Origin of the sequence: Pantoea pleuroti, assembly GCF_014156615.1 — a bacterium.
In the GTDB taxonomy this organism is placed as follows: domain Bacteria; phylum Pseudomonadota; class Gammaproteobacteria; order Enterobacterales; family Enterobacteriaceae; genus Pantoea; species Pantoea agglomerans.
In genome coordinates this window covers 1-425,540 of the sequence record NZ_SBFD01000004.1, presented here as the reverse complement: position 1 = coordinate 425,540, position 425,540 = coordinate 1, and the positions used below count along the sequence as shown (strand labels likewise).

The 425,540-nt window shown below is 53.2% G+C and carries 413 protein-coding genes, 13 pseudogenes and 2 riboswitches; of the genes and pseudogenes, 239 read left to right on the top strand and 187 right to left on the bottom strand.

What is annotated here, in order from left to right:
* Positions 1–1,363: 1,363 nt before the first annotated feature.
* Both EPG66_RS12845 and EPG66_RS12840 read left to right on the top strand, forming a co-directional pair.
* Entirely contained in the window at positions 1,364–2,563 is a 1,200-nt protein-coding gene (locus EPG66_RS12845) for an AAA family ATPase (RefSeq protein ID WP_031591167.1), read from the top strand.
* Between the two features lie 7 nt (positions 2,564–2,570).
* A complete protein-coding gene (locus EPG66_RS12840) occupies positions 2,571–3,542 on the top strand; it encodes a ParB family protein (RefSeq protein WP_069026880.1) in 972 nt (323 codons plus the stop codon).
* Between the two features lie 1,181 nt (positions 3,543–4,723).
* Here the strand turns inward: EPG66_RS12840 and EPG66_RS12835 are convergent.
* From EPG66_RS12835 to EPG66_RS12820, 4 genes are read right to left on the bottom strand one after another with little or no spacing between them, the layout of a single operon-like run.
* Positions 4,724–5,734, bottom strand: a complete 1,011-nt coding sequence (locus EPG66_RS12835) for a transketolase family protein (protein ID WP_115764539.1) — start codon at positions 5,732–5,734, stop codon at positions 4,724–4,726.
* A 1-nt stretch (position 5,735) separates the two neighbouring features.
* A complete protein-coding gene (locus tag EPG66_RS12830) occupies positions 5,736–6,578 on the bottom strand; it encodes a transketolase (protein WP_182687096.1) in 843 nt (280 codons plus the stop codon).
* A gap of 12 nt (positions 6,579–6,590) precedes the next feature.
* Positions 6,591–7,889: an MFS transporter gene (locus EPG66_RS12825; protein WP_060679377.1), complete on the bottom strand. Its 1,299-nt coding sequence runs from the start codon at positions 7,887–7,889 to the stop codon at positions 6,591–6,593.
* Positions 7,890–7,943: 54 nt separating this feature from the next.
* The gene (locus EPG66_RS12820) at positions 7,944–8,693 is read right to left on the bottom strand and encodes an SDR family NAD(P)-dependent oxidoreductase (protein WP_182687093.1); all 750 of its coding nucleotides are present in this window, start codon (positions 8,691–8,693) and stop codon (positions 7,944–7,946) included.
* 197 nt (positions 8,694–8,890) lie between these two features.
* Here EPG66_RS12820 and EPG66_RS12815 point away from each other — a divergent pair, with 197 nt between their 5' ends.
* The 4 genes from EPG66_RS12815 (at position 8,891) to EPG66_RS12800 (ending at position 13,860) form a co-directional block, all read left to right on the top strand.
* A complete protein-coding gene (locus EPG66_RS12815; RefSeq protein ID WP_064703885.1) occupies positions 8,891–9,793 on the top strand; it encodes a LysR substrate-binding domain-containing protein in 903 nt (300 codons plus the stop codon).
* A gap of 199 nt (positions 9,794–9,992) precedes the next feature.
* Positions 9,993–11,444: a sugar porter family MFS transporter gene (locus EPG66_RS12810; RefSeq protein ID WP_031591158.1), complete on the top strand. Its 1,452-nt coding sequence runs from the start codon at positions 9,993–9,995 to the stop codon at positions 11,442–11,444.
* Between the two features lie 337 nt (positions 11,445–11,781).
* Entirely contained in the window at positions 11,782–12,342 is a 561-nt protein-coding gene (gene pagP / locus EPG66_RS12805) for a lipid IV(A) palmitoyltransferase PagP (RefSeq protein WP_182687091.1), read from the top strand.
* 18 nt (positions 12,343–12,360) lie between these two features.
* Positions 12,361–13,860 (top strand): alpha/beta hydrolase, encoded by a 1,500-nt coding sequence (locus EPG66_RS12800; RefSeq protein WP_069026875.1) that lies wholly within the window; start codon positions 12,361–12,363, stop codon positions 13,858–13,860.
* A 39-nt stretch (positions 13,861–13,899) separates the two neighbouring features.
* On the opposite strand, the gene EPG66_RS12795 is transcribed toward EPG66_RS12800, so the two are convergent.
* On the bottom strand, positions 13,900–14,754 hold the full coding sequence (locus EPG66_RS12795; RefSeq protein WP_182687089.1) for an aldo/keto reductase family oxidoreductase: 855 nt from the start codon (positions 14,752–14,754) through the stop codon (positions 13,900–13,902).
* 95 nt (positions 14,755–14,849) lie between these two features.
* Here EPG66_RS12795 and EPG66_RS12790 point away from each other — a divergent pair, with 95 nt between their 5' ends.
* Positions 14,850–15,797: a LysR family transcriptional regulator gene (locus tag EPG66_RS12790; protein ID WP_069026873.1), complete on the top strand. Its 948-nt coding sequence runs from the start codon at positions 14,850–14,852 to the stop codon at positions 15,795–15,797.
* On the opposite strand, the gene EPG66_RS12785 is transcribed toward EPG66_RS12790, so the two are convergent.
* The 3 genes from EPG66_RS12785 to EPG66_RS12775 all read right to left on the bottom strand — a co-directional run bounded on the left by EPG66_RS12785 (position 15,762) and on the right by EPG66_RS12775 (position 22,473).
* Entirely contained in the window at positions 15,762–20,291 is a 4,530-nt protein-coding gene (locus EPG66_RS12785; RefSeq protein ID WP_425497030.1) for an ATP-dependent helicase, read from the bottom strand. The genes EPG66_RS12790 and EPG66_RS12785 overlap by 36 nt on opposite strands.
* 112 nt (positions 20,292–20,403) lie before the next feature.
* Positions 20,404–21,594 (bottom strand): MFS transporter, encoded by a 1,191-nt coding sequence (locus EPG66_RS12780; RefSeq protein WP_182687085.1) that lies wholly within the window; start codon positions 21,592–21,594, stop codon positions 20,404–20,406.
* 261 nt (positions 21,595–21,855) lie between these two features.
* A complete protein-coding gene (locus tag EPG66_RS12775) occupies positions 21,856–22,473 on the bottom strand; it encodes a pyridoxamine 5'-phosphate oxidase family protein (protein ID WP_069026871.1) in 618 nt (205 codons plus the stop codon).
* A gap of 258 nt (positions 22,474–22,731) precedes the next feature.
* Here EPG66_RS12775 and EPG66_RS12770 point away from each other — a divergent pair, with 258 nt between their 5' ends.
* The 3 genes from EPG66_RS12770 (at position 22,732) to EPG66_RS12760 (ending at position 26,044) form a co-directional block, all read left to right on the top strand.
* On the top strand, positions 22,732–24,285 hold the full coding sequence (locus tag EPG66_RS12770) for a methyl-accepting chemotaxis protein (protein WP_069026870.1): 1,554 nt from the start codon (positions 22,732–22,734) through the stop codon (positions 24,283–24,285).
* Between the two features lie 242 nt (positions 24,286–24,527).
* Positions 24,528–25,076 carry a GNAT family N-acetyltransferase gene (locus tag EPG66_RS12765; protein WP_083069344.1) on the top strand — a complete coding sequence of 183 codons (549 nt, stop codon included), beginning with the start codon at positions 24,528–24,530 and terminating at the stop codon, positions 25,074–25,076.
* A gap of 401 nt (positions 25,077–25,477) precedes the next feature.
* Complete coding sequence (locus tag EPG66_RS12760) at positions 25,478–26,044, top strand: TetR/AcrR family transcriptional regulator (protein WP_182687083.1); 567 nt, start codon at positions 25,478–25,480, stop codon at positions 26,042–26,044.
* Here EPG66_RS12760 and EPG66_RS12755 read toward each other — a convergent pair.
* Entirely contained in the window at positions 26,031–26,912 is an 882-nt protein-coding gene (locus EPG66_RS12755) for a LysR substrate-binding domain-containing protein (protein ID WP_182687081.1), read from the bottom strand. The two genes, EPG66_RS12760 and EPG66_RS12755, sit on opposite strands and share 14 nt — an antisense overlap.
* Before the next feature lie 96 nt (positions 26,913–27,008).
* On the opposite strand from EPG66_RS12755, the gene EPG66_RS12750 reads away from it, so the two are divergent.
* The 3 genes from EPG66_RS12750 to EPG66_RS12740 are packed head-to-tail and all read left to right on the top strand — an operon-like array spanning position 27,009 to position 28,227.
* Positions 27,009–27,314 (top strand): carboxymuconolactone decarboxylase family protein, encoded by a 306-nt coding sequence (locus EPG66_RS12750; RefSeq protein WP_182687079.1) that lies wholly within the window; start codon positions 27,009–27,011, stop codon positions 27,312–27,314.
* Positions 27,314–27,703, top strand: a complete 390-nt coding sequence (locus EPG66_RS12745) for a tautomerase family protein (RefSeq protein WP_182687077.1) — start codon at positions 27,314–27,316, stop codon at positions 27,701–27,703. Before EPG66_RS12750 ends, EPG66_RS12745 begins: the two co-directional genes overlap by 1 nt.
* Positions 27,700–28,227: a DUF4865 family protein gene (locus EPG66_RS12740; protein ID WP_033773594.1), complete on the top strand. Its 528-nt coding sequence runs from the start codon at positions 27,700–27,702 to the stop codon at positions 28,225–28,227. The genes EPG66_RS12745 and EPG66_RS12740 overlap by 4 nt, the downstream gene beginning before the upstream one ends.
* 25 nt (positions 28,228–28,252) lie before the next feature.
* On the opposite strand, the gene EPG66_RS12735 is transcribed toward EPG66_RS12740, so the two are convergent.
* Positions 28,253–28,630, bottom strand: a complete 378-nt coding sequence (locus EPG66_RS12735) for a RidA family protein (RefSeq protein ID WP_182687076.1) — start codon at positions 28,628–28,630, stop codon at positions 28,253–28,255.
* Between the two features lie 11 nt (positions 28,631–28,641).
* The gene (locus EPG66_RS12730) at positions 28,642–29,034 is read right to left on the bottom strand and encodes a hypothetical protein (RefSeq protein WP_182687074.1); all 393 of its coding nucleotides are present in this window, start codon (positions 29,032–29,034) and stop codon (positions 28,642–28,644) included.
* A gap of 587 nt (positions 29,035–29,621) precedes the next feature.
* Here EPG66_RS12730 and EPG66_RS12720 point away from each other — a divergent pair.
* A complete protein-coding gene (locus EPG66_RS12720; protein WP_182687072.1) occupies positions 29,622–29,936 on the top strand; it encodes a hypothetical protein in 315 nt (104 codons plus the stop codon).
* Between the two features lie 64 nt (positions 29,937–30,000).
* Here EPG66_RS12720 and EPG66_RS12715 read toward each other — a convergent pair whose 3' ends face one another.
* The 3 genes from EPG66_RS12715 to EPG66_RS12705 all read right to left on the bottom strand — a co-directional run bounded on the left by EPG66_RS12715 (position 30,001) and on the right by EPG66_RS12705 (position 31,082).
* Positions 30,001–30,249, bottom strand: coding sequence for a hypothetical protein (locus EPG66_RS12715; protein WP_182687070.1), 249 nt, complete (start codon positions 30,247–30,249; stop codon positions 30,001–30,003).
* A 116-nt stretch (positions 30,250–30,365) separates the two neighbouring features.
* Positions 30,366–30,833, bottom strand: a complete 468-nt coding sequence (locus EPG66_RS12710) for a hypothetical protein (RefSeq protein WP_182687068.1) — start codon at positions 30,831–30,833, stop codon at positions 30,366–30,368.
* Positions 30,834–30,890: 57 nt separating this feature from the next.
* Positions 30,891–31,082: a hypothetical protein gene (locus tag EPG66_RS12705; RefSeq protein WP_163658748.1), complete on the bottom strand. Its 192-nt coding sequence runs from the start codon at positions 31,080–31,082 to the stop codon at positions 30,891–30,893.
* 885 nt (positions 31,083–31,967) lie between these two features.
* Here EPG66_RS12705 and EPG66_RS12700 point away from each other — a divergent pair.
* Positions 31,968–32,417 (top strand): annotated as a pseudogene (locus EPG66_RS12700) (transposase); the annotation flags it as partial.
* Positions 32,418–32,445: 28 nt separating this feature from the next.
* Here EPG66_RS12700 and EPG66_RS12695 read toward each other — a convergent pair.
* Both EPG66_RS12695 and EPG66_RS12690 read right to left on the bottom strand, forming a co-directional pair.
* Positions 32,446–32,766: a hypothetical protein gene (locus tag EPG66_RS12695; RefSeq protein ID WP_182687065.1), complete on the bottom strand. Its 321-nt coding sequence runs from the start codon at positions 32,764–32,766 to the stop codon at positions 32,446–32,448.
* Positions 32,767–32,881: 115 nt separating this feature from the next.
* Complete coding sequence (locus EPG66_RS12690; RefSeq protein WP_182687063.1) at positions 32,882–33,577, bottom strand: B3/B4 domain-containing protein; 696 nt, start codon at positions 33,575–33,577, stop codon at positions 32,882–32,884.
* A 43-nt stretch (positions 33,578–33,620) separates the two neighbouring features.
* Here EPG66_RS12690 and EPG66_RS12685 point away from each other — a divergent pair, with 43 nt between their 5' ends.
* Entirely contained in the window at positions 33,621–34,223 is a 603-nt protein-coding gene (locus EPG66_RS12685) for a helix-turn-helix domain-containing protein (RefSeq protein WP_039387877.1), read from the top strand.
* Positions 34,224–34,228: 5 nt separating this feature from the next.
* Here EPG66_RS12685 and EPG66_RS12680 read toward each other — a convergent pair whose 3' ends face one another.
* Entirely contained in the window at positions 34,229–34,735 is a 507-nt protein-coding gene (locus tag EPG66_RS12680) for a MarR family winged helix-turn-helix transcriptional regulator (RefSeq protein ID WP_031591129.1), read from the bottom strand.
* Between the two features lie 137 nt (positions 34,736–34,872).
* Between EPG66_RS12680 and EPG66_RS12675 the strand changes: the two genes are divergently transcribed.
* The 4 genes from EPG66_RS12675 (at position 34,873) to EPG66_RS12660 (ending at position 38,105) form a co-directional block, all read left to right on the top strand.
* A complete protein-coding gene (locus EPG66_RS12675) occupies positions 34,873–36,030 on the top strand; it encodes an MFS transporter (RefSeq protein WP_182687170.1) in 1,158 nt (385 codons plus the stop codon).
* 67 nt (positions 36,031–36,097) lie between these two features.
* Complete coding sequence (locus EPG66_RS12670) at positions 36,098–36,790, top strand: amino acid racemase (protein WP_182687168.1); 693 nt, start codon at positions 36,098–36,100, stop codon at positions 36,788–36,790.
* Between the two features lie 33 nt (positions 36,791–36,823).
* Complete coding sequence (locus EPG66_RS12665; protein WP_010670565.1) at positions 36,824–37,153, top strand: DHCW motif cupin fold protein; 330 nt, start codon at positions 36,824–36,826, stop codon at positions 37,151–37,153.
* Between the two features lie 211 nt (positions 37,154–37,364).
* Complete coding sequence (locus tag EPG66_RS12660; RefSeq protein WP_069026860.1) at positions 37,365–38,105, top strand: YoaK family protein; 741 nt, start codon at positions 37,365–37,367, stop codon at positions 38,103–38,105.
* 46 nt (positions 38,106–38,151) lie between these two features.
* On the opposite strand, the gene EPG66_RS12655 is transcribed toward EPG66_RS12660, so the two are convergent.
* Positions 38,152–38,877 carry an SDR family oxidoreductase gene (locus EPG66_RS12655; RefSeq protein ID WP_069026859.1) on the bottom strand — a complete coding sequence of 242 codons (726 nt, stop codon included), beginning with the start codon at positions 38,875–38,877 and terminating at the stop codon, positions 38,152–38,154.
* Between the two features lie 99 nt (positions 38,878–38,976).
* Here EPG66_RS12655 and EPG66_RS12650 point away from each other — a divergent pair, with 99 nt between their 5' ends.
* Positions 38,977–39,861: a LysR family transcriptional regulator gene (locus EPG66_RS12650; RefSeq protein ID WP_069026858.1), complete on the top strand. Its 885-nt coding sequence runs from the start codon at positions 38,977–38,979 to the stop codon at positions 39,859–39,861.
* Positions 39,862–39,881: 20 nt separating this feature from the next.
* Here the strand turns inward: EPG66_RS12650 and EPG66_RS12645 are convergent, their stop codons facing one another.
* Positions 39,882–40,277, bottom strand: coding sequence for a (R)-mandelonitrile lyase (locus EPG66_RS12645; protein ID WP_031591120.1), 396 nt, complete (start codon positions 40,275–40,277; stop codon positions 39,882–39,884).
* A gap of 116 nt (positions 40,278–40,393) precedes the next feature.
* Positions 40,394–41,410, bottom strand: coding sequence for a substrate-binding domain-containing protein (locus tag EPG66_RS12640; protein ID WP_163658746.1), 1,017 nt, complete (start codon positions 41,408–41,410; stop codon positions 40,394–40,396).
* A gap of 425 nt (positions 41,411–41,835) precedes the next feature.
* Here EPG66_RS12640 and EPG66_RS12635 point away from each other — a divergent pair, with 425 nt between their 5' ends.
* Entirely contained in the window at positions 41,836–42,030 is a 195-nt protein-coding gene (locus EPG66_RS12635; RefSeq protein ID WP_010246886.1) for a hypothetical protein, read from the top strand.
* 474 nt (positions 42,031–42,504) lie between these two features.
* Here the strand turns inward: EPG66_RS12635 and EPG66_RS12630 are convergent, their stop codons facing one another.
* From EPG66_RS12630 to EPG66_RS12615, 4 genes are all read right to left on the bottom strand, one after another.
* A complete protein-coding gene (locus EPG66_RS12630; protein WP_031591116.1) occupies positions 42,505–42,759 on the bottom strand; it encodes a biofilm/acid-resistance regulator YmgB/AriR in 255 nt (84 codons plus the stop codon).
* 162 nt (positions 42,760–42,921) lie between these two features.
* The gene (locus tag EPG66_RS12625) at positions 42,922–43,215 is read right to left on the bottom strand and encodes a hypothetical protein (protein WP_010670560.1); all 294 of its coding nucleotides are present in this window, start codon (positions 43,213–43,215) and stop codon (positions 42,922–42,924) included.
* A gap of 174 nt (positions 43,216–43,389) precedes the next feature.
* A complete protein-coding gene (gene ycgZ, locus EPG66_RS12620; RefSeq protein WP_010246891.1) occupies positions 43,390–43,635 on the bottom strand; it encodes a regulatory protein YcgZ in 246 nt (81 codons plus the stop codon).
* 247 nt (positions 43,636–43,882) lie between these two features.
* Positions 43,883–44,176: a hypothetical protein gene (locus tag EPG66_RS12615; protein WP_069026854.1), complete on the bottom strand. Its 294-nt coding sequence runs from the start codon at positions 44,174–44,176 to the stop codon at positions 43,883–43,885.
* A gap of 482 nt (positions 44,177–44,658) precedes the next feature.
* Here EPG66_RS12615 and EPG66_RS12610 point away from each other — a divergent pair, with 482 nt between their 5' ends.
* From EPG66_RS12610 to EPG66_RS12595, 4 genes are read left to right on the top strand one after another with little or no spacing between them, the layout of a single operon-like run.
* Positions 44,659–45,549 (top strand): metal ABC transporter substrate-binding protein, encoded by an 891-nt coding sequence (locus EPG66_RS12610; RefSeq protein ID WP_374044885.1) that lies wholly within the window; start codon positions 44,659–44,661, stop codon positions 45,547–45,549.
* On the top strand, positions 45,546–46,361 hold the full coding sequence (locus EPG66_RS12605; RefSeq protein ID WP_031591112.1) for a manganese/iron ABC transporter ATP-binding protein: 816 nt from the start codon (positions 45,546–45,548) through the stop codon (positions 46,359–46,361). Before EPG66_RS12610 ends, EPG66_RS12605 begins: the two co-directional genes overlap by 4 nt.
* Positions 46,362–46,363: 2 nt before the next feature.
* Complete coding sequence (sitC, locus tag EPG66_RS12600; RefSeq protein WP_182687061.1) at positions 46,364–47,224, top strand: iron/manganese ABC transporter permease subunit SitC; 861 nt, start codon at positions 46,364–46,366, stop codon at positions 47,222–47,224.
* Positions 47,224–48,063, top strand: a complete 840-nt coding sequence (locus EPG66_RS12595) for a metal ABC transporter permease (protein WP_052271319.1) — start codon at positions 47,224–47,226, stop codon at positions 48,061–48,063. The genes sitC and EPG66_RS12595 overlap by 1 nt, the downstream gene beginning before the upstream one ends.
* Before the next feature lie 20 nt (positions 48,064–48,083).
* Here EPG66_RS12595 and EPG66_RS12590 read toward each other — a convergent pair whose 3' ends face one another.
* The gene (locus EPG66_RS12590) at positions 48,084–48,977 is read right to left on the bottom strand and encodes a LysR family transcriptional regulator (protein WP_069026848.1); all 894 of its coding nucleotides are present in this window, start codon (positions 48,975–48,977) and stop codon (positions 48,084–48,086) included.
* A 438-nt stretch (positions 48,978–49,415) separates the two neighbouring features.
* On the opposite strand from EPG66_RS12590, the gene EPG66_RS12585 reads away from it, so the two are divergent.
* The 5 genes from EPG66_RS12585 (at position 49,416) to EPG66_RS12565 (ending at position 54,916) form a co-directional block, all read left to right on the top strand.
* Positions 49,416–49,904: a (2Fe-2S)-binding protein gene (locus EPG66_RS12585; protein WP_022624540.1), complete on the top strand. Its 489-nt coding sequence runs from the start codon at positions 49,416–49,418 to the stop codon at positions 49,902–49,904.
* Positions 49,901–50,893 carry an FAD binding domain-containing protein gene (locus EPG66_RS12580; protein WP_182687059.1) on the top strand — a complete coding sequence of 331 codons (993 nt, stop codon included), beginning with the start codon at positions 49,901–49,903 and terminating at the stop codon, positions 50,891–50,893. The genes EPG66_RS12585 and EPG66_RS12580 overlap by 4 nt, the downstream gene beginning before the upstream one ends.
* Positions 50,890–53,274, top strand: a complete 2,385-nt coding sequence (locus tag EPG66_RS12575) for a xanthine dehydrogenase family protein molybdopterin-binding subunit (protein WP_182687057.1) — start codon at positions 50,890–50,892, stop codon at positions 53,272–53,274. Before EPG66_RS12580 ends, EPG66_RS12575 begins: the two co-directional genes overlap by 4 nt.
* 95 nt (positions 53,275–53,369) lie before the next feature.
* The gene (locus EPG66_RS12570; RefSeq protein ID WP_069026845.1) at positions 53,370–53,936 is read left to right on the top strand and encodes a nucleotidyltransferase family protein; all 567 of its coding nucleotides are present in this window, start codon (positions 53,370–53,372) and stop codon (positions 53,934–53,936) included.
* On the top strand, positions 53,933–54,916 hold the full coding sequence (locus EPG66_RS12565) for an XdhC family protein (protein ID WP_069026844.1): 984 nt from the start codon (positions 53,933–53,935) through the stop codon (positions 54,914–54,916). Before EPG66_RS12570 ends, EPG66_RS12565 begins: the two co-directional genes overlap by 4 nt.
* Here the strand turns inward: EPG66_RS12565 and EPG66_RS12560 are convergent.
* Positions 54,905–56,011 (bottom strand): ABC transporter substrate-binding protein, encoded by a 1,107-nt coding sequence (locus tag EPG66_RS12560; protein WP_115758170.1) that lies wholly within the window; start codon positions 56,009–56,011, stop codon positions 54,905–54,907. The two genes, EPG66_RS12565 and EPG66_RS12560, sit on opposite strands and share 12 nt — an antisense overlap.
* A gap of 22 nt (positions 56,012–56,033) precedes the next feature.
* The gene (locus EPG66_RS12555) at positions 56,034–58,154 is read right to left on the bottom strand and encodes a TonB-dependent siderophore receptor (RefSeq protein ID WP_182687055.1); all 2,121 of its coding nucleotides are present in this window, start codon (positions 58,152–58,154) and stop codon (positions 56,034–56,036) included.
* Positions 58,155–58,626: 472 nt separating this feature from the next.
* On the opposite strand from EPG66_RS12555, the gene EPG66_RS12550 reads away from it, so the two are divergent.
* Both EPG66_RS12550 and EPG66_RS12545 read left to right on the top strand, forming a co-directional pair.
* A complete protein-coding gene (locus tag EPG66_RS12550; protein WP_069026841.1) occupies positions 58,627–59,517 on the top strand; it encodes a MurR/RpiR family transcriptional regulator in 891 nt (296 codons plus the stop codon).
* Positions 59,518–59,721: 204 nt separating this feature from the next.
* Positions 59,722–61,695 (top strand): autotransporter outer membrane beta-barrel domain-containing protein, encoded by a 1,974-nt coding sequence (locus EPG66_RS12545; protein ID WP_182687053.1) that lies wholly within the window; start codon positions 59,722–59,724, stop codon positions 61,693–61,695.
* A 145-nt stretch (positions 61,696–61,840) separates the two neighbouring features.
* Here the strand turns inward: EPG66_RS12545 and sfnG are convergent, their stop codons facing one another.
* Positions 61,841–62,926: a dimethylsulfone monooxygenase SfnG gene (sfnG, locus tag EPG66_RS12540; RefSeq protein ID WP_031594135.1), complete on the bottom strand. Its 1,086-nt coding sequence runs from the start codon at positions 62,924–62,926 to the stop codon at positions 61,841–61,843.
* 312 nt (positions 62,927–63,238) lie between these two features.
* Here sfnG and EPG66_RS12535 point away from each other — a divergent pair, with 312 nt between their 5' ends.
* The gene (locus tag EPG66_RS12535) at positions 63,239–63,709 is read left to right on the top strand and encodes a GNAT family N-acetyltransferase (protein ID WP_031594134.1); all 471 of its coding nucleotides are present in this window, start codon (positions 63,239–63,241) and stop codon (positions 63,707–63,709) included.
* A gap of 103 nt (positions 63,710–63,812) precedes the next feature.
* The gene (gene rluF, locus EPG66_RS12530; protein WP_122889493.1) at positions 63,813–64,691 is read left to right on the top strand and encodes a 23S rRNA pseudouridine(2604) synthase RluF; all 879 of its coding nucleotides are present in this window, start codon (positions 63,813–63,815) and stop codon (positions 64,689–64,691) included.
* Between the two features lie 58 nt (positions 64,692–64,749).
* Here rluF and EPG66_RS12525 read toward each other — a convergent pair whose 3' ends face one another.
* Complete coding sequence (locus tag EPG66_RS12525) at positions 64,750–65,808, bottom strand: SDR family oxidoreductase (protein ID WP_182687051.1); 1,059 nt, start codon at positions 65,806–65,808, stop codon at positions 64,750–64,752.
* A gap of 97 nt (positions 65,809–65,905) precedes the next feature.
* Between EPG66_RS12525 and EPG66_RS12520 the strand changes: the two genes are divergently transcribed.
* The 4 genes from EPG66_RS12520 (at position 65,906) to EPG66_RS12505 (ending at position 68,439) form a co-directional block, all read left to right on the top strand.
* Positions 65,906–66,817 (top strand): LysR family transcriptional regulator, encoded by a 912-nt coding sequence (locus EPG66_RS12520; RefSeq protein WP_182687049.1) that lies wholly within the window; start codon positions 65,906–65,908, stop codon positions 66,815–66,817.
* Positions 66,818–66,906: 89 nt separating this feature from the next.
* On the top strand, positions 66,907–67,251 hold the full coding sequence (locus EPG66_RS12515; RefSeq protein ID WP_182687048.1) for a toxin: 345 nt from the start codon (positions 66,907–66,909) through the stop codon (positions 67,249–67,251).
* A complete protein-coding gene (locus EPG66_RS12510) occupies positions 67,244–67,558 on the top strand; it encodes a helix-turn-helix domain-containing protein (protein WP_069026836.1) in 315 nt (104 codons plus the stop codon). Before EPG66_RS12515 ends, EPG66_RS12510 begins: the two co-directional genes overlap by 8 nt.
* A 209-nt stretch (positions 67,559–67,767) precedes the next feature.
* Positions 67,768–68,439, top strand: coding sequence for a hypothetical protein (locus tag EPG66_RS12505; RefSeq protein WP_083069864.1), 672 nt, complete (start codon positions 67,768–67,770; stop codon positions 68,437–68,439).
* 90 nt (positions 68,440–68,529) lie between these two features.
* Here the strand turns inward: EPG66_RS12505 and EPG66_RS12500 are convergent, their stop codons facing one another.
* Positions 68,530–69,381: a Vmh family MBL fold metallo-hydrolase gene (locus tag EPG66_RS12500; RefSeq protein ID WP_163658736.1), complete on the bottom strand. Its 852-nt coding sequence runs from the start codon at positions 69,379–69,381 to the stop codon at positions 68,530–68,532.
* Positions 69,382–69,526: 145 nt separating this feature from the next.
* Between EPG66_RS12500 and EPG66_RS12495 the strand changes: the two genes are divergently transcribed.
* From EPG66_RS12495 to EPG66_RS12485, 3 genes are all read left to right on the top strand, one after another.
* A complete protein-coding gene (locus EPG66_RS12495; protein WP_031594128.1) occupies positions 69,527–70,408 on the top strand; it encodes a LysR family transcriptional regulator in 882 nt (293 codons plus the stop codon).
* A 38-nt stretch (positions 70,409–70,446) separates the two neighbouring features.
* A complete protein-coding gene (locus EPG66_RS12490) occupies positions 70,447–70,866 on the top strand; it encodes a bleomycin resistance protein (RefSeq protein ID WP_031594127.1) in 420 nt (139 codons plus the stop codon).
* A gap of 488 nt (positions 70,867–71,354) precedes the next feature.
* Complete coding sequence (locus EPG66_RS12485; RefSeq protein ID WP_069026834.1) at positions 71,355–71,657, top strand: type 1 fimbrial protein; 303 nt, start codon at positions 71,355–71,357, stop codon at positions 71,655–71,657.
* 314 nt (positions 71,658–71,971) lie between these two features.
* On the opposite strand, the gene gabP is transcribed toward EPG66_RS12485, so the two are convergent.
* Positions 71,972–73,387, bottom strand: coding sequence for a GABA permease (gene gabP / locus EPG66_RS12480; protein WP_182687045.1), 1,416 nt, complete (start codon positions 73,385–73,387; stop codon positions 71,972–71,974).
* Positions 73,388–73,463: 76 nt separating this feature from the next.
* A complete protein-coding gene (gene gabT / locus EPG66_RS12475) occupies positions 73,464–74,750 on the bottom strand; it encodes a 4-aminobutyrate--2-oxoglutarate transaminase (protein ID WP_182687043.1) in 1,287 nt (428 codons plus the stop codon).
* 110 nt (positions 74,751–74,860) lie between these two features.
* Between gabT and pdxR the strand changes: the two genes are divergently transcribed.
* The 4 genes from pdxR to EPG66_RS12455 all read left to right on the top strand — a co-directional run bounded on the left by pdxR (position 74,861) and on the right by EPG66_RS12455 (position 80,018).
* On the top strand, positions 74,861–76,351 hold the full coding sequence (gene pdxR / locus EPG66_RS12470) for a MocR-like pyridoxine biosynthesis transcription factor PdxR (RefSeq protein ID WP_182687041.1): 1,491 nt from the start codon (positions 74,861–74,863) through the stop codon (positions 76,349–76,351).
* A gap of 97 nt (positions 76,352–76,448) precedes the next feature.
* Complete coding sequence (locus tag EPG66_RS12465; RefSeq protein WP_220495191.1) at positions 76,449–77,825, top strand: glycoside hydrolase family 10-like protein; 1,377 nt, start codon at positions 76,449–76,451, stop codon at positions 77,823–77,825.
* An 83-nt stretch (positions 77,826–77,908) separates the two neighbouring features.
* Entirely contained in the window at positions 77,909–78,649 is a 741-nt protein-coding gene (locus tag EPG66_RS12460; protein ID WP_039389726.1) for a nitroreductase family protein, read from the top strand.
* 166 nt (positions 78,650–78,815) lie between these two features.
* The gene (locus tag EPG66_RS12455) at positions 78,816–80,018 is read left to right on the top strand and encodes an MFS transporter (protein WP_182687039.1); all 1,203 of its coding nucleotides are present in this window, start codon (positions 78,816–78,818) and stop codon (positions 80,016–80,018) included.
* Between the two features lie 63 nt (positions 80,019–80,081).
* On the opposite strand, the gene EPG66_RS12450 is transcribed toward EPG66_RS12455, so the two are convergent.
* Positions 80,082–80,297: a YdgH/BhsA/McbA-like domain containing protein gene (locus EPG66_RS12450; RefSeq protein WP_010246960.1), complete on the bottom strand. Its 216-nt coding sequence runs from the start codon at positions 80,295–80,297 to the stop codon at positions 80,082–80,084.
* A gap of 210 nt (positions 80,298–80,507) precedes the next feature.
* Between EPG66_RS12450 and EPG66_RS12445 the strand changes: the two genes are divergently transcribed.
* The gene (locus EPG66_RS12445; protein WP_022624514.1) at positions 80,508–81,746 is read left to right on the top strand and encodes a tyrosine-type recombinase/integrase; all 1,239 of its coding nucleotides are present in this window, start codon (positions 80,508–80,510) and stop codon (positions 81,744–81,746) included.
* A 449-nt stretch (positions 81,747–82,195) separates the two neighbouring features.
* Here EPG66_RS12445 and EPG66_RS12440 read toward each other — a convergent pair whose 3' ends face one another.
* The 18 genes from EPG66_RS12440 to EPG66_RS12360 all read right to left on the bottom strand — a co-directional run bounded on the left by EPG66_RS12440 (position 82,196) and on the right by EPG66_RS12360 (position 93,924).
* A complete protein-coding gene (locus EPG66_RS12440; protein ID WP_010670539.1) occupies positions 82,196–82,756 on the bottom strand; it encodes a hypothetical protein in 561 nt (186 codons plus the stop codon).
* A 233-nt stretch (positions 82,757–82,989) separates the two neighbouring features.
* Positions 82,990–83,484 (bottom strand): hypothetical protein, encoded by a 495-nt coding sequence (locus EPG66_RS12435; protein WP_010670538.1) that lies wholly within the window; start codon positions 83,482–83,484, stop codon positions 82,990–82,992.
* Positions 83,485–83,564: 80 nt separating this feature from the next.
* Positions 83,565–83,981, bottom strand: a complete 417-nt coding sequence (afaD, locus tag EPG66_RS23265) for an AfaD family invasin (protein ID WP_369074320.1) — start codon at positions 83,979–83,981, stop codon at positions 83,565–83,567.
* Between the two features lie 38 nt (positions 83,982–84,019).
* On the bottom strand, positions 84,020–86,503 hold the full coding sequence (locus EPG66_RS12425; protein WP_182687037.1) for a fimbria/pilus outer membrane usher protein: 2,484 nt from the start codon (positions 86,501–86,503) through the stop codon (positions 84,020–84,022).
* A gap of 26 nt (positions 86,504–86,529) precedes the next feature.
* Complete coding sequence (locus EPG66_RS12420) at positions 86,530–87,306, bottom strand: fimbria/pilus periplasmic chaperone (protein ID WP_182687029.1); 777 nt, start codon at positions 87,304–87,306, stop codon at positions 86,530–86,532.
* Positions 87,307–87,411: 105 nt separating this feature from the next.
* Positions 87,412–87,720, bottom strand: a complete 309-nt coding sequence (locus tag EPG66_RS12415; protein WP_010670534.1) for a hypothetical protein — start codon at positions 87,718–87,720, stop codon at positions 87,412–87,414.
* A 175-nt stretch (positions 87,721–87,895) separates the two neighbouring features.
* Complete coding sequence (locus EPG66_RS12410; protein ID WP_010670533.1) at positions 87,896–88,111, bottom strand: ANR family transcriptional regulator; 216 nt, start codon at positions 88,109–88,111, stop codon at positions 87,896–87,898.
* A 35-nt stretch (positions 88,112–88,146) separates the two neighbouring features.
* Positions 88,147–89,223, bottom strand: coding sequence for a RecT family recombinase (locus tag EPG66_RS12405; protein ID WP_140029365.1), 1,077 nt, complete (start codon positions 89,221–89,223; stop codon positions 88,147–88,149).
* Positions 89,224–89,237: 14 nt separating this feature from the next.
* Entirely contained in the window at positions 89,238–90,041 is an 804-nt protein-coding gene (locus tag EPG66_RS12400) for a PD-(D/E)XK nuclease-like domain-containing protein (protein ID WP_182687166.1), read from the bottom strand.
* Positions 90,041–90,334, bottom strand: a complete 294-nt coding sequence (gamL, locus tag EPG66_RS12395) for a host nuclease inhibitor GamL (protein ID WP_182687027.1) — start codon at positions 90,332–90,334, stop codon at positions 90,041–90,043. The genes EPG66_RS12400 and gamL overlap by 1 nt, the downstream gene beginning before the upstream one ends.
* On the bottom strand, positions 90,331–90,540 hold the full coding sequence (locus EPG66_RS12390; RefSeq protein ID WP_182687025.1) for a hypothetical protein: 210 nt from the start codon (positions 90,538–90,540) through the stop codon (positions 90,331–90,333). The genes gamL and EPG66_RS12390 overlap by 4 nt, the downstream gene beginning before the upstream one ends.
* A 129-nt stretch (positions 90,541–90,669) precedes the next feature.
* A complete protein-coding gene (locus tag EPG66_RS12385) occupies positions 90,670–90,894 on the bottom strand; it encodes a hypothetical protein (RefSeq protein ID WP_010670528.1) in 225 nt (74 codons plus the stop codon).
* 244 nt (positions 90,895–91,138) lie between these two features.
* A complete protein-coding gene (locus EPG66_RS23260; RefSeq protein WP_424108223.1) occupies positions 91,139–91,315 on the bottom strand; it encodes a ParE family toxin-like protein in 177 nt (58 codons plus the stop codon).
* 35 nt (positions 91,316–91,350) lie between these two features.
* Positions 91,351–91,494 carry a hypothetical protein gene (locus EPG66_RS12380; protein ID WP_022624506.1) on the bottom strand — a complete coding sequence of 48 codons (144 nt, stop codon included), beginning with the start codon at positions 91,492–91,494 and terminating at the stop codon, positions 91,351–91,353.
* A gap of 71 nt (positions 91,495–91,565) precedes the next feature.
* Positions 91,566–91,832, bottom strand: a complete 267-nt coding sequence (locus tag EPG66_RS12375) for a hypothetical protein (protein ID WP_010670527.1) — start codon at positions 91,830–91,832, stop codon at positions 91,566–91,568.
* 53 nt (positions 91,833–91,885) lie between these two features.
* Complete coding sequence (locus EPG66_RS12370; protein ID WP_138919668.1) at positions 91,886–92,104, bottom strand: hypothetical protein; 219 nt, start codon at positions 92,102–92,104, stop codon at positions 91,886–91,888.
* A 68-nt stretch (positions 92,105–92,172) separates the two neighbouring features.
* The gene (locus EPG66_RS12365; protein WP_140029368.1) at positions 92,173–92,442 is read right to left on the bottom strand and encodes a hypothetical protein; all 270 of its coding nucleotides are present in this window, start codon (positions 92,440–92,442) and stop codon (positions 92,173–92,175) included.
* A 762-nt stretch (positions 92,443–93,204) separates the two neighbouring features.
* On the bottom strand, positions 93,205–93,924 hold the full coding sequence (locus EPG66_RS12360) for a LexA family protein (RefSeq protein ID WP_010670524.1): 720 nt from the start codon (positions 93,922–93,924) through the stop codon (positions 93,205–93,207).
* Between the two features lie 77 nt (positions 93,925–94,001).
* Here EPG66_RS12360 and EPG66_RS12355 point away from each other — a divergent pair, with 77 nt between their 5' ends.
* From EPG66_RS12355 to EPG66_RS12340, 4 genes are all read left to right on the top strand, one after another.
* Complete coding sequence (locus EPG66_RS12355) at positions 94,002–94,229, top strand: helix-turn-helix domain-containing protein (protein WP_061703263.1); 228 nt, start codon at positions 94,002–94,004, stop codon at positions 94,227–94,229.
* A 51-nt stretch (positions 94,230–94,280) separates the two neighbouring features.
* The gene (locus EPG66_RS12350; RefSeq protein WP_129063277.1) at positions 94,281–94,622 is read left to right on the top strand and encodes a hypothetical protein; all 342 of its coding nucleotides are present in this window, start codon (positions 94,281–94,283) and stop codon (positions 94,620–94,622) included.
* A 149-nt stretch (positions 94,623–94,771) separates the two neighbouring features.
* Positions 94,772–95,554 (top strand): helix-turn-helix domain-containing protein, encoded by a 783-nt coding sequence (locus EPG66_RS23060; RefSeq protein WP_022624501.1) that lies wholly within the window; start codon positions 94,772–94,774, stop codon positions 95,552–95,554.
* The gene (locus tag EPG66_RS12340) at positions 95,551–96,300 is read left to right on the top strand and encodes a replication protein P (RefSeq protein WP_022624500.1); all 750 of its coding nucleotides are present in this window, start codon (positions 95,551–95,553) and stop codon (positions 96,298–96,300) included. Before EPG66_RS23060 ends, EPG66_RS12340 begins: the two co-directional genes overlap by 4 nt.
* A 106-nt stretch (positions 96,301–96,406) precedes the next feature.
* Here EPG66_RS12340 and EPG66_RS12335 read toward each other — a convergent pair whose 3' ends face one another.
* The 6 genes from EPG66_RS12335 to EPG66_RS12310 form a co-directional block, all read right to left on the bottom strand.
* Positions 96,407–97,231, bottom strand: coding sequence for a GNAT family N-acetyltransferase (locus tag EPG66_RS12335; RefSeq protein WP_197974472.1), 825 nt, complete (start codon positions 97,229–97,231; stop codon positions 96,407–96,409).
* A gap of 243 nt (positions 97,232–97,474) precedes the next feature.
* On the bottom strand, positions 97,475–98,527 hold the full coding sequence (locus EPG66_RS12330) for an ATP-binding protein (protein WP_129063279.1): 1,053 nt from the start codon (positions 98,525–98,527) through the stop codon (positions 97,475–97,477).
* Positions 98,524–99,219 carry a response regulator gene (locus EPG66_RS12325; protein ID WP_129063280.1) on the bottom strand — a complete coding sequence of 232 codons (696 nt, stop codon included), beginning with the start codon at positions 99,217–99,219 and terminating at the stop codon, positions 98,524–98,526. Before EPG66_RS12325 ends, EPG66_RS12330 begins: the two co-directional genes overlap by 4 nt.
* Positions 99,220–99,393: 174 nt before the next feature.
* Positions 99,394–102,489 (bottom strand): multidrug efflux RND transporter permease subunit, encoded by a 3,096-nt coding sequence (locus tag EPG66_RS12320; RefSeq protein ID WP_182687023.1) that lies wholly within the window; start codon positions 102,487–102,489, stop codon positions 99,394–99,396.
* Position 102,490: 1 nt separating this feature from the next.
* A complete protein-coding gene (locus EPG66_RS12315) occupies positions 102,491–103,651 on the bottom strand; it encodes an efflux RND transporter periplasmic adaptor subunit (protein ID WP_182687020.1) in 1,161 nt (386 codons plus the stop codon).
* Between the two features lie 170 nt (positions 103,652–103,821).
* Positions 103,822–104,712 (bottom strand): GNAT family protein, encoded by an 891-nt coding sequence (locus EPG66_RS12310; RefSeq protein WP_182687018.1) that lies wholly within the window; start codon positions 104,710–104,712, stop codon positions 103,822–103,824.
* 610 nt (positions 104,713–105,322) lie between these two features.
* Here EPG66_RS12310 and EPG66_RS12305 point away from each other — a divergent pair.
* Together EPG66_RS12305 and EPG66_RS23055 are read left to right on the top strand one after the other, a co-directional pair.
* Complete coding sequence (locus EPG66_RS12305; RefSeq protein WP_182687016.1) at positions 105,323–106,432, top strand: SDR family oxidoreductase; 1,110 nt, start codon at positions 105,323–105,325, stop codon at positions 106,430–106,432.
* A gap of 364 nt (positions 106,433–106,796) precedes the next feature.
* Positions 106,797–106,994, top strand: a pseudogene (locus EPG66_RS23055) (glyoxalase superfamily protein); the annotation flags it as partial.
* A 283-nt stretch (positions 106,995–107,277) separates the two neighbouring features.
* Here EPG66_RS23055 and EPG66_RS23050 read toward each other — a convergent pair.
* The 4 genes and pseudogenes from EPG66_RS23050 to EPG66_RS12290 form a co-directional block, all read right to left on the bottom strand.
* On the bottom strand, positions 107,278–107,718 hold the full coding sequence (locus EPG66_RS23050; RefSeq protein WP_343055194.1) for an MFS transporter: 441 nt from the start codon (positions 107,716–107,718) through the stop codon (positions 107,278–107,280).
* Entirely contained in the window at positions 107,670–107,993 is a 324-nt protein-coding gene (locus EPG66_RS23045) for a hypothetical protein (RefSeq protein ID WP_246379304.1), read from the bottom strand. Before EPG66_RS23045 ends, EPG66_RS23050 begins: the two co-directional genes overlap by 49 nt.
* Before the next feature lie 115 nt (positions 107,994–108,108).
* Positions 108,109–108,918, bottom strand: a pseudogene (locus tag EPG66_RS12295) (universal stress protein).
* Between the two features lie 18 nt (positions 108,919–108,936).
* Positions 108,937–110,415 (bottom strand): SulP family inorganic anion transporter, encoded by a 1,479-nt coding sequence (locus EPG66_RS12290; RefSeq protein ID WP_182687014.1) that lies wholly within the window; start codon positions 110,413–110,415, stop codon positions 108,937–108,939.
* A gap of 1,404 nt (positions 110,416–111,819) precedes the next feature.
* Here EPG66_RS12290 and EPG66_RS12285 point away from each other — a divergent pair.
* From EPG66_RS12285 to EPG66_RS12185, 22 genes are all read left to right on the top strand, one after another.
* Complete coding sequence (locus EPG66_RS12285; RefSeq protein ID WP_182687162.1) at positions 111,820–112,608, top strand: arylamine N-acetyltransferase family protein; 789 nt, start codon at positions 111,820–111,822, stop codon at positions 112,606–112,608.
* Positions 112,608–113,168: an RBBP9/YdeN family alpha/beta hydrolase gene (locus tag EPG66_RS12280; protein WP_010670506.1), complete on the top strand. Its 561-nt coding sequence runs from the start codon at positions 112,608–112,610 to the stop codon at positions 113,166–113,168. The genes EPG66_RS12285 and EPG66_RS12280 overlap by 1 nt, the downstream gene beginning before the upstream one ends.
* Positions 113,169–113,170: 2 nt before the next feature.
* On the top strand, positions 113,171–114,355 hold the full coding sequence (locus tag EPG66_RS12275; protein ID WP_022624465.1) for an MFS transporter: 1,185 nt from the start codon (positions 113,171–113,173) through the stop codon (positions 114,353–114,355).
* A 30-nt stretch (positions 114,356–114,385) separates the two neighbouring features.
* A complete protein-coding gene (locus EPG66_RS12270; RefSeq protein ID WP_010670504.1) occupies positions 114,386–115,291 on the top strand; it encodes a diiron oxygenase in 906 nt (301 codons plus the stop codon).
* A 13-nt stretch (positions 115,292–115,304) separates the two neighbouring features.
* The gene (locus EPG66_RS12265) at positions 115,305–116,330 is read left to right on the top strand and encodes an iron-sulfur cluster-binding domain-containing protein (RefSeq protein WP_182687012.1); all 1,026 of its coding nucleotides are present in this window, start codon (positions 115,305–115,307) and stop codon (positions 116,328–116,330) included.
* 22 nt (positions 116,331–116,352) lie between these two features.
* Positions 116,353–117,603, top strand: coding sequence for an ATP-grasp domain-containing protein (locus tag EPG66_RS12260; RefSeq protein WP_033775540.1), 1,251 nt, complete (start codon positions 116,353–116,355; stop codon positions 117,601–117,603).
* A gap of 440 nt (positions 117,604–118,043) precedes the next feature.
* Entirely contained in the window at positions 118,044–118,283 is a 240-nt protein-coding gene (locus tag EPG66_RS12255) for a hypothetical protein (RefSeq protein ID WP_010670502.1), read from the top strand.
* The gene (gene umuC / locus EPG66_RS12250) at positions 118,283–119,545 is read left to right on the top strand and encodes a translesion error-prone DNA polymerase V subunit UmuC (RefSeq protein ID WP_010670501.1); all 1,263 of its coding nucleotides are present in this window, start codon (positions 118,283–118,285) and stop codon (positions 119,543–119,545) included. The genes EPG66_RS12255 and umuC overlap by 1 nt, the downstream gene beginning before the upstream one ends.
* A 164-nt stretch (positions 119,546–119,709) precedes the next feature.
* The gene (gene ycgZ, locus EPG66_RS12245; protein ID WP_010670500.1) at positions 119,710–119,949 is read left to right on the top strand and encodes a regulatory protein YcgZ; all 240 of its coding nucleotides are present in this window, start codon (positions 119,710–119,712) and stop codon (positions 119,947–119,949) included.
* A gap of 56 nt (positions 119,950–120,005) precedes the next feature.
* The gene (locus EPG66_RS12240; protein WP_010670499.1) at positions 120,006–120,284 is read left to right on the top strand and encodes a hypothetical protein; all 279 of its coding nucleotides are present in this window, start codon (positions 120,006–120,008) and stop codon (positions 120,282–120,284) included.
* An 835-nt stretch (positions 120,285–121,119) separates the two neighbouring features.
* The gene (locus EPG66_RS12235; protein ID WP_182687010.1) at positions 121,120–121,716 is read left to right on the top strand and encodes a helix-turn-helix transcriptional regulator; all 597 of its coding nucleotides are present in this window, start codon (positions 121,120–121,122) and stop codon (positions 121,714–121,716) included.
* 16 nt (positions 121,717–121,732) lie between these two features.
* Complete coding sequence (locus EPG66_RS12230; protein WP_010670497.1) at positions 121,733–122,017, top strand: hypothetical protein; 285 nt, start codon at positions 121,733–121,735, stop codon at positions 122,015–122,017.
* Between the two features lie 54 nt (positions 122,018–122,071).
* Positions 122,072–122,773, top strand: coding sequence for an antitermination protein Q (locus tag EPG66_RS12225; protein WP_182687008.1), 702 nt, complete (start codon positions 122,072–122,074; stop codon positions 122,771–122,773).
* Positions 122,774–122,988: 215 nt separating this feature from the next.
* Positions 122,989–123,210, top strand: a complete 222-nt coding sequence (locus EPG66_RS12220; RefSeq protein ID WP_061703250.1) for a phage holin — start codon at positions 122,989–122,991, stop codon at positions 123,208–123,210.
* 3 nt (positions 123,211–123,213) lie between these two features.
* Positions 123,214–123,726, top strand: a complete 513-nt coding sequence (locus EPG66_RS12215; RefSeq protein ID WP_061902374.1) for a lysozyme — start codon at positions 123,214–123,216, stop codon at positions 123,724–123,726.
* A complete protein-coding gene (locus EPG66_RS12210) occupies positions 123,707–124,108 on the top strand; it encodes a hypothetical protein (RefSeq protein WP_182687006.1) in 402 nt (133 codons plus the stop codon). Before EPG66_RS12215 ends, EPG66_RS12210 begins: the two co-directional genes overlap by 20 nt.
* The gene (gene lysC, locus EPG66_RS23255; protein WP_419721818.1) at positions 124,002–124,247 is read left to right on the top strand and encodes an Rz1-like lysis system protein LysC; all 246 of its coding nucleotides are present in this window, start codon (positions 124,002–124,004) and stop codon (positions 124,245–124,247) included. Before EPG66_RS12210 ends, lysC begins: the two co-directional genes overlap by 107 nt.
* Positions 124,244–124,501, top strand: coding sequence for a hypothetical protein (locus tag EPG66_RS12205; protein ID WP_182687004.1), 258 nt, complete (start codon positions 124,244–124,246; stop codon positions 124,499–124,501). Before lysC ends, EPG66_RS12205 begins: the two co-directional genes overlap by 4 nt.
* Before the next feature lie 56 nt (positions 124,502–124,557).
* Entirely contained in the window at positions 124,558–124,977 is a 420-nt protein-coding gene (locus EPG66_RS12200) for a hypothetical protein (protein ID WP_182687002.1), read from the top strand.
* A complete protein-coding gene (locus EPG66_RS23250; RefSeq protein WP_425497029.1) occupies positions 124,955–125,179 on the top strand; it encodes a lysis system i-spanin subunit Rz in 225 nt (74 codons plus the stop codon). The genes EPG66_RS12200 and EPG66_RS23250 overlap by 23 nt, the downstream gene beginning before the upstream one ends.
* A gap of 225 nt (positions 125,180–125,404) precedes the next feature.
* Positions 125,405–125,956: a Rha family transcriptional regulator gene (locus EPG66_RS12190; RefSeq protein ID WP_182687000.1), complete on the top strand. Its 552-nt coding sequence runs from the start codon at positions 125,405–125,407 to the stop codon at positions 125,954–125,956.
* Between the two features lie 266 nt (positions 125,957–126,222).
* Positions 126,223–126,498, top strand: coding sequence for a hypothetical protein (locus EPG66_RS12185; protein ID WP_425497028.1), 276 nt, complete (start codon positions 126,223–126,225; stop codon positions 126,496–126,498).
* Here EPG66_RS12185 and EPG66_RS12180 read toward each other — a convergent pair.
* A complete protein-coding gene (locus EPG66_RS12180) occupies positions 126,470–127,009 on the bottom strand; it encodes a hypothetical protein (RefSeq protein ID WP_246379300.1) in 540 nt (179 codons plus the stop codon). The genes EPG66_RS12185 and EPG66_RS12180 overlap by 29 nt on opposite strands.
* Positions 127,010–127,029: 20 nt before the next feature.
* On the opposite strand from EPG66_RS12180, the gene EPG66_RS12175 reads away from it, so the two are divergent.
* The 13 genes from EPG66_RS12175 to EPG66_RS12115 all read left to right on the top strand — a co-directional run bounded on the left by EPG66_RS12175 (position 127,030) and on the right by EPG66_RS12115 (position 137,464).
* The gene (locus tag EPG66_RS12175) at positions 127,030–127,599 is read left to right on the top strand and encodes a terminase small subunit (protein WP_182686998.1); all 570 of its coding nucleotides are present in this window, start codon (positions 127,030–127,032) and stop codon (positions 127,597–127,599) included.
* The gene (locus tag EPG66_RS12170; RefSeq protein WP_182686996.1) at positions 127,586–129,058 is read left to right on the top strand and encodes a phage terminase large subunit family protein; all 1,473 of its coding nucleotides are present in this window, start codon (positions 127,586–127,588) and stop codon (positions 129,056–129,058) included. Before EPG66_RS12175 ends, EPG66_RS12170 begins: the two co-directional genes overlap by 14 nt.
* Before the next feature lie 12 nt (positions 129,059–129,070).
* Positions 129,071–130,474, top strand: a complete 1,404-nt coding sequence (locus tag EPG66_RS12165) for a DUF4055 domain-containing protein (RefSeq protein WP_246379298.1) — start codon at positions 129,071–129,073, stop codon at positions 130,472–130,474.
* A 105-nt stretch (positions 130,475–130,579) separates the two neighbouring features.
* The gene (locus tag EPG66_RS12160; RefSeq protein WP_182686994.1) at positions 130,580–131,332 is read left to right on the top strand and encodes a DUF6651 domain-containing protein; all 753 of its coding nucleotides are present in this window, start codon (positions 130,580–130,582) and stop codon (positions 131,330–131,332) included.
* A gap of 14 nt (positions 131,333–131,346) precedes the next feature.
* Complete coding sequence (locus EPG66_RS12155) at positions 131,347–132,513, top strand: P22 phage major capsid protein family protein (RefSeq protein ID WP_182686993.1); 1,167 nt, start codon at positions 131,347–131,349, stop codon at positions 132,511–132,513.
* A gap of 46 nt (positions 132,514–132,559) precedes the next feature.
* On the top strand, positions 132,560–132,952 hold the full coding sequence (locus EPG66_RS12150; protein WP_182686991.1) for a hypothetical protein: 393 nt from the start codon (positions 132,560–132,562) through the stop codon (positions 132,950–132,952).
* A 1-nt stretch (position 132,953) separates the two neighbouring features.
* A complete protein-coding gene (locus EPG66_RS12145) occupies positions 132,954–133,595 on the top strand; it encodes a hypothetical protein (protein WP_182686989.1) in 642 nt (213 codons plus the stop codon).
* A gap of 1 nt (position 133,596) precedes the next feature.
* Entirely contained in the window at positions 133,597–134,400 is an 804-nt protein-coding gene (locus tag EPG66_RS12140; protein WP_182686987.1) for a hypothetical protein, read from the top strand.
* A 44-nt stretch (positions 134,401–134,444) separates the two neighbouring features.
* Positions 134,445–135,998 (top strand): phage tail protein, encoded by a 1,554-nt coding sequence (locus EPG66_RS12135; RefSeq protein WP_182686985.1) that lies wholly within the window; start codon positions 134,445–134,447, stop codon positions 135,996–135,998.
* 33 nt (positions 135,999–136,031) lie between these two features.
* Positions 136,032–136,463 carry a hypothetical protein gene (locus EPG66_RS12130; RefSeq protein ID WP_122889448.1) on the top strand — a complete coding sequence of 144 codons (432 nt, stop codon included), beginning with the start codon at positions 136,032–136,034 and terminating at the stop codon, positions 136,461–136,463.
* A gap of 10 nt (positions 136,464–136,473) precedes the next feature.
* Entirely contained in the window at positions 136,474–136,845 is a 372-nt protein-coding gene (locus EPG66_RS12125) for a hypothetical protein (RefSeq protein ID WP_182686983.1), read from the top strand.
* Positions 136,846–136,880: 35 nt separating this feature from the next.
* Positions 136,881–137,027 carry a hypothetical protein gene (locus EPG66_RS12120; protein WP_182686981.1) on the top strand — a complete coding sequence of 49 codons (147 nt, stop codon included), beginning with the start codon at positions 136,881–136,883 and terminating at the stop codon, positions 137,025–137,027.
* On the top strand, positions 137,027–137,464 hold the full coding sequence (locus tag EPG66_RS12115; protein ID WP_182686979.1) for a phage virion morphogenesis protein: 438 nt from the start codon (positions 137,027–137,029) through the stop codon (positions 137,462–137,464). Before EPG66_RS12120 ends, EPG66_RS12115 begins: the two co-directional genes overlap by 1 nt.
* Positions 137,465–137,656: 192 nt before the next feature.
* On the opposite strand, the gene EPG66_RS12110 is transcribed toward EPG66_RS12115, so the two are convergent.
* From EPG66_RS12110 to EPG66_RS12100, 3 genes are all read right to left on the bottom strand, one after another.
* A complete protein-coding gene (locus EPG66_RS12110; protein ID WP_182686977.1) occupies positions 137,657–138,487 on the bottom strand; it encodes a DUF3037 domain-containing protein in 831 nt (276 codons plus the stop codon).
* Positions 138,484–139,218, bottom strand: a complete 735-nt coding sequence (locus EPG66_RS12105; RefSeq protein ID WP_246379296.1) for a HipA family kinase — start codon at positions 139,216–139,218, stop codon at positions 138,484–138,486. The genes EPG66_RS12110 and EPG66_RS12105 overlap by 4 nt, the downstream gene beginning before the upstream one ends.
* Positions 139,219–139,301: 83 nt before the next feature.
* Positions 139,302–139,493 (bottom strand): hypothetical protein, encoded by a 192-nt coding sequence (locus EPG66_RS12100; RefSeq protein ID WP_182686973.1) that lies wholly within the window; start codon positions 139,491–139,493, stop codon positions 139,302–139,304.
* Between the two features lie 451 nt (positions 139,494–139,944).
* On the opposite strand from EPG66_RS12100, the gene EPG66_RS12095 reads away from it, so the two are divergent.
* From EPG66_RS12095 to EPG66_RS12050, 10 genes are all read left to right on the top strand, one after another.
* Entirely contained in the window at positions 139,945–142,248 is a 2,304-nt protein-coding gene (locus EPG66_RS12095; RefSeq protein WP_281369287.1) for a hypothetical protein, read from the top strand.
* 196 nt (positions 142,249–142,444) lie between these two features.
* Entirely contained in the window at positions 142,445–143,137 is a 693-nt protein-coding gene (locus tag EPG66_RS12090) for a DsbA family protein (RefSeq protein ID WP_182686971.1), read from the top strand.
* Positions 143,138–143,290: 153 nt separating this feature from the next.
* On the top strand, positions 143,291–144,280 hold the full coding sequence (locus EPG66_RS12085; protein ID WP_182686969.1) for a LysM peptidoglycan-binding domain-containing protein: 990 nt from the start codon (positions 143,291–143,293) through the stop codon (positions 144,278–144,280).
* A 2-nt stretch (positions 144,281–144,282) separates the two neighbouring features.
* A complete protein-coding gene (locus EPG66_RS12080) occupies positions 144,283–145,398 on the top strand; it encodes a type IV secretion protein Rhs (RefSeq protein WP_182686967.1) in 1,116 nt (371 codons plus the stop codon).
* Entirely contained in the window at positions 145,395–146,006 is a 612-nt protein-coding gene (locus EPG66_RS12075; RefSeq protein ID WP_182686965.1) for a baseplate assembly protein, read from the top strand. The genes EPG66_RS12080 and EPG66_RS12075 overlap by 4 nt, the downstream gene beginning before the upstream one ends.
* Before the next feature lie 3 nt (positions 146,007–146,009).
* Positions 146,010–146,375: a hypothetical protein gene (locus tag EPG66_RS12070; RefSeq protein ID WP_022624435.1), complete on the top strand. Its 366-nt coding sequence runs from the start codon at positions 146,010–146,012 to the stop codon at positions 146,373–146,375.
* A 4-nt stretch (positions 146,376–146,379) separates the two neighbouring features.
* Positions 146,380–147,489, top strand: a complete 1,110-nt coding sequence (locus EPG66_RS12065; RefSeq protein ID WP_182686963.1) for a baseplate J/gp47 family protein — start codon at positions 146,380–146,382, stop codon at positions 147,487–147,489.
* Positions 147,490–148,152, top strand: a complete 663-nt coding sequence (locus tag EPG66_RS12060) for a hypothetical protein (RefSeq protein ID WP_182686961.1) — start codon at positions 147,490–147,492, stop codon at positions 148,150–148,152.
* Positions 148,153–148,220: 68 nt separating this feature from the next.
* Entirely contained in the window at positions 148,221–149,639 is a 1,419-nt protein-coding gene (locus EPG66_RS12055; RefSeq protein WP_182686959.1) for a hypothetical protein, read from the top strand.
* Between the two features lie 2 nt (positions 149,640–149,641).
* Positions 149,642–150,067, top strand: a complete 426-nt coding sequence (locus EPG66_RS12050; protein ID WP_050498575.1) for a tail fiber assembly protein — start codon at positions 149,642–149,644, stop codon at positions 150,065–150,067.
* 36 nt (positions 150,068–150,103) lie between these two features.
* Here the strand turns inward: EPG66_RS12050 and EPG66_RS12045 are convergent, their stop codons facing one another.
* On the bottom strand, positions 150,104–150,709 hold the full coding sequence (locus EPG66_RS12045; protein ID WP_182686957.1) for an Ail/Lom family outer membrane beta-barrel protein: 606 nt from the start codon (positions 150,707–150,709) through the stop codon (positions 150,104–150,106).
* 781 nt (positions 150,710–151,490) lie between these two features.
* On the opposite strand from EPG66_RS12045, the gene EPG66_RS12040 reads away from it, so the two are divergent.
* The gene (locus tag EPG66_RS12040; protein ID WP_228312224.1) at positions 151,491–151,901 is read left to right on the top strand and encodes a hypothetical protein; all 411 of its coding nucleotides are present in this window, start codon (positions 151,491–151,493) and stop codon (positions 151,899–151,901) included.
* Positions 151,902–152,317: 416 nt separating this feature from the next.
* On the opposite strand, the gene EPG66_RS12035 is transcribed toward EPG66_RS12040, so the two are convergent.
* The 6 genes from EPG66_RS12035 to EPG66_RS12010 all read right to left on the bottom strand — a co-directional run bounded on the left by EPG66_RS12035 (position 152,318) and on the right by EPG66_RS12010 (position 159,291).
* The gene (locus EPG66_RS12035) at positions 152,318–153,832 is read right to left on the bottom strand and encodes a sensor domain-containing diguanylate cyclase (protein ID WP_182687152.1); all 1,515 of its coding nucleotides are present in this window, start codon (positions 153,830–153,832) and stop codon (positions 152,318–152,320) included.
* A 1,009-nt stretch (positions 153,833–154,841) separates the two neighbouring features.
* Positions 154,842–155,189: an anti-adapter protein IraP gene (iraP, locus tag EPG66_RS12030; protein WP_086905490.1), complete on the bottom strand. Its 348-nt coding sequence runs from the start codon at positions 155,187–155,189 to the stop codon at positions 154,842–154,844.
* Positions 155,190–156,404: 1,215 nt separating this feature from the next.
* Positions 156,405–156,578, bottom strand: a complete 174-nt coding sequence (locus EPG66_RS12025) for a con-10 family general stress protein (protein WP_182686955.1) — start codon at positions 156,576–156,578, stop codon at positions 156,405–156,407.
* 499 nt (positions 156,579–157,077) lie between these two features.
* Positions 157,078–157,506 (bottom strand): glutaredoxin-dependent arsenate reductase, encoded by a 429-nt coding sequence (arsC, locus tag EPG66_RS12020; RefSeq protein ID WP_182686953.1) that lies wholly within the window; start codon positions 157,504–157,506, stop codon positions 157,078–157,080.
* A 49-nt stretch (positions 157,507–157,555) separates the two neighbouring features.
* Positions 157,556–158,839 (bottom strand): arsenic transporter, encoded by a 1,284-nt coding sequence (locus EPG66_RS12015; protein ID WP_099257118.1) that lies wholly within the window; start codon positions 158,837–158,839, stop codon positions 157,556–157,558.
* Positions 158,840–158,937: 98 nt separating this feature from the next.
* Positions 158,938–159,291: a metalloregulator ArsR/SmtB family transcription factor gene (locus EPG66_RS12010; RefSeq protein WP_099257117.1), complete on the bottom strand. Its 354-nt coding sequence runs from the start codon at positions 159,289–159,291 to the stop codon at positions 158,938–158,940.
* Between the two features lie 81 nt (positions 159,292–159,372).
* On the opposite strand from EPG66_RS12010, the pseudogene EPG66_RS12005 reads away from it, so the two are divergent.
* Positions 159,373–159,818 (top strand): annotated as a pseudogene (locus EPG66_RS12005) (heavy metal translocating P-type ATPase); the annotation flags it as partial.
* A 240-nt stretch (positions 159,819–160,058) separates the two neighbouring features.
* Here the strand turns inward: EPG66_RS12005 and EPG66_RS23330 are convergent.
* A complete protein-coding gene (locus EPG66_RS23330) occupies positions 160,059–160,385 on the bottom strand; it encodes a four-helix bundle copper-binding protein (RefSeq protein ID WP_099257116.1) in 327 nt (108 codons plus the stop codon).
* Positions 160,386–160,675: 290 nt separating this feature from the next.
* On the bottom strand, positions 160,676–160,906 hold the full coding sequence (locus EPG66_RS12000; protein WP_069730070.1) for a hypothetical protein: 231 nt from the start codon (positions 160,904–160,906) through the stop codon (positions 160,676–160,678).
* Positions 160,907–161,192: 286 nt separating this feature from the next.
* Here EPG66_RS12000 and EPG66_RS11995 point away from each other — a divergent pair, with 286 nt between their 5' ends.
* From EPG66_RS11995 to copM, 7 genes are all read left to right on the top strand, one after another.
* Entirely contained in the window at positions 161,193–163,013 is a 1,821-nt protein-coding gene (locus tag EPG66_RS11995; protein ID WP_182686951.1) for a copper resistance system multicopper oxidase, read from the top strand.
* Between the two features lie 133 nt (positions 163,014–163,146).
* Positions 163,147–163,956 carry a copper resistance protein B gene (locus tag EPG66_RS11990; RefSeq protein ID WP_219811542.1) on the top strand — a complete coding sequence of 270 codons (810 nt, stop codon included), beginning with the start codon at positions 163,147–163,149 and terminating at the stop codon, positions 163,954–163,956.
* Positions 163,957–163,987: 31 nt separating this feature from the next.
* Positions 163,988–164,368 (top strand): copper homeostasis periplasmic binding protein CopC, encoded by a 381-nt coding sequence (copC, locus tag EPG66_RS11985; RefSeq protein WP_099257113.1) that lies wholly within the window; start codon positions 163,988–163,990, stop codon positions 164,366–164,368.
* A 4-nt stretch (positions 164,369–164,372) separates the two neighbouring features.
* Entirely contained in the window at positions 164,373–165,305 is a 933-nt protein-coding gene (gene copD / locus EPG66_RS11980) for a copper homeostasis membrane protein CopD (RefSeq protein WP_099257112.1), read from the top strand.
* Positions 165,306–165,331: 26 nt separating this feature from the next.
* The gene (locus EPG66_RS11975; RefSeq protein WP_099257111.1) at positions 165,332–166,012 is read left to right on the top strand and encodes a heavy metal response regulator transcription factor; all 681 of its coding nucleotides are present in this window, start codon (positions 165,332–165,334) and stop codon (positions 166,010–166,012) included.
* Positions 166,009–167,415, top strand: coding sequence for a heavy metal sensor histidine kinase (locus EPG66_RS11970; RefSeq protein ID WP_099257110.1), 1,407 nt, complete (start codon positions 166,009–166,011; stop codon positions 167,413–167,415). The genes EPG66_RS11975 and EPG66_RS11970 overlap by 4 nt, the downstream gene beginning before the upstream one ends.
* Before the next feature lie 126 nt (positions 167,416–167,541).
* Entirely contained in the window at positions 167,542–167,892 is a 351-nt protein-coding gene (copM, locus tag EPG66_RS11965) for a CopM family metallochaperone (protein ID WP_031374866.1), read from the top strand.
* A gap of 195 nt (positions 167,893–168,087) precedes the next feature.
* Here the strand turns inward: copM and EPG66_RS11960 are convergent.
* From EPG66_RS11960 to EPG66_RS11950, 3 genes and pseudogenes are all read right to left on the bottom strand, one after another.
* Positions 168,088–168,264, bottom strand: a pseudogene (locus tag EPG66_RS11960) (TraU family protein); the annotation flags it as partial.
* Positions 168,265–168,272: 8 nt separating this feature from the next.
* Positions 168,273–168,620, bottom strand: coding sequence for a cupin domain-containing protein (locus tag EPG66_RS11955; protein WP_099257109.1), 348 nt, complete (start codon positions 168,618–168,620; stop codon positions 168,273–168,275).
* Between the two features lie 712 nt (positions 168,621–169,332).
* A complete protein-coding gene (locus tag EPG66_RS11950; RefSeq protein ID WP_182686950.1) occupies positions 169,333–170,250 on the bottom strand; it encodes a LysR family transcriptional regulator in 918 nt (305 codons plus the stop codon).
* A gap of 161 nt (positions 170,251–170,411) precedes the next feature.
* Here EPG66_RS11950 and EPG66_RS11945 point away from each other — a divergent pair, with 161 nt between their 5' ends.
* Positions 170,412–171,092 (top strand): type 1 glutamine amidotransferase domain-containing protein, encoded by a 681-nt coding sequence (locus tag EPG66_RS11945; protein WP_069026828.1) that lies wholly within the window; start codon positions 170,412–170,414, stop codon positions 171,090–171,092.
* Positions 171,093–171,238: 146 nt separating this feature from the next.
* Here EPG66_RS11945 and EPG66_RS11940 read toward each other — a convergent pair whose 3' ends face one another.
* Positions 171,239–171,475, bottom strand: a complete 237-nt coding sequence (locus EPG66_RS11940) for a hypothetical protein (RefSeq protein ID WP_162828746.1) — start codon at positions 171,473–171,475, stop codon at positions 171,239–171,241.
* 702 nt (positions 171,476–172,177) lie between these two features.
* The gene (locus tag EPG66_RS11935) at positions 172,178–172,564 is read right to left on the bottom strand and encodes a LysR substrate-binding domain-containing protein (RefSeq protein WP_275895832.1); all 387 of its coding nucleotides are present in this window, start codon (positions 172,562–172,564) and stop codon (positions 172,178–172,180) included.
* A 374-nt stretch (positions 172,565–172,938) separates the two neighbouring features.
* Here EPG66_RS11935 and EPG66_RS11930 point away from each other — a divergent pair, with 374 nt between their 5' ends.
* Positions 172,939–173,463, top strand: a complete 525-nt coding sequence (locus tag EPG66_RS11930) for a phenolic acid decarboxylase (RefSeq protein ID WP_010246964.1) — start codon at positions 172,939–172,941, stop codon at positions 173,461–173,463.
* Positions 173,464–173,482: 19 nt separating this feature from the next.
* On the opposite strand, the gene clcA is transcribed toward EPG66_RS11930, so the two are convergent.
* Together clcA and EPG66_RS11920 are read right to left on the bottom strand one after the other, a co-directional pair.
* Entirely contained in the window at positions 173,483–174,871 is a 1,389-nt protein-coding gene (gene clcA / locus EPG66_RS11925; protein WP_182686948.1) for a H(+)/Cl(-) exchange transporter ClcA, read from the bottom strand.
* A 94-nt stretch (positions 174,872–174,965) separates the two neighbouring features.
* Positions 174,966–175,274, bottom strand: a complete 309-nt coding sequence (locus EPG66_RS11920; RefSeq protein WP_083069832.1) for a YicS family protein — start codon at positions 175,272–175,274, stop codon at positions 174,966–174,968.
* Positions 175,275–175,439: 165 nt separating this feature from the next.
* Here EPG66_RS11920 and EPG66_RS11915 point away from each other — a divergent pair, with 165 nt between their 5' ends.
* Complete coding sequence (locus tag EPG66_RS11915) at positions 175,440–176,666, top strand: FAD-dependent oxidoreductase (protein WP_083069822.1); 1,227 nt, start codon at positions 175,440–175,442, stop codon at positions 176,664–176,666.
* Positions 176,667–176,818: 152 nt separating this feature from the next.
* The gene (locus EPG66_RS11910) at positions 176,819–178,591 is read left to right on the top strand and encodes a sensor domain-containing phosphodiesterase (RefSeq protein ID WP_069026825.1); all 1,773 of its coding nucleotides are present in this window, start codon (positions 176,819–176,821) and stop codon (positions 178,589–178,591) included.
* A 36-nt stretch (positions 178,592–178,627) separates the two neighbouring features.
* On the opposite strand, the gene EPG66_RS11905 is transcribed toward EPG66_RS11910, so the two are convergent.
* The 6 genes from EPG66_RS11905 to ascF form a co-directional block, all read right to left on the bottom strand.
* Positions 178,628–179,563, bottom strand: a complete 936-nt coding sequence (locus tag EPG66_RS11905; protein ID WP_182686946.1) for an ABC transporter substrate-binding protein — start codon at positions 179,561–179,563, stop codon at positions 178,628–178,630.
* Positions 179,564–179,586: 23 nt separating this feature from the next.
* Positions 179,587–180,348: an ABC transporter permease gene (locus EPG66_RS11900; protein WP_115758085.1), complete on the bottom strand. Its 762-nt coding sequence runs from the start codon at positions 180,346–180,348 to the stop codon at positions 179,587–179,589.
* A complete protein-coding gene (locus tag EPG66_RS11895) occupies positions 180,345–181,085 on the bottom strand; it encodes an ABC transporter ATP-binding protein (protein ID WP_182686944.1) in 741 nt (246 codons plus the stop codon). The genes EPG66_RS11900 and EPG66_RS11895 overlap by 4 nt, the downstream gene beginning before the upstream one ends.
* Entirely contained in the window at positions 181,082–181,783 is a 702-nt protein-coding gene (locus tag EPG66_RS11890) for a TenA family protein (protein WP_182686942.1), read from the bottom strand. The genes EPG66_RS11895 and EPG66_RS11890 overlap by 4 nt, the downstream gene beginning before the upstream one ends.
* Positions 181,784–181,851: 68 nt before the next feature.
* Positions 181,852–181,954: riboswitch (TPP riboswitch) on the bottom strand.
* Positions 181,955–182,060: 106 nt separating this feature from the next.
* Positions 182,061–183,491: a 6-phospho-beta-glucosidase gene (locus EPG66_RS11885; protein WP_039389761.1), complete on the bottom strand. Its 1,431-nt coding sequence runs from the start codon at positions 183,489–183,491 to the stop codon at positions 182,061–182,063.
* 36 nt (positions 183,492–183,527) lie between these two features.
* Positions 183,528–184,994: a PTS cellobiose/arbutin/salicin transporter subunit IIBC gene (gene ascF / locus EPG66_RS11880; RefSeq protein WP_069026819.1), complete on the bottom strand. Its 1,467-nt coding sequence runs from the start codon at positions 184,992–184,994 to the stop codon at positions 183,528–183,530.
* 256 nt (positions 184,995–185,250) lie between these two features.
* On the opposite strand from ascF, the gene EPG66_RS11875 reads away from it, so the two are divergent.
* Positions 185,251–186,270: a LacI family DNA-binding transcriptional regulator gene (locus tag EPG66_RS11875; RefSeq protein ID WP_163658725.1), complete on the top strand. Its 1,020-nt coding sequence runs from the start codon at positions 185,251–185,253 to the stop codon at positions 186,268–186,270.
* Here EPG66_RS11875 and EPG66_RS11870 read toward each other — a convergent pair.
* Together EPG66_RS11870 and EPG66_RS11865 are read right to left on the bottom strand one after the other, a co-directional pair.
* Positions 186,267–187,016: a DeoR/GlpR family DNA-binding transcription regulator gene (locus tag EPG66_RS11870; RefSeq protein ID WP_069026817.1), complete on the bottom strand. Its 750-nt coding sequence runs from the start codon at positions 187,014–187,016 to the stop codon at positions 186,267–186,269. The genes EPG66_RS11875 and EPG66_RS11870 overlap by 4 nt on opposite strands.
* Before the next feature lie 76 nt (positions 187,017–187,092).
* Positions 187,093–188,355, bottom strand: a complete 1,263-nt coding sequence (locus tag EPG66_RS11865) for a DUF1479 domain-containing protein (RefSeq protein ID WP_069026816.1) — start codon at positions 188,353–188,355, stop codon at positions 187,093–187,095.
* Positions 188,356–188,609: 254 nt separating this feature from the next.
* Between EPG66_RS11865 and EPG66_RS11860 the strand changes: the two genes are divergently transcribed.
* Positions 188,610–189,431 carry a Cof-type HAD-IIB family hydrolase gene (locus tag EPG66_RS11860; RefSeq protein ID WP_163845385.1) on the top strand — a complete coding sequence of 274 codons (822 nt, stop codon included), beginning with the start codon at positions 188,610–188,612 and terminating at the stop codon, positions 189,429–189,431.
* Between the two features lie 29 nt (positions 189,432–189,460).
* On the opposite strand, the gene EPG66_RS11855 is transcribed toward EPG66_RS11860, so the two are convergent.
* Positions 189,461–189,853: a winged helix-turn-helix transcriptional regulator gene (locus tag EPG66_RS11855; RefSeq protein WP_039389774.1), complete on the bottom strand. Its 393-nt coding sequence runs from the start codon at positions 189,851–189,853 to the stop codon at positions 189,461–189,463.
* Between the two features lie 111 nt (positions 189,854–189,964).
* Between EPG66_RS11855 and EPG66_RS11850 the strand changes: the two genes are divergently transcribed.
* Positions 189,965–191,014, top strand: a complete 1,050-nt coding sequence (locus EPG66_RS11850; protein WP_031591632.1) for an NAD(P)-dependent alcohol dehydrogenase — start codon at positions 189,965–189,967, stop codon at positions 191,012–191,014.
* 221 nt (positions 191,015–191,235) lie between these two features.
* On the opposite strand, the gene EPG66_RS11845 is transcribed toward EPG66_RS11850, so the two are convergent.
* The 3 genes from EPG66_RS11845 to EPG66_RS11835 all read right to left on the bottom strand — a co-directional run bounded on the left by EPG66_RS11845 (position 191,236) and on the right by EPG66_RS11835 (position 192,485).
* The gene (locus tag EPG66_RS11845) at positions 191,236–191,922 is read right to left on the bottom strand and encodes a RipA family octameric membrane protein (RefSeq protein ID WP_033760640.1); all 687 of its coding nucleotides are present in this window, start codon (positions 191,920–191,922) and stop codon (positions 191,236–191,238) included.
* Positions 191,923–192,015: 93 nt separating this feature from the next.
* Entirely contained in the window at positions 192,016–192,258 is a 243-nt protein-coding gene (locus EPG66_RS11840; RefSeq protein ID WP_069026814.1) for a hypothetical protein, read from the bottom strand.
* Positions 192,259–192,260: 2 nt separating this feature from the next.
* A complete protein-coding gene (locus tag EPG66_RS11835) occupies positions 192,261–192,485 on the bottom strand; it encodes a hypothetical protein (protein WP_010670434.1) in 225 nt (74 codons plus the stop codon).
* Positions 192,486–192,715: 230 nt separating this feature from the next.
* On the opposite strand from EPG66_RS11835, the gene EPG66_RS11830 reads away from it, so the two are divergent.
* Both EPG66_RS11830 and EPG66_RS11825 read left to right on the top strand, forming a co-directional pair.
* Positions 192,716–193,024: a hypothetical protein gene (locus EPG66_RS11830; RefSeq protein ID WP_031591637.1), complete on the top strand. Its 309-nt coding sequence runs from the start codon at positions 192,716–192,718 to the stop codon at positions 193,022–193,024.
* 202 nt (positions 193,025–193,226) lie between these two features.
* Positions 193,227–194,321 (top strand): sensor domain-containing diguanylate cyclase, encoded by a 1,095-nt coding sequence (locus tag EPG66_RS11825; protein WP_069026812.1) that lies wholly within the window; start codon positions 193,227–193,229, stop codon positions 194,319–194,321.
* A gap of 35 nt (positions 194,322–194,356) precedes the next feature.
* Here EPG66_RS11825 and map read toward each other — a convergent pair whose 3' ends face one another.
* Both map and EPG66_RS11815 read right to left on the bottom strand, forming a co-directional pair.
* Positions 194,357–195,142: a type I methionyl aminopeptidase gene (map, locus tag EPG66_RS11820; protein WP_010247003.1), complete on the bottom strand. Its 786-nt coding sequence runs from the start codon at positions 195,140–195,142 to the stop codon at positions 194,357–194,359.
* Positions 195,139–195,384 carry a ParD-like family protein gene (locus tag EPG66_RS11815; protein WP_010247005.1) on the bottom strand — a complete coding sequence of 82 codons (246 nt, stop codon included), beginning with the start codon at positions 195,382–195,384 and terminating at the stop codon, positions 195,139–195,141. The genes map and EPG66_RS11815 overlap by 4 nt, the downstream gene beginning before the upstream one ends.
* Positions 195,385–195,724: 340 nt before the next feature.
* Between EPG66_RS11815 and EPG66_RS11810 the strand changes: the two genes are divergently transcribed.
* Complete coding sequence (locus EPG66_RS11810) at positions 195,725–196,141, top strand: cell envelope integrity TolA C-terminal domain-containing protein (RefSeq protein ID WP_246379292.1); 417 nt, start codon at positions 195,725–195,727, stop codon at positions 196,139–196,141.
* 129 nt (positions 196,142–196,270) lie between these two features.
* Here EPG66_RS11810 and EPG66_RS11805 read toward each other — a convergent pair whose 3' ends face one another.
* Together EPG66_RS11805 and EPG66_RS11800 are read right to left on the bottom strand one after the other, a co-directional pair.
* Positions 196,271–196,519 (bottom strand): hypothetical protein, encoded by a 249-nt coding sequence (locus EPG66_RS11805; RefSeq protein WP_069026810.1) that lies wholly within the window; start codon positions 196,517–196,519, stop codon positions 196,271–196,273.
* 148 nt (positions 196,520–196,667) lie between these two features.
* Complete coding sequence (locus EPG66_RS11800) at positions 196,668–197,204, bottom strand: hypothetical protein (protein WP_163844814.1); 537 nt, start codon at positions 197,202–197,204, stop codon at positions 196,668–196,670.
* Between the two features lie 31 nt (positions 197,205–197,235).
* On the opposite strand from EPG66_RS11800, the gene EPG66_RS11795 reads away from it, so the two are divergent.
* Positions 197,236–197,922, top strand: coding sequence for an SOS response-associated peptidase family protein (locus tag EPG66_RS11795; protein ID WP_182686940.1), 687 nt, complete (start codon positions 197,236–197,238; stop codon positions 197,920–197,922).
* Positions 197,923–198,019: 97 nt separating this feature from the next.
* Positions 198,020–198,541 carry a GNAT family N-acetyltransferase gene (locus EPG66_RS11790; RefSeq protein ID WP_425000552.1) on the top strand — a complete coding sequence of 174 codons (522 nt, stop codon included), beginning with the start codon at positions 198,020–198,022 and terminating at the stop codon, positions 198,539–198,541.
* Positions 198,542–198,568: 27 nt separating this feature from the next.
* Here the strand turns inward: EPG66_RS11790 and EPG66_RS11785 are convergent, their stop codons facing one another.
* Entirely contained in the window at positions 198,569–199,081 is a 513-nt protein-coding gene (locus EPG66_RS11785) for a GrpB family protein (protein ID WP_182687148.1), read from the bottom strand.
* Between the two features lie 440 nt (positions 199,082–199,521).
* On the opposite strand from EPG66_RS11785, the gene EPG66_RS11780 reads away from it, so the two are divergent.
* Entirely contained in the window at positions 199,522–201,096 is a 1,575-nt protein-coding gene (locus EPG66_RS11780) for a methyl-accepting chemotaxis protein (RefSeq protein WP_069026802.1), read from the top strand.
* Positions 201,097–201,361: 265 nt separating this feature from the next.
* On the opposite strand, the gene EPG66_RS11775 is transcribed toward EPG66_RS11780, so the two are convergent.
* Together EPG66_RS11775 and EPG66_RS11770 are read right to left on the bottom strand one after the other, a co-directional pair.
* A complete protein-coding gene (locus EPG66_RS11775; protein WP_069026942.1) occupies positions 201,362–201,799 on the bottom strand; it encodes a hypothetical protein in 438 nt (145 codons plus the stop codon).
* Complete coding sequence (locus EPG66_RS11770; protein WP_182686936.1) at positions 201,777–202,169, bottom strand: polymorphic toxin type 44 domain-containing protein; 393 nt, start codon at positions 202,167–202,169, stop codon at positions 201,777–201,779. The genes EPG66_RS11775 and EPG66_RS11770 overlap by 23 nt, the downstream gene beginning before the upstream one ends.
* 386 nt (positions 202,170–202,555) lie before the next feature.
* On the opposite strand from EPG66_RS11770, the gene EPG66_RS11765 reads away from it, so the two are divergent.
* The 5 genes from EPG66_RS11765 (at position 202,556) to EPG66_RS11745 (ending at position 206,838) form a co-directional block, all read left to right on the top strand.
* A complete protein-coding gene (locus tag EPG66_RS11765) occupies positions 202,556–203,116 on the top strand; it encodes a fasciclin domain-containing protein (RefSeq protein ID WP_010247012.1) in 561 nt (186 codons plus the stop codon).
* Positions 203,117–203,177: 61 nt separating this feature from the next.
* Positions 203,178–203,726: a sigma-70 family RNA polymerase sigma factor gene (locus EPG66_RS11760; protein WP_182686934.1), complete on the top strand. Its 549-nt coding sequence runs from the start codon at positions 203,178–203,180 to the stop codon at positions 203,724–203,726.
* Positions 203,723–204,400, top strand: a complete 678-nt coding sequence (locus tag EPG66_RS11755; RefSeq protein ID WP_182686932.1) for an anti-sigma factor — start codon at positions 203,723–203,725, stop codon at positions 204,398–204,400. The genes EPG66_RS11760 and EPG66_RS11755 overlap by 4 nt, the downstream gene beginning before the upstream one ends.
* A 114-nt stretch (positions 204,401–204,514) precedes the next feature.
* On the top strand, positions 204,515–204,955 hold the full coding sequence (locus tag EPG66_RS11750; RefSeq protein ID WP_039389813.1) for a GNAT family N-acetyltransferase: 441 nt from the start codon (positions 204,515–204,517) through the stop codon (positions 204,953–204,955).
* A 458-nt stretch (positions 204,956–205,413) separates the two neighbouring features.
* Positions 205,414–206,838 carry an alpha,alpha-trehalose-phosphate synthase (UDP-forming) gene (locus tag EPG66_RS11745; RefSeq protein WP_182686930.1) on the top strand — a complete coding sequence of 475 codons (1,425 nt, stop codon included), beginning with the start codon at positions 205,414–205,416 and terminating at the stop codon, positions 206,836–206,838.
* 198 nt (positions 206,839–207,036) lie between these two features.
* On the opposite strand, the gene EPG66_RS11740 is transcribed toward EPG66_RS11745, so the two are convergent.
* Positions 207,037–207,963: a LysR family transcriptional regulator gene (locus EPG66_RS11740; protein WP_182686928.1), complete on the bottom strand. Its 927-nt coding sequence runs from the start codon at positions 207,961–207,963 to the stop codon at positions 207,037–207,039.
* A gap of 81 nt (positions 207,964–208,044) precedes the next feature.
* On the opposite strand from EPG66_RS11740, the gene EPG66_RS11735 reads away from it, so the two are divergent.
* Positions 208,045–208,998: an MBL fold metallo-hydrolase gene (locus EPG66_RS11735; protein WP_109651512.1), complete on the top strand. Its 954-nt coding sequence runs from the start codon at positions 208,045–208,047 to the stop codon at positions 208,996–208,998.
* 86 nt (positions 208,999–209,084) lie between these two features.
* On the opposite strand, the gene EPG66_RS11730 is transcribed toward EPG66_RS11735, so the two are convergent.
* Complete coding sequence (locus tag EPG66_RS11730; protein WP_182686926.1) at positions 209,085–211,067, bottom strand: sigma-54-dependent Fis family transcriptional regulator; 1,983 nt, start codon at positions 211,065–211,067, stop codon at positions 209,085–209,087.
* A 186-nt stretch (positions 211,068–211,253) separates the two neighbouring features.
* On the opposite strand from EPG66_RS11730, the gene EPG66_RS11725 reads away from it, so the two are divergent.
* The 4 genes from EPG66_RS11725 (at position 211,254) to EPG66_RS11710 (ending at position 215,518) form a co-directional block, all read left to right on the top strand.
* Entirely contained in the window at positions 211,254–212,702 is a 1,449-nt protein-coding gene (locus EPG66_RS11725; RefSeq protein ID WP_099257061.1) for a sugar porter family MFS transporter, read from the top strand.
* A 12-nt stretch (positions 212,703–212,714) separates the two neighbouring features.
* Positions 212,715–213,728, top strand: a complete 1,014-nt coding sequence (locus tag EPG66_RS11720; RefSeq protein WP_115758100.1) for a Gfo/Idh/MocA family oxidoreductase — start codon at positions 212,715–212,717, stop codon at positions 213,726–213,728.
* Positions 213,728–214,507 carry a TIM barrel protein gene (locus tag EPG66_RS11715; protein WP_182686924.1) on the top strand — a complete coding sequence of 260 codons (780 nt, stop codon included), beginning with the start codon at positions 213,728–213,730 and terminating at the stop codon, positions 214,505–214,507. Before EPG66_RS11720 ends, EPG66_RS11715 begins: the two co-directional genes overlap by 1 nt.
* An 87-nt stretch (positions 214,508–214,594) precedes the next feature.
* On the top strand, positions 214,595–215,518 hold the full coding sequence (locus EPG66_RS11710; protein WP_115758102.1) for a substrate-binding domain-containing protein: 924 nt from the start codon (positions 214,595–214,597) through the stop codon (positions 215,516–215,518).
* A 210-nt stretch (positions 215,519–215,728) separates the two neighbouring features.
* On the opposite strand, the gene EPG66_RS11705 is transcribed toward EPG66_RS11710, so the two are convergent.
* Entirely contained in the window at positions 215,729–216,655 is a 927-nt protein-coding gene (locus tag EPG66_RS11705; RefSeq protein ID WP_064703965.1) for a LysR family transcriptional regulator, read from the bottom strand.
* Positions 216,656–216,847: 192 nt separating this feature from the next.
* Between EPG66_RS11705 and EPG66_RS11700 the strand changes: the two genes are divergently transcribed.
* Both EPG66_RS11700 and EPG66_RS11695 read left to right on the top strand, forming a co-directional pair.
* Entirely contained in the window at positions 216,848–218,011 is a 1,164-nt protein-coding gene (locus EPG66_RS11700; protein WP_115758103.1) for a mandelate racemase/muconate lactonizing enzyme family protein, read from the top strand.
* A gap of 482 nt (positions 218,012–218,493) precedes the next feature.
* Entirely contained in the window at positions 218,494–219,837 is a 1,344-nt protein-coding gene (locus tag EPG66_RS11695; protein WP_083069750.1) for an MFS transporter, read from the top strand.
* 163 nt (positions 219,838–220,000) lie between these two features.
* Here the strand turns inward: EPG66_RS11695 and EPG66_RS11690 are convergent, their stop codons facing one another.
* Positions 220,001–220,348: a hypothetical protein gene (locus EPG66_RS11690; protein ID WP_064703967.1), complete on the bottom strand. Its 348-nt coding sequence runs from the start codon at positions 220,346–220,348 to the stop codon at positions 220,001–220,003.
* 1,470 nt (positions 220,349–221,818) lie between these two features.
* Here EPG66_RS11690 and EPG66_RS11685 point away from each other — a divergent pair.
* The 12 genes and pseudogenes from EPG66_RS11685 to EPG66_RS11630 all read left to right on the top strand — a co-directional run.
* On the top strand, positions 221,819–223,003 hold the full coding sequence (locus EPG66_RS11685; RefSeq protein ID WP_182686922.1) for an OmpP1/FadL family transporter: 1,185 nt from the start codon (positions 221,819–221,821) through the stop codon (positions 223,001–223,003).
* A gap of 107 nt (positions 223,004–223,110) precedes the next feature.
* Positions 223,111–224,694, top strand: coding sequence for an arylsulfatase (locus tag EPG66_RS11680; protein ID WP_182686921.1), 1,584 nt, complete (start codon positions 223,111–223,113; stop codon positions 224,692–224,694).
* 54 nt (positions 224,695–224,748) lie between these two features.
* Positions 224,749–226,041 carry an anaerobic sulfatase maturase gene (locus EPG66_RS11675; RefSeq protein WP_182686919.1) on the top strand — a complete coding sequence of 431 codons (1,293 nt, stop codon included), beginning with the start codon at positions 224,749–224,751 and terminating at the stop codon, positions 226,039–226,041.
* The gene (locus EPG66_RS11670; protein WP_182686918.1) at positions 226,041–227,039 is read left to right on the top strand and encodes an AAA family ATPase; all 999 of its coding nucleotides are present in this window, start codon (positions 226,041–226,043) and stop codon (positions 227,037–227,039) included. The genes EPG66_RS11675 and EPG66_RS11670 overlap by 1 nt, the downstream gene beginning before the upstream one ends.
* Positions 227,039–227,965 (top strand): DUF58 domain-containing protein, encoded by a 927-nt coding sequence (locus EPG66_RS11665; RefSeq protein WP_182687146.1) that lies wholly within the window; start codon positions 227,039–227,041, stop codon positions 227,963–227,965. Before EPG66_RS11670 ends, EPG66_RS11665 begins: the two co-directional genes overlap by 1 nt.
* Entirely contained in the window at positions 227,946–228,383 is a 438-nt protein-coding gene (locus EPG66_RS11660) for a DUF4381 family protein (protein WP_182686916.1), read from the top strand. The genes EPG66_RS11665 and EPG66_RS11660 overlap by 20 nt, the downstream gene beginning before the upstream one ends.
* A complete protein-coding gene (locus tag EPG66_RS11655; protein ID WP_182686914.1) occupies positions 228,376–229,353 on the top strand; it encodes a VWA domain-containing protein in 978 nt (325 codons plus the stop codon). The genes EPG66_RS11660 and EPG66_RS11655 overlap by 8 nt, the downstream gene beginning before the upstream one ends.
* Positions 229,350–230,876, top strand: coding sequence for a VWA domain-containing protein (locus EPG66_RS11650; protein WP_182686912.1), 1,527 nt, complete (start codon positions 229,350–229,352; stop codon positions 230,874–230,876). Before EPG66_RS11655 ends, EPG66_RS11650 begins: the two co-directional genes overlap by 4 nt.
* On the top strand, positions 230,873–231,889 hold the full coding sequence (locus EPG66_RS11645; RefSeq protein WP_182686910.1) for a BatD family protein: 1,017 nt from the start codon (positions 230,873–230,875) through the stop codon (positions 231,887–231,889). The genes EPG66_RS11650 and EPG66_RS11645 overlap by 4 nt, the downstream gene beginning before the upstream one ends.
* Positions 231,889–232,902, top strand: a complete 1,014-nt coding sequence (locus tag EPG66_RS11640) for an HAD family hydrolase (RefSeq protein WP_182687144.1) — start codon at positions 231,889–231,891, stop codon at positions 232,900–232,902. Before EPG66_RS11645 ends, EPG66_RS11640 begins: the two co-directional genes overlap by 1 nt.
* 48 nt (positions 232,903–232,950) lie before the next feature.
* Positions 232,951–233,235, top strand: a complete 285-nt coding sequence (locus EPG66_RS11635; protein ID WP_182686908.1) for a YicS family protein — start codon at positions 232,951–232,953, stop codon at positions 233,233–233,235.
* A gap of 14 nt (positions 233,236–233,249) precedes the next feature.
* Positions 233,250–233,913 (top strand): annotated as a pseudogene (locus tag EPG66_RS11630) (mechanosensitive ion channel family protein); the annotation flags it as partial.
* Positions 233,914–233,944: 31 nt separating this feature from the next.
* On the opposite strand, the gene EPG66_RS11625 reads toward EPG66_RS11630, so the two are convergent.
* From EPG66_RS11625 to EPG66_RS11615, 3 genes are all read right to left on the bottom strand, one after another.
* Entirely contained in the window at positions 233,945–235,006 is a 1,062-nt protein-coding gene (locus EPG66_RS11625) for a GGDEF domain-containing protein (RefSeq protein WP_182686906.1), read from the bottom strand.
* A 439-nt stretch (positions 235,007–235,445) separates the two neighbouring features.
* Entirely contained in the window at positions 235,446–236,048 is a 603-nt protein-coding gene (locus tag EPG66_RS11620; RefSeq protein WP_182686904.1) for a glutathione S-transferase family protein, read from the bottom strand.
* Positions 236,049–236,052: 4 nt separating this feature from the next.
* Positions 236,053–236,904 carry an alpha/beta fold hydrolase gene (locus EPG66_RS11615; RefSeq protein WP_182686902.1) on the bottom strand — a complete coding sequence of 284 codons (852 nt, stop codon included), beginning with the start codon at positions 236,902–236,904 and terminating at the stop codon, positions 236,053–236,055.
* Between the two features lie 101 nt (positions 236,905–237,005).
* On the opposite strand from EPG66_RS11615, the gene EPG66_RS11610 reads away from it, so the two are divergent.
* Positions 237,006–237,869 carry a LysR family transcriptional regulator gene (locus tag EPG66_RS11610; protein ID WP_031593807.1) on the top strand — a complete coding sequence of 288 codons (864 nt, stop codon included), beginning with the start codon at positions 237,006–237,008 and terminating at the stop codon, positions 237,867–237,869.
* A 167-nt stretch (positions 237,870–238,036) separates the two neighbouring features.
* Here EPG66_RS11610 and EPG66_RS11605 read toward each other — a convergent pair whose 3' ends face one another.
* A complete protein-coding gene (locus EPG66_RS11605; protein WP_182686900.1) occupies positions 238,037–239,209 on the bottom strand; it encodes an EAL domain-containing protein in 1,173 nt (390 codons plus the stop codon).
* 820 nt (positions 239,210–240,029) lie between these two features.
* Here EPG66_RS11605 and EPG66_RS23165 point away from each other — a divergent pair.
* The 5 genes from EPG66_RS23165 (at position 240,030) to fetB (ending at position 245,723) form a co-directional block, all read left to right on the top strand.
* Positions 240,030–241,208 (top strand): methyl-accepting chemotaxis protein, encoded by a 1,179-nt coding sequence (locus EPG66_RS23165; protein WP_182686898.1) that lies wholly within the window; start codon positions 240,030–240,032, stop codon positions 241,206–241,208.
* A 499-nt stretch (positions 241,209–241,707) separates the two neighbouring features.
* Positions 241,708–243,066 carry an esterase-like activity of phytase family protein gene (locus EPG66_RS11595; protein ID WP_182686896.1) on the top strand — a complete coding sequence of 453 codons (1,359 nt, stop codon included), beginning with the start codon at positions 241,708–241,710 and terminating at the stop codon, positions 243,064–243,066.
* A gap of 430 nt (positions 243,067–243,496) precedes the next feature.
* Entirely contained in the window at positions 243,497–243,985 is a 489-nt protein-coding gene (locus tag EPG66_RS11590) for a hypothetical protein (protein ID WP_039389890.1), read from the top strand.
* A gap of 303 nt (positions 243,986–244,288) precedes the next feature.
* Entirely contained in the window at positions 244,289–244,957 is a 669-nt protein-coding gene (gene fetA, locus EPG66_RS11585; protein ID WP_182686895.1) for an iron efflux ABC transporter ATP-binding subunit FetA, read from the top strand.
* Positions 244,944–245,723: an iron efflux ABC transporter permease subunit FetB gene (fetB, locus tag EPG66_RS11580; protein ID WP_182686893.1), complete on the top strand. Its 780-nt coding sequence runs from the start codon at positions 244,944–244,946 to the stop codon at positions 245,721–245,723. The genes fetA and fetB overlap by 14 nt, the downstream gene beginning before the upstream one ends.
* 213 nt (positions 245,724–245,936) lie before the next feature.
* Here fetB and EPG66_RS11575 read toward each other — a convergent pair.
* Positions 245,937–246,332: pseudogene (locus EPG66_RS11575) on the bottom strand (VOC family protein); the annotation flags it as partial.
* Positions 246,333–246,660: 328 nt separating this feature from the next.
* Here EPG66_RS11575 and EPG66_RS11570 point away from each other — a divergent pair.
* From EPG66_RS11570 to EPG66_RS11555, 4 genes and pseudogenes are all read left to right on the top strand, one after another.
* Positions 246,661–247,371 (top strand): annotated as a pseudogene (locus tag EPG66_RS11570) (alpha/beta fold hydrolase); the annotation flags it as partial.
* Positions 247,372–248,144: 773 nt separating this feature from the next.
* Positions 248,145–248,360 carry a YdgH/BhsA/McbA-like domain containing protein gene (locus EPG66_RS11565; protein WP_182686891.1) on the top strand — a complete coding sequence of 72 codons (216 nt, stop codon included), beginning with the start codon at positions 248,145–248,147 and terminating at the stop codon, positions 248,358–248,360.
* 260 nt (positions 248,361–248,620) lie between these two features.
* Positions 248,621–250,357, top strand: a complete 1,737-nt coding sequence (locus EPG66_RS11560) for an ABC transporter permease (protein ID WP_182686889.1) — start codon at positions 248,621–248,623, stop codon at positions 250,355–250,357.
* 11 nt (positions 250,358–250,368) lie between these two features.
* Positions 250,369–251,706: an ABC transporter ATP-binding protein gene (locus EPG66_RS11555; protein ID WP_182686886.1), complete on the top strand. Its 1,338-nt coding sequence runs from the start codon at positions 250,369–250,371 to the stop codon at positions 251,704–251,706.
* Positions 251,707–251,800: 94 nt separating this feature from the next.
* Here EPG66_RS11555 and EPG66_RS11550 read toward each other — a convergent pair whose 3' ends face one another.
* The gene (locus EPG66_RS11550) at positions 251,801–252,313 is read right to left on the bottom strand and encodes a hypothetical protein (protein ID WP_039389900.1); all 513 of its coding nucleotides are present in this window, start codon (positions 252,311–252,313) and stop codon (positions 251,801–251,803) included.
* A gap of 321 nt (positions 252,314–252,634) precedes the next feature.
* On the opposite strand from EPG66_RS11550, the gene EPG66_RS11545 reads away from it, so the two are divergent.
* The 3 genes from EPG66_RS11545 (at position 252,635) to EPG66_RS11535 (ending at position 254,658) form a co-directional block, all read left to right on the top strand.
* Entirely contained in the window at positions 252,635–252,946 is a 312-nt protein-coding gene (locus tag EPG66_RS11545; RefSeq protein ID WP_031593817.1) for an antibiotic biosynthesis monooxygenase, read from the top strand.
* A 171-nt stretch (positions 252,947–253,117) separates the two neighbouring features.
* Entirely contained in the window at positions 253,118–253,756 is a 639-nt protein-coding gene (locus tag EPG66_RS11540) for a TetR/AcrR family transcriptional regulator (protein ID WP_182686884.1), read from the top strand.
* Between the two features lie 644 nt (positions 253,757–254,400).
* On the top strand, positions 254,401–254,658 hold the full coding sequence (locus tag EPG66_RS11535; protein ID WP_405083319.1) for a hypothetical protein: 258 nt from the start codon (positions 254,401–254,403) through the stop codon (positions 254,656–254,658).
* A 313-nt stretch (positions 254,659–254,971) separates the two neighbouring features.
* Here EPG66_RS11535 and EPG66_RS11530 read toward each other — a convergent pair whose 3' ends face one another.
* Positions 254,972–255,193: a hypothetical protein gene (locus EPG66_RS11530; protein WP_010247042.1), complete on the bottom strand. Its 222-nt coding sequence runs from the start codon at positions 255,191–255,193 to the stop codon at positions 254,972–254,974.
* 1,146 nt (positions 255,194–256,339) lie between these two features.
* Here EPG66_RS11530 and EPG66_RS11525 point away from each other — a divergent pair.
* Complete coding sequence (locus tag EPG66_RS11525) at positions 256,340–257,449, top strand: SDR family oxidoreductase (protein WP_182686882.1); 1,110 nt, start codon at positions 256,340–256,342, stop codon at positions 257,447–257,449.
* Positions 257,450–257,531: 82 nt separating this feature from the next.
* On the opposite strand, the gene EPG66_RS11520 is transcribed toward EPG66_RS11525, so the two are convergent.
* Entirely contained in the window at positions 257,532–259,706 is a 2,175-nt protein-coding gene (locus tag EPG66_RS11520; RefSeq protein ID WP_182687142.1) for a TonB-dependent siderophore receptor, read from the bottom strand.
* Positions 259,707–260,014: 308 nt separating this feature from the next.
* Between EPG66_RS11520 and EPG66_RS11515 the strand changes: the two genes are divergently transcribed.
* Positions 260,015–261,121, top strand: coding sequence for a tyrosine-type recombinase/integrase (locus EPG66_RS11515; RefSeq protein ID WP_182686880.1), 1,107 nt, complete (start codon positions 260,015–260,017; stop codon positions 261,119–261,121).
* A gap of 18 nt (positions 261,122–261,139) precedes the next feature.
* Here EPG66_RS11515 and pagP (EPG66_RS11510) read toward each other — a convergent pair whose 3' ends face one another.
* The gene (gene pagP / locus EPG66_RS11510) at positions 261,140–261,709 is read right to left on the bottom strand and encodes a lipid IV(A) palmitoyltransferase PagP (RefSeq protein WP_069026776.1); all 570 of its coding nucleotides are present in this window, start codon (positions 261,707–261,709) and stop codon (positions 261,140–261,142) included.
* 443 nt (positions 261,710–262,152) lie between these two features.
* Between pagP (EPG66_RS11510) and fhuE the strand changes: the two genes are divergently transcribed.
* Complete coding sequence (gene fhuE, locus EPG66_RS11505) at positions 262,153–264,375, top strand: ferric-rhodotorulic acid/ferric-coprogen receptor FhuE (RefSeq protein ID WP_182686878.1); 2,223 nt, start codon at positions 262,153–262,155, stop codon at positions 264,373–264,375.
* Positions 264,376–264,819: 444 nt separating this feature from the next.
* On the opposite strand, the pseudogene EPG66_RS11495 reads toward fhuE, so the two are convergent.
* Positions 264,820–265,736, bottom strand: a pseudogene (locus EPG66_RS11495) (contractile injection system protein, VgrG/Pvc8 family); the annotation flags it as partial.
* Between the two features lie 80 nt (positions 265,737–265,816).
* Positions 265,817–266,044, bottom strand: a complete 228-nt coding sequence (locus EPG66_RS11490; protein ID WP_039389923.1) for a hypothetical protein — start codon at positions 266,042–266,044, stop codon at positions 265,817–265,819.
* 512 nt (positions 266,045–266,556) lie between these two features.
* On the opposite strand from EPG66_RS11490, the pseudogene EPG66_RS11485 reads away from it, so the two are divergent.
* The 3 genes and pseudogenes from EPG66_RS11485 to EPG66_RS11475 all read left to right on the top strand — a co-directional run.
* Positions 266,557–266,970: pseudogene (locus tag EPG66_RS11485) on the top strand (T6SS effector amidase Tae4 family protein); the annotation flags it as partial.
* A 350-nt stretch (positions 266,971–267,320) separates the two neighbouring features.
* A pseudogene (locus tag EPG66_RS11480) lies at positions 267,321–268,012 on the top strand (IS1 family transposase).
* A 19-nt stretch (positions 268,013–268,031) separates the two neighbouring features.
* Positions 268,032–268,442 carry a helix-turn-helix domain-containing protein gene (locus EPG66_RS11475; protein WP_069026771.1) on the top strand — a complete coding sequence of 137 codons (411 nt, stop codon included), beginning with the start codon at positions 268,032–268,034 and terminating at the stop codon, positions 268,440–268,442.
* A gap of 114 nt (positions 268,443–268,556) precedes the next feature.
* Here the strand turns inward: EPG66_RS11475 and EPG66_RS11470 are convergent, their stop codons facing one another.
* The 12 genes from EPG66_RS11470 to EPG66_RS11415 all read right to left on the bottom strand — a co-directional run bounded on the left by EPG66_RS11470 (position 268,557) and on the right by EPG66_RS11415 (position 284,458).
* The gene (locus EPG66_RS11470) at positions 268,557–269,402 is read right to left on the bottom strand and encodes a VOC family protein (RefSeq protein ID WP_182686876.1); all 846 of its coding nucleotides are present in this window, start codon (positions 269,400–269,402) and stop codon (positions 268,557–268,559) included.
* A 20-nt stretch (positions 269,403–269,422) separates the two neighbouring features.
* Entirely contained in the window at positions 269,423–270,562 is a 1,140-nt protein-coding gene (locus EPG66_RS11465) for an amidohydrolase (protein ID WP_182686874.1), read from the bottom strand.
* Positions 270,563–270,564: 2 nt separating this feature from the next.
* Entirely contained in the window at positions 270,565–271,665 is a 1,101-nt protein-coding gene (locus EPG66_RS11460; RefSeq protein ID WP_182686872.1) for an alkylhydroperoxidase domain protein, read from the bottom strand.
* Positions 271,662–272,669 carry a putative FMN-dependent luciferase-like monooxygenase gene (locus EPG66_RS11455; RefSeq protein WP_182686870.1) on the bottom strand — a complete coding sequence of 336 codons (1,008 nt, stop codon included), beginning with the start codon at positions 272,667–272,669 and terminating at the stop codon, positions 271,662–271,664. Before EPG66_RS11455 ends, EPG66_RS11460 begins: the two co-directional genes overlap by 4 nt.
* On the bottom strand, positions 272,666–274,285 hold the full coding sequence (locus EPG66_RS11450; RefSeq protein ID WP_182686868.1) for a dipeptide ABC transporter ATP-binding protein: 1,620 nt from the start codon (positions 274,283–274,285) through the stop codon (positions 272,666–272,668). The genes EPG66_RS11455 and EPG66_RS11450 overlap by 4 nt, the downstream gene beginning before the upstream one ends.
* Positions 274,282–275,133, bottom strand: a complete 852-nt coding sequence (locus tag EPG66_RS11445) for an ABC transporter permease (RefSeq protein WP_069026765.1) — start codon at positions 275,131–275,133, stop codon at positions 274,282–274,284. Before EPG66_RS11445 ends, EPG66_RS11450 begins: the two co-directional genes overlap by 4 nt.
* Complete coding sequence (locus EPG66_RS11440) at positions 275,130–276,071, bottom strand: ABC transporter permease (RefSeq protein WP_069026764.1); 942 nt, start codon at positions 276,069–276,071, stop codon at positions 275,130–275,132. Before EPG66_RS11440 ends, EPG66_RS11445 begins: the two co-directional genes overlap by 4 nt.
* Positions 276,072–276,083: 12 nt before the next feature.
* Positions 276,084–277,718 carry a TIGR04028 family ABC transporter substrate-binding protein gene (locus tag EPG66_RS11435; RefSeq protein ID WP_182686866.1) on the bottom strand — a complete coding sequence of 545 codons (1,635 nt, stop codon included), beginning with the start codon at positions 277,716–277,718 and terminating at the stop codon, positions 276,084–276,086.
* A gap of 223 nt (positions 277,719–277,941) precedes the next feature.
* The gene (locus EPG66_RS11430) at positions 277,942–279,168 is read right to left on the bottom strand and encodes an MFS transporter (protein ID WP_182686864.1); all 1,227 of its coding nucleotides are present in this window, start codon (positions 279,166–279,168) and stop codon (positions 277,942–277,944) included.
* A 77-nt stretch (positions 279,169–279,245) separates the two neighbouring features.
* Positions 279,246–281,600, bottom strand: a complete 2,355-nt coding sequence (locus tag EPG66_RS11425) for a GNAT family N-acetyltransferase (protein ID WP_182686862.1) — start codon at positions 281,598–281,600, stop codon at positions 279,246–279,248.
* A gap of 1 nt (position 281,601) precedes the next feature.
* Positions 281,602–282,894: a lysine N(6)-hydroxylase/L-ornithine N(5)-oxygenase family protein gene (locus EPG66_RS11420; protein ID WP_039389956.1), complete on the bottom strand. Its 1,293-nt coding sequence runs from the start codon at positions 282,892–282,894 to the stop codon at positions 281,602–281,604.
* Positions 282,895–282,904: 10 nt separating this feature from the next.
* A complete protein-coding gene (locus EPG66_RS11415; RefSeq protein WP_182686860.1) occupies positions 282,905–284,458 on the bottom strand; it encodes a pyridoxal phosphate-dependent decarboxylase family protein in 1,554 nt (517 codons plus the stop codon).
* A 438-nt stretch (positions 284,459–284,896) separates the two neighbouring features.
* Here EPG66_RS11415 and EPG66_RS11410 point away from each other — a divergent pair, with 438 nt between their 5' ends.
* On the top strand, positions 284,897–285,208 hold the full coding sequence (locus EPG66_RS11410) for a type II toxin-antitoxin system HigB family toxin (protein WP_010247063.1): 312 nt from the start codon (positions 284,897–284,899) through the stop codon (positions 285,206–285,208).
* A complete protein-coding gene (locus EPG66_RS11405) occupies positions 285,205–285,618 on the top strand; it encodes a helix-turn-helix domain-containing protein (RefSeq protein ID WP_182686858.1) in 414 nt (137 codons plus the stop codon). Before EPG66_RS11410 ends, EPG66_RS11405 begins: the two co-directional genes overlap by 4 nt.
* 115 nt (positions 285,619–285,733) lie before the next feature.
* Here the strand turns inward: EPG66_RS11405 and ulaA are convergent, their stop codons facing one another.
* Genes ulaA through EPG66_RS11390 form a run of 3 tightly spaced genes read right to left on the bottom strand, consistent with a single transcriptional unit; the run spans position 285,734 to position 287,917 of the window.
* On the bottom strand, positions 285,734–287,107 hold the full coding sequence (gene ulaA, locus EPG66_RS11400; protein ID WP_031590723.1) for a PTS ascorbate transporter subunit IIC: 1,374 nt from the start codon (positions 287,105–287,107) through the stop codon (positions 285,734–285,736).
* Between the two features lie 39 nt (positions 287,108–287,146).
* A complete protein-coding gene (locus tag EPG66_RS11395; RefSeq protein WP_003855084.1) occupies positions 287,147–287,419 on the bottom strand; it encodes a PTS sugar transporter subunit IIB in 273 nt (90 codons plus the stop codon).
* Positions 287,420–287,467: 48 nt separating this feature from the next.
* Complete coding sequence (locus EPG66_RS11390) at positions 287,468–287,917, bottom strand: PTS sugar transporter subunit IIA (protein ID WP_069026758.1); 450 nt, start codon at positions 287,915–287,917, stop codon at positions 287,468–287,470.
* A 576-nt stretch (positions 287,918–288,493) separates the two neighbouring features.
* On the opposite strand from EPG66_RS11390, the gene EPG66_RS11385 reads away from it, so the two are divergent.
* The 19 genes and pseudogenes from EPG66_RS11385 (at position 288,494) to EPG66_RS11300 (ending at position 305,975) form a co-directional block, all read left to right on the top strand.
* Positions 288,494–289,228, top strand: coding sequence for a GntR family transcriptional regulator (locus EPG66_RS11385; protein ID WP_069026757.1), 735 nt, complete (start codon positions 288,494–288,496; stop codon positions 289,226–289,228).
* 383 nt (positions 289,229–289,611) lie between these two features.
* On the top strand, positions 289,612–290,100 hold the full coding sequence (gene tssD, locus EPG66_RS11380; protein WP_069026936.1) for a type VI secretion system tube protein TssD: 489 nt from the start codon (positions 289,612–289,614) through the stop codon (positions 290,098–290,100).
* On the top strand, positions 290,100–290,462 hold the full coding sequence (locus EPG66_RS11375; protein WP_071941147.1) for a tlde1 domain-containing protein: 363 nt from the start codon (positions 290,100–290,102) through the stop codon (positions 290,460–290,462). Before tssD ends, EPG66_RS11375 begins: the two co-directional genes overlap by 1 nt.
* Positions 290,459–291,034 (top strand): hypothetical protein, encoded by a 576-nt coding sequence (locus EPG66_RS11370; protein ID WP_069026756.1) that lies wholly within the window; start codon positions 290,459–290,461, stop codon positions 291,032–291,034. Before EPG66_RS11375 ends, EPG66_RS11370 begins: the two co-directional genes overlap by 4 nt.
* Positions 291,035–291,450: 416 nt before the next feature.
* The gene (locus tag EPG66_RS11365; RefSeq protein ID WP_069026755.1) at positions 291,451–292,449 is read left to right on the top strand and encodes an MsnO8 family LLM class oxidoreductase; all 999 of its coding nucleotides are present in this window, start codon (positions 291,451–291,453) and stop codon (positions 292,447–292,449) included.
* A 23-nt stretch (positions 292,450–292,472) separates the two neighbouring features.
* Positions 292,473–293,660 (top strand): amidohydrolase, encoded by a 1,188-nt coding sequence (locus EPG66_RS11360; RefSeq protein WP_182686857.1) that lies wholly within the window; start codon positions 292,473–292,475, stop codon positions 293,658–293,660.
* A gap of 44 nt (positions 293,661–293,704) precedes the next feature.
* On the top strand, positions 293,705–295,018 hold the full coding sequence (locus EPG66_RS11355; protein ID WP_083069689.1) for an LLM class flavin-dependent oxidoreductase: 1,314 nt from the start codon (positions 293,705–293,707) through the stop codon (positions 295,016–295,018).
* A gap of 11 nt (positions 295,019–295,029) precedes the next feature.
* On the top strand, positions 295,030–295,971 hold the full coding sequence (locus EPG66_RS11350) for an ABC transporter substrate-binding protein (RefSeq protein WP_031590717.1): 942 nt from the start codon (positions 295,030–295,032) through the stop codon (positions 295,969–295,971).
* Between the two features lie 10 nt (positions 295,972–295,981).
* Positions 295,982–296,500, top strand: a complete 519-nt coding sequence (locus tag EPG66_RS11345; protein ID WP_031590716.1) for a GNAT family N-acetyltransferase — start codon at positions 295,982–295,984, stop codon at positions 296,498–296,500.
* 9 nt (positions 296,501–296,509) lie between these two features.
* The gene (locus EPG66_RS11340; RefSeq protein WP_031590715.1) at positions 296,510–297,436 is read left to right on the top strand and encodes an amino acid ABC transporter permease; all 927 of its coding nucleotides are present in this window, start codon (positions 296,510–296,512) and stop codon (positions 297,434–297,436) included.
* Entirely contained in the window at positions 297,420–298,214 is a 795-nt protein-coding gene (locus tag EPG66_RS11335; RefSeq protein WP_033763548.1) for an amino acid ABC transporter ATP-binding protein, read from the top strand. Before EPG66_RS11340 ends, EPG66_RS11335 begins: the two co-directional genes overlap by 17 nt.
* Positions 298,211–299,110: an ABC transporter substrate-binding protein gene (locus tag EPG66_RS11330; protein ID WP_182686855.1), complete on the top strand. Its 900-nt coding sequence runs from the start codon at positions 298,211–298,213 to the stop codon at positions 299,108–299,110. Before EPG66_RS11335 ends, EPG66_RS11330 begins: the two co-directional genes overlap by 4 nt.
* Positions 299,111–299,266: 156 nt before the next feature.
* Entirely contained in the window at positions 299,267–299,827 is a 561-nt protein-coding gene (locus EPG66_RS11325; protein WP_010247077.1) for a non-canonical purine NTP pyrophosphatase, read from the top strand.
* Positions 299,824–300,618 (top strand): SIR2 family protein, encoded by a 795-nt coding sequence (locus EPG66_RS11320; protein WP_010247078.1) that lies wholly within the window; start codon positions 299,824–299,826, stop codon positions 300,616–300,618. The genes EPG66_RS11325 and EPG66_RS11320 overlap by 4 nt, the downstream gene beginning before the upstream one ends.
* 158 nt (positions 300,619–300,776) lie before the next feature.
* The gene (locus EPG66_RS11315; protein ID WP_069026751.1) at positions 300,777–301,118 is read left to right on the top strand and encodes a YebG family protein; all 342 of its coding nucleotides are present in this window, start codon (positions 300,777–300,779) and stop codon (positions 301,116–301,118) included.
* A 355-nt stretch (positions 301,119–301,473) separates the two neighbouring features.
* Positions 301,474–301,572, top strand: a pseudogene (locus EPG66_RS23015) (hypothetical protein); the annotation flags it as partial.
* 163 nt (positions 301,573–301,735) lie between these two features.
* Positions 301,736–302,569, top strand: a complete 834-nt coding sequence (gene licT / locus EPG66_RS11310; protein ID WP_031590710.1) for a BglG family transcription antiterminator LicT — start codon at positions 301,736–301,738, stop codon at positions 302,567–302,569.
* 136 nt (positions 302,570–302,705) lie between these two features.
* Positions 302,706–304,568 (top strand): PTS beta-glucoside transporter subunit IIABC, encoded by a 1,863-nt coding sequence (gene bglF / locus EPG66_RS11305; RefSeq protein WP_083069685.1) that lies wholly within the window; start codon positions 302,706–302,708, stop codon positions 304,566–304,568.
* Between the two features lie 12 nt (positions 304,569–304,580).
* Positions 304,581–305,975: a glycoside hydrolase family 1 protein gene (locus tag EPG66_RS11300; RefSeq protein ID WP_182686853.1), complete on the top strand. Its 1,395-nt coding sequence runs from the start codon at positions 304,581–304,583 to the stop codon at positions 305,973–305,975.
* A gap of 68 nt (positions 305,976–306,043) precedes the next feature.
* Here EPG66_RS11300 and EPG66_RS11295 read toward each other — a convergent pair whose 3' ends face one another.
* Positions 306,044–307,171, bottom strand: a complete 1,128-nt coding sequence (locus EPG66_RS11295; RefSeq protein WP_064702880.1) for a Fic family protein — start codon at positions 307,169–307,171, stop codon at positions 306,044–306,046.
* Positions 307,172–307,693: 522 nt separating this feature from the next.
* Here EPG66_RS11295 and EPG66_RS11290 point away from each other — a divergent pair.
* Complete coding sequence (locus tag EPG66_RS11290) at positions 307,694–309,634, top strand: methyl-accepting chemotaxis protein (RefSeq protein ID WP_182686851.1); 1,941 nt, start codon at positions 307,694–307,696, stop codon at positions 309,632–309,634.
* 162 nt (positions 309,635–309,796) lie between these two features.
* On the opposite strand, the gene EPG66_RS11285 is transcribed toward EPG66_RS11290, so the two are convergent.
* The 5 genes from EPG66_RS11285 to EPG66_RS11265 are packed head-to-tail and all read right to left on the bottom strand — an operon-like array spanning position 309,797 to position 314,826.
* Positions 309,797–310,879: an ABC transporter ATP-binding protein gene (locus EPG66_RS11285; RefSeq protein ID WP_182686849.1), complete on the bottom strand. Its 1,083-nt coding sequence runs from the start codon at positions 310,877–310,879 to the stop codon at positions 309,797–309,799.
* Positions 310,880–310,881: 2 nt separating this feature from the next.
* The gene (locus EPG66_RS11280; RefSeq protein ID WP_182686847.1) at positions 310,882–311,829 is read right to left on the bottom strand and encodes a carbohydrate kinase family protein; all 948 of its coding nucleotides are present in this window, start codon (positions 311,827–311,829) and stop codon (positions 310,882–310,884) included.
* Positions 311,830–311,831: 2 nt separating this feature from the next.
* A complete protein-coding gene (locus tag EPG66_RS11275; protein WP_182686845.1) occupies positions 311,832–312,671 on the bottom strand; it encodes a carbohydrate ABC transporter permease in 840 nt (279 codons plus the stop codon).
* The gene (locus EPG66_RS11270) at positions 312,661–313,569 is read right to left on the bottom strand and encodes a carbohydrate ABC transporter permease (protein WP_022624334.1); all 909 of its coding nucleotides are present in this window, start codon (positions 313,567–313,569) and stop codon (positions 312,661–312,663) included. The genes EPG66_RS11275 and EPG66_RS11270 overlap by 11 nt, the downstream gene beginning before the upstream one ends.
* A gap of 9 nt (positions 313,570–313,578) precedes the next feature.
* Positions 313,579–314,826, bottom strand: a complete 1,248-nt coding sequence (locus EPG66_RS11265) for an extracellular solute-binding protein (RefSeq protein ID WP_182686843.1) — start codon at positions 314,824–314,826, stop codon at positions 313,579–313,581.
* A 297-nt stretch (positions 314,827–315,123) separates the two neighbouring features.
* On the opposite strand from EPG66_RS11265, the gene EPG66_RS11260 reads away from it, so the two are divergent.
* On the top strand, positions 315,124–316,293 hold the full coding sequence (locus tag EPG66_RS11260) for an ROK family transcriptional regulator (protein WP_039391599.1): 1,170 nt from the start codon (positions 315,124–315,126) through the stop codon (positions 316,291–316,293).
* Positions 316,294–316,335: 42 nt separating this feature from the next.
* On the opposite strand, the gene EPG66_RS11255 is transcribed toward EPG66_RS11260, so the two are convergent.
* From EPG66_RS11255 to EPG66_RS11245, 3 genes are all read right to left on the bottom strand, one after another.
* On the bottom strand, positions 316,336–317,610 hold the full coding sequence (locus EPG66_RS11255) for a Glu/Leu/Phe/Val family dehydrogenase (protein ID WP_182686841.1): 1,275 nt from the start codon (positions 317,608–317,610) through the stop codon (positions 316,336–316,338).
* Between the two features lie 464 nt (positions 317,611–318,074).
* Positions 318,075–318,464, bottom strand: coding sequence for a DUF1090 domain-containing protein (locus tag EPG66_RS11250; RefSeq protein WP_182686839.1), 390 nt, complete (start codon positions 318,462–318,464; stop codon positions 318,075–318,077).
* Positions 318,465–318,586: 122 nt separating this feature from the next.
* On the bottom strand, positions 318,587–319,357 hold the full coding sequence (locus tag EPG66_RS11245; RefSeq protein WP_039389144.1) for a MerR family transcriptional regulator: 771 nt from the start codon (positions 319,355–319,357) through the stop codon (positions 318,587–318,589).
* Positions 319,358–319,718: 361 nt separating this feature from the next.
* Here EPG66_RS11245 and EPG66_RS11240 point away from each other — a divergent pair, with 361 nt between their 5' ends.
* The gene (locus EPG66_RS11240; protein WP_031590690.1) at positions 319,719–320,117 is read left to right on the top strand and encodes a hypothetical protein; all 399 of its coding nucleotides are present in this window, start codon (positions 319,719–319,721) and stop codon (positions 320,115–320,117) included.
* Positions 320,118–320,162: 45 nt separating this feature from the next.
* On the opposite strand, the gene EPG66_RS11235 is transcribed toward EPG66_RS11240, so the two are convergent.
* Positions 320,163–320,636 (bottom strand): nuclear transport factor 2 family protein, encoded by a 474-nt coding sequence (locus EPG66_RS11235; protein ID WP_039389142.1) that lies wholly within the window; start codon positions 320,634–320,636, stop codon positions 320,163–320,165.
* Positions 320,637–320,691: 55 nt separating this feature from the next.
* Positions 320,692–321,126 carry a 6,7-dimethyl-8-ribityllumazine synthase gene (locus EPG66_RS11230; RefSeq protein ID WP_031590686.1) on the bottom strand — a complete coding sequence of 145 codons (435 nt, stop codon included), beginning with the start codon at positions 321,124–321,126 and terminating at the stop codon, positions 320,692–320,694.
* Positions 321,127–321,516: 390 nt separating this feature from the next.
* Here EPG66_RS11230 and EPG66_RS11225 point away from each other — a divergent pair, with 390 nt between their 5' ends.
* Positions 321,517–322,224: a phage antirepressor KilAC domain-containing protein gene (locus tag EPG66_RS11225; RefSeq protein ID WP_182686837.1), complete on the top strand. Its 708-nt coding sequence runs from the start codon at positions 321,517–321,519 to the stop codon at positions 322,222–322,224.
* A 141-nt stretch (positions 322,225–322,365) separates the two neighbouring features.
* Here the strand turns inward: EPG66_RS11225 and EPG66_RS11220 are convergent, their stop codons facing one another.
* Complete coding sequence (locus EPG66_RS11220) at positions 322,366–323,163, bottom strand: MetQ/NlpA family ABC transporter substrate-binding protein (RefSeq protein WP_010247110.1); 798 nt, start codon at positions 323,161–323,163, stop codon at positions 322,366–322,368.
* A gap of 284 nt (positions 323,164–323,447) precedes the next feature.
* Between EPG66_RS11220 and EPG66_RS11215 the strand changes: the two genes are divergently transcribed.
* Entirely contained in the window at positions 323,448–323,831 is a 384-nt protein-coding gene (locus tag EPG66_RS11215) for a cupin domain-containing protein (RefSeq protein ID WP_031590682.1), read from the top strand.
* 161 nt (positions 323,832–323,992) lie between these two features.
* Here the strand turns inward: EPG66_RS11215 and EPG66_RS11210 are convergent, their stop codons facing one another.
* Positions 323,993–324,679: a molybdate ABC transporter substrate-binding protein gene (locus tag EPG66_RS11210; protein WP_064702886.1), complete on the bottom strand. Its 687-nt coding sequence runs from the start codon at positions 324,677–324,679 to the stop codon at positions 323,993–323,995.
* Complete coding sequence (locus tag EPG66_RS11205; protein WP_182686835.1) at positions 324,679–325,728, bottom strand: ABC transporter substrate-binding protein; 1,050 nt, start codon at positions 325,726–325,728, stop codon at positions 324,679–324,681. The genes EPG66_RS11210 and EPG66_RS11205 overlap by 1 nt, the downstream gene beginning before the upstream one ends.
* Positions 325,729–326,016: 288 nt before the next feature.
* A riboswitch (guanidine-I (ykkC/yxkD leader) is annotated at positions 326,017–326,115 on the top strand.
* Between the two features lie 60 nt (positions 326,116–326,175).
* Between EPG66_RS11205 and EPG66_RS11200 the strand changes: the two genes are divergently transcribed.
* The 6 genes from EPG66_RS11200 (at position 326,176) to uca (ending at position 334,000) form a co-directional block, all read left to right on the top strand.
* Positions 326,176–327,231: a putative urea ABC transporter substrate-binding protein gene (locus tag EPG66_RS11200; RefSeq protein ID WP_163658662.1), complete on the top strand. Its 1,056-nt coding sequence runs from the start codon at positions 326,176–326,178 to the stop codon at positions 327,229–327,231.
* A gap of 24 nt (positions 327,232–327,255) precedes the next feature.
* Positions 327,256–328,071, top strand: a complete 816-nt coding sequence (locus EPG66_RS11195; RefSeq protein WP_010247123.1) for an ABC transporter permease — start codon at positions 327,256–327,258, stop codon at positions 328,069–328,071.
* The gene (locus EPG66_RS11190; RefSeq protein WP_083069656.1) at positions 328,068–328,853 is read left to right on the top strand and encodes an ABC transporter ATP-binding protein; all 786 of its coding nucleotides are present in this window, start codon (positions 328,068–328,070) and stop codon (positions 328,851–328,853) included. The genes EPG66_RS11195 and EPG66_RS11190 overlap by 4 nt, the downstream gene beginning before the upstream one ends.
* The gene (locus tag EPG66_RS11185; RefSeq protein WP_134161427.1) at positions 328,850–329,578 is read left to right on the top strand and encodes an urea amidolyase associated protein UAAP1; all 729 of its coding nucleotides are present in this window, start codon (positions 328,850–328,852) and stop codon (positions 329,576–329,578) included. The genes EPG66_RS11190 and EPG66_RS11185 overlap by 4 nt, the downstream gene beginning before the upstream one ends.
* Positions 329,579–329,588: 10 nt before the next feature.
* The gene (locus EPG66_RS11180) at positions 329,589–330,224 is read left to right on the top strand and encodes an urea amidolyase associated protein UAAP2 (protein WP_039389127.1); all 636 of its coding nucleotides are present in this window, start codon (positions 329,589–329,591) and stop codon (positions 330,222–330,224) included.
* Positions 330,225–330,388: 164 nt separating this feature from the next.
* Complete coding sequence (uca, locus tag EPG66_RS11175; RefSeq protein ID WP_182686833.1) at positions 330,389–334,000, top strand: urea carboxylase; 3,612 nt, start codon at positions 330,389–330,391, stop codon at positions 333,998–334,000.
* A gap of 98 nt (positions 334,001–334,098) precedes the next feature.
* On the opposite strand, the gene EPG66_RS11170 is transcribed toward uca, so the two are convergent.
* Positions 334,099–335,007, bottom strand: coding sequence for a LysR substrate-binding domain-containing protein (locus tag EPG66_RS11170; protein ID WP_182686831.1), 909 nt, complete (start codon positions 335,005–335,007; stop codon positions 334,099–334,101).
* 99 nt (positions 335,008–335,106) lie between these two features.
* Here EPG66_RS11170 and EPG66_RS11165 point away from each other — a divergent pair, with 99 nt between their 5' ends.
* Positions 335,107–335,880, top strand: a complete 774-nt coding sequence (locus tag EPG66_RS11165; protein WP_182686829.1) for a 2OG-Fe(II) oxygenase — start codon at positions 335,107–335,109, stop codon at positions 335,878–335,880.
* Positions 335,881–335,882: 2 nt separating this feature from the next.
* Here the strand turns inward: EPG66_RS11165 and EPG66_RS11160 are convergent, their stop codons facing one another.
* The 3 genes and pseudogenes from EPG66_RS11160 to EPG66_RS11150 all read right to left on the bottom strand — a co-directional run.
* The gene (locus EPG66_RS11160) at positions 335,883–336,956 is read right to left on the bottom strand and encodes a DUF2817 domain-containing protein (RefSeq protein ID WP_182687138.1); all 1,074 of its coding nucleotides are present in this window, start codon (positions 336,954–336,956) and stop codon (positions 335,883–335,885) included.
* Between the two features lie 37 nt (positions 336,957–336,993).
* Positions 336,994–337,764 (bottom strand): transporter substrate-binding domain-containing protein, encoded by a 771-nt coding sequence (locus EPG66_RS11155; protein ID WP_182686827.1) that lies wholly within the window; start codon positions 337,762–337,764, stop codon positions 336,994–336,996.
* 455 nt (positions 337,765–338,219) lie between these two features.
* Positions 338,220–338,729, bottom strand: a pseudogene (locus EPG66_RS11150) (substrate binding domain-containing protein); the annotation flags it as partial.
* A 31-nt stretch (positions 338,730–338,760) separates the two neighbouring features.
* Between EPG66_RS11150 and EPG66_RS11145 the strand changes: the two are divergent.
* Entirely contained in the window at positions 338,761–339,156 is a 396-nt protein-coding gene (locus EPG66_RS11145) for a DUF4440 domain-containing protein (RefSeq protein ID WP_182686825.1), read from the top strand.
* 322 nt (positions 339,157–339,478) lie between these two features.
* Here EPG66_RS11145 and EPG66_RS11140 read toward each other — a convergent pair whose 3' ends face one another.
* Both EPG66_RS11140 and EPG66_RS11135 read right to left on the bottom strand, forming a co-directional pair.
* Entirely contained in the window at positions 339,479–339,739 is a 261-nt protein-coding gene (locus tag EPG66_RS11140) for a type II toxin-antitoxin system ParD family antitoxin (RefSeq protein ID WP_033780223.1), read from the bottom strand.
* A gap of 317 nt (positions 339,740–340,056) precedes the next feature.
* Positions 340,057–341,265, bottom strand: a complete 1,209-nt coding sequence (locus tag EPG66_RS11135; RefSeq protein WP_182686823.1) for an aldose 1-epimerase family protein — start codon at positions 341,263–341,265, stop codon at positions 340,057–340,059.
* A 367-nt stretch (positions 341,266–341,632) separates the two neighbouring features.
* On the opposite strand from EPG66_RS11135, the gene EPG66_RS11130 reads away from it, so the two are divergent.
* The 4 genes from EPG66_RS11130 (at position 341,633) to EPG66_RS11115 (ending at position 344,710) form a co-directional block, all read left to right on the top strand.
* Positions 341,633–342,190, top strand: a complete 558-nt coding sequence (locus tag EPG66_RS11130) for a peroxiredoxin (RefSeq protein WP_010670341.1) — start codon at positions 341,633–341,635, stop codon at positions 342,188–342,190.
* A gap of 24 nt (positions 342,191–342,214) precedes the next feature.
* Positions 342,215–343,456, top strand: coding sequence for a protein-disulfide reductase DsbD family protein (locus tag EPG66_RS11125; protein WP_083069637.1), 1,242 nt, complete (start codon positions 342,215–342,217; stop codon positions 343,454–343,456).
* A gap of 71 nt (positions 343,457–343,527) precedes the next feature.
* Positions 343,528–344,082, top strand: coding sequence for a sigma-70 family RNA polymerase sigma factor (locus tag EPG66_RS11120; RefSeq protein WP_031590663.1), 555 nt, complete (start codon positions 343,528–343,530; stop codon positions 344,080–344,082).
* Positions 344,069–344,710: an NrsF family protein gene (locus EPG66_RS11115; RefSeq protein ID WP_010247152.1), complete on the top strand. Its 642-nt coding sequence runs from the start codon at positions 344,069–344,071 to the stop codon at positions 344,708–344,710. The genes EPG66_RS11120 and EPG66_RS11115 overlap by 14 nt, the downstream gene beginning before the upstream one ends.
* 82 nt (positions 344,711–344,792) lie before the next feature.
* Here the strand turns inward: EPG66_RS11115 and EPG66_RS11110 are convergent, their stop codons facing one another.
* Complete coding sequence (locus EPG66_RS11110; protein ID WP_182686821.1) at positions 344,793–345,926, bottom strand: MFS transporter; 1,134 nt, start codon at positions 345,924–345,926, stop codon at positions 344,793–344,795.
* A 120-nt stretch (positions 345,927–346,046) separates the two neighbouring features.
* On the opposite strand from EPG66_RS11110, the gene EPG66_RS11105 reads away from it, so the two are divergent.
* Complete coding sequence (locus EPG66_RS11105) at positions 346,047–346,817, top strand: DeoR/GlpR family DNA-binding transcription regulator (protein WP_083069631.1); 771 nt, start codon at positions 346,047–346,049, stop codon at positions 346,815–346,817.
* Positions 346,818–346,927: 110 nt separating this feature from the next.
* On the opposite strand, the gene uilS is transcribed toward EPG66_RS11105, so the two are convergent.
* A complete protein-coding gene (gene uilS, locus EPG66_RS11100; RefSeq protein ID WP_069026726.1) occupies positions 346,928–347,788 on the bottom strand; it encodes a UilS family quorum-quenching N-acyl-homoserine lactonase in 861 nt (286 codons plus the stop codon).
* Positions 347,789–347,992: 204 nt separating this feature from the next.
* Here uilS and EPG66_RS11095 point away from each other — a divergent pair, with 204 nt between their 5' ends.
* Positions 347,993–348,403, top strand: a complete 411-nt coding sequence (locus tag EPG66_RS11095; RefSeq protein ID WP_033769017.1) for a GFA family protein — start codon at positions 347,993–347,995, stop codon at positions 348,401–348,403.
* Between the two features lie 16 nt (positions 348,404–348,419).
* Here EPG66_RS11095 and EPG66_RS11090 read toward each other — a convergent pair whose 3' ends face one another.
* Both EPG66_RS11090 and fdhF read right to left on the bottom strand, forming a co-directional pair.
* The gene (locus EPG66_RS11090) at positions 348,420–348,905 is read right to left on the bottom strand and encodes a helical membrane plugin domain-containing protein (protein WP_115758156.1); all 486 of its coding nucleotides are present in this window, start codon (positions 348,903–348,905) and stop codon (positions 348,420–348,422) included.
* Positions 348,905–351,877, bottom strand: a complete 2,973-nt coding sequence (fdhF, locus tag EPG66_RS11085; protein WP_182686819.1) for a formate dehydrogenase subunit alpha — start codon at positions 351,875–351,877, stop codon at positions 348,905–348,907. The genes EPG66_RS11090 and fdhF overlap by 1 nt, the downstream gene beginning before the upstream one ends.
* 821 nt (positions 351,878–352,698) lie before the next feature.
* On the opposite strand from fdhF, the gene EPG66_RS11080 reads away from it, so the two are divergent.
* Entirely contained in the window at positions 352,699–353,319 is a 621-nt protein-coding gene (locus EPG66_RS11080) for a response regulator transcription factor (RefSeq protein ID WP_031590647.1), read from the top strand.
* Between the two features lie 29 nt (positions 353,320–353,348).
* Here EPG66_RS11080 and EPG66_RS11075 read toward each other — a convergent pair whose 3' ends face one another.
* From EPG66_RS11075 to EPG66_RS11055, 5 genes are read right to left on the bottom strand one after another with little or no spacing between them, the layout of a single operon-like run.
* Positions 353,349–358,889: an AAA family ATPase gene (locus EPG66_RS11075; RefSeq protein ID WP_182686817.1), complete on the bottom strand. Its 5,541-nt coding sequence runs from the start codon at positions 358,887–358,889 to the stop codon at positions 353,349–353,351.
* Complete coding sequence (locus EPG66_RS11070; RefSeq protein ID WP_182686816.1) at positions 358,889–359,272, bottom strand: response regulator transcription factor; 384 nt, start codon at positions 359,270–359,272, stop codon at positions 358,889–358,891. The genes EPG66_RS11075 and EPG66_RS11070 overlap by 1 nt, the downstream gene beginning before the upstream one ends.
* A 43-nt stretch (positions 359,273–359,315) precedes the next feature.
* Positions 359,316–359,570, bottom strand: a complete 255-nt coding sequence (locus tag EPG66_RS11065; RefSeq protein WP_182686814.1) for a XapX domain-containing protein — start codon at positions 359,568–359,570, stop codon at positions 359,316–359,318.
* Between the two features lie 2 nt (positions 359,571–359,572).
* A complete protein-coding gene (locus EPG66_RS11060) occupies positions 359,573–359,794 on the bottom strand; it encodes a DUF1427 family protein (protein WP_182686812.1) in 222 nt (73 codons plus the stop codon).
* A 59-nt stretch (positions 359,795–359,853) separates the two neighbouring features.
* Positions 359,854–360,546 carry a hydrolase gene (locus EPG66_RS11055; RefSeq protein WP_010247179.1) on the bottom strand — a complete coding sequence of 231 codons (693 nt, stop codon included), beginning with the start codon at positions 360,544–360,546 and terminating at the stop codon, positions 359,854–359,856.
* 287 nt (positions 360,547–360,833) lie between these two features.
* Here EPG66_RS11055 and EPG66_RS11050 point away from each other — a divergent pair, with 287 nt between their 5' ends.
* From EPG66_RS11050 to EPG66_RS11035, 4 genes are read left to right on the top strand one after another with little or no spacing between them, the layout of a single operon-like run.
* Positions 360,834–362,711, top strand: a complete 1,878-nt coding sequence (locus tag EPG66_RS11050; RefSeq protein ID WP_182686810.1) for an amidohydrolase — start codon at positions 360,834–360,836, stop codon at positions 362,709–362,711.
* Between the two features lie 2 nt (positions 362,712–362,713).
* On the top strand, positions 362,714–363,136 hold the full coding sequence (locus EPG66_RS11045) for a DoxX family protein (protein ID WP_182686807.1): 423 nt from the start codon (positions 362,714–362,716) through the stop codon (positions 363,134–363,136).
* Positions 363,123–364,751 carry an MFS transporter gene (locus EPG66_RS11040; protein ID WP_182686805.1) on the top strand — a complete coding sequence of 543 codons (1,629 nt, stop codon included), beginning with the start codon at positions 363,123–363,125 and terminating at the stop codon, positions 364,749–364,751. The genes EPG66_RS11045 and EPG66_RS11040 overlap by 14 nt, the downstream gene beginning before the upstream one ends.
* A 46-nt stretch (positions 364,752–364,797) precedes the next feature.
* Positions 364,798–365,619: an alpha/beta fold hydrolase gene (locus tag EPG66_RS11035; protein ID WP_083069613.1), complete on the top strand. Its 822-nt coding sequence runs from the start codon at positions 364,798–364,800 to the stop codon at positions 365,617–365,619.
* Between the two features lie 260 nt (positions 365,620–365,879).
* Here the strand turns inward: EPG66_RS11035 and EPG66_RS11030 are convergent, their stop codons facing one another.
* The 5 genes from EPG66_RS11030 to EPG66_RS11010 all read right to left on the bottom strand — a co-directional run bounded on the left by EPG66_RS11030 (position 365,880) and on the right by EPG66_RS11010 (position 371,178).
* Complete coding sequence (locus tag EPG66_RS11030; RefSeq protein WP_031590637.1) at positions 365,880–366,605, bottom strand: pirin family protein; 726 nt, start codon at positions 366,603–366,605, stop codon at positions 365,880–365,882.
* A 163-nt stretch (positions 366,606–366,768) separates the two neighbouring features.
* On the bottom strand, positions 366,769–367,749 hold the full coding sequence (locus EPG66_RS11025) for a LacI family DNA-binding transcriptional regulator (protein WP_182686803.1): 981 nt from the start codon (positions 367,747–367,749) through the stop codon (positions 366,769–366,771).
* 55 nt (positions 367,750–367,804) lie between these two features.
* Positions 367,805–368,866 (bottom strand): sugar phosphate isomerase/epimerase family protein, encoded by a 1,062-nt coding sequence (locus EPG66_RS11020; RefSeq protein WP_069026720.1) that lies wholly within the window; start codon positions 368,864–368,866, stop codon positions 367,805–367,807.
* A 26-nt stretch (positions 368,867–368,892) separates the two neighbouring features.
* A complete protein-coding gene (locus EPG66_RS11015; RefSeq protein WP_031592403.1) occupies positions 368,893–370,122 on the bottom strand; it encodes an MFS transporter in 1,230 nt (409 codons plus the stop codon).
* A 144-nt stretch (positions 370,123–370,266) separates the two neighbouring features.
* Entirely contained in the window at positions 370,267–371,178 is a 912-nt protein-coding gene (locus tag EPG66_RS11010; RefSeq protein WP_069026719.1) for a DMT family transporter, read from the bottom strand.
* A 231-nt stretch (positions 371,179–371,409) separates the two neighbouring features.
* Between EPG66_RS11010 and lplA the strand changes: the two genes are divergently transcribed.
* Positions 371,410–372,426, top strand: coding sequence for a lipoate--protein ligase (gene lplA, locus EPG66_RS11005; RefSeq protein WP_109651725.1), 1,017 nt, complete (start codon positions 371,410–371,412; stop codon positions 372,424–372,426).
* Between the two features lie 178 nt (positions 372,427–372,604).
* Here lplA and cspE read toward each other — a convergent pair whose 3' ends face one another.
* Positions 372,605–372,817: a transcription antiterminator/RNA stability regulator CspE gene (gene cspE / locus EPG66_RS11000; protein ID WP_003855207.1), complete on the bottom strand. Its 213-nt coding sequence runs from the start codon at positions 372,815–372,817 to the stop codon at positions 372,605–372,607.
* A gap of 432 nt (positions 372,818–373,249) precedes the next feature.
* Positions 373,250–374,446, bottom strand: coding sequence for an MFS transporter (locus EPG66_RS10995; protein ID WP_182686801.1), 1,197 nt, complete (start codon positions 374,444–374,446; stop codon positions 373,250–373,252).
* Positions 374,447–374,740: 294 nt separating this feature from the next.
* Between EPG66_RS10995 and EPG66_RS10990 the strand changes: the two genes are divergently transcribed.
* Entirely contained in the window at positions 374,741–375,490 is a 750-nt protein-coding gene (locus EPG66_RS10990) for an NAD-dependent epimerase/dehydratase family protein (protein ID WP_182686799.1), read from the top strand.
* Between the two features lie 142 nt (positions 375,491–375,632).
* On the opposite strand, the gene EPG66_RS10985 is transcribed toward EPG66_RS10990, so the two are convergent.
* Positions 375,633–376,526 (bottom strand): ABC transporter six-transmembrane domain-containing protein, encoded by an 894-nt coding sequence (locus tag EPG66_RS10985; protein ID WP_069026715.1) that lies wholly within the window; start codon positions 376,524–376,526, stop codon positions 375,633–375,635.
* Between the two features lie 104 nt (positions 376,527–376,630).
* Here EPG66_RS10985 and EPG66_RS10980 point away from each other — a divergent pair, with 104 nt between their 5' ends.
* The 3 genes from EPG66_RS10980 to EPG66_RS10970 all read left to right on the top strand — a co-directional run bounded on the left by EPG66_RS10980 (position 376,631) and on the right by EPG66_RS10970 (position 380,545).
* Entirely contained in the window at positions 376,631–377,206 is a 576-nt protein-coding gene (locus tag EPG66_RS10980) for a TetR/AcrR family transcriptional regulator (protein WP_182686797.1), read from the top strand.
* Positions 377,207–377,678: 472 nt separating this feature from the next.
* Positions 377,679–379,064, top strand: coding sequence for a diaminobutyrate--2-oxoglutarate transaminase (locus tag EPG66_RS10975; RefSeq protein WP_182686795.1), 1,386 nt, complete (start codon positions 377,679–377,681; stop codon positions 379,062–379,064).
* A 14-nt stretch (positions 379,065–379,078) separates the two neighbouring features.
* Entirely contained in the window at positions 379,079–380,545 is a 1,467-nt protein-coding gene (locus tag EPG66_RS10970) for a pyridoxal phosphate-dependent decarboxylase family protein (RefSeq protein ID WP_033760344.1), read from the top strand.
* Between the two features lie 153 nt (positions 380,546–380,698).
* Here EPG66_RS10970 and EPG66_RS10965 read toward each other — a convergent pair whose 3' ends face one another.
* Positions 380,699–381,574 carry a LysR family transcriptional regulator gene (locus EPG66_RS10965; RefSeq protein ID WP_182686793.1) on the bottom strand — a complete coding sequence of 292 codons (876 nt, stop codon included), beginning with the start codon at positions 381,572–381,574 and terminating at the stop codon, positions 380,699–380,701.
* A gap of 169 nt (positions 381,575–381,743) precedes the next feature.
* Here EPG66_RS10965 and EPG66_RS10960 point away from each other — a divergent pair, with 169 nt between their 5' ends.
* Complete coding sequence (locus EPG66_RS10960; protein WP_182686791.1) at positions 381,744–382,748, top strand: NAD(P)H-dependent flavin oxidoreductase; 1,005 nt, start codon at positions 381,744–381,746, stop codon at positions 382,746–382,748.
* 387 nt (positions 382,749–383,135) lie between these two features.
* A complete protein-coding gene (locus tag EPG66_RS23160; protein ID WP_255473667.1) occupies positions 383,136–383,270 on the top strand; it encodes a hypothetical protein in 135 nt (44 codons plus the stop codon).
* Positions 383,271–383,523: 253 nt separating this feature from the next.
* On the opposite strand, the gene EPG66_RS10955 is transcribed toward EPG66_RS23160, so the two are convergent.
* Positions 383,524–384,870: an MFS transporter gene (locus EPG66_RS10955; protein WP_182686789.1), complete on the bottom strand. Its 1,347-nt coding sequence runs from the start codon at positions 384,868–384,870 to the stop codon at positions 383,524–383,526.
* 207 nt (positions 384,871–385,077) lie between these two features.
* On the opposite strand from EPG66_RS10955, the gene EPG66_RS10950 reads away from it, so the two are divergent.
* Positions 385,078–385,389 carry a VF530 family protein gene (locus EPG66_RS10950; protein ID WP_033761066.1) on the top strand — a complete coding sequence of 104 codons (312 nt, stop codon included), beginning with the start codon at positions 385,078–385,080 and terminating at the stop codon, positions 385,387–385,389.
* A gap of 74 nt (positions 385,390–385,463) precedes the next feature.
* Here EPG66_RS10950 and mqo read toward each other — a convergent pair whose 3' ends face one another.
* Positions 385,464–387,113, bottom strand: coding sequence for a malate dehydrogenase (quinone) (gene mqo / locus EPG66_RS10945; RefSeq protein ID WP_039389048.1), 1,650 nt, complete (start codon positions 387,111–387,113; stop codon positions 385,464–385,466).
* A 306-nt stretch (positions 387,114–387,419) separates the two neighbouring features.
* Between mqo and EPG66_RS10940 the strand changes: the two genes are divergently transcribed.
* Together EPG66_RS10940 and dcuR are read left to right on the top strand one after the other, a co-directional pair.
* The gene (locus EPG66_RS10940) at positions 387,420–389,054 is read left to right on the top strand and encodes a sensor histidine kinase (RefSeq protein WP_072044072.1); all 1,635 of its coding nucleotides are present in this window, start codon (positions 387,420–387,422) and stop codon (positions 389,052–389,054) included.
* Complete coding sequence (dcuR, locus tag EPG66_RS10935) at positions 389,051–389,770, top strand: two-component system response regulator DcuR (protein WP_009093030.1); 720 nt, start codon at positions 389,051–389,053, stop codon at positions 389,768–389,770. The genes EPG66_RS10940 and dcuR overlap by 4 nt, the downstream gene beginning before the upstream one ends.
* On the opposite strand, the gene EPG66_RS10930 is transcribed toward dcuR, so the two are convergent.
* Both EPG66_RS10930 and EPG66_RS10925 read right to left on the bottom strand, forming a co-directional pair.
* Positions 389,764–390,726 carry an FAD:protein FMN transferase gene (locus EPG66_RS10930; RefSeq protein ID WP_182686787.1) on the bottom strand — a complete coding sequence of 321 codons (963 nt, stop codon included), beginning with the start codon at positions 390,724–390,726 and terminating at the stop codon, positions 389,764–389,766. The genes dcuR and EPG66_RS10930 overlap by 7 nt on opposite strands.
* 61 nt (positions 390,727–390,787) lie before the next feature.
* Positions 390,788–393,568 (bottom strand): flavocytochrome c, encoded by a 2,781-nt coding sequence (locus EPG66_RS10925; protein WP_031592419.1) that lies wholly within the window; start codon positions 393,566–393,568, stop codon positions 390,788–390,790.
* 589 nt (positions 393,569–394,157) lie between these two features.
* Here EPG66_RS10925 and EPG66_RS10920 point away from each other — a divergent pair.
* On the top strand, positions 394,158–395,666 hold the full coding sequence (locus tag EPG66_RS10920; protein ID WP_031592420.1) for an anion permease: 1,509 nt from the start codon (positions 394,158–394,160) through the stop codon (positions 395,664–395,666).
* Between the two features lie 156 nt (positions 395,667–395,822).
* Positions 395,823–397,469, top strand: coding sequence for a class I fumarate hydratase FumA (gene fumA, locus EPG66_RS10915; RefSeq protein ID WP_033780190.1), 1,647 nt, complete (start codon positions 395,823–395,825; stop codon positions 397,467–397,469).
* A gap of 404 nt (positions 397,470–397,873) precedes the next feature.
* Here the strand turns inward: fumA and EPG66_RS10910 are convergent, their stop codons facing one another.
* Both EPG66_RS10910 and EPG66_RS10905 read right to left on the bottom strand, forming a co-directional pair.
* Positions 397,874–398,530, bottom strand: coding sequence for an SDR family oxidoreductase (locus EPG66_RS10910; RefSeq protein WP_031592422.1), 657 nt, complete (start codon positions 398,528–398,530; stop codon positions 397,874–397,876).
* Between the two features lie 88 nt (positions 398,531–398,618).
* On the bottom strand, positions 398,619–399,686 hold the full coding sequence (locus EPG66_RS10905; RefSeq protein ID WP_022624759.1) for an SDR family oxidoreductase: 1,068 nt from the start codon (positions 399,684–399,686) through the stop codon (positions 398,619–398,621).
* A gap of 100 nt (positions 399,687–399,786) precedes the next feature.
* Here EPG66_RS10905 and EPG66_RS10900 point away from each other — a divergent pair, with 100 nt between their 5' ends.
* The 4 genes from EPG66_RS10900 to iolG all read left to right on the top strand — a co-directional run bounded on the left by EPG66_RS10900 (position 399,787) and on the right by iolG (position 404,405).
* Positions 399,787–400,689: a LysR family transcriptional regulator gene (locus EPG66_RS10900; RefSeq protein WP_031592423.1), complete on the top strand. Its 903-nt coding sequence runs from the start codon at positions 399,787–399,789 to the stop codon at positions 400,687–400,689.
* 321 nt (positions 400,690–401,010) lie between these two features.
* Complete coding sequence (locus tag EPG66_RS10895) at positions 401,011–402,459, top strand: sugar porter family MFS transporter (protein WP_182686785.1); 1,449 nt, start codon at positions 401,011–401,013, stop codon at positions 402,457–402,459.
* 98 nt (positions 402,460–402,557) lie between these two features.
* Positions 402,558–403,385: a TIM barrel protein gene (locus EPG66_RS10890; protein ID WP_281369285.1), complete on the top strand. Its 828-nt coding sequence runs from the start codon at positions 402,558–402,560 to the stop codon at positions 403,383–403,385.
* A gap of 9 nt (positions 403,386–403,394) precedes the next feature.
* On the top strand, positions 403,395–404,405 hold the full coding sequence (gene iolG, locus EPG66_RS10885; protein WP_039389031.1) for a bifunctional inositol 2-dehydrogenase/D-chiro-inositol 1-dehydrogenase: 1,011 nt from the start codon (positions 403,395–403,397) through the stop codon (positions 404,403–404,405).
* Between the two features lie 159 nt (positions 404,406–404,564).
* Here the strand turns inward: iolG and yfiB are convergent, their stop codons facing one another.
* The 4 genes from yfiB to EPG66_RS10865 all read right to left on the bottom strand — a co-directional run bounded on the left by yfiB (position 404,565) and on the right by EPG66_RS10865 (position 407,864).
* Positions 404,565–405,038, bottom strand: coding sequence for an outer membrane lipoprotein YfiB (gene yfiB, locus EPG66_RS10880; protein WP_109651757.1), 474 nt, complete (start codon positions 405,036–405,038; stop codon positions 404,565–404,567).
* Between the two features lie 2 nt (positions 405,039–405,040).
* On the bottom strand, positions 405,041–406,249 hold the full coding sequence (gene dgcN, locus EPG66_RS10875; protein WP_083069570.1) for a diguanylate cyclase DgcN/YfiN: 1,209 nt from the start codon (positions 406,247–406,249) through the stop codon (positions 405,041–405,043).
* A gap of 1 nt (position 406,250) precedes the next feature.
* Positions 406,251–406,811 (bottom strand): regulatory sequestration protein YfiR, encoded by a 561-nt coding sequence (gene yfiR, locus EPG66_RS10870; protein WP_083069568.1) that lies wholly within the window; start codon positions 406,809–406,811, stop codon positions 406,251–406,253.
* A 144-nt stretch (positions 406,812–406,955) separates the two neighbouring features.
* Positions 406,956–407,864, bottom strand: a complete 909-nt coding sequence (locus EPG66_RS10865; protein WP_182686783.1) for a LysR family transcriptional regulator — start codon at positions 407,862–407,864, stop codon at positions 406,956–406,958.
* Between the two features lie 379 nt (positions 407,865–408,243).
* Here EPG66_RS10865 and EPG66_RS10860 point away from each other — a divergent pair, with 379 nt between their 5' ends.
* Positions 408,244–408,537: a DUF1330 domain-containing protein gene (locus tag EPG66_RS10860; RefSeq protein ID WP_010670299.1), complete on the top strand. Its 294-nt coding sequence runs from the start codon at positions 408,244–408,246 to the stop codon at positions 408,535–408,537.
* Between the two features lie 260 nt (positions 408,538–408,797).
* Here EPG66_RS10860 and EPG66_RS10855 read toward each other — a convergent pair whose 3' ends face one another.
* Together EPG66_RS10855 and hprR are read right to left on the bottom strand one after the other, a co-directional pair.
* On the bottom strand, positions 408,798–410,156 hold the full coding sequence (locus EPG66_RS10855; protein ID WP_182686781.1) for a heavy metal sensor histidine kinase: 1,359 nt from the start codon (positions 410,154–410,156) through the stop codon (positions 408,798–408,800).
* Entirely contained in the window at positions 410,149–410,829 is a 681-nt protein-coding gene (gene hprR / locus EPG66_RS10850; RefSeq protein WP_069026697.1) for a response regulator transcription factor HprR, read from the bottom strand. Before hprR ends, EPG66_RS10855 begins: the two co-directional genes overlap by 8 nt.
* Positions 410,830–410,965: 136 nt before the next feature.
* Here hprR and uraH point away from each other — a divergent pair, with 136 nt between their 5' ends.
* Together uraH and EPG66_RS10840 are read left to right on the top strand one after the other, a co-directional pair.
* Complete coding sequence (uraH, locus tag EPG66_RS10845) at positions 410,966–411,376, top strand: hydroxyisourate hydrolase (RefSeq protein ID WP_064702938.1); 411 nt, start codon at positions 410,966–410,968, stop codon at positions 411,374–411,376.
* A 5-nt stretch (positions 411,377–411,381) separates the two neighbouring features.
* Positions 411,382–411,873: a GlcG/HbpS family heme-binding protein gene (locus EPG66_RS10840; RefSeq protein ID WP_010247306.1), complete on the top strand. Its 492-nt coding sequence runs from the start codon at positions 411,382–411,384 to the stop codon at positions 411,871–411,873.
* Between the two features lie 183 nt (positions 411,874–412,056).
* On the opposite strand, the gene EPG66_RS10835 is transcribed toward EPG66_RS10840, so the two are convergent.
* Entirely contained in the window at positions 412,057–412,803 is a 747-nt protein-coding gene (locus tag EPG66_RS10835; protein ID WP_182686779.1) for an SDR family NAD(P)-dependent oxidoreductase, read from the bottom strand.
* A gap of 138 nt (positions 412,804–412,941) precedes the next feature.
* On the opposite strand from EPG66_RS10835, the gene EPG66_RS10830 reads away from it, so the two are divergent.
* Entirely contained in the window at positions 412,942–413,541 is a 600-nt protein-coding gene (locus EPG66_RS10830) for a TetR/AcrR family transcriptional regulator (protein WP_182686777.1), read from the top strand.
* 16 nt (positions 413,542–413,557) lie between these two features.
* The gene (locus EPG66_RS10825; protein ID WP_182686775.1) at positions 413,558–413,950 is read left to right on the top strand and encodes a VOC family protein; all 393 of its coding nucleotides are present in this window, start codon (positions 413,558–413,560) and stop codon (positions 413,948–413,950) included.
* Positions 413,951–414,089: 139 nt separating this feature from the next.
* Here the strand turns inward: EPG66_RS10825 and EPG66_RS10820 are convergent, their stop codons facing one another.
* Positions 414,090–415,040 (bottom strand): AraC family transcriptional regulator, encoded by a 951-nt coding sequence (locus EPG66_RS10820; RefSeq protein WP_182686773.1) that lies wholly within the window; start codon positions 415,038–415,040, stop codon positions 414,090–414,092.
* A 96-nt stretch (positions 415,041–415,136) separates the two neighbouring features.
* On the opposite strand from EPG66_RS10820, the gene EPG66_RS10815 reads away from it, so the two are divergent.
* From EPG66_RS10815 to EPG66_RS10800, 4 genes are all read left to right on the top strand, one after another.
* Positions 415,137–415,880, top strand: a complete 744-nt coding sequence (locus tag EPG66_RS10815) for an SDR family NAD(P)-dependent oxidoreductase (RefSeq protein WP_182686771.1) — start codon at positions 415,137–415,139, stop codon at positions 415,878–415,880.
* A gap of 17 nt (positions 415,881–415,897) precedes the next feature.
* Positions 415,898–416,302, top strand: a complete 405-nt coding sequence (locus tag EPG66_RS10810; RefSeq protein WP_182686769.1) for a VOC family protein — start codon at positions 415,898–415,900, stop codon at positions 416,300–416,302.
* Positions 416,299–417,282 (top strand): saccharopine dehydrogenase family protein, encoded by a 984-nt coding sequence (locus EPG66_RS10805; protein WP_182686767.1) that lies wholly within the window; start codon positions 416,299–416,301, stop codon positions 417,280–417,282. Before EPG66_RS10810 ends, EPG66_RS10805 begins: the two co-directional genes overlap by 4 nt.
* Positions 417,283–417,746: 464 nt before the next feature.
* On the top strand, positions 417,747–418,283 hold the full coding sequence (locus EPG66_RS10800) for an EamA family transporter (RefSeq protein ID WP_182686766.1): 537 nt from the start codon (positions 417,747–417,749) through the stop codon (positions 418,281–418,283).
* On the opposite strand, the gene EPG66_RS10795 is transcribed toward EPG66_RS10800, so the two are convergent.
* Together EPG66_RS10795 and EPG66_RS10790 are read right to left on the bottom strand one after the other, a co-directional pair.
* Complete coding sequence (locus tag EPG66_RS10795; protein WP_182686764.1) at positions 418,252–418,743, bottom strand: nuclear transport factor 2 family protein; 492 nt, start codon at positions 418,741–418,743, stop codon at positions 418,252–418,254. The two genes, EPG66_RS10800 and EPG66_RS10795, sit on opposite strands and share 32 nt — an antisense overlap.
* A gap of 205 nt (positions 418,744–418,948) precedes the next feature.
* The gene (locus tag EPG66_RS10790; RefSeq protein ID WP_182687134.1) at positions 418,949–419,695 is read right to left on the bottom strand and encodes an SDR family NAD(P)-dependent oxidoreductase; all 747 of its coding nucleotides are present in this window, start codon (positions 419,693–419,695) and stop codon (positions 418,949–418,951) included.
* 178 nt (positions 419,696–419,873) lie between these two features.
* Between EPG66_RS10790 and EPG66_RS10785 the strand changes: the two genes are divergently transcribed.
* From EPG66_RS10785 to EPG66_RS10780, 3 genes are all read left to right on the top strand, one after another.
* Positions 419,874–420,086 carry a hypothetical protein gene (locus tag EPG66_RS10785; protein ID WP_182686762.1) on the top strand — a complete coding sequence of 71 codons (213 nt, stop codon included), beginning with the start codon at positions 419,874–419,876 and terminating at the stop codon, positions 420,084–420,086.
* On the top strand, positions 420,050–420,211 hold the full coding sequence (locus EPG66_RS23010) for a type II toxin-antitoxin system HicB family antitoxin (protein WP_343055155.1): 162 nt from the start codon (positions 420,050–420,052) through the stop codon (positions 420,209–420,211). Before EPG66_RS10785 ends, EPG66_RS23010 begins: the two co-directional genes overlap by 37 nt.
* A gap of 220 nt (positions 420,212–420,431) precedes the next feature.
* Positions 420,432–420,923: a GNAT family N-acetyltransferase gene (locus tag EPG66_RS10780; RefSeq protein WP_182686760.1), complete on the top strand. Its 492-nt coding sequence runs from the start codon at positions 420,432–420,434 to the stop codon at positions 420,921–420,923.
* A 97-nt stretch (positions 420,924–421,020) separates the two neighbouring features.
* Here the strand turns inward: EPG66_RS10780 and EPG66_RS10775 are convergent, their stop codons facing one another.
* On the bottom strand, positions 421,021–421,263 hold the full coding sequence (locus EPG66_RS10775) for a hypothetical protein (protein WP_182686758.1): 243 nt from the start codon (positions 421,261–421,263) through the stop codon (positions 421,021–421,023).
* Between the two features lie 309 nt (positions 421,264–421,572).
* Here EPG66_RS10775 and EPG66_RS10770 point away from each other — a divergent pair, with 309 nt between their 5' ends.
* Positions 421,573–422,085: a GNAT family N-acetyltransferase gene (locus EPG66_RS10770; protein WP_182686756.1), complete on the top strand. Its 513-nt coding sequence runs from the start codon at positions 421,573–421,575 to the stop codon at positions 422,083–422,085.
* A gap of 160 nt (positions 422,086–422,245) precedes the next feature.
* Here EPG66_RS10770 and EPG66_RS10765 read toward each other — a convergent pair whose 3' ends face one another.
* Complete coding sequence (locus EPG66_RS10765; protein WP_010261183.1) at positions 422,246–422,842, bottom strand: glutathione S-transferase family protein; 597 nt, start codon at positions 422,840–422,842, stop codon at positions 422,246–422,248.
* Between the two features lie 204 nt (positions 422,843–423,046).
* Entirely contained in the window at positions 423,047–423,523 is a 477-nt protein-coding gene (locus EPG66_RS10760; protein ID WP_182686754.1) for a GNAT family N-acetyltransferase, read from the bottom strand.
* Positions 423,524–423,615: 92 nt separating this feature from the next.
* On the opposite strand from EPG66_RS10760, the gene EPG66_RS10755 reads away from it, so the two are divergent.
* Together EPG66_RS10755 and EPG66_RS10750 are read left to right on the top strand one after the other, a co-directional pair.
* On the top strand, positions 423,616–424,548 hold the full coding sequence (locus tag EPG66_RS10755) for a LysR family transcriptional regulator (RefSeq protein ID WP_182686752.1): 933 nt from the start codon (positions 423,616–423,618) through the stop codon (positions 424,546–424,548).
* Positions 424,549–424,856: 308 nt separating this feature from the next.
* Positions 424,857–425,414 carry a GNAT family N-acetyltransferase gene (locus EPG66_RS10750; protein ID WP_182686750.1) on the top strand — a complete coding sequence of 186 codons (558 nt, stop codon included), beginning with the start codon at positions 424,857–424,859 and terminating at the stop codon, positions 425,412–425,414.
* The last annotated feature ends 126 nt before the right edge of the window (positions 425,415–425,540 follow it).

Genomic DNA, 425,540 nt, shown 5'->3' with positions numbered 1-425,540 from the left:
AGAAGGAGCAGAAGGAGCAGAAGGAGCAGAAGGAGCAGAAGGAGCAGAAGGAGCAGAAGGAGCGCGTGACACTGTTACTGATTACAGTGAATGTTTGCTGATGGGCACAATTCTCGCAGTCCGGTGAGTTTCCTTCAACGGCTTTCCGAATCGCTACTGATTACAGTGAATGTTGTTGCAAGATGCCCGGTCTGAGGCATGTCATTACCGCCATGGCGGTATGCTGAAGTCCTACTGATTACAGTGAACGTTCTGCTGATTACAGTGAATGTTTGCTGCGGTGTAGCTGAAGGCATCGTGCACTCACTGATTATAGTGAACGTTAAAGTGAAACTGAGACTGCTGACGGCATTGCGAATGTATACGGGGCTGGTGCATGACTGCCTGAAGGGCGACAGATGAAGCCGTTGCTCGCATGGCATGAGTCTTTCACGACCACTCGGCACACACTGATGCAGAACGGAATCGCCTCTGTCTTCTCACTGCTAACTACTGAATCATATTACGACCCTGTCGGCACGCCCTGATGCAGAACAGAATCGCTTCTGTCTACTTACTGCTAACTACTGACTACAGTGAATGTTTGTGTGGCTATTCTCCTTCTCATCCCTCTTCCACTAGTGTTGTTACTGACTATAGTGAATGTTTACTGCTTTCTGGATTTACTGATTACAGTGAACGTTAATGGGCGGTACGCTTCTGTATCGCAGACCAGAGTCGGTTGTGACGTTGCCGGTGTATATTCTCTCTCCAGATTCCTATGCTTTTATAATCCGCTGAGGATTTTTCAACCCATCCTTACTGACTACAGTGAACGTTTACTCTGCCCTGCTCCCTCTTCTGACCGCTGATCGGCAAGTTTACTGATTACAGTGAACGTTGCTCTTCACAGAGCTGAAAACGTAAAACGCCACTGACTATAGTGAATGTTGAAGTGATGCAGTGGCAAAGATCAGTCAAGCCATCTGCAACTACTGCCTGAAAATCCGTTTAAAACTGTATCCATAGCTCATTCGCCTGCTCCATAAGGTCACCGGATGAGACACAAGCTTTACTGACTACAGTGAACGTTTGATGTCGCCGGGGCTGTCTCCTGAGTTCTCCCCTTTCCCGCTCACTGTACCCGGTTTGTCTGATGATTTTTTAAACCTGTTTGCTCACTACAGTGAATGTTCTGCTGATTACAGTGAATGCTGACCGCAATTCACCTGCAAAATATATTCGACAAGACGAAATAATGTGATGAAGCTCACCACAACCCGTGCGGTTACATAAAAACGGAGATTATGTTGAGAAGATAATTTATTGCCTCACGTGCAGGATTTCTGTATAAAGTCATAAATCCTACATGTTTGGAGCAACTATGGCTAATGATGACAAGCAGGTGATGAAGGTTGCGCAGCGTTCAGAACGCATGCTGTTAAGCCTCACCGAGCAAATTCAGGCGCAAAAGCAGGAACTGCATGAAAATACCTACTATCAGGTCTATGCCAAAGCGGCGCTGGCAAAGTTGCCCAAACTGACCCGGGCCAGTGTGGATTACGCAGTTAATGAGATGGAAGAGAGCGGTTATCAATTTGATAAACGTGCGGCCGGTTCTTCCGTTAAATATGCCATGTCGATTCAGAATATTATCGATATCTATCATCATCGTGGCGTGCCCAAGTATCGCGATCGCCACACGGATGCTTACACCCTGTTTGTCGGCAATCTGAAGGGCGGTGTCTCCAAAACAGTTTCAACCGTCTCGCTGGCACATGCGCTACGTGCACATCCCCATCTGCTTTTTGAAGATTTGCGCATCCTGGTTATCGACCTTGATCCTCAGTCCTCAGCAACGATGTTTCTGAACCACGAGCGCTCCGTCGGGCTGGTGGAAGCGACTGCGGCACAGGCAATGCTACAGAATGTCTCACGAGATGAGCTGGTCAACGAGTTTATTGTTCCGTCTATCATTCCGGGTGTGGATGTGCTGCCTGCCTCGATTGATGACGCCTTTATCGCCTCAAGCTGGGATCAGCTTTGTGCTGAGCATCTTCCGCAACAGAACGTTCATGCCGTGTTGTACGACAACGTTATTGCCAAACTGAAAAAAGATTATGACTTTATCTTTATCGACAGCGGCCCGCATCTTGATGCTTTCCTGAAGAATGCGATTGCAGCGTCAGATCTGTTGATGACTCCGGTGCCACCGGCTCAGGTAGACTTTCACTCGACACTAAAATACCTGACACGTCTTCCTGAACTGATTGCGATTATCGAAGACTCCGGCGCGACCTGTCGGCTGCAGGGCAATATTGGCTTCATGTCGAAGCTCTCCAATAAAGCAGACCACAAACTCTGTCATAGCCTGGCAAAAGAGATTTTTGGTGGCGACATGCTTGATGCTGCCCTTCCCCGCCTTGATGGTTTCGAACGTTGTGGCGAATCCTTTGATACGGTTATCTCCGCCAATCCTTCGACCTATGTCGGCAGCAGCGAAGCGCTGAAGAATGCACGATCCGCCGCAGAAGACTTTGCAAAAGCCGTCTTCGACCGTATCGAATTTATTCGCCTGAACTGAGGTTTGTATGAGTGCAAAAAGAATTACGATTGGCAGAACCTTCAGCCAGACTCCACTGGAAAATGACACGCCAGACAGCCAGCACAACCAGACATTCGTTCTGGCAACAGGCAAACGCGCCCTGTTTCGTTTTGAACGGATTGCCGCCAGCGACGTTGAAAGCAAAACATTTGTCACAATGGAAACCAACGGTCGCGATCAGGCAGGCCTGACACCCGATTCACTGCGCGACATTATCCGGACCATTAAGCTGCAGCAGTTCTTTCCCGCTATTGGCGTGATGCGCAATGACCGCATCGAAATCCTCGACGGCTCACGTCGTCGGGCAGCCGCACTCTACTGCAAAACCGGCCTGGACGTGCTGATCACTGACGCGGCCATTACCGCTGATGAAGCTCGCCGACTGGCGCAGGATATTCAGACGGCACGGGAACACAATCTGCGCGAAGTGGGGATGCGTCTTTTAACGCTTAAAGATGGCGGTTTGTCGCAGAAAGAGATTGCTGAAAATCAGGGCTTATCGCAGGCAAAAGTGACGCGTGCCCTGCAGGCCGCCAGCGTTCCGTCAGATTTGATTTCACTTTTTCCTAATCACGCCGAGCTGACCTATCCCGACTATAAAGCGTTGTTACAGGCAGCTGACAAGTTAAGTGAGTCCGGGCAAAGCGTTGAAGCGCTGATTAAGTCTATTTCCAGGGAAATTGATGTGGTCTGTGCCCGTGAAGGTCTGGCCGAGGACGAGCTTAAAAATCATATCCTGCGTCTGATTCGACAGGGCAGCCAGACTCTGATCAAAGAACCGGAGAAAGATAAAACTCAGGCGACTGCGCTCTGGTCTTTTGCGGATAAAGATCGCTTCGCCCGCAAAAAGGTACGCGGACGGATGTTCAGTTATGAATTTAACCGGCAGTCGAAAGAGTTGCAGGAAGAGCTGGATAAAGTTATTGCGGAGACCCTGAAAAAATATCTCAACCGTTAACATATCCGCACTCAAATCAGCCAGCGATGAACGCTGGCTTTTTTTTGATTTATTAGCGAATCGTCGTTAAAAGAGATAGCGGATATCCAGATTTCAGGCTGAAATCGCCAGCTTTCTGAGGGGTTCTATTTAATTAAGTTATTGAAAATTAATAATTTAATTTATTGCGCCTTGCTGAAAAACCGCATGAAATCGCCATTTCGCCGAACTATTTCGCCGAACTATTTCGCCGAACTATTTCGCTGAACTATTTCGCCACATACCGATGCCGCCTCCAAATCCCCCAGGTCACTACAAACAGAGATAACGCTTTTCGTCTGATGTTGTCGTTGTTCAATCTGATCGCCGCCAGCGCGCATCCGACGGTCAGAATATTGCAAGTAATGATTTTTCGGGGCTGGTTCATTAGTGACCAATCAACCTTGCTAAACCTCAGTCACAGCGTACTGGCTTCACGCACTCCGCTAATCCCTCTGCTTAGCCTTTCTCCATGCATTAGCCCGCCAGTGACATTTCATGATTAACTGATTGTTTTTAATATAAAAGATTAAAGAATTTCAGCCTGAAATCGCCATGCCTGCAGCTAATCGCTCCTTCGTTTCACTACTGTGGGATAACAGATAAGATCAGAAAAGAGGCGTATCTCACGGACATTAAAGTCCTGAACAGAGAGTGAAAAAAGATACTCAGAAACTATCCCTCACTTATCCACAGAAAAAGTGGATAACTTTTACCGTGCGATAAAATTTTTTTTGAAGAGGTGTACCAGAAGACGCAGCTTTGGCTTTGAATACCCTGGAATCCTGATCAGTGGAAAAAGATTGTCACAGTCTGGTCATAACGGAAAGGTAGTTGCATGGCATCAGATTCATTGCATTGGGTAAAGCAGATGAAATCGGCGGCTTACGGATGAAGAACTCCTATCGGGCCAACTGATAAAAGGCGATGGCTCAATGCACTGCTGTTTACAGTGAATGGCGACAAATAACGGCTATATGGCAGTGAACCGGGTGATCAGTGGCTGTTATCGGCATACAGCGTAGTTGCTGATGCGCAGAGAGTGCTGACCACTGCAATCAGTAATCAGACCGTTGTGAAGTGACGTAATGCAATGATGATCTTCCACGGCAGTACCGAACCTATGCAGAAGAAAACCGGGCCAGGCCCGGTTTTGATATGAATCAAGCTTCAAGCCAGGCGGTTATTTGCTTAACCATGGCATCAGTTGAGATGCCATAACGGTCATGCAGCGTCGGTAGTGCACCTGCTGCAAGGAAAGCATCCGGCAGAGCAATCTGTTTAAAGCGAGGCGTCACATGGTTTCGCATTAACAGGCCGGCAATAGCTTCGCCTAATCCACCCGTTATCGAATGATTTTCAGCGGTGATAACCAGCTGGTGATGATGCAGTGCTTCCCCCGCCTCACGCAGGATGGTCTCTTCATCCAGAGGCTTAATCATGGGTGAGTGAACCACACCTACCTCAATCCCCTGCTTCTCCAGCGTTTCAGCGGCTTCAAGCGCGCGCATGGTCATCAATCCGCTGCTGATAATGACGGCATGCTTACCGCCTCGCAGGCGCTGAGCCTTACCGTGCTGATAGCGATAGTCATATTTATCCAGCACCAGCGGAACCTTACCGCGCAGCAGGCGCAAATAGACCGGACCCTGATGTTCAGCAATAGCCGGTATTACCTGGCTAATCTCCAGTGCATCGCAGGGATCGATGATAGTCAGGTTCGGCATGCCCCGGAAGATTGCCAGGTCATCAGTCGCCTGATGACTCGGTCCATAACCGGTGGTCAGGCCCGGCAGCGCGCAGGCGATTTTAACGTTCAGATTCTCTTCTGCGATAGCCATGCAGATAAAATCATAAGCGCGGCGGGAAGCAAAGACGGCATAAGTGGTGACAAAGGGCATAAAGCCTTCGCGCGCCATACCCGCTGCGGCGCTCATCAGTAACTGTTCCGCCATGCCCATCTGATAAAAGCGTTTCGGAAAAGCCTCTGCGAACAGGTGAAGATCGGTGTATTTACTTAAATCAGCCGTCATCCCGACCACATCTGAGCGCTGCTCTGCCAGAGAAACCAGAGCATGCCCAAAAGGAGCTGAAACCGTGGGCTGACCTTCAGCGGCGATCGAGGCGATCATGGCGGATGTGGTCAGACGTTTTTTTTGCGGTTGTGAACTCATCTCATACTCCTTGCTCAAGTGCGGTCAGGGCTTTGTCCCACTCATCGGCATCAACCCGAATAAAGTGGGTTTTCTCACGACTTTCCAGAAACGCCACGCCTTTGCCCATTCGGGTATCGCAAATGATGACGCGCGGCTGGGGTTCCGGCCAGCTGCGAGCCGCATCAAAGGCGGCCTGCAAAGCAGAGATATCGTTGCCATCAACCCGCTGGGTGTACCAGCCAAAAGCCTGCCAGCGATCCACAATGGGTTCAAAAGCGAGAATCTCACTGCTATGGCCGTCAGCCTGCTGATTGTTGACGTCGATAAGGGCGATCAGGTTATCAAGTTGCCAGTGTGAGGCGGACATTGCCGCTTCCCATGTAGAGCCTTCATTCAGTTCACCATCTGAAAGCAGGTTATAGACTCGTGCCTGCGAGCCTTTCTGTTTCAGCCCCAGACAGGCACCCACAGCAATACCTAAGCCATGACCCAGTGAACCGCCGGTTATTTCCATGCCTGGGGTATAGGCGGCCATGCCGGACATCGGCAAGCGGCTCTCATCAGTCCCATAGGTTTCCCTTTCCTCTTCAGGTATCACGCCTGCTTCCAGCAGGGCGGCGTAAAGGGCGATAGCGTAATGGCCAATCGACAGATAGAAGCGATCGCGCTCTTCCCACTCAGGTTGATCCGGCCAGTAATTCATGGCGTGGAAATAGCTGACAGCAAGCAAATCGGCGGCACCCAGCGCCTGACCGATGTATCCCTGCCCCTGAATCTGCCCCATTAATAAGGCATGGCGGCGAATATTGGTGGCTCGTTGCTGCAATGAGATCATGTGTGAATCGTGACGAGAGTCAGTCATGTTACCTCCTGATTAACGATTAACGTCCGCTGCCCGGATGCGCAGCACGCATAGCGCGCCACCCAGCAGGACGGCAGCAATAAAGTACATTCCGGAAGCGGGCGTACCGGTTGCGGTGGTGATGGTGCCAATCAGCCACGGTGAGAAAAAACCGGCCAGATTAGCAATGCAGTTCACGGCGGCGATGCCTGCGGCGGCAGAGACGCCACCTAACAGATTGGTCGGCAACATCCAGAACAGTGATGAGGCGGAAAGAATGCCTGCAGCGGCAATACAAAGGGAGAGCAGTGACAGGGAGACGCTATGGCTCAGCAGAGTTGCCAGCGTCAGTCCGGTGAGTCCGATCAGCATCGGAACAATCAGATGCCAGCGGCGTTCACGATAGCGATCGCCACTGCGCCCGGCCAGCAGCATAAAGATAATGGCGCAGAGGTAAGGCAGACTGGTCAGCAGCCCAATATGCAGCGGCTCACTGACGCCTGAGTTTCTCACCAGCGTCGGTAACCAGAACGTCAGGGCGTACTGACCCATCACCACACAGAAGTAGATCAGCGCCAGCAGCCACAGACGACGGTCGGCGACAAAGGCTTTTACCGTGCCATGACAGGCTTTCTGCTGATTATCCTCGTCCAGATCGGCACGCACCCGGCGTTTCTCATCTTCATCCAGCCATTCAGCCTGTTCAACGCGATCCTTCAGCACCAGCAGTACCACTAATCCCATAACAAGGGTGGGGATAGCTTCCAGCATAAACATCCACTGCCAGCCTGCCCATCCGTGAAAGCCTGCAAAGGTCGCCATAATCCAGCCTGAGAGCGGGCCGCCAATCATCCCTGAGAGCGGAATGGCGACAAACCAGAGCACGGTCATACGTGCGCGACGATGTGATGGAAACCAGTAGGTCAGGTAAAGCAACAGACCAGGCGCAAGACCGGCCTCGGCGACGCCGAGCAGAAAGCGCAGCAGGTAGAACTGCCATGCGGTTTCTACAAAGGCGAACAGGGCTGAGATGATTCCCCATGTGATCATAATGCGGGCAATCCAGCGGCGTGCGCCGACACGGTGCAGGATCAGGTTACTCGGCACCTCAAAGAAGAAGTAGCCGATAAAAAATATCCCGGCACCCAGTCCATACACGGTTTCGCTGAGTGACAGATCATCCATCATCTGTAATTTAGCGAAACCCACATTGACGCGATCAAGATAGGCACAGAGATAACAGAGCATCAGCCAGGGCATCAGGCGCCAGGCGATTTTGCGATAGGTGATATCGCGCGCAGCAGAGGCTGCGCTCAGGTTAAGCGTGGTCATGGTGTTCACTCCCGAAGTTAGCCCGCCAGGCGTGCGGGCAGGGAAGGGCGCTATTTAATGGATCAGCATGCCGCCGTTCACATCCAGCGTGATGCCGGTGAGATAACCGGAGAGATCGCTGGCGAGGAACAGCGCAGCGTTGGCGACGTCACTGGCGGACCCAAGGCGGCCGGGCGGTATCCCATCGAGAATGGCGTGGCGGCGTTCATCCTGTAACAGGCCACCAGTGATGTCAGTCTGGATCAGACCGGGCGTCAGGGCATTAATGCGTATCTGGTCAGGGCCAAATTCGCGCGCCATCGCTTTTGTCAGGCCCAGAACGCCCGCTTTAGCGGCACTGTAGTGCGGGCCACCGAAAATCCCGCCGCCGCGCTGTGCTGAGACCGAGGACAGGCAGACGATGCTGCCGCCTTTCTGCTGCTGCATGGTGGGGATCACCGCCTGAGACATCAGCAGCGTGCCGCGCAGATTGACATCAAGAATACGGTTGTAATCCTCGATGCCGATTTCCAGTGTTTTAACCGGCTGAGTAATACCTGCATTGTTGACCAGCACATCAATACGACCGAAGTGCTCAAGTATCTGGTCGATGGCACGACGAACAGAGAGGGGATCGGTCACATCGGTGGCCAGGCCGAGATGCCCCTCACCACAAGACAGTGCGCTGGCCTGGGCGGCCTGCAGATCTAAATCGAGCACCACCACGCGCGCACCATGCTGAGCAAAACAGGCGGCTGTAGCCCGGCCAATGCCGCGCTGAGAGGCGGCACCTGTAATAATCGCAACTTTGTTTTCGAGTAACATTGTCCACTCCAGAAAAATAATTATTAGTGGTTCGGTATCGCTACCGGCAGGGTCACGATCAGAATTGATAAAGCGACTAATATTGGCAATGCAAAAAAATTCATTTGATGCTGAATGAATTTGTTGGTTTGATGCAGTTAACAATTCTGCGATTTAAAAATGGGCACACATCACAAAATTTCTGTATGGAGAGGCGGATGGAAAAGCAGTCTGATCACTTACCTTCGATTAAATCACTGCGGGTTTTTGAGCAGGTGGCCCATTTTGGTAATGTCGCGCGTGCGGCCGAGGAATTAAGTATTACGCCATCGGCGGCCAGTCATCAGCTGGCAAAACTGGAGCGTGAACTGGGCTGTATTCTGTTTAATCGTTCGGCAAAGGGCGTAGTGCTGACGCTGTCGGGTGAGCATTACCTCAGGGAGGTTGGTCCGATACTGCTGAGTCTGACGCAGGCGACAGCACGCATCAGTAACGAGAAAGCCCGCAGCAACCTCAGGATCCACTGCGCGCCCAGTTTCGGTCTGCTGTGGCTGTTGCCGCGCATCCATAAATTTCGCGACAGCTATCCTGAGTTCCAGCTTACGCTCTCCTGCTCTTATGAGAATTTATCTTTCAGCCGCGACAATATTGATATTGCGATACGCCATGGATTTCCGGACTGGAACTCATTCGAGATTAAAACGATCCGCCACGAAAGAATGTCGGTGCTGGCCTCGCCTGAATATCTGAAAAAGCATCCTGTTAATCAGGCCGCTGATTTAATTCATCATGCGCTGATATTATCGGAGTCGCCGCTTATTCAGTGGCCGCAGTGGTTTGCTTCTCAGCAATTACCTCAGCCGGATAAAGAGTGGTTATTTCGCTTCGATCGCTCTTATATGAGTCTTGAGGCGGCGATGTTAGGCCACGGTCTTATATTTGAAAGTGAATTGCTGGCGGAGGATTATCTGCGCAGCGGAAAACTGGTCAGAGTCTTATCCGAACAGGAGAGTCTGCCCGTTAGCGCCCATCATCTGGTCTTCCCGCGTGGATTTGCCCAGTTTCCCCGCGTCGCGCATTTCCTGAGCTGGATCCAGCAGGAACTAAAAGTGTTAATCTAATGTTAAAATAACTTTCGCGGCGTCATTATTGCGCTGGTTTATTTCTCAGGTTAACTATCCCCGTTATAAAAATCGCATTGCTAAAGCTAACTTTTAAATACCGTCTACACTTCTTTACCCACTCGGTAAATATGATCCATTTCTATTCCGTATGAAATTTAATCAAACGGATGTTTAACTAATTAATGGCAGGGATATTATGAGTACGAATACACCAGACTCTGGTGAAGCGGGCGATCACGCGCCTGCGGATACGGTACGCCAGCGTATTTTTTTAGTGGTACTGGTTGCCACTATGGGCGCGCTGGCTTTTGGTTATGACACCGGGATTATCTCGGGTGCGTTACCTTATATGACCTCACCACCCGATCAGGGTGGACTTGGACTGAACTCATTCACTGAAGGGCTGGTAGCCTCTTCGCTGGTGTTTGGTGCCGCGATCGGTTCTTTCCTGAGTGGTTTCTTCTCTGACCGGTTTGGCCGGCGTATTACCCTACGCAGCCTGGCGGTTATTTTTGTGCTGGGTTCACTGGGAACAGCGCTGGCGCCTTCTGTCAACGTCATGGTGGCAATGCGCTTCCTGCTGGGGATTGCTGTCGGCGGCGGTTCTTCTACCGTGCCGGTGTTTATCGCCGAAATTGCCGGACCGCGCCTGCGTGCGCCGCTGGTCAGCCGCAATGAGCTGATGATCGTTACCGGACAGCTCATTGCTTATGTTGCCAGTACGCTGCTGAGCTATCTGCTGCATGATGAGCACCTGTGGCGCTACATGCTGGCAATTGCCATGGTGCCGGGGCTTTTACTGTTTATCGGCACGTTCTTCGTTCCCGCCTCACCACACTGGCTGGTGGCGGAAGGGCGTCTGAAAGAGGCTAAAAAGATCCTGAAGTACCTGCGTGAAACGCCGCGTGAAGTGCGCCATGAGATGGCGCAGATGAAGAAGCAGGCGAGGGCAGCAGAACGTGGGCCGGATGCGAAAACCCTGATCCGTGAGAAGTGGGTGATTCGCCTGATGGTTATCGGCGTCGGGCTGGGCTTTGTTGCCCAGTTCACCGGGGTAAATGGTTTTATGTATTACACCCCGATCATCCTTAAACAGACCGGACTTGGCACCAGCGCGTCGATTGCCGCGACCATCGGTAACGGCGTGGTCTCAGTGGTGGCGGCGATTGTCGGTATCTGGGCGGTCAGTCGCTTCCCGCGCCGGACGATGCTGATTACCGGCCTGTGTCTGGTGGTCGCTTCGCAGATTATGCTGGGCAGCGTGATGACCTTTATCGCTCCCAGCCTGATGCAGAGCTACCTCGCTCTGGGCTGCATTCTGCTGTTCCTGTTCTGCATGCAGATGTGCATCTCGCCGGTCTACTGGCTGATGATGTCGGAACTGTTCCCGATGCAGTTGCGCGGCGTGTTAACCGGCGGCGCTGTCTCACTACAGTGGATCTTTAACGCGATAGTCGCCTTTGGTTTTCCACCGATAATGGAATATGCCGGCAGCACCACCTTCTTCATCTTTGCCGCGATTAACGTCGGGTCGCTGATCTTCGTGATGGCGATGGTGCCGGAGACGCGGGGCAAAAGCCTGGAAGAGATTGAGTCACACATGAAAGAGAAGTTCGGTGAAAAGCCGAAAGAGGCTGAAGCCTCCTGAGTCTCCCACCGGATTCAGCCCACCGGCTGAATCCGGTTTTACCTCCTTACCTCCTTACCTCGTTATCTTCTTACTTACTATTGCACCGCATTTTCCCGGTCCTTGTCCTCATTAAGTCCCATACGACAACATTCACTGTAATCAGCCATTTTTCCCCGATTAATTTCCATACAGGTCTGGCGATTTCAGGCTGAAATCGCCAGACCCTGTTTAATGATCGGTCGTTGTTGTCTTCAGAAACTACCGGTTAAGCGAAGCATGACCGCTGACAAAGATTGCCTCAGGCTCTGCGCTATACTCATTTTTCATCTGCTCCGCACGCTGACCGGTACGCACTATGAAAATTTTAACCACGACGGCAGTTTTTGCCGCACTGCTGACTGCTGCGCCATTGCATGCTGAAAACACACCGATCTCCTCCTGGTGGAATGGATTCACTGACGATGTTGCGCAGACCTGGAACGCGCCTCAGCATACCGATCTCTACCTGCCATTTATCAGCTGGCACGCCCGCTTTATGTACGATAAAGAAAAAACCGATAACTATAACGAGAATCCCTGGGGAGGCGGTCTGGGTATTTCCCGCTACAGCGACAGCGGCAACTGGAGCGCGCTTTATGCAATGGCTTTCAAAGACTCACACAATGAGTGGCAGCCGATTGTCGGTTATGGCTGGGAGAAGGGCTGGTATCCAGGTTCGAATCAGGACTTTCGTCTTGGCGCGGGATTAACCGCGGGTATCACCGCACGCGAAGATTTTGATAACTATATTCCGCTACCGATTATTCTGCCGCTGTTCTCTGCCGGTTATAAGGCGCTGAATGTACAGTTCACCTATATTCCGGGCACGTACAATAATGGCAACGTGCTGTTCGCGTGGTTTCGCTATGCATTTTAATTTTTCAGGAAAGGATTTATGAGCCGGAGATGGAAAACCATCACTCGCAGGCTCTGGCGCCTTGCGATTGCGTCTGGTGTACTGTTACTGCTGCTATTGATTGTCCGAATCTATGAAGCAGAGCGCGGGCCGGAGTTACATCGCTGGCACACCTGGGTCCCGCATGAACTGACAGTGGAACAGCTCGATAATGCGACGTATGCCGACTACCTCAAGGCCGAAAATCAACTGTTCGACGAGATGAAGCAGCAGGTCAGCGACCGGCTGGATGCGGAAGAAAAAACACCACTCAACCGATACTATGCTGGCAGCATGATCTATCCGGGGCATTTCGCGCAGGACTGGAACCGTTCCTATATTCTGCAACCGACGGGCACGCCGCGCGGTGCGGTGGTGCTGTTGCATGGACTGACCGACAGTCCTTACAGTCTGCGGCATGTGGCAGAGGCTTACCGTCAGCAGGGTTATGTGGCAGTGGCGATACGGTTACCGGGTCACGGTACGGTGCCTGCGGGTCTGACCGATGTTGACTGGCAGGACTGGATGGCCGCTACACGCCTGGCGGTGCGGGAAGCGACCCGGCTGGCGGGCAAGCAGACGCCGCTGCATCTGGTGGGTTTCTCGAACGGTGGAGCGCTGGCGGTAAAATATGCGCTCGACAGCCTGGGCGATCAAACGCTGCGTCGTCCGCAGCAATTGATTCTGTTATCGCCGATGATCGGTGTGACTCGTTTTGCCCGGTTCGCAGGTGTTGCCGGGCTTCCCTCTGTTTTCCCTGCCTTCTCGAAAACGGCCTGGCTGAATATCGTGCCGGAGTTTAATCCGTTTAAATATAACTCTTTTCCGGTTCACGCTGCCCGGCAGACCTATTTGCTGACGCAGGCGCTGCAGAAAGAGATCCTGCAATACGCGCGTAATCAGCAGCTCTCCGGTTTCCCGCCCGTGCTGACCTTTCAGTCGGTCATGGATTCCACCGTCAGTACGCCATCGGTCATCCGCTCGCTCTATAACTATCTGCCAGTGAACGGCAGCGAACTGGTGCTGTTCGATATCAATCAGGCGGTCAGCGTCAGTCCGTTATTCCGCCACTCCTCATATACTGCGGTTAATCAGCTGTTGCCTGCGGCGCGTCGGAATTACTCATCCACGGTGATCACCAATGCCACCACCACCTCGCTGGAGATGGTGACAAAAAGCGTTCCCGCCGGAGAGATGCAGGAACGGATTCAGCCGCTGTCAATTGCCTATCCGGCGGGTCTCTACTCGCTGTCGCACGTTGCGATTCCGTTTCCGGCTGAGGATGGGTTATATGGCAGTGCGCCCGTGAAGAAGAATGAGTTTGGTATCAGTTTTGGGACGTTGTCACTGCGCGGTGAGAGTGCGGTGCTGATTGTCGGGCTGGACTCAATTATGCGCGCCACCTCTAACCCGTTTTATCCCTACATGATTAACCGAATCGATCACCACATCAGTTGTAGCGACAAGCCTCAACTTGCGGCCTGCCTCAGCAGTTTCTGAATCAGTACAGCATAAGGCCCGCATCGTGCGGGCCTGATGTTAAATAGCGTTCAGCTTTTCCATCACCTCATCCGACAGTTCCAGGCTGCCGCTGGCAAGGTTCTCTTTAAGATGTTCCGGGGAAGAGGTGCCTGGAATAAGTAAAATATTGGGCGATCGCCGCAGCAGCCATGCGAGTGCGACCTGCATCGGCGTGGCATTCAGGGATGCAGCCACTTCATTAAGCTGATCCGACTGCAACGGAGAGAAGCCGCCCAGCGGGAAGAACGGCACATAAGCAATTCCCTGCTGCGCCAGCAGATCCACCAGCTCATCATCCTGTCGATGCGCCAGGTTATACATATTCTGCACGCAGACAATCGGCGTCATCGCCTGAGCTTCTGCGATCTGCGTGGCGGTAACGTTACTCAGGCCAACATGGCGAATCAGTCCGCGCGCCTGTAACGCCAGCAGCGCCTCCAGTTGTGGCTTCAGAGAGCCTTCTTTCGGCCTGGCCGGATGCAACATACTGCGCAGGTTCACCACCTCAATCACATCCAGCCCCAGGTTGCGCAGGTTATCTTCAACTGCCTGCGTCAGCGCCTCTGGCTCCATCGCCGCCAGCCAGCCGCCTTTGGCGTCGCGGCGGGCACCCACTTTGGTGACAATGCAGAGATCCTGCGGATAGGGATGGAGCGCCTTTTTAATCAGATGGTTGGTTTCGTGCGGGCCATAAAAGTCGCTGGTGTCGATATGATTAACACCTGCCGCGATAGCGTCGCGCAAAACCTGAATTGCCCGGGCTTCATCTTTTACCGGGCCGAACACGCCCGGCCCGGCCAGTTGCATTGCGCCGTAGCCAATACGGTTAACTTCACGATCGCCTAACGTAAAAGTCATGGTGGTGTTTGACATGAAAACCTCCTGCGTGAATGTAGAACAATTGTAACGGTGATTCAGCTGTGCAACTATCCGGTGAAATCAGGACAGACTGTACGGGGTGATGCACAATGGCGATCGATATGGCGCTGCTGGAGGCCGTCGTGGCGGTGGCAAAAGCGGGGGGATTTAGGGAAGCGGCACGCATCACCGGCAGCAATGCGTCACGCCTGAGCGATGCGGTACGACGGGCGGAACAGCAGCTGGGTATTCGTCTGTTTCACCGCACCACCCGCACCGTGGTGTTAACCGAAGCAGGCAGGGCGCTGATGGAACGTCTGCTGCCCGCGATCAATGAAGTTAACGCCGCGCTGGATGCGGTGAATCGCTACCGTAACACCCCTGGTGGCACGCTGCGGCTGAATGTGCCGGTCAGTGCTACGCGGCTGGTGCTGCCCGCGCTGGTGCCGGAATTTTTGCAGCGTTATCCCGACATCCGGCTGGAAATTGTGGCGGAGAGCAGCGTGCAGGATGTCTTTCGTGACGGATGTGACGCCGGGATTCGTTATGATGAGCGGCTGGAGCAGGATATGGTGGCGATGCCCATTGGCCCCAGACAGCAACGGTTCGCGCTGGCGGCTTCTCCGGCTTATCTGGCAGAACATGGCCGGCCGGAACATCCGCGCGACCTGATCCATCATCGCTGTCTGCGTGGCCGTTATGCCAGCGGCATCATGGCTGACTGGACCTTCAGCCACGAGGGCGAAGAGATCAGCGTTGAAACCAGCGGGCCGCTGGTGGTTTCGGTCGGTGGCGCAATGGATCTGGCGGTGGAGGCGGCCATCGCCGGAAGCGGCGTGATATATCTGTTTGACGAGTGGCTCAGGCCAGCCCTCGACAGCGGCAGGCTGGAACCGCTGCTGCAACCCTGGTGGCTGACTTTCTCCGGTCCGTGGCTTTACTACAACGATCGCCGCCTGATTCCTGCCCCGCTTCAGGCGTTTATCGACTTTGTGCGCGAAAAAAACGGGCGCGAAAAAACCTCAGCTATACCAGCTGAGCCCCTGCGGCACCCGTGAAAATCCGGCATGTCGCAACGCGTTAAGCAGCGGTGACTGCGACACCGGTTCACCATCTACCTTCTCCAGCGTGAAACTCGCGGGCTTTTCACGTTTCAGCGCCAGGCCCAGCGCCGCCACCGCGACCTGCTGCAGCGCGGGATCGTCGATGAATGTCAGCAACTCTTTGCCTCCCGGCGTCAGGTAGAGTACCAGCGCGCCGCCTGCAATCACCACTCGTCCCCCCTGACGGCGGGTCGGGCGGATGCCGCTGGCGTGGAGCGGCCAGCTCAGCAACGCGCCAAACGGATTCGCCGGGTCCGATGCGGCCAGCGCCACCGCCTCTGTCGCGGTCAGCGGCTTTTCTGCCAGCTCCCGCAGCCGCTCAATGGTGTTATGGTCGGCAAACTGCGCGCCGCCCGCACCAGCGACAAACCGGCCACGCAGCAGTCGTCCGGCATCTTCCATGCTGCGTAATACCGGCTGTAACGCCGGGAATCCGCCGGGGATCTGTTCCGATATCGCGCTACCCCGGCTGATCACCCCATAACGGTCGAGAAGATTTTCCACCAGCGACAGGGCCAGCCGGGCAGGGGCTATCTCCTGTCGGTTAACCCGCGACCATCGACCAGCCAGCGTGTTGACCGCCGGTCGGCGTGCAGAAAGTGCGCCCGGGGTGAAGCGCTGACCAAAACGAGTGCGCAGGGTACGCGCCGGACGTGAGCGGGTCGCGCCTGGCGTGGTAAGCAGCCCACGCACCGCAATCCAGCTATCGGCAGTGACATAGCCCTGCCACACCAGTTGCCACAGGGCAGCATAAATATCGGTGGTTTGCGTCTCTGCCTCATTCATCTGTGCCATGATCTCATGAACAAACCACGAGCCACCCCGGCTCAATGCGTCGAGAGTCGCCTGCTGAATCAGCGTCAGAGGCTGCGTAGTGTCAATCACCGGCAGTGTTTCAGCGGCATATTCCGTGAGGTGCAGTGAGATCAACCCATCATTCTGACCCAGGGCTTTGTGTCCGCACCAGGTAACCTCGCCACTGGCTAACAGTTCATCAAGCATCGCGGGCTGATAGTCGGCTATCCTGGCGCGCAGGATTTGTGGCTCCCACAGCGAGGCCGGTAGCGGCACGCCCGCAAGTTGCTCAATCACCCGTAACAGCCCGCTGACACCCTGATGCTCTTCACGCTGCGTGTTAAGCACACCGTGACGCTCCAGCAGCAGACTAATCCAGGCGGCAGGTGGAACAGGCCGGGTTGCTTCACGTGCTGACTGCAGTGAACGTAAGCGTAACCGTTTGAAGATCTCTGTGGAAACCCACTCCGTTTCCGATGCGCCCTCTGGCGAACCCATATTGAGCAGGTTGCCCTGCTGATGCAGGGAAAGCAGTACCTCATTCACGACGGCCACACCCAGACCAAAATGCGTGGCCAGCTGTCGGGCGGTGAACAGGGTATGGGTTCGGGCGTAGCGGTTAATGAGATCGCGTAGCGGATCGGCCTGCGGCTCCAGAAATGTTTCGGGCAGATCGTCAGGCAGTACAACGGCCAGTGCATCGCGCAGGCGGGCTGCATCTTCAATGATCGCCCAGCGCTCTTCACCGGCAAGGGTGATCGGGATCATTCGCTGCGCGGCCGCGAACTGCGTCATGGCTTCCGCGATCTGCTGGGCGTTGCCACTAAAACGTGCCGCAATACCGGCAACCGGGAGCGGGCCAAGATCGCGCAGCAGATCGATAATGCCTTCGGTGTGTTGCGCCTGATAGCGGGAATCGATGCGCTGCAGTTCCTGTTCAACCTGCTCAACGACGTCAGGTGCCAGCAAATCACGCTTGCTGGTCTGGCCGAGTAGCTCACCCAGCAGATTACTGTCGAGCGCCAGCAGTGAGGCGCGCCGTTCTGCCTGGGGGGCGTCGCTGGCGTAAATAAATTCTGCAACATAGCCAAACAGCAGCGGCGCGGCAAAAGGGGAGGGCTGTTCGGTCGTCACCTCGACCAGCTTTACTTTCCCCTGTGCTATCTGTTCCATCAGCTGGTGCAGGGCAGGCAGATCGTAGACATCCTGCAGACATTCGCGTGCAGTTTCGATAAGGATGGGGAAATCGTCATACTGTCGTGCGACTTCCAGCAACTGACCGGCGCGCAGCCGCTGCTGCCAGAGCGGCGATCGTTTGCCCGGATTACGCCTCGGCAGCAGCAGAGCGCGTGAGGCACATTCACGGAAGCGGGCGGCAAACAGCGCCGACTGACCGACACTCTCAGTAACTTCCCGGGTCAACTGGTCAGCGTCGAACATAAACAGGTCAGCGCCGGGTAACACTCCCTCGCTGGCGGGAAAGCGGGCCACAATGCCGTCATCGCTGGCCGCAACAGAAGCATCAATGCCCAGGCGTTGCTGGATTCTGGCGGCAATCGCCAGCGCCCAGGGCGCATTGACCCGCTTTCCCCAGGGCGAATGCAGGATCACCCGCCAGTCGCCGATTTCGTCACGGCAGCGTTCAATCAGCAACGTGCGATCGTCCGGCACTACGCCGGTGACGGCGCGTTGTTCAGCCAGCAAAGCCAGCAGATTCGTGACTGCGCGGGCATCCAGCCCCAGCGCGCGCAACTGCTCCTGCGCATCCGCCGGTAAAGCCGCATCCAGATGACGCAGAAACAGCCCGAGGCTGGCACCCGAATCGGCCGAGCGGCCCACACCTTCTCCGCGCCAGAAAGGCAGACGAGCCGGACGGCCTGGCGCAGGCACCACCAGTACCTGGTCGTGGGTAATCTGCTGAATCCGCCACGACGTTGCGCCCAGGGTAATAATGTCATTGACCCGCGACTCATAGACCATCTCTTCATCCAGCTCGCCGACACGACGTGAGCCAGCCTGCTCTTCGCCTTCCGGCAGGATGACGCTGAACATGCCGCGATCGGGAATGGTGCCGCCGCTGGTCACGGCCAGATGCTGAGCGCCGGGTCGCGGCGTCAGCAGTCCGCTCTGACGATCCCACACCAGCTGCGGCCGTAGCTGAGCAAAAGCGTCTGAGGGAAACTTACCCGCCAGCATATCGAGCGTGGCATCAAACAGCCGACGCGACAGAGTGCGAAACGGATCGGCCCGACAGACCTGCGCGTACCACGCATCGACCTGTAAGGGATCCATTGCGACGGCCGCCAGGGTTTGCTGCGCCAGAATATCGAGCGGGTTACGCGGCGGAGCCAGCGCATCGAGCTGGCCCGCACGCATTGACTGCAATATGACGGCCGAATCCAGCAGATCGCGTCGGGTGCGCGGAAACAGGATGCCGGTTGATACGCCGCCGACCTGATGCCCGGCGCGTCCCACCCGCTGCAGTGCGCTGGCGACTGAAAGCGGTGCGCCCACCTGGATCACCAGATCCACCGGTCCCATATCAATGCCCAGTTCAAGACTGGAAGTCGCCACCACGCAGCGCAGTCTGCCCAGCTTCAGTGCGGCTTCAATCTCGCCTCGCTGCTCTTTCGAGACGGAACCGTGATGCGAGCGGGCAATAAGATCATCACTGTCGTCGCGTTCTGCATCCCGATCGCCAGCGGCTGTCTGCTGCGCCAGATAACGCGCATTGAGCCGCGCCGTCAGCTTTTCCGCCAGGCCACGCGAATTCACAAACACCAGCGTGGCGCGATGGGCCATGACCTGCTGCAGAATGCGCGCTTCAATGTGCGGCCAGATCGAACTGCTGGCAGAGGTGGCTTCACCGGTCAGATCATCGGCGCTGGCAATATCGGTCATATCTTCGACCGGCACCTCGATGGTCAGGTGCAGCGTCCGGTCGGCGGCCGGATTAACGACCTGAACGGGCTGACAGCCGCCAAGGAAGGCGGCGACCCGCTCAACCGGTCGTACCGTGGCGGAAAGCCCGATACGCTGGGCGGGCTGTGGCAGCAGCGCATCCAGCCTCTCCAGGCTCAGCGCCAGCTGGGAACCCCGCTTTGATCCCGCCACCGCATGCACCTCATCGACGATGACCGTGGTCACGCCCTGCAGCGTCGTGCGGGCTTTTGAGGTCAGCATCAGAAACAGTGACTCGGGCGTGGTGATCAGGATATCGGGCGGGCGGCGCACCAGCCTGGCGCGCTCTGCACCGGGCGTATCGCCGGATCGCATTCCGATATTCAGAGTGATCTCTGGCTCATTCAGCGCCTGCCGCTCAGCGTAAACGCCCGCCAGCGGCAGATTAAGGTTGCGCTGTACGTCCGCGGCCAGCGCTTTAACCGGTGAAATATAGAGTATGCGGGTGGTCGTTTCACGCGAGGGTGAGGGCTGGTTGGTTCGGAACTGAAACAGCGTGTCGATGGCGGTGAGGAAAGCCGCCAGCGTCTTCCCTGAACCGGTCGGGGCGATCACCAGCGCATGTTCTCCGCTGGCTATCGCCTGCCATGCCGCCTGCTGCACCGGCGTGGGTGCAGCGAAGGTGGCAGAAAACCAGCGTCGTGTGGCGGATGAAAACCGGGCTAAAACCGCATCAGATTGGGATTTCGACATCATACTCATGGTATCACGCAGCAACTGCGCCTGAAATTAATCCGTTGAGTGTATGTGAAAATTACCGTTTGTGGATGACGCGGCAGATATCTGGCCGCGTCGGGTGGGTTTGTTAACTGACCGCTCCGGCTAAAGCGCGACCCCTGATCGCCAGCAGCGACACCAGTGCCAGCACGATGATGGTCATGCCATAGAACCAGGCGGTCTGGTTCAGCCCGATATGGGGCGCTGCCATTCCGGCGGCAATCGCAGGCAGGGCAAAGGCGAGATAGCTTTTGATCAAAAAGGCGGAGAACAGTCCGGCGCGTTCATGACTTTCAGCTAACTGCATAATGATCTTCAGCACGCTGGAGAAAATCGATCCAAATCCCTGACCCGCAATGGCGGTGCCGAGATAGAGCCAGGCCACGCTGTGCAGAGAAAGGCCTGTAAGCGTGACGCTGACGCCCGCTATCAGCATCAGCGTACCGATAACTAATGCCCGCGCAGGCGGTAACGGGCGGAAGAGAAATACTGCTGCCGTTGCGCTCAGCATCAGCGTCGCCACAATCGAGCCGCCGATAAAAGGCGATGTCAGGCCGGTTGCGTTCGCCACCATTGAGGGCATCAGTGAAAGGTAAAATCCGCCCAGCATCCAGGTTGCGATGTTAACCGGCGTCACCATTAACAACGGACCCAGTGCGCGTCTCGGTATGCTGACCTGAGGTCGCAGTGCGGCCAGAACACCCGGCTGAGGCGCAATGGTTTCTGGTATCAGCGGCAACAGCGCCATGGCAAACAGCATCAGTATCAGCAGCAGCGCATAGAGCGTCACCGTGGGAAAGGGCGCAAAGGTGACCAGTATGCCGCCCGCCAGCGTGCCCAGCGTCATCCCCAGAAAGGCGGTGAACGAGTTCAGCAGAGGTCCGCGGGTTTTACTGGCGTCAATCAGGCTGGCACCAAAGGTTGGCAAGGCAATACCGGTAGCAAAGCCCTGCACCAGCCGGGCAACGATTAAGGTAGTGGCAGAGTTGGCAGTCATAAAGATCACCAGCGCGATCGCATTGATCGCCAGCGCCAGCAGCATCAGCGGACGGCGGCCGGTATAGTCGGACACTTTGCCCACCGTCAGCAGCGCAGCCAGCAACGCGAATGCATAGGCGCCAAAAATCAGTGTCAGCATGGTCGGCGTCAGATGGAACAGGCTGCGATAAAGCGGGTAGAGCGGCGTCGGCGAACTGCTGGTGGCGGAAATCAGCGCCGCACCGGTAAAACTGAAAAGCGTGGTGCGGGCAGCAGCCTGAGGCGTCAATGTGGGGTTCATGGAAATCACCTTAATGCAAAGTATTAGCTTTTAATAAGGTATACGGCTATCTGTGCCTTAATGCAATATCTTTGCTTTAACGTTTATTGCGGTGAGGGTAATGACGATAGATAAGAGGTTACCAGGCGCGGCGCGCGACATAACAGCATGACTCCATGCGGGATAATTCCGGCTGTCGGCTTTGGTTTGATAAGATCGAAGATTGGCAGGTCTGATGGAGAAACATGCTTTCGCCCTGAGGTCGATCAGGGCGAAGGATTACTAATAAAGTGAGTTCTTCAATCTATCAGGCAGCGCTTTGTCGTAGGCGTCGCCATCAATCTCTGCAATCTGTTTGAGGATGGAACCGGTGCTGGGCAGCGACTGCCGTGAGATCTGCGTTTCGGCATCCCATAATCCGGAGCGAATAATCGCCCGGCTGCACTGAAAGAAAACGCTCTCCACAGTGATGCGCAATACGGTTTTTGGCAGTTGATTGTTGATGGCAAAGCGCTCTAGCAGCGCCGGGTCGGTACTGATCGCTGCCGTGCCGTTCACGCGCAACGTCTCGCCAATGCCAGGGATGAGAAAAAGCAGCGCTACCCGGTTGTCATGCAGAATGTTGCGCAGGCTGTCGATGCGGTTATTGCCGCGTCTGTCGGGTAATAACAGGGTCTTGTCATCTTCGATTTCGATAAATCCGGCCGGATCGCCGCGCGGTGAAACATCCAGTCCCTCGGGCCCCGACGTTGCCAGCGCCACAAAAGGCGAGGCGGCGATAAACGGACGATAAGCGGGATGAATATGATCGGTCACCTTAGCGACAGAGGGCCGGGCGACCGTGCCGTAAAGACCTTCAAGTTCGGTAAGTTCAGTGATAATGCTGCTCTGTTCAGCCATTTTTGCACTTTCCTTTTATTACTCCGATTCCCAGAACGCTTATGATACGCCACAAACCCGACATACCAGCTAAAGCATAACGTTAACATCAGTAACACCAGAGCCAGCAAGCGACTCTTTACGATAATGAGTTTGCGCGTACCCGTCACTCCTCCGCCTGAAAAAAGTTTATTACCGGCCGTGGCTACAAATTCTTCACACAATGCCGATAGCAGAAAGACATGACCACCTTATTACATCCACTCATGAGACTCGCCTGTGAAAATTTCAACTCGTCTGTATGCCGGTTTTGGCCTGCTCATTCTGCTGTTTATTCTGTGTAGCGGGATTGCTTTACACGCTCTTAACAATGCCCGTGATGGCATGAACGATGTCGTCAATGTGAAGATGAAACGCTATCAGATGGTACTTGATATGCGGGGTGGCCTGCGTGACATGGGCATTGCAGTGCGCAATATGGCGCTGCTGACCGATACTAAAGCGATGGAACCGGAATGGAAACGGCTGCAGACTCAGAAAACGCTTTACATCACTACCCGTGAGTCGCTGACCCGTATGATGGGTGATGCCACCCCTGCTGCACGCGAAGCGTTCAATAAGGGGCTGTCAGTAGAGAAAGCTACGCTCGACTCCCTTGAACAGGCTGGCCGGTTGGGGCTGGATAATCGTTCTCAGGAAGCCACTGCCTATCTGCTGACCGTGACGCGTCCGGCGCAGCGTAAGCTGCTGGATGCGCTTAACACCCTTTCAGCGATTCAGAGTGAAGAGAGCCAGAAAGCGGTGACGATGAGCAGTGATTCGTCGGCGCGTACTGGCTTTACGCTGATGATCCTCGCGGGCATCTCAATTCTGCTGGCAGCGGCAACCTGCCTGTTTACCGTGCGTATCCTGATGCGTCAACTGGGAGGCGAACCGGCTCAGGCTCAGGCACTGGCTGCCGCTATCGCCTCAGGCGATCTCACCACGTCAGTGGCATTGCGACGCGGTGATACCAACAGCCTGCTGGCATCGTTGGGTGGTATGCAGGCTAATCTGCGTGAGCTGGTTTCCCGTATTAAAGAGGCTGCGGGTTCCGTGGCGCTGGCCGCTGATGAGATTTCTCGTGGTAATACCGAGTTATCTTCACGAACCGAGGAGCAGGCGTCTGCGTTGCAGGAAACGGCTGCCAGCATGGAGCAACTTACCGCGACGGTAAAAAGCAATACCCTTGGCGCACAGCAGACTGCCGGTTCGGCTCGTGAAACGGCCTCGCTGGCTCGCGGCGGTGAAAATGATGTCCAGCGTATGTCCGAAACCATGAATGGCATCTCACTGAGCGCCGCGAAAATCCGCGACATCACTGGCGTTATTGAAGGTATCGCTTTCCAGACCAATATTCTGGCGCTTAACGCGGCCGTTGAAGCGGCAAGAGCCGGAGAAGAGGGGCGTGGATTTGCCGTCGTTGCAGGTGAGGTTCGCTCGCTTGCACAGCGAAGTGCAACCGCGGCACGGGACATCAAATCGCTGATTGAACAGACCGTCGGACAGGTAGAGCAGGGTGTCTCGGTGGCGGCCGGAACCGGCCAGAGCATCCTGAAAATTGTCGGTATGGTCAGTGAGCTGGCCGAGGCGATGGATAATATCTCCCTGTCTTCCTCCGAGCAGATGCAGGGTATTTCGCAGGTCAGCATCGCCGTGAGTCAGATGGATGGCGTGACGCAAAACAACGCCGCACTGGTTGAAGAGTCTTCGTCGGCTTCTCAGTCGCTGTCTGAGCAGGCACATGCACTGCGTGGCATGGTTGATTCGTTTAGAGTGCACAGCGAAGCTTAATCGCCAGACGCAACAGAACAGACCGGACGCGAACCCCAGCCGCGTCTGCTCTTTTTGACCGGATTCCAGCAGGATTCTGGCACGGCCTTGCATCGCAGGTTTTCTGTGTACTTACGTCAGAGGTGACATGCTGCAAGTGATTAGCTGCCAGCCGTTGAGTCGGGTTAACAGAGTTGGTGACAGCAAAAGTTGCTGATATAAAGAGTAAAGATTGCTTATTCAGCACCCAAAAGGAGCGCAGGATGGTTTGGGAATCAGAGCGACTGCTCTACAGGTATACTCTTCGCGAGGATCTTGATGACCTCTTCAGAATCTATGGCGACCCCAAAACACATAAATTTAACCCGCGAGGTCCATGGCCCGACAGAACGTATGCCATTCAGGCCATAGAGCGCATATTACAGAGCTATCAGGAACAGGGTTTTGGCGACTGGACGATATTTGAGAAAGCCCATCCGGATAAAATCATTGGCTTTGGGGGCGTTTTCAGAAGCCAGTTTGACGGTCGTCAGACGAATAATCTCGGTTACCGGTTTGAGCCTGCTGCCTGGGGAAAAGGGTATGCCACCGAGCTTTCCCGCAGAGCCATTCGCTACGGATTCGAAGAGGCCGGGCTGAGCATCATTACGGGTGTGACGCGCGAAAACCATCTGGCTTCGCGCCGGGTACTGGAAAAAGCGGGCCTGACCTTTTTGAAAAAGGTCGACGATCCGGAGGGGTTGCCTCCCAGCCTGATGTACACCCTCACACGACGTGACTGGCTTGCGGCTGGCAACATCGTTACCGCATAAGTTTGATCTTTCCCGTTTGTGATTCAGGCGTGGCGAAATCTGCGCCACCTTTTCGCGCAAAGTCCCTTTAAACCCTCTCTTATCCCGCGATTAATACTCTGCTGTGTGGATTACTTTAGCCACCTTAATCAGGGGAGGCTTTATGGATATTCGTACAATTTTTATTTCAGCAGTCATGGCAGTCAGTCTTTTATGGATAGGCGCATCAGATAACCGTTCGTCACATCTCACCGCCGAGCCGGTTAAATCGGTCCTGAGTAAACTGCAACCTTGATGCTCAACCGCCCGATAGCACACATTAGCGCCTGCTCAGCCTGAGATGCGGTACACTGCCGCTATCTGTTAATGCAACTTCGTTGCTTTAACCATGACGTTCAGGCTGATAAAAGCGGGAGAAAGAGATGGCGAGGGAGATGATTCGGCAGGGTGGACGCAGCGCACGTATTCAGGCGGAAGTGCATAACACCGTTAACCGGTTGCTGGAAACGCTTGATCGTTCAGCTATTACAGTGCCGATGATCGCCGAACAGGCGGGTGTGACACCCTCCACGATCTATCGGCGCTGGGGCGATCTGTCCCAGTTGCTGGCGGATGTGGCCGTGGCACGGATGCGGCCCATTGCAGAACCGGAAGATACCGGATCGACGGCTGGCGATCTTACCGCGTTCATCCAGCAGTATGCTGAAGAGATGTCGTCCAAAGTCGGTCGTGAGCTTCTGGCTGATGTTATAGGGAGTCAGGCTGAAGCGGCGAGCCAGAAATGCTGTGGGTTTACCTATCAGCATCTTGAAACACTGAAAAGTCGGGCCGAGGCCCGCGGCGAATCAGGTTTTGACGTTGATCGCATCATCGATGTGGTCGTGGCACCGGTGATGTTTCATCTTCTGTTCGGTGACCGTGACATCTCAGCAGAATACTGTTCGTCTCTGGTTCAGCGGGCATTTCAGACAGCAGTCAGCGCTGAATAAAGGGCAGGGCGGCTTGCGTGATCAGATGCTGCAATAGCGCTCGCGCCGGATCGTCACCCTGATCGGAGCGGGCGAGCGCGATACCCAGATTGCCGGGCATTGGCAGCCGGTGTGATTCAATCACCAGCGTCTCCGGCAACCCGGCGCGGGTGCGCAGGGTGATGCCCAGCCCGGCCTGTAATGCCGCCCAGATCCCGCTAAGACTGTGGCTGGTGAACACTACCCGCCACGGAATACCTGCCTTATCCAGCGCCTCGATGGCGCGCGATCGCATGACACACGGCGCATCGAATGCCACCAGCGGCAGCGGCTCGCCGCGCTGCAGATATCCCGCCAGATCAAACTCCGGATGCTGTATCCAGGCTAACGGACACTGACCAATTAACTGCGTGCCAGCCTGCTGCTCTGCCTGCCACAGCAGCGCCAGGTCCAGCTCATGACGGGCCAGCGCCGTAAGCAGCGGCAGATTTCTGTCGACGCGTGCGGTCAGCATCACCTCCGGATGCTGCCGGTTGAACGCGCCGAGAATGGCCGGCATCAACGCCTCGCCAAAATCCTCCTGCATCCCGATGCGTATTTCGCCCTGTAACGCTTCGCCTTTCACTGCCCGCAATGTCTCATCGTTCAGCGACAGCAGGCGTCTGGCGTAACTCATCAGCTGTTCACCGCTGCGGGTCAGCTGCACATGCCGCCCTTTTTTCATCACCAGCGCCGTGCCACATTGCTGCTCAAGTTTCTTAAGCTGCGCACTGACGGCCGAGGCAGACCGACACAGATGCTGTGCCGCCAGGGCAAAGCTGCCGGCATCAATGCCCGCGACGAAACTGCGCAGCGCATCCATATCGAGGGACTCCGGTACCTTATTCATGATTGTCCTGTAAATCTGGATGATAAATGCTGATTAATTTGATTTTCAGGATTGAAGGCCTGAGTGACACTCTGTCTCACCACTGAGGAGTGTGCAATGAAAAAATCGCTTGATCGGGAAACACTGGCGCAGCGCGCGCCAAAACTGGCCGAACTGACACAGCAGGTGCTGTTTGGCGATATCTGGCAGCGCGAGCAGTTGTCTCCGCGTGAACGCAGCCTGCTGACGCTGGCAACGTTAACCGCGCTGGGGCGGGTCCAGCAGCTGCCGTGGCACATCGATTTCGCCCGACAAAATGGGCTGACGCAGGATGAGCTGGTGGAGAGCTTCACCCATCTGGCGTTTTACGCAGGCTGGCCCGCCGCCGTCACCGCGCTGGGTTATCTGGAGGATAATCAATAATGCCCTTTACCCGAATTACCCTGCGTCAGGGCTACAGCGAGGCGGCTCTGCATCAGATTTCCACGCTGCTTCAGCAGGGGCTGGTCGCGGAATTTGACGTTCCTGAGCATGATTGTTTTCAGGTGATTGAGATGCTTCCCGCCGGACAGCGGGTATTTGATCGTCACTATCTCAGCGGCGGGCGTAGCGATAATTTCGTGCTGTTTCAGGTGACGGCAGGCCGACCGCGAACCCGCCAACAGAAGCAACGGTTTTATCATTCACTCTGTACGACGCTTCAGGCAGAGATGGCGATCGATCCTGACGACGTGATGATCATTATTCAGTTTAACAGCACCGAAGAGTGGAGCTTTAGCGGCGGCCGGATGCTGGCGCAGGAGGCGTTATGATTATCATGCACTACCGTTTTACCCTGCCCGCTGACTACGACATGGGCATCATCGAGCAGCGCATCAGTCTGAACGGAGCCCGGCTTGATGGCTTTCCAGGGCTGGTGGCCAAGGCGTATCTCTACGCCTGCCGTGATGATGACGGACAGAATGAAAACCGTTATGCACCGCTCTATTTCTGGCGGGAGGCGAGTGGCATGCAGCGTTTCCTGCAAAGTCCTGGCTTTGCGACACTGGTCAGGGATTTTGGCTGGCCGATCATCGAAAGCTGGCTGGCGCTTGAGGGGCAGACCCACATCCCTGATCTGGCCGACGCCCGCTTTATAACGCTGAACCGCTGGACGATTCCACCGCATTCAGACCTCACGACACTGCCGGTAACAACAGGGATCAGCGCCTGGGATGTGAGCCGCTGGCAGGGAGTAGACGTTAACGCGTCACTCCAGCGCCCCGCTGGCGAGCAGGAAGTCTATCGCATCGGTTATCTGGCGCGGGGTGCAGCCGCAGCAGATCTGCAGCTCTAGCATCGGGAATGTCGCTGTTTTCTACTCAGAGGGCAAAAATGGCTTCAATCTCTATGCGCAGGTCAGTGGAGAAAAGTCCGCTGACCTGTACCAGCGAGCTGGCGGGCAGATGCTCGCCGTAGTTGCGATAAAGCACTTCCCGCAGCGCGGTGATCTCTGTGAAAGAGGTGATGAATATCATGACCTTCAGCAGCGATGCGAGCGACGTATGCTCAGCCGCGGCAACCGCCCTGAGTTGATCAAAAATGGCTTCTGCCTGTTCAGCCATATCTCCCTGCTGAGCCGCCGTACCGAAAGCGGTCAGTCCTGAGACATACAGCGTCGCGCCATGTTTCACTGCGTGGACATAAGGTGCTTTTACTTCGCCCAGTTGCAGATAATTTTTGCGTTCTGGCATCATCATATTTTCTCTTTTTAAAGTGATTTCATACCATACAGGCTACCGGCCTTAAAAAGGCCGAAAGTTGATAGCGGGTTGAAGGATGTTTTGAATAACGAGGAGGTTCGGGAAGCCAGCCGTTTACCGGTTCCGCTCTCTCCTGCACGCCGTGCAGCGATGCAGGCCATTGCTGTCGTCAAAACAGGCATGACGAAATGCGCATTGTGCAGACTATCCGTATGCACAAGCTTTATTCGAATTCTCAGGGGGCAGCAAGTGGGAAGAAAGAAAGAAATTCGCTTTTTGCGGCCTTCAATGACTGACGCCGAATTCAGAGGTAACAGGCAGGCATGGCTGGCAGCACTTACAGGCTGATTGTTATAGCGGGTGAGGACTGCCCGCATCCACTGAACAGTTATGATGCTCACGATCTGTTTCCGGATGGCGGTGTCAGGACACGGAGCTTAGCGATGAGAAGTATTTCCGTCAGTTCCGTCGTGAGAAAGAGGAGTGAAAACGGACTTATCATACGGCAAAAGGGCAGGCTGAGATTGATCTGGCTTTCCATACGCCGGCAACTGTCATCAGATGGATATCCCGCTGGTTAGATTCGCTGCTGCATCATATCGAACCGGAGATCATGTTTTATCGCTGGAGTGAGGGATTCTCTTCCATGAAGGCTTGTGAACGCTGGGAAATAGAAGGCCTGCAAGTGTAGAAACTGTAGGCAGAGGTCGGGTGGGAGCTGGATTGTTGGGTAGTGCTGAATAAGCTGCCATTTCTCAGGCTGAAACTATGCGTTTTTTAGGAGGCTCGGGGTTTGCAGGGCTGGTAAAAACGACTGATATGACTTCACGAGCTTTCGCCGTTCAGGCCCTGCAGCGCGACGTCTCAGCATTGCTATGCTGTCCATTTAGTCTGCAGGAGTGAGGTTGCCGGAGCAATCAACCTCCGGCAGACCGCGTTAACGACATACGGATAGCTATTTAGCTCCACTCATCCCGGGAGAACCATCATGTCCTCCCTGACTCCCGCCGCTGCCAGCCTGACCGCCGACGCCGCCAGGACCCGCATCGCCTCCGTTTCCGCCATCACCGGATCCGTCACCATTACCTCCGTTTCCTCCATTTCCGCCGTTTTCACCCCCATTACCGCCGTCGCCGCCATCTCCATTGCTGCCAGAACCAGCATTCCCTCCGTCTCCCCCGTTTCCGTCACCGCCACCGTCACCACCGTCGCCACCATCACCGTCTGCCCATGCCGCAGTGCTGAATATTCCGGCCGCCAGAGAGGACGTTACAGTGAATACGACTATGAAAGGTCTCAGTAAAGCTGAGGTCAGAATAATGAGGTATGCAACTTTTATGAGAAGGTTTTTCATATCATCCCCTGCGTTATGAATTATATGCCGCCGCCATCACCACCATTACTGCCGCCATTACCGCCATTACCGCCGTCACCACCATCACCACCGGGGGAATTATTCCCGCTTCCTCCGTTGCCACCATTCCCTCCATCGGCTCCGTTTGTGCCTCCATCTCCGCCATTACCGCCATCTGAGTCGGAACCTGTGCCAGCATTACCGCCGTTACCTCCATTTCCGCCGTTTTCACCCGGACCGCCGTCTCCGCCGTTTCCGCCATCAGAAATCAGTGATAAAGAATCAGGAGAAAGGACGGGGTATGCCGGAGAGGCATAACCGTAATGTGTTAAAACCACCAGTATCAGAGCTGAGCACCTTAATAAGGTCCGGCATCGTTTACAGATGTTGTGACTGGTCATTGTTACCTCCGTCGCCGCCAGCACCTCCGGGGGCATTGTCTGTTGACCCACCATCACCACCGTTTCCACCATTAGCGCTACCGTATGTATTTTTATGATGTTTATGGTGCTTGTGATGTGGTTCAGTCCCGGCGTTTGCACCGTTTGCACCGTTTGCACCGTTTGCACCGTTTCCGCCATTTCCGCCATTTCCGCCATTTCCGCCGTTACCACCAGAAGCAGAACCGTTACCGCCGTTACCTCCGTTCAGGCAGCCGGTGCCGGGCACGCCGTCTTTACCGTTTTCCCCGTTGGGCGAAGTGGCATTCCCATCCTGTCCGTTCTGACTCTCACAGGCAGACAGCTGGATAGTGCCCTGCGGAAATGTCTGACTGAATACCGGCAGGGAAAAAAGCAGCCCTGCAGAAAGCGGGAAAAGAATCAGAGTGTTGTGCAGCTTTGACATAAAAGTTTCATCCTTTGATTAATGGCCGCCTTCAGGAGGCGACCATTTTTAGTTAGATTAAGCAGCCAGATTAGGCACCGCCGCCGTCACCACCACCGTCACCACCATCACCACCGCCGTCACCGTCACCGGAACCATTGCCGTTAGCTGAGCCGTTGCCAGTACCGTTACCATTACCGCTGTCGTTCCCGTTACCGCTGCCGCTGTTATTGCCGCCATCGCCTCCGGGGCCACCAGGAGAATTGGCACCAGCACCTCCGTTCCCGCCGTTACCACCATTAGCATCGTCGATAAGTAAGAAGGTATGTGGGGAGTGATCAGTCAACGGTTCGTTATGTAAGGGTGCGGCGACAGAAAATCGCGCCGCAGAGAGAACAAAAATACCCAAAGCAAGAGCTAATTTTTTATGTCTCATAATCCATCCTTAAAGGTAAGAAATACATGAGATAATCGTTGGCCCATCCCGTAGCTAATGAGCCATTTAATTAAGAGTAAATTAACTTAAAATTAAAAACTAAGGATTGTAATGAAAAGTTTACCGATGTTTTATTATGTTTTTATTTGGATTTAATCGAAGTTATCGGAGGTATTATGTTATTGTTAAGTGGTTAAATTTAAAAGATATTGATGCATAATGATTATCCTGCTAACAGTTTACTGTTTTCATGAAAATATACACATTATATTTTTATTAAAGCAGTGCGCTTACCAAAAACCGGAAAATAAAAAATAAATTCAAAAAAAGCAGAAGCAAATATCATTTTTATATAATTAATCTGACTTTTAAGAGGCATGGTCATAGGGGAAACTGTTTAACCACTCTGAATTCGTTTTACCGAACCTGTGAAATCCAGAAATTTCAGGAAGCATTATCAGAACTGCGGCAGGCGGGACCTCAACAGCTAAAAAAACCGGCTCATTATCGTGCGTGCAGCAAACAAAATAGTGGTGCTGTGAGAGCGTTCAGCTTGCAACCGGTCAGGAGTATGCGTGAATTTACGTCAAACTCTTCACTGCATGACCCTCCGGCTCCTGCCATGGCGGGCAGTCGTCGAGCTTCACTCCGCTAAGCTTGCAGGCGAGTTCGTGCCTGACGGCTGAGGACAACGGTTGCAACCGGCTATCAAAAGAGAGGTGCTCATGAGCGGTAAACGTTATTCCGAAGAGTCAAAAATCGAAGCGGTTAAACAGGTCGTTGATCGTAGCCATTCCCTTGCAGGTGTCGCCACCCGTCCTGGTATCATCACGCACAGCCTCTATGCCTGAGTAAAAAAGTAGGGCCCTGATTCATAAACCACTAAAGCGCATTCTGATACCTGGTCTGAGAGTCGGCGACTTCAGAAAGAAGTGAACCAGGTCTGGCGACTGATGAAGCGTGCCGGAATAAAAGCTCAGATCGAGTACAGGAACCTACGAGCACGCAAAGGTGAAGCCAGCATAGTGTCACCCAACAGACTCCAGCGTCAGTTCAATCTGGAGGCTCCTGATGAGCGCTGGGTGACGAATATAACGTACATCCGGCCGCATGAAGGCTGGCTTTATGTGGCCATGGTGGTTGATCTGTTCTCCTGGAAAGTTACCGGCATTGTCAATGCAACACGCCCGTCAGAAATCAGCATTTCAGCAATTGCTGGCAGGCGAGGTTATCCTGCACGGCGCGCTGCTGCTCATCAGGCGTCAGTTGCTGCCAGCGGCCAATCACGCTGCGACCCAGCCCCGATTTATAGGTGATTTTTTGCAGCGCATAATCAGAGTTGCCGCCTTCAATGACGTTCTGCATCTGCTGGTCGAGTGGCTGCTTACTATCATGATCAATCGCGCAGAACACCGCGACGTAATACGCTTTATCTTCCTCACTGTCGTGTGGGATAAACCACCAGGCGGCCAGGGCGAGGATCAGCAGCAGGGGCAGGATATATTTTACTTTAGCCATCGGAGTCATCGGTTGTGGGCAGTTAAGTCAGCCAGATATGGCCAGACGCAGGGCGTGTATCCTGCCACAATTTCTGCTCACCGTTAACCTCGTTCAGCCGCTGTTGAGGCAATGTTCAGTTTGCTGGCGCTTCAATCAGCGTCGTACTGATTTGCGCTCCCGGCATCATCTGCTGTAATCCCGAAACCAGATCGTCGCTGGCCTGTTGCAGCGCGGAAAGCGGCATAGCGGGCAGACTTTCCAGAATGAACCACATCTGCTGCGCGCTGGCATCCAGTCGGGTTCTTACACCCTGACGCCAGTTCCAGCGGCGACAGGTCACGCCCTGATCGTCGCGCCAGATCACTTCGCCCGGTTCCGGCGACTCATAAACCACCTCGCCCTCTTTAACGGTATCGAAACGTTCACTGCCGTCAGCAATCACCAGACGTGGCGCGCCAGCATAGGCCGCGATATTTTCCCCCCCGACCGGCAGCGCATAACGAATGCTGATGGCGTTATAGAGATCGACAACCGGATCGATGGCAGGCAATGCGCCATCCCGCAGCACGCGCTTACGCAATGCTTCAGCCGAACAGGGTGTACGTTTCGCTTTGGCACCAAAGGCTTTAAACACCTCAGCCCAGGCGGCGAGATGCGCGTCTGCCCAAGCCGCATCATCATTTAATACCTGCTGGCATGCACTCTTCAGTGCTTCGCTGGCAACTTCTGGTCGGGTAATCGGTGTGGTTTCCACCACAATACTCATGGCACGAAAGCCGGGAGCGAGCGCGAAAACAGCGGGATCGATTGACGGATGAACAGATAACATCGGATACTCTCTCAGTGACTAATTTATTTCATAGTAATGACCGATGACCAAAAAAGTCAATATAACGACCGATGCGGGTGCCGATGTCGCCAGTGTCAATCAGGCTGTTTCGGACAGCATCAAAAGCTGGCGTAAAAGTCAGAAACTCTCGCTGGATGAGTTATCGCGCCGGGCTGGCGTCAGTAAAGGCATGCTGGTGGAGATCGAAAAGGGTGCCGCCAATCCCAGCATCGCCATTCTCTGTAAAGTGGCTGCCGCGCTGGGCGTCTCGGTGGCAGATATCGTTAACGTTGCGCATGCGCCTGACGCCTGGCTGATTGAGAACAGCGAAATGCCCCGGCTGTGGCAGGGTGAGCAGGGTGGTTATGCGCAGCTGCTGGCGGGAACCCGTGGGCCGGATATGATCGAGCTATGGCGCTGGCAGATGTTTGCGGGCGAAGCTTTCCGTTCTGCCGGTCACTCCTCAGGCACACTCGAACTGTTGCATGTCGAGCAGGGCTCGCTCGCCTTAACGGTGGGTGAGCAGACCCTGGTGGTGCAGCAGGGCTGTGCAGCCGTAGCGCGAACCGATATGCCGCATGCCTATGCCAGTGCCGATCAACTGCCGGTTATCTTCACCATGACAGTGGCCGAACTGCAGCGCTGACGGCGCTATTCTGCGGCTGTCGCTTCGCCTGGACACACCAGCAGCAGCGTTTTCAGCAACCTTTCCAGTTCGGCACGCTCTGAAGCGCCAAGCGGGGCCAGCAGCGCCTCCTGCGTAGCGGTATGGACGCGGAGTGCATGCTCAATCTGCTGCTGCCCGTGCGGCGTCAGCCCGACCAGCATGCTGCGCTTATCCTCTGGCGCGGCAATACGCTCAATCAGATGCTGCTGCTCCAGCCGGTTCAGACGATTTGTCATCGCACCGGAAGTCACCAGCAGCGCCTGGTAGAGCTGGGTGGGCGACAGGCGAAAAGGCGATCCCGCCCGTCGCAATGTCGCCAGCACATCAAATTCCCCCTCCTGAAAACCAAAAGGCTCCAGTGCCTGACTGCGCGCTTTTGTCAGATGTTTCATCAGACGCAGCACTCTGCCGAAGATCCGCATTGAAGAGGCGTCGAGATCGGGCATCGCGTCGTCCCACTGGCTGACAACGAAATCAATATGGTCATGCATAAATCACCTTTAAATATTGTGGTTATTTTGTCGGGTTGTGCGCAACCTCTTAACACCGGGGGCAATTTATCTTAACGTTAAGATAAATAGTGGCAGCCCGGTGCTGTCATCGTCAATCCTCTTTTAAGGCGTCGATGATGAAAAATAAGGTGTTGTTCCCCGTTCTGTTTGCCGTGATCGCTTTTCTTATCGGGCTGAACCTGCGCCCTATGCTGGCGATTATCGGCCCGCTGTTCCCGGTGTTGCAACTGCAGGCCGGGCTGACGGCGACGACGTTCAGTCTGCTGATTACGCTGCCATTGGCGATGATGGGCCTGGCCGCACTCTCTGGCCCGTGGCTGATCGCCCGCATCGGGCCGGTAAGGGGAATCGCCGCCGGTTTGCTCTGTCTGACGGTCGCCTGCCTGTGGCGCGGCGTTACGCTTACTCCCTCTCAGCTGCTGCTCACCGCGCTGGCGGGGGGCGCAGGGATTGGCGTGATACAGGCGCTGATGCCCGCTCTGATCCGGCAACGCTTTGCTGAGGCCGCGGCGACGCTGATGGCGCTGTTCAGCACGGGCATTATGGCGGGCGCGGCACTGACTGCTGCCGGTGCTGACCCGCTGTTTTCATGGCTGGGCCTGCAACCCGCGCTGGCGCTTTCCGGCGGGTTAACGCTGGTAACGCTGCTGATCTGGCTGACTTTAGTCAGGCGATCGCCGCAGGTGAGCGTGGCCTCTGATGCAACGACGCTGCCTGTGCGGCGTACCCTGTTGCTGATGCTCTTTTTCGGCATTGGCACGGGTGCTTATACGTTAGTGCTGGCCTGGCTGCCGCCATTCTATATTCAACTGGGCTGGAGTGCTCGCCACAGTGGCTATCTGCTCGCCGCGCTGACGTTAACCGAAGTGGTAGCAGGATTCATCGTCTCGGCGACGTTACATCGCTTTCCCGATCGCCGTCCGCTGCTGCTCGGCGTGCTGGCCCTGCTGCTGCTGGGGCTGCTGAGTCTGGTGTTTTACCCGGGCACGATGCCGATACTCTCTTCGCTGTTACTGGGTACGGGCATCGGTGCGCTCTTTCCGCTGTCGTTGATCGTCACGCTGGATCATGCGCGCAGTGACAGAGAGGCGGGCATTCTGTTGTCACGCGTGCAGGGAGGCGGATATCTGATTGCGGCTCTGATGCCGCTGCTGGCAGGCTGGGTGCGTGATAGCGGCACGTCAATGACCGAGGCCTGGCTGATCATGAGCGCTGGCGTGGTGCTGTTAATGGTGATTGCCCGACGCTTCAGACCTCAGAACAGTATCAACTGAACAAAGCCGTTGCCGATCAATGTCGATCTGGCATGCTGGAATAAAACCCCTGAACCCGGAGTGCATGGTGAAAGTGATTGGTCTGTTAGGCGGTATGTCGTGGGAGTCTACCGCGCTCTATTATCGTATTCTCAATCAGCAGGTTAAGCAGCGGCTGGGCGGCCTGCACTCGGCGGAGCTGGTGCTCTATAGCATCGATTTTCAGCGCATTGAGCAGCTACAGGCCGCGGGCGAGTGGCAGCAGGCGGGAGAGATACTGGCTGAAGCGGCACGCAATCTGGAACGGGCTGGCGCGCAGTTCATCGTACTCTGTACCAACACTATGCATAAAGTGGCAGCACAGATCAGCGCCGCAACAGGCATCCCGCTGCTGCACATCGCCGACGCCACCGGACGACGCATTCAGCAGGCCGGGGTGCGTAAGGTCGGATTACTGGCGACGCGATTCACCATGGAACAGGATTTCTATCGCGGGCGACTTCAGCAGCAGTTTGGTCTTGAGGTGATCACGCCGGATAGAGAGGATCGGATTTTTGTGCATGAGGTGATTTACCACGAGCTTTGTCTGGGCGAGATCAATCCCGCGTCGCGTCGCCGTTATGGTGAGATCATGCAGCAGCTGGTCGCGCAGGGGGCGGAGGCCATTATTCTGGGCTGCACCGAAATCACACTGCTGGTGGATGCCACGGATGCCAGCGTGCCACTGTTTGATACCACGCTTATCCACGCGGAAGAGGCTGTTACCCAGGCGCTGGCCTGACGTTTATCCTGCACTTAGCCTTGAGGGAATCGCATGAAAATTGAAAATCTGCCGTTTGGCCTGACCCAGTGGGATCAGATTGAAGAGACAATTCATCCCGGCGACCAGGGGCAGGCGACCTGGCGAACCGTGAAGTTTAACGATATCCGGGTGCGGATGGTCGACTATTCACCAGGCTATGTCGCCGACCACTGGTGCACAAAGGGCCATATTTTGCTGTGTATGGCGGGTGAATTGCACACTGAACTGGCAGATGGTCGCCGTTTCGTACTGACACCGGGGGTCAGCTATCAGGTGGCGGACGATGCTGAACCACATCGCTCCTTTACGTCCACAGGCGCACAACTCTTCATCGTTGACTGAGTTCACCGTCAGCCTCTCTGGTGATCACCTGCTGGTGAATCATCGCGTCGTTGACACTTTTAAAAGTAAACTGAATCAGCTTTATAAAAATCAGCAAAATTAATGGCTTATTTCATCAGAGTTATCTGGTTCTGACAGGAATAATTCCCATCAGGCTGTATGCTGGAAGCCTTATAAGAACGTTTTGCATTCACCTGAGGTGGGGAAGCCTGTGCTGATAAAAAAGAAGAAAGTTCGTTCGCATACCGAAGATCGACTGCTGGCGCTGGTGCTTGCCACCACCGCCGGCATCCTTAATGCCATGGCGCTGGGCGCGTTTGGATTTTTCCCATCGCATATGACCGGTAACACGTCGCAAATCTCCCAGGAAGTGACCACCAGCGACCTTCATACCATGCTGTTTTTGATGGCACTGATTATTGCCTTTGTCATGGGCTGTACCGTTGCCCGACTGGCGGTGGTGGTGGGGATCAGACATAAGTTACGCACCATATTCTGTCTGATCATTCTGGCGGAAGGGGCGGCGCTGACGGCGGCATCGATCTTTGAGATCGTGTTCTACCGGCCAAGCTTTAACGGGGAAGTGCTGTTGATGCTGGGCTTTTTAATGGGGATTCATAATGCGACCTCAACGCAGCTCTCCAATGGCCGCGTCAGATCGACCCATATTACCGGCACGCTGACCGATGCGGGTATTGCGCTGGGTTCGTGGATCTTTGCCCACACGTCCCACGCCGTGCATCTTGAAACCGACGATCGTCGCTTTTTCCAGAAGGTTCTGCACACCCATCTGACTACCGTGTTTTCATTCCTGAGCGGCTGTATTGCCGGGCTGCTGCTGTTTAAAGTCTATGGCTTTAACGCCATGGTTGGACTGGGGATATTTCTGATGCTGGTGGCACTGACGGCCATCGCCATTACCGTGCAGCGTACCCGCAGAAGCCTCTACTGACAGTAAAACCTCCCGCCCGATGCACATAGCGCATCGGGCGGGTTGCTTACTGCTGCGTTCGGGTTGGCCGCACCACGATTTCGTTCACATCCACCTCTTCAGGCTGTTCAATGGCATAGCGCACGGCGCGTCCAATGGCGTCCGGCTGCAATGCGATAGCGCGATAGTGCTGCATCGCCTCGGCGGCTGCCGGATCGGTAATGGTTGATGCCAGCTCGCTCTCCACCACACCGGGATGAACACAGGTTATCCGCAGCTGGCTGTTCTCCTGGCGTAATCCGTCGGAAATCGCCCGCACCGCAAACTTGGTGGCGCAGTAGACGGCCGCGGTGGGCGACACGGCCAGCGCACCTATCGACGCGATGTTAATGATGTGACCGCGCTGGTGGGCCAGCATGGTCGGCAACACTGACGCAATGCCATACAGCACCCCTTTGATGTTTACATCGATCATCTGTTCCCACTCTTCCACCCGCAGCGACGCCATCGGTGACAAGGGCATAATACCGGCGTTATTGACCATTACATCCACCCGGCCCCATCTCTCCAGCGCATACTCAACAAACTGCGTCATCTCTTCGCGGCGTGTAACATCCAGCGCCTTGATCGCCACCTCTGCACCATTGAACTGCAGCTCTTCAGCCAGCGCGGCCAGGCGGCTTTCCCGCCGCGCACCCAGCAGCAGAATGGCATCTGTTTTCGCCAGTTCACGTGCAATGCCTGCCCCGATGCCGCTTGAGGCGCCGGTAATTAAAATCACTTTCTGAGTCATTTTGTTTCTCCAGTCAGGTTGTCACTGGCGATCATACGGCGACTGGATTATAAAGATAATCCACTGAACGCTTTACTCACTGGTAACTCAATCTGACCAATGAATGCCGATAAAAATGCTCTCGAAGTTTTTGTGATTGTGGCGCAGACGCGAAATTTCCGGCTGGCCGCAGAACAATTGGGTGTTACGCGTCCGGCGATCAGCCAGAGTCTGCGACGTCTGGAAGACCGGCTTAACATCACGCTGATGCAGCGCACCACACGCTCGGTTCAGCTGACAGAAGCCGGGCAGCGGCTTTATGCCGAAGTGGCGCCGGCGATCAACCAGCTCAATCGCGCCGTGACCGATATTGCAGAACTGGCTGCAGAACCTCGGGGCCAGCTGCGGCTGGCGATTTCCTCGATTGCAGAGCGGATGCTGGGGGGAGAACTGCTGGCGAGCTTTATGACCGCTTACCCGCAGGTTGAGCTGGATATCACCGTCACCGATGAGGAGTTTGATATTGTCGGACAGGGCTATGACGCGGGCGTGCGACTGGGGGAGGTGATTGCTCAGGATATGATTGCGGTGCCGGTATCTACCGCGCAGCGTCAGGTGGCGGTGGCGTCACCCGCCTATCTGGCTCGCGCAGGCACGCCGCAACATCCTCAGGATCTGGTCAGTCACCGCTGCATCGGCTGGCGAAAAGGACCAGGTCTGGCCCCTTATCGCTGGGAGTTCGCAGAGCAGGGGCGCGAGTTTGATGTTGCCGTCAATCCGCAACTCACCACCAACGATATGGGGGTGATGATTCGCACCGCCTGCGCCGGGGGCGGCATCAGCTTTGGCATGGAAGAAACCTTCCAGCCTTACATCGCACGTGGCGAACTGGTGACCCTGCTCGACGCATGGTTGCCCGCCTTTGCCGGTTTCTATCTCTATTTTCCCAGCCGAAAAAATCTGGCGCCCAAGCTAAGGGCGCTGATCGATCACGTCAGACTCTAGCGACAGAATGCACGTCTGATTTAGCGCTGATATTGCCGATCGCTGACCTGCTCCAGCCAGTCCACCGGCGAGCCGTTCAGTGATTCAGCGATAGCAATATGCGTCATGGCGTTATCCGGCGTTGCACCGTGCCAGTGCTTCACGTTTTCCGGGATCCAGACGATATCACCGGTGTTCATCACCTGAATGGCTTCACCCTCACACTGAATCCAGCCCTGGCCATGCGTGACGATCAGGGTTTGCCCGAGTGGATGGGTATGCCATGCGGTACGGGCACCGGGTTCAAAAGTCACCGTTGCGCCACCCACGCGGGCGGGTTCGGTTGCCTGGAATGGTGCATCAATCCGAACCGTGCCGGTAAAATATTCAGCAGGTCCTTTACGCGAAGGCAGCGATCCGTTGGCGATAATTTTCATTACTCACTCCTGTTGTTAACATGTCATCCACAGTGTAACCGGCAAGCCGGAGCGTGATTAGCCCGCCCAGTCGGCAAACGGTTATGAGCCGGGCTCATTAATTGCCTGACAGTTTTTCAGGCTGTCATGTTGTAACGGGTGATGATGTTGATTTTAGAGTAGGGCGCGGGCGGTTCTGAGGCGGGCAAAAACCCATGAAACGCCAGCAGCGTTCTGAAGGCGTGCAGCGCATCAAGCTGTAAATTATGCTCGATTAATGCATCAATTTTACCGGCCTGCAGCAGTGCACGATTCTCACGATCGAGATCGTGACCAATAAAAGCGTTAACCGTCCGCTTTTGTTCGGCAAAAGCGCGCAGTATGCCGGGATTACCGCCACCGACTGTGTAGACCGCATCTGCATCCGGATGTCTCTGCAAAAACTGTGTCACCGACTGCTGCATCCGGGCGTCAATGCCATAACCGCCTGCCACCACGCTTACCTGATGCCGGGGCGCAAACTCCTCCATTGCTCGCTGAAACCCCTGAATTCTTTCGTGTTCGCCAATGAAATCGTGACTGCCGGTGACTGCCACAATATGCGAACGACTCACGCGCAGCCATTTTGACATCAGAAAAGCCGCCACTTTACCGGCATCAAAATTATCCATGCCGATATAGCGCAGGCGCGCGCTGCCGGGCAGGTCGCTCATCATGGTGACCACCGGAACGCGTTGTTTCAGCAGTGATTCAAGGGTGGGATGAAGTTCTCCGGAACAGGCTGCCTTAAGAATGACGCCGTGACTATGCAACGCTTTTTTATTCAGCAGCGCGTTAATCGCCTCCGCTGTAAGATTCGCGCCGAAGTGGAAACGTAACTGAAGTTTAAAGGCAGTAAAGCTGGCAATCTGACTGCTGAACGCCTCACGGATCAGTGGCTGAAAGCGGTCAGGTGTATGCATGATGACGTCAAAATAGATTGTTCTTCCCCTGGCGAGCCCCGCTTTTTGCATCAGTTCCAGGTCTGCTATCGCCTGCTGGATTCGGTGCTGGGTCGTGGCATGCACATTGCCGCGCTGATGCAGGGCCCGGTCGATGGTCGCCAGACTGAGTCCCGACTGGGCCGCAATCTGTTTCAGGGTAAATTTAGCCATATGCTGCTCGTGACACCAGAGGATGACGATAGTTTTATCATACTGCTGGCCATTGTCTGATGATCATTTGTGAAAGGCTGGTCAGGACATATCAGGCCGGGAAAGCTGCCGCGCAGGTTATCGCAATAAACTGTGAGTCGTAAAAGTGTTTATAACACATTCAGCCGGGAGTCTGTTTCCCCGATATATAAATACCCGACTATCATCATAAACGGGCAAAAATAGATTACAGCGCTTGCTACCTCCGTTTTAGCTATTTATAGCTTCAGGGCTGCGCCGGGTAAAAATAAATCCAGATAATATTCTGAGGCTGTATAGTTAATAACCTTTCTGCCGCTTCGCTTATATTTCCCGCCCGACGGCTTTTTTGTTTTTTGGCTCCCGATAATGATAGACTGTATATGCATACACCATCGGGAGGTCGTGTGAAGTACGACAACGATAATGAAATCCGTGCGCTGGTTGGTGCGGTAGTCAGTGATTTGATCAAGGCGGGAGAGCCGGTTCATTTCCACGACATTACGGACGCGCTGTTTCGCCTGAGCGAAGAGACGCGTGACAGCAGGCTGAAAGCATTGTGTCAGGAAGCGATAAGCTTTTTCACTCGTAAGATGCATTAAGGCTGACAGGGCTGATGCCGGGCGTTATCCCGGACTGTGTCATTATAGCGGCCCTGCTACCTTTGACATCGGCGAGCATAAGAGGCTTTGCATATTGCTCGCAGCCTTTAAAAGGGATTCTACTGTGAGTCGATCGTTTCTTTTTTATTCAGCGAGACGGTTGATGACAAAATTAAAAATGTCAGTCAGATCCTTCTGTTGATTATTCTTAGTGAGTAGCGAATTTCTGATAAAGAAGTGCATCTTTTCATTGGCAGGTCTTATTAAGTCTGAATGATCTTCTTCAGGCATGATTGCAGAAAAGCGTTATCGTCGGGATCAAATCCCTGCCACATCATTACCTGCAAAAGAATTTTTATATCGGATAATTTCTGTGTGGCATATCGGGTATACAGTGAAAGTCAGGGATGGAAACAAAAGCGGGCGTTGCAGGCAGGGGATCCTGCGTTACCAGAGATAACGCAGAATGGCGTATCAGATGCCGGTATCGTCTGGCGTGCGGCCAACCACGATTTCCAGCGTTTTGCGTAACACATCCAGCCTGACAGCATCTGAAGTGCATTCCAGTTCAGCGATCAAATAGAGGATGATCGCTTTATTGGTTACACGTCCCTGATCAGCAACAATGTCACGAATCACTGCGCCCAGCAGTTCAGTTTCCGGAGCAAGCTGATCGCCTGCGCTACGGAAGTAGTCAATGATTGAAGAATCTGATGATGAATGCTGCATGATTATTCTTTCTCTGAGGAAAATGAGTCAGATGCAATGGTTGAAGTCAAAAACGAGTGTAGGCGCAGTTTTCGTTTTGCCCAGCCCGCCTTAAAAAATTCTGTTCAGGTCTGCCGCTTCGCTTAAAATTAGCCGCATGTATCAGGTACGCAGTACGCTCAATCAGTGCTTTTTCGAACCTTCAGGCGGGCCATCACTGTTCATACGATGAGCCGTGTTATCACGTTCGGCACCGTCGCCCTGTACGCGTTTGCGCGCTGCAACCATACCATTACGGACTTCAGTGATGGCTTTGCGAATCACTGACACTTTCACGGCGTCGTCAGCATCAGCAGCCATCAGTTCGAGCTGTGCGATTAAGGCGTTGCTGGATACCGGTTTGTCTGACTTGAGTAATGTCAGAACGGCTTCGCCGATCATAACATCTGTCAGTTTCTCATCTTCACTTCTGTACATACTGGCTTCTCTGATTGCGAATCAATGGCCATGCTGCGGGTCCGTATGCGTCAGCGGGTGCGACTTAGTGCACCTGATACGGGAAGCAGAACTGGGCTTTATTGCTAGGATAGATCTTCCTGGGTGATGGCTGAAACAGACGTCCTGATGAACATGCACGACCGTGAGAGGGCATTAATCTTCGCGACGAAACAGCATCGCAATGAGTTCATGCAGATGACTCTCTTCTTCTGGCGTGGCAGCCAGTTCAAGGCGACTCAGCAGTTTACTGCAAATCGTTTTCCGACTAAGGCTATGACCTGCGCGCAGAATTTCCACCACAACCGAACCCAGCGTCTCCTGTTGCGACGGTGAACTGGCCTGATTGAAGTAACGGGCAATATCGCTGATCGTTTCCGGGGCTTGTCCGTTCTGACGCATGTTGTTGTCCTCAGGTGGTTTAAATGTATGCACTCTTGATGCGCAAGTTATACATCTTTGCAAAACTTGTACAGAATTTTGGATTTTTGGGATTAATTTTTTTGTGCAAAAAGTGCTAAGACTTTTAAAACAGGGTGTTACGAGGAGTTTGTGGCGAGGTAAAAATTGTACCAGATTCTTGTATCATTCACACCCCACCGACGCTCCGACCTGAATATTAAGGCCGGAGAGGAACGGCACACATGGGTTAGTGTTTAAAGAAGATGTCATCGGCAGAGACTGGAGCTGCGGGCTCTTTGCCAGTGGTTTTGGCAAGCCAGTTCGCCGGGGCGGTGCTGCGGGAACCGATGGTTTTGAACCCCATCAGCCATTGAAGCGCATGCTGCATCTGCTCAAGGCGAGTCTCATTAACTTCAGAGTCAGCCATGACCTTTAGCTCATTAATCAGCAGTTCAACATTCACTTCCTGACCGGCATTAAACAGGTTCATTGCGGCTTCGCCAATGATGACATTCGCTTTTTCGTCGCTGGAAAAATACAAATTATCCTCCTGGGTGATTGCGGTAAGTAACATTAACTGTAGCAAAAAAATTTACGAAGCTTAATCAATTCAGCCTATTAATAAGATTATTTTAATTGTCGCTCTGCTGTGCGTGTCATGTGAGTGCCGCCAGGTGTCAGAACGTTTTTCGGTAAAATGCGCCGTCAGGATGGCCTCTTTTTAATCCTGTTATCGTTCCTGCGGTTTACTCAACCACAGATGAGAAAGGCGTAAAACCCGGTTATAGCTATACATCACGCTTTCCATATACTTCCCATCATTGAAATTAAATTTCTATATATCAACAAGTAAAGCGATTAGCTTACAAAACTTCACATTCGGGCCCGGACGCTGAAGAAACTTCACAACCCTTCGCTGTTACAAAGGTATAGCCTGTGCTATAAAAAATAGCCTATGCTAATTATGTTCTGTTTTTAATCACCTCTGGAGATCGCCCTATGGTCCCGAAAAGAAAAATAACCATGATGCTACTGAGTGCGCTACTGACAACCCTGATGGCGACCAGCAGCTATGCAGCAGAAAAATTTAAGGTAGTGACGACGTTTACGGTCATCGCTGACATGGTAAAAAACGTGGCGGGGGATGCGGCCGAAGTCACTTCCATTACCAAACCGGGTGCTGAAATACACGAATATCAGCCGACACCCGGCGATATCAAACGGGCGCAGGGTGCGCAGTTAATCATGGCGAACGGGCTTAATCTCGAACGCTGGTTTGAGCGTTTTTATCAGCATCTGGATGGGGTGCCGGAAGTGATTGTCTCTGCCGGGGTAAAACCAATTGGTATTGGCGAGGGGCCCTATAACGGTAAACCGAATCCGCACGCCTGGATGTCACCGGACAATGCGCTGATCTATGTCGATAATATCCGTGATGCGCTGGTGAAATATGATCCGGCGAATGCGGAAACCTATCGCCAGAACGCAGCCGCCTATAAGCAAAAAATCACCGCAGCACTGGATCCCCTACGCCAGCAGATTGCCGACATCCCGGAGGATAAACGCTGGATGGTGACCAGCGAAGGCGCATTCTCCTATCTGGCTCGCGACCTGGGCATGAAAGAACTTTACCTGTGGCCTGTAAATGCTGATCAGCAAGGCACGCCGCAACAGGTGAGAAAAGTGATCGACCAGGTGAAGAAAAATGCTATTCCGGCGGTGTTCAGTGAAAGCACCGTGTCGGATAAGCCAGCCCGCCAGGTCGCGCGGGAAACGGGTGCGCATTACGGTGGGGTGCTTTACGTCGACTCTTTAAGCAACGCTCAGGGACCGGTGCCGACCTATCTGGATCTGCTCAGAGTCACCACGGAGACGCTGGCGCAGGGCATTAAAGCGGGAGAGAAAGCGCAATGACAGACACCATCGTTGTTTCCGATGTCACCGTGACCTATCGCAACGGTCACACCGCGTTGCATGATGCCAGCTTCAGCGTGCCGGGTGGATCGATTGCGGCGCTGGTGGGCGTCAATGGCTCCGGCAAGTCAACCCTGTTCAAAGCGCTGATGGGTTTTGTCCGGCTCGCCAGCGGCAGCATCTCGGTGCTCGGCATGCCAACCCGTGAAGCACTGCGTCAGAGTCTGGTCGCGTATGTGCCGCAGTCGGAAGAGGTGGACTGGTCTTTCCCGGTGCTGGTGGAGGATGTGGTAATGATGGGTCGCTATGGTCATATGGGCCTGCTGCGTCGACCCAAACCGCACGACCAGCAGATTGTCAGTGATGCGCTGGCGCGGGTCGATATGCTGGATTACCGCCATCGTCAAATCGGTGAACTCTCCGGCGGACAGAAAAAAAGGGTATTTCTGGCGCGCGCCATTGCCCAGCAGGGCAGCGTTATCCTGCTGGATGAGCCGTTTACCGGCGTGGACGTTCAGACTGAGGCCAGAATCATCAGCCTGCTGGGTGAACTGCGCGATGAAGGCAAGACGATGCTGGTCTCAACGCATAATCTGGGATCGGTCACGGAGTTCTGCGATTACACCGTGATGGTCAAAGGCACCATTCTGGCCAGCGGCCCGACCCGCACCACCTTTACCGCCGCCAACCTTGAGCGCGCGTTCAGTGGGGTGCTGCGTCATGTAATGGTGAAAGGGCTGGACGATCAGATTATCACCGACGATGAGCGGCCTTTTATTGCGCCACGTACGGCACCTGAAGACGGGAACTGACCATGGAACTGTTACTGGAGCCTTTTGGTTATCACTACATGCTCAATGCGATGTGGGTCTCCGCCATGGTCGGCGGCCTGTGTGCGTTTCTCTCCTGCTACCTGATGCTCAAAGGCTGGTCGCTGATTGGCGATGCGCTGTCGCACTCCATCGTGCCGGGCGTAGCGGGTGCTTACATGCTGGGACTGCCCTTTGCGCTGGGCGCGTTTCTCTCAGGCGGGCTGGCGGCGGGCAGTATGCTGTTACTCAATCAGCGCACCCGCTTAAAAGAAGATGCAATCATCGGCCTGATCTTCTCCTCCTTCTTTGGTCTGGGTCTGTTTATGGTGTCGCTCAATCCGACCGCGGTAAACATTCAGACCATTGTGCTCGGCAATATTCTGGCGATTGCGCCCGCGGATATACTCCAGCTGGCGCTGATTGGCGGGCTGTCGATCATCATTCTGCTGTTTAAGTGGAAGGATCTGATGGTCACCTTCTTTGATGAGAATCATGCGCGCGCTATCGGACTGCGCCCTGAACGACTGAAAGTCCTCTTCTTTACCCTGTTGGCAATATCAACCGTGGCGGCGCTGCAAACCGTCGGTGCATTTCTGGTGATCTGTCTGGTGGTGACGCCAGGCGCGACAGCCTGGGTGCTCACCGATCGCTTCCCGCGTCTGCTGATGATTGCCGTAGCGATTGGCAGTATCACCAGTTTTCTCGGTGCGTGGGCAAGTTACTACCTGGATGGCGCAACGGGCGGCATCATCGTGGTGGCGCAGACGTTGCTGTTCCTGCTGGCGTTTGTCTTTGCGCCCAAACATGGCTTGCTGGCTAACCGGCGTCGTGGCCGCCATCGTCCCGAAAAGGAGCCTGGCTGATGTGGATCTTTGAACCTTTCCAGTTCGCTTTTATGAACAGCGCGTTGCTGATTGCGCTGGTGGTGGCGATCCCCTGTGCGCTGCTGTCGGTCTTTCTGGTACTGAAAGGCTGGGCGCTGATGGGCGATGCCATGAGCCATGCGGTATTCCCCGGCATCGTCCTCGCCTGGATGGCCGGGCTGCCGCTGGCGGTGGGTGCGTTTGTCGCCGGTCTGTTCTGTGCCGTTGCCAGCGGATTTCTGCAGGACAACAGTCGCATCAAGCAGGATACGGTGCTGGGAATCGTCTTCTCCGGCATGTTTGCGGTGGGATTGATCCTCTATATCGCCGTGAAACCGGAGGTGCATCTTGATCACATTCTGTTTGGTGACATGCTGGGCATTACGGGCGCTGACATAATTCAGACATCGCTTATCGCAGCGGTGATCGTCGGGGTCATTGCGGTGAAATGGCGTGATTTTATGCTGTTCAGTTTTGACCCGCAGCAGGCACAAGTCTCTGGCTTACCCGCACGCTGGCTGCATTACGGGCTGCTCTGCATGGTATCGCTGACCATTGTGGCGACGCTGAAAGCAGTAGGGATCATCCTGTCGATTTCCCTGCTGATCGCGCCCGGTGCTATCGCAGTTCTGCTTACCCGCCGCTTTTCACATGCGCTGCTGGTGGCGGTCGTGGTGTCGGTGCTGGTGTCGCTGAGCGGGGTCTATCTCTCGTTCTTTATCGACAGCGCGCCAGCACCCACGATCGTGGTGCTGTTTGCACTGGTGTTTATCGTGGCGATGGTGATTTCAGGCCGCAAAACGCGACAGCTGGAGCGCCAGCGGCTTAATGCCAGCTGACTGGTTATCGCGGCTGTCTCTCAACCGCGATAGCGCACCGCATCAATCAAACGTGTAAAGGCGCTGGTGTGCTGTCTGCGGCTGGGATAGTAAAGATAATAACCTGGAAAAGGCTCACACCAGTCAGCCAGCACCTGAACCAGACGGCCACTTTTGAGGTGTTCCGCAACGCTATCCTGCGGCACATAGCAGATCCCCATCCCGCTCAGTGCCGCATCAATGCGCGACGCGAGATGATTAAAAATTAACTGACCCTGCGTTTTGACCCTGATCTCCTTGCCATCACGCATAAACTCCCAGTTATAGAGGCCACCCAGCGTCGGCAGCCGCAGGTTGATGCAGTTATGATGCTGTAAATCATAGGGCGTCTCGGGTCTGCCATGCTGCTCAAAATAGCTGCTGGCTGCCACCACACACATATTCCAGTCCGGCCCGATGCGCACCGCCACCATATCCTTTTCGACCTGCTCACCCAGTCGCACGCCGGCATCGAAACGGCCGCTGACAATATCGGTCAGACTGTTATCCACCGACACTTCAACATGGACATCGGGGTATTGCTGAAGAAAGGGCCTGAGCAGCGGCCAGAGTGTAGAGGTGAGCGCATGTTCGCCTGCGGTGATACGAATGTTGCCGGAGATTTCCCCCTGACTGTCAGTGACACTGACCAGTTCAGACTCAATCTCGCTGAACAGCGGGGCGAGGGTAGTGATCAGCCGTTCACCCGCTTCTGTCGGGGCAACGCTGCGTGTAGTGCGCGTCAGCAATCGGACGTTAAGACGCTCTTCCAGAGCGCGAATCGCGTGGCTCAGTGCCGACTGCGACACACCCAGCTTCGCCGCTGCCCGGGTGAAGCTGCGCTCTTCTGCTACCACCACCAGATAGATCAGATCGTTAAAATTTTCTTTCAGCATAGGCCCTCTGACCTGTTTGATCGGTTATCCCGGTCGGGACAGGCCGATTTATCGACGTTACCTGCGGCTTCGCTACCCGACCTGCTATCAGACCCGAAATAGCCTGTCAGGTTGCACATTTCGCGGCAGGATTAATGAGGCGCACCGATAAACCCTATGAATGACGGCTATAAAAGCTTTTTTCAATAAAATTATTAAAATCATTAAGATGAATGTTGTACGAATACGTATTTATCCCGATTCAACCTCGCTCCGCCATTCAGATAACACTTACTTTTCCCGGATTCCCCGCAAAATTGCCAAAAAGCTGCTAAACCTTAAAGCAGAGATACGCGCGTAAAGATTAGGGTTATCACGATTTTCCCCCGATTCGAACCCCGTCAGAAATAAACCTATAAAAAATTACATCTTTTGGCCCCCAACAATGGGAAGCAGACAATGTCGGAAAAAATATCGCTAACAATGCAGGTTAATGGTCAGTCGCAGCAGATGCAGGTCGATCCCCGAGTCACCCTGCTTGATGCGCTGCGTGAGCATCTTAACCTGACCGGCACCAAAAAAGGGTGCGATCAGGGGCAGTGCGGTGCCTGCACGGTACTGATTAATGGCCAGCGGGTGCTGAGTTGCCTGACGCTGGCGGCTCAGGCGGATGGCGCCGAAGTGACCAGCATTGAAGGACTGGCTTCCACCGAAGGTGAGCTGCACCCGGTGCAGCGCTGCTTTATGGAGAATGACGCCTTCCAGTGCGGCTACTGTACACCGGGTCAGATTATGTCCGCCGTCGCCTGCATCAAAGAGGGCCATGCGGGTTCAGAAGATGAGATCCGTGAATATATGAGCGGCAACCTCTGCCGCTGTGGAGCATATCCGCACATTGTGGATGCGATTAAACAGGCCGCAGCAGAGATGGCGAAGGAGTCCGCATGAATGAATTCAGCTGGAAAGTCGCGCAGTCGCCTGAGCAAGCCGGAGCCCTGAAACAGCAGTCTGGCAGCCAGTTGCTGGCAGGTGGCACCACACAGCTCGATCTGATGAAGTGTGGGGTCTTTGCGCCTCCGCAGCTCATCGGCATCACTGGATTGAGCGGGCTTAAAAACCTGCAGTTTGACGACGATAAGATCATGGCCGGCGCGCTGGTCACCATGAGCACCCTGGCCGAACATCCCGCCTGCCAGCAGAACGCGCCAGCCATCTACGGCAGTCTGTGGCAGGCCGCGTCACCGCAGATTCGTAACATGGCCACGCTGGGCGGTAATTTACGCCAGCGTACCCGTTGCGCCTATTACCGCGATCCGGCGACCTTTACCGCCTGCAACAAACGCAATCCGGGTTCCGGCTGCGCCGCACTGGATGGCGTTAACAGCAATCATGCCATCCTGGGCGCCAGCGACAGCTGCATCGCGGTCTATCCCGGCGATCTGGCGGTGGCGCTGGTGGCGTTTGACGCCATCGTGGTGCTGCAGAATCAGCAGGGCGAAACCCGCCGCATCGCGATTGATGATTTCTTCCTGCTGCCGGGTGACACACCTGACCGTGAGCACGATCTGCGCGATGACGAAATTATTGTGGCCATTGAAGTGCCGCAAACCGAGTCATTACGACACTCACACTATCTTAAAGTCCGTGACCGCAGCTCTTATGAGTTTGCTGCAGCCAGCGCGGCCGCAGGCTTCACCCTGGAGAACGGCGTGATGCGTAAGGTGCATATTGCGCTGGGCGGCGTCGCCACCAAACCCTGGCGGGTCAGATCGGTGGAGCAGGCGCTGGAGGGCCAGCCGTTTAATGAAGAGACGGTCTTCCAGGCGGCAGAACGGATTACTCAGGAGACGCAGGCGCTGACCCACAACGCCTATAAAGTAAAACTGGCGCCGCGTGTGATTGCACGTGCGCTGATGGCAGCAGGAGAAACCGCATGAGTGACGTAAATGACAAATCACGTCGGGAGTTACTGAAGGTGACGGCGGCGATCTCAGCGGCGGGCAGCCTGGGTCTGAGTATGCAAAGCGCCAGTGCCAGTGATACTGCCACGGCAGAACCAGAAACCACCGATCCGATTGAGGGACTGGGCGCCGGGCGCTCGCGGGGTGACGGCAAAGTAAAAGTCACCGGTGAGGCGCGATATGCGGTAGAACATCAGCCGGAAAATCCGCTCTATGGCGTGGTGATCCAGTCTACTGTTGCCAGCGGCCGTATCAGCCGAATGTCGACGGAAAAGGCGCAGCAGGCCTCGGGTGTGGTGGCAGTTTATACCCATCTGAATAGCCTGAAGATCAACAAACCCACCGCGATTGCAGACGGCGGCGCGGCGCAGTCAACCTATACCCCGATTCAGGACGATGTGATTATTCACAACGGTCAGAACATCGGTCTGGTGGTAGCAGAGACGTTTGAGCAGGCGACTTATGCTGCCTCGCTGGTGGAGATCGACTATGAAACCTCGCCTGCACTGATTTTTGCCACCGATGAGGGCGTTGAGCCGAAACCGGTATCGAAACAGGATATCGATATGGGCGATGCGCAGGCGGCGATGCAGCAGGCCGAGGTGCGTCTGAGCCAGCGCTATACCACGCCGCGCGAATACAACATGCCGATGGAACCGCACGCCTGTGTCGCTGAGTGGCAGGATGGACGCATTACCGTCTGGGAGCCGAGTCAGTGGGTGGCAGGCGCGCAGGTGGAAATCGCCGAGTGGATGGGCATTGACGTTGAAGATGTGCGGATTATTTCGCCCTATGTCGGCGGGGGATTTGGGTCAAAGCCGGTGCCTTATACCCACGTCGCACTGGCCAGTGTGGCGTCGCGGGCGCTGAAGCGTCCGATCAAAGTGTCGCTGACCCGACCGCAGACCTTTACCGGTCTGGGCGGACGTCCCGCCACCTCGCAGCAGCTGGAACTGGGTGCCTCGCGTGACGGCAAGATCCAGGCGATTATCCAGCGCAGCTTCAGTGAGACCTCATTAATCGATGTATTTGCTGAGAACTGCAGCAAAGTCACCGCGCGCATGTATGCGGTGGGCAACGTCTCCGCACAGCATCAGGTCAGGCCGATCAATACCGTGACGCCAGGCTGGATGCGTGCGCCAGGTGAAAACCCCAGCGCCTTTGGTCTTGAAGTGGCGATGGATGAGATGGCCTATGCCCTGAATATCGATCCGCTGGAGTTGCGTCTGCGCAACTGGGCGGACAAAGATTATCAGCTCGATCTGCCGTGGAGTTCGCGTCGCCTTAAAGAAGCCTATCAGAAAGGCGCTGAAGCCTTTGGCTGGGATAAGCGCATTATGACGCCGCGGTCGATGCGCGAAGGGCGTGAACTGATTGGCTGGGGCATGGCCTCTGGCACCTATCCGGTCAACAAACTGCCTGCTGAGGCAAAAATCATCCTGACGCCACAGGGTAAATTTGTGGTGCAGTGCGCCGGTGCGGATATCGGCACCGGGACCTACACCATTTTGGCGCAGACCGCTGCCGACATTCTTGGCGTCGCCTCCACCACCATCGAGGTTCAGCTGGGTGATACTGAGCTGCCGCGTGCCGGTGTCGCAGGTGGATCGCAGCTGGCAGGCAACGTGACCGCAGCGGTAAACGATACCGCCAGACGAATGCGCGACCAGCTGCTGAAACTCGCCAGCGAGCTGCCACAGTCGCCACTGAATGGCACTCCGGCATCTCAGCTCACGCTGAAAGGCGACGGGGTTCAGCATAATCTGCGCAGCGGTCTGGCGGTCTCATTTGCCCGGCTGGCAAGCCTGGCACCGGTGGAGAGTCTGACGGTGAAAGGCGGCACTTTCCCGGACGATCTGTCACAGAGCGAGCGCGACAAGATGGTGCGTAATCTCAATGACATGAGCCGCCCTGAAAAATTCTCAGCCCACAGCTGGAGCGCGCAGTTTGTCGAAGTGCGGGTCGATGAAGATTTCGGCACTATCCGCGTCAAACGGATGGTGGCGGCGCTCGACAGCGGTCGTCTCTACAACCCTAAACTGGCGCGCAGCCAGTGGATTGGCGGCATGATCATGGGCGTCGGTCAGGCGCTGATGGAAGAGGGCATCGTCGATCCACGCAATGGTCGGGTGATCAACAACAACCTGGCGGACTATCTGGTGCCGGTTAACGCTGACATCCCGAGCATTACCACCATCAACGTTGGCGAGCCCGATTTTGAGGCGACCACCATGGGCGGTAAAGCCGTGGGTGAGCTGGGTATCGTGGGCGTTGCGGCAGCGATCAGTAATGCGGTGTTCCATGCCACTGGCAAGCGGGTGCGCGACTTACCTATTACTCTCGATAAGATTATCTGAGCCTGTTCCTGACCTGCTGCCAGCAGGTCGATGTGAGGATATGCGGGCGCGGGCTGAAACCTGCGCCCGTTTTTCACGCTTAGCGGAGAGAATAAGTGAAGATAGCGTTGATTGTGCTGGCTGCCGGGCTGAGTCGCCGTTTTCGCCAGCAGGCAGGTGGGCATAAGCTGCTGGCCGACCTGAATGGCAAACCGGTGCTGCAACGCACACTGGAACAGGCTGCTGCCTGTGGTCTTGACCTGTTTGTGGTCACGCGCCCGGACGCCGCTGCGCTTAAGGCGCTCTGCTCGCAGGCTACCCTGGTGCTGTGTGACAGCGGCGGGCTGGGCGAATCGATCGCCGCAGGTGTCAAAGCCAGCCGTGACTATGACGGCTGGCTGATTGCGCTGGGCGATATGCCGTTTGTCACGCCTGAAAGTTACCGCGCCGTCAGCGCTGCGCTGGCGGACAGGCCGATCGTCAGGCCGTGGATTGACGGCAGGCCGGGCCATCCGGTGGGCTTTCAGCACCACTGCTACCCGATGCTGAGCACGCTACAGGGCGATGCCGGGCCGCAGGCGGCGGTGAAGTCACTCGCCGTCCGGTTGCCGCTTCAGGATCGCGGCTGTTTGTGTGATATCGATCTCCCCGCTGATCTGCAGTTGATAGAGGAATTTTCATGATAACGCTGGATCAACGTGTGATTAATGCGGCACTGAGCAGCTGCCAGGCGGGTCAGCAGGTCTGGCTCTGCACGGTGCTGCGCACCTATGGATCTTCGCCGCGCGCGCCTGGCACCCTGATGACGGTCAATGAAACGGGTGCTTACTGCGGATCGCTGTCGGGCGGCTGCATTGAAGAGGACTTTCTGGCGCAGCTGGCGGCAGGGGCCTATCGCGCCAGCAGTCAGCGGGTGCGGTACGGGGAGGGCGGGATGCGTCCTGACGTCAGCCTGCCGTGCGGCGGCAGCCTGGAGATCGTCATTGAGTTTCTGCCGCCCGATGATGCCACGCTGGCGCTGCTAAGGGCCATGCAGCGCGCGCTGAGCGGACAGCAGCCGATGGTGAAAATGATACGACCCGGCGAACGTGCGCAGTGGGAAGTGCTCGCTCCTGACAGGGTGTTGCCTGCGCTGGATGCCAGTGAACAGCAGATGTTACTGCCGGTTGGTGCGATACCTGAACTGCTGATCGCGGGCTACTCGACTGTGGCATATGAGTGCATCCGGCTCGGGCAGATGCTGGGATTTCACGTGCGGGTCTGTGAGCACCGACCGGAGATGCTGACTGAGCTGGAGAGCCACTTCAGCGCTGCGGACAACGTGACGCTGGTGTCACAGCATCCGGCGCGCTGGCTGGAGCTGAACGGCGCGCATGCAGCGGTGGCGATTGTGGCACTGACACACGATCCCCGCATTGACGACCTGACGATGATGGAGGCGATCGCGACACCCGCGTTCTATATCGGCATCATGGGCTCGGCGAAAAACAGCGAGAAACGACGGGCGCGACTGCAACAGATCGCCGGCATGGATCGTGCCGAACTGGACCGCATCCATGCGCCCATCGGTCTGCCCATCGGCAGCAAAACCCCGGCGGAGATTGCGCTGTCGGTAATGGCCGATATCGTCCGGGTGAAAAATCGCGGGTTGTCAGCCGCCTGATCCCGGCGTCGCCTCCGGTGCGAGCCGATAGAGGTAGCTGCCCGAATAGGGGATCGGCAGGAAATCATGGAACAGCTGCCGCAATGTCTGTTCAGGATCGACATCGCGGAACAGTTGCGGGTAGAGCGTGGTGGCGAAGAATTCTGTCGCCACCACGTGCCACGGACTGAGGTAAAAGTTGTGCCAGATTGCCCCGGCGTGACCGTCCCGTAATGCCGTCAGCTGCTTCAGCGCATTCTGCTGACCGGTCAGCGCCAGCAGGCTCTGCCGGGTCTGCGCTGTTGTGACGGCGGGGCCGAGTTTTAAGGCTCCCGCTTCATCGGCGCTGCCGGTGCCGGTGGCGAAGTAAAAGTCTGGCTGTGCAGCAATCACACTCTCCTCACTCAGCCGCCCGAATACGCCTTTGATCTGCTGACTGGCGATGTTATCGCCACCGGCAAAGCGCAGCAGCTCACCCAGATTGCCATTCACCGACGTCACGCAGCATTCACTGCGCCGCCCGAGATGCAGCTGCAACAGAACTTTAGGTTTAGCACCGTGATAGCCCGCCAGTCGGCTCTTAATGCGCTGCATATGGCTGCGGTAAAAGCGATTGAAGTCAGCAGCCCGTTGCGGCTGATTCAGCACCTCGCCCAGCAGCGTCATGCTGCGCTCGGTATTTTTCAGCAGCTCAACCCGCAGATCGATCTTCACCACCGGAATATGCGCCGCGCTGAGCATCTTCTCCAGCACTGCTCCGCTTTCACTGCCGCGCGCCAGCTGCGGCAGGATCACCAGGTCCGGTTTCAGTGCGATCACCTGTTCGGGATTCATGTCATTGACGCCATCCAGACCCAGAACGGGAATGTCCTCCATCTGCGGAAACTTCCTGGCAAAAATCTGCCAGGTCTGGGGATCATACTTTTTCAGATCCTGTGGCCAGCCAGCGATATGCTGCAGCGGATTGCCGGGCGTAAGCAGCGCGACGCTGTAGAGCATCCTGCTTTCACCCAGCACAATACGCTGCGGATGATCGGGTATCTCTACCTCACGGCCGGTGATGTCGGTCAGCGTCCGGGCGGTCGCGCCGGTGCTGACCAGTATCACGCTAAGCATCAATAATGCACAGCGCAGCGATTTAAAATTCAACACGGGCCTGTACCATCAGATTGCGGGTTTCACCTTCACGGACGCGCAGGTTGCCGCCGCTTGAACTGTAGTAGTGCTGGTTAAACAGGTTATTGATGTTCAGACGTAGCTGTGTTTTTTCACCGAACAGGCGGTTGTTCCATGCCACGAAACTGTCTGCCACCACATAGTCGGGCAGGGTGAAACTGTTATCGGGATCGCCCGCACGGCTGCCGACATAGCGTGCGCCGCCGCCGAGCCGGAACGAGCCGGGCAGGCTGCTGATCTGCATCTCATGACTGAGATAGAGCGCACCGGCATGACGCGGCGCATTCTGCAGACGATTGCCATTGTTATTCGGATTTAACCGGTCATTAACGATTTCTGCCTGATCATAGCTGTAGTTCGCACTCAAATCCCAGCCGGGTGCAATTTCGCCATTCAGCTCAAACTCAGCACCGGTCGAACGGGCTTTATCAATAGCCCGCGTGCTGCCATTAATATTCAGCGACATCGCTTTTTCATCTATCCGATAGAGCGCGACGGTGGCAAACAGTTTCGGCGAGAGTTGCCATTTACTGCCAACTTCCCAGCTGGTGCCCTGTTCCGGTTTGCCGACATTGCCATCATCATCCACGTCGGTAGAGGGTGTGAACGACTTACTGACGCTGGTGTAGAAAGAGAGATCAGGTGTGAGTTTGTAGATCACCCCCGCCTGTGGCAGAAACTTATTACCCTCATCATTCAGGGTTTCCACCTGCGGATTAAAGCCGCGTGAGGCGCGCTGTTCATAATGCTGATAACGACCGCCCAGCACCACAATCCAGTCGGGTGACAGAGAAATGCTGTCTTTGGCGTAGAGTGACCGGCTATGAATGCGGTTCAGGTTATTGGCGGCTGCGCTATTTTCCGTGCTGGCGTCCGTGACCGGTGATAGCAGGTCATATTCAGGCGTGAAATAGTTGAACTGGCGGTTGACCTTGCCCTGATACTGATGGGCGCGATAAGTCTGGTTCATCTCATAGTCGGTGCCCACCACCAGCGCGTGCTGCATACCCAGAATTTCGGGATTGCCCAGCAGATCCCAGCTCAGATATTTGGTTTTGTGGTTAAACCCGCGATTGGCATCGGCGCGACGTGTGACCACGCCGCTGCTGGCGTTCACCGCCGTCACGCGTACTTCATTGTTATCATAGCGCCGCTGGTTCCAGCCCAGGGTTAACCGGGTGCGCCACTCATCATTAAACTGCCAATCATAGTGGGCATTCAGGGTTTTGTTATGGCCCCAGGCGTGATTGGCTTTGTCATCCAGCCGATCTTTATAACCGATGTCGATTGGCTTGCCGTCGATAAAGGCCGTGCCGCGATCGTAGGGAATGTCATAGCGGTAGTCGGCATAGCTGATCAGAAAACTTGCCTGCTCGCCATACCATTGCAGAGAGGGTGCCAGCAGTGTGTGCTCTTCACTGCCAAAGTTGCGCCAGTAATCCTGATTCTGCTTTTCGGCGATCAGGCGGAAGGCGAAACCCTTGCCCAGCGGACCGGTGACATCCAGCGTGCCTGCACCGCCACCTTCACTGGCGTAACGTCCGCTGACGCTGGAGTGCCAGCTGTATTGCGGCTTTTTGCTGACCACATTGATAATGCCGCCCGGATTCTGAATGCCGTAGAGCAGCGAGGAGGAGCCTTTCAACACCTCAACCCGCTCGGTCGTGGCATCGAAATTCAATCCCTGACTGCTGCGGATACCATCCCTGTAGATGGAGCCATCGGCGTTGCTGCCAAATCCGCGTCGGACAAAGCCATCTTCAGTGCCAGCCAGCGTGTTCGCTTCGGTCACACCGCTGACAAAGCGCATCGCATCCGCCAGTGAGCTTGCCTGGTAATCGTCCAGTTGCTGCTGCGTCACCACGCTGACAGACTGCGCCTCATCAAGCCGCGCGGTCGGCATTTTACTGGCGACGCTACTCTGAGTGGCGCTGTAACTTCCCTCTGAGCTGGCATCCGCGGTCACGGTCATATCCGGAGCGATGTCGGTTGCTGCATTGACCTGTGGCAGCATAATGCTGCTGCAGATCGCCACGACCAGAGCGGGGTGCCGGGCCGGATATCGTGAGTCTTTGTTTTTCATTTTTCTTTTGGTGTCTGTTACTGGCAGTTTCTGAAGCAAATACGCCCTGCATGACGGTCTGTCACTCAGGGCTTCCCTGGAGGTGGTCTGCAATGTGCAGCGCTTTAAGCAGAGGAGAATCGCATCAGGGGTCAGACATCATTTCGTCTCCCGGACGACAATACTTCTCATCTGTAATTGAGAATCATTCAAGCATCCGCTATTGTAGTAGTAAACATAATTTGAATAGAATTGACTACATTTTTGCCGTGTCGTTTATCGCTGCAAAAATGTTGGCTGTCAGTTTTATTTTATTGAAAATAATGAATATGTTTTTATAGAGAGGTGAGGGGTTTGGTTAAATCCACATCTTCTGCAGGTGAAATATAAAACAGCATGACGCTTTTACTACATCTCCCGGCCCTGAAACCTGACCCCTTAGCCAGACTACCGATGAGCCTTTCACACGTTTAACCCCAGTTGCAGGTGCAGCATGAAACAAAACAGGCCCGTTAAAAACAGAGTGGATGTGGTGGCAGAGCGTCTTCGCGCCCGTGAAAAGCAGCTTTCACCCCGCCTGCTGGCGGTGGCGCGTTATATCGATCAACAGCGGGAAACGGTGCTGGAGAGCACCGCGATGGAGATCGCTGTGGCGAATCACACCTCTGATGCCACTGTAATCCGCGCGATTCAGGCGCTGGGCTTCAGCGGGTTGCGCGACCTCAAGCAGTCACTTAAGGCCTGGTTTGGCCCGTCACTGACCTCTGAAGATAAGATGATCACCACTGTCAGTGAGGTGACCAGCGATGTGAACAGCGCCATCGACTTTGTGCTGGAGGGCCACCGGCACGCCTGTGAGGTGCTGTCGCAGCCGCAGAATCGGGTGGCGGTAGCGGATAGCGTGGCGCTGCTGGGCGAAGCGCGGCAGGTCGCTATTTTCGGCATCAACGCCTCTGGTATTCTGGCGGACTACAGCGTGCGGCTGCTCAACCGTATCGGGCTGCCCGCCTTTTCCCTTAACCGTGCCGGTATTGCACTGGCAGAGCAGATGCTGGCGCTACAGCGTGGCGACGTGCTGATCATGATGGCGCAGCAGTCGGCGCACCGGGAAGGGACAACCGTGGTGCGTGAAGCGAAGCGGCTGGATATACCGATAATTCTGCTGACCAACGCCACCGACTCTTTTTTCGCCCGCGAGGCGGATGTCGTAATCAATGTGCCGCGCGGCGGCGAGAAGGGACGCATTCCCCTGCACGGCACGATTATGGTCTGTCTGGAGATGCTGATCCTGTCCGTTGCCTCAACGCTGCCACAGCGCACCGTTAAGACGATGAAACGGTTACAGGATCTTAATCGCGGACTGAAACCCGCCAGCAAAAAGTAGCCAGTGTAACGACGCCGTGGGGGGTTCCCGGTATTTCACCTAAACCGGCACGGCTGATCTTTAAGTCAAATTTCTCCGCTTTGCGAGCGCGATCCCGTATTTTCTGCCACCCCTTTCCTCAGCCGTCTACGCTTACAGCTTGCTGCGCCAGCCGGCGCGGTTCTTACTCCTACTGACTTTCATTTGATTTGTGCGGAGCTGCTGATGAAACCCCTTCACGCGCAATACCTTTTCTGCTGTGCCACGCTTAGCCTGCTGTCGCCGCTGCCTGCTATGGCCTGGAGCGACCTCACCGTCTTTGGCGATAGCCTGAGTGATGGCGGGAACGTCGGGCGCTTTACCTATGATGGCGCGACCCATCCGCTCTATGACGAGATCGTAGCGCAGTCGCTGGGTGATAACCTGCGCCCTTCATCGCAGGGCGGAAACAACTATGCCGAAGGTGGCGCAGTTGCGGTACCTGCGATTAATCCCCTGTTTAACACTCAGGATCAGCTTGATAGCTACCTTGCGGCGCGAGGCGGACGAGCTGATTCGGACGGTCTCTATATTCACTGGATTGGCGGTAATGATTTAGCGGAGGCGGCTCTTGCCCCCCTCGCTGCCCGGCAGATAGTGGATAACAGCGCCAGTGCAGCGGCCTCACAGGTCAGCCGGTTGCTGGATGCCGGAGCCGGAACGGTGATTGTACCGACGGTGCCTAATGTAGGTGCAACGCCCGCCCTGCTGCAGGCGATTCTGCAGGTGCTTGGTCCAGCGGCACAACCTGCCACGGCGGCGCTGTTTCAGTCGCTGAGCACTACCACTACGCCTGACCGTGCCGCAAGAGAGCAGGCGATTGAAACCGCGCTTGGCGAGGCGGCCGGACAAATCTCTTCAATTCCGCTGATCCGGGGTGCCATTGCACAGCAGCTGATTGCCGCCTGGCAGTTACTGAGTCAGGAGGCGGCGGCCCTCACCAACCGTTACAACCAGGCTGAAGAGCAGCGGCTGGTGACCGCACGCGGGAACATCGCACGAGTGGATATCAATGGCCTGTTTAATGAGGTGATCGATAATCCGGGCCTGTATGGACTCACGAATACGGCCGGAATGGCCTGTCCGCCAGGTGTCTCGGCGATGGACTGCACCTCCTCGACGACAGGATTTTCGCAGTCACAGCAGTATCTGTTTGCAGACAGACTGCATCCCAGCCCGGCGGTCCATGCGCTGATCGCCGATTACATTCAGTCGGTGCTGAATGCGCCGCTGCAGGTAGCTGCACTGAGTCAGGCGCCGTCGATGCTGGTGGGCGATGCGCGCAATACGCTGGATGGACATCTGCAGCAGCAGCGTCAGCAGCCCGCCAGTGCTGGCGAGTTTACTGTTTTCGGCGGTTATGCCGGGCAGCAGCGTGATTTCCGCGGCGACAGCCTGCAGGATGGCGATGCGACCAGCGCCAGTGGTACCGTGGGTGTGGGCTATCAGCTGACCGATCACTGGCAGGCCGGTGCCATGCTCTCTACGACCTCGCAACGTCAGGATCCCTCGTCGCGCTTTGATTACCGTTTACGCGGCAATCTGGTGGCGCTCTGGAGTCAGTTGAATTATCTCGATCGGGGATGGATTAATGCGGACGCCCATTATGCGGATCTCGACTTTGATGATATTGAGCGTCAGATCAGGCTGGAACCGGCGACCCGCACGGAAAAGGGCAACAGCAATGGTAAGGTGCTGGGAATGCGGCTGCAGACCGGCTGGGATTTGCCGCTGGGTAGCTATGTTTCTACCGGCCCGGTGGCCAGCTATGCGCTCGACTACACCCAGGTCGATGGCTATAAAGAGGAAGGCAACAGCAGCACCTCAATGCGCTTTGGCGACCAGACGCTGCACTCTCAAATCGGCGCAGTGGGCTGGCGTATCGACAGCAAAGATTTGCTGATCAATCCCTGGGCGCAGGTCAGCTACAACCACCAGTTTGGTGACAGCGATTCGGCGGTGACCGCCGGACTGAAATCGACCCGCACCGCCTTTACCCGCAGCAGCGATTCCAGTGATGATAACTGGATCGATATGGCGGTGGGTGCGAGCGTGCCGCTTGGCACCTCGGTGAATGCCTTTGCGGGCGTCTCGGCGGTAACAGGCAACAGCGACATGCATCAGGTGACATGGAACGTCGGGCTTAACGCCCGCTTTTAACGGATCTGCTTTGCGGAGTGAAAAGCCCTGCAGACGTTGTCCGTCGCTCTCATAATGATAGCGGCGGGCGACGTTGCAGCAGATCTGAGCGTTCATCACACCCCGGATGCAGTCGGGTATAACTCTCTTCTGTGGCGTACCTTTTTCACGCTTCGATCAAAGCCTGCGCCTCCAGTTCGCGGACCCGCGGTATCACTTCGCGGCCAAAGAATTCGACCTCTTCATGAAAGTGCAGAAATGCCAGCAGCAGCAGATCCACACCGGCCTGCTTCAGTTCGATAATGCGTTCAGCAATCTGCTGCGGTGTGCCAATCAGATTGGTTTTAAAGCCGTCGTTGTACTGCACCAGATCCTCAAACGACGATTTCGCCCAGTTCCCCTCTCCTTCGGGTGAGGCACTGCCAGCATTTTTGACCTCATGCTGAAAGCCTTTTACCGCATCCGGGTTGGCTTTGCTGATGATCTCATGAAGCACCGCCTGCGCCTGCTGTTCGCTCTCGCGGGCAATCACAAAACCGTTCAGCCCGATTCTGACCTGATGCTGATTACGTCCGGCTTTTTCACGGATATCCGCGACCTGCAGACGGACACCGTCCGGGGTATTACCGTTGGTAAAATACCAGTCTGACACCCTGGCGGCCATGTCGCGCGCCGCGCGTGAACTGCCACCCTGGAAAATTTCCGGTAGCGGTGACAACGGCTTGGGTTTCATCACGTAATCGCGGAAGCGATAAAAATCGCCGGCAAAGCTAAAACTCTCTTCACGCCAGATGCCGCGCAGGCAGCGAATAAACTCTTCTGAACGCAGATAGCGCTCTTCATGATCGAGCCAGGGTTCACCAATTGCCTTGAACTCGCCCCGGAACCAGCCGCTGACAATATTAACGGCGATGCGTGGACCATAAAGATGGCTGATAGTGGCAATCTGCTTTGCCGCCAATACCGGATTCCACGGGCCGGGAAGCAGAGCGGCAATCACTTTTAATTTCGAGGTGTGACTAAGTAAATCCTGCGAGAATGTGACCGATTCATGCTGATTATCTGCGCCATATCCTGCAGTAAAGCGAATCTGCGTCAGCGCGTAATCAAAACCCGCCTGTTCAGCGATCTGCGCCAGTTTGCGGTTGTATTCGGCATCCCAGCGGGTACGCTGCTCTATCTGACTGATCACCAGTCCGCCCGAGACATTCGGCACCCAGTAGGCGAACTGTAAAGGTTGGTTCAGTGACATGGTTTTCTCCTGGCATATAGCTGGATTAATGGAGTAGTTAATTTTTCCAAACTTTCAGATATAAAAGAAAAAACTAAGCAGTAACCGTGCCAGAGATTAAATGATTGAAATTAATGAATTAAAATCCAGTTTTGCATAAGCAAGCTGTTGCAAATGCAGCAACACGGAAACAGTCCGGTTGCTGATGCAGCAGCGCTTCATGACCGCGCGTAACTGCGGAGAGGCTACGGCCGTCAGAACCCGGCGGTATTCGCAGATAGCCGCAAAGCGATGTGATAACGTAGCGGCTCTGTTCAGAAGCCGGAGGGCACTATGATTGTCAGACAGGCATCGCCCGAAGAGGCGCACCATTTATGGAACATCAGAAATCTGGCCATCCGTCATGGCTGCCAGCACGCCTATCCATCCGATGTCCTTGCCGCCTGGACGCCGGACCGGATGCCCGCCAGTTTTCCCGCGATGATCCGCGTGAACCCCTTCTTCGTGATTGATGGCCCGGACGGCGTGCCGGTTGCTATGGGATCGCTGGATCTCGCCGCCGCGAGCGTTGAGGCCATTTTTACGCTGCCCGGCTTCGCCGGACAGGGAATGGCGGGGCTGATCATCGACACGATTAAAGCGGAGGCGCTGCAGCGTGGCTATCGCCGGTTGACGCTCGAGTCAACGCCGAACGCCGTGAGCTTTTATCAGCAGCATGGCTTCCGGCAGCTGGGAGAAAGTCTTTATCCGTCAAAGCTGGCGGGTTGCGCGTTGCGCTGTATGGCGATGGAGATTGACCTGTAATTACGGACAATCATCGGGCTGACAACGAGCGGCAAAAGTTTCCAGTGCAAAGACTTCGCAAGCCCCCGCCGGTAAGGTATAGTCCGCGTTTTTTGGAGGAATCATGCTGACTGACTCATCAACTCGTCTTAATAAATACATCAGCGAGAGCGGCATCTGCTCCCGTCGTGACGCCGATCGTTACATCGAGCAGGGCAACGTTTTCATTAACGGCAAACGCGCCACTGTGGGCGCGCAGGTATTTGCAGGCGATGTGGTGAAGGTCAATGGTCAGCTTATCGAGCCGCGCGATGAAGACGATCTGGTGCTGATTGCCCTGAATAAGCCGGTGGGGATTATCACCACCATGGAAGAGGGCGAGCGCGATAACATCAGCGATTTCGTCAATCACAGCAAGCGCGTCTTCCCGATTGGCCGACTCGACAAAGATTCTCAGGGCCTGATTTTCCTTACCAACCACGGTGATCTGGTCAACAAGATCCTACGGGCCGGTAACAACCACGAAAAAGAGTATGTCGTTACGGTCGACAAGCCGATCACCGATGAATTTATTGCCGGAATGAGCGCAGGCGTGCCGATGCTGGGCACGGTGACCAAAAAGTGCAAAGTGAAGAAAGAAGCGCCGTTTGTCTTCCGCATCACGCTGGTCCAGGGGCTGAATCGCCAGATCCGCCGCATGTGTAAGCATTTTGGCTTTGAAGTGACCAAGCTTGAGCGCACCCGCATCATGAACGTTAATCTCAAGGGATTGCCGCTGGGGGAATGGCGCGATCTCACTGACGACGAACTCGTTGAGCTGTTTAAACTGCTGGAGAACTCCTCTTCAGAAGATAAACCTGCGAAGAAAGCTAAAGCCCCGGCGAAACCGGTCGCCGCTAAAAAACCGCAGAAGAGTGCGTCGAAACCCGCTGAAAAAGCGGATGCTAACGGCGCCTCACGCAAGCGCTTTGTCCAGCCGGGACGTAAGAAGAAAGGGCGCTAATGATGGCCCGATGCAGAGAGCGACTTTCCTGCTCTCTGCATCTGTATTCAGCGGATCATCACGGAATGATCCGGGCCGCCCGGAAGCGGGCAAACAGATCGCAGAACATCTTATCTGTTGCGCGATAACCGTGGAATCCCGCCCGCCGCAGCTTGCTGCCGTCGCCAAACATGTCGTAATCCCAGCCAAAAACAAAATCAGCGAAGGCACCATCACTGAGCGCCAGAATATCGGGCTGGATCAGCGCGTTTGCAGCGGCGATTTTCTGCCACAGCGCACGATAATCCTGAAATAGCTGCCGGAAAGACAGCGAAACCGGCGGCGCGATCTCCAGTTCAAACCAAGCTGCAATGACCGGCCACAGCTCACTCCAGCGCCAGAGATCGCCATTGTTGATATTAAACGCCTGATTGCATACGTCAGAAGTGCGTGCGGCCCAGATCGTCGCGTCGGCCAGCAGAGTGGCATCGGTAAAATCGACCATACTGTGCCAGGTTTCCGGCGAACCGGGAAAGCGTAAGGGCAGCCGCGCCGCGCGACAGATTGAGGCGTACAGCGCCAGGCTCAGCGCCAGGTTCATGCTGTTGCCCGGCCTGTCACTGCCGACCACACCGGGCCGCAGCGCACTCCAGTGCCAGGCTTTACCGTGCTGTTGTGCGCTCAGCCAGTTCAGCTGCGCGGCGTTAAACTCAGCACCCGGTACGCCGGGATCGCTTTCCCGCGCCGGAGTTTTAAAGCGTCCGAGATGGGCGCCATACACTTTGTATCCCTGCATCAGGCTGACATGCTCAAGTGGGGCGACATCCTCCATGGTCTGAACCAGATTTTGCAGCATGGCAAGATTCGGCCCGACCATGGTTCCCCAGTCAGGAGCGTTCAGCCAGGCGCTGTAAAAGATATGCGTGACGTCGGTGAGTGATGCCAGCCGTTGCTGGCACTGCTGGCTATCGCGCAGATCAACCGCAATAACCTCTGTTCCGCTGACTGCATAGTCTGACCGATGCGTCAGTGCTTTGACCTGCCAGTGGTCTGCTACCAGTGCCTGACTCAGTTGCTGACCGACAATCCCGCTGGCACCCGCCACCAGCGCAACCTTCTTATCCTGCGTCGTTTTCATGATCATTGCCCTGTTAAGAGAGAAGCCGCATTCTCACCTGCGTTTATTTCTGATTAAATCCCCTGAACCGGATGTCACCTATCAGGAAAATCAATAAATGCAGAACAAACTGAATGCGATTCAGACCTTCATCCGGGTGGCGGAAGCGGGATCTTTTTCGGCAGCGGCCCGGCAAAACGGCATGAAGCAGTCTGCGGTAAGCCAGCAGATCGCCGCGCTTGAAGAGGCGCTGGGGGTGGTGTTGCTGCACCGCACCACACGAAAAATGGTGCTGACGGAGCAGGGTCAGCATTATCTGCAGCAGGTCAGGCAGTTGCTCAGCGCGATGGAAGAGCTGGAGCAGCAACTACGGCCTGAATCGCAGCCTCTGCACGGCAAACTTTATATGCAACTGCCGAGCGGCATCGGGCAGCGGCTTATGCCGCATCTGATTGCATTCCAGCAGGCGCATCCCGCGCTGCGTCTGAATATTGCACTGGAGGATCGTCTGTCGGATCTCATTGGTGAAGGCGTTGATGTGGCGATCCGCCTCAGCGAATCACCGCCCGCTACACTGGCTGCCCGTTCACTCACTACGGTTGAAACCGTGCTGGTGGCTTCCCCTGAGTGGATAGCACGAAACGGCATGCCGCAAGCCCCCAGTGACCTGCAGCACCATCTTCACATACGTTTTAGCGGCGTATCGCCCGATGCGCCGCTGCAGCTGGTGTCCGCGACCGCGAGGATGTCTGTGCCGGTGGAAAGTGCATTTCGTTCTAACAACAGTGATGCATTGATGCAGGCCCTTGAAGCGGGGCTGGGGATCGGTGGGTTACAAACGCTTATCGGCGCAGACGCGCTGGCATCCGGCCGACTGGTGAGGGTTTTACCGGACTGGTGGCTTCCCGACCGTTATCTTTATGTTGTGTTTCCCGATGCCCGCTTTATCCCGGATAAAGTGCGGAAGCTGGTCACGCACTTAAGTGAGGTGCTGGTGGGGTTGCAGGGAACAGGGCAGAAACTCATCTGATGTGGTGAAGAAAAAATCAGGTCTGATTGAAATGCACCTGACTCAGGGGTAAAGTATGCCCAGGTTGGGGACAGGGAAATACTCAGCACATGGACGCACTATTCGTTGAACTTTCCAGCTTCCAGAAATACCGTGCTGATTATCTGAATGATGATCAGTACAGGCTGTTTCAGAACATGTTGCTGGCTGACCCTGAGAAGGGCGATGTGATACCCGATACCGGTGGACTGCGTAAAGTTCGCTTCAGGGATGAGCGCCGACACAAGGGCGCACGTGGCGGGATCAGGGTTATCTATTACTGGACCAACACACAAGGCCAATTCATCCTGTTTACCATCTACGATAAAGATCAACGCGACGATTTGACCAGGCAACAGCGTGATGCCCTGGCGACCGCGCTGAATGTGATCAAAAAAGGACTGAGACATGACTGAACGCGATATCTTCAGTGAACTGATGACGGGTATGCAGGAGCTTAAGGATCATCAGGAGGGCAAAATTACGCTTAAGAGTTATAAGGTCACTAAGCGTGCCCCTGTAACTATTGCGCCGCAGGAGTTACGCGACGTACGCGAAAAACTGAACCTCTCACAGGCCGTATTCGCCCATTATCTTCATACTGGCGAAACGACATATCAAAACTGGGAACAGGGCAGGGCAAGACCTAACGCCCAGGCTGTTTTACTGATCCGCATGGTGCAGCAGAACCCAGAAACGCTGAAGACGCTCGCCAAGCTCTGACAAGCCAGCCCGTAAGGCTGGCATCCTGTTTCATTATCGATGCCTCCGGTTTACCCTCTCTGAAGAATTTAAAACCCCTCTCCCCCGATCCCGCAGTCCGTTTCACGCCACCCGCCAGATTTTAATAGGGGTCACATTCAGACCAACGACACTTTTCACCCTGATCAGGGCGTGGCAGGATAAGCGCAATCTATCAAGGAGTGTGCCTGATGTTACTGAAAGGTATGAATGATCCGCTGCTGAAAGCGTATCAGCATCCCAAATCACGGATGATGATCAGTCGTTTCAGGGGGCTGGCGGGGGATCGAAGACTCAGTGACTGGCAGGCGTTCTGTATTCTGGTCACCGGCTTTACCAATTACTGGTATGTGCATGCAGGTCACTACACCATTAATGTCACACTGACTAAAACCCGCCAGTTCGACTTCCTGCAGGATTTCCTGCATTTCACGGTCACGCTGGATGGGTTAATTGGTGATGAACATTTTCGGAGTCCGGACTTTGTGCTGCCCCATTACGATGTGCCCTACGAATTCTGCCGCTGGCGTAACAAGCGCGGCTATGATGCGTTAACTACCTATGTCAGTAAGCAGGGGGTGAAATCCCATAAAGGGATATTTGTTGCCTCTGAAGGGGCTTCCCCGGAAGAGCAGGTGATGAAATGGGAAGGCGTGATCAACGTCTATGACAAAACCTTTTTTAGCGTGACTAACTTCAGCACGACCCAGGAATTTCTGATCAAAGACATCAGTAAATCCATACAGGAAGGATTGCTGAAGCATCTGAGTTTTTACCGCGATCTGTTTCACTATATCTTCCCCACACCGGCGGAGGCGCGGTTGCAGGCACGCGATGACAGGCGCTATCTGGCGAAAAGATAGCGCCCGGGCATCTTTAGATCAGGTCAATGGTTTCAGCCGGGTCTGCTTAAACGTTGCAAACCCGGTAGTCAGCTGACCTCTCAGCGGGGTTTACCACTTCATCTCGCCGGTATTGACTTTGGCGCTGAGTTCCAGTGAAGCCGGTTCTGCCAGTTTCGGCCAGGCGGCTTTCATGGCGGTAATCACCTGCGCTGAGGTTTTATGTTGCGCCAGCGCCGCTTCAAAACTCTTCAGATAATTCAGGGTGAAATCCACCGCCTGTGAACCGGCCGGACGGGCACCAAGATAGTGACCTGGAATCACATTCTTCGCGTTCAGCGTCTGCATTTCGGTCAGGATATGACGCCACTCAGCGCGGCTCTGAACGGTCTGAGTGTCAGCCGTCCAGACATGAATGCCCGAGGAGAGGGCGGTACCGCCCAGAATGGTGCTCGCAGACGGGATCCAGATATAAGCCGCGTATTGCTCCGGATGACGCAGCTCCAGCACCTCGCCGTCGACGCTAAAGCGGGTCTGATGGGTCACTTCAGGCACAAACACCTTATCCGGCGCGCCCTGCTTCATCTGTGGACCCCAGTATTTCAGCTTGGCGTCATGCGTCTGCTGGATATGCTTCACCACCGCAGGCGCAGCAACCACCTTCACGTCCGGCCAGGCTTTAACAATCGGCTCCAGACCAAAGTAGAAATCGGGATCGCCAGAAGTGATCACAATTTCCTTTAGCGTTTTTCCACTCTTTTTAATCATCTCTGCCAGTTTTTCACCGTCCTGAGTGCTGAACTGGGCATCAAACAGAATCGCTTCGGTTGGCCCACTAACCAGCGTTGAGGAGACGGCAAAGATGCCCTTTTCCTGCGGATTATAGGTTTGCAATTGCAGGGTGGCTGCGCTGGCGGAGGCCGAGGCCAGCACCAGCATCACAGGTAACAGCTTAGTTTTCATTGAGGATCCTCAGAGATAAATGCCCGATCAGGCAGGCGTAACGGGCGATGTTCAGTATCAGTGGCGCTATTCTACGCATCTGGCTATCTGTTAGAATTCCCGCAATCAGAGATGCTGAGTTTCATGATCCGAACAGGTGGAGTGGATGGACAGAGTCACGGCGGCAGCCGTTTTCAACCGGATATGTGAACTGGGCAGCCTGAGTGCCGCCTCACGATCGCTCGGGATATCCCGACCGATGGTCAGCCGTTATCTGGAGGAGATGGAAAAGTGGGCGGGAACGCGTCTGCTGCATCGCTCTTCGCGCCAGCTGACCCTTACGCCTGCCGGTGAGGCGATCCTGCAAAAAACCCGTCAGCTGGCCCTGCTCTCAGAGGCGATCCAGCAGGAAACCACCCAGGGCGTCCCGGCCGGAACGCTTCGCATCGCCTGCGCCCACTTTACGGCTCTTCATCTTGTCGGCCCGGTGATCCCCGATTTTCTGACGCGTTATCCGGCACTGCGCATCGAGCTGGAAATTAACAATCAACCAGTAAGCCTGATTGGTGAGCGTATCGATCTCGCTATTCGCATCACCGACTCGCCAGAGCCGGGGGCGATCGCACGCCGTCTTGGCGAATGTCACTCGGTACTCTGCGCCTCACCTGAGTATCTTAAGGCGCGGGGTAACCCGGAAACCCCGGACGATCTGGCTCAGCATAACTGCCTCTACTACAGTCGCTTTGCCGGGCAGAGTTGGCATTTCACGGCGGCTGGCGGGGAGAAAATCGCGGTTGCCGTGAGAGGAAATTTCAGTGCAGGTATCTCTTCACTGTTGTGTGACGCGGCGATAGCGCACTGCGGGATAGCGATGGTGCCTGAGCAGGAGGCTCGCCACGCACTGGAAGCAGGGAAACTGGTAAAATTACTGCCCGATTATGAGCCACAACGCATAGGCATATGGGGGCTTTACCTGTCGCGTGAACACCAGTCTGCCGCACTGCGGTTGATGCTGGATGAACTGCAAAGCAGAATCAAGAGCCGGTGATCAGAGGGGAGTGTAATCGATAAAAATGAGATCTTACTATGAGTGATAATCAAACCCTTTACTGGAACCCTATGGTGCCAGAACTGACCGTCACTGACTTTACCGCTTCACTGCATTTTTACACCGTGGTGCTGGGGTTCAGTGTGAGAATTCAGCGCCAGCAGCCTGATTTTGCTTACCTCTGCTACGGAGAGGCGCAATTGATGATTGAGCAGTTCCATCCGCAGGGCTGGAACATAGCCGATCTGCGCTGGCCGCTGGGGCGGGGTATTAATTTTCAGATTGAGGTCGATGATGTTCAGGCTGTGCTGACCCGTTTGCAGCAGCATGCCGTTCCGCTCTTTCGGGCGTTACGGGATAACTATTACGACACCGGTGAGACCACCGCCTGTCAGCGGGAGTTTCTGGTGCAGGACCCCGATGGTTATCTGCTGCGTTTCAGCCAGTATCTGGAATAAGCTGAACGTGTATTGGCAATATTAATCAGCAGGAGAATGGCTTAAGTAAAATTAACATTCTCTTCATGATATTTTTATATTGACTGTTCAGTCATGATAAAAGGCAGCCTTTAATAGCAGCGTAGTGAAGTCATCTAAAGCGCGAAGAATTACCTTTTTTTTACCACCATCACATTAATCATGACCCTTTTCCGCTAACGGAAGGCGCTGTGCATAGCGTGTTAACTATTGCAAAGCGTCATTAAGTCACAGGCAGCCGTGATTTGCTGCTACAAAGCCATAATAAAAAAAGAATGTAAGAAAGAAAATTTATCCAGCGATGGTCTACACTCTCGTTAGCTGGCTGGATTAGGATTATTCTCAACAAAGGTTTTTAAGGGATTTCATTGGGCTAAGCGCCAGTACATTTACATTTATTCTTTTACTTAGCACTTAATCTTTGAGGATGTGAGCCGATAACAGGTGATACATACTCAGGAGGACGCACAATGAAATCTTTTTTATCTGTCTGCACTAGCACGCTACTGATAGCTTTGGCCGGGCCTGTTGTTGCTGATTCAAACTCAGGCACTATTACTTTCAGCGGAGCCATTACCAATGGTTCATGTAATATGAATATCGGAAAAAACCCTGTGGTATTTGACTGTTATGATCCCGCCAGTGGTAAGGCTGTGGTTACTACTGCTGACCTGATGAATCCCGAACTGCTGACCAAATTACCCCTGGAAGTAAAAATGCATTGGTTAAATCCTGAAAAGAGCAAAGGGATACTTTACGTTACCTATCTTTAACGCTTCTCCTGAAGTTTTATTCTGAACGACAGTGAAATGCCTTAGCAGCAACGGTGACATAGAAAGTAAAGATATAAACCCATAGCCAACACAGGGTTTATCATTAAGTCACTAAGAGCCAGTAAAGTATCTTTTGTGAAATTTTAAGTCAGCATCGGGGAATTCAGTTTGCCGGATTGATCATCAGATAATGTGCGCAACTTATTAAACCCCTGCATAATTGAGGGTTAACACACGTTGCATCTGTTGATATGCAGAAAAAACCCACCTCTGTTTTCAAAGGTGGGTTTCATTTATAAAAGCTTCCGTGAAGGTCAGTAAGAGTCAGAAGAGCGCTGAGTAAAGTACTTTGTGCTCTGCCGCTTCTCCTTTTTACGACGCAGCACCAGGCTGGTGGTAATAATCAGCAGCATTAAACCGCCGGTTGCCAGTAATTCAGCCTGATGTTTCGCATCAAACAACATGATCACCAGCACCGTGACGATAAACAGGATAGTGACCCACGTCAGGCCAGGAAATAACCACATCCGGTAACTCAGGACTTCACCCGCTTTCTCGCGCTTTTTACGCAGCACCAGGTGGGACGCGGCAATCACCAGATAGACCAGCAGTGCAATCGCTCCCGACGTGGCCAGTAAAAATTCAAACACCACGCTGGGCGCCAGATAATTGGCGATCACCGCCAGAAATGCAGCCGCGGTAGAGAGCAGTACCGCAATCCACGGCGTGCCGCTGCGATTGGTGCGTGAGGCAGCCGCCGGTGCATCTTTGCGGCGTGAAAGGGAGTAGAGCATGCGCGAAGAGGTATAAAGCGCCGAGTTAAGACAACTGCACACCGCCATCAGCACCACCAGATCGACAATCAGTCGGGCGTGCGGGATGTTCATCGCCTGTAACACCGTCTGCCATGAACCCTGTTCAACCAGTCCTGGCGCATTCCACGGCACCAGCGCCACCACAAAGAAAATCGACAGCAGATAGAACAGCGCAATACGCCAGATGACGGAGTTAGTTGCCTGAGTAATCTGCTTACCGGGATTCTTCGACTCTGCGGCGGCAATCGTGACAATTTCTGTGCCCATAAATGAGAACATGGTGGTCAGGATGGCAGCCACGACCGCGCCGATGCCATTCGGCATAAATCCGTGGGTGTCATAGAGATGCGACAGACCGCTGGTATTGCTGTCAGGCAGCAGACCAAACACTGCCGCACCTGCCACACCCAGGAACAGGATGATGGCAACGACCTTGATCAATGCAAACCAGAACTCAAACTCACCATAATTTTTCACGCTGAGCAGATTAGTAATGGTCAGCAACAGGGTGATAGCAAACGTGAACTGCCAGATGGCGACAGCGGGGAACCAGGCATGAAGAATGGTTCCCGCCGCATTGGCTTCCAGCGGGATCACCAGCACCCAGAACCACCAGTAGAGCCAGCCGATGGTAAATCCGGCCCAGCGTCCCAGCGCTTTATCGGCGTAGGTTGAGAAAGAGCCTGAATCGGGTGAGGCGACGGCCATCTCGGCCAGCATCCGCATAATCAGGACCACCAGCGCACCGGCGGCGGCATAAGAGATCAACACCGCGGGGCCCGCTTCAGAAATAGCATGGCCGGAGCCAACAAACAGCCCGGCGCCAATCACGCCCGCAATTGAGAGCATACGCACGTGGCGCGGTTTCAGGTTTTGAGCCAGCGAATCTGCATTCGCACTCTGAGTCATCGTCATGTAAACGTCTCCTGTCGACGTCCGGCCTGGATGGCCGGACGAACGGGGATGAACTTGCGTTAACGCGTCAGCGAAATCAGGCCGGGACGACGGGATGTCCGGCGGGTGCGACACAGTGATCGATCACCGTGGAGAGAATGGTCAGCGCCTGGCTGAACTGGGCATCCGGAATGGTGAGCGGGTAGAGGAAGCGGATGACGTTGCCTTTGGCTCCGCAGGTCAGCAGCAGCAAGCCCTGTTCCATTGCCATCTTCTGAACCGCCTGCGCGGTGCTGGCCTGATAGAACTCCATCGCCACCATCGAACCCAGCGCACGCACTTCAGCAATGTCCGGATGTTTGCGTTGCTGCTCCTGCAGTTCTGCTTCAAGCCGGGCACCGAGATCAACGGCGCGCTGGCAGAGCTGCTCCTCTTCAATCACATCCAGCACCGCATGGGCCGAGGCGATAGCCAGCGGGTTTCCGGCATAGGTCCCGCCCAGCCCACCTGGGGCAGGTGCATCCATCACCTCTGCACGACCAGCGACCGCGGAGAGCGGCATCCCGCCTGCCAGGCTTTTCGCCATAGTGATGATATCGGCCTTCACCGGGTAGTGTTCCATGGCAAACAGTTTGCCGGTACGGGCAAACCCACTCTGGACTTCATCCGCAATCAGCAGAATGCCGTGCCGGTCAGCCAGCTCCCGCAACTGCACCATAAACTCTGCGGGTGCCGCATAGAATCCACCTTCGCCCTGCACCGGCTCCAGCACGATTGCGGCGACGTCATGAGGCGCAATGTCCTGCGTAAAAATTTCTTCAAAGCTGGTCAGTGCCGCCTCGATGCTAATCCCCTGAACCGCACTGGGATAGCGTGCATGGAAGACTGACGGCGGCATCGGGCCGAAATCCCGCTTATAGGGCGCCACTTTTCCGGTCATCGCCATGGTCATAAAGGTGCGGCCATGGAACGCGTTACCAAAGGTGATAATGCCGTGACGGCGGGTATAGGCACGCGCCACTTTAACGGCATTCTCTACCGCTTCCGCCCCGGTGGTGAAGAAGGCCGTTTTCGCCGCACCGGCGATGGGAACCCGCTGATTAATACGCTCGGCCAGTGCGATGTAGCTTTCGTAAGGGGTGATCTGAAAAGCCGTATGGGTAAACTTTGTTAATTGATCGGCAATCGCCTGTTCAATGCGTGGATGGCGGTGGCCGGTGTTCAGTACCGCGATGCCGCCCGCGAAGTCGATCCAGCTATTACCCTCCTGATCCCATAAGGTGGCGTTCTCTGCCCGGGCAACGTACCAGTCGCACAGCGTACCGATACCTTTGGGGAGAGCCTGTGCTTTGCGCTGCTGCAACAGGTTATTTTTTTCGCTCATTTATTCCACCTCGTTAATATGCGTGTTTACAATTCCCGACAAACACGTTTATTTATGCCTGAGGCGTGGTGAGTTGCCAGAGCCAATTGTCAGAGGAAAGGTGGAGCCAATTGCGACTCTTATACGCAGATCATCTATTAGCGCGGTTACAGTTTATAAGAACTGGCTCATTACATCAGCGGCTGCTGAACTGCATGCAGGCCGCGATCGCTGAAGAGGTGTTTCCGCGCGGAAGCCGTTTGCCGCCAACCCGCGATCTGGCGCGCGAACTGGGTGTGTCACGAAACACGGTTATGCATGTTTATGAGAGCCTGATGGCTCAGGGCTATGTTACCGCGCGGACCGGCAGCGGCACCTGGATTGCAGAGACGCTGCCGGAAAACTCTCTGCAGAGTGATGCGATAGCCGACCTTCAGGCGGTGAAGGCGCAACGACCGGCGACGCTGTCGAAGCGGGGCGCCAGTCTGCTGGGGCACGCTACAGCATCGCCTTACCAGTGGGGCGCGTTTGTCCCCGGTGCGCCCGATGTGACCGAATTCCCCCACAAGCTGTTCAGTCAGATTCAGGCGCGTCTGAATCGTGAGCCTGACGTTCACCGCCTGGTCTACAGCAGCGGCGGTGGCTGTCCCGATCTGCGCCATGCGCTGGTGGATTATCTGCGGGTGGCACGCTCAGTGCGGGCCGATGCTGACCAGATCCTGATCACCGAAGGGGTTCATCAGGCGGTTGATCTGGTGACGCGGGTGTTGTGCGATCCTGGCGATCGGGTCTGGATGGAGGAGCCAGGCTACTGGGGAACACGCAATCTGCTACGCATGAATGGCCTGAAGATTCGGGCGATGCCCGTGGATGAGCAGGGACTGGTGCCGGATAGCGGCCCGCCACCCAGGATGGTGTTTGTGACGCCCTCTCATCAATATCCGCTGGGTGTGCATCTGAGCCTGGCCCGTCGTCAGGCATTGCTCTCTCTGGCTCGACGCCATCAGAGCTGGATTGTGGAAGATGACTACGACAGCGAATTTCGTTTTTCCGGCCAGCCTCATCCCTCACTGCAGGGACTTGAAGCGGATGCGCCGGTCATTTACATGGGAACGTTCAGCAAAACGCTCTATCCCGCACTGCGCATTGGCTACATGGTGGTGCCGAAACCGCTGGCACAGCCGTTGCGCATCGCCGCGGCAGAGCTCTATCGCGGCGGACATCTGCTGATTCAGCGTGCGCTGGCGGAGTTTATCCGGCTGGGCCATTACATGGAGCATATCCGCCGGATGCGCCTGCTTTACCGCCAACGGCGGCAGTTTCTCTGCCGGCTGATCGAGCGCTATCTGGGGCCAGCCTTTTTACCGGCATTCAATCATGAAGCGGGGCTGCATCTGGTGATCCCGCTGCCAGCAGGCGCGGATGACGTGGCGATAGCCGCGGAGGCGCTGAAGCGCGGCGTCAAAGTACGGCCACTTTCGCAATATTATATGCACCCTCAGGAGGCGCGCGGATTGCTGCTGGGTTACGCCTGCGTCAATGAGCGGCAGTGTCAGGATGCGTTTGGCACTCTCAAAGCCTGTCTTGCGTCCGCCGGAATGGTATTCACTCCGCAGCGCTAGCGGGTTCAGGGGCGCTTATTTTGAAGGAGGGCGGTTTTACTGCCGCCTCAGTGCTAACGCATTGACATTTAATCAGAGTCACCGAGAATACTCCTCTTTGCGCCCCGACCAGACAATACCGGAGTCTATCATCGCCTTTAATCCCTTTACTGCACCGGCCCGTGCGGCTATTAAGCGAGGCGCCGCGCTGGCTGCCGCGTTGTTGCTGGTCAGTTGCGCATCCGAGCCGCCGAAATCGCTGGTCACTCCTTTTCCGCCTGTGACGAAACAGCCGTTACCGACGCCCGGCAAGCCAGCACAACCTCAGGCGCAGGAACCGATGCGGGGCGTCTGGTTAGCCACGGTTTCGCGTCTTGACTGGCCGCCCGTTGCGTCGGTGAATGGCACCAGTCCGGCGCAGCGTATCCGCCAGCAGCAGCAATCGCTGATCGACAAGCTGGATAAGCTGAAAAGCCTGGGCATCAACACGGTGTTTTTCCAGGTGAAGCCAGATGCCACGGCGCTCTGGCCCTCAAAAATCCTCCCATGGTCAGATATGCTGACAGGAAAAATTGGTGAAGATCCGGGCTATGATCCGCTGCAGTTTATGCTGGATGAGGCGCATAAGCGCGGTATCAAAGTCCATGCCTGGTTCAACCCTTACCGGGTGTCGGTTAACACTAAATCGTCTACCGTCAGCGAACTGAACCGCACGCTGTCACTGCATCCGGCCAGCGTTTTTGTGCTGCATCGCGACTGGATCCGCACTGCAGGCGATCGCTATGTGCTCGATCCGGGTATCCCTGAGGCGCGTGACTGGATCACCAGTATTGTGGCCGAGGTGGTGGCGCGCTATCCCATCGACGGTGTGCAGTTCGATGACTACTTCTATGCGGAATCTGCCGGTTCGCTGCTCAACGATAATCAGACCTTCAGCCGCTACGGTCAGGGATTTGCCAGCAAAGCGGACTGGCGGCGTCACAATACTCAGCAATTGATTGAGCAGGTGTCACATACCATCAAACAACTGAAGCCGGAGGTGGAGTTTGGTGTCAGTCCTGCGGGCGTCTGGCGTAATCTCTCGCATGATCCTGCCGGTTCCGATACCCGCGGAGCGGCGGCGTATGATGAAGCTTTTGCCGATACCCGCCGCTGGGTGCAGCAGGGCTTGCTGGATTACATTGCACCTCAGCTCTACTGGCCTTTTTCCCGTCAGGCGGCCCGTTACGACGTGCTGGCAAACTGGTGGGCAGAGGTCGTTAAACCGACCAAAACCCGGCTCTACATCGGCCTTGCTCTCTATAAAGTGGGCGAGCCGTCAAAAATTGAGCCTGACTGGACACAGCAGGGTGGCGTACCGGAGCTGAAAAAGCAGCTCGACCTTAATGAATCGAACCCCAATATCGATGGCACGATTCTGTTCAGAGAGAACTATCTGAATCAGCCGCAGACTCAGCAGGCGGTAAGCTATCTTAAAAGCCGCTGGGGAGGCTGAGAAACGCCGCGACAGCATGACCAGTGCGGTTAAGTTTTTCCCTGTGACTTGCTGCTATTCTTGCACTTTATATGGGAGGAACCATGAGCGAACTGATTGATATTTTTACAAGTCACAAAAGTGAACGCAGTTTCACTGAGCAACCTGTCGATGAAGCTGTGCTGGATCGGATTATCAGTACCGCTTATCGCGCACCGACATCAGTAAACTCGCAGCAGGTTTCTGTGGTGATCACGCGTGATGCCGGACGTCGCGCACAGATCGCCGCCATTGCTGGCGGTCAGCCGTGGATTGCCAAAGCACCGGTGTTTATTACCTTTGTGCTGGATATGCATAAATCAGCCGTGGGGATGGCCGCGGTCGATCAACAGCAGATTGCCCATCAGAGCATTGAGAGTATCGTTTCGGGTTCTACCGATATCGGTATCGCGCTGGGGTCGGTAATGGCGGCTGCGCGTGCGGAAGGTCTGGGGATAGTGCCAATTGGCGGTATCCGTCGCGACCCGCAGGCGATGATTTCACTGCTGGAACTGCCGCCGCTGACCTTCCCGGTGGCGGGTGTGGTAATCGGTCACGTAGACGAACCGGCTCATCAGAAACCACGTCTGCCTCTGGCGACGTTCCGCCATGATGAGACTTACCAGACGCAGGGTCTGGAGCAGCAGATTGCGGCCTACAACGATGAGATGGTTCAGCACTGGAAGACGATTGGCCGTAATGACGGTGAGAGCTGGAGCGAAAGCGTCAGCGGTTACTATAAAAACATCTACTTCCCGGATGTACTGCCAGCACTGCTGAAGCAGGGTTTTGGTACAGATAAATAGTTCGCTCTCGTTATTGAGTGAATAGCATAAGGCCATCCGTACTGTTTACGGGTGGCCTTTTTCATTTTGTTACTATAACGAAAGGTGACTTTCCACGTCGTAACACATAATTTCCCTTTTAACCGAAGCGCAACCGCCTTTAACACTTATCTTCCAGGGAAATAACATGTCTCAGCGTTCACTCTACGCGCTCTGTTTAATGAGCTTTTTTCTGGCCGATGTCCGCGACGGCCTGGGGCCATTTCTGGGCATCTTTCTTACGGAGCGACACTGGCGACCCGACGAAATCGGTCTGGTAATGACCTGTGGCGGCATCGCCGGATTACTTGCCACGCTACCGGCAGGGATCGCCGCCGATGCAACCCGTCATAAAAAAATCATTGTGCTGCTGGGCTGTCTGGTGATTACCGTTGCCACGCTGCTGCTGTGGTACAGCAATCAGACCTGGACGGCGATGGTCTCGCAGGTTGTAGCCGGCCTGGCTGCGGCGTTTATCGGCCCGACGGTGGCGGGGATCACCTTAGGGCTCACGGGTCAGCGCGGCTTTAACCAGCAGATGGGACGCAACGAGGCGTTTAATCATGGCGGTAATACGATTGCTGCATTGCTGGCCGGTTTTTCAGCCTGGTACTGGGGCATGGGTGCCGTTTTCATTCTTATGACGGTAATGGCGATTTTCGCTGCTTTCGCTACGCTGGCAATTCGCGGAAATGAGATCGATAACGATGTGGCGCGCGGTTATGAACCGCATGAAGAGCGTCAGCCAGCGCTGCGCTTATCAATGTTGTTGCGAAACCCGGCGCTGATGATCGCCGGTGTGACGCTGCTGCTGTTTCATCTTGCCAACGCCGCACTGCTGCCGATGCTGAGCATGCGCGTTGCCTCAGCGGGCGGCCAGGCGGCAGTCAGTCCGGGCCTTTACGCGGCGGCAACGGTGGTGATTTCCCAACTGGTGATGATCCCGGTCGCGCTGTGGGTGTCTAAGCGGGTTGATACGCACGGCTATCGCCTGTTTATCATGGTCGCCCTGATGATATTACCGCTGCGCGCGGTTCTCGCCGCCGGCTTTGCCGGGCCGATTTTTGTCATTCCGGTTCAGGTTCTGGATGGTATTGCGGCTGGGATTCTCGGTGTGGCAGTGCCAGGCTATATTGTCTCCCTGCTGCGGGGTACGGGCCATGTTAACGCCGGGCAAAGCGTTATTATGCTGATGCAGGGCGCAGGTGCAGCGCTGAGTCCCGCCATGACGGGCATGATCGCCGCACGTTATTCCTACAGCACTGCGTTTGCGGTACTCGGCGCAATTGCGCTGGCAGCGCTGATTCTATGGTGGCGCACCAGTAGCGCCCCAGCCGCCCGTCAGGCCTAATCAAATACAAAAAAGGCTGCCCATGGGGCAGCCTGTTCTGGCAAATCCGTTTGCGACCATCCGTTATTTATACAGTTCTGCGGTCATGTGAACACGGTTGTTGGTGTTCGCTTCCGTAATTTTATACTGCGCGCCCTGTTCCTGAGCCTGAGCAGCGATTTTTGATTCTGCGCCATCCAGTGTGGATGAGGTGACAGAAACGCTCTCGGCAAAGCTGCCAAAAGAGATCAGAGAAAGAGTTGCGAGTGCGGCGATTGAAAGTGCTTTTACGTTTTTCATGGTCATATTCCTGAGATATGCCAGCAACTATTCCTTACAGTGTCTGCTCATTCCCGACTGTTTACCTGAATCCCTGTATCAGCAGGGAATAATAGAAAAAAATCGGTTATGAGCTGTTTATAATGTTCCTCTGCATTCATAATTTTTCCCTTTATTACCCCCTTTTTTGTGTACATACTGGTGTACATAATTTTCCACTTCAGAAGATTTATGGCGCTATCAGACGCTGCCCTGCGTGCGATGCTGGGCAAAGAATATGAAAAAGTTCAGGTTAAGACCGATCGTGACGGGCTTTCTGCCCGCGTATCCTGCCTGGGTAAGATCACGTTTCAGTACCGTTACCGCTGGAACGGGAAGGGCGAACGCGTTGATATCGGTACATACCCGGCTACCAGTTTAAAAGAAGCGCGTGACGAGGTTACCAGGTTGCGTGGCCAGCTTGAACAAAACCGCAATCCTCGCATACTGAAGCGCAAAGCCCGTGATGATGCTTTTTCTGCACTGACTGTTGAAGGGGTAATCAGGACGTGGCTGGAAAAATATGCCGTTGAAAATAAACCTGAACATCATGATGTGCTGCGTTCATTCGAAATACACCTTTTTCCCTGGTTAGGTAATGTTCCCCATGAGGATGCACCCATCCACATGTGGCTGAACGTTCTGGAACCGCTGGCACGTAAAAAACCCTCTATAACCATTCGTCTTTTAACCAATGCCAGGCAGGCCCATAACTGGGCGATGCGCAGGCGGCTGATAAAAATCACACCGCTAACCGATCTGCGTCTGGCAGATTTAGGGATCACGCTGACACCGCGCGAACGTGTTCTGTCTGCTGACGAAATTGTGACAATTTTCCGCGCAATGGAGGCCAGCAGGCTGGCGAGAAAGTTTCAGTTGCTGGTTAAGTTGTGTCTGTTGTTTGGTTGCCGGGTGGGGGAACTATCCAACGCAGAAAAGTCGCATTTCGATTTTGAAAAGAAAATATGGTCCATCCCGCCATCACATCACAAAACGGGCAAACGCACACGTAAGCCGCTGTTGAGGCCAGTCATACCAGAGGCAGAAAAAATGCTAAAGGAGCTGTTCGACCAGTCACCGCATAGCCGCTTTGTAATGGCGAACATTCAGCGTGACGCTCCCCAGGCCCGCTCATCCCTGATTGATATTCCACCCAGGATCAGGCAATCAGCGCGCCGCCATTTGAGCACTGAAATGGAACACTGGACATTGCATGATCTGCGCCGGACGGCCCGCACTAATTTTTCGGATCTCACTGAACCACACATTGCGGAAATAATGCTGGGGCATAAATTGCCAGGTGTCTGGCAGGTGTACGACCGTTATGAGTATATCGAGGAACAGCGTCGCGCCTATTCGTTATGGTGGGCGCGTGTTACAGAGTGGATTAGTGGTGATGGGACAGTATCAGTGTTGGCGCGCTCTTCGTGATAGCGCATGATGTCGCAGGTGCGAAACGTCAGACGGCTGCGGCGTACCGGTACCGGAAACGCGGGATTGTGGGGGCGCTGAGTTCGCCCGTTTACTGATACCCATTTGCGAATGGTTTGCGGTGCTACGCGAAGCAGCATGGCAGCTTCGTGCAGATTCAGATAGGGCATCTGTAAGAGAGTTTGAATATCAATTTTTGGATTATGCACCATTTCTGTCTATACCTCTGTCATGGTGTTTGCCTCGGACATGCCCGATCATCCATACTCATGAGCTGGCCCACAGGTTGTCAGCGCCATGGATGATTTGCCAGAAGGAACTGACATCTGAATCCAGTTTCGGGCAATAAAAAACCCCGCATAGGCGGGATTTTCATTATTTATTTTTGTCGCCTTTATCATGCTCTGGCTTCTATACAGATCTGCACATCTAAATGACTACATATGTTGTTAAGATATAAACGCAGAGGCATCCATGCTCAGAGTATATATATCAGCCTGAACTGTCTGGTCCTTATAAAAATTTATCGTTCCATTTAACTCTGCCACACGATATTGTGATACCGCCCAGCCTTTATTATCCCATATTTCCAGGAAATTACCTGATGCCAGAGTTGGCAGATACAAGACAATTTTATGCATAGAGTCTTCTTTTCCACTGAGTACGATCCTGCCGCCATTTGTCAGTCCAGACTGACGTGTCCAGCGAATACCCAGCCGTGTTGGTTTTTTTACTCTGATGTAATAAGACGCCACGATAGTGTTACTATTATTCTTACCAGCCTTCAGGTTGTTTTCAGCCAAAAGCTGGAAGTCAATCTGACTGGTTTCTTTAAAAACTAAATCTGCAGATTGTGTTATAGGGGAGCCTGTTGGAGAAATGAACGCGTGATGATCAGGTTTTGGTGAAGGTTTGATTTTATGCTTGCCAGGATGAAAAATAAAAACATTACCGAAGGTTGGATTTACAACTAAAGAAAGTAGAACTGCCATAATTTTGATGTTTTTCATTCAGCTACCTCTCTTTAGGTTTTGTTAATGCATAATGAAATGGCTGCGACATAAACCAATTGTTCATAAGTGTTTTCCCCCGCTGCAAGTAACTTTAGTTAATAATAAAATGCTTTTTAATTATCTAATCTTCACTCGAGCAATGGATGTTGAAATCGAGCGGAAGGCTAAGGGTGTTAATTCATAGGCTTAGCCTTCTTTCTGGTCATTTCATTTCTGATGAATAACTATCGTTAAGAAATAAACGCTGATGCATCCATACTCACGGTATAAGTGTCAGCAGCTACCTGCTGTTTTCCTTGAATAACTAACGAACCACCAAATCTTTCTTCGAGGTTACGTGTTATATGCCATTCATCTTTGTTGTCGTAATCATAATTACCCCAAGCAAAGTTCAGCTCAAGGATATTTTTTGGATTGTTCTTACCGTGGATTTTCACTATGGGAACTCTTACTTCTCCAACGCCAGGTGTCCAGCGCACTCCTATCCTTACTGGTGGTGATGAAGTGATATCAAATGTTGCTACTATTTTGTATTCGTCATTTATTCCTGCCTTTAAATCCTGAACAGGTATCAGCTTAAGATTCAGTTTCGAGTTCTGTTTGAAAACTAAATCTGCCGATTGAGTTAAAATCTCGCCGACTTGTTGTGGTGTGTTATCAGCTATTGCGATGTTGCATGCGCTTAACAAAGAAAGTGTTAAGGGTAAGGTCTTTAATTTAATCAATTTTCAATCCTCTGTGGTTGATGCCTGTAATAGGACGTTTGAGAAATTACGTTTTGAGTTACTTCATGTTTGATGGTTTTTTAGTTCCTTCCGCATTGAACCGAAATGTTAATTGGCCATGTATGGCTCTCAATATACTGTTCGCCGTTTGTTATTAATTTCAGGGTGGCGAAACCTGATGGGTCGTTAAGCATAACGCCTGTCCCGAATTGTATGTCAGGCTGCCAGCCTTCTCCGACCAGCCTGACTCTCAGTGGCCTGTTTCCTCCCGGTCTGTCATAAAGGGTATAGGACCCGGGGGTAGTCTCATTCTGCGCCGATGGGCTCCAGACATTTACAGCACACTTTTGATTCATACCAGATAGATATATCACGGCCAGTGTCGTACCATCCGGAAATATTCCTGAGTGTAATTCTGTATCGGGTACGATTTTAATTGCTAAGTTTTCAGCTATGCTCTGATTATAAAATGCATTAAGTAGCAGAAGCAGTGACATGCATGATTGGGCAAACAGTCTGTGCATCATGCACTCCTTTATTGGCATTTTGCGACTGCTGAATACAGACCATACGAGTCAATATTTTTTCTTAAAACGAAAAAACATTTATACGTCTGACTTCGTGTTTTTACATTAAGCTGTCCCTTTGCAGATAAACCTGACAGGTAAACTTTACCTTCGTTATCAACAATACCTTCGGGATGTTGTGCTGAGAGTGCCTGCACAACAGATCCAAAAGGTGCCTTTGATCCATCAGGAAGTCTTATTTCAATAATAGCCTTAGCACCGATATTGGTTTTGAAATTAACCGGAATAATTGCGCCAGCTGTAGGCACAATTTTCCTGTCAGTGATGGTTATTTCAGCCTCCGCCGGCAACGTTGTGGGGTCTAATGAAAGTGAATTCTCACGGTAAGGATTCAGCCAGTGCTGCGCTGTATACCCACGATAATCTGTAAAGATCCCGGGCGTGCCCAGAACTTTTACGCCTGAAGCGCCTTTGGCTGTAACCAGCGCATTTGTATCACCAAGCGTTTGTGTGAAAGTCATCCCGTGGCGATGGACAATAATGCCGCCGTCCATTGCAACGGTACGCTGCTGGTAATACCGGCCACAGCTGTAATTACCTGAGATGTGCCCGTAGGTTCCGGTCCATCCCAGAGATACGTCGCTATTGCTCCGGCGCACTGCGTGTCCTGCGGTATAACGCTGATCAACATTCCAGCTGAGGCGCTGATCAAACGCATCACCGCTTAAGCCTGCAGATTGAGTGGCAGGGCCGGACGATGAATGCGTGAACCGGTACGACGCTCGCGTGTTGCCACCCATCCATTTTTTTAGCGGAACAGAGAGCCAGAGGCTGATCATCTGTTCCCTGGGATGGTGCCGGGCACGTTGACTGGCAGACCAGATTAATGACAGCGTCATATCCCTGAACGGAACAGAGTATCCCGCGTTAAGGCTGCTTTCTCGCAGACCGCGGTTCCAGTAGGTATCCTGATAAGCACCTGCGTTCAGGTAACCCCATTTACCCAGTCCCTGACTGATGGATAGTCCGGTACGACTTTTTCTCCTTTTTCTGCGAATGCCTGGCGCCATTCCATCAATCCGCCAGCTCTCCAGTGTTTCAGCCAGTGTGAGATAGTCCGGCTGGCTGAACTGTAAATTGACCAGTGACAGCGAAGTATTTGTCCCGACAAACTCTTTGCTGTACCGCATACGCCAGGAATAACCGTGTACCGGGTCATGACCCGAGTGCTGTGCGCGGCTGAGTGTGACATCTGAAGAGAGTGCACCCCAGTTGCCTATGCTCAGCCCGGTACCCAGGGATGAAGACTGATAGTGCCGGGCTGCCTGGATTCCGCCATAAAGCGTGAATCCAAAGGGAAGACCGTACATGGCGGTGGCTTCCATGACCGGCGCTCTTGTTACTCTCCTGTCAGACGAACGATACTGCCCGGCCATCAGACTGTAGCGCAGGTAGCCCTCTTTAATGGCGATTGCTGGCGTCTGGAAAGGAACAGTGAAAACCTGAGGAACACCATCCGCCTCCCATACCGTAACCTGAAAATCACCACCTGCGCCGGTGGGATTGAAGTCAGTCAGGGCGAACGGACCCGGTGCGACGACCTGGTTATAAATAGTGTAGCCGTTCTGCTTTACCTCAACGCGGGCCTGGGTTCTCGCCACGCCACGTATGACCGGCGTAAACATATACTGGCTGGAAGGCACCATCCGATCGTCAGAGGCAAGCATGACCCCTCTGAAGGGAACGCTGTCAAAAATCTCAGAGGCGGTATAACGCTCACCCAGCGTCAGGCGGCTGTTGATGCCATTAATACCGCGCTCCAGATAAGTCGTCATGGCCTGCCAGCGTCCGGGCGTTCCACGTGTTTGCTGCCAGCTGGTGACGTTGCGAAGCCGCCAGGCACCGATGTTGACGCCTGGCGTCAGTTGCAGCCAGGAGTACTGATATTTTCTTCCCGAGGGGCCACGGGTAACACTCTGGCTCGTCCCGGTACGATAATTCATGATGAAGGCAGGTATGCCGTCGTCCCAAAGAGTCCGGGCTGCGATGCCGTTAAATCCGGGCTTCAGATAAACCTGAGGAATACTCAGATGCAGTGACTGCTCATCAAAGTGGAAATCAGCCTGAGCGCCCGGTATCTGCGACAGATCAAAAAAGCCTGAGCGTTTTTCCTTCTCAGTAACCTTGAAGCTCTTCATGCGTATTCCGTAACCTGACAGCATGGATCTGCTGAGGTGAGGGACGAGTCCCTGACGACCATATTTATCCGGCCTTAATATGTAACTGACTGGCCGGGAGTCGATAAGTGTATTGTTCAGGTAGATGTCAGTCGGATAAATGCCCGGTAGCTGACTGCCCTGACTGAAAAGCATCAGGTCTGTTTCTTTATTGCTTCCGGCAATGAGAGCCGGGTTAAAGGTATAGACTTTGCCTTCTGCCTGAACCGCAGCCAGCGTCAGACCGGCCACGAAAAGTGGTCTGTAAACAGTCATCGTTTTAATCCTGGCAGTGAGTACTCTCAGTGAGAAACAGGATCAGTGCTCATGTCGGACGTGAACGCTTTGCTGTCTCCGCCATAATCGGTAATCAGTCGCCAGTGCACCTGACCTGACGCATCCGCAGGTATGCGCAGTTGCCGTTTACCCATCGGAGGAACATATTCAGGGTTGGCCACACTCGATTTTCCAAGCTGAACACTTCTGAGATTCATGAAAAAGGGTGTGGGGTTACTGACCGTGAGCGTCTTACCGCGTTTTGCCCACGTCAGGCTGGAGGCAAAGTCTTCGGGTGTGCCTCTGAGGGAGGATGGGCGTACAAGCAGTTTCAGGCAGCTTTTGATACGCAGTTGCGTCAGAAGGGTAGCGTGCTGTCCGGCCTTTTTCTTTCTATACGCATCACCCGTCCAGTCCGCATCCGCCTCAGGGGGTATGCCTGTTACGCAAAGCCAGTAAAGTGACTCTTTCGTGTCATTATTGTGACTGCTGGTTGCGATAACCTTTATCCGGCTCTGCTGATGCCCGTCCAGACGGAACAGTGGTGGGGTGACAATAAACGGGGCCCGGGTTTTCCGGTCTTCCATCATGACTTCCGACTGCACCAGCATCGGATACGCCTGCGGGTTCATCACGGTCATTGATGCACCATTCGAACCCGCAGAATATATAATCCGGGTTGCGCCGGTTTTTACAGAAAAGGACTGGAGTTCATTTTCCAGCGGCATACTTTCTCCCCTTGCAAGCTGGAGCGAGCACAGTATAGCCGCCACAATAATAATGGCATTCGTTGTTCTGGTCATTGAATTGTTCCTGACTGCCCTGGTGTTGTTTTTTATTTCGAGCCACAATCATGACTCGTTAAATTTGCAGATATAAAATAACCATTGCCTGCTTTTAATTAGGGACTAATCTTCTTCATCAGGTAATGGCGTCAAAAGCAGATGCCGGATTTCTCCTGCACTCATATCCACTTTTACTGTTGTGAAAAGTGGCGCGACATAGTCATCGCTGTGGCCTTGCTTTTCCAGAAACTCCAGTGCCTCTTCCTGAGACGTAAAGAGTCTGTCGTCTTTGCCAGTCGGGCGTTTGACGACCCAGGCTGCGGGTGCAGTAATGAGGCACAGTTTTGCGATGATATAAACCAGTTGCTGCAGTGGCTCGGTAGAAGAATGGTATAAAAAGGTGTCGATATAGCTTAACAGTCTTGTGTTCATAGGTGGCGTCTTCTTAATTAATGTTACACTCAGGGAGCGCGCGGAGTTTTAATTTTATGTATATATTTATTCGCCTTCTGTAAAGAAACTAACACTCACTTTCATATCAGTGAAGTCAGAAAAGTGAATATAATATTCATAATGATGAGGGTACCTCTGGATAATCACTGCTGGGTTAATCCCTGATATAAGACCATCCATTACGTAATGCACTCATACAACACTGACTGCGGTGTTCTGCCCACTGGGCATTCATCGGTCTTAAGGCCAGCTTCATTGCCCGCAGCCAGAGTTTTCCCGCCTGATCAAACTTTTCGCAGCGTTCGGCAAATGCAGCCGCCTCGGCGACGGCGTAATAACGCTGGTTGCGGTCAGTCTTTCTCTGATTCATCGATAACTCCTGAATTAACGGGGTTCAGATGGCATTTATTCTCTGGCTTCTTCAATCTCGGCTTTCCTGACCAGAAACACATCTGTGGCTTTATCCAGCAGCGGTGGCACAGGTTTAAGTACCTTTGATGCGTAGGCGTAGCAGCGGGCGAGTGCGCTGACCGACTGACTTTTCATGGCTGCCTCACAGAAATCAGCGAGAAGTTCTTCTGAAGAACGTTTCCTGTCCTCAGCGCGTTCCTGTTCTTTACCCGGACAGTGTTTAGGCGAGGGCGGGGGTGCGCTCGCCGGCTGGTCAGGCGATCTGACCGGGCTGGCTGGTGGCGCTGCAGGTACGGGCGTTTCTGCTTTAATCTCTTCAGTTCGCAGGTCCGGGACAGAATGGTTTTGCAGCGCAACACAGTTATCTCGGCTGGCTGACTGATTGATGAACGCATTCAAATCTTCACGAGCTGGCGGTGTCACGTCGCGTTCTGCAGGAGATAAGGTTTCCAGTTCATCCGGTGTGTACACCCCCAGAATGACGTCCGGGCAGTGCAGACGGGCCCAGCGTTTAACAGCGAGATAAGCCAGCTGCTGACGCGGATCGCTCGCCCAGAGTGTTGAGTTCCGCACCTGTGCCTGTGAGAGCAGCAGTTCCAGCACCCGCGGCTCCTGCTCGTTCTTCATTGTTGCCCACACCCGAACACCGCATCCGGATTCATCCTGCAGTGTCCAGTCCGGTGCGATGTATTTATTGCCTTTGGATGAGGTTTTCTCGGTGAATCTGCCGATAACATTTTCCCATGGCCCAAACCATTCGTAATGGAGCCGATCCCGTGCAGGGGCCATGGTGTTGATCACTGCATTCACCAGCTGTGCCTCGTATCCCAGAACACCGTTGACGGTGAAGGTTTTTTGGGCGACGGCAAACGGATTCATACGCCACTGCAGGGCCTGCATGGTCACAGCCAGACAGTCTGCGGCTTTGCCCGCGAGATGCGCCGGGACAGTGACTCTGCTGCTGGCCATGATTTCTGCAAAGCGCACCAGTTTATCCAGGGCATCGGGGCTGAAAATAGTGGCAGTTGTGTCAGTGCTGTCGGGCGCAGAGATCATCGGTTGATTTTGCATAACGCCTACTCCTGTTAATGTGCCCATGCAGGGCGCTTAATTATTTCTATGCCGCCCCAGTTATTGCCGAGGCGACAGGAATGGAATGTGCACAGGTCCCGACGGAAGAGGGCGGATCCCGCGCTCATGTCATTGTCGTGCAGCTCAAACACACGAACCGGATAACGGCCACAGTCGATCGCTTCACTGACCGCAATAAAAACGAACTGCGGATATGTGCCAGTGCAGTGATAAAAGCCCTCGCAGTACATGGCTGCCTGAACGTGGTACCGGAACGCTTCGATGTGGCGGGCAAAGCGCGACATATCACTCACCTTTTTCACGTCGACGATGAGAGGGCGATTCGTCAGATATTTATCTGGCCGGATGCGACAGAGTTCTTCTGTCTCTGCATCTGACCAGTAGAGGGAGGATTCGCAGTGGCCCTCAGCTTCAAGAAAAAAGCGTGCGGCGTGATGCGCCATTACGCTCTCTCTCATAAGCTGAAGTTTCCGGCCCTGTTCTGCATCCATGACCGTCATGTTCCGGATGCGTGTCTCATTCAGAAATGCTGCTTCGTCTGCTTTACCCTGAGAGGTGCGCCGGTTAAAAGAAGGAGCCACAATAAAGCGCTTATCAAACTGTTCAGGCTCAAGCAGCATGCAGTGCAGCGCGATTCCCATATCCAGTGCGGCTGTTTTATCCGTATCCACAGGCGCATGTTTGCGCCAGAGGTAAATGGCCGGGTTAACCGCAATGTCATCGAGCTGCGATTTACTGACGCCGGGACCGGCGTGATAGGCCTCATTGCTGAGGCCTTCATAGATACCCGGTTTCATCATGCTGGTTCCTCCCAGCCAAGCAGCACCTGAAGGTCGTAATTTCGGACCGCCTGCAGGTAGGCCAGATTCGTGATAAAGCTGATGTATTCCTCAGCGGCTTCAGGATGGGCACAGCACTTCATCGCATCAGGATGCAGGTTCCAGTGACGGAACAGGTGAAGGTGGTCAGGAAAACAGGACAGCAGGCGCTGGGCTTCGTCATCGATCCACTGTTCTTTCCTGATTGCGTCCTGCTCCTGGGCATCCAGGTGGTCTTTGTGACGTTCCAGCAAAGCATACGGTGTGATCATGGCTTCCCCTCCTGAAGAAAGATGCCGACAAAACGGTCAAACACCACCTGCATCACGGGCAGAGGGGGCTGGGGTGGCAATGCCGGGGATGTGCGCGATGAAAAGCTGGCACCATTGACAATGTTTTCAGGCGCAAACTCGATATCGCGGATGGCATTAAAGGGGCGAGCAAAAGCAGCATCGCCCCTGATGTCTGGTTGCATCATGGGAAATGGTCCTTTGAATAGTCAGTTAACCTGTTCCGGTTCTGATAAGCCCGGCAGTATGACGAGGGGCAGGGATGACGTGTTTACTCAGGTGTCAGTAAGACCGGGCACGACGTCATCAGACCTGGTTTACTCTTCTTCTTCACGACGGGCCTCGCGGGTGGCTGCAAGGATTTGTGCCGGGTCTCCTGCTATGCGCGTATGAATAACAAACGTACCAGTGTGGGTCACCCGGGCATCCGGTGCGGCCATGAGAGCCGCCCTGACAACACGTTCATGGATAAATGCCCGAAGAACGCAGGATTTGATATGGAGCGTGCCCTCTGTTGAGGTCGCGATGTACTGAATTTTCATCTTTTAATCTCCTTTAAGTGAAAATAACCGTTTAACTTCGGGGTTGGTGACCCGCCTGATCTGGCTGTTATCCCGGACCTGGTTTCTCCCGGATGCCGCCCGCTCTGATCGGAGCGAAGCTTCGGGTCTCCGCATTTGCGAGCCAGCGTTTATGGACAGCAGGGCGATGCTGTGACTCTTGAGCGTCCATGACCGATTTTCTCTGTTTTGCCCCGTGCCGGTCATTACGGCTGAAACATCGGGACTAAATCTGATTGTCGTAATCCGCATGACTGAGTAATTCCCAGTTCTGTCCATTGTCTTTCGATAACAGTCTCCACTGCGGCGTAACCCTTAACGTAAGATACTGACCCCGATAGGTTCGCCTCGCCCGGATTTGCCCGGTACGCCATAAGCGCATAATGCGCTCAGCACGCCTCATTATCCTGACGGGGGCATGTGGCTTGGACATCACCGTTACCTCATTTCAGCGGCACAGGCAGCGGCAAGCTTCTGCACATACGTCCAGGCGATGCCTTCACTGAAACAGACAAAACGGCGGCTTCGGTTTAAAGAACTGGCGGTGAAGATGAACCTGCCGTTCCGGATATGAATAATCATGCTTTGTCTCCGTTGAGATATAAAAAAACCGCCCTGGCGGACGGTTTACTCTGACGTATTCAGGCAGGCAGTTACGGCTGTTTGTTGTCTTCCGAGGCAGAAGAAGCGCAGCTGCATGCTGGTCGTAAATCAGGGTGCGTGGCGAAAATGGTTGTGAGAGTTGACTGAAGCAATTCATCCAGTGATCCCATCACACCCTTACGGTATGCGTCTGCTTCGTCCATACTGACTTTTCCGTCTTTCTCACTGGCATCAACCATCCTTACCGATGCCACCAGCTTGTTCGCCACTTCCAACAGTGTTTCAGTGACTTTTTCTGCAGTTTCACGATGTTGCATAATGACCTCCAGGTCAGGTAATGCCTTTGCGGGCGGGGTTTCCGAATGACATCTCAGCGTTCATGGATGCCATCTTCATCAATAATGATGAGGCGCGTATTTTTGATGAAATCGCTCATGTTCACGCCTACATCGTGCCAGTGAGCCAGTGCCATCAGGACGTCACGACGGGAATGACAGTGACAGGCATTTACATACGCCTGTACATGAGCAAGGGCGAGGCGGCGCATTTCTTTTGGATTCAGGACGCATGAAGGTTTTTCTTTATGCATGGTGTTCTCCGGTTCCGGACGTAAAAAAACCGCCATAATGGCGGTCATGTGGACAGGTAAGAGAGCGATCACGACTGGCCGTCCCTGTCTGTCTCTGAAACGTCGCTACAGCAACATCCAGGCAGTAAGTCAGGGTGCTCAGTCATAATGGGATCCAGGATTTCGGTGAAGAGCACGTCGAGAACAACCTGGACTTTATGCATATGTGTCGCAGCCTGCTCTTCCGTGACTTTGCCTTCCTGCTGGTACTCAAACATCTGATCAGCAGAAACACTCAGTTCACGGGACAGCAACAACACAGTCTGGCTGATACGCACAGCAGCATCGCGATATAACATCGTTACTCCTTGAGTGGATTTGCCATTCAGGCATTACGGAAAGAGTGATTAAGACAGAGAGGCTTTGAGGGCCGGCCGGCCGGTTAACATATCCGGGGCAAAAAAAATCCCGCACGAGGCGGGAAAGTCAATCAGGCACTTGGTCAGACAGATCACACTCATAATTATACAATCAGGATGCCACTACTTTCGTTACTTCAGGCTGTCAGGCATTCGCTGACAGTGAAGTTATAGAGGTATTCCGTTTCATAATTCTGAATGAATTGAAAACCCTTCGCACTGACACCTCGTTTAAACTGCGAAAAGGGTTTCAGAGAAGCTGTCAATGTCGTGATGAGTCAGAGTAAGCAGGGTGATTTATTTTTGTAGGGCTTACTTTTCCCGAAACAGAGACGCCGGGCGTCGCGTATCAGGATTAACTCATGGCGTGATGCTGCGCTATGATGCTTTTTTATATGAACTCCAGGTGCTCTGGGATCAAAGTTGATTCCACAGACCGGGCACAGAACGCTGTGCTTTTTCATACTAACCTCCATCAACAAAGGAAATGACACTGGGCAGAGCCATCTCATTTGTTGAGAGGAAGGTGGGTTTTGCCACTTCGGGATCTCGCGCTTCTGCACTCCTCCCGCCCGACAGTATGCTGTGCCGTTCAGCTAATAACTCAATAATGAACTATAAGTACTATTTTGGTCAACACCAAAAGTACAGAAAATTAGTACTTTTCCGGGGTTTTGATTCATCTCATTGTTTTTGTTAATTTTAAGTGTGCGGTATCACACTGAGGCTTTGGGCGGGATCGGGGGAAACAAAGCTCATTCGGCACTCTATCACCACACCAATAAACTTGCAGGAATCATCAATTTCCACAGGTTTATAATTAGTATTCAATGGCTTGAGATACTTTCTGTTGATACCCTCATCAACAATGTACTGTTTAAAAGTCACTTCTTTTGCAGAAGCAAGTTTAGCAACGACTAATTGGCCATTTTCTGGAATGCGACCTGTGTCTATAAGAATCATGCTGTTCTCGGGGACACATGGGCCCGCGGGGCTCGTCATTGAGTCGTCTTTAACTACTAGCCAGAATGCCGGGGCATCTCCCAGTACAGCGCCGGAATAGAAATAACTGAATCTGTCCAAACCTTTCTCAAAAAACTGCGTGACATTAATAACCTCATCCCAGCCCATTAACGGAAAGCTACCGCGAAACAGGGCATGAGCTAACCTTTCTTCACCAGCATTAGCCTCATCTCCATGTTGCAGCCACAGTGGGTCTACGTTCAGAGCTTTAGCGATGTTTTTCATCATCGCAGCCCGGGGAAGTGACTCACCAGTCAGCCATTTACTGACAGCCTTCGATGTTACCCCCATACGCTGAGCAAGCATTACCCCCCGACCATGTGGCGGGTATTTGGCGTTGTTGAGCGCTTCAGTAAGCCGCGCTGCAAACTGCTGACGGATCGTTTCTGTTTGAACCATGGGTACAATGTTAACTGACTTGATAAAACTGTCAGTTCAAATTAAAGTGAACTGAAAGTACTATTGAGGGGGTTTTCATGTCATTCATTAACCTTGCAATTAAGTCTGTGGGAGTTGCTGAAGTTGCGAAAGCGTGTGGAATCAGTCCAAGAGCGGTCTACAAGTGGCTCAACAAGGGTTCACTTCCTAAAACAGAGTTTTATGGGGGAACTCAATATGCAATGACTATTGAGAAGTTATCTCAGGGGCAGTTCTGCTCAGATAAGTTACTGGAAGAAAGCCGGATATCTTTGCTGAAACGTTAGTTTAAGGTGACGTTTGGTCACTGCGTCACAGCCGACTAAGGAAGTTACATTGTGGAAACTGCAAAAACACGCAAGCAAGGATCATCAGTTCAGGGACGACATCTCCATTCACTGGCTCTAAGGGCCCTTTTTAACACGCGTCAATCGGTGGTTGCCCGCCGTCTCAACGTCGCTGATTCAACCATCTTGAGACGCACTGAAAAATACCCGGAAATCATGGAAACGCTGGCTGCCAGCGGTATTGAGGATTTCGTGATGAAGGGGGAGATGAAAATACCCCAGGAACAATATCGCTGGCTGATGAAGGTCGCTATCAGGTTTGCTGAGTATGAACTGGAACGAACCTGTAATGAGGAAGGCGATGAGCATCAGCACAGACAATCCTGTCCATGAGCTGGTGGTTTCAGGACTGCGCTTAATTCAGTGTGAGGGGGGAAGGGAAGCGACAAGAGTTGCAACGAGAGTCAGATCTTAACCTCTGCACACATAGCGAGAATGCAATGAAACTTCTTAAAATTTTTTATTTTGGAGGGACATATTAAATGAGTCGCGCAGCAACAGACTGGGCCTGGAGTCTTAATCTCAAGGCTTCCCAAAAACTACTTCTCCTTTCACTGGCTGACCGGGCTGACGAATACCACTGCTGTTATCCCAGCATCATGAGGCTCGTCAATGATACAGGGCTCGACAGAAAGACTATCGGGAAATGGATCAATCAGATGATTGAGGAGGGTCTGCTTTCCGATACCGGTGAGCGGAAAGGTCCCACAAAACGGGTGCGTGTCCTGAAGCTGAACCTCGATTTTAAATGTGCCCAAAAACGGGAGGGTTCAGTAAAAGGTAATGGTCCCAAAAACGGGAATGTTCCCAAAATCGGGCCTGTTTCAATTAAGCCATCGAATGATCCCAAAAACGGGCTTTTGAACGATCCCAAATTTGGGATTTTGAATGATCCCAAAAACGGGACACAGAATCAGTCATTAGAACCCAACATAGAACCTATAAATAAAACACCCGCCGCCAGGGCGACGTGTCAGGGTAAATGGCTTCCTTCACGTTATGCCTTCGAGGGCAAAGTCGTGAAGCTTAACCATGCAGACTTTGCATCGTGGCAAAATCTCTACGCACATCTGGACCTGGTCTACGAGCTACAAAAACTCGACATCGAATTCTCATACCAGAAACCCAGACACTGGTTTATCACAGCCAGCCAGAAGCTCAGCTACCAGAACAAACAGGCAGCCTTGCGGGGCCAGAAAGCGCCTTCTGGTAAAGGGATACCACACTGGAACGATCGCAGCGAGTGGGAGAATAATTTCTTATGACGAAGCCAGAATCCGGATTTAACGATCAGCTGCAAAATGGTCACTTTGGCCCGAGTGGGGCTGACCAGCAGCAGGAAGGCCGTTTAGTTGACTCAAACGCAGAGCGCCTGGTGGACACTCTCTTCGCCAGTCTGAAGGTTATCTTTCCCGCATCCTTCAGCACGGTGTTAAAGCATCCACGCGATGAAGCAACAGCAAAACGTCAGTGGGTCGCTGCGTTTATCGAAAACGGCATTACCTCGGGGCATCAGATTTCAGCAGGGATGAAGCTTGCGCGTGCCAGCGTTTCACCGTTCTGGCCAACCCCCGGGCAGTTCATTAGCTGGTGCCGGAAGGGCGACTATGCCGCTGCTGATTTGCCGGATGAACATGCACTGTATGACATGGTCATTCGCTACAGCGCGCGACGTGGTCTGTATAACTCACCAGAAACGTACCCATGGCAGGCCAATACCCATTACTGGTTGGTCACAACCCTCTACAGCCAGATGACATCACATAATCTGTCTGAGGGTGAGTTACGTAAGGCATGCGAAAAAGAGCTTGAAAAGATGTCCCGTCGTATTCGCGAAGGGGAATCGATACCCCCACCGCGCGCGCAACTTGAAAAAATTTATGTACCTGTGAGTCCTGAGAGGGCGAGAGCGCATATCAGCCGACTTAAAATGCTTCTGAAGAGAAACTCAAAGCATGGCCTGAGACCAGTCCTGCCATCAGAATCAGAGCACTCGTGTTTCCGACGCTGATGTAGCTCCTGTCTGCGAATTTAAGGAGCAATGTGCCTCTATTCAGGTCATGGTAACTGATATCGCCGATAAACCACCTGGCAGGGATACCGGCTGGCATCTGTCGCTATATGTCGCTCTCGCGCATAACCTTTTCAAAACGGAATGCATCATTGTCTTCTTCAAGCAAAACTTCATCTTCGGGATGGTTAATATCGGGATGTTTTTTATTGAAGAATTCAACGATTTTGAACCCGCACTTGTTTACGTAAAAATGGATATTACGCTTTTCAAAATAGGGCGTATGTGTTTGCCAGGATACTGTCTCGGGATATTCTTCCTCAATCAAATGCCAGGCTTTAAGGCCTATGCCTCGTCCCTCCTCTCCAGCCATCAAGAAAAAGAGGTCGAGCGAATTGTGATGGGTTTTATTATCAATATTCAGCACAGCACCTCCAACCTTTCGACCATTACAAAGAATGTGAAGTGATACGGCATTGGTAGCATTCATTGTCATGTCTAGCGTTTTATCGGATGGGATTGGCTCATCTGAACGCTCTTCAAATTTATCGACTATCGCTACGGAGAAAGCTTTCTGTAACTCTGATTTGAAATCAGCAACATCAGCTATTTTTACAGGTATAAGGGTTATGCGTTCTTCCATTTTTATCCTTAAGAATGTATTAGCTAATCGGGTATGACAAATGCGGGTTATGATCATCTCGAGAGCATTTCGTTCTGGCTGTAGACGAAAAAAACCCGGCAAGGTGGTTTTTAGAAGGTTCATCAACCGACAAATTTCTGAACTGTGGCGACTGTTTTCACAGAGCACAGAAACCGAACTTGATCTGACAGCCTGGCCGTAGGTAGCCTCATCATTAAACACTTCTTTGTACTGTGAGTCTTTTATCAGTGGCGTTTTACCGATTAATTTTCCGCTGAATAACGTCATGATTACTCGGCTGTTGCGCCGTCAGTACGTCAATCTGTTTAGTGGCCGATAAAATTCGGCCACGCTATGAGAGCTTTTAGAACCACTAAATTTCTGCTTTTGACACGAGGCGGGCACCACGTAATTCGTTTTCCGCCAGCAACGTATAGCAGACCAACTTTTCTCATTATCAACTAGCCGTCATTATCAGAAAACATTTGCGGCAGAGTTCATTCGCCTTCTGCCAGGATGACTGACTTTAGTCTAAGGAAGCCAGAAAGAGAATCGGGTGCCGTTAAGATCGTTTTTTTCGCAGGACACCTTTCCACCATGCGCCAGTACAATCGCTTTGACAACCGCCAGACCTAAGCCTGTCCCGCCACTCAGGCGTGAACGAGAGTCATCGGTGCGCACAAACGCATCCCATATCGTTCTGGCAAAAGCCTGATCGATTCCCGGCCCTTCATCGTCTATGTGCACTGCGACGCCTGCTGCATCCTGCTCACAGGAAATCATGACAACGCCCGGGATGGAATAACGGCGGGCATTCTCCAGAAAGGCCAGCAACACCTGCCTGAAGCGTAAGGCATCGCATTCAATGATAGCCGGATTAACTTTCAGCACGAGTGAGTGGTGACTGGCTTTGAAATCCTCCTTAACCAGTTCAGCTAACGATTCAATCTCACTTTTAATATTTACGCGCTCATAGTGAATATGCAGATGTCCCGACTGCGCCAGACTCAGGGTTCTGAGATCCTCAATTAACCGCGTAAGACCATCAGTCTGATGAATCAGATTAACGAAGAGCTTATGATCGGGCGCAAATATGCCGTCCGCTAAGCCCTGAAGTCTCCCACGCAATATCGTCACCGGGGTTCTTAATTCATGAGCGATAGCGGCGTTCCAGGTCCGGCTATCATTTGACAGGGTTTCCAGTGTTTCCGCCATGCGGTTGAAGTCTTTGACCAGCGCATTAATCTCGCCAATTTCTATAGCACCTTCGCTGGCTCGCGCGCTTAAATCCCCTTCAGCCACGCGTTTTGCACTGTGAGTCAGCGACTCCAGCGGAACGATCATCTGGCGCGCAAAGCGGGCAGAAAAAAACACCGAGACGGCTATCGTTAACAGCGTCGACACCAGCATGGTAATCCAGTCGCCGGTCGTCCCCATGTCTAAGTCGAGTGGCAACAGTTGACCTGAAAATAATCCGATAACGGTTGGGTAAAGTGAATAGGTGGCAAAGGAGGTCAAAAAAGAGTAGATCGTAACTTTGACTATAAGCCAGTTCAGCTGCCCGCTAAGACCACGTTGCTTCATTTACTCTCTCCCAGGCGATAACCGAAGCCTCTCACATTCTGCAGCAATCCTGACGCACCCGCGTCATCGAGTTTCTTGCGCAATTTACTGATATGGCTGTCAACGGTTCGCGGTAACGTGTCACCTTCCGGGAAGCACGCTTCCAGCAGTTCATCCCGGCTGAAAACCCTGTTGGGTTCGCGCACGAACTGGGTGATTAGCCTGAACTCGGTTGTGGTCAGGCGTGGGGCAATATCCGTCCCGTCAGGTTTAACAACAACGCTGTGCTGCTGCAGGTTGATAGAAAGCGATCGGGTAGAGAAACTATCGTCTGAACGCGTCACAACCTGGGTGCGTCTTAATACCGCCTGTACCCGTGCCACCACCTCAGCAGGATTAAACGGCTTAACGACATAGTCATCGGCTCCAATACGGAGCGCGGAAAGTTTATCCACATCGTCGTCGTTAGCCGTGAGCATAATGACCGGGGTATTTCCCCGTCGACGCACTTCGGCCAGAACCTGCCAGCCATCCATCACCGGCATACGGACATCCAGTATGATCAGATCAGGTGAGGATGTTGCACAAAACGCTAATGCTAACGCACCGTTTTCCGCATGGCTTACCATGAAACCGACATTTTGCAGATAGGCGGTTAATATTGCGGCTATTTCTACATCATCTTCGACGATTAAAATCATGCTGCTATTCATTCTTATCCTGTAATCGATCTGAGTCGGCCCGGAGGCGGCGGCTCAGATCTTATTCTGAAAGACCGCCGCCGGGCGCGTTATAAACGCTATTGATTTATAGCCGTTGCCATCATGATATCAGGCCTGTGAAACAATAAATCAGACGAGATACCCGCTGGCTGCATGTTTCCAGTATTACCTTTCATTCGCTCTCAGCTTATTTCGCAGAGTCATGACAGTGACAAAAAATAGCGGAACAAAAATAACGGCCAGAATCGTAGCGCTGATGATTCCGCCAAAAACGCCGGTGCCGATGGCATGCTGGGTTTCACTGGCAGGTCCGGAAGCAATGATCAACGGGACGACGCCCAGTCCGAAAGCCAGTGAGGTCATGATAATCGGACGCAGACGCATTCTGGCCGCAGTCATTGCTGCTTCCCGCAGGCTCTTTCCCTCCTGATGTAACTGTCTGGCAAACTCAACGATCAGAACGGCGTTCTTGGCTGACAGGCCAATAACGGTAATCAATCCGACTTTAAAGAAAACATCATCAGCCAATCCGCGCAGCAGCACGGCTGTTACAGCACCGGCGATACCCAGCGGGATCACCATTAATACAGAAATCGGGATGGCCCAGCTTTCATAGAGCGCGGCTAACACCAGGAAAATTACCAGTATTGAAAGTGCCATCAGCATCGGAGCCTGCGCGGCAGATTGCTGCTCCTGCAACGATTGACCGGTCCATTCAACCGCGAACCCCGGCGGCAGCTGTCTGGCCAGCATTTCCATCTCCTTCATAGCATCACCACTTGACACACCCGGCGCAGCACTGCCGGAGAGCCTCATCGCGGGATATCCCTGATAGCGGACCTGCTGGAGAGGTGCTGATGACCACACCGGTGTAACGAAGGTCTTCAGCGCGACCATCCGGTTTTCACTGCTTCGGACATATAAATTGAGGATGTCATCAATTTGCATACGATCTTTTGCATCCGCCTGGATAATCACCTGCTGCATACGGCCGTTGTTGGGGTAGTCGTTGACATAGAGTGAACCCATCGCGGCAGAGAGGGTGTCACTGATGCTGGCGAACGAGACGCCCATGGTATTGGCTTTTTCACGATCAATATCCAGTCGGACAGTACTTCCCGGCGGCAGACCGTCCGGGTAAACCTGCGTGACTTTATGGCTTTTAGCGGCAAGTTGCAGAAGTTTACTCTGGGCGGCTTCCAGCGCTGGGTAGCCCTGATTCGCACGATCTTCGAGTCTCAGTGTAAAGCCTGAAGAGGTACCCAGCTCCTCAATCGCCGGGGGCATCATCGTCATGATGGTGCCTTCCGGCGAGTCGCGCATCGCGTGCCCGACAAATTCAACTTCACCTCGTGTCGTGTTATCGCCGCGTTCTTTGCCCTCTTTCAGGACGGTGAAAGCCAGTGCGGTGTTCGCCCCGGCACCGGAGAAACCAAAGCCAATGATGGATTGATTGGTTGCGATGGCAGAACGCGAACTCACTGCCTCTTCATATTTTTTCACCACCGCCATGGTGCGCTGCTGCGTTGCCTCCGCCGGTAGCTGAAAAGCCGTCATGAAGTAGCCCTGATCTTCTTCTGGCAGAAAAGCAGAAGAGAGCTGACTGAATGCCAGACCGGTTCCTGCGCACAGCGCGACAAATAACAGCATCATTCGGCCAGAGCGTTTCAGGATAATAGCGGTCCAGCGTAAATAACGGTTTGTCAGTCGATCAAAGCTGCGGTTGAACATGCCGAAAAATCCGCGCCGGGCGTGATCGGAAGGCGTTTTAAGCAGCGTCGCGCAGAGTGCGGGCGTCAGTGTCAGCGCCAGCAAAGCGGAAAACAGAATCGCGGTCGCCATTGAGAGGGCAAACTGCCGGTAGATGATGCCGACTGAACCACTGGCGAATCCCATGGGGATGAAGACCGCCGTTAGCACCAGCGTAATGCCGGTAATGGCTCCGGTTATCTCGTGCATAGCTTTTGACGTTGCCTCGCGGGGGCCGAGGTTTTCCTCACGCATGATGCGCTCAACGTTTTCAACGACGACAATCGCATCATCAACGATGATGCCGATGGCGAGCACCATTCCAAACATCGTGAGAACATTGACGGAGAAGCCAGCGAGCAGCATTACGGATAGCGTGCCCAATAAGGCAATCGGCGCGACGATGGCAGGTATGAAGGTATAGCGGATGTTCTGTAAGAACAGATACATCACCATGAACACCAGCACCATAGCTTCGAGAAGCGTGTGGATCACCTTCCCGATTGAGAGCTTTACGAAGGGTGCGGTATTGAAAGGGAGTGCGTACCGGATGTCCTCCGGCATCGACAGACTCAGTTCCTGCATTCGGGTCGACACCGCCTCTGCAGTCTTTACCGCATTGGCACCGGGCGCCAGCATAATCGCCGCACCCGTTGAGTTCTGACCATTTTCACGCATCATCATGCTGTAACTCTGGGAGCCGGCCTCGACTTTTGCCACATCAGAGAGTTTGACGCTGGACCCATCCTGATTAGCGCGCAGCACAATGCGGCCGAACTGTTCCGGCGTGGTTAACTGACCCTCCACCGTTAAGGGGATGGTGACCATCTGCCCGGGCAGCGCGGGTTCGTCACCGACCCGTCCCGGGGCGATTTGTGCATTCTGCTGGGTGATTGCGGCAGAAATGTCATTCATTGTCAGATTGAGTGAAAGCAGGCTGGCCGGATCGACCCATACACGCAGGGCACTTTCCGCGCCGAACAGCTGAACACGTCCTACGCCCGGCAGCCTGCGCAGCTCTTCAACCACGTTTCTGGCCATGTAGTCACTTAACGCTTCACTGTCTGTTTTACCGGCTTTAGAGGTCAGACTGATAATCATCAGGAAGCCAGTGTCTGCAGATTCAACCTGAAGTCCGTTCTGCCGCACCGTCTGAGGCAGGCGGGACTCCACCGTCTTAATGCGGTTCTGTACATCAACCTGAGCCAGTTCGGCATTTGTGCCCGGTTTAAATGTGACCGTGATGGTTGCCTGTCCCGAGGTATCTGTGGATGACTCAAAATAGAGCAGATTTTTAACGCTGGAGAGTTCGCGCTCAATCAGGCTGACGACCGTGTCGTTCATCGTCTGCGGCGAAGCGCCTGCCCAGGTCGCGGTAATGGTGACATTCGGCGGTGCTACAGAGGGATAACGGGCCACCGGCAGTTTGGGGATCGCAATGCTCCCGAACAGAATGATAAACAAGGCGACGACCCAGGCGAAAACCGGGCGCTTGATGAAAAACTGAGCCATATTACTCTCCGGCCTTCATGGTCAGATTTGCAGGGAAGGCAGTTGAAATCACTGCCGCGACTTTCATTCCATTGCTCAGCTTATCCATGCCCTGGACGACGACACGGCTGCCGGCAGGTAATCCTTCGGCTATGCGATAGGCTCCATGGGTTAATTCCCCGACACGGACGTTGATCTGGCGGGCCTGTTGCCGATCGTCAACCACCCAGAGCACAGCATTACCTTCCTGATGAGAGACAGCCTGCTGGGGAACCATCAGCGCATCGTCATAGTGCTGACGGGGGATTTCTACCCGCACAAACATGCCGGGAAGGAGTTCGCGATCGGGGTTACTCACCTGGATACGCACCATTACGTCACCCGTAGCGGTATCGACACTAATGCCGGAGAAAAGGATCCTGCCCGGCTGGTGATAGACAGCGCCACCAGGTAACAACACCTTTACCGGCACGCCCGTCGCAGTGTTCTGCTGACTCGCCGCTTGCTGGCGCAGCTGATGGTAAACCGCGGCGGGTTGATGGACGTCCACATAAATAGGGTCTGTCTGGTAGATGCGAGCCAGCGGGGTGCTATCACTGGCTGTCACAAACGCTCCTTCGGAAACCAGAGCCTGATCAATACGTCCGGATATCGGGGCCTCAACGGTGGCAAAACTCAGATCGAGCTCTTTGCGCCTGAGCGCGGCGCTGGCCTGCGCGACATCTGCCGCCGCCTGGCGGGCATTCGCGATGGCCTCATCGAAACTCTGACGGCTCACCGCGCCCGTTTTCATCAGTGGCCGCAGACGGGCAGCCTGCTGCTGGGCTTTGTCATTGGCGGCTTTGGCACGCAGTAAACCGGCCTGCGCACTGGCGACTTCCGCTTCAAAGGGTGCCGCATTGATCTGGAAAAGAGGCGTCCCTTTTTTAATTTCTGCGCCCTGTTCAAACAGGCGGCGCTGAATAATACCGCTCACCTGCGGGCGTATTTCTGCTGTGTGCAGCGCGTTAACGCGGCCCGGAAGCGTCTCGCTGACCGCTAACACCTGTGGCTGAATCACCTCAATGGCAACCTGAGGTGCAGTGGCTACCGCTTCCGTAACGGCTTTATCATCGCAGCCCGTCAGCGCGGCAATTATGGAAACCAGAAGTAAAGGCAGCGAAAACAGTTTGAGGGGCAACATAGGTTTCTCGTATCAAAGAGTGATGACCCATGTTACCGGACACGCGTTTATTCACCGTTGAGGGTGTGTTGAGATTGCGTGTAGAAGCAAAATATTTTTTCTATTTAAAGGTGATTGTATTGCCGGCCAAAAGTCCGGGTGACAATGCAAGAACCTTAATATATTCAACTTCAGAACAGAGTACGGCCTGAGGGCATAATATCGCACCACTGTTTTTTGTAATGCCAGCCTGGATTATAGGCACCCAGGGAAAAAATAAACTTTTTATCTGATGATGCGGCTAACGCTCTGGCGTGCTTGATGTTCTCCCAGAGCAAAACAGAGCCGACCCCCATCGATTTAAACTGCGGGTCGATCCCGCCATTAAAGTCCTCGAAATAATACCATGATGGGCACTCAACTTTATAGTTGAGATCAAAAGCGCAGGGTGAGTCATTAATGAATAAGACTTTGCCAAAGATCATGTCTCTGAACATGGAGAACGTCTCAGTCAGGATCCCGGTGTCAGTGCACTTAAGACTGTTTTGCCACCGCAAATCGAACAGGTGCTGATAGATAGCCGAAAGTTCAGCAGGGGAAAAAGAAGTCACATCCTCAATTGATCCGCCCGCTTTTCTGAATCGTCGCACCTCTCCGGTACGCTTCTTAGCGGTTTTCACGGAAAAATCGGGCTTGATGTGAGCCATTTTTTTCTTAAACAGATTGTGACGGATGCTGTTAAATATCACCCCCTGAGAATGAGGCGATAACCGCTTGGTTTTAAAAGGAAGTATGACTTTTACACCCGCTTTTATCGGCAGGATAAGATCATCAAAAACAAAGGGAAGCGTTGATTTTTTATATTCCAGAGAGCCATTGACAGAAAACACGCCAGCAATGGGTTGCCCGTCTCGCCTTTTCATATAGTACTGAATACGGACGCCTTCACGCTCGGAAAGATAAGCGAGAACGCGGGGATGGGTGCACACGCTCCCCCCGAATGCAGTGTAAATCTGAGCGTACGCAGAAAGCGTGCATTCTTCCCAGCCGGTATTTTTTAGTTTTAAGTATGTTGTAAACATGCCTGTTACCTGAAGTGAAACACAAGAGCCCGCTGAATAATTCGTGCGGAAATATTTCATGACAGGCAAGGGTGTAATTGATGAATATTAAACAAGGGGTAAACAAATGCAGGAGTTTATTCTATAAATTGTCTTTGTTTAGCTTCTACACATGTTCTACACACAGTCTGAACTGAACCTCCATAAATAAGAGCAGAAAAAAATTCAATCACTAAATTAATAATAAGTTCACGAAAAAAAATTTAAATAAAGCTTGATCCCAAATGGCAAAGATTGTTCAAATCAGATTGTGAAATCAGCAGGGTGGTAAGAATATTTAAGAATTACTCCCTGTGCATGGAATATAAACAGAATCTAAATGAAAAAGTTTAATGAAATATCTGCATTGTTGTTGAGCCTGGCGATAGTTATCAGCTTTATACTGGTCTGGTTTACGACCTGATAAGTGATTAAATTGTCAGCATGGGATCCTGCGCCAAGCCTTAACTTATCTTTAAACTCACTGTAAACAATGGAATTACAATAATTGATTTATTGTATTGAGTTTTTTATGTTCGGAAGGCGTTCTGTTAATGCTTTCTTTTGATTAACCAGATTGAATGGCACTATCATGAAAAATATCCTTATTACCGGTTCAACAGGTTTTTTAGGCGGTGCTGTCGTGGCAAATTTATTGCAAAACAGGGTCAAAGACCGGCTGCTGCTGCTGGTCAGAGGCGAATCCGCCGAGGAGGGGTTAAACAGACTTAAAGCAAACCTGAAAAAATTTGGCTTAAATGAGTCAGCAATCAACACGATAGCACCTGAGAATATTATTCTGGGTGACCTGACGTTAACAGAAAAATTTATTAATGACTCACGGCTTAACGACGTTACCCACGTTATTAACTGTGCTGCTGTCGCCTCTTTTGGTAACAATCCAACTATCTGGAAAGTGAATGTTGAGGGCACATTCCAGTTCGCAGAACGGATGAGCCGCGTCGAAGGGTTACAGAAATTTATCCACGTGGGGACCGCAATGTCATGTGTGCCGGAACCAGATTCGTTGGTCACAGAGGGCGGACTGGACTCCAGCCGGGATCAGCATATTGTCGAGTACACTTGGAGCAAGGCCTCGATTGAAAAACTGATGATCGAAAAGCTGCCGGCTCTGCCACTGGTCATTGCCCGGCCGTCAATCGTAGTAGGTCACTCCGATAAGGGGTGTCTGCCGTCTGCCAGTATTTTCTGGGTATTCCGGATGGCGCTGGCATTAGGCAAATTTACCTGCGACCTGGACGATCGTATTGACGTGGTTCCGGTTGATTACTGCGCGGATGCGCTGGTTATGCTGCTCGACGCAGAAAAAGTCATCAATGAAGTGATTCACATTTCTGCCGGAACACAGAGCAGTGTGACCTTCGCAGAAATTGATGAGGCTATGGCCAAAGCATCAGGGAGCAGGGCTCTGGGTGTTGATTATCAAAAGGTTTCCTATAAACAGCTTTCTGACAGCAGAAGAACATTTAAGGATCTGTTTGGCCCGTGCAACGAACGGATCATGCTGCGTGCAATGAACCTTTACGGCCATTTCTCAAATCTGAATGTGGTGTTTGATAATTCTAAACTGCTACAGCTTGGTATGAATAAGCCTTCCAGGTTCACCGATTATCTGGATCGCTGTGTGCTGACAACGCGTGACGCAACAATTGCCGAACTGATGCAGGTCGATTTTAAATAGTCAGGTATCGGAAAAAGCAATAAATACTGAAGCGTAAGTGGAGGCAGGGATCGATTTATGTCGCCCTGTTCATGATGAGCAGGGCGTCCCTGAAATATCACAGTTTGCGAACAACGTTAACGCGTAGAAGGTTAACCTCCAGCCAGCCTGCCACAAAGACCTCCGCAGCGCCGATGGAAAAATCCTGATTCAGCCTTTCATCCAACACCAGCTCTATAAACTGCCAAACGGTAGGAGCAGAAATAGCTCGGATAGTGATTTCAATGACCCGATACTGGTGATCAGGTAGAAAAAGAGAATTAAAGCCAGTGAACTGCAGATGAATTGTATATTACGAATGTTCGGTTAGCGGAAAGCGCGGGAGTTTTATCTCGAGTTTCTGCCATTCAGCGTTGAATTTGAACACCGGTTCATACCCAATTTACCTTTGTATCCTGGCATAGGTCGAGATGGTTTGCAGTTGCACTTATCTCAACATCACGGTGATGCAACCTCTGGAGCAACACTATTTATCCCTATGAAGAATATTGAGTTGTTCAGAAACGAGTCACATGGAAAATAATATGGTTATGGTCGCCCGGAAAAAGGGAGCCAGGACTGGGCGATTGTCCTGGAAGTTTACGATCCGTTTGGCAACCGGCTCTGCTTCTGTCAAAGCTGATTTGCGATGCTCAATGCGAGAGGGATTGCCATAAGCAATTCCCCTTGTTTTCATAAAAAAGAAACTAGTAAGATCCGTTTCTGGCATAAAAGGGACTGGTAACAGTCAGATGTCCGCTAAGAGCGAAAAGCGGACATTGTTTCCTGCCTCGTATGTCATGTCGTTGTCAGTAAAAGTGTTCCGGTCAGCCAGAAATATCAGTTTCCTTTTCCGGTTCGCCAGCTCTAATCCGGGTTGCCACCAGGCTGGCAGTGAGTATGAATATGAGGCATATCAGCGCCTGTACCTGAAGCGCAACATGATGGTCAATCAGCATACCCATGATGACCGGAGAAGCGCTGCTGGCCAGTACGGTGCCTGCCTCAACGGCCGAGCGGACTTTTGCCAACTGCGCGGGGCCAAACAGCTGTACCCATAGCGCGGTCACCAGCGTGGACGCAATGGCTGACGATATACCGGTCATGATGAGATAAAACGGAGTGACCCACACGCTGTTACTGAGCCACAGCGCTAGCATGCCAGCTCCCTGCGGCAGCAGAAACCAGGGCAGCAGACGGCGCGGCGTCAGCCGGTCAATCAGCGAGACAGCAGGGACGCCGCCTGCGCGCCGGATACGCGCAGACACGCCGTAACCAGCAGCAGGGTTAAGGCCAGGGTAAACAACCGTGTGGTGGTGTAATCAATCAGCCGGCCTGACCAGGTCAGGGTGACGGCACTCATCACGGTACCGGCGGCATGCAGTCCGCCCAGCCCGCCGTCGCTGAGCCCGAAGGCCTGACGCAGATCGTAGCCGTAAAGCGATACAAAATATGTCTGTCCGAAACTCGACATCGCCATCAGTATTGCGCCAAAAGCGAGATGGCTGCCGTGCTGATACATGAAGCGAAACAGATGACGCATGGTATTCCCTGAGTACGGTTAATGGAGGCGCCGCGCAAATGCAGAGCCCCGGACCTTTTCAGCTGGTTACGGGGCCGTATTATGGAAAGGGCCTGCGATGGCAGGCCCGTAAAGTTTAACGCAGCATCAGCAGGGAATGACGGCTTTTAGCCAGCATCGCCGAGGTGTGGCTGCCGATAAAGAACCGGCACAGCCGGGAGTGTCCCCAGGCCCCCATCACGATCAGGTTCGTGCCGTTCTCCTCCGCGTAACGGCACAGGCCGCGCGAGACGGATTCATCCTGATCATCCGGGACTCTGCATCAATGCCGGCCGCCTGCAGGATTTGCTGCGCATCACGGAGTGAAGCATCGTCGCCGTTCACCATCACAACATGGCAGGTCAGGCCCCGAAGCAGCGGGCTCACGGTCAGCCAGGTCAGATTTCTGCGACTGGCCTCGCTGCCGTCCCAGGCAAAGAGCACCCGGGATGGCGCGCTGAACGTTTCCGGCACGACCAGTAAGGGCTCTTTCTGCAGGCGGATGACGCTTTCCAGCTGGCTGCCCACGGGGTGTTCCGCTCCGCGCCGGCCGAGCACCATCAGCCTGACGTCATTCAGTCCGGCCAGGATTTCGTCCAGCGCGCCGTGCATCTGCAGTTGGCGTACCTCCGGAAGCCCCGCCCGGGCCAGCCGCTCTGCGCAACCGGCGAGAATGGCTTTACCCTGCGCCATGAGCAGGCGACTGCGCTCACCCTCCACGTGCACGAGCTCTTCGGTCAGCAACTCTTTGCTGTTGATGCCAATGCTGCCGCTCAGGTCAGAGACGGCCGGATGACCGTCTTTTTCCAGCACGTGCAGCAGGGCCAGCGGCGGCCCACGCCGCGTAGTCACAGACCGGCCCGGTTGACGGCGAACCGTCCACGCAGGCCACAACGGTATTGTTCATAGCTGAATGTCCTGTCGGTTAGTGACCGCCCATCAGTTTTTCCGCTTCTTCCGGCTTGTCATGCACGCCGAAGCGGTCAACGAGGGTGCGGGTAGCGTCGTTCATGCCCGGTATTTCCACCTCAGCGCCTTCCCGGCGGAACTTAATCACCGCCTTATCCAGCGCGCTCACGGAGGTAATGTCCCAGAAGTGAGCGTGTGTGACGTCAATGACCACGCGCTCTGCCGCTTCCCTGAAGTCAAAGTTACTCATAAAGCGATCGGCGGAGGCAAAAAAGACCTGGCCGGTCACGGTATAGGTACGGGTATCGCCCTCCCGTGATGATGTGACCGTCATAAAGCGCGCTACCTTGGTGGCAAAATTCAGCGAGGCAATCAGCACCCCGGTCAGCACGCCGAAGGCCAGATTGTCGGTTGCCACAACCACGACCACGGTTGCCAGCATGACCACGCTGGTCGAGAGCGGATGCCGGCGCAGGTCGGTAATGGAACGCCAGGAGAAGGTGCCGATGGAAACCATGATCATGACCGCGACCAGCGCCGCCATCGGGATCTGCGACACCTGATCGCGAAGGAAGATAATCAGGCAGAGCAGCACCAGTCCGGCCGTCAGGGTAGAGAGGCGCCCGCGCCCGCCTGACTTCACGTTAATCACCGACTGACCGATCATGGCGCAGCCCGCCATGCCGCCGATAAACGCCGTGCAGACGTTGGCGATGCCCTGCGCCTTGCACTCGCGGTTTTTATCGCTCGGGGTATCGGTCATGTCGTCCACGATAGTGGCGGTCATCATGGATTCCAGGAGTCCCACCACGGCAAGGCCGGCAGAATAAGGCAGGATAATCAGCAGCGTATCCAGGTTCAGCGGAATGGCCGGAATGAGGAATACCGGCAGGCTGTCAGGCAGTTTGCCCATGTCGCCCACGGTGCGTACGTCCAGGTGCAGCCACATGGAAATGGCGGTCAGCACCACGATGCAGATCAGCGGGGAGGGAATGGTTTTATTGAGACACGGAAAGAGGTAGATGATTGCCAGGCCAGCGGCGGTGAGTGCATAAACGTGCCAGGTGACGTTTGTCAGCTCCGGCAGCTGCGCCATGAATATCAGAATGGCCAGCGCGTTGACGAACCCCGTCACGACAGAGCGCGACACATAGCGCATCAGACTGCCGAGCCTGAGGTAGCCCGCAGCCAGCTGCAGCAGGCCGGTGAGCACTGATGCTGCCAGCAGATACTGCAGGCCGTGGTCTTTCACCAGGGTTATCATCAGCAGCGCCATGGCGCCGGTGGCCGATGAAATCATGGCGGGACGTCCGCCAAAGATGGCCATAACAACGGGTATACAGAACGCCGAATAGAGGCCGACCTGCGGGTCAACTCCGGCAATGATGGAAAACGCGATCGCTTCAGGAATGAGCGCGAGCGCGACGACAATACCGGCGAGCACGTCACCACGGACGTTACCCAGCCAGTCCTTACGCGTCGAGGACAGCAGCATAGTAATTTCTCAGATTTTGATACAGTCAGCCCGTGAGGGCAAAAATTTCAGGTGCGAAAAGCACATCCGCAGACGGGATGCTATTGAGTGCGCGACTGAGACAACTCAGTGCGACAGAGAAGGGTTACGACTCAGGGTGGCGTAAGACGCATGATTTTTAGAGTTCTCCTTTACGGCAAACGATGCCTTCAGGACTGAATTAAGCCAGTTCATCAGGGGGATGAAAGCTGACCGGGAAGCCTGATCTTGTCAGAACAGGCGCTAAACTATAAACGAAAGAAGAAAGAGATCAAAGTTTCACTGTGCATATCATCGTCAGGTAAGTAATCAGAAAGGCATTCCTGCGAACGTCCGCTTCTGGCACAAAGCGGACATAAGCATCAACAATCTGATGTTTCCTTAAACTCATAGGGTCTGGAAAGGTTGAGGTCGGCGGGCAATCCTGGCTGGCCTGAATTCATGTTACAAGGCTCTCAGACATAGTAATCACAAAGAAACACGTTTCTCAAAATACAGATCAAAACGCTACCTATAAGCCACTATTTCCACTTAAACCGGAATGTTTTTTTGCAAGGTTTGTTCCAGTAATTCAGCAGCTTTATTCTCATAGGATGGGTGCGCTTGAACGGGATGTTATGAGCTGGAATGACAGGCATTCTCTTAACGATCTGCATCATAGCTGTGACCTTTCCATGATCCGTCAGGCTGACGACTAGCCCGGACTCAAAACACTTTTCAACCGACTGGCTGAAGTGGCTTCCAGGTACAACGCGTAAGCGCCTTCCTGTCACTTTAAGCGATCCAGATATGGCTTTATGGTAAATGCAGGGTGCTGTTTAAACGGCAACAAGCAGTGAGCCGCTGAGCGCGAAATCTGCGCTTAAGGAAACAGCCCGGAAGGTGGGGGTTGGCATTGACATCTTATAATTCGAACTAATTTCTTTCTAAGATTGAACGACAACAGCCTTAACTAACTTACCGCGCCGAATCCATACTTACAGTTCATCACCTTGCACCTCTCTAAGTCCCATCACATTATAAATATTTGGTGTGCGACTTTTAACAAAACCCCATGTTTTTTCACAAATAAAATAAAGTTTGGTTAACAAATATTCAACAACCTGAGGCGGCATCTCAGGTTACGCGCATAAATGTTAAGTAGACACTTTATTCATTAAATGAATATAAATTCAATTGAAAGAAATAAGCATGCTTTACATAGATTTACATGAAGCTGGTAGAGGGTTTCACGCGCTTACTGGAGTCATTAAGAAACATTTATGATTTTTTAATAATTCACTGTGATAATTATGTTGTTTTGTAAAGTTTTGCTCTTAATATCTCATCCGGGAATGTGAGGAGGCTCACACAGCAGGATAATCAATATCTAAGGAGAAGATTGTGATGGACATGCTGGCCTACCTTAAGAGGCTGAAAATTAATGAAAAAATTGAAAAGGATGGTTTTAATCTCTCAACGCTGCACAACGCTCACTTTTTTACTGTGCCGTTCGAAAACTTTGCCATGCACAACGGCTCAGATGTCAGCCTACGTCCAGAAGATGTCGCCAATAAAATAATACTTAACAGTAGAGGAGGGATTTGCTTCGAATTCTCTGTCTTACTACAGCAAGTTTTTAGTCACTTTGCCGTTGATTTTCAAAGCCGAATGGCCAGAGTCCTCATCCCTCATTTGTCGCCTGCAACGCATCAGCTTTTTCTGGTGAACAAAGATAATGAGCGATGGATTTTTGACGTCGGATTTGGAGCCAAAGGCCCCCGGGGGCTTTTATTGCTTAAGAACGGATTCACTCATGAAGATGATTTTTTATCATCCCGAGTCAGATGCGATCATGAGCTTGGGTGGATTGTTTCTGTTAAAGAAAAGAGCAGGAATGATGCGGTTTGGGAAGACATCTATTCATTTCAGGATGTAGAAATTTATCCGCCGGATATCAAAATGGCGCATTTCTATACTCTTTTTTCACCTGAAAGCCTTCTTAAAAATCATAGAGTTGCGAGCCTTCCAACCGACAACGGCCGGATAAGTATCAGAAACAATACATTCACTGAGGTCTGCGGTCTTACCTCTACTTCATATGAAATAGCTGACAAAGAAGAGCTTTTATTGCTTCTGTCCTCAAGGTTTGGAATTAACATTTCCGCTGACAACGTAACTTATACGAGAAACTGATGACTACTACCTATCTCATTGTCCCCGGATATACAAATTCAGGTCCGGATCACTGGCAGTCATTCATTGAGAAGAAATACAGTAATGTACTACGCGTTCTTCAGGATGACTGGAACTCGCCATCATCTTTATGGGTTAAAAGACTAAATCAGGTCATTGCCGTGACCAGGGGTGACATAGTTTTACTAGGTCATAGCTGCGGGGCTGTTACAGTGGCCCAATGGGCAGCTGCTCATTCTTGCCAGCGTGTTAAATCCCTGATTCTTGTTGCCCCGGCGGATGTTGACGCCGAAACGGCGATTGAGCCGATCAGGCAGCAACGCTCATTGCCCACATCCCGCTTAGGATACAGCAGCTTGCTCATTCACAGTGATAATGATGAGCATCTCAGCCTTACTCGCGCGCGCATCCTTGCGGAACAATGGGGATGCGAAACCCGAGAGTTTAGCGGGGCGGGTCATATTCATACTGCAGCAGGATATGGTGAATGGCCTGAGGGCGAATCTCTTTTCGAGAGCTTTACAGGTATTAATTTAATTAAAGCTGAAGGACGAGATTGAATATGTTTAGGGAAGTAAGAAAATTCGGATCAGCTGCACAAAGTTTTTTAGTGGCGACTTTCCTGATGGGTCTGAGTAACGGTATGTTCGATGCTGTTTATAATTTTTATCTTGAAGAACGTGGCATCGATAAAACAAATACTGGACACATTTATGCAATAGCTATGGCGATGATGGCAGCAGCGGTAATCCCATTAATCTTAGCCAGTCGACGGGTATCACAGAAGAAGCTACTGCTTGTTTTTTCATTCCTGTATGCATTACCTTTTATTCTGCTTCCTGTGCTAACAACAGTATGGGCTAGCGCTTTTACACTTGGATTGATTCTTTCCGGTATGATTGCACAGCTGTCGCTGGGCAATTCACTCATGGGATCAAACATTGATGCCGGAAACAGAACGACACTCTTTAGCTGTTTCTTCGTATCGTATCTGGGTGCTGCTATGACAGGTTCTGTCGCAGTCAGTGCTATTACACACTTCTCACAGTTTGCTGCATTACGGAACTATCAAGCTATCCTGGCCGCCTCGTTTATTTCCGCTTTGCTGATGATTTACTTTCGAATAAAGTCCATTCTGGGAATAAATGAGCCGGGAAGCGATGAGCGCCGATTTAAGAGCGCTAAGAATATGGAGTGGAGCAATTTTATTATTCTCTTTATTGCTGCTTCACTTCTGGGTGCGTCAATAACACTTATTTTCCGGTTTGTTAATATTGTCTTTAATCTTGCTTATTCAATGAATATTAGTGAAATATCATTGATTATGGGAGGTGATAAAGTTGTCAGTATTGTTGGAGCACTGTTTGCTCCTATGCTTGTAAAGCGTTTTTCTCTGAAACCGGCCGTAATTATCGCGGGCATCATGACGGCCGCGTGTTTGTTCTTTCAAACACTACATGTTCCTGTGGCAATCTTTATTACATTATATTTTTTAAGACTTTTACTGAATTACTGTCTCATGCCGCTACTGGATACTCTGGCTATAACAGGCTTTTCGAAAGACAGAACTCTCCTGTCAACCAGCATCAGGCAGCTCGCCTTTTATCTTGGCAGTGCTCTGTCAGCAATTGCATACGGCGACCTGCTTGATGGCGGGCACTGGGAAAATGCTTTGATCATTTCCGCTGTATTAGCCCTATCAGGCGCTATTTTTATGAGTTTGATTAGAGTAAAAAACGAACATTAATCTGGCAGTCAAAAGTTAAAGGAGTAATTTATGTCCGCTGAATTTGCAGTGCCCGACAGTGAAAATGTCGCCCTTATGTTGAAAAGATTGTCTGCACTTTGGAAAAACAGAGCTGCAGTTAATAAATCTCAGCCTGAGTATTCAGATCTTGAATTTGACCAAACTAAAAAAGATTTTAGTGAGTCTTTGCTGCCATTCAGACAGCACGATGCCTGGAAGGAAGCGCCTGAAGATGTTAAGGACAAGTGTCTTTCTTATGCGTGGGGTATATACAATTTAAAAACCATCTATATTGAATGCGACATTGTTACGCCGGCTTGTGAAGACATAATAAAGTGTCCGCCGGTGAACTCACCTAACAGGGCAGATCTTCAGGATGTAATGTCAGAAGCTCTTCTGGATGAAGCCCTGCATACAAGAATGTCAGTGATGGCATGTAATTATATCTATGACCGCCGAAAACTTGAGCCGCTTAACTATACAGATTTTAATCTCATAAACTGGCGACGGGAAATGCTGGCCGGATGTAGTGCAGAGTGGCAGCGAAGACTGACACGTTTTGCTGTGGCATGTGCCAGCGAGACGCTAATAACAGACTATCTCAAAGTGATGGCTGAAGATCACAGTATTCAGAGAATATGCCATGAAGTTACACGAGTTCATGCTGAGGATGAATGGAGTCATTCAAGCGTCTTTAGTTATGTGGCTTATGATATTGTTCGTGATCTGGGCACTAGTGAACGGAAATATCTTCGGGACACAATGCTTAAAACAGCGGATCTCTTTGCTGATAACGAGTTGGGTGCATGGGAGACAGTTTTCAGACTGTCGGGGATGCCCTATGCCAGAGAAATTATTTCTGAAACAGAAAGATGTAATGAGATAAATATTTATCTCGATTCAGCTGAGACAGTAATTTCCAGAATAGGCCTATAGGGTAATCCAGTAAATGAAACTTGTCTGCGAAGAAACATCCCTGCTTACATCAAGGATGAGATCATTCCGTCTGATGCCTGTGAGTGATACAGATTTATTAGCTGCTGATACCATGCCGGGTGAGTATTTTGTTTTTAGCTTCGATGATGAGGGTAATAATTCTCTCCAGCGTTGCTATACACTGGTATCTGCTGAGCATGGAAAGTTTTATGAATTTATAATTGAAGACAGAGGCGAAGGAAGTGCATCAAATGTCATCAGTCGGCTATTACAAGAAAGAAAAGAAGTAAATATCTTGGGGCGAGGGGGCGAAATAACCTTTAATTCAGTCCGGAGTAGAAAGAATGTGCTTCTGATAGCAGGCGGCGTTGGAATAACACTTCCTATGGCTTTGATAAGAGAATGTTTTAAATCTTATGGGTACAGTGCTCCCGGGGTCGTTGTGCAATTGGTACTAAGTTGTCACGATCTGGGGTCTGTGCCTTGCCTGAATGAATTAATGGATTTGCACACACGATGTGACTGGTTTTCGATGCGCATTAACGTAACTCGGGTCAAACTCGCAAAATTCAGTGACATTGTCAGAGCAGGAAGGATTGATTTAGCTTTTGACTATATTAAAGCGGTGCCTGAATCGGCAATAGTATGTGGCGGTGCTGATTTTGCACAGTCAATGGTTACTGCTATAAATACAAAATTCCCACAAACTTCTGTTGCTGTAGAGGCGTTTAGTTCAGGCAGATCATTTGATTACATCATGAAATCAGAAACTCATAAAACAGAGATTACTTTGAAAACTTTGAATAGAGTCATCTCTGTAGATCCTGGTTTAACTGTTTTGGATAATCTCATCAGCCACAACGTTTCAATAAGAAATATGTGTCGGTCAGGTATCTGCGGGAGTTGCAAGTTCAGGCTTCATAGCGGAGATATAAGAAGCGAACCAGATTTCTGCCTTTCTGCTAAAGATAAGGCTGAAAAAGTTTACCTTGCTTGTTGTTCATATCCTTCTGAAAACGCAGTGATTGACATAATCTGAATCAAAATTTAAGGATGAAAAAATGGAAAATAAATTTGTTTTAATTGTAGATCCCTTTTCTAGCGGTTCTGTTTTCGCAAGCAGAATTAAATCGCTTTATGGTTATGATGTTGTTGCTCTAATAACTAATCCAAATCTTCCTCAGGCGATCCTTGCCACATTTGTTGAGGAAGATTACTCAATGGTTTTCAACTATCATTCTCATCTTGAAACAGTTCAACAGATTGAATCTGCTCTTGGAAAACAACCTGATTTTATTGTTTGTGGCTCAGAACCCGGCGTACTGGTTTTTGATCAGTTATGTGAGCACTGGCAGCTATTACCTAATGTGTTTGAACTAAGCCATGCGCGGCGTGACAAATATCTTATGCAGCATCAGTTGAAGAAGGATGACATTAAATACATACCGCATTATAAATCCGGAAATCTTGATGATATCCTGCAATGGTGCACAAAAAACCAGTTTGATGAATATGTGATTAAGCCGGTCAGTTCATTTGGTACAGAAGGTGTTTTTTTCTGCAAAGATGTATCAGAAGTTGAAAGTGCCTTTGGTAAATTGATCAATACATTTGATTATTCGGGTAGTAAAAACGCCGAGCTGCTTATCGAACAGAAAATTATTGGTACAGAGTATGTTGTCGATGCTGTCAGTAGTTTTGGTCAGCACTTCGTAGTGAACATTTTCAGATATGTAAAACAGGAAATTAATGGTGTGCCGATCTATCGTCAGATGATCACAGAACCGCTGGAGGAACATCCAGTTCTTATCAGTTATATCAAGTCGGTACTTACTTCACTCGGCATTCGTAATGGTACGTCCCATAATGAGATTATTATGTCTGCCACCGGTCCCGTACTGGTCGAATCTGGTGCGCGTATGCATGGCGGACTTGGACCGCGCCTTGTTGAAGACTGTAATACTCATTCACTCATCGATCTGAGTCTTATGGCCCGTATCTCACCAAGAGAATTTACTGATAAGACCTCTGTGAGCCCTTTATTGAAAAGATACGCACTGGAGTTTTTCCTCAATTCACCTGATGCAGGCTATCTTAAGGAGGTTAATATTGAATCGAAGTGCAGCCTGCTAAAGAGCTATGGATTTACTGTTTGTAAATATAAACCTGGCGATTACATCAATAAAACTGTCGACCTGGTCACTTCTTATGGAAGGGTTGTGTTGGTTAACTCTGACAGGGAGCAATTGGCAGCGGATGCTGAGAAAATTACTGAAATGGAATCTTCCGGTGTGCTGGTAACCATCATTTAAATTTTTTAATTACTCTCAAAAATCAAATTTTTAGATGAGGCCAATGGCGATTATCTTTATGCAAAGCGCTGAGCAAATTGGCTATTTCATTGTATCTTCACGTCATGTATGACTTATGCTGACCGATAAGGTCATGGGATGGATTGTCCGCTTTGTTTCGAAAGCGGACTTTTCCCGCATTCTATGACATGTGGCAGGTACACCGTTCATACGACTGAGATAAGTGCCGCTATCCTTCTGTGATGGATTTTGTGGTTGATGTATTAACACTGGATAGCAGAATAATTTACCATCGTATTTCTTGCGGGATAAAAATCTAACTTAATCGCAATGAGACATTTCACGCTGCCTTTACAAAATTTCGCACCCTAGAAATTTGCTTAAAACCTCTAACTGCAGTTACTGTTTATGTATACAGTATTTCTGAAAGGGCAGTGATCATGCCACGCGATTATGAAATCAAAGACGCTTTCCGGCTGGCCATTAAGCGGGACGCGCGCGGACGTTACACCGTGAGCACACTCGACTTTGTTCACGAACTCCAGCAGCTGAACTGGCAGTTTACCGCCAGGGAAGCGAACAGGTGGATAGAAGCGCACAAGTCAGATTTCCGGGATATCTCAGCATCCGAAGGTGAGGATCGCATCTTCCAAGTCTTCAACCCGAATGGCGCTATGTGATGTTTGCGCTGGTAGATGTGAACTCGTTCTATGCCAGTTGCGAGACAGTATTCCGGCCTGACCTGCGCGGCAAACCAGTGTTAGTTCTGAGCAACAATGACGGCTGTGTCATCGCCCGCAGTGCTGAAGTAAAGGCACTGAATATCCCTATGGGCGCACCGTATTTCAAACTCAGAGACGAAATCAGACGGCATAAGATTCACGTCTTCAGCAGCAACTATGCGCTTTATGCTGACATGAGTAACCGGGTAATGACGACGCTCGAGCAGATGGCACCCAGCGTAGAAGTCTATTCAATTGATGAAGCGTTCCTGGACCTGACCGGTGTACGCAACTGCATGGTGCTGGAAAACTTCGGGCGCGAAGTGCGTGAGACGATCAAACGCAACACGCACCTGACCGTGGGGGTTGGCATCGCCCAGACCAAAACGCTGGCTAAGCTGGCAAACCACGCCGCCAAGAAGTGGAAGCAGACTGGCGGAGTCGTCGACCTGTCGAATATCGACCGGCAGCGAAAGCTGATGGCGCTTGTGCCTGTTGAGGATATATGGGGAGTAGGGCGTCGTATCAGTAAAAAGCTCAATGCAATGGGCATCACCACGGCCAAAGACCTCGCAGAACAGAGCACCTGGATCATCCGCAAACATTTCAACGTCGTGCTTGAGCGCACCGTCAGAGAACTTCGCGGCGAGTCATGTCTGGCGCTTGAGGAATTTGCCCCCACCAAACAGCAGATTGTCTGCTCACGCTCGTTCGGTTCACGTATCACTGAGTACACGGATATGCGTCAGGCGGTGTGCGCGTTTGCCGAGCGTGCCGCTGAGAAACTGAGAAAAGAAAGGCAGTACTGCAGGCAGATAGCGGTTTTTATCCGGACCAGCCCGCATGCCGACGGGGAGGTGTTTTACGGTAACCAGGCAACCGGCAAGCTGCTGACCCCATCTAACGATACCCGCGATATTATTCGCGTCGCCATGGATGCGCTCGACAGGATATGGGTAGACGGACACCGGTACATGAAAGCAGGCGTCATGCTGGGCGATTTCTTCAGCCAGGGTGTGGCTCAGCTCAGCTTGTTTGACGAATACCGGCCGCAGGCGAACAGTGAGGCTCTCATGCGGGTAGTTGACGGGCTTAATCAGAGCGGTAAAGCCAGTCTGTTTTTTGCGGGGCAGGGTATCCAGAAAACCTGGTCAATGAAGCGGGATATGCTGTCGCCTGCCTACACAACCCGTGTGTCTGATTTGCCATGGGCCAGATAGGGCTCAAATCAGGCTGTAGCAGTACACCATCCGGATGGATACTCTCCGGCATCTGTCCTAGTCAGTAATTATTGTAAGCGAAGCGGATATACCTGTACAGATGTACATATTTTGTATAATTTACGCAAAACACGTCATTTTCGAATCATACAGTGGAGTCAGTCATGCAACTGAATCTGAGCAGCACAGGTTCCAACAGCGATATTGCTGACTATTTCAGCCGTGCAAATCTGCTCTCGCAGCAGGAAACGCTTGGTTCAGTTGTTGCTGAGATCCTCCGTTCAGGTCAGACACTGAATCGCAAAGCTATCTGCTTAAGGCTGATTGTACGTCTTGATAAGGCTTCATCTGATGCAGAAGAACAGCAGTTGCATGCGCTGATTGAGCTTTTGTTCAGCAAATGAGTGTGATTTCACTGCCCATCTTTTCGGTGTCTTGAGACAGGAGACCAGCTGCAGTCATGACAGAACAGGATATGCAATTGCTGCGTGATGTGCTCATCGGGGAAGCGACTCTCGCCATACTCAATGACAACACACGTGTCTCATGGCCGGGCATACTGAACAAGCTGAACAGTTTTCTCAAAACAGAGAGTGATATACACAGGATTGATGCCCTGAAACTGGCTATCAATGATGTCAGCGACGAAATCAAAAGGCGCGATGCACTACAGAGAAGTGCCATGGGAGAATTCACCATGAACTCAACCGACAGTTACGATGACCTGACCTGGCATTGATCGTCATTTGATATCCCTTTTTGCTGATGACAGTACAGTGCCCTGCGTGCGGTGTCTGCAGAGGTCTCACGACAGGGGGCATGTTCTCTCTGATGACTTAAAGGGAGATGTGTATTGATCTTCTCAGTCCTAGCGCGCTGCGCTGCGGTATGGAAATGCTAATGGGCCTCAACGACGCAACGGGATCATCCTGATCGGCTTCCGGCGGTCGCCAGACTTCATTTCATCTGCTGTTCAATGAATTTAAGACAATTGGAGCAGGCTATACTGTCAATGGTGCTATCACGCAGTCACTGAATTGCACGCGTAATGGTATCAGCTGTTTCAGTATTGTTCCGCGTCGGCACCCTCGGTCATGCCAGCCATCTCATCTGAAGTAATATGCTCTTTCTCTTTCAATTTGTCTCAGGATGGTTTTAGAGATACCCCGTAGCATCATGTAATACTCCCTTTCTGTGAGTGGAAAAACAGCACTCCTCTCATTATCTTCCCTACTTTTTCATGACTAAAAGGTGATTTTCACGATGTGAATTTAACCGATATGTGAGTGTCTGTATGAAAGTATAAATCCGCCTTCTATTATTCAGGCTCGTCAGAATTCATTTTGGTTAGGAATGGGTGCTAACAGGAGTCTGAAAGTTAATCCTAATACTTTTCCTGGTATGACTTTAACTTATTTTAATCAACAGGTTAAGGGGGTGGTTTTGTTTGGCATTTCTGTCGGGCAAACGATTGCATTGAATGTCCTGCAGTATATGAGTAGTAATAATACGCGTCATTAGGAGGGTGGATGTAAATTCTTTTGGGATGAACTGCTTAATACGGAAGGCAGGATATGAAAAGCAAAGAATGCTGTATTGTCGTCATCGGAGACAACAATGTTTTACATTATGGACTATTCAGTCTTATACACACCGCATGCAGAAAAAGAAATCTGACAGTATTATCGTGCGGAAACGGCCTGAAATTCAGTAGTCATGAAGCGAACAGATATCCGGGTCGCTATCATCTCGCCGTTATCTGCCTGGGGTACCATGACTTCTTTCCGGACTGGTTTAGCTTATTTCTCACGCTGGTGCGTAAAACAAACGGTAACGTGCTGGTTTTTTCAGACAGTCAGGCTCTTCTGGACAGACGGAAAAGAAACCTTCTGAACAGGGTATGCGATATGGAATATGTTCTGGATGTGTCCATGCCTGTTTCCTGCATCTCATTCGTTCTCAAACGCTATCTGGACAGGAAACCTTCAGACAGAGAAAACTGCAGAATAACGCTGCGTGAGCATGCCGTCATTGATGGCTTTCTTAACGGCACAGATGTCAGTCATCATTGCTCAGCACTGGGTATACAAACCAGAACGCTTTACCAGCACCGGAAAAACTGTGCTAATAAGCTGGGCGTCAGAAATCTCAAAGATTTACTCAGGCTGTAACAGCAGGGGAAGTCGCGTGCCCGTCATCAATATTCATAAAATCGACTGGTTCCGGATCCTCACAGACCTGAGCCGTTCCGGTTACTCCCTTCAGGACATCGCAGATGAACTGGATGTGGTTGCCTCCACACTAATCGGATGGAAAAAAGGCGCCAGCCCCCGTCACCATTCTGGCGAAGCGCTCATTGAACTGTGGTGCCGGGTGACGGAGAAGGGCAGGCATCAGCTGCCCAGAGAAAAATTTGTGCAGAAATTCATTTTTCATTCGTCAGAACGTGCCTGCAGGCATTCAGAAAAATGAATCTGACACGACTCATAGTGCCGGTGACATTCTTACCGGCACAGAGTCTTTACCATGAAACTTGAAAGTGTTGTTAAGTACCATTCCCCGCGTTCCGTTACCCCAATCGTCTGTCAGTCATCCCTGTCACCTGATGCCATGTCCGGCAGCGATGTAATGGCTGCGCTGGGCATGACACAGAAACGTGCTCCGCTCGGGTACTCTGCCTTTTTTGGAAAAATGAATGTCTCCGGTCAGGACAGAGCGCGCGCCATACGGTTGCTGGCGATGACAGGCCTGCAGTCATCCTCACGTTATCCTGCGCTCACAAAACTTTCCGAAGAAGAGCGCATGGCCGTCATCACGATCATTGCGGGCTATGCCTTTCTCGATTATGCGCGAAGCCCGGATACCGAATCGCCATGCCATGCCTGTGACGGCACAGGCCTGTGCAACGGAAAGTGCTGCAGCAAATGTAACGGAAAAGGTGTCGTGCGGGCTGCCTGCAAGGACTGCAAAGGGCGAGGAGAATCCGTTAACCGTGTGATGACACGATTTCAGGGTGTGCCGGTTTATCAGCCCTGTAAGCGGTGTTCCGGGCGCGGCTTTGAACGTATCCCTTCCGCTGTTGTGTTCAGGGCGGTGTGTCAGGTCACACAGGCTCTTACTCTTGATACGTGGAACAAAAGCGTGAAGCAGCTACTGGAGTTTCTGGTCGCCGAGCTGCACCGGGAAGAGGCCTGGGCAGAGAAGGCGTTATCGCGCATTACTAAATAGCGAGCGATAATTCATGTAACGATGTTATAGCTCACTATTTACTTTTCCATTTTTTGTGTTAGATTGGTTCCAACGATGGGTAAATGACCCTCGAGAGATTTCTATTCAGCCCTGGCATTTTTGTCAGGGCTTTTTTTATGACCGGATGCCGTCACTGTATCCTGCTCATCCACCGGCTCCGGCTACTTTTCTCCTATTCTGCGCGGCAAATCCTGATGAGCAAACTCACAACTGGTGTCGCTTATGGCGTATCCGCGGGCGAAATCGTCCACGGCATCCTGACCTATTTCAGTCCGGAAGAGTGGAGCGCCGTCGGCGTTCTGGCCGGTATCAGTCTTGCAACCGTAACCTGCGTCATCAACGGGTATTACCGGCGCAAGGCGACACTGGCAGAAATCAGGGCGCTGCGCTGTACCTGCCAGAATAAGCCGCAATAAATCATGGCTATTTCCGCTGCGCTGCGTAACAGACTTCTGGCTGCAGCCGGTGCGGGTGCCCTGACTCTGGCAATTACACTGCTCAGCGGTCCGGATGGTCTGGAAGGGCGTCGTTACGTTCCTTATCCGGATGTTGCCGGTGTGCTCACCGTGTGTGATGGTCATACGGGCCCCGATATTGTCAGTAACAAAATCTATACCGACCAGGAATGCGACGCTCTGCTGCGCGCTGACCTCAAGCCTGTTCAGGCAGACGTAGACAGCATGGTCACGGTTACCCTCAGCGATTATCAGCGCGCCGCACTCTACAGCTTTGCTTATAACACCGGTACTGACGCTTTTTCCCGCTCTTCCCTTCTGAGAAAACTCAACTCAGGCGACACGACGGGTGCCTGCAATGAACTGCGCCGCTGGATCTTTGCCAGTGGCAGAAGGTGGAAAGGGCTGATGAAGCGTCGCGAAACTGAGCGTGCACTTTGCCTGGCGGAGAGCAGCGATGACCTTAAGCCGCGTTAAGTGGGGTGCCGTTACCATCACAGGCCTGCTACTGCTGGTCATCGCGCTAAGCGTCGCCCTGAAGCTTCAGTCCTTATCGAAAGTTGTGATCACTCAGCAGAACAGGCAGCTGGCGCAGGAAAAAGCTTCAGCAGAGATGCTCGCGACTAATGTTCTCAGGGCAACAGCTCTCTTCAGCGACATTGCCCGGGCAACTCAAAATGCAAATCAGGCAGGCAATGAAGAAAGCGAGCGCAGGGTGGTGGTTATTCACAAGCTGGTCAAGGGTAACAGCTGTGCTACTGAACCTGTGCCTCGTCCTGCTGCTGACCAGTTGCGTGCGCACCGGGACAAAGTACGTACCGGTGCCGCCAGTGCCCATTCCGGTGAGTCTGCTGGCTGACTGCGCTGTGCCTTTGATTCCTGACCCGTTGACCTGGGGAGACAGCCTGGAGCTGAATGAGCGTCTGCTTAACGCTCTGGAGCAGTGCAACCACGACAAGGCCGCCATCCGGCAAATTGAACGGGAACGGCAGAAATGAATTTCCTCCAGTGGCTGAAAGGCCAGTTTATCCACCCTGAAGAAGCAAGTACTGAAATGTCAGAATCAATGAATGACGAAGTTGTTGAACAGTCCGGATTCTCTGCCGAAGCAGCGCAGATGCCCCCATCAGCTGAAGTCAAAGTGGGCTTTCATGATTTTGAAGCTGCGCTGGCGTTTTTTGAAAACGGAGTTGCTCTGCTGGGCGACGCCGCAAAGGACGATGTGAAAGCACTGGCGATTAAGTATCTGTGAGCAATGCAGTGCACCCGTCGTGCATGGCAGCGTGATCATTACAGGGAGCATCAGGTATGATTCTCATCAAAATAGCTCAGGATGAGGCTCATATGAAAAGGTTCGTCAAAATTTTAGTCATCGCCATTCTAGTTCTCGCAGTACTCGCATTAGCTGTAATGATACTTCTCATATTATCATTCAGGCCTTCGAAAGTTGATGCTGCTCAGGCTGAAGCCTGCCGGCATTATGATAATCAGACCATCATGACTAAGGTTATTCGGGCTAAGACCGGAGATCAAGCTGAATGGAAAAGCTTCTCTGACGCTCAGGACGCCGCTGAAAAGAACGGGATTATGATCGATTATGGTCAGATGGTATTCGGGAACGATATCTGGTTAGTCCCTTTTACTCAGCGTAACGGCCAGTCAGCACTTGGGGAATACTTTGGCATGCTGGACTGCACGACAGATAGTGTTGAATTTAGCAAAAAGTGATTTACCACGACTAACAGGTAATCATCATAAGTCGCATTTGTTATTGCGCCTCCTTGGAGTGGCGACAGCTTATGAAAAATTGACCACCGGTCTTACTGACGCCGCTCAACAGGATCATTTCACCCTCCGAGAGCGAATCGAAGTTGCCGGAAACCAAATAGCAGGATTGCAGCAGTACATTGACGAGCAATGCCTGAATTAGTGCTCACGCGGTCCGCAAAAAGTATTTTAAGCTGTAAGAAATGAGAGCTGCGCCAGTGATGGTGCGGTTTTTTTTACGTCTGCAAGAACCCCCCGCGCATCGCAGCGCATATCACTCCCGAGTCTTTCAGAAAGCTGAGCCTGAGAACTGCCGTATATGGTGGCGACCATCTCGGGGCGGCTTTTCTGTGCGAACAGGCTCATCTTTCTAAAAGGTAGAAACGCAATGAATAATCCGTCAGTTATTCCCGCTTTTAACTTTCGCGACATGGTGCAGCCTAAAGGCGGGGAAGTTATTACTACCTCCGTCAAGGTCGCAGAGTATTTTGGTAAAGCACATAAAAACGTGTTGAGGGCCATCAGGAATCTTGAGTGTTCGCCTGAGTTTAACCGGCTCAATTTCGAGCCCGCTGATTTCATTGATAAAAATGGCGACGTTCAGCCAATGATGAACATGACCCGTGACGGCTGCATGTTCCTGATTATGGGATTCACAGGTCATGCAGCGGCGGCGATCAAAGAGAGCTACATCGCTGCGTTTAATTGGATGGCCACACGACTCAGCCAGCGGGCTGCAATGGGTGAAGAGCTTCAGCATTGCTACGCCATTAAAGAGACCAGATCTAAGCTCAAAGGCACCATTGGCAGCCAGTTGATGAATGAGCGTAAGAAAGAGAAGCGCGTTTTGGCTATTGAAGAAGAGCACATCAGCAGAATAGCCAATCCTGATATGGTTGCCTTCATGATGAGTGACGAGGATCAAAGAGCAGTAAGATAATTCTTATGTCGACGATGTATGCAAGATAGTATCTCTGAGCTGAATGTTCAGCTTGTCTTAAGGGATTACGAAATGACCTCTTACTACGTTAATAAAAACCAACAAGCAAATGGCGACCATGAAGTTCACACTGATAGCTGCCGTTTTTTGCCATTACCCCAAAACAGGGTTTCACTTGGCAATTTTACAACTTGCGCACCTGCTGTGCAGGAAGCGAAAAGGCTCGGCTACTCAAGGGCGAATGGTTGTAGAACCTGCAGTATTGCTTGTCATACATCATAAAAGAAACTAAAGAGATCAAGGTCGCTGCGGCGGCCTTTTTTATTGGAGTGAATATGCCTGACGTCTACCGCATTACAGTCACTACCAAATCAGGCGAAATTCACATTGGCATTATGAATCGCTCACAACCTGAAATCGTAAACGGCTTCATTGGTGTTGCTCAGGAAAATGGCGCTTGGATATACCTCACTCCGGATGACGTGCTCAAGATGGAGTACGTGCCAGAGGGTATTAATGAGAGCGCGGATAGTAAGAAATGATTTGAACATTTTCCAAAAATACAGGGTTCACAGTCACCTCGCTTTCGCCTAAGTAGTGACTATGTTCATTTGGGCCTGAAAATATTGCTCCTGATGGTGCATAACATTGTAAGAGCAAGCCCCGACTTTGGCAGGCGTTCAGACCGCGGGCAAACATCTCAGCTACTTCACGATTAGTGGTCCAGCAGAAACCTATTTTACCTGAATTGAATCTTTGCTCATTTTCACCACGAAAGACAGTTAGGCCATCACCAGAATATTTGGGCATGAGCTTTAAGAGTAGGAGCGCCACAGCTTTGTCATCCTTTAATTGGGAACGAATAAAGTGGCCGCACTCAATCCACTTGGTGTGAAAAGCGTTCTGAAGGGATGGAGTTATCAGCCCAGAACCCAAAACATGATGCAAGAATGGCAGCCAATCTGAATTTTCATGAATGGAATCTAGCAGCAATTTCTCTTCCGTTAGCTTGGGTCTGGCTGGAAGATAATCAAAAACATCTTCGATTTTCATAATTCACCTGGGAAATATAAATGGCACTCACCGACAAACAAGAAATGTTCTGTCGCGAGTACCTCATCGATTTGAACGCCACGCAAGCGGCCATTCGGGCGGGGTACAGCGAAAAGACTGCAAACCGTACCGGATCTGAAAACCTGTCAAAGCCTGACATTGCGCAACGCATCATTGACCTTAAATCAGAGCGCAACGAAAGGGTAGAGGTAAACGCAGATTACGTGCTGCGCCGCCTGGTGGAGATAGACGAAATGGATGTGCTCGACATTCTGAAGGATGACGGAGGCCTGAAGGTGGTCCACGAATGGCCTAAAGTCTGGCGAACCACATTAAGTGGCTTTGACATACTGACCACCGTTACCAACTTTGATGAAACGACAATGGAGAACATCCTCAAGAAGATTAAGTGGCCTGATAAGCTCAGAAACCTTGAGCTGCTGGGCAAACACATTTCGGTCCAGGCCTTCCGCGAGCAGACTACCACCGCGTTGACCGGCAAAGATGGTGGGCCGGTTGAGGTTAAACTGCTCTCGCGCGAGGAATACCGTCAGGCGCGCCGGGAAATGCTAGAGGATGACGACTGCTGACTTTAAGGCCGCTGCACGCAAAATAGAGTGTGAAGAGGACGGACTCTACTTTACCCGTTACTTCTTCAAGCAGCGCAGCGGCAGCAGAATGATTGTCGCGCCTCATCATCAGGTGATACAGCAGACGCTGGACCGGGTGATTGATGGCGACATCCGGCGACTCATCATCAATGTGCCCCCGGGCTACACCAAGACGGAACTGGCCACCATTAACATGATGGGCCGGGGGCTGGCGCTGAACCGCCGCGCCCGCTTCATGCATCTGTCCTATTCCCACAACCTGGCATTACTGAACTCATCAATTACGCGAAGCATCGTGAAATCTGCCGCCTTTCAGGCCATGTGGCCGATGGCACTGCGCGACGATGCCGACAGTAAAGCCATGTGGTGGACGGAATACGGCGGCGGGGTGTATGCCTCATCGGCTGCAGGACAGGTTACCGGCTTTCGTGCCGGGCATATGGAGCCGGGCTGGCAGGGCTGTCTGGTTCTGGATGATCCGGTGAAGCCAGACGACGCCTACAGCGAAACCATACGCGTCGGGGTCAACACCCGCTTCAACGAAACCATCCGTTCCCGTCTGGCCATTGAGACCACGCCCATCGTGGTCATCATGCAGCGCATTCACTACCACGATCTGAGTGGCTATCTGCTGCGCGGTGGCAGTGGCGAACAGTGGCATCATCTGAACCTGCCGGTGCTGATTGATAACAGCGAACAGTATTCATTGCTGTACCCGGAAAACTCGCATGCGATACCCATTGAACATGGTCTGCCTGACGGCTGGCTATGGCCGTACAAGCACAATGAATCGCATCGCACCTCACTGTTTTCACACCGGCGCACAGCCGAAGCACAGTATATGCAGCGGCCCCGCCGGTTTAATGCCGACGGTGCACTCTGGACCGAAGCGATGGTGTCCGGTGCACGCGCGCTGGATATCACTCTGCAGCCGTCGCGGACGGTCGTCGCCATTGACCCGCAGGCCACCAACAGCGAAGACAGTGATGAAACCGGGATTGTGGTAGCAAGCAGTTACGGGCGCGGTAATGACAGGCTGTTTTCTGCAGATGCAGATTACTCCGGTAAGTACTCGCCGAACGGCTGGGCGAAGCGCGCCATCAGAGCCTATGAAGAGCACCACGCTGAAGCCATCGTCATTGAAACCAATCAGGGCGGCGACATGGCCGAAGACACGCTGCGCAATGCGGGCTACCGCGGGCGGATCGTCCGCGTCCATGCCAGTAAGGGCAAGTTTGCCCGGGCTGAGCCCATTTCAGCGCTGTATGAGCAGGGACGGGTGGCGCACTGTGGCAACCTCTACCAGCTCGAAAACCAGCTGCTGGAATACGTGCCCGCTACCGCGAAGAAATCACCGGACCGCCTGGATGCGCTGGTCTGGGCTATCACAGAACTGTTCCAGCCGAAGGGCACAACAGTCCGTCCATTCTCTGCCTGACAGAACATCAATATGAGCAACGACGTCCGGAAGCGATCGCCCAAAATCGAGTCGATGGCCGGATGCTGGCCCATGATCAGCACGCTGCTGGGCGGCACAGCGGCAATGCGTCAGGCAGGCAAAATGTATCTGCCGAAATGGCCCAGTGAGGAAGAAGTGTTTTATAAGAACCGGCTGGCGGTGGCGACGCTGTTCCCGGCCTTTTCGCGTACGGTCGAGGTGCTGAGTGGCAAACCTTTTTCCCGCCCGGTCACCTGGAATGAAGACGCGGTGCCTGCGCGCATACGTGAGATGTTCGGGGATGTGGACCTGCAGGGCACTAACCTGCACTCCTTTCTGGCTGACACCTTTGAAGAAGCGATGGCCTACGGACTCTGCGGCATCCTTGTCGAGCATCCACCTGCGGATAAACCGCTCTCCCTGGCTGAAGAGCGCCAGCGCGGATTGAGGCCTTATTTCGCCAGGGTGAATGCCACCAGCCTGCTGGATTACGACTCAGAACGGGTCAACGGACAGGAGACATTCACGCTGCTGCGCTTCGTCGAGACGGTCAGTGAGCGCGACCCGCAGAATGAATTTGTCGTGAAAAATATTGAGCAGGTCAGGGTGCTGAATCCCGGCCGCTGGCGGATCTATCGCGAAAAGCTGAATGAAACGAGCGGGGTGCTGGAGTGGCAGCTGCACGATGAAGGCACCACCAGCCTGAAGAAAATCACCTTTGTTCCGGTCTACGGTGACAAACGCGGGTTTATGAATGGCCGGCCGCCGCTGGCTGAACTGGCCTGGCTCAACGTCGAACACTGGCAGTCCCGTAGCGACCAGCAGACCATTCTTCATGTCGCCCGCGTACCGGTGCTGTTCGGCAAAAAGCTTGGTGACGGCCCGATTTCGGTGGGTGCGGCATCGGCCATCCTGTCAGAAGAGGATGAAGCAGACCTGCGTTATGTGGAGCACAGCGGCAAAGCCATCGAGGCCGGGCGCACAGATATTATCGATCTTGAAGAGAAAATGCGCCAGATAGGAGCCGAGCTGCTGGTGGTAAAACCCGGCCACCGCACCGTGGTGCAAACGCTGACGGATAACGAAGCAAGCACCAGTGCCCTGCAGCGCATGGTGTGTGACCTCACCGATGCGGCCCGGCTGGCGCTGCAGTATCTGGCGGAATGGATTGGTGAATCCGAAGGCGGGCACGTCACTATCTTCAGTGATTTTGGTGCCACCACGCTGGCTGAAGCGTCCGCTGACTTCCTGGTGGACATGTATAAAACGCGGGCACTGTCTGACGAGACGCTGTTCAACGAGATACAGCGCCGTGGCCTTATTAACAGCGAACTCCGTTGGGCGGAAGAGCAGGCGCGTATCCGCGCCATGCCGCCGTCTTTGCCAGCTAAGCCGGTAACCACATCCCCGGTTTAGCCCTCTCCGGGCCCGTGCAGAGGCAGGGGTCTTTTTATTGCCGTTCGCTGCGGATGCAGCACGGTGCCACGGGCCGGATGGCTCTTACCTGGTTGGATGACCCTGATGAAACTGAAACTCGATGAGAACGGCCATGTGGTCGTAAACGATGGCAAACCTGTGTACGTGCAGGATGACGGCAAAGAGGTGGTGTTTGATGCCCCCGGCACCCTGCAGACCATCTCGCGTCTTAACGGTGAGGCAAAGTCGCACCGTGAGCGTGCGGAAAGTGCTGAAACGCAGCTGAAGACCTTTGAAGGCATTGATGATCCGGCCGCTGCGCTGGCAGCACTGGATACCGTGAAGAACCTGGAAGACAAAACGCTGGTGGATGCCGGTGAAGTCGAAAAGGTCCGCACTGAAGCCGTACGTGCGCTGGAAGAGAAGTATGCCCCCATCGTGAAAGAACGCGACGACCTGAGCCAGAAGCTCACGGCGGAGAAAATTGGCGGCAGTTTCGCCCGTTCAAAATTCATCGCTGAGAAGATGAGTATTCCGGCCGACCTGGTGGAAGCCCGTTTCGGCAGCAACTTTCAGGTTGTCGGTGACGCCGTCACGGCTTTTGACCGCGACGGAAACAAAATCTTCAGTGCGGTCAGACCCGGGGAAGCGGCGGGGTTTGATGAAGCGCTGAGCATTCTCGTTGAGCACTACCCGTATAAAGACCAGATCCTCAAGGGCACCGGCGCATCAGGCGGCGGCTCCTCCGGCGGAAATGGCAACAGCAGCTCAAACACACTTACCCGTGCACAGTTCGAATCACTCAGCCCTCACGAGCAGAGCGAACGTGCCTGTGCGGGTGTACAGATTACCGATTAACTGGATAACCCTGCATGTCTAATACCCTGACTCAACTCATTCCCGACCTGTACCAGTCGCTGGATATCGTCTCGCGCGAACTCTGCGGTTTCATTCCCTCTGTTACACTGGACGCCACGGCAGAGCGTGCAGCGCTGAATCAGCCGATTCGTATCCCTGTGACGCCAGCTTCAGACGCTGAAGATGTTAAGCCCGGTCAGCTGCCGCCAGATGACGGTGACCAGGATATCGGTAATGTGCCGCTGGCCATAACGAAATCGCGCATGGTGCCGTTCCGCTGGGAAGGCGAACAGCAGAAGGGCATTAAATCCGGCCCGGGTTATCACGGTATCCGCCGTGACCAGGTCACTCAGGCGATGCGCACACTGGTCAATGAAATCGAAGAAGATCTGGGTCTGCTGTTCCGCCGCGCATCACGCGCAGCCGGTGAGGCAGGAAAAACACCGTTCAAAGATACACTCACTGACACGGCCCAGGTACGCAAAATTTTGACTGACAATGGTGCACCGTTGAGCGATCTGCAGTGCGTCATTGACACCACTGCAGGCGCGGCGCTGCGTACCATGGCGCAGCTCACCAAAGCCAATGAGGCCGGAACCACTGCGCTGCGTTCTCAGGGCACACTTCTGGAGCTGCATGGTTTTACTCTGCGTGAATCGGCGGGTATCGCTCAGGCTCAAAGTGAGTCGGGTGAAAAGCCGGTCAAGGACAGAATCTTCATTGTTGCAGAAGATCTCGCTGAAGGAAGCCTGTCTGTAAAAATTGAGCCCACGGGCAACGACAACAGCAAATCCAGTGTGCCCGGGTTCGTTGAGGAGGGGTGCGTCGTCATTATTGGGAAGCACAAATATATAGTTGCCGCTAAAAGTTTTAACACCATCGACATTCATAAGCCCGGGCTGATGGAAAATGTTAAGCCAGGAACCAAACTGGAAATTGTCAGTGAATTTACTGCCAACTTCGCATTCAGCCGTTCAGCCATCATCCTGGCCACCCGCGCCCCGGCGCTGCCGGAAGAAGGCGACATGGCGGATGACCGCATCATGATCACCGACCCGCGCACTAACATGTCGTTCGAAGTCTCCATGTACAAACAGTATCGCCGTGTTCGTTATGAAATCGCTGCTGCGTGGGGCTGTCAGAACATCAAACCAGAACACACCGCCGTTTTGCTGGGCTAGCCTGTAGCTGCCATTTCCGGTGACATTTCACTGAATGAGGTATCTCATGCTGACTCCCCAACAGCAGGCGGACGCACGTCGTTACATGGGCTATCCGATGCTGGGTGATACCACTCCGGACGATCGCTCAGATGTGGCGTACGCGCAGGTCACCTCCGGACGATATCAGACGCTGGCGCATCGACTGAACACGCTGCGGGATGAGGAGGAACAGATTGTGGCGAACTACCTCATTACGTTGGCAGGGCTGGAGAGCGGTATTGCCCGCGCTGCGGAAAATCTTGATACGGATAAAGCAGCGGTATGGCAGCGTAACCGATCTGAAGTGTCAGATCGCACGCGTCTGTACAATCAGTGGCGGCGTCAGCTCTGCGGACTACTCGGGATCCCGTCGGGCCCGTCGCTGGGCAAGGGCGCATCAACTGTGACCCGATGCTGATATGGACGCGCATGAGCTGGCGGCGAAGGTGAACCAGGGTAACGGGAAGGCCGCGAAACACCTGGGCGGTGCGGCGAGTCATTACCGGGCAGCCTCACCCTTCAGCCCGCTGGATGCGCAACCGCTACGGGAGCTTTCGGCCTCATTCACCACCGATTATGGCTATATGCGGGCGGCGCGTTTCGGACAGGCCACCCGTATTGGTATCTTTGACGCGGCGGGGTTTGAGGCAGGCGATATCCTGGTGTCCACAGAGGGGGCCTTTTACGTGGCAGCCATGCCGCTGATACAGCCTATCCTGTGTGTCAAAGCTGAGCGGCTTGTCAGTATCCGGCGTACCGCTCAGACGGGTAATGATGCCGGACTTCAGGATTACGGTGGCACGACTGCAGCAAATGAAGCGATCATCATGTCCGGCTGGCCCGCCAGTATTGTGCTGAGCCGGGGCGGTGAGCACAGCCCGCTGAAGCTGCCAGGTGAAACGCGCAGCGCGTGGCACAACATTATGATGCCCGCGTTCAGAGGCGTCTTTGTTCATGCCGGGGATTTTATAACGGATGACGCCGGGCATCGTTTTGTCATCAGCGGCACGGAGCTTACCGACATGGGCTGGCGTCTTACGGCGCTTCAGGTGGCGGTGTAACATGGCCAGTACCGACGATGTCGCCCGCTACCTGGCGAGGCGGGTAGCCGGGGTGGTGTATCCTGGAGGCTGCCAGTTACCCGGTATTGTTAACGCTTCAGTAAAAATCTACCCGGGCTGGCCGGTGCCGGGAACACTGCAGCAGGATATAGATAACGGTGGTGTGCACATCTCCGTCTGGCCGCTGCCGACAGAGCGTAAAATCAGCACGGCGCTTGGCAGGCCGTTCCGTTTAATGGCGAAGGGCAAACCCACGCTGCAGTTCACAGTGAACGGCACCGCGATAAGTGTTGCCGGTGTGGCGTCGGCACTCACAAACGTGCTGATAACCCTTAACAGGAAAACGTTCAGTTTCCATTTCCGGGCGGGAACCACGGCTGGACGGGCAATTCACGCGCTGTCTGTAGCACTGCCGAAGTCATTCACTGTGCTCAGCAGTGTCTGCATCCCGCTGGCAGAGCATCTCAGTATTTCCGTTACCACCGCGGGCACGGCTGTAAAAGAGCTGCACAGGCAGATAAAGGATTTTCAGATTACTGTCTGGGCACCCACGCCCGGCCTCCGGGACCGCATCGGCAGTGCCATTGATACGGCGCTCTCTGAACAGTGTCACATTGACCTCAACGACGGCGCGCCCGCGCAGCTCCTTTATGCCCGGCAGTTTGATTCGGACAGGTCAGAGAACTGGCATGTCTACCGGCGCGACCTGATTTTCAGCGTGAATTACGCCACCACCCGGACCATCACCGCACCTGAGGTGACACAGTTTGAGGTCACCCTGAACGGGCACCAGACCACGCGATAACCCTTTTTTTTCCAGCATCAGCTCACTCATCCGGAGTCTCTCTCATGCCGATTTATTCAACCGGCGACCTCAACACGTCTGCACTCACGGCACCTGACCTTTATGTCCAGGTTGTCCCGCCCCGGGCCCGTTACATTAACGGTGTACCCACCGACGGGCTGGGGCTGGTGGGTGTGGCATGCTGGGGGCCGGTTAACAGCGCCTTTTGTATCCGTTCTGATAACGACATGGCCTTCTTTCTGGGCACGCCTAAAGACCGCCAGTATGACCTGGCCACGGCGGCTGCCATTTCACTGCAGCTCGGCGCCGCAAACCTGAACTGTGTGCGTGTGACAAACGGTCAGGATAAAGCGGCCAGTGGCCGACTCTGTGAAAATGCCAGTAAATCAGGCCTGCTGCTGACCGCACTCTACAGCGGTACGCGGGGAAACCAGATAATTGCAGGTATCGGCAGCGGTACCGCCGTGAACTCGAAAAAGCTGACCCTCAGTCTGCCGGGCGTGAGTGCGGAAGTCTTCGATAACCTGCAGGGTGAGGGGGAGGCGCTGTGGAGAGCCATGGCGGAGGCGGTGAATCACGGCCAGATGAATATCCGTGGCCCCAGCCAGCTGGTACGTGCGAAAGTCACTGAAACTGAAGCGCCTGCACAGGCTGCGGTCAGCGAGGTCACACTCAGCGGCGGCACTGACGGCGCGACCGGTATCACGGATGCTACGCTCCTGGGGACGGATGGCACTGATGCACCCCGTAAGGGCATGTACGCACTGCGTGGCACGAATTCACAGGTCATCAACCTTACCGATGTGACCGATAAAGCGTGCTGGCCCGCCATGGCAGCGTTTGCGCGCTCCGAGGGTGCCTATGCCATCGCCCAGGGCCCGGCCTCCGCAGGATGCAAGGCTGTGTCAGAAGCACTCAACAGTTCTGGCGTGGACGACTGGCATCTCAAGCTGATTGTGGGTGACTGGCCTTACTGGAAGGACACCGCAAACGGCACAAACCGCATGATTGCGCCCGCCACGTTTGAAGCGGCCAACATTGCCGCCCGGGCACCGCATATCTCCACGCTCAACAAGCGCATCCCCGCCATCATTGCCACCGAGCGGCAGCTGGCGGGGCGTCCATACTCCGTGCCGGAAATCGGAGCCATAAACTCAGCCCGCCTTGACGTCATCACCAATCCGTGTCCGGGCGGCAGTTACTTTGGGATGCGCTCGGGGCGCAATACCTCATCAAATCCGACCCAGAACGATGACACTTACACCCGCATGACCAACTTCCTGTCGCTGACCATTGCGGCAAGCTTCGGCAGCGTGGTGGGTGACAATCAGACCACGGACCTGCGCCGGGAAACTAAAAGCACCCTGGAATCTTTCCTGTCGAATCTGGAGACGCTGAAGATGATTGGCGACCCGAATGGCGGACCGGCCTTCGCGGTGCGACTCGATGCAGCCAATAACCCGGATGCGCGCGTGGCACTGGGCTACATGACCGCCGATGTGCAGGTGAAATACCTCAATGTGGTGCGCTACTTCCTGGTGAATCTGGAAGGGGGCGGCAGCGTGTCCATCTCCGTTTCAGACAGCTTGTCGCGCTGAACACTGCCTCTCTCATTACTCCGGAGATAGACCATGCCAACCCTTGGTTATACCGTCGGGCGTGACATTGCCGTTGATATCAATACGCCCACGGGAAAACTGCGCATTCCCAAAATCATGAGCTTTGACTCAAAGCCGCAGGTCTCGACCCATAAAATCACGCCGCTCAATGGCATTACTGACGAACTGCAGATCCCCGTCGGCTGGAATGGCACCATCACGGCTGAACGTATGGATGCCACACTTGACGACTTCTGGGCCAGGTGGGAAGACAATTACTACAACGGCATCGATCAGCCCCGCGGCACCATCACCGAAACCATCACCGAGGCAAACGGCACCGTCAGTGTGTATCGCTATGAGGGTGTGTCGTTTCACCTTACCGATGCCGGTAACAAGCAGGGCGAGAAGACGGTGAACCAGACCCTGTCATGGACAGCCAACCGCCGTAAAAAAGTGAACTGAGGAACAAATCATGGTGCAGGTAAGAGTGCATGAAATGCCACCCGTTGTGACGGAGTCAGCGGTGAAGCCAAACCAGGTCAGGGATGCCAGCGGGCGCGTCATCACCCTGCGTGAACTCGACCCGGTGCAGGAATCCCGCCTGACAGTTGCAGTTGGTCCTGAAATGGCCATCAACGTGATGTATATGAACATGTATGCCTTTCCGGCGGCGGCCGTAGCTGATATCGACGGCGAGGAATACCCGTTACCACAGAACCCGAAGCAGATTGAAAGCATGCTCGCCATTCTTGGCAAAAGCGGACTCAAAGCGGTCAGTGCCAGTCTGCGTGCCAGGTCGAAAGATGAAGAGGATGAGGCCACGGAGGCCGCCGCAAAAAACTAGCGCAGAACCCCGGTTTTATAAACCAGTGCTGGCTGATGAAAGCCGGGGTTCCGTTCAGCGTGATTTTTCCGGGCCTGACAGCGCTGATGGCCCATGAGCGCATCGCCATGGGTGTGGTCATTGGCGAACTTGAAGGTGGCACCTACAACTGGAACACACGCAGATGGGAGGAGGGTAAGTAGTGGACCTTGAGCAGTTTGCACGTGAACTGTCTTCTGCCTCAGCCTCAATTACCAACGGGCTGGAGGCGGGGTTCCGTATCATCGTCAAAGAGATTGAGGAAACGGCGAAAAAAGAAATTGGCGTGTACCAGCCCGCTTACGGGCCGTTTGATGCCTGGGCACCCCTTGCAGAATCGACCAAACACGACCGCGTCCGCCAGGGTTACAGCGAAGACGAGCCACTGCTGCGTTCTGGCGAACTGAGAGACTCAATCGAAAGTGAAGTGGTTGGTCTGGCAGCCATCGTCGGGACCAAGAGTGAAATCGGGCTGTGGCAGGAAGTGGGTACTACACACATACCGCCGCGGCCTTTCATCGGGCCTGCATATGTGAGGAAGATTGACCCGCTGAGGGAGGCGATGGGCGTGGTGATATCGGGCAGTTTCAAAGTCTACTAAATCAGGAAATATTTGTCGGTATTCTAGGGTTGAGGTGAAGGGCTACAACGCTAACATTTCTTGATGAGATCAGATTTAATTACATGAAATATAAGAGAAGATTCAATCTCATTCAGTGAAATGCGGGCTACAATTAAAACTCAAAGAATGCAGTTGTACGCAATAGTAGGGGCCCAGTTTCAGGCCCTATACTCATGACCGATCAACGATGATATTCGATGCAAATTCAATTGCCGCACGATGATCGCTAGCAGGAACATGCGCAATTTTATGCTTATCTAAATTGAGCTTAATAGAATCAAGAACCTTAACTTGCGCCAAGGTCGGTGAGAGAGGTTCCTCAATAGTAAATAACACATCTTTTACTTCGAGTAACTTTTCTTCTGCAGCACGAGTAACTCTCATTACCCATGTGTCACCATGTTCCATCATCTTCCCAGGTTCGGATTGCTCAAAAGCTAGCGGCTTGATCGCTCGTGATATGACGTCACTTTTCTTGGCGACAAGAGGCATAGAAAACTTAGCAAGCGTCCCGTTAATGGTCTGATTTCTGAACATATTTTTTAGGGCGTCAATCCTATCAATGCTTGTTTTAAGTTCTTTAGCTAAAACCTCTTCTCTACGTGCTTTGGTGTAATCACTATGATTTACATAACGATCATAGATTTTTTTCATTTCTTCTCTAGGGTTGTTTGAAAGTACAACTCTGGCTTGGCTGAAGTGAAATATTGATTCACGTCTTGCAGTAAAGTAGTGGAAAAACTGAGAAAGAGTCTGCGCACCGCTTATCTCAAGGGCAGTGTTCTTGGCAAATCCCAGCTCTCTAAAAAATGCATCTTTAGCTATAGGGAAAATGCAATCGTCGTGGAAAAACCGCCTTACGCGAGAGTCATTTCGATTTGTGATCATGAAGTCGAAAAAATTCTCCTTTGGAGCGCACACGACCACACCTACGTTCGCAAACTCTTCAGTTTCCGGATAGGGTGAATATCGAACGATGCTGTATAAGCAAGGCGTTGTCATGTGATACTGCTCCAAAAATCATCTGTCTCGGCTCTAATGAGCGTAGTGTTGATACTGTTGATAAAATCCTGATCACTACGCCAGTCATCCGGTACATCTTCCCAGAAGTGAGGCATACGGCAATAGGTTTTTAAGAGTTTTTCTTTATGCTCGACACGATCGACCATGTCAAAGGTCCACTTCCTCGATTTGTGAGAGTAAACGTGGTACTCGAAATCTCCAGCAGCGTTCGCATTCTGATCAAAGGCTAGATTGTGGTCAATAAGGTAATACCTATCATGCTGAACGTCGTAGAGCATGTTCACATTGCCTCCTATTGCAGTAAGGCTTCTGTCACCATTCATGATCCATCTGTCAAACAAGAAAATTCTCTTCTGATCGTCAATCGGGACAATTTGCTCGTTTCTAGACTGTGAAAATGTCAAAGAAACGGCATTTTCAATGTAAAGCGTAGCAAACGCGTATCCCGGATTAATGTCACTTTTGAGTTGCGGCGAAAATTCTAGCAGCTCATCAGGGATATAAACGACGGTAAAATCAGGTAGTGGAAGACCGAGATCTTGAGCTAGGCAAGCAGAAATGAATTCTGCCAAAAGATGCTTGGGCGGCATTAAAGGCATTGATTTTACGATGTATTTGTTGCCGTCATCGCATCGACAAAGAATGGGCTTAGTACTGCCTTCATTTATGCGCCTGATAAATTCTATGACGCTGATTTTAGGAGAATCCAACGTTATGCTCATCCATGCGTTGATTGATTAGGCAAAGATACACGGATAGGTCTGATTGCCATATCCTGACAGATGATCAGTGCTCATTGATAAGGCGCGTTCGGCCACTTCTTGTAAGCGAAGACGTAGAGCATAATGAAATGTATTCCCGGACAAGATAACAGCAGCGCCATCTTCCATGCGAAGCCTGCCTTCTGCGCCATGCGGAAGCAGGGGATGAACATCAAAAACCAGATGACCAACGATAGGGCTGCGAGAGGGTTTGGTTGTTCCATTGAGCGTTCTCCTTGAGTTGCACGCATTTGGTATCGGCAGCCAGCCTTGATTATTCAGTGAAAATGAGCACTGGTTATAGCTTCTTTAGCAAATCAATCTGCACAAGCAGACGCTTATGTGTCTCGATCGCATCCCATATCTGCTCTTGAGTGTCACCGTCCCATTCGGAGCATACTGCTAATTCAGAGCGAAATTACTTTAATCTAATGTGTATTGAAGCCACTTCATCCCGATTACAATTTCTGGCGATCCGGGAAAGCTGATCTTCTGATGTACGCATGTACATCGATTGAGCAGACCGTTTCCTTTTAAACAGGCGGCTAAGTTTATCCATAACAGAAGCTCTTATTTTTTTAAACTCGCAAAGTTTATCGTTACGATAGTGTCAAAGTTCAGCATTTGTTTTCAATATTTCTCACCTAAAACCAGACCAGTTAAAGCTGGGTTTTTATGCTCGAAGTTGAGGTTGCTATGGATGTTCAGGCTTACCACGTAGCCGTGCGCCTTGCGCTGGACGATCAGCTTACACGTAACCTGCTGCAGGTGAGCCGTGATGCGATCGAGCTGAATAAGAAGTTCGTCACCATCACCCGGAACATCAAAGCACTAACCCGAGCGGCCCGTGAGGCCACATCCGCGCTGCGGGCTCTTAATCGCTCTTTGAATAATGAATTTACTGGCGCGTCCCGCGGTGCGCGTGAATATGCCGGAGCCATCCGCGAGATAGCTGACCAGACTCAGCGTATCAACCGTGCCTCGCGTAATGTCCCGCTGCTGGCGGGTGGTTACGGTGCAGCCATGACACTGCCCGTTCTGGCAGTGGGGGCCGCAGCTGCAGGAGGAAGCGGTGGATATGGCAGCCCTGGCGGGAGGCTCGCACTGCCTCCGCCTTCAGGACAGGGTGGCTGGTGGCATGGCTGGCATAATGGCGAGCCCCCGGGCGGCTGGGGCGGCGGCGGTGCAGGGCGTGGTGGCGGTGATGGACACCCTCCCGGCGGAGGCTCCTTTTCAGAGGGTATGACAAATCTGGCCACCGGCTATCTGGGTTTCAGAATGCTGAAGGGCTTTGTTGATGAGGCAGCCCGCTACCAGACCATGACCGAGAAGTTCAGACAGTTCGGCATGGGTCAGGCTGCGACAGATGAAGCACAACGTTTCGCTGAAACTACCCTTATCCGGGGCTCCTCGGCCACTGACATGCTGAAATATCTGGTGGAAGCGCAGGGGGTATTCAGCGAATCCGGAGCAAAAACGCTGGATGAGCAGCTGCGCGCGGCGAAACTGGCGGCACCGGTGCTGGCGCGAATCAACTTCGCCTCCCGCGGGCTGGACGAACATCAGCGTGAAGCCACAACCGCAAAACAGATGGATATGCTGCGCTTCACCGAGACGGCGGGTGGACTGAAAAGCCCGGGGCGCTTCAATGAACTGATGGACGCGGCGTTCCGTGCCATACAGTCTTCAGGCGGCAATGTCGATTTCACCCAGTACCGCCAGTTTATGGCCAGAGCGGGGACTTCGGCCTTCAACCTGAGCAATAAAGCCCTGTTTGCTGAGCTGGAGCCGATTATCGGTGAGCTGAAGGGGAGTTCAGCGGGTGATGCGCTGATGACCGCTTACAACCGGTTAAACGGGATTGTGAAGCTGCCTAATCAGGTCACCCACGACCTGATGACGATGGGCATCTGGGATGCCAGCAAGATAGAGCTAAACAGCCTGGGCGGCGTGAAGCGCTTCCGGGGCAATCCTCTTATAAACGCGCAGCTCTTCAGCCAGTCGCCTGTCGAATACTATGAAAACGTCATCCTGCCACTCTACCGCAGGCACCATTACACCGAAGAACAGAAGCAGCGTGAGAACGCCCTGATATTCGGGCGTACCGGCGGCAAGATGTTCAGTCTCATCGACAAACAGCTTGAGACCATTCATCACCGCATTGATGCCTACGGAGTCGCGCGCGGCCTGAATGATGCCTATAGTGCGGTCGGCAGCACTTACAACGGCAAAGCGATCGACTTTCACAAGAAATGGCAGGACCTGCAGCGGGTGATGGGGAAAGATGGCGGCCTGCTGGACACCTTCACACAGGGTCTAGACATGCTCACGCACTCTCTTCAGCAGATGGCAGACATTGCGCACCGGCATCCTGAGATGGCGAAGTTTGCGGGGCAGGCGGCGCTGTCCGTGACCGGCCTTGCAGGCATCAGTGGCGGATTTTGGCTCATCAGACATGCTGCGGGCGCACTGCTGACACCACTTAAACTGGCGGGCTGGGGCATTGACCTGCTTATTGGCAGAAGCGCCACTACAGGTCTGACAGGACTCACCGCCGCGCTGACCGGTCTGCCGGGCATAATCTCTGCCGTAACGCTTGCCGCCCTGTATCCCGGCAGCACGGTATCGCAGAGCCGTGAAATGGCAGAGCGTGGCAGACTGGCACGTCAGAATGCGCTTGACCACGGCGTTGCCTATAAACCCTGGATGCCTGCCCAGGCGGACTTCGACAGACAGCATCTTCGTGAGCAGGCGTTTCGTAAAACCGGCAGGTATCCCCCGATACCGCCAGTTTCTGGCGTTAATAACGGGCAGCCCGTAAATCTGCTGATGACGCATGAAGGTCGACAGGTACTGGTGGCCACTGCCATGAGTGGCATCAGTAAGCAGGCAGCCAGAGCACCGTCATCCACCAGCACCTTCGATCCATCCATGCTGATGGTGTATCCCGGTCAGGCTGGCAGCCTCTCTCTGCCCTGATGACAGCCTGGTTTAAATCACACTCCTGCGGGCAGGCCTTATCTGCCTCTTCTTCCTCAACTGCTTTCACAACTGCCGGTATTCAGAATTCTGAACGCCGCTTTGGCCATGCTGATTTCACTGTTAGTGAGGTAATGAAAATCGCAGTCACTGCGTTCCGTTACGGCAACTGTGAGATTATCTGTGGAGCAGGATTATGCTTAATGAATTCGTTTTATTGCTGATGCTCATGGGCGCAGGGCAGGCAACTGCCGGGGTGGCGCATCATCAGGCAAACACTGGCATTACCGCAGAACAGCCGCAGCGTCCATCGCAGACAGATGCACTCATGCGAAATAAACTGCTGAACGATCCGCTCTCTCCTGTCGTCGGTGCTGAGCAACCTGTACTGAAAATGGTCAGTTTCGTGAACTACGACTGTATTCATTGCAAACGACTGGACAGTAATCTGGAAAAGCTTTTAAAGGCCTATCCTCAGATTGCGATCACCTACAAACTGATTTCATACGGTCCGGAAGCGTCAACCGCTGTTACGCGCATGGCGCTTGCCGTCTGGATCGAAGAACCTGAAAAATTCCATGCTTTTCACCATGCGCTGATGTCAGACAGCGGTATGGGTGACGACCTGCGTATTTATTCAGCCCTGCATGCTGCCGGAATGAAAGTCACAACTTATCCGCTTGATACACAGAACATTATCGAAGTGAATAAGGCGTTAATGAGACGGCTTTATTACTCAGGTACGCCGACAACCATTATCGGGGACAGGGTGCTGACTGGCGAGGTTACTTATGACTTGCTGGAAGAGGCCGTCAACATCGCACTGGCCGGAATAAATGACAGTCATCATCTGGCTGACCTGCAGCAGAATAAAATCCGGACTGAATAACGTCTGGGTAGGTGCTTTTTTGCACCATATTTGATGTCCGGACATCTTTTGCAGGCAGCCTGAACGGTCAGGCTCTGAAAATTCGCATGCCTCCCGACAGATGGCGGCTCCTATTTTTCATTGTCAGTCATATCTGAAACAGGCACTCGCAGTATGTCCCTTCTGAATTCTCTCACGCAGTTTGCTCAGGGTATCGATCCGACTGTTACCCGGCTTATGCTGGGCGACTTCGAGTTTATGGAATTTGAGGTCCCCGAACAGGTTGTCATTCACGGCAGACAGAAAACCGTCCGGCATCAGCTGATTGGCGGCCACCGCATTATTGATGTGCTGGGCACGGAGTATGAGCCACTGACCTGGTCTGGCATCATCACGGGCTCGCAGGCGGGTGAGCGGGTGAGCGCGCTTGAACGCATGCGGGATGCCGGGCACCCGGTTCTGCTGACGCTCGATGACTATCGTTTCACGGTGGTAATCACCGCGTTCAGTCCGGTCTACGAATATGTCTGGCGCCGCCCCTATTCCATTGAGGTCGCGGTTGTCCGCAATGAGGGCTCGCCAGCGAAAGTGGATGCCCTGACCGGGGCGCTGCGGGAGCTGATTGACAGCGACCTGGGCCGCGCGCTGGGCCTTGCCAGTATCATCAACGTTGATGCCGTTACGCAGGCTATCAGAAATCTGCATCAGGCGGTTAAGAAGGTAACGGACTTTGCGCATGCTACTGTTGCGCAGATTCAGTCCGTTGTCAGACCCCTGATTGCAGCCCGGAACATCATTCAACATGAGCTGGCACTGCTCGAGGCTGCGGCTCTGGAGATTACCTCGCTGGGTGGACTGGTACCCGGCAATCCCATATCAAAAACCGTCAGTAATCTGCTTCTTCAGTCAGACCACGCGACCCGCATTCCGGCCCTGTATCATCTTCAGAATGTGCTGGGCAGGCTCAACAAAAATGTAAATTCAGGGCAGGCCGCCAATGGCCTCAAAGCGGTAACGTTGTCCGGTGGCAATCTGTATAAGGTGGCATCAGCGCAGTATGGGGACGCCTCTTTATGGACCAGCATTGCCGATGCCAATGACCTGGCCGATCCGCAACTGAGCGGCATTCACACGCTGAAAATACCCACCAGCCCGGCGAGTTAGCTATGAACGTCAGCAACCCCATTACCGAATCGAGCGCCCGCCATGTCAGCGGGCGTTGTGTTTTAAATGGCACAGACGTGCCATTTGTATCATTCAGCGTTGAGAACAATGCCTTTCGTGGTGCAGGGACGTTTGAGCTTACGCTGGCAATTTCAGCGCTGCCGCCGGACATGCAGCTGCTTAACTGGTGGGCGGTGCAGACCACGATCAGGACCGAGCTGTTCATTTCGATAGTAACCCAGACCGGTGTTAACGAGAAAAGACACATCACAGGCAGCATTGATACCTGGCATTACGAACCGGCACGCTTTGAGATTTCAGCAGAAGGGCGCGATTTCACCGCAAAGCTGATTGATGCGAAGACACCGGGTGAAAGCTTTAAAAATCTCACCAGTTCACAGATAGTCACCACGCTGGCGCAGCGTCACAGCCTGACACCGGTTGTGACGGCGACGACACAGCGCGTCGGTGAATACTATAAGATCGATTCGACACACCTGACAGGCGAACAGACGGTATGGGACCTGATAACCAGCCTGGCGGGCATCGAAAACTTTTCGGTTTATGTGGAAGGTGACAGCCTGCATTTCGAACCCCGACGCGACCCTGCCGCTGATGACGATTATGTTATCCGCTGGCAGCCTCCCGGTAAGCAGGCGTATCCCCGCTGCAATGTCTCCGATGACCTGACATTTTCACGTGCGCTGACAATTGCCAGGGGAGTGTCGGTTGAGGTGCTCAGCTGGAATGCAAAGTGCAAGAATAAACAGTTCAGTGCCTCTTACCCAAACCCTGGTAAGCGAACAGTTCCCGGAAGCGCCTCATCTGACACTCAGATTTATCGTGTCATACGTAACGGATTAACGCCTGAAGCAGCCCATGCGCTGGCACAGTCCATCTACCGACAGGTGATACAGCACGAGATGAACGTTAGCGGATCAACGGCAGGTGACAACCTGCTCATGCCTTATATGCATGTACGTATTGAGGGTACACAAAGCCCGTTCGACCAGATTTACCATTGTGATCGGGTGCGACGTACGCTGAGCTGGGAAACAGGCTACACCATGCAGATGTCGGGTAAGAACCACAGCACGGCGCCGGGTGTTGAGCGGTGAGGGCGCTGCTGAATATCATGGCGGCGACATCGCGCCAGAGCAATGCGGGTAAGAGTGGCACACGTCAGGGCATTATCACGGCTTATGACCCGGATAACTACACAGTGAAGGTACTGCTGCAGCCGACGGGTGAGGAAACCGGCTGGATCCCCCTCAGCACGCCCTGGGCAGGAAACGGCTGGGGGCTTGCGGCAGGGCCGATGATTGGTGCCGTAGCTGAGGTTGAGTTTGATTCCAGCCTGGCCGGGGTTGGCATGGCGGCAGGGCAGTTTTATAACGATGAAGACCGCTGCCCGGGCCCCCCTTCCGGTGAATTCTGGCTGGTGCATCAGGGCGGATCGCTTTTGAAGTTTCTCAACAGCGGGGACGTCCTGCTGAGTGCGAAGGAAAAACTCATTTATGACGCACCAGCACATCACTTCACTGGTGGCGACGTCCGGATAGATGAAAATCTGACGGTCGGTAAAGAGATCAGCGACAACAATGGTCGCTATGGCACGGTTCATCATATTCGTACCGTTTATAGCGGTCACACACATCTCGAGAAAGGTCAGGGCAACTTTACAGCCCCGCCAGAACAGCAAATCAAAGCCACTCTGCAACGGTAACCTATGCACGACCTTTATCATTTTACCGGAGGAGATCTTGCGCCCTCCTCTACGGGCGATCTGCGCACGGCTCTGGGCAGCGTTCGCACGAAGCAACGTATTCTGCGACGACTGCTGACCAACCCCGGTGATTATCTGTTTCATCCTGAATACGGTGCCGGGCTGGGTAAAAAAGTCGGTGAAGCTGTACAGCCGGGCGAGTGGAAGTCGCTCATCAGCGGCCAGATGCTGCTTGAAGAGGCCGTCGCGCACTATCCACCGCCAGTTGTGAAACTGGTCCTGATTGAAGGGGGTGTCAGCGTATCCATTGTCTACACCGATGCCCTGACCGGCACGCCAGAAACTCTCCACTTCGATGTCGCGAGGTAAGCGGATGTCATCGCTCAACGTCAAATCCTTCACTGAACTCGTCGGCGAACAGGTCACAGCGATACAGGCTCGGGCAGCAAAGCTGGTGGATTTTTCCATCGGGAGCATTCTGCGTTCACTGGCTGAATCCAATGCCGGTGTGGTCATGTGGCTCCAGCAGCTGATTGTAAAGCTGCTGGTGACAACCCGCGCGGCGACATGCTCCGGCGAAGACCTGGACAGCTGGATGGCAGACTTTGGTTTTTTCCGTCGCTCTGCTGTACAGGCTGCCGGTAACGTGACGTTCTCCCGTCTTACCCCCGCGAGCCAGGCCCTTATCCCGGTCGGGACAAAGATAACCACCCTCGATGGCACACAGAGCTACACGGTTATTGCCGACCGGCCCGGACAGTTGGGCTATATCATCGCAGCGGGTGTCATTTCCCTGGAGGTACCGGTGAGGGCAGATACCGCAGGCGCTGCAGGTAATGCGCAGCCGGGTACCGTCACCCTTATTACGGGTTCTGTGTTATATGTCGATAAGGTGACTAATCCAGCGGCGTTTGTGGGAGGTCAGGACGCTGAGTCTGACGACGATTTCCGCGCGCGATTCAGAATGTGGATCGCTTCATTATCAAAAGCTACAAGAGCGGCGATTGCGTTTGCGCTCAGCAATGTTCAGCGCGGCGTCAGCTTTACCCTGACCGAGAATGTCTCCTGGGACGGTAGACCACAGCCGGGCTATTTTTATGCCGTTATTGATGATGGCAGCGGTATGCCGCCACGCGAATTGCTTGATCGTGCATACAGGGCTATTGACGCTGTGCGCGGATTTACCATCACCTTTGGGGTTTTCAGGCCGGTGGTCATCTATGCAAAGGTCATACTTTCATTTACGACAGATAATGAAGCAGATCACTCTAAGGTGGCCGGTCTGATTGAGGCGGCCGTATCGCAATACATTGCAGACCTTCATCCCGGACAGCTTCTGGCCTACACCCGGATCATCAGAGTGGCCTATGCGGCCAGTCCACTGGTCACGAACGTGACATACCTTACCCTCAATGACGGTAAAGCTGACCTTGCGGCCTCGCCAAAACAGGTTATTCGCAAAGGTCAGATTACGGTGAGCTGAATGACTAAAGGTGACAGGAACGACTTTCTCAACCGGCTTCATGCGCTGCTGCCGCCAGGCTGGTTCAGTGATGACACACCGATTTTCGAAGGTGTGCTTTCAGCCTGTGCCACAGCGTTATCCTGGTGCTACACCCTTTATCGCTACGCACATAAGCAGACTCGCATCTCCACGGCGAGCGATGGCTGGCTGGACGTTGCAGCCTATGATTTCTTTGGCACTAGCCTGACCAGACCTGCAGGTATGTCTGATGACCCCTTCCGGATCCAGATAAAAACAAATCTGCTTCGCGAGCGGGGTACGCGTCAGGCCGTTACCAACATTATTGAGATGCTGACCGGGAACACACCAGTCGTGTTCGAGCCGTCACACCCTGCAGATACAGGTGCGTATGGCGGACCTGCAATCGGTTATGGTGCTGCGGGTGGATATGGATCACATTGTCTGCCTTACCAGGCATTTGTGGTCGTCAGTCGTCCGCGCGGTCAGGGCATCCCCCAGGTGGCAGGCTACGGAATTTCAACAGCGGGCTATGGCAGTGCTTCGCGCGCCCAATATGTCTCCCGGGGAATGGTTAAGGGCAGTGTTACGGATGCACAGATTTATGCTGCGATCGAAGCCGTCAAACCGGAAGGCACGCTGGTCTGGGTGAGAATTCATTAATCTCTCTTCCTTCGTTAACAATCATGCAATGGCCACCCTGAAGGTGGCCTTTTTTAATGGGTAACTTTATGGATCGTCAGATTGTTTATCCGGGCGCTATTCCGCTCGAAACCGACCTGCTTAATACCAATAAATTCGCCATGACAGGGCTGGCGAAACTGGCGTCAGCCTTTCTGGGTGAGAGTACCTGGCTATGTGGTCTGGTATGTAAGCCTTCCGCACCGGCTTCCATGACTGTTCAGGTCGGGGAGGGGCAGATTTATTCCCTGCAGCATATTGATGGCACGCCTTACTCGTCACTGGCTGCCGATAACATCAATACTATTCTGAAGCAGGGTCTGAGTCTGGCACCCTGCCTTTTCAGGCTTGATGCACCCGCCATGCAGGGGCACAGCATCAACTACCTCATTCAGGTGGCTTATGCCGACACGGACACGGGGCCCGCTGTGCTGCCATATTACAATGCTGCTGATCCGGCGATCGCTTTCAGCGGACCAGATAACAGCGGCGCACCACAAAACACGGTAAGATCCGGTGGCTGTCATGTCTCATTAAAAGCGGGTATGGCCGCCCGAAAAGGTGAACAGATATCCCCGACACCGGATCCCGGTTATACGGCAGCATGGGTAATTACCGTGGATAACGGCGCATTATCCATTGATGCTTCAGCGATACATATGGCTGAGCATGCGCCTTTTCTTCCTGAGGATGGCATCATTGCTGCTGTGCAGCAGGGACGTCTTAACAGTGGCAAAGTTAAAAGCGAGGGTGATAACTTTCATCTGATCTGCCAGCCACCCGTCACAAAGCTCACCGATGGCATGCGTCTGTTCTTTCGCACACAGGCGACTAATGCAGGGGCATGCAAACTCCGTGTCGGTGATTTCCCGGCCTGTCCAGTCTTAAACGATGACGCCAGAGAACTCAGGAAGGGTACCCTAAGCAGCTGCCAGCAAAATGAAGTTGAGTGGAATGCGACTCTGAATGCCTGGATCCTGTGTAATAACCAGCAGCATATTGATTGGAGTAATTTTGATCGCCGCTATATTCCCGTAAGCGGCGGGGAAGTAAAAGGTCCGTTAAACGTTGAAGGCTCACTGAGCACGGACATGCCATTGAAGATTGGGAAAGCAGAAGTCACTACTAAAGGCGATATTGCTGGAGAAGCATGGAGCGGCGGAAGTCTGCATTCATGGCTGGCAGGCCGTTCAGCATCATTTGTACATAAGACAAAAGGTTTCCCTTTCATCTGGAAAGATCCGGTCAGTAAGCTCGTTATTCAGGGAGGACTGCATGAAACAAGCAAAGGCGAGATTAATTACCCGGCAGCTTTTCCCAACTACTGTTCCCTCGTATTAATTACGCAATGTGGCAGACATAAAATGAGTAAAGACAATTCATTTATATCAGATGTTAATCAATTAAACTTTACCCTGCACGCCGGCAATGGTGAACCCGCATTCTACTGGCTGGCTATGGGGTATTGATTATGCAGATGGGTTTCAGTGCAAAAAGTAATGCCTTTTATTTTCTGGATGAGGAGGCCGCTTACAGAGGAAACGGTATCTGGCAGGAGGATATTATTCCTGTTTCTGATGAAGTCTGGCAACAGTTTACCGGTACCCCCCCAGAAGGGAAACAGCGTGGGTCTGGCAAGGAAGGAATGCCCGTCTGGACGGATATCCCTGAACAGGAATACAGCACTATTGAGGATAATCAGGCAATAAAGAATGCGCTGCTGGAAAAAGCCGATACCGAAATACGCATGCTGGCGGTAGTGCAGGATGTATACGGACTAAATGAAGAAGAGAAACAGAAACTCGACGCCTGGAAAAAACATTTAGCTGAAGTATACAGGCTGAATGCAAATGTAATGAAAAAAATAGACTGGCCAGCAGTACCAGGCAAGAGTTGAAAGTGGCTCGTCCGGAACGAGCCACTGAATTAATACTTAAAAGCGATATCCCGCATTGACGAAGACACTGGTCATCTTATGTTTTTTTGATGCAAATGCGGCCTGAGATCCTTCAAAGCCCACAGTTAATGCCAGATTTTTGGTTGCATCAAATGTCAGCCCTGTGCTGTATGCAAACTGGTTGGATGAAGTGGAACCATTTTTCATCTGAGAGTTGTTGCGATCATCGAAGATTAATGGATTATCTACTTTCGTATGCGAAATCCCCCCTAAGGCAAAGACGCTGAGTTTCTCTGAGATGCGATAGGTCGGGCCGATCAGAGCAGAGTAATATTCTGCCTGTCTGTCTAACCGATGTTTTGCATTATAATCCTCTTTGCATTGTGCATTACTCCTTCTGCACTCAGTATCAGCATCCTGCCAGTTCTTCTTCATCACCGATACAGATCCCATGAAACCCCACGGTGATGATGTCTCATACTGAAACCTGAAGTTTCCGCCCTGAATTTCACCAAAATCTTTAATATGGCCACGCTGGTAACCAAAAGACATGGTAGGCCTTACATCCGTATCCTCAGCCATCGCATTGGTACACAAAATTGTGGTGGCCAGCAAAGCCATGGACGCTTTTCTGAATAACATCTGAACTCCTGCTTAAAAGTGGGATGCATGATTCGGCATGCACAACCGTTTAGAGGAGGCCATTTTCAGTCAGGTACAATTCAGAAAAGTGAAAATTAAGTATGTCTTTTCAGTCTGTTACATTTGATTTTTCCGGAGCTGCCGGGTTAATTGCGGAGCATGCAAAAAGTGAGTTAAGGGTAGTAATACAGTTCATCGTGGGATGTCGTAGAATGGATTTTAAGTGAAGCGACGGCAGCTTTGTTCGTAGCTGGACTAACGTCCAGGCTCTTCACAGGAAAGCCAGCGGGAATCTGGAAGGCGTGCTCCTTAATCGAGACCACTGAATTTACGGTTCAGCAGAATGGTTTAGATTCTGCTTCTTTAGGCAAGAGATGAAGCATAAAAAAGGGAATTTGAGGAACAGGTGTGTCAGACAGCATGCATGGCAATGGGGAAGGATGCCTGACAGCTGGTCGCCAGCGGTGAACTGGTCACGCAGGAAACGGTTGCCAGAAAGATAGTAGGGCTATTAAAGCGACGGCCTGATTTAGCTGACAGCATTGCATTATCAGTGTTACTGCAAGCTTAACAATAGCGGCGGCGGGGCATGCGGTCCAATCTTGAAAGCTTTCAATGTCCGCTTTGTGCCAGAAGCGGACATCTCATATTGGAGCTTTATTTCAACGTAGTAATGCATACTAATAGTCTAGAGTTAGTTAGTCACTGCTAAAAAATCTTAAATAAATCAGGTGTTAAAAACGTTAAGTTTGTAATTGCGCCAGTGAAAAACGGAGGTGATGTGTTGGCTAATCAGATAGATGAGTTGGAAAAGTCTTTAGGTGGGAAGCTAGAAAGATCAGATGCCAGAGTCATCCCCGGCATGGATGGCGCACCGACAAGGGAAACTATGTATTTTTCTGATGATGGGAAAAACAAATTCCGAAAGCAATTTAAAAATATTACATGCTTCGCTGATCCTACGAACGCAACTAGTGGGGGGGTCAATGAAGCAGGGTGCAGCATTACTCCACTGGATGGTCCGCTATTTCATGCTGTCATATATCACGGTGATATTGACGGATGGAGAAAGGATATCGAAGCTGGTGCCAAAGGCATGGGGTTGTTACTGGCTCAAATTGAAGGTGATCAATTTGTTATTACCGATGGCCGCTCTATTCCTCTGTCAGAGTGCAAAATAGAATTCTCTTAACCTTATCCTACTGATACCGGCCTGGCGCCGGTGTTTTCGCACTTGGTCTGCCCCTTTTTATCACTGACCTGCTCCCTGTTGATTAATATGTAGCTACGACAAGTCTTCATCTGTTGCAGAACAACTTTGACCGTCCGCTTCTCGCTCAGAGCGGACGTTGTACACGCGGCCGTCCGCTTTGTGCCAGAAGCGAACATTACATCCTGGTTATTAGACAGCAGCTCAGTCGGATAACCTCAGAGATGCTGACCGGTGGCATTTCATCACTGAAAGGGACAGCGGCAGGCCCGGCGGGTAAGCTGTAAATAATGGAAAAACGGAGAAGGCTGAAGCATACCCTGTGATTTACTGGCATCCCACAGCTACTCTGACGGCTTAAATAACGAAGAATAAATTTTGCCGCATTGGTCGCCGGCTCAGGTTTCTCCCAGAGCCCGGTTGCGTCCGCTGCGTTTAGCTTCATAAAGCGCCCTGTCCGCCCTTTCCTTCAGCCGCTCCGCTTCCTCCTCCTGACCATCGGAAATCTTCGTACAGTATCCGGCACTGATGGTGACAACTTTCCCGGGGAGCTCCGTGGCCGTGTGGATAATACCGGCCTCCCTGATAGTTTTTACCGCCCGCTCGGCCAACAGCCTCGCATCAGGTGCGCTGGTAAAGGGCAGAATGATGGCAAACTCCTCACCACCGTAGCGCGCCACCAGGTCACCCTGACGGTGCGTGAGCCCCCTCAGTAACCCTCCCACTTTTTTCAGGCACATGTCGCCTGCCACGTGTCCGCAGGTGTCGTTAAAGCGCTTGAAGTAATCAATATCTATCATAATCAGCGACAGGGGTTCGCCGGACTTTCTGGAGCGCTGAAGGCTCTGCTCAAGCACCGCATCGAACTGCCTTCGGTTGGCCAGGCCAGTCAGACCGTCAAACAGTGCCAGTGACTGCAGGGTATGATTGATTGATGTCAGCTCATCCCTGACCTGGGTCAGCTCAATCTGATTCCTTACGTTGGCTCTGACCTGCCTCAGTACAAAAATTCCCATCCCCGTTATCATGACCAGTAAAATCAGATTAAGGATGGCATCAGTCATATTCGCACCCAGCCATATCTTCCAGATTCTGTCCCGGTCATAGCCGGCAGCAACGACCAGCGGGTACTGCTGCAGACGGGCGTAGCCGTAAATGCGTTCAATACCGTCCAGCGCGGAGCGCCACGTCGCGCTGCCACTGTCAGAAGTTTTAAGTGCGGTTCTGAAAAGCGGGCTGTCAGAAAGGCTCTGGTTAATGACCGAGTCCGGCAGGGGGCGAGCATACAGCACGGAGGTATCGGCCAGAATAAGCCCCAGGACGTCACGCTCATCCAGCGTATAATAGCTGTAGAACTGCCTGAAATAGTCCACCCTGACCGTGGCCAGTGCTACGCCGGCAAAGTGTCCCGCATCGTCGTTCAGCCGCACCGATACCGGAATAACCAGGTCACCCGTAGAGCGGCTGCGGATGACGCGGCTGACATGTAACGCTGTACCGGTATGTGTGCGGTGCCAGATGAAATAATCCCGGTCCGCATTGTTGGCTTTCGCCGGCACATAATTCCCCGATGTGGCAACCCAGTTACCCTTTACATCATAGATAAAGAGGCCATGCAGCTGGGGAAGTTTACCGTGCTGCTCCCTGAGCTGGCGGCCAAAGGCGGGCGTCAGGGCATAACTTATCCCGTTCTGTCTGAGCTGTCTGATTGCATCAGCCAGCGTGATGTCTACCTGAAGGAAGGCATCTTCTGCCTGCTTTGCCAGCGAAACGGAGAGGTTACGGGCATCATTCTCGCGCTCAGCCAGCCTTTGTTGCCACGAGGCCCAGAGTGACCAGCCGTTCGCTCCAGTGACGGCAAGAGCTGTCACCAGCAAAAATACCGCCATACTTTTACCTAGCGGGGTGCGCATAAGGGGAGTAGAGCCACTGCCAGAGTGTTTGTCCAAGACCGGTTATCCTCTTGTATTGTCATACTGAAGCGTAATTTACGAATGATGCTGTTACAAGGCGGGTGCGTTATTGTCCCGGCCGCCCTGCTTAAGCACGCCGGCCAACTATGCAGAGCAGTCTTGTTGCCTGACCGTGAGCTTCTCCCCCAGAAAAGATTAACGGACGGGAAGGCAGTTTCGGACCCGATATCCGGGAATATGTATGGCAGGTAGCGCCGACAGGCACATTTATGGATGGTTGTAGCCGGAAAACGAGCTGACAGCTGAAAAGCCGGCGGCATATGCGCCGGCCATAACAGCTTTTTTATATCGATTTTACTTCCCCTGGTGAGGGCATAATATTTATCGGCAATGCTCAGGTAATGTTTATATTTATTAACGGAAAAAAGTAACGGCAGACAACCGCGCCGGAAAGGATATTTGTTTCTCAAGAGGCTTTCACGACTCATATGAGCAGAAACGGCCGCTCCGGCAGTGTGTACCGATATCTGCATCTCGCTCAAAGCAGGCCTTTCTCAGTCTTAACTGGTAACTCTTCATCAGTCCATTCACTTTCACTTTTTTCGCCCTCATCTGAGGCAGCAGGGCTGACGACCCGGCAGCGCCGGGGAACCAGAGGGGGCCATCAGAGTATTAATGTGAATGACCGCTATGTGCCAGAAGCGGACGTTGCACTTTTTACTGCCGTAAACGCATCTTAATGGTATTACAAACTCCTTAGAGATTATTCATTTCCTGAGCTTTCACGAATGCTGGTCGGCTCATGGCTCTGGCTATGCAGCTGTCCGTTTCCTTGTCGATTTCTGCTTCTCTCGCTCAGTTGAACTCCATGAGAAAGTCATCGGGACATTCAACTGTTATAGCGGTAGCCTGGCCTGGACTGCCAGGCCCCTAATAAGATGAACAGGGTAGGGTGCCCACAACTCTGCTCAGAAACAGATTTAAAGCCGGGCCACTGACACCTTTAATTTTATTGCCCGCTTAGGGAGGTCACGTCGGCCAGTTTATCAAGACCTTCATGATTGATTTCATTCTCAGCACCGTCGACCGCCGCGGAAATACTCAACAGACTCTGTAGCTCGCTTAACAGAATGGCGGCATCAGATTTAAGAACTTCATTGGATTCAGCAGAGTCAATCACAGTATTGATTGCCTTATTAGCACTTTCAATCATCTCCGTTACGCCACCCTGCCTGCTCACAGCCAGCACAAGCGCGCTAATCAGCAGCGATTGTGCCTCAACGCGTGCTGTCAGCTGTTTCATATCTGCATCAATATGTGAGATTTTGGTCAGCATGCTCAGTACCACGTTTTTCATAGCGAATGCTCCTGTAAAAAAGCTGATTCTAACGACCCACGCAAGACCTGCCTACAGCCACTCTCTGAAAATCTCCCCCATTACCCCTGAAATGATTGCAGCAATCGGGTCTGAAGAATTCTGATCCTGACTTTATACGTTGCGAACAAAATTCAGCTGGATTAACGACCCCGCTACGGACAGCCCGACCGCCAGTCAATGATGCGCCTGCAGCAGAACCGGGCGGCCCTGAAAATGGCTGAAGCCTTTTCCGCATGCTGAAGGAGCCTTTATAGGTAGTGGCGCGAGAAGGGATTGAGAGTCGGGTGCAGTAATAATTCTGTTGGCGGCCTCTTCCCGCTGCAGGCAGCACACTTCGTCCGGATCATGTGCGCCGTCAGGTCTGATACCGCTCACAGGACTTGTACAGAACTTATCCACCACTTTTGTGAATAACTTAAAATCCATGTCAATTGTAGCCGGAAAATTAAGCTAAAAAACTTCCGTCCCTTTAACATTTTCGCCGTTTTGAGCATACGCCGCGTCAGGGATAATGAATAGCTTTAACGTAAAGATGTCGGTCGTTGTGAGATACTGTCTGAAGGCTCTATCAGTGGCGGGTCTGGGCAGGATACGTGGCTGTGAGGTTGTATATTGCTCCCATACCAGACACCTTTGTGCCAAAAGCGGAAGTTGCTAACTCTCTAGTGATAAGCATAAAAAAATACCTGCCTTTCGAGGAGGAGGGCAGGTACAAAACGCGGTGGTAGCGTATTGTGCTGTTATATAGTTTTCGATGTTGTGAGGAAGACGCCTGGCAATCCCGTCAGACATCCTCCTGTCAATGAGCTGTAGGAGCGCTCACCTATGACACAACACTATCTATGTTAATTACTTAAGAGTGAGTTTCAAGCGTAAGCAGTAACTTAATAGAAACCCGACAGGTAAAAACCTGCGAGGGGGCAGGCATGTACTGCGCCCATCTCGGCAGGCTTCGTGATGGGTGAGTTAAAATTAGTCAGTTGTGAGGCTTTGACAAAAAAATGGACAGGTTGCGTGTATCATCTTCACGTACTTTCAGATTGTGCTGCTATCAACTCCATAGGGCCCATATATTGACCATCACAACTGCAAGCACAGTGATCAAAAGGAAAAAGGCCATATTGCGGCCAAGAGAATTACGCATACCTGAATTGATTTATTTACCATTCACAAATGAAGGGTTTACACACTGGTTTACTGCGCTTTACCACGGCGACTGACTAAGCCACCTTTACGGCCTGCATCAACTGCTCTGTCAGGATTATTTCTGAAGTTACCGCCGCTGACCTTCCCGCCTTTTCTGCCGGCTTCAGATGCGCGTACTGAATCTTCGGCGAAATTACCTTTACCACCACGATGTGTGCTCATAGCTTAATACTCCGGCCAGGCAATATTGCTTAAGGCCTTAGGGGGGCTTACCTTATTAGTAAAGCTTATAAATATCATGAGCGAACAGAGACTAAGATAATTCTTACGCTTAAGTCACTTTTATGTCGTGGTTTGGCTTAAAAGCTGTCTGGAGGTTTTATTTTTCAGCACTATTTAACAGGACTTTGCCAGAAAGTGAGCGCTGCCCATTCCTTGTTACAACAATGTCTTAACCTCCTTTCATTACTAAGGGTTAATTTATTTAGACTTTGGATGTCAGACAATGTGCGAGGGAAACATTAATTTTTCAGCTAATGTAATTTTACGTATAAATTGAGCTCACAAGGAAGCAGATTAAGCTAGGGTACGCATGCCAGCGATAAAAACCGCAACCTTTTGCTTTTGCCATGAAGATCATTCTGAATGGTATTTTTTGAGATCCGAGCGGAGCAACTTTGGCAGGAAGTATTTCAGGCTCTTATGCACCACTATGGCAGCATCAGTGACCGATGCGTTTACCCTGCTTATCAATAAGCGCCTCACCGTCTTCTTTGATGAACGCTCCCTGCTGAAGATCCGGCAGAATATCGAGAACCGCTTCGGACGGACGGCAGAGCTTCGTGCCGAGCGGCGTCACCACCACCGGGCGATTAATAAGGATCGGATGAGCCAGCATGGCATTGAGCAGTTCGTTATCGCTGAAGCGGTCTTCTGCCAGGCCGAGCTGCTCGTAAGGTTCGGTATTCTTGCGCAGCAGGGCGCGTACGCTGATGCCCATGTCCGCAATCAGCTTCTTCAGCTCATCGCGGGACGGCGGTGTTTCCAGATACAGAATAACCTTGGGTTCGGTGCCGCTGTTGCGGATAAGCGCCAGGGTGTTGCGGGACGTCCCGCACGCCGGGTTGTGATAAATGGTGATGTCAGTCATAAGCGGTACTCCGTAAAGGCGCTGCACAGTCGCAACACCGGGGTTAAGGTTAAACAGACAGGCGCAGGGCCAGCGCGGCCAGCGTCACAAAAAGTACCGGCAGGGTTATCACGATACCCACGCGGAAGTAGTAGCCCCAGCTGACAGTAATGTTTTTTTGCGCCAGTACGTGCAGCCACAGCAGGGTAGCGAGGCTGCCGATGGGGGTGATTTTCGGGCCAAGGTCGCAGCCGATGATGTTGGCGTAAATCATCGCCTCCTTCACCACGCCCTGCGCGGTGCTGCCGTCAATCGAAAGCGCGCCAACGAGCACGGTAGGCATGTTGTTCATCACCGAGGAAAGCACCGCCGTCAGAAAGCCGGTGCCGAGCGTTGCGCCCCAGACGCCGTGCTCTGCAAACCGGTTCAGGGCGGCAGAAAGGTAATCAGTCAGGCCGGCGTTACGAAGACCGTACACCACCAGATACATGCCCAGCGAGAAGATAACAATCTGCCAGGGCGCGCCTTTCAGCACCTTGCCGGTATCAATCACGTGTCCTTTGCGGGCAACCAGCCAGAGAACACACGCCGCCACCGCTGCCACCAGGCTGACCGGCACGCCGAGTGGCTCGAGGGCAAAGAAGCCGATCAGCAGCAGGATGAGAACAATCCAGCCGGTTCTGAAGGTGCGCGCATCGCGGATGGCCTCACGCGGCGCCTTCAGTTTCGCCAGGTCGTAAGTGGCCGGGATATCCCTGCGAAAATACAGGTGCAACATGACCAGCGTGGCGGCAACCGAGGCGATATTTACCGGCACCATTACCGAGGCATACTCGCTGAAACCCAGCTTAAAGAAGTCCGCCGTGACGATGTTCACCAGGTTCGACACGATGAGCGGCAGGCTGGAGGTGTCGGCGATGAAACCTGCTGCCATCACAAACGCCAGCGTGGCGCCGGGGCTGAAGCCCAGCGCCAGCAGCATGGCGATAACGATAGGCGTCAGAATAAGTGCCGCCCCGTCATTGGCGAACAGGGCGGCTACCGCCGCACCCAGCAGAACGATACAGGTGAACAGCAGCCGGCCTTTTCCGCCTCCCCAGCGGGAAACGTGCAGCGCCGCCCACTCAAAAAAGCCGGACTCGTCGAGCAGCAGGCTGATGATGATGACGGCAATAAAGGTAGCCGTAGCGTTCCAGACAATCTGCCAGACCACCGGAATATCCCCAATCTGTACTACGCCGGTCAGGAGCGCCAGAGCCGCACCGATGACTGCACTCCAGCCAATACTGAGGCCCTTCGGCTGCCAGATAACCAGTATCAGCGTCAGGACGAAAATCGCACCCGCCAGAAACATACCTTCTCCTTTTTAAATAAAGTTGCCCGTTGATCCGGGCTGATGATTATCCCGCACAAAACACATTCAAAAAATCGCATATATGATGGCAAAATTTTTTAAATGCAGACAGGCTTGCCGTTGGTGGTTGCGTTATCGCGTTCAGCCTGCTGGCTGAGCTTAAGGATGTCATCCCGCTGGCACAGATAAGCCTGTTCAATCACTGCTGCTGCCCAGGCTGGCATGTGCGGAGACAAACGGTAATGGATCCACTTGCCGTCTCGTCGGTCGACAAGCAGGCCGCTTTCTCTCAGTAAAGCCAGGTGACGGGAAATTTTGGGTTGTGATTCCTTCAGCGTGGATGAAAGCTCGCAGACGCAGAGCTCACCTTTTTCGCGCAGTAACAGCACCAGGCTGAGCCGGGTTTCGTCAGACAGGTTTTTGAAAAGCTGCAGGGGCATAAATGGTGGCATGACATTCTCCTGAATTACAGAGTCCAGTGTCGTTTCCAGGACTGCGCATGTCAATTTTATATTCGATTAATCATATATGTTAAGGCGGTTATCATGGTCTGTGGCAGTCATCAGGTGCCCGGGTTGTTCACGGTGGCAGATACGGTAACAGAAAGCAGTCGCGAGGCGAGCAGTCAGCTGCACAGCCTGGACGTCAGAACGTCCAGGCTGTTCGGGGACAAGGTACATACGGCGCTGGCTCGCGCCGATATCGGCTTTGCCGTGGGCGCAATAGGCACAGATACCGCCATCGAAACTGCCGACGGGGCTCTGACGGAGGATGACTTACGTAAAATTCCGGCCTTCGTCCGGCTCTTCAGGAGACATACGGCGTGCTGGTCAGGAACATCATTATGGCAGTTGGCATCAAGGCAGCATTTCTGGCCCTGACCATGGCCGGAATGGGGACCATGTGGATGGCGGTGTTCGCGGATGTGGGTGCAAGTCTGCTTGTAGTGGTAAACGGCCTGCGCCTGTTGCGTAAGTAGCCGGATCGGCTGCCCGTCGGGTGGGTACTGCAGATAATGTCCGCTTTTCGCGTACACCAGAACCCTTGCCACCTGAACAGCTTACAGGGCACGTTCAGGCAGCCCTGTCTTTTGTTGCGCATTATCTGTTACTACTGCGTTTTTCCCGCAAAAGGTCAGGCAGGGCTGGCGACGACAATTTTCTGCTTTCCGGCGCATGAAGTAGCTGTCCCTTGCTTCGTACCGCGGATGACAGAAAAGTCATGCTGCCATATTTCTGCACTCCTGAGCACAATGATGGCATGCTTCTGCGCATTTTTTACAGTGTTCGTGCTCATGCTGGCCGCACTCATCCCCGCATTTCTGGCAGGCTTCAGCGCAGATCCTGCAGATTTCTGTAGCAAACTCACTGTCAAGCGTCATTAATTTTGCCGCCATCCTGCAGATACTTGCGCACTGCATGTCCTGCCTAATGCATTCACGCATCATATCGAGCGGAGGCTCCTTCAGGCACGATGCGGCACAGTAATCACAGGTTGCGGCACAGATGTAGCAGGCTTCAATGCAGTTGCGATAATGCTCTGACATATTGTCCTCTCTCACTCGGCTTATTTGCGAATAAGTGGTAAGCCTGGAACAAAATCATCATTGGCGCAAAGATACCGCTGTACTCAGCACGGCCGGCAGTTTAACGATGCGGAAAGCGGGAAGGCAGTAAAAAAGAGCCCGTCGCAGCAAGACGGGCCGGCTCACGTAAGCCTTGAAAGAAGATTTACCGGAAAAAGCATTAATGATGAGGGTAAAACACAACCACATCCCGGAGCAGTGACAGAAACGGACAGAAGATACCGGGCGAACCTTCTGTCCGGTGCGACCCGTTATTTTTCCTGCTGCATCATCCTGCGGTGCATATCAATGATGCTCTGATGTGCTGCAGAATTTGCATTATCCATACTCTGGTGTGCCAGGATGGCACGCTCATGTTCATTCATCATGGCAACAGCGTTGTCAGTTACCTGACCGTCCGGCTCTGAAACAGGATGCGGCTGTGCCCATACTGATGAGGCAGAAAACAGGGCCAGAAGAGAAACAAACATTAATTTTTTCATGTCGGCTGTCCTTACGAGTAAAAGTTAAATAATGGCGGGCCGGATGCTCTCCGGCTTCAGTCATTTTTATCGTACAGGAGAAAAATGCTTCCGATCGAAAATGACAGAAATGTAATGTAAAAACAGTAAGTTCCAACATTACACAATTGTAATCATGTCCGTCTTTCAGCTGTGATAGCTTTCCGGTAACAAAAAATAAACTTCCTGAACGGTAAGCACGGCTTGTGCTTGCGGAGCGGAGAGATTTTTTCTCCCGGGATACTGTGAATTTTGCCGGAGCTCAGTCATGGAACTTAAAAGTTCACGACGTAATTTTATTAAAGGGATAACCGCCGCCGGTCTCGTGGGCGGCCTGGGGCTGAGAACGTTTGATGCGCGCTCGGCGGTAAGCCTGATGCAGTCCCGCACGCTGACCGGGACCGACTTTGATCTGTTTATCGGCGAAACGCCACTGAATATCACCGGTAAAACCCGTTATGCAAAAACCATAAATGCGGGTCTTCCGGGGCCGCTGCTGCGCTGGAAAGAAGGCGACACTGTCACGTTAAGGGTAAAAAACCGCCTGTCAGAGCCGACCTCTGTTCACTGGCATGGCATTATCCTGCCGGCAAATATGGATGGCGTACCGGGTCTCAGTTTTCACGGTATCGAACCGGACGACACGTATGTTTACTCCTTTAAAATAAAGCAGAACGGAACTTACTGGTATCACAGCCATTCCGGTCTGCAGGAGCAGGAAGGAGTATACGGTCCGATTATTATCGATGCCGCTGAACCTGAGCCGTTTCAGTGGGACAGCGAGCAGGTAGTGCTGCTGACCGACTGGTCTGATGAAAAAGCCTCAGACATTCTCGCAAAACTGAAAAAGCAGTCAGATTATTACAACTTCGCTAAACCCACCGCTACCGACTTTTTCCGTGATGCGCGGGAGAAAGGCCTCGCGAATACGCTGGCTGACCGGAAAATGTGGGCTGAAATGAAGATGAACCCGACAGATCTGGCCGACGTCAGTGGTTTCACATACACCTACCTGATGAACGGACAGGGACCCGGTAAAAACTGGACCGGTCTGTTCCGTAAAGGTGAGAAAGTACGCCTGCGCTTCATTAACGGCTCGGCCATGACTTATTTTGACGTTCGTATTCCCGGCCTGAAAATGACGGTCGTGGCTGCAGACGGACAGTATGTCACCCCCGTGTCCGTTGATGAGTTCCGTATCGCCGTTGCCGAAACCTACGATGTGATCGTAGAGCCGACTGATGATGCTTACACTATTTTTGCTCAGTCTATGGACCGCAGCGGCTATGCACGTGGCACGCTTGCCGTCCGGGAGGGGCTGTCAGCAACGGTTCCGAAACCCGATCCGCGTCCCTTGCTGACCATGGATGATATGGGCATGGGCGGGATGGATCATGGCAGCATGGGCGGGATGGATCACAGTCAGATGCAGGGCATGAACGGCGGCGATATGCAGAGTATGGATGGTTCAGGTATACCAGCCCCTCCAACAGACAGCATGGCGGGAATGGATCACAGCGCCATGAGCGGTATGGACCACGCAAGCATGGCTGGCATGAGTGACATGCAAAAACACCCGGCTTCCGAAACGAATAACCCTCTGGTCGATATGCAGGCAATGATGCCGGCAGCAAAATTAAATGACCCGGGCATCGGCCTGCGTAATAACGGCAGAAAAGTTCTGACCTATGCTGACCTGAAAAGTACGTTTGAGGATCCGGACGGCCGTGAACCCTCCCGTACTATCGAACTGCACCTTACGGGGCACATGGAAAAGTTTGCCTGGTCTTTCAACGGCATCAAATTCTCAGATTCCGAACCGGTTACGCTCCGCTACGGTGAACGCGTTCGTATCGTACTGGTCAACGACACCATGATGACGCACCCCATTCATCTTCACGGTATGTGGAGTGATCTTGAAGACGAGGATGGCAACTTCCAGGTACGTAAACATACCATTGATATGCCTCCGGGAACCCGCCGCAGCTATCGCGTCACGGCTGACGCACTCGGGCGGTGGGCCTATCACTGCCATCTTCTTTTCCATATGGAAACGGGCATGTTCCGTGAAGTCCGGGTCATTGAATGAGGTACTGCTGATGTCAGTTTCAGGGTGGAGTGATATGAAAAAGAATGTGTCGCGTTCTGCGGCAGGATTGCTGGTTTGGTCTGCACTTGCCGGAACGACGTTTACACCCGTCTATGCCGCGCCAGCGCATAACATGCAGCAGCATGATATGTCAGGGATGGAGCATTCTGCTATGGGCGGGATGGAGCCGATGGATGGTATGGAGTCCATGCAACCCGCTGCGTCAGCAGAAAGCAGAACGCCCATCCCGCCGGTTACCGAGGCTGACCGTAAGGCGGCATTTCCGGATGTCCACGGTCATAAAGTTCATGACAGCAGCGTGAATTACTTTCTGCTTGCCGATCAGCTGGAATGGCAGAAAAACAACGATCCTGGCGGATTCAGCTGGGATGTGAGCAGCTGGATTGGGGGTGACATTGACCGGCTCTGGATGCGCAGCGAAGGCGAAACCAGCGACGGTAAAGCTGAATCCGCAGAAGTGCAGGCATTGTGGGGACATGCCATTACGCCCTGGTGGGACGTGGTTGCCGGGGCCCGACAGGATTTCCGGCCCGGAAAGCCCCAGACCTGGCTTGCCGCCGGCCTGCAGGGAATGGCCCTTTACAATTTTGAAACCGAGCTGACAGCGTTTGCCGGCGAGAAGGGGCGAACTGCGCTGAGGCTGGAGGCGGATTACGATGTGCTGCTGACCAACCGTCTGATCCTGCAGCCTGCCTTTGAAGCCAATCTTTACGGGAAAGATGATGAAGCGCGTGAAACCGGTAAGGGACTGTCCAGTACGGAACTCTCACTGCGCCTTCGCTACGAGGTGAAACGTGAGTTTGCTCCATACGTCGGGGTTTCCTGGAGCCAGCTTTACGGTAATACCGCCGATATGGCTGCCCGTGAAGGAGAAAAAGATAACGAAGTGCGTTTCCTTCTCGGGGCACGCATGTGGTTCTGATGCAGTTAATTCAAACAAGACAGGTATTATAATGAAACATTCATCTGCTAAGTATTTCATCGCTGTTGTGGCTTCTGTCACTGCTTTCGCTGTCCAGGCACATCCTGAACTGGCTTCATCAGTGCCTTCAGACAAGGCACAGGTTGCGGCTCCTTCAAAAGTAGAGCTTCACTTCACCGAAAATCTGGTGACCAAATTCTCTGGCGCACGTCTGATAATGACTGCCATGCCGGGCATGTCATCGCACGCGCCAATGCCTGTTGCAGCTAAAGTTGCAGCCGGCAGCGATCCCAAAACCATGATTATCATGCCGGCAAAGCCGCTGCCCGCCGGGACTTATAAGGTGGAATGGCGTGCGGTGTCATCTGACACACATCCCCGTACCGGCAACTACAGTTTTAGCGTGAAGTAATGCTATGAACGATCAGACTTTTATTGTCATCCGGTTTCTTCTTTACCTTGATCTTATGGTTCTTTTTGGCCTGCCTTTATTTGAGCTTTATGCCCTGAAAGGCGTCTTAAAAAAACCGGTATCTTTGTTCAGCGTCTGGTCGTTCTTTTTCACGCTCATTTCTGCCGGGATTGTGTTGTCACTGGCAAACATGCTGCTGGTTGCCCAGTCTATGAGCGGTGTCAGCGACCCCGGTGAGCTGACTCTGCACATTATTGAAATGGTGGTCGGCGAGACCGCTGTTGGCATGAGCTGGGTTGTCCGGCTCGTTGCCCTGACCATCGCCTTTGTCGGGCTCGGTCTGCGGCTCAGGAATGCCGTACTTTCACGTTATGTTTTGATGCTGGCAGGCGGTACGGCGCTGGCGACCCTGGCGTGGGGGGGGCATGCAGCCATGAATGACGGTGTGAGCTATTACGTCCATCTGTTGAGCGATATTGTTCATCTTTCCGCAGCCGGTGCCTGGGTAGGAGCCCTGACGGCTTTTACCGTTCTGCTGAGTATAAAAAAAGCCAGTAAAGCGGCTTATGCACTGCAGCTGTCCGGGGCATTAACGGGATTTGCCCGTGCCGGCACGGTTATTGTGATAAGCATCGTGATCACGGCAGTGGTTAATTTCGTGCTTATCACAGAAAAGCCACTGAGCACTTTGCCGGGAAGCGTTTACGGCCTGCTGCTGGTAATAAAGACCGCTCTGTTTTTTCTGATGTTATTGCTGGCTGCCGCCAACCGCTTCCGGCTTGCACCAAAGCTGGAAAATGCCCTGCTTCAGGGCCACTATAAGGCGGGTATTACACTGATGCGTAAAAGCATTATTACAGAATTTACCGTAGCGGTACTGATACTGGCAATTGTTGCCTGGCTGGGCACCCTGTCGCCAGGAACCGGTATGGAGTAACAATTAACTGCAGGAAAAAACGCACCATGACAACCATGCTGATTGTTGAGGATGAACTGAAGACCGGTACTTACCTGAAGCAGGGACTCCAGGAAGCAGGCTATGACGTGACCCTGGTGAACGACGGGCGTCAGGGCCTGGAGCATATTCTGCGTCAGCATTATGACCTGATAATCCTGGACGTCATGCTGCCCTCAATGGACGGCTGGGATATCCTGCAGCAGATGCGCATGGCACGCCACGAAGAGCCCGTCCTGTTCCTGACGGCCAGAGATAACGTCAGCGAAAAAATTAAAGGGCTCGATCTGGGTGCGGATGATTACCTGCTAAAACCTTTCGATTTTGCCGAGCTTCTGGCCCGTATCCGCACGCTGCTCAGGCGTAACCGTACACAGGCTTCAGGAAACCACAGCATTGCAGATCTGATCATGGACGCCTCCCGCCGAACCGTGAGCCGGTCGGGGAAAAAAATTCACCTGTCTACCAAAGAGTTTGTGCTGCTTGAGTTGTTGTTACAGCGAACCGGGGAGATTTTGCCAAGAAACCTGCTTTCCTCCCTGGTCTGGAATATTAATTTTGAAAGCGATACCAATGTCATTGACGTTGCCGTCAGGCGGCTTCGCAGCAAGGTAGATGATGACTTTACGCCAAAGCTCATTCATACCGTGCGGGGCATCGGTTATGTTCTGGAGATACGTGAAGAGTGAAGCGTAACTGGTCCCTGACTACACGGCTGAGCGTGATATTTGCCGGTGTAATGATGTCTGCCTGGCTTCTTTCCTGTGTCCTGCTTGTGGCTGCCCTGAGCAGCTATTTTCGCCATCAGGATGCCGCACTGCTGACAGGAAAGCTTGAGCTGGCAACCGAACTACTGGAAAGTGAAGCTGATTCCGGGCTGCCAGACAGTGCTTCGCTTGCACGCAAGGTTGCCGATGCCATGGTAGGTCACAGCGGGTTGTATCTGTCGATTAAAACGTCGGATAACCGGTTACTTGCCGACTATTCCTCGCCCGGTTTTCCGCTTCCTTACGGACGTTTTGCCAGCGAAGCCGCATATCCGGATACGATGCAGACAGTAGAGGATGAAGGCTGGCGTTATAATGTTATTGTCAGAAAAATCAGTGCGCAGAAAGCAGGCGGACAACATGATGTCCTGATAACAGCCGCTTATGATACCGGCTTTCATGATGAATTTATCAGCCAGCTCAAAAAATGGCTGATCTGGTTCAACGGCGGGCTGATGTTCATTTCGGTATTACTGGGCTGGTTTGTCACAAGGATGGGTCTCAAGCCGCTGAATGAATTAAACCGTCTGGCCTCCGCTGTCACCATCAACAACCTCAGTAAACGTCTTCCTGCGCACAATCTGCCGGCCGAGCTGATGGCTACCGTGGCTGAATTCAACAGCATGCTTGAAAGGCTGGAGAAATCCTTCAGGCGCCTTTCTGAGTTTTCATCGGACATTGCCCATGAGCTGCGTACGCCTGTCAGTAACCTGATGATGCAGACGCAGGTTGCCCTGTCCCGGGATCGTGATGCAGCCAGTTACCGGGAGGTACTTTTCTCTAATCTGGAAGAGCTGAGCAGGCTTGCAAGAATGAGCAGTGACATGCTTTTTCTGGCGAAGTCAGAAAATGGCCTGATGATACTGGAGAAGCAGAACGTCTCCTTGCACGAAGAACTCGAGGAACTGATTGATTTCTTCGAGCCTCTTGCTGGTGAAAGTCATAAAACGCTGAAGCTTAAAGGTGATGCTCTCGTCAGAGGCGATCGCCTGATGCTGCGTCGTGCGCTGAGTAATCTGATCACCAACGCCATAAAATATTCTCTGCCGGGCTCTGCCATATCCGTATCAGCAGAGCATAACTCGGACAGGGCCTTTGTACATATTTCCAATCACACAGAAGATATTGCACCGGAAAGTCTGGGCCGACTGTTTGACCGTTTTTACCGGGGCGATGCATCCAGGCAGCATAATACGGATGGCGCGGGACTCGGTCTTTCTATTACGCGGTCCATTTTGCTGGCCCATGAAGGCGATCTGCAGGTAGCCGTGAATGATAATGTCATTACGTTCACGGCCATCATGCCGGCAACAGAGGGACCGTAATAACAAAATTTTCCGGGCTAAAATTTCATGATTTGAACTGCTCTGTATCAAGGTTATGTTCCCGGACATATGAAAGGATGCCCGGGAAAACCTGAAGTAAATATCTTACCTATAAGGAGTTACCTTATGAAAAAACCGCATATGATTCTTGCCTCCCTGCTGTTTGTCCTGCCGGCTGCGGTTATGGCTCAGCAACCGGCCTCAAAAATGACGCATGAGATGAGCATGTCTCCGGCATCAAAAGAGTACATGTCAGGTATGCAAAAGATGCACAGTAGCATGATGAATGCCCTGAAGGAGCAGGACGCTGACAGGGCGTTTGCCAAAGGCATGATCGAGCATCACAGGGGCGCGATTGCCATGGCTGAAACGGAGCTGAAATACGGGAAAGATCCGGAAATGAAGAAGATGGCAGAAGATGTCATCAAGGCACAGAAAAGTGAAATAGAGCACATGGAAGCGTGGCTGAAAAAATAACGGTCATCCGGCTTTATAAACGCTCTGAAGGGTTCTGCCCAAAGAATCCTTCAGTAAGCTTGCATCCATTATACACTCAGCTAAACAGGTTTGATTTTACAGCGTCATCATACAGATATATCTGACGCCATTACGTTAAAGCCTGATTATCACCAACTGATATTCAGGGATACCCCACATGTTGGCGCTGGCCTAGCTGCCCAGCTCGCGCTGTCCGGGAATAAGCGCCTCCGGATAAAGCGATTCCGGCAGGCCCGAACGCCACATAAGGGAATCCAGGGTGCTGAGGAAGTAGGGATTGAGCGCTCGGGCCGCTGTATCGCATGAGTAGCCGGCAATGTTGCCGCCAATCAGCGAGGTGGCCGGATGTCCGTGAGTTGTCAGTAGGAAGAAAGGAGGTCAGAACGATCCCCTCGTGTCGTCGGATGCGAAATTACAATAAATTCTACGGGAGACTCAGTGTCGTTTCTGGCTTGATGCTTTGACCCCGGTGGAATATCTAGCCCCTGCAGGGCTTTAATATTGCGCATTTCACCTTCCAACTCTATTGAAAGAATGCCATTGAGAATAAAGAAAAACTGTCTGGAAACGGAGTGAAAATGTCGCTTTTCAGAAGTGCCGGGAGGCATTTTTTCATGAATAACCAACATGTCTTGACGGTTTACCAGATACCAACCATCGCAATCATCGGCCCACACGTAATGCTCAGCATTATCCTTTGAAATCATCAACGTTCTCCTGTTCGTTTGTGTCTGTTTTTCAAGTCATTCCGAAAGTTATACCGAGAGATACTATCGGTTCGCATCAGGTGATAATTACCTAAAGACCTGAACAGCTTTGTTCAACATATCTGGCAGTCATAAATGTATTACGGGACCGTAATGTCCGCTTTTCGCTCTTACCGGACCTTAGCTGCATTATAAAGCAGCTAAGGCCATCTCGAATCGCACGATGATGGCAAATCCGACAAACATAATGTGCATTAACACGCCTTAAGGATACATGTCAATTAACCGGACGTCCGAGGCTTAGCTTGGCATCTGGTAGAGTTCAAGCTCGCCAGCTCGCGAAAAAAATAAATGGCAAGGTGGTTATTTCGGGGATACATCTCATGACGGAAGGACGATCGTAGGGGAAGGGCTAAGGGGAGAATACTGCTAGAGAAGTGATGGTGCTCGTCATGGATGTTTACGAACCGTCGTCACCTACAGTTTGGTTTTAAGCAGAAGGCTATTGTGTTGTTTTGTGTACATAGCGGTGTACATACTTAAGTTCAGGCTTAACAATCACGATTCAAATCCCAGTCAAAGCAGGGTTCAACACGGCTTTACTGTCATATTCCTGAGTTATGAACTGGGAGGATGTTTGCCTCCGATGGGAATAATAGTAACTCAGGTTATGATATCAATATTAACTATTAGTGCGTAAATGGTGATCGTGCTAATTGTTTATCTGGGGATCAGACAGTGACTGTGCCGTCTCCGTAATCAACGTCCTGAACCAGCGATGGGCAGGATCGTCGCGATAGCGTGCATGCCAGCCCATTTCAACCGGAAAGGTGCCCAGGTCAACCGGCGCGGGAACAATTCTGAGCCGCTGATCGCGTGAAAGATGCTGACAGATCAAACGCGGCAGGGTAGCGCAGTAGTCCGTGACCGCAATCATTTCCGGCACGGCCAGAAAGTGTGTGACGGAGACTGCAACCTGACGACGCAGGCCCCGCTGTTCAAGCGCCTGATATAAACCGGCGCGCATACGGCCAGGCGGCAAAACGTTGACGTGCTTTAGCTGCTCATATTGCTCCGCGCTGAGATTTTCGCCCACCAGTGGATGATCGGCGCGTATCACGCAGGCCAGACCTTCATTCATCAGGTGCTGAACGACGAGATTGTCGGGCGGCTCCACGATACGACCCAGCACCATATCGGTATTACCTGAAATCACACCGGTTTCAGTAACGTCATTGCCAAAAGGAGTGAGGCGGAGTCGGATGCCGGGCGCACAGCTCCTCAGACGAGCCACGATGGCAGGCATCATGATGAATTCTACATAGCTGTTAGGCGCAAGCGTGAAGAGCCGGGTGGCATTAAGTGGATCAAAGTTCTGCTGGCCAAGAATAACCTTGTCGATCGATGACAGCGCAGCACCGACCACCTGGGCCAGCTGTTCCGCTTTCGGCGTCGGTCGCATCCCGTAACGTTCGCGGATAAATAGCGGATCGTTAAGCGTTTCACGCAGCCGGTTTAATGCATTAGAAAGTGCCGGCTGGGTTATGCCAAGCCGTTCCGCTGCGCGGGTAACGTTGCGCTCCTCCATCATGACCAGCAAAACTGGCAGTAAATTCAGATCGTATTTCATTAAGCTATAATGCTATGTGAATAACTGAAATTGAAGAAATAAATTTCATAAATATTCGTAACCCCGCCATGATTAACGGGTCAACGCAGAAGATGGCGGCTCAGACGCTGGTTCTGACTATCCTTACACCTGAAACCGACTAACTGTTATATGGAGCGGAAATGAAAATTTTAATGGTTTTGACCTCGCATGATGAGTTGGGCACCACTGGCAAGAAGACCGGTTTCTGGCTGGAAGAACTTGCTGCACCTTACTATGCATTTCTTGATGCGGGCGCAGAGATTACCCTGGCTTCACCGAAGGGCGGACAGCCTCCACTCGATCCAAAAAGTGATGAACCCGATTCTCAGACTGATGAGACCCGCCGCTTCCATGCCGACTCTGCTGCTCAGGCAGTACTGGCCTCGACCGTCAAGCTTGATACTGTTGATCAGGAAGCATTTGACGCCGTTTTCTATCCAGGCGGCCATGGTCCTTTATGGGATCTGGCAAACGACAAACACTCCATTTCGCTGATTGAGAAAACCCTGCAGGCGGGAAAACCGGTTGCGCTGGTCTGTCATGCTCCAGGTGTCCTGCGTGATGTGAAAAATGCTGATGGCACGCCTCTGGTCAAAGGGAAAAAAGTCACTGGCTTCACGAACAGTGAAGAAGAGGGCGTTGGCCTGACTGAGGTGGTGCCGTTCCTGGTTGAAGATGTGCTGAAACAGAACGGGGGTCTCTACTCACGAGGCGATGACTGGCAGTCCTACACGGTTCAGGACGGTTTGCTGATTACCGGTCAGAACCCAGGTTCATCAGCCGAGACCGCGAAGGTTTTACTGGCAAGCCTGGCAAAATAAAGCTCTTTACAGCATGCTGAGTTCTGAGGGCGCCTGCGGGCGCCTTTTTTTATTCCTTTAGTTAAGTGCCGGGGCAGATAGTGACCTGCTTAATTATTCAGGTTGAATAGATTAGGGGTCAATTTTTCTTAACATTGATAATAAATTTACGGGCGCTTCAAAGCAAAATTATTGCCTGAAAAATTCACTGCAAATATAAACATGTTTTTAAAACCAGTGTTGACATCGTTTTTTATATCCGTAAAGTAGGACTCATCAGCGGCGTGCAGTTGCCCTGATAAACCGGAAACAAAAGCGTTATGAGTAAAGTAAAAAGGTCCGACAAATTTGTGAGTTGAACTTGTCGGTGGTTCTGTTAAACATTGTTCTTTAAAACTGTTCATTAGTTAAGATAACCCTGTTAAATGGAGTCGAAGTAAGTCTTTAAGAAGTATGTAGTATCGCGTCGCGATGATGTAAGGCCTCGTAGTTCTGAACGTTACGTTACGACAGGATACGATTGCGGTTTAAACGTCGTAATGAAAGTAAGGCAACGCATCAAAGAATATATATCGCGATGGGGGTGTGCAGATTTATACGGGCCTGACCTGTCTTTGTCTCCTGAAAGACTATCAGGTGGTTGAAACCGCTAATAATAGTGACATTTAAGTATCGTGATCATTATTATCCGCAGGATCTGTTCATAAATAGCAGTACCGAAGTAGTACCTATCAATTAAGTTAGTTAATGGTAAACGTAAAATCTGTAGTACCTTAAAAGCCCTGGCTATTTCAGTCAGGGCTTTTATCTTTTTACGATGTCTGTCAGTTCTTTTCAGAACGTAAATGTGACTAATTACCATTACCAAAACAGCTTTTAAAAAAATAACCTGGGTGCTTCACGCGCGGTTTATTCTTCTGCTATTTTTTCCTCAGCTCAACACTCTCTTTCCTGATCTCCCCAGCATCAATTTTTACCCCGCTATCGACATAGTAAAGCGCGATTTTGCCTTTTCGACGTCGGACAGAATGCGACATAACGCCCCGTTATCCTGTCTGTTACTTAAACAAAATCGCAAAACAGTGAGCCGCAGTCCGGTATCCCTGTCAATACACCACCGTTTTAGCCACGGACGCCAGTCGCTCACGCAGCCACTCATGCCCTTTGTGATGATGTGTTCGGTCATGCCAGGCCATGATTTTACTGAAGCCGGGGATGATCAGCGGTGGTGACAACATGACCAGACCCGTGGTGTCGACCACCAGTCGTTTCGGTACCACGCTTACCAAATCAGTGACGCGCAAAATTTCCGGGAGCACCAGAAAACTGCAAACTGAGAGCGTTACCCGACGGGCCCGGCCAATCTCAGCCAAAGCCTGATCGGTAACCCCATGAAAATTTCCACCGGGCCACGAAACAAGCGCATGATCCTGCGCACAGAACTCATCCAGCGACAGCGTCGCACTGCCCGCCAGAGGATGATTTTCACTCAGCAGACAAATATACTCTTAGTTGAAAGAAGTAGTATTATAACCTATTGATTTTATTTGTAATATCTAAAATAATTGATAATGAAATCTACTCTGTATAGTAATTTAAGATGGATAAATATCCCATTTCAGATCACTACATTCGCCAGTATCCAGAGGCTTTTTACTGAAATCATGGATCTTCTGAGGTTTCTTATCCTGACGGCGATAAGAAGGATTTTTTACGGGTTTTTAAATTATCTGTCGCGAACCATTTCCGCTTTCAGATGGCAAAAAAATCAATCTGCGTCATAGTCAATATTGACCGATTCGTTGCCGTATAGCTTATTTTGAAATCATCGGCGCCTGTAAAGTGCGCTATTCAAACAGAGGTTAAAATGTCTGCAGAATCTCCAGAGAATATCTCCAGCGATCTTTCTCAGTTCGTCGGTACGCATTTTGTCTATACCTATGATAATGGCTGGAAATATGAGTGGTATGCTCGCAACGAAACCACCTGTGATTACCGCATTCATCAGGGACTGGTAGGTGGCCGCTGGGTGACCAACCAGAAAATGCACGCGATTCAGTTCGCCCCGGGCATTTACAAAGTAGACTGGCATGAACCCACCGGCACCTGCGTCAGCCTGCTGTTTGATCTGAATCGCACCCTGGTTCACGGCACAATTTTCTTCCCGCAGTGGATTGCCGGTGAAGGTCAGCATCCGGAAAAAACTATCTGTTATCAGAATGACTTCATTGAAGATATGCATCGCTTCCGCGATGAAGGCCCGGCCTATCCGTATGTGATTATTCCAGAGTTTGCAAAAGTGACTTATATGAAGAATGAAGGACCTGATAACGATGAAGTCATTAATCAGGCACCTGGACAGATGCCTGCTGACTATTTTGATGGTAAGTAACTGAGCCGGCTAGCCGCCCCTAAGGGCGGCTAGCTTCTGCCTGACGCGCCAGCGTGCGGGCCAGGATTGAGGAGTAGAGTGGTTTCCCCCCCAGAAACTGCGCCAGCAGCGTAGCGCCCAGACAGGTAATAATCATCGGCAATATCAGCTGATAGTTATCGGTCATCTCCAGCACCAGCACGATACCGGTCAGCGGTGCTCTTACCGACGCCGCAAACAGCGCTCCCATCCCCGCGATAGCAAAAGTGCCCGCTTCCAGATGATAAAACGGGAACAGGTCCGTCATTGCCACGCCAAAGGCTGTCCCGAGCAGCGTACCCAGCGCCAGCATCGGCGCAAAAATACCGCCCGGCGCACCTGAGCCAAAACAGAGCAGAGTGGTCACCAGCCTGACCAGAAAGATGATCAGCAGCAGGGTGAACGGAAAGACGCCATGGACCGCCTGTGGAATCAGTTCTGAACCGCCGCCTGCGCCAGGTGCAAACAGCAGAGCCAGAATACCGCATCCGCCGCCCAGCAATGCACCGGCCAGCACCACGCGTGCCGTTTTACCGGCATAAAAGCGGGCAAAAAGATCCTGCGTGATAAATATCAGGCGGTTAAACAGGACGCCGACCATACCGATTATCATACCGAGCACCAGATAGAGCCACAGCGTCTGTACGGGCGCATCAGCCAGCTTGCCGACGGAGATCACCGCCTGTTCGCCGTTGAAACAGCTAAACACGATGCTGGCCATAATCACACCGGTAAACACGGCTTTAATTGAAATCAGGTTATAGCGGAATTGCGGACGCATTTCCTCGATGATAAACAGGATGCCTGCCAGCGGCGCATTAAACGCCGCCGCCAGACCGGCCGCCGCGCCGGTTGCCAGCAGCGTATGACGTGCCTCATTGCTGCGCATCCCCAGAATATCAATGACCATGCGGCCAATGTTCCCGCCCAGCTGCACTGTCGGGCCTTCCCGGCCCAGCACCATACCGGCACCCAGCGTGCCCATGCCGCCAAAGAACTTCACCGGAATCACCCGCCACCAGCGCACAGGCCTGAGCTCTTCCAGCGCCCCTTCAATTTCAGGGATACCGGAGCCACCCGCTTCGGGAGCAAAGCGCCGGACGAGAAAATAGCCCACCATCGCCAGCAGAGCGGAGATGGCAAAAGCAGCGGCGTAGAGCATCCAGCCCTGAAACTGCGATGGTATAAGCGTGTCAGCACGCCACTGCTGTATTGCTTCAACGGCCCGGGCAAAGGCCACACCTGCCAGGCCAACCAGCGTACCGACCAGCGCGGCACAGAACAGCATCGCCAGCGGCGTTTTATCACGATAGAGCAGGGCGCGAAACATCCGGCTGCGCGCCGCGATGGAGCGGGGAACATAAACCGGCTGCGGTGATTCTTCATTCATTGAGAGGCATTCTTGTTCAATCAGACCAGCGCCCCAGTTTACTGAGTGATAAGGTGAAAACAAACGTCAGGATCAATTTCATCGGGGTAAAGGGTTAATTCGTCTGTGGTGGACAAACCACTTGCGCCATGCGTTCGCGGTAGGCTGGATCATCCTGGTTTTTCAGCGCCTGAGCCGCCGCAGTCAGCGTGACCTGATTCTGCTTCTGGTTCTGCTTATCGTTAAGAAACGTCTGGCGCAGTTTTTCATCGGAGATGGCTGGCGATAACTGGCACTTCTGGCGCAGATCGTCAGTTATCTGCTGCTGACGCAGCGCAAACTTTAGCGTGTCGTAGGGTGCGGCTGCCACAATCAGCGGGCTTAACAGCGGCAGAATAAACAGCGTGTTGCGGATCGCGTTCATGATGGTCTCCTGACTGCTGAGGACAGGATCGGGTCTTCGGCAGTTTTCATTTGATATTAATCGCATTGAGTGATTAGCCTGAGCACAATATTCCCGACCGACTGCGGCAACATCGTCACGGTCGACGCAATAATCATAGCAATACTGGCGTGACAGGGAGCTGACATGCAGCCACATTCCACTGAAATTCTCACCGCTGACTGTTGTATCGTCGGCGGTGGCCCGGCCGGATTAATGCTGGGTTATCTGTTCGCCCGCGCAGGCCTGCGCGTGGTGGTGATCGAAAAGCACGCCGATTTTCTCCACGATTTTCGCGGTGACACCATCCATCCTTCGACGCTGGAAATTATGCATCAGCTCGGTCTGCTGGAATCTTTCCTGACGCTGCCGCATCAGCGTGCCGAAAAGCTGGAGGCGGAAATCGGCGGACAGAGTATTACGATGGCCGATTTTTCACGCCTGCCGGTTCAGTGCCGTTTTATCGCCTTTATGCCGCAGTGGGATTTCCTGAACTATATGGCTGAACAGAGCGCCCGGTATTCGGGCTTCAGCCTGCTGCAGTCGACCTCTTTTGAGTCGCTGAATGTTGAAAATGGCAAGGTCAGTGGTGTGATAGCTTCCCGCGGGAATCAGCAACTGCACATCCGCTGTAAACTGGTGGTCGGTGCAGATGGCCGCCATTCACGCGTTCGCGAAGCGGCAGGACTGACCGGACAGGAATTCGGCGCAGCACGTGATGTCATCTGGTTCCGCTTAAGTAAACAGCCGCAGGATCCCGATTTGGGCATGGGCCATAAAGGGCCACGCCAGAACTTTATTGTTATCGATCGCGGCGACTACTGGCAGTGCGGACTGACCATTCCGAAAGGGGAGTTTGAAGCGAAACAGGCCACAGGACTCGACGCGTTTAAAGCAGAAGTGGCGGCCCTGTCGCCCTTTGAAGCGACGCGCATGGCGGAAATCGAGAGCTGGGAAGCCTTTAAGCTGCTGTCGATACGGATTGACCGACTGGATAAGTGGGCGAAACCTGGTGTGCTCTGCATTGGTGATGCGGCGCATGCCATGTCGCCGATTGGCGGGGTTGGCGTAAATCTGGCGATTCAGGATGCGGTGGCGACGGCGAATCTTTTGACCGATCCCCTGAAGCGGGGAGAACTGCAGCTGCGCGATCTGGAAAAAGTGCAGAAGCGCCGTCAGTTCCCTACCGTCGCCACGCAGTTTTTGCAGATCAAAATGAGCCGCAGCAAAGCAAAAAGAAAACCTACGGGAAGCAGCAAGGTTCCCGCGATTATCCAGCGCCTGCCGTTTCTGCGTTTTGTACTGGGACGCCTGATCGGTCTGGGCTTCAGGACGGAGTCGCCGCAGGTTGCGCACATAAAAGAAGAGCGTTAAATGATTTCGACAGCGATCAGATATCATGCGACACTGTTTCACAGTGAAAGTACTGTCAGATTGAGCCGCTATTTATCTGATAATTGGGCGCTAATTGAGCATTTCTGAGCTAAATTATTTTCGATTTTTGCGCCTGCATAGGAGAGGTTTCAGTGCATAACGAGCAAAATGGCAGCGACATAAAACGTCTGAGTACGATTAAGGCGCTTTTATCACCGGATGAAGCCCGGGATAAAGTGCTGGAAAGATTCGTTAATCTTGCCAGCCAGGTGCTGGGTATTTCTGGCAGCTTCATTTCGATTATTGACGATCATAATCAATATATTAAAGCGTCACGGAACTTCGATCTTAAGCAATCGACCCGAGATGAGTCTCTCTGCCGCCACGTCATCGATGGTGAGGGTCATCTGGTGGTGTATGACACCTTACTGGATGAGCGCTTTGTCACGCACCCGTTTGTTAAAGGCGATCCGCATATTCGTTTCTACGCCGGTGTCTCGCTGCAGAATCTCGACGGCGCGACGCTGGGCACGCTCTGCGTGACCGACACGCAGCCACATCCCTTTACGGATGAGAAACTCGCTACGCTGCGCTCACTGGCTACACTGGTTACCTCTTTTCTGGATGTCTGGAACAACGCAGGTTTTGCCGATGTCATTACGCACCTGCCAAATCGCCCTCGCCTGATTCGAGATATTCAGCAGCTGACCCTTGTTGCACCACAGAGCCGCTTTCGCCTGATTCTTATCGACTGCCTCGACATCATTCGTGCCTATGAGCTTTCCCGTGCGGTGGGTATTGCACCGATGGAGAAACTCTTAAGGCAGATGGCGCAGGATCTGGCACACCGGCTTAATCTCCCGGAGAATGAGACGCTCTATACTTTCGCCCCAGGCCGTTTTGCCATTGTCCAGCCCTACTCGGGTCGTTATACCGCACATAACATGATCGACCTGTTTAAGGGCATGAAGGCCGATCTGGCGGAAAATATCACGCTCGACCTGGATGTCTTTACCGGTGAAACAGAGTTTGTGCCGGGCCAGATGAATGCCAATGAAACGGTACGTCAGGCGGTGAGCGCGCTGCATGAGGCGATTGATGAGAATATCAGTGCGATGTGTTTTGAAGAGAGTTACGACTCGCGGCGCACCGATGACTTCATGATCATGAACGATCTGGCTCAGGCGCTGAATAAAGACGAAGAGCTTTACCTGGCCTGGCAGCCTAAAGTGTGTCTCAAAACCGGTAAAACGGTCGGACTGGAGGCGCTGATCCGCTGGAATCATCCTGAGCGGGGCGAGCTTTTCCCTTCAGAATTCATTCCGTTAGCGGGTAAAACCAACCTGATTTCCGATCTTACCAACTGGGTTATCGATCATACCATTGAGCAGCTTGCGCGCTGGGATCGCGAGTACGATCTGATTCCGGTTTCGATAAATGTCAGCGAGCGCGACTTTGCACAGCCCGATTTTGCCGATCGGCTGGTGGCGAAATTAGCGGCGGCTAAGTTACCCAATTCTATTCTGGGCATTGAGTGTCTTGAAAATGAACTGATCACCAAAACCAATGTGGCGATCAGCGGGCTGGAAGCGCTGAAATCACACGGCTTTGTGATCTCGCTGGATGATTTCGGCACCGGCTACAGCAACATCAGCTATCTGCAGGATATCCCGCTGGATGTGATCAAAATCGACCGATCCCTGATCTCGCGTATGGGTGAAGATGATGCATCAAAAATCATCGTCAGATGCATTATTCAGATGCTGAAAGAGCTGAACTACACCGTGCTGGCCGAGGGCGTTGAGACGGAAGCCACCCTGACGTTGCTGAAAACTTACGGTTGCGATCAAATCCAGGGCTACTTCTTTTCAAAACCGCTGCCAGCCAGCGATATTGAACACTGGCTTTATCAGAAGTCACACTAGACAAGTGGCCCGCAGCAATCGTTGCGGGCTCTCATATTACTCACTGCCGGTAGCGTAGCGCTCAACCGGCGTGATGCTTTTAATCAGCTTGTTATCAAACAGAAATTGCTCGTAAGCCTGATAGCGTGCGCGATCCAGTTTTGCCGGATCGGCGGCAAACAGCGGCAGGGTGGCACGCCATGCCTGATGATTCAGCGGCGTGTTCAGCTCCGGATGCGCGCGGGCAAAGGCCTGCCAGCTCTCCTCCGGGTGCGCCTGCAACTGCGCATTACCTTTCTTCAGTGCCCGCAAAAACTTTTTGATTTTCTCCGAGTGAGCCTCATCACGGTTGGCGACGATGATCAGTTCGTCATAGGCCGGAACACCATAATCCTCGACGTTGAAGACCACCGGGTTTTTACCCTGCTGTTTCATCTCCAGCGCTTCGATATTGCGATAGCCGCCGATAACGGCATCCACCTGCCCGGTCATCAGGGCGCTGGTGAGCTGGAAATTGACGTTAATCAGCTTAACCTGATCGGCCTTTACGCCATCATGGCTCAGCATGGTCGCCAGTGTCGCCTGTTCAATGCCGCTGACGGAATAGCCGATGCGTTTACCTTTTAAATCGGCTGGTTTTTTTACCGTTGTGTCTAACGTCATCAGCGTATTCAGCGGACTGTTAATCAACGTACCCACCCGCATCAAGGGCAATCCCTGATCGGCGAAGAAATGCAGCTGCGGCTGATAGGTAATCGCTAAGTCCGCCTGCTTTGCTGCCACCAGACGCGGCGGCAGCGCCGGATCGGAAGGCGGCACAATGTTAACCTCCAGCCCTTCTGCCGCAAACGCGCCGGTCTGCTGGGCCACCATAATTGGCGCATGATCGGGATTGATATACCAGTCGAGCACCAGAGTCAGTTTCTCCATCGCCTGAGCCTGTGTGGCTAAGGTGGCGCTGAACAGCAGGGTAAGCAGAGGCATTTTTGTCATGGGTTTTCTCATTGGTTTGGTTATTAATGTGTCTCGGGTGCCCAGGTAATCAGGCGGCGCAGCAGGATGTCGAGGGTCAGCCACAGGGCCAGCGTCATCAGCACCAGAATAAACAAGGCGGCGAAACAGAGGTCGCTCTGCATCCGGGCGTTGGCATTCAGCATCACGTAGCCCAGCCCCTCGGCCGAGCCGACCCATTCGCCGATGATTGCGCCTATCGGCGCGACGGCTGCCGCCATCCGTAATCCTGAGCCCAGGGCGGGCAGCGCGGCTAACAGCCGGACATGGCGCAGTTGCGCTACAGGTGATGCGCCCAGCGTGCGAGCCAGATCGAGATAGCCGGGCGTGACGCGACGCAGGCCATCAAAAAAGGCGGAGGTCACCGGGAAGAAGATCACCAGGACGGCCATCGCGACCTTTGCGCCCATGCCGAAACCAAACCAGAGCACCAGCAGCGGCGCCAGGGCAAAAACCGGAATCGCCTGGCTGGTGATCACCAGCGGCATCATCCAGCGCTGCAGCCACGGCGAAAAGGTCATGCCCAGCGCCAGCACACTCCCCAGCAGCACGCCGAGAGCCATGCCGCTGACGATCTCGGTCAGGGTAATTAAAGTGTGATGGCCGAGATAGCCTGCGTTTTGCCACAGTGCGATGCCGACTGCGGCGGGTGAGGGCAGCAGAAAGGCCGGAACCGAAGTCAGTGTGGCGAGCCACCACAGCGCAATCAGTCCGGCAAAAAGCATCACTCCACGGTGAAGACCGGCAAAACCTTTGTGTAATCTCATCCCGCTATCCTGCTCAGCTGCTTCAGCAATGCGGCCTGACTCTGCAATACCTGTATGTCGTCTGCAGCCCTTGGTGGCTGGCCCGGCAGAGGCGGGCAGGTTTCAATACCCGCAGAACCGATCATCAGCACGTAGTGACTGAGCCGACAGGCTTCGGCGGCGTCATGGGTAATCAGCAGCACGGTGTGTCCGACCAGCACTTCTGCAGCCAGCGTCTGAATCTGAGCGCGGGTGAGGGCATCCAGTGCGGAGAAGGGCTCATCCATCAGCACAACCGGCTGACGGGTGTAGAGGGTGCGGGCCAGCGCGGCGCGCTGACGCATCCCGCCGGAAAGTGTCGCGGGTCGCGCGTTCGCAGAGTGGCTAAGACCTACCCGCATCAGCAGATGCTGCGCCCAGTCGCGATCGGCCCTTTCACCTTTCAGGCGACTGGCGAGGCAGACATTTTGTTCAACCGTGAGCCACGGATAGAGCAGATCCTGTTGCCCCATCCAGGCGATGCGTCCGGTCAGCGGCAGGCCGTCGCTGCCGCTGACCTGACCGGCACAGGGTGGCGTCAGACCAGCAATGACCCGCATCAGGCTGCTTTTTCCGACGCCGCTGGCACCCAGTAAAGCGGTAAAAGCACCGCCCGCGATCTCCAGATCAAGCTGGCTGAAGAGTGGCTGCTGGCCATAATTCAGGCTGAGCTGGCGAATTGAAATGCCTGGCGGCACCGGACTGCACGGCAGCTTCATGAACTGCTCCGCTGGGCGGCAGCATGTTTGAAACCCATCTGCCAGAAAGCGGCTTCCAGCCGGGTCGCGGTGGTGAAGATCTCCGCCAGCGGGTGAAACCGGTGTTCACCGGCACGCTGCCGGGCCAGGGTTTCAAACAGTGAAAGTGAGGAGCGAACGCCAGCCAGATAGGCTTCGTCGCCGTAATTTTCTATCCATGCTGCGTAAGGATTCCCCTCAAAGCGGGTCGCGGGGTCATGCAGTAGTGTCAGGCCAATTTCAGCATAACCGGCAACGCACGGCATCAGCGCGGTCAGCAGTTCCAGCGCATCCCCGGTGTGACCCACGTCCAGCACGTAGCGGGTGTAGTTGAGCGTTTCCACTGCCTCGGGTTCACTCGCCATTGCCGCCTCGCTGATGCCCCATTGCTGGCAGTACGCCTGGTGAAGCGGCAGTTCACTGACGATGGCGTTAAGCGATGCCGTCGCGCTGCGTAATGCGTCTGGCTCAGAGAGTTTGCTGATCAGCAGGCCCCAGGCACGGGCGAAGTGCAGCAGAAAGAGATAATCCTGAGTGAGATAGTGGCGAAAGGCCGCGGGTGGCAGGGTGCCCTGACCGAGTTGCCGCACAAACTCGTGCCCGATATAGGCGTGCCATTGGCCGCCCGCCTGCTGGCGCAGACGACCATAAAAGCCGGTGTCGAAAAGCGGATGTGACATAGGATCTCCAGTAACAGGGAGATCCGGGCATACGGTCTGGAACAGGGAATATTGCAGGAGATGACGCAGAAAATCTGCCGACCCGTCCCTTCGCTGGCATGACCCAGATCAGGTTCAAAGGGTTCGGCTTGCGCCATCTCAGCCCATTACAGGACACCCCTCGGAGACATTGGTTATACGATAATTACTGCCAGAGTACAACGGTACAAATAAGCGTGCTGTTCCGGCGTTTTTGTCGCGCCAGTAACAGCATGACGATAGATTTTAAGTGACGTTGTCACTCAAGATCTGCGCCATTACTGGCAATGACTTTTTTGTACCACCAGAACGATTTCTTCCGCGTGCGCGCCAGCGTACCGTTACCCAGGTCGTCGCGGTCAACATAGACAAATCCGTAACGCTTGCTCATTTCACCCGTTGAGGCGGCAACCAGATCGATACAGCCCCAGCTGGTATAACCCATCACTGGCACGCCATCCTCTATTGCGTCACCCATGGCGCGGATATGTTCGCGCAGATAGCTGATGCGGTAATCATCGTTGATCTCACCATTTGATTCGATCTCATCGCGCGCACCCAGGCCATTCTCCACCAGAAACAGCGGCTTCTGATAGCGGTCATACATCATATTCATGGTGATGCGTAAGCCGAGCGGATCGATGCCCCAGCCCCACTCACTGCGCGGTACATGGGGGTTGGTGAGCGATTTCACCACATTGGCGGCGCTACTGTTCTGCTCGTTCATCTCTGCCGAGGCGCAACGTGAGGCGTAGTAACTGAACGAGACAAAATCGACACTGTTTTTCAGGATGTCGGCATCACCGTCAGCAATCTCAAGCGTCACCCCTTTTTCACGGAATACGCGGGCGGCGTAGGCCGGATAGGCTCCGCGCGCCTGCACATCAATAAAGAACAGGTTTTCGCGATCCTTTTCCAGTGCTGCCCAGACATCTTCCGGCTTGCTCGACCAGGGATAGAAGTTGCCACCTGCCAGCATGCAGCCGACCTGGTTCATCGGATTCACTTCATGCGCAATGCGCGTCACCAGCGCACTGGCGACCAGTTCATGATGGGCCGCCTGATACTTTACCTGATCCTTGTTCTCACCGGGTTCGAACACCAGACCGGCGCCGGAAAACGGGCTGTGCAGCAGGATATTAATCTCATTAAAGGTCAGCCAGTATTTCACCAGGCCATCAAACGCCTCAAAGCAGCTGCGGGCATAACGAGCAAAAAAGTCGACCATTTTGCGATTGCGCCACGAGCCATATTCAGTCACCAGATGCATCGGCACATCAAAGTGACAGAGCGTGACCAGCGGTTCGATATTATATTTGCGGCACTCCTCAAAGACCGCGCGGTAAAAGGCGATGCCTTGCGGATTGGGCGTCAGTTCATCGCCATTGGGATAGAGACGGCTCCAGGCAATCGACGTGCGGAACACGCTAAACCCCATCTCCGCCATCAGCGCAATGTCCTCCGGATAGCGGTGATAGAAATCGATGGCTTCATGGCTGGGATAGAATTCATCGTCACGCAGGGTAAAACGCTTTTCCAGACCGAGTTTGACCGGCATACGGTGCGGGCCATGTGGAATCATGTCAACGGTGGTTAAGCCCTTTCCGCCCTCACGAAAGCCGCCTTCACTCTGGTTGGCGGCCAGTGCGCCGCCCCATAAAAATCCTTGCGGAAACCTTGAATCAGACATGCAATCCTCTTTTCCGGGTCAGCATGACCCTTTCCTTTAGTGGCTATTAATCGCGTTAGCGCGTTCGGTAACGGGCGCAGGTTGCGTTGTGCTTTCTGGTGCGGTTTTGGTTTCAGGCTCGGTTTCAGGAATATCTTCAAAACCTAACAGCAGCGTCAGCACAAATGAGAGCACCACAGACAACACCATGACCGCACCGACCCAGACAATACTCATGGGATTGGTGGGATCGAAGAACTGTACGCTGGTAAACAGGCCGGGAGAGGCCATGGAGTGGCTGGCCAGCCCGCCAATGCCCGCGACCGCGCCGCAGATAAAACCACTGATCAGACAGGCGATCAGGGGGCGTTTTAAGCGGACTGCAACGCCATAGAGCGCCGGTTCTGAAATGCCGGCAATAATCGCTGATGCCGCCGCTGCCAGCGCGGTCTGGCGCAGTTCACGGTTTTTAGTCCGGAACGCCACCGCCAGCGACGATCCTCCCAGCGAGAGGTTGGCACCTATCTCTGACGGCATCACCATGCCCTCTTTGCCGGTTTCGGCAATGGTCTGGATGATGGTGGGGGTGAACACCCGATGCATCCCGGTCATCACCAGTAGCGGCCAGATTGCGCCCATAATCGCGACAGAAAGCCAGCCAAGATAGCCATGCACGGTATAGACCAGCGCGGAGATGCCGCTGCCGATCCAGATGCCAATCGGACCAATCAGCACAATCGCGATGGGTGCCGCAATCAGCACAATCAGCATCGGTTTCAGGAAGTTTTTAGTGACGGCAGGGGTAATACGATCTACGCCGCGCTCAATGTGCGACAGGATCCAGGTCATCACCAGCGCCGGGATCACCGTGTAGGTATATTTCACCGCGGTCACCGGGATGTAAGCAAATTCCACCGCCTGACCCTGTGCCGCTTTCGCCATCAGTTCAACAAAGTTGGGATGAACCAGTACACCGGCAATGGCGATCGCCAGTGACATGTTCGTTTTGAATTTTAGCGCCGCAGAGGCGGCTACCATAATCGGCAGGAAGAAAAATGCGCCATCGCCAATTACGTTGAGGATGACCAGCGTTGATGAGCCTTTCTCAAACACGCCCGCCATATCCAGGATCATTGCCAGCAGCTTAACCATTGACCCGCCAATAATGGCCGGAATCAGCGGCGACATGGTGCCCACCAGCGCATCAAGAATACCGGCGCCGATGCCCCGCAACGTGATTTTACGTTTTACGGGTGCAGCCGATGTCGCTGCGGGCGAGCCCAGCTCCAGCACCGCCTGATAAGCCTGTGACACGTTGTTACCAATGATCACCTGGCACTGGGTGTCGTTGTGCACCACGCCCATTACGCCATTGATCGCCTTGAGCCGGGGATAGTCGACCTGAGTTTCATCTTTCACCACAAACCGCAGGCGGGTCATGCAGTGGGTTACGGCTTCGATATTGGTGAGGCCGCCTAGCGCATCGACGATGGCGCGTGACACCTCGGCATAATTTCTGGGCATGATCGCTCTTCTCTGTAGGGTAAATCGGTCAAAGTTTTTATGTTTTAGCGCCTGCTGGCAGGCAAATAGGAAACCGGTTTCACAAAATCATGAAGTGCTTTCACGGCGCCGACAAGCGCCAAAATCAACCAGATCTCTTTTTTGTGAACTCCATCACCTGATGCTGCCAGGTAACTTCGTTGAAAGGCGGGGTAAATATTTCCAACATTGAGAGGCTTAGGTAGACTGCAGGACGACGCAGCAAAGGAGCATCACCATGGCAACGATTCAGGAAGTGGCAAACAGGGCGGGCGTCTCAAAAGCGACAGTGTCACGTGTGCTCTCGGGCAATGGCTATGTCGGACAGGAAAAGCGTGAAAAAGTACTTAAGGCGATTGCCGAAACCGGATACCGGCCCAATCTGCTGGCGCGCAACCTGGCGACAAAAACGTCTCAGACCATTGGACTGGTGATCACCAATACGCTCTACAGCGGCAGCTACTTCACTGAACTGATGGCACACTCCGCGCGCATACTGGAGCAGCAGGGCCGCCAGCTGATTCTGGCGGACGGCAAACACACCGCTGAGCAGGAAGAGGCGGCGATACAGTTTCTGCTCGATCTGCGCTGTGACGGCATTATTATCTATCCGCGCTTCCTGAGCATTGACGCGCTGGATGCGATTATCTCGCGGCATAAACAGCCGATACTGGTGATCAACCGGCGGCTGCGCGTCAACCACAGCTACTGTATTTACAGCGATCAGCACGCCAGCAGCGCCACAGCGGTGAGCCATCTGCTGAATCAGGGACATCGCGAGATCGCGTTTATCACCGGTTCGCTCGATTCGCCGACCGGCGTGGAGCGGCTTTCCGGCTATCACGCTGCGCTGGCCGCGCAGGGCATTGAAGCCGATTCCCGGCTAATCGTGACGGGTAAATGGACGGCGCAGAGCGGTATGGCGGCCGTGGACACGTTGCTGGAACGCAGGGTGACATTCAGCGCGCTGGTGGCGAGTAATGATGAGATGGCGATTGGTGCAATCAAGCGTCTGACTGAATGCAACATCGCGGTACCCGGGCAGGTTTCGGTGATTGGCTTCGATGATATTCCGCTGGCACCCTACATTACGCCGTCGTTATCCAGCATGAAACTACCGGTCACCGAGATGATCGATGAGACGATTAACCGCCTGCTGACCATGCTGGATGGCGGAGACTGGCATACTCAGGCACCTTTCACGGCCAGCCTGATGCAGCGGGACTCAGTTACTAAAGGCCCCAACCGTTCTGCTTAACCTGCGGCGATCTGTATCACCTCTATCGCCTGTTCCCTGAGCTGCGCTACCGTCGCCGCATCCAGCGTCTCATCGGTGATCACATGCCCGACCTGATAACCGGATGAAAGCGGATAGGGGTGAATCTGACCAAACTTGGAGGCGTCGGTCAGGGCATAGCTCTCAGCGCCTTTCGCCAGCACGGCATCCACCACATCACAGCGCAGCATGTTGCGGCCGGTAAAACCGGTCTCCGGATGCCAGCCATCCACGCCAACAAATGCCCGATGAAAATGAACCTGCTGGATGGAATACCGCGTCAGCGGGCCGACTACCGACTCACTGCTTTTCTGCAGCAGGCCACCGAGCACAATCACCTCACAGGCGGCTTCCCGAAGAAGCTGGGCAATATAGTGACTGACGGTAATCAGCGTAAGATCGGCGCGGTCAGCCAGCGCACGCGCCAGCAGCGCATTGGTACTGCCGCCTTCGATGAACACCGATTCACCCGCCTGAACCAGGCTGGCCGCATGTCGTGCCAGCGCCTGCTTAGTGGGATAGCGGGTATTCATGCGGGTGCCCACGTTATCGCTATCCAGTGCCAGCGCGGAGCCGTGAACCCGCCGCAGCAGTCGGTCGCGTTCCAGCAGCGTGAGATCCTGACGCACCGTCACTTCAGAAACCCCGGTAAGCTGCGCCAGCTCACTGACCGTTACGCTGCCCCGGCTATTAACCAGTTGAATAATCTGATGATGTCGCGGGTTCATAATTGCGTTTCGCAGAAAAAAAGGAGCTACAGTGTAGCAGGGATATCCCGCGCCGGTGTACAACGCGGGATTGGGGTCAGGACAAATCCAGCGACCGGCGTCCGTTGAGATTGAGATCCTGCAGCGTAAAGCGCTGGTCCCACTCTGTTTCATAATCTTCCGGTGGAAAATCTCCCGGCGAACGTCCCTGCTCCAGGGCCTGTGCAACCCGCCGGGCATAGGCGCGGTTTTTGTCACACATTGGCGCAGCGGGGATATACATCACATTGCCCCAGCCCTGCTGATCTTCAACCGGTGCAACGGCGTGGATCACATCACAGTGCCACCATACCGAATCGCCCGCCTCTAAGGCCGGTATCGAACAGAGTCCGGCAATCAGGTGCGGATGCCACTGTTCATTAACGGGCAACACCCGGCCCGGTGCGACGCCGCACAGTTCATCTTCAGGTACGTCTGAAAGCAGCGGGCGCAGCAGGACATAGGCCATCGCCTGCGGCACAGGTACCACGTGCAGCAGGCCCTGACCGGGGATCATGTCAGAGAGTGCGGTCCAGCCCTGAAAGGTCCGGAATACGGAACATTTGGTGGTACCCGGCAGATCATACTCATCCACTTCGGTGCGGTGAGCCGCATCCCACGGATCGTAAGCGGCAAAATCACCGTGAAACAGCTTACTGAAAACCTGCTGATACGCGGGGAGTAACCAGCGTTCCAGCGCGCCGGAATCGGTATGGGCGCCTAATCCTTTCGACGTGGTGCCCGGCAAGCGGCGACGGATGCGATCGGGATAGATAACGCTGACATCCGGGTCAAACCACTGCCTGCCCTGCGATTCAGACTTCCATAACCGGTTCAGAAAAGATTGCGCGTCAGCCATTGCCGCGCTCTGCCGCGCCTGCATTTGCGCCTGTGACCAGTAAATCGGATAGATTTCAGGACGGGAGGCGGCCAGCGATCCAAAAAAGTCATCTCCGGGGCCGCGATAGTGTTCGTCAAACCGGTTGTGATCCAGATAGTCGAGCATCGACTTATCCCATGCCAGCGCCTGCTCACGCGCGAAGTGCTGCTTAATTACCACACAGCCGCGACGTTTAATCAGCGCCCGGGTTTCATCCGAAACCTTGCCCGCCGCAATGTCCTGCATGGGCACTACTGGCCAGGCGCTGCCCGTGCGCTTTTCATCTGCTTTTGCTTCAGCAATCGCAGCATTAATATTGTCGCAAACCTGGCGGAATAGGGCATCGACATCACCAATCTGTTGACGTAACTGCTGTTTCATCTCGCGAATAGCGGCTTTGACGTCGTCAGGTAAAGGGGTTGATCGGGATTCTTCACGCATCTCATGCTCCTGAATGTCTGGGGTTGAGTTACGAATGTAATTGAAATAACCTTCATTCGTAATATATGGCTGAGGTTAACATCCTTTTAACGAAAAAAAACGTGCGTGATAACACAACTCCGAAACCGGAACGCTCCGAAAGCCGTTAGCAAAGTCACTATTTGCATTCTCATTAATCCACACAGCGAGTAAGCTTTATGAATCAAATCAATCAGCCGAAAGGACAGAACGGCGAACGTAGAGGGGCAGGCGAGATGGCGGTTAAGATGATTGCGGTGGATATGGACGGCACCTTTCTGGACGACAATAAGCAGTACAACGTTCAGCGGTTTTCACGTCAGTATGCGCTGCTGAAGCAGAAGGGCATCCGTTTTGTGGTGGCCAGTGGTAATCAGTATTACCAGCTGCAGCGCTATTTTCCCGACATCAAAGATGAGATCGCTTTCGTGGCGGAAAATGGCGCATGGGTCTCTGACTGTAATGAAGAGATCTTCTGCGGAGAGTTAGCTCAGGAGAAAGTGCATAAGATCCTCGATATCCTGGCGCATGAACCTGACATCGCGGTCGTGGTCTGTGGACGCAACGGCGCCTATATGCATTCATCCACCTCTGAAGAGGTGATGACAATGCTTGCAAACCACTATCAACGGCTGGAAAAACGCGATGACCTCTATGCCATCGACGACACCATTTTCAAATTCTCGCTGAAACTGGAGCACGAAGGGGTGGATGCACTGCTGCAAAGACTGCATTCCAGTCTGGGTGAGCTGGAAAACATCATGCATCCGGTATCCAGCGGTTTTGGCTTTATTGATCTCATTATTCCCGGCTGCCATAAGGCTCATGGCATTGCGTTGCTGCAGGAAAAATGGGGCATCAGCGATTGTGAAGTGCTGGCAATTGGTGACAGCGCTAATGATATTGAGATGCTGCGTCAGGCCTGCTTCAGTTTCTCAATGGCCAATGCTGCTGATTCGGTCGCTGCCGTGGCGCGCTATCAGACTCAGAGCAACAATGATGAAGGCGCGCTGAATGTCATTTCCCGCGTGCTGGCGCGCGAATTCCCGTTCGATTAAGCCTGCACTGCGTGAAAACTGGCGGTGTTCTATCCGCCACTCTCCTGATGGCTGCGCGTGTGATGTTCCATTTCATCCAGCGCAGCCTGATTCTCCAGTCCCCACTGATACATCTGCTCAATCGGCTGGGCGAAAGTATGCCCCAGCGGCGTGAGGCTGTATTCCACTTTTGGTGGCACCACCTGCCAGACCTGACGCGACACCAGTCCGCGCTGCTCCAGCTCACGCAGCGTCTGAATCAGCATCTTCTTCGAAATACCCTGCAGGCTGCGCTCCAGTTCGCCTGTACGCGCCCGATTTTCCGGCCAGTGATAGAGCGCATGCAGCACCATCGTGCTCCACTTCACCGAAAAGAGCTCCAGCAGGCGGCGCGGCGGTGAATCCGCATAAAAGCAAAGTTTTCCTTCAACCCAGACCGGCATAGTGACTTCCCAATTAGTATGGTAACCAAAAGGTAACTACTACCAAATGGGTTTCCGTGTGTCTATAGTGGGCCGCTTTCTTTACGACCACCAGGTGAGAAGAGGCAACAGATGAAAATTAACGCGCTGATAGCGTCCCAGGCAGACCAGCCGCTGCGGGCAGGCCAGGTAGAGTTACGCGAACTGCAGGCTGACGATGTGAAAATCGAAATTCTTTACTGCGGTGTCTGTCACTCCGATCTGCATATGGCCCGTAATGAATGGGCCGTCAGCCGCTATCCGCTGGTTCCCGGTCACGAAATTGTCGGACGCGTTGTGGCTGTGGGGGGCAACGTCACTAAATTTGCCGCCGGGGAAACGGTTGGCGTTGGCGTGATGGTCGACTCGTGCGGTGAATGCCATTTCTGTCAGCAGCAGGAAGAGCAATATTGTGAGGCGGGTTTCACGCCGACCTACAACGGCACGGATAAATACACCGGCAATACGACATTTGGTGGCTATGCCCAGCATGTCATCGCCGACCAGCACTTTGTGGTCACGGTGCCCGACAATCTGGCGCTGAATGCGGTGGCACCGCTGCTGTGCGCTGGCGTGACCGTCTGGTCACCGTTGCAGCATTTTAACGTCAAAGCAGGCGATCGTGTGGGTGTGGTCGGGCTCGGGGGACTGGGTCATATGGCGGTTAAACTGGCCAGTGCACTGGGCGCAGAAGTTACCCTGTTTACTACTTCTCCGGCGAAAGGGGAAGATGCACGCCGGCTCGGCGCTAAGAACGTGGTGATCTCACGAGACGCCGCACAAATGGCTGACTGCCAGGCGTCACTGGATATCATTCTGGACTGTGTCGCTGCACCACACGACCTCGATCCTTATCTCGGTGCGCTGAAAACCAATGGTCAGCTGGTGCTGGTGGGCATTCCCGATCAACCTCATCCGTCACCGAATGTGACACCGATGGTGTTTCGTCGCCTGAGCATCAGCGGCACCTCGATTGGCAGTATTCAGGAGACGCAGCAGATGCTCGACTTCTGTGGTCAGCACAACATCACGGCTGACGTTGAAATGATCACCGGTGAAGAGGTCGAAACTGCCTTTGAACGTATGCTGACCAGCGATGTGAAATATCGTTTTGTCATTGATATGCAGAAAACCCACTGGTGATGAATACACGGTCCGCTGTGAAAGCGGACCGTCTGACCTTTACCCGGGCTGAACCCGAAGGATAAAGCCCGCCTATAGTTACAACATACTAATATGTTTTAGTATCGGCCCACCTCATTAAATTCCGTGCAGCAGAGGTCTTGCAGCAAGATCGTTCTGATTAAACAAAAAAATACCCGGCTCATTGACCGGGTATCTGTTTTGACGTTTACGGGGTGCAGTTAATCCTGCTCTTTATCCGTGTCGCTCTTTTCCGCTTCTTCTTTCTCAACAGCATGGGTAAAAGGCTTAAGCAGCTGAATATCCAGAATCACATAAACCATGGTGCTGATAAACAGAGAGATGACACTGCCAAACACCCCGCTGGTGGTAAACGTCAGATAGTTATAAATCACCAGCCAGGTCAGGCAGATAAACAGCGCGAGCGAAATGGAAAGATTGGGTACGGAGTAGTTGCTGGTACCACCGCCCTGGGTATGCGTCGCTTTAAACAGATTTCCGATGGAGTATTTCTCCAGCACCAGGATAGTCCTTTCCCAGTTACGCTGTTTACGCGCGCTGGCGCGAGTCAGGAACAGATAGAGAATAGAGATGAAGAAGCCGGAGAAGGCGATCAGCACCGGAATCGCTTCCAGCGCATATTCAATACTCTTATGAGGCGTGCCCGTGGTGCTGAGATCAAGCGTCAGCGAGGCACCCAGCGCAGCATATAAAAAGAGAAACAGAATCAAAAAAGTCAGGCTACGTTTCCAGTCGCCATCAGCCTCTGCACCTTTTTGCTGGATGGCCAGCTGTAGCGATTGCTGAATCTGTTGTGCCTGTGGTGAGTCTGTTTCAACGGTGTGGCATGGCGCAGCAAAGAAGTTGTGCATAAACAGCTCATCTTCTTTGTGAATGGTGATTTTCATCAGAAACCTGTATTCGGGAAATTTTCTTTATTCTAATCAGCACAGCATGAATTAACAGTAACTTTGGCTTTATACCTTCAGCCCCGCACTGACTCAGCGGGATATCAGGTTTATCAGACTACTTAAAACTGAATCGTTTGCGAAACTCTGCGCAGCATTATCCTCTTCGTGACGCAGTTGCTGATAGCGCAGCAGGGCGGCATCGGCGTTATCTGCATGCACCACGTCCCACACCATATTATAGCCATCAGCCATTAACGCGTCCTGCTGATCCTGCCGCTCAGTGTTAACGGCTCTGACTGTTTGCTCTTTCTGAAACAGACGATAGTCTGGCATGGCTATTTCTCCCCAGGCTGGTCCAGCGCTTTAAACTGCTTAATGGCTTCATTGATATTGTTGGTATCGACGGTCGCTATGCAGCGATCGCCGTTGAAAACCTCATAGCGGGCGTTGTGCAGCTGAAACAGTAAATCCCTGCCACGGAAGTGTATACGTTTCTGTTTAACGCCAATCCCATGCCGCCGTAATAATGCCTGTGACAGGCGATCGGTCTCTTTTATCATTCCTTCAGCCCCTCGGCAGTACGTGGTCACTGCCAGTAAACCTGATGAACATTAGTTTTATATTAAGAGATAACCCTATTTATTACAGGGCTAAGCGCATGTTTCAGAGAAATTACCGGGTTGCGTGTGCTGACGAAATCAGAAGCCCACCGGATTAATGCCATTCCCTGCGTTAACGGACCGCAAATGCGGTACACTTGCCGGGATAACTCGCCACAGGACACGCCGCTATGAACGATAAAAAGATGATTTCCATTGATCAGTTCAACGCTGATGAACGACTGGCCGTCGAGCAAACCTACAAGGGCCTGGCCGAGAAGTACCGTCAACGAACCGGTAAAGAGCCTGATAGCAAAAAAGAGAAAGAATTCAATAGTGAAGCTCGTCAGATTATCATGACCAGCAAAATGGAGAAGCAGAGAGCGCAGGCTGAAAAGGAGAAGAAAAAACCACTGCGTAAGAAAAAACCTTCTTCAATGACCGCCAGCGAAGTCAGCGATTTCAACTGGTCTGCCTCAGTGGTTAAAGGCCGCCGATAAAAAGCCTCCGCGCGTATTCATGGCGCGCGGTATCTTCTCACATTACTGCTAATGTCCCCTGACTGCCATCGGCCCCTGCACACATGGCACAGGCTGTTTAGCCATCTTTTTTTACCTGCAATAAGAATATTCTGTAAATAATTTACCCTGATTTAGTAATTACCGATAAACTGCCATAACCCGTTGCTGCTTCAGTCTGCATATGAACTACTACACTCCTGACGATATTCAACTGAAGCGCCGTTCGACGCGATTTGTGCGCCGCATGTTCATGATGCGCCAGCTCGGCACCTTTCTCTGTTTTCTGCCCATTCTGTCAGTATTGATGGAGATGGGAAAAAGCCCGGAGCTCTGCGCACTGCTATTTACTAATGCGTTTGTCTGGCCCTATGCGGCCTTCAGACTGGCATTGCGATCGCGCGATCCCACGGGTTTTGAACGTAAAAATCTGACGCTGGATGCCGCTTTTGGCGGCTTCTGGGTGGCAACCATGGCGCTGAGTCCGCTTCCCTCGATTATTATCATGGCGGTACTGATCTCTGATCGCTACTCGGCGGGCGGTTGGGTTCAGCTGAAGTCTGCTCTGCAGGCCTTTCTTTTAACCTTTTTAATGGTCTGGTTAGCGGAAAAGGCGCCTTTGCAGCTGACTTTCTCTACCCGCACCGTCTGGCTGACTCTGCCGCTCGCCAGCGGCTATCTGCTGGCGCTCAGCGTGGTTTCACACAATCTGACCCTGAGTCTGCGAAAGAAGAATCAGGAGCTGGAACGCATTGCGCTGATGGATCCCGGTCTGAAAATACCTAACCGCCGTCTGTTTGAGCGGCGGCTTGAAAGCGAGTTTTTACGTACACAGCGAGGTGAGGGTAAAGCCTGGCTGATGCTGCTGGATGTCGATCACTTCAAACAGGTTAATGACACCTTCGGGCATGAAGCGGGCGACTTTCTGCTGGCAGAGATCTCGGCACTGCTGCGGGACAGCGTCGGCCTGAAAGATATACCTGCCCGCTTTGGCGGCGATGAGCTGTGTGTGATTGTGCGGGATGCGGATGAACCCAGCATCATGTTGCTGGCAACGCAGATCAGACAGGGGATTGCCCTGCTGCGGCTGCCGGCTTCATCCACCTTTCAGTGCTCGGTGAGTATCGGGATTGCACCGGCATGCGATGCGGCGACAATTCATGAATGGCTGAGATGCGCCGACGAGGCGCTGTATCAGGTCAAGCGCGCCGGACGTAACGATGTGCAGGTCTGGCATTCCGGCACGCTGGAAACGCTGAGTGAAGTCAGTAGCAGTTAACAATGCAGCCTGAGAGCGTGGCTCAGGCTGAGAGATTAAATCGCCGGGTAGTCGCCGGTGCCTTCAGGCCAGGGCGTGAGCAGATCAAAACCCTCATCGGTGACAGCGACGGTGTGTTCCCATTGCGCCGAGAGTGAGCGATCTTTGGTGACCACTGTCCAGCCATCTGACAGCACGCTGGTTCCGGCTTTACCGGCATTAATCATCGGTTCGATAGTGAAAATCATGCCTGCTTTCAGTGGCATTCCTTCGCCCGGCGTGCCGTAGTGCAGCACCTGTGGATCGGTGTGGTAAATTTCACCGACGCCGTGACCGCAATATTCACGAACTACCGAGAAGCCAGCCGATTCGGCAACACGCTGGATAGCCGCGCCCACATCACCCAGCGTCGCGCCAGGACGGACGGTTTTGATACCGGCGACCATCGACTGATAGGTTATCTCCACCAGACGTTTGGCACGGACTGACGGTGTGCCGACAAAGTACATCCGGCTGGTATCGCCATACCAGCCATCTTTGATGATCGCTACATCGATATTAACGATATCGCCATCCTTGAGTTTTTTGCTGGCCGGGATGCCGTGGCAGACCACATGATTGACTGACGTGCAGGTGGTGCGGGTATAACCGTGATAACCGATGTTTGCTGGCGTCACTTTAAGCTCATTCACAATGAAGTCGTGACAGATATCATCCAGTTCTTCCGTAGTGATGCCGGGGCGCACGTGAGGCGTAATCATCGCCAGCACCTGAGCCGCAGCCTGTCCGGCTGCACGTGCCATTTCGATTTCCGCTGCGGTATGAATTTTAACGCTGTTCATGACACGTCTCCTTGTGTGGTGAGGCTCTCTTTAGGGAGCATATTGCGTATATCAGCGCTGCCTTCCAGTTCAAGCCGGATTAGCATCTGCGCCAGTTGATGTTGGGTCTGCTGCGGATAGAGTTCAGCCAGCATACCGAGTTTTAGCCAGTGTTCTGCCTGTGCATTAATTGAACGGCTCATCGCCTGACTGGCGATGCGCAGATTCTCATGCATCAGGTCGGAGATTTTTACGATGCCCATGCAAGCCTTATATGAAACGTATATGTTTCGTATAGCTTAACGCCAACGGCGTGATTTGAAAAGAGGGGGGGAGATTGTTGCGCGTCTGAAGCAGGGTACAGAATGATGACCAACGGCCACGCATTTCGATCGGAACAGAAAAATTTATAGGTAACAGGAAAGTGTGTATTGCCAGGTAACAGTAGGGCAGCCCCGCCGAAAAAGCGCCGAAACACTGTCTTTTTCCTGAAAACGTAGCTGATGACTGAGCAGATGAAATACTGGGTTTTTCTGGTGGCTATGGATATTAAGTCTGTAGCATTGATGCTATAAAATCCGGGAAAATATCAGGGATGTAATTATGAAAAGAATAATTGCTTTAACTGCCACATTGGCCGTTTCAGGATGCCATATGAGCACAAATCACATCCGGCAAAAGGGAATTAAGACTCCCGACGCGCAAGAGATTAAAAGTCAGTGTGAATCTCAGACACCACAGCAAACTCAAGAGCGTGAAACTCAGCTTTGGCTCTGCCAGGCTGTTACAGCAATACAATATCGGTTTTTCGATGCAGATAATTATCGCGGTAAAACATGTGATGTAAGGATCAGGCAGCCGGAAGGCGAGCCTCCGATAAGCATCAACGTTCAGGGCGGAGATCCAGCTTTGTGCGCTGCTGCAATTGAAGCAATTAAACAAGCTGCAAATGCCCACACTTTTCCAAAGAGACCCGCCTTTATGAAGGATGAAATTCCGATACATTTTGCTCCGCAATAAGATTACACAGCTAAGGAAAGTGTTAAGCGTTGCACTTAAAAGTCTAAACTCACAATCCCATAAGGCACCATGCTGCTCTGAAGCTATGCCGTCAGATACCGGCTGCTAAAACTGTGCACCGCGATGCAGTTATCCGTTGTCAGCAACAGACAGCAAACTCTTACTCCGGTACAAGCTCCATTCAGCCCAGCAATTTTCAGGATTGATATCGAAGTAACCGCGGCATTCAGCCATGGCGAGAGCAACATCACGCGGCACGTCGATAGTTGTGGCATTATCACGGATGCTGCTGACTTCCTGCTCAGTAAGCGGGCTTCCTTTTTCATTCTCAATTTTCATCAGTAATGGGATGAGGGCAGGTATAAAAACTATGCTCATGAGTCATTTCTCATATTATTAAAGGTTCGTGTCGCTACGAAGTCACTAAAATATGACCTCTCCGGGGTGCGGTAAGTGGCATTCTGTAAAATGTGTCTTTCTGAAAAATATCAATTCATCGTCGTTTCTTAGCTACAAGGCCTGGAAATCAATTAACACTGCCCAGGCATACAGGCAGGTTTGTATAGCCCGGCTGGCTTGCCATAGATAAGGGTGAACATGTCGGCGCCATATTCTGGCTAACAGGCTGGGCCTGGGGCTGATTTTGATACTGGCTGTCATCGTTGTTCGTTGAAGATTTTCTTGCGGCCTGACGGCCCTTCTCACGCACGTAGGATGACGTGTAGTTATGGGCCTGGTATGCGCCGTAACCTGCTGCGCCCGCTGTAGCATATCTGGCCGTTCGCTTGGCGCTGGAATATCTCTTCTTGATTCTGGGTGTCGTTGTTTGTGATGAATAACCTGAACTAAAACTATGGCTGTAGCTTCTATGCCCACCCCCACCACGATGGCCGCGCGCATCAGCTGTAAACGAGGCCGCAATCAGTGATGCCATAGCCAGAGTTAAAATAGTTCCCTTCATTACGGCTCCAGTTTTTTTATATTCATTAATTATGTTCTCGTCAAAAATCACGATATCTTCAGCCAGATAAACAATTTTTTTAGATTTATTTAACTCGTTCAACGCTGCGCTATCCTTATGAGAGGAGGTGCCCATGTGTGGACGGTTTGCGCAGTACAGCAGCAGAGACGATTACTTTGAATCCCTGGAGCTGAAGCCCGATGAAATCACTTATGACCCGGAGCCCATAGACCGCTTTAACGTAGCTCCACGCACCAAAGTACTCTTGCTCAATGAGCGGGATAATGAACTGCACTTTGATCCGGTTTACTGGGGTTACGGTCCGGAGTGGTGGGACAAACAACCGCTCATCAATGCACGTGGTGAAACCGCTGCGACGGGACGCATGTTCAAACCGCTGTGGGATCATGGCCGTGCCATTGTTCCTGCCAACGGCTGGTATGAATGGAAGCGAGAGGGCGATAAAAAACAGCCTTACTTTATCTACCACAAAGAGAAAGAGCCGCTGTTCTTCGCCGCTATCGGCAAAGCTCCTTATGGTAAGGATCATGGGCATGAGGGTTTTGTTATCGTAACGGCAGCGAGCAATAAAGGCATGGTTGATATCCATGATCGACGCCCGCTGGTTTTAAGTGCGGATGCTGTACGCGAATGGCTCAGTGCCGAAACCACGTCGGAACGTGCTCAGGAAATTGCACATGAAGCCGCACTGCCTGAGAAGGACTTCACCTGGCATCCTGTTACAGCCAAAGTCGGGAACATCCACAATCAGGGTGAAGCGCTTATTGAAGAGATCAAGCCTGACTCAACAGGCCGATGAAGTGAGAGATTTACATAGTTTCCCGCACCGTTTCCCGATATAAAAACAGGATCACTCGTTTCTTAATCTGAGAGCGTTTATTTTGCAGCCAGACACTATGCGGTTGTTTCTTCGGCCAGTCACCCCATCAGATGCCGATGATCTTTACAGGATCTACGGCGACCCTGCGACGAATACGTTTAATCCCGCGGGCCCTCATCCGGATATCCAGCATTCACGGGAAGTGCTATCGCGCTCTATCAGTCACTGGGAATCAAATGGCTTCGGCAGTTGGGCTATCTCGCTTCGGGATAATCCAGAAAGAATCATCGGTTTTGGGGGATTGAGCATCAGAAGCTTTGCCGATATCACGATCAATAATCTGGGATATCGTTTTTCTCCGGAATCCTGGGGGAAAGGTCTGGCGACGGAATTTGCGAACTATGCGGTTAGTTATGGGTTCGAAGAGATAAAACTGTCTGAAATTTCTGCAGTCGTAAGAGCAAATCATCTGGCTTCACAAAAGGTTCTGATTAATGCCGGCCTCCGGCATACCCGGGATATTTATGATGTGGAAAATGCGCCTGAAAGCATGCTCTTTAGCCTGAGTCAGGATGAATGGAATCAAAAACGGGGGTGAGGAGGGCATCTCCGTCCTGCTCAGTACCTATCGTTTCTGGTCAATCAGTGCGAGCTGTAGATGATGCTCTATAAAATTCGCTTTGAGCGCGCTGTAGCGTTGAGCATCGTTGTTACAGAGTGATGCTGCTTCACGCTTTATCTCAGCATAGGTTGCTGCGATATCTCTGTTTTCTCTGAGGTAATCACGGAAAGCAAGGTGCCTTATTATCTGTTCGTCTCCAGCTGCAAACGCATGCACCTGATGGCTACGCCGTTCCCCACCCTTAATAAAATATCTGCGGCCTGAGATTCCATTCTCACCACAAGCAACGTATCCGGCGCTAATCATCGCAGCGTTACACCTGGCCAGTTCATTGATATCAGCAACCTCCAGCAGTATATCGATCACGGGTTTTGCTGAGAGGCCATAAACTGACGTACTGCCAATATGATGAATTGCCTTTGCTACTTCTCCCAGCAATGTCTGTAACAGTAGACTCTCAGCATTGAACGCCTCAGGCCATTTTTCATCGTAGGGCACTACGGCTATTGTTCGCATTAATATTGCCTCCTTTGAAACGTGTGTTTTGATATAACAGACTTCAATACGATTACCGGAAGTACACTGCGGCTTTTTTGTATGTCTCTCTCTTTGTTCAACCCCTTCAGTACTGAACGCTTCGGGATAATCTTTACCGCTCATGGAACCTCACTTGTCAGTCATCTCAAATGACGCTGAAGAGTCTGTTAAACCCCTGGTTCCACAAGCGAAGCTGGAATGAGTTTATCCCTATTCAGGCGGCAGGTCAGGAGAATAACACTCACTGTACTGATGGCATCCACCAGTGGCTTACCCTTTTACTCCACGCCAGAATTACCCCGTCTTACCCCTTTCATTACTGTAATTTTATTCCCCGCTGCCGATAACAGATCCAGTACCAGCGAGCCATAGAAGCGGAACGTCGGTGATAACCTATTAATTCAAACATCGGGGTCTCTATGTATCGCAACAAAAAAATAAAATTAAGCGTCATGCTCACTGCGGCATTCCTTACTGTCATCTTAACGGGCGTTTTTGTGACAGGATTTGCCGGATTTAAACTCAATACGGCCAGCGATCAGCAGGAATTGACGCGCGCGCGGCTGGGCGATCTTCAGGCCCTGCAGACGCTGAAAGACAACTTAACCCAGCAAACGGCGCTTTTACTGTCCGTGGCATCAGGCACTCAGCCTCAGGCCGAGGAAAAATTAAAAGCGCAGTTCTTTGCATTGCAGACCAACAGTGACAACACCACTGCGCATTTCCGGGAACTGATCAACGGTGCCAAAAGCATTCCGGGGATCAATCTTGCTGAAGTAGAAGAGGCTTCCACGCAATTAAATAAAATCGAAGTGGCAGCGGGTCCGCTTCATCAGGCAGAGCAAAACCTGTTTATGCAGAGCGCTACTCCGTTCCCGGAAAAACTCCGTGGTGAACTGATCCCTGCGCTTTCGCACTACCGCAATGCAGTAGATGGGATGGTTGATTATCAGGCGAGGGTAACGAGTAAAACGGCGGAAACGTCCACGCAGGCGCTCTCCGGTGTCTATATGACCCTGGCTGGCCTGACTACCCTGTTTGTTGTAATGGGATTTGTGATGAGTGGGCTGATTACCCGCTGGATCAAAATTCAGCTGGGTGGCGAACCTTCTCATGCGCAGGGCCTGGCCGCTGCGATTGCGGCGGGCGATTTGACGACAAAAGTCACCCTTCGTCAGGGGGATACCGTCAGCATGATGGCTTCTCTGGATAGCATGCAGAGCAATCTGCGCGACCTGGTCTCGCAGATTAAAGATTCTTCCGCTTCGGTCGCCATGGCAGCTGATGAAATTTCCCAGGGCAATACTGAACTCTCTTCCCGTACAGAGCAGCAGGCCGCCGCTTTGCAGGAAACCGCCGCCAGTATTGAACAGCTCACGGTTACAGTGAAAAGCAATGCAGCGGGCGCGCAGCAGACTGCGGATTCGGCGCGCGAAACCGCTGCGCTGGCGCGTTCGGGTGAACACGATATGCAGCGCATGTCAGAGACGATGAATGATATTTCAAAAAGCGCGGTGAAAGTCCGGGATATTACCTCCGTTATCGAAGGGATTGCATTTCAGACCAATATTCTGGCGCTTAATGCGGCAGTCGAAGCCGCGCGAGCGGGCGAACAGGGCCGGGGTTTCGCCGTCGTCGCGGGTGAAGTCAGGACGCTGGCGCAGCGCAGTGCAACGGCAGCCAGAGATATTAAACATCTGATTGAAGAGGCTGTGGCACAGGTTGAAAGTGGTGTTGTCGTGGCAACCGGGACCGGCAAGAGCATTCTTGATATCAATGCTATGGTCGGAAAACTGGCCGTCGCGATGGATAACATCTCACTCGCCTCAGCTGAACAGATGCAGGGCATTTCACAGGTCAGCATTGCGGTAAACGAGATGGATGGTGTGACGCAGAATAACGCCGCGCTGGTTGAGGAATCCTCTTCCGCATCGCAGTCGCTTTCAGCTCAGGCACACGCTTTACGTGAAGCAGTGAATGCTTTTCGCATTTAAGCACCTGGTTAATGGGATACGCTGAAAGATACAGGAGAAGCGCAGCTGATTTATCCGTTTGATATTGACGAAATGGATGACCGGGAGCGATTTCTTTCAGATTAGTACAAGCCCTCCATTGGAGGGCTTTTCTTTTGGCGGACATTCCGGGACGCTCAGAGACTGAAATATTCAATGTAAACACATTGACCTCGCCCGTAAGTTTTAGCCTTTTGAAAAACAGGTTTTTTATGAGGGAAATCATGATAAATCACAAGATTAACCTCTACTTCCATGGGTCGGGCGCGGTTGAATTTAAATCAACACGTGGCATCACTGGCGTTTTACCATCGTAGAAAAATGCAGAGTTTGTGAAGGAGTAAACCTTACCCGTCATTTTAACAAGTATACGGTCATTAACCGCCGTTATGTCCGCATCGGCAGTATCAGCCTGAAGGAAAGGAGCCGTTTTAGTAATTACCTTCATGGGATTATCGAGTTGCTTATTCAGGTAGTAGCGATAAATGTCGGAGTCAGTGGCACCTGCATCCTGATATTGAGTTATGTATAGCCAGACATCCCCGGAGAGTTGTTTCTGACGGATTAAACGGTCATCACGTGGCGCATTTTCGAAATACCACAGCATCCCAACGGTGATAACAATAATTATCAGGACAAGCGTTAATGTCCGATGCCCCCACTTAATAGCGGTGTCTATTTGCATAATCAATCCCCTGCTGAATCCAATACTGGTCGCGCGGGTCATCTCCATACGGGATATCCTGGTACCAATGCCCCCATCGAGGCTCAACTGTTCCCACCCGGCTTTGTGCCCAGCCAGCACCCCGTAACAATATTTCTTCAGGTATTCCGGCAACAACGCCCGTGGCACCATAGTTAAAATTACCAAAATTTTGGTAGCTTGCCCCCTGCTGTTTATAGTCCCACGGTCCTTTATTGCGAACCTGCTGATAGAACCAGAAGTAAACAGGCGGTGAAGCCATATTGCGCGGCATGCCGCGGTAACGAGCTTCCTGAAGGTTTTTTGTTAATAATGAGAAGCCTCCAGGGGGCATGAGCGGAATTACAGCCATAATATTGTGTCTTCCTGACAAAATTGATAAGGCAAACTAACCTTATCAGATATCGTCAGACATGGCATCTCTGCCTGACAGGCAATAATTCCGGACGAACTCTGGATGACATTACCTGTAGAAATTTATGTAAGAGGGAGTTAAATGGCGGCAGGAATGTTTTTTCCTGCATCGGCCTGTCTGAGACTGGCTTTATCGTTAGTCCGATAAGTGCAGGCATGCGCGACAAAAACAGGGCTGGTCTGTACCCTTCAGCCAGCGCTCTCATGAAGCTGAGCCCCCCAGCTAAAAAAAATGAAATTTTTTGCATCCGTTTTCGCTGCTCATTCGTATTAACAGATAAGGGCGCTCTCGCCCTGTCCGTTAACTCAATGAGGGAAGTGAAAATGAAACCATTCCTGCCAACTCTGATTTTTTCTGCATTAGTCTTCAGTGGCGCCACTTACGCGGCGAGCATGGACAGCGACACGGTGATGGTCGGCGGTGCCGCCATGTACCCATCGAAAAATATTGTTGAGAATGCTGTTAACTCGAAAGACCACACTACGCTGGTGGCTGCCGTTAAAGCCGCCGGCCTGGTCCCGACACTTGAAGGGAAGGGGCCGTTTACCGTTTTTGCGCCCACCAATGCCGCCTTTGAAAAACTGCCTAAGGGCACGGTCGACTCCCTGCTTAAGCCAGAAAATAAACAAAAACTCACCAGTGTCCTGACCTATCACGTGGTCGCAGGAAAACTGGACATGAAAGCGCTGGAGAAAAAAATCAAAGCGGGAGGAGGCAAAGCCGAGCTGAAAACGGTCAATGGCGAATCACTGTGGGTGATGGCAAATGGCCCGCACAACATTCAGCTTAAAGATGCTCAGGGCAATGTTGCCAGTATCACTACGTATGATGTGAATCAGAGTAACGGTGTGATTGACGTTATTGATACCGTGCTCATGCCGTAAAGCGTTACCTATACTGTGTGTAGCCACTGATCGGGTGGCTACACCTTTAACAGGGAAGCCGATGATAAAAAATGTGCCCCATATTCAGGCCGATTTAATGAATCAGATAGCCGTCGGTGATAAAGCTGCTCTTGAGCAGCTTTATCGCGTTCTGTCGCCCCGACTCTATGGGATCATCCTGCGGATGGTGAGACGCCGGGACTGGGCAGAAGAGATCCTGCACGATACGTTTATCCATATCTGGCAGTCGGCAAATTATTACGACGATAAGCGCAGTGAGCCGCATATCTGGCTCAGCCACATCGCCAGAAATCGGGCGATTGACTTCCTCCGCAAACATGAAAACAGAAGCTGTTCCGTGGATGATATCAGCGAAGCGGAAGCGGGTTTCCAGACACCACTTCCTGCCGATGCAAGTCATGCGGAGGCGCGTCGCCTTCAGCACTGTATGGCGCACTTACCCTCAGAACAGCGACAAAGCATTTCGCTCGCCTATTATCGTGGCCTCTCACAGAGTGAGATTGCGCTCTCCATGAGTCAGCCGGAAGGGACGGTGAAAAGCTGGATCCGTCGCGCGTTAATCCATCTTCGGGAGTGCATAGGCTTATGACCAGTCAGGAACAACATGATCTTACTGCCGCGGAATATGTGCTTGGTCTTACCGACGATGTGACCCGTCATCGGCTGGATAAACGCCTCAATGACGATTCAGTATTCGCCGCGGAGGTGCTGAACTGGCAGAAAGCGTTCAGCGGCATTGATCTGCTCACTCACGCCGTTATCCCGTCTTCTGCGGTCTGGCAGCAGATTGAGCAGGATCTTGGCCCGAATACTGGCGTCTCTGGCACGACATCAATCCGCAGGCCTCCTGGCTTCTGGCTCGGCTGGGGTCTGGCTGCGGCAATGGCTGGCGTCCTCATTTTCACCCATTTAAGCAAGCCGGATGCCCCACAGTCTCTGCAGCCGATTGCGGTACTCAGCGGCGCACAGCCCGATGCACAGTTTGTGGTGAATCTGGATAAGTCAGCTTCACTCCTTCAGGTTTCGGCACTGAACATCACGCTGCCAGAGAATAAAAACCTGCAGCTCTGGCTGATCAGGGGCAGTGCTCCGCCACAATCTCTGGGGTTGATCAATCACCGCGACAGTAACGTTTTCCGGTTACCGCCTGGCGAGTTAGATAATCAGACGGTACTGGCGGTGAGTCTGGAGCCGGTGGGAGGGTCTACGCTCAGCGGGCCGTCCGGTCCGGTGATTTTCCAGGGCAAAGTCACGTTGCTTTAATCTTCAGGGCGCGGGTTCACGGGCCGGGATTAAGCGGCAAAGGGGAGTGGATGGCTTTTCGAATGGCAAACCTCATCCTCTTGCCTTAACCAAATCAGGGGGAATGACAAAAGAATGGAAATCAGAGCGGCGTTGGAGTCTGATGCGGCAGGCATCAGTGAGCTGATACAGCTTGTGTCTATGCAATGTAATTTTTCAGAGACAGAGCCCTGTCCGCAATGGTTCATCGAGAGCACAAAACCCGATGTGCTTCAGCCGTTGATTGTTTCAGATGACTATCTCTGGCTGATTGCCGTGGAAAGAGGTGAGGTGACAGGCGTACTCACCCTTTTCGAAGGCAATTTAGTTAAATACCTTTTTGTACATCCGAAATTTCAGCGAAAAGGGGTAGCGAGGGCACTCTGGCAGCGGGCTATTCCCGAACTGCGTTCAGAAATCAGCGTACGGTCTTCACTCTTTGCCATCCCTTTTTATGAGAAAAGGGAATTTAAAAAAGTCGGGGAGGTGAAATTTTTTAACGGGGTATCATTCCAGACAATGATCGCTCAACTCTGAATTAAAAAAGAGATTTTAAGTTCTCTGTTTCTGCAATAAAACGGCCCGGCCACGCATTTATCAAACCCGCTTTGAGGGTGAGTGAAACCGGGCCAACCCGCCTTCTTTATTTATACCCGCGTATATTCCCAGTATTCAACTCACTGACTTTCAGCGCCATTGCTGCCCGCTAATGCTATATCGGACGCGTGATTTGCAGCGTTTTTACACTTCATCAGCCTCTTTTTACGCCTTTTTTACAGGCCGTTCGGTTTAATTAAAGACACCGGGCGTTTACATGACAACGTTACACGATGGCAGTCACAACCCGATTTACGCAAAAAGCGTCTGCAGGTATTAAGTGGACGGGATGCACATTCATGAGTGGTTTTCTCCAGTTTATTATCCGACCTCCGATTAACAGCCGCTGGCTGCCAGGCACTGTTGCCTCTCCGCAGCGGGTTCTTAAGGAACACACCATGTCAGGCCTTATCCTTGTTTCTCATAATCAATGTCAACGATCGACGCTTAATGCAATTTATGACGGCATCCTTTCCCGTCAGGGAGGCGTCTGGATTAGCTGGGATGGTGAAAGCAGGGTGATGCCTCACGATGCGCCAAGACCCTACGCCGTGCAGCAGATGAGCCAGTATGAAACCGTGACCTTCCCGTATACGCCGGGCGAGCTTAATGAGGGGTACCATAATTATATTCATAAAGGGCTCTGGCCTGTTTTTCATCAGCGTCCGGACATAGCCCGTTTTTCTACAAGCGGCTATCAGGAATATAAAAACATCAATAAAGCCTATGCACGCGCCATCTGCGAAAATGCCACACCCGACGATGTTATCTGGATTCAGGATTATCACCTGCTTGGCTGTGCCACTTATCTTCGTGAAAAGGGGCTGACTAACTCAGTGGGTATTTTTCTGCATCAGCCTTTCCCGGCTGGCAGAATGTTTGAAACCATACCCGAATGGCGCTGGTTCACTGACTCTCTGTTATGTTGTGACCTGATTGGCTTTCAGACCGTGCAGGATATGAATAACTTCCTGGTCTGGCTGGAGAGCGAATTCCGTATAGAACGGCTGGAGGCGCAAAGCTTTCGTGTTCATGGCCGGATTATCAGGGTGGGTGTGTTTCCGGTCGGAATTGACCTTGACGATGTCCAGTCTCTGCGTGAGAGCAACAGCTGTGCTTACATGGAAATGCAGTGCCGCGAAAGCCTGCCCGAAAATACCGTGCTCAGCGGCGGCCATCTTGATGAGAGTTCAGGTCTGCCTTACCGGATCAGCACTATGGAAGTGTTGCTGCGAAGACATGATTGCTATCAGAAAAATATCACGCTGTTGCAGCTGGCGCCTCCGGCAGCCGGACACGCACATGATGCGTCAGAACTCGGTCACGCTCTGGAGGCATTGTGCGGGGAGCTTAATGGCGTGCATGGCACAATGAACTGGTATCCGGTGAACTATCTGACGCACGCCTACAGCCGGGAAGAGCAGGCCGGTATCTATCGTGCCTCGCGCGTCGCGCTGGTGACGCCGTTAATGGCGGGCATGAGTCTGATGGCCAAAATGTATATCGCCTTACAGGACCCGAAAAATCCCGGGGTGCTTATCCTCTCGCAGTTTGCCGGTGCAGCCGAGCAGATGGAGGGTGCCATTATCGTCAATCCTTATGACCCTGATGCAATGGCCAGTGCGGTACATCGCGCATTGCAGATGCCGTTACACGAACGGCGGTCTCTGCATGCCCGTCTGATGAAGGGACTGCATATGCACAACAGCCATCACTGGGCTGAGTCGTTTTTGCGCATGCTGAACGCTGAGCCAGCCGCCCCGGAAGCCTTGCCGTCGCCTGCATTTTTTCCGCACCTGAGCAGTAGCCGGGCGCGGTATTGAGGTTTATAGGTTAAAACGGCGATTTTAAAAGGGATGGTGTGGACGACAAACAGCATCACGCTGATATAGAGCGGGGCAGGTAAAAATTTTACCTGCTTATTCATGTGCTCTTTGAATTTGCACTCGATAATATGAGGTTAAGGTCCTCATCGAACCAGGGTGTCACTACAGGTCTTAGCTTCCCGTGAGTGCAGCTATTCAGGTTCGTTCTGTCATCACGCTACGCAGTTCCTCTCTGAGCCAGCGCAGTGGCAAATCGTTATCAAACCGTTTATGCCAGAGCAGTGACAGGGCTATTTCCGGTGTTTCAACGGGTACCGGGCTACAGCATAAGCCGTAATGCGTTACCCACTCAACCGACAGCCCGGCGGGAACAGTGGCTAACGCGGGTGCGCACGCCAGCAGCGGAGGCAGAGAAGAAAAATGCGGCGTCACGTAGCGAATCGAACGTGCCTTTCCTGATGCCGCAAGCTGGTCATCGATGGCGCCCCAGTTCGCCCCTCGATAGGAAACCAGCAGATGATCATGCGCCACATAATCCTCCAGCGTCAGCGGTGCACGCAACGAAAGCTGTTCCGGGTGCCACAACGTACAAAAGTTGTGTGACACAATCTTCTCGCGCTGGAGCGTGGCGGGTGTGCTCTCGCCAACCGAAATGGCAAGATCGATCTCTCCACGCGCGACCAATTCTGCATCCCGGAAGGGATCGCTGGCCGTGACCTGAAGCGTCACGCCGGGAGCGGTGCGTGTGATGCGCGCATACAGTCCTGGCATCAGCCAGCGTTCAACCCAGTCGCTCATCCCCAGCCGAAAAACATGTGTCGCCTCAGAAGGCGTGAAGGATACTGGCTGAAACAGTACGTTCTGCATCTGTGCCATTAAAGGTCCCAGCTCAGCGATCAGCGCTTCAGCACGCGAGGTTGGCTCCATGCCTTTCGCCGTGCGCACAAACAGTGGATCGCTGAACATGACCCGCAACCGGGCCAGTGCATTACTGACCGCTGGCTGACCCAGATGCAGCTTTTCTGCCGCACGTGACACGCTGCCTTCCCGCTTCAGAACTAACAGCACCGTCAGCAAATTCAGGTCGATTCGATGAAAATCATTTTCTCTGATATTGAACATCAGTTTAATCAATTTGAGTGATAAAGGTTGCGTAAGGATACTGCCCACCACGTTGTGATGAAACTTTCTGGAGAGATATTTATGAAAATTTTACTGATGCTGGTGGCGTCTCTTATTGCGTTCAGTCCGGTCTATGCTGCCGAACAGACCTCTGCACGGGATCAGCAAGCTCCGGGTTATTACCGGATGACATTGGGGAAATTACGCATTACCGCAGTTTCGGACGGCACGGTGACCGTTCCCCTGAATAAATTACTGACTAACATTTCGCCTGAAAAACTAAACCAGGAAATGGCCAGAGATTCGATGACGCCGCAGGCCGAAACATCAATCAATGCCTTTGTTATTGATAATGGTAAACAGCGCATTTTAGTCGATACCGGAGCCGGTGAGCTTTTTGGACACAATGGCGGACATCTGCTGACTAATCTGGCCGCCGCTGGCTATCCGGCAGAATCGATCGATGCCGTACTTTTAACCCATATTCATGCCGATCATTCAGGCGGTGTTTCACGCGCGGGCAAGCCTGCTTTTCCAAAGGCCGAAGTGTTCGTAGATAAACGGGATGTCGATTTCTGGCTTAATCCGGCTAACGTCAGCAGGGTAGAGGCGAGTCAGGTTCATACCTTTGCAGAATCTGAACGGACTCTTCGCCCGGTCATCAATGCTGGCCTGCTTAAAACGTTTATGGCACCAGCCACATTACCGGGGGGAATCCGTGCAGAGTCGACAGCCGGCCACACGCCGGGCAGCGTACTTTATCGGGTAGAGAGTGAAGGACAGTCCCTGGTGCTGTGGGGAGATATCATCCATGCCAAAGCGGTGCAAATGCCCGATCCTGAAGTAGCCATCCATTTTGATGTGAATCAGAAGCAGGCTATCACTACACGTGAAAGGGTACTGAAACAGGCTGCAGATCAGGGCTACTGGGTGGCTGCGGCGCATATCGCCTTCCCGGGCCTGGGCCATGTTCAGCATGAAGGTAACGCTTATCGCTGGGTACCTGCTAATTACACCACGCAGCTCGGGCAGTAAGGTTTTTTAATTTAGCGGCAAGCGGAACGGCATCATCGCTCTCTGCTAATCGCCGGACGTCAGCTGTTCTGGTGTTATGCCGCTAATCATTCAGGTCGTCGCAGCGATTCAGGCACATTTTTTCTGAAAGCACGGTAGTCGATTTTCCAGGCATTCAGCTTGTTATATAACGCTGTTCTTGAGATCCCCAGCAGTTGCGCCGACTGGCGCAGATTTCCCTGTTGTTCACTGACAATCTGTAAAATATGCATGCGCTCCAGGTTGTGCAGTGAGGATGGCATATCCCCGGCAACCTCATTAATTGAGATTTTCTGCAGCGATTCGGGCAAATCGGTTCGGGTAATCTCTAGCCCTTCACTCAGATTGACCACACGCTCGATCACATTTTCCAGTTCCCGAACGTTTCCCGGCCAGTTCCAGGATTGCAGACATGCCATTGCGTCTGGCGCGACCACTGGCGGAATACGCTTCAGACGCGTGCAGAGTGCCTGAATAAAAATGTTAACCAGCTCCGGAATATCTTCGCGACGATCGCGCAGCGGCGGGATCTCCAGTGAAATTACATTCAGGCGGTAATAGAGATCGCGCCGGAATGCGTTTTTCTCAACGGCTTCAGGCAGATTACAGTGGGTAGCCACAATAATACGCACATTCACTTTAACCGGCTGCGCCGCGCCGATACGCAGCACTTCGCTCTCCTGCAAAACACGCAACAGGCTGGTTTGCGCTTCGAGCGGCATCTCACCAATCTCATCAAGGAACAGGGTACCGCCGTCAGCCAGTTCAAACTTGCCCGCTGAACCGCCACGACGCGAACCGGTGAAGGCGCCATCGGCATAGCCAAACAGTTCGCTTTGCACCAGGTCGCGCGGTATTGCGCCGCAGTTCAGGGCGATAAATGCTTCATGCTGGCGTGGACTGGCATTATGAATGGCCTGAGCAAACAACTCTTTGCCGGTCCCGCTTTCGCCGCTGAGTAGCACCGTGCTGTCGGTACGGCTGCTGACGCGTGCCTTATGGATCGCCTGCTGCAGGGGCGGCGAGTGGCCGCGGATCATTTCAAAGGTGTAACTGGCGTTCACGCCCATTACCCGCCGTGTAATGGCGCGGATGCGCTGATTTTCACGCAGTGACAGCACGCGTCCGCCATCCGGTGCGGGCATTAAAGATATCAGGCAGGATAGGGGATCAAGGCCTTCCGGCCTGAACTGCAGCTCAAGGTCATTGCAAAAAGGCATCGTCAGCAACGATCCGCCCTGCGGTTGCAGCAGTGCGTCAATGGGGGTGTCGTGTGGATCCAGCCCGCTGAAAATCTGGCGTGCATAGCGGTTAAGGGTTTTGATGCGGCCCTGTTTATCACAGACAATGACGCCCTCATTCAGCGTCTCCAGAATGGACTGCTGTTCAGCCAGCAGGCGTCGAAGCGTCAGCTGCTGCCCGACAGCTTCTGCCGCCGCCTGGACCGTTCCCAAAGTATGGGCATTAAAATTCTCCGGCGTGGCGGTCAGGGTCAGCACACCAACCAACTGGCCGCTGTCATCGCGGACCGGTGCCGCCGCGCACTGTCGGCGGCGTTTGCGCAGATCAAACTTCCAGTTCTCACCGCTCAGCACGTACACCAGCCGCTGTTCAATCAGGCAGCGCGCGGTACAGTTAGTGCCCAGTACCTCTTCACGCAGGATACTGCCGACGGGTGTCAGGTCGGCACCGCAAAAATGCAGCGTCACGCCCTGCGCGTCGGTAAGGTTAATGTGTCCGTCCGGATTATAGGCGAGCAAATTTTCCATAATGCTACGCGCCACAAGAATCAGTTCGGCATTGTTCTCAAGAATCGTAGTCAGCTCACTGGCCGGCGGGGCGGTATAGATAAAGCGGTGTGGATCAATACCGTACTGCTGCGAACGCTGCCATGAATGCAAAATACTCTGTCGCAGCGCGGGTGGCTGTTCGCCCTGGGTAAAGCTCTGCCAGCTCTGCCACAACAGCGCGTCCCAGCTGTCAGCATCCTCTCTATCCGGCAGGCTGAAAATCGCATCGCTCTCATCTCTTAATAACCGTTGCTGATTCACCGGCCGTTCCCTCCAGGTTAAATGTCCATTTTATTGACATGTGAAGTTGACATGTAAACTTTGTTGCCGATTTGTGATCAGATACCGTGCCCATGCTCACAAAATTTCCCGGATTTTGGTTGGCATCTCCTTTGCAATGGTTGATGCCGTGATGTGAATCAAACAAGCCAAGGGAAATAAGTTGTTATGCGCAAACATAATTTACGCCTGATTCTGTTTATCTGTGCCATTGCCTCACTCAGTGGCGTGATTCTGGGTTATGACGCTTCAGTAATTTCCGGCGTTATCGATCCGCTGACAGAACATCTGAATTTAACTCCCTGGGAAAGTGGCTGGGCGGTATCAAATGTCATTCTCGGCTGCATCGCTGGCGCATGGGGCGTTGGCTTCATTTCAGATCGTATCGGCCGCAAATCAACACTAATCGTCACCGCCATACTCTTTGTGCTCTCTGCGGTGGGCGCGGCGCTGGCCAGTTCTTTGACAGATTTTGTTATCTGGCGACTGATCGGCGGACTGGCGGTCGGGATGGCCTCTGCGATTACGCCGCTTTATATCGCGGAAGTTTCACCGAAAGACTGGCGGGGCCGCATGCTCGGCCTGCAACAGATGCTGATGGTCGGCGGACAGGTGGCGGTTTATATCGTGAATTACCTGATAGCACGCGGTATGCCACATCAGTGGATTGTCAGTGAAGGCTGGCGCTGGATGCTGGCCTCCGGCGTGGTGCCCTGTGCGCTATTCCTGCTGCTGGTACCATTTATGCCTGAGTCGCCGCGCTGGCTGGCGCTGAACGGTAAAAAAGATCGCGCCCTCGACGTGCTGACCCGTCTTTCGAATGCGCAGCACGCCGAGCGACTGTTACAGGAGATCCTGACATCGAGTCAGCATGATAACGCCCGGACCAGCCAGCGCGGCATCCTGCGTGACGCGCGGGCACGCTATATCCTGCTGGTTGGCTGTGCCATTGCCATTTTGCAGCAGATCTCCGGTATCAACATCCTGCTCTATTACGCGCCGTCACTCTTACAAAACATCACCGGCAGTACCCAGTCTTCCCTGTTTCACAGCATCTTCCTTGGCCTTGCGCTGCTGGCTGGCGTGGCCGTTTGTCTGAGTACCATCGATCGTCTGGGCCGGACGCTGCTGCTGCGCTGGGGGGCACTGGGATGTGCGCTCTCGATGGTCTTCACCGCCTGGGCATTTATCGCCGATGCTGGTGGATTGCTGCCGGTGATTGGGCTGTTAGCCTTCGTACTGATATTTGGCCTTTCCTGGAGCCTGGGTGCCTGGCTGCTGATCTCTGAAATCTTTCCTAATCGTATTCGTGCCGTGGCGATGGGCTTTGCGTTTGCCTCAATGTACGTCGCGAATTTTATCGTTACCCAAAGCTTCCCGATGATGAACCGCAGCCGGGTGCTGATGGAACACTTTCATGGTGCCTTCCCGCTGATGTTGTGTGCGGTGGGATCGCTTATCGCATTCTGGTTTGTCCGCCGCTTTTTACCGGAAACCCGGGGCGTTTCACTTGAGCATATTGAGCCACTGATGCTCTCCAAATCCCGTCGTTTCGCCGCTGATGCGCAACGATCTGATCAACACCCGTCCTCGCCCGCCTGGGCTAAAGCGAAATAATAAGGAGTTTTTATGAACCATCAAACAGTGCGTGTGGGTTTAATTGGCGCAGGCCGCATGGGCAGTTTTCATGCCGAAAATCTGGCCTGGCGCGTGCCTGGCGCCACCCTGGCAGCCGTGGCCGATCCGTTCCCCGGCGCGGCGGAAAAGCTCGCCAGCCGGCTTGGGGTCAGCAAAGCGTACAGCGATCTGCATGCGCTGCTGCAGGATGATGAAATTGACGCCATTGCGATTGCGGCTCCTGCCCGGACACATGCAGAGTGGGTGATCGCTGCGGCCAATGCCGGCAAACATGTGTTCTGTGAAAAGCCGATGGCTGTGACGCTGGAGGAGGCCGATCGCGCTATCGCGGCGGCAAAACAGGCAGGCGTTGTGTTACAGGTAGGCTTTAATCGCCGCTTTGATTCCGGCTTTGCGGCGGCGATTGCGGCGGTGAAAAACGGCGAGAATGGGTCGACGCAGCTCAGCCGATCTGTAACCCGTGACCCGGGCCTGAACGATCCCGCCCCGATTCCGCAGTGGACAATTTTCCTTGAAACCCTCATTCACGATTTTGACACCCTGCTGCACTTCAATCACGGCGCGAAGCCGGTTGAAGTCTATGCGCTGGCAGATGCACTGGTGCGGCCAGATTTCAAAGATAAAGGTCTGCTGGATACCTCGGTTGTCACTATTCGCTTTGATAACGGCGCCATCGCGATTGCTGAGGCGAACTTTCAGGCGGTGTATGGCTACGACGTGCGTGGCGAGGTCTTTGGCAGTAAAGGCATGCTTCAGGCGGGCCACATCAATGCCAATCACTGCGTGCGTTACACCGCCAGTGGAATTGCGGTGGAAACGTCACGACTGGATTCAGATCTGCTGCGCGAAGCGTACGTGGCAGAAATGAGTGAGTTTGCCCGCTGTATCCGCAGCGGTGAAACGCCCCGCGCCACCGGCGAAGATGCGCGAAACGCGCTGGAAATCGCGCTGGCCTGTATCGAATCCGTGCAGCGCAACCTGCCCGTTAAGCTGGGAGTTCGCTGATGACCGGTTATCAACTTTCCGTATGCGCTGAAATGGTATTTCTGGAACTGCCGTTTGTTGAGCGCGTAAAACGCATTCATGAACTGGGTTTTGGCGTCGAAATCTGGGGATGGGCCAGCAAGGATATCGATGCGCTGGTCGCGACCGGTGCACGCTTTACCTCTATGACCGGTTATCTGAGCGGTAATCTGACGGATGAGACGGAAATCCAGCAGCTGCTGCAAAGCGCTGAAGCGTCGCTGGCCGTAGCTGCACGTCTCGGCTGTCCGGTACTGAATCTGCATGGCACCGGGCTTGACGAACGCGGTCTGCCGGTAAAACCCGTGACAACGGTAACGGGCGCAATGTGGCTGAAGGCCGCCGATACGTTGCGGCAGGTTGCGCTTCTCGGCGAACGAGCCGGGCGGGTTTTCACTCTCGAAAACCTTAACCTGCCGGTCGATCATCCAGGCACACCCTTTGCCCTGGCGTCTGAGACGCTGGCGCTGGTCGAAGCGGTAAACAGCCCGGCGCTGAAGATGAATCTGGATCTCTACCATGCACAAATTGGCGAAGGCAATCTGATTGAATTGCTGCGGCGCTGCGGCTCCGCTATCGGAGAAATCCAGGTTGCCGATGTACCTGGCCGCCAGCAGCCGGGCACCGGGGAGATCAATTACCGTGCTATCGCCCGGACCCTACAGGAGATGGGTTACAGCGGCACAGTAGCCATGGAAGGCTGGGCCAGTGGCGATAGCACAGCGGCTATCCAGCAGTTCCGCGATCACTTTACGTTGTAAGCGCAGTGCGTCGGGTATCTGCCTGTTGCCCGACGCAAAATAAATTTAATGAAAACAATAACAGCCTCAACCCTACAGGAACACACTATGAACATCAGAAACCTCCTTCTTTGCCTATGCGTCCTGCTGTTTAGTGTCGGTGTCAACGCCAAAACCCTCACCGTTGGCGTCGCGCTGGCTAACTTCGATCTTAACTTTGTCTCTATTCTTCGCACCCGCATGCAACAGGAGCTGAAAGCCAGCCAGCTCAACAGCCAGTTTGTCGATGCGAAAGGTGATGTCGCGCTGCAGGTGCAGCAGGTAGATGACTTTATCAACCAGGGCGTAGACGCCATTATTCTTAATCCGGTCGATACCCAGGGCGTTTTACCGATGATCAACGCTGCAAAAAAGGCCGGTATTCCGCTGGTTTTTGTGAACCGGAAACCGGAAGTGAAATTGCCCGAAAACATGGCGTACGTCGGCTCTGATTCGGCGCTGGGTGGTGAAATGCAGATGGAAGCACTGGCAAAAAAAATGAACTACAAAGGCAATGTGGCCATTCTGATGGGGGCACTGTCGAATGAAGAGGCACGTGAGCGCACCCGCGCTGTGGAAGCCGTTATCAGCAAATATAAGAACCTGAAAGTCATTGAGAAACAGACGGCGAAATGGCAGCGCAATGAAGCGGTAGATGTCGTGTCAGGCTGGCTGCTGAATCAGCGTCCGATTGATGCCATCGCCGCAAATAACGATGAGATGGCAATCGGTGCCATCATGGCGTTAAGCCAGGCGAAGAATGAAAAGATTCTTGTGGCCGGTATTGACGGAACACCGGACGGTCAGCAGTTCATTAAAAACGGCAAGATGGCGCTGACTATTTTTCAGGATGCCAGAGGCCAGGCCACGGGTGCAGTCCAGGTGACCAAAGCGCTGCTGGATAAAAAGAAAGTTGAGACGCTTAACTGGGTGCCTTATAAGCTGATTACGCCTGAGAATTACCAAAGTTTCTCTGCTGAGAATGCAGGATAATTTCTGGTTCAGAAATAACGTTAACCTCTCCTGTTGTTCACATGAAAGTAAATGGCCGCATCTGACAAAAACGGACATGCGCGCGAGTTCAGGACCGCTTTAATTAAAAACGGAAAGCTGGCGTGCATATATTGTCAGTTTGCGGTTCTGATGTGTTCTCGCTTTATTCCTTTCAGATGTTGTCGCGATCAGCTCAAAGTAGTTTGCCGCTCAGATTTGGCCATCTAAGAAAATTTCCCACAACGCTTCTACCGCGCGAGACATCCTCGCTGCGGGTCTGAACAGCCGGATCTCTATGGGTATCCAGAGTGCGCTCTCGTTATTAGCTGCTACGGCAATCGAGCCAGCATCAACATCCGGCGCTGCCAGTGTTTCCGGCAGCCAGGCAACGCCATCTCCGGCTTTAACCATGGCGAGTAATGTGGCAGCAAGATCGGCCGTGAAAGCAATATCCATTCCGCGTCTGGCCCGGTTAACCTGTGAGGTATTAGACAGTATGCGGCCCAGGCCGGACTCTGCAGAATAGGAGAGGAAAGGAAACTTTTTACCGCCTGACGCATGGAATAGAGGCTCACGCGTTGTCGGATCGCATCGTGAATACGGCTGTAAAACTTCCCGTCCAAGCCGGACGCTGAGATATTTCGACTGATCGAGATGGATGTGCATATGAGGATGGTAATAAGAAAGCAGAAATTGCGCGTCACCTTTCTCAATCATGCGCTCGCAGGCACTTAATGTGTCAGACAGCAGGCGAAATGATCCGAAGCGGGCAATTTTTTCGTTGTTCCGCATCAGTGCCGGAAAAAAAGAAAATGACAGCGCGTGCGTGGCGGAAAAAATAACATCCGGCCTGGCTTCTCCTGCGGCCTCGATAGATTCACTCCTCAGTGTATAAAGCGCACGAATAAGTTCCGGCACCTGCTTGACGAAAACCTCTCCGGCGCGTGTCAGGCTGACACCCCGACGGTTTCTTTCAAAAATTGGCGTGCCAAGCCACTCTTCAAGCGAGACGATTCTGCGGCTGAATGCAGGCTGTGTCACATATCGTGAAGCTGCCGCTCGGGAAAAATTGAGTGATTGCGCCAGCGCAATACAGTCTTCAAGCCAGGTTAACTCCAGGTGATGCCGATTTTGCATTACAGGCTGCCTCTTTGGCATTAGAACGGAATCCTTGTACTGCTTAGGATAATAGCAGACAGAACAATCAGGTCCCTTAACACTACGCTACTTCATTGTGCCGATAAATGCCGATAAACAGATGGCATGACATAACTGATTGCGTAGGTATTTTAGTAAAACAGTCTTTGACTGAGAACTACCGGAGAGATCATGCGCATCCTTGATGTTGTAGAAATTACCAAACCCATTGCTTCCCCTATTCGTAACGCGTACATCGATTTCAGCAAGATGACGACAAGCCTGGTCGCCGTTGTGACAGATGTTGAAGTCGACGGGCGCCGTGTAGTGGGATATGGCTTTAACTCTAACGGCCGTTATGGCCAGGGTGGCCTGATCCGGGAACGCTTCCGCGACCGCATCCTGGAAGCCGATCCCGAAAGCCTGCTGAATGCCAAAGGTAACAACCTGGATCCGCATAAAGTCTGGGCCGTGATGATGAGCAACGAAAAGCCTGGCGGTCATGGCGAGCGTTCAGTAGCAGTGGGAACCCTGGACATGGCCATCTGGGATGCAACGGCAAAAATCGCAAACAAGCCGCTGTTCCGCCTGCTGGCCGAAATGAAGGGGGTTGAGGCTAATCCGCGCGTCTTCGTCTATGCGGCTGGGGGTTATTACTATCCAGGTAAAGACTTTGGCGCACTGCGACAGGAAATGCGCGGCTACCTGAACCGCGGCTATAACGTTGTGAAAATGAAAATCGGTGGTGCCTCTCTGGACGAAGACCGCCGCCGTATTGAGGCCGTACTGGAAGAAATCGGCAGCGAAGCGCGCCTCGCCGTTGATGCTAATGGTCGCTTTGATCTGGAAACCGGTATTGCCTACGCAAAAATGCTGCGTGAATTCCCGCTCTTTTGGTACGAAGAGGTTGGCGATCCGCTCGATTATTCTCTGCAGGCAGCCCTGTCGGAGTTCTATCCAGGCGCAATGGCAACGGGCGAAAACCTCTTTTCACATCAGGACGCGCGCAACCTGCTGCGGTATGGCGGTATGCGTCCGGATCGCGACTATCTGCAATTTGACTGCGCGCTCTCCTATGGGCTGGTTGAGTATCTGCGCACACTGGATGTGCTGGAGCAGTTTGGCTGGTCACCGTCACGCTGCATACCTCATGGCGGCCATCAGATGTCCCTGAATATCGCCGCAGGCCTCGGTCTGGGTGGTAACGAAAGCTATCCTGATCTGTTCCAGCCTTACGGCGGTTTCCCGGACTCGGTAAAAGTTGAAGATGGCCATATTATTATGCCGGAACTGCCGGGTATTGGTTTCGAAGGCAAATCAGACCTCATTAAAGAAATGCGGGCGCTGGCTGAATAAGTTTCCGCTTACATTACGGCATGTTTAATGTCACTGCGCCCCTCGTTAAGTTGAGGGGCTGCGGGAAGATATCAATCTCTTAATTAACCTGACGCCTCAGCGAGAATAAATTTATCTGAATCTGAGTGAAGAGGGCATTATTGAACTGACAAAGGGTAGCATTGTTAATAATTTCTGGTTGAAGGGCTGACTTTGATTTAAGCATAAACTCTGCCTGGGAGTATATCAGCCATCCGTTTAATTATCGACATTCAGATAGTCTTGCCGGGTTAAATATGAACTGGAAGTTTTATAAATATCAGTAAGTTAGAACCAACCATTAATTCTGGAGTTTTGCCTGTTTATCCGCGCCTTTTGCTCTAAGACTGCTCATTTCTCCGTAACATTCTTCGGGTAATGAATAAAAAATTTTGACTGATATTTAAAAGGATCTGAAATCAGCATTTCCTCCCCCTGCCACAGTGTTAAATGAGGAAGTTATTATGAGTGAGAAAACTCTCAAGGGTAATGCGCTTATCGGAAATAAACGCTGGACAATTATTTTACCTGCCGTATTCATCATGTATACCATTTCATTTTTTGATCGGGTGAATATAGGTATGGCGCTGCCCCATATAACAGCTGAAATGGGCCTGAGTCCTGTTGAAGCCGGCTGGCTTGGCGGCGCCTTTGCCTGGGGTTACGTCGCCACGCAATTTACCGCAGGATGGCTGGCTCTCCGTTTTGGATCACGGAAAATAATAGGCATCAGCCTGTTTCTGTTTGGGGCCTGCGCAATGCTTACTGGCCTGACGCGTAACTTCGGTGAACTGGTAGCGATCCGTTTCTTACTGGGCATCGCTGAAGGTCCAATTCAGGCCGCCACGGCCATGTTCCTTGCCCAGTGGTTTATGAAGCCTGAACGGGGGCGGGCATTCGGAATCTGGAATCTTAGCCTGGGTGCGGGCGCGTTTCTGGCCGGTCCGATATCTGGCTGGATCCTCGCACATCATAACTGGCGCATGATGATGGTGATTGAAGGTGCACCGGCCTGGCTGTTCTGCATCATCTGGTTTTATCTGGTACCTAAAAGTATTCAGGCCGCTGGCTGGCTGAGTGCCGAAGATCGGGATTATATCCAGAAAGACCTGGCGGCTGAGCAGTCAAACTACAGGAATGAGAAATCCGATCCCTGGTGGACCATTCTCAAAATACCGGCCCTCTGGCTGATGCTGATCGGCTACTCGCTGCATAGCATGCTCGCTTACGGTTTTACGCTCTGGCTGCCGACAGCTCTCAAAGGGTATGGCACGCTAAGTGAATTTATGGTTGGTCTCATCAGCGGGATGCCTTTCCTGATGACGATGCTGGGCATCTGGTATATCACCCGGCGTTCAGATAAGTACAACCAGGAGCGACGACTGCATGCCGCTATTCCCACCGTCCTCTGTGGTGTGGCATTACTGGCTGCCGCTTTTGTGCCGCTGTCATATTACTGGGCTCAGATAGGTTTGTTCATGTTTGTCGGCCTGACAATGAAGATGCTGGTGCCGCTGGTTTACGTCAGGCTGACTGAAATTCTCCCGACAAAGAAAGCGGTTCCTGCGGTGGCTTTTGTCGGCGCATGCAGCAACTTCATTGGACAGTTTGGCGGCCCCCTTGTTGCCGGATACCTCAAGCATCTGGGTGGCGGCACTGATATGACGCTGGCATGGGGTGTTCTGGGGCTGTTCTCAATTGTGGGTGGCGTGCTGTTTGCCCTTGCCGTGGGACGTGAGGAACGTATCCTAGACTTCAGCAAGGCATTCTCTGTGTCTTCAAACAGAGCAGTATCAACACGTCAATAATAAAGCGGAATCTTCACACAGGCATCGGACGCCCGATCAGGCAGGATGCGCGGATCAGCATTAAGTACTCTTGTGCACCTGTGGAATTATCATGCTCATCCCCGGCGTGTATCTCTCTCAACATCTGACAGTTACAGCCCGTACTTTACGGGCTTCAGAATGCCTACAATCCCACCAGCGTGATATGTTTCTTTGTTGTCAGCGCTTTATACAACGCTTTTGCCAGAGTGCCTGGTTCCACACCTGATTGAGCGCCCTCGGAATCGGTCCAGAACGATTTGATGCGCAGTATGGTGTTGATACTCGTTACGCGTTCCATTTCCAGCACGGCCAGCACAGGATGGCGCATTTCGCCATGTTCCTCTGTCGCATCCGCCTGGATCACTGCGGCGCGGGATGCCTGACTGTCAAAGATAACGTGGCAGCGTACGCCGTTCAGGCTGAGTATGCCGATGACTTCATAAAGGCACTGAACAGCCTCTGCACTGTAAGATGCGGGCACAACAAACATAACAGATCCTTCTGAAGTGAAACTTAATGAGCAGCCAGCATAGGCGAACTGTAATCAGAGGAGAAGTTACTGTTTTTGAATGAAAAATGTAGAGTTCAAAGGTTACGATAACGCGCGTTATTTTCACTCCAGTTTTAGCTGGCACTATCAGTAACTGAGGTATAAACCAATCATGGCGGCGGGGCGCGGATTTGACTTAAGGAAAGGCCCGAAGGTGGCAGGTTTATCGTTCCAGTCGGGAATGTATTTATCAATACACGCAACGCGTAAGCTCTGTGCTTCAGCCACTAAACAGGATTAACATCAGATTAAGTTTAAGATTTTTCGCGCTCTTCAATTACTCATCTCTCAATCCTGCCGTCACGTTTAACCGGAGGCTATCATTATGAGATCATGTGCTGACTCACATACTGTTGTTATCCGTGTAGCATCGCTGCAGTCAGCTCAGTACTGACGCCATCCAGCCCCCTGGTGCATTACCTCTGACCTATACCCATGAACGGTAATTTTAAATTTTGAACATTCATTTCCGTTAAACATGCAGACACCATCGCCAGAGCGATCGCCTCTACGGCAACGCGAACGATATTAAATTACTGACAGCCCAAAGTAACGGGGCGGAAATGAAGCGCGTTATATACGCGACAAATGAAAAAGGTTTTTTATTCACCCTGACAGGCTGAAAGCATTATTCACCTTTCTGACGAAATTACAGGCGAATGAGTACTTTGACATCGCAAGGCTATGTTAAAAAGCCTTCTGATATTCCTTTCTCTCATGACGTATACCATACCGCGACACTACTAGCATTGAATTGGTCTCACAACAGAAACCGGACAAAAGCGCCGTCAGCAAAGCATCTGAATTGCATAACCTGAATTCAAGTGCATCCGGTCATTCTGTGCGCATCAGGACCATTTAATTCTGTTTTTTATATTAATTCGCACTGAACATTCCTCACACCACAAAATGAGGCAATTCTCAAAAATCAAGATACTGACTTACATAAGGGATAAACTGAAATTTAGCGGAATAAGTAAAAAAATAAATAAAAACAGAGAGATATAATGGTTTTGTTATGATTTTAAATTCTGATTTTATGATGCTCATCAAAGTTAGCGAATAAAATCCGATATTTGACTTAACTCAAACTGGTGAATTTTTAAGATCTTGCTAACGTTAAAACAAATGTTAGCAATTATTGCTGCCTCGTAACAGTTGCTGCTGGCTCTTCATGCCGGACGCTGTAATCACGTCTTTAATTCCGTTGTGCCGGATGCAGTTTTCATTCGTCTGAAATCCCGAGGAAATGCATGAAATTAATACCGCTGGCCCGCAGTCTGGCCCTGGCCGGTTTACTTTCTACCGCTTTGCTTAGTGTATTTGCAGATGAGGCACAAAAGTATACCCAGCAAATTTAAGCTGGATCTGTAGAGAAGATTCAGACAGCCATAACCTTCCGGAGACGCTATGCGGCGAATCACAGGACTGTTTGCACTGCTTTTAGTTTCCGCTTCATCACAGGCCAGCGGGCTCTACCTTTATGAAATTGGTACGGATGATATAGGTCTGGCTGGTGCCGGTCAGGCGGCACGTGCGCAGGATGCCTCAACCCTGTTCACCAACCCGGCGGGCATGACAATGCTGCCAGATAAAATGCTTACGATAGGTGCACAGGCCCTGTATGGCGATGCGCCTTATCATCTGGACGATGATGCCCAACTCAGCGGAAACAGCCCTGGCAATGTTATTGGCTGGTTTCCCGGTGGCAGCGCTTTTTACACGCAACGGATCAGCCCAACCGTAAGTGCCGGAGTAGGATTTTACGGCAACTACGGGCTGGGTCTGCATTTCGGTGACTGGGCCGGAGAAAACCTGATCAGGGACAGTACGCTACTGGCGGTCACCCTGATGCCTGCGCTTGCCTGGCAACTCAACGACGCCGTTTCGTTGGGTGCGGGTGTCGGGATTAACTATGGCCTGCTAAAAATCAAACGCGCCCGCGGCGATGAACTCTCCGACCATGACTGGGCGCTCAATGGAAAAGTCGGTGCGTTGTGGCAGTTTACCCCGCAGACGCGTGCCGGATTAACCTATACCAGCCGGACAAATTATCACTTCAACGTTAACAACACTATCCGGCTTGACCAGCTCAATAATTCCCCGGCCTGGACATTACCCATTGCCGCCATCGTCAATACGCCTCAGCAGATCATGCTCAGCCTTTTCCACCAGCTAAATGATCGCTGGGCTGTTATGGGTGATGCGGGATGGCAGGACTGGAGCGATTACAGCAACAGTGAAATAACCGTGGCAGGTAATCAGGTGGGCGATAACGGACGTCTGCGTGATACCTGGCACCTCGCGCTGGGTACCCAATTCAGACTCACTTCTGACTGGACGCTGAATACCGGCGTTGCCTTCGACAGCAGTTTCTACCGCAACCAGCAGGATACCTCCCTGACCATGCCTTCCGGCGATACATGGCGCTGGGGGGCTGGCGCGCGTTACCAGCTCGATCCTGCCAGCAGCATCGGCGCGGCCTTCGAATACGCGCACATTGACTCCTCACAGGTCGCATCGCCCTTGATTAAAGGGCGTTATGACAACCCTGCTCTCTACTTTTTTGGCATCAACTACAGCCGGACATTCTGACCGGGCAAACCAAGGAGGCGCATCACATAACCTGATATCGAACGATCTGACCTGATGGGCGAAATTTATGCCTTTCCTATGAGAGTCCACTTATCTGGAGCACAGAAATGTCAAAAGTGCCATTTTGCAAATCGCTGCTCGCCTCAGTGCTGTCTGTCGCCTGTTGTGCGACCAGCACCTATGCAGCCCCGGCAAGCACCACTCCGACGGCGCCGGAGCAGAATAATCAGAAGCCCAACATCGTCGTCATATTCGGCGATGACATCGGGTACTGGAACGTCAGTACCTACAATCAGGGAATGCTGGGCTATCAAACCCCCAATATTGACAGTATTGCGGCGGAAGGTGCCAAGTTCACTTCTTATTACGCGGAACAGAGTTCTACGGCTGGGCGTTCTTCGTTCATTACAGGTCAGATGCCATTCCGTACCGGGATGAGTAAGGTCGGCATGCCCGGCGCCCCACAAGGTTTGCAGAAAGAAGATCCGACCATTGCCACTGTACTTAAACAGCTGGGGTATGCCACCGGTCAGTTCGGGAAAAACCACCTCGGCGATCGCAACGAGTTTCTGCCTACCGCGCATGGTTTCGATGAGTTTATGGGCAACCTTTACCATCTGAACGCGGAAGAAGAACCGGAGAATCCGGACTACCCGAAAGATCCTGAGTATAAGAAGCAATTCGGCCCGCGTGGCGTGATCAAGTCCAGCGCGGATGGAAAAATTGAGGATACCGGCCCGCTGAACACTAAGCGTATGGAAACCGTCGATGAAGAGACGCTGGCGGCGAACAACGACTTCATGGAGCGGCAGGTTAAAGCCAACAAGCCGTTCTTCACCTGGTACAACACCACCCGTATGCATAACAAAACGCACATTAAACCGGGCGACAAAGGCGTGACCGGTTTAGGTGACTATGCCGACGGCATGGTGGAGCACGACAAAATCGTCGGTGAAGTGCTGAAGAAAATCAAAGATCTCGGCATAGAAGACAATACGATTGTGGTTTACACCACCGACAACGGCCCGATGACAGCCACCTGGCCCGATGCCGGTATCACACCGTTCCGGGGTGAAAAAAATACCGGCTGGGAGGGCGGCTTCCGCGTGCCTGCGATGGTGAAATGGCCGGGACATATTAAACCCGGAACGCTCATCAACGACATCATCGGCAGTAATGACTGGTTCCCGACCCTGGTGGCAGCGGCAGGCGTGCCGGACATCAAGCAGCAGTTACTGAAAGGCTACAAAACCAGTGCCATGACCTACAAAGTGCATCTGGATGGTTATAACCAGCTTGATTTCATCACCGGTAAAACTCAGGAGGATCCGCGCAAAGAGTTCTTCTACTGGAGTGATGACGGTGATCTGCTGGCGATGCGTTACGGTCGCTGGAAAGCACACTTCATGATTCAGGAACGGTCAGGCATGGATGTGTGGAAATACCCGTTCGTCAAACTGCGCGTACCGTTGATCTTTGACCTGAAAATCGACCCTCTGGAAAAAGGCACCGATGGCATGGATTACAACCATTGGTTCTACGATCGCCTGTTCCTGCTGGGCGGTGCGCAGAAATATGCCACTGAAATGCTGCAGAGCTTCAAAGAGTTTCCTCCACGTCAGAAACCGGGTTCATTCACCGTTTCTGATGTTTCGAAACTGATTGAGGAAGGCAGTCCGGCTACCAACTGATGCTCTGACCACACCACCGGGTGAAATAGTTCACCCGGTACTCAGGAGGCGTTCATGAAATACAGCACTACGTTGCCGGTTAAACCTCTTCCTACGGCGGAAAAATTCAGTGGCAAAGGACCGGCCTACACGCGCCGTTTTCATGTGATGGCGAAACCCACCGGATCGCGTTGCAATATCGACTGCAACTACTGTTTTTATCTGCACAAAGAACAGCTTCTGGAACAGGACCGACACAGTGGGATGAGCGATGAGGTGCTGGAAACCTTCATCCGGCAGTACATAGACAGCCAGGATGGCGAGCAGGTGGTGTTCTCCTGGCAGGGCGGCGAACCCACGCTAATGGGGCTGGAGTACTTTGAAAAAATAGTGGTGCTGCAAAAGAAATATCAGAAGCCAGGCCAGCGCATAGAAAACGATCTGCAGACCAACGGCATTCTGATAAATGACCACTGGGCACGCTTTTTACGCCAGCACAATTTTCTGGTCGGCATTTCGATTGATGGGCCGGCTGAGCTGCACGATCGCTATCGCGTGACGCGCAGCGGTAAACCCACGTTTGAGAAAGTGATGGCAGGGGTTGCGGCGCTGAAGCGCTACCACGTTCCCTTCAACGCCTTAGTTACCGTCAACCGAACCAATGCGCGCTTCCCGCTGGAGGTCTATCGCTTTCTGACGCGCGAGCTGGGTGCCACCTATATCCAGTTCAATCCCTGCGTTGAGCCGGTGGATTTTAAGCAAACCGCTCCGCAGTTCTGGCGGGATGACACGATACCGGTTATCGGGACCCGCCGCGCCAGACCCGGCGATCTCGACTCGATTGTCACCGACTGGTCGGTGGATCCCGATGACTGGGGCCGCTTTCTGATTGCGGTGTTTGAAGAGTGGGTAAACAACGATTTAGGCCGCGTTCAGGTCAACCTGTTTGAAACTGCGGTGGCACAGACCATGGGCATGCCGGCGCAGATTTGTATAACTTCAGAGTTCTGCGGCAAAGGGCTGGCGATTGAAAAGAACGGCGACATCTTCTCCTGCGATCACTACGTCTATCCCGAATACAAATTAGGCAATGTGCAAAGTACCAGGCTGGCACACATGGCCTTTTCCGAACGACAAAAAGCCTTTGGTTTAGGCAAGCGCGATACGCTGCCTGCTGCCTGCAAACGCTGCCCCTATCTGAAGCTCTGTTACGGCGAATGCCCGAAAAACCGCATCGTCAGGAGCGAGGAGGGTGAACTGGGGATGAATTATCTCTGTCCCGGTATTAAGGCCTTCTTTAGCTATGCGCAACCGATTCTGGTTGGCATCGGGACACTGCTTAAACGTCAGACGGTGGAACCTGCATAATGAATAATCGTGAAAAGCTACTGGCGCTGGAAGCCAGTATGAACCAGCAGGTGATTGGACAGCAGGAGCTGGTGCGGATGCTGATCGTCGCCTTGTTGTGTGACGGTCATGTGCTGCTGGAAGGCTTACCGGGACTGGCGAAAACGCGCGCGGTGCGTGAGCTGGCTCGCCATATCGAAGGCGAATTTCGTCGCATTCAGTTCACCCCCGATCTGCTGCCGTCAGACATTACCGGCAGCGAAATCTATCAGCAAAATGCCACGCGCGAAGAAGATCAGTTCCGGTTCCGTCCCGGCCCGGTGTTCGGCAACATTATCCTTGCCGATGAGATCAATCGCGCCTCAGCCCGCGTGCAGTCAGCGCTGCTGGAGGCCATGGAAGAGCGTCACGTGACCGTCGCGGGCAAAACCTGGCCGCTGCCGGGCGTATTTATGGTGCTGGCGACACAGAATCCGGTGGATCAGGAAGGCACCTGGCCCTTACCTGAAGCCCAGCTTGATCGCTTTCTGATGAAGGTGATTGTTGATTATCCGTCGAAAGAGAATGAACAAAGGGTGATGCAACTGGTGCGCGCCGAGCAGCAAGCCAGATATCAGGCTGCACGGCAAGAAAGTCCTCAACCAGCCACTGACCCGTTGCTGATTGGACAACAGGATATCGCCGACTGCTGGCGTGAAATTGCCACGGTTTATGTCGCGCCAACCGTAGAGCAGTACATCGTTAATCTGGTGGAGATGACGCGTCATCCTGATCAGGTCAGCGAAGCTTTTGCGAGTTACATCAGCCTGGGCATTAGCCCGCGCGGTACGCTGGCACTGGACCGCTGTGGCCGCGCCTGCGCGTGGCTGGATGGACGCGATGCGGTATTGCCTGAAGATATTCAACGCATCGCACCGGCAGTGCTGCGCCATCGCCTGCTGCTGAGCTATCAGGCAAATGCCGATAACTGCACGCCCGATCAGGCGATTGCCATGCTTCTTAACGCAGTGGTGGCATGATGCCGCAGCCGCTGACGCTTGAAATGGCTGACCTGATGTCGCTGGCAGGTGATGCACAGCGACTGGATAATCCGCCGGGGCAAATCCCACCCGGCGCGTTAAGCGGTGAGCGCGTGTCCCGCCAGCAGGGACGTGGCCTGAACTTCGATAGCTTACGCCGCTATCAACCCGGTGATGACGTCAGGCTGATCGACTGGAAAGCCACTGCGCGTCTGCGCACACCGTGGATCCGCCTCTACAATGAGGAGCGCGAACGCCCGGTGTTTATCCTTGTGGATCAGCGACTGGACATGTACTTCGGCACCCGCCAGCAGATGAAATCGGTGGCCGCTGGCAAGATTGCCGGATTGCTGGCATGGCGAAGCTGGCATGACGGTGATCGGCTGGGCTGCGCGATATTGGGCGATGATGAACTGGCCCTGCATCCCTGTCGTGCGCCAAAACGTAACCTGATGCCTGTTCTCACCGATATTCAGCGCGTGAACGCCATGCTTCCCGACCACTACGCGCAAAATCGCCAGCAAACCGTCTCTTTATCAGAGGCGCTGCAGCGTATCGTCCGCCTGCTGCCATCGGGCAGCTGGCTGGGGATCATCAGTGACTTTCACGATCTGGATGCGCGCTGCGATGCAGTGCTGGCCCACCTGCGTCGCCGTTGCGAAATTACCGCTTATGTCACGCTGGATGATCTTCATCGCCGCCTGCCGCCACGCGGCCAACTTGCGGCTTATTACCATGACCTGAGCACCGCACTCAATCTCACCTCACACCTCAGCGATCGCATCCAGCAGAGCGTTACCGAACGTCTGTCGCAGCAGCAGCGCCGGTTACAGCGCATGGGGATCACGGTGAAAACCGTCGTGACCGGTGAGGAGATTCTGCCTCAGCTAAAGCAGGAGGATGCACATGCTGGCAAAAGGATTTAGCACGCCGGAACTGGCACATCCTGCTTTGCCAGACGCCGCCTCGTGGTTCCCGCTCCCGCCAGGCTGGACGGTGCTCGGCGTGATGCTGTTATTGGGGCTTTTCATTGTCCTGCTGGTATTGCTCGCGCGCTTTCGTCGTAATCGCTGGCGGCGTGAAGCGCGAAAACAACTCGCCCAGCAGCAGGTGGATGGCTGGATTACATGGGTTAAGCGGGTACTACTGGTGCAACACCCTCGCGCCCAGGTCAGCCAGTGGCAAACGCCGGAACAGCTTCTGGCACAGACGCCTCTGGACGAAGAACTTCGCGCGCTGATGTGTCGTCGCTACTGTCAGCCGGATAATCAACTGGAAGGCGTTATCAATCAGCGTATCGCACAGCAATTACGCCACTGGCTGGAGACGCTGCCTCATGTCTGAGTTTTTATCGCAGATCGATTTTGCCTGGCCATGGATGGGCGTGCTGCTGTTTTTGCCGCTGATTACGCACTATCTGCTCCCGGCAAAACAGCCAGTGAGTGAACAGGTGAGGGTGCCTTTTTTACCTGAACTGGCTGAAGCCCTGCAACTCTCGGCGCCAGCACCGCAGGCCAGCTGGCGTCATCGGCTACTGTTCTGGACGGTATGGATCTTAATGGTTACTGCGCTGGCCCGCCCTGAATATCTGATGCCACCGAAAACGGTGATAAAACCCATGCGCAACATCGTACTGATTCTGGACGTTTCCGGCTCAATGGAGACAAGCGACGGGCAGAATGGTCAGACGCGCTTACAGGCGGTACAGCAAACGGTGCGTACCTTTATCAATCAGCGCAAAAATGATCGCATCGGTCTGGTGATTTTTGCCAGCCAGGCGTGGCCTTTTGCGCCGATCAGCGAAGATAAACAGGCGCTGCAGGCGCGCATCAGCCAGCTCGCGCCAGGCATGATTGGTCAGCAGACTGCGGTGGGGGATGCGCTGGGTGTGGCCGTGAAGTTGCTGGATCACAGCCTTGAAGCCGATTCGTCTAAAATGGCCATTCTGCTGACCGATGGGAATGACACGGCCTCTCAGCTGCAACCCACGCTCGCCGCACAACTCGCTGCCGCGCATCACGTTATGGTGCACACCATCGCCTTTGGCGATGTTAACAGCAGCGGCGAGGACAAAGTGGATACCGCGCTGCTGGATAACATTGCCAGTATCACCGGCGGTAACGCCTGGCGCGCCGCTACTAACCGTGATGCGCTGGCCCAGGTGTGGCAGCAAATTGATACCCAGACTCCGGAACAGGTGAAAACATTGGGTTTATCCTGGCATCGTCCGCTGTTCGTCTGGCCGCTAGCTGTTGCGCTACTGATTTTACTGCTGTTCGCCATCGGCAGCACAATGATGAGGCGACGCGCATGAGCGATTTCCACTTCCTCTATCCCTGGCGATTACTGGGTTTGCTGCTCTTTCCGGTGCTCTATTTTCTGGCTCAGCGTTCGGGCAGTGCCTGGCATCGTGTTATGGAAAAGCCTTTTGCGTCGGCATTGATTAAAGGTCAGCACGTCCGGGCTCGACAGGTATTACCGTGGCTCTTTGGCCTGGGGGTATTGGCTTTGGCGGGTCCGAGCTGGCAACGCGACTTGCCCGCCGCCTTCACGCCTGAAAATAATGTGATGGTGATTATGCAGCAGGATTTCAGCATGCTGGCGCAGGATGTGCCGCCTGACCGTCATCAGCGCATGCAACAGAAAATCGCCGCGCTGATGGCGCAAATGCCTGGCAGTCACTTTGGTTTAGTGGTTTACAGCGCGAATGCCTGGCTTACCACGCCGCTGACCAGTGATGCCGATTTTTATAATCTGTTCCTGACGGCTCAGCAGCCGACGCTGGTGCCGCAGGAAGCGGGTTCCGGACTGCGTCAGGCCATCGCTCTGGCGCTTAAAAATTTGCCCTCAGCGCCTGAAGCACCACGCGCGCTAATTCTGGTCGCGGATAATGTGGCACAGCAGGACGTTGACTGGCTGCGGCAGCAAAATCTGCCTCTGCAGATCTGGGTAGCAGGCACGGCGAACGGCGGCAGATTGCCGGAAGCGCAGGCATCGCAGGGCATTGATACGCGCCTCAATGTCGCATGCTTCGAGCAAATCCGTGATGGCGGGATTCCGGTCACGCTGGTCTCTGCAGAAGATGATGATCTGCGCGCGGTAAGCGGCCACATTCAGCAGAGCGTGACGGCGCAGCAGAACAGCCGACAGGATTTGCAGTGGAAGAACAGCGGCTATCTGCTGGTTATTCCTATGCTGCTGCTTTTACTGCTCTGGCGACAGCAACTGCTCTGCCTGGCTGTCGTGATGCTGCCCTTACTGCTTTGGTCTCCTGGCAGTTCAGCAGCACTGCTGGATGCCTGGGTAAGGCCCGATGTGCAAGGGCAACTTGCCTTTAATCACGGTAATTATGAAGCCGCCGCGCAGCGCTTTCAGGATCCGTTGCGGCGGGGTATCGCCTTCTATTACGCCGGGGATTTCGTTTCAGCGCTGGGTGCTTTTCGTCAGGTTCCCGCGACTCCGGAAAGTCTGTTGTGGATTGGCAACTGCTACGCACAGCAGAAATCCTGGCAGCAGGCGCTGAACAGCTACGATCAGGCGCTGAGTTTACGTCCTGAATGGGCGATGGCTCAGGAGAATCGGACAAAAATTACGCACATCATCATGCAGCTGCGACAAAAAGAACGCGACCGTCAGGCCGATCAGCATGAGCAGAAAGATGAAGATCCTGATGCCATTAAACACGATCTCAAACCCGAACAGGGCGTGAATCAGCTGGATATGAAACCCATCGCAGGCGCTGCGCCCTCGGCTGAACAGTGGTACAGCAATCTCACGCTTTCGCCTGGCGGTTTGCTGGAAAATCTCTACCGCTCAGCGCCGGCGGAGGCACCATGAAGCGACTTCTCCTTTTTCTGCTGTGGCTACTTAGCCTGCCGGTTCGGGCTGAAATGGCCATGACCCGTGAGCTGGTTGCACCCGAACAACTGGTGCCAGGCCAGCCCGTAACGATTGCGGTGACCTTCTGGACGGATAGCTGGTTCAATCCACCGCCGCAGTGGCCGGATATGCTGATTGAAAACGGTAATTTACTTAATACGCCGCTGCCCAACCAGCTGGTAACGCGTAATAGCAGCGGGATCAGCTGGAGCGGTATCCGCATGGAGCGTCAGGTGATGGCGTGGGATCAGGGCACGCTGCGTTTTCCCGCTGCGGATGTGGTGATGCGTTCGGCGAATCAACCACCAAAAACGGTATCGCTGCCGCTTCTGGAGAAACCGGTCAGATGGCCCGCAGATGTGCGTCAGCCTGACCGCTTCTTGCCCGCCAGCAGTCTTGAACTTTCGCAACAATGGAAACTTTATCGCGCTACTGAGGATAAGCAGCTCCATGTCGGTGACGCCATTGAGCGCGTCGTGACATTGCGTGCGACCGATGTGATTGCCGTACAAATCCCGCAGCTGCTTTACGCCATTCCCGGTTCCGGTGCGCAACGTTTGCCGCCGGTAAACAGCAACCTGACGCAGGGACGCGATGAAATCATCGGCGCACAGCGAGAAGAGCGGCTGCGATATCTGCCCTCTCAGTCTGGTGAACTGGTGATACCACCGTTGCGTTTACGCTGGTGGGATACACGCCAGCATCAGTGGCAACTGGCCGAATTACCCGGTGCGCAATACGCTATTGCCGCTGCGCGTCCGGCGGGCAGTGAACAGGCGTTGAAAGCCCACGTCCCGGTCAACTGGACGTCGTTGTTGATGGGCCCGGCCATCCTGCTGACGTTGCTGCTGTTGAGCTTCTTTTTTCGACACGCCCTTAAAAAAAGCCTGCAAAGAGTAGTGCAGCGCACACGGGAATACTGGCGGATCGTTCCGCTACCTGACCTCATTCCGACAAAAAGGAAAAGATGATGAAATTAAATCCTCTGCTGGCACTGCTGCTAACGGCGTATCTCGGTTCGGCTGTTGCGGCAGACGATCCGCTCAGTGCCTGGAATGACGGTCACGCAAAACAGGCTATTAAGACATGGGTGAATGGCGCTACGACAGCCAATAGCAAAGCGTTCATTCCTGTGAGTCAGCGTTATGTGGTGTTCGATAATGACGGCACATTGTGGCCGGAAGCCCCGCTGACCTTTCAGCTGCAGTTCGTGATTGATGAAATCAAACGCCTCGCTCCGCAACACCCGGAATGGAATAGCGATGCGTTAGTGCAGGCAGTAATTAACAACGATATGAACGCGGTGATGCAGTCGGGCAAAAAGGGATTGATGCAGCTGATGACTCTCACGCACAGCGGCATGACGACGGAAGAATTCAGTCAGCGCGTCAGCAACTGGGTTGGTACTCATCGACATGCGCGTTTCGGCTGCCGTTATGACCAGCTTGGCTATCAGCCGATGCGTCAGCTCCTGGATTATCTGCGGGATAACGGTTTCAAAACCTGGATTGTATCCGGCGGCGGCATCGATTTTATGCGCGTACTGGCAGAAAAAATGTATGGCATCCCACCCGAGCAGGTAGTCGGCTCCTTTTCACTGAGTGAATTCTCACTGACAGATAATGGCACGCAATTACGTAAAACCATGAACGGTGCCTTCTACGATGACGAAGCGATGAAGCCGGTCGCCATTCATCTGTTTATGGGGCGGCGTCCGGTCGGTGCTTTCGGCAACAGCGACGGCGATGTGCCGATGCTTCAGTACATCTCCGCCAATCCGACCTATAAAACCTTTGGTTTACTGGTTCACCACACCGATGCGGTGCGTGAATATGCCTACGACAGGCATCCGCCCGCCAGCGGAAAGCTTATTAGCGGTCTCAGACTGGCACCCCAAAAGGGTTGGGTGATTGTTGATATGAAAAAAGAGTGGAAAACGGTTTTTGACCCTGCGCAATGTGCCGCGGTTGCAGGCGATAAGTAAGGGATTTATCCGTGTGTGAAAAAGGCCAGAATGGGCCGGGAGATAAGAATGAAATACCTGATACCGATCGTATTAATGTTGTTGTCACAAACGCCAGCACTGGCTAACTCCGCCTACGAAAATCTGGCCTTCGCGCTGAGGCAGCAGAAGATTACCGATGACCTGCGACAAAAGTGTCAGATACCAGCGTCTGTATCTGATGAACAGTTACGGACCCGCTTCCTTAATAGTACGCATGATAACTCTGCCGTGCTGTCAGCCGTAAAAGCGCTGACCGAAAATAATCAGCAGCGTTATCAGACCTCCCTGCACCAGGTTAACTGTCCTGAATGACGAAATAGCCTGGGGCAACGGCGTATCCCTTTTTGCCGGGTGCCAATTCCCTCGCCTTCAAAAGGATCCGCGGGTTTTTCGGTCTGATGCTGACGCTGGGTTCGGCAGGCGTGATGAACCATGCCATGAGCGGGCTGGTACTGACCTGCTCACGCGCACTGCGCAAAGGAGAAGTGATCAGGATTGCCGGTCATGAGGGCGTGGTCAGTGAAGTGGGCATGCTGGTCACCAAAATTCTGACCCGTGAGAATTATGAAGTCACGGTTCCTGATGCGGTGGTCGTCAGTGGCAGCATCGTGAATCTGAGCGCGATGCTTAAAGGCGAAGGCATCAATATGACGACCAGCGCCACGATTGGTTATGACACGCTGGCGGCAGGTTGAGGCGATGCTGGAGTTGGCTGCCAGCCGCACGTCGGGCATTAACCACGACATCGCGCCGCTGGTGCGCCAGCTTGTGCTTCAGGACTGGTACGTGGCTTATGAGCTACAGGTCCGGCTCCGACCGGGAGAGTCGCTGGCCGGAGTAAGGAGCGTTCTCCACGGCCATATACAGGATCTATTCAATCCATTCGGTGTACAAATCATGTCGCCAAACTTCATCAGTCAGCCCGAACAGCCTGTTATTGTGACCAGGCCGAACTGGTTTGCCCCTCCGGCTGAAGAAAAACAGGAGTGATATCCCAGTGATTAGCGCTGATAGAGCGGATTTATTTCTCCCACCGGTTACGTCCCTGTTGTTTTGCGCGGTAAAGCGCCTCATCCGCGCGGGCAATCACAGCTTCTGCGTTATCATGCATACCTGAAAGCGCAATGCCCATGCTGACAGTGACCGACTCGCTAACTGCTGATGCTGCATGTGGCAGTGCCGTTTCACGCAGGGTTGCCTGAATACGTTCAGCAACCTGCGCAGCCTCATCCAGAGAGGCCGAGGGCAGCACAACCACTAACTCTTCGCCACCGTAACGGGCCACCAGATCCGCGGGTGTCCGGACTGATGATTTCAAAATATCGGCCACTTGAGCCAGGCATGTATCTCCCGCCTGATGGCCGTAGTGATCGTTGTAGCGTTTGAAATAGTCCACATCAAGCATGACCAGCGCAAACGGCAGTGTCTGGCGAAAAGCGTCAGCAAGAAACTTCTCCATCAGACGCCGGTTAGCGGTCCCGGTAAGTGCATCCTGATGCGCCAGCACATCGAGCCGGGCGATAAGCATCCGGTTCTCCTGATAACGCAACCAGGCTTCATCAAACCAGCGCTGCAGGATAACGCGACCATAAATAAGAATAGCGGTGAGCGGAAGCCAGACCAGTAAAAACCGGATATTCACCCCCTGGTTAAGCTGCACGCTGGCCAGCAGGGCAGTGACCCATACGGGTATGATAAACAGTATTAAGGCGGGAGGATGATAATAAAGCGCAGTCAGCGCGGTGAGCATAAGGATGACACTGAGAGGCCAGGCAAAAGGCAGCTGCCACCAGACAATAAAGCAGTAGCTACAATAGCTCCACATCACGCCGAGAATCAGCAACAGCGCCGTGCTTAGCGGTATCAAACGCGCTGGCAGGCGGTAAGCAAGAAGGAGTAACAGTAGTGACAGAGCGATAATAGCGCCCGCGGTGAGATCGATTAACGGCAGTATTTCAGTGTGAGCGCCTATCGACCGGTCAAAGTCACGAATAAGAACATGCCGGAACAGGATGATCAGAGCAAAACTGACATTCACAAATGCAAACCATGGAAGACTCGCTGATAGCGCCTGTCTGACCATATCCTTTTGATCCTGCCACACGTTTTCTTTATTTAAAGCGCGGCGTCTGTCCGGTTTCTGCACCATCCTGGAAGCCTCATAAACGAAGTATTACCTTCCATTGTAATAGAGAGATCTATTTCAGGAGGAAATGTCCGGACTGGTGGGGTAAGTATTATTGAGGAATGCAAAATTTATCCCTAAGCACAAATCAGGCGAACTTTTAACTGGAACTGACGTCCGCTTCTGGCACCAGGCAGAAATGTGCGCATTACCCAGCCAATTATGATCAAAAGCAGATGTAAACGTTTTGTGTACTTTATCTGGAGTGAAGGGTTATTAGTCTTTTTATGGATATTCAACTGGCGTCCATATATTCGCTTTTTGCAACGCGCTGATTCTGATGCAGTAGTGTTTCACTTACACAGATACTGCATCAGTGAGGCGCAACACACTCTCTCTAACGTAAAGGCGTTGCCAGAAATTCCGGTCGCTGTTCGGCCAGCAATGTAAAGCCGTTTGCTTGCGGATACAGCGTACGGCTGACGGTATCCGGCAGCATCAATTCTGTAAAACTCCAGGCCACTGCGATGCTGATACCGGCCACAGACAGCATGTCAGGATGACTTTCCCGCAGCCCGTTCTCCAGCGTCTGCCAGGCACCATGCAGTTGTTGAGTTACGCGATCCACCCAAGGCTGATGTTGTTTTTCTTCCGGCCTGAGACGCTGTTCGTACACAATCTGCACCGCTTTTTCGCAGGCTGTTAGGGCGAAGCCGGTAAGATGCAGATCCCGGAACTCTTCCACGCCGGACGCTGATGTGGGTGCAGGCGAATGACCGCAATATTTCTCAAGGTAATGAATGATTAGTGTGGAATCGATCAGCACCTGATTATCATCTGTGATAAGCGTTGGCACTTTAACGGCCGGATTAATTTTCGTTAAGGCATCAAAATCGCCGAATACCGAAAGCGGGCGATGCTCGAATTGAACACCTAATACTTTCATGTAAATAGCAACCCGTCTGACATAGGGTGAATCCAGCATTCCGATCAGGATCATGGCTCTACCTCATATTATGTTGATTAACAAAATTAATTACCTGTGCGGCGACAGGCAAGGGGGCATCTTCCATTAAAAAGTGTCCGGCCTGTTCAAAGATATGCAGCGTGGAAGAGACGATGTCGCGCTGCAAACGCCTTGCATACTCAACGGGTTGCCATTCATCTTCGGCGCCCCATAAAATCTGTACTGGCAGCCGGAGTTGCGGCAATTTTTCTGTAAAATCACGGGTGTAACATTCATTATAGTGTGCAACCTGATGCTGATAAAATGAAGGCTGCCCTACCACACCACAAAGCGGTGCAAGATAACTTTCCAGCCGCTGCTCTGCCATACGATCCTTATTAAAAACAGCCATCTTTAACTGGCGAGACATCGCGCGGTAATGCTCAGTGGCGGGGATCAGCGCATAATCCGCATAGTTATCCCGCATATCTTTCCATGTGGGCGAAGGCCAGGAGTCGTAGCTCGGAATATCGGCAATCGTAAGCGTCTTCAGAAGTGATGGGTTGTCGAACGCCAGTCTGAGTGAAATGGCCCCGCCGATATCGTGACCAAAAAGATCTGTTTTTTCGAGCTGCCAGTGTTCAAGCAGTTTCAGCAGAAAACTGACTTGAGCGGCAACCGAGGTATCAGCCGTCAAAGGACGCTCTGATGCGCCAAACCCAGGCAGGTCATACAGATGAACGTGAAAACCCGCATCGACAAATACCGGCACCAGTGACTGCCAGATCACTGAATGTGCGGGCGTGCCATGAACCAGCACCAGAGGTGTTCCTGAACCATGGACCCCGGTCGCAATACGACAACCTTTTATCAGAACGTCGCCATTCAGTAATGGGTTATTAGCGGGCATCTGCTTTCTCCGTTGTGTTTGTTTCAGTCAGGCTATCCGTTGACTGAATATGACACCAGTGACATTCTTTCCCGCTGTAATCCTACTTTTGTCATACAAAAATGAATAAACGACTCTCCGTTGACTCACTCAGAGTGTTCCGGACCGTGCTGCAAACGGGCAATATGAGTAAGGCCGCATTACTCCTCAATCTGAGCCAGTCCGCTGTAAGCTGGAAGCTCAGACGGCTTGAGGATCAACTTCAATGCCAGCTAATTACGCGCATCGCCGGAAAAGCCGTTCCGACAGAAAAGGGCAGCGTTCTGCTGCAACATGCGGAAAAAATACTCACTGAACACGATCATGCCGTAGCCTATTTTTCGCCTTCGGCGCTGCGTGGCAAGCTGCGAATCGGGGTCACTGAACACATCTCAATGACTGAAATATGCGGGGTGATTGCAACCTTCACTCACCACCATCCAGAGGTGGATATACAACTGGTGGTGGAGCAAAGTCATCTCCTGCGTCAGCATTTTTCTGAAGGAAGTCTGGAGATCATTTTACATCAGGACTTCACGGGCACGGCATCGACGGAAGATACGGTATTGTGGAGTGAAAATTTATACTGGTACGCAACGCCTGCCTGGCGACATGACTCGGATAAGAGCCTGAAACTTATTACCTGGGGACCGGATTGCTATTACCGTAACCTGGCTGAGGAGAAACTTCGCCAGGCAAACATTCCATTTGCTGTGATGCTGGAGTGTCCTTCAGTAGCGGGTATGCTTGCGGCGATAACCACCGGGCTGGGGGTGGGAATACTCAATCAATACAGCGTTGATAAAGCCATTTGTAATGTGCCTGAACTTGAGAAATTGATGTCTCTGCCGTCGGTCGATTGCCTGCTACGCCTGAATAAACACCGCGTTAATCCAGCAAGCGAGGCCTTCTGCGAGATGCTGACCAGGCTGATGCATAAAGATTGAAAGTGAATTGGCTGCAATGAGTTGATGAAAAGAGGCGTTGTTAATAATGTCCGCTTCCGACCAGGCGGACATTTTTCCCATCTTCAACTAACAACCTGAAACCGAAGCCTGCCTCGGTAAAATTAAGCTGGCGGCCGGGAATTATCAGATGATGTTGTGAACTGACACTAAGGCTGAACAAGGCTGTGCTGACGGTCAATATTAAAGCCAAACACACAAAATCCCAGTAAATCTTTTGCCTCATCCTCCACCCGCGTAATCATAACCAAATCGGTGCTACCGCCGGGCAGCTTTACCTCAAACGGAGGGTAAGGAAGACCTTTTGTCCTGAAATCCTGCAACCAAAGCAACTTCTCGGCTTGAGACGGTATCACTTCAAAAATATGGCGATGGATAATGTCCTGCATTGGCCAGCCAACCCGCGCTGCAAAGGTATCACTTGCGTCAACAATCATCAGTTCAGGGCTGAGAAAACAGATAGAGGTGTCAGGCGCAGCATACATCGATGAAATCTGATGCGCGCGCTGCTCAAGAGACATTCGTGCCACACGACTATGAAATTTACGGCCAGAGCCAGCGGTGAGAAAATTATGTGTTTCTTCAGCCGGGATCGGCCTGCTGAATAAGTAGCCTTGTGCATAAGCGCAGCCGATACCCCGCAACATCTCAGCTTGTTCCTCTGTTTCAACACCCTCGGCAATGACGTCCATATCCAGGCTGCGGCCCAAACCGACTACGCTGGAGATAATTTTCCGGCTATCCTTTTTCTGAAGCATTGAACGAATAAAACTGCCATCAATCTTAATCGTGCTGGCGGGAAGCTGGATAAGCCAGGCAAGGCTTGAACAGCCGGTGCCAAAGTCATCCATAGCAATCATACAACCCATTTCAGACAATGCTTCGAGTTCTGCATGAGCCGTCTCTATATCATCGATCAATGCTGTCTCGGTGATTTCTATCCTGAGCCGTGAAAGGCTGAACTGATAACGTTCAGCCAGGTTTCTTAAAATTTCGGGAAGGTGCTTTCCGTTCAGTTGTGAAGGAGAAACGTTTATAGACAGAAACGGGTGTTCTGGCCAGGTGCTCGCTGTCATGAATCCCTGAGCGGCCAGACTTGTCATCAGCTCATTGAGTAACCTATTATGTTCCATAACCGGAATGAACGCAGCCGGAGATACGATAAGCCCTTCGGGCATAATGCGGCGTGCCAGCAATTCAAAACCCACTACGCGCTGATCCTCAAGTGAGACTATCGGCTGGAAAAAAGGTTTAAACTCGCCCGACTTAATTAGCTGCTGATAAGCTGCACGAGAATCAGCATCTTTCAATCTTTCATTCATTTAAATATCCTGAAACGTATTTCTGTAAGGCACTGATGACCTGAGCGGGAGTGGAATAGAAAACCTGTTTTTAAAACCCCGTTTTGCATGCGGTAGAAGAATTAATATTTTGCAGACGTCATTTTTCCGGAGGCCTTAAATTCTCTATGGTTATTAAGTGCGAGACACATAGTTAAGATGTCAGTGAGCGGGAAAAGTTCATGAACATAAAATGTCATACTTATTTAACTCACGGGTCTGCATGACGCTGATGGTATCTGGTATGGTAAACCAGAAAAAAATTGAAACCAATCCCATAAAAATATCGCTTAAGTTAAATATTAAACCCTGTTAATGCATTTAATATGATCAGCAACCAGTCTCTCTTATGCGTTGACGAAGTATACTGAGTGATATCAATAAGTCATATGCGGGTTTTAGTCTGTGAGCCTGGGTAAGATCTCACAGCTAAGCCACTCATTTAATACCTGCGATAACCAGCTAATATAAATCCATAACCGCGTGTCAAAGCTAAGCATAACATTTCACAGTCCATTTTCAGGCGGAATCGGAGCGTTGAGATTATAAGGGCTGAAATTTTTCAGATATCATAGACCAAGGATAAATTTGCGCCACATGATTTCAAAAAAATAAATTTAGCACGCTGGCGGTGATGTTCATCCATCCCCTCAGTTCCGGTAGTTGTCGCTGCCGAGCTATCTATAGCATCTTGTTACAGTATTAATTCAAACCAGCGACCTTTAACTGAATATCCAGACAGTTCTGCCGATAACCCTTTGAGGCATATTTTTATGCCTTTATATGCTCACCAGGAGAAATAATGCTGAATTTATTCCGGAAACAGTCCGCCAAAGAGCCGACAACGATGGATATCGCTGAGAAATTTATCGATGAAACGCTGGACGTGGATCATAGTGATGCCACGCTGCTGAAATGTATTATGAACCTCAGCCAGAAAGGCTACTGGTATGTAGAGACGACCGATCTTAAAAGTGATGCGCCTGCATTTGTTTCACCTGAAGCACGCCAGCTTATGGGATTGCCTCTGCAGAAGGAGGTCGGGATCTCTTCGCTGATCCAGATGATCCATGCGGATTTCCGGGAAGCGTTCAAAGGTTTGATAAGTCATACACTCAAACATAGTGGTGATGAGAAGCTGTTACGCTGCCTGATAAAAACTGGCGCAAATACCTTTCAGTGGTTTTGCATTCGTGCATCATACAGTCGTGAATTTACGCCGCCGCGTCTGATCGCCGTTATAGAGAATACGGAAGAAGAAACGTCACAGTCCCGCCAGTTTGATATTGTCTCCACCCGTTTTGACCTGTCGCGCGAAATGCTTAATGACGGCCTCTGGGATCTGGATATTATTGGCGGAAATCCCCTGAATCCCGACAACGTATTCTGGTGGTCCCCGCAGTTCAGAAAGCTGCTGGGTTTTGAAACCATTGAAGAGTTTCCTGATGTGATGGACAGCTGGGCATCACGCCTGCACCCGGATGACAAACAGAATGCGCTCGATGCTTTCGTCAGCCACCTGATGGACTTCAGTGGTAAAACCGGTTTTGATATTGAATATCGTCTTAAACTGCGAAGTGGTGAGTACCGGTGGTTTCAGGCCCGCGGGCAGACTAAACGTGCACCTGATGGTACCCCTTTGCGTGCCGTCGGCGCGCTTATTGATATTCAGGGCCGTAAAGACCGTGGCAGTCATGAGGAAAGCGAAGTCAGGCGAAACATTCAGACCGCCGAAACCGCAAAAGAAATTGCCGAACTTGTCTCTGAAAACGGGATTATTGCTGCGCAGATCAAACTCATTTCACTGAACGCCAGTATCGAAGCCGCGAGGGCAGGTGTACATGGCCGTGGGTTTTCTGTCATCGCCAGTGCTATCCGGGGATTAGCGGAAAGAACGGCAGATATCACCGGACACATTTCTCGTCTTCAGATGCGAATAAGTAATTCTGCTAGCGGCACAGAAAAATCACCTGAACAATAAACATCACACATTGATGAACGCTTATCTCAGGTGAACACAGGGATGTTCTGGTGAAGAGATACCACAGCCTGTCTCTGATTTACTGTAACCAGAACATCAGTTCAGTTCGCAGTTTCTGCCTTATGAAAATCCTCCCGGAGTGGGTTCACATTTCAGTATGCGAACCTGCTCTGGGGGTTACACAGCACATATCTGAAAAGTGAGTAGCCCGCAAGCTTTCTCATCTGTGGTTCACATCCGGAAGTGCATAACGATAGCAACAGAGTGATGAATAACAATCATTTTTCTGTGAATGTCAGCTCCTGGCACTGAGCAGGCAGCGTTGCGCACAAATCAACGTTCACTCTACGTTCACCACCTCACCACCTCACCACCTCACCAGCCGGCGCCGTAACGGTGGGGAAATCAACCTGTTAGCAGTCCGTTTTTACCGCAAATATCATTTTCCTGTCATTTATATTCTTTACGCTGTCAGCTTTCCCTCATGGATTTTAATATTATGAAAATAAAAACGATTTCTTTGGTTACCAGTTGTGCGCTCTCATTTTCTGGTCTTGCGGCGCAACCTCAGGCTGAGCACTATATCGTCAGTTTTCCGGAAGTTACGCGCGTGAGCTACAGCGGCGCATTCGCCAGTGCGTTTCCGGATGGTTTGCCGGTGGGAATCGGCTCCGGTTTGCTGTTTACCGGTAAGCAGGGGGATGCGCTCACCTTCGCGACCGTCACCGATCGCGGGCCGAATGCCGACTCACCCGATGTGGGCAAACATGAATCAAAAATTTTCGTCACACCAGACTTCGCTCCGCTGCTGATGAATATTCGGGTGCAGAACGGCAAAGCAGAAGCCACGGATGCCCGACCGCTGCATGACGACAAGGGCAATATTAACGGATTGCCGCTACAGGATGGTGTCATCGGCTCAACCAATGAAATCGCGCTAAGCGACACACTGAAAGTGCTGAAGGGCGATAACCGTGGTCTGGATACGGAAGGCATTACGCCGGACGGGAAGGGCGGGTACTGGTTGTGCGACGAATATGGCCCGTTTCTGATAAACGTTGATCAGCATGGCAAGATTCTGGCGATTCACGGGCCGCAGGCCATGACAGGAGAAAAATCCATTGCGGGCGGACTGCCTAATATTCTTAAGTGGCGTCAGCCTAATCGTGGTTTTGAAGGGCTTACCCGTATGCCGGACGGGCGTATCATCGCCGCGGTGCAGAGTACGCTGGATATCAACGGTAAAAGTAAAAAGCAGGCGCGCTTTACCCGCCTGGTGAGCTTCGATCCGGCGACCGGGAAAACCGCGATGTATGGATACCCTATCGACAGCCAGGCTTATAGTAAAAACAGCGACGCCAAAATTGGCGATATCGTGGCGCTCGATAATCAGCATATTCTCCTGATTGAACAAGGCAGCGATAAAAACGACGCGATGCGCAACCTCATCTATAAGGTGGACCTCAGTGCGGCTACCGATCTTGCCGCATTCGATAAGCCTGGTGAGTATCCGGAGTCTGACGACGAGAAAGCGCTGGCGCAGCGAGGCATTAAGCTCGCAGCTAAAACGCTGGTGGTCGATTTACGTCAACTCGGCTGGCAGCAGGAGAAGGCCGAAGGACTGGCGCTAATCGACAGTAAAACCCTGGCAGTCACCAATGACAATGACTTCGGCGTGAAAACGGTCATGCAAAATCCGGTGGAAGGTAAGAAGCGCAAGGATTATCGGCTGAACGAAAAGGGGGAACTTACTGTAGAGGGTAAGCCGGTTGCAACGACGATCGGCGTGAAGCCGCTGAAGAAACCGGAGTCGGACAGCGAGTTGTGGATCGTAACGCTGCCGGAACCGCTGAAATAAACGTTCTCCTTACCCCGGGCTGTCTGCGCTTAGTGCCTGATTTTCTGTAAAAAGGCAGGATTCAGCCCGGATTTGCCAGCGAAAGATCGGTCTGCGCCGTTTTGTTATAGCGGATGACAGCAGACCGATATTCGTTTAAGCAGTTAAACACCTTTGTACCGCGTTGCGGCGCTAAGCGTCACTGGCGAACTTTAAACGCCAGCCTGGCGTTTATTTTTTACTTTCAGTTAGATAACCGCTTCCGTCTGCATCCGAGCGCTTTCGATACCTGGCTACCCGGTCAACTACGGCTCAAGTCGGCAGGTTGCAGAGCGTGATTATAACATTGTGTAATAATGTGTTATCTGCCTCTTCAACAGACCCTCCCCACCGTGTAAGTTCTGGAGTCTCATACGTTTGTTGTCCCCATAATCCGCGGAGGAGAAAGAGAGTGAAAGCAACCGCAATGGCCGCTACAAGTCTGTTAATGCTGATGAGCAGTGTTCACGCTGAAGGTCTGACGACGTCGGCAGAGGGTAAAAACCTCGCCGTCAGCTTCGGCCAGCCCACTATCAAACAGGTGCTGCACTACCGAAAAATGTATGACAAAAAGCCGTTTCCGGATGCGGAGATTTATTATTACGACAACGGCACCTATAAAATCATTTCTCAGGGTGAAAACCACTACGGCGTTTACGTTATGCAGGGCAAGTTTGATGATGAAACTTTCACCGTGCGTTTTATCTCTCTGCCTTCTGCTGACTGGGGCAATAAAACCGCTTTTCATCAGTTAACCTTTATCAGGGGTGACGGGCAGAACGTCTTTATTCAGAATGCCATTGTGGATACGGGTGAAGCCATTGCGCAGCAGAACGGCACCTATACTCAGGAAAAAAACACCGTAACCAACCCGGTTTCTACCAGCTGGGAAAACAAATAATTGTCGGGTGGCAGCGGGTCTGCCACTCTGATCCAAAACCGGTGCCTGCCACGTTCCTCGCTCAGGATCGTATTAAGTTTTGGCTGGCGCACACCTTCACGCATTTATTTTTTTACTCAGAAAATGCATAGCCGCAATTAAATGCTTTATATTTCATAGCCTGATGTACATTTGCCCTGCCGCGCCCACGCCAGCAGTGTGAGCGCGCTGCAACAGGCAGAACCGGTAATCTGCCTGTGAAGGGTAACTCCTGCTTTTTTTGATAATGCCAACACTCATTATGTCAGGTCCTGAGGCGTAAATATGGACAGAGTTTCACTCCTGCTGGATGTGCAGAACGTCGCTTTTTCAGTCGGGGATCGTCAGCTACTGAAACCGGTCTCCCTGCAGTTATATCAGGGTGATTGCGTCTTGCTGACCGGCCCATCCGGAAGCGGAAAAAGTACCTTCCTCAAAATTCTTGCTTCGCTGATTACCCCCACCTCCGGGCAACTTTTTTTCAGGAACAGTGAGATCACCACGCTAAAAGCAGAGGCCTATCGCCAGCAGGTCTCGTACTGCTTTCAGACGCCGCAACTGTTTGGTCAGACGGTATATGACAACCTGGCGCTGCCATGGCAGATTCGCCGTCAGAAACCTCAGCGGGATAAACTTGTTGCTGCGCTGGAAAGCGTAAATCTCTCTCCGGATATGCTGAATAAACCTGTTGAACAACTTTCAGGCGGAGAAAAGCAGCGTGTCGGACTACTACGCAATTTGCAGTTTATGCCTGAGGTGCTGTTGCTGGATGAAGTAACCAGCGCCCTTGATGAAGAGAACAGGCTGTCAGTACTTTCATTGATTAACCGGATCTCAGCTGAAGAAAAGGTAGCCGTGGTGCGGATCAGCCATGATGTTAACGATATTCAGCAGGCTGAGCAGGTGCTTCGCCTTGAGCCGCCAGAAAAGGAGAATAAGCGTGAATCAGCATAATATCAGTGACACCTCGCTGTTGCTGTCACTGACGCTGGTCGTTATAGCGCTGCTTATCAGCCAGAAAGAAAAGCTCGGCATGAGCAAAGATATTCTCTGGAGTGTATCCCGGGCGATAATTCAGCTGGTGATTGTCGGCTTTGTATTGAAGTCGATTTTCGATGTTAATAATAGCTGGCTGACGGTACTGATGGTGCTGTTTATCTGCGTTAATGCCGCGACCAACGCCCGTAAACGCGGTCGAAATATTGATAACGCCTTTACGATATCGTTTGTCGCTATTTTTAGTGGCACCCTCATCACGCTTACGATTCTGGTGCTGAGCGGGGCGATAGCGTTTGTTCCGATGCAGGTTATTCCCATCACGGGCATGATCGCCGGTAATGCCATGGTTGCAGTAGGGCTCTGTTACAGCAACCTGAACCAGCGCTTCAGCGACAACCAGCAGAAAATTATGGAGATGCTGAGCCTTGGCGCATCGGTGAAGCTGGCATCGGGCCGCATCATTGCTGACAGCATTCGTACAGCCATGATGCCGACGGTGGACGCTGCCAAAACTGTCGGACTGGTCAGCCTGCCAGGGATGATGTCCGGACTAATTTTCGCCGGAATAGATCCGCTCAAGGCGATTAAGTATCAGATCATGGTCACGTTTATGCTGATAGGGACCGCCAGTCTGTCAACGATCATTGCGGTCTATTTATCCTATCTTCGTTTTTATAATGCCAGGGCGCAGCTAAAAATATCGGATAGATCGCTGGATTAGTGAAACTGATTGGCGGATCTGAAGCTTATAACTTGTCAGTAAAGTAAGTCTGCTATCAGACGGCGCTCTGTTGCTTGCGAGCGCTTAACTGATAGCAGAGTGCTCAGGGGATGCTTCAAAAACACTCCCCGCTGAATCTGAAATATCCCGGCAGGGTTCGTGCTTTGATTGTTCATCTGGATGCCTGATACACAACTGGCTTTGGTTTTTATTCTGCCTGTTCTGATAAAGGTCCCAGCGGTTGCCGTACAGATCTTCAAATACCACCACGGTTCCGTACTCCTCTTCACGAGGCTCCCGGGAGAATGTAACGCCTTTCGATTTCATGGCTTTGTAGTCTCGCCAGAAGTCATCCGTCTGCAGAAAAAGGAATACTCTTCCGCCGCACTGATTGCCGATAAAACCTTCCTGTCTTTCATTTGAAGCGCGAGCCAGAAGAAGATTGCAGTCGCTTTCAGGGGCAGGTGTAACTACAACCCAGCGTTTACCTGGCTGCGGTGTATCCTCAACAAGGGTAAAACCCAGCTTTTCGGTGTAATACTCAATTGCCCGATCATAGTCATCAACCACGATGGCCACATATCCCATACATCGCTTCTGCGTTCTCATTTCTGCTCCGTCATGTTTCAGGCGTGGTTGCCTTGAAACATTGTTTTAACACAAACGAGAATCCCGGAGTTGGGTGAATTGATTCAGTCATCACAGTATTCAGCCGTTGCATTAAAGATACATCAGCTGACATCAGCCTATAATTTTTATAAATTCATGGCGCGGATATCAAAAAATGTTTGAGGGATTTACTCATACACAAATCAGACTTTCTGAAGCAGTGCTAAATGTTCGCTATGGAGGTAAAGGCCCTCCGGTTTTGCTGTTGGATGGTCACCCCCGTACCCACGTAACCTGGTCAAAGGTGGCCCCGTAACTTGCCGAATCTTTTACCGTCGTTTGTCCCGATTTAAGGGGATTTGGCCGCTCATCTAAACCTGCTGATGAGCCGAATCATGCTGGTTCTTCTAAGCGAGCTAAAGCGAAAGATTGTATTGAGTTGATGAGCCAGTTAGGTTTTGATCAATTCGCGCTGGTGGGACATGACAGAGGTAGTTATACAGCATATAGGGCCGCACTTGATTACCCTGAGCGAATTACACGACTTGCTGTACTGGATTGTATACCCATACTTGAAGCGCTCAACCGGTGTAATGAGAAGTTTGCCCGACAGTGGTATCACTGGTTCTTCTTCGCTCAGCCTGAAAAACCCGAGTTGGCAATTTTAGCCGATCCAGATAAGTGGTATGGAGGCCAGCCCGAAACAATGGGGAATGATGAATACATTGAATTCAGGCGAGCTATACACGATCCGGAGACTGTACATGGAATGATCGAGGATTATGGTGCCGGTCTTACTATAGACAAAGAGCATGAGCTTTATGATCGTCAGAATGGGCGATTGATTGAATGCCCGACGCTCTGTTTATGGTCAAAATATGATGATCTGGAAGATATTTACGGCGACGTATTGGGCATCTGGAAATCCTGGGCACCGCATGTTCGGGGTAAAGCGATAGCCAGCGGTCACCATATGGCTGAAGAGGCACCAGAAGAAGTTACGGCAGAACTCCGCTACTTTATGTCGCAGAAGAGTTAACATTCTCGCCTCAGGCAGCCGGAAGCCGTCAGTACAGAACGACTGATAAATTAATTCGTAAAAGAAAATTAATTTATCAATTATATGAACGTTTTATTCGTAATCGTATTATTTATCAAAAATCGACTACCTACCTTTTCTATTATCGCGTTTTTTCCTCTCCACTCGTTAAAAAGTAGAAAGAACTCATCTGCGCTGATGTCAAAATCGATAAGTATGCCTTTATAGTTTCCGCTGGTTAACTTAAGACGTGCATCATCCAGGGTATAAGCCTTCACTGTTTTCATGATGAGCCTGCAATCTGTTATTACTTCAGGGAAAATATTCATACCATGATCTATTTTTCTTAACACGCATGAGGATGTAAAAATAATTGATGTTTCATTACATTTAATGAACCGCTCACAGGTTTGAAGAAATAATAAGCTATAGTACGCATTGCCGCTTTTCATATATTGAGATTGCTCTCACGCAGAGCATGGGTTGTTCTGACATACCACAATAATAGCCCCAGCGTCGGCATTTCCGCCATTGACATCATTCACTGCTGCCTGCCGCCGCCAAGTCTCGCAACGGCTACTCTCAGCCGTATTAACTGGCAGGGAAGCGAAAGCGTTGATAACTCTGCGGAGTAACCCTTAAGCCGAACGCTAGATTGAAAGGGGGGTTAACAATTACAGCACATTTTGGTTACACGGTCATAAACACAATGATTATTATTTGCTCGTCGCAGACAATAAGTTTTTCAATCCAAAACGTGAAGGATTATATCGATGAAAACTTTCAAAAATCTGTCACTTGCTACTGTCGCTGCACTCTCTCTGGTTTCCTTTGGCAGCCTGGGTCAGACCATTTCTGTTACCTCATTAACCATGGACGGCGCACAGGCAAAAATTGCCGCTCAGGCCCGTTCCCAGAATGAGCAGTATAAAATTCTGGAGGCCAGTACTAATAATCGCGTGCACATGACTGCTGAGCTTTACAAATAAAACTGCTTTGCCAGATGAAATCTCCGATAAAGCGGTAGCAATGTTAATGCCGATCATTTCCGGTGATCGGCGTTTCTGCATTTTATTTTCCTGACACAAATCCTGACTATTTCCTCTCTTGATAAGCCTGGCCACAGCCTCCTGTAACAAAAAATTAATCTAAAAAGAGTTTTGGTCAACGATGCGTTTAATCAACCTGCCTGATAATCCTGTTCTTGCATTACTTCTTACACTCCAGCGATGAGTAAAAGAGAGTCCCTATGAACTTCAGGTTTACAATGCTTGCTGCCAACAGGCGTTTGATGCTAAATGCCTGGGATGTTGTGGCATTTCCGCTGATTATCGGCTTGATAGCGATGGCGGCGGTTGGTTTTGATCAAACGTTGTTGCCGGTTGAAAGTTTAAAAACTCAGGTTATTTCTCTTAACCCTGTGAATTTACCCGACTACGCCCTGCGAACCACGTTGCGCATGCTGGTGGCCATGCTGGCTTCACTGCTATTTAGTCTGATTTATGGCACGCTGGCTGCCAAAAGCCGCCGTGCTGAAAAAATATTGGTACCCATTCTCGATATTCTGCAATCCGTTCCGGTGCTGGGCTATATCTCTTTTACCGTGACGTTCTTTATTGCGCTGTTTCCTGGACAGGTACTGGGCGTCGAGCTGGCGGCGATCTTCGCATTGTTCACCAGCCAGGCATGGAACATGACTTTTAGCTTCTATCAATCGTTACGCACCGTACCTGCGGATTTGGTGGAGGTTTCCCGCAGTTTCCATCTGACAGCATGGCAACGTTTCTGGAAACTGGACGTGCCTTTTGCCGTTCCGGGGCTGGTCTGGAACATGATGATGTCAATGTCTGGTGGCTGGTTCTTTATCGTGGCCTCCGAAGCAATCACCGTGGGCAATAACGCTTATACACTGCCCGGCGTAGGCGGCTATCTGGCTCAGGCTATCCTGCATAAAGATATTCACGCCATAGGCTGGGTGTTGCTCACGATGGTGATTGTGATTCTGGCCTATGATCAGTTGCTGTTCCGGCCGCTTGTGGCGTGGGCTGACAAGTTTCGAATGGAAAATACCCGTTCGGATCGCGCGCCAACATCCTGGGTGCGCGACCTGATACGCCGAACCCGGCTGATTCAGCAGTTGATCAAACCGCTCCGCCTGTTATTTTCCACGATTGCGCGCATCGGCTGGCGCTGGCCTGTCGTAAGGCAGTTGCCGCCGGAAAAGAACATTAAAAGTGCCTCACGCCTGGCAGCTCTATGCTGGGACGCACTGGTTATTAGCGTCACACTCTATGTCGGCTACCGGGTGATCGCCTATATGCATGGCGAGATCACCCTGGACGATGTCAGCAATGTCTTTACCGCAGGGCTGATTACGCTATTACGCGTGACCCTGCTGATTATCATTTCATCACTGGTATGGGTGCCGCTTGGGGTGATGATCGGCCTGCGGCCTGCGCTGGCAGCAAAAATCCAGCCGGTTGCTCAGTTTCTGGCCGCGTTCCCGGCAAATTTGATGTTCCCGGTCTTCGTGATCGTGATTGTCCATTTTGATCTTAATCCGGACATCTGGCTCTCACCGCTGATCATTCTGGGCACTCAATGGTACATCCTTTTCAATGTCATCGCAGGCACCACGGCCTTTCCTAATGACTACAAGGAAGCCGCGACCAACTTCCATATCCGTGGCTGGCAATGGTGGCGTCAGGTGATGCTGCCAGCCATTTTCCCATACTACATAACAGGCGCTATTACTGCGTCAGGTGGGGCGTGGAACGCCAGTATCGTGTCGGAATTTGTGCAGTGGGGAAGCACCCAGGTTAAAGCACATGGCCTGGGCTCTTATATTGCGCAGATGACTGTCGCCGGGGATTTCCCAAAAATAATTCTGGGCATAGCCGTTATGTCGCTGTTTGTCACGCTGTTCAATCGTCTGCTGTGGCGACCTTTGTACAAATTCGGTGAATCAAAATATCGGGCAAACTAAGGGGAATTCAGATGATAAACAGCCAGGCATTAAAGAACACAGATGTGTCCAAAACAAAAGCAGAAGGTAGCGCTACTGTCCTCTCTGTTAAGGGAATTAAACACGGCTACGCGACCAATCATGAAGAGTTGCTCATCCTCGATGATGTCAATATCACCCTGAAGGAAGGCGAGATCGTGGGTTTGCTCGGGCGGTCAGGCTCAGGTAAATCGACATTACTACGTATTATCTCAGGACTGATTAACCCAGGAGCAGGTTCGGTTGACTATCTCGGCAAGCCGCTTAACGGTCCGGCCAAAGGGGTGGCAATGGTATTCCAGACCTTTGCATTATTTCCCTGGCTGACCGTTCTGCAGAATGTGGAAGCGGGACTGGAGGCGCTGGGTGTTAACGCATTGGACCGCAGAACACGCGCCCTGGCTGCCATAGATTTAATCGGTCTGGATGGTTATGAAAACGCCTACCCGCGAGAATTGTCTGGAGGCATGCGTCAGCGTGTAGGTTTTGCGCGCGCGCTGGTAGTTGAACCGGTGCTATTGCTGATGGATGAGCCTTTCTCTGCGCTGGATGTACTGACCGCTGAGACGCTGCGTACTGATCTACTGGATTTGTGGAATGAAGGGCAGGTGCCTATGAAGTCGGTACTCATCGTCACGCATAACATCGAAGAAGCCGTATTGATGTGTGACAGAATTCTGGTGTTGTCTTCAAACCCTGGGCGGGTGATGGCCGAGATCACGGTGCCGTTTAAGCATCCGCGTAATCGACTGGATCCGTCATTCCGCCGTCTGGTCGATGAGGTCTATACGCGAATGACGGCCAAATCAGTTAATGACCCAGTTAAAAAGAGCCTGACCTTAGGCGCCCGCCTGCCTCAGGTATCGACCAACATTATAGCCGGTCTGATTGAAACGCTTGCGGCGGCACCGTATCACGGCAGGGCGGATATGCCGGATGTGGCCCGTTCACTGCATCTTGAAGTGGATGAATTATTTCCGATTGCAGAGGTGCTTCAGGCATTGGAATTTGCCGATGTCAGTGAAGGGGATATCGTCCTTACTCCACCAGCGCGAATCTTTGCTGGGGCAGATACACAACCGCGTAAAGTGATGTTTGCTTCTCATCTTTTGCGTTACGTCCCGCTGGCGGCGCTGATAAAAAATGTCCTGGATGAACGTCCAGGACATCGTGCGCCACGTTTGCGTTTTGAGCAGGAGCTTGAAGATTTTCTCTCTGACAGCGCCGCTGAAGAGACTCTGAATAGCGTGATTAACTGGGGTAGATACGCTGAAATCTTTTCCTACAATGATCAGACTGAAATCTTCAGCCTGGAAGATGTGGAGTTCTGAGTTTTAACAAAAGAATGACGGCTGTTGTTTAAAGAAATCATGCGGTTTATGTGTGGGCCTGAAGTTACTCAGGCCCTGAGCTGCGTAATGACGTTTACTCTTTGATTTTAGCGTTAACAATGCTCATGCCTGCCGCATTGCTTCGTTTAGTCACGCGAACCGTTCCGCCGGCAAAATAATTGCCCACGGGTTCACAGACTTTTATCCGTCTTTGCAGGTCCGGGTCGTTAACCTCAACACCCGAACAGTCGTGACGCCCGCCGCCCGAAAACTCGCTATAAGCGGTATAGTTGCTGAGGGTGCCCGGAAGTAGCCAGATAACCGTGGTCAGCAGCATATAGCTAAAAAAGGTAACCAACAGAACTGACCCTGCGAAAAGTTTGATGTTATTCTTTATGCCGTTGACAGCCTCACCTTTACCCCATTTTTTAATAATTAAAAAAATAGACAGTCCCAGAGGCAGGACGGCACTCCATAGTGCATCAAGAGTGGATTGAGTAAGAAATGTATTGCGGTCAATTTCATTGCGCCACACAAAAAAAGTAAATATGCAGCCCAGCACTCCGGTAATTATCAGCACGAAACGGCGGGTTGAATAGGTATCCATTGGCAACTCTCTCCCTGAGTCTTAAGTATGTGGCGCTGATGAGCGGCAGTTCCCTGAACCGGTTAGTTCTCATGGTAAACCAAACGTCAGGCGTAATTGTCGTATCTTCGAAGGTTATCACGTCGGTCTTTCTTAAGACAAAAAGCATGAGCTTTATGATGGTCAAAATGGGCGATTGTTTGTATGCCCGACGCTCTGTTTATGATCATCTAGCCGGTACGCAATTTATTAAAATTCCATCTTACATCCCCATAGAACGAGTCCGTGTTCGTGCATTGTCATGTTAAGGTTAAAACTCTTCAACAACATGAGGATAGCAACATGATTGTCAGAACATGGCACGGATGCGTACCGGCCAGGCATGCCGAAGGCTTTGCAACTCACTTGCAGAAGACCGGTGTTGAACATTCAGCAGCGACGCCAGGGAATCTGGGAGCCTATGTACGCAGAGAAACGCAGGGTGAGTGGGAGCATTTCTTCCTTGCGACGTACTGGGAAGATTCAGAAGCCATCAAAGCCTTTGCAGGCGACCAGTATCAGATTGCCGTTACCTATCCGGATGATGAACAATATGAGTTGTTATCAGATCCCTACGTTTTTCAGCATCATGTCCAGACTGTAATCCCATTATAAGTATTTGCCTGCCGCCGCCAGAAGGCGGCCAATCACTCACCTGTGTTTGTCCGCTGACTCAGCATTAAATTTTATCAGGCGAAAAGCATGACTTTTAACACAAGGTTTAGATAAAGCCTTTTAATTGTAGATTGATCGATCTACAATCAATCGTCAGCACAGGAGATCCTTATGAAAGCATCAGCAGGCAGACCCAGAGAATTCGATCCAGAGACCTTCCTCAACACCGCACTTGAATGCTTCTGGCAGAAGGGATATCAGGCAACATCTATGGCTGACCTTATGAAAGCATCAGGTCTGGCAAGTGCCAGCATCTATAAACTTTATCCCGATAAGCGCGCTATCTACCTGGCTGCTTTGCAGCGATACATGGATGCAGGCATTTCAAGGACAGTGAAACGACATGCAGAAATGTCGCCGGAAGCTGCCTTGCGAGAAACGCTCGAATTTGTGGCTCAGTTATCTTCTGCTCCTGCCGGAGAGAAAGGGTGTTTTACTATTGCGGCAGCCAGCGAGCTTTTACCCGGAGACGAAGAGGTTAAAGGCAAAGTTTCCTGTAAATTTAACTTCTTAATTAACGAGTTAGAGAATATCTTAAAAAGAGGCCAGGATCAGCGGGTATTTCGCCAGGATGAAGATGCGCGAGTCATGGCTCAAAGCATTTTCATGATGCTGGAAGGTATGCGGATATATGGAAAACTCCAGCCAGAGATTGGAGATCTGAGAAAAAGTAATGACTTCATTGTCAGAACGATACTTTCAGACAACCATGACGTAACCGGCAATAGTGCGGTTAAGGCATCCGCATGATTGAAGTGGGCACCATTGTTCGGCGAAAAAAAAGAAGGAGAATAATGGTGGTAATTGAATATGCAGATGGCATGGCATTGTGCGGCTGGGTCGATAAAGGACGTTTTTTTAAAAGGCGTTTTCCACTGTCTGAATTAAAAATAGGCATACCTTATTCAGATTACTGGTCACTTACATAGAATTGGCATGATAGTGATCATTAAAGATTATTTGAATTTAGTAGCTGGTGTAAGTAATAGAAATTCAAAGCATTTGAGACTGGAAGTCCCGCTCAAAAGGCCTTGCTCTTGATGAGAAGGAGGAGATGAATCTATCGGCTACTCTGACGACTTTTTCAGTCCTGAAACACCTTAAATAGACAAGTCCACGCCCAGCCTGATGAGGAGTGAACCTTCAAAAAGACTAATATGCCTGCTAGCCGTTCTGGCAGTTCTCAGGAAAGCTTCCGTTTGGGCTGTTATAAAATCACTCTCTGGCTCACTATAACAGGGGCAGGCTTGTAGTGAGGGAGCATCTGCCAGAATAGGCGATGCAATGCTTCTTATTCCAGGCATTGCATTACATTGCAGTGCATTAAGCTATCCTCCTCACTTCTGGAGGGAATCATGAATAACAGCAAAATCGTCGTTTCTCTGACTTTGGCCATGTCTCTTTTTTGGGTTAGTGCATCTGAGGCTAAAACATCGAAGCAGTCCGATGACCAAATCCGTCAGCTCATTATCGAAGATTCAATCGCCGCCTATCCTGGTGTCTGCGCATGCCCTTTTAACGCAGCGCGCAATGGCAGTAGCTGTGGCAGGCGAAGCGCATGGAGCAAGCAGGGCGGATATGCACCTGTCTGTTATAAAAAAGAGGTCTCAAAGGAAATGGTAGATGACTGGCGTAATAGTCATAACGCTTAAAAAATTTAGCGTCTGAATCTTATAGTCGGGAAGAGCGAAAGGGTAAGCTAAGTAAATTTCCTGAATAACCCGTCATCGCTTAAGTCTGTTGCTATTAATATCGCGGATTAATCATGCTAAAACGCAGTCTACCTGCTATTACATTTCCTTATACAGGCATTAGTTTTTGATAAATCATTATTACCGTAACCGTCTGCCCTTAATTCGCCGTACTTTTGTGAGTCAACAGACTCAGGATGGTTATCACTCAGCGATCACCGGACATCACATTGCCCGGTAATCAGCTGATTTACATCGGTGCTACAGCCTCAGCTTATTTTTGAGATTGCTGATTTTGCTCAGCCTCTTTCTGTTTTTTCTTCGCCATATGATGACCGACTGCGCAGCCCGCTGCGGCACCGGCCACACCATGATGAGCAACATGACCTGCGACGCCGCCTACTGCGGCTCCCTTCAGACATCCCTGGGCATTAGCCTGTAAATTCACCGACAGAAACAGTCCGGTAGCAATAACAATAACTGATAATTTTTTCATCACTTAATATCCTGGTAGTTATAGTTGCAGGTTGAACTCAGCAGAGCATAGCCGCACTCTGGGGTGTTTCGCTGACCGGGATACAGGAATCACGACATTAGTTACCTGTCGTTACGCTTTTCACGCAATAAGGAGGCCGGTTGTCCTGCTTTTAATCAGCTGACTGGCTCGCCATTGTTATGAATTGATCAGTTATCATGAGAATGTTTTCCTTCGGCACAACAGATACTGTTGTCAGGCCAGAGTGAGTATCAGGTACTTTCCTGACTGCTCTTCGCAACTGAACTTCCCGCCCGGTACCAGCTTAATAGTTTTAACATTCACCCACCTCAACTTTGTTTCTCCACAAAGATACGAACGAGAGTGACAGGTAAAACCAAATCGCCACATGTTGTCTGAGCTGAAGTCGGATCTCCACCCGTACACTCATCGTTTGCATATCCAAAGAAGCTATCGGCATCGGGTTGATACAAAATCATACCTGTTGCCGGAGCAAAGCAGAGTGGTGCACTCTTCAATAAGGTAAACATCACCTGCCTGTACCCTGGCACATTAACCTGTAATGAAATGTCACAGAACGCAGAAAGGTTTGGGAGAGAACTATTTCCTGGCGGCCAGGGATTAATTAGTAATAATTAAACGCAGGCTAAACAAAAGTGTGGATTAATTATTTTAATAGTCTTTGTTTAAGTTGCAGCCACTATCTGCATCCTGATTCGCCCTTAATAAATTCTTAATTAAATTCATTTATAAAAATCCTACTAAGTTCACGGATAAAAATCATAAATAAATCTTGCTCCCAAATGGGTAAAATTGTTCAAATCAGACGCTGAACCCAGCGGGCTAAATATATTTTATGCTTGCTCTGCTTTTCCTGAATATAAACAAAATATAAATGAATGGTTTTTACTGAAATAATTACAGTATTGTTGAGCCTGGCGATAAGTATCAGCCTGGTAAGGGTCTGGTTTACTGCCTGATAAGTTAGAGACGTGTTAGTGTCGGGTTCAGCAATCACCTGAGTTTTCCAGGTTGCTGATCAAAAATTTATTTATCCCAGACTATTCAATTATCGTTTTGATTTTTCCTATTCGTGAAACATTTGTTAATGCTTTCCTTTTATCAACCAGGTCGAATGGCACTCTCATGAAAAATATACTCATTACCGGTTCAACAGGTTTTTTAGGCGGGGCAGTCGTAGCCAGTTTATTGCAGAACAGAGTTAAAGATCGCCTGCTGCTGCTGGTCAGGGACGAAAGCGTTGAAGGGGGATTAAGACGGCTTAAAGCAAACCTGAAAAACTTTGGTTTAAATGAGTCACTAATCAACATGATAGCCCAGGAAAATATTCTCCTGGGCGACCTGGCGTTGACGGAAAACTTTATTACTGACCCGCGGATTAATGACGTTACGCACGTGATTAACTGTGCAGCCGTCGCTTCTTTTGGCAATAATCCCTCTATCTGGAAAGTGAATGTTGACGGAACATTTCAATTTGCCGAGCGAATGAGTCGTGTCGCGGGCCTGAAAAAATTTATTCACGTTGGCACCGCAATGTCATGTGCGCCTGAGCCCGGCTCGCTGGTCACTGAACGTGAGCCAGGATCCCATCGGGAGCAGCATATTGTTGAGTATACCTGGAGTAAGGCCTCAATTGAAAAGCTGATGACAGAGAAGCTGCCTGGATTGCCACTGGTTATTGCCCGGCCGTCGATTGTGATAGGTCATTCCGATCAGGGGTGTCTGCCTTCAGCCAGTATTTTCTGGGTGTTCCGGATGGTGTTGGCATTGGGGAAGTTTACCTGCGACCTCGACGATCGTATTGACGTGGTTCCGGTTGATTACTGCGCGGAAGCGTTGGTTCTGCTTCTTGATGCAGAAGAGGTCATCAATGAGGTGATTCATATTTCTGCCGGAACACAGAGCAGTGTGACGTTTGCAGAAATTGATGAGGCGATGGCCAAAGCATCAGGGAACAGGGCACTAGGCGTTAATTACCAGAAGGTGTCTTTTAAACAGCTTTCTGACAGCAGAAGAACGTTTAAGGATCTATTTGGTCCCTGCAACGAAAGGATTATGTTGCGCGCAATGAACCTCTATGGTCATTTCTCAAACCTCAATGTGGTATTTGATAATTCCAAATTGCTGCAACTTGGCATGAACAAGCCCTCCAGATTCACTGATTATCTGGATCGCTGCGTACTGACGACACGTGATTCAACGATTGCCGAGCTGATGCAGGTTGATTTTAAGTAGTTAAAAAAAGAAGCCCGGGAAAAAATGAAGGTTAGTATTTAACCGTCAAAAAAGCGCCTCCAGCCGGAAGCGCTTTAGTCGTTTAAAATGTCATAGTCAGACCTGCGTAATATGCGCGTCCCGGCTCGTTATAGGTTGATGCACCATCAGCTTCGCGATATAGCTGTTTATCCAGCAGGTTATTAATCCCGGCATTGGCACGCAGATTTTTGGTGATGTCATAATTAAAATTGACCCCAAATACTGAATAAGCGCCGACTTCGCGATTCGACATTGAATTGTTTTCTGTGCGGGATTCCGCATACTGGCGTGGTTTCTGACGACCATACATTGTCCAGTTCAGATTAGTGGAGAAATCCTGCGTCACCTGCCAGTCCAGCATCGTATTGATAGTGTATTCAGGAATGATCGACAGCGGATTACCGGTCTTTTTATCCTTCGACTCGATCATATAAGTTGCGTTAGTCCGCCACTCCAGCTCGTCACTGACCAGCGGGATAGTGACATTGCCTTCCAGACCTTCCACTACCGCTTTGCCACCGTTACTCCATTGCAGGATATTGTTGCCATTAGAGGCGTAACCCAATACTTCCGTCCCGGAGACGATTTTGTTTTTATAGTCATTGCGGAACCAGGTGATACCCGCAATATAGCCATCCTGACTGAACTCGATACCCAGCTCTTTATTGATGCTGACTTCAGGATCGAGATTTTCATTACCCAGCAGATAGCAACTGCCACGGGTAACGTTGATCGGACAGCCATTTCCCCGCGTCGCCAGCAAATAGCCTTCGCTGGACTGATAAAGGTTAGGGGCTTTGAACGCACGGGCGATACCCGCTTTCAGGGTAAAACTTTCTCCCAGAGCCTGAGAAATATTGAGCGACGGACTCCAGTTCGCGCCAAAGGTGTCGTGATAATCAAAGCGCAGACCGGGGATGACTTCAGTGCTATCGGTCGCAGCAATATTATCTTCAAAATAGAGTGAGCTCAGCGTTGCGCTGTTTTTACTGTTGCGGCTGCCCGCATCACCACTGACACCATCGATGGATACGCCAGGCGCACTGGTGCCGTTCATTGAATTTGGATCGTTCAGCTCATCACGGTTCCACTCGGCTCCCAGCGTAACGGTCTGTTCACGCAGCAGTTCCAGCGGGAAGCTGACTTCACCTCCAGCCCGGTAACTTTCAAAGCGACTGGTTGAGAACGTATTGCTGTTGATCCGGCCTTCACCCGCACCCGCCGTGCCTTCATTCAGGCGGGTGTTATTGGTTTTTTCATAGTTAAAGGTGAGCTTAGATTGTCCCCAGTCCCAGATGCCATTATGCGCAAGGCCCCAGGTCTGACGATACAGACGGTTGGTTTCTGAACCATCCAGAGATTCGATCAAGGCATTACCGGCACCGTTGCTGTACTGGGTATCACCGGCGTAGATGTTGCCCTGACGGCTGTATCCGTAGCTGAAATCCAGCACCTGTAATGGCGTAATCTTCCACGACAGCACGCTGTTGATGTCTTTATTGCGAACACCTTCGCGACCGGCGGCGGCAGAACCATTGTGCGACTGGTTAATGTCGAAAGCATCGCTGTCGGTTTTGTTGATGTTGCCATAGAGCCGCATGGTCAGGGCATCGCCCGCCAGCGGACCACTCAGGTTAAAATTAGCGCGGCGGGTTGCGCCTTCTTTATCATCTTCCGGCTGGTTGGTATAAAGCGACAGCGATCCGCTCCAGTCATTGGTCGGGCGTTTGGTAATGATATTAACCACGCCACCGGCCGCGCCGGAACCGTAACGCGCTGCCGCCGGTCCACGAATCACTTCAATCCGTTCAACCATTTCTGGTGGTACCCAGTTTGAGTCACCGCGGGAATCGCGCTCGCCACGCCAGCTATAACGCACCGAATTGCGCGAGGTGGTCGGCACACCATCGATCAGAATCAGCGTATTTTCCGGCCCCATGCCGCGAATATCGATCTGACGATTGTTGCCGCGTACGCCGTTGGCGCTGTTGCCGGTAAGGTTTACGCCTGGCATTTTACGGATAATGTCGGAAAGGTCGTTGACCGGTGGTTTTTTCTCAATGTCCTGCGAGGTGATCACCGAAACGCCAGGCTGCTGTTTCAGCTCCTGTTCAGCGGTGACCAGCATCGTCTCATCATCAGCCAGCTTTTCTGTCTCTTCCTGATTAGCGCCGTTAGCAGAGGTACTCAATAAACCGGCCAGCAGTAGCGCAACAGGGCGCTTATGGACACGCATGGTTACATTCACTTAGAAAATCTCCCTGAAGTATTAAGGCATGTAAGCAAATGCGTATGATAATGATAATAGTTATCATTGTATATCGCGATAAGGCACCTTTACATTCCCTAACAATGGGCTATTTATTCGCCATAACGGTGAGCCAGGAGAGGGAAGTAACGGTAGTTTTACTTGTTGGTCATCACCCGAAAACTTCCTCAGATTTCGTGAAAACGCGTCTCTATGACTCCAGACTTATTAGGTCTGGAGTCACAGATAAACAATGGATAGAATGGCCCGCTCTTCAGTGACTAACAGGTATAAATGTGACCCCAGATCTGACACAGATCCCTTCGCGTTCAGCCCACGTAGGCCGCCATGTACTGATCTGGCTGGAGCAGGTTAAAAAGGCTTCACTCAGCGAGCTGGATAATTTTGGCGATGAAGGCACGGTGGAGCAGGTCATGAAGGTCTGGGTAAAACTCTCGCTGCTGATCAGCCGGCGCCGTCCTGAGATCGCTATCTCCTCATTGCTGAAACATGTCCTGCCGAACATCGGTTCGCAGCCACTCAAAACGCTGAACCGTTTACGCCTTAACCGGCTCTATAACATTCTGATCGCCGACGGTAAAAAAGAGGAGGCGCGGCGGGTGTTCGCGCTGACTAAACAATTTCTCGCCTGGGCCGAGATGCAGGGCTATCTCGATCATTCACCGATCGCTTCAATGAAAAAGCGTGATGTCGCGGGTCGTGCTACGCCACCGCGCAGTCGGCAACTCACCGATGCCGAGATCTGGGTGTTCTGGCACGGTCTGGATAACTGGGCACTCTCAGAACAGGCGCGCTGGGCGCTGCGTTTATGTCTGGTCAGCGCCCGGCGGCCGGATGAAATTGTGCAGGCGCAAAAAGCGGAGTTCGATCTGCAATTAGGATTGTGGATGCAAGGTACGCGCAATAAATCGCAGCGGGAGCATGTGCTGCCCATTTCACCGCTAATGCGTCTGTGCATCGAAGCACTGCTGCGCGCCGCCGATCCGGACTCACCCTGGCTGGTGCCCGCGCCACGCGATCCGCAACAGCCGCTGTCAAAAGGCGCGCTGAATCAGGCACTTCGCCGGATGATCCGCGCTCCCCGTGGGCTGGGACTGGAGGCGTTTACCCCGCGCGATCTGCGCAGGACTGCGCGTTCAAAGCTCTCAGCGCTCGACACGCCTAATGACGTCGCCCGAAAAATCATGAACCATGCGCTGGAAGGAATCGATCGGGTCTATGACACCCATGACTATCTGAGCCAGATGCGCAGCGCCATGACTATCTTTTCGAACGCGGTTGAGCAGATTATTGAATGCGAAAGTTACCATCTGCTGCGTCATCGCTATGATGGCGAAACCCTCACGCTGGACGATCTCTCGGTCATGGCGATGTCACGCTAACGCTTATATCGGCAACTGTCAGAAATGGTAGCGCAGCCAGGCAAAATAGACGTTGCCGTTGTTATGGGTGCCGGGAATATAGGTCATCTGGAAATCGAGAGCGCCATAGCCGACAGAGGCCAGCGGCAATAGTGCAGGCACCGGGATATAATCCCAGTTGTGCCGTGCGGTAAAGCCCGCCGTGTAACCCGCACCCCAGTGAAAATTCTGGTCGGCCAGCGGACGCCATGTTGCCACCCAGCCATAGCCACCAAATGGCTCCCATTTATTAAAGGAGTCCTTAAACGCCATTAAGTAGATGCCGTTCCAGTTCCCTTTTTCATCGTAGCGGGAGATACCTCCGCCCGCGCCCCAGGGTCTTTCATTATATTTATTGATGTGTTCACGATCATAAGTGGCCCTGTTGTGCCAGGTAATTGCGGGCAGATAAAAGTCGTAACCTTCAGGCTGCTGCCAGGTTGTGGCGACTTTATCACTGAAGTTATCCCAGCCCGCATTCACGGCCTCCACAAGTGTGGCGGAGTGGACTGAAAAAACGCTGAAAACGGTGGTCGTTATCAGCGCTTTAAGAATTGAAGTTTTGCGCACGCACGAATTCCTGCAATATCTGGTGTTAAATAAGGTAATAAAAGATTTAAGACGGATATTGTGACATCAGGAGTGACAACTACAGTTCAATGAACGGCCATTACAGGGTTTTATACTGGTCGAAAGTCATACAGTGACCCCGTTTCTCTGATAAGTCAGCAGGCGTGCTGACCCTATAAATGCCTCCCTGTCTTTATCAACTTCAGGCAGTCTTTCACGCGCAGACAATTCCCTGAAAAAATTCGTATTGTTTGCTAACAAAATCTTGCAATGATAATCGCAATGCGTATATTTCTCATTTGTTTTAGAGGTTCATCACACCCGCGCGCAGGCGCTCAGGGAAAGGTTTCTGGTTCCTCAAACCATAAGCAGGGCAGCGATGTCCGCAGGAAGCATGGTCGTGACAGTGGCAGCATAAAAACATAAAGATAATTGAGGAATTAATGAACGCTTTCGATCTTCAACACCCCGGGGCGACGGGCACCTCTGCTCTGCAAAGTCCATTCCGCCTATCCTTGCTGGCTGCCATCGTCGCCTCGTCGCTGGCGCATAACGCTGCTCATGCCGCAGAGACCGGCACACCCGCTGCCAGCGATAACCAGACTATGACGGTCAGCGCGTCAGCCGATGATGCCGTAGCCGCTTCGCCCGCCACCGATTACAGCGTACCGGTTACCCGTGCGGGCACTAAAATGCTGGGCACCGTGCGTGATGTCCCGCAGTCAGTCAGCATCGTCAGTAAGCAGCGTATGGCCGATCAGCAACTCCAGTCACTGAATGATGTGCTCGCAAATACCACCGGTATTCGCGGTATCAGTGGTGATATGGATCGCACCAACTACTATGCGCGCGGCTTTATGATCGACAACTATATGGTCGATGGTATCCCTACTGCCTTTGCCGCTCGCTGGAACCTGGGCGATGCGCAGACCGATATGGCACTCTATGAACGCGTTGAAGTGGTGCGCGGAGCGACTGGTCTGTTAACCGGACCGGGCAATCCATCAGCCTCCATCAATATGGTGCGCAAACACGCCGACAGTAAAGAGTTCGGCGGAACCGTCTCCGCCAGTTACGGCAGCTGGAATAAGCAGCGTTACGTGGCCGATCTCTCGGCTCCGCTCAGTGACTCCGGCAATGTTCGTGGCCGGCTGATCGCCGGCTGGCAGGATAACAACAGCTTCATAGAGCGCTACGGTGCCAAAAAACAGTTCATCTATGGCGTGGTTGACGCTGACCTGACTGACTCTGCCACGCTTTCGGTCGGCTATGAATTCAGCCAGGTCAATACGGATTCCACGATGTGGGGTGGCGCACCGCGCTGGTACACCGATGGCACGCAGATTCATACCCGACGCGGCTACAACACCGCACCTGACTGGGCCTACAACGATAAAGAGAACCGTAAAGTCTTTGTGAATCTGAAACAGGACTTCGACAACGGCTGGAACATCACGCTGAACGGCGCGCACAACGAGATGCGCCTGGACAGTAAGCAGATCTATCTTGATGGCTATTTCGATCGTAACACCGGGGCGGGCGTCTCTTCCTATGCCAACTATCCGGTGGTAGGCGGGACCGGTTACAACACCGGTAAACGTAAAGTGGATGCCGTTGATGCCTTCGCCAGCGGTCCTTATGAACTGCTGGGTCGTCAGCATGAGCTGATGGTGGGGGTCAATTACACTCGTCAGGATAACAAGTACTTCAGTACCTTTGAGAATATCTCATCGGAGTCGCTGGGCAACTACAACGAGTTTAACGGTCAGTATCCGGAATCGGCCTGGACGCCGCGTCTGCCTGCCAGCGACACCCAGCTGGTTCGCCAGAAATCGACTTATATGGCGACCCGTCTGTCGCTCGCGGATCCGCTGCACCTGATTATCGGTGCCCGTTACACCAACTGGAACCGTGAAACGCCGGGTGGTGAAATGGAAGAAAATAACACCACCCCTTACGGCGGATTGATTTATGACTTCGCTGAAAACTGGTCGGCTTACGCCAGCTATACCTCGGTGTTCCAGCCACAGGACTATCGCGATGCCAGCGGCGCTTTCCTGTCGCCCGTTATCGGCAAAAACTACGAGGCAGGCCTGAAATCTGACTGGATGGACAGTCGCTTCACCACCTCGATTTCGGTGTTCCGCACCGAGCTGAATAATGTCGGTGAAGCAACCACTCAGACGATTCAGGGTTCAGGTGATGTTGCCTACATTGGCCGTAAAGGCGTGGTGAGTCGTGGCGTGGAGTTTGAAGTCAACGGCGCATTAACCGACAACTGGCAGATGACCCTGGGCGGCACGCGCTACATTGCGGAAAACCGCGATGGCAGCACCTTTAACCCGCAACTGCCGCAGACCAGTTTTAACCTGTTCAGCAGCTATCGCCTGCCGACGTTGCAGCAGCTGACGCTGGGTGGCGGCGTGAACTGGCAAACACATATCTGGAATGATGTCGGTGGCCCGGAAGGCAATGGCACCTGGCGTGCCCGTCAGGGCAGCTATGCGCTGGTTGATCTCTTCGCCCGTTATCAGGTGAACAAAAATCTGTCGCTGCAGGGCAACCTCAATAACCTGTTCGACAAAGAGTATGACACCAACGTGGCCAGCTCTGTGGTCTACGGCGAACCGCGTAACTTCTCAGTGACCGCCAGCTACACCTTCTGATTTGTGTCGTTGTAAAGCCTGTGAAAAACGCCTCAGTTGAGGATTTTGAATCTTTATACAACAATATGGAATAAAGGATTTTATTTCAATTAACGTCCACATATCGACCACGCTAACAAAAAGCCCTGCATTGCGGGGCTTAGACCTTTGAGCAGGAGTGAATCACATCTGATTATCGCCGTAATGATTTTTAGGGAATGTTTTTGCCGGGATCGGAATGCTGAAGTCGGGTTTTGATTCGGTGATGATGGCATCGACTTCAGTCAGCGTGCGGAAGGTGATCCCGCAGTAAAGATTGTTGCACTGATGATAGGCGAGACCTTTTTATCAAGATATTCACTGTTGCGCGTTCGGGCTGACGCGCCGCATTTTGGACAACGATACATGGCATAATCTCCCTTCCGCTTCCCGGGGATTATAGCGTTATGCTTCGGCATTGCTCAATTATTCCTCTGTCGCCGTGACCGTCCAGTCCGTCAGCCTGACTTCAAATTCCAGTGCCGTGTAAAATCCCTGCCGTGTCACGGTGTGCGTGGCCTTTGTGATGGTCTAGTCACCCTCATCAGTGTCTGTCTTGAAGCCGTACATGATCGCGTGCAGCTCCGGGTAAAGTTCTGCACGGCCGCGCGCCAGCTGCATGCTGAATTCTGCCGCACCCGTTTCAGTGACTGCCATTTAGCGACGGCTACTCGCTTTGCGGCAAGCTCTGTTTTAAAGGTCTGGCGCATCACATATACATTGCCTTCGGCACCGTTCAGATAATGGCCTTCACGGCTGCTGGATTTTGGGGCAGTGTTCTTCCTCTGCCCGCGCACCCGGGTTTTTCGCTTCTTCCCGAAATTGAGATCCAGCCAGTACGCTTCAACGCCGGTATAGACGTCACGGTCTGCAACCCGGAAGCTGTGGCTGTCGCCGCTGGCGCGGGTAATCATGACGGAGGGAAGAACGCGCCCGCTTACCGTTCTGCCAGTACCGGGCGTGAAAAACAGCAGCATGCCGTTTTTTATCGTGGTGGAGGCCCCGAGCATTTCAGCCATGCGGGTTAAAAAACTGATGTCTGATTCCTGGGTCTGATCGGCGTGGTCGATTTCCAGATTTGCCAGCTCGGTGCTGATGGCCGGTGTCAGGTTATACCGGCCAGCAATGGCGGACACGACATAGCTTACCGTGCAGTTATGCCAGTTGTATTCGCGCTTAACGTTGATGTCATCGCGAAAATCCGCGCTTTTGGCCGTAATGCTGAGGCGATCAGGCGGGCCATTGTGGGCGACCTCATCCACAACAAACTTACCTTTTTCGACCAGCCCGCCATTCTGCCAGCCAATGACGACCCGGATCTCCGTTCCCCGGCGCGGCAGCTGGGCTGACCTTTATACTGGAACATGGGCGGCGCTGTCATTCTGGGACGCGCTGGAACACATCGACGATCCCGAGGCTGCTATTATTCCGTGCTGAAAAATGGTTGTTTGTTTCTATTCCCATTTTTCACAATGCCGCTCATCTGTTGCGGTCGCGCCATTTCAGAAAGGATGAGCACATCTGGTATTTTACTCACGCGGGCCTGCTTCGCTGGTTTGATACGCAGGGCTTTGACTGCCGGGATTGGAACGAGGCTGAGACCGTACTGGGACGTGATGGTATTCATTCCTATGCATTCGAGCGTCGCCATAACCCTGCATAACACCTGACGCAATCATGCACCTGCTGACCGGCCCATTGCGGCCGGTTTTTTATGCCCGTTACCCTCTGAATCTTTACCAAATCCCATCTCGCCATAATCCCAATACTTGCCAGAGATAACAACGCACTATAACGCGTTCTAAGGGCACTTGGTTTTGACAGGGTGCTGCGAATTCCTGCGGAGAAATAGGCCGTACATGGCACAGCCAGCGCGGCAGGCAGGCAGGCAGGCAGGCAGGCTGGCCGGGCGGGGTGGTCTCACCATGCCGCGTAGCGGGCGCGTGTCCCCCACCACACCTGCACGCAGTTTATGCGTAAAATTGTGAAGCAATTTTAACGTATCTGGCGTTGCTGGTTTTTTATGCTTATAGTGACAATTTTCTACTGTAAGGGACTGCAAATGAGTATCCATTTTCAGAATTATGGAATGCTCACCCGGAGGTAAAGGGTGATGAAAATCCGTGTCGTCGCAAGGACGGACATAAAGCTTTTGACGATCAATGTGCAATACGCATAGGCACGGCGCTGGCTCGATGTGGTTATGACGTTACTAAGTTACGAGTGCAGTTTTGCTGGCTACATCCTAAAAGCGAAGGCCACATACTACGCGCTGAAGAGCTAGCAAACGCCTTAAAAAACGCTCGCATACCAGGCGTTTTTCCAATGGTGAAGGTCAGCGCTGATAACTTTGAGGAGGTGCTTAAAAATCAGCGTGGGATTATCTTCTTTAAGGACTACTGGCGACGGGGAAATGAAAGTTTTCTTAACCGCAGTGGTGACCATATTGATTTATGGAATGGGGACCGGCTGACAACAAAACTCAGTTATCTCCGTATCCAGTGGGGACTGAACGTCGATGGATTATGGTCGAGTTTTGCTAATGCTAAGGAAATCTGGTTTTGGAAGGTGATATGAGGCTTCTAAAGATCACGCTGTTTACTTTGTTTGGGGCTGTCTGTGGCGCTGGGTTAATGTACTTGCTAATGCCGCTAATCAGTCGTGTTTTTGTTGGCACCATATATGGCGAGGATCAGATGTCTCAAAACTTCGCGATCTTCCTTATCGGAGCATTAGTTCTGGCTGTTCTGGGGGCGTTTTCAGGCTGGTACTTTGCCAATAAACTGATTAAGCCTCGTCAATCATAGTGCAGAATGCCTTCATGCGCGTTTTTTAAAAAAAAGAGCCACTTTGAGTGGCCCTTTTAATTAGGTGATGCCTCTAATTGGTTGAATGTAATGTATAATGCTCGCTTTTGAGGCTTATTCATGGCCAGCGTTGCCGTTCATTGTCCCCGTTGTCAGTCTGCTCAGGTTTATCGTCATGGGCAGAACCCGAAAGGACATGCCCGGTTTCGTTGCTGTGACTGCCACCGCGTCTTTCAGCTCACTTATGCTTATGAAGCCCGCAAGCCCGGGGTTAAAGAGCAGATCACCGTAATGGCTTTCAACGGAGCCGGGGTTCGCGATACCGCCAGGACACTGAAGGTCGGCATCCACACCGTTATCCGGACTTTAAAAAACTCTCGCCACGACGAGTAACATCATCTCCGGTAGTCCATGCTGATGTGGCGCTTATCTGTGAACTCGATGAGCAATGGAGCTTTGTCGGCCAAAGCCCGCCAGCACTGGCTCTGGTACGCGTACAACACAAAAACGGGTGGCGTGCTGTCCTACACTTTTGGTCCACGTACCTATGAAACCTGTCGTGAATTGCCGGCACTGCTCACGCCCTTTAACATCGGAATGCTGACCACAGATGACTGGGGGAGCTATGCCAGAGAGCTTCCGAAAGAGAAGCACCTGACCGGCAAGATTTTACTCAGCGCATTGAGCGCAATAACCTGACGCTGAGAACACGGATCAAACGGTTGGCCCGCAAAACGATCTGCTTTTCACGCTCTGTTGAGCTTCATGAAAAAGTCATCGGGGCATTCATCGAAAAATACATGTTCTTCTAATTGGAGGCATCACCACCGAATGAATACTGAAGCTATCAGGCTGTCAAATGAGCTCGCTGAAGCGGTGCCGCTGCTGGCTGGCAGCAGTCAGCGCCAGGATTATGAAGAAGCACTGGAACTGGTCGAATATCTGATTGAACATGAGCCGGATAATCCGCTGGTTGACCTGCTTTGCGCGCGCATTGCTCACTATGAAGATAAAGATCCGGAGCTGGCCGAATTTAATGCACGTCAAAGTCAAATCAGCACAGGCCCCGGCATTCTGCGCGTGCTTATTGAGCAACACAATCTTAGCCTGAGCGACTTCGAAAATGAGATAGGTAAAAAATCGCTGGTTAGCCGAATCCTCAGCGGCGAACGTCAGTTGACTGTGTCGCATATCCGGGCATTATGCGCCCGGTTTGGCCTGTCGCCATCTCTGTTTTTTTGATTTAAGCGTGCTGCGATGGACTATTAAGATTCGATAAGTCTTTATATTTTATCGGTCCGTGCTCTGAAGAAACGCCTCAACCGAGGCGTTTTTCATCACCTCCTGAATCTGTACTCAGTTAAAACGCAGTGCCAGGTTAAAACCTTCTGCCGACTCCACCACAATCGCCTTGAGCTGCTCCTGAAAGGCAATTTCACCCGTCACCAGCGCGCGTTTCACCAGGGCGAGATCCTCCGTCTCAAAACCCAGCGCGACCATCCGGGCGCTGCCATCATAGTCTTCCGGCAGTGGGCCAAACCGCTGCTGCGCATAGTCTGCCGAAGCAAACCGAACCGTGGCAGCACCGGCGCGCAAGACAAAGGCCCCTTCGGGACAGGCGAGCACCTTAGCGGCCCCAAACAGGCGACTATAGACCAGGGCTGAAAGCGCCGGATCCTGCGCGACAATCACAAACTCACTGATATTACGCACGCCATTGGGGTGACGCTGCCATGCCGGCTGCCATACCGCTTCGGGTGTCAGATGCTGGCAAAAAAAACTGCGGCCATTAGGCACCAGTGAAGGGCGAATCCGCACGGTCTGAAAGTGCGCTTCACTCACCGAACCGTCGGGCAGGGTGACCGGACGATGAAAGGCCGCTGGCGGTTCGCCATCCAGATCCTGCCGTTGCAGATGCTGAAACTCACTCTCTGCATCGCTGCTTTTCCACACCAGACCGCTCAATCCCAGCGGCGATTGCCAGAGATCGGCGCGCTGGCTCCCTTTGCCCGTCTCATAGCCCAGCAGTTCCAGGTAATTCTCACCAAAAATAGCCAGATGATTACTCGATCCCAGCGAGTGATGACCCCGTTCAGTGAGCTGAAAGCCGAGCCTTCGGAAGCGCGCGCTGGCGCTGTCGAGCTGGTCGGCCACGTTAATCACCGCATGATCAAGAATCGGTTGTGGAACCTGAACTGACATAGCAGCACTCCTTTTTTTTGTCATTGCGCCGCCACAATCTGCAACGCGCGCGGCACCAGCTGCGTGAAGTAGTCAACCGCCGGGCCAATCAACGCTTCATCAGGATCGAAGGCGGCGTGATGCAGACCAAATTCGCTGGCACTACCGATGCTGACAAACGCCCCCGGCACCTGCTGCAGATAGAAGGCAAAATCTTCTCCGCCCATCTGCGGCGACTCAGCATGCTCCGCGAGATAGCCACTCTGTTGGGCAACGTCCAGAGCAACATCCACCCAGCCTGGCGTGTTAATCAGGGCCGGCGGTCCTTCAGTCCACTCCAGTTCGGCGGTCGCACCAAACCCGGCGGCAATACCCTGAATCAGGGATCGCATGCGGTGCGGGATCTGCGCCCGGATTTCGCCGTTGTGGGTGCGTACGGTGCCCTCCAGCTCAACACTTTGCGGCAGCACGTTCCAGGTATTACCGGCGGTAAAGCGCGTTACGCTCAGCACCACCGTTTCCAGCGAGCTGAACACCCGGCTCGGCAGGGTCTGCAGAGCCGTTACGATATGGCTGGCAATTACAATCGAATCGATGCCCTCCTGCGGGCGCGCGGCATGTGCGCCTTTGCCCTCAATGCGGATCACAAAGCGGTCGACGTTGGCATAAAATGCGCCCGCCCGGCTGCGCAGCGTGCCCAGCGGCAGGTCGGGCGCGTTGTGCAGGCCGAATATCGCCTGAACGCCTTCCAGCGCACCGGCATCAATCAGCTGACGTGCGCCATTAAAGGTCTCTTCAGCGGGCTGAAACAGAATCCGTACCCGGCCTTGCAGCTTGTCTTCCTGCTGTTTCAGCTGCAAAGCCACGCCGAGCATCACGGCGCTATGAACGTCGTGACCACAGGCGTGCATCACGCCCGGCTGCTGTGATCGCCATGGGCGTTCGGTAATTTCTTCAATCGGTAACGCATCAATATCCGCGCGCAGGGCGATCAGGGGTTCGCCATGACCGATTTCTGCCACGACGCCGGTTTTCAGCCCCAGCGGCAACAGCCGGATTCCGGCCTGCTCCAGCCAGCGGGTAATACGTTCCGTGGTGGCAAATTCATGATTCGAAAGTTCCGGATGCTGATGCAGTTCGCGACGCCACTGCACCAGTTGGTCGGTTAAAGGCAAAGTCATGATTATCCCTGTTGTTCCGGCAGAAAAGGTTCGCCCAGCGTCAGCATCAGGCGATTAGCCCAGGCAAAAAAGGCGGTTGATTGAATCAGATCGAGCAGGGCGAGCGTATCGAGACCCTGTTCACGCAGTGCAGAGAGCTGCGACTGTGTCGGCTGGGCAGGGGTCAGCGACAGCGCTGCTGAGAATGCGATGATCGCCTGCCAGCGCGCGGCGTGTCCGTGAGATAGTACTGCGCCGGGTGCGACGTTCAGCAGCTTCTGTACCGCTTCATCCTGCTTTGAGAGCTGGCTGGCTTTACGCGCATGGACTGAGGCGCAGTAAATACAGCCGTTAATCTTACTCACCACGGTGGCAGCCAGTTCGCGCTCGGCACGTGGCAACCCTCCTGCGGTATAAAAAATGCCTTTATCGGTCAGGGTACGTTGCTCCAGCAGTGGCAGATTGCGCGCCAGCAGGCGAAAATAGTCGGAGTCGGTGTGACCGAATTTTGCCAGTGTCGCCTGCTCTTCCTCGCTGAATTCCGACAGCGGTTTTGCCGGCAGCCAGGGCTCCCAGCCGAGTTCCTGTTGCATAAACGCGGTCAGGGCAGTTTTGCCGCTGGCGGTATGTAAGGCCTCGTGCCAGTGACCGGCGACTACCGGGGCAACCTCATCCGGTGCCTCATCGCCCTGTAAGCTGCGCAGACCCGCCAGCAACCGGCTCTGAAAACTGACAAACGCCACCAGCTGTGCCAGTGTGACAATGCCGCGCAGGCTCCAGCCCGCCTGTTTCAAAGCCTCCAGATGCGCGGGAGCAGCAGTAACCGGCTCAAAGGTCAGGCGATGGGCAAAAGCCTGTGCCGCGTTGATCCGATCACTCCCGGCCAGACTCTCCTGTGGCTGGTAGTGCGCCTGCAGGCCGGGTTGTGCATGCCAGCCGGCAACCTGTGCGGCCAGCAGACGGCGCTCCGCCAGCGGAAAATCCTCATCACCCTGGCTAAACAACAGGGTGTAGCTACCCTGAGCATGTTGTGTGGCGGCGTGACGTGTCTGGCGCGCATGGGCCAGTTCGGAATCGGGATCGATATCTGCCAGTGTGGCGATCAAATCGTCAGGTTGATTCATGAAATTCTCCTGTGAGGTTCGCCAGCGGCACGAAGCGCGGGCGCAAGATGTTGGGCAATCAGTTCAATCGAGCGCAGCGTGTCGGCATGCGAAGGCTCAACCGAATGCACCTGAAATGAGATGTCGGTGACACGCGCCAGTGCACTGTCCTGCGCCAGCGAGTGCTGCACCTGATCGATGCCGCCAACATGGGCATCAAACTGCGCCAGCAGGTCATCAAAGCGTTCACCGCGTAATTCACCACGATACTGCGCAGCCTGCTGACGAATTCCCGGTTCAGCTACCTGACGGGCATAGCGGTCAGAATCGGCCACGAATGCGGTACGGGAGGCGAGGATGCGCGGAGGGGTTCCCGCAGGAAGTGCCGCAAGATAGGCATCGATCAGCGGATTCTGCAATGCATCCAGCGGCAGCTCAGGCTGGCCCGCCGGGCGCGGCTGGGTGCGGGACAGCATCAGGCCATGGCCGCCCTTAGCGGCACGGATTGCGCCCTCAACCGAGAAGGTGGCGATCCACACCCGTCCGGCAAGCTGCGGCGCGGCGGGATAGAGATGATTATCAGGATGCCCCAGTGAATCCCCGCGCCAGGCGCTGAGCAGCGTATGCAGATGGTCGGCAAAAGCTTCACCGCGCTCGGCAAAGGTCAGACCAAACGGCAAAAACGAATCCGGCGTGCCACCGGAGCCCAGCCCGATCTCCAGCCGCCCATCTGCCAGCAGATCCAGTACTGCGGCATCTTCAGCCACCCGCAGCGCATTCTCCATCGGCAGGGTGATGATGGCGGTGCCGAGCCGGATGGTGCGGGTCTGCGCGGCGACATGCGCCAGGAAGAGCAGCGGCGACGGCAGACCCCCCTCATCCTGATGAAAATGGTGCTGAGCAATCCACGCATTATCAAATCCGCAGCGTTCGGCATGCTGAATCTGTTCGGTGGCCAGCTGATAGCGCTGTTTCGCCGGCACCTTATCCAGCAGCCGGGTAAAAAATCCGAGACGTCGGCTCATGCTGACTCCTTGTGGGTTAAGGGAATAAGCGGAGGAATGGCAGCCATTAATTCCCGGGTATAAGGATGCTGTGGCGAACTGAAAATCGTGACAACGTCACCTTGCTCTGCGACTTCGCCCGCTTGTAACACCGTGACGCTGTCGGCAATCTGCCGCACCGTTGCCAGGTCGTGCGTGATAAACAGATAGGTCAGACCCAGTTCGGCCTGGAGCTGCTGCAACAGGTCGAGGATTTGCGCCTGCACCGTGACATCCAGCGCCGAGGTCGCCTCATCCAGTACCAGAATTTCCGGCTTGCAGATTAGCGCCCGCGCAAGAGCCACACGCTGCCGCTGACCGCCGGACAGTTCGTGAGGATGACGTGACAGCAGTGAGAGCGGCAGCGCCACCCGCGTGGTTATCGCTTCCACGCGCTCACGGCGCTGACTGCGGCTCAGCCGCTCAAAATTACGCAGTGGCTCTTCGATAATTGCATACAGCGTCTGACCCGGATCGAGCGAGGCAAATGGGTTCTGATAGACAAACTGGATCTTCCGCCGCAGCTGACGCAGCGCCTCGCCGCGTAATCCGTTGACCACGATGCCATCCATCGTCACCTCGCCGCTGTCGGCGGTTTCAAAACCCATAACGATGCGCGCCAGCGTGGTTTTGCCGGAGCCGGATTCGCCTACCAGGGCATGCGTGGTGCCGCGCGCCACCTGAAAGCTGACCTGGTTCAGTGCCTGCAGACGCTGCTGTTTGCCCAGCGAAAAGCTTTTCATCACGCCGGTTGCCCGGATGGCGGGGGCAGAAAAACGGGCGGTTGCAGATTTAACTCTGGCGGGTCGCTGCGGTGCCGCATCATTCAGTAACTGACGGGTATAAGGATGAGCAGGCGCGCTGATAACCTGTTCAGTGCGGCCCGATTCCTGAATCTCGCCGTGACGAAACACGATAATACGATCTGCGCGTTGCGCCGTCAGCGTCAGGTCGTGGGTGACAAACAGCACGGCGGTGCGGGATTCCTGCCGCAGGTTGTCCAGCAGATCGAGAATGCGCTTTTGCACCGTGACATCCAGCGCGCTGGTCGGCTCATCCGCAATGATGATCTCCGGCTGCAGGGCGAGGGCAATGGCGATCAATACCCGCTGCTTCATGCCGCCCGACAGCTGATGCGGATACTGCTTAACCCGCTGTTCCGGATGGCTGAGGCCGACGCGCGTCAGCAGGTCAATCACCCGCTGCTGGCGCTGCGCTGACGGTAATTTCAGGTGCAGTCGCAGGATCTCTTCCACCTGTTCGCCGACCGTTTTCACCGGGTTCAGGGAATTACCGGGATCCTGCGGTACCAGACTGATGCGCGCACCGCGCAGGGTATCGAAACGCTTTTGCGACCACTGACTGATATCCACGCCGTTGAGCAGGATTTCGCCACCTTCGCGGCGGCCATTTTCCGCCATCAGACCCATTATCGCCTGTGCGGTGGTGGTTTTACCGGAGCCGGACTCCCCGACCAGCGCCACCATCTCTCCGGCGTTCAGCTCGAAGCTGACGTTATGTACCACCGGCTGCCAACGGTTGCCGCTGCGATAGCTTAGCGTCAGATTGTTGACCACGAGTAACGGCTGAGCGCTCATTGGCGTCCTCCTGAAAGTTGCTGGCTGATGCGGTTGGCTGCGAGCACCACAGCGACCACCACCACACCAGGAAAAGTGGTCAGCCACCAGGCGGTAGCCAGATAATTACGCCCTTCAGCGATTAACAGCCCCCATTCCGGCACTGGCGGCGGGGTGCCGTAGCCGAGGAAACTCAGAGTCGAGAGCGCCAGAATCGCCTGACCAAATTGCAGGGCGGCATAGGCGATCACCGGCGTCAGCGCATTGGGAAGAATGTGACGCCACAACACGCTGAAAAAGCGGCCGCCGCTGCCGTAAGCCGCTTCGACATACTCACTGTGACGGATGCGCACCACTTCGGCGCGTGCCAGTCGGGCGAAGCTGGCGATGGAGGCAATGCCCACTGCTAATGCGGCATTCAGGGTGCCGAAGCCGAGCAAAATCAGCACGCTCAGAGAGAGCAGCAGCGCCGGAATCGCCAGCAGGACATCCACTGCGCGCATCACAATTGATTCAGTTTTGCCACCGATAGCCCCTGCCACCAGACCCAGCGCGGTACCTGCCAGCAGTCCGATCGCCACCGCCATGACGGCGGCGGAGAGCGAATGGGACGCGCCGTAAATGATGCGGGCAAAGAGATCGCGGCCGAGCTGATCGGTGCCGAGCCAGTGTCCGGCCTGCGGTGCGAGTCGCTGTGCACCCGCAACGCCTTCAATCGGGCTGGCCTGGGTAAAGAGGGCCGGGAACAGGGCCGCCAGTACGGCCAGCAGCATGACTGAAACGGCGAGCCACAGGCCCGGCGAAAACCGTAAAGTGCGCCTCTTTGCCGCCACGGGTTGCCGCGCGGCAGCGTAATCAACCAGACTCATGTTGCACCTCGTAACAGCTGTAAGCGCGGGTCAAACAGCGGCATCAGCAGATCCACCAGCAGGTTGATCACCACAAAACCCAGCGCAGAGATCATCACCACCGCCTGCAATACCGCCACATCCTGATTATTCACCGCCTGCTGCGTTAACTGACCGAGACCACCCAGGCCAAACACCGTTTCGGTAATCAGCGCACCGGCAATCAGTTCTCCCAGCAGCAGGCCTGCCACGGTGAGCACCGGCAGCATGGCGTTGCGCAGGATGTGCCGCCACAGCACAGAGTGCTCGCTGGCCCCTTTGGCGCGCGCCACCGCCACAAAAGGCCGGGTTGAAACCTCATCGATGCTGCGCAAAAGAATCTGTGCCAGTGGCGCTGAGATCGGAACGGCGACCGTAATGATGGGCAGAATCAGTCCCTGCCACGGTGAGGGATTGATCACCGGGATCCAGCGCAGCTGGAATGAGAAGAGCTGAATCAGGGCTATGCCGAGCCAGAAGGTTGGCACTGAGATAAAAAGCGCGGGCAGTGACTGCAGCAGATTACGCAGGCCGCGCAGGGCAGGCAGCCGCGACAGTGTCGCCAGCACGAATGCCAGCAGTGTCGCCAGCAAAAAGCCGCACAGAGCCAGTCGCAGCGTGCCAGGCAGATTGCTGGTCAGCAGTTCACTGACCGGCACGCCCGCCTGCACCGAATAGCCGAAGTCGCCGTGCAGCATCGCCGCCAGCGTGTGCAGATATTGCTGCCACAGCGGGCTGTCCGCGCCATAGGCCTGACGCATCTCAGCAATCTGCTGCGGACTCAGGCCGAGATCCGGATTCTGAAACTTGATCAGGACCGCATCGCCTGGCAGCACCTGTAGCAGCACAAACGACAGGGTAAACGCGGCCCACAGGACCAATATACCCAGACCAGCGCGTTGCAGCAGATAATGACGCATCCTCACCTCCGGTTACTGTTTTTCCAGCCAGGCGCTATAGAGCGCCGGACGGCCCACTGCTTCAAAACTGACCCCTTTCAGCCAGGGCGCACCGGCATAGACCTGCGGCTCTTCGAAGATCGGAATCACATAGGCCTGGTCCAGCAGATAACGCTGAACGTCACCGGTCAGCTGTAACCGTTTTGCCGGGTCAACTTCAGCGGAGATCGCAACCAGCAGCTGGTTCAGCTTGTCATCGCGGAAGTTTTTCACTTTGTCGCTGGAGCCGCCTTTCTGCAGCAGGTTGTCGCGGTTAGCCGGGTAGAAACTGCTTTTGATCACGTCGGGATCGGCACGGCCGACTTCGGTGACGTTCAGCGGGGTCTTAAGGGGATCGAGGTTATCCAGCGTTTTGCTGCCGGCATCGCCCGCTTTAACGCTGAGGGCGACGCCCGCCTGGCGCCACTGCTGTGCCACCAGTTGCAGCACCTCTTTGTTTTGCGGCTGCGGCAGTGATTCATAGACGGTTAGTGCCAGTCGCTGGCCTGCTTTTTCACGGATGCCATCGGCACCGGGTTGCCAGCCCGCCTGGTCCAGCAATACCTTCGCTTTTGCCAGATCAAAAGTGAGTTTGTCCGCCAGATTGACGTAGCCGGCGGCGGTGGTCGCCACGACCGAGGTTGCCTGCGGATAGTTCGGCGAGAAGAGCGTCTCAACCACCTGTTTCGCATTGGTGGCGTGTAGCAGCGCCTGACGCACCCGAATATCGCTGACCAGCGGATTATCCGGACGGAAGCTGAGGCTGTCGTTTACGCCACGGGTCGGCGCGGCATAAACCGGGAAGTTCTGATCTTTAGCCTGCTTCTCATCGTAGGCCTGCACCTGACGGATCAGGCCTGCCTGACCCGCCAGCAGTGCACCAATGCGCACGCTGTCTTCCGGCGTCACGATCACTTTTATCGCATCCAGATTGGCCGGACCTTGCTGCTGAATGTTTTTCGGTCCCCACTGATAATCTTTACGTGCCACCAGATCCACTTCCCGACCGAGCTTCTCATCACTGACCACAAACGGGCCTGAGCCGATAATGTGACGGGCATCGCCCAGCTGATCGAAACTGCGCGCCAGGGTACTCAGCGAGACCAGGCCAGAGCCAATGGTGGCGGTGCCCTGTAAAAATCCGGGCGAGGGTTTTTTGAAATAGAATTTCACCGTCAGCGGGTCGATCACTTCGCTGCGTTCATAGTTATTAATCACTTCCGATACCGGCAGGCGCAGCGCTTTATTTCCCAGCCCGTAGGTATCAAAGTTTTTCGCCACCGCGTTCGCATCTAATGGTGTGCCATCGGAAAAAGTCACGCCAGGCCGTAATTTAAAGGTGTATTCGGTTTTGTCTGCGTTGGTAGTCCAGCTTTCCGCAATCCAGGGTTCAACCTGCAGCGTTTCGGGATTCTGCCAGGTTAATTTATCGGTAATCTGATTGAGAATGCCGCCATTAGGGTAAAAGCCGCCGGCAGGCGGATAGAGGTTGGTATGTGCCTGCTGTTCAAGATAAATCAGCGTACCGCCTTTGACCGGTGTAGCCACCGCGTTAAAGGTCAGAGTCCCGGCAAGTAAAGTAAAAACCAGCGTTTGTGCGCGTGGTTTAAGGGGAAATAACGTCTTCATGGTGAATTCCTTTGTTATCAATTGCCTCAGCAGGCGGAATCATCATCGAATGACGCAACACACAGATAAAGTAACGATTTGGTCAAAGCTTATCTGAAAAAAATAAATGCGGGATTGGGTGGGATGTAATCTCTTTATTTCAGTTGCAGGATGGCAAATAAATTTCTGCCATCCTGCCGGGTAATATTTTATCAACGGCAAACAGCGGATTAATCAGGGAACGCTATTCCGCGCACAATTTCCGCTGGCCTGCACGCAGAAAAGTGCTGACCAGAACCAGCCACAGCAGACCGCAGATCAGGTTCACCACACTGAAGCCGCCGGTGCCGTAACTAAAATAGGCGGTTTTGGCTGCTTCAATGCCCAGCGCAATAATCAGAATACTCACCATGCCGAGCATCGCCGCCACGCTGCCTTTTCCGGCGCTGCTGGAAAAGAGCGTCATGCGATAGAGTCCGGCGCTGACCAGCCCGGTGCCGAAGCCGTAGAGGCTAATTCCGGCAGTCAGCCACAGATAGCTTTGCGGATTTAGCACGGTAGCGGTGACTGCGATTGCCAGCCCGCAGACCACCGGCCAGGCCCCGAGCCGTAACGGCTGTTCAATGGGCAGACGGCTGGATAAGCGTCCCAGCGTCAGGTTGCCCGCAATCATGGCGGCGAAGACCGGCAGCTGTAATAACGCATAGTCGATGCGGCTGAGTCCCGCATCGTGAATTAAAATCACCGGCGACAACGCGACCCAGGCGATGCAGGGCACGGTGACCAGCCCTATGGCCAGCGAGCCACGCATCACCTGACGATCCTTCAGCAACGCCGCGTAACCGCTGATAATCGATCGCAGCGACAGCGGTTTCTGCCGGTCGCCTGCGGTTTCGGGCATCGCAAACCACAGACCCGCCAGCGCCAGCGCCGCGACAGCGCCAATCAGCCAGAACAGGGTGCGCCATTCACCTACGGTAAGAAAAGCCGCGCCCGCCAGCGGACCGGCCAGCGGGGCCAGCAGGGCGACGTTGGCCATCAGCGCCATCATTTTGATGCTGAGCGATTCCGTAAAGGCCTCCTGCACCGCCGCGTAGCCTACCGCGCCAATAAAACAGAGGCTGACGCCCTGCAAAAAACGCAGCAGGACGAACTGCTCAATGCTTTGCACCCAGTGCGTCGCCACACACGAGAGCATAAAAAAGGCCACGCCGCTGAGCAGCACCGGACGCCGCCCGATGCGGTCAGAGAGGGGGCCAAGCAGCCATTGCAGCATAATGCCACCGGCCAGATAGGCGGTGAGCGAAGTAGAGACCCACTCCGGCCCGACCTTAAATTCCTGAGTCACCAGCAGCATACCGGGCTGGATCATGTCGTGAGCGATATAGGTGGCGAACTCAAACAACACCAGCGACAGCGGAAAGATCAGATGTCGTCGGGTCAGTTGCGCGACCGGTTCGAAAAAAGCCATTACGGATACCTGCGATAAAGCCATTAAAAAAGCGGCCACCAGGCTGACCGCATAATTTCAGCGTGACGGTGTAACGCTTATTGCCAGCGGGCGATCGGGTTAATCAGCGTTCCGGCGAACTTGAGGTTCTCAGCGGGATCGGCGAGGTTTATCATCTGCTGATTATTCGCCAGCTGCAGGCGGTTCAGGCAAGAGCGGGTAAACTCCGGCGCGAACATGTCATAGCGCGCGAACTTAGTGGCATGCTCCGGGTGCGCCTGCTGGTAATCTTTCACGCACTGCGCCACCGCCTGCCAGAACTCTTCCTCCGGCAACGTTCCTGACTGATGCAGGATCGCGCTGATAAAGCGGAAGATGCAGTCAAACACATCGGTGAAGATTGAGAGCAGCTTCAGGTTCTCCGGCACATCCACCGCCAGACGCTGCACGCCTTCCGGCAGCACCGCATCCGGATTCATCACGGCGATCTCTTCGCCGATATCCTTCATGTATGCACTGACCGGCACGTTGTTCTCCAGCAGCATGATGAGGTTTTCACCGTGCGGCATAAACACCAGGTCATGCTGATAGAAGCAGTGCAGCAGCGGGCTGAGATAGCAGGTCAGGTAGCGTTCTATCCACTGCTTCGCGGGCAAACCAGAATCCGCTATCAGCGCAGGCAGCAGTGCCTGCTGCTGGTGATCGACATGCAGGAAAGAGGCCATGGTCATCAGGCGCTGGCCGGGTTGCAGGCTGGCCGCAGGATTATCCCGCCACAGCGCTGCGAACATCTTTTTATAGGCGGAGTCGCCTTTGATCGCCTGCTCATAGTAGCGGTTGTGATAGCCGACCGCCGCGACTTCGCGCAGGATGCGGAAATCACAGCGATTCAGCCACGCATCGCCAGCAACCAGTTGTTCCAGCCAGCCGTTTATCGCGGGCGTTGTCGCCATATAGTAGGGCGACAGACCGCGCATAAAGCCCATGTTCAGCACCGACAGGGCGGTTTTCACGTAGCGTTTCGCGGGCTGGCTGCGGTTAAAGAAGGTGCGGATCGACTGCTGTGCCTGGTAAGCATCGTCTCCGGTGCCGAGATAAACAATATCGTGACTGGCGATGTCCGCCGCAAACACGGTCAGCAGCTTATTCTGCCACTGCCACGGATGCACCGGCATCAGGATATACTCCTCAACCGCCAGCCCTTTATTCTCCAGCTGCGCATTAAACTGCTCCAGGGTGGTATCGCCCAGTTCATCACGCATCAACTGCTCATAGCTCAGCTCGCTGAGGCTGGAGAAATGGGCGTTGCGGCGATGAACCGCGACCCAGATGAGGTGAACGGGCGCAGCGGCCTCGGGCGCATACGCCAGATAATCATGGGCATCGAAGCCAATACGCCCGTTGTTGGCAACAAAGCAGGGATGGCCTTCGGTCATCGCCGCTTCCACCGTCTGGAAATCGGCTGAGACCAGCGCCTGGCTGTCAGGATTATTCTTCTGCAGCTTATAAACGCTGCTGCACAGCGTGCTGCTGATCTCTTCCATGTAGGTCGCCAGCAGTGCCTGTGTAATACCGATCTCCCCGTTAAACTCCACGATAAACTTCAACGCATCCAGCGGCAGATCACGACCGTTCTCCTGCTTGCGTAGTGAGCCGTCGTCGATTTCCCAGTGATCCAGCGCCAGCCGCGACGCCCGGAAATGGTAGCTCGCTTCACCGCCTGGCACCGCAAGCTGATAGCTGCCGTCGCCCGACTCCTGTGGCGTAATGATTTTCTCATGCGCGAACTCGGCAATCGCTTTCCGGATCAGCATGCGGTTTGCCTGCGCCCATTGGTCGCCCGTCAGATGTGTACCGTTCATCAGAGAAGAGGGGGTGTTCATAGTCTGCGACTCCTGCAGTAACGCGTGTTGATAATCTTCCCGCTGGCAAAAGGCCAGCCAGGCGGTTTTATGACCCATGTCGATGGTGTGCTGATAGCGGAACCCGGCACGCTTATTCAGCACGTGAATCTTCTCATTGCGCACATCTGGCTCTACCACCACGCGGCGCACCTCGGGGCGGCTGAACATGTAGTCCATCACCAGCGTGAAGACCTGCCAGCTGAAGGCTCTGATCGGCTGGCTGGCGGGGGCAATCAGAATATGCATGCCGTAATCATCGGGTGCGGCAGGATAAAACTTGCCGACCTCATCGTCGCTGGCGCGATAGCACTCAATCAGGCAGACCGGCTGGTCGTTGCAGCAACCAATCAGCGCAGCATGGGGATCGGCTGCAGTCAGCGTCTGATAGAACTCAGCGACCTGATTCAGGCTCTGCTGCTGCATGCCCCAGAAGCGGGCGTAATCGCGGGTGACCCAGCTATGAACCAGCGGCGCATCGCTGGCGAGCATGGGCCTCAGGGTGAACTGGCCTGCGGGGCGGGCGGCGCTGAACAGTGTTTGTGAACTCATCTCAGTGCTCCGATTTAGCCGGGAAGGTCTGGAAGGCAATCTGACGCTCGATCGGGTAGACCTCGCGTCCTGTCAGTTCGCGCAGCAGCACCGAGTTGCGGTAGCAGGCCATGCCGAGATCCGGCGTAACAAAACCGTGGGTGTGCAGTTCGGCGTTCTGCACGAAGATCTGATTGTGATAATCGATACTGTAGTTGCGCTGCACGTCGTAGCGGCCTTTGTCATCCCAGCGCAGGCGGGCGTTGATGCCCTCTAAAAACATCGGTGGCTGGTAGTGATAGCCGGTCGCCATCACCAGTCCTTCGGTGCGACGGGTGAAGGTGCAATCCTGCTCCTCCTGATGCAGCGTCAGCTCGAACTCTCCCTGTGGCAGCCAGCGCATAGCGGTCAGCGCCGAGTGAGTAAACAGGTTAACGTTCAGATCGCCGTCGAGCTGTTTGACATACATCAGGTCATAAATGTCGTTAATCAGGCTGCTGTTGATGCCTTTGTAGAGATTCTTGTGGCGCGCATTCAGTTCGTCCCGGGTGCTGGCGGGCAGCGCGTGGAAATAGTCGACCCATTCCGGCGAGGTCATCTCCAGCGTGAGCTTGGTGTACTCCAGCGGATAGAAGCGCGGCGCGCGGGTGATCCAGTTGAGCTGATAGCCAAAGCGGTCGATATCGGTCAGCAGGTCGTAGTAGATTTCTGCCGCGCTCTGGCCGCTGCCCAGCACGGTGATGGAACGCTTCTGCTGCAGTTCGGCTTTGTTGACCAGATAGTGGCTTGAGTGCGTCAGGCGCTGGCGGTGCGGCTGGCTGCACTCCGGCATCCAGGCTTTAGGCCCGGTGCCGAGGATCAGATGTCGTGCCAGATAGTTCTGTTTCTGGCCATTCCGGGTGTCGGTCACCTGGAGTTGATAGACGCCAGCCGTCTCATCGTAGCTGACATACTCAACGTGGCTGTTCCAGCGCAGATTAGAGAGCCGTGAACTGGCCCACTGGCAGTACTGATTATACTCTTTGCGCATCAGGAAGAAGTCTTCGCGGATATAAAAAGAGTATAATTTCCCCTTTTCCTTCATGTAGTTAAGCAGGCTGTAAGGGCTGGTCGGATCGGCGAGCGTCACCAGATCGGCCATAAACGGCGTCTGCAGATGGGCATTTTCCAGCATCATGCCGGTGTGCCAGTCAAAGCCCGGGTTCTCATCCAGGAAAAGACCGTTCAGCCCCTCAACCGGCTCACTCAGACAGGCCAGGCTCAGGTTAAAAGGACCGATACCGATACCAATAAAATCGTAAACGGAATTATTCATTTCAGAGCTCTCACTGTTTCGCCGCGTTCAGCGCAGACGCACGTACCTGCTCGCGGCCATAGTGCGCGATCAGGCTCAGCACATCTTCGATGTCGGCGATGGTCGTGGTGGGATTTAACAGGGTGAATTTCAGGTACTGACGCCCATCGACTTTGGTTCCGGCAATCACTGCGTTGCCGGAGCGGAAGAGCGCTTTACGGATAGCGGCGTTGATTTCGTCGATCTGTGCGTCGCTGGCGTTTTTGCCGGGCACGTAGCGGAAAATCTGGGTGGTCAGCTCAGGCGCGTGCAGCACTTCGATAGCAGGATGCGCAGTTAACCGCTCATGAGCCGCCTGTGTCAGCTCTATCAGCGTATCGAAAGCGTCACCCAGCGCCGCCGGACCCATCACGCGCAGGGTCAGCCACATTTTTAGCGCATCAAATCGGCGGGTGGTCTGAATGCTTTTGTTGACCAGATTCGGTGTGCCTTCCTGCTGGGCGCTGAGCGGATTCAGGTAATCTGCATGGTGCGTGACATGCTTCAGGTTGTGGCTGTCCCGCACAAAGAATGCACCGCAGCTGACGGTCTGGAAGAAAGATTTGTGATAATCGACGGTGACGGAATCAGCCCGTTCAATGCCATTCAGGCGTGAGCGATGATTCTCTGAGACCAGCAGCCCACAGCCGTAGGCGGCGTCAACATGCATCCACAAACCATAATCGTCACAGAGACGGGCGATCTCCGGCAGCGGATCGATGCTGCCAAAGTCCGTGGTGCCGCTGGTGGCAACCACAGCAATCGGGATCAGTCCTTCACTGCGACATTTCTCGATCTCCTCAGCCAGGCACGCTGCGTCCATACGGTAGTGGGCGTCGTGATCAACGGCGATAACTGCGTCATAGCCCAGCCCTAAAATCGCCATCGATTTCTGGATGCTGAAGTGGCTGAGTTTCGAGGTAAATACCCGCCATTTCGACGCGGTCTCAGGCAGGCCGCGATGCTTAATCAGATGCCCCGGATGATGTGCTGCGCACCAGCTATCACGCGCCAGCAGCATTGCCATCAGGTTGGATTGGGTGCCGCCGCTGGTGAAGATCCCATCAGATCCGACAGGCAGACCGATGCGGCCAAGCGTCCAGTCGATCACCTTCTGCTCAATCAGCGTACCGCCTGCGCTCTGATCCCAGGTGTCGACCGAGCTATTCACCGCCGCCATAATCTGCTCAGCCATCAGAGAGGGCAGCACGACCGGGCAGTTCAGGTGCGCCAGGTATTTAGGGTGGTGAAACCAGACGGCGTCACGCAGATAGAGCTGGCTCAGCTCTGTCAGGGCGTCATCGTTATTACCCAGCGGACGATCGAGGTCGACCTCACTGAATTCCGTCGCCAGTTCATGGGGCAGGATACCGCTGAAAGGCTTCTCAACGCCGGTAACGGTACGGGTCATCAGCGCCAGCACCTCCTGAGTCTGCTGCGACCAGGCCGCCAGTTGCTGATCGTTAAAAATAGCCGTTTCGGCACCGCTGGCGTTGGATGCTGGCGCGAGATCCTGTGCCGCCTGAGTGGATGAGCGTAAAAGCATGTTCAGTTCCTGTGCGTTAATTCCAGTGACCTGCCGACGTAAGGTCAGCAGCGTTGGATGTCCGCTCAACAACTCCAGTAAACATAAAACTAACTAACCAGATAAAAACCCTGACCATTAAATGGATTAGAGTTTTCACCTCAAAAAGAGTAAATACCGCATATTATTTGTGGATTTGGCAGCGTTAAACGCTTTGTTATATGCGGATGAGAGTGTAAATGTTAATCATTATCATTCAATTGTTTTGTTGTTAAATTTTATTTATTAGTATGTCTAATGTTGAAAATGTGATGTTGATCACTTTTATCGATCGGAATAGTCCTTTTTTACGAGGGTTAGTGCCAGCAATTCATTAAGGACTCATCTGTGTGTGTTCCATGTTGGAAACATTAGCTTCGTGGGTTAGAATGTTTCCAACATGGAAAGTTTGAGAGAAAAATGCATATCATCTCAAGAGGGCCGTTCAGGGAAGCGGCAATAATTTATCCAAATCATGCTTCCGCACTGGATGCGGCTTATCTGGTCCTCAGGGACGAAAACTTTGCCACGCCAGATGCGCTGAAAATTCGCTTTCAGAGCCTTGACCGCATGAAGTACCGGGAAAAGTGGTGGGTAATCGATGTGGGCGGAAACAGCCTGAGGATCATGTTCTATGCTGACTTTGATCGAGGCAAAATTTTTATCAAGCACATCGTGACGCATGCGGAATATGACAAGCTGGTGAAGAAGTACCGGGAGAGTAAAGAATGATTACCGAAGCAATCCAGGCGACCAATGACCTGGTCAGAATTGTTCCCTTTCTGGGAGGCAGTACCGATAAAAGGGACTACGAGCAGGCGCTGGAACTGGTTGAATATCTGGTTGAGCACCAGCCGGACTGCCCGTTAGTAGAGATACTGTCTGATAAGGTCGCCCGATACGAAAACAGCGCCCCTGAGTTTGCTGCGTTTAACGCGCGTACTGATGCTATGCCGCGCGGAGTGGCACTTTTGCGGGTCATCATGGATCAGCACGGCCTGACTCAATCCTCTTTTGCGGATGAAATAGGGCAGCGCTCTTATGTCAGTCGTATCCTGCGTGGTGATCGCCCCCTGACGGATAAACATAAAGCCCGACTGGCAGCGCGTTTTAACCTGCCGTTTGAAGCGTTCGCTGAATAACTGAGCCTGAACTTATATGAGTGCGGTTGTTTTTCTGGAAATTGAATGATGAAGGTATTCCGCAAACAACCAGAAAGCGCTCATTGCCCTTTCTGGTTGCCATTAAGCGTTACTATTACCCTGCATTCGTTTCTACAGGCGCCTTCTTTTTAGCCGTAAAGTTATAAATCACTAACAAGCCAAAAATGCCGGTGATAATCATGGTGATGGTTCCCTTATCCATAAAGTGAGCCATATTACCCAGCAGGATGCCGGTGACGCCGAAGTCGGTATCCGAGAAGGTGGTGTTGGTCAGCCCTATCTGTCCGAGTACCGGCAGCAGGGCGACAGGCAGGAAGGTAATTAAAAGGCCATGAGCAAAGGCACCGCAAATCGCCCCACGCTTGCCGCCGGTCGCATTACCAAACACGCCAGCCGTAGCGCCACAGAAGAAGTGAGGAACCACACCCGGCAGAATTAATACCCAATGCAGCTGACCGAGAACAAACAGCCCCACCAGGCCCCCGACAAAGCTGGAGATAAAGCCAACCAGCACCGCATTCGGGGCGTAGGGGAAGACAATCGGGCAATCCAGCGCCGGTCTGGCTTCCGGAACCAGTTTTTCTGAAAAGCCGGTAAAGGCAGGGACAATTTCAGCCAGGATTAAGCGCACACCCTGCAGAATGATAAAGACGCCCGCCGCAAAGGTAATGGCCTGGATAAAGGAGTAAACCAGGTAGTTCTGACCATTGCTGAAATTAGCCTCTACATATTCTTTACCGGCAGACACCGACAGGATTAAGTAGATAATCATCATCGTCAGAGAGATCGAGATGGTACTGTCGCGCAAAAAACTGAGGTTTTTTGGCATGTTCATCTCTTCGGTAGATTTAGATCCTTTGCCTGCCAAAGAGCCGATCCAGCCTGATAAGACATAGCCAATTGTCCCGGTATGCGCCAGCGCGACATGGTCGCCACCAATGATCTTACGCATATAGGGCTGAGCGATTGCCGGGAAGGTGGCCATCAGAATGCCCAACAGCAGTGACCCGGTGTAAATAAGCTGAATACCTTCAAAACCAGCAACCGATAAAATAATCGCGATCATACAGGCCATATAGAACGTCACATGCCCTGACAGATAGATATATTTCAGTCGGGTGAAGCGGGCGACAACGATGTTGGCGACCATGCCGAAGGCCATGATCATCGTGGTAGGCGCACCATATTTTGCCAGAGCGATAGAGACCATCGCTTCGTTATTAGGAATGATGCCCTGAACATCAAACGCATGTTTGAAAATGTCACCCAGTGGCGTCAGTGAACCGACCAGAACAGTCGCGCCACCTGCCAGTACCAGGAAGCCCAGAATAGTTTTTACCGTGCCCTTGATAACATCAGGAAACGGCTTCTTCTGCGCAATCAGTCCGAAAAATGCCACCAGTCCGACTAATATAGAGGGCACTTTCAGCACATCGACGACGAACTGCAAAAGATTTTGAGTAAACATATTAACCTCGAGGGTAAGGTGTTTATCTAATTATCAGCGTCAGTTTTTCTCAAAATACTCGCGTATTTTCTGCTCCACTTCTTTCAGGTCAATGATGTTATTGATGATGATGACCTTCTGTTCAGGAAGGTTTGCGCTATAGGCAATGTCTTTGGCCATAACAAAAACATCCGCCACATCGGGGGTGACAGAGCCGAGATCCGAATGTTCCACTTCAGCTTCAACACCGATTGTTTTAAGCACTTTCTTGATGTTCATTTCCATCATGAAGCTGCTGCCTAAACCTGAACCACATACCGCCATAATTTTCATATCAAACCTCATTAATTAATGATTAAAATTCGGGTTTCAACGGGCAGACTAAACGCCTGATAAAATCGTCATGAGCGCTTCTTTGCTGCTCGCATTGAATATCTGCGCCATGATCTCTTCATCGGACAGCACTTCCGCCAGCTGGGAGATCATTTCGATATGGCTATTACTGTCCGGTGCAGCAAACATGAAAATGGCCTTCACCGGGTCGTTCTCTTCGGAGTCAAACTTCACTGCTGTACCCAGCAGCACAATCGACAACCCCAGTTTGTGTGCGCCTTGTTCCGGGCGAGCGTGGGGCATGGCAATCTGCGGCGCGATGACAAAAAAGGGACCGATCTCCTCTTTTTGCTGAATAATCGCATCAATATAATCTTGCGATATTGCGCCCTCACTAAGCAGAGGACGTCCTGCAATAACTAACGCTTCCTGCCAGTCAGTCACGCTTTCAACATACTGGATTTTCTCGTTATCTAACCACTTAGCCAGGTGTGACATCGTCTTACTCCTCCTGTTTAAATGCGCAATAAAATTTAACTAAACGCATAAACCGTGTGGCGTTCGTTCGCTCCCGGTTGCGCATAACCCATCTCATATAAAACTTTCTCAACCGGAACAGGGTCTGTTGTGCATTCCGATTTTTCATAAATTCCTGAGTATGTACAGTCAGTTTCCCTGAAAACCCCCGTTATCACTTTTTTAGATAAACGTTCTGTCAGCAGATCGACACAAAAATCGAATGTAGTAAAACGACGTAATATCCTTAAAATTCATTATTTTCATGTGGTTATTAAAAAAATATTTTCTCATTGTTCAGATGGGGTTATATTTCACAACGTTCATCACATCTGTACATGTTAAAGGTGTCTAGTCATCCTGATGATGTCCTTCGAGGTGTACGGACACAACATGTAAAGTTAAAATATTGCTTATCAGGCTTAACATCAGTGCCAATTTGATAAGTTGATCACATATTCAGCTAGCGGAAGTGGTACTCATCCGGCAATGTCAGGCAGAACTGTACTGACACGGATTAGAGGGAGTCTGTCCTTCACTCAAACGGGAAGAAAGCCAATGGTTGATGGCATTACTGAAAAACAAAAAGAGGTTGTTAATTACATCCTCAATAAAATTAAGGATGATGGCCTTCGACCCGGAGAGAAACTGGATACCGAAATATCAATTGCCAAAAGCATCGGCATTACTCGCGCAACGGTGCGTGAAGCCACACGCATTCTGGTGGAGCAGCAGAGAATTTACCGGGTTAAAGGGTCGGGTATTTTTGTCGGTTCCACGGAGATGAGTAGCCAGGCGAACCGATATCATGTGCTTTCACCTTTTGATTACCAGGCTCAAAGAAATGGCCATAAAGGTGTAAGAAAAATCATATCGGTCAGCATAATCAAGGTTCCTTCTGCTGATATCGCTCAGGTGCTGCGTATTAAAAACAGCGATCAGATCTATAAAATTTTACGCCTGATGTGTTTCGATGACATCCCGGTAGCTCTGGAACATATTCACCTGCCGGTTAATATGTTTAGCAGCATGGAGTTCAGCAAGCTGGAACTGTCAAAATATGCCTACATTGAAGAAGTTACCGGTAAGAAAGTGCAGCTAAGGGACCAGCATTTAACGGCCGTCAATCTTACGGATACACAGTCGCTTACTCTGCTTAATTTAGCAGAAGGGGATGCTGTCATTCAGCTTAATGAAACCGTTTATCTCGACGACGGCGTTCCCTGTGAAGTGAATGTGGCGCTTATCAACACCCGATTTTTCCCGTTGAAACAAAATTCGCAACGGCCTTAGAAAAATACGCTTTGGACACCTGTTTTTACGGATATCAACGCTATTACTTTGCGCAGACATCGACAGGCAAGCGATCCTGAATCAGCTGACTCCGGGATGGAGTTTGCGCTTTGGCATGTAAGCAAGTGTGCCAGGCAGCATGCTTTAATCAGCCGCTCTCGGTACCATCAGACAAAATGATCTTTCATCTAAAATAAAGTTGTTCAATATCATTATGATTTTAATGTACATGAGTAATTACTTGATGGCTTAACTTGTTTTTTCGCTAAAAACCCAAAGAAATGCCATCACTTGATTAATATCAAAAACCCTTCCAATACTCTCTTGCTAAAAAGATATAACAGATGATTATTACACTGCCTGATAATAAAAGGGAGTTTGTAATGGCTATTCCAGTTTACCTATGGCTTATGGATGATAATGGTAAGACCATAAAAGGAAGCGTTGATGTAAGAGGCAGAGAGGGAAGTATAGAAGTTAGCGAACTAATGCACTCTATTGAACTACCCACAGATACTTTAACCGGAAAAATCACTGCAAAATGCTTACATAGTTCATTCTCATTTATGAAAGAAATTGATAGTTCTTCTCCCTGGCTTTACAAAGCCCTGTCTACGGGGCAGACATTAAAGTCAGCAGTATTTAAATTCTATAGAATAAATAGTAACGGACAGGAGGAGGAGTATTTTAGAACCAGCCTTGAGAACATTAAGGTTACAGAAGTAGATTCCCTGATGATGGATGTTAAAAAACACCAGTGGGCCAGGCACAATCATGCTGAGTTTATTGATTTTTCCTATAAAAAAATTACATGGCATTATCTGGACGGTAATGTCATTTATTCTGATTCATGGAACGAGAGGAATGGATAATGGCATGGGAATATGATGTCACAACACACACCTTCAGCCGCAATGGTGAAACATACACCGCAGATTATGCCGGGGCGACAGGTTATAAGAATGATTTTTCTCAGGAATGCGTAAGCAGCAAAGGCCCACTACCCAGGGGCAGTTATACCATTGGTTCTCCGCATAATTCAGTTCATACCGGAAAATATACTCTCGACCTCACACCCGCTCTGAGCAATGCCATGTGTGGCCGCTCTGCGTTTCGCATTCATGGAGCAAGCAAGAAGCATCCACTGGATTCATCTGAAGGTTGTATAATCGCTTCACTCAGTGTACGAAAAAGCATATGGGCAAGTGGTGACAGGGAGTTAAATGTTAAATGAAATCACTTCTTATCATTACAATATTTTCTCCTGCTGTGATGGCTACTCAGATGACTGGCTTCGGCGCCAGTTATTATGATGACAAATCATCCGTCACTTATCACGACACACGCAAAGACTTAGTTCCCGAAGTAATCATTGGTGACAGGCTTTTTGCAATGGAGTTTAGCCGCCTTGAAGACATTGCAAAACAGACCGGAGCGGTGGTTAACCAGGATAATCAGGCATCGTGGCTCTGCCTGACATCCAGAAATGTAAACTTCTGGTTTATTTCGGATAATGAGATGGGGCAGGGAGACTTAACGACGATATCCATTGCGAGTGAGGGAACGAAAAAAGAGTGTTCTGAATATAACGGGTATTTGAATGTCTCTGTTACAGGCATCCCTTTACTCAACGCATCTTCAGACACTCTGTTCTCGACGTTTTCCAGTAAGCCAGAAGGGAAAATTAACCAATATTGCAATGATTCACGTCGATACGGAGAATTTACTCAGTTGAATTGCCTTCAATATTATCGTGAAAACAGCACAATCAAGGGCGTAATGATCAGCCAGGTTACGGCCAGTTAACAATATTCCGGAGGCTACATGCTGTGTAGCCTCTGACTTGTACGAATGCTTACAAGACTTATTTGCCTGCCTCATTTTTCTGCCCCGTTAAGAGTCGACTCAGTAATGCTCAATCCCTGATGAATGAAATTCCAGCAGTCGCGGCTAACAACAACTGTCATCTCTCCATACGTAAGACGATTTTCTGCAATCCTTTGCCAGTTCACCGATTTTACTCACCTGAATATCAGGCAACGAATAGCGTTATACGCAAAATATCTGCCTGATTCCCTGTTTCATAGCCCGTTTGCCGCCTTTCACTTCTCACTGTTCTCCATTATGACGAAATCAATAATGCATAAAACAATATGATGTTTTACCAATGATCGACTGCACAGCACACTGGTCTGCAACCGGAATAAACAAGGACCAGGTGAATGGCATATCGATTAAGTCTGTTAGATAAAGCGCCCGTGCTGCAGGGTGAATCACCCACCGCGGCGCTGCAGCGCACGCTGCAGATGGCGCAGCGGGCAGAGGAGTGGGGTTATCACCGCTTCTGGCTGGCGGAACATCACAACACCGCGCAGCTGGCCAGTCCTTCACCTGAGGTATTGATTGCCTGGATCATTGCCCAGACCCGACATATTCGCGTCGGATCGGGCGGGGTGATGTTGCAGCACTACAGCCCTTATAAAGTGGCAGAGAACTTTAATCTGCTCGCTTCGCTGGCGCCGGGCCGCATTGACCTCGGCGTGGGCAAAGCGCCGGGCGGGCTTCCACTCTCCACCCATGCGCTGCAACAGGGCATTGATGCCGCTAAAAAAGGGAGCTTTGCCGAACAGCTTCAACTGCTGGATAGCTGGCTCAAGCCCGGTCAGGCTGATCCTGACGATGAGGATTTAGCCGCCACGCCACTGCCGTCACGCCCGGCGAACCGTTTTCTGCTGGGTGCCAGTGAAGAGAGCGCCCGGCTGGCCGCCAGTCTGGGCTGGCAGTTTGTCTTTGCCGCTCACCTCAATGGTGACCGCAAGTTGCTGGAGCATGCGCTGAGTACCTACTCCCGCCTGAGCCAGGGTCAGCGCGCACTGGTGGCAGTACAGGTGGTGGTAGCCGACTCACCCGCCGGAGCTGACCTGCTTGTAGCCAACCTTCGTCACTACCATGTAGCGGTGAAAGATGGCCCGAGCGTCAACGTCGCCAGCCTTGAGCAGGCGGAGCGCTATGTGCGTCAGGGCGGATACCGCGATTATCAGATTGAGCCGCGCACGCCGTCACTTCTGAAAGGCACCGCGGCGCAGGTTCATGCCCAGCTGGACGCGCTGCATCATAATTTTGACATTGATGAGTTTGTTATCGACACGCCGATTACTGAGCCGGTTGCACGTCTGCAGTCACTTGAACTGCTGGCCACGCATCATCTGGTCGCAGCCTGAATCCCCGTCAGTGGAGAGTCATCATGAACCCTGAGTCACAACTGATTGAATGGCGACGCGAACTGCACACCTGGCCGGAGCTGTCGGGTCAGGAGTTCGCCACCACCGCGCGACTGCGGGGCTGGCTGCAGGCGGCGGGTATCCGGCTGCTGGACTATCCACTGGAAACTGGCCTGGTGGCAGAAATTGGCAGCGGAGAGACGGTGATCGCGCTGCGCGCCGACATCGATGCCCTGCCGATCCATGAGGCGAGCGGGGTGCGTTTTCACTCCCGCCACCCTGGCGTGATGCACGCCTGCGGCCACGACCTGCACAGTGCGGTCATGCTGGGCGCAGCGTTAACGCTCAACGCACAGCCCGATCTATTACCTGGCCGGGTGCGCATCCTGTTCCAGCCCGCTGAAGAGATAGCGCGCGGTGCGCGTCAGTTTATTGAGGCGGGGATACTGGATGAGGTGCAGGCTATCTTCGGGATGCACAACGAGCCTTCGCTGCCCGTCGGCACCTTTGCCACCCGCAGCGGGGCGTTCTACGCCAACGCTGACAAATTTATTATCCGCGTCACCGGCAAAGGCGCACATGCCGCGTATCCGGAGCAGGGTGTCGACAGCATTGTGACGGCCAGCCAGATTATCCAGGCGTTACAGGGGCTCACCAGCCGCAGTTTCAACGCCCTGGACAGTCTGGTACTGAGCATTACCCGCATCGACGGTGGCAAAAGCTGGAATGTATTACCCGGCGGCGTTGAGTTTGGCGGCACGGCCCGAACCCACGATTTACAGGTGCGCGCCGAACTGGAACAGCGGGTGCGCACGCTGGTTGAGCACTTCGCCGCAGCCAATGGCGCACAGGCAACCCTGAGCTGGCATCCTGGTCCGCCAGTGCTGATCAACGATGCGCACTGGGCGACCTTCAGCAGCGAAGTGGCGCAGCAGGGGGGCTATCGGGTGCAGACCGCCGATCTCCATCTGCTGGGTGAGGATTTTGCCTTCTATCTGCAACAGGTGCCGGGGGCGTTTGTCAGCATCGGCAGCGCCAGTGACTTTGGTCTGCACCATGCCAGCTTTACCCCGGATGAGGCGCTTATTGCGCCCGCCGCCGACTACTTCGCCCAACTGGCTCGCCAGGCGCTGCAACATCTTAATGCGCGATGTCGGGAAGCCATTCTGAACCGAATTCATCTGCAACCCTCTAAATCACGACGGTTCTGACCACCGTCGTCGGGCATCGCTACGACTAAAAAAGAGAGAGCATCATGACCACAAGACAACTTCGGCTGGGTACCATTCTGCATGGCGCATCGGGAAACATGTCCGCATGGCGCCATCCGGCGGCGCAGGCCGATGCCAGTATTAATCTGGATTACGCCAAAAAAATCGCCCGCAAGGCGGAGCAGGGCAAACTCGATTTTCTGTTTGTCGCCGACGGGTTGTTTATTAACGAAAAGTCGATCCCGCACTTTCTGAATCGCTTTGAGCCACTGACGCTGCTCTCGGCGCTGGCGGGGGTCACTGAACATCTGGGGCTGGTTGGCACGGTATCGACCTCTTACAGCGAGCCGTTCACCGTGGCGCGTCAGTTTGCCAGCCTTGATCATCTCAGCGGCGGGCGTGCAGGCTGGAACGTGGTGACGTCACCGCTGGAAGGCTCGGCCAAAAATTTCTCACGCCAGCAGCACCCGGAGCACGCATTGCGTTACCGCATTGCCGATGAGTATCTGCAGGTGGTGAAAGGATTGTGGGATTCGTGGGAGCAGGATGCTTTTGTCCGTGATAAGGCGAGCGGACAATTTTTCGATCCGGCGAAGCTGCACACGCTCGATCATCACGGTGATTTCTTCCAGGTGCAGGGGCCGCTGAACATCGCCCGCACGCCGCAGGGTCGTCCGATTATCTTCCAGGCGGGCGCGTCCGACGACGGTAAAAAACTGGCGGCGCGTCATGCTGACGCCATCTTCACCCATCAGCCGACGCGTGAAGAGGCGCAGGCATTTTACCAGGATGTGAAACAGCAGCTGGTGGCGAATGGCCGTCAGCCAGAAGATTTGCACATCTTCCAGGGTGTCAGCGTGATTGTTGGCGATGATGCAGAGGACGTGGAGCGCCAGTATCAGACCACGGCGGCGCTGGTGTCGATTACCGATGCGCTTAACTACCTGGGGCGTTTCTTCGACCATCACGACTTCTCTCAGTATCCGCTGGATCAGCCGTTCCCGGATATCGGTGACATCGGTCAGAACAGCTTCCGCAGCACCACCGACGAGATCAAACGCAAAGCACAGCAGCATGGGCATACCCTGCGCCAGGCCGCACTGGAAGCGGCAACGCCACGCCCGCTGTTTCACGGCACGCCGGAAGAGGTGGCGGATGGCCTGCAGCTCTGGTTTGAAACCCACGCCACTGACGGCTTCATCATTAACGGCGGCACGCCCGATACCTTTGAACGTTTTGTCGACCGCGTAGTGCCGATTCTGCAGGCTCGCGGCCTGACGCGCCGCGACTATCCCGGCAGCACGCTACGTGACAGCTTCGCCCTGAAACAACCCGTTAATCAGTTCACCTCACAATAAGAGCACAAGCCATGAACAAAACATCGCGTCTTATCGCCCTGCTTATTCTGGCGGCCAGTAGCCATGCGCTGGCTGAAGATACCAGCGTCTCCTATAACGGCCAGCGCGTCAGCCTTGAAGCTAACAAAGCGCCGATCAATACCGTGAAGAATCCGGAGGCGATCGCGCAACTGCCTGCGGGTCACCATTTTGTGGTGCCGGGTTCCTTTACCGTGGCGGTCGCCGCGCTGAACTCCCCGCCGTTAACGGTGTTTTCCGATGACAACAAAACGCTGCTTGGCAGTGAAGTGGATATTGCCCGGCTGGTGGCTGACAGCCTGGGATTAAAACTCAACGTGGTGCCAGCGTCCTGGGAAGACTGGCCGCTGGGCGTGGCCTCGGGCAAGTATGACGCGGCGATCTCCAATATTACCGTGACCAAAGATCGTAAAGAGAAGTTTGACTTCGCTACCTATCGCAAAGATTCACTGGGCTTTTATGTCAAAACCAGCAGCCCGATAAAGTCACTGACCAAAGCAGAAGACATTGCCGGGCTGAGGATCATTGTGGGATCCGGCACCAATCAGGAGGCGATTCTGCTGGCGTGGGATAAAGAGAATCAGGCTAAAGGCCTGAAAGCCTTCACGCCGGTTTATACCAAAGATGATGCCGCACAGACGCTGGCGCTGCAGGCAGGCAGGGCTGATGCCTACTTTGGTCCCAATGTGATTGGTGCCTGGAAAGCGGCACTGACCGGTAAAACCCGTCTGGTCGGCAGCGTCGATGGCGGCTGGCCCAAAGCGGCGCACATTGCCGTTACCGTGAAGAAAGGCAGCGGTCTGGCGGAACCGATCAGCACCGCGCTGAACGGCGTGATCGGCAACGGTGACTATCAGAAGGTGCTGAACCGCTGGGGTGAAGGCGTTGAGAAGATCGATCGTTCTGAAATCAATCCCGCCGGGCTGGGCGACTAAGGAGCTGACCATGAGTGAATCGACTTTTCGCGAAGTTTCACCCGACGCGCCGGAGTTGCAACCGATCCTGGGCGGCCTGTTTGGCGAATATTCCGCACGCTATGGCGACTATTTTTCCCGTCGTAATGAGCAGGAGCAGGAGCTGACCGAATGGTATCTGCCGCCGCAGGGGCTGTTTATCGTGCTGGAGCGTGACGGAGAGATCATCGCGATGGGCGCTTACAAACCCTATGACCCGCAGACCGCCGAGCTGAAGCGCATCTGGACCCGCAGCGATCTGCGTCGTCAGGGACTGGCGCTGGTGGTGTTACAGGAGCTGGAGCGTCGCGCCTTACAGGCGGGTTATCAGCGGCTGTTCCTTACCACCGGCTTCCGTCAGCCGGAGGCGGTGCGGCTCTATACCGGTCACGGCTATCAGCCACAGTTTGATCTCAGCGGGGATCTGGAGCGTTACGGCCAGCCGCCGCACGACGGGCGACTGCGTTTTATCAAAGTGATCGGCGTCTATAACGTTGCTGCGGCAAGTTAAGGAGTGACCATGAGCAAACATCAACATCTGCAGGTGGTGCCGGCACGCTACCCGGCACGCACCGCAGGCGCTATCGTTGCGCTGTTTATTCTGGCAGGCGTGGTGCAGTCAGTGGCCTTTAATCCGCGCTGGGAATGGAGCGTGTTTGCCCGCTGGTTCTTTGATCCGGTGATCCTGCACGGTCTGGGTCAGACGCTGCTACTGACGCTGCTGGGTACGATATTCAGTCTGTTTCTGGGCGGTCTGCTGGCGCTGGCACGTCTCTCCTCATCGTGGCTGCTGAGCACGCTGGCATGGGGTTATATCTGGCTGTTCAGGTCACTGCCGCTGATTGTGGTGCTGATCATTCTTTATAACTTCTCCTATCTCTACGACACCCTGTCTGTCGGCATTCCGTTTACCGGACTCTCCTGGGGGGCGTATCAGACGATTAACGTGCTGGGGCAGTTTCAGGCAGCCGTTATCGGTCTGACGCTGGTGCAGGCGGCCTACAGCGCAGAAATTATTCGCGGCGGGATACTCGGCGTCGATCACGGTCAGGTGGAAGCCGCGTCCGCGCTGGGTCTCTCCGCCACACGCCGCACCTTCCGCATCATTCTGCCGCAGGCGCTGCGCGCCATTATTCCCACCGCGTTCAACGAGATCATCAGTCTGGCGAAAGGCACATCCGTGGTTTATGTGCTGGCGATGCCGGAGCTGTTCTACACCATCCAGATGATCTACAACCGCAATCAGGAAGTAATCCCACTGCTGATGGTTGGTGCCGCCTGGTATCTGATTATCACCACCGTGTTGTCCGTGATTCAGTACAACGCCGAACGCTGGATGGCCCGCAGCGTCACCCGTGAACCGCAACCGTCGCGCTGGCGACAATGGCGCAACCGCGCCACGCCACTTCATCCGACCGAGGAGATCAGCCATGTCCGAAGCCATTGATTACCGCACCTCACACACTACCGGTGCCATCAGCATCACCGGCGTCAGTAAACGATTTGGTAAACATAAAGCGCTGGATGATGTATCGCTGTCACTGGCACCGGGGTCCGTCACGGTGATCCTCGGGCCGTCCGGCTCCGGTAAATCCACGCTGCTGCGTACCATCAATCATCTGGAGCGGGTCGACGAAGGATTTATTCAGATTGATGGCGACTACATCGGCTATCAGCAGCGCGGCAATAAGCTGTATGAACTGAAAGAGAAGGCGATTCTGCGCCAGCGCATCAACGTCGGCTACGTGTTCCAGAACTTCAATCTGTTCCCACACCTCAGCGTGCTGGATAACCTGATTGAAGCGCCGATTGCCCATCGTCAGTTAACGAAACCGGAAGCGATACAGCGTGCGGGCGAACTGCTGGATATTGTAGGGCTGCGGCATAAAGCCGATGCGTGGCCGCGTCACCTGTCGGGCGGGCAGCAGCAGCGCATCGCGATTGCGCGTGCGCTGATGCTCAATCCACGGGTCATGCTGTTTGATGAGCCGACCTCGGCGCTGGACCCGGAACTGGTGGGCGAAGTGCTGGATGTGATTAAAAAGCTGGCGCGTTCCGGCACCACGCTGGTGATTGTGACACACGAGATCGGCTTTGCCCGTGAAGTGGCGGACAGCGTGGTCTTTATGGTGGATGGCCGGATTGTAGAGCAGGGCAGCACCACCCAGGTGCTCAATAATCCGCGTCATGAGCGCACACGACGGTTTCTGGCGCGCGTGTTATGAGGGCATTAACGTTAATGGTTCTGACGCTGCTTCCGGCGCTGGCCTGTTCTGCGGCTGAGAAGCTCGATGTCCTGCACAACGAGACGCCGATTCATGCACCGGCCAATCCGCAGGCTATCGGTAAAATTCCGGCCAATTACCGCTTTATCGAACCGGGCACCCTGACGGTCGCCACCTCGGCGACCAACTCGCCGCCGCTGTCGCTGCTGGCGTCTGACAACGTCACGCGGATCGGCAGCGATCCCGATATCGCCAGACTCCTTGCTGATAGCCTGGGCCTGAAACTCAGGCTGGTTCCGGCTTCCTGGGAGGACTGGCCACTGGGCATCAGCGCCGGGCGCTATGATGTTGCGATGTTCAATATTGCCGTGACCGAAGAGCGTAAGAAGAAGTTCGATTTTGCGACGTATCGCGCCGACAACCATGCTTTTGCGGTGAAAAGCGACAGTAATATCAGCAAAATTAATAGTCCGGCGGATATTGCCGGTAAGCGGATTATCGTCGCCTCGGGCACCAATCAGGAGCGTATTTTACTGAACTGGGATGAGCAGAACCGGGCTAAAGGTCTGCCTGCGGTAACGCCGGTTTACCTTACCGATGATGCCTCCGCGACGCTGACGCTGCTGTCGGGACGGGCAGATGCGATGTTTGGCCCTCACTCGATGGCGGCCTGGAAAGTGGCGTCACGCGGACAGACAAAGCTGGTTGGCAGCGGACCGTTTCGCGCCTGGGTCGCCGTGACCACCAAAAAGGGCAATGGCCTGGCACCCGCGCTGCAGGCTGCGCTGGATGGCACCATCGCAGGCGGACAGTACCAGCAGGTGCTGGCACGCTGGGGCGAACAGGATGAAGCCATCACTCAGTCCACGGTGAATCCACCCGGTATTGTTTACTGAGTCTGCAGAACCGGCCGCAGCAGGCGGGCCGGTTCTGCGCACTTCAACCTGATGAGCACAGAATTGAACTACACTCTCCAGCGTTAGTGATTTATCCTGCCCGCCTGTTTCCGTAAAATCCTCACTGCGTGGCGGAGTAATTGACCTGGAAGCCCCATGAAAATCAGATTCCTTTCTGCCAATGAGCAAAAGCTGGCGGAGGTGCGCAAAATACTCGAACCTGTCGGGGTCGAAGTTCTGCCCATCGCCCGTCGCATCGAAGAAATTCAGACTGAAAACGAACTCGACCTGGTACGCGACAAACTGACCAAAGCCTTTTCGCTGATTGGGCGACCGCTGTTTGTAGAGCATACCGGCCTCTATCTGGACGGCCTCAATGGTCTGCCCGCCGGCCTGACCCGCATCTTCTGGAACCGCCTGGACGCTGAGCGCTTTACCGCGCTGGTGCAGGGGCTCGACAGCCAGGCCGTGACGGCCAAAACGGTGCTTGGCTACTGCGATGGTCGCAAAATGTACCAGTTTTCGGGTGAACTGCGCGGCACCATCGCCGCGAAACCTGCCGGAACGCGCGGCTTTCAGTGGGACTGCGTCTTTATTCCCGAAGGCTATGAGCAGACGTTTGCTGAAATGGGCGAACTCAAGAATGAGATCTCGATGCGGCGCATCGCGCTGGATCGCTTCGCCACCTTTTTAAAAACCTCGCGGGGCATGGCATGAAACCTGAACTCAAACGCGCCTATGATTCCGGCAAACTGATTCTGTTTGCCGGTGCCGGTATTTCGCGCAATTTTGGCCTGCCCGAGTGGCATGAACTGATTGCGCATCTTGCTAATGAGCTGGGTTACGATCCAAAAATCTTTAATACCTATGGCACGCACCTGTCGCTGGCGGAATATTACAAACAGAAAAAAGGCTCGCTTGGCCCGCTGCGCAGCTGGATGGATCGCGAATGGCATCGCCCCGATATTGATGTCCGCTCTTCTGAAATTCATACCATGATTACGCAGGGTAACTTCTCGCGTATCTACACCACCAATTACGATCGCTGGCTGGAAGCGGCACATGAAGCGCACGGCGTACCCTATTACAAAGTGGCCAACGCCGCGGACCTGGTCTCTCTCACCGAAGATAAGCGTCACATCATCAAGCTGCACGGTGATTTTGATGATGACACCTCAATCGTGCTCGATGAGAGCAGCTATTTTGAACGTCTCTATTTTGATTCACCTCTGGATATCAAACTGACTCACGATGTGATGGGCAACTCGGTTCTGTTTGTCGGCTACAGCATCAGTGATTTCAATATTCGCCTGCTGTTTTATCGTCTGACCAAGATGTGGGGCCGCACCGGGCTGGCAACCGCCCGGCCAAAATCGTACCTGTTCACTAACCGGAACAACCCGGTGGCTAAAGAGGTGCTGGGGCAGTGGGGGATCGAGGTGATCGTCTCGGAAGAGGACGATCCCCGTAAGGCGCTGGCGATGTTTCTTGAAGAGCTGCTGGTGTAGTCGCCCGACCTCGCGACGGAGAATGCGTCAGGAAAAATGAAAAAAGCCTGTGCCAGGATAAGGTTAGCCCGCGCACAACCGATAAACTCTATTCTCTGCTGGCAAAGCATGACCGGCATGGTATACTGTATGTATGCACAGTACCTGAGGGCGAAAAGATGGCTGTTGAAACAAAATTTGTAGTAGTCAGAAAGGGTGAAGAGAAGATGACGTTTGCCAATAAGAAAGAGGCCGATGCCTACGACAAAATGCTCGATATGGCCGAAGCCTTCACCGACTGGCTGTTACAGCATCAACCTGCAATGGAAGAATCTCAGGCGGAAACGCTGGGCCTGCTGATTGCAGAGCAGAAAGATGCGGTTCAGCATATTCTGCGCACCAGCAAACTACCGGAAGCGGCAGCAGCCGTCTCTCAGCCAGAAGCTGTGTCAGACGATGGCATAGCTGAGCAGTCAGAAGAGCCTGCTGTAAAGAAAGTACGCGCCGTTAAAGCCGCGTAACTGCCCCAACGCCGGAAGCGAACCTTCCGGCGTTGCTGTTTCTGAATAGCGGTTTGAGCTGTTCTCCTGCTAACTATCTTTACAGATAGCCTACCTTCCACGCTTTTACCCTGCATAACGGGCTCTGACGCTCAACGGAACGATTTCACGCGTTAAAAACTTTTCGTCCGATAAATCAAAACATTGTGATCAGTGATAAAAGCGTTTAAAGCGGTGTGTTTTTAATCGCTAAATGGCAGTTAATGGACACTGCATTCCACTAAACGATTTTTCAGACGCCCTTCCTCGCATGACCATCTTCCTCCCATAACGTGGGTTTTCATTCCACTGAGCGTCATACCCCTTTTGCTGCCCGGAACCGCACCCCGGGCTTCAGTACTGGCATCGTCCAGCGGGTATCACCCATACGCAGGATGCCTGGGTGACTGAACTCAAAACGGTGGTTACTTTTTAAGTTAATCAGAGGATTTCGATCGCTGTCACGCTTTTTGCCCTGACAGATTGAGGTCACGACGAAAACTGATAGAGTGCCCGAACTGGATTGTTACTGCTTAGGCAGGCAAAACCTGACTTCTGGCCTCTGTCGGATGTCAGGTTTTTTTGTTTCTGGGGTTCCGATGAAAATCGCCAAAATTCTTAATAACAACGTGGTGATGGTTCAGGATGAGCAGGGACGCGAGCAGGTCGTGATGGGGCGTGGACTGGCCTTCCAGAAGCGTATCGGTGACAGTCTCAACGCGGCGCACATTGAGAAGGTATTCGCGCTGCAAAGTGATTTGCTGGTACGTCGGCTTGAGGAGTTGTTACACCAGATCCCTCCTGAAGTGATGACCACCTGCGACCGCATTATTGATCTTGCAACACAACGTCTGGGGAAATTGCAGGAGAGCCTGTATATCACGTTGACCGACCACTGCTACTTTGCCATTGAACGGCAAAATAAAGGCCTGGCGATTAAAAATGTGTTGCTGTGGGATATCAAACGCCTCTATCCCAAAGAGTTCGAACTGGGTCAGGAGGCCAGGGCTATCATTTTACGTCGTCTGAATGTCGAACTGGCTGAGGATGAAGCCGGGTTTATCGCGCTGCATCTGGTGACGGCGCAGCTCAATAATGAAATGCCGGAAGTGATGCATGTCACCCGGGTTATGCAGGAGATTCTGCAACTGGTGAAGTATCAATTGCAGCTGGAGTACAACGAATCGTCGCTGAGTTACCAGCGCTTTGTCACCCATCTGAAGTTTTTTGCTCAGCGGATGCTGACGCGTACCGTGGTAGACGATGATGATGTGTCGCTGCATGCAGCTGTAAAAGATAACTATCCCAAAGCCTGGAAATGTGCGGTGAAAATCGCGCAGCATCTGCAACAAAGCTATCAGCGTGAGCTGACCGCGGAAGAGATCATGTTTCTCGCCATTCATATCGAACGGGTAAGAAAAGAGGGGCAATAAGCTCCATAAACTGGATTGTTACTGCTTAACGCAGGCAAAACCTGAGCGCGGCCTCTGAAAGGAGGACGTTCTCAGGTTTTTTCATTTTTGGCTCAGTTAACTGATGTCCTCAGGCATCGGTTGTAAGGAAATCGAGATGGAATATCACACGCTGGCGCAGGATATCCTCAGCCATATCGGTGGCCGGGAGAACATCGTAAGTCTGGTTCATTGTGCCACCCGGTTGCGCTTCAAACTGAAAGACAACCATAAAGCCGATGCTGAAGGACTGAAGAAAAATCCGGGTGTCATTATGGTCGTTGAAAGCGGTGGGCAGTTTCAGGTAGTGATTGGCAACCACGTTCACGATGTCTGGCTGGCAGTATGTACTGAAGCGGGCCTGACTGACGAACCCTCTTCAGTGAAAGAAGAGGATGCGGTCGCGGGTAATCTTTTGAGTCGCCTGATCGACATTGTGTCCGGCATTTTTACCCCGTTTATTGGCGTTCTTGCCGCCTCCGGTATTCTTAAAGGTTTACTGGCGCTGGCCGTGGTCTGTGGCTGGCTTTCTGTTCAAAGTGGAACGTATAAAATCTGGTTTGCGGCAAGTGATGCCCTGTTTTTCTTCTTTCCACTGGTGCTGGGCTACACCGCGGGCAAAAAATTTGGCGGTAATCCCTTTATTACCATGGTCATTGGCGGGGCGCTGACCCATCCGACGATGATTGCAGCTTTTAATGCCAGCCAGCAATCCGTTGCCATAACGGACGCGTTTCTCGGCATTCCTGTGACCTGGTTTAATTACAGTGCGTCCGTTATCCCGATTATTCTCGCCGCGTGGGTAAGTTGCTGGCTGGAAAAGCAGAGCAGCCGGCGACTTCCGGCATCCATGAAAAACTTTTTTGCGCCACTGATCTGCCTGAGCGTCACTGTACCGCTGACCTTTCTGGTGATTGGCCCACTGGCCACGGGCTTAAGTCAGATACTGGCGAACGGCTACCAGTGGATTTATGCGCTGGCACCCTGGCTGGCTGGCGCCGCACTGGGCGCGTTGTGGCAGGTCTGTGTGATTTTTGGTTTGCACTGGGGACTGGTGCCACTGATGATCAACAATCTTGCCGTACTGGGGCATGACTCAATGCTGCCCATGCTATTGCCTGCTGTCATGGGCCAGGTGGGCGCGGCGCTGGGGGTGTTTCTGCGTAGTCGGGATGCGCGGCAGAAGATGCTGGCGGGTTCATCCGTGACAGCAGGGATCTTTGGTATCACTGAACCGGCCGTCTATGGCGTTAATCTGCCGCTGCGCCGTCCCTTTATCTTTGGCTGTGTGGCGGGCGCTATCGGCGGTGCTATTGTTGGCTTCAGTAGCACCCACGTTTATTCATTTGGCTTTGCCAACATTTTTACCATCGCCCAGATGATCCCGCCTGGCGGTGTTGATTCAACCTTATGGGGCGGTATTGCCGGGACGCTAGTGGCGTTGATACTGAGTTGCGGCATGACGCTGGTAGCGGGTATGCCCCGTAAAAGTACGCCAGACGCAGTGAGCCCGGTTATCCCAGGCGAAGATGACATTCTGTCACCGATGACAGGCACCGTACTGGCGCTTGATCAGATTCCCGATCCGACCTTCGCCAGCGGCCTGCTGGGACAGGGCGCAGCCATAATTCCTTCCGACAACAAAGTCATTGCGCCCTTCGCGGGTGAAGTTGCCTCCCTGTTTCAGACCCGACACGCCATAGGACTGCTGAGTCACAGCGGGGTTGAGCTGTTGATCCATGTGGGTATCGATACCGTCCGTCTCGGCGGCAAACCTTTCACGGCACATGTAAAAGTGGGCGACACGTTCAGTGCCGGCGATCTGCTGCTGGAGTTTGATCGTCAGGCCATTCTTGATGCCGGATATGACCTGGCAACACCGATCATTATCACTAACAGCGATGAGTATCCTGAGGTGATGACTGTAGCAGGGACCGCGGTTACTGCAGGTACGCCTTTACTCAGCGTCACTCGTCAATAAAAGGAGAACAGGATGAAAACTTTCCCGGATTCATTTTTATGGGGCGGTGCTGTTGCCGCTAATCAGGTTGAAGGCGCATGGCGTGAAGAGGGCAAAGGCCTCTCAACCTCCGACGTTCAGCCACAGGGAATCTTTGGCCCGGTATCGGAGCGCGTTGAGGGCAGCAAAAGCCTCAAAGATATCGCGATCGACTTTTACCACCGCTACCCGGACGATATCAGGCTGTTTGCAGAGATGGGGTTCAGCTGTCTGCGGGTTTCAATCGCCTGGACGCGCATATTCCCGAACGGTGACGAGCAACAGCCCAACGAGGCTGGTCTGGCCTTTTATGACCGGTTATTCGATGAGCTTGCCGCACATCACATCACTCCACTTGTTACGTTGTCACATTATGAGATGCCCTGGAACCTGGTGAAGCAATATGGTGGCTGGGGTAACCGTCAGGTGATTGGCTTCTTTGAGCATTATGCCCGCACGGTGTTTGCCCGCTACAGGAAGAAAGTCAGACTCTGGCTGACCTTTAACGAAATTAACATGTCTCTGCATGCGCCGATGACCGGCGTGGGTCTGCCGGAAACCAGCAGCAAAGGTGAGGTGTATCAGGCGATTCATCATCAACTGGTCGCCAGTGCGCTGGCGGTGAAAGCCTGCCGCGAGATTAACCCGGACGCCAGCATTGGCAATATGCTGCTTGGAGGGCTGGTCTATCCACTCAGTTGTAAGCCTGATGATGTGCTGGAAGCGCTGCAGGAGAACCGGAAATGGCAATTTTTTGGCGATGTTCAGTGCCGTGGTGTTTATCCGGGCTATATGTTGCGGTTCTTTCGTGAGAATAATATTCAGCTGGATATCACGGATGCCGATCGTCAGATACTTCAGTCGACCGTCGATTTTATCTCGTTCAGCTATTACATGTCCGGCTGCGTGACCGCCGATGAGGCGCTGAATCAGCAGATGCGGGGTAACATTCTGAGCATGGTGCCCAATCCTCATCTGCAGAGTTCTGAATGGGGCTGGCAGATTGACCCGGTGGGCCTGCGGACCTTGCTGAATATGCTGTGGGATCGTTATCAGAAGCCGCTGTTTATTGTTGAGAACGGACTGGGCGCCAAAGACATACCGGATGCAACGGGCGTCGTGCAGGATGATTATCGCATCAGCTACCTCAACGATCATCTGGTTCAGGTGCGTGAGGCCATTGACGATGGCGTGGAGGTCATGGGTTATACCAGTTGGGGGCCAATCGATCTTGTCAGCGCATCAAAAGCCGAATTGTCTAAGCGTTACGGTTTTATTTATGTTGACCGCGATGATACCGGGGAAGGTTCGCTGGCCCGCAGCCGGAAGAAAAGCTTTTACTGGTATAAAGAGGTCATTGCGACCAACGGGGCTTCACTTAAAGAATAATTCCCGCACTCAGGAGTACATCGCGGCGACTGCGATGTACTCCCGGTCAGCAGTCAAAACAGCCCGGCTCAGGGCGTCTCGCGGTTGTTAACCTGATAGCGGGTACTCCTGCCTCCGCCTTCGAGCCGGTAAAGGCAGCCTTTTTCAACCAGATCGGCCAGATGACGGGTCGCGGTTGCTTTACTCACTTTGGCGACCTTCTGATACTGGCTGGCGCTGATCCCCAGTTCGAAACCCTGCTCGCCACCATCCAGCAGCCGGTTCAGCACTTTCACCTGTTCCGGACTCAACCCCATCCCCTGATGCCGCAGCCAGAAACGCGCTTTCATCTGAGTGCGATCGATGACGTTCATCGCCTGTTGCAGACTCTCATCCAGGATATCAAGAAACCACACCAGCCAGTGGGTGATATCCAGGCCGCCTTTCTGCGTCTGCTCAAGGATGCGGTAATAACCGGCACGCTGCGTCAGAATGGCGGGTGACATGGCATACAGCCGGATACTCTGACTGTCGGCCTGCGCCAGCGCCAGATCGGTTAACGCACGCGTGATACGACCATTGCCATCATCAAAAGGGTGCAGGGTGACAAACCAGAGATGGCAGATGGCGGCGCGCAGTAACGGGTCCAGCATCACATCATGCTGACTGCTGTTGAACCACTCAATAAACTGGTTCAGTTGCGGCTCCAGCCCCTGTCGCGGCGGCGCTTCAAAATGCACCGTGGGACGATCGATGCGACCTGAGATGACCTGCATCGGCTCACTGCCGCGCAGCGTGCCGACGCTCAGGCGCTGCACCGTCCACTCATCGGCGGGGAAAAGCCAGCGGTGCCACTGACAGAGACGCTCAGGCGTCAGCGGCTGGCTGCGGTTATTGATGGCATCGAGCATCATGGCGGCCAGGCCTTCTGAACGATCAGAGACCGGATAGGGTTGCTCTTCCGTCACGCCTAACCGACGCGCCAGCGATGAGCGGACCGATTGCACATTGACCCGCTCCTCTTCAATCGCGGAAGAGGAGAGGATATTACTCAGCAGGGTATCCAGCGTCTGGGTTTCACTGTCTGAATGCAGGCTGGCACGTCCCAGCAGCAATCCGCGCTGCTGCTGCAGATGGCGCAGGCGCGGTAACAGCACGGCGTCCTGCCACTGAAAATGGGGCCAGTCCGGCTGTTGCCAGATCCAGGTAACGCTCATAATCGGCTCACGCTAAGGGTGGATGAGCCGAATAAAGGAGGTTATTCGGCTCACGGAATGAGTCGATAATAGCGAATATTTGGCTCACAGGCTAATCACGCGGAATTATGGGCAAAAAAAAGGACCCGAAGGTCCTGTTTGCTTAGCGGGAGAACTGCATAAAGGTGTCTGAATAGTAGTGAACGATCCAGGCGACATACGCCAGCCAGACAACCATCCCGACAGCTAATCCTGATTTACCGATCATTGTTCTATCTCCACTGCGATAAGGGGGCTACAGCAACTGTTGACATAAACTGACAGTAATGGCGGCCGGCAATATTGTTGCAGATCAAAAAAAGGCCGTTCATTCGCAGCGCCATAATCCCTTTGCGATCAACTTCCCGTAATCACGCGCTGTGAGACCCCCATCACGGCGGGGAAATGTCCATTAAAGTTCAAAAAAACGCCGCCGATAGATGATCTCAGGAGCACCATAACTACAAGGAGGTATTGAGCCAGGTAAATTTCAGGGGAAGCACTATGGTCAGTCAGTTAACACATAAGAAAAGAATGAGTACCCGTGCCCAGATGCTGATCATGGGTGGTTTAACGATAGTGCTGGGATTTACCGTGACTATTGGGGTTCTCAGCTGGCAATCGGGCAAAGAACAGAAAGAACTGGCCGAACAATATCTGCAGCAGATTGCGCAGAGCCGTGCCTTACAGGTGCAGCAGGAACTGAGTCATGCCCGCGACGTTGCCAGTCTTCTCGGTCAAAGTCTGATCGCGTTACCTCGCGCCGGTATTACCGATCGCAAAGCGGCTGATAAGGTGATGGAATATGCGCTGCGCGCTAATCCAGACTATCTGTCGATGTCAGTCATATTTGAAAAAAATGCATTTGATGGCCGGGATGCGGATTTTGCTTCACAGCCAGGTCAGGCACCGCAGGGCCGCTATGCCTTTTTTGTCGATCGTGACGCGTCAGGTACTTACTCGATGCATCCGCTGCTCTCCTATCTGACACCGGGTCAGGGCGATTACTATCTGATCCCGCAAAAAACACAAAAAGATACGCTCACCGAACCGTACAGTTATGCTTATAACGGCGTGCCGACCCTGCTCACCTCCGTCGCCGCCGCGATTATCGATCAGGGCACCTTAAAAGCGATTGTTACCTCTGACATTTCACTGGCATCACTGCAACAGAAAGTGAATCAGATCAAACCCTGGCAGGGCAGCGGCTATGCGCTGTTGCTTTCGGGTGCCGGGAATGTGGTCTCCTCGCCGGTTAAAGATGAAGCCGGAAAACCCTGGAAAGGCGAAAAAGATGGTTTTACGTCGAAAGTCGTACAGCATTTTGATGCTGTGCTGGGTGAAGACGCTTTGGTCACCTGGCAGCCGGTGGTGATTGGTAACAGCGACAAACCCTGGTATCTCGGCGTCGTGGCGCCGGTCAGTCAGGTGATGGCCGCCTCCACCCGACAGCTGATGTGGGCGGTGATCCTGATGGTTGTGAGCGTTCTGCTGGTCGGCGCGGTGCTGGGCATGCTGTTCAGCCGTAAAGTGCTGCGTCCGATTGGCGGCGAGCCGGTTGAAGCGGCGCATATTGCGCTGGCCGTTGCCGATGGCAAACTGGATAACCGGATCGCGGTGAAAAGCGGTGATAGCAGCAGCCTGTTCTTTGCGATTCACACCATGCAAAGTCAGCTCCGGCAGATTGTCGGGCAGATTAAAGATTCCAGTGAATCGGTACGCCAGGGAGCGGGCGAAATTGCCAGTGGCAACCTCAACCTGGCGTCCCGCACCGAACAACAGGCCGCCGCGCTGGAGCAGACCGCAGCCAGCATGGAGCAGATCAGCGCCACGATTCGGCTGAATGCCGATAACGCGCAGCAGGCGACCAGCCTGACTGAAAACGCTACCCACATCGCCAGTCGTGGTGCCTCGCTGGTGGGTGAGGTGGTGCAGACCATGGCGCAGATCGATGACAGTTCGAAAAAGATCGGCGACATTACAACCATGATCAACAGCATTGCCTTCCAGACCAATATTCTGGCGCTGAACGCGGCGGTGGAGGCTGCACGTGCCGGTGAGCAGGGACGCGGTTTTGCCGTGGTGGCTTCTGAAGTGCGTAATCTGGCCCAGCGCAGCGCGAACGCGGTGAAAGAGATCGGCGCACTGATTGAAGAGTCGAGCGTGCGGGTTGAGAGCGGCGTCCGGCTGGTGAACGATGCCGGTAAAACCATGCAGGAGATGATGCAGGCGGTGAATTCGGTGCAGGGGATTATCGGTGAGATTGTCACAGCATCAAGTGAACAGGCGCGTGGCATCAGCCAGGTAACGATTGCCGTCAATGAAATGGATGGCGTCACCCAGCAGAACGCCGCGCTGGTGCAGCAGATGTCGGCTGCCGCCAGTTCGCTGGAAGATCAGGCGCAGCAGCTGTCACAGACGGTGGAGCAGTTTCATCTGGCGTAAGGAGGCGGCTCAGGGAGCATACGCCTTACGCAAAGACGCAAAAGCGCCATCCGTGGCGGCTCAACGCGGGCCATCCCTGGCCCGCGATGCTTTGCTACAGGCGTTTGCTCCCATCGCTTAAAGCGGTTTTGCCGCCTGCATTCAGTGCTGACTTCAGATTAATCACTGCTCCGTCAGCCGCACACCGCTGCTGGCATCAAACAAGTGCATTTTATCCGGGTTAACGGTCACCGGCAGCGTGCCGCCAGGCACGGCATCGCTGCGGCCGGTCAGTTGCATATGCAGCGGGAAACCCTGCCAGTTCAGATGTAGCAGGGTCGATTCGCCGGTGATCTCAACAATGTTGACCGCCGCCGGTTGCCCGCTGGCATCAAAAATCAGATCGTGCGGACGTACGCCAAGCGTGACCGGCTGATCGGCCTGCTGCTGTGCCGCACTGTGCCAGCGACGCGGCAACGGCAGCCACTGCTCGCCACAGCAGACGCCAGGCAGCCCATCGCGTGTCTGGAAACGGGCATCCAGCAGATTCATCGGTGGTGACCCGATAAACCGCGCCACGAAGGTGTTTACCGGGCGGTCATAAATCGCCAGCGGCGCACCCTGTTGCACAATGACCCCTTCTTTCATCACCACAATCTGATCCGCCAGCGTCATCGCCTCAACCTGATCGTGGGTAACATAGACCATGGTGGTTTTGAAACGCTGATGCAGCGACTTAATCTCGGCCCGCAGCTCCATGCGTAACTGCGCATCAAGATTTGAGAGCGGCTCATCAAACAGAAACACCTGCGGATTGCGCACCATGGCGCGGCCCATCGCCACGCGCTGCCGCTGTCCCCCTGACAACGCCCGGGGATAACGCTGCAGCAGCTGATCGATGCCGAGAATGCCGGCAATGCGGGCGATTTTGCTTTTTTGCTCCTCGCGCTTCACTTTTTTCACCTGCATGTGAAACGCCAGATTCTCCGCAACGGTGAGATGCGGATAGAGCGCATAGCTCTGAAACACCATGGCGATATCCCGGTCAGCAGGATCGAGATCGTTAATCTGTTTTTTATCCAGCATGATCGCCCCGTGAGAGACGGTATCCAGACCGGCAAGCAGCCGCAGCAGGGTTGATTTGCCGCAGCCGGAGGGGCCGACCAGCACAGTGAAACTGCCATCAGGGATGGTTAAATCCAGCGGGTGCAGCACGCTCTGTTTACCGTAGCGCTTCGCCACCTGTATAAGTTCAACACTGGCCATGTTCAGCGCACCTCATTTGATAGTTGGAGTTGTTGCCAGCTGGGATAGCGGCGCGGAGAGCTGCTTATCGCCTGTGATGCCACTTCAATGCCCCAGCGCAGCGCCGTGTGCGATGGCTGGTGATAGAGCAGTGCAGTAAGAAAACCGGCATTAAAACTGTCACCGGCCCCAATGGTATCTACCACCGTCACCGGCTGGGCAGCAGCATACTGCACAGAGGCGGCAGACCAGAGACGTGCGCCCTCTGCGCCACACTTAATCACACAGCCGCCGCGACCACTAAGCCGGGCCGCCAGCTGTTTACCGCTTTGATCCAGCAGTTCTGCGCCCGATAAGCCCAGCGCTTCCACCTCGTTCAGCAGCAGCCAGTCACAGTCCGCTAACCAGTTGCCAATCTGTAAGCGAAGCCCATCGTTCCAGCCCGCAGGCGGCCAGCCGGTATCCACGGCGACACAGAAGCCACGCTGTTGCAGCGCGGCCAACAGCGCCGGGTAGTGACCATAGAGTTCCAGACAGAGAAAGGTGCCGCACAGCAGGACGATGTCGCCCGGCGTCGCCTGCGACGGCAACTGGGCCAGCACATCGTCCGCGGTCAGCACGGTAATATGGCCGTGATTGCTGAGAAAGGAGCGTTCGTTATCGGGATGGGTCACGCCTACCGTCAGCGAGGTCTCACAGGCATAGCGCGGCCAGTATGCAGCGCTATGAGGAAAGTGACTGGCGAGCCAGTGACTGAAGCCATCGTCGCCCTGATTGGCAATGGCCCGATGCGGCACCTGCATCGCCTCCAGCGCCAGCGCACAGTTACCCGCTGACCCGCCGGGACGTAACTCACTGTGCTGCAGCATCACTTCCGTGCCGCGCTGTGGCCAGTCGCTGAGCGTACTCATGATTAAATCAACATTTATATTGCCCACCACATAGAGGGTGGGCGTGAGGGTAGTGACCATAGTTATCCCTTACTTCCGCCGCTGGTGAGACCGCTAACCAGCGTCTTCTGCAACCAGATGGCAATAAACAGTGGCGGCACCGAAGCCAGAATGCCGATTGCCGCGATCAGCCCGTCATCGGTCGCGCGTCCGGCGGTGAAACCGGCAATGGCGACCGGCAGGGTCTGTGCCGAAATATTGCTGGTGAACAGCAGCGCGTAGAAAAACTCATCCCAGGCGAGCAGCCAGCCGAACAGCGCGGCAGCGCCCAGCACCGGTTTCGCCAGGGGCAGCGTAATGCGCAGCAGAACCTGCCAGAAGCGCAGGCCATCCAGCCGTGCCGCCTGTTCGATATCACGCGGCAGCGAGTCGAACTGGTTCTTCAGCATCCAGGTCAGAAACGGCAGGATCAGCGAACAGTAGACCATCACCAGGCCGGGACGGGTGTTGAGCAGCCCCAGCTGTTGCAGCAGAAAGTAGAGCGGCAGCACAAACGCCACGGGCGGCACCATATAGATTGCCAGAGCGCCGGACAGCCAGGCATCGCGACCGCTGTAGCGTGAAAAGCTGAACGCCGCAGGTATCGCCAGCAGCAGCGAGATCGCTGTGGCCACCGTCGCCACCAGCAAACTGTTACCCAGCGCGTGCAGAAAAACGTTGCCGGGTTGATTCGGCGCCAGCGAAACCAGCCCCTGATAGCGACTGAAATCCCACTGACGCGGCAGCCACTCCAGCGGCACGCGGGAGAGATCGCTGGCAGAACTGACGCTCATCAGAAACAGCCAGCCCATCGGGGCCAGGTTGCTGACAGCGACCAGCAGCGCAGCCCCGTAACGCAGCACCCGTCTCAGTTTAGTTTTCATAAGCGGTACTCCGGCGGCGCTGATGCCATAACATCAGCAGATAGAGCGTGATTAGCAGGGCGCACATCAGGGTCATCAGTATCGCGTAGGCGGCACCGCTGCCGGCACGCAGATAGCTGAACGACTCCTGATAAACGAAAAAGCTCAGGGTTTTGGTGCTGTCCACCGGCCCGCCGCGCGTCATCACATAGATGATGTCGAAGATTTTAAAGGCATCAATGGTGCGTAACACCAGCGCGACGCCGAGCGGAGCAACAATCGCCGGGAAGGTAATCGCCCGGAAACGCCGCCAGGCGGAGGCACCGTCCAGTCGTGCCGCTTCAAACAGATCCTCGGGGATCGACTGCAGCGCCGCCAGCACCAGCAGGGTGACCAGTGGATAGTTTTTCCAGATATCCGCGAACATCACCGCATTGAGCGCCGCCTCCGGCGATCCCAGCCAGCTACGATAGCCGTCAATGATGCCGAGCTGGCTGAGCAGGGCATTGATGCTGCCGTAGTCAGGGTTGAAGTTGAGCCGCCACATCATGGCATTGACAATGGTCGGCAGCGCCCACGGCAGAATTACCAGTACACGCAAAACGTTGCGCCCGATGAATTTTTGATTCAGCAGCAGCGCCACCAGCACGCCGATAATCCCTTCAACGGTGACCGACACAAGGGTGAAATAGAGTGTGCGCCAGATCGACGCCCGAAAGTCGGGATCGCTAAGCGCATAGAGATAGTTTTCCAGCCCAATCCAGGCAGGCGTTTCACCACTGCCAATCAGCGCAGCATCGGTAAAGCTGAGCCAGATGGTACGCAGCAGAGGCCAGGCGGTTAACAACAGCATTACCAGCAACATGGGTGCCAGCAGCACCCATGCCTGACGCTGTTCGCGTTGACGCAAACTCAGCATCATGACTCCTTAACGCAGCCGGGCGGCGCTTTTATCAACCGTCGCCATCGCGTCCTGCGCCGGGGCTTTACCCAGCAATACCTGCTGTAACTGCTGTTGCAGCTGGTTCGACAGACGGGAATAGTCTGCGGTCTCCGGACGTGACAGCATCACGTTTAGTGATTTGTCCGCCGCGGCAATCAGGCTCTCCTGATCCTTTTTCACTGCTTCATCCTGATAAGAGGATTTCCAGATTGGCAGGCTGAGCTTCGCATACTGATTCTGTACCGGCTGTGAGGTCATGTACTGAATGTACTGCCACGCCTCGTTGGCATGGGTGCTGCCTTTGGTGATCCCCAGGCCCATTGAGCCGTTCACCGCCCCGACTTTACCAGGTGCATCGCCAGGCGCAGGCATGATCCCAACGTCGCCCGCCACTTTGCTCTGCTTCGGATCGTTGGCCATGTTGTACATGTAGGTCCAGTTCAGCGCGAAAGCCGCATCGCCATTAGAAAACGATTTACGTACATCCTCTTCCAGATATTCACGCGACGCCGGGTTACTCAGACCCTCATCAAGCGAGCTTTTCATCAGGTTAAGCGCCTTGAGTGAAGCCGGGCCGGAGAAGTTAAGCTTGCCGTTCTGGTAGAACTGACCACCAAAGCCTGAAACAAGCGTGGTGTAGTCACACACCAGCGCCTCAGCCTGGGACCAGCTCCAGACCAGTGGCCAGGTGACAATCTTTTTATCCTTGATGATCTTCGCGTCATCCAGCACCTGCTGCCAGGTCTGAGGCGGCGTGGTGATGCCCGCTTTAGCCAGCATCGCTTTGTTGTAGTAAAGGTATTTGGTGTCGAGGATCCACGGCATACCCAGCGTTTTGCCTTTGTAAACCACGGTGTTCATCGCGCCCGGGAAGACCTTCTCTTTATCCTCTGGCGTAATGCGTGCGCTGACATCCTGCAGCAGATCGAAACGGGCGAATTCCGCTGGCCAGATGGCATCGAACAGCACCACATCATAGCCATTGCCGCCTGCGCCACGCGCCGCCACAATCATGTCGTGCAGCGCCTCATAAGGAACAAACTCCAGATTGACGCTGACATCCGGGTGCTGCTTCTGAAAATTTTGCGTCATCGCGCGGATATCATTTTCGCTGTAAGCCGCCTGGGTCATAAACAGGGCATTAATCTGGCTGGCCGCCGCCGCGCTGCCTGCGCTTAACATCAGTAAGGCGGCAAAACCGGCTTTTAGTTGGGGTAGGTAACGTTGTGACATGGTCTTCTCCACTGTGCAGCAACAGGCTGTCGGTTAATTAAATCAATTTGATTGATTTAATCGGGGGCGTAATTTTGGTCAGTGGGTGAACTGACCTGTCTGGATCTAAGCAAACGGCGTGCCAGAACGCCGGAGGGCATAGCAACATAGCCGTAACAACGCTGAAACTCAGACTGCGCTTTTATGGCAAAATTGCCTATCCTGATGCGCGAGAATTGCGTGCAGCATCAAAGATATTGTTTGCCCGAATGCTTTCGGAGACCAATACTGTCGGGTCCCGCTGAAATGGAAAACAACATGAAAACCTCGGGTACCAACCTTGAACATGCGCGGGCGCACAACCGACGTGTGGTGATTGAAGCCATTCGCCTGCACGGTGAACTGACCCGTGCCGAACTGGCCCGCATGACGGCGCTGACGCCGCAGACCGTCTCGAATATCGTGGCGGAACTGGAACAGGCCGAACTGCTGACCAGCCGCCAGCCACGCCGCAGCGGGCGTGGTCAGCCCTCAATTCCGGTTACGCTCAATCCCACCAGTGCCTGGTCGATCGGCATTCATCTTGATCACCAGACGCTGCTGCTGGTTCTGGTCGATCTCAGTGGTGAAGTGCATTTCCGCCGCCTCGTTCTGGTGCAAAAGCCTCAGCCTGCTGCCACCCTGGCGTGCATTGCCAGCGTGCTGGAGGAGATGCGCGCCTTCCTGGGTACTCAGTGGCAAAAAGTGCTGGGGATTGGCGTGGTGATGCCAGGGCCTTTTGGTGTGGAGGGCATTTCATCAGTGGGGCCGACCACGCTGAACGGCTGGGAGCAGGTCGATATCGAGGCTGAACTCGCCACCATTAGTGGTCTGCCGGTGACGCTGGAAAATGATGCTACGGTCGCCGCCATCGGCGAACGCTTTCACGGCACAGCGCGCCACCTGAACTCCTTTATCTATCTCTATATCGGCACCGGCCTGGGCGCGGGGATCTTCACCGATGGCCATATCTATACCGGCCACGCCCATAATGCGGGCGAAATCGGACACATTGTGGTGGAGCCGGGCGGTCGCGACTGCTACTGCGGAAATCAGGGCTGTCTGGAGCGTTACGTCTCGCTGCAGGCCGCCTATGAATTCTGCGGTCTCGATCCGATGCGGGCGCTGCCCGAAGATCTGTTGCAGATTGAACCCGCGCGTTTTACCGCATGGATTGAAAATGTGACGACGCCGTTGCGTCAGGCGATCAATATTCTGGAGTCGGTGTTTGATGCCGAGGCGGTGATTATTGGCGGGATGATGCCTGCGCCGCTGCTGGAGCAGATGGTACAGCGATTGCCACCGCTTTATCAGTCGGTGCGCGGACGATATCTTAATGATATGCGACTAAAAATTGGCATGACCGGCAGCGATACAGCCGCTCTCGGCGCCGCCGCTTTACCGATTTTCGATGAATTTAATCCAAAGTTTCAGGTGCTGATGAAGTAGGCAGGGAAAAGGGCGCTGCTGCAGGCAACAGCGCCACAGGCATTAACCCGGGTAGATACCGCGATCTTTACGCGCCATCAGAATACGCTCACAGGCCACGATATAGGCCGCGGTGCGCAGCGAGCACTCTTTCTCCTTCGACTTTTCCCAGACGTGTACCATCGCTTCCGTCATGATCTTGTCTGAGCGACGATTGATCTCATCTTCGCTCCAGAAGAAGCTGGCCATGTCCTGAACCCACTCGAAGTAGCTGACGGTCACGCCACCGGCATTACAGACCACGTCCGGCACCACGATAATGCCGCGGGTGGCCAGCATGTCATCGGCATCCGGATAGGTCGGGCCGTTTGCGCCTTCCAGCACGATTTTGCAGCTCAGGACTTCAGCACGCTCACGGGTAATCTGACCTTCCAGCGCCGCCGGGATCAGAATATCCATCCCTGTGGTCCAGAATGCCTCTTTATCAATGCTCTGCGCGCCAGGGAAACCGGCAATCTGCTTATTGGCGATCTGCCATTCGCTCAGGGCAGCCATGTTGATGCCATCGGCATTAAACAGCGTCGCGGTGTGATCCTGAATCACTACCACACGAGCGCCCGCCTCATCAAACAGGCGTGCCGCTTCGCTGCCGACGTTACCGAAGCCCTGAACTGCAACGCGTGCGCCTTCAATCTCAATACCTGCACGGCGTGCCACTTCGCGTCCGGTAATAAACACGCCGCGACCGGTGGCTTTTTCACGCCCCAGTGAACCGCCCAGATGAATCGGTTTGCCGGTGACGACGCCGGTAATCGTTGTGCCGTGGTTCATGGAGTAGGTGTCCATCATCCACGCCATCACTTTGCTGTTGGTCCCGACGTCTGGTGCAGGAATATCTTTTTGCGGCCCGATGATGATGCCGATCTCACTGGTGTAACGGCGGGTCAGTCGCTCAAGTTCACCTTCGGACAGTTTGAACGGATCAACGCGGATGCCGCCCTTAGCGCCGCCATAAGGCAGGTTAACCGCCGCACATTTGATGGTCATCCATGCGGAGAGCGCCATCACTTCATTAAGGTCGACATCCGGATGGTAGCGAATACCACCTTTACCTGGGCCGCGCGAAAGGTTGTGCTGAACGCGATAGCCTTCGAAATGGCGAATCGAGCCATCATCCATCTGGAGAGGAATATCAACAATCAACGCACGTTTTGGATGACGCAAAGTATCTATCCAACGTGAAAGATCGCCCAGATAGGGCGCAACCCGGTCGATTTGCTGTAAATAGGTGGACCAGGCAGATGTGCTGCTTTCAGACGCATAAGATAACTTATCCATAAAAAACCTTTCTTAATGAAGTTATTTATTGTGTGGAGCCGTGGATGGAGAGCGCATTGCATTGCGCCGACATAATCTAACACTCCTGAAACAAATAAGATGTGGCATCAGCCATGCCACAATGCAGCAATGCCCTGTTTTGGGGCGGGGTGAGTGAATAGATTAGTATTGCTGACCCCTTACAGACGAATAAAGATGCGCGTGAAGTGCGTATTTTCTGCATAGGACGGGAAATATCGCTATCTTTCAGATCTTTGAGGGCGTTCAAAAAGTTAAATAATTGATCGTCACCCTGTTGACTTTGCTGCACCAATTAAGTGCATGAGAATAAGTAATCAAAGGATTACATAAAGTAATGGATTGGGCGTTAATAGCGCAGGCTAATCAGGTATTTAGAAAGGAGAATGGGTCAGGGCTGAGGAAGGGAGAATAACGGCCAGCGCAGTGGCTGGCCAGAATGAATTCTACTGATGCAGAGCCTGTTCGGCTTCTTTCAGTTCCTGGCGGGCGTCAGCCAGTTTATCTTCGCGCTTCTGGATCTTGCTGGCGCTGCGTCCTTCTGCTTTCGCTTTCGCCAGTTCCTGTTCGCGTTCCTGTACCTTCAACTTTTTCTCTGCCACTTTTTCCTGACGCTGCTTTAGCAGACTGCTTTCGGTACAGTTCTGACTCACTTCGCTCAGCGCTTTTTCAAGGCCGGCAACCTGGTGGGTATTATTGTGCTGGCGGGCAAAAGAGAGCTGAGTCTCAATCTCCTGCTTTTTGGCTGCACAACCTGTCAGGTCAGAGGCCGCGTGCGCAGCAGTATAAGTCAGGGGTAACAGGAGAAGGCTGAAGGTCAGTAAGGTCTTTTTCATCTTAGTCTCGTCTATGAGTCAGGGTTGTGGCACCAGTATACGGAACCACCTTAAGAGATTCTTAACGAAAAAAAATATTTACTGGCGCGGAAAAACGGGGGTAAAGACGGAGCTGCCTGCTTTCAGGCAGCGCTGGAGGCCCTGGATTGGGAAAATTGCAGATTACAATCAGGTCCACTAAGCATTACCGGATGACCATCCTGACTCTGCTGTTCAAAATAGTCCTGCATCTGCTGGCTGATGCCGGCACCACACCACATCACATGATGCTGATGGAGATCAGTTTTAACGGCTGGCTGACCAGAAGCACGCGAGTCAACCTCGACATTAAAGCCCATCGCAGTAAGACGAATGGCTTCAAGCCAGATTTCGGTTTTATCCAGTACGCTCACCGCTTCCAGAAACAGGGGAATGGAGGATTCGTTGCGCGATGAGGCGCGCATGACTTTATCCGCCTGCTGTTGAACAGTTTGCTCAAAACGGTTGAGACGCCGTGACGCTCCCCGACGGAGATCGGTGTAAAGCCAGGCGCTTAGCGGCCGCAGCAGATTAATGACGAAATCATCACCGCTATAGTGGCTGGACATTGTGTGCATCTGACGTGAAAGCGACAGCGGTGTGCCAAATTCAAGTTGCCAGAGCAGGTCGCCTTTGCGCGCCGCCCAGCCAAAGGTGGTAACCGTAGAAGCAGACTGCTGACCTTGCCAGATTTCGTCGAGCGTCGCGCCAGTGGCCGTTAAGCCAACCAGGGTCTGGATTTCACTGAGGTGATGTTCACTCCAGCGTTCCTGATACTGCTGCGGCGTCAGTAATCCCTGCTTCATCCAGCTCTTCAGGTTCGCAGGATGTGTGCCGGTTATGGCGCAAACAGTATCGGTGGTATAAGAATGCATATCGTGCCCTCTGTTGAGGGAAAGGCCGCCGGGATCAACCGGGGATGAACCACCACTATGAACCTTATAACAGACGATTAACAGAGGCAGAGTTAAGGCAAACTGGCGCTATGTGCCTGTGACGCTACGCTTATTCGTTGTTATTCTCTGATTAAATTTATGCTGATCAGCAGGTTAAAAGCACTACGATCAGGCAATAAAAACACTGTGTATTTATTCAGTAAATATTCTTTACGCAAATATACCTGGAAACCAGCACATTTAAGCCGTTTTTAAGAGCATGCCGACTCTTCTCCCCCTTACATCCTCCTGCTAAATCGCTAAAATAGCGGGTTCTGATGATCAGGAGAAAGAGTGCCCAATGCGTTATCGTTATACTCTCGCCGTTGTGACGGTTGCTGCTGTGCTGGCCGGCTGCGCGAAGAAAAATGCCGCCAGCGATGCGCCAGATGAATTTGCTGCTGGCCCGACGCAGATTGATGTCTCACACATCAAGACCCGCACAGATGATGGCTCCAGTGTATTCCTGACTGTAGATGGTAAAGACGCCGGAAGATTGCCGAACGGCGAAAGCATGCTGCTGCATGTTCCGGCCGGCAAACACCAGGTTGGCGGCTATGTCCCCACCCTGTTTGGTATGGGTCGGGTGACCATTGCGCCGGTAGAAGTGACCACGTCACCGGACGATGTCAAAAAGGTGGCTTATACGGTCACACGTAATAAAGCGACCTTTGTTGAGAACAAGGACGAGCAGGGCTAAGTGGATGACGGCGGAGAGCCTGGCTCTCCGCTGGAAGGGCTGACGCTATAAGCCCAGTTCGCTCAGTGAAGGATGGTCGTCAGGACGTCGGCCCTGCGGCCAGTGAAACAGCCGCTGTTCTTCACTGATTTTCAGATCGTTAATGCTGGCATAACGCTGCTGCATTAAACCCTGCTCATCAAAAGCCCAGTTCTCGTTGCCATATGAGCGATACCACTGCAGTTGCTCATCATGCCATTCATAGGCGAACCGCACCGCAATCCGGTTCTGGTCAAAACTCCACAACTCTTTAATCAGCCGATACTGCTGCTCCCGCTGCCATTTTTGCTGCAGGAAGGCGATGATTTCTGCCCGGCCGGTCAGAAAGGTATCACGGTTACGCCACTTGCTGTCCGCTGAATAGGCCAGAGCGACTCGCTCCGCATCCCGGCTGTTCCAGCCATCCTCAGCCAGCCGGACTTTTTCTATCGCCTGTGCAGCCACAGTAAATGGCGGTAAAGGCGGACGTGAGTTTTCCAACTTTCTCTCCTTAACAGCGCAGGCAAACGCATTGTCAGCATTCGTTACAGTCGTATCAGAGTTCCAGGGCGTGAATCTGGCAGACGGCACGCGCCGCTTCCTGACCTTTTTTCACGAAATGCTGAGTATAGAAGTCGATAAACTCTGCCGATGGCTGGAAATTATGTGGCGTAAGTGACACAGAGAAGACGGGCACATTGGTTGCCAGCTGCGCCTGCATCAGACCACTTACTACAGCCTGTGCGACGAAATCATGGCGATAGATGCCGCCATCCACCACCAGTGCTGCACAGACAATCGCATCGTATTTGCCGGTCTGCGCCAGGCGTTGCGCCAGCAGCGGCATTTCAAAAGCGCCCGGAACATCCCATGTCTTAATCTCATATGAGGTACCGCGGCTTTCCAGTTCCTGTTCGAATCCGGTCAGAACCTGAGAAACGATTTCGCTATGCCAGTTAGCTTTAATAAAGGCGACTTTCAACGGCTGCATGACTTACTCCAGTAAAAGGTGACATCCAGTGGTAACGGGCCAGATTGCGCCCCTGCACCCCGAATCAAAAATAGTGAGCCCGGCAGGCCAGTAACCTGCTGACAGCCTTCACTATACTGTAATGTAAAGAGTCTGTGTCCATCATTGTGATTATATGTAAATAACTGAGCGATGGATTACCCGCTTATGCTGCCGCAAAAGCCCGCAACGCGTACTGCAAGGCACTCAACACGCACGCTTCAGCCCGCAAAACCCCCTCACACCCTGCTGTTTGCGTAACAGCTTCCAGTTACGTTATTGCTTAAATAAAATACTGGATATTTGAACAGGTGTTTGTATAATTAATCGACTGCCCGCCGGGTATTGGTAGCGTTAGCGAGGGGTGAACCCATGATGATTTCAACTGAAAGCCTCAAATCTCTGGAACAATCGGTCACAATGAGCAGTCGTGAACTGGCTCAGATGACCGGTATTACACACGGAGAAGTGAAGCGGTTAATCAAAAGTCTGGAGACGGCTCAGCGTCTCTCCCAGCCGCTCAGCGTGAATGAGTATGAGCGGGAAGGGGAAGTGCGTCAGGAGTACCGTCTGTGCAAGCGTGACTCGCTGCTGGCCGTGGCTCGCCTGTCGCCAGGCTTCACTGCAGAAGTGCTGGATCGCTGGCAGGATCGCGAAAAGTCGACCCATCTGCCTGACTTTACCAATCCGGCTGAAGCCGCTCGCGCCTGGGCTGAGCAGTTTGAACAGCGTCAGGCGGCGGAGCAGCAGCTGGCTCTCTCGGCACCCAAGGCGGCGTTCTTTGATAACTTCGTTGAGGTTGATGACTCGCTGGGTTTTCGGCAGCTCTGCAAAATGCTGAAAGTGAAAGAACCGGAGTTCCGCCAGTTTCTGCTGGAGCGCAACATCATGTATCGCGCAAAAGGCACCCTGACGCCGCAGCATTACCATCTGCAGGCCGGCTACTTTACGCTGCATACCGGCACGGGCGAAAATCAGCACGCTTTTTCTCAGGCACGTTTTACGTCTAAAGGGGTGAAATGGGTCGCCAGTCTGTGGGCAGGGCATCTCTCTGCTCAGCCAAAAGGCGCAGCCGCGTAACCCTTCCTGTGACCTTGCGGGCAGGCGCGGATGTAGCGGATGTATAAGTGCTGGCAGATGTGCCGGTAAAAGTGCAGATATAAAAAAGGCCGCAACAGAGTGCGGCCTTTTTTGATCGTTAATGATCGATTATCGGGCGACTTACCAGCCTTTAATCGCATCACCCTTGTAAACTTCTTCGGCTTTGGCCGCGACTTCCGGTGACTGCAGCGCAGACTTCAGCTTCTGAATTTTATCGCTGTCTTTATTATCTTCACGTGATACCAGCGCATTGACGTAAGGCGATGAGGCGCTTTCCATAAATAAGCCATCGCGATGTGCTGATAATCCAGCCTGGGCTGAGAAGTTAGTATTGATAATCGACAGAGTGACGTTTGGATCGTCTAAGGTGCGGGTCAGTTGTGGTGTATCCACTTCAACCAGCTTCAGGTTTTTTGGATTTTCGATGATATCCAGTGAGGTCGGTAAATAACCCACATCCGGTTTGAGTTTAATCAGACCCTGCGCCTGCAGCAGCAGCAGGCTGCGTCCCAGCGTAGTGGCTTCGTTAGAGATGGTGATAGTGGCACCATTCTGCAGCTCACTGATGTTCTTGATTTTGTGCGAATAGGCAGCAATCGGGAAGACGAACGTTTTACCCACCACCGCAAACTTGTAGCCGCGCTCTTTAGACTGGGATTCCAGATAAGGCAGGCTCTGGAAGGCGTTAGCATCAACTTCTTTGTTATTCAGCGCTTCATTTGGCAGTACATAGTCATTGAAGTTAAGTACTTCGACATCCAGCTTGTATTTATCCTTCGCCACCTGCTTTACCACCTGCCAGATTGCTTCATCAGGCCCGGTATTAATTGCTACTTTAACTTTGTTATCGTCATCTTTTGAGCAGGCGGATAATAGTAGAACAGAACTGGCGAGTAATGCCGTAAACAGACCTTTCATTATCAGAAATCCCTCAGGTGGTTGATGGCTTCAAAGATAATACAGATCTCACAGGTTGCGTACTGACTGAGGAATATATCTTATAACCACAACGCAAATATTGAACATTAATTAATCAGCGATTCAGCCAGTCCGGTAATGTCCGGTTTTCATCCCTGTGTTCGCTGGCGGAAAATTCCTGTTAACAGGCTTATTAAAACGCAGGCGGGCATCAACACAGTTTTCTTCTAAGCTTACCTATCGGTCACTACTGGCATTCTATTGATTATTAACAGGGATTAACCATGTCGAAGCAAGATAACGAAATTAACGCGGTTGAAGTGATGCGCAGCAGCCAGGCCTGGAACGGTGAAGTGATTGAGGCCTATCCCACCGGCGAACCTGAGCTGACCGTTATGCGGCTGTCACTGCCTGCCCATACGTCATTACCCTGGCACACCCATCCAATGCCTAATGCGGCGTTTATTCTTTCCGGCACCCTGACTGTTGAGGACAAAGAGAGCGGCGAACAGCGCACTTTCCATGCGGGTGAAGCCCTCAATGAGACGGTCAACAGCGCGCATCGCGGTTACACCCTGGATGAGCCAGCCGAACTGGTGATTACCTATGCCGGTGTTAAAGGGCAGGAACTGACCGAGCCATTGCCGGGCGAGCCTGAAGAGTTTTAAACATCCTTACTTCATAATGCACCACAGTAGCGCCACCGGGCAGGCTGAACATATCAGTCACAAGCTTAAGGTGGATTTCGCTAAGCTTTGATGATCTGTGTTTCGCGCCCTTAAAGCGATATGCTGACAGGGCGCAAAGTCATCCGCGACAGAAAAGGCATTTACTCCCCGCCAAACCCCGCTTCCCGCAGCACCGCTTTTGCCTGCTCCGATTCTAAAAAATCCGCCAGCCGACGCGCCTCTGGCGTAATGATCGCACAGGCGTAACGCGCAACAGGATTGAAAGCTGCAGGGATTTCAACGACTGTCAGCCCGGCAATCTGGCTCAGGGCCGCACGATAGCTGGCATAACCGATAAACAGATCCGCCTGATCCTCCAGGATAATCCATTCTGCCGCCAGCCTGCCTGCGGGAATAGGTCCAGAGTCACGCCCACCCACCAGTGCCTTTGCGCGCTGGCGCACCGCTTCACCAGCGTTGCCCATCCGGGTGAAAAGGGTCTGCGCATAGTCGCCAGAGGGATCGGCTGTGGGTGTAGAGGTTGCGATCCGCAGTGTGTCGCGGGTCAGTAGCTGATACCAGTCGTCTCCCGCCTGTAGCCGATCGCTGCGAACCGTGATGCAGAGTTTATTGGTCGTGAACGGTATGACTGCCAGCGCTCGCCCAGCGTACAGCAATTTTTGCGGATGCTCCTCACTGGCTGAAGCAAAGAGATCGCAGGGCTCACCGGCTTCAATCCGTTCGCGGAGCAGACCGGCGGGGCCAAACCGGGTTTCAACTGGCTCAGGAAAGTACGCCATCAGCGCGGGCCAGACCGCTTTCAGGCTGCCCGCCGCCAGTGCGCGCATCACTCTGTTCCCTGATAAGCGGTGCGATAGAAGCGCTGATACCACTTATTGGCCAGCTTATTCATGTCCACATCCTGAAATTTCTGTGGATAGAGTTTTTTCGCCATCCACAATTCGCCAATCCCCATCGCTTCCGGCATTGGATAACCCCATGCTTTGGCGTAGTCCGGCATCAGCCAGACGCGATGATTTTTTACTGCGTCGATAGCCTGCCACTGCGGTGAACTGTTAATTTCATTCACGACGGAGGGATAGCGAGCCTGCACAAAAATCACCTGCGGATCCCAGGCGATTATCTGCTCCATCGACACGGTTTTGAATCCCTTTACGGTCGCTGCGGCGACGTTGACCGCGCCCGCATGCAGCATCATCAGGCCGGTATATTTCCCTGATCCGTAGGTGGTCAGTTCCGGGTTCGCCATATAGGCGCGAATGCGTTTCTCCGCCGGAACATCCTTCAGGCGATCGCTGACGATTTTGCGGCCCTGATCGGTGGCCGTAATCAGGGCTTTTGCTTCTGCCGGTTTATTAACGATCTCGCCGATAAGCGTAATCCCTTCACGCAGTCCTTTGTCATAGGCCATTTCCTCGTCGCGGATAGACGGGTTCATTTTTGCCTTTTCACCCGGCTCGTCATGACGCAGTGAGATAGCCACCACCGGAATGCCCAGCGCGGTAATGCTGTCGATCATCTCATGCGGCGCATAGTTGGTCACAAATACCACCTGCGGATGCAGCGCCACCAGTTTTTCGGGATCAACATGCGTCAAATCTCCCAGTGTCGCTTTCTGATTCAGCTCGGGAGCCAGGCGGGCATAGCTGTCACCAAGTTGCTTCTTCCAGTTCGCCATCACACCGACGATTTTATCGGTCGCGTTCATCTGCACCAGCAGGTTAAGCGTCTGATGCTGAAGCACCACAATACGATCAACACGATCAGGAATCGTGACCTGGCGGCCTGTCTGATCGGTTATCTGGCGCGATGCCTGGGAAGAGAGCGGAAGGAGTATCAGTAAACCGAGTGTGCATGCCTGCCAGAAGCGCTTCATTAACTATCCTCAAAATTCGTTATGCAGTGGATTATATAGCGATAAATGACAGGCGTCACGGTCCGGGTCTGCATTCCGGCATAGATGTGTGTATGAAAAGAGACTGACTGAGGGTTCTGATATCTCTTGCCTGCCCGGCACTGATTATGTGCAACGCCCGTTACTGACTCACCATCACGGTGCCTTCGTGATTTTCCTCCCTAAATTTATCTGATTTATCATGATTTAATTTCTGGCACGCCATTTGCTGAAGTCTGAACAGTAAGCAGCGTTCGACACAATTGATAGCAAATAGCTGGCTAGGGTTCCGGTTCACGCAGGTGAATGTCTGGTCCGAGAGCTGGCGACCTCTGCGAGGTTACACGGCGGGACAAAAGCCCGGGAGACAGCGGCACCAGTTGGTGTCTTGCGCTGCTCCCGTTTTTATGTGCCAACCAGAGGTCAACCATGAAGAAATCACCCCTCCTGACGCTTATTCTGTCGCTGACGCTGCTGGTCAGCGCGCCATCTTTCGCCGCGGTCAAAAAAGAGTTCAATATCTGCTGGACTATCTATGCGGGCTGGATGCCGTGGGGCACCATCAGCAACGAGAAAATCATCGATAAATGGGCCAGCAAATACGGCATCAAAATTCATATCACCCAGCTCAATGACTATATCGAGTCAATCAACCAGTACACCGCGGGTCAGTTCGACGGCTGCACCATGACCAACATGGATGCGCTGACCATACCTGCGGCGGGCGGCATTGATTCCACGGCGCTGATCACCGGCAGCTTCTCCGATGGTAATGACGGCGTGGTGCTGAAAGGCGTAAACAAAAAACTCAGCGACCTGAAAGGGATGTCTGTCTATCTTCCTGCGCTGTCGGTTTCGCACTACCTGCTGGTTCGCGGTCTGGAGAAGGCCGGTTTACAGGAAAAAGACGTTAAGGTCGTGAACACCTCCGATGCCGATATCGTCTCTGCCTTTGGTACCAGCGGCGTGCAGGCGGCGGTTGCCTGGAATCCGCAGCTTTCAGTGATCAAGAAAGCCCCACAAACCACAGAAGTGTTCAGCTCTTCGGCCGTGCCGGGCGAACTGATTGACATGATGGTGGTGAATACAGAGACCCTGAAAGATAACCCCGCGCTGGGCAAGGCGCTGACCGGTGCCTGGTTTGAGATGATGGCGAAAATGCAGGCCGGTGATGCGCAGGCGCTGAGCGCGATGGCTGCCGATTCCGGTACTGACCTCGCCGGATACAAGGCGCAGCTGAAAACCACCCACCTGTTCTGGACCCCAGCCGAAACCCAGACATTTGTTTCTTCTCCCGATCTGGCGAAAACCATGCAGCGCGTCGCCGCGTTCTCCTTTGATAAAGGATTGCTGGGCGAGGGGGCACAAAGCGCTGACTTCATCGGCATGAGCTTCCCTGGCAATATCACCGTCGGTGATACAGCGAACATCAAACTGCGCTTTGACGACAGCTATCTGAAGATGGCCGCTGCGGGCAAGCTGTAATCACCGATCTCAGGAGTATTTGCCATGCGCCACATCAACCGCTATCCCCGGCAGGGAATGCGCCTGACGCTGATGCTATTACCTTTTGTATTGCTGATCGCCGTCTGGTTTATCAGTTCGGCGGTGCGTCTTGAAGCCAACCCACACGACAAACTGCTGCCCGGCCTGTCACAGATGATCGCCGCCATTGATCGGATGGCCTTCACGCCGGACAAGCGCAGCGGCGAATATCTGCTGTGGGCGGATACGTGGATTAGCTTAAGCCGTCTGCTGACCGGCCTGGCGATCTCTTCACTGATTGGTCTCTGCATCGGTGTTGCTGCGGGCGTCTTCCCGATGAGTCGCGCGGCGCTGTCACCCTTTATGACCGTGGTGTCGATGATCCCACCGCTGGCGCTCCTGCCGATGCTGTTTATCGTCTTCGGGCTGGATGAGCTGTCAAAAGTGATGCTGATTGTTATCGGGATTACGCCGATGCTGGCGCGCGACCTGGAACATCGGGCGCGGGAAATCCCCGCAGAGCTGTTTATCAAAGCACAAACCCTGGGGGCGAACAGCTGGACGGTGGTGCTGCGGGTTGTGCTTCCGCAGCTTTTATCGCGGCTGATCACCTCGCTGCGGCTGTTGCTGGGATCCGCATGGCTTTTTCTGATCTCCGCCGAAGCTATTTCCGCAACCGCCGGACTGGGCTATCGCATTTTCCTGGTTCGTCGCTACATGGCGATGGATGTGATCATTCCCTATGTCATCTGGATAACGCTGCTGGCGTGGCTGATGGATCTCGCGCTGCGTCAATTGCACAAAGCCTGTTTTCCCTGGGCGGAAGGAGGCCGGGAATGAGTTTTATCGATATCAAAAATATCTGGCAGGAGTATGGCGACCACGTGGTGCTGGAACGCATCAATCTGCAGGTCAAAGAAGGTGAATTCTGCTCGCTGGTGGGCGCGTCCGGCTGTGGTAAGTCGACATTTTTACGCCTGCTTCTGGGTCAGGAAAAGCCGACACGGGGATCGATCACACTGGATGGCGAACAGCTGCGCGCGGAACCCGATCGCAGCCGTGGCGTGGTGTTTCAGCGTTACTCCGTTTTCCCTCATCTCAACGTGCTGGATAACGTCGCCATTGGCCTCGAACTTCCGGCTTCACCGTTTACTGGCCGGCTGTTTGGCGCCCGAAAACGCCATGCCCGTGAGCAGGCAAAACAGATGCTGGAGAAAGTCGGGCTGGGCCATTCTCTCGATAAATATCCGGCGCAGCTTTCGGGCGGGATGCAGCAGCGGCTGGCGATTGCGCAGGCTTTTGTGATGCAGCCGCGCGTACTGCTGCTTGATGAGCCTTTCGGCGCGCTGGACCCCGGCATCCGCAAAGATATGCATGCGCTGCTGCTCCAGCTCTGGAGCGAAACCCGCATGACGGTGTTTATGGTCACTCACGACCTTGCCGAAGGCTTCAATCTTGGCACCCGGCTGCTGGTTTTCGACAAAGTGCGCATCGATCCTCAGGCCCCCAATGCCTGGGGCGCGCGTATCACTTACGACATCCCGCTTAATGAAACGCGGCTGTCGCAGCTGGCAACCCGCAACAAAAACAACATTTATTCCTTCAAGGAGACCGCTCAATGACCGCACTTTTTCATTCAGCTCCAAGCCTGCGCGAAGAGCAGCTGCCTGGCGGAGGGCACACCTCGCTGATTTTGCGCAAAGGGCAGATCCTGCGCCTGACCGACATCGAGGGTGGCGCGAACGTCAGCATGATGATGCTAAATCCCCACGAGAAAAGTGAACGCCTGAATCTGCCGGACACCCTGAAAGGCCAGCATACGGCTCGCCTGACCACCGGGCACTGTTTCTACTCCGACATGGGACGCGTACTGGCCGCGATTGTGGCGGATAGCTGCGGCTGGCACGACCCGTTTGGCGGCGTACTCAACGCGGCGGAAACGCACCATAAGTATGGAGCCGGACGCTATCAGGAGCTGCGCAACGGCTTCTACCGCAACGGCGCCGATAATCTGCTGGTTGAGATGGGCAAATGGGATCTGGGTCTGGAAGATCTGCTGATGGTCGTCAACTTTTTCAGCAAGGTCACGGTTGATGAGGAGGGCCGCTTCCGGTTCAGCGCGGGCAACAGCCGCGCCGGCGATTTCACTGAACTGTTCGCACCCATGGACGTGCTGATCGTGCTGACCGCGCTGCCACATCCGCAGGATCCCGCCACTGACTATCTCCCGCGACCGGTACAGCTGAGCTGGTATCAGGCCGACGATATGCAGGCCGTCAGCGAAGCGATGGTCACGCGCGGTGAAAACCAGCGCGCGCTTCATAACACCCAACTTTTTGCCCTGTAAGGAGGCTGAGATGACCCTTATCCACTCTGATCGTCGTCCTGAAGATGCCGTCTATCGCCACGTGATCCCGGCAGGCGAACCGTGGCTGTTCGAAGTGAAAAAAGGGCAGACGCTGCGCCTGCTCGACCTCGAAGGGAATCAGGCTATTGATACCCTGTTTTACAACCGCGATAACCCGCGGGAACGCTACGATCCTCAGCGCACGCTGCGTCGTCAGGGACACGTCTATCTGACCACCGGCAGCGTGCTCTATTCGAATCTCGGCAATCCGCTGCTGACTATCGTCGCCGACACCTGCGGTCGTCACGATACCCTGGGCGGAGCCTGCTCGCAGGAGAGCAACACCGTGCGCTATGCCCAGGATAAGCGCTACATGCACAGCTGTCGGGATAACTTTCTCTGTGCCTGCCTGCACGATGGCCGCCTTCACAAACGCGATATCGGTGCCAACATCAACTTTTTCATGAACGTTCCGGTTACGCCGGAAGGCGGTCTGACCTTTGAAGACGGGCTATCGGCACCCGGCAAATACGTTGAGCTGGTAGCCGAATGCAATGTGATGGTGCTGATCTCCAACTGTCCGCAGCTGAATAACCCCTGTAACGGCTGGAACCCGACGCCCGCCGAAGTGCTGGTGTGGAACTGAGTCAGCGTTGCCATGGCGACAAGCGGGACTGAGTTTCTCAGCCTTTTGCGTCAGACCTCTCAACACACCACCGGCGCACGCCTGTTACGTGCCGGTCAGCCCCGGGGACGGCCCCAGGGAATATCGAATTTTGCGGGACGACCCGCATCCCTGAGAGTTCGCTTATGTTTGATACCTTACTGATTGCTAATCGCGGTGCTATCGCCTGTCGTATCCTGCGCACGCTGCGTGCCATGCAGGTGAAAGGGATCGCCGTTTACTCCGAAGCCGACCTGAGCAGTTTACATATCCGCGAGGCGGATGTGGCGCTAAGCCTTGGCGAAGGCCCGGCTGCACAAACCTATCTGGTGACGGAAAAGATTATCGCCGCCGCGCAGCAGAGCGGGGCGAAAGCGATTCATCCTGGCTACGGCTTCCTTTCGGAAAACGCCGCCTTTGCTGAGGCGTGCGAGGCTGCCGGTCTGATTTTTGTCGGCCCCACACCGCAGCAGTTGCGAACTTTTGGCCTGAAACACACGGCCCGCGCGCTGGCGAAAGCCGAAGGGGTGCCGCTGCTGGAAGGCAGTGAACTACTGGCGGATATCAGCGAAGCCCGCCGCGCCGCAGAAATGGTCGGCTATCCGGTGATGCTCAAAAGTACCGCGGGCGGCGGTGGCATCGGTATGCGTGTCTGTCGTGATGCGAATGCGCTGTCAGAGGCGTTTGAAACGGTCCAGCGCCTCGGCCAGAACAACTTCAGCGATGCCGGGGTATTTCTAGAAAAATATATCGAACGCGCCCGTCATCTTGAAGTGCAGATTTTCGGTGACGGAAAGGGCGGGGTAATAGCGCTGGGCATACGCGACTGCTCGGTACAGCGGCGTAACCAGAAAGTGATCGAAGAGACGCCAGCGCCGAATCTGCCCGCAGGTATGGCGGAGGCTTTATGCGCGGCGGCTATCGCGCTGGGAAAAGCGGTGAACTATCGCAGCGCCGGAACGGTTGAGTTTGTCTATGACAGCGTGGCGCAGCAGTTCTATTTCCTTGAAGTGAATACCCGTCTGCAGGTTGAACATGGCGTCACGGAGCAGGTGTGGGGCGTTGACCTGGTGCAGTGGATGATTGAGCTGGCAGCAGGCGATCTTCCTCCGCTTCACGCGTTAGCCGCCGCGCTGAATCCTCAGGGCCATGCCGTGCAGGCGCGAATTTATGCGGAAGATCCGGGGCGGCAGTTCCAGCCTTCGCCAGGGCTGTTAACCCAGGTCCTCTTTCCGGCAGCCGACGGTAAAACCCTGCGAATTGACCGCTGGGTGGAAGCCGGCTGTGAAGTCCCGCCATTCTTCGACCCGATGCTGGCAAAAGTTATCACCTGGCGCCCCACTCGCGAGGAAGCCATCGCCACCCTGGCACAGGCGCTGGCTGAGACCCGTTTCTATGGCGTAGAAACCAATCGTCTCTATCTGTTGCAGATTCTGGCCTTCTCGCCCTTCACGGCTGGCGAACCCTGGACCCGCTGCCTGGAGCAGCTCGCCTATCAGGCGGCAACGGTGGAAGTGGTGAGTGCCGGAACCCAGACCAGCGTTCAGGACTATCCCGGACGTCTGGGATACTGGGCGGTGGGCGTGCCGCCGTCGGGGCCGATGGATGATCGCGCACTGCGTCTGGGCAACCGTCTGCTGGGCAATGAGGAGGGTGACGCCGCGCTGGAAATCACCCTGAATGGACCCACCCTGAAATTTAATACTGAGATTCAGGCGGTGATCTCTGGCGCGCCGCTCACTGTCACACTGGATGGCGTCGGGCAGTCAATGAATTCTGTATTTACCATTCCGGCCGGGGCAACGCTGAAGCTGGGCGCAATAAGTGGCGCGGGCGTCAGAAGTTATCTCTGTCTGAGCGGTGGTATTCAGGTGCCGGACTATTTAGGCAGCAAAAGCACGTTCACCCTTGGTCAGTTTGGCGGACATGCCGGACGCGCACTGCGCAGCGGTGACGTGCTGCATCTCGCTCCGCGTTCCGCGAGCGCAACCGGAACGGAACTGCCCGTCGGACTGCACACAGAGCTTGCCACGGTGCGCACGCTGCGCGTCATTTATGGTCCGCACGGTGCGCCTGAATTCTTTGCGCCGGAGTATATCGAGACGTTCTTTGCCACAGAATGGGAAGTGCATTTTAACTCCAGCCGCACCGGCGTTCGCCTGATCGGGCCAAAGCCAATCTGGACCCGCGACAGCGGCGGTGAAGCAGGGCTGCACCCCTCAAACATTCATGACAACCCGTACGCGATCGGCGCGGTCGATTTTACCGGTGATATGCCGGTGATTCTGGGGCCGGATGGCCCGAGCCTTGGCGGGTTCGTCTGCCCGGTGACGGTAATCGAGGCGGACCTCTGGCAACTGGGACAGCTCAAAGCCGGTGACGGAGTGAAGTTTGTCGCGGTGGATATCACGACCGCCCGCCAACTGGCAGAGGGCCGACGCACCGAACTGATCACGCTTCAGCCACAGGAAACAGACTGGCAGCCTGCACCGCTGATTTCGCCCATCGTGATGACCTGCGGCGAAGCGGATAAACGCCTGGTGGCGCGCCTCTCTGGTGATACGCATCTGCTGCTGGAGGCTGGCGAGCCGGAACTGGATCTGGTGTTACGTTTTCGCATTCATGCGTTGATGCAGGCGCTGGAAGCGCAATCCCGCAACGGCATTATTGATATCACGCCGGGGATCCGCTCGCTGCAAATCCACTTTCAGCCGGAGACGCTGACGCCCGACGTGCTGCTGATGTGGGTGCGCGGTGAGTGGGAGAGGGTCTGCATGAGTGATGACCTTCAGGTTCCCACACGCGTAGTGCATCTGCCGCTCTCCTGGGACGATCCGGCCTGTCAGAAGGCCATCGAAAAATATATGACCACCGTGCGGCAGGATGCGCCGTGGTGCCCGAGTAATCTTGAATTTATCCGCCGTATAAACGATCTGCCGGATGAGCAGGCTGTCTGGAACACGGTCTTTGAAGCCAGCTATCTGGTGATGGGGCTGGGCGATGTCTACCTCGGCGCGCCGGTCGCCACGCCGCTGGATCCCCGTCATCGCCTGGTGACGACAAAATATAACCCGGCCCGCACCTGGACAGCGGAAAACTCGGTTGGCATCGGCGGTGCCTATCTGTGTGTGTATGGCATGGAGGGACCAGGCGGCTATCAGTTTGTCGGCCGCACGCTGCAGATGTGGAACCGGTATCATGAAGTCGCCGATTTTGGCGGTAAACCCTGGCTTTTGCGCTTTTTCGATCAGATCCGCTTTTATCCGGTTCCGGCCAGTGAGCTGTTGCAGATTCGCCGCGATTTTCCCCTCGGTCGCTATCCGCTGCGCATCGAGCACAGCACGCTGCGGCTGGCGGAATATGAGGATTTCCTCGCCCGTGAAGCGCAGAGTATCGGTCGGTTTCGCGATCACCAGCAAGCCGCGTTCCATGCGGAACGTGACCGCTGGATCGCCAGCGGACAGGCCCATTTTGACAGTCAGGAAAGTGTGGCCCATGAAGGCGGCGACACGCCGCTGCAGCCGGGCGAGCAGGGGGTAGAAAGCCCGGTTTCCGGCAATTTATGGCAGGTGCAGGCGACGGCGGGCAGCCGGGTGAGGGAAGGCGATATTCTGGTGGTGCTGGAGTCGATGAAGATGGAGATCCCGCTTCTGGCGCCGTGCGACGGCATTGTTCAGCAGGTCAGCGTACAGCCAGGCAGCGCTGTACGCGCAGGGCAATGCGTGGCGGTGATTATTGAGGATAATGCGGAAGGATGATGACACCTGATCACCTGGTGGCGCAGTGATAATCTGACCCTGCGCCTGCTGATGGTTCCAGACTGGCGGGCGCAGGCGAGTCCGATCACGGCGAAGGGCTATCCGGCGCTCGCGCCCAGTTGGCTTAACCAGCTGATCATCGCCTCACTGCCTGGCTGGCTCAGGGTGCGTTGCGGCCAGACAAGGTAATAGGGTTTGCTCAGCGGCAGGCAAAGATCATCCACTACCACCAGATCGCCCCGTGCCAGTTCCGCCGCGATAAGGCGTCGCTGCCCCAGCAGCACACCAGCACCCGCGACGGCCGCATCAATCGCCAGCGAGGTAAGATTAAAACTGAACGCGGGCTGCGGCAGAGGTTCGTCCATGCCTTTAGTCTGAAACCAGCTTCGCCAGTCCGGCAGAAAACGGCCTTCATTACCCCAGTCGAGGTGGATCAGGGGCGCCCGGCTTAAGATCGTTTCCGGCGTAAAGCGATGTAACAGAGCAGGACTGGCCACCGGCAGCACGTCATCTTGAAACAACTTCAGCTTATCTGACTGCGGGTAACGATCCTCACCAAAGCAGATCACAAAATCGGCGGGCATCGCGGTGAAATCGACCTGAGAATGCGTACCGTGTAACGAGAGATCGATATTCGGGCAATGGTCGCGCCAGCTCGCCAGCTGGGGCAACAGCCACTTGGACGCCAGCGCCGGTAATGTGTAAACCGTGAGTTTTGGCGCACTGGCCGCATGGCGGATGTTTTGCTGACCGAGATGCAGAATATCAAACGCCTCGGTGACATAGCGCAGATACTCTTTTCCGGTTTCGGTCAGCATCACGCCGCTCTGCGTACGTAAAAACAGGGCGCTGCCGAGTTGCTCCTCCAGCTGGCGAATCTGCTGACTGACTGCCGCCGGGGTTAAGGCCAGTTGAGCGGCCGCTTTTGCCAGGCTGCCCAGTTCGGCAGCCACTTTAAATGACTGTATGACGCTGATCTTTGGCAACCGTGGCAATTGGGCAGGCATTAACTCTTCCTTATCAGGGCATTAAGTTTTTATCGTTACGCAGCGTTGCAGGCGACCGGTAGAGTAACATCACACCTGCTCATCATGAGAATTGTTGCTATGTCTGGTTCCCTTGTTCGTCTCGATCTTCATCCACTGGCCGATCATGGCTGGCGTCAACGTTGTCGTGAGCAGTTAAACCAGTCCGGCGCGCTGGTACTGCGGCAATTTTTAAAACCACATGCTTTAGAGGCGATCATCGAAGAGGGCAATGCACAACGTCACCAGGCTTATCACACCTGCAGCAAGCATAATGTCTATCTGATGAAACCTGATGACGCTTTCAGTGCTGAGCATCCGCGTAACAGGGATGTGATCAGCACCAAAGGCTGTATTACGGATGATGTGATCTTTGCCCACTCGCCGCTGCGTCAGCTTTATAATGATGAGCTGTTCAAACATTTCCTGTGCGATGTGCTGGGTGAAAAAGCGCTCTATCCCTATTCTGACCCGCTTTCTTCGATCAACCTGCACTATGCATCACACGGCCAGGAGCTGGGCTGGCACTTCGACAACTCCTCATTTGCTATCACCTTACTGGTACAGAAACCGCTGTCGGGCGGGGTGTTTCAGTATATTAAAGATCTGCGGGATGCCGATGCCGGTGAAATGAACTTTGCCGGTGTCGACGCGGTACTGGAAGAACGCCAGCCGGTTGACGCGCTGGAGATAGATGCCGGGGATCTGGTGCTGTTTCGCGGCCGTAATTCCCTGCATCGCGTGACCCCAACTGAAGGCGAGGTCACGCGAATGCTGGCCGTGCTGGCTTACAATACACAGCCGGATATAGCGTTGTCAGAAACCGCGCGCATGACCTTTTACGGCAGACTATGACATCACGGCGTGTCTGCAAGGGCACGCCAGCCGCGCAGAAAGATTTGCTGCGTGCGGAAAGCCACTAACGCACGCCAGTCCGCATCTTCTGGCCAGAACCCCTCGACCAGTTGCTGCTTAATCACCTGACCGCCTGCACTGGCAGGATCGCCATAGAGGTGCAGCCAGTGATCTTCACGCACCCGCTGATGCATATCCTGGCCCTCGTAAGTCCCGCACTCCACCACCAGAGGCAAAATCCGGGTATCAGCCAGCGACGTCAGCAGATATTGCGACAGATAGCCTGTTGCCGTTGCCGTTACGCCAGTTACACTGTCACGTCCGGCACCGGTAAACAATAAGGTCAGCCACTCACCGTAAATGGCTTTGCCCCAGTCATGCGCCGGATAACGCTGCTCCGCAATAGAGAGCAGCATCGGATGCCCCCATGCGCCAGCCCCGGTATGAAGGTCAAAGCTGATGATGGTTTTCGCCACAGAGAGATGCTGGTCAACGATTGCCGTCATCGTAAGGTGTGACCAGCAGGGCTTTTCACCGCCGAAAAAAAAGCCGTCAGCAAAAGTATATTGTCCGGCTTCTGTGACACGTTTAACCGCCTGCCAGCCTGCGCCCTCGAGTGCGTCGGCCAGTTGCCGATCGGCACTGGCACGGTCTCCATGATAAATACCGTGCCACTGTGCATAATCCGGGTTAGCAGGAGGTGGCTGACTGAAATCGATAAAGTTACGGTTCAGATCAATATTGTCTTCGTTCACGCGGCGTAAATGCGCCGCGCCCCATGGATTGAGCAGATGAATCAGCAACAGCGCGGTATCAGCGGGCAACGCTTTTTCATCCAGCTTCTCGAGCCAGGCTATCTGACAATCGGAACCATAATAGCCTTCAACGCCGTGAGTGCCGGAAACGACCAGCATCAGACGTGATGCGCTGGCCGGTCCTATCCGTGCCACGTCTGTATACAGGGCTTCTCCCAAAGAACCAGGCAGAGGATGCGGATAAGAGATCGTCTCAGCACCTTTGCTCTCCGCCGCTGCCATAAAGCGCGCGCGCTGAACGTGGTAGTCGGGCAACGCCATAGTCTTCATACTCCTGCGATTCTTCACGTTGTGATGATCAGGGATAAACACTGAATTTAAAATATTCTTTGGTGAGCTGGTCATAAGTCCCGTTTTTATGAATCTCCGCCAGTGCCGCGTTAATCATCTTCAGGTTTGCCTCATCTCCTTTGCGTAGCGCGATACCTACGCCATCACCAAAAATCACTTTATCCACCAGGGTCCCTTTGATGGCGTACGGCTTGCCTTCGGCTGAGGTCAGGAATCCCTGTTCAGCAGAGACCGCATTAGCCAGGCTGCCATCAAGACGCCCGGCGACCAGATCCGGATAAACTTCCATCTGGTTAGGATAGGAGATGACTTTAACGCCCTCCGGCTCCCATTTGGTTTTGGCATAGGTTTCCTGGATGGTGCCCTGTGCCACACCGATCGTCTTACCGCGCAATGAGGCAACATCGGTCGTCAGCGTGCTGGCAGCCGGTGCCAGTAAAGCACTGGGCGTGTTGTACAACATATCGCTGAAAGCCACCTGCTGACGACGCTTATCGGTCATCGACATCGCTGACAGGATGGCATCAAATTTCTTCGCCTGAAGGGCAGGGATGCTGCTATCAAAACCCATTTGCACCCACTGGCACTTCAACTTTGCCTGAGCGCAGATGGCGTTGCCCAGATCAACATCAAAGCCCTGTAATGATCCATCAGCCGCCTTGAATTCAAACGGTGGGAACGTAGGGTCAACGCCAAAGCGCAGGGTCTGCTGCGCCAGTGCCGCGTGACTAAATGTTGTGAGCGAAAACAGTAATGCGAGGGATAAGCTCTTTTTCATGTTTTAATTCCCGGATGCAAATGAATTTAAGCGCGACATTCAAATTTAATAACATGCGACCTGTTTTCCTGCCAGCGAATAAACCACAATCATCCAGATTAAAATCTTATGTTATTAAGTGACTGTGCGAATTATTTATACGGTATTAATTTTCACTTAATGCGTGCATTAAATGGCTGAGGGCGGCCAGGATGTGGCGCAGGTCCGGATCTGAATCAGCAGGCTGTGGGGCTGGGATAACAAGTCAAACCCCAGCGCCTGTTTTGCAGGTTATCGCGCAGCAGTGATTTATCAGGGCAGAGAATTAAGTAATGCGCCTGCGTTAAACTGAATTGTCATTAACCAGACAGTAAATATTTATCACCTCGCCGCGCTGCTTGAAATAAAGTTTATGGGGTTTAAATCAGTTCACATAAATTAACGGTTAGCCCATCAGAATAATGTCATGGATGCGCTTATTTTCTGCTGGAGTGCGCTAAACGTTCATGCAGGAAATCTATAAACGCGCGTACTTTTTCTGGCACATGACGAGTATTAGGGTAGAGCGCGTAAATTCCCTGTCGGGGGAATTGATGATCGGGCAGCAGCCGTACTAATCCACCTTTATCAATCTCATCCTGCACCAGCCAGGCGGGCAGAATCGCCACGCCAGCACCGGCTAAAGCAAAAGCGAGTAAAGAAGAGGCACTGTCAGCCGTGATCATGGCAGGCTGAAATGCGCTCATCAGCACAGACTCGCCTTCGGGCGTGGTCACCTGCCAGCTGAGTGGCGTCGATAAACGGCTATGCGCAATCCATTTTGCTGACGCGAGATGTGAAAGATCCCGGATAGACGCTTCATTCAGGTTGTTGAGATAACAAGGTGCAGCGACCGCCAGGATATCAAACTGATCGATAAGGCGGGCGTGATGACTGGAATCGACAAGATGGCCAAGTCGTATCGCCACATCAAAGCGGCCGGCAATAGGTTATTTCTATGCTTAAAAGGGACCAAAAATGAACCGTTATTTTAAGGAAGTACTGGACGCCCACGAATTGATTCGCAACTGGCTGGGTAACAAAGAAGCGCATGATGATGTATGTGAGGAACTTTTAGCGCGTTTTAGTCCTGCATATTCCATGGTGACACCGGGCGGTGCCTTACTGGATTTCACGACACTAAACGTGTTTTTCCGCACTCAGCGCGGTGCACGTCCGGGTTTAGCGATTGATATCTGCGACATGCAGATGGTTGCTGAGAGTGAAGGAAACGCCACTGTGGTATATAAGGAGTTACAGCAGCTTCCGGGCCAGGAGGCCACGCTGCGGTTTTCTACGGTTGTGTTCGAGGTAAATGATGCTGGCAAGGTTTTGTGGCGACATCTGCACGAGACTTCGTTACCTAAGCCATAGATGCTGTCGATTCGCAGTGTGTCAGCGCGCGACGGATTGAGAGCAACAGCGTGCAGGCTGAACCGCGTTTCTTAAACCAGCGATGATCGCCGCTGTCTATCCTGAACCGATCGCCGTGAGAGATACAGTGGTGGTGAGGCGACGGCTTTATTGATCGTGAAAATTCCTCACTAGAGGCCGTCATACTCATACAAGGGACTTCAGCAGGTTGTCTGAAGCGCCCGGATAAGGTTAGATTAGAGCTTTAGCCTCTATGTTACCGCCTTGCCTTAAGTGCGCATAATCTATCTTATGTTAAATAGCATATCTCACACGTACTTCATTACCCTTTACCACCTTCGGCCTGCCGCCGATATTTTTGAGACAGGCGACCAAATACCTCTTCCGCGTTTTTGCTTTCGCCGCTGTTTATACCTGCGCTGACAGCTGTTTGCAGAGCATCAAGTTTCATCTGCTGCTCCCGTTCTTCCAGTGCCCTGAGGCCCGCACGGATCACTTCACTGGTGTTGTTATATCGCCCGCTTTCTATCTGTTCGCGAATGAACGCTTCGAAATAAGGACTGAGTGCTACGCTGGTTGGCATGATTCCTCTCCCGCTGAGTTACTATCAGTTATTAACTGTTAGTATTTCAGAGTTACTCTTTTCCATCAACTTTCGGCTTGAAACCTTCCCACAGCTATGCCGAATATTTACCCGTGATGTCCAACTCTACGATGTTATCGCATCGCCATTATCCATCGCAGGACTGCGCTATTCTCCCGCATCAGTATTGTCATCTATTGACGGTACAATTAACAATGCCTAATGTCGATTACTGCCGTTATCAGTTATGGCACAACATAACTGTCTGACCTGTAAAGTAAAAACCCCAACAATTTAGCTGGGGTTATGAAGGGTCGTTACTCTTTCGCTATCGGCGTCTCGCTTACATCAATCTTCGTGTCACCCTGAATGCCCTTAATGCGTTTCTCAACGTCATTAACCTGCTCGCTGCTGTGCAGCAAGGTGTACGTCAGATCAAATGTTGTGCTCGCACCTGGTTGCAGCTGCTTCACACGTTTTTGTTCACGTTCAATGGTGACCGGATAGGCGTAACTGGTGCCAGGTTCGATGCCGGTCACGTAGCCCTGTTTCAGGGTGTCGGTATTTTTCCATAAGGTCAGCATCGGGAGCTGACGCGTATCGAACTGAATGGATGCGCCGCTGTTGCCCGCTTTATTTATCACCGCAGCAATGGTCTGATGATTGCTGTCTGAAAGCGGCTTGATGTTGAACACCATCTCATCGAAGTCTTTGGTCGGACCTTTATAGGTCTGCCACTCTTTTAACCCGGCTTTCGCGTAGTCGTTGAACGGGCTGATGCCGGACATCGGCGCCAGGAAGCGTGCGCCCTCTTCCAGAATCGGTTTGCCGAAATTGCTGTGATAGATGATCTGGTAATCGTGCGGATAGTCGGCGTGGTTGGTTAACACATCATGCAGGCTGAAACTGTTGCTGCCTGGCACGTAACGCAGCTCGGTCATGGTCTGCAAATCAGCTTTCTTAAAGGTGCTCTCTTTAATCAGGCCGCGAATACGGATTTCGTGTGGTGCCGCATCGGCCACTTCAACTTCCAGCTGAGAAACCGGCGTATTACCCGCTTTACCGTGCAGCGTATAGATTCGGCCTTCATCGGTGACCGGATGACCGGTCCATTCGTAGCCGCAGCGCACCATCATCTCGTTGAAACCATCCAGCCAGCCCAGACCGTTGCGGCTCTCAAGATTGATGTAGGCAGGATTGACGACCTCTTTAACCGGTGAATCCCAGCCCATGCGGGTGCCAAAGCCTTCAACACGCAGTAAATTCATGCCACGTGTCGGGCTTAGCGTGATGGTCAGGCCATCCTCGCTGCGGATCGTCAGTATTTTACTGCCTTCCTGCTTGCCGCCATGCAGGACTTTCTGTTCGATGCTGAACGGTTTGCCCTGAGACTTCAGCTCACTGCTGGAAATCTTCCAGCTTCCCTGCTCGGTGCCCTGTTCAGCACTCGTCAGCACCCAGGTTTTCGCCGCTGCAGAACCTGAAACCAGCACTGCCAGTACCGTTAACGCCAGTTTAATCTTCATAAGTCATCCCATTAGCTGAATCGTTTTTTCATTCCGTAAGGGAAATTTACTTAATGGGACTGAAGATAAACGTGATGATGCTCACCTGTTGAGAAAAGGCAGTGAGTTAGCCCTATTATTGTGGGCCAAATCACAGTGATTACGGCCAGAGAGGAATAAATACAGCGAACCAGGTGAAATTTGCTGACATTAGCTTTATTCGATTCAGCTCAAGATGAGGGATCTGATAAAAGATGGCTGATGAAGCACAATTAAAAAAAAATTTAAAAAAAATCTTCAACCGCGCAACTTTTTCTATTTTTAAACGAACCTGTTATCAGGGACGTCAGACAACTCCGTCTGTTCGTCAATGGAGAGAGTAAAGCCAATGAAAAACACCCTGAAAACCCTGGCCGTCGCTACACTGCTGGCACTGAGTGTTCCGGCAACATCTGCTTTTGCAGCGTTACAGGTCGGTGAAAAAGCACCGGACTTTAAACTGGAAGCCGCGCTGGCCGGTAAATCGACCACCTTCTCATTGCAACAGGCGCTGCAGAAAGGCCCGGTTGTCCTCTACTTCTTCCCTGCTGCTTTCAGTGCAGGCTGTACGCTGGAAGCACACGATTTTGCTGAAGCGACCGATGAATTTAAAAAGCAGGGTGCGACCGTCATTGGCGTGACGGCGGGTAATACCGATCAGATTGCGAAATTTTCGCAGCTTGAATGCCGTGACAAATTTACCGTCGCAGCCGATCCCGGTGCCAAAGTGGCGGCAGAATATAAGAGCACCATGGAGATGAAGGGTCAGAAACTCTCAGACCGTACCTCTTACGTGATTGCGCCGGATGGCAAAATCCTGCTGAGCTTCACCGATAAAAATCCTGATACGCATATCCAGAAAGCGATGGATGCCGTTAAAAAATACCGTCAGGCCAATCCGGCATAACTTCATCTTCAGAGCAGGTACATCATGCTGACTGCGATTGCAGCCGCCTTCCTGGGCGGCATTATTCTGAACCTCATGCCCTGCGTGTTTCCGGTGATCTCGCTGAAAGCACTGAGCCTGATCCGCCATCACGAATCACCTTCCCATGCCAGAGCCGAAGGCCTGGCCTTTCTGCTGGGCGTAGTCGTGACGATGGTCGCTCTGACCGCAGTTCTGTTGCTGGCCAGGGCGGGCGGTGCATCGGTGGGCTGGGGATTCCAGCTGCAATCGCCGCTGGTCATCGCCGCGCTGATTCTGGTGATGCTTGGGTCGGCACTGAACCTGCTCGGTCTGTTTGAAGTGGGATTATCGGTACAGCGGGTTGGCGAAGTGGGAGGCGATCGCGGTGGTTTAGTCGGTTCAGCACTGACTGGCGCGCTGGCCATTATTGTCGCGACGCCCTGCAGCGCGCCCTTCATGGCCAGCGCGGTAGGCTATGCGCTTACCCAGCCTCCACTGATCAGTCTGGTGATCTTTATTTCCCTGGCGCTGGGCTTTGCTGCGCCCTTCACTCTCATCTCATTCTTCCCGGTGCTGGCGCGAATTTTGCCAAAACCGGGTGCCTGGATGATCACGTTAAAGCAGGGGCTGGCGTTTCCCATGCTGGGCGCGGTGGGCTGGCTGATCTGGGTACTTGAACGTCAGGCGGGATCGGCGGCACTGGCTGCCATTCTGGCCTGCTGTTTACTGTTTAGTTTCGCCGCCTGGCTGTATGGCATGGCGCAGAAACGCCGTATGATGGGACAGCGTCATTGGGTGCTGCATGTGACGACCGCATTCTTCCTGGCGCTGGTCGTAGTGCCGTTACTGAACCTGAACAGGTTTGCCGAGGCTCCGGCTGAAACGGCAACCGCCTCACAGGCTGCCGCCGCTGTGGCGTGGTCGCCCCAGAACGTTGATGCCATCAAAGGTCAGGGCAAACCAATACTGGTGAACTTTACCGCATCATGGTGTATTACCTGCCAGGTTAACGATCGTACTTCACTTTCGACGCAGGCGGTAAAAGCGGCGATGGCGCGAACCAACACCATTTATATGGTCGCGGATTCCACCAAATACAATCCCGATGTTGAACAGGCGCTGAGCGATTTCGGACGCGGTGGATTACCGCTCTACGTGGTCTACCCGGCTAACGGCGGTAAACCTGAGGTACTGCCGCAGGTGCTGACGCCTGGCATTGTGATTTCAGCGCTGAATCAGGCAACAGAAAAAGGAAATAAATCCTGAGATTACTGATGAAACGATTGCCTGGCGCGTGGTCAGGGCGCGGCGACAGTATGCCGAACTGCTGATGATCGATGTCGGAAACTGATCAACGCGCACAGCAGTGGCCAGCATTAATGGCCCGGGCGCAGGCGGGTGACAGAGCTGCCTATAACCAGTTACTGAAAGCGATGGTTCCTGCCATCCGGGCATTGGTATGCAACAAAATCCGTGATGAGGGACTGGTTGAGGATGTCATTCAGGAGACATTGCTGGCGATTCATCGGGTGCGGCATACCTACGATCCGCAGCGTCCGATACTCCCCTGGGTTGCTGCCATCGCCTCTGCCCGCGCCATTGATGCGCTGCGCCATCGCGGCCGTCGCCAGGAAGTACAGGATGAGGAAGAGCTGCAACGACAACCCGCTGCAAGTGCAGAGTCCTCAGCCGATACGGATATCCTCTCCGGGTATCTGGATAACCTTCCGCAGCGCCAGCGGGAGATCGTTGAATCCGTGCATCTGCGCGAGCAGAGCCTGGCGCAGGCAGCAGCTGAAACCAATCAGTCGCTCTCTGCGGTTAAATCTCTGTTGCATCGCGCAATGGTCAACCTTCGTAAATATGGACGGGGTCATCATGAGAAATCATGACCAGTTAATTAATCAGCTCAGCGCGTCTGCGCAGCCGGTGCAGCGCGTCTGGCCCACCGCCTGGCGCGTCGCGGGCTGGATTGCGCTTGCCCTGCCCTGTGGCGCGCTGACCAGCTGGGCATTTCACAGCCGTTTCACCGACTGGTCTCAGCCTGGCGCGTTTTTCGCGCTGGTTGCCCTGCTACTTTCACTTATCATCGCGGGCAGCACGCTGGCTGCCGCGTTTACGCTGAGTATTGCAGGCAGAAAACCCATCAGCCTGCGCTGGCCGCTGCTGATGGCGATGATGTGGCTGGTGCTGAATCTGATCAATATGTCATCTTCAGCACCGCCATCGGGCGCGAACCGGTTGGGTGAAGGGATGCACTGCTATCTGTTTATGCTGTCGGCCAGTGTGCCGATGATGCTGATGTCCGTGTTCGCCCTGCAGCGCACCCGATCCCTCTATCCCGCGCGGAGTCTGGCGCTGAGCGGCTGCGGCAGTGCGTTTACCTCATCGATGCTGCTGTCGCTGTGCCACGATACCCATCTGCACGCCATCGATTTTTCTATGCATCTGGCTGCGGGCATCACCATCGTGGCGCTTACGGTGCTGGCAGGCCGCCGCTGGGTCAGGCTGGGAGAGTAATGGCAGGCCGCTTCCATTCCTCCTGAAGATGACTCCGCGCCCCGTTCAATCAAATTCTGTCAGGAGCGCCTGCTGGGTAATTTTATGCATTTTCCCCCGCGCGGCTACGGCCCAGATCCAGGGTCAGAGAGACCGCACCGACGATCAGCATCAGCGCCATAATCAGTGAAAAAGAGAAAGCGAGATGCGTGTAATGCGCCACGTAGCCAATCACGGCTGGCCCGCTCAGGACCCCCAGATAGCCCAGAGTAGTAATGGCAGGCACGGCGACCGCCTGCGGCATCACCGTCTGACGTCCGGCGGCGGAGAACATTACCGGCACGATATTGGCGCAGCCTGCGCCGACCAGGGTGTAGCCCAGCAACGCCAGCGGCCAGGAGTCGATAAAGGTCACCATCGCCATGCCAGCGGCGGCAATCAGTGCGCCGCCCAGCACAACCGGTAAACGTCCCAGCGATGAGATAATCCGATCCCCGGTCAGACGCGCCACGGTCATCGCAATGGCAAAGCAGGTATAGCCCAGTCCGCCCAGTGACGCCGGAATGGCCCGGACATCGGTCAGATAGACAGCACTCCAGTCCAGCACGGTGCCTTCCGTCAGGAAGACGGCAAAGCAGATGATGCCGATAATCAGTACGCTGCCGCGCGGAACAGCAAACACCGGGCCTTCAGCGGGATTAGCGTAGGTCAGTAAGCCCGGTGCGCTGACCAGCGTCATGATAATCACCGCCACGACCGCCAGCAAACAGCCGGTCAGCACGCTGAACCCCATCGCCAGCAGCAGCGTCATAAAGCCCGCGCTGTACATGCCGTGAAAGCCTGACATGACAGGCTTTTCCGCCTGCTTCTCCACCAGAATAGCCTGGATGTTCATGGCGCAGTCGGTCACCCCGATGCCGACGCCAAAAATCAGTAACGCCAGCGCCAGCAACAGCGGGTCGCTCAGCACCGAAAGCCATGGCGTACTGATGATGACCAGCGCGACAGCAACCAGAATCACCCGCCGGCAGCCAAAGCGGCTGGTCAGCCAGCCCGTCACCGGCATCGCAATCAGCGCGCCGACGCCAAGACAAAGCAGTAAGGTGCCCAGTTGCGCCTCATTAACGCCGGTATTGCCGCGGGCGAAAGGCACAATCACCGCCCAGGTCGCGGTTATAAATCCGGCCAGAAAAAAGATGATGCGTGTTGCCAGTGCGGAAGAGACGTTATTAGCCATTGCATTCCTTTAAGGGATGTCAGGGAGAGTTGACAGGACAAAGAGATCGCTATTGACTCCCTGCCCGGCAGTGAACGATTATGCTCACTATAGCTCGGTTGTGAATATTTTGAGGTTTATATGCTCGATTATGCAGCTTTCCCGCAGCAGCGACAAGCGCTGATTCGTGAGATATTGCAGGACAAAGGACGGGTGGTCTGCACTGACCTGGCACGGCAATTGGCCGTGTCAGAGCACACCATCCGCCGTGATCTTCATGAACTCAGTAAAGAAGGTTTATGTAAAAAGGTTTATGGCGGTGCGGTGTTACAGCTACAGGAATCGGGCAGTTTTGTCAGCCGGAAAGCTCACGATCACGCAGCAAAAGCCCTGATCGGGCAGCGCTGTGCCAGCCTGGTGAAAGCTAATAGCTGCATCTTTATTGATGCCGGTACGACCAATCTGGCCCTGGCACAGGCGCTCTCACCAGATCTGAATATCACCGTCGTCACCAATGCGCCCGATATTGCTGCCCTACTGATCAACCATCCTGCCGCGGAGGTGATTATGCTGGGCGGGCAGATACAGAAGAGCACGGGCGGCGCGGTCGGGCAAACCGCGATCCACCAGATCCAGGGCATTCTGTTTGATCAGGCGTTTATTGGCGGCTGCGCCATGAGCCCGGAGGCCGGACTCACCGGTTTTAACTATGCGGATTGCGAATTTAAGAAAGTCGCCATGGCGCAAAGCAATCAGGTCATTGTCGGGCTGACAGCGGATAAAATCCCCGCGGTGGCGCGATTCAGCGTAGCGAAATGCCGTGAAATCTCAACGCTCGTCGTGGAAGAGACGCTCGATAAAGAACTGCTTGAGGCGTTTGAAGCAGAAGAGATGACGCTTATCACGGTCTGACCCATGCGCAATGTCCTGAAGCAGGTCGCAGTCAAAATAAAAAAGCTCGCTCTTACCCGGTCTCGCGATGCTCGTCAGCGATGACCGCGAAAAAGCGAGCATGATTCAGATTATAAATGCGTTGCGAACCACGCAATCTGAGCCTTAATCACTGACGCAAAATGCTGACCCCTGTAAATGTCGTAATGGCGGGCCTTTTTTTCCTCAAAGAGCTGTTTTATCGTTGCAGCGACGGCATCAAACAGCGCGCGTCCCTGCTCAGGTGGATTCACGCTATCCTGACCGGCGACCACCACCAGTGTCGGACAGGTGACTTTCCCGGCATTCCCGGCTGGCTTGTAGAGAAGTGTTTCTCTGACAGTCAAAAACGGGATTTTGATGTCCATTTTCGGGTACTGCTGCCGGTTCTCCTCAAAGAAAGCTTTTGACTCGTCATCATTTAGTACGCGGGTAATCGCAACAAACATCTCCTTGCCACTGCTCTTGCGCTTTTGATCCATTTTCTCCAGCGTGGCGATAAAGGCCGATTTTTCTGCCGCATCCATTTTACCTGTGACTATGCTCTCGCCGTCAGCAAAAGCCAGCTGGCTAACGATACATTTCACATCCGGATTATTGGCGGCTGCACCAAAGACATGGCAACCGCCAAACGAGGTGCCCCATAACCCGATTCTGTCCGGATCCAGCGCGGGTTGATCTTTCGCCCATGCGATGACCGAGAGAATGTCAGCAATCTGCATCGCAGGAACCAGACGGCCTCTTTCCCCTTCACTATCACCAAATCCGCGGTAATCAAAGGTCACGGTGGCGTAGCCTGCCTGGGTAAAAGCTTCCGCGAACGCAGGCAGTAGAATTTCCTGGATACCACAAAAGCCGTGACACAGAATAATAACCGGGGACTGCGTGGCCGCTGTGGGCTGACGCAAAGTCAACACGATGCCTTCGGGTAGCGTATGGGTTGATAACTCCATCGTTGTTAATGCTCCTTATTGAGAGAGTAATGTTCTGAAAAGCCAGAACGTACGTTTTCACAGCGTAACCATTTTTACTTCGATCCAGATCAGATGGGTGACACTTTCTGTCTGAATGGTCGTCAAATCAGCACCCGATGCAGCCAAATCCCAGGCTTTGGCGTAGGCTGAAAGCTGGTTGGTTCCACTTCACAGGAGATCACGATGCAAAATGAAATGACAGCACAATGCCACTGTGGCGCGGTGGCGTACCGGGTGACGCTGAAGGATGGATTTAATACGGTGCGCCGCTGCAACTGCTCGTTTTGCCGGATGCGCGGCGCGGTGGTGGTATTTGCGACAAAGGTGGAGCTAACACGGGGCGAAGCGCAGCTCACCGAATATCGTTTCAACAGCAAAGAGGTTGGCCACTACTTCTGTTCCGTTTGTGGCATTTACACCTTTCATCAGAGTCGCTCACAGCCCGATCAGTTCGGGGTGAATGTCGCCTGCCTTGAGGGGGTTTCACCGTTTGATTTCACCGATGTCCCGGTCTCCGATGGTATCAATCATCCAAAAGATGGCGGCGCGGGTGGTGTAGCCGGTCATCTTATCTACACCCCCACGCAATCCTGAACGATCGCAGGCTGAATTACTCCCGTGTGGACTTGCCACTGAAGCGGGTAATCGGCTTCTGCTCTTCGCGGTCGATCTGTTGTGAAAAGACTTCAAGCGCCGCGAAGATCGGGCGCAGCCCGCGCCAAAGATCTTCATCATTGAGTAACCGGATAATGCCGCGGATGCCCGGCGCGGCTTTTTCCTGCCGGGCCTCATCGCGTGCCGGTTTAACGGCCATCGCGGCATCGCGAACCGCCAGCAGCAGATGATTAAACCGCTCTGGCGGCACGCTGCCCAGTGTCACCATCAGCAACGAAAGGTTCTGTAAAGCGCTCTGGGTGCCTGGCTGATTAAGGCCCGAAACCAGAATTTTACCCACCTCGCTGTTTGATTTAACCAGATCGTTCGCCAGCCGCAGAAAGCCGTGCTGGTGGAGATTTTCGATTAGCTCATCCATCGCCTCCCTGGCGGTTGGCTCGGTACGAGCAGGCGTGACCTGATATTTCATCCGTTCTGCCATTAGAATTTCTCCGGTTTTTCAACATGTTCAGGCGGTTCCCGATAGCCTGCCTGCTGCCATTTTTGTTCTATCGGCAGGTGATCCAGTGGCGTACGACTGCCATGACGGAAGTTGTGTAGCGGCATCGGATTGGGCTGTGACCGGCGATCGACACGCTTCATATTTACGGCGACCTCTTTATAAGCAGGAGTATTGACATCAGGATCGTGATGCTCACCGGTCAGCGTGTTGACGCCATCTTTGCCATGATGAATCGGCATAAACAGCACATTGCCTGACACGCGCTCAGTGATGACAACGGGCACATCCAGCGATCCGCGCCGCGAGGTAATGCGCACCCACTCTCCTTCGTTCAGCGCGCGCTCGGCGGCCAGTTCCGGCGAGATCTCAACAAAGGCATTGGGCGACAGTGACATCATGCGTCCACCCTGCCCGGTCTGATTCATCGACTGGAAATGTTCAAGCATCCGGCCGTTATTCAGTAGCAGATTATACTGTGAATCCTCCTGCTCGGCGGGCGGCTGCCAGCTCAGCGGATAGAGTCGCGCTTTACCATCGGGGAAGTTAAATCGTTCTGTATAAAGAAGCGGCGTACTTTCGCCAGCGGCGCTGACGGGCCAGAGCTGGGACTGCCAGCCGACCAGTTGCTCATAGCTGACACCCGCGAAAATCTCTGCGATGCCAGCCGCTTCCGCCATAATTGCGCCTGGGTTCGGGTAATACCAGGGGTGACCGAGACGGGCGGCGAGATCGGTAAAAATCTGCCAGTCGGGACGACTATCGCCCAGCGGTTTCATAGCAGGTGAAAAGTGCTGGATCCGCCGCTCAGTGTTCACGAACGTGCCCTCTTTCTCAACGCTGGGCGCACCGGGAAGCACCACATCGGCAAATTCAGCAGTACGTGACATAAAAATGTCCTGTACCACCATAAATTCCAGCTTGCTGAAGGCAGAGTGAACAGAGTTTGAATCTGCATCCGCAAACGCCGTCTCTTCTCCGGTGATATACATGGCGCGGATTTTACCTTCATCGGCCTGCTGCACCATTTTGAAGTTATCTGCGCCGGGCTGATCCGAGAGCGCTTCTGGAGAGACACCCCAGGCGCGCGCCCATTTTTCGCGCGCTGCGGGGTCAGTGACTTTTTCATAACCTGGATAAACATTACTCAGACAGCCAAAGTCGCTGGCGCCCTGCACATTGTTGTGTCCGCGCATTGGAAAACCGCCGGTGCCTGGCCGGCCATAGTTGCCGGTGACCAGCAGCAGATTCGATAGCGCCGTACTGGTGTCAGCGCCATGGCTGTGCTGGGTAATCCCCATCGCCCACAACACACAGGCGCTGCCAGCCTGTCCGATCATTTCCGCGGCTTCAATCAGTTCTGATTCACTCAGCCCACAGATCTCACTGGCAAAGGCCAGCGTAAAGGGAGCGAGTGAGGCGCGGTACTCATCGACCTGGTTGACGCGTTGCGCCAGGAAAGCGTCATCGGCATAACCGTGATCGAACATATATTTCGCCATCGCCGAGGCCCAGACCAGGTCAGTGCCGGGTCGGATGCGCAGATAGCAGTCAGCCCGTTCCGCCATTTCATGGCGGCGCGGATCAACGACCAGCAGTTTCTGACCGCGATGTTTGTGGCTCTGTTTGATATGCGAAGCAATCACCGGATGATTTTCAGCCAGATTGCTGCCGACCAGCACAATCAAATCGGTCTGTTGCAGATCCGCTATCGTCCCGGCATCGCCGCCGTAGCCCACCGTGCGGAACAGTCCTTCTGTCGCTGGGTTCTGACAATAGCGCGAGGAGTTATCGACATTGTTGGTACCGAAGATTAAACGGGCGATTTTCTGAGTGAGATAGGCTTCTTCATTGCTGGCCTTGCTGGAGCCGATAAAGCCAATCGCATCGCCACCATACTTCTGCGCAACGCCCTGTAATCCTTCGGCTACCCGCTGCAAAGCTTCATCCCAGCTGGCGGGCCGGAAACGACCGTTTTCGCGGATGAGCGGAGTCGTCAGGCGCTCCGGGCTGTTAACGAAATCCCAGCCGAATTTACCTTTAACGCAGGTCGAGATGCCGTTGGCCGGGGCTTCGGCAACCGGCTGAACTTTCAGTATATGGCGGTCACGGGTCCAGATTTCAAAGCTGCAGCCCACGCCGCAATAGGTGCAGACGGTTTTGGTGCGTTTGATCTCTGACTGGCGCAGCGCCACATCGATTTTCGAAACGCCGGTAATCGGCTCCATGCCGATGCTGTTTTCCAGCGTTTTAACAAAGTCGATCAGCGGACGCTTCAGCCCCTCATCCATCGCGGTAAAGGGTCCAGCGTCTGGCTGCATGGTTTTTTCCAGCAGCGCATTGCACGGGCAAACAGTGACGCAGTGCCCGCAGCTCACACAGCTGGAACCGGCGATTTCCGTTCCGCCATCCCAGAGCACGCGAGGATATGCCTGGGTGTAGTCAATCGAAAGTGTTTCGTTAACCTCGACATTCTGGCACGCCTCGACACAGCGACCGCATAAGATGCACTGGTCAGGATCGTAGGTGTAAAACGGATTGGAATGATCTTTCGCGTAGGGCTTGGGCTGATGAGGATAGTACTGAATCGGAATGTGCATATCTGCCACGGCATTATGCAGCGTGCAGTCACCGGTATTGTGCTCACAGACGGTACAGTAAAGCTCATGACGGTTGAGCAGCCGATCCATTCCCTCCTGCTGCGCGGCCTTAAGCGCACTGCCTTCACTCTGCACCTCCAGCCCCTCTTCAGTGCGGAGCGTGCAGCCGCGAACCCGCTCGCCATTGGCATCCACCCAGCAGACATCACAACTTTGCAGCGGCGGCAACGCCGGGTGGTAACAGACATGAGGTAGCTTTTTCCCGTGAGCATCCAGAAAATCGATTAGTGGTTGATCAGCTAACCCTTTTAACCGTTCACCATTAAAGAGAATGGTGCAGTAATTTTCACTCATATAAGCCTCATGACGATATTGCGACGAGCTTCCGACTGGAAAATATCCCTCTATTTAAGGGGTTGCCTCACAAGCTTAGTGAGGATTATCAGCCGCGCCATGAATACCGCTACGCTTATTGAGGTTACTTGCTGACAGACAAGGCTTTTTTAAATGTAATGACTTTTTACCGGATAAAAACGGGTCAGGTTTTACCCGGCTGATAGTGAGAAACTGGCACAGAGGCTTCGCGTTGATAAGCTATGGCCGCACAATGGTGAAGTCGGGCGATAATAATCTGTTATACTGTATGTTGTAACTATATAGCCCAATATCTTATTCTGCTTTAAGGCACAGGCCAGGGATCGGCTTGCTTATCAATCCGTCGTTTTGCCCTCAGGCAAATTAATTATCAGGTCCGCCGCAAGTTAACAGACTACTCCCGAATTAATTACGTACCGCCACTAACTTATTCCAGTACATATCATGCTGAAACGATTTAATCTGGATAACGGGTTTATGGATTATTTTAGCTATTAAACGGGACTATTCTCCTGCCCGTTAGTGAGCAAACAATTTATGGCATAGCTATGTCGATTAAATGACAGTTAACAGCATTGATGGCCAGAATAAAGGCACACTCCACCGAGGCTGGCGCTCACATTTTAGTCATACCTATCAGCCATTTATCTTAATTCTAACAAGCTGACAATTATAAGATGATAATGATAACTGTTATGGTAATATCCTGTTAACCCTGCCCGACACTTTCTCATCAGGGCCTCTTTACGCGTCATGCTTAATTAAATTATCAGTAAATACCTGGCTGAAATGAGGTCCCTATGAATCCCATCGTTTATATCGTTGACGACGACGCTGCTGTGACTGCTGCACTGCGTAATCTGCTCACCGCCGACGATTACACGGTTATCTCTTTTTCTTCGGCTGATGATTTCCTGGCTCACACTTTTACTCCCCTTCCCTGTTGCCTGATTCTGGATATTAATCTGCCGGGTGCAGATGGATTTGATGTCGCACAGGCACTGATCGATCGTGGCTACGCCATCCCCACTATCTTCTTAACCGGCTTCGGGACGATTCCGGTCACGGTGCGGGCGATGAAAACCGGAGCTTATGAGTTTCTGACTAAACCTGTCGATCCCGATCGTATTTTGCAGGCTGTCTCAGAAGCCTTACAGATCGCCGGGCAGAATATGGCCTCTTCCGAGGAGCGAAGGGAGATACTTGAGCGACATCAGACCCTGACGCCGCGTGAAAGCGAGGTCATGCTGCTGGCGATTAGCGGCCTGCTGAATAAGCAGATCGCCGCCGAAATGGGCGTCAGTGAGATCACGGCTAAAGTTCACAAGCGGCGGGTGATGGAGAAGATGAAGGCGCGGTCACTCACCGATCTGGTGCGGGCGGCAGAGCGGCTCAATATTGATCATACCCGACGCCGCTAAGGCCAGGCAGACACCTGGCCTCAATACGATTATCCCAGTGGCAGAATGAACCAGAAACGGCTGCCGCCCTCCGCCCGGTTCTCTGCGCCTAACTCACCACAATGCTTCTTGATGATCCCTTTGCTGATGGTTAATCCCATGCCCATGCCACTTTTCTTCGTGGTGTAGAACGACTCAAAAATCCGTTCACGCACGCCATCCGGCAAGCCGCAGCCGCTATCCAGCACCTCAAAACGCAGCGTGTCCGGGGTCGGGTTCTCTGACGTCAGCCGCAAAAGCGCCGCGCGTGGTAAATCGTCGGACATGGCATCGATGGCATTGATCACCAGATTCAGGAGCACCTGCTGAATCTGAACGCGGTCGCAATAGATATCCGCCTTTGCGGCCCTCAGTTTAAGCTCCAGCGAAATTCCGCGTCGCTCCAGCTCCACCCGGGAGAGCGCCAGAATATCGCGAGCGATCAGATGCAGGTTCTCCGAGGCAAAGCTCGATTCATGATTGCGGGTCAGCGCCTGCAGGCCACGAATTATCTCTCCGGCACGTTTTCCCTCTTTGATAATTTCATCCAGACTGCTGCTGGCATTCTCCAGCATCACCGGTTCACGCTTTAACCAGCGCAGGCTGGCACCGGCATTGGCCACGATCGACATCAGTGGCTGGTTAATTTCGTGCGCGATTGAGGCAGTCAGCTGCCCGACTGTGGTGGCGCGCGTTACACGGGCCAGATCCGCCTGGGCTATGCGCGCGGCATCTTCTGCCTGGCGCTGCGAGGTGATATCGGAAATGGTGCCGAAGTACTCTTTCACCTCGGGGAAGTTTTCAACCGGCTCTCCGATGCCTTTGATATAGCGGCATTCGCCATCCGGCCTGAGCACACGGAACTCAGCCTGCATACTGCGTCCCTGACTGACGCTGTGGGTCACAAGTTCGCTGATGCACTCATAATCATCGGGATGAACGCGGGTCAGAAAATCTGCCATCGACAACCCTTTTTGATGGGCTGGCAGGCCTAGAATACGGCCATACTCTTCAGACACCATCATCATGTCCTCTGCCACTTCCCAGTGCCAGGTGCCGGTATGACTGATCTTCTCGCCGAGCATCAGTGAGGTTTTGCTGGCGCGTAGCTGCTTCTCAACCCGTCGCCGATGGTTGTTCTCCTCCAGCAGTTCAGCGTAGAGGCGCGCCGTCTCCAGCGAAACTGCCGCCTGAGCACTCAACGTTTTAACAATGTGGGAGTGCTCAGCCGTGAACGCATCGGGCATCAGGCGATTCTCCAGATAGAGCACCCCAACCATATTGGCCTGCCTGAACATCGGAACACATAACACCGCAGCACCCGAGGCCACCAGGTAAGGATCCTGACTGAACGGACTGAACTCTTCCGGCTTGCCAGTGCGTATCTCCTGACCGGTACGGATCACCGCGGCCAGTACAGATAGCGGCAGGTCAGTTGCGACGGGGCGCTCTTTGACAATCTGCACCCGCACGCCATCAGCCGTGCTTTCTGCCCAGGCCTGCGTTTCCGGAAGCGTACCATCCAGAATCCGGATAAGCCGACAGCGCTGGGCACCGGCCCGTTCCAGCAGGATGCGCATCAGGGTATGAATCAACCGATCAAGGTTTATCTCCTCGGTCAGGGCGCGCACGGCGGTCAGCACACTCTCCAGGTCGTAGAACGAGGCATCCTGCGTAAAGGGAATGGTCGCCACCGCGCTGTTTTGCATCGGCGTGGTCAGATGCGGATAGTGCTGCTCAAGCTGGCGCACCATCGCCAGCGCGCCCCAGCTCTCCCAGCTTCTCATCGACGCCTTAACGTAGGCATCGGCGGCGGTATCTAGCTGTAATGATTTGCAGTAGCGGCCAGCCAGCTGATTCGCCAGCGCATGAATGTGCAGATATCCCCCCTGGCGGGAGAGACAGATCGCATTTTCATACTGCTTCAGCGCCTCGCCCGTGCTGCCCTCAAGACGCGCACACTCTGCCCTGAGCAGGGCATATTTATCAGCAAACAGTCCGGGATTGAGGTCGGCCCAGCCCGTAAATTTGTCCAGATCGCAGCGCAGCGTGTCGCTGTCAGCCGCCCCGGGCTGCAGGCTCAGCGATAGTGCGCTGTAAAAATGCATATCCATCAGGTAGATGTAAGCGGGCACTGCGCTGGTCAGCGGACGAATTTCTGCAAAACAGCGCAACGCCTCCCGGTATTCTGCCGCAAAGAAATGCGCCATTCCCCGATACAACCCCGCCCAGAACAGCACCATCGCTTTTGGGCCAGAGATCACGCCCGGCTCGCTGCCCGCCACCATCGGCAAAGCGCCGTCGCGATCGCCTGCCCTGAACCCGTTGCTGTTCCGCAGTTGCATCACCAGTTGCTTCTGCATGACCAGCACGTTCTCGACATCGGGATAAAAGGTTTTGCGGGTAAAAGCGAGTCCGCGCTCAATGGAGGTCATGACCGACTCCAGGTGATCGCCACGTGTCAGCATGTTCATGATCTGATGGCGCAACGAGAGGCAGGCAAAGGATCGGTCACCGTGCATCACCGCAACGCGAAAACTTTCACGGGCACTCTCCACGGCGACATCCAGCGGCTGCGTCCAGATCCCCAGTTGATCCAGTGGCAGCAGCGTGCGGGCTTTGTAACGGATAAAATCATGCCGCTCCACCAGCTCACGGGCCACCCGGCCGCAGGCATAGCCAAAATGCCAGGCCTGATAGCGTTCGCTGATCAGCACGCTGAACCAGGCGAGACCAAACGCAGAGGCACCGGTCACGCCGTGATCCAGCGTCATCTCCAGCATCCGGCAGACCAGCAACAGATGCAGCTGCGGGCAGTCGTAGGCGGAGACAAAAATGGTACTGGCCATCAGGTTCAGCACCGACTCAGTTTCCTGATCGTTGTTGCGTGGCAGGTGGGAAAAAGCCGCTTGCGGGGAATCGCCGATCCGCGCCCTGATCGCCTGCCAGGCGGCGTCAATCTCCGCGTCGTCAGGATCACGCCTGAGATGCACTCCAAATACCGCCAGCCAGGCGAGCGCAGTTTCCAGCGCCAGATGGTTGTCGGACTGGCGCATATGAATTTCAGCAGAGAGACAGGCTGCCATCGATTTTTCACTGAGCGTGCCTGGCTCACTCAGCAGTCGGGTACAGAGCTTTTGGGCGGTAGTGAGATTTCCATGCAGAAACTCGCACTCCGCCTCATCGATGCCCAGCATAAAGTCATTGCCGGTCACCATCCGCTGGCTGAGTTGCTGCGCGCTGCGAAGATAGCGCAGCGCCGAGAGATAATCTCCGGCACGTTTCGCTCCCTGCGCAGCACGTAAACAGAGGGGATAATAGCGTTCACGATCTGCGACGCTGAGCGGCAGTTCAGCAATCATGCCGATGTGATAAGCCGCACGGAACAGCGTCTCACTGTGATCGGCATTTACCACCGCGGCCGACAGCCATGCCGCCGCCTGTTGATGAAGAGAGTGTTGCTGCCGGAGGTCGAGCAGTAAAAACGCCGCGTTATGCACCCGGTCGTGGGTAAAGGCGTAGTTCCCGCCAGTCAGGGTTATAAAACGGCCGCTGACGGCAGGCTCAAGCTGCTGCAGAATCCGCGATACGGACGTCGCGTTGATATGACTTAACAAAGACAGTTCACCGCTGGCCCCCAGACAGGCCAGCGAACCCAGCAGTTGACGTGTTGCCTCCGGCATCCGCGCCAGCTGATTTAATACCAGCGTCGCCACATTGTCGGTGTACTGACGCGCAATCAGCGCCTGGCTGTCGTAATGCCACTTCAGCGGGTTCTGACGATAGACAATCACCCCATCATCTACCGCCTGACGGAAGAACTCCTGCATCGAGAGCGGATTACCACCGGTTTTCTCAAAGATAATCTGTGCCAGCTCACGATTGCCGCCGGGACGGGTATGCAGCATTCCCGCCAGCCAGCGGGTGATACTCTTAACGCTGAGCGGCTGCGGCGTCAGCGCCACTACCCGCGCCGCTGACGCTCTGAGCCTCAGCAGAAATCCGGCTATCATCGGACAGGGCATCGACTCACCCTCCCGGAAAGCGAGCACCAGCATAAAGGGCAGATGCTCATTACGGGTAATCAGATTTTCCAGCAGTTGCAGCGTGGCATTGTCTGCCCAGTGAACATCATCAATCAGCATCACCAGCGGACGGCCCGGCGTGGCAAAGGCCTGGATAAGCGCAGACGCCATCTGATTAAACTGCTCGCGGGCGTCCGGGGCATGGCGCACCACCGGCTGCACCGTCCGGATATTCAGCAGCTGTTTTAATTCAGGCACCAGTTCAATGGCTAAATCGGTATAGCCACCCAGCAAGCGCAACAGGCGAACCCGCCATTTGCTTAGCTCCAGGGCTGACAATCCCAGCAGATAAAGCGTGACTGTGCGAAACGCTGAGGCGACTGCGGCATAAGGTGCGGCAGGCGAATGTTGATCGGCCTTGCTGGCGGCCAGCAGAATCTGTCGGTGCTGCAGGGTTTTCAGGGCGGAAGCGATAATGGCGGACTTACCCGAGCCGGGCGCACCGCTCAGCATCACCAGGCTCTGCGTGCCGGTACGGTTGACCGCATCCAGCGTCGTCAGCAGCACGCGAGCCTGCGGATGTTGCGTGAAGAGTGTCTCGGGCCGGAAACTGGTGCTGAACCGTTCCTGCAGACCGGGCGTGAACGGCGCAATGGTGTTTTCTGCGGTCAGCGTCGCCTGACAGCGGCGTAAATCAGCCATCAGTCCCTGCACGGTCTGATACCCGTCAGCAGGTGACTTTGCCAGCAGACGCAGCAGAATCACAGAGAGCATCGGCGGCACATCCTCTCTGACCTGTCCGGCTGGCCGGGGTGCGCTGGCGATGTGATGATGAATCCACTCCGCCTCCCCCGCATCCGGTGAGCCAAACGGCAGCTTACCGGTGAGATATTCATACAACACGACACCCAGGCTGTAGAGATCGCTAAGACTGCTGACCGGATGCGGCGTGCGGCCGGTATGTTCAGGTGACATATAGGCCAGCGTACCGCCTGAGACGCGCAGGCTGTTTTTTTCCGCCGACTGCGCCGCCAGCGAGGCGAGACCAAACCCGCCCAGCCGGAACCGGCCATCATCACTGATAAAAAAATGGCCCGGCTTGATATCCCCATGCACGATGCCCTGATGATGCGCCTGGCCGAGCGTGTAGCAAAGCTGCAATGCAACCTGCAGGAAGTCAGCGATTTTATCGGGAGGGGTCGCGAGATTATTCGCCAGGGTGCGAAACGGAAACGTCGGGTAGATCAGCGCATAGCGGTTGAGATAACGGGTGGTGCCCGTCGCGGTGATGGCCCAGCGGGGCGAAAGATAAGCGGCCAGCGCGCGCTCATTTTTCAGCCGCTGCGTCGCCTGAAACGTGACGTCGTCACTCTGTCCGGTGGCGATTATCAGCGACTCACCTGAGTGGCGGCGCGCCAGCATCCAGAGCAGACAGCCATCCTGCGCCAGCGGCGTCAGCGTGTCGAAATCTTCAATCGCGATCCCTGCGTCGTCACTCTCCTGAAAATTAACCGAAAGCATGCTCATCAGCGCAACTTTCCCTGAGATAACTCGCAACGGATCAGTGTCAGCAGCGTATCAACATCAATCGGCTTTCGCAAAAAAGTCACGGCACCTAAGGCAATGGCATACCACAGGGTGGTCTCTTCCAGATCTGCCGAGATAAAAATCACCGGTGGCAGACCTGCCCGCTGTTTCAAAATAGTGAATAGCTCAAAGCCAGACATGCCCTTGAGTCCGACATCGATGATCAGCATGCCCACCTCTGAAAGCGCATCGTCATCGCTCAGCAGCGCCTCACCTGACTCAAATAATCGGGTCGAATAGCCGTCTGAATGCAACAGATTGCTGAGTCCACTGCGGACCGCGCGTTCATCATCAACAATGACAATACGCTGTGACAGCGCCATGCAGTTATCCTCTGAAACGCCTCATCGTACGGCACGCGAGGACTTAAGGGTGGTTATCGCTATCGGGTGGCGGTGTCCCACTGATTTTTGGCACACACTCATGGCGAAACCACTTCAGCGTCACCGGCTGCCGGCGAAACAGACGCGTACCCAGCGGAATCAACTGCTCACCCACCAGCATGCCAAACAGCCCCACTAAAGCAATAACCGGAGGTGCCGGAGAGTTCACGTTGATCAGGGCATAGATTACCCCGGCAAGCAGCCCCACCGTGAGAGAAATAATGTAGGATTTCAACATGTTCAGCTTACCCGCAAAACAGGTGTAACAAACGGCGCATCGGATTGCTGCAGGGTGGTCGCATGCTCTGCGGGCAAGACTGCGTGCACCAGCGCCCCACCCAGCAACATCCCCAGCAACCCCACCAGCGCAATCGCGGGCGGCGCCGGTGAACGTACCTTAAGCAGGCCGTAAAGCAGGCCAATCAATACCCCTGCAGCCAGAGAAAGAAGTAAAGGATTCATAACCGGACTCCTGTTATGCCTGCTGACCGGCAGACGTAAGCCGATCAGCAGGACGCCCCTTAGCGGACCGGTGCGTGAACCGGTGCCAGGGTACGGTGTTCACTTTTCTGACGTGACGGCGCTTTGTGTACCATGGTGTAGGCGTAATCCACCCCAATGCCATAGGCACCTGAATGCTCTTTGGCGATGTTCATCACCGCATCGTAAGTGTCACGGTTGGCCCAGTCACGCTGCCACTCCAGCATTACCTGCTGCCAGGTCACTGGCACCACACCCGCCTGAATCATGCGCTGCATCGCGTAGTCGTGCGCTTCTTTGGTGGTACCACCTGATGCATCCGCCACCATATAGATCTCGTAATCCCCTTCCAGCATTGCGCACAGCGCAAAGCTGTTGTTACACACTTCCGTCCAGAGACCGGACACCACCACTTTTTTCTTGCCGTTCGCGGCCAGCGCATCACGCACTTTCTGGTCATCCCAGGAGTTCATTGAGCTGCGTTCCAGAATGTCCTGACCCGGAAACACATCCAGCAGTTCAGGATAGGTGTGGCCCGAGAAGCTTTCGGTTTCGACGGTGGTAATGATGGCAGGGATATTGAAGACTTTCGCCGCCTTCGCCAGCGCAACGGTGTTGTTTTTCAGCACCTGGCGGTCAATCGACTGCACGCCAAAGGCCATCTGCGGCTGCTGGTCGATGAAAATAATCTGGCTGTTATGTGGAGTGAGGACTTCAAGCTTAGCGTTGGACATGCGTTCACCCATAGAGGTTATGTAACGGAATTTTCGCCAATTGGCGCGGAGCAAAAGGACGGTCAGTGCAGGTTTAACGTCCTGCTGCTGGCTGTCTGGTCGCAGTGTAGGGCGACGGGCGAAGGCAAACTATTATCTCTGCGTATAACTATACGAAGGTATAGGTATCCCTCTGTATAACTAGACGACGCATTAACCCGCTCACCATAATCCGGCTTATTCGTGCCCTGTTATCTGCGGCACTTCCTGTCCCGCACTACGTCGGACAACCCCGTTGAGGAGGATCTATGGTTACGCTGGGTAAAGCAGAACTGATACTGACCCATGGCAAATTTCATACTGTTGACCGCAGCAATCCGGTGGCAGAAGCCGTTGCGATTCGTGATGGAAAATTCGTTGCGGTAGGCACACTGGCAGAGGCGATGGAGTATCACTGCGACGGCACCAAAGTGATCGATCTGAAAGGTCACACCGCCGTGCCGGGCCTGAACGATTCCCACCTGCACCTGATACGTGGTGGTCTGAACTACAACCTTGAGCTGCGCTGGGAAGGAGTTCCGTCGGTTGCCGATGCGCTACGGATGCTGAAAGAGCAGGCGCTGCGCACGCCGTCACCGCAGTGGGTGCGTGTGGTAGGCGGCTGGACCGAGTTCCAGTTTGCCGAGCGACGGATGCCGACGCTGGATGAGATCAACGAGGCTGCCCCCGATACGCCGGTCTTCGTGCTGCATCTTTATGACCGCGCCCTGCTCAACCGTGCAGCGCTGAAAGTCGTCGGCTATACCAAAGAGACACCGAACCCGCCGGGTGGCGAAATCCAGCGCGACAGCAACGGCAATCCCACCGGCCTGCTGATCGCCCGTCCCAATGCCATGATCCTCTACGCCACCCTGGCCAAAGGACCGAAACTGCCGCTGGAACAGCAGATCAACTCGACCCGTCAGTTTATGCGCGAGCTGAATCGACTGGGTCTGACCAGCGCCATTGATGCGGGCGGCGGCTTCCAGAACTATCCCGAAGATTACGAAGTGATCGCTGAACTGCATCAGAAAAAGCAGATGACGCTGCGTATCGCCTACAACCTCTTCACTCAGCGTCCGGGTCATGAACTGGAAGATTTTGAGAAGTGGACAGACATGCTGACGCCAGGTCAGGGCAGCGACTACTTTCGTCACAACGGCGCAGGCGAAATGCTGGTGTTCTCGGCCGCCGACTTCGAAGATTTTCTGGAGCCACGTCCGGACTTAGCGCCTGGCATGGAGGATGAGCTGGAGCGCGTGGTGCGTCATCTGGTGGAACATCGCTGGCCTTTCCGTCTGCATGCAACCTATGACGAGTCGATCAGCCGGATGCTGGATGTCTTTGAGAAGGTCAACCGCGATATCCCGTTTAATGGTCTGCACTGGTTCTTTGACCACGCGGAAACCGTCACTCAGCGCAATATCGATCGTATCAAAGAGCTGGGCGGTGGCATTGCGGTGCAGCATCGCATGGCATTCCAGGGCGAATACTTTGCTGAACGCTACGGTATTGAAGCCACCCGCCATACCCCACCGGTTCAGAAAATGCTGGCAACCGGCGTCCCGGTCGGACTCGGCACCGATGCCACCCGCGTCGCCAGTTATAACCCCTGGACCGCGCTCTACTGGCTGGTTTCCGGTCGCACCGTGGGCGGCATGCAGATGTATGACGTCAATGCCCGCCTTGACCGTGAAACGGCGCTGATGCTCTGGACACAGGGCAGCGCCTGGTTCTCCAGCGAACAAAATAAAAAAGGTCGGATTCAGGTAGGTCTTCTGGCGGATCTGGCCGTGCTCAGTAAAGACTTCTTCAGCGTGCCGGAAGAGGAAATTAAAGGCATTGAGTCAGTACTGACGGTGGTGGATGGCAATATTGTCTATGCCGCCGGATCGTTCAGCGCGGATGCGCCGCCCGCTATTCCGGTTCTGCCTGAGTGGTCGCCAGTGGTGAATGTGCCAGGTCACTATCGCAGCGCCCCGCCGGTTGCGCAGAGCCGTGCGGGTATGATGCCCGTCGTGCACCACTGTAGCGGCCCCTGCGGTGTTCATCGCCACTCGCATGAGATCGCCCGTGGTTCCAGCGTTCCGGTTGCCGAAGATAACGCCTTCTGGGGCGCGCTCGGCTGCAGCTGCTTCGCGTTTTAATCATGAATAACGCTATCACTCAATCGCCCCGCATCAACGCGGGGCTGTTCTTCCTGCGCCTGACCGGCAGTCTGCTGCTGTTACAGGTGCATGGACTGCCGAAAATTCTGCATTTCAGCGAAGAACTGACGCGTATAGAAGACCCGTTTGGTCTGGGACCGATGATGAGCCTGCTGCCAGCGATAGTGGCAGAAGTCATCTGCCCGATCTTTATTATTCTCGGCTGGGGTAGCCAGATTGCCTGCCTGCCGATCATCGCGGTGCTGCTGGTCGCGATGCTGGTCGTACACCCTGGCTGGTCACTGGCGGAAGGCCAGTTCGGCTGGCTGCTGCTGATTATCTTTACCACGCTGGCGCTGACCGGGCCTGGCGGCTGGCGAATCGGCGCGGTGAAACATCAGGGGGTTCGTCATGGCGCAGGTTAATGATATCCACCAGCTGGTGCAGGACCAGCCTGAGGTACAGACCGCTGGCGAGATTTCGCCGTTACAGCCGCTACGCAGGCCGGTGTTTCGCATGCTGTGGATCGCCACCGTCGTCTCCAACATCGGTTCATGGATGAATGATGTGGGTGTGAACTGGAGCATGCTGACGCTGAGTGCCGATCCGCTGGCCGTGGCGCTGGTGCAGGCAGCCAGCAGCCTGCCGATGTTTCTGTTCGCGCTGCCATCAGGCGTGATGGCGGATATCGTTGACCGCCGCAAATATCTGCTGTTTTCCCAGCTATGGACCTTTATCGCCGCCTGTGGACTGACGGTGCTCGCCTGGACCGGCCATGTCACTCCCGAGGTGCTGCTGGTGGCAGCCTTCTTGCTGAGCGCCGGCGCCGCCATGAGTTCGCCGCCATTTCAGGCGGTAGTGCCGGATCTGGTGTCGAAACCGGAGCTGGGCGCGGCCATCGCCCTTAACTCACTGGGCATTAATATCAGTCGTGCCATTGGCCCGGCGCTGGGTGGCCTGATCCTCTCGTTCACCGGTCCCTGGATGGTTTTCCTGCTGAATGCGCTATCAGTGCTGGGCGTCGCCTGGGTGCTCTGGCGCTGGAAGGCGGAGCCAAGCGTGCAGCGCCTCCCGCCCGAGCACTTCTTTCCGGCGGTGCGTGCCGGACTCCGCTACGTTCACGCGGCACCGGTGTTGCGTAATGTGCTGGTGCGAACCTTTGCCTTCTTCCTGTTTGGCAGCGCGGGCTGGGCACTGCTGCCGCTGGTGGCGCGTCGTGAACTCGGCCTGGGCCCTGGCGGCTACGGCATCATGCTGGCCTGTATCGGTGTCGGCGCGATTACCGGCGCGGTGCTGCTGCCACGCCTGCGTCGTCGCCTGAGCTCCGATCGCCTGATGGTACTCGCCACTCTTGTTTTCGCCCTGACCATGCTGGCGCTGGCTTTTGTAAGGCACTTCTGGCTACTGAATGCGTGTGAATTTTTTACCGGATTTGCCTGGATTGCCGTGCTCTCGACGCTGAATCTCGGCGCACAGCGCAGCGCCGCGAAATGGGTGAAAGCCCGCGCGCTGGCAGTCTATCTGACGGTGTTTTTCGGATCCATGACCGCCGGCAGCGCACTCTGGGGACAGCTCGCCTCGCACTTCAGCATTCCGCTGTCGCTCTGCATCGCCGCACTGGGCATGGTGCTGGCCAGCAGCACCGTCTGGCGCTGGCGGCTCGACCAGGATCCCGACCTCAATCTCGATATGATTGGTGATGGCGTCAACGCGCCCGCACTGGATATTCGTCACGAACGCGGCCCGGTGATGGTGAATTATGAATACCGGATTACTATTGATGATGCACATGCCTTTACCGTCTGCATGCAGGATATGCGGCGGGTCAGGCGTCGCGGTGGCGCCATCAACTGGTCACTGTATGAAGATATTCTGCAGCCCGGCATTTTCGTTGAGACCTTTGTAGTCGGCTCCTGGGTTGAGCATCTGCGTCAGAAAGAGCGCTACACCATCAACGACAAAAAGATAGAGCGGCGGGTTTTCGCTTTTCATCAGGGTGAACATTCTCCCGAAGTTCGCTATCTGGTGGCGCCAGCATGACTGGCACACCTTCTTTCATCCATCACGTCATACAGAGGGCAATACCATGAGCACCTTTAAAACGACCGACGGCACACAGATCTACTTTAAAGACTGGGGCACCGGTAAACCGGTTCTGTTCAGCCACGGCTGGCCGCTGGATGCCGATATGTGGGACAGCCAGATGAACTTCCTGGCGGAGCACGGTTATCGGGTTATCGCCTTTGACCGTCGTGGTTTTGGTCGTTCTGATCAGCCCTGGACCGGTAATAACTACGATACCTTTGCTTCTGACATCAACGATTTAATCACCCATCTCGACCTGCAGAATGTGACGCTGGTGGGTTTCTCAATGGGTGGCGGTGACGTCACGCGCTATATCGGCAGCTATGGCAGCGATCGCGTCGCGGCACTGGTGCTGCTGGGTGCCGTCACGCCAATCTTTGGCAAAACGGCAGACTACCCGCAGGGTGTCGATATGTCGGTGTTTGAAGGGATTCGTGATGGTCTGCTTAAGGATCGCGCGCAGTTTATCAAAGAGTTCGCTACGCCGTTTTATGGTACCAATGCCGGACAGACCGTTTCTGATGGCGTCATGACGCAGACGCTGAACATCGCGCTGCTCGCTTCGCTGAAGAGCACCGTTGATTGCGTCACCGCTTTTGCTGAGACCGATTTCCGTGCTGACGTAGCGAAAGTCAATGTGCCGACGCTGGTGATTCATGGCAGCAACGACCAGATCGTTCCGTTTGAATCCACCGGCAAAGTGGCGGCGGAGATGATTGCAGGTGCTGAACTCAAGGTTTATGACAATGCGCCGCACGGTTTTGCGGTGACGCATCAGGATCAACTGAATCAGGATCTGCTGGCGTTTCTTAACGCGCAGTGATGTAAAAAAACTGCGCGGTGGAAGCCGCGCAGTTTCAGACTGCATCTGACCGCAACAAATAAGCTCAACGCGCAGATAACACGGCCAGAAGAGGAAAGCGTCCCGCGCCAGGGACGGCGCGGGTCGAGCAGTCATGGATGACAGCTTTTGCGTCTTTCCGATCTGGCCGTGTTTTCTGCGCAGACTCGATCTCAAAGCTGGCATTGGCAGATTTAGTCAACAATCTTAAACTGCGCGGTGGAAGCCGCGCAGTTTTCATTTTAACGGGTTGGATGATTCACTTCGTTGGGACGCAGATCGAATAACAACACCTCCGCTCCTTCACCGTGACTGAATGACAGCGTTTTCTCATTGCGAACCCGCGCACCGTCTCCGGCATTAAATTGCAGGCCATTTACCCTGACACTGCCGCGCGCCACATGAATGTACGCATAGCGGTCGTCCGGCAGAGTGATTGTCTGCTGCTCGTCCCCCTGGAACAGTCCCGCATAGATGCGAATATCCTGGCGCACCCGTAATGCCCCGTTTTCACCTTCCGGCGAAATAATCAGTCGCAGATTACCGCGTTTATCCGCTTCGCTGACGGAGACCTGCTGGTAGCCTGGCGGGCTATTTTTCTCTGCAGGCACCACCCAGATTTGCAGAAAGTGAACACCCTCGGTGCCCGAGTGGTTGAACTCACTGTGAGTCACACCGCTACCGGCACTCATCAGCTGCACATCCCCGGGAACAATCACAGAGCCGGTGCCCATGGAGTCTTTATGCTCCAGCGCGCCCTCCAGGACATAGGAGATAATCTCCATGTTGCTGTGAGGATGGGCGCCAAAACCGCGACCTTTGGCTACCCTGTCATCGTTGATCACCAGCAGATCTGAGAAGCCCGCCTGCTTTGGATCCCAGTAATTTGCAAAAGAGAAGGTGTGACGTGAATTCAGCCAGCCGTGATCGCCCACGCCGCGTTGCTCTGACAATCTTTGCTCAATCATATTCTGCCCCTTCGTTGATTCGGGAAGTGCGAATGCCCTTCGATGGAAACAGCATATAAGTAAACCAGGCAGTCACACAATGGCGTGAATTAGCAATGACTGTCGCGTTTTAGTAGACAATAAAGACGAGGTTATGGCGGGGCCAGGTTTGCAGATTAATCCTTCAGCTACTGGTTCGCACCACCAGCTCACCCTGCATGATCACACATTGTGGCGGAGAGTCGGGCCGGATGATTTTTTGCAGCACCAGCTCACAGGCACGACGGCCAATCTCCCTGGAGGGCTGAGCCAGAGTCGTCAGCGGCGGCGATACCATGTCGGCCAGTTCGCTGCCGTCAAAACCCACCACGGCAATGTCCTGAGGTATCCGCAGACCCGCCTGCTGTATCGCCGCCATGGCACCCGCTGCCAGCGTATCGGAAACCGCAAACACGGCGTCAGGTCGTGTCTCGCCCGCCAGCAGCTGATTCATCGCGGCTTTACCGGCGCTGAAGCTTAACTCACTGGCGTAAGCGATGTCCTGCCATGCGAGTTGATGCTCTTTAAGTTGATGTGCGTAGCCCTGCTGACGCAGGCGGGCATATCGGTAGCTGAGGTCGTGATTGATCAGCGCAATGCGCTGACGTCCCTGTCCGGCCAGATAGTGCACCACTGACTGCGCAGCGACGTCATCATCAATCCCGACGCAGGAGATCTGGCCATTATCATCATGTTCGGCGCACTGAACCCAGGGTGCCGTGCCTATCAGCTGGCTCAGCTCCGGCAGTTTGCTGAATGCATCCATGGTGATAATGCCATCCACCATCTTGCCGGAGAGCAGTTGCAGGCTGGATCGTGAACGGGCAATATCGGCGCCCGAGTTACACAACAGGATGCGATAGCCATTTTTCTCCGCCTGCTCCTCAATGCCTTTGACCACCTCCGCGCAGAACGGGTTAGAGATATCGGAAACCAGAACCAGAATCATCGAGCTGCGCGCCGTACGCAGCTGGCGCGCCAGCAGGTTAGGCTGATAGTTGCTCTCTTCGATCGCCTCAAGCACTTTCTGCCGGTTAGCCGGTTTTACGCTGTCGCTGTTATTCAACACCCGGGAAACCGTGGCGACCGAAACACCCGCCATCCGGGCAATTTTCTGAACAGACATAGCGATCCCTCTGTTTTAAAACTCACCCACAGAAAACCTTTGAATTCATGCTGCCTCAGACGCCGCGATCCAGACCCAGCTGATGGCGCACCGAAGGGGCGTTCTCTGCTAAAGCAAAATCATCAAAAGCGCGGTCAGCTACCGGGATGATATGCCGGCGGATAAATTCCGCCCCTTCACGCGCCCCGGTCTCGCCATCCTTCAGACAGCACTCCCACTCAAGCACCGCCCAGCCGTCATAGTCGTACTGGGCCAGTTTGCTGAAAATGCGGCTGAAGTCGATCTGACCATCGCCCGGCGAGCGAAAGCGTCCGGCGCGCGCCAGCCATGGCTGATAACCACCATACACTCCGCTGCGTCCATTTAACTGGTACTCCGCATCCTTAACGTGAAAGGCTTTGATACGCGGATGATAAAGGTCGATGAACTGCAGATAGTCGATGTGTTGCAGAAGCAGATGGCTGGGATCAAACAGGATATTACAGCGCGGGTGGTGATTCACCTCTGACAAAAAGCGCTCAAACGTGACACCGTCATGCAGGTCTTCGCCGGGATGTATCTCATAGCAGAGGTCCACACCGTGATGGTCAAAACTATCCAGCACCGGCAGCCAGCGGCGCGCCAGCTCAGCAAACGCCTCATTAAACAACGCTTCATGGTGTGGCGGCCAGGGATAAAACCAGGGCCAGGCGAGCGAGCCGGAAAAAGTGGCATGTGCGCGCAGGCCGAGTTTTTCAGAAGCGGCAGCCGCACGCTTCAGCGTAGCGATGGCCCAGTCAGTGCGCCGGGCGGGATCGCCTCGCAGCGCGGCAGGCGCAAAATTATCAAAAGCGAGATCGTATGCGGGGTTCACGGCAACCAGTTGCCCTTCCAGATGCGTTGAAAGCTCACTGATCTCCAGCCCGAAACCGGCCAGTGTTCCCCTCACCTCGTCGCAGTAAGTCTGGCTGACCGCTGCCTGCTTAAGGTCGAAAATAGCGGGCTGGTGGCAGGGGATCTGCAGTGCCCGGTATCCCAGCCCGGCGGCCCACTCCGCCAGCCCCGCCAGTGAGTTAAAAGGCGGCTGGGTGGTGATGAACTGTGACAGGAAGATGCCGGGTCCCTTAACTGTTTTCATCTGTGACTCCTGAGTTCAGTAACCGCTTAATCACGGTATTTGAATGAGAAGAAGAAAATAATCGCAATCACCGCAGCAGCCACGGCAGGGATCCACCAGAATATTGCCCAGCTCTCTGCGCTGGCGTTACCCGCCACCAGCTGATTGTAGAGCGCACCGGAGATTTGCGATCCCAGCAGCATGCCGATGCCGTAGGTGAACATCACCACCATGCTCTGCGCCTGCCCCTTAACCTTTTCACCGGCGATCCGATCGGTGTAGATGAATCCCACCACAAAGAAGAAGTCATAGCAGACGCCATGTAGCAGAATACCAAGGTAAATCAGCGTACGCGTCTCGTCACTCATGCCCAGCGCAAACAGTGCATAGCGGACAAACCACGCTGTCATGCCAATCAGCAGCATGACTTTCACGCCAAGACGGCGGAACAGCAGTGGAATGATCAGCATGAAAACAATTTCAGACATCTGACCCAGTGACATCAGGGTGCTCACTTCCCGGATACCGGCATCCGCCAGCCAGGAGGCGGTAAAGGCGTAGTAGGTGCCGAGCGGAATAGAGATCAGGGTGGCACACAGCGCAAAGACCAGGAAATGACGCAGTCGCAGCAGTGCGAAGGCATCGGCGCAGAAGAGATCGCGAACTTTTAACGGCAATCCTTTGGCCGGTGCCGGAGTATGGGGCAGCGTCAGACTGTAGATCGCCAGCAATACCGAACAGAGCGCCGCCAGCTGGAACACTGCCACGCTGTCAGCAATGCCGGTTACGCCGATAAAGATGCCCGCCACGATCCAGCCGATGGTGCCGAAGACTCTGACAATGGGAAAGCTTTTCTCGCTGCTGGCTAGGCTGTGAAACGCGATGTTATTTGAAAGCGCCAGCGTCGGCATAAAGCAGAGCGTATAGCCAAACAACAGTGCGATCAGCTGCGCCCCGTTCTCCGCGATTAGCGCCTGGGGCACGAACCAGAGAATCGCTGCGCCCGCCAGGTTCATCACCGCCATCACTTTCTGCGAGGGAAAAAAGCGATCCACCAGCATGCCGAGCACAAACGGCGAGAGAATCGAGGCGATGGGCCCGGCCGAAAACGCATCCCCAATCAGCAACGGCATGTTGTGACGAGTCATTACCAGCCCAAGCGTCACCGACCAGCTGCCCCAGATAAAGAACTGCATAAACATCATCAGAGAGAGGCGCGGCACCAGCAGTTTATGCTGCACCTGCTGGCCTGCTCTCTCCTGCACTGTTGCAATCATGGGAACCTCACGAATAAGTAATCGATTACATTATGATTGCTCACAACGTAAACGAATGTAGCCGACTGTTCCTTCGCCGCGATCACAAATTATTAACTCTGCGTTATCACTCTGGAAATAATAAGGCGACGCCGGGCGGGCCGATCAGCGACTGGCATTGACTACCCGCGCTTTACGGAAGCGGTAACGCTCATACAGCAGCGAGTAAAGGCCGCCAGCCACCACCAGAATCGCACCCATCACCGTAGTGGAGGTTGGCAGATTGCCGAGCAGCAGATAACCCACCGCCACTGACCAGATTAAGGTGGTGTAGTCGAACGGGGCCAGCAACGACGCTTCGGCATAGCGCAGGCTCAGAGTCATCAGAATCTGAGTGATACCGCCCAGCAGCCCACATCCCACCAGTAACGCCAGCTGATTGCCATGCGGCACTTTCCAGCCGCCTGGCAGCGTGACCAGCGACGTTAAGGCCGTGGTGATAGCGAACCAGAAAGCGATGGCGCCCGGCTTCTCTTTGCCGTTAAGAAAGCGGATCTGCACCAGCGCACAGGCCGTACAGAAGGCCGCCATCAACGCCAGCAGAATACCCGCCGATGCAGAAAGGGAAAATGTTGCCTGGCGCGTCAGTGTGAGATGCCCGGAGAACATCACCAGAATACCGCTGAAACCGGTAAAGACTGCGACCCAGCGATGGTGACGCACTTTTTCGCGCAGAAATAGCGCCGCCAGCAGCACGGTAAACAGCGGCGCGGCATAGTTGATAGCCGTGGCGTCGGTCAGAGAAATGTAGAGCAGCGACAGATAACTGAAATAGAGACCACCGGTTCCGGCCAGACCGCGCACAAAATGCCCGCGGATATTGCGGGTGCGAATGCCATCCAGCACGCTACCCTGCAAGCGCAACCAGATTAGCAGCGGTACCAGTGCCAGCAGCGAGCGGAAAAATATCACTTCGCCGACCGGTATCGCCCCATCGAGTTCTTTTACACAGGCCAGCATCAGCGTGCTACTTAATGCAGCGGTGATCTTCATCGCTATGCCAGCGGAAGCGTTCATACGATTTTTGTTCTCTCAAAGGGAAAATAAGCAGGGGAATCAGCACACTCCTTATCCATATTGTCATAATGTCGTACACCAATCTGCCGCGATTACTCTGCAGACGGCATTTTATCTTTTTTTGCCGCAGCATCACGGCATGAAGAGGAATGTAGTCCCGTTTCCCGGCTGGTACACTCTGCCTTCTGCCCTGCTTTATGGGCCTCTTCTCTTAAGGAACGGGAGTCACCGATGTCCACGCTGCGTTTACTGTTATCTGAATCCAACGATCCCTGGTTTAACCTGGCGGTAGAAGAGTGTATTTTCCGCCAGATGCCGGCCACCCAGCGGGTGCTGTTTTTGTGGCGTAATGCGGAAACGGTGGTGATCGGACGGGCACAGAATCCGTGGAAAGAGTGCAACACCCGACGCATGGCAGAAGATGGCATCCGGCTGGCACGTCGCAGCAGCGGCGGTGGCGCGGTGTTTCACGATCTCGGCAATTGCTGTTTTACCTTTATGGCCGGCAAGCCGGAGTATGATAAAAGCGTCTCGACTGAGATCATCCTGCGCGCACTGACCTCGCTTGACGTACCCGCCGAGGCCTCTGGCCGTAACGACTTAGTGGTGAACACCGTTGACGGGCTTCGCAAAATATCCGGTTCAGCCTACCGCGAAACGCCGGATCGCGGTTTCCATCACGGCACTATTCTGATGGATGCCGACCTCTCCCGCCTGGCGGATTACCTTAATCCGGATGTGAAGAAATTGCAGGCGAAAGGGATTACCTCAGTGCGCGCCAGAGTGACCAATCTGGCGGAGTTAACACCGGGTATCAGCTATCAGGCGATCTGCTCCGCCGTGACGGACGCATTTTTCAACTATTACGGTGAACGCTGTGAACCGGAGAGGATCTCTCCCGACGCCCTGCCCGATCTGCCGGGTTTCACAGAGCAGTTCGCTAAGCAGAGTAGCTGGGAGTGGAATTTCGGTCAGGCACCCGATTTCTCGCACCTGCTGGACCAGCGTTTTGTCTGGGGCGGTGTGGAGATTCATTTCGATGTAGAACGCGGCGTGATCAGCCGCTGTCAGATTTTCAGCGACAGCCTCAACCCCGCGCCGCTGGAAACGCTGGCGCAGCGGTTGCAGGGTGTAACCTATCGGCCCGATGCCCTTGAACCGGTGCTGAATCAGCTTATTGCGGATTTCCCGGAGCAACGCCTGGATCTGACAGAGTTGCAGCAGTGGCTGATCGCCAGCGTGCGCTGAACATTTTTTACTGGCCCGCGCGGATATCTGGCGCGGGCAAAAAACATCGCGTAAACATCCGGCAAATCATAAACGCAAAAAACCCGCACAAGGCGGGTTTTAATTAATTATCAATATCAGGCTTATCTGCTCAGGCTATTGCCTTCACGCGATAATAAGCGCTATTGATAATTAAGGCTTACATAGGGACAACGTTTGCCGCTGAAGGACCTTTAGCGCCGTTTTCAATAGTGAATTCGACCTGCTGACCTTCGTCCAGAGTTTTATAATCGTTGCTCTGAATTGCAGAGAAATGTACGAATACATCTTTGCTGCCATCCTGAGGAGAGATAAAACCGAAACCTTTACCAGCGTCAAACCATTTTACTAAACCAGTCATTTTATTAGACATCGATAATTCCTTAATTTATGAGCCACTAAGTGGCGAAGATGGCCTGTCTTTCAGAAGGTAACTTACCAGGCTTTTAGGAGGAGACTCATGAATAAGGGTATCTTGTGATATCGCTTGCACTGAGGACTGCTTTACTAAAACTGCTTTGATAAGGTCTGTGTTCCAAACCGATGACGCTATTAAGCCACGCCTCACCGACATTAGCAAACATTATTTTAATTTACTTTTAACATCCAGACGTCCGGAGCGCCCTTGTTGATTTCCCGAGCATTTTGAAATTTCAGGGCTGGCAGAATGATAATTTTCACTGAACGGTCAGAGAGTAAATAATAGTGCGGTTAATCATTGTTGAAAAATAATAGGGTGGCCCTGTAGCAATAAAGCGCAGCGACAAACAGTATCGCTGCGCCCTGCTTTCCTGCTTTACTGATGTCAGGCCAGTTGAGTCTGCTGACGGGCAGCATGTCGCGCCGTGAGCACAAAGACCATCAGACCGGCCACGCCCAGCGCAACGCCCACCCAGGCGGTGGAGATCCAGCCATAGCCCAGCGACACCGTCAGGCCCCCAAGATACGCGCCCATCGCATTGGCAATGTTCAGCGCCGAGTGATTCATCGCAGCCGCCAGGGTTTGCGACTCGTTGGCGACATCCATCAGGCGAATCTGCAACGACGGCAGCAGCACTGAGCAGGTGCCGATCAGGAACGTGGCCAGCAGGCCGGTCGCCACATGCTGAACCAGCACCGGGAAGGCCAGCATCACCAGCACGTTCCATAATAGCGTCCAGCCAATAATATTCAGCACCGGGCCATCAGCCAGACGGCCGCCCACCAGGTTACCGATGATCATTCCCAGCCCAAACGCCACCATCGCCCAGGGGATCAGCGAGGGGGAGATGCCAGCAATGTTAATCAGCGTCGGCGCGATATAACTGAAGATAGCGAACATCCCGCCAAATCCTACCGCCCCCACCAGCAGGGTCAGCAGCACCTGCGCGTTTTTCAGCGCGCCCAGTTCCCGCAGCGGATGCGCATCCGCATCGCCTGGCGTGTAAGGGACATAGCGACCAATCAGCAGGCAGGTCAGCAGACCAATTGCGCCCACAAAGGTGAACACCACGTGCCAGCTAAATAACTGCCCTATCCAGGAGCCCAGCGGCACACCAATCAGGGTCGCCACCGTCAGTCCCAGCATCAGTGACGCCAGCGCACGACCACGACGTTCAATCGGCACCAGCGAGGCGGCCACCAGCGACGCCACACCAAAATAGGCGCCGTGAGGCAGCCCGGTCAGAAAACGCGCCACGAGCAGGCCGTGATAGCTGTCGGCCATCGCGCTGGCAACATTACCGATACTGAACAGCGCCATCAGGATCAGCAGCAGCGATTTACGCGCCATTCGCGCCGCCAGCACCGCAATAAACGGCGCACCGACCACCACGCCCAGTGCGTAACTGGCGATGGCGTTGCCCGCCTGCGGCTCGATAATCGACAGGGAGCGTGAAACATCTGGCAGCAGGCCCATCATGATGAACTCACCGGTACCGATGCCAAAGCCGCCCAGCGCGAGGGCCAGTAATGCCCAGCGGACAAAACCGGCATCGTCGGTTTTATGATTTTTTCTCAACAAAATTGATTCCCAATGGCCAGAACTGAAAAAACTGAAGTGAGCCGGAGGGAGAAAGCAGAGCGTGTTCCCGTCCGGGTGAAGCGGGCAGACTATAAAAAGTCAGGCTGCGCTTAGCAACCCATTTATGTGATCTCGCGCACAGTGAAGGCTGCGGTAACGTGGGGCTTTATCCGTGCAGCTCTGCCACGGAGCGGCCTGTGCAAGATCACAACCCGGAGAGGCCACGCAGGTCTGAATCGGGAATCTCTGTTTAACTGACCGCTCAGCGTTTCTTTGCATAACAGGAATCAACAGATGACGACCAGAGTTATCCTTCTTACCGGTGCCAGCGGGCGCATCGGGCGCACTTTTTTTGCGGCCAGACAGAAAAACTACCGTTTTATCCTGACCGATTTGCGCGAGCCGGACTATGCGATACCCGCTCCCCATCGTTTTATTGTGGCGGATCTGTCACAACCTGGTGCGGCGGAGAAATTACTGGCTGAAGAACCCGTCGACACCGTAATACACCTCGCCGGTATCCCGGATGCGCAGGCCAGTTTCGACGATCTGCTGCCCGCCAATATTCTCTCTACGACCTGGATACTTAAGGCAGCAGCTGAGCACCGCTGTCGTCGTCTGGTCTTTGCCAGCAGTGCGCAGACCATTGAGGGCTATCCGGCGGATGTGCAGATACATCCCGGCATGGCTGTCTCTCCCGCGAATCTGTATGGCGTCACCAAATGTTATGGTGAAGCACTTTGCGCCTTCTATGCCAGCCAGCACGGGTTGAGCTGTGTGGCGCTGAGAATCGGGGCGTTTGAACCTGCACTGGATAACAGCCTGCATAATGCGCGGGATTACAGCGCATGGCTGAGTCCGGAAGATGCCGTCAGATTGCTGACCGGCGCTGTCGAGGCAGAGAAGATCACCTTCTTTATTGGCTACGGCATTTCCGATAACCGTTTCAAACGCTTTGATCTGACACAGACGCGAGAAGTGCTGGGCTATACGCCGTCTGATAACGCATTCAGGGCATTTGCGCCAGGTGAACTGGATTATTAACCCCTCCCCTGAGCCGTGATCGCTGCCGGTCCCGAGTCGGCCCGTTAATTCTTCACCTCCGTTGCCGCCGGTCCCTCCGGCGGCTGCTTCAGCCCTCAACTGAGACAACGCCCAAAAAAAGGCAGCGGCTGAATCGGCCAAATCAGTGTGTGCCGGTATTCACCCGGCGACCTATATCTTTCAGCTGGGAATATTTTTCCAGCAGCTGTGGGCCATCATCCAGGCTCATGGCAAACATCCACATATAGGTCATCACCGAATAGATGTGACCCGCATTGGTCCCGCCACGGTTCGACATTACCGCAATGGTGACAGCAAATAGCAGTGCCGCCACGCTACCGATGGCCAGATAACCCCAGGCTTCCCGATCGGAGAGACGGATCCGCAGGCTGGCCAGCACGCCATAATGACGGTCCAGTGACGCAGCGTTAGCGTTGCTGACAAAGCTCACCTCTTTCTCCAGCCGGTTATTCAGACGACCAAACAGCATATCGTTTTTGCGGGTAAATCCCGGCAGGAAACAGGCGAAGAACAACAGGATTGCCAGACAGCCCACGCCGGTCCAGAACTCGATAGCCAGCAGCATCACCGCGGCACCGGTCATGGAGGCCAGCGAGGTAATCAGTACCGGCAGATGTTTCTCAAAAAAGTCGACAAACTCGCGTGACAAGGCCACCCGCGCGGCAATGGTGGACGCGCTCTGGTTTTCGCTACGCTGTGCCACAATCACCGGCACAGCCAGCCCGGCGTAAATACGGGCAAAGGTGCGGGTATCGACGCTGCGTCGTGCCGCTCCGATGGCCCACATGGTAAACACCATCGCCGCATAGAGCACCGCATGCCAGGTCCTGCCGGAGAGAATCGCATTGATAGCGAAGCCCGCCAGCAGCGGATAGAGGAGATACATGACATTTTCCGCCACCACCAGCAACAGCGTGAGGAACAGCTTGCGGCTATGGCGACGGCCGAGCATTTTTAATGTCAGAATAGCGCTGCGGGGTTTTGCTACCGGCAGGATCGTTTTTAAGGAATGCATAGTTTCTGTTTCTGATATCATAAGTCTTGAGCGGGTGCTCAAGTACAAAAAGCAGTCTATTTGAGCAGTTGCTCAAAGTCAACGTGACACTTACTGAGAGAGAGATGAAAGAGTCAGCTGAAGCACTGAGAACCAAAATCCTGGATGCTGCGATAGTGTTATTTATCGAAAAAGGGATCGAAAAAGTGACCACTCGTGTACTCACTGAGTCGGTGGGCATTTCACGCAGTCATATTTATCACTACTTCAGCAACTGGCAGACGCTCTGCCTGGCAGCGCTGGAACGCTTTATGCATGTGGATTTAGAAAATTTTGCTGACTCGCTGACTCTACTCACACCCCGCCAGAGGTTGCTGACGCTGTTTGAAAGTCATCTGCCGAGCGCACCGGATGCAACCTGGCAACTTTATGCTTCATTCTGGCAGATGGCTGCGCATCACGAAGCCTATGCCGCGCTGGCAGAGGAGATGACAGCAGCGTGGCAGGCGCTGGTGGAGGGGATAATTCGTGACGGCGTCACAGACGGAACGCTGCGTTGTGCCGATATTCCACGCACCGCCCGGCAAATCAGTGCGATGCTTAACGGCTATGCCGATTTGCTGACTATCAATCCGTCGGAGATAAAGGCAAGCGAAGGGATGGCTGACTTAACGCAATTTATTGATCATGTCCTGTCGTAACGTGGATCTGACGCATTATAAAGGCTTTAACAACGCCAGATTTTAATTAAATGTTAATAAAAGGTTTATTATTTTAATTAGTCTGCGCTTTTAATCCGCTATAAATGCAGCTTCTTAAGTCAAACTGACTTATGCTTTTTCCATCTGAGAAGGCCCCTTTTTGATAGCGTTTTGCCCCGGAAACAGCTATTTACACAGATTATTATCATTGACTTAGCACGCTCCGCGCCGGGTAAGCTGGTGTTTTTACGCCATTTATTAACAACGGACTAGCGAAGCGGCAATAATGTATACGTTCACAAACTCACCAAATGATTGATTCCTATAGCAAAGAATCTGTTATCTGCCGATAAAATTAAACGTTGAGTCGGACCTTAAAAACACCTATATTGGCCGCGCTTAAAACACATACCCCCATTTAAATACATTTATTCAACTGCGACGCTACGCCCGTCCCGGTTGTAGGAGAGATATGATGACGGATAAAGTCCGTATTGATAGTTTGAATGCACAGAACTTAAACGCAACCAATGAAACCTATTTAGCCCGTCAGGCTGAATTTGAATCAAACGTTCGAAGTTATCCTCGTAAATTGCCGTTCGCGATTGCGAAAGCACAGGGTGTCTGGATCACAGACGTCGAGAATAATCAGTATCTCGACTGTCTTGCAGGTGCCGGAACGCTGGCATTGGGTCATAACCATCCAGACGTTCTGCAGAGCATTCAAAATGTCATTACCAGCGGCTTGCCGTTACATACTCTTGATTTAACCACGCCGTTAAAAGATGCGTTCTCTGAGTATCTGCTCTCGTTATTACCGGGCCAGGGCAAAGAGTACTGCCTGCAGTTTACCGGCCCGTCGGGCGCGGATGCCGTTGAAGCGGCGCTGAAACTGGCGAAAAAACACACTGGTCGTTCCGGCATCATCAGCTTCTCTGGTGCGTATCACGGCATGACCCACGGCGCGCTGTCTGTTACCGGCAACCTGTCACCGAAAGAAGCGGTCGACGGCTTGATGCCGGAAGTGCAGTTCATGCCTTATCCGCACCTCTACCGCTGCCCGCTGGGCATTGGCGGTGAAGCGGGCGTGAAAGCGCTGACCTACTACTTCGAAAACCTGATCAACGACGTTGAGAGCGGCGTTCGCAAACCGGCAGCCGTCATTCTGGAAGCGGTTCAGGGCGAAGGCGGTGTTAACCCGGCTCCGGCTGAGTGGCTGCAGCGCATCCGTAAAGTGACCAAAGAGCATGGCATTCTGCTGATCATCGACGAAGTGCAGGCGGGCATTGCCCGTACCGGTAAATTCTTCGCCTTTGAGCACGCCGGTATTGAGCCGGACATCATCGTGATGTCAAAAGCGGTCGGCGGCGGTCTGCCACTGGCTGTACTGGGCATTAAGAAAGAGTTCGACACCTGGTCTCCTGGCCACCACACCGGCACCTTCCGTGGCAACCAGCTCGCAATGGCGACCGGCCTGACTACGCTGAAACTGCTGAAAGATAACAACATCGCTGACAAAGTCGCTGCACAGGGCGAATGGCTGAAAGGCAAACTGGGCGAGCTGCAGCAGCGCTACCCGGTAATCGGCAACGTGCGTGGTCTGGGTCTGATGATCGGCATTGAGCTGGTGAAACCTGACGAAGCCGCTGATCACATGGGCAGCTTCCCGGCAGACGGCGAGCTCTCCGCGCTGGTACAGAAAAAATGTTTTGAGAACGGCCTGATTCTGGAGCGTGGCGGACGTCACGGCAGCGTATTACGTCTGCTGCCTTCCCTGCTGATCACAGATGCAGAACTGGACGTGTTTATGGATAAATTTGAAAACGCCCTGCTGTCAGCTGGCGTGAAACCAGTTTGAGTGGAGTGAATGCAATGTCCCGGTTAAACCCGATTCTGGCGGCCTCAGCACAAAGTACCGAGGCCTACCAGCAGGCAATTGCCCAGAGTAGCGCGGCCGTCGTGAAGTGGCTGGAACAACCTGAGATGTATCAGGGAAAAACCGTCGCAGAGCTGCGCGAGCGCATTAAGCTGGACTTCAATCCTCAGGGCCTGGGAAACCAGGCCGCGATTGAACGCGCCATTGAGTACTTCCTCAAAGACAGCCTGTCGGTTCATCACCCGCAGTGTGTAGCGCATCTGCACTGCCCGAGCCTGGTTATCAGCCAGGCGGCGGAAGTGCTGATTAACGCCACCAACCAGAGCATGGATTCGTGGGACCAGGCACCTTCAGCCACCCTGATTGAGATGAAGCTGATCGAGTGGCTGCGCACCCAGGTCGGTTATCAGTCCGGCGACGCGGGCGTCTTCACCAGCGGCGGCACCCAGAGCAACCTGATGGGTCTGATGCTGGCGCGTGACGCCTGGTTTGCCCGTCAGGGTCATTCTGTTCAGCAGGATGGTTTAACCGGCGATCTGAAGAAGATTAAAGTCTTCTGTTCAGAGAATGCGCACTTCTCGGTGCAGAAGAACATGGCGCTGCTGGGTCTGGGCTATCAATCCGTAACGCAGGTTAAATGCGATCGCTTTGCCCGCATGGATATGGATGACCTGCGCCACAAGCTGGCAGCCTCCAAAGCCAACGGTGAAAACATCCTGGCGATTGTTGCCACGGCGGGTACTACCGATGCCGGTGCGATCGATCCCCTGCGTGAAATCGCGGCGCTGGCGGCCGAAGAGAACATCTGGGTGCATGTCGATGCGGCCTGGGGCGGCGCGCTGCTGCTCTCAGAAAAGTATCGTGACTATCTGGATGGCATTGAGCTGGTCGATTCCATTACTCTGGACTTCCACAAGCAGTTCTTCCAGACCATCAGCTGTGGTGCTTTCCTGCTGAAGGAAGCGCGCCACTATGAGCTGATGCGCTACCAGGCGGCCTATCTGAACTCAGAGTTCGATGAAGCGCAGGGCGTACCGAATCTGGTGTCCAAATCGCTTCAGACCACCCGCCGTTTTGATGCACTGAAACTGTGGATGGGTCTGGAAGCGCTGGGTCAGAAACAGTATGCCGAAATCATCGATCACGGTGTGACACTGGCGCAGCAGGTTGCACAGTACGTTGATGAGCAGCCTGCGCTGGAGCTGGTGATGAAACCGCAACTGGCCAGCGTGCTGTTCCGCTATCGTCCGGCGCATCTGGCGCACTTTAGCAGTGCGGATATTGCGCTGCTGAATCAGCGCATCGGTGATGCCCTGCTGGAATCGGGCCGCGCCAACGTTGGTGTAACCGAGTTCGATGGCGTGACCTGCCTGAAGATGACCCTGCTGAATCCGACAGTAACGCTGGAAGATATCAAAGTGTTGCTGACATTGGTGGAAACCACGGCACAGCAGCTGGTGTAAATACTGGAAATAGTGGCGTTAAGGTCACTATCAGAGGCGCCTCAGGGCGCCTTTTCTTTTTCTGTGTTTACCCCTGTTCATTCATCGGTGAGGCTACAGTGCCTGTGAGCTGGTTTGCCGGACACCTCCGCCTCTGCCCCTTTTGTGTAGCCCCTATCCAATCTTGTATTGACTCACCCATTCGGCACAAAACTCCAGATACGCGAGTGTGATGGCTGAAGGATGTTTGTGCCGGACATAGACCAGATGTAAGGGCATCGAGTGAGTCGGATAATCAGGCAACAACCGCACCAGCTTCCCGCTCTCCACATCAGGTTTCACTAAAAAATCAAACAACAGCGAGACTCCGGCACCGCTCAGTGCGTAATGGCGCAGGCCCTGCGTGTTGTTGGAGGAAAAAAACGGCTCAAATTTTACCTTCTCGTCTCCGGATACCCACTCAAAGGAACCACTGTTCAGCCCTTCCCAGCTGGCTATCGGACACGTCGCCAGCGCCGCCAGCGTCTGCGGATGTCCAAAGCGTTCAGCCAGTTCAGGCGTGGCAACAAACCATGCCTCGACATTCATAACCGGTTTGGCAATCACATCTTCGGTATGCAACTCGCCCAGCCTGAGTGCCACATCAATGCCATCTTCAAACAGATCCACCACTCTTTCCCCTGAGTGGCAAAACACTTTGATATCAGGATAGCGTTGCTGAAACGCATGCAGCAATTCCCACCAGATGGTGAAGTCAGGCGGCACCGATATTCGCAGTTTGCCCGCCAGTTTGTGCGCAGACCTGACCGTTTTGGTGGCCTCTTCCAGCAATTCCAGGCCAGATCGCGATTGCTCAAAGAACTGTTGTCCTTTGTAGGTCGGCCTGACCCCTTTCTTTGATCGCTCCAGTAACTGCACACCCAGTGCCTGCTCCAGCTCGTTCACTTTCCGCACCAGCGTAGAGATGGGGATAGCTGTTCTCTCACTTGCCGCTGAAAAGCTGCCTGCCTGAACGACTGCAATAAAGAGTTTTGTCGCGTTGAGATCCATTATCTTTCCATATCTGGCAAACATGTACCCAATTCTGACCGTTTACTTCTTATTTTCAACTATTAAACTCCCTGTTTTGGCTAAGAGAATAAAAATAAAACGGCCAGTAAAAAATTCTTATATCTAACGAATAAGTCTGGCTACACCGTATCCGGATAAGGAAAAAGCTATGAATAACCGTGTGACAGAAATTCTGAATATTCGCTATCCCATCATTCAGGCACCCATGTACTTTCTGACCAATGCAACGTTTGTTGCCGCAGTATCAAACGCAGGCGGATTAGGCATAATTGGACCCAATGCCGGGCAGGATACATTGCCGGACTCTCGTTTCATGGCGCTGGAACGCATGCGTGAGCAAATCAGAAAAACGAAACAGCTGACCGATAAACCTTTTGGGGCAACCCTGATCAATGGGCCGGATATGAGTTTCTGGCGACCAACAGCTGAAATGTTTGTTGAAGAGAAGGTTGAGGTCGTTTTAGTTAATGAGCTGCTCGATGCCGAAATATTCGATTTTCTGAAACAACATCGCATCAAAATCCTTTATCGTGCGCTGACGCCTGACGTAGCCAATTCACAGCAGGCCGAAAAGCTTGGTGCAGATATCGTTGTCGCCACCGGGTTTGATGAAGGCGGCACCGTGCCATCACGGATTATTGGAACGTTCAGCATCGTGCCCATGATCGCTGACAGTGTGAAAATTCCGGTGCTGGCGGCAGGCGGCATTGGGGATGTGCGGGGCGTGCGTGCAGCCATGGCGTTAGGTGCAGAAGGCGTCTGGATAGGCAGTCTGTTTTTAACCGCGCAGGAGAACCCGGCGGATGAGAAGGTCAAGCAGCTGATTGTTTCATCGAGCGCAGAAGATCTGCTACTTTTCCGCACCCTGCCCGCTTATTACCGGACATTGCCAACGCCGCTCAGCCCCAGGCTGGCAGAACTTGATGCGCAGGGCGCTGACCGTGAAACGCTGTTCACTGCAATCAATGGCTACCACTCTTTATGGCAGGCGATGCGACTGGGCAATTTTGACAAAGGTGTTGTTTCGACAGGCACCGGCATTTCGATGATCAAATCGGTGCGAACCGTCGCATCCATCGTCGCCGATCTGGCACAGGATTTCATCACTCAGCCGGAGAAACAGAAATCTGACGAAACCGTTCTCAGTCTGTAATCTGTTTAAAGTTAGTGATGAATGCCGCCACCAGCGGGATCCGGTTGTCGGATGAGTCCGGACCGGGTCCAGCGTACTGCCCGCAGTGTTGAACTGTGGGCCTTTATTCAGCTTTTCCTCTTCGCAGCCTGAAGCCAGACAGGTTCAACCCTTTTCAATCAAACAGACACAAGATAAATTAACAGATTTCATTCCCTCATTTAGATTTCGTTTATTTCTGAATTTGCATGACGCCTTTATTTCAGCAGAGTCTGAAAAACCGCATCGCGATCAATATATAAAAATCTTACTTAAGCCATAATTAATCAACGCTCACGTTAAGTCACTGATAAAAGTGAATAACATATTACAGATAAGAATAGTTTAATCCCACAGGAATTAACGCTTATGCTCCTGCGTAAAATAGTTATCATTCTTCTGGGTATGATTATGGCTGCTGTCATCATTATTGCCGACAACCATGCCCATAAAGTTAATTGCCGTGATCAGGTTTTCACTTTGCCATCATCGCAAGGTGAATGACTTCGCTGAATCCTTCTCTCCAGCATCCTCTTTGGCTTCAGACCCTTTGACGGTGTTGATGACGCGTGAAGACCAGAAACTTTGATCCGGCTGAATCGCTTACGGGATAAAACCCTGTTACATCGGCCTGAACAGAGCGGCACGTTACGCCGGTGAGATTACAACTGCATTTCTGATAAGCAGGCTGGTTTGTTGCCCTTCCCGGCAGCGATGTAAATAAAAAGGCTGCATGACGCTAATGCAGCCTGACAGATTATAATTTTCCGCTCAGCTCGCTTGCCCCAACCTGGCGCGATGGTGGCTCATCCAGCAGCCGCAGGTGGTCATCTTTGTTCAGGGTCATCAGCGCAACAATACTGACCAGCGCAGTCGCCATCACATACCAGGCGGGGATATCGGGATTACCGGTCTCTTTAATCAGCCCGGTGATGATCAATCCGGCACAGCCAGAAAACACCGCGTTAGAAAGCGAATAGGCCAGACCCAGTCCGGTATAACGCACCCGCGTCGGGAACATCTCTGCCAGCATCGCAGGTCCCGGTCCGGCCAGCAACCCGACCACTCCGCCCGCGATAAACACCACCAGCGCTTTCAGCAGCAGCCCGGTGCTCTCTGCCTGAAGTATGTTAAGCAGCGGCAGAGAGAGCACCAGCAGCAATACCGCCGCTGTCACCATCACCGCACGGCGGCCAATCCTGTCACTGAGCATCCCGGCCGGGATGATGGTGGCAGCAAAGCCCAGGTTCGATATCACCGCAATCAGCAACGCCTGGTTAAAGCCGGTATGCAGTGATGCCTGCAGGTACGTCGGCATAATCACCAGCCAGGTGTAACCGGCCGCCGACCAGACCATCAGCCGGCAGATACCGAGCAGGATTGTTTTCAGCGTATCGCCCAGGCTGGCGTCAACTTTTTCAACGGGTTTTGCCTGCTGCTGAATAAACGCCGGGGTCTCCTCCATCTGAACCCGCAGCCAGAGCGCGATAACACCCAGCGGCAGAGCAATGAAGAACGGGATGCGCCAGCCCCAGCTCAGCATCTGCTCCGGCGACAGCAGCAGTGAGAGCAGCGCCACGATACCCGCACCAGCCAGTAATCCCAGCGCCACAGTAAAAGATTGCCACGCCCCGTAAAGGCCCCGCTTACCGCGCGGTGCAAACTCGGTCATCAGCGATACCGCCCCGCCATACTCACCCCCCGCGAACAGGCCCTGCAGAATACGCAGACCGGTCACGATCACTGGCGCCAGGATGCCCAGCTGGGCGTAGGTGGGTACCAGGCCAATAGCCGCCGTCGCCAGCGTCATCATGATCAACACAAATATCAGCGTGGGTTTGCGCCCGATGCGATCACCCATCCGGCCGAAAATGATTGCACCGAGTGGACGGAAGAAAAAGGCGATGGCGAATGAGGCATAGGTCAGCAGAAGCCCGGTCAGCGCTGACTCCCCTTCCAGCCGGAAAAAGTTCTGCGCTATCACGGTGGCAAGAAAGCCATAGACCGCAAACTCATACCATTCAATGAAATTACCTACCGAACCGGCAATCAGAGCACGTTTACGGCTGGCGGAGCTGAGCAGATTATCGACGGGCACAGACATGGCAGGAGATCCTTTTTGAGCATCATCAGTCGCTTATGATTAGCACAATCGCCGCACGCCTGCGCACTCTTCTGCCTGTCACGTTAACTCAGACACAGAAATCTGCGCTTAACGCGCCACGGCACGCCCTTTTTCACCTTCACGCCTTGCACAACGGCTTTACGATTGTCAGGATGTGCGGCATTGAATGAATCAGGCGGATAGATGATGAACGCACAAACCTCAAAAGATCCTCTGCATGGCGTAACGCTGGAGATGCAGATAAACAGTTTAGTCGCGCAGTATGGCTGGGCGGAGCTGGGAAAACGGATCAACATTAACTGCTTTAAAAGCGATCCGAGTGTTAAATCAAGCCTGAAGTTTTTGCGGCGCACGCCCTGGGCGCGGGCTGAAGTCGAAGCGCTTTATCTCGCCTCGTTAAAAGAGAAACCGGCTTCCCGCGAAGCACCGTCTGAAGAGGCGGATCAAGCACCCGCAGAAGATCCCTGGGGCAACTGGCGCGGTAACCAGCCGGAGTAACGGACAGACAACGCGGCAATAAAAAAGCTCGCGCAGGATAACCTGTGCGGGCTTTTTTTTACGTCAGGTCGCTGTTACAGCGCCATGTCGTGCTTCGCTGAAGGCGCTGCCTGCTCAGGCTGTGCTGCTGGCGCCTCGGCTGCTTTGCCATCCATGTTGATAACCGGCGGTGTGGTCAGCTGCAGAGTCGCAGCGGTGTCATTCCATACCTGCTGGAGCATCGGCACGTTGTCATTCAGTTTCTGACCGTAGCCTGGGATCATCTTGTGGATCTTAGCCTGCCATTCCGCTGACTTAAACTCTTCCGGGAACAGTTTCTGCATCACGCTTAACGCGATAGGCGCAGCGGTCGATGCACCAGGAGAAGCACCCAGCAGTGCCGCCACGGTTTTCTGCTGATCGGTCACAATTTCTGTACCCAGTTTCAGCACGCCACCTTTGTCAGCATCTTTCTTGATGATCTGTACGCGCTGACCAGCCTGAATCAGTTTCCAGTCCTCTTTCTTCGCGTCCGGGTAGTACTCTTTCAGCGCTTCGAAGCGATCTTCTTCTGTCAGCATCACCTGGCCAACCAGGTATTTCACCAGGTCGAAGTTATCCATACCCACATCGGCCATCGGTACGATGTTATGGGTAGTGGTGGTGCTCAGCAGGTCAAACAGTGAACCATTTTTCAGGAACTTGGTTGAGAAGGTCGCGAACGGTCCAAACAGCACGACGCGTTTGCCATCCAGATAACGGGTATCCAGATGCGGAACGGACATCGGTGGTGCACCGGTAGACGCCTGACCGTAGACTTTCGCCAGGTGACGAGCGGCAATCGCCTTGTTTTCGGTTACCAGGAATGAACCGCCAACCGGGAAGCCTGCATAGTTTTCCGCTTCCGGGATGCCGGTCTTCTGCAGTAATTTCAGCGCGCCGCCGCCAGCACCAATAAAGACATATTTCGCGTCAACCGCACGCTCATTGCCGTTTTTGGCATCTTTAATGGTGACGTGCCATGAGTTATCACCGTTACGTTTGAAATCGGTGACTTCAGACGAGGTTTCCAGACGGAAGTTGTCATTCTTCTTCAGACTGCCGATGAGCTGACGGGTAATTTCGCCGTAGTTTACGTCGGTGCCGACTGGCGTCCAGGTTGCGGCCACTTTCTGCTGGGGATCACGACCTTCCATCACCAGCGGTGCCCACTGCTCGATCTGCTTGTGATCGGTAGAGAACTTCATGCCCTGGAACAGCGCGGTTTTCTGTAACGCCGCATAGCGTTTAGTCAGGAAGTCGACGTTGTCGCCCCAGACGAAGCTCATGTGTGGCGTTGAGTTGATGAAAGAGCGCGGATCGTGCATCACACCCTCTTTGACCTGCGAACTCCAGAACTGGCGTGAAACCATGAAGGCTTCGTTGATTTCCAGCGCTTTCGTCACGTCGATCGAGCCGTCTTTACGCTCTGGCGTATAGTTCAGCTCCATATTGGCAGAGTGACCGGTACCGGCGTTGTTCCAGCCGTTAGAGGATTCCAGTGCCACACCATCCAGCTTCTCAACCATGATCTGTTTCCAGCCAGGCTGCAGCTCTTCCAGCATGGTGCCCATTGAGGCGCTCATGATGCCGCCACCAATTAACAGGACGTCGGTTTTTTCTGGTGAAGTTTCAGCATGCAGTGCTGAAGAAACTAACAAGGCCGCGAGGGAAAGAGTGGGAATAACTTTCTTTGAATTCATCATTTTAATCTACAGCTCAGACGGTACTGGTTAAAAAAAGTCCTTAAAGTTTAAAATAATGTTATTTGTGAGTTAATGTGAAAATAGTTATAAAATTAAAAATAGCAATTTAGCCTTATTTTAATTACAAAAGGCTTACTCAATTACTCACATATTTTAACCACACATTAAGGGTGTCCTTTGAATTATACAATCCCCTAACACAAATATTGTTCTCCGGCGATTGCCCGCGCGCAGACCGCTAAAACTGTACTGATGCGGTCAGTTAGCGTATGTTTCCGGGCGATCTCCCACCCGTGCTGAACGCCAATGACAAGCCAACCACAGAACCGACATGCCGTGACTAAACGACCCATGAAACTCAGTACCCTGACCACCCTGATGATGACTGCGGTTATCGTCACCGTGCTGCTCGCTGTCCATCTGCTCTATTTTGTGCAGATCGATAACTTTGCTCAGTCGCATCTTAAAGATAAGGCGATGGCGGTGGCACGCACTCTGGCAGACAGCCCTGAAGTCCAGCGTGGGTTACTGTTACCGGACGGCAGCAGCCAGATTCAGCCACTGGCTGAAGCCGCGCGCAAACGCAACGGCCTGCTGTTTGTGGTGGTGACGGATATGCGTGGCATTCGCTTTTCACACCCAAACGCGGCGGTGATTGGCAAACATTTTGTCGGCAACGATATCTATCCGGCCCTCAGCGGGCGGGAAAATGTGGCGGTAAATCACGGCGTACTGGTAGAGGCACTGCGGGTATTTACCCCGGTCTATAACGCAGAGCATCAGCAGATTGGTGTGGTGGCGATCGGCATCGCGCTGAATGATGTAGCGGCGCAGATTGCCAAAAGCCGCTGGAACATCGTCTGGACTGTCTTATTTGGCGGCCTGGTTGGCCTGCTGGGGATACTTATTCTGGTCAGGCGCCTGAAGAGCATATTGCTCGGGCTGGAGCCGCACGAAATTTCCAGCCTGTTTGAGCAGCGCCAGGCGATCCTCAATTCTATTAAGGAGGGTGTGATTGCGGTAGATGATGAGTCACGCGTCAGCCTGATTAACCACGCGGCGCAGCAGCTACTTCATGAGACCACCCGCAAGATGCCATTAAGCGGCGATCTGATTGCTGAGGAGAGCGTGATGCACCGCCATCAGCAGGATGCGCTGCATGCGGGCAAAGCCTGGCACGATCAGGAGCTGACGCTGGGTAATCGCATCCTGATTAGCAATACCGTGCCGGTTCGCAGTCGTGACCGCATTATCGGCGCGGTGACCACCTTCAGGGACAAGACCGAGATCAGCCAGCTGATGCAGCGTCTGGACGGCATGGTAAACTATGTAGACGCGTTACGTGAACGGTCCCATGAGTTCATGAATAAACTGCATGTCATTCTGGGCCTGCTGCATATGAAAAACTATGCGCAGATGGAAGAGTACATCCTGAAAACCGCCAACGCCTATCAGACGGAGATTGGTTCGCTGCTGCAAAAGATCAAATCGCCCATCATTGCGGGTTTCCTGCTCAGCAAAATCAACCGGGTGACCGATGAAGGCCATCAGCTGATTATCGATGAGGCGAGTTTTCTGCCCGACTGCGGCAGCGAGGAGCAGAGCGCGGTATTGATTACGGTGCTGGGCAATTTAATTGAAAATGCGCTTGAGGCGCTGGACCCGGAAACCGAAGGAGAGATCCACCTCATGCTGCATTATCAGAATGGCTGGTTAGCCTGTGAAGTGAGTGATGACGGACCCGGGATCGACGCTACGCAGCTCAGCGCCATTTTTGAGCGTGGCGTCTCGTCAAAAGGCGAAGATCGCGGTGTCGGATTGTTTCTGGTTAAGCAGCAGACCGAAAGCCTGGGCGGCAGTGTCAGTGTCGAGTCGGAACCGGGTGTATTCACCCAATTCTTAGTACAACTTCCGTGGGAGAGAGGAATGATTACCCAATGATCAATGTGTTAGTTGTCGATGATGACGCCATGGTAGCCGAGCTGAATCGCTGTTATATCGGGCAGATCCCAGGCTTTACCTGCTGCGGCACCGCCTCAACCTTACAGCAGGCCAAAGAGCGGCTGGCGCAGGCCGAACCTCAGGTTGATCTGATCCTGCTGGATATCTATATGCAGCAGGAGAACGGTCTCGACCTGTTGCCGGAACTGCGCAGCGCAGGACGTCCGGTTGACGTGATCATTATCTCGTCAGCAGCAGATGCCGCCACCATCAAAACCTCACTCAACTATGGTGTGGTGGATTATCTGATCAAGCCTTTCCAGTTTGCCCGCTTTGAAGAGGCGCTGACTGGCTGGCGACAGAAAAAATCGCTGATGGATAATCATCAGTTCTATCAGCAGTCGGACGTTGATCAGCTGTTGCATGGCAATCCGCCGGGGGCCAGCGAGCAGAAGCGACTGCCGAAAGGATTAACGCCGCAGACGCTGCGCACCCTGTGTCTGTGGATCGACGCCCATCCGGGTACCGAGTTCTCCACCGACGAACTGGCAACCGAGGTGAATATCTCCCGCGTCTCCTGCCGCAAGTACCTGATCTGGCTGGCGCAGATTAATATTCTGTTCACCAGTATTCATTATGGGGTTACGGGCCGTCCGGTTTATCGCTACCGCCTGCAGCCGGAGTATCACACCTTACTCAAACAATATTGTCAGTGAACCAGCCGGTAATCGGTGTCCAGTAACTGAAAAGAAAAGTGACGTTGTGACGAGCAGATCACCTGCCTGTCACGGGTCACAAATATCGCTTCAATGCCCGGTTGCTCTGCCAGGCAGGCAATGCCCTGTTCAACGCCGAGGCCGTAAAGCAGTGTGGTGTAGATGTCGCCATCCAGTGACCGGTCGGAGATCACAGTGACGCTCATCAGGTCGTTATCCAGCGGATAACCGCTCCGCGGGTCGAGGATGTGGTGATAACAGACGCCATCCAGCTCGAAATAACGCTCATAGATACCGGATGTCACCACCGAGCGATTATTCACGCCGATCACCCCGATCAGCTCATCGGCCTCACCAAAAGGTTTTTTCAGGCCGATTGCCCAGCCAGTCTCTTCTGGCGGCGCACCCACCGTCTGCACATTTCCGCCCAGATTAATCAGCGCACTGCTGACCTGCTGCTGGCGCAAGAATGCCTGCACAACATCTGCGATATAGCCCTTGGCGATGGCGCCCAGGTCAATCTCCATCCCAGGTCGCGCCAGCATGACACTGCGGCTTGCGTTATCAAGAATAACGTCATGCGGATTCGTCAGCGCCATGCGCGCCTGAAGTTCTGTCTCTGATGGAACACGGTGGCCCTGAAAGCCGATTTTCCAGCACTTCACCAGCGGGCCGATAGCCAGATTAAACAGGCTGTCGGGCAGCAGGCTCACCGCATGCGCACAGGCGATCAGGTCAAACACCGGCTGACTGACGACCACCGGATGCTGCCCTGCCGCGTGATTAATCGCCATCACTTCCGACGACGTGCGGTTAACCGTGAAGAGATTCTCCTGCTGTTTAATCAGGCGGAAGACCTGTCCGGCCAGGGTCTGATTATCGTCGAAGAGTTTGAGCAGGATGGGTGAACCCATTAAGACAGCGGAGTAAGCATAGACACGCGCATCAGTTAACATAGGCGACTCTGCTTTAGAGAGAAAAGAGCGGCATCCGCAGAGCGGATGCCGGAAACGACCCTTAACGTCGGGCGTAAGCGGCGGCGTTACCACCAGCCAGAATGCCGAAGATAATGATATCGGCGACTGCGTTACCGCCGATACGGTTCGCGCCGTGGATGCCACCAACGACCTCGCCACAAGCCCATGCGCCGTTAATCACCTGTTTCTGGCTGTCCAGCACCGCGGTGGTGGTGTCGATGGTGACGCCGCCCATGGTGTGGTGTACGCCCGGAGCAACACGAATCGCGTAGAACGGCGCTTCACTCAGAGGATGACGCAGCGCGGTCTGGCGACCGAAGTCTTCATCTTTCTGCATGATAACGAAGTTGTTGTAACGGGCCAGCGTGGCTTCCAGCGTATGATGCTCGCTCATGTTGAGTTTCACCGCCAGTTCCGCCACGGTTGGCGCGCTGACCACAAAGCCTTTGGCGATGTATTCGTCAGCCGCTTTGTTATTCATCCGCACCTGCTCGTCAAACACAATCCAGGCACTCTTCTCTGGCAAGGCGATAATCTGCGCCGAGACTTTGTCGCGGGTTTCCATTTCGTTGTAGAAGCGCTCTCCCGCCTGACTGACCAGGATAGCACCGCCGCCACGAATGGATTCGGAGACCAGATAAGAGGTGGTCTGTTCAACCGTTGGGTGAATCTGGATTTCGCCCATATCCACGGTTCCGGCACCAATTTTTTCCAGCATGGCAATACCGCTGCCGGTGGCGCCTTTGTGGTTGGTGGTGACAAAGCCATCGAGTTCAGGGCGATATTTCACTACCAGTTCACGGTTAGCACTGAATCCGCCAGTCGCCACAATCACGCTTTTCGCGTTCAGGATACGGCTGTCGTTGTACTCATCGACCACTCTCACACCCGCTACCGCGCCGTTCTCATAGAGGATTTCTGAGACTGAGGTTTCCAGCAGGACTTCGATGTTGCGGCTGTTGATGTTTTTAACCAGACCGCTGATCAGGAAGCCCCCCACCGCTGAACGATCCGCCGGACGGTGGGTACGATCGATGCTCATTCCGCCGGTAATGGTGATGTCGTTAAGCTCAATGCCGTGATTCGCCAGCCACTCAATCGCCTCCGGAGCCAGTTCTACAAACTCACGCAGCAGCACCGGATTATTTTTAAACTGACCGCCTTTCAGCGTCTCCTCGTAGAACAGCTCTTTGCTGTCTTCGATGCCTTTGAGTTTCTGGAAACGGGTTTCAGCGGCGTTCATGCCCACTGAGGCTTTAATGGTGTTACCGCCGATGGTCGGCATCTTCTCGATGATGACCACGCGCGCCCCTTCATCGTGCGCCTGAATCGCCGCCGCAAGGCCGGCACCGCCGCTGCCCACAATCACCACATCGTAATTCTGCGGTGCGTTAGGGTTGCCGCCCTCTTCAATCACATGCTCTTTGCTGGAGGTGGTCAGCGCGCGTGAAACCGCTTTTTTCAGCGCCTCACTCTGGGTAGTCGCACCGGTAATCGCATCGACGTGCGGGCTGTTGGCCACCAGGATGCGGCTACGCAGGCTTTCAAAGGTGGTGGTGAAGTCCACATCCAGGGTGTCATCCGGCACCAGCGAGATGTCGGTGATACGGTCAGTATCCAGCGTGACGTTGATTTTCAGTTTCAGCGCTTCGGCTTCGACTTTTTCCTGATAGACGCCCGCTTTGTATTTACGGCCCGATTCACTCATGTCGCGGATCATCGCATCGACCAGTGAGAAGCGCCACAGCGGTTCCGGGATCTGCAGCTCTTCGCGTTTGTTGCTGTCGATGTAGAGATCGAGGTGTTCGTTATTAATGATGCGGTCAGCCCAGTTCGGGTAAGCGATACAGGCTTTACCAATGGCTACCAGATCGTAGCCTTTCTCCAGCGCCAGCTCGGCATCGGCTTTATTGACGACGCCGCCAACACCAATCACCGGTACTTTTGCCAGCACAGGCGAACGCATCGCGACGAATTTCTCAATCAGCGGCGTCGGGTCCTGGGTATCGACAATTGACGGACGCAGCAGCTGACCTACCGAGAAATGGACGTAATCGAGTCCGCGCGCCGCCAGTTTTTCCAGCAGATAGAGCGTGTCGTCAAAGCGAATGCCGGGCACTTCGATCTCTTCCGGCGAGAAGCGATAGCCGATGATGAAAGAGTTATGGGCGAAGCGCTCAGCCATCTTGTGGGTGATTTCCAGCACTTCCAGCGGGAAGCGTGCGCGGTTATCGCGGCTGCCGCCCCACTTGTCATCGCGCTGGTTAGAGTTCGGCGAATAGAACTGCTGAATCAGGTAGGTGTTAGCACCATGAATTTCGACGCCATCGAAACCGGCCTTGATAGCGCGGTTCACCGCATCACCAAATTTGGTGATCATGGTTTCGACTTCTTCAGCGCTCAGCGCCAGGGGTTTGGTTGCCCCTTCACGCGGTGCCGCGATGGCGCTTGGCGCAACCGGCGTTTTGCCGCCAATCAGCTCCGGTTCGACCATACGGCCGCCGTGATAGATCTGCAAAATGGCCGTAGAGCCTTCAGATTTAATCGCGTCCGCTATGCGTTTCAGACCAGGAATTTTGTTGTCGCTGTCGATAGCAATGGCACCCGGAAATGCCGGGCCACGGTTGTCAATAAAGCAGCATTCAACGATCACGGTTCCGATGCTGCCTGCACGTGCGCGATAGTACTCGACCAGCTCACTGGTGACCGTACCGTCATAAAAACCGGTACAGGTGGTCATCGGTGCCATTACCAGTCGGTTTTTCAATACAGCGCCGTTAGGCAGGGTCAGTGGATTAAGGATGGGGGTGAGAGATTTCATTGCGATAAACTCCAAGATTTAAAAGTCTGGAAATTTTTTAGCGGACGCAAATTATCGCTTAATTAAGTGGTCCGATGTCATGAGACTAATATACCCTTTTCTTTGCTTTCATAAGCGATAAATTTACTTTTTTAACTTTTAAATGATTTAGAGTTTTTATTTGCCGGATGCAGGAAGTGCAGTTATATTAATTGTTAACCATGGGTAACCAAAAATCAACTATTCATTTACATAAAAAATAAATCGTTTATCATCATGCGGTTAAATCAAGGCGTCCAGTTTTCATGAGCTGGTGATTTGTCGACCAGCTTCACAGAACCGTCAAAATGTCGATGCCGTAAATATAAATAAAAAATAAATGTTAAAAATGGAGAATAATGAATTAATTTCTTTGATCTGGATCAAAATCTATATTTGCAAAAATCGCATCATATTTACATGGATTTAAAAATGCAGCTCAATAGCTAAGCAGCAGATTAAAAAAATCAGTGCATCGCGGTTTATTCACACTATTAAGAATAAGAAAGAAAGTCATCAGTGAAGGTCCGGGGCGCAAATCGCATTCTTCTTAACTTGCAGATAAAATACTATGAAACCACTCTCAGCTGTAACTGAACCCCCAAAAGCCGCACCTGCGGCGCCGGGTAAAAAGAAAGCTATCATGCTTGCTCTGCCGGTGCTCGTTGCCGTGTTGCTGTTGCTGGTGCCCACACCAGCCGGACTCGAACCCTACGCCTGGCACTTCTTCGCCATCTTCGTCGGCGTGATTGTCGGGTTGATTTTTGAACCCCTGCCAGGCGCAGTGATCGGCCTGACCGGCGTGGTAGTCATCGCGCTGTTCAGCCAGTTTCTGCTCTTCAGCCCGGCTGAACTGGCTAACCCGAAATTCAAAGTCGCCAGTGAGTCGTTCAAATGGGCAGTCAGCGGGTTCGGCAACTCCACGGTCTGGCTGATCTTCGGTGCTTTTATGTTCGCCGCAGGTTATGACAAAACGCAGTTTGGTCGCCGCCTGGCCCTGATTCTGGTGAAGTATCTGGGTCGCCGCAGTCTGACGCTGGGTTATGCCATTACGTTTGCTGACCTGCTTCTGGCGCCCTTTACGCCGTCAAACACTGCGCGCAGTGGCGGTACCATCTACCCGATTATCGCCAACCTGCCGCCGCTTTACGGCTCTAAACCTAATGACCCGAGTGCCCGTAAAATCGGTTCCTATCTGATGTGGGTAGCGATTACCGCGGCCTGTATTACCAGCTCCATGTTCCTCTCTGCGCTGGCACCCAACCTGCTGGCACTGGCACTGGTAAAAAGCATCGTCGGTTTTGATATCTCATGGGGCATGTGGTTCCTGGCCTTCCTGCCGCTGGGTGTGCTGCTGATTCTGACCATGCCGCTGCTGGCTTACTGGTTCTACCCACCTGAAGTTAAAATCAATGATGAAGTGCCGAAATGGGCCATCGCTGAACTGGAAAAACTGGGCAGACTGACCCGCAATGAAATCCTGCTGCTGGTGTTTGTGGTCTGCGCCCTGCTGATGTGGATTTTCGCCACCTCGTGGATCGAACCTGCCATGGCTGCGCTGCTGGTGGTAGTACTGATGTTGTGGACCGGCGTACTGACCTGGAATGACATCACCAGTAATAAACCGGCCTGGAACACCTTTGCCTGGTTCGCCACCCTGGTGGCACTGGCCGACGGTCTGGCCCGTGTCGGCTTTATTACCTGGTTAGGTAAAGAGGGTGGCATGCTGCTGCAGGGTTATGACCCGCAGGTTTCGGCCGTGGTGCTGTTAATCGCCTTCTTCCTGCTGCACTACCTGTTTGCCAGTACCACCGCACACACCACCGCGCTGTTACCGGCCATGCTGACCATTGCAGCCTCCATTCCGGGCATCAATATGCCGGTCTTCTGCCTGATGTTATGTACCTCTCTGGGTGTGATGGGCATCATCACACCATACGGTACTGGTCCAAGCCCGATTTACTACGGCAGCGGTTATCTGCCTACCAAAGACTACTGGCGTCTGGGAACCATCTTCGGTGCCATCTTCTTAGGCTCAATGATGCTGATTGCCTATCCGTGGATGGTGTGGTTGTTCTGACGGATACAACATGCAGATCAACGCGTTATAAGATACCATTCCTGCACTTCCCCACCGCACCCGCGGTGGGGAAGCATAATAAACAATTAATTCGCCTATGATGTTGCGCCCCGCAGCCTGTCCGCGGAGGTTCAGCCGGTCATTAAGTGAGAAAAAATGTCGAACAAGCCTTTTGTCTATCAGAACCCTTTCCCGCTGTCCCACGAAGATACCGAATACTATCTGCTGAGTCGTGAGCATGTCTCCGTCTCCGAGTTTGAGGGTCAGGAGATCCTTAAAGTCGATCCGCAGGCGCTGACGTTACTGAGCCAGCAGGCGTTCCACGACGCCTCTTTTATGCTGCGCCCGGCCCACCAGCAGCAGGTCGCCTCCATCCTTGATGACCCGGAAGCCAGCGACAATGATAAATATGTCGCCCTGCAGTTTTTAAGAAACTCTGAAATTGCCGCCAAAGGCGTGCTGCCAACCTGTCAGGATACCGGCACCGCGATCATCATGGGCAAAAAGGGCCAGCGCGTCTGGACCGGCGGCGGTGATGAAGCTGCGCTGTCACAGGGTATCTACAACACCTATATCGAAGATAACCTGCGTTATTCGCAGAATGCCGCCCTGGATATGTATAAAGAGGTGAATACCGGCACTAACCTGCCAGCGCAGATCGACCTCTACAGCGTGGATGGCGATGAGTACAAGTTCCTCTGTATCGCCAAAGGTGGCGGTTCCGCCAATAAAACCTATCTCTATCAGGAAACCAAAGCGCTGCTGAGTCCGGGCAAGCTGAAAAATTACCTGGTGGATAAGATGCGTACCCTCGGCACCGCGGCCTGTCCGCCCTACCATATTGCGTTTGTCATCGGCGGCACCTCGGCTGAAAGCACTCTGAAAACCGTGAAGCTCGCCTCAACTCACTATTACGACGGGCTGCCCACTGAAGGCAACGAGCACGGTCAGGCGTTCCGCGACGTTCAGCTGGAGCAGGAACTGCTGGAAGCGGCGCAGCAGCTCGGTCTGGGTGCGCAGTTTGGCGGCAAATATTTTGCACACGATATCCGCGTGGTGCGTCTGCCGCGTCACGGCGCCTCCTGCCCGATCGGCATGGGCGTCTCCTGCTCGGCCGACCGTAACATCAAAGCGAAGATTAACCGTGAAGGTATCTGGATTGAGAAACTGGAAGCCAACCCAGGCCGCCTGATCCCGGAAGCGCTGCGTCAGCAGGGCGAAGGTGAAGCGTTGCAGGTTGATCTCAACCGCCCAATGGAAGAGATTCTGGCGCAACTGTCCTCTTATCCGGTTTCAACCCGCCTGTCACTGACCGGCACCATTATCGTGGCGCGCGATATTGCACATGCAAAACTCAAAGAGCGCATCGATAACGGCGAAGGATTACCGCAGTACATCAAAGATCATCCGGTCTATTACGCTGGCCCGGCGAAGACGCCTGAAGGTTATGCTTCTGGTTCACTCGGCCCGACCACTGCCGGTCGTATGGATTCCTACGTGGATCTGCTGCAGGCGCACGGCGGAAGCAAGATCATGCTGGCGAAGGGCAATCGCAGCCAGCAGGTGACGGATGCCTGTCATAAACATGGCGGCTTCTATCTCGGCAGCATTGGTGGACCGGCAGCGGTGCTGGCGCAGCAGAGCATTAAAAGTCTGGAATGCGTGGAGTATCCCGAGCTGGGAATGGAAGCGATCTGGAAAATCGAGGTGGAGAACTTCCCTGCCTTTATCCTGGTCGATGACAAAGGTAACGACTTCTTCCAGCACATTGAGCGCGCGCACTGCGCGAAATGCGTTAAGTAAAACCTGCGTTAAGAATGCAAAAAGTCCCGGATTCGGGGCTTTTTTCTTGGAAAAATCGGGGGTCGTTTCGTTGCCAGACTGTGCCTGAGTCGTAAACACGTTCATAAACCAAAGCGGAGTTAATCCGGCAGCAACTCATAAGCTTAACGCACAGGGAACACGGTCAGAGGAGGAAAGCGTCCCGCGCCAGGGACAAAAACGCCGGGAGCGTTTTTGAACAACGCAACGCGTTGGCCCGGAACGGGCGCACCTCAGGGATGAGGTGCGTAATCGCGCGGGCCGAGCGTGTCATGGATGACGGCTTTTGCGTCTTTCCGATCTGACCGTGTTCCCTGAGTACGGCTCAATCCTGAAGCGATACGAGCCCGACTTTCACTATAGATTAAAACCCCGAACGGTTTTTTTTAGCCCCGCTGCAACCTCTGCAACGCCACATCAATCTGCACATCACCTTTGGTGAGTTCAATGATCTGATATTTAATCGCCGGATTTTCAATCAGACCTACCAGTGTCGCCGCCACATCTTCGCGCGGGATCTCACCATACGGAATCGCCAGATCGGCATGAACCCGACCCGTACCGGCTTCATCGGTCAGCGTACCCGGTCGCAGGATTACCCACTCCAGCTTACTCGCCACCAGTTCCGCATCCGCCAGACGTTTCACCCTCATGTAATTCTCAAATCCCTCTGAGGGTGTTTTACCGCGACCCGCATCAGGGAAAGCGGAAACCAGCATAAAGCGTGATACCCCCGCCTGCTCTGCTGCGGCTACCGCGAGCTTCAGTCCTTCTCCGTCGATGGCATTGGTCAGCTCGATCCCGGCACCGCCCGCACCCGCCGTGAAGACAGCCACATCATGACCGGTCATCATATCTGCCAGTGCCGTCACGCTCAGCTGCTGAATATCGCCAGCCACCGGTTTAGCACCTGCGGCCTGCAGCGTCTCTGCCTGTTCCGGTTTGCGGTGCAGCGCCGTCACTGTATGGCCTTTACTGCTCAGCTGACGGGTCAGCTTTTGGCCCACTTTGCCCGCTGCGCCGATAATGAAACATGTCGCCATAGGATCCAATCCTCTATTTACTGATTGAGTGCCAGAGTATAGCTAGCAGCCAGAAACAAAACAGGCGCCTGATGCGGCGCCTGCTGGGTTATTGCGGGATCACTTTTTCCGCTTTCAGCTTATCAAACAGCTGAGTAAAGGAGTCGAGCGTGCTGCGATAGCCGGTGAAGCCCGCTTTGCGGCTCTTACTCATATCGGTAAAGGCTTCCATCGGACGTCCCAGATCGGCATCGGTATGCCACCAGGAAGCCAGCCTGGTCACATCCGATTCACGCAACTGATGCTGCTCTGCAATCGCCTGCCACGCACTGGCGGCTTCCTGCATGCGATCTTCCAGCGGCATCATCTGCGCCGGGTATTCCGCTGCTTCAATGCCGAAATAGTCAGCCAGTTTTGGCCACATCCAGTTCCAGCGGAACACATCGCCGTTTACCGCATTGAAATCCTGATTAGCGGCATTGGGTGAGGTCGCCGCCCAGTGCAGCTGCTCAGCCAGCAGACCGGCATCGGTCATGTCAGCCACACCGTTCCACTGCTCGGGTGAGCCAGGGAAGATAAACGGCCAGCCCTTCTCTTTACACAGCGTCGCGTAGACCGCCAGCGTCTGACCCATATTCATCGCATTGCCCACGGCATAACCGATGATGGTATGCGGGCGATGCACGCTCCAGCGGTAGTCATACTTCTCTGCGCCAGCAAACACTTCATCTTCCTGCGCGTAATAGAAATTATCGACCGGCTGACGGCCCTGCTCTTCACGGAACGGCGTGACCGGTACAGCGCCTTTACCGTATGCTTCAAACGGACCCAGGTAGTGCTTCAGTCCGGTAACCAGCGCCACATGCGAACCCTGTAAACGGTCGCCGAGTGCTTCAATCACATTCCGCACCATGCCGCCGTTAACGCGGATATTCTCTTTTTCATTTTCCTGACGCGCCCAGACGCTAAAGAAAAGCGCATCCGGTTTCACTGTCTTCAGCGCGTCACGGACGGCATCTGCATCGGTCAGATCGGCCGTCAGGCTGGTAACACCTTCAGGTACCGCGCCACGTCCGCGTGACAGACCGCTGACCTGCCAGCCTTCCTGCTGTAATTTATCTGCCAGTGCGCGACCAATAACGCCACTGATACCCACAATCAAAGCGTGCTTTTTCATTTGATTTCTCCTCATTTTGCGTAATGCTAAGCCTAATAGAGAATTCAGTTCTTATCTCTGGCATTTATTCACAGCATTCTCAACCTGAGTTCATTAATCGATGCACGATCATCGCCTCAAAGATATTCTGCCGTTTGTTGCCAGCGTAGAGTGTGGCAGTTTTACCGCCGCTGCGGAGCGTCTGCACGTGACCGGATCGGCGATCAGTAAAAGCGTCAGCCGCCTGGAGACGCGATTAGGCTCGCGACTGCTGGAGCGCACCACGCGGAGCCTGCACCTCACCGACGCGGGCAGCGCCTATTACCAGACCTGCCTGCGCATTCTGGAGGATCTGGCCGAAGCCGAAGCGGTGCTGGCGGCACAGCGAACCATTCCTTCCGGTCGCCTGCGCCTGGCGGTACCCACCACCTATGGCCGCCTCAATGTGATGCCGCTGCTGATGCCCTTTTGTCAGCAACACCCGGAACTGGCACTGAGCCTGAGTTTTTCTGACCGCTTTGTTGACCTGTTTGAAGAGGGCGTGGATGTGGCGGTACGGATCGGCGGCGCGCCCGACCTGCCTGCTTCGCTGGGCTGGCGTAATATGGGCCGCGAGCAGATGCAATTCTGTGCCTCACCCGCTTATCTGGCACGCGAGGGACGACCTGAAGATGAGGCGGCGCTGCTGAACCACCGCGCCATCCTCTATGAGCGTGTAGATGGCAGCAGCAAACCCTGGCTGTTCACCACCGAAGATGGTCAGCCGCACTGGCGCGAGGTGCCGTACCGGCTGGCACTGGGCGACGTTGATGCCCAGCTGCAGGCTGTCATCGCCGGGCTGGGTGTGGCACAAATGCCCTCGTGGCTGATTCAGCATGCCGTGAAACAGGGCGACCTGGAGATAATTTTGCCGCAGCTGCAGCCCGACGGGCTGACGCTGAGTGTGGTGTGGCCACGCCGTAAACAGTTCCTGCCTAAGGTCGATGCACTGTTATCGGCGCTCACCGCACTGGAAATCCGCTAACCCACCCTGCTATCTGTTTATCGCGGTTGGGATGTTTCATCCTGACCGCGATCATTTACTCTTTCCAGCCGCTGTTCTCCCCCTGTTCTGCCCTGCCTGAACCGCCGGTAACTTATCAATCTTCCCTATAACCCGCTTAAATTTAATGTTTTTATTTTTGCTCTGATGGAATCCCATCAAAATAAAAATGGCGGAAGGGTTGAGCTCACATAATGAAAACTAAGTTTCAAATATAATTTAACCCGAAATAAAAATATCAGTAGGGTGATGTCTTCTTCATGTTCTGACGTTTTGTCTTTGCCGTTATTACCAGGAGTATTCATGGAAAAAGAACTTTATATCTCGTCGAACCCGGCATCCGGTCCAAATAGCACCACCCGCACCGAGCCTTTTGTGAAGATTATTGCGCTGGTCGCCACCCTGGGTGGATTGCTGTTTGGTTATGACACCGGTGTGGTCTCGGGCGCGTTGCTGTTTATGCGCGGCGATCTGCATCTCACCCCATTTACCACCGGACTGGTCACCAGTTCCCTGCTGTTTGGCGCAGCCTTCGGCGCGCTGGCAGCCGGTCATCTGGCGGATGGCCTCGGCAGACGACGCATTATCATTGCGCTGGCGCTTATCTTCGCTTTTGGCGCTGTCGGCTCGGCCCTGGCGCCAGATGTCACCTGGATGATCGCTTCTCGCCTGTTTCTGGGCTTTGCCGTGGGGGGTGCTGCCGCGACCGTGCCGGTCTACATCGCAGAAATCGCCCCCGCCAACAAACGTGGCCAGCTGGTCACCCTGCAGGAGCTGATGATCGTCAGCGGTCAGCTGCTGGCGTACATCTCCAACGCCACCTTTAACGATATCTGGGGCGGCGAAAATACCTGGCGCTGGATGCTGGCGCTGTCGATTGTCCCCGCTGTTCTGCTCTGGATCGGTATGATTTTTATGCCTGAAACCCCGCGCTGGCACGTGATGAAAGGTCGCAGTCAGGCAGCGCGTGAGGTACTGGAAAAAACCCGTGCCGCCGACGATGTCGAGTGGGAACTGGAAGAGATTGAGGAAACCATCGAAGAGAACCGTCAGCGGGGCAAAGGCCGCCTGCGCGATCTCGCCACACCCTGGCTGATGAAAATCTTCCTGCTGGGCGTGGGTATTGCCGCTATTCAGCAACTGACCGGGGTGAATACCATTATGTATTACGCCCCCACCATGCTGACCGCAGCCGGACTGAGCAACGATGCCGCGCTGTTCGCGACCATCGCCAATGGTGTGATTTCAGTGGTGATGACGCTGGCGGGTATCTGGTTAATCGGCAAAGTAGGACGTCGTCCGCTGGTGTTAATCGGACAGATGGGCTGCACCTGCTGCCTGTTCTTTATCGGGCTGGTCTGCTGGCTGATGCCGGAATACCTCAACGGCACGGTCAACCTGCTGCGGGCTTATCTGGTGCTGGCGGGCATGCTGATGTTTCTCTGCTTCCAGCAGGGCGCATTGTCACCCGTTACCTGGCTGCTGCTGTCAGAAATATTCCCCGCCCGGATGCGTGGCATCTGTATGGGTGGCGCTGTCTTCTCACTGTGGATCGCCAATTTCACCATCTCCATGGCCTTCCCGCTGTTATTAGCTGCATTTGGTCTGGCCGGAGCCTTCTTTATATTCGCGGCTATCGGCATCGGCGGTTCTGTTTTTGTTGTGAAGTTTATTCCCGAGACCCGGGGAAGAAGTCTTGAGCAGGTCGAGCACTATTTCTATGCGCTTTATAACGGCAACGGCAAAAAATAGTGCCTGAAACATCCGTATTAAATAACTCACGGCCCGCGTCATTACGCTGACTACCCGATTGCTATTAACACTGTACCCCTACATTCAAGGAAATTGTTATGAGCCTGAATATTCCCAACGCGCGCTTTTGCATCAACCGTAAAATTGCGCCCAGCCTCACCCTTCCGCAGTTTTTTAAACTGGTCAGCCAGCTCGGTATCCATAATGTCGAACTGCGTAATGATATGCCCAGTGGCCGCGTCACCGACGATCTCACTGGCGATGAGGTAAAAGCCCTGGCGCGTGAGTCAGGCATCCGGATTGTGACCATCAATGCGCTCTATCCCTTTAATCAGCTGAATGAAGAGGTGCTGCAACGCACCCACCAGCTGTTAAGTGATGCGCAGGCGGTCGGCGCTGAATCGCTGGTGCTCTGCCCGCTTAATGACGGTACGCCGATCAGCGCTGCCGACACTGTAAGCGCGCTGAAAACCCTGGCCCCGCTGTTCGCTGAGGCAGGTATTCAGGGGCTGGTGGAACCGCTGGGCTTCCCGCAAAGCTCGCTGCGTTCGGCGACTCAGGCTCAGACGCTGATCCATGAAGCGGGAGTGCCGTTCAGATTGCTGATCGATACCTTCCATCATCATCTGTTTGAAGATGCGGAACAGACTTTCGAACAGGAGATCGATATTCAGCAGATCGGTCTGGTTCACCTCTCCGGCGTCACCGACCCGCGCCCGGTTAATCAGCTTACCGACGAAGAACGCATCATGCTCAGCGCGGACGACCGGTTGCGCAGCAAGCAGCAGGTCGAGCGACTGGAGAAGATGGGTTACACCGGCCTTTACGCCTTTGAGCCGTTCTCCTCAGTGATGAACAGCTGGCAGGAAGCGGACATTGCCCGCGAAATTCGCGACAGCATCCAGCTGTTAAACCACACAGCTTAAGGAATTATCATGACTATTAATATTGGCGTCATCGGCACCGGCGCAATCGGTCGCGAACACATCCGCCGTTGCAGCACCGTGTTACAGAATGCGCGCGTGGTGGCGCTTAACGATATCAACCGTGACAACTGCCAGCAAATCGTCAACGAGCTGACGCCGGAAGCGCGCATTTATGACAATGCGATTGATCTGATTAACGATCCGCAGGTCAATGCGGTGCTGGTTACCTCCTGGGGCCCGACGCATGAAGCCTTTGTGCTGGCCTGTATTGAGGCGGGTAAAGCGGTGTTCTGCGAAAAACCGCTGGCGGTCACCGCACAGGGCTGCATGAACATTGTGGAAGCAGAAATTAAGGCCGGACGTCAGCTGGTGCAGGTCGGATTTATGCGCCCTTATGACAGCGGCTATCGCGCACTAAAAGCGGTGATCGACAGCGGCGAAATTGGCGAGCCTTTGATGCTGCACTGCGCACACCGCAACCCGGAAGTGGGCGACAGCTACACCACCGACATGGCGATCACCGACACACTGATCCACGAACTCGATGTGCTGCGCTGGCTGCTGGATGATGACTATGCCAGCGTGCAGGTGATCTTCCCGCGTAAAACCCGTAAGGCGTCGTCACATCTGCGCGATCCGCAAATCGTGCTGCTTGAGACCACCAAAGGGGCGCGCATTGATGTCGAAATCTTCGTGAACTGTGAATATGGTTACGACATTCAGTGTGAAGTGGTGGGTGAAAGCGGCATTGCCCGCCTGCCGGAACCGGTCTCTGTGCAGCTACGCAGCGCGGCTAAGCTCTCCACCACCATTTTGACTGACTGGAAAAAGCGCTTTATCGATGCGTATGACGTGGAGTTACAGGCATTTATCAACAACGTCATCAGCGGCGAGATGACCGGTCCTTCAGCCTGGGATGGCTACGCCGCCGCGGTGGCCGCTGATGCCTGCGTCGCGGCCCAGACTTCCGGTGAGATTGTGCCGGTCACCATGCCTGCAAGACCGGCGTTTTATCGCTGATAGCAACACTGCACGGCGGGTTCCGCCGTGCATTTCCCCCTCCGTTTCACCTTTATTCAACGGCTTTTCACGCATCATCGGTAACAGGATAAAGCCGCCAGGCAGGACATGGAGTCATGCCGGCCTGAACGCGCAGCACTGCCCACTGTTAACTCATTATCACGGCGCAGTAATCACAATTGCCACACGCCGATTTTGCGCGCGTCCCTGTGCACTATTGTTACTGGTAACCGGTGCACTCATGCCTAATCCACGTGTGATAATATTTTCGCGCGGTATAGCAGCCCCTTCCGCCCACTGTGCCGCGACTGCGTTAGCTCTTTTTAGCGATAACTGTTGGTTATAATCTGGTTTGCCGTAATTATCGGTGTGCCCGTCAATTCGCACATGCTTAATACCGGTCGACGCCAGGTTTTTTGCCATCCCCTGAATGTTACTTTTGCTGGAGGGTGTAAGCTCTGATTCGTTTACACCAAACAGGATCTTGTCTGATAAGCCTAATCCCCAGCCTTCCCTATTTTGAGTGAATCCCGCACGCTTCATCGCTGCGATCTGCGCCTCACTAAAACGTTCTTTAGACTGACAACCAACCAGCGCCAAAATAAGCAGCATCAGGGAAATATTCTTTTTCATCTTTAAGCCTTATTTGTTCGCTTATTTTTGTACATATTCATGTCGGCGCGTTCGAGAATAGACTCAACCGTATCGCCGTGTTGTGACCAGGCGTAGCCAATGGTAACCGAGGTATTTATCGGCGTACCTTCTGCAAGAATGATTTTTTCCATGATGAGGTCATGGATGTCCTGCATGAGTTGTTGTAATTGCTCCTCACTGACCTGACTGCTCACCAGCATGGCAAATTCATCCCCACCTAACCGGGCGACTAAATCCTGTTCAGATGCCAGTGATAACAGGCGCGCCGCTATCGCTTTTAGTACCTCATCCCCGGCCGCATGGCCCCAGTTATCATTGATACTTTTAAAGCGATCGCCATCAAGAAAGAGTAAGGCAAAACGCTCCTCAGCATATTGCTGGTCGAGAAGCCGGGAAAGGTGAGCAGCAAAGGCGCTGCGGTTTGCAAGACCGGTTAACGGGTCCTCCAGCGCTTTGGCTGCCAGCGAGCGATTATCCCGCATAAGCGAAGCCTTCAGCGATTGCATTTCCCTCAGCAACGAATTCAGGTCATCTGAAAATAGCTGAAACTCACTCGTCGTGCTCTCTGGTATACGCAAGGAAAAATCACCGGAATGAATCACATAGTGAATCGAACTGGTAATGTTGCGCAGCGTAGCGAGCATACCCCGATGCAGAAATTCACTCAGCAAAAGGGAGATAATCAGTACACATAGCATACCGCTGGTCAGAATCATGAAGGAGTATCGAATGAAACTCACCGCGCCGGTCACGGTGCCTTCCAGCGTTAATGTACCGACAGCAACGTCAGAGTGAATGATACTGACGTTAAGCGGTTTAAGATAAATCCACTCACGCAATAACCGCGAATACCAGCCCGTCTGCTCCTGCTGAGCATGCCAGTTGACCAGAACAATTTGATCTTTAGTGACCAGTTTCGCAGACGCATACATCCCTTCATTGCCGAGCCGGGCAATTTTATTGTGCGCATCGTAACTGTCGGAAAAAACGGTCGCAGCGGTCAGCGTGGTGCTGAGGGTTGCGCCGATTAATTCAAGGTTTCGCTTCTCGTAATTTTTAATAAATAGCAGCGACGTGGAGGAGAGCAACAGCCAGCACAACAGTAATATCACCGCAGCGTTGATGGTGCTTATTTTTCGCAGTTTATTGCGTATCGATGATTTTTCATTTTTTAATTTATCGAATTTCATTTTATTCGCTTCTCTCGCGGGACAGCAAAAGCACGTCCGGACTTACCCTGACACCGCTTCTGGCAAGCGAATCAAGGTTAACGGAAAAAAGCGTATGGCCCGGATGAAAAATCAGGCAAAACGCGGCGCCCCGCGTGCAATCCGCATTGTTCTCCGCGAGGGTAAGGACGGCTCTGCCCTTAAACTGCTGAATCAGGTCCACCTGCTGTTGTGACGTCTGATCGCCGAAATAGACGGCGTCGCATCTGTGCGACGGCAGCTCGCCTGCGCTGGCAAGATAAACAACGGTAAATGTGGCTGCCGCAGAGGAGGCTGTGTCCGGCAAGGAGAGATGCCGGGCTGAAGAAAAAATACATAATTGAGGCGGTTGTTTTAAGCCGGTCCATTGGGTGAAGCTGATAATACCACTGACGATATCATTGGCTTTGTCATCTTTTATTTCGGCACTGGCAATATGAGGAATAAGCAGCAGCAAAATAAGTCCCGTATAAACGAGTTTGCAGATGTGGCGTATGAAAAGCAGCACATCGACTTCATGATGAATTTGATATTTATCGATCATACTGCGTTCCCAAAAATTTTACGCATGGCAGGACGCTTTAATAAGCGTGGAAATATTAGCATAGCGCTGATTAAATTTGTACTTCTGGTTTGGTTCGCCACATACCCTGTTGTTGTATTTTTATCTGGCGTAAGAATCACTGTGCTATCTGTCAAAATAAGGTTTAAGAATTTCTTCTGTCCAGTGCATAAAGGCTCTGACACGCCGCGACAGATTTCGTCGGTGTGCGACAACAAAAGAGGCACTGAGCGGCTCAGGACGCAGATCGGGTAGAACTTCAACCAGCGCACCGCGCTCAATATAGGGTGCCAGTGTGGAGTAACCGCCCTGGATCAGGCCCAGCCCGGCCAGGCCCGCCTCATGATAGGCCGGTACGCTGTTGACCCTTATGGCACCGGGTAACATCAGCAATTGATAGCCGTCATCCGCCGGATACTCCCAGCCATCTGGCTTCGAACCAAAGCTCCGCAGGTAATGAACCATCTGGTGTCCCTGACTGAGCAGATCATCAATCGTCTGCGGTACTCCGAAGCGCGCCAGATAGCCCGGACTGGCGGCATTGATCATGCGCAGCTGCCCCAGCGGGCGAGCAATAAGCGTGTCATCAACGATTGGCCCCAGACGGATGACACAATCAAACCCTTCATGCACTAAATCAACGTGCCGATCGGTACTTGAAAGCTCGATCTCCAGTTCAGGGTGTGCCTCCAGCAACTGCGGCAGCGCAGGGATCACCACGCATTGTGCCAGCACGGCTGGCATATCAACGCGTATTCTTCCCCGCAGTGACATCCCCTCGTGAGAGAACATGGACTGTAACTCTTCGGCTTCCGATAGCAGATCGCGTGCGCGTGCATAAAAAGCCCGTCCATCTTCCGTTAATTGCACTGTTCGCGTGGTGCGATGCAGAAGCGTCGCCCCTGTCTCCCTTTCGAGTTCGCGCACCACTAATGAGGCGCGTCCTTTCTGAATACCCAGGCTTTCAGCTGCCTGAGTAAAACTCTTCATTTCCGCCACGCGTGCAAAAATAATCAGCGCCTCAAGGTTTTTCATTGTTCCCCTTAGGAGTAACAGTGCGTTAATTCTTACGTTATTTATCACCATATTAATGGGTAATAGACTGCTTTCACACCGCGGATATCGCAGAACGCGATCTGAACGTTATGAAGGGGAATCGTCTCTATGAAGGCTTAACGCCGTTGCGAACTGCCATGCAGGTTAATGTACATAAGCACTGGTTCAGATCACTGCCGATTCCGCGGCAAACATGGCTCAGAGTACCGGGAAGCACTCAGTGAAAAGGTGGTTACTCACCACTCAATGCGTTGACCCGAAGGAAGAGTTGAAAGCTTAACCCCCATTCCGGGTTTGGTGCACGCCAGTCGCGCTGCCTTACGCTGGATTTTACCCCCTGTCAGGAAGGAAAAGAGAAATGAACAAAGGTTATTTAATCGCTCACGTGACCGTATCGGACCCTGTCGCATACGCTGACTATGCCAGAGCTGCAGGCGAAGCCATGCAGGCGTTTAATCCGAAGATCGTTGCCTGGTCAGGGCAGTATGAAAATCTGGAGGGCGAGGCGCATGAACGGCATGTGGTGTTTGAGTTTGAATCTTTTGCCGAAGCCAAAGGTTTTTATGAAAGCCCTGCGTATCAGGCTGCCAGGCTGTTGCGTGCAGGGGCTGCGCACGGGACGTTTGTGCTGGTTGAAGGGGCCAGCCTTTAAACGGTTCACCGTCATGTGCCGATGCAGACTCCAGCGAACATGGGTCCCGCAGGATTTCACCAGTATGCTCAGTGGTGCCGGGATTTACCGGAGAAAGCGACGAGGGATATTCTGACAATTGACGCTACCTGACCACCGCGCCGGTAAGGTAGCGTGCAACAGGCAAGGGGGGTAGCTGTTTCTGACTTAATGACTTCCGCAGATCGCTTTCATCCCCCTCTGCTTTCATCAAAGCACCTATAAGGTTTTCGTACAGGCGCTCACTTTCGGGGCAGGCGCAGGCCAAAGATAGTGTGCCCGTTCTCATGCCGGTAATAAGCACTTCCGCCATGTAAAGCGGCGATTGCGCGCACCAGCGACAGTCCCAGCCCGCTTCCCGCCGTATGACGGACGTTATCGCCCCGCCAGAAGCGTTCAAATAATTTTTCAGGATCCACCAGCGCTTCGCCCGCGTTCGACACCTCAATCTCAACGTAGTCAGCGTGATGACAGGTACTGACCTGAATCGTGCCTTTTTCTGGTGAGTAACGAATGGCGTTGATCAACAGATTACTCATCGCACGCTGGAACAGCATTTTATCCGCGGTGAGGCGGCCTGCGGCGCTCAGCTCAATGACCTTCTCCTGCTCTTCCGCAACCGGTTCCAGGAAGTCGATCAGCGCTTCCAGCGCGTCCTGCAGCAGGAAGTCCTGTTTATTGAGTCTGATATTGTGGTGCGTGGCGCGAGCCAGGAAGAGAATGTTTTCAGTCAGACGCGACAGACTCTCCAGCTCTTCAATGTTGCCTTCGAGCAGCGTCTGATATTCAGCGGCTGAGCGTTCATGACCCAGCGCGACCTGATTCTGGCCCAGTAACACATTAATGGGCGTGCGGATTTCGTGCGCCAGATCGTCGGCAAACTGGGTCAGACGGATAAAGTCCGTGGATAAGCGCTGACGCATAGCGTTAAGCGCATTGCCAATCGGTAGCAGCTCCTGCGGGATAGCCTGAAGCGGCACGGGCTGATTTAACCGGTCACTGGCCGTTTCTGCCACGATCTTACTTAACCGGCCGATCGCCCTTAGCCCTCTGCGAATCAACAGCGGACTGACAGCGGCGCACAGCAAAATGGCCGCCAGTGAAACCAGAATGCTTTGCTGGCGATAACGCTCCAGCATCAATGCCCGCTCCCGCGCGACCCGGGCAAGCGTAATGGTTACCGGCCCGAGCGAGGAGTTTGCCTGCAGGCTTAACGCCGACGCTTCCGTCTTATCCGCATTGATCCAGCGGTGCAGCTGTTTCTCACTGGGTGGCGTGCTGACCGGCGTGGGTGAGATCGCAGGCAACGTTATCCCGGTATGATTAATACTGACATTTTGCTCATGCTGCGAGCGGATGCTGAGAATGTCCTGATGGATATCGACCATCCGGTTGAAGTAGAGCGGCAGCGAGCTGGGATGGGCACCATCTTCAAGCAGTTGTCTTAACTGCGCCGCCCGATTAATCAGCGTTTGATCGTCCCGCCAGACCAGTTCGCTGCGTAACGCTTTATACAGAATCAGGCTGATGCCGCCACAGGCCATCGCCATGATCAGCGTAAAAATCGCCGTCAGCCGCAGCGTCAGAGAAGGGCTAGTCACCCTCGCCTCCTTTTTCTGACAGGCAATATCCCATGCCCCTTACCGTAGTGATGAGCTTTTGAGGAAAGGGATCGTCGACTTTACGGCGCAGACGGCGGATAGCAACATCAACGATATTGGTTTCACTATCGAAATTAACACCCCAGATTTCGCTGGCCAGCAGCGTCCGGGGCAGAATCTCACCGTGACGGCTGGCGAGCAGCCATAACAACATGAACTCTTTGCGCGTCAGCGTCAGAGTGACACCGTCACGCACAACCTGAAAGCGCGCTGAGTCCAGCACCAGATCGCCTACCCGCAGGACGCTACTGTGCGGCTGCTGCTGCCGGAGCTGATTCCTTACCCGAGCCAGCAACTCTGCAAAAGAGAACGGCTTAACCAGGTAATCATTGGCCCCCAGTTCCAGCCCTTTCACCCGATCATCCACCGAGTCTCTGGCTGTCAGGCAAATCACCGGAATCTGACTGGCGGTACGCAGGGTTTTCAGCACCTGCCACCCATCCATTCCCGGCAGCATAATATCCAGTATCACCAGGCTGTAGGGATGGGACAGCCCCAGATGCAGGCCATCCCGTCCGTCTGCGGCGTAATCCACGATATAGCCCGCTTCTTCCAGCCCTTTACGCACCCAGGCGCTCGCCTTCTGGTTATCTTCAATCAGTAATAGTTTCATCGGCGCAGTTTGCCATGAAATTTATGACCGCCCCAGCGTTTCAGCGCCAGATGACAATATGGTCATCTTTCTGACAGGCAGAATGAACAACCGCACAGGTATAACAGCGGGGTGATTAACACCGGAGTATTAAAAAATGAAAAAGAGCCTCACTGCCCTGACCCTCGCCACGCTGCTTGCCGTTCCCGCGGTCACCTTCGCGGCCAGTAAAAATCCGCTGAGTGTTCACGTACTGAACCAGCAAACCGGGCTGCCGGCCTCAGAGGTTGAGGTGATGCTTGAGCAGAAACAGGGGGAAAGCTGGAAAGTACTGAATACCGCCAATACTAACCAGCAGGGTCGGATTGATGCCCTTTGGCCAGCAAAGCCCTTTGAGGCAGGAGACTATCGGGTGATTTTTAAAACCGGTCACTATTTTGCGGCACACCAACAGCAGAGTTTCTTCCCCGAAATCCCGGTGGAGTTCCATATCACCAATACCACTACTACCTATCACATTCCATTGCTGCTGAGCCAGTACGGATATTCCACCTATCGCGGGAGCTGAAATAAATGAAACGTTTACTGCTGGCATTGATGCTGACAACCGGACCTGCCGTGGCGCTCGCTGCTGAGCCAGCCTCCGTCTATGACATGACGCAGGCGCTGAGTAATCAACTGGCAACGGAGGCCTTGTCAGCCTGCCATAACATGAATCGTCAGGGCGTAGTCGCCGTGGTGGATCGGGGTGGAAATCTGGTCACGCTGATGCGTGATGACAACGTGGGGCCGCACAACACTCAGGCGGCATGGCGTAAAGCGTTTACTGCGCTCTCCACCAAAACGCCGACCAGACAACTGACCATAAAGGCGCAATCCTCACCGGAAAGCGTCAACCTGAATACGGTTAATGAGCTATTGCTGCTTGGCGGCGGCGTACCGGTGCAATATCGCGGCCAGTGGATCGGCGCTATCGGCATGGCGGGCACCGGCGGCGCGGAATCCGACGATCAATGTGGGACCGAAGCGATTAACAAAGTGCTGGGTAACAGCAAACAACCGTAATTATGATGAACGCGCGGCGGGTATATTCCTGCCAGACACGGGGAAAAAGCTGTTCCCCGTGTTGTTTAAATAAGTCGCCGCCAGAACGGCTGCTTTGTGCCAGAAGCGGACATCTGCGTTCTGGGCCACCACAAACGGGTGAGCGAGAGTAATTTTGTATTAAATGAACGTACCTATCATCTGTCAGGTTTGAGAGGCGCCTCCGTCAGCGAACAGCTCTATACCATTCACATAACTTGAGGCATCACTTGCCAAGAATGAAACAACAGAAGCTATTTCTTCCGGCTCTCCGATACGCCCCAGCGGACTTTTAGCGGTGAGGAAGGCGATCCCCTCTTCGGCATTATCGCCAAATGCGGCTCTGAGCGACGCTGTATTCACAGGACCCGGGCTGACAATGTTTATGCGTATACCCGAGCCGTGCAGCTCTGCAATCCAGCTTCTCATCATGTTTCTGACCGCGGCTTTGGTCGCACCATAAATACTCATGGTTGGTCCCGGGTCTGATGATGCCGTCGAACCAATGATAATCACGCTTGAACCCTTTCCAAGCAGGGGCAAAGCCTGCTGAACAGTCAGCACAACGCCTTTAACATTTGTGGCAAACTGGTCGTGGATCTGTTTTTCAGTGATTTCACCAAGCGGCGCATGGACCCCTCCGCCGGCATTAGCGACAAGAATATCAATGTGGCCGGATTCCGCTTTAACCTGTTCATAAAGCGCATCAAGACTAACCTTGCTGCTGACGTCAGCAACAATACCTTTTACATTTTTCCCCAGAGCCTTTACCGCCTCCTGAAGGGTTTCTGCATTCCGGCCAGTGATAATGACATCTGCGCCTTCATCGCTCATACTTTTCGCTATAGCCAGACCAATGCCGCTTCCGCCACCAGTGATAACGGCGATCTTTCTCTTAAATGACTGATTCATAATTGCACCATGTGGGTTATTGTAGTGGTCACTATATTCAACCCTAAACAGACTGTCACTAACTTCTTGTAGCGATCACTACAAAAAAGTTTTAAGATGGTAGTCAGAAACACTTCTGATGCAACGGAAAAAAAACCCATGAGTGATACCGGAAAAACAATAAAAGCACCCAGGCGAGTATTTGACAGAGAATCCGGCGTGCAGACGGCTAAAGCGCTGTTTCATCAGCGTGGTTATGATGCTGTAGGTATCACGGAACTGACAAAGACGCTGAATATAAATCCTCCCAGCCTTTACGCCGCTTACGGTAGTAAAGCAGGGCTGTTTGAACGCTGCCTGGGTCTCTATGTTACAGAAGGAAACCTGCCGGCTGACAAAATTCTGACTCCGGGCAGGCCGCTGGATGAGGCGGTTGCAGATCTTTTTATGACGGCTGCACGTTTATACGCCCGATCCCCAGTCCAGCGAGGCTGTCTTGTGGCTGAAGGTATGCGTGCCGATGATCCGCAGGCCCGGGAGCTGGCAAGCCGCTATGGTGAGGCAGGAATTCAGTTCATCAGAAGTTATATCCGGCAGTATGAACCTGCACGGGACCGCGAGCTTTCTGACTATGTCGTGACAACGCTGCGGGGCTTTTCTGCAGCCGCAGTAACGGGACTGTCAAAAGCCAGGTTAACTGCCGTGGCTCAGCTGGCCGGACAGTCATTCAGTGCTCTCCTGACGCCAAAAAATGTTTAAGCAGGAGGTAAAAGTTATGTCTGTTATCGACCATATTGAAATTGCTGTAAAAAATGCTCTGGTATCGCTCAAATTCTATGAAGCAGCCCTCGCTCCGCTGGGGTTCAGCCTGATTATTTCTGTGCCTCCGGAGCGGACTTTAACAGGTGGTGCACGGTACGGGTTGGGCCCGGAGGGATACCCGAGGCTCTGGCTTCATGATAAAGACCTAACAGGCGCTTCAACACATCTGGCTTTTTCTGCCAGTGAACGGGCCATAGTCGACGAATTCTGGCGTGCCGCTCTGCAGGCAGGCGGTAGAGACAATGGCGCGCCGGGAATTCGCGACCATTATCATTCCGACTACTACGCGGCTTATATATTAGATCCTGACGGTAATAACATCGAAGTCGTCTGTCAGAAAGGATGAGTAAAAGTGCCAGCCATCATTTTGCGAAATTGAATCACGTCTGAGTTACCGCCTGTTGGGTTGCCTGGCGGCTACCCACGGAGTGATATATCGTGAGGTGAGTGATTGCTTCGCTGTGGCAGTAAAATTGACTGCCCTATCAAACATGATGCTCCTGAGCGCTTTCTGCATCATCAGCGTCGTTTCGGAGACTTGCAGCGTCTTTCAAAGGAGAGCGGCCAAAGAAACGGGCGTACTCACGATTAAACTGGGGCACGCTGCGATAACCCACCTCCATGGCAACAGACGTGACGCTCTGCTGACGCGCCAGTAATTTGGTTCTGGCATGAAGAAGACGGACGCGCTTCTGATACTGGACCGGACTCATGTTTGTCACGGACTTAAAATGACGATGAAAGGCCGATACGCTCATGGCTTCCTGTCCGGCCAGTGATTCAACCACAAATTCATTAGCAAAATTATGTCTTATCCAGCGAATCGCATTACCTATCCGAGCCAGCATGGTTCCCGGTGACGCAACATCCCTCAGCATCCAGCCATGTGGGCCTTTCAGAACATGATAAAGGATTTCACGTTCATACACCGGTGCGAGAGCAGGGATATCTTCAGGGCTTTTCATCAGGCGAAGCATTCTTACCCAGGCATCCAGCAGTTCGGGCGTGACGGCAGCAACGGAAAAAGCACCCGACTGCGGATCAGCCTTCACGGGAGGTAAATCAGCCAGCAGCGTCGCAATCCGCTCCGGTGTCAGGGTCAGACTGACCGCGAGATAAGGAGCACCGGTGGCCTCAGGGTGGACTTCGCCTACGGCTGGCAGATCTACTGACATGACAAAGTAAGAAGCAGGATTGTAGTTGAATACCCGGTCACCTACCGTCATGGATTTACTTCCCCGCAGTATGAGATTAACCATCGGCTCATAGACCGCAGCCAGTGCATGCGCGGGAACGTCACCCTGCACCATTGCCACACGGGGGATACCGGTTTCGGTTCGCCAGTTTCGGGCATGAGCGGCCAGAAGACGCAACTCTTCAAGCAGCGGTTCCAGTGTCAAAGTCAGCCTCCTCAGTATGATGATTAAAGCGAGCATAAAGCAGAAAAAGGCAAGAATCGAGCAGGAACGCAGAGGCTGAGCTGTCCGGAAAATTTTATCCTTTTTCCTTTCGCAGACAGAAAGGATGAAAGCATGAAAATTGTACTGATTACCGGCGGCAGTGGCGGGATCGGCGCCAGCGTGGCACAGCAGTGCGCGGCTAAAGGGATGGGGGTGATTGTGACTTATAACAGCCACCCTGAATCTGCCCTGAGGGTTGTGAAGGAGATTGAAGCGTCAGGCGGCCGTGCCGTTGCGCTGCATCTGGATGTGGCTCGCACCGAAACCTTCGGCACTTTCCGCGACGCTTTACTGAACTTAATCAGCGTTACCTGGGGACATGAGCAGATTGACGTACTGGTCAACAACGCCGGGTTTGGGCTCTTCAACCCGATTGAAACGGTGACGGAGAGTGAGTTTGACACTCTTTTTGCCGTACACCTGAAGGGCCCTTTTTTCCTGACCCAAAAGCTGCTGCCTCTGATTTGTGATGGAGGACACATCATCAACGTTACCAGCGCCACCACGCGCGTGGCTACGGCAGGCGTTGCGCCCTACGCTGCCTTTAAAGGCGGCCTTGAAGTGCTGACCCGCTATATGGCCAAAGAGTTCGGGCCGCGGCGCATCCGGGCAAACGCAGTCTCTCCGGGCGCAATCCGTACGTCGCTTGGCGGAGGACTGAATGATGAATTTGAGGCGCTGCTCGCCTCACAGACCGCGCTGGAACGCGTGGGGGAGCCGGATGATGTCGGCCGGGTTATCGCAGGCCTGGTCTCTGATGACAGCGTCTGGATTAACGCACAATCTATCGAGGTTGCCGGCGGCTACCAAATCTGAATCCTTCCGGAGGTTTTATGCTCGATCATCTGTTTTTAACGGTCAGCGATACAGACCGTTCTGTCCGTTTCTATACACAGGCCCTTGCCCCTCTCGGCATCACTGTTCGTCATGATTATGACGGAAAAGAGGGCCCGCCCGGCCACCCGGATTTGAAAGGGTTCGGTGCCCAAGGCCGGATCTTTTTCTGGCTACGCGAAGGAGTTGTTGCGCCAGCTGCTGTACATGTCGGGTTTGTCGCCCGTAACCAGACAATGGTGAATGAAGCCTATGCTTCAGCCCTCCGTGCTGGCGCGTCTGACAATGGTGCACCCGGTGCCCGACTTCACTACGATCCCCGCTACTACGCCGCCGGCGTGCTCGACCCCGATGGCTACAGCCTGGAATTCGTTTACAAAGAATGGCAGCACCCGCAACCATGAAAACATTACTGATTTATGGCGCCACCGGTTACACGGGACGCATGACCGCCGCGCAGGCTAAAAGTGCCGGACTGAATATTATTATTGCTGGCAGAAACAGGCAGCGGCTGGCCGCACTCGCCGGTGAACTTGACGTCAGTATGCGGGTATTCGGCCTGGCGGACGCTGCTGAAACTGCGCAGCAGCTGGCAGGCGTCAGCGTTGTGCTGAACTGCGCCGGGCCGTTTGCCGCTACGGCAGAACCGCTGATGAAAGCCTGTATAGACCAGGGTATTCATTACCTTGATATCACAGCGGAAATTAACGTTTACCGGCTGGCTGAGTCACTGGGAGAAAGCGCGGCGCGGGCCGGGAGTATGCTGCTGCCCGGCGTGGGCTGGGACGTGGTGCCAACCGACTGCCTAGCCGTTCGCCTTGCACGGCATGTACAGGAACCACGACGGTTGCGTATAGCATTACAGGTGGCCGGAACGATGTCCCGGGGTTCTGCCGTCAGCGCAGGCGAAATAATCTCAGCCGGCCTGCTGGAACGAGCTAACGGTATTCTGATGACGAAAGAGGATACGCAGCCCGGCTGGTTTGATTTTGGTGACGGGCCTGTTGCCTGTGCGCCACTTTCCTTTGGCGACCTGGTGACGGCATGGCATACAACCGGTATTCCGGATATTGAGATGTTTGTGCATGTAACAGGAAATGCCTTTCCGCAGGGCGATTTGTCCCTGCTTCCTGAAGGGCCCGGGCAGGATGAACGCGATGCAAATCGCGCACGCGCTGTTGCTGAAGTTACCGGGGCTGACGGGAAGATCCACCGGGCTGTGATCGGAACGGTTAACGGATATTCCTATACGCCACTTGCGGCCACAGAGGCTGCAAGGCGTGTCGTGATCGGTGACAGTTTCCCCGGTTTTCAGACGCCCGCGATCGTTTTTGGTAGTGAGTTTGCGCTGAGTATTCCGGGTACGTGGCTCCAGCTCTCCTGACTCTGTTAATAAGCTGCACCGTTCAGCAATGAGCTGGCCGGTGCCCCGCATTACGTCACTGCTTTGATTTTGATACACGGCCGGGGGAATATGTCTGCATGTAAGGGCATCACGCTGTCATTATTGTCGTCAGTACTGTTTTCTGTACTCTGTTATTACAGTGTTTTTTTGTATCCGTTGAACGGATGGCAGATAGCCGGATGGCGTGCAGTAACCACCGCATTGTTGCTGATGCTGGCGCTGGTTTTTCGCAAAAAGCTCAGGCCTTTCCGGCACTATTTATTGTCAGTGGTAAAAAGTATGCGCCTGCTCGCTGCAACGTGTGTCTGCGCCGCGCTTCTTGGCCTGCAAATAATCATTTTCTGCTGGGCTCCCGTTAACGGGCAAAGCCGACACTGGCACTCGGCTACTTTCTGCTTCCTCTGATCATGGTAATAACCGGCAGGGTCTTGTACGGCGAAACGATGTCAGGATGGCAGAAAATTGCCGTGCTGCTTGCGGCCTTCGGCGTAACGGCTGAAGTGATAGTGGTCCGTTCACTTCCTCTTGTGGCCCTCGTGGTTATGCTGGGATATCCGCCCTATTTCATTATTAAACGTCAGCTTAAAAATAACGCTTTCTTTAGCGTTATTGCAGAAAACTTATTCCTTGTGGTACCAGCAATTGCTGTTCTGGTTTATCAGGGAAGCGAAAATGAATGGTTACCGGCCGGACCGGCCGGCGGATGGGGCACTATTACAGGACTGGGATTACTGAGCAGTACTGCCCTACTCTGCTTTCTGCTTGCCAGCAGCAGTCTCTCGTTTACGCTGTTTGGCATGCTGTCTTATGTCGAACCCCTATTGTTATTTCTGGTATCACTTTTTCTGCCGGGAGAAAAACTGACTCTGTCATCACTGTTAACGTATGTCCCGATATGGCTTGCCGTTCTGGCACTGATGGCTGACGGGTATAAAAAAGTGAAGTCTACTACGCTCTCTCAGTCTGCGAACTGTCGATAGGCGTGCCCACATGAAACTGAAGTGCACCCATCAACCGGGGAACCACGTTGCGCGATGTAAACCGCCACTGACCGTCGTGTTTTTCAAAACTGTCGTAATACCTGCCTGTGCATATTGGCTGCAAAGGAAACCCCTCCAGTTCCTGATGCACGGTGAAATAGCTGACGCAGGTGGCTGAATTACCGGAAGGTGAAACATCTATCAGCACATTAGAAATGTTATGCCTCGTCCGGGGAGTTCCGTCCTTATGGCGCTGAACGCCACGGTTAAGAAACTGCTCAACCTCTTCACTACCATGAGCCGTATCACTGAGAACAATAAATTCAGCATGTTTAAACAACCCGGCATTCTCAGCAAATTTCCCGTCATCCAGGTTGTGAGCATAGGTAGCGAGTAACCGCTGAATTTCTAGCTCATCGAAATAATGTTGTTCATGTTCTGCGCGAACAGAGTTAATCATAATTTGAACTCTTCAGGTCAGGGTTGAAATGGCTCCGCCACGCACAAACCAGGCGAACCACGTTAAATATTGCCGTTGAAAATCAGCGCAACAGGTCCACTGCCGGAAGCATCTGTGCCAGACCAAATCGTGGCAGCAGGAGCGGTTCCCGCAGAAGGGAGGACTGTCATGTTGCGCAAAAATATTCCTTCTCCAGTAACAACAGTCAGATCTGAGATGCGCCGCCATCGGCAAAAATTTCCGCGCCGTTGATATAACTGGCATCATCACTGGCGAGGAAGACAACAGCTTTTGCTATTTCGTCTGTCTGGCCGATGCGACCAATCGGACTGCGGTCACGCAAAGACTGCAGGATGGCGTCAACGGGGTCGGGAAGGAAATCGTGTAAGGATTGAGTATCCACCGGTCCGGGGCTGAGAATATTGATGCGAACGCCAGCACCTTTTATGTCCAGAATCCAGCTGCGTACCATTGCACGTAAAGCAGCCTTGGTGCCTCCATAAACACTGAGGCCCTGACCGGGATTAATGGATGCCGTTGAGCCCGTGATAATAATGCTGCTGCCTGGTTTCATAAGTGGTAAGGCTTTCTGAACGGTAAACGTGATACCCCTTACGTTCGTTGTGAACTGACGATCGAACTTCTCCGGGGTAATCTGCCCGAGGGGTTCAAATTCGCCCATGCCGGCATTTGCTATCAGAATGTCAATGCGACCAAACCGGGACAATATTTGCTTATAAAAATTATCCAGTTCGGAGAGGCTGGATACATCCACCTGAAACTGACTCGCATCCGGTCCAAGAGTACTTAGTGCAGATTCAAGTTTATTCTTGTCCCGCCCGGTAATGATCACAGTTGCACCGAGTGCTGCTAATTCCTGTGCGATCCCAAGACCAATGCCAGATGATGCGCCGGTCACAACCGCGATTTTGTTCTGAAAAGAGTGAGTCACTGTATATTCTCCTGATTGCTGTGGGTTAAACATATAGTGATCACTACAGTTAAAAGTAAAATATTACAAGTTAAAATTTAACCTTTATTTAACAAAATCTTTTATATCAATAAGATAAATACATCATTTCATGTTTATTATTTTAGTGGTTACTACATAAATGGATTCAGGTGGCAAGATGAATCAAGATGACAGGCTGCGACGGTCTGCATTTGATCGCGAAGCTTTAGTCGCAATTGCACAGGCACACCTTCATGAACATGGCTATGACGCTGTCAGGATTGCTGACCTGAAGCGGGCGCTGAATATCAAGCCGCCAAGTATCCAAACACCTGACTTTTCAACGATAATCATGTGGGTCCATACAAGACAACGGTCAAGCGTGACGTAAAACAGTCCAAATCCGGTCAATCTCCGACATTTCAGATCCGCATAGCACCTGAGCTGAAAGCGCAGTTTAAAGTTGCAGCGAAAGAGGCGGGGATGAGGCTTGGGAACTGGTTGAAAGCGCGTTGATGGAGGGAGTTGGAGCGGCTGGGGTTGAAGAAGTTAAGAAGTAGAATGTATTAGTTGATGGTTGATGTGATGTGTTTGTTGAACAGCGCAAAAGTTTATTTGATAGTCCGCTGTGTGCCAGAAGCGGACGTTGTCGCCTCATAAAATTTCGATGGATGTGCTTTAGAACTCAAATGTTAAAATCGAGTAGGTGGCAGATTATAAAATTTAAGGGAAGCGTATGAAAATTACTATATGTGAGGCTTCGGACATTCCGGAACTGGCGAGAGTTTTTGTCGAAATGGAGTCGTATTACTTTGGCAATGAGGCTGCCAGCTATGATGAAATGTTCTCTTACCTGACTCACAAAGTTTTCTCTGTTTATTCGGGCGTGACCGTGCTCGGAGCATGGAAAAACGGGACTCTCGTCGGATTTGCCACATTCACATTGATGTTTCCGGCTCCCAAATGCTCCGGCCAGGCGTATATGAAAGATCTCTTCGCATCAGCATCTGTGAGAGGCCAGGGTGTAGGTAAATCGCTTATGGGATTTATAGCGGCGTTTGCAGTTGAACATGGCTGCACGAGATTTGACTGGACGGCTGAAACCACCAACCCGAAAGCAGCCGAGTTTTACTTGTCTCTTGGGGCGTCCCAGCTCGAAGAAAAACAGTACTTCCGTCTGGATCATCAGAGTTTAGTGACGTTTGCTATGCAGAATTCACAATCATGAAGGCCATTCAGGCTGCGTAACTCTGATGCGTGGCCGAACTCTTATGTATGTTAAAAGTGAGGGGCTGGCAGAGTCATATAACGCTGCCAGCTGGTCGTTACTTGAGAATGGCCGTTAGGAGACTGCTGAATACGGAACCCGTTACGAAAGCTCGCTCCGTCGTGACTTCCTCTTTCCGCATGTCCGCTAGCCTGGCGAGGGCACTTTCAGCATCGGCAGCGCGAACCTCTTCAAATTGCTTTTCCCAGCCGTCATTGGCCAGTTGAGCGGATTTTTCCGCGTCAGTTCTTTCCAGGGCGGCGATATGCTTACCCTTTTTAAAAAAGCAGAACTCCGGCATGGTGTACTCCGTTAATAGGGTTGCAGTAGGGAATAACATATCTAAACCAGCCTGATTTTGTACAGTGGAGCCTTTCTAACGAGGTTCGGTACTGGAAAGTTATGTTCAAGGTATTAGATACATGTCATAAGTGAAAGGTCCGCAATTCGCTCAAAGCGGACCTTCCAGAGCGCAGGTCTGTTGCGTACCAAAAGCGGAAGTAACACATGCACTTTTATGTAAAATAAAACATACAGGTCCCACACATTCGGGAAATGCTACCGGAGTTTAGGTATTTTGAAATCAGACATTGAATAAGGTTTTTAACTCATGACATTAAACATACGGGAAGCGGCTTTTGAGGATTTAGTACTATTGAATGAACTCGGCTACAACATCTATCGCTCTCATTTCAGTCACATGTGGATTTCAGAATCCGAAATGAACGTATTTTTGGATGCTGAGTACTCATATTCTACGCTTGAAAATAGTCTGCAAGATCCCAGTACATCCTGGTATCTTGCAGAAGCACACTACCCTATCGGCTTTGCAAAAGTTACATGGGAAAGTCAAATCCCAGAGACCTCTATTTCAGGTGTCTTGCTTAACAAACTGTATCTAAACCCCACTGAGACGGGTAAAAACTACGGAAAGATAATGTTTGAAAAATTCATAGTGCTTGCGCAAAGTCGCGGGAAAAATTATCTGTGGTTAGAAGTGCTTGAGCAGAACGAGCGGGCTTACCGATTCTATGAAAAACAGGGGATGCTGCATATCAAAGACACAGTACTCAGAACAGCTTCACAACAGAGCACGCTGAAGGTAATGGGAATGTCTATCTGAGTTTCGTCGAGGGGGCGTTATCTTCAATGTTTTGGAATACCCTCAGCTGTCATAACAGAAAGGTCCGCTTTTCGCTCATAACGGACCTAAGCCTGCAGTAAAAGTCCGCTGTGTGCCAGAAGCGGACATCAATGCATCCTTAAGAGATGACAAAACCTGATTAGCGATTATTTATTTCCTGAGCCTTTAAGAAAGCGGGGCGACTCGTTGCTCTTGATATGTAGCTATCAAGCTCTTCGGTGATTTCCAATCCGCACAGTTTTGCCCATAACAACGTATGAGAAAGAAAAATATCGGCCAGTGTAAAGTTGTTACTCGCAATCCATGTTTGAGTTGGGTTAAACCTAATCTGAGAGATAACTTTATCTGCTTCCTTACTGAGGTAATTCATTAAATCTGGGGAACGTTGATTTTCGGGAGTGAAGACAACATGTTTGAGCAGACTCCAGACGGGGGCTTCCAGATCGGATAGCGTGAAGCTTAACCACGAATTAACGGAGGATTTTTCTTCAGCAGTTGCGGGATAAATAGAGATGTTTTTATGTTGTTCACACAGGTAAATACAGATCGCTAAGGTTTCACTGATTGACACTTCACCATCGGTCAAAAAAGGAACTTTTCCCAATGGATGGGGTGATTTAACCTCAGAAGCAGGGTTCAAAAGATCGACTCTGATAGACTCGTAATTCACTCCCATTTCTTCAAGAGCCCAGAGTACTCTTAATGATCGGCTTTTGGGGTAAGTATAGATCTTCATTTCAATATCCCTTTGTTGTGAAAACAATTTTATAAGGCAAGTGGGTAGCTCATGTCAAAATTTCTGCTCCTCGCTCATACCGAATCTTGGCCTGCATTTAGTCCGCTTTGTGCCAGAAGCGGACATTGAAAATGATTTTTCACCAGTCAGCGAGCAAAAGATAAATCCCGTGCCAGCGCGATTTCGTCAAAAAAATAGCGATTTTTATTCAGCAAATTTCAGCAGTGCCTCACCATCGAGACGATAGCGTACCCATTCAGATTGTGGCAACGCGCCAATACTAAGGTAAAAATCAATCGCTGGCTGGTTCCAGTCAAGCACACTCCATTCAAGTCGGCCGCAATTTCGTTTGACTGCGGATTGCGCGATATTTTTCAACAGCGCCTTTCCCGCACCTTTTCCACGATGATCAGGGGTAATGTATAAATCCTCCATGTAAATACCGTTACGTCCAAGCCACGTGGAATAACTGGTGAAGAAAACGGCATAACCTATGGTTTTATCTTCACTCTCACAGATCAACGCTTCGGTTTTATTGCCTGCGCTAAACAGTGTTTCACGGATCTCGTCTGGTGTGGTGACTACTTCTTCTGGCGCCTTTTCATACATAGCCAGCTCATAGATCATATCGTAAATTGCCGTTGCGTCTTCCGGGCAGGCTGGGCGGATCGTGATGCTCATTAATTTTCCCGTGATTTCTTGGTTGTATCGATATTGAGGGTACTAAGCATAAGGGTTATTGTTAGAGGAATTAAGTGCAATGAAATCAGCAAATGATGAATATTATGCATTCAGTCCTAAGGCGTATTGATTTAAACCTTCTGCCAATTTTTGACGCGATTTATCGCCACCGTTCCGTTCGTTTGGCTGCGGATGAACTGGCGATGAGCACATCGGCGATGAGCCATGCGCTTTCACGGCTACGCATCACGCTCAATGACCCATTATTTTTCCGGGAAGGACACAGTATGAGCCCCAGCGTGTATGCCGCTCAGCTCGCGCCTTCTATCGCTTCAGCGCTGAACTACCTCAACAAGGAGCTGACTCCGCAGCCGAAGTTTGAAGCCTCCACGAGTACGGCGCGTTTTCTGATTGCGATAACAGATTTTACCGCTTTTTGTATTTTCCCTGCCCTGATGCATAAATTGCAGCAGGAAGCTCCTGGTTTGCACTTTGAATTACTTTATTTGCCACATAGTCCGGCGCTCACGGAACTGCTGGCTGGCGAAGTAGATCTGGCTCTTGGATTCAGCACACCAGATGAGACCCGACATCCTGAACTGGAAGAAATTACCTGGTTCGAAGATGAATATGTCGTCATCAGCAACCAAAACCGAACACAGCTTACGCTGGAAGATTATCTCGCCGCCCGGCACCTGGTTGTGACACCATGGAATGAGAAGCGAGGTGTTCTGGATCTACAGCTTGAGCAGATGGGTTATATACGGCAGATAGCGATCAAAACACCGTCCATGCTTAGTGGGCCGTTTATTGTTGCGGAAAGCGACCTGCTGATGGCTATTCCCCGTCTCGCCGCAGAGAAACTGCTCCCGGCAATGAATATCAAGATTTTTGCGCTGCCGTTCGAGATACCCTCCTTTGAAGTGAAGGTTTATTCGCATATACGGAGCGGTAAACGAGATGCGACTAACTGGCTGAAATCGGTATTGCAACAACTGGCGAAAGAGGTTAACTCAGAGCAATGAATGCGAAAAACCGAAATTGTAAGGTGCCTTATTTTTTTGAGTGGAAGTACTTGCAGATTACAAAGTCTGAACTTCCACTCTTTGTTAACAGCGAACTTTGCCGATCGTAGATGTCTGCTCCGTGCCAGAAGCGGACCTTGTTACCACCCGTTAGATTAAACGTTTTCAGTAATACTTTTAGCTGTGTATTGCTCCCATTGGGCATTGCGTAATCCATTTTTTCAAGGGCCTGAGCTAAATAAACCGGATGCATTTTTTGCCGGTGTGTGTTAAGTAATTAAGAAGCCTGTATAAACGGAACGGTAAAGATGCATATTGATGAAATTCCTGCTTATTTATTGCAACACGACCGTTTTTATCTGACGGCTCCAGACCTGAGTCGCTCAGAAGAAATGCAACGTAAACTCAATGAATTTAGTTCGTTTCACCATGAGTTTCTGCTCTGGTCTCCTGGCTTTCATTCGTTTTCTTCAGTCAGGGATAATATGCTGGATGCAGCAGATAATTTCCTGAATGATAAAGAAGAGTATAAGTTTTTAATTATTGATCGTAGGTCAGATGAGCTACTAGGTTGTATAAGCTTATTCATAAGGAATCGAGCTATTCCTTATTTCGAGATCGGCTACTGGCTAGCCACGGATGCGATGGGCAAAGGCATAATGCCTGAAGCATGCAAGCTGGCTACAAAAATAGCCTCGGACTTTTTTAACGCTAAAAGAATAGAAATTCGTACTGCCAGACGTAACGTACGCAGTCAGTCTGTTGCATTAAAATGTGGGTTCAAACCAGAAGCCATATTAGCTTCTGATCGACTGGACAGCGCGGGAGTGATTGACGATACCTTTATTTATCAATACAGCCGCTGATCATACCGTGGCCTGAAGCTACAACGTCCGCTCTTTAGTACAGGCGGATATTCAACAATAACGGTCCGCTCTGTGCCAGCAGCGGACATTTTGTAAGCTCTCCTGGACAAGTTGAAAATATGATCA

Bases quoted from the DNA above. Each gene is read 5' to 3' on its own strand.
- EPG66_RS12765 (WP_083069344.1), top strand. From the start codon at position 24,528: ATGGTTTGGGAATCAGAGCGACTGCTCTACAGGTATACTCTTCGCGAG.
- EPG66_RS11755 (WP_182686932.1), top strand. From the start codon at position 203,723: ATGACCAGTCAGGAACAACATGATCTTACTGCCGCGGAATATGTGCTT.
- EPG66_RS11625 (WP_182686906.1), bottom strand. From the start codon at position 235,006: ATGGTCAGACAGGCGCTATCAGCGAGTCTTCCATGGTTTGCATTTGTG.
- EPG66_RS11690 (WP_064703967.1), bottom strand. From the start codon at position 220,348: ATGTTTGTTGTGCCCGCATCTTACAGTGCAGAGGCTGTTCAGTGCCTT.
- EPG66_RS11240 (WP_031590690.1), top strand. From the start codon at position 319,719: ATGCGTTATCGTTATACTCTCGCCGTTGTGACGGTTGCTGCTGTGCTG.
- EPG66_RS12815 (WP_064703885.1), top strand. From the start codon at position 8,891: ATGGAAAAGCAGTCTGATCACTTACCTTCGATTAAATCACTGCGGGTT.
- EPG66_RS11870 (WP_069026817.1), bottom strand. From the start codon at position 187,016: ATGAACCCGCGACATCATCAGATTATTCAACTGGTTAATAGCCGGGGC.
- ulaA (WP_031590723.1), bottom strand. From the start codon at position 287,107: ATGTTTACTCAAAATCTTTTGCAGTTCGTCGTCGATGTGCTGAAAGTG.
- EPG66_RS12790 (WP_069026873.1), top strand. From the start codon at position 14,850: ATGGCGATCGATATGGCGCTGCTGGAGGCCGTCGTGGCGGTGGCAAAA.
- copC (WP_099257113.1), top strand. From the start codon at position 163,988: ATGAAACATTCATCTGCTAAGTATTTCATCGCTGTTGTGGCTTCTGTC.
- EPG66_RS12485 (WP_069026834.1), top strand. From the start codon at position 71,355: ATGAAATCTTTTTTATCTGTCTGCACTAGCACGCTACTGATAGCTTTG.
- EPG66_RS11360 (WP_182686857.1), top strand. From the start codon at position 292,473: ATGAACCCTGAGTCACAACTGATTGAATGGCGACGCGAACTGCACACC.
- EPG66_RS11855 (WP_039389774.1), bottom strand. From the start codon at position 189,853: ATGCCGGTCTGGGTTGAAGGAAAACTTTGCTTTTATGCGGATTCACCG.
- EPG66_RS12070 (WP_022624435.1), top strand. From the start codon at position 146,010: ATGCACGACCTTTATCATTTTACCGGAGGAGATCTTGCGCCCTCCTCT.
- EPG66_RS10765 (WP_010261183.1), bottom strand. From the start codon at position 422,842: ATGAAGATCTATACTTACCCCAAAAGCCGATCATTAAGAGTACTCTGG.
- EPG66_RS11990 (WP_219811542.1), top strand. From the start codon at position 163,147: ATGCAGCAGCATGATATGTCAGGGATGGAGCATTCTGCTATGGGCGGG.
- EPG66_RS11250 (WP_182686839.1), bottom strand. From the start codon at position 318,464: ATGAAAAAGACCTTACTGACCTTCAGCCTTCTCCTGTTACCCCTGACT.
- EPG66_RS11740 (WP_182686928.1), bottom strand. From the start codon at position 207,963: ATGTTCAATATCAGAGAAAATGATTTTCATCGAATCGACCTGAATTTG.
- EPG66_RS12340 (WP_022624500.1), top strand. From the start codon at position 95,551: ATGACGAAGCCAGAATCCGGATTTAACGATCAGCTGCAAAATGGTCAC.
- EPG66_RS12085 (WP_182686969.1), top strand. From the start codon at position 143,291: ATGTCCCTTCTGAATTCTCTCACGCAGTTTGCTCAGGGTATCGATCCG.
- EPG66_RS11890 (WP_182686942.1), bottom strand. From the start codon at position 181,783: ATGTCACATCCGCTTTTCGACACCGGCTTTTATGGTCGTCTGCGCCAG.
- EPG66_RS12380 (WP_022624506.1), bottom strand. From the start codon at position 91,494: ATGATTATTCATATCCGGAACGGCAGGTTCATCTTCACCGCCAGTTCT.
- EPG66_RS12810 (WP_031591158.1), top strand. From the start codon at position 9,993: ATGAGTACGAATACACCAGACTCTGGTGAAGCGGGCGATCACGCGCCT.
- EPG66_RS11705 (WP_064703965.1), bottom strand. From the start codon at position 216,655: ATGCAAAATCGGCATCACCTGGAGTTAACCTGGCTTGAAGACTGTATT.
- EPG66_RS12845 (WP_031591167.1), top strand. From the start codon at position 1,364: ATGGCTAATGATGACAAGCAGGTGATGAAGGTTGCGCAGCGTTCAGAA.
- EPG66_RS10975 (WP_182686795.1), top strand. From the start codon at position 377,679: ATGATGACGGATAAAGTCCGTATTGATAGTTTGAATGCACAGAACTTA.
- EPG66_RS11675 (WP_182686919.1), top strand. From the start codon at position 224,749: ATGAAATACAGCACTACGTTGCCGGTTAAACCTCTTCCTACGGCGGAA.
- EPG66_RS12830 (WP_182687096.1), bottom strand. From the start codon at position 6,578: ATGACTGACTCTCGTCACGATTCACACATGATCTCATTGCAGCAACGA.
- EPG66_RS10895 (WP_182686785.1), top strand. From the start codon at position 401,011: ATGGAAAAAGAACTTTATATCTCGTCGAACCCGGCATCCGGTCCAAAT.
- cspE (WP_003855207.1), bottom strand. From the start codon at position 372,817: ATGTCTAATAAAATGACTGGTTTAGTAAAATGGTTTGACGCTGGTAAA.
- EPG66_RS11840 (WP_069026814.1), bottom strand. From the start codon at position 192,258: ATGCCAGACTATCGTCTGTTTCAGAAAGAGCAAACAGTCAGAGCCGTT.
- uraH (WP_064702938.1), top strand. From the start codon at position 410,966: ATGAAAAAGAGCCTCACTGCCCTGACCCTCGCCACGCTGCTTGCCGTT.
- EPG66_RS11715 (WP_182686924.1), top strand. From the start codon at position 213,728: ATGACCGGTTATCAACTTTCCGTATGCGCTGAAATGGTATTTCTGGAA.
- EPG66_RS12415 (WP_010670534.1), bottom strand. From the start codon at position 87,720: ATGAACACAAGACTGTTAAGCTATATCGACACCTTTTTATACCATTCT.
- tssD (WP_069026936.1), top strand. From the start codon at position 289,612: ATGGCTATTCCAGTTTACCTATGGCTTATGGATGATAATGGTAAGACC.
- EPG66_RS12655 (WP_069026859.1), bottom strand. From the start codon at position 38,877: ATGACTCAGAAAGTGATTTTAATTACCGGCGCCTCAAGCGGCATCGGG.
- EPG66_RS12735 (WP_182687076.1), bottom strand. From the start codon at position 28,630: ATGATGATGCCAGAACGCAAAAATTATCTGCAACTGGGCGAAGTAAAA.
- EPG66_RS11780 (WP_069026802.1), top strand. From the start codon at position 199,522: ATGTATCGCAACAAAAAAATAAAATTAAGCGTCATGCTCACTGCGGCA.
- EPG66_RS11295 (WP_064702880.1), bottom strand. From the start codon at position 307,171: ATGAGCGTTACCTGGATCTGGCAACAGCCGGACTGGCCCCATTTTCAG.
- EPG66_RS11090 (WP_115758156.1), bottom strand. From the start codon at position 348,905: ATGGCAGAACGGATGAAATATCAGGTCACGCCTGCTCGTACCGAGCCA.
- EPG66_RS10990 (WP_182686799.1), top strand. From the start codon at position 374,741: ATGACGACCAGAGTTATCCTTCTTACCGGTGCCAGCGGGCGCATCGGG.
- EPG66_RS12680 (WP_031591129.1), bottom strand. From the start codon at position 34,735: ATGCATGACCATATTGATTTCGTTGTCAGCCAGTGGGACGACGCGATG.
- EPG66_RS12355 (WP_061703263.1), top strand. From the start codon at position 94,002: ATGTCATTCATTAACCTTGCAATTAAGTCTGTGGGAGTTGCTGAAGTT.
- EPG66_RS11275 (WP_182686845.1), bottom strand. From the start codon at position 312,671: ATGAAAACTAAACTGAGACGGGTGCTGCGTTACGGGGCTGCGCTGCTG.
- EPG66_RS12840 (WP_069026880.1), top strand. From the start codon at position 2,571: ATGAGTGCAAAAAGAATTACGATTGGCAGAACCTTCAGCCAGACTCCA.
- EPG66_RS12375 (WP_010670527.1), bottom strand. From the start codon at position 91,832: ATGCAACATCGTGAAACTGCAGAAAAAGTCACTGAAACACTGTTGGAA.
- EPG66_RS23060 (WP_022624501.1), top strand. From the start codon at position 94,772: ATGAGTCGCGCAGCAACAGACTGGGCCTGGAGTCTTAATCTCAAGGCT.
- EPG66_RS12610 (WP_374044885.1), top strand. From the start codon at position 44,659: ATGATGCTACTGAGTGCGCTACTGACAACCCTGATGGCGACCAGCAGC.
- EPG66_RS11830 (WP_031591637.1), top strand. From the start codon at position 192,716: ATGAACGATAAAAAGATGATTTCCATTGATCAGTTCAACGCTGATGAA.
- hprR (WP_069026697.1), bottom strand. From the start codon at position 410,829: ATGAAACTATTACTGATTGAAGATAACCAGAAGGCGAGCGCCTGGGTG.
- EPG66_RS11315 (WP_069026751.1), top strand. From the start codon at position 300,777: ATGGCTGTTGAAACAAAATTTGTAGTAGTCAGAAAGGGTGAAGAGAAG.
- EPG66_RS11190 (WP_083069656.1), top strand. From the start codon at position 328,068: ATGAGTTTTATCGATATCAAAAATATCTGGCAGGAGTATGGCGACCAC.
- EPG66_RS11770 (WP_182686936.1), bottom strand. From the start codon at position 202,169: ATGGCTGTAATTCCGCTCATGCCCCCTGGAGGCTTCTCATTATTAACA.
- EPG66_RS11365 (WP_069026755.1), top strand. From the start codon at position 291,451: ATGGCATATCGATTAAGTCTGTTAGATAAAGCGCCCGTGCTGCAGGGT.
- EPG66_RS11745 (WP_182686930.1), top strand. From the start codon at position 205,414: ATGTCAGGCCTTATCCTTGTTTCTCATAATCAATGTCAACGATCGACG.
- EPG66_RS11370 (WP_069026756.1), top strand. From the start codon at position 290,459: ATGAAATCACTTCTTATCATTACAATATTTTCTCCTGCTGTGATGGCT.
- EPG66_RS11020 (WP_069026720.1), bottom strand. From the start codon at position 368,866: ATGAAAACAGTTAAGGGACCCGGCATCTTCCTGTCACAGTTCATCACC.
- EPG66_RS11795 (WP_182686940.1), top strand. From the start codon at position 197,236: ATGTGTGGACGGTTTGCGCAGTACAGCAGCAGAGACGATTACTTTGAA.
- EPG66_RS12585 (WP_022624540.1), top strand. From the start codon at position 49,416: ATGTCGGAAAAAATATCGCTAACAATGCAGGTTAATGGTCAGTCGCAG.
- EPG66_RS11815 (WP_010247005.1), bottom strand. From the start codon at position 195,384: ATGGGCATCGTAAAAATCTCCGACCTGATGCATGAGAATCTGCGCATC.
- EPG66_RS11210 (WP_064702886.1), bottom strand. From the start codon at position 324,679: ATGCGCGCACTGGCGGCGGGCAGCCTGAAAGCGGTCTGGCCCGCGCTG.
- EPG66_RS10815 (WP_182686771.1), top strand. From the start codon at position 415,137: ATGAAAATTGTACTGATTACCGGCGGCAGTGGCGGGATCGGCGCCAGC.
- EPG66_RS11545 (WP_031593817.1), top strand. From the start codon at position 252,635: ATGATTGTCAGAACATGGCACGGATGCGTACCGGCCAGGCATGCCGAA.
- EPG66_RS11710 (WP_115758102.1), top strand. From the start codon at position 214,595: ATGAACATCAGAAACCTCCTTCTTTGCCTATGCGTCCTGCTGTTTAGT.
- EPG66_RS12445 (WP_022624514.1), top strand. From the start codon at position 80,508: ATGGCGCTATCAGACGCTGCCCTGCGTGCGATGCTGGGCAAAGAATAT.
- EPG66_RS10865 (WP_182686783.1), bottom strand. From the start codon at position 407,864: ATGAAAAACCTTGAGGCGCTGATTATTTTTGCACGCGTGGCGGAAATG.
- EPG66_RS10760 (WP_182686754.1), bottom strand. From the start codon at position 423,523: ATGAGCATCACGATCCGCCCAGCCTGCCCGGAAGACGCAACGGCAATT.
- EPG66_RS10920 (WP_031592420.1), top strand. From the start codon at position 394,158: ATGAAACCACTCTCAGCTGTAACTGAACCCCCAAAAGCCGCACCTGCG.
- copD (WP_099257112.1), top strand. From the start codon at position 164,373: ATGAACGATCAGACTTTTATTGTCATCCGGTTTCTTCTTTACCTTGAT.
- EPG66_RS12305 (WP_182687016.1), top strand. From the start codon at position 105,323: ATGAAAAATATCCTTATTACCGGTTCAACAGGTTTTTTAGGCGGTGCT.
- EPG66_RS11420 (WP_039389956.1), bottom strand. From the start codon at position 282,894: ATGAATAATTCCGTTTACGATTTTATTGGTATCGGTATCGGTCCTTTT.
- EPG66_RS11735 (WP_109651512.1), top strand. From the start codon at position 208,045: ATGAAAATTTTACTGATGCTGGTGGCGTCTCTTATTGCGTTCAGTCCG.
- EPG66_RS11025 (WP_182686803.1), bottom strand. From the start codon at position 367,749: ATGTCTGTTCAGAAAATTGCCCGGATGGCGGGTGTTTCGGTCGCCACG.
- copM (WP_031374866.1), top strand. From the start codon at position 167,542: ATGAAAAAACCGCATATGATTCTTGCCTCCCTGCTGTTTGTCCTGCCG.
- EPG66_RS12690 (WP_182687063.1), bottom strand. From the start codon at position 33,577: ATGTTATCTGTTCATCCGTCAATCGATCCCGCTGTTTTCGCGCTCGCT.
- EPG66_RS12110 (WP_182686977.1), bottom strand. From the start codon at position 138,487: ATGACAACGCCTTGCTTATACAGCATCGTTCGATATTCACCCTATCCG.
- EPG66_RS11415 (WP_182686860.1), bottom strand. From the start codon at position 284,458: ATGCTTTTACGCTCATCCACTCAGGCGGCACAGGATCTCGCGCCAGCA.
- mqo (WP_039389048.1), bottom strand. From the start codon at position 387,113: ATGATGAATTCAAAGAAAGTTATTCCCACTCTTTCCCTCGCGGCCTTG.
- EPG66_RS12650 (WP_069026858.1), top strand. From the start codon at position 38,977: ATGAATGCCGATAAAAATGCTCTCGAAGTTTTTGTGATTGTGGCGCAG.
- EPG66_RS10925 (WP_031592419.1), bottom strand. From the start codon at position 393,568: ATGAAATCTCTCACCCCCATCCTTAATCCACTGACCCTGCCTAACGGC.
- EPG66_RS12450 (WP_010246960.1), bottom strand. From the start codon at position 80,297: ATGAAAAACGTAAAAGCACTTTCAATCGCCGCACTCGCAACTCTTTCT.
- gabP (WP_182687045.1), bottom strand. From the start codon at position 73,387: ATGACGATGACTCAGAGTGCGAATGCAGATTCGCTGGCTCAAAACCTG.
- EPG66_RS12065 (WP_182686963.1), top strand. From the start codon at position 146,380: ATGTCATCGCTCAACGTCAAATCCTTCACTGAACTCGTCGGCGAACAG.
- EPG66_RS10810 (WP_182686769.1), top strand. From the start codon at position 415,898: ATGCTCGATCATCTGTTTTTAACGGTCAGCGATACAGACCGTTCTGTC.
- EPG66_RS12410 (WP_010670533.1), bottom strand. From the start codon at position 88,111: ATGAATCAGAGAAAGACTGACCGCAACCAGCGTTATTACGCCGTCGCC.
- EPG66_RS12400 (WP_182687166.1), bottom strand. From the start codon at position 90,041: ATGAAACCGGGTATCTATGAAGGCCTCAGCAATGAGGCCTATCACGCC.
- EPG66_RS11345 (WP_031590716.1), top strand. From the start codon at position 295,982: ATGAGTGAATCGACTTTTCGCGAAGTTTCACCCGACGCGCCGGAGTTG.
- EPG66_RS12630 (WP_031591116.1), bottom strand. From the start codon at position 42,759: ATGCAGCATTCATCATCAGATTCTTCAATCATTGACTACTTCCGTAGC.
- rluF (WP_122889493.1), top strand. From the start codon at position 63,813: ATGCTGACTGACTCATCAACTCGTCTTAATAAATACATCAGCGAGAGC.
- EPG66_RS11335 (WP_033763548.1), top strand. From the start codon at position 297,420: ATGTCCGAAGCCATTGATTACCGCACCTCACACACTACCGGTGCCATC.
- EPG66_RS11340 (WP_031590715.1), top strand. From the start codon at position 296,510: ATGAGCAAACATCAACATCTGCAGGTGGTGCCGGCACGCTACCCGGCA.
- EPG66_RS10805 (WP_182686767.1), top strand. From the start codon at position 416,299: ATGAAAACATTACTGATTTATGGCGCCACCGGTTACACGGGACGCATG.
- EPG66_RS11445 (WP_069026765.1), bottom strand. From the start codon at position 275,133: ATGAGTCTGGTTGATTACGCTGCCGCGCGGCAACCCGTGGCGGCAAAG.
- EPG66_RS12145 (WP_182686989.1), top strand. From the start codon at position 132,954: ATGGACGCGCATGAGCTGGCGGCGAAGGTGAACCAGGGTAACGGGAAG.
- EPG66_RS12125 (WP_182686983.1), top strand. From the start codon at position 136,474: ATGGTGCAGGTAAGAGTGCATGAAATGCCACCCGTTGTGACGGAGTCA.
- EPG66_RS12420 (WP_182687029.1), bottom strand. From the start codon at position 87,306: ATGACCAGAACAACGAATGCCATTATTATTGTGGCGGCTATACTGTGC.
- EPG66_RS12425 (WP_182687037.1), bottom strand. From the start codon at position 86,503: ATGACTGTTTACAGACCACTTTTCGTGGCCGGTCTGACGCTGGCTGCG.
- EPG66_RS12255 (WP_010670502.1), top strand. From the start codon at position 118,044: ATGCCACGCGATTATGAAATCAAAGACGCTTTCCGGCTGGCCATTAAG.
- EPG66_RS12240 (WP_010670499.1), top strand. From the start codon at position 120,006: ATGACAGAACAGGATATGCAATTGCTGCGTGATGTGCTCATCGGGGAA.
- EPG66_RS12535 (WP_031594134.1), top strand. From the start codon at position 63,239: ATGATTGTCAGACAGGCATCGCCCGAAGAGGCGCACCATTTATGGAAC.
- EPG66_RS11605 (WP_182686900.1), bottom strand. From the start codon at position 239,209: ATGAATGAAAGATTGAAAGATGCTGATTCTCGTGCAGCTTATCAGCAG.
- EPG66_RS11285 (WP_182686849.1), bottom strand. From the start codon at position 310,879: ATGGCCAGTGTTGAACTTATACAGGTGGCGAAGCGCTACGGTAAACAG.
- EPG66_RS12360 (WP_010670524.1), bottom strand. From the start codon at position 93,924: ATGGTTCAAACAGAAACGATCCGTCAGCAGTTTGCAGCGCGGCTTACT.
- EPG66_RS11645 (WP_182686910.1), top strand. From the start codon at position 230,873: ATGAAGCGACTTCTCCTTTTTCTGCTGTGGCTACTTAGCCTGCCGGTT.
- EPG66_RS23330 (WP_099257116.1), bottom strand. From the start codon at position 160,385: ATGTCAGAGCATTATCGCAACTGCATTGAAGCCTGCTACATCTGTGCC.
- EPG66_RS11850 (WP_031591632.1), top strand. From the start codon at position 189,965: ATGAAAATTAACGCGCTGATAGCGTCCCAGGCAGACCAGCCGCTGCGG.
- EPG66_RS11120 (WP_031590663.1), top strand. From the start codon at position 343,528: ATGTCGGAAACTGATCAACGCGCACAGCAGTGGCCAGCATTAATGGCC.
- EPG66_RS11555 (WP_182686886.1), top strand. From the start codon at position 250,369: ATGATAAACAGCCAGGCATTAAAGAACACAGATGTGTCCAAAACAAAA.
- EPG66_RS23160 (WP_255473667.1), top strand. From the start codon at position 383,136: ATGCTCCTGCGTAAAATAGTTATCATTCTTCTGGGTATGATTATGGCT.
- EPG66_RS12220 (WP_061703250.1), top strand. From the start codon at position 122,989: ATGAGCAAACTCACAACTGGTGTCGCTTATGGCGTATCCGCGGGCGAA.
- EPG66_RS11375 (WP_071941147.1), top strand. From the start codon at position 290,100: ATGGCATGGGAATATGATGTCACAACACACACCTTCAGCCGCAATGGT.
- EPG66_RS12365 (WP_140029368.1), bottom strand. From the start codon at position 92,442: ATGTTATATCGCGATGCTGCTGTGCGTATCAGCCAGACTGTGTTGTTG.
- EPG66_RS10785 (WP_182686762.1), top strand. From the start codon at position 419,874: ATGAATCAAGATGACAGGCTGCGACGGTCTGCATTTGATCGCGAAGCT.
- EPG66_RS11265 (WP_182686843.1), bottom strand. From the start codon at position 314,826: ATGTCACAACGTTACCTACCCCAACTAAAAGCCGGTTTTGCCGCCTTA.
- EPG66_RS12035 (WP_182687152.1), bottom strand. From the start codon at position 153,832: ATGCGCACCCCGCTAGGTAAAAGTATGGCGGTATTTTTGCTGGTGACA.
- EPG66_RS11455 (WP_182686870.1), bottom strand. From the start codon at position 272,669: ATGAGCCGACGTCTCGGATTTTTTACCCGGCTGCTGGATAAGGTGCCG.
- EPG66_RS10965 (WP_182686793.1), bottom strand. From the start codon at position 381,574: ATGGATCTCAACGCGACAAAACTCTTTATTGCAGTCGTTCAGGCAGGC.
- sitC (WP_182687061.1), top strand. From the start codon at position 46,364: ATGGAACTGTTACTGGAGCCTTTTGGTTATCACTACATGCTCAATGCG.
- lplA (WP_109651725.1), top strand. From the start codon at position 371,410: ATGTCCACGCTGCGTTTACTGTTATCTGAATCCAACGATCCCTGGTTT.
- EPG66_RS11425 (WP_182686862.1), bottom strand. From the start codon at position 281,600: ATGAGTTCACAAACACTGTTCAGCGCCGCCCGCCCCGCAGGCCAGTTC.
- EPG66_RS12775 (WP_069026871.1), bottom strand. From the start codon at position 22,473: ATGGCTGAACAGAGCAGCATTATCACTGAACTTACCGAACTTGAAGGT.
- EPG66_RS11180 (WP_039389127.1), top strand. From the start codon at position 329,589: ATGACCCTTATCCACTCTGATCGTCGTCCTGAAGATGCCGTCTATCGC.
- EPG66_RS12545 (WP_182687053.1), top strand. From the start codon at position 59,722: ATGAAACCCCTTCACGCGCAATACCTTTTCTGCTGTGCCACGCTTAGC.
- EPG66_RS10860 (WP_010670299.1), top strand. From the start codon at position 408,244: ATGAACAAAGGTTATTTAATCGCTCACGTGACCGTATCGGACCCTGTC.
- EPG66_RS12135 (WP_182686985.1), top strand. From the start codon at position 134,445: ATGCCGATTTATTCAACCGGCGACCTCAACACGTCTGCACTCACGGCA.
- EPG66_RS12500 (WP_163658736.1), bottom strand. From the start codon at position 69,381: ATGAAAACTAAGCTGTTACCTGTGATGCTGGTGCTGGCCTCGGCCTCC.
- EPG66_RS11435 (WP_182686866.1), bottom strand. From the start codon at position 277,718: ATGAAGACGTTATTTCCCCTTAAACCACGCGCACAAACGCTGGTTTTT.
- EPG66_RS12205 (WP_182687004.1), top strand. From the start codon at position 124,244: ATGAATTTCCTCCAGTGGCTGAAAGGCCAGTTTATCCACCCTGAAGAA.
- EPG66_RS11065 (WP_182686814.1), bottom strand. From the start codon at position 359,570: ATGTTGAAATCCTACATTATTTCTCTCACGGTGGGGCTGCTTGCCGGG.
- EPG66_RS11055 (WP_010247179.1), bottom strand. From the start codon at position 360,546: ATGTCCAACGCTAAGCTTGAAGTCCTCACTCCACATAACAGCCAGATT.
- EPG66_RS23165 (WP_182686898.1), top strand. From the start codon at position 240,030: ATGCTGAATTTATTCCGGAAACAGTCCGCCAAAGAGCCGACAACGATG.
- umuC (WP_010670501.1), top strand. From the start codon at position 118,283: ATGTTTGCGCTGGTAGATGTGAACTCGTTCTATGCCAGTTGCGAGACA.
- EPG66_RS12080 (WP_182686967.1), top strand. From the start codon at position 144,283: ATGAACGTCAGCAACCCCATTACCGAATCGAGCGCCCGCCATGTCAGC.
- EPG66_RS23260 (WP_424108223.1), bottom strand. From the start codon at position 91,315: ATGAGGCGTGCTGAGCGCATTATGCGCTTATGGCGTACCGGGCAAATC.
- EPG66_RS12490 (WP_031594127.1), top strand. From the start codon at position 70,447: ATGAGTGATAATCAAACCCTTTACTGGAACCCTATGGTGCCAGAACTG.
- EPG66_RS11470 (WP_182686876.1), bottom strand. From the start codon at position 269,402: ATGTCAGTTCAGGTTCCACAACCGATTCTTGATCATGCGGTGATTAAC.
- EPG66_RS11665 (WP_182687146.1), top strand. From the start codon at position 227,039: ATGCCGCAGCCGCTGACGCTTGAAATGGCTGACCTGATGTCGCTGGCA.
- EPG66_RS10985 (WP_069026715.1), bottom strand. From the start codon at position 376,526: ATGCATTCCTTAAAAACGATCCTGCCGGTAGCAAAACCCCGCAGCGCT.
- EPG66_RS12745 (WP_182687077.1), top strand. From the start codon at position 27,314: ATGCCCTTTACCCGAATTACCCTGCGTCAGGGCTACAGCGAGGCGGCT.
- EPG66_RS11230 (WP_031590686.1), bottom strand. From the start codon at position 321,126: ATGCAGCCGTTGAAAGTCGCCTTTATTAAAGCTAACTGGCATAGCGAA.
- pagP (WP_182687091.1), top strand. From the start codon at position 11,782: ATGAAAATTTTAACCACGACGGCAGTTTTTGCCGCACTGCTGACTGCT.
- EPG66_RS11825 (WP_069026812.1), top strand. From the start codon at position 193,227: ATGAACTACTACACTCCTGACGATATTCAACTGAAGCGCCGTTCGACG.
- EPG66_RS11915 (WP_083069822.1), top strand. From the start codon at position 175,440: ATGCAGCCACATTCCACTGAAATTCTCACCGCTGACTGTTGTATCGTC.
- EPG66_RS11750 (WP_039389813.1), top strand. From the start codon at position 204,515: ATGGAAATCAGAGCGGCGTTGGAGTCTGATGCGGCAGGCATCAGTGAG.
- bglF (WP_083069685.1), top strand. From the start codon at position 302,706: ATGGAATATCACACGCTGGCGCAGGATATCCTCAGCCATATCGGTGGC.
- EPG66_RS12130 (WP_122889448.1), top strand. From the start codon at position 136,032: ATGCCAACCCTTGGTTATACCGTCGGGCGTGACATTGCCGTTGATATC.
- EPG66_RS11165 (WP_182686829.1), top strand. From the start codon at position 335,107: ATGTCTGGTTCCCTTGTTCGTCTCGATCTTCATCCACTGGCCGATCAT.
- EPG66_RS12190 (WP_182687000.1), top strand. From the start codon at position 125,405: ATGAATAATCCGTCAGTTATTCCCGCTTTTAACTTTCGCGACATGGTG.
- EPG66_RS10955 (WP_182686789.1), bottom strand. From the start codon at position 384,870: ATGTCTGTGCCCGTCGATAATCTGCTCAGCTCCGCCAGCCGTAAACGT.
- EPG66_RS12090 (WP_182686971.1), top strand. From the start codon at position 142,445: ATGCTTAATGAATTCGTTTTATTGCTGATGCTCATGGGCGCAGGGCAG.
- EPG66_RS12795 (WP_182687089.1), bottom strand. From the start codon at position 14,754: ATGTCAAACACCACCATGACTTTTACGTTAGGCGATCGTGAAGTTAAC.
- EPG66_RS10750 (WP_182686750.1), top strand. From the start codon at position 424,857: ATGCATATTGATGAAATTCCTGCTTATTTATTGCAACACGACCGTTTT.
- EPG66_RS11695 (WP_083069750.1), top strand. From the start codon at position 218,494: ATGAGTGAGAAAACTCTCAAGGGTAATGCGCTTATCGGAAATAAACGC.
- EPG66_RS12280 (WP_010670506.1), top strand. From the start codon at position 112,608: ATGACTACTACCTATCTCATTGTCCCCGGATATACAAATTCAGGTCCG.
- EPG66_RS11535 (WP_405083319.1), top strand. From the start codon at position 254,401: ATGTCTCTTTTTTGGGTTAGTGCATCTGAGGCTAAAACATCGAAGCAG.
- EPG66_RS11110 (WP_182686821.1), bottom strand. From the start codon at position 345,926: ATGGCTAATAACGTCTCTTCCGCACTGGCAACACGCATCATCTTTTTT.
- iraP (WP_086905490.1), bottom strand. From the start codon at position 155,189: ATGAAAAACGTGGTACTGAGCATGCTGACCAAAATCTCACATATTGAT.
- EPG66_RS11115 (WP_010247152.1), top strand. From the start codon at position 344,069: ATGAGAAATCATGACCAGTTAATTAATCAGCTCAGCGCGTCTGCGCAG.
- EPG66_RS12330 (WP_129063279.1), bottom strand. From the start codon at position 98,527: ATGAAGCAACGTGGTCTTAGCGGGCAGCTGAACTGGCTTATAGTCAAA.
- EPG66_RS11945 (WP_069026828.1), top strand. From the start codon at position 170,412: ATGAAAATTTTAATGGTTTTGACCTCGCATGATGAGTTGGGCACCACT.
- EPG66_RS11270 (WP_022624334.1), bottom strand. From the start codon at position 313,569: ATGCTGAGTTTGCGTCAACGCGAACAGCGTCAGGCATGGGTGCTGCTG.
- EPG66_RS11635 (WP_182686908.1), top strand. From the start codon at position 232,951: ATGAAATACCTGATACCGATCGTATTAATGTTGTTGTCACAAACGCCA.
- EPG66_RS11405 (WP_182686858.1), top strand. From the start codon at position 285,205: ATGATTACCGAAGCAATCCAGGCGACCAATGACCTGGTCAGAATTGTT.
- ycgZ (WP_010670500.1), top strand. From the start codon at position 119,710: ATGCAACTGAATCTGAGCAGCACAGGTTCCAACAGCGATATTGCTGAC.
- EPG66_RS12575 (WP_182687057.1), top strand. From the start codon at position 50,890: ATGAGTGACGTAAATGACAAATCACGTCGGGAGTTACTGAAGGTGACG.
- EPG66_RS11670 (WP_182686918.1), top strand. From the start codon at position 226,041: ATGAATAATCGTGAAAAGCTACTGGCGCTGGAAGCCAGTATGAACCAG.
- EPG66_RS11135 (WP_182686823.1), bottom strand. From the start codon at position 341,265: ATGAAGATTAAACTGGCGTTAACGGTACTGGCAGTGCTGGTTTCAGGT.
- EPG66_RS12595 (WP_052271319.1), top strand. From the start codon at position 47,224: ATGTGGATCTTTGAACCTTTCCAGTTCGCTTTTATGAACAGCGCGTTG.
- EPG66_RS11765 (WP_010247012.1), top strand. From the start codon at position 202,556: ATGAAACCATTCCTGCCAACTCTGATTTTTTCTGCATTAGTCTTCAGT.
- EPG66_RS11280 (WP_182686847.1), bottom strand. From the start codon at position 311,829: ATGGTCACTACCCTCACGCCCACCCTCTATGTGGTGGGCAATATAAAT.
- EPG66_RS11045 (WP_182686807.1), top strand. From the start codon at position 362,714: ATGAATAACGCTATCACTCAATCGCCCCGCATCAACGCGGGGCTGTTC.
- EPG66_RS11140 (WP_033780223.1), bottom strand. From the start codon at position 339,739: ATGCCAACCAGCGTAGCACTCAGTCCTTATTTCGAAGCGTTCATTCGC.
- EPG66_RS10780 (WP_182686760.1), top strand. From the start codon at position 420,432: ATGAAAATTACTATATGTGAGGCTTCGGACATTCCGGAACTGGCGAGA.
- EPG66_RS12060 (WP_182686961.1), top strand. From the start codon at position 147,490: ATGACTAAAGGTGACAGGAACGACTTTCTCAACCGGCTTCATGCGCTG.
- EPG66_RS11320 (WP_010247078.1), top strand. From the start codon at position 299,824: ATGAAACCTGAACTCAAACGCGCCTATGATTCCGGCAAACTGATTCTG.
- arsC (WP_182686953.1), bottom strand. From the start codon at position 157,506: ATGACTGACATCACCATTTATCACAACCCGGCGTGCGGGACGTCCCGC.
- EPG66_RS12550 (WP_069026841.1), top strand. From the start codon at position 58,627: ATGAAACAAAACAGGCCCGTTAAAAACAGAGTGGATGTGGTGGCAGAG.
- EPG66_RS12515 (WP_182687048.1), top strand. From the start codon at position 66,907: ATGGACGCACTATTCGTTGAACTTTCCAGCTTCCAGAAATACCGTGCT.
- EPG66_RS11290 (WP_182686851.1), top strand. From the start codon at position 307,694: ATGGTCAGTCAGTTAACACATAAGAAAAGAATGAGTACCCGTGCCCAG.
- EPG66_RS11760 (WP_182686934.1), top strand. From the start codon at position 203,178: ATGATAAAAAATGTGCCCCATATTCAGGCCGATTTAATGAATCAGATA.
- yfiB (WP_109651757.1), bottom strand. From the start codon at position 405,038: ATGAAAAAGAATATTTCCCTGATGCTGCTTATTTTGGCGCTGGTTGGT.
- EPG66_RS11075 (WP_182686817.1), bottom strand. From the start codon at position 358,889: ATGAGCATGCTTTCGGTTAATTTTCAGGAGAGTGACGACGCAGGGATC.
- EPG66_RS12050 (WP_050498575.1), top strand. From the start codon at position 149,642: ATGCAGATGGGTTTCAGTGCAAAAAGTAATGCCTTTTATTTTCTGGAT.
- EPG66_RS11385 (WP_069026757.1), top strand. From the start codon at position 288,494: ATGGTTGATGGCATTACTGAAAAACAAAAAGAGGTTGTTAATTACATC.
- EPG66_RS12640 (WP_163658746.1), bottom strand. From the start codon at position 41,410: ATGGCTAAATTTACCCTGAAACAGATTGCGGCCCAGTCGGGACTCAGT.
- EPG66_RS11875 (WP_163658725.1), top strand. From the start codon at position 185,251: ATGGCAACGATTCAGGAAGTGGCAAACAGGGCGGGCGTCTCAAAAGCG.
- EPG66_RS12525 (WP_182687051.1), bottom strand. From the start codon at position 65,808: ATGAAAACGACGCAGGATAAGAAGGTTGCGCTGGTGGCGGGTGCCAGC.
- EPG66_RS12015 (WP_099257118.1), bottom strand. From the start codon at position 158,839: ATGTTTCTGGCGGGTGCGATTTTCGTCCTGACGCTGATACTGGTTATC.
- EPG66_RS12260 (WP_033775540.1), top strand. From the start codon at position 116,353: ATGGAAAATAAATTTGTTTTAATTGTAGATCCCTTTTCTAGCGGTTCT.
- EPG66_RS12290 (WP_182687014.1), bottom strand. From the start codon at position 110,415: ATGCTGCTGTCCTCGACGCGTAAGGACTGGCTGGGTAACGTCCGTGGT.
- EPG66_RS12695 (WP_182687065.1), bottom strand. From the start codon at position 32,766: ATGGCTAAAGTAAAATATATCCTGCCCCTGCTGCTGATCCTCGCCCTG.
- EPG66_RS11720 (WP_115758100.1), top strand. From the start codon at position 212,715: ATGAACCATCAAACAGTGCGTGTGGGTTTAATTGGCGCAGGCCGCATG.
- EPG66_RS11860 (WP_163845385.1), top strand. From the start codon at position 188,610: ATGGCGGTTAAGATGATTGCGGTGGATATGGACGGCACCTTTCTGGAC.
- EPG66_RS11520 (WP_182687142.1), bottom strand. From the start codon at position 259,706: ATGCGTGTCCATAAGCGCCCTGTTGCGCTACTGCTGGCCGGTTTATTG.
- EPG66_RS11615 (WP_182686902.1), bottom strand. From the start codon at position 236,904: ATGCCCGCTAATAACCCATTACTGAATGGCGACGTTCTGATAAAAGGT.
- EPG66_RS12225 (WP_182687008.1), top strand. From the start codon at position 122,072: ATGAAACTTGAAAGTGTTGTTAAGTACCATTCCCCGCGTTCCGTTACC.
- EPG66_RS12835 (WP_115764539.1), bottom strand. From the start codon at position 5,734: ATGAGTTCACAACCGCAAAAAAAACGTCTGACCACATCCGCCATGATC.
- dgcN (WP_083069570.1), bottom strand. From the start codon at position 406,249: ATGAAATTCGATAAATTAAAAAATGAAAAATCATCGATACGCAATAAA.
- yfiR (WP_083069568.1), bottom strand. From the start codon at position 406,811: ATGATCGATAAATATCAAATTCATCATGAAGTCGATGTGCTGCTTTTC.
- EPG66_RS11145 (WP_182686825.1), top strand. From the start codon at position 338,761: ATGAACCGTTATTTTAAGGAAGTACTGGACGCCCACGAATTGATTCGC.
- EPG66_RS11255 (WP_182686841.1), bottom strand. From the start codon at position 317,610: ATGGATAAGTTATCTTATGCGTCTGAAAGCAGCACATCTGCCTGGTCC.
- EPG66_RS12215 (WP_061902374.1), top strand. From the start codon at position 123,214: ATGGCTATTTCCGCTGCGCTGCGTAACAGACTTCTGGCTGCAGCCGGT.
- EPG66_RS11300 (WP_182686853.1), top strand. From the start codon at position 304,581: ATGAAAACTTTCCCGGATTCATTTTTATGGGGCGGTGCTGTTGCCGCT.
- EPG66_RS12625 (WP_010670560.1), bottom strand. From the start codon at position 43,215: ATGTACAGAAGTGAAGATGAGAAACTGACAGATGTTATGATCGGCGAA.
- EPG66_RS10910 (WP_031592422.1), bottom strand. From the start codon at position 398,530: ATGGCGACATGTTTCATTATCGGCGCAGCGGGCAAAGTGGGCCAAAAG.
- EPG66_RS11655 (WP_182686914.1), top strand. From the start codon at position 228,376: ATGTCTGAGTTTTTATCGCAGATCGATTTTGCCTGGCCATGGATGGGC.
- afaD (WP_369074320.1), bottom strand. From the start codon at position 83,981: ATGTCACTGCTTCTGCTACTTAATGCATTTTATAATCAGAGCATAGCT.
- EPG66_RS12025 (WP_182686955.1), bottom strand. From the start codon at position 156,578: ATGAGCACACATCGTGGTGGTAAAGGTAATTTCGCCGAAGATTCAGTA.
- EPG66_RS12150 (WP_182686991.1), top strand. From the start codon at position 132,560: ATGCTGACTCCCCAACAGCAGGCGGACGCACGTCGTTACATGGGCTAT.
- EPG66_RS11350 (WP_031590717.1), top strand. From the start codon at position 295,030: ATGAACAAAACATCGCGTCTTATCGCCCTGCTTATTCTGGCGGCCAGT.
- EPG66_RS10755 (WP_182686752.1), top strand. From the start codon at position 423,616: ATGATGAATATTATGCATTCAGTCCTAAGGCGTATTGATTTAAACCTT.
- EPG66_RS12320 (WP_182687023.1), bottom strand. From the start codon at position 102,489: ATGGCTCAGTTTTTCATCAAGCGCCCGGTTTTCGCCTGGGTCGTCGCC.
- EPG66_RS12390 (WP_182687025.1), bottom strand. From the start codon at position 90,540: ATGATGCAACCAGACATCAGGGGCGATGCTGCTTTTGCTCGCCCCTTT.
- EPG66_RS11200 (WP_163658662.1), top strand. From the start codon at position 326,176: ATGAAGAAATCACCCCTCCTGACGCTTATTCTGTCGCTGACGCTGCTG.
- EPG66_RS11680 (WP_182686921.1), top strand. From the start codon at position 223,111: ATGTCAAAAGTGCCATTTTGCAAATCGCTGCTCGCCTCAGTGCTGTCT.
- EPG66_RS12720 (WP_182687072.1), top strand. From the start codon at position 29,622: ATGTCCTCCCTGACTCCCGCCGCTGCCAGCCTGACCGCCGACGCCGCC.
- EPG66_RS11195 (WP_010247123.1), top strand. From the start codon at position 327,256: ATGCGCCACATCAACCGCTATCCCCGGCAGGGAATGCGCCTGACGCTG.
- EPG66_RS10900 (WP_031592423.1), top strand. From the start codon at position 399,787: ATGCACGATCATCGCCTCAAAGATATTCTGCCGTTTGTTGCCAGCGTA.
- EPG66_RS11215 (WP_031590682.1), top strand. From the start codon at position 323,448: ATGTCGAAGCAAGATAACGAAATTAACGCGGTTGAAGTGATGCGCAGC.
- EPG66_RS11390 (WP_069026758.1), bottom strand. From the start codon at position 287,917: ATGTCACACCTGGCTAAGTGGTTAGATAACGAGAAAATCCAGTATGTT.
- EPG66_RS12560 (WP_115758170.1), bottom strand. From the start codon at position 56,011: ATGCTTAGCGTGATACTGGTCAGCACCGGCGCGACCGCCCGGACGCTG.
- EPG66_RS12820 (WP_182687093.1), bottom strand. From the start codon at position 8,693: ATGTTACTCGAAAACAAAGTTGCGATTATTACAGGTGCCGCCTCTCAG.
- EPG66_RS12460 (WP_039389726.1), top strand. From the start codon at position 77,909: ATGAGCGAACTGATTGATATTTTTACAAGTCACAAAAGTGAACGCAGT.
- EPG66_RS11260 (WP_039391599.1), top strand. From the start codon at position 315,124: ATGAAAACCTCGGGTACCAACCTTGAACATGCGCGGGCGCACAACCGA.
- EPG66_RS11160 (WP_182687138.1), bottom strand. From the start codon at position 336,956: ATGGCGTTGCCCGACTACCACGTTCAGCGCGCGCGCTTTATGGCAGCG.
- map (WP_010247003.1), bottom strand. From the start codon at position 195,142: ATGAACAGCGTTAAAATTCATACCGCAGCGGAAATCGAAATGGCACGT.
- EPG66_RS12200 (WP_182687002.1), top strand. From the start codon at position 124,558: ATGATTCTCATCAAAATAGCTCAGGATGAGGCTCATATGAAAAGGTTC.
- EPG66_RS12665 (WP_010670565.1), top strand. From the start codon at position 36,824: ATGAAAATTGAAAATCTGCCGTTTGGCCTGACCCAGTGGGATCAGATT.
- EPG66_RS11095 (WP_033769017.1), top strand. From the start codon at position 347,993: ATGCAAAATGAAATGACAGCACAATGCCACTGTGGCGCGGTGGCGTAC.
- EPG66_RS12455 (WP_182687039.1), top strand. From the start codon at position 78,816: ATGTCTCAGCGTTCACTCTACGCGCTCTGTTTAATGAGCTTTTTTCTG.
- uca (WP_182686833.1), top strand. From the start codon at position 330,389: ATGTTTGATACCTTACTGATTGCTAATCGCGGTGCTATCGCCTGTCGT.
- EPG66_RS11940 (WP_162828746.1), bottom strand. From the start codon at position 171,475: ATGAACAGTTTTAAAGAACAATGTTTAACAGAACCACCGACAAGTTCA.
- licT (WP_031590710.1), top strand. From the start codon at position 301,736: ATGAAAATCGCCAAAATTCTTAATAACAACGTGGTGATGGTTCAGGAT.
- EPG66_RS11975 (WP_099257111.1), top strand. From the start codon at position 165,332: ATGACAACCATGCTGATTGTTGAGGATGAACTGAAGACCGGTACTTAC.
- EPG66_RS12285 (WP_182687162.1), top strand. From the start codon at position 111,820: ATGGACATGCTGGCCTACCTTAAGAGGCTGAAAATTAATGAAAAAATT.
- EPG66_RS12505 (WP_083069864.1), top strand. From the start codon at position 67,768: ATGTTACTGAAAGGTATGAATGATCCGCTGCTGAAAGCGTATCAGCAT.
- EPG66_RS11550 (WP_039389900.1), bottom strand. From the start codon at position 252,313: ATGGATACCTATTCAACCCGCCGTTTCGTGCTGATAATTACCGGAGTG.
- EPG66_RS10905 (WP_022624759.1), bottom strand. From the start codon at position 399,686: ATGAAAAAGCACGCTTTGATTGTGGGTATCAGTGGCGTTATTGGTCGC.
- EPG66_RS11640 (WP_182687144.1), top strand. From the start codon at position 231,889: ATGAAATTAAATCCTCTGCTGGCACTGCTGCTAACGGCGTATCTCGGT.
- EPG66_RS11725 (WP_099257061.1), top strand. From the start codon at position 211,254: ATGCGCAAACATAATTTACGCCTGATTCTGTTTATCTGTGCCATTGCC.
- EPG66_RS23045 (WP_246379304.1), bottom strand. From the start codon at position 107,993: ATGCGTCATCTGTTTCGCTTCATGTATCAGCACGGCAGCCATCTCGCT.
- EPG66_RS10930 (WP_182686787.1), bottom strand. From the start codon at position 390,726: ATGTTAACTGATGCGCGTGTCTATGCTTACTCCGCTGTCTTAATGGGT.
- EPG66_RS11775 (WP_069026942.1), bottom strand. From the start codon at position 201,799: ATGCAAATAGACACCGCTATTAAGTGGGGGCATCGGACATTAACGCTT.
- EPG66_RS11920 (WP_083069832.1), bottom strand. From the start codon at position 175,274: ATGAACGCGATCCGCAACACGCTGTTTATTCTGCCGCTGTTAAGCCCG.
- EPG66_RS12565 (WP_069026844.1), top strand. From the start codon at position 53,933: ATGATAACGCTGGATCAACGTGTGATTAATGCGGCACTGAGCAGCTGC.
- EPG66_RS11805 (WP_069026810.1), bottom strand. From the start codon at position 196,519: ATGAGCATAGTTTTTATACCTGCCCTCATCCCATTACTGATGAAAATT.
- EPG66_RS12335 (WP_197974472.1), bottom strand. From the start codon at position 97,231: ATGACGTTATTCAGCGGAAAATTAATCGGTAAAACGCCACTGATAAAA.
- EPG66_RS11620 (WP_182686904.1), bottom strand. From the start codon at position 236,048: ATGATCCTGATCGGAATGCTGGATTCACCCTATGTCAGACGGGTTGCT.
- EPG66_RS11040 (WP_182686805.1), top strand. From the start codon at position 363,123: ATGGCGCAGGTTAATGATATCCACCAGCTGGTGCAGGACCAGCCTGAG.
- EPG66_RS10835 (WP_182686779.1), bottom strand. From the start codon at position 412,803: ATGAATCAGTCATTTAAGAGAAAGATCGCCGTTATCACTGGTGGCGGA.
- EPG66_RS12605 (WP_031591112.1), top strand. From the start codon at position 45,546: ATGACAGACACCATCGTTGTTTCCGATGTCACCGTGACCTATCGCAAC.
- EPG66_RS12100 (WP_182686973.1), bottom strand. From the start codon at position 139,493: ATGGAACAACCAAACCCTCTCGCAGCCCTATCGTTGGTCATCTGGTTT.
- EPG66_RS11185 (WP_134161427.1), top strand. From the start codon at position 328,850: ATGACCGCACTTTTTCATTCAGCTCCAAGCCTGCGCGAAGAGCAGCTG.
- EPG66_RS12010 (WP_099257117.1), bottom strand. From the start codon at position 159,291: ATGCCACCATTTATGCCCCTGCAGCTTTTCAAAAACCTGTCTGACGAA.
- EPG66_RS10770 (WP_182686756.1), top strand. From the start codon at position 421,573: ATGACATTAAACATACGGGAAGCGGCTTTTGAGGATTTAGTACTATTG.
- EPG66_RS11895 (WP_182686944.1), bottom strand. From the start codon at position 181,085: ATGAAGCTGCCGTGCAGTCCGGTGCCGCCAGGCATTTCAATTCGCCAG.
- EPG66_RS11330 (WP_182686855.1), top strand. From the start codon at position 298,211: ATGAGGGCATTAACGTTAATGGTTCTGACGCTGCTTCCGGCGCTGGCC.
- EPG66_RS12580 (WP_182687059.1), top strand. From the start codon at position 49,901: ATGAATGAATTCAGCTGGAAAGTCGCGCAGTCGCCTGAGCAAGCCGGA.
- EPG66_RS11685 (WP_182686922.1), top strand. From the start codon at position 221,819: ATGCGGCGAATCACAGGACTGTTTGCACTGCTTTTAGTTTCCGCTTCA.
- EPG66_RS12760 (WP_182687083.1), top strand. From the start codon at position 25,478: ATGGCGAGGGAGATGATTCGGCAGGGTGGACGCAGCGCACGTATTCAG.
- EPG66_RS10830 (WP_182686777.1), top strand. From the start codon at position 412,942: ATGAGTGATACCGGAAAAACAATAAAAGCACCCAGGCGAGTATTTGAC.
- EPG66_RS11610 (WP_031593807.1), top strand. From the start codon at position 237,006: ATGAATAAACGACTCTCCGTTGACTCACTCAGAGTGTTCCGGACCGTG.
- EPG66_RS11125 (WP_083069637.1), top strand. From the start codon at position 342,215: ATGCTGACTGCGATTGCAGCCGCCTTCCTGGGCGGCATTATTCTGAAC.
- EPG66_RS11010 (WP_069026719.1), bottom strand. From the start codon at position 371,178: ATGAACGCTTCCGCTGGCATAGCGATGAAGATCACCGCTGCATTAAGT.
- EPG66_RS12000 (WP_069730070.1), bottom strand. From the start codon at position 160,906: ATGAAAAAATTAATGTTTGTTTCTCTTCTGGCCCTGTTTTCTGCCTCA.
- EPG66_RS11060 (WP_182686812.1), bottom strand. From the start codon at position 359,794: ATGAATCCTTTACTTCTTTCTCTGGCTGCAGGGGTATTGATTGGCCTG.
- EPG66_RS11955 (WP_099257109.1), bottom strand. From the start codon at position 168,620: ATGATTTCAAAGGATAATGCTGAGCATTACGTGTGGGCCGATGATTGC.
- EPG66_RS12710 (WP_182687068.1), bottom strand. From the start codon at position 30,833: ATGTCAAAGCTGCACAACACTCTGATTCTTTTCCCGCTTTCTGCAGGG.
- EPG66_RS12755 (WP_182687081.1), bottom strand. From the start codon at position 26,912: ATGAATAAGGTACCGGAGTCCCTCGATATGGATGCGCTGCGCAGTTTC.
- EPG66_RS11865 (WP_069026816.1), bottom strand. From the start codon at position 188,355: ATGCGTGAAGAATCCCGATCAACCCCTTTACCTGACGACGTCAAAGCC.
- clcA (WP_182686948.1), bottom strand. From the start codon at position 174,871: ATGAATGAAGAATCACCGCAGCCGGTTTATGTTCCCCGCTCCATCGCG.
- EPG66_RS10970 (WP_033760344.1), top strand. From the start codon at position 379,079: ATGTCCCGGTTAAACCCGATTCTGGCGGCCTCAGCACAAAGTACCGAG.
- EPG66_RS12370 (WP_138919668.1), bottom strand. From the start codon at position 92,104: ATGCATAAAGAAAAACCTTCATGCGTCCTGAATCCAAAAGAAATGCGC.
- EPG66_RS11650 (WP_182686912.1), top strand. From the start codon at position 229,350: ATGAGCGATTTCCACTTCCTCTATCCCTGGCGATTACTGGGTTTGCTG.
- EPG66_RS11475 (WP_069026771.1), top strand. From the start codon at position 268,032: ATGAATACTGAAGCTATCAGGCTGTCAAATGAGCTCGCTGAAGCGGTG.
- EPG66_RS10980 (WP_182686797.1), top strand. From the start codon at position 376,631: ATGAAAGAGTCAGCTGAAGCACTGAGAACCAAAATCCTGGATGCTGCG.
- EPG66_RS12825 (WP_060679377.1), bottom strand. From the start codon at position 7,889: ATGACCACGCTTAACCTGAGCGCAGCCTCTGCTGCGCGCGATATCACC.
- EPG66_RS12140 (WP_182686987.1), top strand. From the start codon at position 133,597: ATGGCCAGTACCGACGATGTCGCCCGCTACCTGGCGAGGCGGGTAGCC.
- EPG66_RS12170 (WP_182686996.1), top strand. From the start codon at position 127,586: ATGACGACTGCTGACTTTAAGGCCGCTGCACGCAAAATAGAGTGTGAA.
- EPG66_RS12440 (WP_010670539.1), bottom strand. From the start codon at position 82,756: ATGAAAAACATCAAAATTATGGCAGTTCTACTTTCTTTAGTTGTAAAT.
- EPG66_RS10950 (WP_033761066.1), top strand. From the start codon at position 385,078: ATGAACGCACAAACCTCAAAAGATCCTCTGCATGGCGTAACGCTGGAG.
- EPG66_RS11440 (WP_069026764.1), bottom strand. From the start codon at position 276,071: ATGCGTCATTATCTGCTGCAACGCGCTGGTCTGGGTATATTGGTCCTG.
- EPG66_RS12270 (WP_010670504.1), top strand. From the start codon at position 114,386: ATGTCCGCTGAATTTGCAGTGCCCGACAGTGAAAATGTCGCCCTTATG.
- EPG66_RS12165 (WP_246379298.1), top strand. From the start codon at position 129,071: ATGAGCAACGACGTCCGGAAGCGATCGCCCAAAATCGAGTCGATGGCC.
- EPG66_RS11205 (WP_182686835.1), bottom strand. From the start codon at position 325,728: ATGAAGCGCTTCTGGCAGGCATGCACACTCGGTTTACTGATACTCCTT.
- EPG66_RS10940 (WP_072044072.1), top strand. From the start codon at position 387,420: ATGACAAGCCAACCACAGAACCGACATGCCGTGACTAAACGACCCATG.
- EPG66_RS10775 (WP_182686758.1), bottom strand. From the start codon at position 421,263: ATGCCGGAGTTCTGCTTTTTTAAAAAGGGTAAGCATATCGCCGCCCTG.
- EPG66_RS12275 (WP_022624465.1), top strand. From the start codon at position 113,171: ATGTTTAGGGAAGTAAGAAAATTCGGATCAGCTGCACAAAGTTTTTTA.
- sfnG (WP_031594135.1), bottom strand. From the start codon at position 62,926: ATGTCACTGAACCAACCTTTACAGTTCGCCTACTGGGTGCCGAATGTC.
- EPG66_RS11905 (WP_182686946.1), bottom strand. From the start codon at position 179,563: ATGACAAAAATGCCTCTGCTTACCCTGCTGTTCAGCGCCACCTTAGCC.
- EPG66_RS11565 (WP_182686891.1), top strand. From the start codon at position 248,145: ATGAAAACTTTCAAAAATCTGTCACTTGCTACTGTCGCTGCACTCTCT.
- EPG66_RS12675 (WP_182687170.1), top strand. From the start codon at position 34,873: ATGAAAAATAAGGTGTTGTTCCCCGTTCTGTTTGCCGTGATCGCTTTT.
- EPG66_RS11395 (WP_003855084.1), bottom strand. From the start codon at position 287,419: ATGAAAATTATGGCGGTATGTGGTTCAGGTTTAGGCAGCAGCTTCATG.
- EPG66_RS11660 (WP_182686916.1), top strand. From the start codon at position 227,946: ATGCTGGCAAAAGGATTTAGCACGCCGGAACTGGCACATCCTGCTTTG.
- EPG66_RS10840 (WP_010247306.1), top strand. From the start codon at position 411,382: ATGAAACGTTTACTGCTGGCATTGATGCTGACAACCGGACCTGCCGTG.
- EPG66_RS12265 (WP_182687012.1), top strand. From the start codon at position 115,305: ATGAAACTTGTCTGCGAAGAAACATCCCTGCTTACATCAAGGATGAGA.
- EPG66_RS11035 (WP_083069613.1), top strand. From the start codon at position 364,798: ATGAGCACCTTTAAAACGACCGACGGCACACAGATCTACTTTAAAGAC.
- EPG66_RS11930 (WP_010246964.1), top strand. From the start codon at position 172,939: ATGTCTGCAGAATCTCCAGAGAATATCTCCAGCGATCTTTCTCAGTTC.
- EPG66_RS12750 (WP_182687079.1), top strand. From the start codon at position 27,009: ATGAAAAAATCGCTTGATCGGGAAACACTGGCGCAGCGCGCGCCAAAA.
- EPG66_RS11080 (WP_031590647.1), top strand. From the start codon at position 352,699: ATGAATCCCATCGTTTATATCGTTGACGACGACGCTGCTGTGACTGCT.
- EPG66_RS12590 (WP_069026848.1), bottom strand. From the start codon at position 48,977: ATGCTGAAAGAAAATTTTAACGATCTGATCTATCTGGTGGTGGTAGCA.
- EPG66_RS10825 (WP_182686775.1), top strand. From the start codon at position 413,558: ATGTCTGTTATCGACCATATTGAAATTGCTGTAAAAAATGCTCTGGTA.
- EPG66_RS12180 (WP_246379300.1), bottom strand. From the start codon at position 127,009: ATGAAAATCGAAGATGTTTTTGATTATCTTCCAGCCAGACCCAAGCTA.
- EPG66_RS11170 (WP_182686831.1), bottom strand. From the start codon at position 335,007: ATGCCTGCCCAATTGCCACGGTTGCCAAAGATCAGCGTCATACAGTCA.
- EPG66_RS12715 (WP_182687070.1), bottom strand. From the start codon at position 30,249: ATGGCGGAAACGGCGGAGACGGCGGTCCGGGTGAAAACGGCGGAAATG.
- EPG66_RS10795 (WP_182686764.1), bottom strand. From the start codon at position 418,743: ATGATTAACTCTGTTCGCGCAGAACATGAACAACATTATTTCGATGAG.
- EPG66_RS12555 (WP_182687055.1), bottom strand. From the start codon at position 58,154: ATGAAAAACAAAGACTCACGATATCCGGCCCGGCACCCCGCTCTGGTC.
- EPG66_RS10890 (WP_281369285.1), top strand. From the start codon at position 402,558: ATGAGCCTGAATATTCCCAACGCGCGCTTTTGCATCAACCGTAAAATT.
- EPG66_RS11355 (WP_083069689.1), top strand. From the start codon at position 293,705: ATGACCACAAGACAACTTCGGCTGGGTACCATTCTGCATGGCGCATCG.
- EPG66_RS12405 (WP_140029365.1), bottom strand. From the start codon at position 89,223: ATGCAAAATCAACCGATGATCTCTGCGCCCGACAGCACTGACACAACT.
- EPG66_RS11460 (WP_182686872.1), bottom strand. From the start codon at position 271,665: ATGAATCAACCTGACGATTTGATCGCCACACTGGCAGATATCGATCCC.
- EPG66_RS11105 (WP_083069631.1), top strand. From the start codon at position 346,047: ATGCTCGATTATGCAGCTTTCCCGCAGCAGCGACAAGCGCTGATTCGT.
- EPG66_RS11245 (WP_039389144.1), bottom strand. From the start codon at position 319,357: ATGCATTCTTATACCACCGATACTGTTTGCGCCATAACCGGCACACAT.
- EPG66_RS12120 (WP_182686981.1), top strand. From the start codon at position 136,881: ATGAAAGCCGGGGTTCCGTTCAGCGTGATTTTTCCGGGCCTGACAGCG.
- EPG66_RS11540 (WP_182686884.1), top strand. From the start codon at position 253,118: ATGAAAGCATCAGCAGGCAGACCCAGAGAATTCGATCCAGAGACCTTC.
- EPG66_RS12685 (WP_039387877.1), top strand. From the start codon at position 33,621: ATGACCAAAAAAGTCAATATAACGACCGATGCGGGTGCCGATGTCGCC.
- EPG66_RS11530 (WP_010247042.1), bottom strand. From the start codon at position 255,193: ATGAAAAAATTATCAGTTATTGTTATTGCTACCGGACTGTTTCTGTCG.
- EPG66_RS12510 (WP_069026836.1), top strand. From the start codon at position 67,244: ATGACTGAACGCGATATCTTCAGTGAACTGATGACGGGTATGCAGGAG.
- EPG66_RS11785 (WP_182687148.1), bottom strand. From the start codon at position 199,081: ATGCGAACAATAGCCGTAGTGCCCTACGATGAAAAATGGCCTGAGGCG.
- EPG66_RS11525 (WP_182686882.1), top strand. From the start codon at position 256,340: ATGAAAAATATACTCATTACCGGTTCAACAGGTTTTTTAGGCGGGGCA.
- fumA (WP_033780190.1), top strand. From the start codon at position 395,823: ATGTCGAACAAGCCTTTTGTCTATCAGAACCCTTTCCCGCTGTCCCAC.
- EPG66_RS11225 (WP_182686837.1), top strand. From the start codon at position 321,517: ATGATGATTTCAACTGAAAGCCTCAAATCTCTGGAACAATCGGTCACA.
- EPG66_RS11430 (WP_182686864.1), bottom strand. From the start codon at position 279,168: ATGGCTTTTTTCGAACCGGTCGCGCAACTGACCCGACGACATCTGATC.
- EPG66_RS11155 (WP_182686827.1), bottom strand. From the start codon at position 337,764: ATGAAAAAGAGCTTATCCCTCGCATTACTGTTTTCGCTCACAACATTT.
- EPG66_RS12095 (WP_281369287.1), top strand. From the start codon at position 139,945: ATGCTCGAAGTTGAGGTTGCTATGGATGTTCAGGCTTACCACGTAGCC.
- gamL (WP_182687027.1), bottom strand. From the start codon at position 90,334: ATGATCACACCGTATGCTTTGCTGGAACGTCACAAAGACCACCTGGAT.
- EPG66_RS12160 (WP_182686994.1), top strand. From the start codon at position 130,580: ATGAAACTGAAACTCGATGAGAACGGCCATGTGGTCGTAAACGATGGC.
- EPG66_RS10960 (WP_182686791.1), top strand. From the start codon at position 381,744: ATGAATAACCGTGTGACAGAAATTCTGAATATTCGCTATCCCATCATT.
- EPG66_RS11325 (WP_010247077.1), top strand. From the start codon at position 299,267: ATGAAAATCAGATTCCTTTCTGCCAATGAGCAAAAGCTGGCGGAGGTG.
- EPG66_RS11900 (WP_115758085.1), bottom strand. From the start codon at position 180,348: ATGAGATTACACAAAGGTTTTGCCGGTCTTCACCGTGGAGTGATGCTT.
- EPG66_RS11845 (WP_033760640.1), bottom strand. From the start codon at position 191,922: ATGAAAATCACCATTCACAAAGAAGATGAGCTGTTTATGCACAACTTC.
- EPG66_RS12055 (WP_182686959.1), top strand. From the start codon at position 148,221: ATGGATCGTCAGATTGTTTATCCGGGCGCTATTCCGCTCGAAACCGAC.
- EPG66_RS11560 (WP_182686889.1), top strand. From the start codon at position 248,621: ATGAACTTCAGGTTTACAATGCTTGCTGCCAACAGGCGTTTGATGCTA.
- EPG66_RS11790 (WP_425000552.1), top strand. From the start codon at position 198,020: ATGCGGTTGTTTCTTCGGCCAGTCACCCCATCAGATGCCGATGATCTT.
- EPG66_RS10820 (WP_182686773.1), bottom strand. From the start codon at position 415,040: ATGCTCGCTTTAATCATCATACTGAGGAGGCTGACTTTGACACTGGAA.
- fhuE (WP_182686878.1), top strand. From the start codon at position 262,153: ATGAACGCTTTCGATCTTCAACACCCCGGGGCGACGGGCACCTCTGCT.
- EPG66_RS12495 (WP_031594128.1), top strand. From the start codon at position 69,527: ATGGACAGAGTCACGGCGGCAGCCGTTTTCAACCGGATATGTGAACTG.
- EPG66_RS11995 (WP_182686951.1), top strand. From the start codon at position 161,193: ATGGAACTTAAAAGTTCACGACGTAATTTTATTAAAGGGATAACCGCC.
- EPG66_RS11130 (WP_010670341.1), top strand. From the start codon at position 341,633: ATGAAAAACACCCTGAAAACCCTGGCCGTCGCTACACTGCTGGCACTG.
- EPG66_RS11050 (WP_182686810.1), top strand. From the start codon at position 360,834: ATGGTTACGCTGGGTAAAGCAGAACTGATACTGACCCATGGCAAATTT.
- EPG66_RS11465 (WP_182686874.1), bottom strand. From the start codon at position 270,562: ATGACTTTGCCTTTAACCGACCAACTGGTGCAGTGGCGTCGCGAACTG.
- EPG66_RS11950 (WP_182686950.1), bottom strand. From the start codon at position 170,250: ATGAAATACGATCTGAATTTACTGCCAGTTTTGCTGGTCATGATGGAG.
- EPG66_RS11410 (WP_010247063.1), top strand. From the start codon at position 284,897: ATGCATATCATCTCAAGAGGGCCGTTCAGGGAAGCGGCAATAATTTAT.
- EPG66_RS12310 (WP_182687018.1), bottom strand. From the start codon at position 104,712: ATGTTTACAACATACTTAAAACTAAAAAATACCGGCTGGGAAGAATGC.
- EPG66_RS11450 (WP_182686868.1), bottom strand. From the start codon at position 274,285: ATGAGCGCTCAGCCGTTACTCGTGGTCAACAATCTGACGCTAAGCTAT.
- EPG66_RS11490 (WP_039389923.1), bottom strand. From the start codon at position 266,044: ATGGCGACGCTCGAATGCATAGGAATGAATACCATCACGTCCCAGTAC.
- EPG66_RS12520 (WP_182687049.1), top strand. From the start codon at position 65,906: ATGCAGAACAAACTGAATGCGATTCAGACCTTCATCCGGGTGGCGGAA.
- EPG66_RS11220 (WP_010247110.1), bottom strand. From the start codon at position 323,163: ATGAAAGGTCTGTTTACGGCATTACTCGCCAGTTCTGTTCTACTATTA.
- uilS (WP_069026726.1), bottom strand. From the start codon at position 347,788: ATGGAGTTATCAACCCATACGCTACCCGAAGGCATCGTGTTGACTTTG.
- EPG66_RS11030 (WP_031590637.1), bottom strand. From the start codon at position 366,605: ATGATTGAGCAAAGATTGTCAGAGCAACGCGGCGTGGGCGATCACGGC.
- EPG66_RS12175 (WP_182686998.1), top strand. From the start codon at position 127,030: ATGGCACTCACCGACAAACAAGAAATGTTCTGTCGCGAGTACCTCATC.
- EPG66_RS12800 (WP_069026875.1), top strand. From the start codon at position 12,361: ATGAGCCGGAGATGGAAAACCATCACTCGCAGGCTCTGGCGCCTTGCG.
- EPG66_RS12385 (WP_010670528.1), bottom strand. From the start codon at position 90,894: ATGAAAATTCAGTACATCGCGACCTCAACAGAGGGCACGCTCCATATC.
- ycgZ (WP_010246891.1), bottom strand. From the start codon at position 43,635: ATGCGTCAGAACGGACAAGCCCCGGAAACGATCAGCGATATTGCCCGT.
- EPG66_RS12045 (WP_182686957.1), bottom strand. From the start codon at position 150,709: ATGTTATTCAGAAAAGCGTCCATGGCTTTGCTGGCCACCACAATTTTG.
- EPG66_RS11015 (WP_031592403.1), bottom strand. From the start codon at position 370,122: ATGATTGCAACAGTGCAGGAGAGAGCAGGCCAGCAGGTGCAGCATAAA.
- EPG66_RS11070 (WP_182686816.1), bottom strand. From the start codon at position 359,272: ATGGCGCTGTCACAGCGTATTGTCATTGTTGATGATGAACGCGCGGTC.
- EPG66_RS12235 (WP_182687010.1), top strand. From the start codon at position 121,120: ATGAAAAGCAAAGAATGCTGTATTGTCGTCATCGGAGACAACAATGTT.
- iolG (WP_039389031.1), top strand. From the start codon at position 403,395: ATGACTATTAATATTGGCGTCATCGGCACCGGCGCAATCGGTCGCGAA.
- EPG66_RS11595 (WP_182686896.1), top strand. From the start codon at position 241,708: ATGAAAATAAAAACGATTTCTTTGGTTACCAGTTGTGCGCTCTCATTT.
- EPG66_RS11835 (WP_010670434.1), bottom strand. From the start codon at position 192,485: ATGATAAAAGAGACCGATCGCCTGTCACAGGCATTATTACGGCGGCAT.
- EPG66_RS12645 (WP_031591120.1), bottom strand. From the start codon at position 40,277: ATGAAAATTATCGCCAACGGATCGCTGCCTTCGCGTAAAGGACCTGCT.
- EPG66_RS10800 (WP_182686766.1), top strand. From the start codon at position 417,747: ATGTCAGGATGGCAGAAAATTGCCGTGCTGCTTGCGGCCTTCGGCGTA.
- gabT (WP_182687043.1), bottom strand. From the start codon at position 74,750: ATGAGCGAAAAAAATAACCTGTTGCAGCAGCGCAAAGCACAGGCTCTC.
- fdhF (WP_182686819.1), bottom strand. From the start codon at position 351,877: ATGAGTGAAAATTACTGCACCATTCTCTTTAATGGTGAACGGTTAAAA.
- EPG66_RS12210 (WP_182687006.1), top strand. From the start codon at position 123,707: ATGACCTTAAGCCGCGTTAAGTGGGGTGCCGTTACCATCACAGGCCTG.
- EPG66_RS12785 (WP_425497030.1), bottom strand. From the start codon at position 20,291: ATGTCGAAATCCCAATCTGATGCGGTTTTAGCCCGGTTTTCATCCGCC.
- EPG66_RS12155 (WP_182686993.1), top strand. From the start codon at position 131,347: ATGTCTAATACCCTGACTCAACTCATTCCCGACCTGTACCAGTCGCTG.
- EPG66_RS12325 (WP_129063280.1), bottom strand. From the start codon at position 99,219: ATGAATAGCAGCATGATTTTAATCGTCGAAGATGATGTAGAAATAGCC.
- dcuR (WP_009093030.1), top strand. From the start codon at position 389,051: ATGATCAATGTGTTAGTTGTCGATGATGACGCCATGGTAGCCGAGCTG.
- EPG66_RS12315 (WP_182687020.1), bottom strand. From the start codon at position 103,651: ATGTTGCCCCTCAAACTGTTTTCGCTGCCTTTACTTCTGGTTTCCATA.
- EPG66_RS11885 (WP_039389761.1), bottom strand. From the start codon at position 183,491: ATGTCTGATTCAAGGTTTCCGCAAGGATTTTTATGGGGCGGCGCACTG.
- EPG66_RS11810 (WP_246379292.1), top strand. From the start codon at position 195,725: ATGAAAAGAATAATTGCTTTAACTGCCACATTGGCCGTTTCAGGATGC.
- EPG66_RS12780 (WP_182687085.1), bottom strand. From the start codon at position 21,594: ATGAACCCCACATTGACGCCTCAGGCTGCTGCCCGCACCACGCTTTTC.
- EPG66_RS11700 (WP_115758103.1), top strand. From the start codon at position 216,848: ATGCGCATCCTTGATGTTGTAGAAATTACCAAACCCATTGCTTCCCCT.
- EPG66_RS12740 (WP_033773594.1), top strand. From the start codon at position 27,700: ATGATTATCATGCACTACCGTTTTACCCTGCCCGCTGACTACGACATG.
- fetA (WP_182686895.1), top strand. From the start codon at position 244,289: ATGGACAGAGTTTCACTCCTGCTGGATGTGCAGAACGTCGCTTTTTCA.
- ascF (WP_069026819.1), bottom strand. From the start codon at position 184,994: ATGCCCAGAAATTATGCCGAGGTGTCACGCGCCATCGTCGATGCGCTA.